The organism is Neorhizobium sp. PAMB6630, from assembly GCF_058242775.1.
The window spans coordinates 1,919,580-2,369,087 of sequence record NZ_CM177836.1 but is presented as its reverse complement, the minus strand read 5'-3'; the positions used below and the strand labels follow the sequence as shown (position 1 = coordinate 2,369,087).

Below are 449,508 nucleotides of genomic sequence, written 5' to 3'. Positions count from 1 at the left end.
CACTCTCTTCGCCTGTCGTGTCGTCACCATCCGCGGAAACGCCGTTTTCGTCTTCGTCGCTGCGATTGCGGCGACCGCCACGCTTGCCACGACGGCGGCGCTTGCGGCGCTGGCCTTCCTCGGTGTCGTTCAGGCTGGTTTCGCCAGCTTCTGCACGCTCGCCGGCACCTTCGCCTGCGTCGGTTGCATCGTCCTCGTCCGTGTCGTCTTCGTCGCCTTCAGCTTCGTCGCTGGCAGACTGCGGAAGCTCTGCGCCGTTGCGATCGCGGTTGCGACGACGACGGCGACGCTTGCGCTTGCGGCCGTTCTGATCGTCCTCGCCGCGCGCTTCCTGCGAGACTGCAGCCGTTGCGGCCGCCGCAGCAGGTGCTGCCACAACCACATCGTCTTCCTCTTCCTCGTCCACCTCGGGGATGTAGTCGTCATCCTCGTCCTCAATGGGAAGGGTCGCAAACTGCATCAGGCTTTCGATGCGAACCGGGTTTTCCACCGGCTCGCCACGGTCGATGGCAAAGTGGGCTGCACCGACGCCGGCATCCGATTCGATGAAGATGGAAACGCCGAAACGCTTTTCATAATCCACCACGGAGCCGCGCTTCTGGTTCAGAAGATAAAGTGCGATATCGGGCGTGGTGCGCACGGTGATGTCGTGCGTGGTGTTCTTCAGCAGATATTCCTCGACGCCGCGCAGGACATGCAGGGCGACCGAAGACTGCGAGCGCACATGGCCGGTTCCGCCGCAATGCGAGCAGATCTGCGTCGTGGATTCCAGAACGCTGGCACGAATACGCTGACGCGACATTTCCAGAAGGCCGAAATGCGAGATGCGGCCGACCTGGATGCGGGCGCGGTCGTTCTTCAGGCAATCCTTGAGGCGCTTTTCGACGGAGCGATTGTTGCGCTTCTCTTCCATGTCGATGAAGTCGATCACGACAAGGCCGGCGAGGTCGCGCAGGCGCAACTGGCGGGCAACCTCTTCAGCGGCCTCCAGATTGGTCTGCAGCGCGGTTTCCTCGATGGAATGCTCGCGGGTCGAACGGCCCGAGTTGACGTCGATCGCCACCAGCGCTTCGGTCTGGTTGATGATCAGGTAACCGCCGGACTTCAGCGTCACCTGCGGCTGCAGCATGCGGTCCAGCTGCGCCTCGATGCCCGAACGGGCAAAGATCGGATGCAGGTCGCGGTAGGGCTGAACCACCTTGGCATGGCTCGGCATCAGCATCTTCATGAAGTCTTTCGCTTCACGATAGCCTTCTTCGCCGGACACCACGATCTCGGAAATGTCCTTGTTATAGAGGTCGCGGATCGAGCGCTTGATCAGCGAGCCTTCTTCGTAAACGAGGCACGGCGCCATGGAGGCAAGCGTCAGCGTGCGCACGTTTTCCCACAGGCGCATCAGATATTCGAAGTCGCGCTTGATCTCGACGCGGGTGCGGTTGGCACCGGCGGTGCGCAGGATGACGCCCATGCCCTGGGGAACTTCCAGTTCGCGGGCGATTTCCTTCAGACGCTTGCGGTCCGTCGGCTGGGTGATCTTGCGCGAAATGCCGCCGCCCCGCGCCGTGTTCGGCATCAGGACAGAGTAACGACCGGCCAGCGACAGATAGGTGGTGAGGGCCGCACCCTTGTTGCCGCGTTCTTCCTTGGCCACCTGCACCAGCAGGATCTGCCGGCGCTTGATGACTTCCTGAATGCGGTACTGCTTGCGCGGCTTGCGGTAGACGCGATCCGGAACCTCTTCCATCGCATCTTCGGCGCCGACCGATTCGATCACTTCCTTTTCGTGATTGTCGTCATCGTCGTCGTCATCATCGTCATCGCGGCTGCGACGATCGGACACGTCTTCGGAAATGGCGTCGGTTTCCACCATGGCGGCCATCGTGTCCGGCGTGGTGTCGTCGTCACTGCCGACGGCTGCAATCTGCGCGTCGGCAGCGTCAGCTGCTGCTTCGCCGGCGTCTGCGATTTCGTCTGCGGCCGGCTTCTTGCGCGAACGGCTGCGGCGGGGCTTTGCCTTGGGCTTTTCCTCGGCAGCCGGTTCGGAAACCTCCGATACGGCCTCAACGACTTCCGTCGTCGCAGGCTCCGGCGTTTCGGATCCGAGAGCGGCGTCCACCTGGGCAACGATGCCGATATCCGGCTGGTCTTCCTTGGAGAGATCAACGATCGGATCTGCCGAATCGAAATCCGGATGGCGGCGCTGGTCTTCGGCCTCGGCCTGCATCAGCGCCTGGCGATCAGCGAGCGGGATCTGGTAATAGTCCGGATGGATTTCCGCAAAGGCGAGGAAGCCGTGGCGGTTGCCGCCGTAATCCACGAAGGCGGCCTGCAGTGACGGCTCGACGCGGGTCACTTTGGCCAGATAGATGTTGCCGCGTATCTGCTTCTTGTGCTGCGACTCGAAGTCGAATTCCTCGATCCGGTTTCCCCGAACGACGACTACGCGTGTCTCCTCTTCGTGAGACGCGTCGATAAGCATTTTGTCTGCCATGAAAGTTCTGCTCCTCGGCGCGGACGCGCAGAGGCAGAGGGGCACATCACAAGGACAGGCCGATCGTGCGTCGCGTACAGGGCGCCGGATAAGAATATTCCCGTCGGCAGCCTCGGCGAGGGGATCAACCGGACGCCGACCGGAGCCATCGGCTCCCTCCGCTGTTCCAGTTTATGCAATCCGTGCCGCGACATCAAAGACCAGACGAGAAAGACGATACAATAGACCCGACCAGGGGTCCGATGAATTTGCTCCCGATGAGCGTGGATGGCGAACCATCCGGTACTGTCTCCGGCCACCGCCGGTTCATATAGAGTTTCAGGCCAAATGTAGAGACGGCGGATGTCTGTCGGTCTCCGGCGCCAGAACTAACTTGCTGGCAGCCTATCAACATACTATCCCGTCGACACTTAAACCCTCATAACCCTTGTATGTTTTATCCGTCACAATAGCAAGGGCAAAGCCGGTTCTGCCTTATTATGGATCAATTTGCGCGCCTTAAGCCAGACGTGAAAAGGGCAGTGCCGTGACCGGACGAACGGGCGGGCGGTTGCGGACCATCCCGCAGCGGGATCCGCGTGGCGAATCGGTCGTTGCCTGTTTGGCGCGGACGGCAAGACAAGACAGGGCCGCAGCGATCATCGGGCAGGGGCGAGCAAGAGGGGAACGGCAGGGCGATGATACGGCTTTCGACAGCAATCCAGACGGTTGTACCGCCGGTGTTTTCCCGTGGCTTTGTGCAATGGCCTGGCCGGTTCTGCGCTGCATGCCTTGCTGTGGCCTTTGCGCTTACCGTGTCTCTGGCGTTGCTCATGCCCTCCATGGCGCGCGCCAGTGAAACCGAAGCCGAAACGAAACCGGGCGAAAATCTGCTCGCCTTCAGCGCCCGCATTGCCGGAGACGATGCCCGCACGCGCGTGGTAATCGATTTCGACGGCAAGCCGGAATTTACCGCCCATTATGTCGCGGGGCCGGAGCGGATCGTCATCGACCTGCCGGCCACTGCCTTCGGCTTTCCAGCCGAGGACCTTGCGCCGCGCGGGCTCTTCAAGGACATTCGTTATGGCACGATGGGGCAGGGCAGTGCGCGCATCGTTTTTACCGGCATCCGCCCGGTGCGCCTGGTGCTTGCCGAAGTGCAAAAGAACGAGGGCCATGGTTTCCGCCTCGTGCTTGACGCAGAGATGACCACGCCAAAGGCCTTTGCGGATCTGGTATCCCAGCAGAAATGGGGCCAGTCTCTGTCGAACTCCGCCCTGCAGGGCCTTGGCGCCACGGCAAAGGATCCGGCAACCGATGGGGTCTTCACCATTGCCGTCGACGCGGGCCATGGCGGCATCGATACTGGTGCCATGGGAGCAAAATCGAAGACGCCGGAAAAGGAGATCACGCTTGCCTTCGCCAACACGCTTGCCGACCGCCTCAACCAGCAGACAGGCGTCAAGGCGTTCCTCACCCGCGACAGCGATACCTTCCTGTCTTTGTCCGAACGGGTGACGCTGGCGCGCCAGGGCGGAGCGGACCTGTTCATATCCCTGCATGCCGATACGCTCGGCCAGAAGAACATTCGCGGTGCCACTGTCTATACGCTCTCCGATACCGCCTCTGACCGCATGGCAGCAGCGCTTGCGGCGCGTGAAAACCTGTCCGACCAGCTTGCCGGTTATTCCATAGAAAGCGGGCCGCCGGAAATTGCCGATATCCTGCTCGATCTCGCGCGCCGGGAAACCCAGGCCTTTTCGATTTCGCTGGCGGAACGGGTGGTCAAATCCTTCGACGGACAGATCGGCCTCATCAACAATCCGCATCGGCAGGCCGGTTTCCAGGTGCTGCGCGCGCCGGACATGCCGTCCATCCTGCTGGAACTCGGCTTCCTCTCCAACCCTGATGACGAGGCGCTGCTGCTTGATCCCGCATGGCGCCAGAAGGTGGCGGATCGGATGGTCGATGCGGTGATGCGCTACCGGGCGGAGACGGTGGCGGGGGGCGGCTGACAGGCCCCGATCGGCAGCCTTCAGCGCGCGAGCGTGCCCACAATGTTACAGCCTGCGGTAAATTGCGCTTTTCGAGGCCCTGCACCAACACGTGCCTGTGAAAGGCGGGCTGGAGCCCTACTTTCCTCACATTCGAGCGGTTACACGGGACAAGCGGTAGCACGGGGATTGACAGAGACCGGCGACAGCCCGGTTTTCCCGGCTTCAGGCTTGCGCTTGCAAGGCCGCCCGTGCAAAACGCCTCGAAACATGAGATGGTGCTGTTGTGCGCCAGACGATATTAAAGCGGTAGCTGCTGATGATCAGATTGCTTGGATACCTTTTCGGACTGGCCTGCGCGGGGTTCCTCGTGGTGGCCGCCGTCGCTGCCGTTTATCTCGGCGGCGTATCCAGGGACTTGCCCAATTACGAAGTTCTGGCCTCCTATGAACCGCCGGTCGCCACGCGTGTGCATGCCGGCAACGGCGCGTTGATGGCGGAATATGCCCGCGAAAAGCGGCTGTTCCTGCCGATCCAGGCCATTCCGGATCGTGTCAAGGCGGCTTTTCTCTCTGCGGAAGACAAGAACTTCTACAATCATCCGGGTGTCGATTTCTGGGGTCTGGCGCGCGCAGTCGTCAACAACGTCCAGAACATCGGTTCCGGCCGCCGTCCGGAAGGCGCCTCCACCATCACGCAGCAGGTGGCCAAGAACTTCCTTCTGTCGGCCGACCAGACGATTGACCGCAAGGTCAAGGAAGCGATCCTTTCCTTCCGCATCGAGCAGACCTATTCGAAGGACAAGATCCTCGAGCTTTATCTGAACGAGATCTTTTTCGGCCTTAATGCCTATGGCATTGCCGGTGCTGCACTCACCTATTTCGACAAGTCGGTGACGGAACTGACGATTGCCGAAACCGCATACCTCGCATCGCTGCCCAAGGGCCCCGCCAATTATCACCCGTTCCGCCATGAAAAGGCAGCGCTTGAGCGCCGCAACTGGGTGATCGACCGCATGGCCGAGAATGGCTACATCACCGTTGGCGATGCGACCGAAGCCAAGACCCAGCCGCTTGGCGTCAAGCTGCGCCGCGGTGGCTCCTCGCTCTTTGCATCGGATTATTTCTCCGAGGAAGTCCGTCGCCAGATCATCGGCAAATACGGCGAAAAGGCCCTCTACGAGGGTGGCCTTTCGGTCCGCACCTCGCTTGACCCGCAGATGCAGATCATGGCGCGCGCGGCACTCCAGCACGGTCTGGTGGAATATGACCAGCGCCGCGGTTTCCACGGACCGGTCTCGACGATTGCCGTCACCGGTGATTGGGGGCCGGATCTTGCCAAGATGTCGCCGCTGCGTGACGTGCCGGAATGGCAGCTTGCGGTGGTCACCGCCGTCTCGGCAACCGGTGTGGATATCGGCCTTCAGCCTGCAACCGTTGCCGGCAAGGTGGCCGACGATCGTGTGCGCGGCCAGATCCCCGCCGATGAAATGAAATGGGCCTATCGTGATGCCAAGGGCGAGCGCAAGACGGCGAAATCACCCGATGGCGTGCTGAAGCCCGGCGATGTTGTCTATGTGGAAGCCATCGAAGGCAAGACCGGCAAATTCCGGCTGCGCCAGCCGCCAAAAGTGCAGGGCGGCATGGTGGTGATGGACCCGCATACCGGCCGCGTTCTGGCCATGGTCGGCGGCTTTTCCTATGGCCAGTCGGAATTTAACCGTGCGACCCAGGCGATGCGCCAGCCGGGATCGTCGTTCAAGCCCTTCGTCTATTCGGCAGCGCTGGATAACGGCTATACGCCGGCTTCGGTCATTCTCGATGCGCCGATCGAAATGGTCTCGGGCGGGCAGGTCTGGCGTCCGGAAAACTATGGCGGCGACAGCGCCGGCCCCTCGACCCTGCGTCTTGGTATCGAAAAATCCCGCAACCAGATGACCGTTCGTCTGGCGCAGGACATGGGCATGGATCTCGTTGCCGAATATGCCGAGCGTTTTGGCATCTACGACAAGATGCTGCCGGTTCTCGCCATGTCGCTTGGCTCAGGCGAAACCACGGTGCTGCGCATGGTGTCGGCCTATTCCGTCATTGCCAATGGCGGCAAGCAGATCAAGCCGACACTGGTCGACCGTATCCAGGACCGTTACGGCAAGACCATTTTCCGTCATGAGGAACGCGGCTGCGAGGGCTGCAATTTCAGCCAGTGGGCAAACCAGGATGAGCCGACGCTGGTCGACAACCGCGAGCGCGTGCTCGACCCGATGACCGCCTACCAGATCACGTCAATGATGGAAGGCGTTGTCACGCGTGGCACGGCGGCTGGAAAAATCCCGGTCAAGGATCGCGACGTCGCCGGCAAGACCGGCACCACCAATGATGAAAAGGACGCCTGGTTCGTCGGCTTCACGCCGGATCTGGTGGCGGGTCTTTATGTCGGTTTCGATACGCCGGCCCCGCTTGGCCGCGCCGGCACCGGCAGTGGCCTTGCAGCTCCGATCTTTGGCGATTTTCTGGCCCAGGCCGCCAAGGTGACGGCACCGAGCAAGTTCATCGTGCCGGATGGCATGCAGCTTATTCCGGTGAACCGCAAGACGGGCATGTTTGCCTATGAAGGCGAGCCGGATACGATCATCGAAGCCTTCAAGCCGGGCACCGGCCCTGCCGATTCGCTCTCGGTCATCGGCATGGGCGACCAGTTGCCGCCCGAGGAAATCCTGAAGACATCGCCGCAGGCCCAGCAGGCCGTGACCTCCGGCGCCGGCGGTCTTTTCTGATGCCTGGATGAACCATCTCCCGCATGGGCCTCACGGGCTCGTGCGGGGTTTACTTCGCCAGCGCCTGCCACTATGCACGGCGCAATTTCCCCGAAAGGACGAAGCACACACGATGCGCAATGAAACCCTGAACATTGTCGACGAAATCAAGCAGGCCATAAGCCTGCTGAGGAGGCATCTTTGACTGGGATCAGGCGGTAAGACGACTGGACTGGTTGAACAACAAGGCAGAGGACCCGAGCCTCTGGAATGATGCTGCCGAAGCGCAGAAGCTGATGCGCGAGCGCCAGCAGCTGGACGATTCGATTGCCGGCGTCAAAGCGCTCGAGCAGCGCCTGAAGGACAATATCGAGCTGATCGAGCTTGGCGAGGAAGAGGGCGATGACGCCATCGTTCGCGAAGCCGAGGATGCGCTGAAGGCCCTGCGGTCTGAAGCCTCGCGCCGGCAGGTGGAAGCCATGCTGTCTGGCGAAGCCGATGGCAACGACACCTATGTGGAAGTGCATTCGGGCGCCGGCGGAACCGAAAGCCAGGACTGGGCAAACATGCTCTTGCGCATGTACACCCGCTGGTCCGAGCGATCCGGCTACAAGGTTGAATTGCTAGAAGTGCATGACGGCGACGAGGCCGGCATCAAGTCCGCGACCATTCTGGTCAAGGGCCACAATGCTTATGGCTGGATGAAGACCGAATCGGGCGTTCACCGCCTGGTGCGCATCTCTCCTTATGATTCGAACGCCCGTCGCCACACCTCGTTCTCATCGATCTGGGTTTATCCTGTCGTGGATGATTCCATCAATATCGAGATCAACGAGAGCGATTGCCGCATCGATACGTTCCGTTCGTCGGGTGCCGGCGGCCAGCACGTCAACACCACCGATTCGGCCGTGCGCATCACGCATATTCCGACAGGCATCGCGGTGTCGTGCCAGCAGGAGCGGTCGCAGCACAAGAACAAGGCCAAGGCCTGGGACATGCTGCGCGCCCGTCTCTACGAGGTCGAGTTGAAGAAGCGTGAAGAGGCAGCCAATGCCGAAGCCGCATCCAAGACGGAAATCGGCTGGGGCCACCAGATCCGCTCCTACGTGCTGCAGCCCTACCAGCTCGTGAAGGACCTGCGCACCGGCGTGGAAAGCACCGATCCGGATAGCGTTTTGAACGGCGAGTTGAACGACTTTATGGAAGCAGCCCTTGCCCACCGCATCAGCGGCGGCGCCGGTGCGGATGTTGCCGATATCGACTAACAGGCGGTTTTCCCGAGCCATCAAAACGGCGCGCCACTCGCAAGGGGCGCGCCGTTTTTCGTTTTCGGCGGCTTCTCAGTCGGAAAACTGCTCGGCCAGAATGCGTTCCGACCAGGAATGATCGGGGTCGGAGAGAATGCGGGCGGTGCGCGCATCCGATTGCGCAATGCGCACCTGCAGCACGTCCTTCACCTCTGTATTGTCGGCGACCGCGTTGACCGGGCGTTTGTCCGGCTCGAGAATATCGATCTCGACGCACACCTTGTTCGGCAGCAACGCACCGCGCCAGCGGCGCGGGCGAAAGGCCGATACCGGCGTCATGGCGAGAAGCGGCGCCTCCAGCGGCAGGATCGGGCCGTGGGCCGAGAGGTTATAGGCGGTGGAACCGGCAGGCGTTGCAATCATCAATCCGTCGCAGATGAGTTCAGACAGCCGCACATGGCCATCGATCGTCACTCGAAGCTTTGCCGCCTGATAGGATTGGCGAAACAGATAGACCTCGTTGATGGCCAGCGCCACGGAACTGGTGCCATCGGCATTCACCGTTGTCATCTGTAGGGGATGAAAATCGTTTTCCAGCGCGTTGTCGATGCGCTCATGCAGCTGGTCGACGCGATAATCATTCATCAGGAAGCCGACGGAACCGCAGTTCATGCCGTAGATCCGCTTGCCGCTGTTGATCGTCTGGTGCAGCGTCTGCAGCATAAAACCATCGCCGCCGAGCGCAATGATCACATCGGCCTCCTCGACGGTGGCATTGCCGTAAAGCCCGGTCAGTTCCGACAGAGCCATCTGCGCTTCGGGCGCCGAGGATGCCATGAAGCAAAGATGATTGGAATTCAACGACATTGGCGCACCTCTTCTGGAGCACCTTGGTACAGGAAGAACTGCGGTGGGAACAAGTGCTTGCGTCGTGCAATGCGAAGAACGGCCTGAGGGCGCCTGCGAGAAGTTAAACTGCAGGTGATGCGGCGCAAGGATTGAAAGGTGAAATGGTGCCCCCGACAAGGTTCGAACTCGTGACCCCCTGATTACAAATCAGGTGCTCTACCAACTGAGCTACAAGGGCATTTCACGGTGCGAATTATCATATTCTCCCGGTGTGTAAAGCGTAAAATGCATCGGTTGAGGGGAAATGCTGCCAATGAAGCCTGGCAAACACGATGCATTGAGGGTGCATATTAGGAAAATATGAGAAAAAGAGGCAGTTGAGGCTTTTCCTTCATTCTTGGTTAGAGACCTTGCCCTAGATTTCACAAGGCCGGGTGATGCGGTTCAGCGTCCCTTCCGTGATGATTGCGGGCCCGGCCTGGAGCCTTTGCCGCGCAGCCGGCCGCTTGCATTCGGGCATGCAGGACAGAGCTGAACGTGGCTCGGAACATCAGGAATTCACCATTTCCGGGCAAGGCCTTCTGCTGATTTCCAGCAGACGACGCCTGTCCTGTTCTGCCCGCCTCCCGGCGGCACCTGTTTGCAGATGACAAGAGAGGGACTGTCCGCCATGGCGTCATCCGACATATTTGAGATCATTGCGTTTCGGCTGGGCGCGCAGAATTTTTGCATTCGCACCACAAGCGTTCGCGAAATCCGCGGTTGGGCGCCTTCCATGCCGATCCCCAATGCGCCGGGTTATGTGCTGGGCGTGATGAACCTCCGCGGCACCGTCATTCCGACGATCGATCTGGCCTATCGTCTTGGCATGGCGCCGGCCGAGCGTAGCGAGCGCAGTGCAATCGTGGTGGTGGAGGCAGGAGCCGAGATCATCGGGCTGCTCGTCGATCACGTCACCGACATGCTGTCCGTCTCCGCCGAACAGTTGCAGCCGGTGCCCGATGTCGTCTCCTCCTTCGATAGCCGCTTCTGCGATGGCATCATCACACATGCGGAGGGAATGATCTGCTTCATCAACGTGCAGCGTCTGTTTGGTGGCGATAGCCTGTCGGAAGCCGCCTGACGCTCCCGCCGCCAGGATGGCGGCGGTTCTGACCCTGTCCCGGAACCATTGACCCGAGCGAGTGACCCTATGCGTATCCTTGCACCCCTTGCCGTTCTCCTTGCTGCCCTGTCCTTTTCGGCCCCTGCCGCCTGGTCGCTGGATAAGCCGACCGGCCCGGTCATTCTGACCGTCAAGGGCAAGCTTGCAACGCCCAATGTCGGCGAAACGGCGCAGTTCGATCTGGCCATGCTGGAAAAGCTTGCCGGGCGCACCGGCACGATGAAGACCCCTTGGACCGAGGGGGAAACGCAGTTTTCCGGGCCTTTGGTGCGCTCCGTCCTGACGGCTGCCGGTGCAAAGGGCAATGTGCTGCTGGTGCGCGCCATCAACGATTATTTCGCCACCGTTCCGGCTGAAGACGCGATCAAGCATGACACGATCCTCGCCACCCGCGCCAATGGCAAGCTCATGTCGGTGCGCGACAAGGGGCCGCTCTTCCTGATCTATCCGTTCGATCTGGAGCCGGCCCTCTATAACGAGGCCTATTTCTCCCGCTCCGTCTGGCAGATCAAGGAGATTGAGGTCCAGCCGTGATGCCGGCGACCCCTTTCAGCGGCGACGTGATCCGCAAGGCGAGCCGTATCACGGCGGTACTGCAGATCTTTGCAGTCGTCCTGCTGGCAATCCTGGTTTCGGTCTATGTGGATATCTCCAGCCGCCAGCGCGACATGCGCGATGCGGTGCGGGAAAATGCCATGTGGTCCGTCTACCAGCTGAACCGGGAAAGCGGGGATCTCGTTCACGACCTGCAGTTGATGCTGTTCAGCGAAAATCTGGCAGAGGACAGGCTGCAGGAATTGTCTGTTCGTTATGACGTGGTCTATTCACGCATGAACATGCTGAAGAAGGCGCAGTTCGAGAAGAATTTCGCCATCGATGTCGGGGTCGGCAGGCACCTTGATCTGGTCCAGAGGATCATCTTCGACAGCCAGCCGATCTTCGATGCGATTACGGCCGGGCAGCCGGTGTCGCGTCAGCAGTTGCAAGACCTCGACGGCCAATGGTCGAGGCTTTTCCGCGCCACCAGCGATCTGCTCGTTTATACCAATACATTCGTCTCCAGCGAGCGGGCCAAGGCTCGCATCGAGCTGGAAGGCCTGCAACGCAAATCGATCGCGCTGATCGGCCTTCTGGTCCTGTCCGTCGCCTTCCTCATTCTGACACTGCAACGCCAGTTGCGTAGCGTGCAGGCCGCCGGCGTCAGCCTCGAGGCGATGGCCGAGCAGCTCAGCGTGTCCTTTCAGGCGGCAGAGGCCGGCAACCGGGCAAAATCGCAGTTCATGGCCACGATGGGGCACGAGATCCGCACCCCGCTCAACGCCATTCTGGGCATGGTGGAACTCCTGGAACTTGGCCGGCTTTCGCCGGAGACGTCTGCCCATATCCGCACCATCCGCCGCTCCGGAGAGGCGCTCCTCGATATCATCAACGAGATCCTCGACTACGCCAAGATCGAGCATGGCAAGCTGGAGCTTGAGCGCCGTCCGGTCGATCTTCAGGGGCTTGCGGAAACCTGCACCGACATGATGCGCGGGCGCGCGGCGGAGGCGGGAAATACCGTAACGCTCGAGTTGGCCGGCGACTGGCGTGCCCGCACGGTGCTGTCTGATCCGACGCGGCTGCGCCAGGTCATCCTCAACTTCATGAGCAATGGGGTGAAATTCACGCAAGGTGGCCGGGTGACGCTTCGCATGCGCCAGACGCTGCGCAAAGGCGTGCTCTGGCTGCGCGTCGAGGTGCAGGATACCGGGATTGGCATCGATGAGGAGGGCAAGGCCAAACTGTTCCAACCCTTCTCGCAGGTCGATGCCAGCATCAGCCGCCGTTATGGCGGAACCGGGCTCGGCCTGATTATCTGCAAGGAGATCATCGATCGTTTCGGCGGCTCGGTCGGCGTCGACAGCACGGTGGGCGAGGGTAGTACCTTCTGGTTCGAAATGCCGATCGAGGCAACCGATGCGGTGGTCTCGTCGCAGGGCGAAAGAGACAATGCGCCGCTTGCAGCGCTGAGGCGCCTCAGGATCCTTGTGGCCGAAGACAACAAGGTCAATCAGCAGGTGATTCTCGGTTATCTCGATCACCTCGGCCAGGACGCCACGCTTGCGGAAAATGGTGCGCTGGCGGTGGAAGAGGCCGGCGCCAAACATTTCGACCTCATCCTGATGGACATGCAGATGCCGGTTATGGACGGTATCGAGGCGACGCGCCAGCTGCGCGCCGGTTCCGGGCCGTGCTGCGATGTGCCGGTGGTGGCCCTGACCGCCAACGCATCGGAAGAAGACCGTCGCCTCTGCCTTGAGGCCGGCATGACGGGCTTTCAGGCAAAGCCGATCGGCATTGCCGTTCTGCACCGGTTGATCCGCGAGATGGGCGGTAGCAGTCGGGAGGAGGCGGACGCCGTACAGAGCCAACCGCCGGTCACAACACCGAAACCGGCTGCCGTGTCTCATCCCGTTGCGCCCGCCGTCTCGCCGCAGGTTGCCGCCACCGTTTCGGCGCGCCGGCAGGAGATTGCCGAGATTCTTGGCGAGGACGGGTTCCAGGAACTGCTGGATGCATTTTTCGAGGATGCCGTGGATATCCTGGCGGGCCTCCATGCGATGCTTGCCAGCGGCGAGCGGCAAAAGCTCGATCCGCTGCTGCACAATCTGAAGGGCTCTGCCGCCAATATCGGCCTGATGGACATTTCAGACCTGTCGCAGGCGCTTCGCCATTCGGACCCGGCTCCTGCCGATATCGAACGACTGACGCAGATGTTGGACGTCGCGCGTCAGTCCCTTTCCGCAAAAGACCAGACCGCCGCTGCATAAGGATAGAGAGACGATGAAAATTCTCGTGGTCGACGACAACAAAACCAACCTGATCCTTCTGAAGAAGTTGGCCGGTACGGTGTCCGGCTGCACGGCCATTGCCTTCTCAGGCCCGGAGGAAGCGCTCGGCGCGATGCCGGAGCTGGATTTCGATATCGGCGTGATCGATTTCCAGATGCCGGTGTATAACGGCGTCGACCTCTTGATCGAGATCCGCCGCTTCGAAAAATACCGCGACAAGCCCTTCGTTGTGGTGACCGCCGATGGCGATACACAAACACGCATGACGGCGATCAATGCCGGTGCCATCGATTTTCTGACGAAACCCGTTAATCCGGCCGAGTTTCAGGCGCGCATCCGCAATCTCGTGGCACTCGTCAATGCGCGCAATCAGCTGGCGGAAAAGGCGGCCTGGATCAAGAGCGAGGTGGAAAAGGCCGTCGATGAACTGCGCGAGCGCGAACAGGAAATCATCTATCGGCTGACGCTGGCCGCCACCTACAAGGATACCGATTCGGCCCTGCACACGCTGCGCGTCGGCGCCTATGCCGAGGCGATTGCCAAGGCTTACGGCCTGCCGCCTGCCATCTGCAGCGATATCCGTATTGCAGCGCCCATGCACGATATCGGCAAGGTTGGCATTCCCGATGCCATGTTGCTGAAGCGCGGCACCTATGTTGATCCGGAAGTGACCTATGTGAAAAGCCACGGCGCCATCGGCGGCCATATTCTCGGCCAGTCCCGCATCAGCCTGCTGCAGCTTGCCGCCGATATTGCAAGCGCCCATCACGAGCGATTCGACGGTCAGGGATATCCTGAACGGCTGGCCGGTGAGGACATACCGCTTGCCGGGCGCATCGTGGCGATTGCCGACAGTTTCGATGCGTTGACGATCGCGCGGCCGTACAAGGAAGCCTGGAGCATGGAGCGGGCCGTGCAGCACATCAAGGAGCGCGCCGGGTCGCAGTATGATCCGCTCTGCGTTGCCGCGTTCGTGAAGAGCCTGCCGGTTATCCGGCAGATCATGGCGGTGCATCCCAATGTCTCGAATGATGAGATGGCGGAGGCTGGTTAGGCGGCCTGGTATTTACGGCCAGCTGCCGGTGAAGCAGGAACCTTTGCGCACAATACACGTTGCGTGTATCAAGAATGGCAAAGCGAGGGGGCCATGGCATTCAGAATACTGGTCGTTGAAGACCAGCTACTCATCGCGCTTCACATTGAGGAAGCAGTCCTTGCTCTCGGCCATGAAGTGGCGGGGATCGCGGCCAATCGCGCCGATGCATTGAGGCTGTCGGACAAGTGCGACATCGCGTTCGTCGACGTGCAGTTGCAGGACGGCCCGACCGGACCGGAGATCGGCCGAAGCCTTGCGGCAAACGGCACGACCGTTGTCTTCATGACAGCCAATCCGGAAGCGCTTTCGGGCGGCATCCCAGGCGCGCTTGGCGTCATTTCCAAACCCCTGTTTGATCTGGAACTGATCGGCTCTATCCAGTATGCCGCCGAGGTGCGTGCAGGAAACGATGCGCTGCCGCCGGAGCGGATGCGCCGTTTCGCCTCCTGACGGTTGCCGTCAGCACCTCGGTTGCGCCCGATCCTCCAGGAGGTCAGCCCTTGGCATCACCCAGATGCCGACGCGATGCATAAAGCGCGATGGCTGCGGCATTCGACACATTGAGCGACTTGATGGCGCCCGGCATGTCGAGGCGTGCTAGCGCCGTGCAGGTTTCGCGCGTTTTCTGGCGCAGGCCCTTGCCTTCCGATCCGAGCACCAGCGCAACCTTTGCACCCGAAAACGTGCCTTCCAGCGGCTGCGGACCTTCCGAATCGAGACCGATGGTCTGGAAGCCGAGGCGGTGCAACTCGCCCAGCGCATCGGCAAGGTTCGTCACCTGGATATAGGGGATCATTTCGAGCGCGCCGGATGCGGATTTGGCCAGCACGCCTGATTCCGTCGGGCTGTGACGCTGGGTGGTGATGATCGCACCGGCCTCAAAGGCAACGGCCGAGCGCATGATGGCGCCGACATTGTGCGGGTCGGTAACCTGATCGAGAACGAGAAGCAGCGGGCTTTCCTTCAGCGCCTCAAGCCGGCGCGCCGGCAACGGCCGGGTTTCCAGCATCACACCCTGGTGAATGGCGTCGGGTCCGAGAACCTTGTCGATATCCTGCGGCGAAGCCATTTCCACCGGGTAGGGGAGGCTCTCGGCCGGTCCGATATCCAGGCGTGCAAAGGCGTTCTGGGTCACGGTCAGCTTGATCAGCTTGCGCTCGCGGTTGTCGAGTGCGGCCCGCACGGTGTGGAGGCCGTAGAGATAGACGACATCGGGCGAAAGCTGCGGCGGCGTCCAGTCATCATTGCGACGGCTGCGGCGGTCCTGCTGCTGCGGGGTGGGGATTTCGCCGCGCTCACGCTTGGCGTCGCGCACCTGTCGGCGCAGCGTCGCGTAGTGGGTGTCGCGGGCGGATTTGTCGGGGCGATCTTCCTTGCTCATGGCCGCCTTATATACATGAGGCGTCGTTCGGCATAGTCCCGGCCTCTGTCCACAGGCTGCCGCAGAGATTTAAATTTTCTGTCATTTTTCGTTTGCAGTCGTGTTGACACAGGCGAGCGGGGCAGTCATATACGCCGCCGTGACTGAGGCAAACGACTTCGCCGCAGACACAGACGAGCTTGGTCTTCGGTCCAGACAGAATACTGGAGGGATGCCCGAGTGGTTAAAGGGGACGGACTGTAAATCCGTTGGCTCAGCCTACGTTGGTTCAAATCCAACTCCCTCCACCATTCTGATCTTCGACCGACAAGCCACCCCCGCGGGTATAGCTCAATGGTAGAGCAGCAGCCTTCCAAGCTGAATACGCGGGTTCGATTCCCGCTACCCGCTCCAAGTTTCAAAGACGATAACAAGCCTCCCGTCGGGAGGTGTCGCAACCTGCGGGCCTTGTACGGGCAGGCGGCGTAATTATATCTTGCGCATCGAACGGGAAAGCCGTAAACGGCGACACCAAATCCGCACGCGCGGGTCCATCATTCTTTTTGATCACAGGAAGCATCAATGGCAAAGAGCAAGTTTGAGCGCAACAAGCCGCATGTGAACATCGGCACGATTGGCCACGTTGACCACGGCAAGACGTCTCTGACGGCAGCGATCACGAAGTACTTCGGTGAATACAAGGCGTACGACCAGATCGACGCTGCACCGGAAGAAAAGGCACGCGGCATCACCATCTCGACGGCACACGTCGAGTATGAGACGCCTGCTCGTCACTACGCGCACGTCGACTGCCCCGGCCACGCCGACTACGTCAAGAACATGATCACCGGTGCAGCGCAGATGGACGGCGCGATCCTGGTTTGCTCGGCCGCCGACGGCCCGATGCCGCAGACCCGCGAGCACATCCTGCTCGCCCGTCAGGTTGGCGTTCCGGCGATCGTCGTGTTCCTCAACAAGGTTGACCAGGTTGACGACGCCGAGCTTCTCGAACTCGTCGAACTGGAAGTGCGCGAACTTCTGTCGTCCTACGACTTCCCGGGCGACGATATTCCGATCATCAAGGGCTCGGCTCTTGCTGCTCTGGAAGACAGCGACAAGAAGATCGGCGAAGATGCGATCCGCGAACTGATGGCAGCGGTTGACGCCTACATCCCGACGCCTGAGCGTCCGATCGACCAGCCCTTCCTGCTGCCGATCGAAGACGTGTTCTCGATCTCCGGCCGTGGTACGGTTGTGACGGGTCGCGTTGAGCGTGGCATCGTCAAGGTTGGCGAAGAAGTCGAAATCGTAGGCATCCGCGCGACTTCGAAGACCACGGTGACCGGCGTTGAAATGTTCCGCAAGCTGCTCGATCAGGGCCAGGCTGGCGACAACATCGGCGCTCTGGTTCGTGGCGTTCAGCGCGATGGCGTTGAGCGTGGCCAGATCCTGTGCAAGCCGGGTTCGGTCAAGCCGCACAAGAAGTTCATGGCTGAAGCCTACATCCTGACGAAGGAAGAAGGCGGCCGTCATACGCCGTTCTTCACGAACTACCGTCCGCAGTTCTACTTCCGCACGACGGACGTGACCGGCATCGTGTCGCTTCCGGAAGGCACGGAAATGGTTATGCCTGGCGACAACGTCACCGTTGCCGTTGAGCTGATCGTTCCGATCGCGATGGAAGAAAAGCTGCGCTTCGCGATCCGCGAAGGCGGCCGTACCGTCGGCGCCGGCATCGTCGCTTCGATCATCGAGTAATAGTTTTTCCCGCAAGGGAATAAGAAGAGCCTCGCCGGAAACGGCGGGGCTTTTTTGCGTTTTGTCGCGATACGAATCGCGCAGCGGCGTTGCGCTCTTTCTAATGACACAAGAAATAGCTCAAGCGAATCGCCTGGGCGGTGATTCCCGGCGCGCGAAACTGGCTATAATGGTGGCCGCGCAAGCGGCGTTTCGAGCGCCTTCTTTTCAGAATGCGGCCACAACGACTGTCTGCACGGCGTCAACGACGCGCCAGGAGCCTGTCGTTGCGGGAAATGCTGCAAAGCCTTGAAGCCGAATGCCAAAACCATGTGAACAATGTTTTCCACCGTGTCAGAAAATGCGCCAAATTCGACAAATCCCCTTGCCAAGCCGCTTTGTGCATCTTAAAGAGCGCCATGTCTTCAAAAGGGGCCGTCATCAACGGCAGGCTTCTTGCGACGAATAGGGGTATAGCTCAGTTGGTAGAGCGGCGGTCTCCAAAACCGCAGGTCGTCGGTTCAAGCCCGGCTGCCCCTGCCACTTTTTCCAGGCGTGCGACATGAGTATTTCATTGGCGCGTCGCAGGAGGGCAGGCCGGCCCATATCGGCAAATTGCATGGATGCTGTTTTTCCCCTTGTGAAAGGGAAGGGCTGTGTTTATGTAGGGTACAAACAGACACGCGGTGCGTGGGGCTGATTAATTTCAGCTTGCGCGCCGTAATTGCGTGGGCAGTCATGGCATCCAAAACCAATCCATTCGCGTTTCTGCAGCAGGTGCGCACCGAAACGTCCAAGGTAACCTGGCCTTCTCGTCGTGAGACGATGATCTCCACGGCCATGGTGCTCGTGATGGTTGTTTTTGCCGCGCTGTTCTTTTTTGCGGCTGACCAGCTGATCGGCTGGCTCATCCGGCTCGTGCTGAACATCAGCATTTAAAATTTGTGGAGATGAAGATGGCGGCTCGTTGGTACATCGTCCACGCGTATTCGAATTTCGAGAAGAAGGTTGCCGAGGATATCGAACATAAGGCTCGCCAGAAGGGGCTTGAGCATCTGTTCGAAAAGATCCTGGTACCCACGGAAAAGGTTGTCGAAGTTCGTCGCGGCCGCAAGGTCGATACCGAGCGCAAGTTTTTCCCAGGTTACGTGCTGGTGCGCGCCAACCTGACGGATGAGGCCTACCACCTCATCAAGAACACCCCGAAGGTGACGGGTTTCCTCGGTTCCGACAATAAGCCGGTTCCGATTCCGGACTTCGAGGCCGACCGCATTCTGGGCCAGGTCCAGGAAGGCGTCGAGCGGCCGAAGTCCTCGATCTCGTTTGAGATCGGCGAGCAGGTTCGCGTCTCCGACGGTCCCTTCGCTTCGTTCAACGGCATCGTTCAGGATGTCGATGAAGAGCGCTCGCGCCTCAAGGTCGAGGTGTCGATCTTCGGTCGCGCAACGCCGGTCGAACTGGAATACGCTCAGGTCGAGAAGGTCTGAGTTTCGAATAGGGAAGGCGACTTCCCGAACCCCGCGTGGAAGGATGATGGTCTCTAAGCCGGACCGTTCAGACGCACCACGCAACCGCAGCCGCCGGCATTGTCCGGCATATCTGGACCGGGCAACTGGTTCCCATTGAAAGGCAGAGAAATGGCTAAAAAAGTAGCAGGCCAGCTCAAGCTCCAGGTCAAGGCAGGATCGGCCAACCCGTCCCCGCCAATCGGCCCGGCTCTTGGTCAGCGCGGCATCAACATCATGGAATTCTGCAAGGCGTTCAACGCTGCCACGCAGGAAATGGAAAAGGGTATGCCGATCCCGGTCGTCATCACCTATTACCAGGACAAGTCCTTCACCTTCGCAATGAAGCAGCCGCCGGTTACCTACTGGCTGAAGAAGGAAGCAAAGATCACGTCCGGTTCCAAGACGCCTGGCAAGGGCGCCAACATCGGAACGATCACCAAGGCGCAGGTCCGCACCATTGCCGAAGGCAAGATGAAGGATTTGAACGCTGCCGACATCGAAGGCGCAATGCTGATGGTTGAGGGCTCTGCCCGCTCCATGGGCCTGGAAGTGGTGGCTTAATCATGGTCAAGGTTGCAAAGCGTATCCAGAAGAGCCGCGAAGGCATCGATCCCACCAAGCTGATTGCTCTTTCCGACGCAATCTCGCTGGTCAAGGAACGGGCTACCGCCAAGTTCGACGAAACCGTTGAAATCGCCATGAACCTCGGCGTCGACCCGCGTCACGCAGACCAGATGGTTCGCGGCGTGGTCAACCTGCCGAACGGCACGGGCCGCGACGTTCGCGTTGCTGTTTTCGCACGTGGCGCCAAGGCTGATGAAGCCCGCGCTGCCGGCGCTGACATCGTTGGTGCAGAAGACCTGCTCGAAATCGTTCAGGGCGGCAAGATCGACTTCGATCGTTGCATTGCCACGCCTGACATGATGCCGCTCGTTGGTCGTCTCGGCAAGGTTCTCGGCCCCCGCGGCATGATGCCGAACCCGAAGGTCGGCACCGTCACCATGGACGTCACGGGCGCCGTCAAGGCTTCCAAGGGCGGCGCAGTCGAGTTCCGCGTCGAGAAGGCGGGTATCATCCACGCCGGCATCGGCAAGGCATCGTTCGACGCCAAGGCTCTTGAAGAAAACATCAAGGCATTTGCTGACGCCGTCATCAAGGCGAAGCCGGCTGGTGCCAAGGGCAACTACCTGAAGCGCGTTGCGCTCTCCTCGACCATGGGTCCGGGCGTGCGCGTCGAGCCTTCGACGGTAACGGCCTGATTTAAGTTTTGACCGGAGCGGCATGCTCCGGTCGACCAAGTTTCCGGCCTTTCGGGGCCGGAAATGCCTGGTGTCAAAACCAGGCACTCCTGTCCGAGATTGTGGGCGGCCTTTGGGCCTTAATATCTGCCTGCATGAGACGGGTGAGATCCGTTATTTAAACGTCTGATGACGTCTTGAAGTTCGGTTCGAGCCTTATTCGCCTTTTGGCTGGATGAAAATCCAACCGGAGGGGACAGGATCCTCAAGCGTCGCTTGGGATCTCGAAATGGATCCCCTGAGGCAAAGGCAAACCCGGTGGGGCCTGCAGGATTGCGGTCCCATCAACTGGAGACAGACAGTGGAAAGAGCGGAAAAACGCGAATTCGTCACGGAGCTGAACGAAGTCTTCAAGGCTTCCGGTTCGGTTGTCGTGGCCCACTATGCTGGTGTCACAGTTGCGCAGATGAACGACTTCCGTTCAAAAATGCGTGCTGCTGGCGGCACCGTCAAAGTCGCGAAGAACCGCCTGGCCAAGATCGCTCTTCAGGGCACGGAAGCCGAAGGGATCACCGATCTCTTCAAAGGTCAGACGCTGATTGCTTACAGCGTTGACCCGATTGTGGCTCCGAAGGTCGTCATGGATTTCGCCAAGACCAACGACAAGATCGTTGTGCTCGGCGGCGCCATGGGAACAACCACGTTGTCGGCAGATGCAGTCAAGTCGCTTGCGACCCTGCCTTCGCTGGACGAACTGCGTGCAAAGCTGGTCGGCATGATTCAGACCCCGGCTACCCGCATCGCAGCTGTTGTGGCAGCACCGGCAGCTCAGCTTGCCCGCGTGTTTGCGGCCTATGCAAAGAAGGACGAAGCCGCGTAAGGCGGTTTTTCGCTGTTCATACCCTAACCCGTTCGTTTCGAACCGAACATCATTAAGGAACTAATACCATGGCTGATCTCGCAAAGATCGTTGAAGACCTCTCCGCTCTGACGGTTCTGGAAGCTGCTGAGCTTTCCAAGCTGCTCGAAGAAAAGTGGGGCGTTTCGGCTGCTGCACCGGTAGCTGTTGCTGCTGCTGGCGGCGCTGCTGCTGCTGTCGTTGAAGAAGAAAAGACCGAATTCGACGTTATCCTCGTTGAAGCCGGCGCTAACAAGATCAACGTCATCAAGGAAGTCCGCGCCATCACCGGTCTCGGCCTCAAGGAAGCCAAGGACCTCGTCGAAGGCGCTCCGAAGGCTGTCAAGGAAGCTGTTTCCAAGGGCGAAGCTGCTGACCTCAAGAAGAAGCTCGAAGACGCTGGCGCCAAGGTCGACGTCAAGTAATATCGAAATGCGATGGGGGAGGGCTTGTCTGCCCTCTCCCGTTGTCCATTTCATCGGAACTGATTACCCAAAAGCCCGTGAAACGGCTTTTGGGTAATGGGTTCTTCAAGAGGATGGTTTCTCCTCGGCGCATACGGCAATCCGGCCGGTGTCTCGAGAGCGGAAACGAGATTGAACAACTCATGATCGACGGGGTCGACTGGCCATCGCACACCGTCCGTTGCAGGCCCGGATGCAATTTTTGAAGGAGCGACGATGGCTCAGACCCTTTCGTTCAATGGTCGTAGGCGCGTACGCAAGTTTTTCGGAAAAATTCCCGAAGTTACAGAAATGCCGAACCTCATCGAGGTTCAGAAGGCTTCATACGATCAGTTTCTGATGGTTGAAGAGCCAGCCGGCGGTCGCCCCGATGAGGGGCTTAACGCCGTTTTCCGGTCGGTGTTCCCGATCACGGATTTCTCCGGCGCTTCGATGCTGGAATTCGTTTCCTACGAATTCGAGCCGCCGAAGTTCGACGTCGAGGAATGCCGTCAGCGCGACCTGACCTATGCAGCGCCGCTCAAGGTGACGCTGCGCCTTATCGTGTTCGATATTGACGAGGATACGGGTTCCAAGTCGATCAAGGACATCAAGGAACAGTCCGTCTATATGGGCGACATGCCGCTCATGACCGACAACGGCACGTTCATCGTCAACGGCACCGAGCGCGTCATCGTATCGCAGATGCACCGTTCGCCGGGCGTGTTCTTCGACCACGACAAGGGCAAGAGCCATTCCTCGGGCAAGCTTCTGTTTGCTGCCCGCGTCATCCCCTATCGCGGTTCCTGGCTCGATATCGAATTCGACGCCAAGGACATCGTCTATGCGCGTATCGACCGTCGCCGCAAGATCCCGGCCACCTCGCTGCTGATGGCGCTTGGCATGGACGGCGAAGAAATCCTGTCGACCTTCTATTCGAAGGCTGTCTACGTGCGTGACGGCAATGGCTGGCGCGTTCCGTTCCAGCCCGATACGCTGAAGGGCGCCAAGACGCTGTCGGAAATGGTCGACGCCGATACGGGTGAAGTTGTTGTCGAATCCGGCAAGAAGCTCACGCCGCGCCTGCTGCGCCAGTTGGTCGACAAGGGCCTGAAGGCCCTGAAGGCTTCCAATGAAGACCTCTATGGCAATTTCCTTGCCGAAGATCTGGTCAACATGGAAACCGGCGAAATCTACATGGAAGCCGGCGAAGAAATCGACGAGAAGAATCTGCCGAAGATTCTCGACGTTGGTTTCGACGAGATCCCGATTCTGGGCATCGACCACATCAATGTTGGCGCCTATATCCGCAACACGCTGTCTGTGGACAAGAACGAGAACCGTCAGGACGCTCTGTTCGACATCTACCGCGTGATGCGTCCGGGTGAACCGCCGACGATGGAATCGGCTGAAGCCATGTTCAACTCGCTGTTCTTCGACAGCGAACGTTATGACCTTTCGGCCGTTGGCCGCGTCAAGATGAACATGCGCCTCGACCTCGACGTGGCCGACACCGTGCGCACGCTGCGCAAGGACGACATCCTGGCCGTGGTCAAGATGCTGGTCGAACTGCGCGACGGCAAGGGCGAAATCGACGACATCGACAACCTCGGCAACCGCCGTGTTCGTTCCGTCGGTGAATTGATGGAGAACCAGTATCGCCTGGGTCTTCTGCGCATGGAACGCGCCATCAAGGAACGCATGTCGTCGATCGAAATCGACACCGTCATGCCGCAGGACCTGATCAACGCCAAGCCGGCAGCGGCTGCCGTGCGTGAATTCTTCGGCTCCTCGCAGCTGTCGCAGTTCATGGACCAGGTGAACCCGCTTTCGGAAATCACCCACAAGCGTCGTCTTTCGGCTCTTGGACCGGGTGGTCTGACCCGCGAGCGCGCAGGCTTTGAAGTCCGCGACGTTCACCCGACCCATTACGGCCGTATCTGCCCGATTGAAACGCCTGAGGGCCCGAACATCGGTCTGATCAACTCGCTGGCCACCTTTGCCCGCGTCAACAAGTACGGCTTTATCGAAAGCCCGTATCGCAAGATCATCGACGGCGTCGTCACCAAGGAAGTGATTTACCTCTCCGCCATGGAAGAGGCAAAATACTACGTGGCGCAGGCCAATGCCGAACTCGACAAGAGCGGTTCGTTCGTCGAAGAGTTCGTCGTTTGCCGTCATGCCGGCGAAGTTATGCTGTCGCCGCGCGACACCATCAACCTGATGGACGTTTCGCCGAAGCAGCTGGTCTCTGTTGCCGCAGCTCTGATCCCGTTCCTGGAAAACGACGACGCCAACCGCGCCCTCATGGGCTCGAACATGCAGCGTCAGGCCGTGCCGCTGGTGCGTGCCGAAGCGCCGTTCGTTGGCACCGGCATGGAACCGGTCGTTGCCCGTGACTCCGGCGCTGCCATCGCTGCCCGTCGTGGCGGTGTGGTCGACCAGGTCGACGCGACGCGTATCGTTATCCGCGCCACGGAAGATCTGGATGCCGGCAAGTCCGGCGTCGATATCTACCGCCTGCAGAAGTTCCAGCGTTCCAACCAGAACACCTGCATCAACCAGCGTCCGCTGGTGGCTGTCGGTGACATCCTGAACAAGGGTGACATCATCGCGGACGGTCCCTCGACCGACCTCGGCGATCTAGCTCTCGGCCGCAACGCGCTCGTCGCGTTCATGCCTTGGAACGGCTACAACTACGAAGACTCGATCCTGATGTCGGAACGCATCGTCTCTGACGACGTGTTCACCTCCATCCACATCGAAGAATTCGAAGTGATGGCACGTGACACCAAGCTTGGTCCGGAAGAAATCACGCGCGATATTCCGAACGTTTCGGAAGAAGCGCTGAAGAACCTCGACGAAGCCGGTATCGTCTACATCGGTGCGGAAGTGGCTCCTGGCGACATTCTCGTCGGCAAGATCACGCCCAAGGGTGAAAGCCCGATGACGCCGGAAGAAAAGCTTCTGCGCGCCATCTTCGGCGAAAAGGCATCGGACGTGCGCGACACCTCCATGCGCATGCCGCCCGGTACTTTTGGCACGATCGTCGAAGTGCGCGTCTTCAACCGCCATGGTGTGGAAAAAGACGAACGCGCGATGGCCATCGAGCGTGAAGAGATCGAGCGTCTTGCCAAGGACCGTGACGACGAACAAGCGATCCTCGACCGTAACGTCTACGGCCGTCTGATCGAGATGCTCCGCGGTCAGGTGTCCGTTGCAGGTCCGAAGGGCTTCAAGAAGGGCGTCGAGCTGTCCAACGCGGTCGTTTCGGAATATCCGCGTTCGCAATGGTGGATGTTTGCCGTCGAGGACGAAAAGGTCCAGGGCGAAATCGAAGCCCTGCGTGGCCAGTACGACGAATCCAAGTCGCGCCTTGAACAGCGCTTCATGGACAAGGTCGAAAAGGTCCAGCGCGGCGACGAAATGCCTCCTGGTGTCATGAAGATGGTCAAGGTTTTTGTTGCTGTGAAGCGCAAGATCCAGCCAGGCGACAAGATGGCCGGCCGTCACGGCAACAAGGGCGTTGTTTCGCGCATCGTTCCTGTCGAAGACATGCCGTTCCTGGAAGATGGCACGCATGTTGACATCTGCTTGAACCCGCTCGGCGTGCCTTCGCGTATGAACGTCGGTCAGATCCTCGAAACCCATCTGGCCTGGGCTTGCGCCGGCATGGGCAAAAAGATCGGCCAGATGCTCGAAGACTATCGCAAGACGATGGACATCAGCGAGCTGCGCACCGAACTCACCGAGATCTATGCGTCTGAATCGCATGACGAGGTGAAGCGCTTCGACGACGAGTCGCTCGTTCGGCTTGCCGAAGAAGCCAAGCGTGGCGTGTCCATCGCAACGCCGGTCTTTGATGGTGCGCACGAGGAAGACGTCTCGGCCATGCTCGAAAAGGCAGGCCTGCACACGTCCGGCCAGTCGGTTCTTTATGATGGCCGTACCGGCGAAGCGTTCGACCGCAAGGTCACCGTGGGTTACATGTACATGATCAAGCTCAACCACTTGGTCGATGACAAGATCCACGCACGCTCCATCGGTCCGTACTCGCTCGTGACCCAGCAGCCGCTCGGCGGCAAGGCACAGTTCGGCGGTCAGCGTTTCGGGGAAATGGAAGTCTGGGCTCTGGAAGCCTATGGCGCTGCCTACACCCTGCAGGAAATGCTGACGGTGAAGTCGGACGACGTGGCCGGCCGTACCAAGGTCTACGAAGCGATCGTGCGCGGCGACGACACGTTCGAAGCGGGCATTCCGGAGAGCTTCAACGTTCTCGTCAAGGAAATGCGCTCGCTCGGACTGTCGGTCGAGCTGGAAAATTCCAAGCTCGATGAGAACGCCGCTGGCCAGCTGCCCGACGCGGCAGAATAAATCGGAAAAGGGCGCGCGCTTTGATGAGCGCGCGCCGTCCCCACCTGCTGCTTCCGATTGCAGGGCAGGGGAATTTCGCCGCATTTCGCGGCTATGACCGTTTTAAGCAGCGGATCGGTCCTCCCGGGTCAAACGGACCGATGACGCTCGCAAGCGAGGGCGAGAGCCCCATAAGGAGATAGGCATGAACCAAGAGGTCATGAATCTTTTCAACCCGCAGGTGCCTGCGCAGCATTTCGATTCCATCCGGATTTCGATTGCATCGCCTGAGAAGATTCTCTCCTGGTCCTACGGCGAAATCAAAAAGCCGGAGACCATCAACTACCGTACGTTCAAGCCGGAACGCGACGGTCTCTTCTGCGCGCGCATTTTTGGACCGATCAAGGACTACGAATGCCTGTGCGGCAAGTACAAGCGCATGAAGTACAAGGGCATCATCTGCGAAAAGTGCGGCGTTGAAGTCACGCTGTCGCGCGTTCGCCGTGAGCGCATGGGCCATATTGAGCTGGCCGCTCCGGTTGCCCATATCTGGTTCCTGAAGTCGCTTCCTTCGCGTATCTCGACACTGCTCGACATGACGCTGAAGGATGTGGAGCGCGTGCTCTACTTCGAAAACTACATCGTGACGGAACCGGGCCTCACCGCGCTCAAGGAAAACCAGCTTCTGTCCGAAGAGGACTATATGCTGGCGATCGACGAGTACGGCGAAGACCAGTTCACCGCGATGATCGGCGCCGAAGCCATCTTCGAGATGCTGGCGTCCATGAACCTTGAGAAGCTCGCAGGTGACCTGCGCTCGGATCTGGCCGACACCACGTCGGATCTGAAGCAGAAGAAGCTGATGAAGCGTCTGAAGATCGTCGAGAACTTCATCGAATCCGGCAACAAGCCGGAATGGATGATCATGAAGGTCGTTCCCGTGATCCCGCCGGACCTGCGTCCGCTGGTTCCGCTGGATGGCGGCCGTTTTGCGACGTCCGACCTCAACGACCTCTACCGTCGTGTGATCAACCGTAACAACCGTCTGAAGCGCCTGATCGAACTGCGCGCTCCCGGCATCATCATCCGCAACGAAAAGCGCATGCTGCAGGAATCTGTGGATGCGCTGTTCGACAACGGCCGTCGTGGCCGCGTCATCACGGGCGCCAACAAGCGTCCGCTGAAGTCGCTGTCCGACATGCTGAAGGGCAAGCAGGGCCGCTTCCGCCAGAACCTTCTCGGCAAGCGCGTCGACTATTCCGGCCGTTCGGTTATCGTGACGGGTCCGGAACTGAAGCTGCACCAGTGCGGCCTGCCGAAGAAGATGGCGCTCGAACTGTTCAAGCCGTTCATCTACGCCCGCCTCGACGCCAAGGGTTATTCCTCGACCGTCAAGCAGGCGAAGAAGCTGGTTGAAAAGGAAAAGCCGGAAGTTTGGGATATCCTCGACGAGGTTATCCGCGAACATCCGGTTCTCCTGAACCGCGCACCGACACTGCACCGCCTGGGCATCCAGGCCTTCGAACCGATCCTGGTCGAAGGCAAGGCCATCCAGCTGCATCCGCTCGTCTGCACGGCCTTCAACGCCGACTTCGACGGCGACCAGATGGCTGTCCACGTGCCGCTCTCGCTGGAAGCCCAGCTGGAAGCCCGCGTGCTGATGATGTCGACCAACAACATCCTGCACCCGGCCAACGGTGCGCCGATCATCGTTCCTTCGCAGGACATGGTTCTCGGCCTCTATTACCTGTCGATTCTGAACCAGAACGAGCCGGGCGAAGGCATGGTTTTCTCCGACATGGGCGAATTGCACCATGCGCTGGAAAACAAGGTCGTCACCCTGCACGCCAAGATCCGTGGCCGTTTCAAGTCGATCGACGAAGAGGGCAAGCCCTATTCGAAGATCTATGAAACGACGCCTGGCCGCATGATCATGGGCGAACTCCTGCCGAAGAACGGCAAGGTGCTCTTCGACATCTGCAACCAGGAAATGACCAAGAAGAACATCTCCAAGATGATCGACACGGTCTACCGTCACTGCGGCCAGAAGGACACGGTCATTTTCTGCGACCGGATCATGCAGCTCGGCTTCACGCATGCGTGCAAGGCTGGCATTTCGTTCGGCAAGGACGACATGATCATCCCGGAAACCAAGGCGAAGATCGTTGGCGACACCGAAACGCTGGTCAAGGAATACGAGCAGCAGTACAATGACGGCCTGATCACCCAGGGCGAAAAGTACAACAAGGTCGTTGACGCCTGGGGCAAGGCCACCGAAAAGGTTGCCGAAGACATGATGGCCCGCATTAAGGCTGTCGAGTTCGATCCGGAAACCGGTCGTCAGAAGCCGATGAACGCGATCTACATGATGTCCCACTCCGGCGCCCGTGGTTCTCCGAACCAGATGCGTCAGCTGGGCGGCATGCGCGGCCTGATGGCAAAGCCGTCGGGTGAAATCATCGAGACGCCGATCATCTCGAACTTCAAGGAAGGCCTGACCGTTAACGAGTACTTCAACTCGACCCACGGTGCCCGTAAGGGTCTCGCAGACACCGCCCTGAAGACCGCGAACTCGGGTTACCTGACCCGTCGTCTCGTCGACGTCGCGCAGGATTGCATCGTCAACCTCGTGGATTGCGGCACCGACAAGGGCCTCACCATGACCGCCATCGTCGATGCCGGTCAGGTCGTTGCTTCCATCGGCGTGCGCGTTCTCGGTCGTACCGCCCTTGACGATATCGATCATCCGGTCACGGGTGAACGCATCGTTGATGCCGGTCGCATGATCCTCGAGCCCGATGTCATCGAGATCGAAAAGGCCGGCATCCAGTCGATCCGTATTCGCTCCGCGCTGACCTGCGAAGTTCAGACGGGCGTCTGCTCGATCTGCTACGGACGTGACCTTGCACGCGGTACCCCTGTCAACATGGGCGAAGCGGTAGGCGTCATTGCCGCACAGTCGATCGGCGAGCCGGGCACGCAGCTCACCATGCGTACCTTCCACTTGGGCGGCACGGCCAACGTGGTCGACCAGTCCTTCCTGGAAGCCTCCTACGAGGGCACGATCCAGATCAAGAACCGCAACCTGTTGCGTAACTCGGAAGGCAATCTGATTGCCATGGGTCGTAACCTGGCGGTGACGATCCTGGACGAACGCGGCGTGGAACGTTCCTCGCAGCGCGTCGCCTACGGTTCGAAGGTGTTCGTGGACGACAATGACAAGGTCAAGCGCGGACAGCGTCTGGCCGAGTGGGACCCCTACACGCGTCCGATGCTGACGGAAGTCGAAGGTATCGTGCACTTCGAAGACGTCGTCGACTCGATCTCGGTCACGGAATCGACCGACGAGTCGACCGGGATCACCAAACGTCAGGTTATCGATTGGCGTTCGACCCCGCGCGGTATCGACCTCAAGCCGGCGGTTATCCTGAAGGATGCCAGCGGCAATATCCTGAAGCTCGCACGTGGTGGCGATGCCCGCTACATGCTGTCCGTGGATGCCATTCTGTCGGTTGAGCCCGGCCAGAAGGTGTCTCAGGGTGACGTTCTGGCGCGTGTTCCGATGGAAAGCGCCAAGACGAAGGACATCACCGGTGGTCTGCCGCGTGTTGCCGAACTGTTCGAAGCCCGTCGTCCGAAGGACCACGCCATCATCGCTGAGATCGATGGTACGATCCGCCTCGGCCGCGACTACAAGAACAAGCGTCGCGTCCAGATCGAGCCTGCCGAAGACGGTGTCGAGCCGGTCGAGTACCTGATCCCGAAGGGCAAGCCCTTCCATCTTCAGGATGGCGACTATATCGAAAAGGGTGACTACATCCTCGACGGTAACCCGGCACCGCATGACATCCTGGCGATCAAGGGCGTCGAGGCACTTGCCTCGTACCTGGTCAACGAAATCCAGGAAGTCTACCGTCTGCAGGGCGTGGTGATCAACGACAAGCACATCGAGGTGATCGTTCGCCAGATGCTGCAGAAGGTCGAGATCACCGACAGTGGTGACAGCCATTACATCGTGGGCGACAATGTCGACCGCATTGAACTGGATGACAACAATGAGCGCCTGATCGAGGAAGGCAAGAAGCCGGCTTATGGCGATCCCGTTCTTCTCGGTATCACCAAGGCTTCGCTGCAGACGCCGTCCTTCATCTCGGCCGCATCCTTCCAGGAAACCACCAAGGTTCTCACGGAAGCTGCGATCGCCGGCAAGACGGACACGCTGCAGGGCCTCAAGGAAAACGTCATCGTCGGCCGCCTCATTCCGGCTGGTACCGGCGGCACCATGACGCAGATCCGCCGCATTGCGACCTCGCGCGACGAGATGATCCTCGACGAGCGCCGCAAGGGCACCGGTGCAAGCGTTGCAACGCCGATGCTACAGGAACTGTCGGCAAGCGACGTTCCCGCTGGCGAATAACATCATCAGATCCGGCGCGGTTTTCTCCGCGCCGGGTTTTTGCCGGTGACGTTTCGACTGCACCGGACATGTGGACAACAAAAAAAGCGCCTGGAGAAATCCGGGCGCTTTTTTGTTGGTCGGGTCGTGGGTGATGATATCCCGCAAAGGCGGGCGAGGGCGGTTTACTGGAAGCGGATGATCGAGACTTCGCCTTCGAGCGCGCCCTGATAAGCGGCGGCGTGTGGTTCCTCGACGGGCTCTTCGGTCATGATACCGATCTGGTCGAGATCCGCCTCGATGAACCCTTCCTCGGAAAGCGCGTTCAGCGCCTCGCGCACTGCGCTGTCATCGTCTGGCGCGCGCAGCAGGATATGCAGTTCGATGCCCTCGCTGTCTTTGGCCTCATAACCCTTGCCGATGATGATGAAGACCATCGGGGTGTCGTGCTTGTTGTCGTTGTCCGGGTCGGTGATCATGAGAAATTCTGCTCCTGGTGGGAGGGGTGGGACCGACTCAGGATTAGCCGGTGGCTGTCGGTTGATACTTAGCGGCTTGCCATGCAAATCCCAGTGGTTAATGAATTGATGCCTGCCTTTTGCACGGTTGCCTTGCCACAAAAGGGCTGGAAAGGCCGCAGATGCGGGGCATCCGAGGGCTAATTCCGGATTCGGCCTTGACGCGCGGGGGGTAAAACAGTAAACGGCCCCTCATCGGAAGCGATGTGAGGCTTGCCCGTTTGGATCGACTCGTTCCTGACTTGGCCTCAAACAAGGTTCCAAACGCACGTTGAAGACAGGTATGCTGCACGCATGACGCATAGGAATGCGTCCTCTGCTTTATGTGGTCCTTTCCAGATTTGGAACGGGCCATATTTTGCGCATGTTGATATGTGTGCCGAGGCCGGAGACGGCGACCACACGGGCCCCAAAAGGGCCTTGAGACAAGATTTTGCAAGGGATGGGTATATGCCTACCGTAAACCAGCTGATCCGCAAGCCTCGCCAGGCACAGGTCAAGCGCAACAAGGTGCCTGCACTGCAGGAAAACCCGCAGAAGCGCGGCGTCTGCACCCGCGTTTACACGACGACCCCGAAGAAGCCGAACTCGGCTCTGCGTAAGGTTGCCAAGATCCGCCTGACCAATGGCTTTGAAGTCATCGGCTACATTCCGGGCGAAGGTCACAACCTTCAGGAACACTCTGTCGTGATGATCCGCGGCGGCCGCGTCAAGGACTTGCCCGGCGTTCGTTACCACATCATCCGTGGTGTTCTCGATACCCAGGGTGTCAAGAACCGCAAGCAGCGCCGCTCCAAGTATGGCGCGAAGCGTCCGAAGTAATTCACCAGATCCGGCGCCGCGCGAGGTTCTCCGCGTGTTAAGGCGCCCACTCCAGTTTTAAAGAGACGGAACGTATGTCCAGACGTCATAAAGCAGAAAAGCGCGAGATCAATCCGGATCCGAAGTTCGGCGATCTTGTTGTCACGAAGTTCATGAACGCCATCATGCTGCACGGCAAGAAGTCGGTTGCAGAAACCATCGTTTACGGTGCGTTCGATGTGGTTCAGGGCAAGGCCAAGTCCGACCCGTTGCAGACCTTCCATCAGGCGCTCGAAAACGTGGCTCCGCATGTGGAAGTCCGTTCGCGCCGCGTTGGTGGTGCAACCTATCAGGTTCCGGTTGATGTTCGCCCCGAGCGCCGTCAGGCGCTGGCGATCCGCTGGCTGATTGCGGCTGCCCGCAAGCGCAACGAAACCACCATGGTCGACCGTTTGTCCGGCGAGTTGATGGATGCAGCAAACAACCGCGGCAGCGCCGTCAAGAAGCGTGAAGACACGCACAAGATGGCCGACGCCAACCGCGCATTCTCGCATTATCGCTGGTAATCTTCATCCGATCGAATTTCGAAAGGCAGTCCTATGGCTCGCGAATATAAAATCGAAGACTACCGTAATTTCGGTATCATGGCGCACATCGACGCCGGCAAGACGACGACCACCGAGCGTATCCTTTATTACACCGGCAAGTCGCACAAGATCGGTGAAGTACACGACGGCGCGGCCACCATGGACTGGATGGAGCAGGAGCAGGAGCGTGGCATCACGATCACCTCCGCTGCCACCACGACCTACTGGAAGGGTCGCGACGGCAAGATGCGTCGCTTCAACATCATCGACACTCCCGGCCACGTCGACTTCACCATCGAAGTCGAACGTTCGCTGCGCGTGCTCGACGGTGCGATCGCTCTGCTCGACGCCAATGCCGGCGTTGAGCCGCAGACAGAAACCGTGTGGCGTCAGGCTGAAAAGTACAACGTCCCGCGGATGATCTTCTGCAACAAGATGGACAAGACCGGCGCTGACTTCTACCGCTCGGTAGAAATGATCAAGACCCGTCTCGGCGCCATCGCTGTTGTCATGCAGCTCCCGATCGGTGCAGAAACCGAGTTCAAGGGCGTTGTCGACCTGATCGAGATGAATGCTCTCGTCTGGCGCGACGAATCGCTCGGCGCTGCCTGGGATGTCGTCGAGATCCCTGAGGACATGCAGGAAAAGGCCGAGGAATATCGCGAAAAGATGATCGAACAGGTCGTCGAAGCCGATGAACAGGCCATGGAAGACTACCTGAACGGCATCATGCCGGATAATGACAAGATCCGTGCCCTGGTTCGCCGCGGCACCATCGACGTCAAGTTCCATCCGATGTTCTGCGGTACCGCGTTCAAGAACAAGGGCGTTCAGCCCCTGCTCGACGCCGTTGTCGAATACCTGCCGTCGCCGCTCGATATTCCGGCGATCAAGGGCATCGACGTCAAGACCGAAGCCGAAATCGAACGTCACGCCGATGACAGCGAGCCGCTGTCGATGCTGGCCTTCAAGATCATGAACGACCCCTTCGTCGGTTCGCTCACGTTCTGCCGCATCTACTCGGGCAAGCTCGAAAAGGGTACGTCTGTCATCAACACGGTCAAGGACAAGCGTGAGCGCGTCGGCCGTATGCTGCAGATGCACTCCAACTCGCGCGAAGACATCGAAGAAGCCTTTGCAGGCGACATCGTGGCTCTCGCAGGCCTCAAGGAATCGACCACGGGCGACACGCTCTGCGATCCCCTGAACCAGGTTATCCTGGAACGCATGGAATTCCCCGAGCCGGTCATCCAGATCGCCATCGAGCCGAAGACCAAGGGCGACCAGGAAAAGATGGGCCTCGCGCTCAACCGCCTGGCTGCAGAAGATCCGTCCTTCCGCGTCAAGACCGACCAGGAATCCGGCCAGACCATCATTGCCGGCATGGGCGAACTTCACCTCGACATCATCGTCGACCGTATGCGTCGCGAGTTCAAGGTTGAAGCCACCGTCGGTGCTCCGCAGGTTGCCTACCGCGAAACCATCACGCGTCAGCACGAAGAAGACTACACGCACAAGAAGCAGTCCGGTGGTACCGGCCAGTTTGCGCGCGTCAAGATCGTCTTCGAACCCAATCCCGATGGCGACGAATTCAAGTTCGAATCCAAGATCGTCGGTGGTTCTGTTCCCAAGGAATACATCCCGGGCGTTCAGAAGGGTATCGAAAGCGTTCTGTCTTCCGGTCCGCTGGCTGGCTTCCCGATGCTGGGCGTCAAGGCGACCCTCATCGACGGCGCCTTCCACGATGTCGACTCGTCGGTTCTCGCCTTCGAAATCGCCTCGCGTGCCTGCTTCCGTGAAGCGGCCAAGAAGGCTGGAGCCCAGCTGCTCGAGCCGATGATGAAGGTCGAGGTGGTAACGCCGGAAGATTACGTCGGTGACGTGATCGGCGACCTCAACTCCCGCCGTGGTCAGATCCAGGGCCAGGAAAGCCGCGGCATTGCCGTGGTCATCAATGCCCATGTTCCGCTCGCGAACATGTTCAAGTATGTCGATAACCTGCGTTCGATGTCGCAGGGCCGCGCTCAGTATTCGATGGTCTTCGACCATTACTCGCCGGTTCCGTCCAACGTCGCTCAGGAAATTCAGGCGAAGTACTCCGGTCAGAAGTGACCGGGGTTCCCTTGAACCCATAATAATTGATAATTCACCCGCTCCTTGCGGGTAAGAAGATGGAGAGCCTGAAATGGCAAAGAGCAAGTTTGAGCGCAACAAGCCGCATGTGAACATCGGCACGATTGGCCACGTTGACCACGGCAAGACGTCTCTGACGGCAGCGATCACGAAGTACTTCGGTGAATACAAGGCGTACGACCAGATCGACGCTGCACCGGAAGAAAAGGCACGCGGCATCACCATCTCGACGGCACACGTCGAGTATGAGACGCCTGCTCGTCACTACGCGCACGTCGACTGCCCCGGCCACGCCGACTACGTCAAGAACATGATCACCGGTGCAGCGCAGATGGACGGCGCGATCCTGGTTTGCTCGGCCGCCGACGGCCCGATGCCGCAGACCCGCGAGCACATCCTGCTCGCCCGTCAGGTTGGCGTTCCGGCGATCGTCGTGTTCCTCAACAAGGTTGACCAGGTTGACGACGCCGAGCTTCTCGAACTCGTCGAACTGGAAGTGCGCGAACTTCTGTCGTCCTACGACTTCCCGGGCGACGATATTCCGATCATCAAGGGCTCGGCTCTTGCTGCTCTGGAAGACAGCGACAAGAAGATCGGCGAAGATGCGATCCGCGAACTGATGGCAGCGGTTGACGCCTACATCCCGACGCCTGAGCGCCCGATCGACCAGCCCTTCCTGCTTCCGATCGAAGACGTATTCTCGATCTCCGGCCGTGGTACGGTTGTGACGGGTCGCGTTGAGCGTGGCATCGTCAAGGTTGGCGAAGAAGTCGAAATCGTCGGCATCCGCGCTACCTCCAAGACGACCGTGACCGGCGTTGAAATGTTCCGCAAGCTGCTCGATCAGGGCCAGGCTGGCGACAACATCGGTGCTCTGGTTCGTGGCGTTCAGCGTGATGGCGTTGAGCGTGGCCAGATCCTGTGCAAGCCGGGTTCGGTCAAGCCGCACAAGAAGTTCATGGCTGAAGCCTACATCCTGACGAAGGAAGAAGGCGGCCGTCATACGCCGTTCTTCACCAACTACCGTCCGCAGTTCTACTTCCGCACGACGGATGTGACCGGCATCGTGTCGCTTCCGGAAGGCACGGAAATGGTTATGCCTGGCGACAACGTCACCGTTGCCGTTGAGCTGATCGTTCCGATCGCGATGGAAGAAAAGCTGCGCTTCGCGATCCGCGAAGGCGGCCGTACCGTCGGCGCCGGCATCGTCGCTTCGATCATCGAGTAATTTAAATTCTGCCGGGCGAGGGGATTTCCTCCCGCCCGGCGGTTTTTATCCGATGATCCATGAAATTTCATGCGCAGTGCCTCTTGGCGCTTGCGTATGACATGAAAATGTTGCAAATGGCGCGCGAGCAAGATTTGCGGCCTGCTTCGCTTTTGAGCGGATCGGGTAGAACAATCCAAAAGGTGGGCTTATGGCCCGAAGACTGGATAGGGATGCCGTTGTTGCGGTGTCCCTCTCGATCTTTGACACCGGTGGTCCCGCCTTTTTAGAAAAAGAACACCCCATGCCGTACTGTTGGCACCGGGGAGAACAAGATAACAAGGATAACGTCGAATGAACGGCCAAAATATCCGCATTCGCCTGAAGGCGTTCGATCACCGAATTCTCGATGCTTCCACGCGCGAGATTGTGTCGACGGCGAAGCGCACCGGAGCTAGCGTCCGGGGCCCCGTTCCGCTTCCGACTCGCATCGAGAAGTTTACGGTTAACCGGTCCCCTCACATCGATAAGAAGAGCCGCGAGCAGTTCGAAATGCGCACGCATAAGCGCCTGCTCGACATTGTCGATCCCACCCCGCAGACGGTAGACGCGCTGATGAAGCTCGATCTGGCCGCCGGCGTCGACGTGGAAATCAAGCTCTGAGACCCACGTCTTGAGCTGAGTGAGAAGGATTGAACCGATGCGTTCAGGTGTAATTGCACAGAAAGTGGGAATGACCCGCGTCTATAACGACGCCGGTGAACATGTCCCGGTGACGGTTTTGCGCGTTGAGAACTGCCAGGTTGTCGCGCACCGCACAGATGAAAAGAACGGCTACACGGCTGTTCAGCTTGGCGCTGGCGTTGCCAAGGTCAAGAACACGACGAAGGCCCTGCGCGGTCACTTTGCCGTGGCTCAGGTTGAGCCGAAGGCAAAGGTCGTCGAATTCCGCGTCGATGCGGACAACCTCGTCGATGTCGGCGCGGCCATCAACCCCAGCCACTTCACTGCCGGCCAGCTGGTCGATGTGACGGGTACCTCGATCGGTAAGGGTTTTGCCGGCGCCATGAAGCGTCATAACTTCGGCGGTCTTCGCGCCACGCACGGTGTGTCCGTTTCGCACCGCTCGCATGGTTCGACCGGTTCCAACCAGGATCCGGGCAAGGTCTGGAAGGGCAAGCGCATGGCTGGTCACATGGGCCAGACGCGCATCACCACCCAGAACCTCGAAGTGGTATCGCTGGACGACGACCGTGGTCTGATCCTCGTCAAGGGTGCCGTTCCCGGTTCGAAGGGTTCCTGGATCATCGTCCGCGACGCCGTCAAGTCGGCCGCGAAGTAAGGGAGCCAAGAACATGGAATTCAACGTCAAGACCCTCGAGGGTAAAGACGCCGGCAAGGTCTCCCTGTCGGACGAGATCTTCGGCCTCGACCCCCGCCAGGATATCCTGGCCCGCATGGTACGCTGGCAGCTTGCAAAGAAGCAGCAGGGCACCCACAAGACCAAGACCCGCGCCGAAGTATCGCGCACGGGCGCCAAGATGTACAAGCAGAAGGGTACGGGCCGCGCTCGTCACCATTCCGCACGCGCTCCGCAGTTCCGCGGCGGCGGCAAGGCCCATGGTCCGGTTGTTCGCAGCCACGAGCATGACCTGCCCAAGAAGGTTCGTGCACTTGCTCTGCGTCATGCGCTGTCGGCAAAGCTGAAGGCTGAAGACCTGATCATCATCGATCAGCTGGTCGCTTCCGATGCCAAGACGAAGGCACTGGCCGGTACGTTTGAAACGATGGGTCTCACCAATGCTCTCGTGATCGGCGGCGCCGAACTCGACAGCAATTTCAAGCTCGCTGCCCAGAACATCCCGAACGTCGATGTTCTGCCGGTTCAGGGCATCAATGTTTATGACATCCTGCGTCGTGGCAAGCTCGTGCTTTCCAAGGCTGCTGTCGAAGCTCTAGAGGAGCGTTTCAAGTGACCGATCTTCGCCACTATGATGTGATCGTCTCTCCTTCGATCACCGAAAAGTCGACGCTGCTCTCTGAACAGAACCAGGTCGTCTTCAACGTCGCCAAGGACGCTTCCAAGCCTGAAATCAAGGCTGCCGTGGAAGCTCTGTTCGGCGTCAAGGTCAAGGCCGTCAACACGCTCGTCCGTCTGGGCAAGACCAAGCGTTTCCGCGGCTTCATCGGCAAGCAGAAGGACGTCAAGAAGGCGATCGTGACGCTTGCTGAAGGTCAGTCGATCGACGTATCGACCGGCGTCTGAGGTAGGGAACAAGAACAATGGCATTGAAAAGCTACAATCCGACGACCCCGAGCCAGCGTCAGCTGGTCATCGTCGACCGCTCTGGCCTCTGGAAGGGCAAGCCGGTCAAGGCGCTGACGGAAGGTCTCTCCAAGAGCGGCGGCCGTAACAACCTCGGTCGCATCACCGCTCGCTTCATCGGTGGTGGTCACAAGCGCACCTACCGTCTCGTCGATTTCAAGCGTCGCAAGTTTGAAGTCGAAGGCACGGTCGAGCGTCTGGAATACGACCCGAACCGTTCTGCCTTCATCGCGCTGATCAGCTATGCTGACGGCGAACAGGCTTATATCCTTGCTCCGCAGCGTCTTGCTGCCGGCGACAAGGTCATCGCCTCCGACAAGGCCGTCGACGTCAAGCCCGGCAATACCATGCCGCTGCAGTACATCCCGGTTGGCTCGATCGTTCACAACGTCGAAATGAAGCCCGGCAAGGGCGGTCAGATCGCACGTTCGGCTGGCACCTATGTCCAGCTCGTCGGCCGCGATGCCGGCATGGCGATCCTGCGCCTCAACTCGGGTGAACAGCGTCTGGTTCCGGGCTCGTGCCTGGCAACCGTTGGCGCCGTATCCAACCCGGACCACGGCAACACCAACGATGGCAAGGCCGGTCGGACCCGCTGGCGCGGCAAGACCCCGCATAACCGCGGTGTCGTCATGAACCCGGTCGACCACCCCCACGGTGGTGGTGAAGGCCGTACATCCGGTGGTCGCCACCCGGTTTCCCCCTGGGGCAAGCCGACCAAGGGCAAGCGGACTCGTTCGAACAAGTCGACCGACAAGTTCATCATGCGCTCGCGCCACCTGAAGAAGAAGTAAGAGAGGTAGTCAGAAATGGCTCGTTCAGTATGGAAAGGCCCGTTCGTTGACGGCTATCTTCTCAAGAAGGCTGAGAAGGTTCGTGAAGGCGGTCGTAGCGAAGTGATCAAGATCTGGAGCCGTCGCTCCACGATCCTGCCGCAGTTCGTCGGTCTCACCTTTGGTGTCTACAACGGCAGCAAACATGTCCCGGTCAATGTCAACGAAGACATGGTCGGTCACAAGTTCGGTGAATTCTCTCCGACCCGGACCTATTACGGTCACGGTGCGGACAAGAAGGCAAAGAGGAAGTAATCATGGCGAAGGCAAAGACCGAACGCCGGCTGAAGGACAATGAAGCGCAGGCTGTTGCCCGCACGCTTCGCGTCAGCCCGCAGAAGCTGAACCTGGTTGCCGCCATGATCCGCGGCAAGAAGGTTGAGCGCGCGCTCGCAGAACTCGAGTTCTCCCGCAAGCGCATTTCCGGCCAGGTGAAGAAGACCCTTGAGTCTGCAATCGCCAACGCCGAAAACAACCATGACCTCGACGTCGACAGCCTTGTCGTCGCCGAAGCCTATGTCGGCAAGTCCATCACCATGAAGCGTTTCCACGCTCGTGGCCGTGGTCGCGCTTCCCGCATCGAAAAGCCGTTCGCGCATCTCACGATCGTCGTGCGCGAAGTCGAGGAAAAAGGGGAGGCCGCATAATGGGTCAGAAAATCAATCCAATCGGTTTCCGCCTCGGCATTAACCGGACTTGGGACAGCCGTTGGTTCGCCGACAATGCCGAATACGGGCAGCTGCTTCATGAAGACCTGAAGATCCGTGCATACCTGATGTCCGAGCTGAAGCAGGCCGGCATCGCCAAGGTGGTTATCGAGCGTCCGCACAAGAAGTGCCGCGTCACGATCCACTCGGCTCGCCCGGGTCTGATCATCGGCAAGAAGGGTGCGGACATCGAGAAGCTTCGCAAGAAGATCTCCACGATGACCAACTCCGAAACGCACCTCAACATTGTTGAAGTGCGCAAGCCGGAAGTTGATGCCACGCTGGTCGCTCAGTCGATCGCCCAGCAGCTGGAACGCCGTATCGCGTTCCGTCGTGCCATGAAGCGTGCGGTTCAGTCGGCCATGCGTCTTGGCGCCGAAGGCATCAAGATCACCTGCGCCGGTCGTCTCGGCGGTGCGGAAATCGCGCGTACCGAATGGTATCGCGAAGGCCGCGTTCCGCTTCACACGCTGCGCGCCGACATCGACTACGGGACGGCGGAAGCCGAAACCGCATTCGGTATCTGCGGCATCAAGGTCTGGATCTTCAAGGGCGAAATCCTTGAGCATGATCCGATGGCTTCTGAACGCCGCGCTCTCGAAGGTGACGCACAGGGTCCGGCAAGCCGCGACCGTGGTGATCGTCGTCGCGAGAACGCTTGATTAGCGCTGGCGAAAGATAAGCTCGGAGAAGTAAGAAAATGTTGCAGCCAAAGCGTACCAAGTACCGCAAGCAGTTCAAGGGCCGCATCAAGGGCGTCGCCAAGGGTGGCTTCGACCTGGCATTCGGTGAATTCGGCCTGAAGGCACTCGAACCGAACCGCGTCAATGCACGCGAGATCGAAGCGGCCCGCCGCGCGATCACGCGTTACATGAAGCGCGCCGGTCGCGTATGGATCCGCGTCTTCCCAGACGTACCGGTCACGGCAAAGCCGACCGAAGTGCGTATGGGTAAGGGCAAGGGTTCGGTTGAATACTGGGCTTGCAAGGTCAAGCCCGGCCGTATGATGTTTGAAATCGACGGTGTGTCCGAGGAAACGGCGCGCGAGGCACTTCGCCTCGGCTCCGCCAAGCTCTCCGTCAAGACGCGCTTCGTTCAGCGCATCGCAGAGTAAGGGGTAAGGCACATGAAAGCCGAAGAAGTACGCGGCCTGACGGCCGACCAGCTCAAGGACAAGCTTGCGGACCTGAAGAAGGAGCAGTTCAACCTGCGCTTCCAGAAGGCAACCGGTCAGCTCGAGAAGTCCTCGCGCGTCAACGAAGTCCGCAAGGATATCGCCCGCGTGAAAACCATTGCCCGCCAGAAGGCGGCAGAAGCAAAGGCCTAAAGGAAAAAAATATGCCGAAGCGCATTCTGCAGGGCGTCGTGGTCAGCGACAAGAACGACAAGACGGTAGTGGTTCGGGTTGAGCGTCGTTTCGCTCACCCGCTGCTCCAGAAGACGGTTCGTCGTTCCAAGAAGTACAAGGCTCACGACGAAAACAATCAGTACAAGACCGGTGATGTAGTTTCCATTCAGGAATGCGCACCGATCTCCAAGGACAAGTGCTGGACGGTGATTGCCGCCCAGGCTTAATTTACAGTTCGATGCGCTCCGGGCCTTGTGTTCGGCGTAAAAAACTGTATGAAGCAGCGCATTGGCGCAGAACGCCCGGTCACGGGCGTTCTTTTGCTTTGCAGCGCAGGGAAGGTCTCAGGCTGAGAAACCACCTTGGCAAGACACCATCCCGCGCGAAAAACAAAATATGTCCATGAGCTGGAAGAGGGGGCCAAGGCCCAACCGTTCCAGTCATTACGAGAAGGCGACCTGACATGATTCAGATGCAAACAAACCTCGACGTTGCCGATAATTCCGGCGCGCGTCGTGTCATGTGCATCAAGGTGCTGGGCGGCTCCAAGCGCAAGTACGCTTCCATCGGCGACATCATCGTGGTGTCGATCAAGGAAGCCATCCCGCGCGGCCGCGTCAAGAAGGGCGACGTTATGAAAGCCGTCGTTGTTCGCACCGCCAAGGACATCCGCCGCCCCGACGGCAGCGTCATCCGCTTCGATAACAACGCAGCGGTCCTCATCGACAATAAAAAAGAGCCGATCGGCACCCGTATCTTCGGACCGGTTCCGCGCGAACTTCGCGCCAAGAACCATATGAAGATCATCTCGCTGGCTCCGGAAGTACTCTAAGGGGGCGGATAGCCATGCAGAAAATTCGTAAGGGCGACAATGTCGTCGTACTCGCCGGCAAGGACAAGGGCCGTACCGGTGAAGTCGTTCAAGTGATGCCGAAGGAAGACCGCGCACTCGTGCGTGGCGTCAACATGGTCAAGCGCCACCAGCGCCAGAGCCAGACGCAGGAAGCCGGCATCATCAACAAGGAAGCCTCCATCCATCTGTCCAATATCGCGATCGTCGCGAAGGACGGAAAGCCCACTCGCGTTGGCTTCTCCGTGGTCGATGGCAAGAAGGTCCGTGTGGCCAAGCGTACGGGAGATGTTATCGATGGCTGAGGCAAAGTACGAACCGCGTCTCAAGGCAGAATACGTTTCCCGCATTCGCAAGGCGATGCAGGAGCAGTTTTCGTTTGCCAACGAGATGCAGATCCCGCGGCTCGAGAAGATCGTCATCAACATGGGCGTCGGCGAATCAACCGCTGATTCGAAGAAGCCCGCCGTTGCTGCCGCCGATCTGGCCGCAATCGCTGGTCAGAAGCCGGTAATCACCCGCGCCCGTAACTCCATCGCTGGCTTCAAGCTTCGCGAAGGGATGCCGATCGGCGCCAAGGTGACGCTGCGCGGCGCTCGCATGTATGAATTCCTGGACCGTCTGATCAACATCGCGCTTCCGCGCGTTCGCGACTTTCGCGGCCTGAATCCGAAGAGCTTTGACGGCCGTGGCAACTTCGCCATGGGCATCAAGGAACACATTGTGTTCCCGGAGATCAACTACGACAAGGTTGATCAGATGTGGGGCATGGACATCATCGTTTGCACGACGGCCACCAAGGACGACGAAGCACGGGCTCTTCTGAAAGAGTTCAACTTCCCGTTCCGTCAGTAACCGTAACGACGAGCGTAGAAAAGGAACTCGATATGGCGAAAACAAGCGCAATCGAAAAGAACAAGCGCCGCCGCAAGACGGTTTCCGAACAGGCTGCCAAGCGCGCAGCCTTGAAGGCGACCGTCATGAACCAGGAGCTGCCCATCGACGAGCGGTTCCAGGCTACCCTGAAGCTCGCTTCGCTGCCGCGTGACGGTTCGAAGACGCGCATCCGCAACCGTTGTGAAGTCACCGGTCGCCCGCGCGCTTTCTACCGCAAGCTCAAGATGTCCCGTATCGCGCTTCGCGAACTGGGCAACCTGGGCAAGGTTCCCGGCATCGTTAAGTCCAGCTGGTAAGGAGACGGTTCAATGACCATGACTGATCCTCTGGGCGATATGCTCACCCGCATCCGCAACGGCGCTGCCCGTCGCAAGTCTTCCGTGATCACGCCGGCTTCCAAGCTGCGCGTTCGCGTTCTCGACGTGCTTCAGGCGGAAGGCTACATCCGCGGTTACACCCAGACCGATTACGGTAACGGCAAGTCCGAGATCGAAATCGAACTGAAGTACTATGAAGGCGCGTCTGTCATTCGTGAGATTGGCCGCGTGTCCAAGCCGGGCCGCCGAGTTTATGTCTCGGTTAAGTCCATTCCGCAGGTCGCGAACGGCCTCGGCATCACCATCCTTTCGACTCCGAAGGGTGTGATGGCCGATCACCAGGCTCGCGAACAGAATGTTGGTGGTGAGGTACTTTGCTCGGTCTTCTAAGACTGATGCAACGTTCTCCAGCGAAACAGACAGGTTGAACAATGTCTCGTATCGGTAAGAAGCCCGTTCAGGTACCTGCAGGGATCACGGCCTCGGTTGAAGGCCAGACAGTGACTGCAAAAGGCCCGAAAGGCGAACTCGTCTTCGTTGCAAACGACGAAGTGAAGGTTTCCTTCGACAATAACGCCGTATCGGTGGTTCCGGCCAACGATAGCAAGGATGCTCGGTCCAAGTGGGGCATGTCCCGCACGATGATCGAGAACATCTTCAAGGGCGTGAAGGACGGTTTTGAGCGCAAGCTTGAAATCAACGGCGTTGGTTACCGCGCGGCCCTGCAGGGCAAGAACCTGCAGCTGTCGCTTGGTTTCAGCCACGACGTGGTCTATGAGCCCCCGCAGGGCATCACCATTGCCGTGCCGAAGCCGACGGAAATCGTCGTCACCGGCATTAATAAGCAGCAGGTCGGTCAGGTAGCAGCGGAAATCCGCGAATACCGCGGTCCAGAGCCCTACAAGGGCAAAGGCGTCAAGTACGCTGAGGAACGGATCGTCCGCAAGGAAGGCAAGAAGAAGTAAGGTTGACGCGAAATGGCTAGCAGGAAACAAGCACTTGCAAAGCGCGCGAGCCGCGTGCGCCGCCAGATCAAGGCGGTTGCGAACGGCCGCCCGCGTCTGTCGGTTCATCGCTCGTCGAAGAACATCTATGCCCAGGTCATCGATGACGTGGCTGGTCGCACGCTTGCGGCCGCCTCCACGCTCGATGGCGGTCTGCGCACGTCCTTGAAGACGGGTGCCGACACCGCTGCAGCCGCTGCAGTTGGCAAGCTCGTTGCAGAGCGTGCCGTTACGGCTGGCGTGAAGGAAGTGGTCTTTGACCGCGGTGCCTTCATTTTCCACGGCCGCATCAAGGCACTTGCCGATGCTGCCCGCGAAGGCGGTCTGAGCTTCTAAAGTTAGTCGTCCGGTCCCTTGCGGGCCGGACGTCTTCGGCGTTTTACGCCATCACCGGCCGGTGGATATCTCCTTGAATAAAGGCGATCCCCCGGCTTTCCATAGTTTGCCGTTCGAACCGGAAAAGAAAAAGGAAAAGGACAATGGCACAGGAAAAGAGAGGCTCGCGCGACGATCGCTCGAACCGCGAAGAGCGCGATAGCGAATTCGTTGACAAGCTGGTCGCGATCAATCGCGTTGCCAAGGTTGTCAAGGGTGGCCGTCGTTTCGGTTTCGCTGCACTCGTCGTCGTTGGCGACCAGAAGGGCCGCGTTGGCTTCGGCCATGGCAAGGCACGTGAAGTGCCGGAAGCTATCCGCAAGGCAACTGAAGCTGCCAAGCGCGACCTGATCTTCGTACCGCTGCGCGATGGCCGTACGCTTCATCATGACGTCAATGGCCGTCACGGCGCTGGCAAGGTTCTGCTGCGTGCCGCCAAGGCCGGTACCGGTATCATCGCCGGTGGCCCGATGCGCGCCGTTTTCGAAACGCTCGGCGTTCATGACGTCGTTGCAAAGTCGACCGGTTCGTCGAACCCTTACAACATGGTTCGCGCAACGTTCGACGCCCTGAAGCACCAGGTGCATCCGAAGGACGTGGCAGCACAGCGCGGCATCAAGTATGCAACGCTTCAGGCTCGCCGTGCCGCTTCCGGCAATGCTCAGGAAGAATAAGGAGTTTCGTCGATGGCCAATGATTCCAAGACGGTAACGGTCGAACAGATCGGAAGCCCCATTCGCCGGCCGGCAGTTCAGCGCCAGACGCTGATCGGCCTCGGCCTCAACAAGATGCACCGGGTTCGCACGCTGGAAGACACCCCGTCCGTGCGTGGCATGATCCGGTCTGTCCAGCATCTCGTTCGCGTCGTCGACGAGAAGTGAGACGGAGGAAGACATCATGAAACTGAATGAAATCAAAGACAACGAAGGCTCCACCAAGGATCGTATCCGCGTAGGTCGCGGTATCGGTTCGGGCAAGGGCAAGACCGGTGGTCGCGGCGTCAAGGGTCAGAAGGCCCGTTCCGGCGTTGCCGTCAACGGCTTCGAAGGCGGCCAGATGCCCATCTACCGTCGCCTGCCGAAGCGCGGCTTCAACAACATCTTCGCTTCCGAATTTGTTGTCGTGTCGCTCGGCCGCATCCAGACTGCCATCGACGCCAAGAAGCTCGACGCTTCCGCACCGATCGATGCTGCTGCTCTGAAGGCTGCCGGCGTGATCAGCCGCCTCAAGGACGGCGTTCGCATCCTCTCGGATGGCGAACTGACGACCAAGGTTTCGATCGTCGCTGCTGGCGCCTCCAAGGCTGCTGTCGAGAAGATCGAAAAGTCTGGCAGCTCGATCCAGCTGCCGGAAGTCGCTTCTGCCGAATAAGTGTCTGACAAATCGCCCGGGGTGCTTCACACCGGGCGATTTTGCTCCCATATGTGAGCCTCACGATCCCGGACCCGTTATTTTGGCTCATCCGGGATATCGCGGAAAACGGGGTGGGGCATAAGGTGCATTGCAGCCCTTCCGTCTCCCGGTTTTCTGAACCTGAATATGGACTGCTTTCCGGATATGGCCGCAGGGGCGTGCCGCCGGAATTGGTCAGGCGGAGAAATGCATGGCTTCTGCAGCTGAACAACTGGCCTCCAATCTAAATTTTTCAACCTTTTCCAAAGCGACGGATCTCAAGAATCGCCTGTGGTTCACACTGGCAGCACTTCTTGTCTATCGCCTGGGGACGCATATTCCGCTGCCGGGTCTCAACCCAGAAGCCTATGCGCAGGCCTTCCGCGGTCAGGCGGGCGGCATTCTCGGCCTCTTCAACATGTTTGCCGGCGGCGCCGTGGAGCGCATGGCGATCTTTGCGCTCGGCATCATGCCGTATATTTCCGCTTCGATCATCGTGCAGCTGATGACGTCTGTCGTTCCTTCGCTGGAAAACCTGAAGAAGGAAGGCGAACAGGGCCGCAAGATCATCAACCAGTACACCCGCTACGGCACCGTTCTGCTCGGCACGCTGCAGGCCTATGGCATTGCTGCCGGCCTTGAAGGCGGGCAGGGGCTCGTGATCGATCCGGGTTGGTTCTTCCGCATCTCCACGGTCGTGACGCTGCTGGGCGGCACCATGTTCCTGATGTGGCTCGGTGAGCAGATCACCTCGCGCGGCATCGGCAACGGTATTTCGCTGATCATCTTTGCGGGCATTGCCGCAGGCCTGCCGAAGGCGCTTGCCGGTACGCTGGAGCTTGGCCGCACGGGTGCGCTGTCGACGGCATTGATTCTTATGGTCGTGGTCGTTGCCATCGGCGTCATCGCGCTGATCGTGTTTGTTGAACGCGCTCAGCGCCGGTTGCTGATCCAATATCCGAAGCGCCAGGTCGGTAACCGCATGTTCCAGGGCGATACGTCGCACCTGCCGCTGAAGCTCAACACCGCAGGCGTGATCCCGGCGATTTTTGCCTCGTCGCTGCTGCTTCTGCCGGCAACGGCGGCCGGCTTTGCCGGAAACACCAACCTGCCATCCTGGGCGACGATGATCATCGGCTCGCTGCAGCATGGTCAGCCGCTGTTCATGCTGTTCTACGGCATTCTGATTGCCTTCTTCGCCTTCTTCTATACGGCCATCGTCTTCAATCCGAAGGATACGGCCGACAATCTGAAGAAGCATGGCGGCTTCATTCCGGGGATTCGTCCCGGCGAGCGCACGGCCGAATATATCGACTATGTGCTGACGCGCATCACCGTCGTCGGCGCCATCTATCTCGTTTTTGTCTGCATTCTTCCCGAAACGCTGATCGCAAGGACTGGTATCCCATTAGCCCTTGGTGGTACTTCGCTTTTGATCGTTGTCAGTGTTACCCTTGATACGGTAGCACAGATCCAGGGCCATCTTATTGCCCAGCAATATGAGGGACTGATCAAGAAGTCCAAGCTGCGTGGAGGAAAGAGGGGACGATGAGATTAATTCTTTTGGGGCCGCCGGGGGCGGGTAAGGGGACCCAAGCCCAGCGGATCGTGGAGAAGTACGGCATTCCGCAACTGTCCACGGGTGATATGCTGCGCGCGGCCATCGTCGCGGAGACAGAAGTCGGCAAGCGCGTCAAGGCGGTGCTTGATTCGGGCAAACTGGTCTCTGATGACATCGTGATTGCGATCGTCTCGGAACGCATCGACCAGCCGGACTGTGCCAAGGGCTTCATTCTCGATGGTTTTCCGCGCACCCTGGTGCAGGCGGATGCCACCGAATCGATGCTGGCCGCCAAGGGTCTCGACCTCTCGGTGGTGATTGAGCTTCGGGTCAACGACAAGGAACTGGTTCGCCGTGTCTCCGGTCGTTATTCCTGCGCCAGCTGTGGTGCGGTCTATCACGACACGGACCACAAGCCGTCCGTGGAAGGCGTCTGCGACAAGTGCGGGTCGACCCACTTCAAGCGTCGGCCGGATGACAATGCCGAGACGATGACGCAGCGACTCGAGGTCTACTACAAGGAAACCTCGCCGCTGATCGGTTATTATTATGCCAAGGGCAAGCTGAAGACTGTCGATGGCATGGCCGAAATGGACGTCGTCACGTCCAATATCGAGGCGATCCTGGCGGCTCTCTAGAGCTTAACCCAGGTGTTACCCAAGAATCTTGGCGGGGCCGGTTGCTATTTTCGACTGATTCCGCTAAAGACCGCGCCAACTCGCGACATTTGACAGCGATCGGCGTGGACCATCCAGAGATGGATGTCCGGTCCGGTCTTTTTGACTTGTCACGGATGAGATTTGAACTGGCGGCCCTCTATGGCTGCTCTCATGGAAGAAGCACCACTTGCCGGATGGCAACTGGAACGCAAGGAGAATAGGCGTGGCACGTATCGCTGGCGTCAACATCCCGACTGCGAAGCGCGTCGTTATCGCGCTGACCTACATTCACGGGATCGGACCTAAATTCGCTCAGGAAATCGTCGAGAAGGCCGGTATTCCGGCTGAACGTCGCGTTCATCAGCTGACGGACGCAGAAGTTCTGCAGATCCGCGAAACCATCGACCGCGACTATCAGGTCGAAGGCGATCTTCGTCGCGAGACCGCGATGAACATCAAGCGTCTGATGGACCTCGGCTGCTACCGCGGCCTGCGCCATCGTCGCGGCCTCCCGGTCCGCGGTCAGCGCACGCACACCAACGCCCGCACCCGCAAGGGTCCGGCGAAGGCGATTGCTGGTAAGAAGAAGTAATTTTTCGGGCATTAGCCAATAGGCAGTAGGCGGTAGCGGAAAGCGCTACTGGCTACTGCCTAATTTCTATTGCCTGAAAAGGTGGAGCCGCTGGTGTTACGGCGGTGACGATATCAACGAAAGGAAGACCATGGCCAAGGAAGCCACACGCGTTCGCCGTCGCGAACGTAAAAATATTTCATCGGGCGTTGCTCACGTCAACTCGACGTTCAACAACACCATGATCACCATCACCGACGCACAGGGCAACGCCATTGCCTGGTCGTCTGCTGGTGCCAAGGGCTTCAAGGGTTCGCGTAAGTCGACCCCGTTTGCTGCCCAGATCGCTGCCGAAGACTGCGCCAAGAAGGCTCAGGAACACGGCATGAAGTCTCTCGAAGTCGAAGTCTGCGGCCCGGGTTCCGGTCGTGAATCGGCTCTGCGCGCCCTCCAGGCTGCGGGTTTCATGATCACCTCGATCCGTGACGTGACGCCGATCCCGCACAATGGTTGCCGTCCGCGCAAGAAGCGCCGCGTCTAATTCGCCTTCGGAGGCTGCCCTCGCGGCGGTCCCGGTTCGAATTCGTGTAATGCCGCCTTACTTCGTCAATCGAGGTTTGGCGGCTTTGCCGTAACGCCTAAGAAGAGTGTTTCTCCTTGGCGCTTCTCATGCTCGGTTGCCACGATTGGATAGTGGCAGCGAACGGAAGGTTTTAATCATGATCCAGAAGAACTGGCAGGAACTGATCAAGCCGAACAAGGTGGAGTTCACCTCGTCCGGCCGCACCAAGGCCACGCTCGTCGCGGAGCCGCTGGAACGCGGTTTCGGTCTGACACTCGGCAACGCGCTTCGCCGCGTTCTGTTGTCGTCTCTGCGTGGTGCTGCCGTCACTGCTGTGCAGATCGACGGCGTTCTGCATGAATTCTCCTCCATCCCCGGCGTTCGGGAAGATGTGACGGACATCGTGCTGAACATCAAGGAAATCGCCATCAAGATGGATGGCGACGATGCAAAGCGGATGGTCGTGCGCAAGCAGGGCCCGGGTTCTGTGCTGGCCGGCGATATCCAGACGGTCGGCGACATCGAGATCCTCAACCCGAACCATGTGATCTGCACGCTCGACGAGGGTGCCGAGATTCGCATGGAATTCACGGTGAACAACGGCAAGGGTTATGTTCCTGCCGATCGTAACCGTGCCGAAGATGCGCCGATCGGTCTCATCCCGGTCGACAGCCTCTACTCCCCGGTCAAGAAAGTGTCCTACAAGGTGGAAAACACCCGCGAAGGCCAGGTTCTCGACTATGACAAGCTGACCATGACCATCGAAACCGATGGTTCGGTCACGGGCGAGGATGCCGTGGCGTTTGCCGCTCGCATTCTTCAGGACCAGCTGTCGGTCTTCGTCAACTTCGACGAGCCGCAGAAGGAAGCAGAAGAAGAATCGGTCACTGAACTCGCGTTCAACCCGGCTCTCCTCAAGAAGGTCGACGAACTGGAACTCTCTGTCCGTTCGGCCAACTGCCTGAAGAACGACAACATCGTCTACATCGGCGACCTCATCCAGAAGACCGAGGCGGAAATGCTGCGCACGCCGAACTTCGGTCGCAAGTCGCTGAACGAGATCAAGGAAGTTTTGGCTTCCATGGGCCTGCATCTGGGTATGGAAGTTCCTGCCTGGCCGCCGGAAAACATCGAAGATCTCGCCAAGCGCTACGAAGACCAGTATTAACCCGCCCAACCGTTCCGCGCGGGCCAGTGTCTGGCCCGCCGATGGAATTGGAAAGCATGTTTAAACTGCAGGCGGATGCCTGCAAGTAAAGGAGACCAGAGATGCGCCACCATAAAGCCGGCCGCAAGCTCAACCGTACCGCCAGCCACCGCAAGGCAATGTTTGCCAACATGGCGGCTTCGCTCATCACGCATGAGCAGATCGTAACGACGCTTCCGAAGGCCAAGGAAATCCGTCCGATCGTTGAAAAGCTGGTCACGCTCGGCAAGCGCGGCGACCTGCACGCTCGTCGTCAGGCCATTTCGCAGATCCAGGATCAGGACGCTGTGAAGAAGCTGTTCGATGCCATCGCTTCGCGTTACGCAACCCGCAACGGCGGTTACCTGCGTATCATGAAGGCTGGCTTCCGCCAGGGCGACAACGCTGCCATGGCCGTCATCGAGTTCGTTGAACGCGATGTGAACGCCAAGGGCGCTGCCGACAAGGCTCGTGTTGCCGCTGAAGCAGAAGCTGCTGAAGCCGCATAAGGTTTTGCCCTGTAAAGGGTAGACAAGGAAAAAGGCCGGACGAGCGATCGTCCGGCCTTTTTCGTTTATGGGTGCGATGGGCGCCAATGGCGTGGGGCAGGTGAAAACTCAGCTGCGCTGGAAGGCTGCTGCTTTTCTTGCTCTTTTACGCTCCATCAGCTTCGGCCGCACCAGCCGGTAGCCCAAGAGAACGGTCACCACCGCAATGTAGAAGGCGGGCTCCAGCGTCAGGCTCTTGCGCGACAGCACGAAGTGCAGGATCGCGACGAGAAGCACGAGGTAGCTCAGTTTGTGCAGCGTGTTCCAGCGGCTGCCGAGCTTTCGGATCGACCAGCGGTTGGAGGTGAGCGCCAGTGGGATCAGCATCACAAGGCCCGCCATGCCGAGCATGATATAGGGCCGCTTCAGGATGTCGCCGAGGATCGAGGAGAGAACGAGGGCTCGGTCCAGCGTCAGGTAGACGGCAAAATGCGCCAGCACATAATAGAAGGCGATCAGCCCCAGCGCCCGCCTGTAGGCGATAAGGTTGATGCCGAAGAGGTCGCGGATCGGGGTGATTGCGAGCCCGAGACAGAGAAACCTGAGAGCCCATAGTCCGAGCAGATGCTCGAACGTCCTGACCGGGTCGGCGCCGAGATCTCCGAAGAGCCCCTGGTAAAAGGCATAGAGGCCCGGTAGCAGGCCGATCACATAAAGCGCCCACACCGAAGCCGGTTTGTAGCGCGCGGGAAGGGCAAGTTGCGCCATGCTCAGAAGAACTTCTTCAGGTCCATGCCGGCATAGAGGCTTGCGACCTCATCGGCGTAACCGTTGAAGGGCAGGGTATCCAGCGTACGGCCGCCGAAGAGGCCGCTGCCTTCGCCGATGCGCCGTTCCGTCGCCTGGCTCCACCGCGGATGGTCGACCTTCGGATTGACGTTGGCGTAGAAGCCGTATTCGCTGGGAGCAGAGATATTCCAGGTGGACGGCGGCTCCTTGTCGGTGAGGGTGATCTTGACGATCGACTTGATGCCCTTGAAGCCGTATTTCCATGGGGTCACCAGACGGATCGGTGCGCCGTTCTGGTTGGGCAGGGTTTCGCCGTAGACACCGGTTGCAAGGATGGCCAGAGGATGGCGGGCCTCATCGAGCCGCATGCCTTCGACGTAAGGCCAGGGCAGGGCCTGGAAAAAGCCGCTCTGGCCGGGCATCTGTTCCGGGCGCACCACGGTTTCGAAAGCGACGTATTTGGCGCTGCCAAGCGGCTCCACCCGGTCCAGGATGGCTGAGATGGGAAAACCGACCCAGGGGATGACCATCGACCAGGCCTCGACGCAGCGCATGCGGTAGATGCGCTCTTCCATGGGGATTTCCGCCATGATCTTTTCCATGTCGATCACCTGGGGTTTTGCCACCATGCCGCCGACGGTGATGGCCCAGGGTGTCGGCTGGAAACTGCCGGAGTTCTGGGCGGGATCGGCCTTGTTGACGCCGAACTCGTAGAAATTGTTGTAGGTGGTGACATCCTTTTTCGGTGTCAGTTTGTCATCGACCTTGTAGGCGCTGGGTTTCGTCGCGATGGGTGCTGCAAGGGCACCGCCGGCACCGGCAAATGTCAGCCCGGCGGCAGCGCCGGCGATAAAGCCTCGCCGCGACACATAAAGAGACTGCGGTGTGATCTCGGATGCGGGAATGGACGGCGGCCGGTAGAGCGACATGAGACAGTCTCCTGCGGATAAGCGGATCGGTTGTGATATTATCTATTACGTAGCGGCAAGGCGATTTGTTTCACAGGTTTTACGCAGATTTGCCCGGCCACGTTCTCGTGATGCGCCGGGCCTGCGCAGGCGTACCGCTTTGGCCTGTCCTGATAGTGACAGAGTGGGTCATTTCCGCTAGGAAATGCCTAAAAGCAGGGCTTTCAAGCCGACAAAGCGGCCATGCCCGGATAAATTCAAGACCTGAGGAAAACACCATGCCTGCATACCGTTCGAGAACGACGACCCATGGCCGCAACATGGCGGGCGCCCGTGGTCTCTGGCGCGCCACGGGCATGAAGGACAGCGATTTCGGCAAGCCGATCATTGCCGTGGTCAATTCCTTCACGCAGTTCGTGCCGGGCCACGTCCACCTGAAGGATCTCGGCCAGCTGGTGGCCCGCGAGATCGAGGCGGCCGGTGGCGTTGCCAAGGAATTTAACACGATTGCCGTCGATGACGGCATCGCCATGGGCCATGACGGCATGCTCTATTCGCTGCCGTCGCGCGAGATCATCGCCGACTCGGTCGAATATATGGTCAACGCGCACTGCGCCGATGCGATGGTGTGCATTTCCAACTGCGACAAGATCACGCCCGGCATGCTCAATGCGGCGATGCGCCTCAATATTCCAGCCGTCTTCGTCTCTGGCGGTCCGATGGAGGCCGGCAAGGTCGTCATGCATGGCAAGACCGTGGCGCTCGATCTGGTCGATGCCATGGTGGCGGCTGCTGATGAGAAATATTCCGACGAGGATGTGCAGGCAATCGAACGTTCGGCCTGTCCCACCTGCGGCTCGTGCTCGGGCATGTTCACCGCCAATTCGATGAACTGCCTCACCGAAGCGCTCGGCCTGTCGCTGCCCGGCAACGGTTCGACGCTGGCCACCCATTCGGATCGCAAACGCCTGTTCGTCGAGGCCGGCCACCTGATCGTTGATCTCGCCCGCCGTTATTATGAGCAGGACGATGACGGCGTGCTGCCGCGCACGATCGCCACCAAGGAAGCTTTCGAGAACGCCATGACGCTCGATATCGCCATGGGCGGTTCGACCAATACCGTTCTGCATATCCTGGCGGCGGCTTATGAAGGCGGCGTCGATTTCACCATGGACGATATCGACCGCCTGTCGCGCCGCGTGCCCTGCCTTTCCAAGGTGGCACCGGCAAAGCAGGACGTTCACATGGAAGACGTCCACCGGGCCGGCGGCATCATGCGTATTCTGGGCGAACTGGAACGCGGCGGCCTTCTCAACACCGATTGCAAGACGGTGCATGAGGCAACGCTTGGCGATGCCATCAACCGCTGGGACATCACCCGCACCAATTCGGAAACCGTGCGCACCTTCTTCAAGGCTGCACCCGGCGGCGTGCCGACGCAGGTTGCCTTCTCGCAATCCTCGCGCTGGGATGATCTGGATACCGACAGCGAAAAGGGTGTCATCCGCTCGGTCGAAAAGCCATTTTCCAAGGATGGCGGCCTGGCGGTGCTTTACGGCAATATCGCGCTCGATGGCTGCATCGTGAAGACCGCGGGCGTTGACGAATCGATCCTGAAATTCACCGGCCCGGCGCGCGTCTTCGAAAGCCAGGATGCGTCGGTGAAGGCAATCCTCAACAACGAGGTGAAGGCCGGCGATGTCGTCGTTATCCGCTATGAAGGCCCGAAGGGCGGCCCTGGCATGCAGGAAATGCTCTATCCGACGAGCTACCTGAAGTCGAAGGGTCTCGGAAAGGCCTGCGCGCTGATCACCGACGGCCGTTTCTCCGGGGGCACGTCGGGCCTTTCCATCGGCCACGCCTCGCCGGAAGCGGCCAATGGCGGTGCCATCGGTCTTGTGCGCGAAGGCGACATGATCGAGATCGATATCCCGAACCGCACGATCAACCTTCTGGTTCAGGACAGTGATCTGGCAAGCCGCCGTGCCGAGCAGGACAAGCTTGGCTGGAAGCCGGTTGCCCCGCGCAAGCGTAATGTCACGACGGCGCTCAAGGCCTACGCGGCCTTCGCCTCCAGCGCCGACAAGGGTGCCGTGCGCATCCTGCCGGAATGATCAGGATCTGAAGGATCCGATTTCTATCTGGCCCGCCGGAGCGATTCGGCGGGTTTTTCATGCGCCTTGCACTGCAGCCGGCGTTCGGTCCCAATAGGGAGGCGTGCCGATGTGCTCGATCAGGTAGTCGCGAAACGACAGGACCTTGAGGGATCTGAGGCGGTTTTCCGGATAGATCAGGTGAATGTCGTGAACGGTGGTGTCGATAGCAGCCTCGTGGTCGGCCATCAGCACCTGCAGACGGCCGCTGTCGATATGGTCGTGCAGGAGCCAGGTCGGGAAGAGAACAAGGCCCTGATGCTGCAGGGAAGCCTCTACCAGGCTTTCTGCATTGTTGCTGGTCAAGTTGCCGCTGACGACATGGGCCTGAAAGGCAGCCGTGCCTGAGCGAAAATACCATTTCTGCGCGCCGCTGATGCCCTTGTAGAGAAGGCAGTTGTGAGCGTTAAGCTCGAGAGGCACCTGCGGGCGACCGTGGCTGGCGAGATAGGCGGGCGAGGCACAGAGCACATAATGCTGGGCGGTGAGCTTTCGGCTGCTGAGGCTTGAATCCTTCAGCATGCCGATGCGGATGGTGATGTCGGCACCCTCGGCCACCGGATCGTGGAAGGCATCCGACAGCGTCAGTTCCACCTCCACCTCAGGGTAACGCGCCTGATAATCGGCAAGCAGCGGTGCCACATGGCGGCGCCCGAAGGCGATCGGCGCATTGATGCGCAGCAGCCCGCGCGGCGCACCCGCAGCCCCGCCGCTTGCCCGCTCGGTTGCCAGATCGAGCGATGCGATGAGATCGCGTACCTCAAGGAGATAGGCAGCACCTGCCTCCGTCAGCGTCACCGCGCGTGTGTGGCGAAACAGCAGGCGCTGACCCAGCAGATGCTCAAGACCCTGGATGTGGCGGGAGACGGAAGAGGGCGGCAAGCCGCAGCGTCTGGCACTTTCGGTAAAGCTGCCGGTCGTTGCCACATCAACAAACAGGCGCAGCGACAGGAGAGTGAGTTCGTTGCTCATCGCACAATTATCTTTTGCAATTTGACGTCATTGTTGCGTTATCGACATTAGCCTATCTGCGGCTCCTTCAACAGAGCGGAGGCCGCCTGATGGGGCAAATTGTCATTCTTCTTCTTGTCGTCGCGTCCGGCATGGGGCTGTCCGTCGAAGCGGGCCTGCTCGGGCCGCTTGGCGAGGAAGTCGGTCATACGGCCGCGGCACTGTCGATCTTTCTCGTCGGCGGGCTGCTTTTGTCGGTGGCGCTGGTCTTTGCCCCGCAGCGCAGCCTGCCGAGGCTCCTTGCGCAGCCTCGATGGCTGCTCGCCGGCGGCATTCTCGGGCCCGTCTACGTGATCGTGCTGACCATTGCGACGCCGGTGATCGGCGTTGGCACGACCATGGTCGGCATTCTCTGCGGGCAGGTGGCCGCAAGCCTTGCCATCGACCATTTCGGCCTGTTCGGCACGCCGCGACAGTCGATCGACCGATACCGCCTTTCGGCGCTCGTCCTTATTCTTCTGGCTCTCGGGATACTCAATCGATGATTTTCGTGCTGGTTACTTTTCTTGCGCTGGCCGGTGGTGTTTCGCTTGCCGCGCAATCCTCCATCAACGGGCGGCTCGGCAAGGCCGCAGGCGTGATGGAAACCGCCTGGCTGACCTTTGTGCTGGGGGCAGCGGTATGTTTCCTGCTGTTCTTTTTCTTTGAGCCACCGCATGCGATGACCCTTTTTACCGCGCCAAAATGGCAGTTGATCGGCGCACTGTTCGGTGTGGTCTATATTCTGGTGAATGTCGTTGCGGTCCCGCGCGTCGGCATTGCGGCCGCAACGGTTGCAGTCATCACCGGGCAGCTTGCCATGAGCCTTCTGATCGATCACTTCGGCTGGTTCGGCAACAGCGTCATCCCGCTGGATGCCAGCCGTTATGCCTCGATTGCGCTGCTTGCCGCAGCGCTGTGCCTGATCTATCTGGGCAATCGCCGGAAGGCGGGATGAGGAGAAGGGGGCAGCCGTTGCGCTGCCCGCTCTCACGCTGTTCAGATCGGGCGGATGAGCGACTTTGTCGCCTCTTCCAGCTGCTTCATGCGCTCCTCATAGGCGGCGCGGATGCAGGCGGCGTCGGCCTCGCAGGCCTGGCGTTTCTTCAGCCATGCCAGTTGCTCGTCCTTCAGCTGGTCACGGTTGCCCATCGCCATCAGCGATGTCAGGATGTCGAAGGTGGTGACCATCTTCACGTCGAGATCGTTCAGCGATCGGTCCTCGCAGATCACCTTTTCGCCGCCGGAGAGATCGGGCTTCTGGCAATCGAAGCTTGCGGCAAAAGCCGGTGCGGGAGCAACAAGGGTTAGGCTGGAAAGCGCAAGTGCGCCGGCGGCAAAGGTGTGGGACAAGCGGATCGTCATCATCAATTCAGTCTCCATGAACCCCCACTACGGCTTTGGAACCAAATGGTTCCCGCCAAAAAATGCGGGCACGGCGAGCGGCGGGGCAGCAAGGCCGTAAAGCAGCGCGCAACTGCTGCACAATGACGAGCGATCGTCTGGTCTTTCGACGGTCTGGTTCTATGTCTTCCTCACATGAACATAGTTTAATGCGGATGCAGCATTCAGGCCCGCTGCCTCCCCATTTTCGGCCACCTTTCATTTCTAGCGTTTGTCGGTAGAAGTCATCATACCCTTCAAAGTGAGGAATCACATGCTGAGCATGCCGAAAAGCATCTCCCTCTGCCTTCTGGCCCTGTCGCTTGTTCTGCCATCGCAGAGCTTTGCGCAGGACAAGACCTTGCCGCAGAGCCGGCCGGAAATGCAGCTTTCCTTTGCGCCGCTGGTCAAGCAGACGTCGGGCGCCGTCGTCAATGTCTATGCCGAGCGTGTCGTGCAGCGACAGAACCCGTTTGCCGGCGACCCCTTCTTCGAGCAGTTTTTTGGCCAGCGCATGCCGAACCGTTCGGAAAAGCAGTCGTCGCTGGGCTCCGGCGTCATCGTCTCGCATAATGGTCTTGTCGTCACCAACAACCACGTCATTCAGGGTGCCGACGATATCAAGATCGCGCTGCCGGATGGACGCGAGTTTCCCTGCGAAGTGCTGCTGAAGGACGAAAACATCGATCTTGCCGTTTTGAAGATCAAGGGGCAGCAGGAGTTTCCCGTGCTTGCCATTGGCAATTCCGATGCGGTGGAGGTGGGTGATCTGGTGCTGGCCATCGGCAACCCCTTTGGCGTTGGCCAGACGGTGACGAGCGGAATCGTTTCGGCGCTTGCCCGAAACCAGGTGTCGAGCGGAGATGTCGGCTTTTTCATCCAGACGGATGCCTCGATCAACCCCGGCAATTCCGGCGGCGCGCTGATGAACATGCGCGGTGAGCTGATCGGCATCAACACGGCGATCTTTTCGCGCGGCGGTGGCTCGAATGGCATCGGTTTTGCCATTCCGGCCAATCTCGTCAAAGTTTTCGTGGCCGCTGCCGAAGAGGGCAAAAAGAGCTTTGAAAAACCCTATGTCGGGGCAACTTTCCAACCGGTCACCTCGGAAGTGGCTGAGGCGCTGGGGTTGAAATCAGCCCGCGGTGCGCTGGTGGTCGGTGTCACGGAAGGCGGTCCGGCGGACAAGGCGGGGCTGAAGCCGGGCGAAGTCATCACGTCCGTCAATGGCATTGCCGTGGAGCATCCCGACGCGCTCTGGTACCGCCTGACAACGGCCGGGCTTGGCAAATCCGCCCGCCTCATGGTGTCGCAGAACGGCAGTGAGCGGGAGCTGACCATGACGCTTGGGACGGCGCCGGAGACGGTGCCGCGCGACGAGCGGCTGATTGAGGGGCGCAACCCGTTTGCCGGGTTGAAGGTTGCCAATCTTTCGCCAAAGCTTGCGACAGAACTGCGCCTGCCCACAGACAAGACGGGTGTCGTGGTGGCAGAGGTGGTGCGCAATTCTCCCGCTGCCCGCCTGGGTTTCCAGCCGGGTGACATCGTGATCTCGCTGAATGGCGATGCGGTCTCCTCCACCAAGGTGCTCCAGACACTGGTCGGAAGCGATCCGAACCTCTGGCGGGTTGAAATCGAACGCGACGGACAGCGCATCCGTCAGTTCTTCCGATGAGTGGCGATCTGTTCCAGAAAACCATGCCCGCTGCGGTCGCCTCAGGGCGGCCGCTTGCAGACCGGCTGCGCCCGACCTCGCTGGCCGAGGTGACCGGCCAGCCGCACCTGACGGGCGCCGATGGTGCCCTTCGCCGCATGATCGACGCAGGCTCGCTCGGCTCGATGATCTTCTGGGGGCCACCGGGCACCGGCAAGACAACGGTTGCGCGGCTTCTCTCCGGCGAGGCGGGGCTGGCGTTTGAGCAGATCTCGGCGATCTTTTCCGGCGTGGCTGACCTCAAGAAAGTTTTTGAGACGGCCCGGCTTCGGCGCATGGACGGGCGCCAGACACTGCTTTTCGTCGACGAGATCCATCGCTTCAACCGCGCCCAGCAGGACAGTTTTTTGCCTGTCATGGAAGACGGCACCGTAATCTTAGTCGGCGCCACGACGGAAAATCCAAGCTTTGAACTGAATGCCGCTCTTTTGTCACGCGCCCGCGTGCTGACCTTCCGGGCGCATGACGACGAGAGCCTCGGTGAACTTCTGTTGCGCGCCGAAAAGGTGGAGCTGAAACCCTTGCCGCTGGATGAGGCGGCGCGCTCTGCGCTGGTGCGGATGGCTGACGGCGATGGCCGCGCCGTGCTGACGCTTGCCGAGGAAGTGTGGCGCGCGGCCCGCGAGGGGGAAGTGTTCGACAGCCAAGGGCTGGCGCAGATCGTGCAACGCCGCGCGCCGGTCTATGACAAGGCGCAGGACGGGCATTACAACCTCATCTCTGCCCTGCATAAGTCCGTGCGCGGTTCCGATCCGGATGCCGCGCTTTATTATCTCGCCCGCATGTTCGATGCCGGTGAGGACCCGCTTTATATCGGACGCCGGCTGGTGCGTATGGCGGTGGAGGATATCGGCCTTGCCGATCCGCAGGCGCTGGTCATCTGCAATGCCGCCAAGGATGCCTATGATTACCTGGGCTCGCCCGAGGGCGAACTGGCGCTGGCGCAGGCTTGCGTTTATCTCGCGACAGCGCCCAAATCCAATGCCGTTTATGTCGCCTTCAAGGCGGCGATGCGGGCTGCCAAGGAAAACGGCTCGCTCCCGCCGCCCAAGCGCATTCTGAATGCCCCAACCAAGCTGATGAAGGGCGAAGGGTATGGCGACGGCTATCGTTATGATCACGACGAGCCGGACGCGTTTTCCGGCCAGGACTATTTTCCGGACAAGTTGGGTCGGCAGGTGTTTTACGATCCACCGGAGCGGGGTTTTGAGCGCGAGATCCGCAAGCGGCTCGACTGGTGGTCAAAACTGCGCCGCGAGCGGGGCGGGGCCTGACGTCGTGTTGTCAGGATGCCTTCTTCTGCGCCGGGATAACGCCGCCGGCGGACGGGGCGGCGATCATCTTCACCGCTGAATCGGCAAGGCCGTGGTGACCTTCGCAATCCACCACCACATGCCAATGGCCGCCTTCGGGAATGGTGAGCCGGATGGGCGATTTTTTCGCAACGCCGCCGACGAATTTGAAATCGAGTTTTTCCGTGAAACGCTGATAGTTGACCGCCGTCATCAGCCGGACATTGTTGACGGCCGACAGCGTCACCTCGATCACCGTGCCGGGACGCTGCATGCTGAGGTCAAAATGCGTGAAACGAAATGCGGGGCCTGCCATGCCTGTCTCCCTGATTTTTGTGCGCGGCCAAGGGTAGGGCGGGGAAGTTAAGGCTTGGTGGAACCGGGTGGCAACTTATTCGTTAACAGAGCGAACAAGACGTGTCGCCACAGGATTTCCCCGCCCGGGCGGCCATGGCTGTGATCCACCACAGCCGATAACAACAAGAATTTGATCTCCAGTCTTTTCAGGCCTTGTCCCGTTTCCCCTGCCGGACAAGGCTTTTTCTTTGCGCCAAGATGGCAAAACCCCTTTTCTTACAGCAGCTTGAACCCATCGGATGAATCGATGCGGCAACCGCTTGAATCAATCTCTGAGCTTACGAAACCCTGCCTTTTGCGGCTGCCGATAACGCAAGGGTGAAGAAACACCGCCGGATGCGCGCTGTTCTATCACAGCCCAGGAAGCATCAGAGGAGGTTTCGATGCAAATGACCCGACGCACCATGTTGACGGCCACAGCGGTGACGGCAGCCGCCACCGTTCTTCAAGCCCCGCCTATTGCAAGGGCGGCCTTGCCGATCTCCCAGCCGGCGCTGCCGTTCGGGGAGGACGCACTGGCGCCGGTCATTTCCGCCCGTACCGTTGGCCTGCATTACGGCAAGCATCACAAGGGTTATTTCGACAAGCTGAACACACTTGTCGCGGGAACGCGTTATGCTGACATGGATCTGGAGGGTATCGTGCAAGCCTCCTCCAAGGCGACCGACGACGCCAAGATTTTCAATAATGCGGCGCAGGCCTTCAACCATGTGGCCTATTGGGACCAGTTCGTACCCGGTGGACCGGCAAGGCCCGACGGCGATACGAAAGCGGCAATCGATGCGGCTTTCGACGGATATGATGGGTTCATCGACCGCGCGGTAACGGTCTCCGACGAAGTCTTTGGCACCGGCTGGGTATGGCTGACACGAGACGAAGGCAATGCGTTAGCGCTTGTTGGCTATGAGGACGGCAACAATCCGCTGGCCTTCGGACGGCCGGCACTGCTCGGCATCGACATATGGGAACATGCCTATTACCTCGACTATGAAAACCGCAAGGCCGAACATATCCGCGCGGTCCTCGACAAGCTGGTCAACTGGCGTGTGGTGGCAGACCGGATGAGTGCCTGAGTTTTTACCCCTCCCGAAGATACGGGTGCCTGACGCCCTTAACGGCGGCAGGCGCCTTTCACGGGGCGTAAAGCCCGGACGTGATATGGTCGAGATCAAACGGGCCTCTTGCCGCGTCCGGCGATGCCTTCATAAGGTTGTCGCCATGTCTAATCCTTCTCGCCTGTCCTCATCTCTCCTTGCACGCGTGGCGCTGCCGGCGATCGCAGTGGCCGCCTTCAGTCTTGCCGCTCCGGCCTCTGCCGCCGATGCGCAAAAGGGCCGCCGCACGTTTCAGCAATGTGCCTCCTGCCATGCGGTGGAGAGTGACAGCAACGGCTTTGGCCCGCACCTGAAGGGTGTCGTGGGGCGACGTGCCGGCAGTGTGCCCGGTTATGCCTATTCGGAGGCCATGAAGGAGGCCGGTGCCGCAGGGCTTGTCTGGGATGAGGCGGCGCTTTCGGCCTTTCTCGCCAGCCCCGCCAAAAAGCTGCCGGGCACGAAGATGCGCTTTTACGGATTCTGGTTTCAGTCGCAGATCGATGACGTGATCGCCTACCTCAAAGCAAACCCCTGATTGTGAATGCGTTTCAGCTAAAATGCGTGGTGAGGCCTGCCCCTTCGGCACGGAAGTGCAGGCTGGACGGTTAATGGAATGTTTATGAATTCATGCGAATGAAAGGTACCTTTGGTGCGGGATCGACGTGCGGTAAACGGGGCGCCGCCGTCTTCTGATCTCGTGGCGACAGCTGAATGTATCGCCTGCGCATTCGCCACACGCAGGCTGTGTATGGAGTAGTAAATATGACCTCGAAGCCTTTTGCCGTGGCGCTTTTCGCCACTCTTTCCGCCACCACCGCCTTTGCAACGGCAGCCTCCGCTGCCGATCTGGCTGCCCCCTATTCGGAGCCGCCGGCTTATAACGAACCGTCGGTTTCGTCCGGCTGGGACGGCGCCTATGTGGGTGCGCATGGCGGCGTCGCAATGCCCAAGCTCAACCCCTTCTCCGGCAATAACGGCGTCGCAGCCGGTGTGCAGGCCGGTTACAACACCACGGTTGGCCGTGCGGTTGTCGGCGGTGAAGTGGAAGCCTCCTACATGGGTGACACAGAAGTGAAGGTGAACGGCGGCAACCTGAAGGAACGTCACCGTCTGGCCGCCAAAGGCAAGGTCGGCATGCCGCTTGACCAGACGCTGATCTATGGCACCGCGGGCCTTGCCATGACCAACTTCCGCGATAATGGCGACGTATCCGGCCCGGATGGCTGGAAGCCCGGTTATATCGTCGGTGCCGGCGTTGAGCAGAAGCTCACCTCCAATATTTCCGCCAGGGTGGAATATAACTACACCGGCACGCCGAACGTGCGCAGCTTCGCCAGCGGCGTCGCCTCCGAGCGGGACCTGCATGACCATTCGGTGAAAGCTGGCCTCAACTACAAGTTCTAAGTCGCCGCGCGACTGGGCAAAAAAAGATATGGCTTCCCCAGGTCCGGGGAGGCCTTTTTTGTTTGGCGTCGTGCAGGCATGTGCTGAAGGATCAACCGACGGCAAGCGGCAGGCGGGGCAGGAAAAACATCTGCGCAGGCCTCTCTCTTCGCCCCGGCTTTGCCGCCTTGGCCATGCTAATGTGTGCGTCGATTCGCCGTCGGCCCGACAGCATCGGCCCGCTCCCCGGCGCCGGTCTTTTGGACAGCACGACGCGTTTCATCAGGATTTGAAGTACCGTCTGCGCCTGTGACAAGGGGCGGACGGCGCAAGCGCCGGGCTGCAAGCTCTGCATAACAGGAGAATACCATGAGCAATGCCAGGAGCGGCGTTACCGGATTGCGGCCCCATATCACCGTCATCGGGGTTGGCGGCGGCGGCGGCAACGCGATCAACAACATGATCGCGGAAAATCTCGAAGGCGTGGAATTCATCGCCGCCAACACGGATGCGCAGGTGCTCGCCACCTCCAAGGCCTCGCGCCGTATCCAGCTTGGCGCGCATGTGACGGAAGGCCTTGGCGCTGGCTCGCTGCCCGAGGTCGGGCGCGCGGCTGCCGAAGAATCCATCGACGAAATCATGGATCATCTCGCCGGCTCGCACATGTGCTTCGTCACTGCTGGCATGGGTGGCGGCACAGGCACGGGTGCCGCACCGGTGATTGCTGCCGCCGCCCGCGCGGCCGGCATCCTGACGGTCGGTGTCGTCACCAAGCCGTTTTCCTTCGAGGGTAACCGTCGCCTGAAAACGGCGGAAGCGGGCATCGAGGCGCTGCGGCTGGCGGCCGATACCGTCATCGTCATTCCCAACCAGAACCTGTTTCGCATTGCTGACGCAAAAACCACCTTTGCCGATGCCTTCATGACCGCCGACCGCGTGCTGTTTGCCGGCGTTGGCTGCATCACCGATCTCATCGTCAAGGAAGGTTTGATCAACCTCGATTTCGCCGACGTGAAATCCGTCATGCGCGGCATGGGCCGGGCGATGATGGGCACCGGCGAAGCCGAAGGCACGGGCCGGGCGATGAAGGCTGCGGAAGCCGCCATCGCCAACCCGCTGCTCGACGATATCTCCGTGCATGGTGCCCGCGGTGTGCTGATCTCCATCTCCGGCGGCTCGGATATGACGCTGTTTGAGGTGGACGAGGCCGCCAGCCGCATTCGCGACGAGGTGCAGGACGAAGCCGACATCGTCGTCGGCGCTATTTTCGACCGCAATCTCGATGGCCGTTTCCGCGTGTCGGTGGTGGCAACGGGGCTGGAAGGCAAGGGCTAAGGCTTTTTGGGGTTTTGGCGGGCGCGAGGAGGCGTCCGTCTGAGCGACAGTTGCTTTGCTGAGGACGCATCACAAAATCGGGAGGAGAGGCCATGAGCCGGATTGAAGGCAAGATCGCCGTTATCACGGGCGGCACGCAAGGGCTGGGTGCCGCCATTGCCGAACAGTTTGCGCAAGCCGGTGCTGCCGGCATCGTCATCGTCGGCCGCGATGCAGACAAGGGGCAGGCGGTGGCCGACCGCATCACCGGCGAAACGGGCGTGCCGGTGGAGATGGTGGCGGCCGACCTTGCCGATATCGACGCGGTGCGCACCGTCATTTCTGCAGCGGACCGTGTGTTCGGCCGCGTGGATATTCTGGTGAATGCCGCCGGCCTCACCGATCGCGGCAATCTGTTGAACACCACGCCAGAACTGTTTGACCGGATGTTTGCGGTCAATACCCGCGCCCCCTTCTTCCTCATGCAAGATGCGGTTAAACGGATGATCCGCGACGGCATCGAGGGGCGGATCGTCAATATCGGCTCCATGTCGAGCCTTGCGGGGCAGCCGTTCCTCACCCCCTATTCGGCCTCCAAGGGCGCGCTTGCGACGCTCACCCGCAACGCCGCCTTCTCGCTGATGCGCCACCGCATTCATGTGAACCAGCTGGATATCGGCTGGATGAATTCTGACCACGAGCGCAAGCTCATCCTGTCAGAAACCGGCGACCCCGATTTCATCGACCGCAAAGCGGCTGCAAAACCCTTCGGCCGCATTCTCGACCCGAAGGAAGTGGCCCGCACCGTGCTCTGGATGGCGTCCGACGACAGCGGCATGATGACGGGAGCGGTTATTCCCTTCGACCAGTCGGTTTATGGCGGTTACGACGACGCCCCGGTGCCGGCGGGGTTGCTGGAGGGGTAGGGACGTTTGGGGGACGTTCATATAACGTCCAGCATTCTGCGCCAGTCACAGTCAGCCTTGACTGTGCGAACGCATTGCTGATGTGTTGCCATTTGATTGTTGTGCACCAAAACAAGGGGCTTTCTGATGCCGGCATATGATTTCGAGACGAGCCATGGCCGCCTTGCGTATATCGATACCGGTGGCGAGGGCATGCCGGTTGTGATGATCCACGCCAATTCCCTCTGCAAGGAAACTTTCGAATTGCAGATTGAGGCGCTGAAGGATCGATACCGTATCCTTGCCATCGACCTGCCCGGCCATGGGGCTTCTTCGGATGCGACCGACAGGCGGCGAAGCTATAGTATCCCCGGTTATGCCAATGCGGTCGAGGAGTTGCTGCAGGGCCTCGATGTACGAGAGTTTGTCGGCGTCGGTCACTCGCTTGGCGGGCACGTCGTTCTGGAAATGCTTGGAACGGGTTTGCCCCTGCGGGGCGCTTTCCTGTTCGGTACCCCACCGATAGAAAACTCGATCGAGGGCCTGGGTGCCGGCTTTCAGCCCAGCCCCGAGATGGCCTATACGGGAAGTGCCGATGTTTTGGATGATCAGGTAAAGATGGTCGTCGGCATGGCGCTGGGAGACGTTGCGGCAGAGGATGTCCGTTTCCTCGACGCGGTGCGCCGTACCGATGGATTGGCAAGACAGTATATGGTGGAGGCTGCGGTGGCAGGTCGGGGCCTCAATCAGCGCAACCTTGCGGAAACCTCACCAGTTCCGCTTGCGATTGTGAACGGCGAAAACGATCCTGTCATCAATCTCGACTACATCGACACGCTTGCCTATGCCAATATCTGGAGCGGCAAGCCTGTTCGCCTTGCCGGTGCCGGTCACGGTGTCCACCGGGAGCGCGCCGGAGATTTCAACCAGCTTCTTTCGAAATTTCTGGCAGACGTCGCGGTTTGACATCGCTCTGATGAAGATGCCGCTTGAGTGCGAAGCCGGCGGTTACACCGCGTCTTCGTCAGTGCCGCCTTTTACCAAAGTTCGAGACCGACATTTGCTGACCGTAGAGATTTTAAGCTCGCCTCCGAAACCAAAAAAGTGAATTCTCCCAATCGAGAAACTTCTTCAAAAGCTCCTCGGTATAATCGCTGCGGAGCGTTTTGTTTCTGCTCCGTGTCGACCTCGCCTGACCGATTCCACGCCATCCGGTCGAGTTGTGCTGCCGAGACGAATTGGTACTGCGGCACGTCGGCTATGTTCTCTACGCGACTCACCTCTCTCCTCTGAAGCAATCCCGGCTCGGGGCCGTGTGAGCGAAGAGAACATGGACTCAGGCCAATCCGACAGCTCGTGCAATGATAACGGTCGCGTTGTCCTGACGGGGGCGGTCTTTTGCTGTGACAGCCTCCAGCAGATGTTGGCTGAGCGCACCGATCTCAACATGACTTTGTGCATTTAGGATTTCGTCGATCTCCTGCATGTTCAGGCTGTCGAGCCCGTCGCTCGCAATGATCAGGATATCTCCCACAGCGACGCTCATACCCGTCGCACTATAATCCAGTCTGTGGATCGGATCGCCCGTCACAGCTGAGAGAAGGAGATGACGTGACGGACTGTTGCGCGCTTCCTCTGCGCTCATCTCGCCATTCTTGACAGCAATGGCCAATTGTCCCGCCATTGAATGATCTGCGTTGATACGCGAAAGTCCGGACTGCGTCTTTAGAAGCACTATGGAATCGCCGATGCTCAGCCATTTGAAGCCTTTATGGCCGAGTTCCACGGCTATAAGGGTGCATCCCATTCCTTGATCGTGTGGATTGTCGGAGACGTGTCGAGCAATGGCCTCATTTGCCGCGTTGAGTGCCGGCAGGAATTCGTCTGAGGCTGGTCCAGATGTTCCAGTGGCCGTCTGTATGAATTTGGTAACAGCGAGTTTCGCGGCTGTCGCCCCGGCAGCATGCCCTCCCATGCCATCTGCCAGCACCCACAGGAATTGCTTATCGTTACCGAGGACTTCGCAGTAATCCTCTTGCTCTTCACGGCGACCTAAGATCTGGCTTGCTGCAAACTCCCACGAGACTGTCATTTGACTTCTGAACTGGACCAGTTGAAGCTTTCCGAGCAAAGCGGAACGAACATGAGCCGTGTCGACCCGATGTCGATCATATCCCCATGTGCAAGTTCCATTGGCGCCAGGACCGGCCTGCCATTCAGCCGGACGAGGTTGGTCTTTCCGCCATGCTGAATGTAGAAATCTTGCTGCATGTCGTCGAACACGACAAAGGCATGCGCCTCGCGAGAAATGTTCTCATCGCCAAAGTCGAGAGGAATACGCTGGTTACTCGCTCGGCCGAGGCTGTTCATGCCGAAGTAGATTTCCAGCGAATGACCTCTACCCGGGCCTAAAACAACAACCAGCCAACCGGCAACCAACTCGTGCTCTTGCTCCGGACTGCTGGGTGTCCGGGGACGCGGCGATGAGGACGCCAGACGGGTTACGGCATCGTTGGGCTCCTGCGGGCGTTGCCGGTCCCCTGCTTGACTTGAACCGCCTATGACCCGCGTAGCCTCATCGGCTTCATTTGGTTTGGGTGCAGGTTTCAGGAGGCGTGTGCGCTCGTCATCGCTCATGGTGGGCCTTCTTTTAAATATCTGGTTTGACCGTCATTTCAATGTTCTATTGCGACAAAGCGAAAGCTTGTTTCTCCGAGGCTGATAACGTCTCCTGAGCGCAGCTCCGCCTTCGCAACCCTTTGGCCATTCACAACAACGCCATTCACCGTGTCCAGATCGGTGATGATGGGAGACTGACCGGGGAGCATGTGAAACACCGCATGGTGGCGATGTACGCTATCATCTTCAAGTTGAAAATCATTCTCAGAATGCCGTCCGATGGTGATGTTTCGCTCTTTGATCTCAAATCGCAAATCACTGCCGTCCATCGCCTCAAAAAAGCCAAAGGATATCCCGGAGGGCAGCAACAGACTGGGATTTTCATCCGCTCTCATCGGCTGCGTGTAGGGCGTTTCAAGGTTGTCGGTTCCATCTTCGACCGCAGCAGTGTCCGGGGTCGCAGGCTGTTTGGCATTGCGGAGCACAAGGACCGCGAAAATGCCGGCGATCAAAAGCGGAATGCCCAGCAACAGCATCCACGCGAAATTTTCATTGTCTGCAGCCCAGTCACCACTTCCGGCTAGAATTGGGTCAAATGCAGCGTATATCTTTGCGATGAAAGGTAGTGGTTCGGGCGGAGGCGGGGCAGCCTCTGCCGGCGCCGGGGGCGGAGCCGGAGCCGGTTCCGGTTCCGGAATTGGCTGAGGCGCAACAAACGCTCTTGTGTTTTCGCCTTCTATAGTCGTGCCATCCACAAGGGTCAGATGGGGAGCAATTGTCATTTCGCCAGATAGAGTGCCGAGGGGTGCCGTGACTTGGCCGCCGTTCGTCAGATATCGGCTGAAGTTGGCGATGAAGTCGGGTGGGAATTCCTGGTTTCCAACGCTCGAAACAAACGGACCATCTGTTTCAGATGCAAGTCGTTCGACCTCTTGAAGAAATACAGTTTCGGAACGTTTCTCAGCGATGCCAATCCCATATATGAGAACGCCGGCCTGTTTCGCATGTTTGACAACATCTTCGCGGCTATAGGCTGTGTCTTCTGCCTTGCCGTCGGAAATCAACACCAGTGCGCGGCGTTCGGCGGGAACCTTCTTCAGGATATCGATTGCTTTTATGGCGGTGAAAAAGAAGGCTGTCGCCGCGCCGTCAGCCTTCACGTTCGCAAAGCGGCTGTCAAAATCGGCATAGGGATCTCCTGGCGATATGATGACGCGGAGATCTTCGGCAAATGTCCCCACGGCCATTATGTTTCGGGCATTTGCCTGCGCATAGAGGCTTTTGACAAGGGAAATACTGCGCTTCACCGTGGCAGAACGGGCAGGATTGGACCTGTCGATCAAGAAGAACCAAGCTGCCTTCCCGTCACCGTCTTCAAAGGAGTAGAAGGTGGAGCCGGCCAGCGGCTTGTCACGCGCCAGGATTGTCGCTTTTTTTACCTGTACGGGTGTGATAAGGCGAATGTCGCAATGCGCTCTGGGATCCTTTTTGTCTTCCGTGATCGCACATTTTGAAACAACGCCCTGATCAGCGGCATAGGATACACCCGATAGGAAGAGCGAGGCAGCAAATATAGACAAGATTAGACGCATATAAGGGTCCCCATACCCGAAATATTAAGCTTCTTAACCTCAAAAAACACTAGAGACATCAACCCGTGGTGTAAAGGAAGAGTAAGGGGCAATATTAATTTCCGCTCTCATCGCGATCCGGAAAGACGCGGCGAATTCGGAGGTTAGGCTGTTTGGTTTCAAGATCAGTCGTTCTCCCCGCAACGATGAGCGATCCGTCGCCCAGCAGTGATAGCGCCCGGAACGTGTTTTCCGAATTGTCGGTGCCGACACTTTCCCACAACGTGGTTTTGAGGTCGGGGGAGAGCTTGACGATCCAACCGGCGGGATATTCCATTCGAGCAGAATCGCTTGATCCGACAGCATAAACATTGCCGTCTGCGTCCGTGGCGATACTTGTGAGGCGGTCTTGTCCTTGTTTGGCAAGCACCTTAGGCGGCATCTTGTTGTCTGGAGTCAGGCGCAGGATGATGCCATCTGCCGTACGTGTGCCAAAGCTCGTGGTTTCGCCCGCGAGCAAAATGTCGCCATTGAAACCCACCGCCATTGCGTTGATGCGATCGAAACCGCTCCCGCCCGGCTGGCGGTCGAGAAGTACAGTTCCGTCTGACGATAGCCGTATGATCCAGAAATTCGGATCAGAGCCGGATAAATCCCCTGTTTGGCCCGCAGCAACCAAACCTCCCCCGACGGTCTCGACGACACTTGTGAACAGGCCGCCGTCGGGATGGTCAAAATTGCGATCGTTGATGAGTTCTCCCTGTGGGGATATCTCAAGCATCCATCCTTGGGGCAGGCTGTTGATGTTCTTGGTCGTCGTGCCGACGCTGACAAAGTTTCCGGATGCACGTTTTACGACAGACAATAGACGGTCCGAACCAGGCCCACCGAAACGGCGGGACCATACGACCTCACCCTTCGGTGAGAAACGCGCAACGATGGCATCAGATCGTGTTTCCCCTGAGGCGGTTGCTTCGCCCACAGCGACTACGCTTCCGTCCTCCAACTGTGTGATAGCGTGGAAGACGTCCTCACCGGTCTCACCAAATGCCGCCGTCCAGACAATTCTGCCGCTTCTGGACAGACGATACACGACCGCCTGCTGTTTAAGCGGTGTATCGAAAACTTCGTAGCCTGCCACCGTGACGGAATTGTTCTGCGTTACAGAGGCCAGAGCCTCACCCTTGCGACCGTCTCCGAGGGTTACATCCCAGGCGGAAGACAATGCGGCCACGTTTTGGCGGGCCTGATAAACCTTCGGACTGTCAGGGTAGTCTCTGATGAAGGCGGCGTAGGTGTTTTCGTTGTCGAGCACCAAGGCCATATCCCATGCTCGGGTTTCCTCCGCTTGGCGATATCCCTGGTAGAGCCAGTATCCCGCCCCTGCGGCAATCACCACAACCACGGCCGAAACGTATGCGAACAAGCGTAAACCCTGAAGCTTTCTTGGCTTCGGCGTTGAACGGCCACCTCGATCTGGTGCTGTTTGCGTCGAAGTCTCCACAGCCGTGATGACCTGCTCGGCAGAGATAGTCTCGCTCTTGAGATCCTTGCGCCACGCCTGGATGCTTTGCGGCCGGGATTTTATCTGGGGGGCGAGGCCTTTCTGAATTGCGGCAAGGTATTCGCTGCTGTAGCCCTCGATCCCCATCGTCTCGAGCGACATCATTGGATCGGGTTCACCGTTGCTTATTGCGTCCTGCCGCGCCATCGCGTCAGGTGGCTTCTTGCCGGCAATACAGCGGTACAAGGTGGCTGAAAGCGCATATATATCGGTCCAAGGGCCTTGGCGCCCCTCCGAGTAATACTGTTCCGGTGCCGAATAACCGTCCTTGACCACGAGATTGAGAGTCTTGCTGTGCTGTCCAAGGGTCAGGCGCGCGGCACCGAAGTCGAGGAGGAGTGCTTCGCCTGACGGCCGGATGTAGATGTTGTCCGGCGCTATGTCCCGATGAGCGATATTCTCTCGATGCACCGATAACAGAGCGTCGAGGATGGGCTGGAGGATTGCGTCGAGCTGTGTCTGGCTCGGCCGGCCGGGAAGCGTCTTCAGCCACGCGTCAAGAGACTGACCTCTGACAAACTCAAGCACCATGTATGCGGTATTGTTCTCTTCCTTGAGGATCTGAAGGACCTGTACAATGCCGGGATGACGGAACTTGGCCAGAGTAGTTGCCTCGTCCATAAACTTGCCCAGTGCCCACTTGTAATCGATTTCGCTCTGAGGCGTGGACGAGGTCACGGCCGTTCCCTCGCGCATGACGAAATCGCGGGGATAACACTCCTTGATGGCAACCTGGCGCTGCAACTCGGTATCATAGGCAAGATAGGTGATGCCAAAACCCCCTTGGCCTATGACCTTCTCGATCCGGTACTGCCGCAGCATCGTGTTCGCCGGCAGTGTGTTTTTGTATTCCATCGATCCCCAATCCAGATGGCCCGCAATAAGAGATAGAAGCACGCAGACAAAGAAATCAAGGTTGATAGATAAAACCTTGTTGTGTCGGCACGGTATTTTGAAGCATAATTTGGATGCTGCGCGGAGCGTTGTGGCTGAAAATGTCGTATTGACGTCAGGGGGGCATCTTGACGCAAGGTATTTTGCAGGGATTTGCGGCAATCAGACCAGTATATTTTCTGCTGGTTGCCTTCCTCAGTTTATTGTTCAACATCTCTCTCTTCGTTGCCGCCCAGCAGGACAAGGATGTCGAAAGCGGTGTGTTCCGCATTCTAAACCTGGGCGGGCCTGGATCGGGCCTGCAAAGCTCGGGCACCGGTTTCAAAATTGCGGCGCCTGGCGCCGTTGTCACAAACTACCACGTCATCGCTGGCGCGGTATCGCTCCGGATCCTTCATGGGGTGGACGGTGCAATGAAAGCGATGCCAGCGAAGATCGTCTGGTTCGATAGGGACCGAGACCTAGCAATTCTGTCTTCAGAGGATGCATTGCCAGGTGCGGTCTTGACCCTGGCTGACATCAGCGAAGGCGATCTCTTGAAGAAAGATAATGTCGAAGCGGTTGGTTTTCCGGGCGCCGCTGACGATCTCGCCAGGATTTCTTCGGTTTCGGAAGTCGCCGAGGCAAGTTATCTTGATGCAACTGTTTCGACAGGAACAGTGCAGCGCCAGGTGGCGAGTGCCGTTCGCCTGACAATTCAGCATAGTGCAAACGTCAATCCTGGGAATAGTGGCGGGCCTCTGCTTGATGCATGCCAGCGGGTTATTGGCGTGAATACGTTGAGCATGACAGCGACGATGCGGGCCGGTGATATGGTCCGTGCCCTTGAGACAGGTATCGTTAGTTTTCAGACGCCGGGAGCTTTGGAAAGTGCGGTGCATATTCGAGAGATCATCAACGGCATCCGCAACACCAAAATTGAACCCGTACTTTCTTCCGGACGCTGCCACTTTGGGATTGATCGGTCGGAAATGACAGGAATAGGCCTTTCCTCGGCGCTTTCCGTCGCCGGATTGGCATTGGCGGGTTTTTCCGCGATGGCTGCGCGGGAAAGGCCCTGGCGCCGCCGCTCCGCTCTGCCTTCGGATCCGGTCGCTGTCGATGCCCCAATCTCGCAAAGCGAGATTGCCTCCGAAGATTGGGCCGAATTCGTTGAATTCGTTCCCGAGGGCACGTCTGCTTCCTACGTCGCGTCGACAGTTGGCGCAGCGTTCGAAGCAAGTGGCCTCACCATCGGTCGCCGAGGAGGTGACGCCAATATCCTGCTGGATGACCCGGCTGTCTCGCGCAGGCACGCAGTTTTGCGACGACACCCCAATGGTGGACTCGTCATCAGCGACCTGGGATCGACCAACGGTACGCGTGTCGATGGTGCCGTGGCGGCAGGCGAACAATCACGTCCGGTCCGAAATGGCTCCCAAATTGAGTTCGGAGCCAGCCGGTTCACGGTTTATACCAACAAGACCTTTCAGAAGTCCCCCTCCGATCGCTGGCTGTTGTCAGGGTTTGATGCACGAGGTCACGTCTTCCAGCACGAGTTTTCCGTTTCGGGGGCAATGATGACCTCGAAAACGCCTTTAGTCCTGGTGCGCATCGGGCGGTCTGACGACAACCATGTGGTCATTGACGACACCTCCGTTTCTCGGCGCCACGCCCAGCTTGTCATGCGAAATGGAGAAGTCTTTCTTGAAGATCTGCATTCATCCAACGGAACTTTTATCGACGGTCGCAAAGTTGCTTCAAATTCTGTACCGGTTGCGCCAAGTCAAAAATTGCAATTCGGCGTAATATCTGCATCACTGTCTGTTGCGTCCTAAGGGGGACGGGTAATGTTGGGGGTCAATATGGCAAACAAACTTGGGTGCGGTTCCGTTTCTCTTGCGATGTCATTTGCGATGCTTGTGGCATCTCCGGGAGTTCAACTCGAAATGAGGGAACATTCGTTCACCGGTACCGCCCGGGCCCAAGGCCTCGACGGATTTTTCAAGACTGTTGAAAAAAACTTTGGACTCGGCAACAACAACAACAATGATAAGAAGCGCAAGAAGAACAACACTCCGGATATCGGCTTAGGCACGGTACTCCAGGGCGTCGGAATGGGGTTGATTGGCGGAGGCATCATCAAGGGTGAAGCCGCACCTCTCATCGTAGGCTCGATTCTGGTTGCAGCCCCCGTGGTTTTCCAAAAGGATATGGAGCGGAAGTATGGCCGTGACCAGGGGTGGGCTGGTTGTGTGACTTGCAACCAAAAGCGACTCTTGGTGCGTCCAGGGGCTTCTGTGACCAGCGCCGAGCAGGCAGCAATCACCGCCCGCATCAAAGAAGATGTCCGTGACATTCAAGGTGGTTTGGCGCAGCTTGGCTATTATGACAAGAAGATTGATGGCGACTACGGTGCCGGAACTCGAAAAGCGGTGTCGCTTTTTCAGCAATCTCTTTTTGACGAAGCGACAGGAAAACTGACTGCGGCACAGCGTCGGGAGCTTTTCGTCCTCGCGCGTGAAAAGGGGTATGAGCCAACGTCAGGTGTCGCCAAGGCGGCGCTGATGCCGGTGGTGGTCTCGTTGCCGAATCCAACTTTGCCGGTTGCATCTAGCTCAATGCAGAACCTGGCTTTGGTTCCGGCGGTTGCCACCATCAGAGAATTCAAACTTGCTGAATCTCAATTCACTCAGTTTGCCAAAGACGCCCTTCAATTCGGCAGCCTGACAGCGGTCAAGGAAGCGCATCTGCTGACAGACGGAAAAGTGCAAGTTGTCATGGACACCGGGGCTGTCCTTTCCAACTCCGTCGGATCGATTGAACTCAAGAAGCACGACCTGTCGGAGAGCTGGATACAGATCCTGATGGCCAATGCTGGTTCCGAAGAACACGTAGTGCTGAACACGGTGGATAGTTTCGGATCTGCGGGTGAAGCGGCAACGTGGCTCGACGGGGCATTGAAAAAGCTGGATTTGCTCAAAAAGCTTGTTGACCAGAATGAGGCTGTTCCGGCCGCAACAGTGGTCGTCGAGGCAGAAAAGTCTCCACAGATGCCGAATGTAGAGACGGCTAAAGCTGATCCGGGAGCGCCAAATACCGGGGTGGATGTCGTATCGCCATCGAACCCCGCGGCGGCAAAGCAGCAAACTCAACCCGTGGGGGATACGACGGAAGTGGAGGTTGCAACGTCAGAAGCTACTGCTGAAGTCAAGTCTGCCCCAGCCCAATGTGGCAGTGACGTTTATGTCTCGTTCAATTTTCCAAACGGAGACAAATCGGTCAACCACTACAATATCATCCCTCCAGAAGGGACCCTGATGATGGACAATGGCGATTCGACCGCATACTTCACCGGCAATTGCGTACAGGGCGAGTACGGCTACAAATATGTGGTTGTGACGCATGATGAAAAGCAGAAGAAGTGGGAATCGTCGGTTCATGAAGGCACGTTCGAACTGGCGAGCCTTGCGGGACAGTGTGAAGTGAACCTGGACGATCCAAACGGTTCGGCCACCCTCCAGTGCTACTGAATTGTTCTCACGACGATATGGCTCGAACAGGCGAACAGGGCGCGGTGAAGTCATGACGCAACGCAAAAGAAGGGCGGCGGTTTCTAAGTTGGGCGTCGGCGGGAAATTCGATGTTCCTGAAGGGCGGTTCCGCACGATGATGGAAAACGTCGCGGGAGACGTCCGCCAATATTGGCGGCATCTTGTCGAGACGCCGATCCAGGCTGTCGTAGGTTTTGTTGCATTTTTGGCCAGTATCTCATCCATCATCGAGTCGTTGACCAAGGAATCCGATTCCAGATCACCTGGAAGCGGCAGCATGCTTGACGGGATCGAAGCATTGCTCTCTGCTTCCGTGCCCATGAAGGTGCTGACAAGTCTTGTCTTTGCGTGTTCGATCGGATGGACTTGCGCTGTCGTCGCGTCATGGCTGACCAGTCGCAAAAACGACGGCTCCACCGTTGTTGCGGTGGCTCTGGCGATTTTTTCCGGGGCGTTCGTCAGTGCCTGGTCTACGAGTTTTCTACTCAAGACGGATATCAACCGGGTCGGGCTGCAGACCGATATGACACTAATCCTCGTCACGTTCTACATTTGCGCTGCAACCTTCGTCGCCAAGACCAAGTATCGGCTTACCCACGAAAGTGCTCCGGACGTCATTGAGCAGCGAGCCACAACTCTTGTTCTATTCACACTGGCTGCGGTTGGGGTCACTCTGGTCTCTCTCGCGGACGTCATCGCATCGAAGGCTGGCCAATGAGCTATCAGGAAAAATCACTGGCGAAGCTTTCGCTTGCCGCAATGTTCCTGGATCTGCTGGTCTGTGTGTCCGTGTGGCAGTCACTCCGAGTATTTGCCGGCGACATGGTACTCCAATCTGTTGCGCTGACCGGGATCGTCGTGTTCCTGGCTGTCTGCGCGCTTTATGTCTTCCTGTCCGAGGTGCTTCTGAATGGCCGGTCCATTGGGCGCCTGTGCCTTGGATTGTCCGTCGCGCCCTGTGGAGGTGGAGAGACACTATCGTTCGGCCAGCGAATAAGACGCTTTTTGGCAATTGTGTCGGGGTTCGGATTGCGTTCGCTAAACCCAAACAGGCTTCCGTCTCACAACTGCTCCGCATCGATCATTTTCCGCTCTGATCTCGCGGGTGTCGCTCCGACGCGGTCAAAATCCAGACAAAGCAAAGTCTCTGTTGCCCCCCGCGAGACGTCTGCGTCTTCCCCGACTTCGACAGCCGCGCGGCTGGTCGTTCGTGTCGTGACCGGGCCGCATTTGGGAACAGCATTGCGCCTCACCGATGCCTCGACATTCGCGGTGGATGGAATATTCAAGATCGGCCGCCTCACTGGGTGGGGGGATCTGGTTTTGTCCCGAGACAACAAAGTTTCGCAGAGGCATTGCCGCTTGAGCTACAAAGCGGGCCAAGTATACGTTGCCGATGGCGCGAACTCGACCAGCCCGTCCAGCAATGGGACTTTCGTGGGCGGACAGCGCATTGGGACTGAAGAATTTGTGCCTCTGCAACTCGGAAATGCGCTTCACTTGGGTGACAGTAGGCTCGTCGTAAATGCTGAATGAGAGCTGGCTCGGTTTTTCTGAACAGTTTCGAGCGTTTCGCTAAGTGGATTTCCGCTTCGATTATGCCGCCACCATCATTGGTGCCAGCGCGTTGAAGTAGTCCTGATCCGGTGGCTGCCGGTCAAGAGATGAATGTGGGCGCAGGCTATTGTGAAAGGTCAGATATCGGCCAATGCCGACGCGGGCCTCGGACACGGTCTTGTAGGCGTGGAGGTAAACCTCCTCGTATTTGCTCGAACGCCAGAGGCGGTCCACCAACGTAGTTACGCCACGCACCCTTGCCATCCATCGAGATGGCGATCTCAGCTTTCTTCAGCACCGCGGTGAAGTCGACAGAGGTAAACTGCGATCATTGGTCAATATGTATCCCTCCGGCGTGGACCGCCTTGCGAGTTTTTGGTGATATCGTGATTTTGCGCTCTTGAGAGTGAACTTAAGAGCGCAATGAGGAACGATGGCACAGGCCATTTTGCTGACGGGTCAAGAACGACGTCGTCGTTGGTCACCGGATGAACGGCGGGAGATTGTGGAGGCAGCATTTGCTCCGGGGGCAAATGTCTCGGCAGTAGCGCGTCGTTTTGATGTTTCGACGGGGCTGCTCTACACGTGGCGGCGCCAAGCGCTGTCTTTGAAAGATGAGCCCGCTTTCGTGCCGGCAACTGTCCTGGACGTTCCTGGCAACGGCGATGGTTGTGCGACAACCATCGTTGTGGACTTTGCGAACGGTATCAAGGTGAGGATTGCGTCCGGGGCGCCTTGTGATCTTGCTGCAGCCGTGATGCGTGCGCTCAAATGATCCCGATCAGTTCGAGCGTGCGGGTTTGGATTGCGAGCGGCCATTGCGATATGCGCAAGGGAATGCACGGCCTTGCTCTGATCGTGCAGGAAGGTTTGGGTCGTGATCCGTTCAAGGGTGACGTTTTTGTCTTCCGCGGGAAAAGCGGCCGGCTGATCAAGGCTCTTTGGCATGACGGATTTGGGCTTTCGCTATACGCAAAGCGGCTCGAGCGCGGCCGTTTCATTTGGCCGGCGACGCAGGGTGGAGCTATTGCGCTGACGGCTGGCCAGATGTCCTATTTGCTTGAGGGAATTGACTGGCGGAACCCGCAGCAGACATGGCGGCCGACGAGCGCTGGATAGTGTCTTTTGGGGCGGGATTTGCGAGCGGGGCGCCAGGAAAAGCTATACAAATCAGTGGTTTTATGATTCACTTCGAGCATGGAAACCGGCTCGGAAAATCCCCGTGATCATGCTGCTGCCCTGGAGGCAGAGCTGGCGATTGCGCGGTTGGAACGAGCTACCGCTTTGGCCGAATTGGCTGTTGCCAAGGCCAAGGAAGCCGATGATCAGGCCATCATTCTTCGCCAGAAAGTCTATATCGAAAAGCTGCAACGGGAACTGCGCGGTCAGAAGTCGGAACGGACGGCGCGGCTGATTGCTCAGATGGAGCTGATGCTTGAGGACGCCGAAGCGACGGCGACCGAAGATGAGCTTGCTGCCGAGATGGCCGTTGCGGCGGCGGCGATTGCGGTCACCGGCTTTACGCGCAAGCGGCCGGTCAAGAAGCCATTCCCGGAACATCTGCCGCGTGAGCGTTTTGTCGTGCCAGGCCCGGTTGCCTGCAACTGCTGTGGCGGTGAACGGCTTCGCAAGCTCGGCGAAGACATTACCGAAACGATGGAGAGCGTACCGCGGAGTTGGAAGATCATTCAGACCGTTCGGGAAAAGTTCACCTGCCGTGACTGCGAGAAGATCAGCCAGGCACCTGCACCCTTCCATGTCATACCGAGAGGGTGGGCTGGTCCGAGCCTTTTGGCGATGATGTTGTGCGACAAGTTTGGCCAGCACATTCCGCTCAATCGCCAGGTCGAACGTTTTGCCCTGGAAGGTGTGCCAATCAGTCTGTCGACTGCGGCAGACGCGATTGGCACGTGCTGCCAGGTCCTGGATCCGCTGGTGCGGCGGATTGAAAGCCATACGTTCGCGTCTGAACGGATCCACGGTGATGACACGACCGTGCCGGTTCTGGCTCTCGGCAAAACCGTTACCGGTCGGATATGGAGCTACGTCAAGGATGATGCTCCGTTTGGCGGTACGGCGCCTCCGTCGGCGATGTTCTATTATTCCCGGGACCGGGCCGGCGAACATCCACAGGCGCATCTGGCCAACTATAGCGGTATCCTTCAGGCGGATGCCTATACGGGCTATGGCCAGCTTTATCTTCCTGATCGAAGTCCGGGCCCGATTCATGAGGCAGCGTGTTGGGCGCATGCCAGGCGACCATTCTTTGCGCAAGCCGATCTGGAGGCCAACGCGCGCCGAAAAGCGCAGGGTAAAAGTGCCGCCGTCATCTCGCCGGTCGCCTTGAACATGGTGCAGCGGATCGACGCTTTGTTCGAAATCGAACGCCATATCAATGGCCGCACTCCCGATGAGAGAAAAGCAATCCGCCAGCAGTTGTCAAAACCGCTGATTGACGACATGGAGATATGGATACGCGAACACCGCGCCAGGTTGCCGCGCGACAATGACTTGGCAAAGGCATTTGACTATATGCTGAACCGCTGGGAATCCTTCACCCGCTTCCTGGACGACGGCCGTATCTGCCTGTCGAACAATTGCGCGGAGCGCTCTCTGCGCGGTGTGGCGCTCGGACGAAAAGCCTGGCTATTTGCCGGGTCCGATCGAGGGGGGCAGCGGGCGGCGTCCATGTACAGCCTGATCGTCACCGCGAAGATGAACCGCATTGACCCACAGGCCTGGCTTGCCGATGTTCTCGCCCGCATCGCCGATCATCCAGCCAGCCGTCTTGATGAGCTTCTCCCCTGGAATTGGCGGAAAACCGCAACATCGCCACTGAGGCAGGCGGCCTGATGGCTGGTCCTCTCGTTCGCTTGAAGGTCACGCTCGATGACGTTGACCCCTTGGTGATGCGCCGCGTTGTCGTGCCATTCCGCATTCGGCTGGACCGGCTTCATGAGATCCTTCAGGAGGCCTTCGGCTGGACCAACAGCCATCTGTATGAGTTCAGGATCCGTGACATCGGCTTCGGCCTGCCTGATGACGGCTTTGGTGGTCCCATCGATGCACGCAAGGAAACGCTTCTTGCTGCCATCGAAGATATTGGCGCGAAGTCATTCAAGTATCTCTATGACTTCGGCGACGGCTGGACGCACTCTGTGAAAATCGAAAAGATCTTTCCGGCGACCGCCGGCTTCGAAGATCCATTCCTTCTCGAGGTTGTCGGACGGTGTCCACCGGAGGATGTCGGCGGTCCCTGGGGCTATCAAGAGTTCCGCGAAGCCATTGCGGACACCAACCATGAGCGTCACCACGAACTTGTCGAATGGTGGGGCCACGCACACTACGATCCGGGCGATGTCGACGCCGCCAATCTCCGCAAAAACGTCGAGGCTCTAGCCGCAAAGTGGAAGCGCCGATCGCGCAAGAAAAGCTGACCTGCGGTCCTCGGCGAATGCTTACGTCAATATTGCATATGTCGGGTTTTACTATGCCGGGCCAGCGCTTCCTCGACTGCTTCGATGCAGAAGGTTGCTTCCATCGTGATCGATAGCCGCCACGACAGAACCCTCCGGCTGAACCAGTCCACGATGGCACAGAGATAGACGAAGCCACGAGCCATGGGAATGTAGGTCAGGCCCATTGCCTCGATGGGGGGGCGAACTGGCTTAAACGCCGGCGATCACGCAGCTCCCTTCGCCAGCGCTTGCGCCGTACCATCGGGATTGACGGCAATCACCTTCAGATAGGCGCGCGCCGTCTGGTCGGGCACGGAACGTCCCTGTTCCCAATCGCGCAGCGTGCCGAGCGGGATGTGGTAACGTGCGGAAAACTCTTCCTGCGTCAGGCGGAAGGCCCGACGGATGACTTTGACATGGGGCATGCGCGGTGCCGCGCAATTGTCTGATGTCAGCGGCGGGTTTCCAGGTCGGTTGGTGCGAGTGCGCGGTATTCTTCAATAGAAGCGGCTATCATAGTCTTGCAGTTTTTTAGGTATGATTGAGTGAATTCTGCATTATACCTAACGAAATTTATACTATTCTCCTCGCAATCGATGGTGTCGTCCGGGCCAAATTTTATGTTTAGGGTTTCGATTGCATCTTCTGCAAGCTTCAATTGATCTAGGAGATTGTTGAGATCATCATAATCTGGTGGTCCGAAATTTTTTTCAAACGCGGAAAATTCGGGGGATCTTAAATGTGCGATCAAATCAGTGAACTGACATCGAAGCTCTCGAATAGTTGTGATGTAATCTTTGTTTTCTATTGCGTCTATCAATTGATTTAAGCGCCACTCGGTTCTCTTCACAGCTACTTCGGCTCTGCGCGCAATTGCGTACGACCGTTGCTGCTGTAAGCGGAGGTTTTCACGGTGGTGACCGCGTGCGTCGCTAATCTGTTTTGACAAGTAAATGAGTGTGGGCACCGCAGCCGCCACAGCCGCCCAGCTACCAAGCGCTGCTATCCATTCGCGCAAGCACTGGTCATTTTCGACGTAGCACCAGCTTTCTCGGAAAAATAGTGGGCTGTCCAAATAAAATGAGAAAAAAATTATTAAACATAAAAGTGCTGTGATTGATAAATAAATCCATTTTTTGCTGCCCTTCATCATGGTCTTCCACCAGACTGCCGTAGCATTGTTATTAAGGGCCAAATAGTACGCTGGAATATTAACTCAATTGATTTCAATATGAGCCAGACGCATGTTTGCGGAATGCGTCTGGCTTCATTTCAATTAAGATCTATTTTCAATCTTCTTGAGTTTTTAGTTGGTCTTCAGCTGCACCCGCTCGTTGCGCCGCACGTGTCGCACTTCTCGCATGTGCCATTACGTACCATCGTAAAGTTCTGGCATTCGGAGCACATGTTGCCCGTATAGCCCTGCGCGATGGAGCGCATGCGGCGGTCGGCTTCCTTCTTTTTGGCTTCTGCCTTGGCGGCGGCGGCGTCTGCCTCGGCCTTGTCGGAGAAGAGGGCGGTGGCGGACTGCTGGCTTTCGTCGGCGAGCGCTTCCTCGGCAATCTCTTCAACCAGTTCCTTGGCGCGCTCTTCATAGTCGCGCTTGAAGGAGACGACTTCCGAGGTCGAGATGGCAAGCGTCGTTTCAAGCTTGCGGGCAGCGGAGCCCGCAAACGCCGTCACGTTGCCGCCAGCCAATGCCTTGGCAGGGGAAGCCGTTGCCGAACCCTTCGGTTCATTGGCAGCGAGGCGATCGGAACCGCCCGAGACGAGCGTCGGCTTGTAGCCGCGGGTCCAGCCGGTGGAGACGAGGTTGGTCTTGCCTTCCTGGATGCCCTTGCCAAGCGCCGTCTGCGAGAAGTCGGAGGTATCGACATGGGCCAGATCGTGGCGGCCGAGATAGGAGACGGCGAGTTCGCGGAACACGTAGTCGAGGATCGACGTGGCGTTCTTGATCGCGTCATTGCCCGTCACGATGCCGGCCGGCTCGAACTTGGTGAAGGTGAAGGCTTCGACGAACTCTTCGAGCGGCACGCCGTACTGGAGGCCGAGCGAGATGGCGATGGCAAAGTTGTTCATCATCGCACGGAAGGCAGCGCCTTCCTTGTGCATGTCGATGAAGATCTCGCCGATGCGCCCGTCGCCGAATTCACCGGTGCGCAGGTAGACCTTGTGACCACCGACATTGGCCTTCTGGGTGTAACCCTGACGGCGGTTCGGCAGCTTTTCCCGCTCGCGGGTGACACGCTCGATGACGCGCTCGACGATCTTTTCGGTGATCGTCACGGCCTGGGCGGCCTGCGGCTGCTGAAGCAGCTCTTCCAGCGCATCGTCGTCGTTCTCGTCCTCGATCAGCGAGGCGTTGAGCGGCTGGGACAGCTTGGAGCCATCGCGGTAAAGGGCGTTTGCCTTCAGCGCCAGCTTCCAGGAGAGCATGTAGGCGGAACCGCAATCCTCGACGGTTGCCTCGTTCGGCATGTTGATTGTCTTGGAAATGGCACCGGAGATGAAGGGCTGGGCAGCCGCCATCATGCGGATGTGGCTTTCCACCGACAGATACCGCTTGCCGATCTTGCCGCAGGGGTTGGCGCAATCGAACACCGGCAGATGCTCGTTCTTGAGGAAGGGCGCACCTTCCAGCGTCATGGCACCGCAGACGTGGATATTGGCAGCCTCGATGTCCTTCTTCGAGAAGCCGATATGTTCGAGCAGGTTAAAGCTCATGTCGGCGAGCTGCTCGTCGGAAACCTTCAGGGTGTCCTTCAGGAAGTCGGCGCCGAGCGTCCACTGGTTGAACACGAACTTGATGTCGAAGGCAGCCTTGGTGGCGCCGTTGATCGCCTCGATCTTCTCGTCGGAAAAGCCCTTGGCGCGCAGCGAACCGGGGTTGATGCCAGGCGCCTGGTTGATGTTGCCATGGCCAACGGCATAGGCCTCGATCTCGGCCAGCTGGCTTTCCGAATAGCCGAGCGTGCGAAGCGCTTCCGGCACAGCGCCGTTGATGATCTTGAAGTAACCGCCACCGGCGAGCTTCTTGAATTTCACCAGCGCGAAATCTGGCTCGATGCCAGTCGTGTCGCAATCCATCACGAGGCCGATCGTGCCGGTCGGCGCAATCACTGTCGTCTGGGCGTTGCGGTAACCGTGCTGTTCGCCAAGTGCGATTGCCTTGTCCCAGGCAGCCTTGGCATGGGCCACCAGATCCTGATCCGGGTTTTCCGAATGGATGAGCGGAACCGGGTTGACCGAGAGGCCTTCGTAACCGGTCGATTCACCGTAAGCTGCACGGCGGTGGTTGCGCATGACGCGCAGCATGTTGTCGCGGTTCGGCGCAAAGCCCGGGAAGGGGCCGAGTTCCGAGGCGATTTCAGCCGAGGTGGCGTAGGAAATCCCGGTCATGATCGCCGTCAGCGAGCCGGCGATGGCGCGGCCTTCGGTCGAGTCGTAGGGAATGCCCGAGGACATCAGCAGGCCGCCGATATTGGCATAACCAAGGCCGAGCGTGCGGTATTCGTAGGAACGTTCAGCGATCTGGCGCGACGGGAACTGCGCCATCATCACGGAGACTTCGAGCACGACGGTCCACAGGCGAACGGCATGTTCGTAGTCTGCGATGTCGATGTTCTTGGTCTTGGCATCCTTGAAGCGCAGGAGGTTGAGCGAGGCCAGGTTGCAGGCCGTGTCGTCGAGGAACATGTATTCCGAGCACGGGTTCGACGCGCGGATCGGACCGGCCGCTGGCGACGTGTGCCAATCGTTCATGGTCGTGTTGAAGTGCAGGCCCGGATCGGCAGAGGCCCAGGCGGCATAGGAAATCTTTTCCCAGAGGTCGCGCGCCTTCAGCGTCTTCATCACCTTGCCGTCCTTGCGGGCGGTGAGGTTCCAGTCGCCGTCGTTTTCGACAGCGCGCAAAAAGTCGTCCTTCAGGGAGACGGAGTTGTTGGAGTTCTGGCCCGAAACCGTGAGATAGGCTTCCGAATCCCAGTCCGTGTCATAGGTCTTGAAGTCGAGATCCTTATAACCCTGCTTGGCGAACTGGATGACGCGCTTCACATAGTTTTCCGGAACCTGGTCCTTCTTGGCGGCCTTGATTTCGCGCTTCAGGGCCGGGTTCTGGTTCGGATCGTAGCAGGCTTCGTTATCGCCTTCGCAATTGACGCAGGCCTTCATGATGGCCTTCAGGTGCTTGGCAACAACCTTGGAACCGGTGACGAGGGCGGCAACCTTCTGCTCTTCCTTCACCTTCCAGTCGATGTAAGCTTCGATATCCGGATGGTCGATGTCGACAACGACCATCTTGGCCGCACGGCGCGTGGTGCCGCCAGACTTGATGGCGCCGGCCGCACGGTCGCCGATCTTCAGGAAGGACATGAGGCCGCTTGAGCGACCGCCGCCCGACAGCTTTTCGCCTTCGCCGCGCAGATAGGAGAAGTTGGAGCCGGTGCCGGAGCCGTACTTGAACAGGCGCGCTTCACGCACCCACAGATCCATGATGCCGCCCTCGTTAACGAGATCGTCCTCGACGGACTGGATGAAGCAGGCATGCGGCTGCGGATGTTCGTAAGCGGATTTCGACTTCGTCAGCTTGCCCGTGAAGGGGTCGACGTAGAAATGGCCCTGGCCGGGGCCATCAATACCATAGGCCCAGTGCAGGCCGGTGTTGAACCACTGCGGCGAGTTCGGTGCCACGCGCTGGGTGGCGAGCATGTAGGACAGTTCGTCCATGAAGGCGGACGCGTCTTCTTCGGACGAGAAATAGCCGCCCTTCCAGCCCCAGTAGGTCCAGGTGCCGGCAAGGCGCGAAAACACCTGGCGCGCATCGGTTTCAGATCCGTAGCGTTCGCCTTCCGGCACGTCCTTCAGAGCCTTTTCGTCAGCAACCGAGCGCCAGAGGAAGGAAGGAACGTTGTTTTCCTCAACCTTCTTCAAGAACTTCGGCACGCCGGCTTTGCGGAAATATTTCTGCGCGAGAACGTCGGTGGCAACCTGCGAGAACTGCGCGGGCACGTCGATATCAGCCAGGCGGAAAACGATGGAGCCATCCGGATTGCGGATTTCGCTGATCCCCTTACGGAAGGGGATGTCCGCATAGGCACCGTGGCCAGGCTTGGTAAATCGACGTTCTATGCGCATCTCTCTCGTCCTCGCTGTGCGCCGTAGAAAGGCGCAAAAAATCTCATCCGCGGCGGTTGAGCTTCAACCGTCGGCCGTTGCGTGTTCATGCCATGTGGCAAACCATCGCTGGGATGGCGACCTGTATCTGGTGGTTATGATGTCTGTAAACACTAAATATAGTATAAACGACACTTGTCCACCAGCGCATTTTGTCGAGACGAGGCGCAAAACGACACACAGAGACCGCGCCGCGTGCATGCCTTCATGGCAGGCCGCCAACAGACGGAAGGGGTGATTTTGCGCATGAAGAACCGGCCTCGTTAGTTCCGGTTCAGTCGCCGCCGCAACATGGAATTCAATCTCGGCCGAACCTATAGATTCGTCAAGCCGTAGTTTGCAACGGATTTTTAACCACAAGATCTTGTGTCTGTAAGCTGTGGAAAACGGGGAGAAATAAATCGCTGAGGAAACTCAAGGGGTTGTCGCTGCCGTTTGGTGTGATGTTTCAGCCTCCCGTCACGGCAAATGCATCCCGGGCGCCAGCTTTGCGCGATAATCCACAATGTTCTCCACCCAAATCTTTAACGTTCGAATCTTAGAATTTCTCCATATAAGCCTTGTCTCATGAAGTGAACCTGCGCTTCGTGAGGCACGGCGTTTGTTGTCCTGTCCGTCGGAGATCACGTCCCGTGAAAATCAAGAACCTATCAATCCTGAAAAAGATCAGCCTTGTTGTCGGCTTGATGGGCGTGGCGGCGGCAGCCATTGCGGCGGTCGGTACGCAAGGCCTCTTCATGCTCGGCTCCTCGCTGAAGGATACCGGCCAGCGCGAAGAGGTTGCCCGCGAGGCGATGGACCTGCGCGTCGATATCATCGCCATCAGCCGCATGACGTATCAGCTGGCGCTGGCGCCGGAAAAGTCTGCGGACTTTGCCGCCGAAACGGAAAAGCGCTCCAAGGAAATGCTGGAGCGTCTGCCGAAGATTGCAGCGACCGCCGATGGCGAAGAACAGAAACAGCTTGCCGATATCCGCACCAGCCTCAACGCCTATTTCGACAGCATCCGCGACATGGTGAAGGTTGCCGCGACGGATGCGGCCAAGGATCCCAAGCTGATGGCCGCAGCCCTTAACAAGGCGCTCGACGGCCAGAAGGCGGTGACCGCCGCCGTCAAGGTCTACAGCACCTATTCGGCAAAGACGCTGTCGCAGTCGCGTGGTCGCGCCATCGACGAATCGCAGACGACGGTGATGATCCTTGCCATCACGGCGGCTGTCTGTATCGCACTTGGCGTGGCGCTCAGCCTTCTCATTGCGCGGCGCGATATCGCCGGCCCGATCCGTCGCATGACGGGTGTCATGAGCGAAATGGCCAAGGGCCGCACGGATCAGCCGGTGACCGATACGGACCGCCTGGATGAAATCGGCGAAATGGCGCGTGCGCTCGAAGTATTCCGTGCCAACGAAATCCAGATGCGGGCGATGGAAGCACAGGAAGCCGCCCTCAACCGCCAGAGCAAGGATCTGCAGGTCTCGATCAGCGGTATCGTGGCCGCCGCTGCCGCCGGCGATTTCAGCCAGCGCATCAGCAAGTCCTATGACGATGCCGACCTCAAGCGTTTTGCCGCAAGCGTCAACGAACTCGTTGAAAATGTCGATTTCGGCGTCACCGAAGTGCGCCGCGTCGTGGCAGCCCTTGCCGAGCAGGACCTGACGCAGGATATGCGCGGACAGTTCCAGGGTGCCTTTGCCGAATTGCAGGACAACGTCAACACGACGATGGCAACGCTGCGCGCCACGATGGAAAACGTGCGGACCGCCGCCGGCACCATCACCGACAATTCCGGCGAGCTTTCCACCGCTTCCAACCAGCTTGCCCGCCGCACCGAACAGCAGGCGGCCTCGCTGGAGGAAACCGCCGCAGCGCTCGAGGAGATCACCACGACGGTGCGCACCTCCACGGACCGCGCCAATGAGGCGACCCGTATGGTGTCGGAAACCAAAGTCAGTGCCGGCCGTTCGGGCGGTATCGTGCGCGACGCGATCGACGCCATGGGCCGTATCGAGCAGTCTTCGCAGAAGATCAGCCAGATCATTTCCGTGATCGACGAGATCGCCTTCCAGACCAACCTCTTGGCACTCAATGCCGGCGTCGAGGCCGCCCGTGCCGGCGAGGCGGGGCGTGGTTTTGCCGTCGTTGCGCAGGAAGTTCGCGAGCTTGCCCAGCGTTCGGCCAATGCCGCCAAGGAGATCAAGACGCTGATCAATACGTCGGCCGAAGAGGTGAAGGGCGGCGTGACGCTGGTCCTGTCCACCGGCGATGCGCTGAAGGAGATCGAGGATCTGGTAAACCGGGTGAACGAGCACGTGGCGATGATTGCACGGGCCGCCGGAGAACAGTCTGCAGCGCTTGGCGAAATCAACACGTCCGTCAACCACATGGACCAGATGACCCAGCAGAATGCGGCCATGGTGGAAGAAACCACGGCGGCAAGCCAGGTGCTGGCATCCGAAAGCCGCCAGCTGACCGAGATCCTGTCAAAGTTCCGTCTCGGTGGAGACGTGGGTGGCGGCCAGGGCTATCGCCGCGCCGCCTGATTTTTAAGGCTTGCCAACACAGAAAAAGGCGCTGCAGCGATGCGGCGCCTTTTTCGCATCGTCACGTCGGCTTAAGGCTTCACCGCAAGCCAGATGACATGGCGGGCGCCGCTGCGTTTGGTGCTGGCACGCACCGGTTTGGCTTCCGCGCTCAAACCGCTGTCCTTCAGGCGACGGGTAAAGGCGGCATCGGGGCCGGAGGACCAGACGGAGAGAACGCCGCCCGGCCGCAATGCCGCGCGGGTGAAACGCAGCCCTTCGTGGTCGTAGAGGCGATCGTTCGAGGGACGCGTCAGCCCGTCCGGGCCGTTGTCGACATCAAGCAGGATCGCATCGAAGGTTGCGGGGGAGGCGGCGATCAGCCCGGCGACATCGCCCTCGTGAATGGCCACGCGCGGATCATCCAGGCAGCCCTTGAAGACTTCGGCCATCGGCCCGCGTGCCCAGGCGACAACCGCCGGCACCAGTTCGGCCACGGTGACCTTTGCATCCGGCGGCAGCACGGCCAAGGCGGCGCGGAGCGTAAAGCCCATGCCGAGACCCCCGATCAGCATATGCGGTTTTCTACGTCCGGCGATCTTTTCCTGCGACAGAACGGCAAGCGCTTCCTCCGAGCCGCTGAGACGGCTGTTCATCAGCTCGTTTGCGCCGAGCATGATGGAGAATTCGGTGCCGCGCTGTTTCAGGCGCAGCGTTCCGCCGTCACCGGGTATGTCTGCCTCATCGATCTGTATCCAGGGGAGCATTTTTGTCTGATGGCCTCGTATGGCAGGCGGGCCAGCTTTTGGCCCTTCGTTTGGCCTGTTGCCAGGCGCTGTCTCACGTGCGCCTGCATCTGGCATGCAAGCGCCGGCAGGACAAGCTTTTCCTGCCATGCGCCGGTTCAAGGATCGATCACATCGGGAATGTAGCCACCGGTCTGGCGTTTCCAAAGCCGCGCATAAAGCCCGTCCTGTTGCAAAAGGTCCTCTGGAGTTCCCTGTTCGACAATGCAGCCTTTGTCGAGCACGACGATGCGGTCCATCGCGGCGATGGTCGACAGGCGGTGGGCAATGGCAATCACGGTCTTGTCGTGCATCAGCAGGCTCAAGCGGTCCTGAATGGCGGCTTCCGCCTCGCTGTCCAGCGCCGAGGTTGCCTCGTCGAGAATGAGGATCGGGGCATCCTTCAGCAGGACGCGGGCAATGGCGACCCGCTGCCGCTGACCACCTGAGAGCTTGATGCCGCGGTCGCCGACAAAGGCATCATAGCCGTGCCGGCCCTCCTTGTCGGAGAGATCGGCGATGAAACGATCGGCTTCGGCCGCTTTTGCAGCAGCGATAATCTCCTCATCCGATGCACCGGGGCGGCCGTAACGGATATTGTCGCCGACGGAGCGGTGCAGCAGCGACACATCCTGCGCGATGACGCCGATCTGCGCGCGCAGGCTTGCCTGGGTGACGCTACGAATATCCTGCCCGTCGATGAGGATGCGGCCGTCCGTCAGGTCGTAGAAGCGCAGGAGGAGGCTGACCAGCGTCGTCTTGCCGGCACCGGAAAGGCCGACGAGCCCGACTTTTTCTCCGGGCCGCACGCGAAGCTCCAGTCCCTCGATGACAGGCTTGCCGGGCTTGTATTCGAACCGGATATTTTCAAAGCGGATCTCGCCCCTCGATACCGCAAGTTGAGGCGCGTTCGGCCGGTCGATGATGGTCGGCGGCGTGGTCATGACGGGCATGGCATCGCGGATGGTGCCGATCGCCTGAAAGATCTGCTGGCCCATCTGCAGAAACGTAAACGTGTGGCCGGACAGCCGGTGCAGCACATAAACCGCCGCCACGAATTCGCCGACGCTCAAAAAGCCGCGCAGAAGGCCGGAAAAGCCGATGAAGAGGATAGCGAGCCACAACAGCATGTTGAGCGCGACGACGATCAGTTCCGAGGTGCGGTAGATGCGCTGTTCCTGGTGCTGCGCGCGCATGGCCTTTCCGAGAATGCGGCGGATGGCGCCGGCCTCGCTGTCTTCGGCGGCAAACTGCTTGATCATCTGCATGTTGCCGTAGAGATCGGTGATCGCCCCGGAGACAAGGCTTCTCTGTTTGGCAGACCGGCGGGCGCGATCGGCAAAGATCGGGGCAAGGTATGCGGCAAGCGCCACGTTGAGCGCGATCCAGATGATGACGGGAAGTGCCAACTGCCAGGAGAGGGTGGCGAGCAGCACGACGGAACCGACCATCTGCAGCAGGAAGCGCGGAATGGACTGGAAGGCGGCAATCACCTGCTGTTGCACGGCAGATGCCACCTGCGACAGGCGCGAGGCGACCTGTCCGGCAAACAGATCGTGGAAGAAGGCAAGATCCTGCCGCTCCACCGCCTTGTGGCCCTGCCACTGGATGGCAACCGGCATGCCGATGCCAAGCGTGTGCGACTGGAACGTGTTGACGAGGAAGGACACGAGGGGCATGGCGGGAAAGATCAGCAGTCCGAGAAAGGTCAAAAGCTGCCAGCGGTTTGTCAGAAACGCTTCGGCACCCATCTGCGTGACGCCGTCGACGATGACCGAGAGACCCCAGACGATGGTGAGGTTGATCGCCTCGATCGCCATGGAGGAGAGCGCCAGCGCAATCAGGATGCCGCGAAACAGGCCGATGAAATGCAGGAGAACCGCATAGGGGCTTTTCGACGGCAGCGGCCGGTAGGGAATGTCGAGCGGGCGGATCAGCGTCTCGAACGGGCGGTAGATGAAATCGGAAATCGACATGGCACCTGCAAATGCTTTTGAAGACCGAGACGATGGGCGGCAACGCAAGGAGATGGAACGCAGACTCGGAAAGACGATATCCGGGAAAGTATGGCCTCATCTGGGGCAAAAGCGATAGGCTGTCAGGTGAATAAAAAAGGCCACCCCGAAGGGCGGCCGCCAGTTTGTTGACAAATCTGTCTCACACCACGACGTCATCCTCGGCCTTGTGCCGAGGATCTACCAAGATCCAATAACATCAGACGTTTGTAGATGCTCGGGATAGGCCCGAGCATGACGGACAAAGCTGAAAGCCCATCGTCAGCAGTCTGAAGGCCGCCCCGGAGGGCGGCCGCGATTGGGACGTGTCTGCTGAGGGCCTTGGCGGCCAGCGTATCAGATGGCGTCCATGTTGACGCCGACGGTGATGGCGCCGATGGGGGTGCCGGTTTCATCGACGATGGTCATGGACGCCTGCGACTGCAGGGCCTGGGTCGATTCGTCCTTCTCGACGCCATCCACGAAGACGGCATCCTTGCCGGCTCCGAAGCTCTTCTTGAACTTGGCTTCGTCGCCCTGCCAATAATCGGATGTCGCATCGCTCTGGCCGACATTGAGGCCCTTGTTGTCCATGACGAAGACTTCGGCGATGGCGCCGGAGGAGGCTGCCTGCTTCTCCTTGAGGAAGGCTGATACCGCATTGGCGAGTGTCGCACTGATCAGCGGCTTGTCGGAAGCCTCCACTTCGGCGCGCCACGTCTTGTCGAGCGCGATGATGTCGGCTTCGGCAAGAGCGGCATGTTTGGCGTTCTGCGCCTTCACAGCGGAGATGATCGTCGGGTCGTTCAGCCATGGCTTGACGCCGCTCTGCATGAAGGCCGTGACGGGAGCGACATGGGCCTCTTCGGCCATCAGCGGCTGCGCGCCGAAGGCAAGGAGGGCAAGGACTGCAAGGCTGGTCGATGCGCGTGTCATGGGATGTTCCTCTGGTTTGATCTGGATGTCATCTGGGGTTCTGGCGCAGCCCGACTGCCGCCTCCCGGGCCGCTGCGGAGGTATTCAGAAAGGTCAGGCGACGGAACGCCGTGTTTCCATTGCGGGCGTGCCGGAGCCGAGTTGGAAGCGGTTTGCCGCGTCCTGCATCAACTGGCTTTGCGACAGCAGTTCGTGGCAGGCCGCGCTGGTTTCCTCCACCATGGCGGCGTTCTGCTGTGTCGTCTGGTCCATGTTGTTGATGGCACCATTGATCTCCTGCAGGCCGGAAGCCTGCTGGCGGTAGGCGTCCACCATGACCTGGATGCCGTCATTGATGCGGGCGATATGGGATTCGATCTTCAGGAGGGCGTCGCCCGTCTGGTTGACAAGTTCGACACCCCCGGAGACTTCCGTGCTGGAGACCTCGATGAGCGCCTTGATCTGCTTTGCGGCATTGGCGGAGCGTTGGGCCAGTTCGCGCACTTCCTGCGCCACGACCGCAAACCCTTTGCCGGCTTCGCCGGCGCGTGCCGCTTCCACGCCGGCATTCAAGGCCAGCAGATTGGTCTGGAAGGCGATCTCGTCGATGACAGAAATGATCTGTCCGATCTGCGAGGAAGACTGCTGGATGCGGTCCATGGCACCGATGGCGTTGCGCACAACCTGGGCCGAATGCTGCGCCTCCGACTTGGCCTCGCCGATCATGGCGCCGGTCTCTTCGGCATTGCGCGAGGAGGTGCGCACGGTGCTCGTCACCTGGTCGAGGGCGGCTGCCGTCTCTTCCAGCGCTGCGGCCTGGCGTTCAGTGCGCTGGGCAAGCTGCTCGGCCTGGCTGGTCAGTTCGCCGGCGCCGGTTTCCACGGCAAAGGATGCGGTCTTGATATCGGTGACGGCGCCGGTGATTGCGGCCACCATGGCATTAAAATCAAGCCGCAGCTTGTCGAATTCGGGGCCGAGATCGTCCAGCCGGGTGTTGAGGTTGCCGTTTGCCACCTGTTCCAGCGCGAAACCCAGTGTCTGCATCACGTGGTTCTGCGTGGCAGACGTTGCCTGTGCGGCGGCTGCATTGCGGGCGCGCTCGGCGTTCAGCGCCTGCTGCTGTTCTTCGGCAAGCTGGCGCTGCGCCAGGGTGGCAATCGCATCATTGCGAAAACCTTCGAGCGCGCGGGCCAGAAAGCCGATCTCGTCGCCGCCATCGCGGTGCGAAACCGGCGTCTCCATATCGCCGTTCTGCAGGTCGGTAATGCGCCCGCTCAGCGCCTTCAGCGGCCGGCCGATCATGCGGCGCATGGTGAGGATGAAGACGACAACGGCAATTGCGATGATGGCAAACTGCATGGAAAGCGCCACCAGCGTCTTTTGCGTCGCTTCCGCCATGATGCTCTGCGCCGACCAGGTGGTGACGACATAACCGCCAACTTTACCGCTCTTGTCGAGCGGCAGGGGCGAGGTGATGGTGACATAATGATTGCCGATTGCGCTGAGATCGACGCTCGGTTTTTCCGGCCGCACGGCGGCAACCTTTGCAAGCTCTGCGTCTCCAGGCAGGTTTGCAAGTCCCGTTCGGCTCCAGGTGTTGACCGGTTTCAGTTCCGGGCCAAAGGCTGCAAACTGCACGAGGTTGAGCGTCACATCGTCACGATAAAGCGCATAGGTTTCGGCAACCGCTTCGGATTTGCCCCATTTCACGCCACCGGCGGCAAGGGTTGCAAACTGGGCGGTATCCTTGCTCCAGGTCTGTGTGGCATCCGACAGCATGGACGTGCTTTCGTTGCGCCATGTGTAAAATGCCAGTCCGAGCATTCCGGTGAGATTTATTCCGACAATGACGGTGGCAAGTTTTGCCGTGAGCGTGAGGGATTTCGCGGATCGATGCATGATGTGGCGTCTCTGCTTCATGGCCGGTAATCCCGGGACCCTGGCAACGCACCGTGTGCTCAAAAGCTCAATCGATCATGATCGGCGTTGTATCTTGCGATACGAGGACACGCCTGATTTATGGGGCCGGAACGTGAAAAAAAGCTTAACTCGGCCGCTTTGCACGCTGTGCGTGCGCAATCATGTTGTTGATAAATAATGTAATTTAGTATCGCATTGTCGATGTGCGCACCACAGGGCGACCCGTTTGACACGCAGCCGCCCCGTCGTTTGCGAAAATCTGCTTCAGCCCTTGGCGCCCTTGGCGATCGGCTCCTGATAGGTGAAACCCATATCCCAGGGGAAATAGATCCAGGTATCCTGCGAGACTTCCGTGACGAACGTATCGACCATTGGCACACCCTTCGGCTTGGCGTAGACGCAGGCAAAATGCGCCTGCGGCATCATCGCGCGGACTTCCGATGCGGTCTTGCCGGTGTCGGTCAAATCATCCACCACCAGAACGCCACGACCGCCTTCGGTGGTGAGATCAGCGGTAATGCCCTTCAGCACGTTCATCTCGCCCTGGTTCACGTAATCGTGGTAGGAGGCGATGCAGACGGTTTCGATGAGGCGGATGTTCAGTTCGCGCGAAATGATCGCCGCCGGCACGAGGCCGCCGCGGGTGATACAGACGATGGCGCGGAACTCCTGGCCGAGACCTGCAAGACGCCAGGCGAGCGCGCGGGCATCACGGTGGAACTGATCCCAGGAAACGGGAAAGGCTTTATCGGGTAGGGACATGCAGCTGGCTCCGGAAGGGCGCTTTGAAGGGAGATCAAGGGCTGGCCGTGACGCCGGAGCAGCCCGCGGAAACAGGTCTTTTCGCCCTGTTCCCGTTGGCCGTTGCTATTAGCTGCAAATTGCTTGCCTGTGCAAGCCGGATCAGCGTGACAGAAGCGTCAGCGCCGTCATGCTCTGCAAGACATTGCGGGTGACCCCGCCAAACAGCATTTCCCACCAGCGCGAATGGCCATAGCCGCCCATCACCAGAAGGTCGATGCTGTTGTCGGAGAGGCGGTTCTCGATAATGGCCGCTACCGAAAGATCGCCCTTTTCTTCGGTGCTCAGCGTCACATTGACATCGTGGCGGGCAAGCGCTGCGGCGAGATCTGAACCGGCAAGAGCCGGCGCCTGGCGCGGCATGCCGGGTGGGTCGATGGACAGGATCTCGACGCTTTCGGCCTCTTTCAGGAAGGGCAGCGCATCAAAGGTGGCGCGGGCGGCCTCTTTCGAGCCGTTCCAGGCAATCAGCACGCGGCGGATGGGCTTGGGGACCGAGAGAACATGCGGCACCAGCAGCACCGGACGGCCGCTTTCAAACAGCAGCGTTTCCAGATCCGCGCTGTTGTCGTTGCTGGTGGCGGGATCATTCTGGACCGCGAGGATCAGGTCGCTGGCGCGGGTGCATTCCAGCACGCTTTCGGAACTATAGCTGGCAGAGGACACGAAGGAACGCCATTCAAACGAGATGCCCTCGTGCTCGGCAATGCCGCGAAATATGCCGGCGATCTTGCCAGTTTCTGCCTCTGCTGCCTGCTGCAACATTTCCATGGCCGTCGGGTCTGGAATTTCCATCGGCGCAATCAGCGGCACCGTCGGCAGCATTTCCGCCCGGACCCCCACGACATGCGCGGAAAATTGCCGCGCGAGGTCCACCGCGAAATCGGTGATCGGCTTGGCGTTTTTCTGGCTGTCGAGGACGGCGAGTATGGTCTTGTAACCCATGGCGGTATCTCCTCTGCGCGGATGGCGGACGTATTGTTCCACCATCTCACTTCAGATGGGACACGCCTTGCGCTGGGTCAAGCAGTGCGTGTTCCCGTCTTCTCACGCTGAGTCATATGTCCTTGATAATCCGGAAAAGACCGCCTCTCAGGCCTCCGGGCCGGGATGGCCGGTGGCGCGTGCGGCATCAAGATCCCGGATCATCGCAATGATTGCCTCTGCCGCAGCGTCAAGTGCGGATGCGTCGCGGGCGCGCACCACAAGCTCGGTGGAAAAGCGCTGGCCATCATATTTGGGATAAGAGCCGATGCTGGTGTCTGGATGCGCTTTCTGGATGGCGCCGAGAAGTGTGCCGATATCGCCTTCGCCATAGGGGCAGGGCAGCGCGCGGGTGAGCATCTTTGCGCCCGTTGCAAGCTCCGGCAGGATGTTGTCAACCATGGCCTGGAACACCTGCGGCACGCCGGCCATCACATAGACATTCTCCACGATAAAGCCCGGTGCCGTCGAGACCGGGTTGGCGATATGCCGCGCGCCCCGGGGCATGCGCGCCATGCGCTGGCGGGCGTCGGTAAACTCCATGCCGCGCCGCTCATACATGGCGGCAAGCTGTGTCATGGCCGCTTGATCGTGCTCGCAGGGCAGGCCAAACGCCTTTGAGATGGCATCGGCGGTGATATCGTCATGCGTCGGGCCGATGCCGCCGGAGGTGAAGACATAAGTGAAGCGTGCCCGCAGCGCATTCAGTGCCTCGACGATCGCGTCCTCCTCGTCGGCGACGATCCGGACTTCCTTGAGGTCGATCCCCGACAGGAGGAGCAGATCGGCGAGATGGCCGATATTCTTGTCCTTGGTGCGGCCCGACAGAAGTTCGTCGCCAATCGCGAGTATGGCAGCGGTTACGATCTGAGACGTCATGGTGATCCTCATGGGGTGGCGATTGATGCGATGGAACGATGATCCGTGTCTGCTGTTCCTACGGCAAACCGGGCAGCGGATGAAGAGCCTGCGATCCGTTTACCGGCGGGCCGATTTGTCCGACCGCATTGTTACGTAAACATGATCGTTGCGGATTTGTCGTTTCGTATCATCGAACAGTGCGTGCGTGAATTCGCGGTAGCTTCCGCGCCGGTTGCAGGTAATCTGCGGGCCAAGGCAAACGCCAGCCCGGTGTTTGCAACCAAGGGAGAAAAACATGGCGAAGGTATTGGTACTTTATCATTCGACCTACGGACACATCGAAACCATGGCTTATGCGGTGGCTGAAGGCGTAAAATCGGAAGGTGCGGAAGTGACGGTGATGCGCGTTCCGGAACTGGTGCCGGAAGAGGTGGCCAAGGCCTCGCATTACAAGATGGACCAGTCGGCCGCCATTGCCACGCCTGCCGATCTCGAAGCCTATGATGCCATCATCGTCGGTGCCGGCACCCGTTTTGGCACGGTTGCCTCACAGATGCGCAATTTCTGGGACCAGACCGGCAGCCAGTGGTTTGCCGGCAAGCTGATCGGCAAGGTCGGATCGGTGTTCACCTCGACGGCCACCCAGCACGGCGGCCAGGAATCGACCATCCTTTCGTTCATTCCGACATTTCTCCACCATGGCATGGCCGTCGTCGGTCTGCCCTATTCCTTCCAGGGCCAGATGGGCACCGAACAGGTCAAGGGCTGCTCGCCCTACGGCGCCTCGACCATCACCGAAGGCGACGGCTCGCGTATGCCCTCCGAGATCGAGCTGGAAGGTGCCCGTTTTCAGGGTTCACATGTGGCAAAAATTGCCAACAAGCTGGCCAGCTGAGTATTTTCTGCAAACCACAATAGGAAAAGGCGCGGATCATTTTTCGCGCCTTTTCTTTTATTTCAACGTCTTGTCGCAGATTCTGAATGTCAGGTGCCTGGAACCGGGAGCGGCTTGAACAGGCGCAGGCGGCCCGGGGGATTGCGGGTTATGCCGTTTTTCCAATCGACGGCGAACTGGATGACATCGAGTGCTGCCTGCTGCGTCAGAGGTTTTGCGATGACGCCGAGGGCTCCGGCATCGCGCCCTTCGACCAGCATAGGATTGCCGGTCACAAAAACCACCAGGATGCCGCGCTCGACAAGGATGCGGGCAAGCTGCGGACCTGTTTCGCCATCGGCCAGACGCACGTCGACGAATGCGATGTCGGCATCTTTGGCATAATTCAACGCCACCTTCATATCCGGTGCGATGCCCACCACCTCATGGCCGCTTCGCTCGATGGCCTCTTCCAGATCCATTGCGATCAGCAGGCCGTCTTCAACGATGAGGAAGCGATATTTCACTGGTATTCCCTTTCAATGCCGAGACGAGATAGGGCTGCACGCCCCGGATGCAAGGGGCCGCTGTTTACTGCGCAATTCAGGGTGCGTCACCGGCGGCTGCCAGATCCTCTTTCATCGCGGCCGGTCGTGCGTCTGCCACAAAGGGTCAGTCATCGAAACTGAGGATGTCAGGCATAAAGATACGGCGCACGATCTTCAGACTGCGATCCGGCTGGATCTGGTAGGTTTCAATATACTGTCCGCCATTTGCGCGAAACTCATGGGAAAACGTGCTGCCGATGGGGGATTTCGTCAGCTTCGTGCGCGGCTGGCCATTGTAGATGATGCTGCCGGGAATGGGATCATAACCGGGCGCATTGGTGGCCGTGCTGCAGGCGGAAAGTGCCAGTGCGCCAAAAATCGCAAGCGTCGATATTCTCATGATCGTTCGTGTCCTGTTTTTGATGGCGGGCAAACGGCCAAGGCTGCGGCGAAGTTCCCGGGTGAGCCCCGGCCTTGGCCTGTCGTCCTCGGCGCTCGGATCAAGCGGCGGAAGGCGAGGCGGATGCCACGGCTCAAATATATGTCACCCTCGGTCTTGCAAGGCGAGGCCGATTCAGCCCAAACATGCCCTTGCATTTTTCTTCAAGCCCATGAAGAAGACTTGGCGCATGCGGACGTGGCGAAACTGGTAGACGCAAGAGACTTAAAATCTCTCACCGAGAGGTATACGGGTTCGATCCCCGTCGTCCGCACCACCCCGCCTCCCGGCAGTGTTCTTCCCTCAGCTGCGCCAGAACAGCGGCAGGAGCAGCACCATCACCGTCAGGATTTCCAGGCGTCCGAGCAGCATCATCAGCGAGAGCAGATAAAGCGCCGGGTCGCTGATCGAGGAAAAATTGCCGGCAGGGCCGATGAGGTGGCCAAGGCCGGGACCGACGTTGGAGAGGCAGGTGATGACGGCCGAGACCGAGGTCAGAATATCGTAGCCGAGCAGTGCCATGCACAGGCTTCCGACCGCCCAGAGGAAAAGATAAAGGCTGATGAACAGGAAAACGCCGCGCACCACGTCCGGGTCCACCACGGTCTTGCCATAACGCACCGGGTAGATGGCGTTGGGATAGATCAGCTTCTTGAGGCCGCTTCGCACGACGTTCAGGACGACGACGAACCGGTAGGCCTTGATACCGCCTGCCGTCGAGCCGGAGCAGCCGCCCATGAAGGTGGCAAAAAACACCAGCATCACCGCAAACGGTCCCCACAGCGTATAATCCTCGCTGGCAAAGCCGGTGGTGGAGAGGATCGAGGAGATGTTGAAGAAGGAATGCGCCAGCGCCGTCTGCATGTCGACGCCGTTGTAAAGATGGTGGTAGAGGCCAAGCGAGACTGAAAACAGGCAGAGATAACCGAGGAAGAACCCGATCTGCGGATCGCGCAGGCTGTCGAGCCGCTGGCGAACGGCAAACAGGATGAGGATCGAAAAGGGCAGGCTGCTCAGCGTCATGAACACGGTGCCGACCCACATCAGGGGAATGCTGTTGAAATAGCCGAAGGAGGCGTCATGCGTGGAAAACCCGCCGGTGGCAACGGTTGCCATGGCATGGTTCAGCGCATCGAAATGCCCCATGCCGGCAAAAGCATAGGCCATGGTGCACAGGATCGTGATGCCGACATAAACGGCCATGAAGGCGCGGGTGAAGCTTGCGAGCTTGGCAAAGGGCTTGTCGCCGGTATCGGATGATTCCAGCTTGAAGAAGGAGAGGCCGCCGACGCGCAGAAACGGCAGCACGAAAAGCCCGAGCGCCACGATGCCGATGCCGCCCAGCCAATGCAGAAGTGAGCGCCACATCAAAATGCCCGGCGCCATCCGGTCCAGCCCGGCAAGAACCGTCGAACCCGTGGTGGTGATCGCCGAGATCGATTCAAACAGCGCCTGCGCAAAGGTGAGATCTAGGCCCGACAGGTAGAACGGGATGGCGCCCACAAGCGAAAACAGCGCCCACAGCATATTGACGAGGAAAAAGCCCAGACGCTTGTTGAAGACCGGCACCGAGCCGCGCGTCGCCATGGCCGTTGCCAACGACAATCCGCCGACCATCACGCCGGAAAAGGCAAACACATGCCAGTCGCGATGGCCGTAGTAGACGTCGACGAAGGCGGGAACGAACATCGCCGCCGACAGATACATGCCGCATAGGGCTACAATATAGAGGGATGACCGGAACAGGTTTGCGTTCAAAAGCCTGATGTCCTGATGGTTGTGTCTGGAAAGAAGCTTTTGTCTCTCTCGATCAGCTATGGCATAGCGGGGAGCGAATGGAATTTCAACGGATGGAATATGATGATCAGTGCAGCCGTGGATGACGCGATGGCCGCGATGCGGGAAATCTTTCCCGAAACTCCGCTGCAACTCAACGAGCATCTGAGCCGTCGTTTCGGTGCCGAGGTGTGGTTGAAGCGCGAGGACCTGTCGCCGGTGCGCTCCTACAAGATTCGCGGCGCGTTCAATTTTCTGCGCAAGGCGATCGCCAACGGTGCCCGCGGTCGCACCTTCGTGTGTGCCTCCGCCGGCAACCATGCGCAGGGTTTTGCCTTCGTGTGCCGCCATTTCGAAGTGCCCGGCGTTGTCTTCATGCCGGTGACGACGCCGCAGCAGAAGATCGACAAGACGCGCATGTTCGGTGGTCCCTTCATCACCATCCGCCTGATCGGCGATATCTTTGACCAGTGCTATGCGGCAGCGCGCGCGCATGTGGAGGAAACCGGCGGCATGATGGTGCCGCCTTTCGATCACGCCGATATCATCGAGGGACAGGCAACTGTTGCGGCCGAAATCACCCGCCAACTGCCTGAGGGGGTGACGCCGGATCTCGTCATCATGCCCGTCGGCGGTGGTGGCCTTTCCTCGGGGATGACCGGTTATCTGTCCGATACGCTTGATCCATCGGCGTTCCTGATGGTGGAGCCGGCGGGTGCGCCAAGCCTCAAGGAAAGCCTTAAGGCCGGCCATGCGGTGACACTGGCGAAGGTCGACAATTTCGTCGATGGCGCAGCCGTCGCGCGCATCGGAGACATGAATTTCGAGGCGCTGAAGCATTTTCCCGAATCCCAGGTGATGGCAGTTCCGGAAAACGCCATCTGCGTCACGATCACCGAAATGCTGAATATCGAGGGCGTGGTGCTGGAACCTGCCGGTGCGCTGTCGCTGACGGCGCTGGCATCGCTTCCGGCGGATGCGGTGACGGGCAAGGTGATTGTCGCTGTCGTCTCCGGCGGCAATTTCGATTTCGAGCGCCTGCCCGACGTCAAGGAACGCGCCATGCGCCATGCGGGCCTGAAGAAATATTTTATCCTGCGGCTTGCCCAGCGACCGGGCGCGCTGCGCGATTTCCTCAATCTTCTGGGGCCGGAAGATGATATCGCGCGCTTTGAATATCTGAAGAAATCGGCGCGCAATTTCGGCTCGATCCTGATCGGCATCGAAACCATCCGGCCGGCGAATTTTTCCGGCCTGCTCGCCCGCTTTGAAGATGCCGGGCTCGGTTACCAGGACATTACCGAAAACGAGATCCTGGCAAACCTGATCATCTGATCAATTTAAACTGGCGCCGGTGGCTTGCTGCCGGCGTTTCGTTCACCACGCGACACGGACAGGGAAATCCATGGCCTTCCTTTCAAAAATCCTCTCGATGTTTTCCGCCGGAGACAAGCCGGCGACTGCCGCTGCGAAAGCCGAGCCGCAGGAACATGCCGGCTGCACGATCTATGCCGAGCCGATGCGCGAGGGATCCCAGTTGCGGCTTGCAGGGCGCATTGAAAAGGTGGTGGATGGCCAGACGCTGGTTCGCACCTTCGTGCGCGCCGACATGTTCACCTCCATGGACGATGCGATGGAATGCACCTTCCGCAAGGCACGCCAGATCATCGACCAGAATGGCGCCTCGCTGTTTTCGGATGGTTCCGCCTCCCGCACCACGTAACGCACGCGAAAAGGGCCGCAGCGTGCGCTACGGCCCTTTGAAGGGATTGACCGGTCAGGCCAAGCTGATCAGGCAGCCTTTGCCAGTTCTTCGGTGCGGCTCTTGGCAGAGGCCAGTGCCTTTTCGACGGCTTCCGGACCGAAGGCCAGACCTTCGACATAGATGACTTCGACGTCCTTCATGCCGAGGAAACCGAGCACGGTCTTCAGATAAGGAACGGCGTGGTTCAGCGGGGCGGCCGGGCCATCGGAATAAACGCCGGCAGCAGCGAGCACGATGTAGACCTTCTTGCCGGTCACCAGGCCTTCCGGGCCTTCTGCCGTGTAGCGGAACGTGATGCCGGCGCGTGCGACATTGTCGATCCAGCTCTTCAGGCCCGAATAGATGTTGAAGTTGATGAGGCCGGTGGCGATGACGATTTCGTCAGCGGCAAACAGTTCGGCAACAAGCGCGTCAGACGTTTCGGCAGCAGCTGCTTCCGGTGCCGTGCGGTCGGCGGGGGCCTTGCGGATGGCCGAGGTGGTGACGGTATCGAGATGGGCGATCGGCTGGGCTGCGAGGTCGCGTACGACCACGTCACCGCCGCTGCGGGTGGCGAGTGCGCCTGCCACATCCGTGGCAACCTTCGTGGAAACCGATTCTTCGCCGCGGGGGCTCGAGGTGATGAGGAGGATCTTCGACATGGTGGTTATCCAAACTGATTTCTGGCGGGAGGCCTGGGATCGCCTCCATCGCGGCGGAACATAAGGTTGGACACCTATCCAGAAAATAGTGATAATATCGAAGATACCCATCAACTCTGTGGATGATGCTCATGGACGCCAATCCGACGCTCGATCAGTTGCAGGTGTTTCTCGCCGTGGCCGAGACCGGCAGCTTTTCCGCCGCCGCACGCCAGGTGAACCGGGCGCAATCTGTGGTGAGCTACACGATCGGCAATCTGGAAGCGCAGCTGGAAGTGTCGTTGTTCGAGCGCAGCGGCTCGCGCCAGACGCAGCTGACCGATGCCGGCCGCGCGCTTCTGGCCGATGCGCGGCGCATCAACTCGGACCTGCAGGTCATGCGGGCGCGCGCCAAGGCGCTGAAGCAGGGGCTGGAAGCCGATGTGTCGCTCGCCGTCAGCAACATGGTGCCGATCGATGCCATCGTCGAATCGCTGACGGAATTCGGCAAGCGGTTTCCGTCCGTCTCGCTCAGCCTTCATGCGGGAGAGCTTGGCATGGTGATGGACATGGTGGCGACCGGGCGTGCCACGATCGGCATCGGCGGCAGCCTGCTGAAGGAAGACGACACCCTGACGGCGGAAAAGATCGGCCATTCCTATATGGTGCCGGTGGCCGCTGCCGACCATCCGCTGACGCTGATCGAGCGCACGCTGACACGCCGCGACGTGCGCGAGGAAGTGCAGCTGGTGGTAACGGATGCCTCCGGCATTACAAAAGGGCGTGATTTCAACGTGCTGTCGTTCAAGGTCTGGCGGGTTGGCGATGTGGCGACGAAACACCAGCTGATCCGCGGCGGGCTGGGTTGGGGCGGCCTTCCGGCCCCGCTGGTCCGCGAGGATCTGGCGAGCGGCCGGCTGGTGGCGCTCGATATCGATGCCTATGAGACGGCGGAATATCCGCTCTATTACATCCGCCGGACTGCCAACCCGCCAGGACCTGCCACAGGCTGGCTGATCGAGGCGCTGACGCAGCGCCTGACGCAGTGCCCGAGCAGCCAGGATTTTCACCAGCTGATCGGGCGCCGGGGTGGTCCGGAGCGGCTGGCGGCGGAATAGACCCGATTGCTCCCTCCCGAACACTCCGTGATGATCGCCGGATGCGCAGTTGCGCGATGCGACTTGCTGCGCAACCTTTGGTCATGAAAAGACCTTGTTTCAGAAAGCTTTCGTTTACCCTGACCGCCTAGAATCCGTCTGTGTGGCTTTCCCGCACCACGAGATGTGACGAGCTTCGTATGGCGTATGCCTTTTCCTCCCGGCGGGCGATGGCCTTCCTGATGATTTCGACCGTGCTGGTCGGCTGCACGGCGGACGGCCTGATGCCGCTGGCATCGATCGATACCCGCACGCAGGTCGGGTCGATCCAGCCGATGACGCCGCCGGCACCGCTGCCGGATGCGCCGGTGCAGCAGGGATATGCCGTCCCGCAGCAGCAGGCGGTGCAGGCCTACAGCCAAAACCAGAACAGTGACAGCCTCTCCAGGGAGGTCTATGCACCCGATGGCGGCAACAGGCAGCCTATCGGAAGAGCGGTCACGCTTGGAGCGCCGCCCGCATCGCTCGGCACACTCACCCTCTCAGCCTCCGGCAATCCGGTTGCGGCGGAAAATCCGGGCTCAGCGCCGGTGCGCGGTGCGGTGGTTGCAAGCCCTGCCGCTGACAGTCACCGCGTCGTCGGTCTTGCCGAGGAACAGGATAACGATATTTCGACGGTCATGCCGCGCCAGCCCGTTACCCCGTCGCGGAAGGTCGCGTCCGTTGCACCGCAAGCGGCGATAGCGCCGCCAACTGCTGTGCCAGGTGCCGGTTATGCCAATGGCGCCGTTGCGCCAAGACGCATGGACGCAACGTCGTCCGGCGGATCGATCGCCACGGGACCGCTGCCCGCTGGATCCGTGGCCCGTTCGCCTGTTTCCGGCAATTCGGCGCCCGCCGAGCCGCGCTGGAGCGACCAGAGCCGTGTCATTGCGCCAAGCCGCCCGAAACCGGAGCCCGAGCAGGTGGCGATGCTGAGGCCGAACAGCCCCGCCGGAGCGCTGGAAAGCCCGCGCATGGACGCCCCTGCCGATGGGCCGATGCCGGCATCGGAAATCTCCTGCCGGCGCGAGCTACAGCGCATGGGCGTTGAATTTCGCGACAAGCCGCGCATTTCCGACGGCCCAAGCTGCGGCATCGATTACCCGGTGGAATTGTCCGGGCTATCCGGCGATATCGACGTGAAGCCTGCCGTGACGCTCAATTGCCAGACGACGCTTGCCTTTGCCAAATGGGTCAAGAACGAACTCGCTCCGTCCTCGCGGCTGCGCTACTTGACCGGCGTCAAGACCATCGAGCCCTTGGGTGGCTATTCCTGCCGGCGTATGAACAACAGTCGCCAGCGCTATAACCCGATGTCGGAACACGCGCGCGGAAACGCCATCGATGTCGGCAAGTTCGTGTTGAAGAACGGCCACGAGATCGATGTGCGCAAGAAGGGTCTGTTCTCGTTTCGCGAGGGTGCGCTGCTGAAGGCGGTGCGCAGCGACAGCTGCAAGTATTTCAACACCGTGCTCGGTCCGGGCAGCAACAAGGAACACTGGAACCATTTCCATTTCGACCTGCGCAGCCGCGCCACCGGAAACCGCTACTGCGACTGAAATCTTTGCTGAACGCGGGGACGGCGTGCCGGATGCCCGACTTTCGACATACTGGCGATGCTGCTGGCGGATGCAACCGGGGCAGTTCGAACCGCATTGCTTGCCCCTGCCGCGTGATCCTTTTCCCATTGCCTCGACAAATTCCTTTTTTGGAGATCCCATGAGCCCTAAAATCCGCGTCGGCGTTCTGTTCGGCGGCCGCTCTGCCGAACATGATGTGTCCATCCTGTCTGCCACCAATGTGATGAAGGCGATGGACCGCACGCGTTATGACGTGTTTCCGATCGGCATTGACCGCAATGGTCGCTGGTGGCTGCAAGAGGATGATACGACGGGGCGCGCGTTGGCAGCGGACCGCGGCGTGCCGGTGGCGCTGGTGCCGGGCGGCAAGGGCCTGATGGTTGCCGTCGAGCCGGACGGCCCGGCCGAATTTCCGACGCTTGACCTGCTGTTTCCGGTGCTGCATGGCCCCTATGGCGAAGATGGCACCGTGCAGGGTTATGCTGAAATGGCGGGTCTGCCGTATGCCGGCTGTGGCGTGCTGGGTTCGGCGGTTGCCATGGACAAGGATGTGGCCAAGCGCCTTCTGCGCGAGGCTGGCGTGCCCGTGGCGCTGGCCCGCTGCCTTGCGGCTGGCGATGCCATGGATGCGGCAGCGCTCGAGGCGGAATTCGGTTATCCCTTCTTCGTTAAGCCGGCGCGACAGGGCTCATCCTTTGGCGTATCGCGCGTTGATGGCGCGCAGGCGGTGTTGCCGGCGCTCAAGAAGGCTTTCGAATTTGACGACAAGCTGCTGGTGGAACAGTTCCTCGCCGGCCGCGAGATCGAATGCGCCGTGCTCGAACATGCCGATGGCAGCCTCACCGTGTCTCCGCCGGGCGAAATCGTCACCGCGAAAAAACATGATTTCTACAATTACGAAGCCAAGTATTTCGATCCGGATGGCGCGGCCATCCATGTGCCGGCGCTTGTGCCAGAGGACGTTACCGAGCGCGCACGGGCGCTTTCCCGCAAGGCGTTTCGCGCGCTTGGCTGCGAAGGCATTGCCCGCATCGACTTCTTTCTCCTGGAGGATGGCAGCCTCTATCTCAACGAGGTCAACACCATGCCCGGATGCACCGATCGCAGCATGTATCCGCTGGCGCTGGCCGAATGCGGCATCAACTATTCCGGCTGGATCGACGTGGCGGTGGAATTTGCCCTCAGGCGTCGAGGCCAGAGCTAGCACGCACTGTGAGCGAAGCAGGCAGACGCTTGCAGCATGCATGCCGGATCGGCGGTTCCATGCGTATGTCCTTGCGGCGAAATTGACGCTTTTCCGGCAAACACCACATCTTCAGGCAGCATCCCGAAGCGGCGCTGCCTGCCAAGGTTTCGTTTCCAGCCCTCGTAATTGTCATATCATGCCTATATAAGGCGCATCATCCTGCCCAAAACGTGTGCGCCTTTTCCCCATGTCCTCCATTGTTTCCATCCAAAAACTCACGAAAACCTATGCCAACGGGTTTTCGGCGCTGAAAGGCGTCGATCTCGAGATCCGCGAGGGTGAAATCCTGGCGCTGCTCGGGCCGAACGGTGCCGGCAAGACGACGCTGATCTCCATCATCTGCGGCATTTCCATGCCCACTTCAGGTGCCGTACTGGTCGGCGGCCATGATGTGGTGAAGGAGTTTCGCAAAACACGCGCGCTGATCGGGCTTGTGCCGCAGGAACTGACCACCGATCAGTTCGAGACCGTGTGGAACACCGTGACGTTTTCGCGCGGCGTGCATGGCGCAAAGGCCAATCCGGTGTTGATCGAGCAGATCCTGAAGGACCTGACGCTGTGGGACAAACGCGATGCCAAGCTGCGCGAACTCTCCGGCGGCATGAAGCGGCGTGTGCTGATTGCCAAGGCCTTGGCGCATGAGCCGCGGATCCTCTTTCTCGATGAGCCGACGGCGGGCGTCGATGTGGAGCTTCGGCGCGGCATGTGGGCAGCCATCGGCCGGCTGCGCGAGACCGGTGTGACGGTCATCCTCACCACGCATTACATTGAAGAAGCGGAAGAAATGGCGGATCGGATCGGCGTCATCAGCGGCGGCGAACTGCTGCTGGTGGAAGAAAAGCGGGCGCTGATGCAAAAGCTCGGGCGCAAGCAGTTGCGGCTGGAGCTGAAGGAGCCGCTGGAGAGCCTGCCGCCCACGCTTGCAGCCCTTGGCCTGACGCTTGCCGATGGCGGGCGCGGACTGGTGCATGAGTATGGCAATGGCGCCGGCGAGGGGCGCATCGGCGCCGTGCTTGCTGCCATCGAAGCGGAAGGCCTGGCAATCAGCGATGTTGCCACCCGCCAAAGCTCGCTTGAAGATATCTTTGTGTCGCTTGTGGGAGAACGCCCATGAATATTGAAGCGGTCAAGGCCATCTATTTCTTCGAAATGGCGCGGATGAAGCGGACGCTGCTGCAGAGCGTGATCTCGCCGGTCATTACCACATCGCTCTATTTCATCGTCTTCGGCACGGCCATCGGCTCGCGCATCAACGAAGTCGGCGGCGTCTCCTATGGTGCCTTCATCACGCCCGGCCTCATCATGCTGACGCTGCTCAGCCAGTGTATCGGCAATGCCTCCATCGGCATCTATTTCCCAAAATTTACCGGCACGATCTACGAAATCCTGTCGGCGCCGGTCTCGATGGCCGAAATCGTCATGGGTTATGTCGGGGCTGCTGCCACCAAGGGCCTGATCATCGGCCTGATCATCCTGGCCACCGCCTCGCTCTTCGTTGATCTCACCATCGCCCATCCGGTGATGATGCTGCTGTTCATGGTGCTGACGGCGGTGACGTTTTCGATGTTCGGTTTCATCATCGGCATCTGGGCGGATAATTTCGAACAGCTCAACCTGGTGCCGATGCTGGTCGTGCCGCCGCTGACATTCCTTGGCGGCAGCTTCTATTCCATCGACATGCTGCCGCCCTTCTGGCAGGCCGTCAGCCACCTCAACCCGGTGCTCTATCTCGTCTCCGGCTTCCGCTGGAGCTTTTACGAGATCTCCGACGTCAATCCGCTGATCAGCGTGGCGATGATCGCCGTCTTCCTGAGCGCGTGTCTTGGCGTTCTCGCATGGATTTTCAAGACAGGGTATCGGCTGCGCAAATAGGGCAGGTGGGGCGGCGCACGGTTGCGCCGCCCAGTCGTTCGATGTCAGGCCGCACTTTCGGCGGGCACGCGGGATGTGCCGGCCAGCATGATATAGGCGCCGAGCGCGCTTGATACGCCGGCAAAGCTGATGACGCCGATCGGGCCGATGGCATCCACCAGCAGGCCGCCGATGATGGCACCGGCAGAAATCGCCACCTGGAAGGTGGTGAGCATCACGGCGCCGGCGCTTTCCACCTCATCGGAGGCGATGCGGGTAATCCGGCTCTGCACGCTGACGGGAAAGGCACCAAAGCCAAAACCCCAGACGGCAACCGCTGCGATGGCAAGGGCTGGAATGCTGGCGGACAAGGCCATGGTTCCCGCAGCAAGCGCGATGAGGCCGGCAGCGACGGCAAGCGAAACGCTGCTGCTGCGTGCCGACATCGCGCCCCCCGCCATATTGCCGAAAAAGCCCGCGATGCCGAAGGCGAGGAGCACCAGCGACACGGTTGCCACGTCGAGATGGATCACCTCATCCAGATAGCTGCGGATGAAGGTGAAGCCGGCAAAATGGCCAGCCACGGCAAAGACCGTGACAAGCAGCACAACCCGAAGCGCCGGACGGCGAAACAGGCGGGCCATGGTGGCGAAACCGGCATGACCGGCAGGCGGCATGGCCGGCACCGTCAGCGCCTGGATGATGAGAGCGATCACGCCGAGGCCTGATGTCATGTAGAACGCCGAGCGCCAGCCGAAGAGGTCACCGATCCAGGCGCCGAGAGGGGCCGCGCAGACCGTGGCGACGGAGACGCCGGCCATGACGATGGCCATGGCACGCGGCAGATTGTCCGGCGACACCAGACGCATGGCGAAGGCGGCGGATAACGCCCAGAAGCCGCCAAGCGCAACGCCCAGAAGCACGCGCGCGAAAAGCAAAAGGGCAAAGCCGCTTGCGGTCGCGGCAATCAGGCTGGAGATGACCAGCAGCACCGTCAGGCTCAAGAGCACCAGCCGGCGGTCGAGCTTGCGGGCGCCGACGACAATGCCGGGGCCGGCAAAGGCGGCAATGGCCGCTGTCGCGGTCACCGTCTGTCCGGCAAGGCCGGGGCTGATCGAGAGATCGGAGGCAATGCCGGGGATGAGGCTTGCCGGCAGGAATTCGGCTGTTACCAGGCTGAAGCTGCCCAGCGAGAGAGAGGCGACCGCAAGCCAGGCAGACCGGCTACCATCGCTGCGGCCATTAACGGCCGTGCGGGATTGATGGGTCATGAAAAATGTCCTTGTGATATGGTTTGGGAGAACCGTGATCACAATGAACGCGATTGCCGATCAGTTCCATGCCGGAAAATCCGCCATGGTTGATCATTCCTCCGGATTTTGTGCTCTGCACACTCTTCCTCATGTCCGAAAGGCGGTGACGCACTGTTCGATTTGGCCTTAGTCGCGCAGCTTCAACTCATCGGTCTGGATCTGCAAGGAACCGAGCGTCGAGAGGAAGGTCATGCCGAGCAGGCTTTCGGAAAGACGCCCTTCCTCGGCCACCAGCGCACGGATATCCTCCCGCTCGATCGGGCCGATGGCCATGGATGACAGGCGCACAGGTGCCGCATAGGCTTCCCCGTTTGCGGTCATCACCCGCACGGAATAGGTCAGCGTTTCCGGCTTTAACCCAAGCCGTATCGCATCCTCATGCGACAGCACCACGGCACTGGCGCCCGTATCCACCAGCATCTGCACTGTCGTGCCGTCCACCTCCACGCGCGCCTGAAAATGTCCGCCAAGGCGACGGTGCAGGATGACTTCCTGTCCGCCCTCGCTGGTGGTCATCACCACGGCGCTGCCGGGCATAAGGCCTGCCATCATGCGCGAGGCAAAGCGGCTGAAATCGCCGCGGTAGAGGTAGCCGGCCACGAGTGCGGTGACGATCACGAGCCAGATGATGATATTGCGCAAAACCTCTCCGGCCGGTCCCCGCCGACCGGCCAGGATGCCGGCAGAGAGCAGCGCTGCGATGGGGAGCAGATAGATGAGATGGGCAAAATCGTCATTGGCCATGCCAAACGTCTGGCCGGTATCGTGGTTGAACACCAAAAGGCCAAGGCCGCCGACAAGCAGGATCAAGACGAGGGTGAGGCCGTTCATGAGGTTTGGCCATCCCGACCGTTTGACTGAACGCCACCAATTGACGGCACGCCTGCGGCCTGCGCAAGGCCTGCAAGACGCGCAGGCAGGGCTGCCATGATCTGATGGCGCTCATCCGGCGTATAGCTCGCCCAGCCGCCGATCTCGTCGAGGCTGCGGGCACAGCCGCTGCAAAGGCCGGTTGTGTCATCAAGGGTGCAGACGAGAATGCAAGGGGTGATCATGGGGATAATATCGGCCTCTCAGAGCGTGATCACAAGGGTGCAGAGCAGTGCCGTTTCCGTGATCTGCTGGGTGGCGCCGATGGTGTCTCCCGTATGGCCGCCGATCTTTTGCGCGACGTAGCGGGTGAAAAGGTGGGCAGACAGTGCGGCCACCGTAAGCGAGAGCAGCAGCGGAGCAGGCCCGAAGGGCATGCCGAGGCAAAACAGCGCGAGGACGGCTGCGGAACCAAGCGCAAACAGGCGCGCCTGCGGCTGCGGTTGGCCGACAGCGACGGCCGTGCCATTGGTGCGCGCCGGGGCAAGGGCCGACCAGTGCCACACCATCAGCGCCCGCGAGACGGCAGCGGCCGTCACAAGCGAGAGCGCGGCATGCGATGCGGGCCGGGTGGAAAGCAGCGCTGCAAGGCAGGCCGCCCGTAAGCCGACCGACAGGATGAGGGCGAGCACGCCGTAACTTCCGGTTCGGCTGTCCTTCATGATGGCAAGCGCGTGCTCCCTGTCGCGACCACCGCCCAGGCCATCGGCGCAATCGGCAAGGCCATCCTCGTGCAGTCCGCCGGTGAGGCCTGTCATCAGGGCCAGCGCCAGAAGCGCGACCACCAGTGGCGCAATCGTGTGGGATCCGAGCACCAGAATGACGAGCGCCGGGGCGACGGCCACCTGCGCACCGGCGAGCGGAAAGGCGCGGCAGGCGCGCGAAACCGTGCCGTCGTGACCCTCGAAAAACCGCGCCGGAACCGGCAGGCGCGACAGGAAGGCGAGCGAGCGGGCAAGGTCGGTGCAAAATTCCACCCAAAATTCCTTGGCGTTTGGCAGTTGTTCCTCCGTCGATGCCTGATAAACAGGGGCCTAGCAAATCAGATTCCGTCGCACAAACCTAGCGCGGCGATAAAAGACCAAAGGAAGAATGATCCGATGAGCATGAGCGGCCTGCCTTTCGATGATTTCCGCGTGCTTCTGCGCGAGCTTCCCGGCCCGGATACCCGCGCGCTGGTGGCAGCCCGCGAGCGCGACCAGCAATTGACGAAGCCCGCAGGCTCGCTCGGCCGGCTGGAGGAAATCGCCTACTGGCTGGCGGCCTGGACGGGCCGGCCGCCTGCCGTCAACCGTCCGCTGGTCGCCATCTTTGCCGGCAATCATGGCGTGGCAAAACATGGCATCACGCCTTATCCGCCAAGCGTGACGCAGCAGATGGTGGAAAACTTTGCCGCCGGCGGTGCCGCGATCAACCAGATCTGCGCCACCTATGATCTCGGCCTCAAAATCTTCGATCTGGCGCTGGATTATCCGACGGGTGACATCACCTGCGAGCCGGCGCTCTCCGAGCGTGACTGTGCGGCAACGATGGCTTTCGGCATGGAAGCGATTGCCGGCGGCACCGACCTTTTGTGCATCGGTGAAATGGGCATCGGCAATACGACGATTGCCGCTGCCATCAATCTTGCGCTTTATGGCGGCGACGCGGAAGACTGGGTTGGCCCCGGCACCGGTTCGCAGGGCGAGCTTCTGGCCCGCAAGATTGCAGCGGTGAAGGCCGCGGTTGCCTTCCACAAGGACCATCTCTCCGATCCGCTGGAAGTGCTGCGCCGTCTCGGCGGGCGTGAAATCGCGGCCATGGCCGGGGCAATTCTAGCCTGCCGCGTCGAAAAGATCCCCGTCCTCATAGATGGTTATGTGGCAACGGCTGCGGCGGCCATCCTGAAGGCTGCCAATCCGACGGCCCTCGATCATTGCCTGATCGGCCACGTGTCCGGCGAGCCGGGTCACCTGAAGGCGATCGAAAAGCTTGGCAAGACGCCGCTTCTGGCGCTCGGCATGCGGCTTGGCGAGGGAACGGGTGCTGCCTTGGCCGCCGGGATCGTGAAGGCCGCCGCCGCCTGTCATTCCGGCATGGCGACGTTTTCGCAAGCCGGCGTCACGACATCAGGCGAACCGCACCGCCATTAACACGGATTTCCCCCGGACGGCATGTCCGCCGGGGGCAAGGCTCCTCCTTCGTCGGTTTGCGCCCTTGCGCTGATCCTCCGGTTGCGCACCGTGCCGTTTTCGCCTGCGCATGGGTGGCGGTGCGGGTTTTGCATCGCTATGACACGTTTTGCGTATTTTTTACTGAAACTGTTGCTTCCACAGACTGTTGGGAAGAATTGGACCGGTATAAGCGGTCATGTGTAGACGGCGACGAGATATCCAGCGCCTGGGAGCAGCATCAAGGTGCAGAAGTTGAAGATCGTCATCGTCGCGGCAGAGGATTTTGTTGCCGATCCGGTGAGGCAGGCCTGGGCGGATGCCGGCGTCCTGATCGTCGGGCCTATTTCACCCGATAAACTGGATGCAGATATTTTGTCAGGAGCCTCCGGTGTCCTTCTCGATGTCGCGCTGGATGCTGCCGTTCTGTTTCAGGCGTCCGAAACGCTGATGATGGAGGATATGGCTTTTCTCTTTGTCGTAGACCACGCAAAACCGGAAAGTGCGGTGAAGCCTTTCATCGTTAATGACGATCCCGATGACATGCAGGCGGTGTTCGAGGCGCTTGCCCGCGAGAGCCATGCCGGCATCCTGCACTGAGGCGCCAGTCGCCGGCGTGATCTTGCCGGCGACCGAGATGGTTTCAGATTATTTCGTTCAGAGCACCAGGCGGAATTTCGCAAAGCCGTCTGCGCCGTCTCCGGCATCCTCGATCTTTGCGCCCTTCACGTCGCCTAAATACTGCCGTCCCTTCGGGCCGCTTTCAAACACGGCCGTTGTGCCGGCAAGCGGCTTGAACGACCAGTTGGCATCGGCGGACGGGTTGATCGTTCCCTGCTCGATGATGTAGCGCACGACCACGTCGCGGTTCGTATCGGGCGCCACCAGGATCACCTTGTCACCGGCAATGTCTGGAAACTTGCCGCCGCCGCCGGCGCGGTAATTGTTTGTGGCAACGACGAATTTCTGTGCGGGATCGATCGGCTTGCCATCGAACTTCAGATCCGTGATGCGGTTGGCATCGGGGTTCACGAGCTTGCCGTCCTTGTCAAAACGGTTCGGCTGCGACAGGTCGATCTGATAGGTCACGCCATCGATCACGTCATAATTGTAGGAGGGGAAGGATGTGCTGAGAAGCGGCACGTCCTTGGCGCCTTCCGGCACCTGGTTGAACATGCCCGCCGACATTTCCAGCCAGTTTTTGACCTGCGCGCCAGTGATCAGCACGGCTTGCACGGTGTTTGGATAGAGGTAGAGGTCAGCGACATTCTTGATGGCGATATCACCGGCGGGAACATCGGTGAAATAATCAGCACCCCCGCGCCCGCCGGCCTTGAAGGGCGCGGCAGCAGACAGGACCGGATAATCCTTGTACTGGCCTTCCTTCAAGAGGTCCTTGACGTACCAGGTCTGGGCGTTGGAGACGATCTGCACCGAGGGATCATCGGCGACCAGCGCGAAATAGGAATAGAGCGGCGCTGACGTCTTGCCGACCGGGCGGCGCACATAGGCAAGCGTTGCCTCGTGTTCGGCCTTCACGGCCGCGACGATTTCCGGCTTGTCCTTGGCATCGGCCACCACTTTACGGTTTTCGTCGCGGTGGTAGATCGGCCGTGCCTCCGTGGTGAAGTCGACGATCTTCCAGCTGTTGCCGTCCTTTTCGATCAGGAGATCGATGAGGCCCATATGCGAGCCCCAGAAGCCAGCCATGACCGCCGGCTTGCCCATCAGCGTTCCCTTCTTCGTGTCGGCGCCGGCAATACCGTCGAAATCCTTCGGGCCGGGGAAGACGAGATGCTGGTGGCCGGTGAAGATCGCATCGATGCCGTCTACGCCGGCAAGATACAACGAGGCGTTTTCCATGCGCTCACTCTGGCCGGTGCCGTCGATGCCCGAATGCGAGAGGGCAACGATAATGTCGGCGCCTTCTTCCTTCATGACGGGCACCCAGGCCTTGGCGGCCTCGACGATATCGCGCGTCTGCGCTTTGCCCTCGAGGTTCTTGGCATCCCACACCATGATCTGCGGCGGCACGAAACCGATGAAGCCGATCTTGAGCGGGCTTGTGGCGCCCGAACCGTCGCGGATCTGCTTTTCAATGATCATGTAGGGCTTGAAGAACAGGTCGTCCTTCTTCGGATCCGACGCCAGCTGCCCCTTGGTCAGGTTGGCGCAGACAACAGGGAATTTCGCCCCCGCCATAACGTTAAACAGGAAGTCGAGCCCGTAGTTGAATTCGTGGTTGCCAAGCGTGCCGCAGTCGTAGCCGAGCACGTTCATCGCCTTCATGACGGGGTGGAGATCGCCGCCCTTCATGCCCTTTTCATAGGCCATGTAATCGCCCATGGGATTGCCCTGCAAAAGATCGCCATTGTCGATCAGCATGGAATTTCCGGCTTCTGCGCGCACCTGATCGATGAAGCTTGCGGTGCGCGACAGGCCCAGCGTGTCGTTCGGCTTATCGGCATAATAGTCATAGGGCATGATGTTGACGTGGATATCGGTCGTCTCCATCAGCCGCAGATGCGCCTGATTGGCCTGGGCCCGGGCGGCAAAGGGATGCAGCAGCACCAGCGCGGAGCCGGCGGCAAGACCACCCAAAAGCGAGCGGCGGGTCATGGGGGGTGGGGCGAGCAGCAGTGACATGGACGTTCCCTCATTCGTTACAGCATGACTGTAGGGTCAATGCCACGGGGACGCATCAGGAAAATGACATGTACTCGGCGTTGAAATGCACAATCCTTTACAAGCGTATCCGGTGGGGCGGGAAGGTGGCAAACCGTGCTGCGCCCGGGCATGCGCAGTCTTCGATATATCTTGAGATGGTGGCACTGTGCATGAAGTCCAATCTTTTCAAGGAATTAGATATTTCGATCTCGTTTCATTCAAAAAAGATAGATCTTCGATAGGTCTATCCCTTGCGTATCGAGTGATTTGATCTATCTTAGATATATCGAAAAACAATCGTGAGGATCGATCGATGTTTGGACGTAGATGTGAAGATGGTGCCGGCCGCGGCAAGCGGATGCGGATGGATCTGGAGGGCCTGTTGGCCATGCGGGGCGATGGGTTTGGTCGCGGTTTCGGCCGGGGCGGACGGGGCCGGGGCTCCGACGAGGGCGGGCAGGACGATGGCGGCGATAGCCGCATCGGGCGCTTTTTGCTGCAGGGTGACCTGCGCCTGCTGGTGCTGGCGCTGATCGAGAAGGAGCCGCGTCACGGTTATGAGATCATCCGCCATGTGGAGGAACTGACCTATGGCTTTTATGCGCCAAGTCCCGGCGTCATCTACCCGACGCTGACCTATCTGGAAGAGGCGGGTTATGTCTCGGCGGAAATGGATGGCAACAAGAAGCGCTATTCCATCACCGACGAGGGCCGCGCGCATCTCGACAGCAACCGGGGCCTGGCGAGCGCCATTCTGGAGCGGCTCTCCATGGTGGCCGAGCGTATTCGCCAGCGCCGGGAGGGAGGCCGTGGCCGCCGCGAGGAGAACGGCCCCGATCTGCCGCGCAGTGTCGATTCAGCCCTTCTCAATCTTCGAGAAGTCATTGCACGCCGCCTCAGCGAGGATGAACGGCGCGCCGGCAGCATTGTGAAGGCACTTTTGCAGATGGCCGAAGATCTGGAGGCGGACGCATCCCGCGACTGATTTTTTTGGGCTTTTTGCCTCTGGCTATCCTGCTGACCGGGCCGCTTCAGGCCCGGTCCACCCGGCACTGGTAGCAATTGTTGCGGGCCGAGCGGATATGTACATAGGCAATATCGGGGCGCTGGAGAAGTGCGTCTGCCCGCGCGGCAATCTCTGCCGTCGGTGTCACCGCGCCGGTGCCGTAGACGATGCGGTCGTTATCCCCATAACCGCGCACGATGTAATCCGGGCTGGTCAGCATCGGCGGCAGGATTTCGACCGCTTCGTAACGCGGGCAATCGCGGGCATGAAGAAAGATCGGTCCGGTTTCGGCATAGGGCTGCAGGGTGTCGAAAGGGCGATAGGCGATGACCAGCATATCCTCACCGTCTTCGATGAACCCGAGGCAATGGCGACACGGCATGCCGTCTTCGGGCGAGATCATGCGTTCCGGAGCGTTTCCATAGGCGTCGACGCCGCCCTTGCGAAATGTGTCGGCAGCTTTCGTTGGCATGGCGGTGAAATGGATGTTCTGCATGGCGGCATCTCTCTGTTGCGATGCTTGCGACCATGCGGAGCGGGCGGCGTTGTCGCCACCCGATTCTTGCGCAGGTGTTTTAATGCGCAGGTGTTCTGAAAAGATCAGTCGCGTTTGGCGAGCGCCAGGGTTTCCGCATCCGACATCGGTTCGATCCAGGCATCGCTGGTGGAAACCGGTGCAAAACCCATCATCTGGTAAAGCGGCAGGGCACGCGGATGATCAAGCGTGTTGGTGGTCACCGTCACGGTCTTCGGGTTGAGCTGCCAGGCGGAATAGAGCGCCTGCAGCAGGAACCACTTGCCGATTCCAAGGCCGAGCGCGTGTTCGAAAAGGCCGAAATAGCTCAGCTCCACCACGTCTTCGTTGATATGGTTGAGTTCGAAGAAACCGGCCGGCGCACCATCGACATAAAGGATGGTGACCGACACCCGCTTGTCGGCGAGCACCGCCGACAGTTCCTCGTCGCTGAGGCGCAGCCGAGTGTACCAGTGCCAGCGCTTGCCGACCTGCCGGTAGAGATAACGGTAATAATGCAGCGGAATGTTCTGGGCGCTCATCAGCGCCGTATGGAGATTGACCGGAACGGCAAGGCTCTGGCGCGGCGGAGCGGTCATTTCAAGCCGCGTGACATGCGCCTTGATCGGGCCATGGGTCGGGGCTTCCAGTGTCTCGGCCGGGCCGGTGACAACAGGCGTGTCGGCGCGTCCGCCCCATTCAGACCAGGAGCCATCATAAAGCGAATTGCTGGTGTGGCCGAGCGATTCGAGCGCCAGCGTCACCACCGCTGCTGTCACACCCGATCCGCAGCTGGTGACGACCGGCCGCGACAGATCGATGCCGGCCTCGTCCATCATCGTCTTCAGGGCGCCAAGGCTTTTCAGGTGGCCGCCTTCGGAAAGGCTGGCCGCGGGAAGGCTGCGCGCACCCGGCATATGGCCGGAGCGCATGCCGGCACGCGGTTCGGCTTCGTCGCCGGTAAAGCGGCCGGGGCCACGCGCATCCACCACCTGCGCCGATCCGGTCTCGACGACGGCGCGCATCTCGTGAAGACTGGTGATACGGCGGGCCCGCAGGCGAGGGGTAAAGACCGCCGGTTCCGGCTCCGGCAGCTCCGTCTCGAGCGGGCGCCCCTCGGCCTTCCAGCCATCCAGTCCGCCATCGAGCACATAGACCTTTTCGGCCCCCATGACGCGCAGCATCCACCAGACGCGCGGCGCCGAAAAGAAGCCGGGACCATCATAAACGACAATGACATTGTGCTCGGCAAGACCAAGCTTGCCGACCTCGGTTGCAAAAAGCTCTGGCGAGGGGAGCGAATGCGGCAGGCCGGTGGTGTGGTCGGCAATTGCATCCTGATCGAAGAACACGGCCCCTGGAATATGGCCCGCTGCGTATTCCAGCGCACCGTTGCGCCCCTGCGCCGGCAGATACCAGGAGGCATCCACGACGCGAAAGCCCGGGTCTGAAAGCTGGCTTTCCACCCAGGCCGCGGAAACGACGAAGCGGCTTTGACCCGTGCTCATGGTGTCTCTCCTCGATGTCGGCGTGCCTCAAGCACGCCACGATGCCGTGGGGGGAAGGTGTTGCGACGGCCTTTAAGCGGTCTCGCCGCCCGGTGTTCCGAAGCGGATGCGCAGCCGGCGGTTTTCCTTGCCCTTCTTCTCGATCCGGGCGATGTGAACCGCCCCGACCTCCTGGGTTTCGGACACATGTGTGCCGCCGCAGGGCTGGCTGTCAACGCCGGAATTTTCACCGATGCAGACAAGGCTTACCCGGCCGAGGCCGACCGGCGGGCGCACGTTCTTGGATTTGACGATTTCCGGGTTGGCGGCCAGTTCCTCGTCGGTGATCCATTGCAGGAAAACCGGGTGGTTTTCGGCAACAAGCGCCATCAGCTTTGCCGTCACCTCGTCTTTGTCCACCGTGTCGCCCATGTCGAAATCGACGCGCGATTCGTCTTCGCCGACGGCAGCGCCGGTGATGGGGAAGGGGCAGACAACGGACAGCAGATGGCAGGCCGTGTGCATGCGCATCAGCTTGTAGCGCCGCGGCCAGTCGACATGCAGCACAAGCTTTTCGCCTAATTCGGGCACGGCCTCGCCGGCAAGCGGCACATGGATGATGATGTCCTTCGTCGGACCGTGCCGGGTTGGGCCGAGCTGGACCTTCGAGCCGTCGGCGCGCTCCAGAAAGCCCGTATCCCCCGGCTGGCCGCCGGAGGTTGCATAAAAGCAGGTCTGGTCCAGCTCGATGCCGCCATCCTCGTGGATGGCGGTGACCACGCCCTCTGCCGTGGATAGATAGAAATCATCGCGGTAGAGGGGGATGGTCGGCATGAGATCCTCAGGCTTGCTGGAAGGGAATGGCGATATCGCGTTTCTCTACCAGCCATTGCGGGATCGGCAAACCCTTCGAGGAGAGGAAGTCCGGGTTAAACAGCTTTGACTGGTAGCGATTGCCATAATCGCAGAGAATGGTCACGATCGTGTGGCCGGGGCCAAGGTCGCGCGCCAGACGGATTGCGCCGGCAATGTTGATGCCGGAGGAACCGCCAAGGCAAAGCCCCTCTTCCTCCACCAGATCAAACACCAGCGGCAGCGCTTCGGCATCCGGGATGCGATAGGCAAAATCGGGCGTGAAACCTTCAAGATTTGCCGTGATGCGGCCCTGGCCTATGCCTTCGGTGATGGATGAGCCTTCCGACTTCAGTTCGCCATGGGCATAATATTCGTAGAGCGCTGCCCCGTCCGGATCGGCAAGGCCGATCTTGATGGCAGGGTTCTTCGCCTTGAGGCCGATACCGGTGCCGGCCAGCGTTCCGCCGGAACCGACGGCGCAGATGAAACCATCCACCTTGCCATCCGTCTGCGCCCAGATTTCCTCGGCCGTGGTTTCAATATGGGCCTGCCGGTTGGCGATATTGTCGAACTGATTGGCCCAGATCGCGCCATTCGGTTCGGTCTTGGCGAGTTCTTCGGCCAGGCGTCCGGACAGTTTTACGTAATTATTGGGGTTCTTGTAGGGAACGGCGGGCACTTCCACCAGTTCGGCGCCGAGAAGTCGCAGCGCATCCTTCTTTTCCTGGCTTTGCGTTTCCGGGATGACGATGACGGTGCGATACCCCAGTGCCTTTGCAACCAGCGTCAGGCCGATGCCGGTATTGCCGGCCGTGCCTTCGACGATGACGCCGCCTGGACGCAGCAGGCCACGCTTTTCTGCGTCGCGGATGATGTAAAGTGCGGCGCGATCCTTCACCGACTGGCCCGGATTGAGAAATTCAGCCTTGCCGAGAATGTCGCAGCCCGTCAGCTCGGACGGGCCTTTGAGGCGGATCAGAGGCGTATTGCCGATCACACTCAGCACGGACGGATTGATGGTCATGGAACTGCCCTATCTTGCAAAACTTCGCTTGAACGCTTTTCCGACGTCATGAGCCGGACGGCAAGGAAATACGTTCCGCATCCACACCTGTGCGTGTAAAATCCGTTCGCGCAAACAGGCGAATACCGGCGAATGATGACGGAAAGGCCGGCAAAGGGGAGAGACCGCCTTCAGGTTGCCGGCGCGTTACCGCGGGTCTTTTGCCAGGGGCGCGTGAGGACTGTCGTGAAAAAGGGGCAGCTAAAGCCACCCCTTTAAAATCTCAGGGACTACGATGCCAAGCGCGATACAGGGCTTCCCGTATCGCCACCGTCAGCATCGATCCAGATCAGCCCGGATCAGCCCAGATTAGCACTGCGTGCGCGTGACCGGGTTCTTGCTCTGCTCGACCTGGTCAACCGGCACAGGGGCCGAGCAATTGCCGTCAGACGACAGTGTCGTTCCCGGATGAATGGTGGTGCCCGTCGTGCTGTATGTTACCGTCGGATCCACCGTGCTGGCGCCGGAGGTGCCATAGGAGGGGTTTGTCGAGGTGCCATACTGCATGTCGGTTCCCGCTGCCGAGCCATTGCCCATGGATGTCTGTGCGACAGCGCCGCCGGCCAGACCAAGCGAGAGGATGGATACGGTCATCAGTGTCTTGAACATAAGTGTTACTCCTGTTTTTGGTTCAGGCATTCCGCTTTTGCCAATGACAAAACAGGTGACGGGCGGATCGGTTCCGATTTTTTTAACGCAACATTAACCCGTCGAACTGGCGCGGACGTCTCGGGTATTTCGAGCGCAGGCAGCGCCGAAACCGTTAATGACTGTTCGTACGCCGTCATCACCGCGCCGCAGGATCAGCTGAAACGCAGCGGCATCTGCACGCCCTTGGGCACATAGAGCGGCTTCTGGCTGGCGATCTGGATGCGCTGGAACGTCTTCTTGCGGTCTTCCGCGGCCTTTTCACGCAAGGCCCGCGACGCGGCAACGGCCGCCAATGCATTCTCTACGACTTGCTCTGCACTCGTCATAAGGCATCTCCGTCTTTGTTCTTCTTTTGTTCTAATTTGTTTCGAACGGAACGTCAAGCGGTTCATGCGGAATAAGGATGGGGTGAGGGCGCTCAGGCTGCCTCAACGCAATTCGCGCAAAAATTTCCAAGAAAAAAGCCGGCTCGCGAACGAACCGGCTTTTGTCTATAGTCAGCAATCTGCTGAAGAATTTGGCTCCCCGGGCCGGATTCGAACCGGCGACCTGTCGATTAACAGTCGAATGCTCTACCGCTGAGCTACCAGGGAACATCGCGTCGCCGCGGTGTGAGCGGGGTAATACAAACGCTTGATCGTTTTGCCAAGCGGTTTTTTCAAAAAAGTTTCACCTGCTTGCTTTATCCACATCCGCTTCCCATCTGGCCAACGACGTTAGACGATGCTGTTGGAAGGTGAAACCCGTGGATCATAAGGAAAAGCCGCGCAAATTTGGCTTTGATGCGGCAAGCGGGCGGTTGCATCTGGGGGGCAGGCGCGTTCCCATGCCACGCTCGCGGATCGGGCGCATCGGCGTCGGTGCAGCCCTTGTCGGCGGGGGTACGTTGGGATTTCTGCCGATTCTCGGTTTCTGGATGGTGCCGCTCGGCCTTCTGGTGCTGTCGCACGATATTGCCTATGTGCGCCGCAAGCGCCGCCGGCTGACCCTTTGGTGGGGCCGCAGACGCACTGCACGCCCCAAACAACCGTGATCAATGCCGGAGCGCCCATCGCACCGGGGATAAAGTGGCCGGCGCGGGGGCAACGAAAAACGTTGGCAATCAATCAGCCGAGAACGCCCGCAAGGCCCTGGCCTGCGGCGACGGCCATCCAGGCAAGTGCGGTAAAATAAATCGCTGTGATCAGCAAAAACAGGTAGCCGCCGAGTACCACCAGGCCGTCGCGCTGCATCATGCCGGTTGACAGGAGGAGGATCGCCACACCCGGCAGCGTATTCGAAAACGGGATGAGACCGAGCGGGAACATCAAAAGCACGCCGCCGGCCGAAATCGCCAGCGCATTGACGCGGCCGATGGCGCCACCGGTGGTGAGGCCGGACATGCGCGGCTTCAGGAAACGATCGACACGCGAGACGAGGCTTGCCCCCTTTTCCAGCGCCGGCACGAGCTTTGCCGAATCAAGCTTTCGATCGAGGATCTTTGCCGGCAGCCAGGGCATGCGGTTGAGGCAGATGGCAATGCTGACCAGAATGATCGCTGCCCCGAATACCGTGCTGACGCCGGGGATGGACACCGGGATGAGGAACGGAAGCGACGCGACTGCGCAGATCAGCAACAGTCCCTGTTCGCCCACCGCATCCATAAGCTCGCGCAGCGTGACCGTCTGGCCCCGGATACCGCTGATCAGATCGCGGAGCGTCTGGCTGAGCGATCTGGATGTATCGTCAAAGGTCATGGTCTGCTGCAAAGCCTGGATCTCCGGTTGTTTTCCGGCCAGACACTATCAGCATTCAGGTGGCGGTTGAAGGGCGCGTGTCTTCACCCCATCCACAAGCGGCAGCGGACACGGGCATCAATCTGCTATTTCACGGGTTGGCGTCAGTGTGTGTTGTGCCAACGATCATAGACGCCGCACGCCAGCACCAGGGCCAGAGCGGCGAGAATGTACGGATTAAGTGCGGTGACGAGTGTGAGATAGTGCATTGCCGGTCTCCTCAAACCGAAATGACGATGTGCCGGATGCGCTCCTCAACGCGCCGGCCCCTACATGATAACAGGATTTTGATCGGCCGGCCACCATTTCCGGGCCGGATGATCCATTGGCGTATTCGTACGTAATCATGTCTGCGGAAATATGTTTGCGGCGCCTGTCCGTTCAGTTTCCCGCAAGCTTCGTCCGCCACAACCGGAGGGGGACGGCAGGGGAAGAGCATGGCATCGACATTGCGATTGATCAGAGGCGGTTTGTACGAACCGGCCGAAAAAACAGCGCCGCCGAGCGTCGCGGACGTCAGGCGCGAGGCGGCACGGCGCCTGCGGGAGCGGGGCTATGAATGGCAGCGGGTCCGCTCGCTTGGCCTTGGTGTGCGGATGCCGCAGGAAATGCGCGATTTAAAGCTTCGGATCAGCTATGTCGTGGATGCGCTGCTGGCAGCGCCGGAAATTCCCGAGCATTTTCGAGACGATGCCTATTGGCCGGTGTAAGGCGCTACCTGCAAAATTCGCCCCAAGGCAAGTCAATGCCCCCGCATGGATGGCGTGGCGTTGCCTGTCCCGGCCATGGCAATCACACGGATTGCCGGGCCGTTTACCCCAGAAATAATTAGGCCCGGATCAGAATGCCGGCCTCCGAGGCTGCGTCGACGAAGGCCTTGCGGGCCTCTTCCGGCTTGCTCTTGCGGGCATCCACGGCGGCACAGAGGGTCAGGGCGCGGTCCAGCGCAGTGCCGTCTTCGGTCGGCCAGTCCTCGATCATCGCCCAGGCTGCAGCCTGCGTGGTGGTGATCAGGGTCTCTTCCGGCGGTTCGCCGATCAGGATTGCGACCGGTGTACTCCAGGGGGTGTTCATGGCTGTTTTCCGTTCTCACGACCGCAAGCGACGGCCGATCATCGCTGGTTAAGTCCCTTAAGTCCCATGACGCGTCATGCGCTCTCGGCGCCGTAACGGCCAGACGCGGTGTGTAGCGAATGGCTCTGCCTGTCGCAAGGCAGGCACGGACCATCAGGGCCGGATTTCACCGGACGGGTTCCGGTCCTGATCGAGGGCGGCTCAATCCAGGACATCAGCAGGTTCAGCGCTGGATGCGGGAGAAATCGATCGCAGGCCGCGGGTCGTGCCGGGCAAATTTGGCGGCAAGCGGAAGGGAAATGGCAAAGAGGACGAGGGCAAGAACAAAGGCCGTTCCGTGCAATGCCATGATATTCCCCCGTTTTGAATATGAACAAGGGATAATGTAAAGTGGTAAGCTTAACTGGACCTGAACACCCGCACCGGCGGGGAGCGATGCCCCCGCAACAGCCCTTCAGGCCGAAGTCACGACATCCCTTCTAGTCGTTACGCCCCATGTCGATTTCCTCCTGCCGCAGTTCCGCTGCGTGTTCGCGGTTGAGAGGGGTGGAAAGGGCGCTCCCGGCAAGGGGTGAGCGCCCTTTTTCGGGCGGCCGGGGCGGCAGCGCGTAACGGATCCGCACTGCCGATTGTCTTTCCTGCAACAGGTCGAGAAAACGCTGGCGCAGCTGCGGCATCTCTATGGTGCCGGCAATCCAATCGTTCATGGCGGATAAAAATTGCGGATCCGTCTCGAATGCCATGCCACTGGCATCGAGCCGCTGGATGACCTGTTCCACGATCCTGCGTCTCTTGTCCTGCGTCATGCCTGCACTGCCATGGTCGATGCTGCCCGCATCTTGAAATTGCCAGTGTCGCGCTGCCTGCTCTTCTGGAAGAGCAATTGCCTTGCACAGGCCGGAGACATTTTTGGCCACGCTGTTTGCACGGGCAAACAATGTCAAACGAATCAGCGCGTTTTCACTGTGGCGGCATTCCTTGAACGCAAATGCGGCGCCGACGTGGTGGCGGCGACAGGCAGGCGTCAAATTCACTGGGGAAATGGATTACCAGATACCGGTCTGGCGCCAGGTACAGAGGATGGCGATCACCGCGACGGCAAAGGCCACCCGCGCTGCAATCCGGATCAGGCTCTGGGCGGAAACATCTGCAAGGGGCGAAGGAATGGATGGTCCGGCAGCCTGTTCGGTTTGCCTTTTTGCGGAATCCAGTTGCACAATCGTCATGAGTACTTTGTCTCGTCCACGTTTTCCGGGCAGATTACCCGTTTCTGTTGACTATCGCGTTACATCCTGACCCGTGGCTATCGTCGGCAACAATCCTTGCTGCATCAGGCGACGACCGATCCGGATAACGCGATACCTCCCGGTGTGAAGTAGCTCGTTTTTTTCTTTTTCAATGCCATGCTAACATGAAAGCGATCCGATGCTCGTCACGTTGTGTCGCATTTTGTAACTATTCGAAAATTGATGCCCCAAAGTCACACAGTCACCATATCGTGGCTGCGCTTCTGTCAGATTTTGGATTAAAGTGGTACAGGAACGTGAGGAGGACGCGGGGAGGGCGACGCCCGGTTCGGCACATATGCCGTGCCGCAAACGAAACGCCAGAATGGGGGCTTGCCGTGATCACCCGCAAAATTCTTGCTCTTTGCGCATTCGCAGCCGCGCCGGTTCCCGTTTCAGCCGAGGAGCCGTTGCTGATCTGGACGCCGAGCAAAAGCTCCGACACATCCTATACGGCGCGGATGGGCCTTCGTATCCCGGGCTGGACGGCCGCATCGGCGGGTGTCGACATGGGTGTGACATCGGCCGTGGTCGGCGGGCCGGTGGACACGCCAGTCAAACTCTGGGGGCGGGTGCGGGCGGAGGCCTTGCAGACGCCAGCGTCCCGCTTGAGCCGAGACGTCGATTTCACGCTCAACGCGCTGACTGGCAGCGCTGCGGCGCAGATGACCTATGCGGACCGGGAAATCCTGACGCCGGATCTCGACCTGGAGGTCAGCCGGAAATACACGCTGCGTTATGATGGGGCGGCACAAAGCTGGAGCGGTCTGGACATGAACCAGGCGCTGAAGCTGTCTTATGGCGATACGGGCTCTGCAATTCAGGTGAAAGCCGGCGCCATCGACAGTTTCAAGCGGCTTGGCGGCGGCATCGCTCTCGAGCAGAAGCTCGGCAAACAGTTCACGGTCACCGGCGAAATCAATCGCGCTGCCGGAGGCGATCCGGCCGCACGGGTCAACGCGCGTTACTTCTTCCGCTGGTAACCCGCGGACAAGCCTCTCCATCCCTGTCACATGCCAAAGGGCGCACGTGGCGCCCTTTGTGTTCGTCTCGCCTGCCGATTGGAAAAATCAGTGCAGGATCTGGCTGAGGAACAGTCTTGTGCGCTCGTGTTGCGGATTGTCGAAAAATTCCGCCGGCGCGTTCTGTTCCACGATCTGGCCCTGGTCCATGAAGATCACCCGGTCGGCAACCTGGCGGGCAAAACCCATTTCATGGGTCACGCACAGCATGGTCATGCCTTCTTCGGCAAGGCTGACCATCGTATCAAGCACTTCCTTGACCATTTCCGGATCGAGCGCCGAGGTCGGTTCGTCGAACAGCATGATCTTGGGCTTCATGCAGAGCGAGCGGGCAATTGCCACGCGCTGCTGCTGGCCACCGGAGAGCTGGCCCGGATACTTGTTGGCCTGTTCGGGGATCTTGACCCGCTTCAGGTAATGCATCGCAACCTCTTCGGCTTCCTTCTTCGGCATCTTGCGCACCCAGATCGGGGCGAGCGTGCAGTTTTCCAGGATCGTCAGATGCGGGAAGAGGTTGAAGTGCTGGAACACCATGCCGACTTCGCGGCGCACTTCATCGATCTTCTTCAGGTCGTTGGTCAGTTCGATGCCGTCAACGACGATCTGGCCGGACTGGTGTTCCTCCAGCCGGTTGATGCAGCGGATCATCGTCGATTTGCCCGAGCCCGAGGGCCCGGCAATGACGATACGCTCGCCGTTTTTCACTTTGAGGTTGATGTCACGCAGGACGTGAAAATCCCCGTACCACTTGTTCATGGCGGTGATTTCAACAGCGATGTCGGTCTTGGAAGCCGGTTTTGCGGCGGGTGCGGCGTTTGCCATGTTTTTCCCCATTTTATCGTTTGTGCCCGGTGTCGAGATGCCGTTCCATAAAGGCGGAATAACGCGACATTCCGAAGCAGAAGACCCAGAACATGAACCCTGCAAAGATCAGGCCGGTCAAAGGTACGACGGGGCTGATCCAGCTCGGATCGCGGAAGTTCAGCTGTACGATGCCGAGCAGGTCGAACATCCCGATGATCGAAACGAGCGACGTATCCTTGAAGAGGCCGATGAAGGTGTTGACGATGCCGGGAATGACCAGCTTGATCGCCTGCGGCAGGATGATCAGCCGCGTCGTCTGCCAATAACTGAGGCCGAGCGATTCGGACCCTTCGGTCTGGCCCTTCGGAATGGCCTGCAGGCCACCGCGGATGACTTCCGCCATATAGGCCGAGGCAAACAGGGCCACACCAACAAGCGCGCGTAGAAAATTGTCGATCGTCCAGCCGGTCGGCAGGAAGAGCGGCAACATGACGTTTGCCATGAAGAGAACCGTGATCAGCGGAACGCCACGGATGACTTCGATGAAGACGACGCAGATCGTCTTGATGACAGGCATTTTTGACCGGCGTCCGAGCGCCAGCAGAATGCCGAGCGGCAGCGACACGGCGATGCCGACGAAGGACAGGATGAGGGTGACCATCAACCCGCCCCAGAGCGGCGTTTCCACATGCGACAGCCCGAAGCCGCCGCTCAAGAGAAAGAAGGCAACGACCGGGAAAACGACGAAGAGAAGGAGAGCGTTCAGGCCCTTCTTCGGCGCCTTCGGAATGAGCATCGGTGCCAGAAGCGCGATGAACAGCCCAAGCGTCAGCAACACACGCCAGCGCTGGTCGAGCGGATAACGCCCGAAGACAAACTGGGCAAAGCGGTCCTCGACGAAAGCCCAGCAGGCGCCGCTCCAGCCGTTCGGCTGGAGGCCGCCCTGGACCACAGTGGCGCAGACCGAACGGTCGGAGCCGACCCAGCTTGCCTGGATGAACAGCCAGTTGATGATGCCCGGCAGCGCATAGGCGAGCAATGCGATCGCAACCAGCGTGAACACCACGTCCTTTGGCGTAGCCAGAAGATTGGTGCGGATCCAGGCGGCCGAACTTCTGGAATTGTCGGGGGCCGGTTCAGGCGGCAGCATGCTGTCGCGGACGTAGGAAAGATTGCGTGTTTCCATGGTTTACCGCTCCACCAGGGCCATTTTGGCATTAAACCAGTTCATGAAGAGCGAGGTCGTGATGCTGATCGTCAAGTAGACGACGAGCCAGATGGCAACCACTTCCACAGCCTGTCCCGTCTGGTTCAGCGTCGTGCCGCCGGTTGAAACGAGGTCCGGAAAACCGATTGCGATACCAAGCGACGAGTTCTTCGTGAGGTTGAGATACTGACTGGTCAGCGGTGGAATGATGATGCGCATGGCCTGTGGCACAACGACCAGTCGCGTCGCCTGCGAGGGCTGGAGACCAAGGGCTGCAGACGCTTCCGACTGGCCTTTGGCAACACCGCCGATGCCGGCACGGATGATTTCCGCAATGAAGGCCGCGGTATAGAAGGAGAGGGCGAGATAAAGCGCCACAAATTCCGGTGCAATGACGGCGCCGCCCGACAGGTTGAAGCGGCCTTCGACAGGAATATCGAAAGTCAGCGGCGAACCGGCGGCAAGGAAACCGATGAGCGGCAGGCCGATGATCAGTCCAAGGGCTGTCCAGCCGCTGGGAAACTGCTGGCCGGTGGCCATCTGGCGCCGTTTGGCCCATTGCGAAACGGCAATCGACAGAAGCACGGCGGCGACAAAACCAATGACCATCAGGCCCGAGCCTTCACCCCAGATCGGCTTCGGGAAGGTGAGGCCGCGATTGCTGAGGAAGATGTTGAACGGTGCCTGAATGGCGTCACGCGGTTGCGGCAGTGTCGACAGAACGCCGGAATACCAGAAAAAAATGACGAGGAGCGGCGGAATGTTGCGGAAGACTTCCACATAAACGGTGCAGAGCTTTGCAATCAGCCAATTCTTCGACAGGCGCCCGAGCCCGACGATGAAGCCGATAATGGTCGCCGTCACGATGCCGCACGCGGCAATCAGCAATGTGTTCAACAGGCCGACGATAATGGCGCGGCCATAGGTCGAATCGCTCGAATAGGCGATCAGTGACTGGCCGATATCGAAGCCGGCGCGGCTGCCGAGAAAGGCGTAGCCGGAAGCCGTGTTGGACTGCGCCAGGTTGGTCGTGACGTTATGGTAGATTTCGATGATGAAGAAAGCCGTGATGACGACTGTGACGATCTGGAAGAAGAGGCTTCGAACCTTGGGATCGTAGACCAGGGATCGGAGGGTGCGTCCGCGCGTGGGCGCATTGATGGCGTGGTCTGTCATGCGTGCCAATTTCCCCGCAAGGCCTTAAGGCCGTTATTTTCTAATTATGCTAAGGGTATAGAGGCGAGGCGGCAGTGCCGCCCCGCCGGGTATCAGGATGCGATCAACGGACCGGCGGTGCGTACTGCAGGCCACCCTTGGACCACAGGGCGTTCAGGCCACGTTCGATCTTGAGGGGCGAACCCTTGCCGATGTTGCGTTCAAAGACTTCGCCGTAATTGCCGACGCCCTTGATGATGTTGTAGGCCCAGTCGTTGGTCAGGCCGAGATCGGTGCCGATCTTGGAGTCCTTTTCAACGCCGAGGAAACGCTTGACGTCAGGGTTGGTGGTGGACTTGCGGATCTCGTCGACATTGGCCTGCGTGATGCCGAATTCTTCTGCCTGGATCATCGCGTAATGGGTCCACGAGACGATATCGAACCACTGGTCGTCGCCCTGGCGAACGGCCGGTCCAAGCGGCTCCTTGGAGATGATTTCCGGCAGAACGACGTGATCATCCGGGTTCGTCTGGCCAAGGCGAACGGCATAGAGGCCCGACTGGTCGGTGGTGTAGACGTCGCAACGGCCAGCGGCGTAAGCGGCGTTCACTTCTTCGAACTTTTCGAAGACGACCGGGTTATACTGCAGGTTGTTGGCCTTGAAGTAGTCGGCAAGGTTCAGTTCGGTCGTGGTGCCGGACTGGACGCAGACGGCAGCGCCCGACAGTTCAAGCGCCGACTTGACGTTGAGGCTCTTCGGAACCATGAAGCCCTGGCCGTCATAATAGTTGACGGTGCGGAAGTTCAGGCCAAGCGCTGTGTCGCGGCTGATCGTCCAGGTGGTGTTGCGGAACAGAACGTCGCCTTCACCCGACTGCAGCGCCGGGAAACGGGTCTGGCCCGTCGTCGGCGTGTACTTGACCTTGGTGGCGTCGGCAAAGATTGCCGAAGCGACGGCCTTGCAGTAGTCGACGTCGAAACCGGTCCAGTTACCGGATGCGTCCGGCGAAGCAAAGCCGGCAAGACCGGTGTTCACAACGCACTGAACGAAACCCTTGGCCTTGACGTCGGCAAGCGTGGCAGCGGAAGCAGCCGAGGCGGCGCCAAGGACTGCCGCGCCAATCGCAGCTGACAGAATCGTCTTTTTCATTTTTCCCAACCTTTATCTCTTGTTTTTGATAGACCCAAAGCCTTGCCGCCGATCCGGGGATCAGCAACGAAAGGCCGCCCGCAAGGCCTCCCGAGACGAGCTGCCTGTATCACAGTCGGAAATATGTGCAGGGGTCAAGTCTTGCACTTTAAATTAGCGCCTCAAATCCGACAAATTGCCGTGGGTAGATGATATATTAGGCAGGGTGTCAGATTTTATGCAGCCTATGCTTAAACGAGCGACAGCGGCTCCGGTTGTAGCGCATAGGTAGCAAGCGCCGCTGTCTGCCGGGCTTGACCGGCGTCCCCTCTGCCTTCAAAACTTCGGCGGTCGTCAATACGAAAGCCGCAGTTTCCCATGAAAAACAAAGAGACCTACCTCACCGGCGCCGGTGATAACACGCGCCTTGCTCATCTCGGCCATGATCCCATGAGTTATCATGGCTTCGTCAACCCGCCGGTGGTCCACGGCTCAACGGTGCTTTTTCCCGACTGCAAGACCATGGAAAGCCGTGACCAGAAATATACCTATGGCACGCGGGGGACGCCGACGACCGATGCCTTGTGCGATGCGTTAAATGCGCTGGAAGGCTCGGCCGGCACCGTTCTGGTGCCCTCAGGGCTTGCCGCCATCAGCGTGCCGTTCCTCGCCTATCTCTCGAGTGGCGACCACGCGCTGATCGTTGATTCGGTCTACGCGCCGTGCCGGCATTTCTGCGATACGATGCTGACGCGCATGGGTGTGGAGATCGAATATTACGATCCGGCAATCGGTTCAGGCATCGAATCTCTCATTCGCCCCAACACGCGGCTCGTCCACACGGAAGCGCCGGGCTCCAATACCATGGAGATGCAGGATATCAGGGCCATTTCCGACGCGGCCCACCGGCATGATTGCGTGGTGACGATCGACAACACCTGGGCAACGCCGCTTTATTTCCGTGCGCTGGATTTTGGCGCCGATGTGTCGATCCATGCAACGACGAAATATCCGTCCGGCCATTCCGACATCGTGATGGGATCGGTTTCCGCCAATGAAAAACATTGGCCGCGCCTGCATGAGGCCACGATTACGCTGGGCATCTGCGGCGCGCCTGACGACGCCTACCAGATCCTGCGCGGCCTGCGCACCATGGGCGTGCGGCTGGCACATCATCAAAAGAGCGCGCTTGAGATTGCGCGCTGGCTTGAGGCCCGCAACGACGTTGCCCGCGTGCTGCATCCGGCGCTCGAAAGCTTTCCCGGCCACGCGCTGTGGAAGCGCGATTTCAAGGGATCGAGCGGCGTCTTTTCCTTCGTTCTGAAGGCGGATGGGCCGGAGCATTTTCGTGCGAAGGCCCATGCCTTCCTGGATGCGCTGTCGATCTTCGGGCTCGGCTATTCCTGGGGTGGTTACGAGAGCCTCGCGGTGAAGGTCAATCTCGGCGACCGCACCATCGCCAAGGCGCCGACCGAGGGGCCGGTTATCCGCCTGCAGATCGGGCTGGAGGATGTTGTCGATCTTCAGAAGGATCTGGAAGCGGGATTTGCAGCCGCTGCCGCCGTCTGATCAGACGCCGGCCTCATAACCATAGAGCCAGTCGAGATCCGCCGCGAGCGCTTGCGGCGGACGCAGGGCAAGAACGAGGTCGCGGCCGACACGCAGCGGCCCGCGCACGTGATAGGCAAAACGGTTGAACGCGCCGCGGTTTCGCACCCGCGCGATTCGGGCCTTGCGCGATGTTTCGTAGCTGGACAGCGCATCGCCAAGGGCGGGTGTTGCGGCAAGCCGTGCCGCAAGCTCCCAGCCATCCTCGATGGCCATGGCCGCACCCTGGGCTGCAAACGGCATCATCGCATGGGCGGCATCGCCAACCAGCACGATATCGCGGCCGTTCTGCCAGCGCCCGTCGCTCACCTGATAGAGCGGCCAGAATTTTCCCGATTCCATACCCGTCAGCAGTGACAGGATCTCGGGGTGCCAGCCCTTGAACTGGCGCAGCAGCATGCGCTTCTGCTCCATGCTGGCATGCACTTCCCAGGTTTCACCGGGGCTGACGCCGCTTGCGATGGCCACGACATTAAAGCCGCCGGCTTCGCGCAGCGGATAACAGACCAGATGGCACGAGGGCCCGACATAGGCCGTCACCGCCTGCGGCATCAGGAAAGACGGCGCCTTTTCTGCGGGAACGGTGCAGCGCCATGCGACATTGCGCGAAAAATCCGGCTCCGGCGCATTCTCGATTTCATCGCGTATGCTCGACCACACGCCATCGGCGCCGATGATGACATCTGGCGTGCTGCCGATCATGCTTTTGATCGAGGTGCGGCAATCCTGGCCGATCCGCTGACCCAGATGCAGGCGGCAAAGCGGGTTGTTTTCCACGGCTGCCTGCAGCACATGCTGCAAGGTCGCCCGGTGCATGACGCCGTACGGTGCGCGCCAGCGCTCACGCGCAAACCGGCCGACCGGCACATGCGACAGCTGGTGCAGCGATTTGCCCGAGGAGATCGCGATGCGCTCCGGCTCCGTCCAGACCGCCTCTAGATCTGAGAGAACGCCGAGCCGCGCCAGGATGCGGCTGGCATTGGGAGATATCTGAAGGCCCGCACCCACTTCGGCCAGATGCGGTGCCTGCTCGATGATGTCAGAGCGGATACCGCGTGCGGCAAGCGCCAGCGCCGTCGTCAGGCCGGCCATTCCGGCGCCGACAATGGCTGCATGTGTGATCGCCATGGCGTTTCGGTTCAGGCAGCTTTGACGTGGAAGGTGCAGCCGGCCGGAATGGTCTCTTCGGCCTTCAGCGCCGGATTGTAGCGATAAAGCGTCGAGCAATAGGAGCAGACTTTTTCGTTGTCGTCGCCCATGTCGATATAGATGTGCGGATGGTCGAAGGGAACGTTGGCCCCGGTGCACATGAATTCCTTCACGCCAACCTCGATGAGGCGATGTCCACCGTCGTTCTGGAAATGGGGAATACCGTGACCGGCCATGTTTGAACTCCAATGCTTGCAATCTCAACCGACATTACAGAGGCATGCCGTGAAAGTGTAGGGGGAAACATCGCCCACAGGCGGGATTTTGTCGCCTTGCCTGTTCAGGCCGGCCGCCACATGGCTTATGGTCGCGCCCGCGAAAGGAAGCCTGCCTCATGAACCTCAATGCTCCCGAATTTCAGAAATTTACCCATCAGGATCTGCAGCTTGCCTATTTCGACGAGGGCAATCCCTCCGGCGAGCCGGTGTTGCTGATCCACGGCTTTGCCTCCACCGCCAGCGTCAACTGGGTTTATCCCGGATGGCTGAAGACGCTCGCCGATGCCGGTTACCGGGTGATTGCAATCGACAATCGCGGCCATGGCGCAAGTGACAAGCCGCGTGATCCGGAAGCCTATCGCCCCTGGGTCATGGCGGGCGATGCGATTGCGCTGCTCGATCATCTCGGCATCGATCAGGCGCATTTCATGGGTTATTCGATGGGCGCGCGCATCTCGACCTTTGCAACGCTTGCCCATCCGGAGCGCGTCCGCTCGCTGGTGCTCGGCGGCCTCGGCATCGGCATGACCGATGGCGTCGGCGACTGGGATCCGATTGCCGATGCGCTTTTGGCCGCATCGCCGGACGAGATCACGCATGCGCGTGGCAAAATGTTCCGGACCTTTGCCGACCAGACGAAGAGCGACCGCGAGGCGCTGGCCGCCTGTATTCGCGGATCACGCGATCTCGTCTCGCGCGAGGATATCGCAAAAATCACGGTTCCGACGTTGATCGGCGTTGGGACCAAGGACGATATTGCAGGGTCCCCGCAGGAACTGGCAGCGCTGATGCCAAACGCCCGCGCGCTCGACATCCCCAACCGCGATCACATGCTGGCCGTTGGCGACCGGGTGCTGAAGGCAGCAGTTCTCGACTTTTACCGCGAAATTGCCGGCGGCTGACCAAGGCGCGAACGTTTCGCCGGCATTGGTGTTAGGCAAAGAATGTTCTATATACTGGCCTCTGCGCAAACGAGGATACTGCCATGTCGGCACGCACTGAAATTCGCCCCAAGGAGCCGATCGCCTCGGTCGATCCGATCTGGGATACGTTGCGGCACGAGGCGCAGGCCAGTGCCGAGCGCGATCCGCTGCTGGCGGCTTTCCTCTATTCGACGGTGCTCAACCACCGTTCGCTGGAGGACAGCGTAATCCACCGGATCTGCGAACGGCTCGATCATCCGGACCTTCAGGCGGTGCTTCTGCGCCAGACGTTTGAAGAAATGCTGGATGACTGGCCGGAATGGGGCGCGATCCTGCGCGTCGACATCCAGGCCTATTACGACCGCGACCCCGCCTGCCTGCGCTTTTTGGAGCCGGTCCTCTATTTCAAGGGCTTTCACGCCATCCAGACACACCGTCTGGCGCATTGGCTGATGAAGCGTGAGCGGCGCGATTTTGCCATGTATCTGCAAAGCCGTGCCTCCAGCGTCTTCCAGACGGACATCAATCCGGCGGCCCGCATCGGCAAGGGCATTTTCCTTGATCATGCCACCGGCTTCGTGGTCGGCGAGACGGCAGTTATCGGCGACAATGTGTCGATCCTGCATGGCGTCACGCTCGGCGGGACCGGCAAGGAAGGCGCGGACCGCCATCCGAAGATCGCAAACGGCGTGCTGATCGGCGCGGGTGCAAAAATCCTGGGCAATATCGAGATCGGCCATTGCTCGCGCGTGGCGGCCGGTTCCGTCGTTTTAAAGCCGGTGCCGCCGAAAACCACAGTCGCCGGCGTGCCGGCGAAAGTGGTGGGAGAGGCGGGGTGTTCGGAACCCTCGCGCCTGATGGACCAGATCCTGCGTTCGGAAGACTGATCACGGTTTCCAGAGGGTTTGCCTGCCGAGGGGTTGATCGGCGGTCGCAGGCGTCTATGTCGCTTGCACCGGCGGCTTTGCCGGGCGCTCGAAACCACGTGCGCGCGGACAGGCAAAGGATCATGGGCGGACGTTCTTTACTTTCGCCTTTGTCCCATGCCAAAAGCCCCGCAACGAGAACACTGACGGAGAGACACCAGTGAAAGCCGATGAAATCAAGAAGCTCGATGCCTATTTCAAGCGGGTATTCAACCCCACGATGAGCGTCCGGGCACGCCCCCGCAAGGATGATTCGGCAGAGGTCTATGCCGGTGACGAGTTCCTCGGCGTTGTCTATGTCGATGATGAGGACGATGAGCGGTCCTACAACTTCTCGATGGCAATCCTCGACGTCGATCTCTGATCGGTCAGTTGCCCTAGCGATCCTCGCGACGCTTTCTCCGGAAAGAAAATAGTGCGGTCCGGATCACGATTTCGAAAACGGCGGGCGCCTTGCGGCCCGCCGTTTTTCATGGGTTTTGGCCATCATTTTTGCGGATGCGCAAACCGGTGCCGCGGCATTTGGTCCTCGCGCATTTCTTCGCAGCTGCGGCACGATTCCACTCTTGACTTTTGCACTGCGGGATCATTCCATAAGCAAGTGGGAATGCACCCATAGGAGGCGGAAATGTTCAATCTCGATGAAGCCAGCCGGAAGAACAAGGAAGCAGTCGACGGGCTGCTGAAAAACTATGCCGAGGTGACGAAGGGCTTTCAGGCCATTGCGTCGGAAACGGGCGATTATTCCAAGAAGTCGATGCAGGAGCTGACCAGCTTCATGGAGCAGCTGATGGCTGTGCGCAGCATCGAGACCGCGTATGAGTTGCAGACCAAGTTTGCCAAGACCGCTTACGAGGCTTTCGTCGCGGAAGCGACCAAGATCGGCGGCATGTACACCGATCTGGCCAAGAATGCCTACAAGCCCTACGAGCTGCCGGCAGCGCGGGCAACGGCGGTGGTGGTGTCCAACGCCGCCTGATCCGGATAACGGATCCGATCCAGGCTTTCATGGAAACCAAAAGAACCGGTTGCGTTTCTGGCGCGACCGGTTTTTGATTCGTGCATCCATTCCAATGCAGCTTATTTCGACCCTGATCGGCATGTTCCCGAGGAATAGTGATTGCGCGATGGCGAGAGGGGCTTAAAATCGCGCTTCGACGAACTAGATAAGTGCATCTGATGTCCGGCTCCGGCTGTTCGTTCGGACGAGCTGCCGGACTGTTGGGGAATGATAGAAAGATGATCGCATTGCCGATCTACATGCAAGACGAGAAGGACGGACAGGGAGATAGCGGCAATCGCGGCACCTCGGTCATAACGCGGACCAAGGCCAAGACGAAAAAGCCCAATCTCTACCGCGTGCTTCTGCTGAACGACGATTACACACCGATGGACTTCGTCATTCACATTCTGGAGCGTTTTTTCCAGAAGGACCGCGAAGCGGCCACCCGTATCATGCTGCACGTTCACAATCACGGTGTCGGCGAATGCGGGGTCTTTACGTACGAGGTCGCTGAGACCAAGGTGAGCCAGGTCATGGATTTTGCCCGCCAGCACCAGCACCCGCTGCAATGTGTCATGGAAAAGAAGTGAGGAACCGACGTGCCAACATTTTCGCCTAGTCTCGAAAAGGCGCTGCATCAGGCACTGACCTTCGCCAATGAGCGGCACCACGAATATGCCACCCTGGAACACCTGCTCCTGGCTTTGATCGACGATGCCGATGCCGCTGCCGTTATGGGAGCCTGCAATGTCAATCTCGACGTCCTGAAGAAAACAGTCTCCGATTACGTCGATAACGAACTCGCTAACCTCATCACGGGGTATGACGAGGATTCCAAGCCGACCTCCGGCTTCCAACGCGTCATCCAGCGCGCCGTTATCCACGTGCAATCCTCCGGTCGCGAAGAAGTGACCGGGGCGAATGTGCTCGTTGCGATCTTTGCCGAACGCGAAAGCCATGCGGCCTATTTCCTGCAGGAGCAGGAGATGACCCGCTATGATGCGGTCAATTACATCAGCCACGGCATCGGCAAGCGTCCGGGCGCCTCCCAGGTGCGCCCGCCGCGTGGTGCCGAAGACAGTGATGCGGATGCAAAGCCCGGTCGCGAGCAGGAAGAAAGTTCTGCCAAGAAGCCTCAGGATGCGCTGAAGGCCTATTGCGTCAATCTGAACGAAAAGGCCGTCAATGGCCGGATCGACCCGCTGATCGGTCGTCATCAGGAGGTGAACCGCACCATTCAGGTGCTGTGCCGCCGCTCAAAGAACAACCCGCTTTATGTGGGCGATCCCGGCGTCGGCAAGACGGCCATCGCGGAAGGCCTTGCCAAGCGCATTGTCGAAGGCAAGGTGCCGGAAGCGCTGGCGGATGCCACCATCTTCTCGCTCGACATGGGCACGCTGCTCGCCGGCACCCGTTATCGCGGTGACTTCGAGGAACGTCTGAAGCAGGTGGTGAAGGAACTGGAAGAGTTTCCGGGCGCCGTTCTCTTCATCGACGAGATCCATACGGTGATCGGTGCCGGTGCGACGTCGGGGGGCGCCATGGATGCGTCGAACCTGCTGAAGCCGGCGCTGTCTTCGGGCGCCATCCGCTGCATCGGGTCCACCACCTACAAGGAATACCGCCAGTTCTTCGAAAAGGACCGGGCACTCGTGCGTCGTTTCCAGAAGATCGACGTCAACGAACCCTCCATCGATGATGCCATCGAGATCATGAAGGGCCTGAAGCCGTATTTCGAGGAATATCACAAGCTGCGCTATACCAACGAGGCCATCAAGGCCGCGGTGGAACTGTCGTCGCGTTACATTTCCGACCGCAAGCTGCCGGACAAGGCGATCGACGTGATCGACGAGACCGGTGCGGCGCAGATGCTGCTGCCGGCCTCCAAGCGTCGCAAGCTGATCACCGAAAAGGAAATCGAGGTCACCATCGCCACGATGGCGCGCATTCCGGCGAAAACCGTCTCCAAGGACGATGAGGCCGTGCTGGCAAACCTTGAAAAGGAACTTCGTTCGGTCGTCTACGGGCAGGATGCCGCCATCGAGGCGCTATCGACAGCGATCAAGCTGGCGCGTGCCGGTCTTCGCGAGCCCAACAAGCCGATCGGCTCCTACGTGTTCTCAGGCCCGACGGGTGTGGGCAAGACGGAAGTGGCAAAGCAGCTCGCCTCGTCGCTCGGCGTCGAGCTTCTGCGTTTTGACATGTCGGAATATATGGAGCGGCACACGGTATCGCGGCTGCTCGGCGCACCTCCCGGTTATGTCGGTTTCGACCAGGGCGGTCTCTTGACCGATGGCGTCGACCAGCATCCGCACTCGGTCGTGCTGCTCGATGAAATCGAAAAGGCGCATCCGGATATCTACAACATCCTGTTGCAGGTGATGGACCATGGCTCGCTCACCGACCACAACGGCAAGAAGATCGACTTCCGCAACGTCATCCTGATCATGACGACGAATGCGGGCGCATCGGAAATGGCAAAGGCTGCCATCGGCTTTGGCTCTTCCAAGCGCACCGGCGAAGACGAGGAGGCGTTGAACCGCCTGTTCACGCCGGAATTCCGCAATCGTCTCGATGCAACGATCCCGTTTGCGCCGCTGCCGACCGACGTTATCCATCAGGTCGTGCAGAAGTTCGTCATGCAGCTGGAAAGCCAGCTTTCGGAACGCAACGTGACCTTCGACCTGCACCAGGATGCCATCGCCTGGCTTGCCGAGAAGGGTTATGACGAGCGTATGGGCGCGCGCCCGCTGTCGCGCGTCATCCAGGAGCACATCAAGAAGCCGCTCGCCAACGAGATCCTGTTCGGCGCGCTGCGCAAGGGTGGCGTTGTCAAGGTGACGGTGGGAACGAAGCCTGACGGGACCAACGGGTTGATCCTCGAATCGATTGCCGAGGCAGCACCCGTGAAGCCCAAGCCGGAAGCCGAAGTGGAAGCCGTCGAAGAGGACGGTACGACGGCCAAGGCAAAACCTGGCAAGGCAAAGGCTGAGCCGAAGTCACCGTCGTCCAAGGGCAAGGCCGCAAAGGCCCGGTCCGAGGCCGAGGCGGACGTGCTGACCGAGGAGAAGGAAAAGCCGCGCAAGGGCTCGACCGTTCCGCGGGTGCCGAAGACGAAATGATCGATCCGATCTGACAATTCTGTGCCGGGGCTTCAAAAAGCCCCGGCATTGCCTTTTCTGCGTGCCGGTCGGTTGCGAACGGCCATACCGGACAATTCGATGCCTCCTTCCGATCCTGACGTGCGCTCCAGCGTCTCCTGGTTTTTTACCGGCATGCGCGGCATTACCTCGCTGCCGGCGCTCATCCTCATGACATCCTTTGTCGGCTTCAGTGCCTTTGCGCTGGAATCGGGTATCACGCGCAGCCAGGCGGTGTTCATGACGCTGTCGGTCTGGGCGCTGCCGGCCAAGATGATCCTCATCGGCACCATGGCCGGTGGCGCGCCGCTGGCGGCAAGTTTTCTTGCCGTCACGCTCTCCTCCATCCGTATGATGCCGATGGTTGCCTCGATCATGCCTGATATGAAGAACGAGAAGAGCCCGACATGGCTTCTGCTCTTCCTGTCGCATTTCGTCGCGATCACCTCCTGGGTGTTTGCCATCCAGCATCTGAACGCTGTGCCGCGAGACAAGCGCACCGCCTATTTCGCCGGTTTTGCCATCACGCTGACGCTGGTGAACGCCGTCATCGTCGGGGTCTGCTACGGCATCGTGGCGCAGTTTCCGCCTGTCGTCGCCGGCTGCCTGTTCATGCTGACGCCGGTTTATTTCTTTGCCTCGATCTGGGCTTCGGCGCGCCATTCGGTGGTGAAACTTGCCTTCGTCATCGGTGTGGTGATGGGGCCGGCGATGGCGCTGATCGAGCCGGAATTCGATATTCTCTATGCGGGCGTCGGCGGCGGAACCGTCGCCTATCTCATCGACCGCTTTTTCGTGCGCCCGCGCCGCGCGGGCTTGCGCGAGACTCGGCTGGAGGAGGGACCATGAACAGCGAAACCTGGTGGTGGACTTATCTTGTCATTATCGTCGCCGGCTGGCTTGCAACCGATCTCTGGCGCTGGCTCGGCGTCCTCGTCGGCAACCGACTGGATGAGGATTCTGAAGCATTGCACTGGGTGAGGGCGGTTGCTACAGCACTTGTGATGGCGGTGACGGCAAAACTCGTCGTTTTCCCAACCGGTACGCTTGCCGGCTCGCCGCTCTGGCTGCGGCTTGCAGCGCTGGGGCTGGGATTTGTAGCTTTCCTGCTCGCAGGCCAACGCGTCATCGTCTGTGTTGCGGTCTCGATTGCAACCCTGTCGGCCGGCCTGCTGTTGCTCTGATTTTTTCAGGTGGCCTCTTATCGGAGGGACGCATCGGAGAGGCGCCCGGCGACGCTCATGTTCGCCGGGACGCAATCGGCGTTATGACCGCCCGTCCGATTTTAGAGATGTTTCAGTGCGTCGCGCGCAAATGCCGACAGCGGCTGCGGCAGGTCGTCGGGCGCAAACCAGCCCATGGCCGAGAGCTTGTCGGGCTCGGTCAGTTGCGCTTCGCCGGAAAAGTCGGAGGTTACGTAGATCATTGACAGCCAGTGCTGGCGGTCGGCCTCGATGCACTGTTCGCTGACGCAGAGGAAATCGACGGGACCGATGGAAAGGCCTGTTTCCTCCTCGGCCTCGCGGCGTGCCGCGTCGGCCGAGTGTTCCATATGGTCAATCTTGCCGCCGACGATGTTCCAGAAGCCGGCCTCTGGCGCTTTGACACGCTTGTAGAGAAGGATACGCCCATCGTCGCGGCGGATCAGAAGACCCGCCCCAACACCTGGAAAATCAGATCCCGGCCTTGGCGACATCGGCTTTTCAGCCCTTGGCGCCGGCAACGATCAGCATGAATGCGGGAATGTCGTCGCCGAAGCCAACAGGCGTCGGGCCGTCATCGTGGTCGCGGTGATGACGCTGGCGGCGTTCGCGCTGGTCATCATTGGCGGGGCTCTGCTGGCGCACCGCATTGCGGGCACCGTGCTGGGGCTTGCGATTGTCCGCCTTGGGCTGCTGCTCAGTATTCACGCTATCCGTCCTTGCTTCGATGATCGTGGTCGCTTCTTCGATGAGGGCCGGAGTTTCCGGCTGGCGGACCTCCGCCTTCGGAACTGCGGAACGACGTCCGCGGCCCCGGTCCTTGTCGCGATCACGGCCCTTGGAGCGGGGGCGGTCGCTGTCCTGGCTTTCCATCGGCGCGGGAAGTGCCGAGATGTCGCCGTCCTGCCATTCGATTTTGTTGCCGATCAGCTTTTCGATGGCATCGAGAAATTTTGTGTCCGTCTTGGTCACCAGCGTGAAGGCGCGGCCAGAACGGCCGGCGCGACCGGTGCGGCCGATACGGTGGACATAGTCTTCCGCATGGATCGGCACGTCGAAATTGAACACGTGGCTGACGTCTGGAATGTCGAGGCCGCGGGCTGCAACATCGGAGGCCACCAGAAGGGTAATCGCATTGGCCTTGAAGCCAGCCAGCATATCGGTGCGCGAACGCTGGTCCATATCGCCATGGAGGGCACCGACGGAAAAACCGTGGCGTTCGAGCGAGCGGAACAGATCCGCCACATCCTTCTTGCGATTGCAGAAGATGATGGCGTTCTTCAGGTCGTCCTGCGCACGGATGAGATCGCGCAGGATGGCGCGCTTCTCGTAATCCTTGTTGTGCGAGGCAACGAGACGCTGCGTGACGGTGAGAGCCGTCGAGGAGGGCTTTGCCACCTCGATACGCTCCGGGTTCTGCAGGAAACGATCGGCCAGCTTCTGGATTTCCGGCGGCATGGTGGCCGAGAAGAACAGGGTCTGGCGGGTGAACGGGATCATCTTGGCGATGCGTTCGATATCCGGGATGAAGCCCATGTCGAGCATGCGGTCGGCTTCGTCGATGACAAGAATTTCAACGCCGGTCATCAGAAGCTTGCCGCGCTCGCAATGGTCGAGCAACCGGCCGGGGGTGCAGATCAGAACGTCTGCGCCGCGCTCCAGCTTGCGGTTCTGCTCCTCGAAGGAGACACCGCCGATGAGAAGAGCCACGTTCAGCTTGTGGTTCTTGCCGTATTTTTCAAAGTTTTCTGCAACCTGGGCTGCCAGTTCGCGCGTCGGCTCAAGAATGAGCGTGCGCGGCATGCGTGCCCGCGCTCGGCCCTTTTCGAGGAGTGTCAGCATCGGCAGCACGAAGGATGCCGTTTTGCCTGTCCCGGTCTGCGCGATGCCGCAGATGTCGCGACGCTGCAGGGCAGGCGGAATGGCGCCAGCCTGGATCGGCGTGGGTATCGTGTAACCCGCGTCAGTGACGGCAGAAAGGACTTTCTGGCTCAGGCCAAGATCAGCAAATGTGGTCAAAGAAAAAACTATTTCCGTTCCGGTTCATGAAGAACGCTGTGAGTCGGAACCGCTTGGCGTCCGACGATGGGCGCGACATAGGCGCAATATGGCCTAAAGTCAAGAAAACAGCGCTGTAAGCGGCCGGATTGGTAAATCCGCCCGCAATAAAGATCAAACTGGAACACGTTCAGCTCATTTCAAGTAGGTCGTCAGCTTCATCCCCGCGTTGAGGAAGTGAACGGGGTCTGTCGCCTCGCCATCACGGCGCACCTCGTAATGTACGTGCGGGCCGGTGGAGCGCCCGGTCGAACCGGCCCTTGCGATCGCGTCTCCACTTGCCACCATGTCGCCTTCGGAGACGAGAATGCGCGAAAGGTGGCCGTAGCGGGTGGTGATGCCGTGGCCGTGGTCGATCTCCACCATGTTGCCGTAACCGCTGTTGTAACCGGCGGTGATCACCCGGCCGGCACCGGTTGCATACACGTCGGTCCCGGTTTCTGCCTGGAAGTCGACGCCCGCATGCAGCGCAAGCCGGCCGAGAAACGGGTCGATGCGATTGCCGAAACGGCTGGTGATCTCGTGTCCGGGGGCGGGGTTGCCATAGGGGAGGGCGATGGCTGTCTGGCGAACGGTTTCAAGCCGCGTCAGGGCGGTGTCCAATTGGTCAAGCTGGTTGTCGAAGGGGTCGGTTACCGCAGGCTCCACAAAGGGACCGCCAATGCCGCCCGTTGACCCGCCGGCCGGTGCCACAGTCTGCGTGCCGTCCGCGGGCGCCTCTGCCGACGACGGCTGGAGCGAAACTCCGGTGCGCCGCATGATGGCCGCCATTGCGTCTGCCGTCTCCTCGGCGTTTTCGGTGAGACCGCGGATGCGCGCCAGTTGTTCCTGCTCAATGGTCTTCAGCGACCGCGTGACTTTGGAAACTGCGCGGCTTGCCCGTTCCGCCACACCTTCGCCGGGCAGGGGTTGGTCGCGAAGAGGCACGAAGCCGAGCGTGGCCGGGGCGCCGTTCGGCCCCGCCGCCGGCGTGGTTTCCGGCATGATCAGCCGCTCGATGGCTTTCAGCGCCCGGTTTCTGCCCGCCGGATTTTCGCTCGTGTTATGCGGCTGGTAGGCCTGGGCGAGACCTGTCTCGGCAAGCGGCTCGTCACTGGCAAGCTCGTGTCCGTTGAGAGGGGGGAGGCCTGAGGCTTCGGCGCGTTGAACAAGGTTGCCAAGCTTTCCATGCCTGGAAAAAAGCGTTTCCTGCTGTTCGAGAAGCAGCTCCACCTTGTCTTCCACCAGTTTGCGGTCGATCAGCTGACGTGACGTGATCCGGTCGATCTCGGCGCGCAGCGTTGAAATGCGACCCTCATAGTCGTGCTGGATGCGTGCCTGCCTTGCCATCGAGGCGCCGATCAGGTCGTCGCGGAAGACGAGATAGGTGGTGGCGGCGAGATAGGCGATGGAGAGAACGCCAAACAGCGTTACGCCGCCCGCGACCATCCAGGGGCGAAGGGTGACATGACGCACGGTGTTGCCGGATGCCAGGATGAGAACGGGTCTTGTGGCTTTCCTGCCAAAGACGCTGTTGTCGCCAGCCTTCGCCACGTTCGTCTCCCAGCCAATCCTTAAGGGCCTTCTCTTTAGAAGATTAGAACCTGTTAAGGTTAACGAAGCGTTACGTGGTGTGTATCAGGCGTTGCTGGTGGCCGTCAGTGCCCGGTAGAAGGAGGGTGTGAGGCCGGCTTCGGCGCGGGCGAGATCGTTGAACGGCGGCTTCAGCGCGCCGCGGAAATTGGCCCGCACGAGATTCCGGAACGTGGCTGCCGGATCCTTGCGTTCACGCGCGCAAAGGAAGCGGAACCACTTGGCGCCGATGGCGACATGGCCTTTCTCGTCGGTGTAGATGACGTCCAGCACGGCGGCCGTTTCATGGTCGCCGGTCTCGCGCATCTTGGCCTGCAGCGAGGGCGTTACGTCAAGCCCGCGGGCCTCAAGGATCAGCGGCACCACGGCAAGGCGTGCGGTCAAATCATTGCGGGTGGAATGGGCAGCCTGCCATAGGCCGTCATGGGCGGGCATGTCGCCATAATCGGCGCCGAGATCGTTCAGCCGCTTGCGCACCATGCGAAAATGTTTGGCCTCCTCGAACGCCACCTGCATCCAGCCATCGAAAAAGGAATTCGGCACCGGCTCTGTTGCGTAGCGGGCAACGATATCGAGCGCGAGATCCACGGCATTCAGCTCGATATGGGCAATGGCATGGAGGATTGCGATGCGGCCCTTGACCGTGTGCAGCGACCGCTTTTCGACCAGCTTCGGCGGCACCAACTCCGGCTTTGCCGGGCGGCCGGGGCGGTCGGCAAGCGGTGGATCGAGTGGGGAGCGGAGCGACAGGCGCCGCTCGAACCAGCGGGTGGCCGTCTGCTGCGCCAGTTCCGTTTTCACGTCGAGATCGGCCGACGAAATGGCAAGGATGGCGCCGGCACGCAGCGACGATACCGGCGGCAGCGGGATTTTTGGGGTGTCTTCTTGTGGGAGCGGGGCCTCTGTCATGGCCCCGTCCTTGTCACAAGGCCTTCACCGCTTCAAGCACTTCCTGCGCATGGCCCTCGACCTTTACCTTCGACCAGACGCGGGCGATCGTGCCATCGGCTGCGATGAGGAAGGTGGATCGCTCGATGCCCATATAGCTCTTGCCGTACATGCTCTTCTGCTTCCAGACGCCATAGGCATTGGCCGCCACCTGTTCCTCGTCGGCCACGAGCGCCACCGTCAGATTATGCTTCTTCACGAACTTGTCGTGCTTGGCCGCCGAATCAGGGGATACACCGATCACGGTGGCGCCCAGTTTTTCGAACTCGGCGGAAAGGGCCGTGAATTGCAGCGCCTCGGTGGTGCAGCCGCTGGTGTCGTCCTTGGGGTAAAAGTAGAGAACCACCGGTTTGCCCGACAGGGTCGACAGCGTGATTTCACCGCCGCCATCGCGGGGGAGGGTAAAATCCGGGGCTGGCATGCCGCTTGCTAGTTCCGACATAGTTTTCCTTTCTTTCGCCTGCATGTTGGGTAATTGTCGCCGCAATCGATATATACTGGCGCGACATTGGTCCAGATCACCCGAATCACGGGTGAAGCACGCTTTGGAGAAACATGGCGGAAATCAGAGGGGAAAAGGTCAGCTTCCGCCGGAAGGATCTGGTGGCGCTGCATGAGCTTCCCTCGGCGCAGGCGCATGATCCGCTGATCGTGCACTGCCCGCGCGAGCGTTCGCGTGCGCAAGGTATCCTGCGCTTCTGTCTGCTGTTTTTGGCCCTTTGTGCCGGTGCGGTGGTAAGCGGCTTTTTTGCCATCGAAACAGGCACCATTGACGGCGCGCTTAATGCGCGCGCGCAGAGCGCACTCTCCAACGCCATCGGCAATCGCTACAGCGCAACGGTCGGCTCCACCGCCATCCGCTTCGATCATGATTTTCGCCTGGCGCTCGAAGCCCGGGACGTCGATATCGTTGAGGTCGCGACCGGCGAACACCTGACGCGCACCGCCGCCATCCGCCTTGCCATCGATCCGCTGGCGCTGATCAGCGGTCGCGTCACCATCCGCCGAATGGAGGCCGACAATATTTCGCTCGATACGGCGCTCCTGCCATCAGGCGATCCGATGGACCTGTCGAAGACGCGTGTCGACCGCTTGCCGGCAGCGCTCGAACAGGCGTTCCAGCGGCTGGACGAGGCGCGCGGCATTATCGAGCGCACCGGAACCGGCCTTGTGCGCATCAACGGCATCAACATCCAGTTTCCGCCGGACCGTGAAGGCAAGGTTTCCACGCTTCTCATCAATGACCTGAAGCTGACGCTGACGCAGGAAGGCCTGGTGGCGCTGACCGGCATCATGGAACTGGATGGGCGGCGTGCTGATCTCAATGTGCAGGCAACCGCCGTCAATGGCGTGACGCGAGCCCTGAAAGCGCACGTGGCCGGCCTCGACATGACGCCCTTCCTGCTGCAGCGCATGCCCGATGGTGCGCCGCGCGAGGGTCTTCAGGGTGCCATCGACGTCGATATCAACGCGACACGCGATACGCAGGAAACCGAGCCGGTAATCGAGGCGAGCATTCACCATGCGCCGGGCTTTTTCTATTTCGATGGCGTCGGTCAGGAACTGTCGGGCGCGGAAATCCACACCGCCTATGATTTCACCCGAAATTCCATAGAGATCCGGCCGTCGAAATTCCGCTTTGGGCCGACCGTCCTGCCGCTGACCGGCGCCATCGTCGATCTCGACCGGCTGAATCCTGCGGAAAAGCGCCCCGGTTTTGGCCTCAGCACGCTGATCAGCGGCGGTCATGCGCAGGCCGCCAATGGCGGCGAGGAACCGGTTCTGTTCGATCTCACAGCCAGCGGCCGTTATTTCTCGGCCGACCGCGTGCTCGAATATGATGACATGAAGGTTTCGAGCCCCGCCGGTCAGATGGCGGGCTCGCTGAAGGTGCATTTCCCCGGCGTCGTCTCGCCGGAAATCAGTTTTGGTGCGCAGTTGCCGCGCATGGATGTGGCCGGCGTCAAGCAGCTTTGGCCGTTCTGGATGGCGCGCAAGGCGCGCGACTGGGCCGTCGCCAACATGTTCGGCGGCACTGTCACCAATGGCTCGATTTCGGTTTTCATCCCGGCCGGGCGGATGCATGGGCCGGGCATCCCCCTGCAGCTCGACAGCAACGAACTGAACATCGTCTTCGACATTGCCGATACCCGGCTGACCCTTCCCGGAGACCTGCCACCGGTGCGCGATCTCGTCGGCCATGTAGATGTGCGTGGCGAACGTATCGAGGTGGGGGTGAAAAAAGCAGCGTCCTATTTTCCCTCCGGACGCAGCGTAACCGCAGACGGCGGCAAGTTTGCCATTGCCTCCACCTACACACAGCCGCTGATGGCCGATCTTGCGCTCGACGTGTCGGGTTCTGCCGATGCGCTGGCGGAACTTGCAAGCTTCAAGCCGATCGAAGGCCTGAAGAATACGCCCTTCAAGCCCGAAGACTTCAAGGGGGATGGCCGCGCGGCAGTCAAGGCCCGCTTTGGCCTGGTCAGCGCCCAAAATCCGCCCAAGCCCTCCTTTTCGGCCAATATCGATCTCCTGAACGTTGATGTCGGCCAACCGATTGCCGGGCGAAAGATTGGCAATCTGGAGGGTGATCTCGATATCGACGGAAGTGCTGCCCGTCTCTCCGCCAAGGGCACCATCGATGCCGTTCCGGCGCAGATCAAGCTTGTCGAGCCGATCGGCAAGACGTCGGAGGTGGCGCGAGACCTGCTGGTCACGGCATCGCTCAACAATGAGCAGCGGGAAAAACTGGCGCCCGGCCTGTCCGATATCATCAACGGCACCGTGGGCGTGGAGGTCAAACGCATCGATGATGACCGGCAGAGCGTCAAGCTCGATCTCGGGCGCGCGGTGCTGTCCGTGCCGGGGGTTGGCTGGACGAAGGGAAGCGGCATTCCGGCAACTGCTGCGTTCGAACTGAGCGAAAAAGACGGCGGCGCCGATATTCATGGGCTGGATGTGACCGGCGATGGTTTTGGCGTGCGCGGCGACCTGAAGATGGGGAGCGGCGGGCTGGTCTCTGCCGATTTCTCGCAGGTCCGCCTGTCACCGGCCGATGACCTTGCCGTGTCCGTGCGACGATCCAAGGGCACGTATGATATTTCCGCCTCCGGCAAGGCCGCCGACCTGCGTCCCGTTCTCCAGCAGATCCGTGCCCAAGGCGGCGGCAGTGGCAGCGGCAGTGGCGGCAAATCCTCCGGCAGCGCACGCGTGCGGGCAAAACTCGACCGCGCCATCGGCTTCAACGACGAAAGCCTCGGCAATGTCGATTTCTCGCTTTCGCTGCGCGAGGGCAAGCTGAGCGCGGTGGACTTGAATGCGGTGACCGGTAGCGGACAGGCTGTTGTGGCCCAGACGGCCGGCAGCGACGGCGGTGAAGTTATCACATTGACCAGTGGGGACGCCGGTGCGCTTGTGCGTTTCGCCAATCTCTACGATCATATGCGCGGCGGATTGCTCAACATTCGCCTCAACAACGAGGCAGCCGGCGACATGAGCGGGTCGGTCGATATCCGCAGCTTCTCGCTGGTGAACGAAAACCGCCTGCAATCCATCGTCTCCACGCCGGTTGGCGAAGACGGGCGAAGTCTCAATTCCGCAGTCAAGCGCGACATCGATGTCAGTTCGGAAAAGTTCCAGCGCGCCTTTGCCCGCGTGGTTTATCGCGGCGGTGCGCTTGGTGTTGAAAACGGCGTGGTCCGCGGCGAGCAGATCGGCGCCACGTTCCAGGGCATGCTGCGCGATGCCGCGGGCAATATGGACATGACCGGAACCTTTATGCCCGCCTATGGCCTCAACCGGCTGTTTGCGGAATTGCCGATCATCGGTGCCATTCTCGGCAATGGCCGCGACCGCGGACTTTTGGGCATCACGTTCAAGGTCGTGGGTCGCTTCGACCAGCCGAAACTGACGATCAATCCCCTGTCGATCATTGCGCCCGGCGTTTTCCGCCAGATCTTCGAGTTCCAGTAAAACGTGAACGTTGCCGCCTATGCACGCGATGGAGAACGAAAAAGTCCGGCGCGAGGGCCGGACTTCTTGTGCTTTAAAGACGTTTTAGCCGATCAGGCCGGGCGCACCAGGATGTGCTTTTTCTTGCCAAGCGACAGCTTGATCACGCCATCACCGGTCACGTCGCCTGTGCCGATCAGCTTGCGCTCGTCGGCGACCGGCTGGTCGTTGATGCGCACCGCACCGCCCTGCACATGACGGCGGGCTTCGCCATTGGACGCGGCAAGGCCGGCCCTGACGATGAGGGCGAGCAGGCCAATGCCGGCTTCCAGTTCTCCCGTAGCCACGTCAATCGACGGCAGGTTGTCTGAAAGCTGGCCTTCCTCGAAGGTCTTGCGTGCGGTTTCTGCCGATGCGTCCGCCGCGTCACGGCCGTGCAGGATGGCGGTCACTTCGGTCGCAAGGATCTTCTTCGCCTCGTTGATCTCCGAGCCACCGAGGCTTGCAAGCTTTGCGATCTCGTCCATGGGCAGGGTGGTGAACAGCTTGAGGAAACGGATCACATCGCCGTCTTCCGTGTTGCGCCAGTATTGCCAGAAGTCATAGACGGGCATCAGATCGGCATTCAGCCACACGGCGCCTGAGGCCGACTTGCCCATCTTGGCGCCGGACGAGGTCGTCAGAAGCGGCGAGGTGAGCGCGTAAAGCTGCGGCGTGCCCATGCGGTGGCCGAGATCGATGCCATTGATGATGTTGCCCCACTGGTCGGAGCCGCCCATCTGCAGCCGGCAGTCGTAACGCTGGTTCAACTCCACGAAGTCGTAGGCCTGCAGGATCATGTAGTTGAATTCGAGGAAGGACAGCGACTGCTCGCGATCCAGCCGCGTTTTTACGCTGTCGAAGGACAGCATGCGGTTGACCGAGAAGTGACGGCCGACATCGCGCAGGAATTCGAGGTAGTTCAGCCCACGCAGCCATTCGGCATTGTTGATCATCAGGGCGCCGCCCTTCGGGCCGGAATCGTAGTTCAGGTAATGGGCAAAGCAGCGCTTGATCGAGGCGATATTCTCCTCGATCATCTCGATGGTCATCAGCTTGCGCGCTTCCTCCTTGAACGAGGGGTCGCCCACCATGCCCGTGCCGCCGCCCATCAGCGAGATCGGCTGGTGGCCGGTCTGCTGGAACCAGTGCAGCATCATGATCTGGGTAAGATGGCCGACATGCAGGCTGGAGGCCGTTGGATCGTAGCCGATATAGGCCGTCACCGTCTCCTTCGCCAGCAGGTCATCCAGCCCGGTTTCATCGGAAACCTGGTGGATGAAGCCGCGTTCATCGAGGGTGCGGAGGAAATCGGACTTGAACCTGGACATGATCTATCTCTGGCAGATGTTGCTTTTCACGATTTGCTTGTTTGCGTGCCGGGCCTCTAACACTCTTTGTCCGTGGAATCACTCCAAAAGTTGAAGTGCCCCTGGTTCGGTGTAGAGACAAGGGACCAGGCGCTGCGATTCTTTTATGAGCACGACTGGAAATTCCATTGTTTTGTGTGCGTTGCACATTGAAACGTGGCGACAGTGCACTGTATCAAACAAAACGCAGTGTCATCTTCTGCGCCGTGGCGATTGGCGAGCGCAGAGGGCGCGAGGTTATGCCGTCCTTCGGGTGTCGCTTTGAGGTGCAGGCTGTTTACGGCAGCAAACAGAAGCATTCATGGTGTCCGGCCATGGGTCTGTTCCATGGACGAAGGCGACGAAGACGATGGAGGAAAGACGAGGATGATGAACGGCGCCGACTTTTTCCTCGTCATGAATTTCTTCATCGCGATGTCTTTCGCCGTGGTGTTTATCGTGGTTTCCACCCGCAGCCGCTCGCGCGAGGCGGCTCGCTGGTTTGCGGCAGGTTTTGCCGTCGCGTCTTTGTCCGCACCCGCCGAACTTCTGGTTGCTCATACGCATTTCGTCTGGTTCGGCGCGTCACTTGCCTTCGTCACTGTGCTCGCCGGCCTCCTGCTGTTGCGCGTCGGGATCGGCAAGCTTTACGGCGCGCCGGCCGACGGGCGGATGCTGATCATCTTTTTTTGCGCGGCACTCGTCAGCGATGCGCTGATCTATCCGCTGCCGAGGGGAAGTATCGGCCATGCCTTCACCTACCAGATGCCCTTTGCCATTGCGCTTCTCTTCAGTGTTTTTGCGGTCCTGCGCTCGCCGTATCGGGCTGCCGTCGATCGGGCACTGCTGACACTGCTTATCGTCACCGCGGCGCATTTTCCCGTGAAATCAGGTGTTGCCGTGGTCGTGGGGGCCGGCGTGACGGCCAAGGACTATATCGGTTCCAATTACGCGCTGATCTCGCAGAGCATGACTGCCGTGCTGATGGTCATGACCGGTCTGATGCTGCTTGCCGTTCTTGTGCTGCAGATCATGGCGGATGAACGCACCAATTCCGAAGTGGATGCGCTGTCATCGCTCTTGAACCGGCGCGGTTTCGACAATCACTGCAGCCGAGTGCTGCAGCGCCTGCCCAATGGGCCGCACGCCTTGATCCTGTGCGATCTCGATCACTTCAAGAAAATCAACGATACCTACGGCCACCTGAGTGGCGATTCCGTCATCAGCCTGTTCGGTCAGCTGTTGAGCGCGAGCGCTCCCGAGGATGCCGTCATCGGGCGAATTGGTGGCGAGGAGTTTTGTGTGCTTCTGCCGGGGCAACAGGCCGATGCGGCGCTGATGCTGGCGCAGGCGCTGCGTGGCTCTTTTGCCCTGCAGGCCGTGCCTGGCCTGCCGCCGGTGTTTCGGGCAACCGCGAGTTTCGGCGTCACGACCTTCAGTTCTGCCGCAGACCTGTCGACGGCGTTGCGCCACGCAGACCGTGCGCTTTACGAGGCCAAGGAGGCCGGGCGCAACTGCGTGCGCCTGTATCGCCAGCACACGCCGATATCGCTCACACTCGTCTAAGCAAGGCTTGCCACCTGTTCAAACGAAAAACGGCCCCGCAGGGCCGTTTGATGATCGAGATTTCGAAAAGGGAGCTGCAACCTTCAGCGGATACGCTTAGCTGCCGGTTCCGGCACCAGTTCGCCGTTCAGGCGACGGTCGAGGTAATCCTCGCATTCGGCCATCAGCGGCTCCACCTTGCCATTGAAGAAATGGTTGGCGCCTTCGACGATGCGGTGGGTGATGAGAATACCCTTCTGCGTCTTCAGCTTTTCGACGAGGCCGTTCACATCCTTTTCCGGTGCCACCTTGTCGCCGTCGCCATTGATGATCAGGCCGGACGAGGGGCAAGGGGCAAGGAAGGAGAAGTCATAGATGTTCGGCTGCGGCGCAATCGACATGAAACCTTCGATTTCCGGGCGGCGCATCAGAAGCTGCATGCCGATCCAGGCGCCGAAGGAATAACCGGCGACCCAACAGCTCTTGGAATCGGGATGCAGGCTCTGCACCCAGTCGAGTGCCGATGCCGCATCCGACAACTCGCCGGCGCCGTGGTCAAATTCGCCCTGGCTGCGGCCGATGCTGCGGAAGTTGAAGCGCAGCGTGGTGAAGCCACGCTTCTGGAACATGTAGAAGAGTTGGTAGACGATCTGGTTGTTCATCGTGCCGCCGAACTGCGGATGCGGATGCAGGATGATGGCGATCGGTGCGCTCTTTTCCTTGGAGGGCTGGTAACGTCCTTCGAGGCGGCCCGCAGGGCCGTTGAAAATCACTTCGGGCATCGGTACTCCGGTCAGCTTTTTGATGTTTCCAGCTGTTTCATGATGGCTTTGACTTGACGAAGTCGCTCATCTTTTCTAGAAACAGTTTAGAACCATTCGAAAGTGGGCTGGCATGTGCCACCCAGTTGGTCGTCTCATACGGCATGCGCGGCGAAAATTTCAAGGAAAATGCGTCGCGCATCAAGATCTAGACCGGGAAGCTCTGCAGGCAATGGCCATGGCGCGCACATATCTGGATTGGAATGCGACGGCGCCGCTCAGCGATGCGGCTCGAAGCGCCATGCTGGATGCCTATCTTTTGCCCGGCAACGCCTCTTCGGTGCATGCCGAAGGCCGTGCCGCGCGCGCGGGCCTGGACCGCGCCCGCCGGCAGGTGGCAGCTCTCGTCGGTGCCGATCCCCAGCATGTGACCTTTACCAGCGGGGCGACGGAAGCTGCCAATCTGGTGCTGACGCCGGATTACCGCATGGGCCGCGCGCCGCTTGTCTTCGGGCATTTTTATGCCTCCGCCATCGAGCACCCGGCTGTTCGCGAAGGCGGACGTTTTGCCGTGGATCAGGTGAGCGAGATTGCCGTGACGTCGAAAGGCGTGGTCGATCTGTCCGCCCTTGAGGCAGCCCTTGCCGAGCACGATGCGGCAAAGGGCTTGCCCATGGTGGCGGTGATGCTTGTCAACAACGAGACGGGCGTCATCCAGCCGGTGGCAGATGTGGCGAAGCTGGTGCATGCCAGGGGCGGGCTTCTGGTGGTTGATGCCGTGCAGGCGGCCGGCCGCATCCCTGTCGATATCGCGGCGCTGGATGCCGACTTCCTCATTCTGTCCTCGCACAAGATTGGAGGCCCGAAGGGTGTCGGCGCTCTGGTGGCGCGTGGCGAGGTGATGATGCCGAAACCGCTGATCCGTGGCGGCGGACAGGAGAAGGGTCATCGTTCCGGCACGGAAAATTTTCCGGGTATTCTGGGCTTTGGCGCGGCTGCCGAACGGATGGCTGCCGATCTCGATTCTCGAAATGCCCGCATTGCGGAATTGCGCGCCATTCTGGAGACCGGCATGGCCGAGGCGGCACCGGATGTGATCATCCACGGCGCTGACGTGGCGCGGGTCGCCAATACGACGTTTTTCACTCTGCCGGGCCTCAAATCCGAGACGGGCCAGATTGCCTTTGACCTCGAAGGCGTTGCACTTTCGGCAGGCTCCGCCTGCGCCTCCGGAAAACTCGGACAGAGCCATGTGCTGGCGGCCATGGGATGCGATCCGGGTCTTGGCGCGCTGCGGATATCGCTTGGCCCTGATACGACGCGAGAAGACATGACGAAGGCGCTTGTTGCCTTCGAGAGAATTGCCGGGCGGCGCAGGCTGCCCGGACAGGCCGCATAAAGCGGGCGGCTTGCGCAGACGCAAACTCTGCGTAATTGCGCAAACGCAAAATTTGCTTGCCAAAAGGTGTGAAAACCGCCTTCTGGCGCCTACATAGAGGCGGACCCCCGCCACGACCGACAAGCTGCCGGACCCTTGATTCCGGCGAGATTGGAGAATGAACATGGCTGCTGTGCAGGAGACGATCGATCAGGTCCGCCTGATTGATGTGGATCAGTACAAGTATGGCTTCGAAACCGTCATCGAAGTCGACAAGGCTCCAAAGGGCCTTTCCGAAGAGATCATACGCTTCATTTCTGCCAAGAAGCAGGAGCCGGAATGGATGCTGGAATGGCGTCTCGACGCCTATCGCCGCTGGCTGACGATGGAAGAGCCCACTTGGGCGCGCGTCGACTACCCGAAGATCGATTTCAGCGACCTGCATTATTATGCCGCGCCGAAGACGACGCCTGGCCCGACTTCGCTCGAAGACGTCGATCCTGAACTCTTGAAGGTTTATGAAAAGCTCGGCATTCCTCTGCGGGAACAGGAAATCCTGGCCGGTGTTGAAAAGCCGCGCGTGGCCGTCGATGCTGTGTTCGATTCGGTCTCGGTTGTCACCACCTTCAAGAAGGAACTGGCCAAGGCCGGCGTGATCTTCATGTCGATCTCGGAAGCCGTTCGCGAGTATCCGGAGCTGGTGAAGAAATATCTCGGCTCCGTCGTGCCGACGACCGACAATTATTACGCAACGCTGAATGCGGCGGTCTTCACGGACGGCTCCTTCGTCTTCGTGCCGAAGGGCGTTCGTTGCCCGATGGAACTGTCGACCTATTTCCGCATCAACGAAAAGAACACCGGCCAGTTCGAGCGCACACTGATCATTGCGGAAGAGGGCGCTTATGTGTCCTATCTCGAGGGTTGCACGGCGCCGCAGCGCGATGAAAACCAGCTGCATGCGGCCGTTGTCGAGCTGGTTGCGCTTGACGATGCCGAGATCAAATATTCGACGGTGCAGAACTGGTATCCGGGCGATGCGCAGGGCAAGGGCGGCATCTATAATTTTGTCACCAAGCGTGGCGATTGCCGTGGTGACCGTTCCAAGATCTCCTGGACGCAGGTGGAAACCGGTTCGGCCATCACCTGGAAATATCCGAGCTGCATTCTGCGCGGCGACGATAGCCGCGGCGAATTTTATTCGATCGCCGTCTCCAACGGCCATCAGCAGATCGACAGTGGCACCAAGATGATCCATCTCGGCAAGAACACGTCGAGCCGCATCGTGTCGAAGGGCATTGCCGCCGGCGTGTCGCAGAACACCTATCGCGGCCAGGTTTCGGCGCATCGCAAGGCCACCAATGCCCGCAACTTCACCCAGTGCGACTCGCTTCTGATCGGTGACCGCTGCGGCGCCCATACCGTGCCCTATATCGAGGCAAAAAATTCGTCTGCCCAGTTCGAGCACGAGGCGACCACGTCGAAGATTTCGGAAGACCAGCTGTTTTATTGCCTGCAGCGCGGCATTCCGACGGAAGCGGCAATTGCGCTGATCGTCAACGGCTTCGTCAAGGAAGTCATCCAGGAACTGCCGATGGAGTTTGCCGTGGAAGCGCAGAAGCTGATCGGGATTTCGCTGGAAGGGTCGGTGGGCTGATTTTGAAAGTCGTCATCCTCGGGCTTGTCCCTAGGATCTACCGACGAAACTGTGAATTCTGCGTTACGACAGGAATGCGGTGGGCCATGAGCGGAGCGGCGGAGTAAACCTAGCAGATCCTCGGGACAAGCCCGAGGATGACGAAAGGGGCGCCTGGCATGACAGGCGTCGTCTACATGATGTCGGACAAGCCTCGTGGGGTCATATACATCGGCGTCACCAGTGACATTCATGGACGTGTTTGGGAGCACCGCAATGAGATCCACAAGGGATTTACCGAGCGTTACAAGGCAAAACTATTGGTTTGGTTTGAACGGCACCCAAATATTGTTCTGGCGATCCAGCGGGAGAAATCGCTGAAACGGTACAACAGGGAGTGGAAGATCAAGTTGATCGAGGGGATGAACCCGACATGGTTGGATCTTTTCGAAAAGATCGATGAGATCGATAACGCCTATGTACCACATCGGAATACGACGAAATGGTCTGACTACAATTGAGTAGCAGGCAGATCCTCGGGTCAAGCCCGAGGATGACGGTACAAGCGCCAAGATGGCGCAGATGGTAACAAGCGGCCCTTGAACCGCTTTTGGACAGGACGACGAAAAATGCTTGAAATCAAGAACCTGCACGCCCGCATTGCCGAAGATGGCACCGAAATCATCCGTGGCCTCAACCTCACCGTGAAGGCGGGCGAAGTGGCGGCTATCATGGGCCCCAACGGATCGGGCAAGTCGACGCTGTCCTATATCCTGTCGGGCCGCGAGGACTATGAAGTGACCGAGGGCGAGATCCTCTACAACGGCGAGAGCATTCTGGAATTGGATCCGGCCGAGCGTGCGTCGAAGGGCATTTTCCTTGCCTTCCAGTATCCGGTGGAAATCCCGGGCGTTGCCACCATGCAGTTCCTGAAGGTGGCGATGAACGAGCAGCGCAAGGCGCGCGGTGAGCCGGAACTGACCACGCCGGATTTCATCCGCCGCGTCAAGGAAGCTGCTGCCGAACTGAAGATCAATCCTGACATGCTGAAGCGTCCGCTCAATGTCGGCTTCTCCGGCGGTGAAAAGAAGCGCGCTGAAATTCTGCAGATGGCCCTGCTCGAGCCGCAACTCTGCGTGCTCGACGAGACCGATTCGGGCCTTGATATCGATGCGCTGAAGATCGTTGCCGATGGTGTCAATGCGCTGCGTTCACCCGATCGTGCGGTCATCGTCATCACCCATTACCAGCGCCTGCTCGATTACATCGTGCCGGATACGGTCCATGTTCTCTACAAGGGCCAGATCATCCGCACCGGTGACAAGAGCCTGGCGCATGAACTGGAAGCCAATGGCTATGCCGACATCATCGGTGAAGCGGCGTAAGGCGCCAGTAAGAGGAGTCTTGCCATGAACATGCAGACGACAAGCCGGCAGACCGCCGCCGAATCTGCGCTGATCGAGGCCTACAATGCCCAGCTGGGTGACCTGCCCGGCAATGGTGCCGTGATCAGCGCCCGCGACCGCCTGGTCGACGACCTGAAGACCAATGGGCTTCCGACGCGCCGCGTCGAGGCCTGGCATTATACCGACCTGAAGACGCTGCTGCGCGCCATCCCGGCTGCAGTGCCGGCCGCCGTGATCGATACGCCGGAACCTCTGGTGGAGGGATCTGCCGTCATCACCACCCGCCACGGCCATGCCGACCCTAAGGTCAGCATCAGCGACGTGCTGGTGAATGCGTTTTCCGACATGCTGTCGGAAGGCACGGCCGCGCCTGGCCTTTCGGTAATCGACCGTGACGACACGATCGGCAAGATCAACGGTTCTTTTGTCCGCGATGGCTTCGTGCTGGAATTTCCAGCCGGTGCCCAGATCGAAAAGCCGGTAGAAATCCAGGTCCTGCATGGCGATGGACAGGTGCATACGCGCTTTCCGGTCAGCTTCGGTGCCGGATCCAGGGCAACCGTGATCGAGCGGCATCTGCCGACCGGCAAGGGTGATGCCTTCGTCACCTCCGTCAGTGATATCTCGCTGGAGGACGGCGCCGATGTGACCTGGATCATCCTGCAGCAGCAGGGCGCATCCGATACGCATCTTGGCCAGTTGCGGGTGCGCGTCGGCTCCAATGCAAAACTGCGGCTCTACGTCATCAATGCCGGCGGCAAGCTGGTGCGCCAGGAGTTGCGCATTGACGTGGCTGGTGAAGGCTCGGACCTGCAGTTGCGCGGCGTCAACCTTCTCGGTGGCGAGACGCATACCGATGTGACGCTGGTTCTCGGCCATCACGTGCCCAACACCACCTCGACGGAAATCTTCCGCAACGTGGTGTTCGATCGCGCCCGCGGCGTGTTCCAGGGCATGATCAAGGTGGCGCTCGATGCGCAGAAGACCGATGCCCGCATGGCCTGCAACACGCTGCTGATGTCGGATGAAGCCGAGTTTTCCGCAAAGCCGGAGCTGGAAATCTTTGCCGACGACGTGCAGTGCGGCCATGGCGCAACGGTTGCCGATATCGATGCCAACCATCTCTATTACCTGATGGCGCGCGGCGTGCCGCGCAACAAGGCGCGTGCCATGCTGGTCAACGCTTTCGTTGCCGAAATCGTCGAGGAACTGGAAGACGAGCAACTGGTCGAAGCGCTGGAAGCCATCATTTCCAGCTGGCTCGAAAAGCACGCCTGATCAGACCGATGCTCCGGCGCCCATTGCCGGAGCATCGCATCGTGACGTTTTTCGCCCCTTTGACCTGCAGCATCCGCAGGAACGGCGGGCAAGCACAGAGATCACCGCCTATGGCCTATGATGTCGACGCAATCCGCCGGGATTTTCCGATCCTCTCCACCATGGTCCATGGCAAGCCGCTGGTCTATCTGGACAATGGTGCCTCGGCGCAGAAGCCGAAAAGCGTGATCGACGCCATTTCGCATGCCTATTCGGCTGAATATGCCAATGTGCATCGCGGCCTGCATTATCTCTCGAATGCGGCGACGGAAGCCTATGAAGCCTCCCGCGAAAAGGTGCGGCGCTTCCTGAACGCGCCGACCGTCGATGAGATTGTCTTCACCAAGAACTCGACGGAAGCCATCAATACGGTCGCCTATGGCTGGGCCATGACGCACCTGAAGGAAGGCGACGAGATCGTTCTGTCGATCATGGAGCACCATTCCAACATCGTGCCCTGGCATTTCTTGCGCGAGCGACAGGGCGTCAAGCTGGTCTGGGTGCCCGTGGACGAGGATGGTGCCTTCCATCTGGAAGATCTGGAAAACTGCCTGACGGAAAAGACACGGCTGATTGCCATCACGCAGATGTCCAATGCACTCGGCACCGTCGTGCCGATCAAGGATGTCTGCCGCGTGGCGCATGCGCGTGACATTCCGGTTCTGGTCGATGGCAGCCAGGGTGCCGTTCACATGCCCGTCGACGTGCAGGATCTCGGCTGCGACTGGTATGTGATGACCGGCCACAAACTGTATGGCCCCTCCGGCATCGGCGTGCTCTACGGCAAGACGGAACATCTGTTTCAGATGCGCCCCTTCCAGGGCGGCGGTGAGATGATCATCGACGTGGACCAGGATTTCGTCACCTATAACGACCCTCCGCACCGTTTCGAGGCCGGCACGCCGCCCATCGTTCAGGCGATCGGCCTTGGTCATGCGCTCGACTATATCGACAGCATCGGCCGCGCCGAGATTGCCGCCCACGAGGCGGATCTGGCAGCCTATGCGACCGAGCGTTTGACGGCGATCAACTCCCTGCGCATCATCGGCAATGCCCCGGGTAAGGGCGCAATCTTTTCGTTCGAACTTGCCGGAATTCATGCGCATGATGTGTCGATGGTCATCGACCGCAAAGGGGTGGCGGTGCGTGCCGGCACCCATTGCGCCATGCCGCTCTTGAAACGCTTCGGCGTGACCTCCACTTGCCGTGCATCCTTTGCGATGTACAACACGCGCGCCGAAGTGGACGCGCTGGCCGATGCGCTCGATTACGCGCGAAACTTCTTTGCCTGAGGATTTTGCCATGGCTATCGACGAACCAGAACTGAAATGGGATGCCCGCGAGGGGCTGATCCAATCTGCCATTCCGCAGGAGGAACTGGCGCGCCTGTCCGACGACGTCATTTCGGCGCTGAAGACGGTCTACGATCCGGAAATCCCGGCCGATATTTTTGAACTCGGGCTGATCTACAAGATCGACATCGAGGACGACCGCATGGTGAAGATCGTCATGACGCTGACGGCGCCCGGTTGCCCGGTGGCCGGCGAAATGCCGGGCTGGGTGGAAAATGCCGTCGGCGCTGTCGAAGGCGTCTCCGGCGTCGAGGTCTCGATGACGTTCGATCCGCCATGGACGCCCGAGCGCATGTCGGAAGAGGCGCAGGTGGCCGTCGGCTGGTATTGACGGCTGCGATGCGCTAATCTCATGTCCGAAGCGGAGAGACCTTTTATGGCGCGCGCGCACCCCATTCGTATCGAGCTTTCGCCTGACATGAGCGAACTGGTTGAGAGCGTCGTGCAGTCGGGTGATTTCCAATCGCCGGACGAGGTGGTGGCGGCGGCGCTGAATGCCTGGCAGGTGCAGCGCATGCTCGCCAATTTTACGGTGGAAGAGCTTGATGGCTTGATCCAGGAGGGGTTGGATAGCGGCGATCCTGTCGATGGCGAAGAATCCTTCCGGCGTATTCGTGATGAATTTGAGCGTGAGTTTGGGGTGAAGGCTTGATGGCCTATCGTCTCAGGCCCTTGGCCGAGAGCGATATCTATCAGATCATGTCCTATATCGGTCGCCGCAATCCCCATGCTGCTTTGCGTTGGCAGGTAGACATATATGCGACCTTCGATTTTCTGGCATCCATGCCTGGAGCCGGATCGTATCGACAAAGCGGGCAGGTGAAGGTGAGTATGTTCCCGAAAGACGGGTATCTGATTTTCTACCAGGTCAACGAGGCGAACATAGATATCCTGCGGGTGCTGCATGCTGCCCGCGACTGGCCAAAACTTGTTCGGTGAAGGACACTTATTGATCAGGCAATGCCATGCGCCTACATTGACAGACGAAACCGCCGGGCCTTGACCCCGGTTGTGTGAAGGAGAATGAGCCGATGGGCTTTGCAGTCATGACCATGACCGATTCCGCCGCAGATCGCGTGAAGGCGATCGTTGACAATTCCGGACCTCAGGCGCTCGGCATTCGCGTCGGCATCAAGAAGGGCGGATGCGCCGGCATGGAATACACGATCGATCTGGTGACCGAGCCGAATTCCAAGGATGACCTGATCGAGCATGGCGGTGCAAAAGTCTGGATCGAACCGTCGGCTGTGCTTTATCTTCTCGGCACGCAGATGGATTTCGAGATCACCAAGATGCGCTCCGGTTTTACCTTCAACAATCCGAACCAGACGTCGGCCTGCGGCTGCGGCGAATCGGTGGAACTGAAGCCTGCCGATCTGGCAGCACTTGCCAGGGAACGGGCAGGGCAGGCGCCTTCGGCCTGACGACCTCTGTCGCGCGCCAATCTTTTGGCGCGCCGGGATGCTGGTCGATTGCCGCCCTTGCTGCTCACTCTCCTCGACATCTCCGACGTCAGGCGGAGTGAGAAAGATCATCCAGCAACTTTTCCGTGGCGGCAGCGGCGCCTGCGGCGTCCTTTCGCCCGATGGCGCGGATGACCCCGACATGCAGGCTCACCGACCGGTCCATCGCCTCTACGGTTGCGGTGGAAAACCAGAGGCGCCGCGAATGGCTGCGCAAAGGCGCAAGCGCCCCGGTGACGAAGCGGTTGGGGCAGGCTTCTTCCACGATATCGTCGAATCGTTTGTCTGCTGCCAGAAACCCGGCCATATCCGCGGTGGCCGCGGCCGCACTCATATCGCGGGCGCAGTCCACTAGCCGTTCGCGCTGACGGTCATCGGCATGGGTGGCGACGAGCGCTGCCGCCAGCGGTTCCAGCCTGCATCGCACGGTCATGATGTCGGCATGGTCGGACGCGGCGATGTCGCTGATCTGTAGCCCGACGCGAGGACGCACCAGCATCAGCCCCTGCCATTCCAGTTTCTGGATCGCCTCGCGCACCGGCGTTCGGCCGTGGCCTGACACGTCGATCAGCTGCTTTTCCGTCACATATGCGCCGGGCGCCAGATGCAGCATGACGATCATCTGCTCCAGGACGCGGTAGGCCTGGCGTGCCAGCGAGTCGGAAAGCGAAGGTGTATCGAAGATTTCCATCATGTAGCTGATATATCAGATGGCCAGCGCACGCAATCGGGCCCTAACGGCCTCTGATATATCACGGCTCCCTCTGGACGGCCCAAATCTCTGTTCTGAACGGCGCATACGGGGCATTAAGGCTGAACGGCGTGAGGAGATGGGCTGGTGTGCGGCAACTACGGTGCGCGATGTGTTTGCAGCGTATGTCCGACAGCGCATGCGCCGGCAGCCATCGCCATGCATCCTTTTCAGCAGCCGGGCGTTGACCAGTATCGAATTCAAATATGGAGATGGTCATGATCGAGGCAGAACGCATCCAAGAACATGCAAAGGTCATCGGTGCCGATGGCATTCCTGTCGGAACGGTGGATCGTGTGGAAAACGGCCGAATCAAACTCACCAAGCGCGACAGCGGCGAAGGCAGCCATGAAGGGCACCATCATTTTATCCCGCTCTCGCTGGTTGCCTATGCCGATGAAGGCGTCGTCCGGCTTTCGTCCAATGGTTCGGTTTCGGTGTCCTACGAGCAGGAAGAAAACGGCAGCAATGCCCATTGAGGCATGGGGCTGTTGAAACATGCCAAATTTTCGCCTTTCGCGGGTTGACCGCGGGGGGCGACCTGCCTATGTTCCGCGCACTTTCGAAGGGCAGCCAAAGTCCTTTTCGGGAGAGCGTAGCTCAGCCGGTAGAGCAACTGACTTTTAATCAGTAGGTCCAGGGTTCGAACCCCTGCGCTCTCACCACTTTCCAGATTTTTCTCGAAAGCTTCAACCTCTTGCACCGCGGATGCGGTGTCTTCACCTTTCCAGTTGCGCCATAATTTTGCCACCGCCTGGTCAGAGCTAATGCTGCATGCGTGTCCAATATTTCCTGATCGCTTTTCTGCTGAGCATGATCATGTGGGTGCTGTCGTTTGACGCAACCCGCGACGCCTATGATGCCGCCGAATATGCGCATGTGATCCCGAACGAGCATATCCGGGCTCGGCTGTCGCATATTCTATAGGCCCAATGGCTAGGTCGAACATCACGCCCGAGGCGCCGGCGCGGTGCCCTCTTTGCGCTTGCCCGCGGCACACTTTTGCGCGACGGGCGTAATAGGTCATTGGCAGACGGGGCAGAGCCTGCTTTAGGAAGAGGCAAATGCGGATGCGGAGAGTGCCTTGTCGATTGCCGAAATATCGCTGTTCAGCGCCCTGATCGCCGGCGCCCTGTCGTTTCTGTCGCCTTGCGTGCTGCCGCTGGTGCCGCCTTACCTCTGTTATATGGCGGGCGTGTCTGTCGATCAGTTTCGCGGCGAGGCGAAGGTGGAAACGCGTTCCGTGCGGCGGGCCGTGCTGTTGTCGTCGCTCTTCTTTACGCTTGGCTTTGCAACTGTGTTCATTGCGCTGGGCGCCGGTGCCACGACCATTGGCGTGATGCTGCGCCAGCACATCGATCTCCTGGCGAAGGTCGGCGGTGTGATCATCATCATCATGGGCCTGAATTTCCTCGGGCTGTTTCGCATCGGCCTGTTTTCGCGCGAGGCGCGGTTCCAGTCGGGCGGAAAGCCGGCAACCGTCTCCGGCGCCTATGTGATGGGCCTTGCCTTTGCCTTTGGCTGGACGCCCTGCATCGGCCCTGTTCTTGGCGCCATCCTCGGCGTTGCCGCATCGCGCCAGACGGTGGGCGATGGTGCGCTGCTGCTCGCCATCTACTCGCTGGGGCTTGCGGTGCCGTTCTGGATTGCCGCTGCCTTTTCCGGCGCCTTCATGCGCTTCCTCACCCGGTTCCGCCGCCATCTCGGCCTGGTGGAGAAGCTGATGGGCGCCTTGCTGGTATTGACCGGCCTTGCCTTCATCTTCGGTTTTGTCAGCGATATGGCCATCTGGTTCCAGCAGAGCTTTCCAATCCTCATGCAAATCGGCTAAGCGAAGTCTTGCCCCATGGCATTACCGCGGGGGCGGAGGGTTGAAATGGCTGCCATTCTTGCTTTGCTGCTTCCGTTTTTCGGGCTGATCCTCATCGGCTACGTGGCGGCAAAGGCAAGCGGGCAGGGCGCCGAGGCGCTCGGCTGGATGAACACGTTCATCGTTTATGCGGCGCTGCCGGCGCTGTTTTTCAAGCTTGTCTCGCGCACGCCGATTGAAGATCTGACGCGGGTGGATTTTATCGTCACGCAGTTGGCGGCTGTTTATCTGGTTTATGCGCTGGTGTTCGCCTTCGGCTTTTTCATCCGCAAGGCCGGCACGGCGGCCTCCACCATCCAGGCCTTTGGCGGCGCCTATGGCAATATCGGTTATATGGGGCCGGGGCTTGCGCTGCTGGTCCTCGGCGATACGGTCTCGGTGCCCGTGGCGCTCATCGTCTGCTTTGAGAACGCCATGCACTTCATCGTAGCCCCCGCCATGATGGCGCTTGCCGGCGGCGACAGGCGCCCGCCTTTGGCACTTGCTTTCGACGTGCTGCGCAAGGTGGCGCTGCATCCGTTCATCCTGTCCACCGCGGCCGGCTTTCTGGTCGCCGCACTTGGCGTTCAGCCGCCGCTTGCCGCCATGCGGCTTGTGGATTACCTCGCGCAGGCCGCCGCACCCTGCGCGCTGTTTGCCATGGGCGTGACGCTTGCCTTGCGGCCGCTGACGCGCATTCCAGCGGAAATCGGTGTGATTGCCTTGGCAAAGCTCGTCGCTCTGCCGGCCGTCGTTTATCTGGCGCTGACGGCCGTGGGCGGCATCGAGCCGTCCTGGATCCAGGCGGCCGTGCTGCTGGCGGCCCTCCCGACGGCAACCAATGTCTTTGTCATCAGCCAGCATTATGGCGTCTGGCAGGAGCGGGCCTCGGCAACGGTGCTCATCACGACAGTTCTTTCCATCGCCACGCTGCCGGTGGTGCTTTATCTCATCTCATCCGGTTTTCTTGGGACCGAAGGGATGCCGTAGCGTCTCTGCGAACTCCCGCAGGCTGCGGCCCGGCTCGATGCCTTCGCGCATCAGCACGTTGCGCAACGGCCCGATGGCCGTCAGCATGTGCAAGCCCGCGGCGCGTGCCACCTGCATCGGCAAAAAATCCGACAGCAGCGAGCGGTTGAGAAGATCGACCCCGAAGGTGCGCGTCATGATGTCGGGCCGGCGGTGACGGTTGAAGCGGTCGCCCGTATCGGCGGCAATCGCCCGGCTTCCATCCGTCTTCAGAAGGTCCGCCAGCTCCATCACGTCGCGCAGCGACAGATTGAGGCCTTGGGCGCCAATCGGCGGAAAGGCATGGGCGGCTTCGCCGATGAGCGCGACACGACCCTTGCCGAACCGGTCCGACATGAGGCTCGACAGCGGCCATGATTCGACACCCTCTTCCACTGTCACCTTGCCGAGCATGGATTGCATGCGCTGCTCCACCTCCTGCGACAGCACGTCGAGAGGCAGGGAAAGAAGCCGCTCGGCTTCCGCAGGCTTTACCACCCAGACAAGGCTGGAGCGGCTGCCGGGCAGCGGCACCTGCGTGAAGGGACCGGTTTCGGTGTGAAACTCGGTGGAGACATTGCCGTGCGGCTGCTCATGGGAAAAATTCAGAACGACGGCCGTCTGTGGATAGGCCCAGCGGCGCGTGCTGATGCCGGCATTTTCCCGCACGGTCGAGGATCGTCCGTCCGCGCCGACCACAAAGGCAGTCTCAAGCGTTTCACCGCCGGAAAGCGTCAAAACGGCGCGGTCACCCGGCAGGTCAAGATGCGCGAGGCTTGCATCGACCCGCGTGACGTTCCGTTCAGCGGAAAGTGCCTCGCCGAGCACTGCCATCAGCGCTCGGTTCGGGATATTGTAGCCGAAAGCCAAAAGCCCGAGGTCGGCGGCGCGAAACTGCGCGGGCGGTGCGCGAAACAGCCGCTTGGTGCCATCCAGGATCTGCATGGTCGACAAGGCAGAGGCATCCGGCGCAATTTTCTCCCACAGGCCAAGGCTGTCCATGAACCGCACGGACTGGTCCATCAGCGCCGTCGTGCGCCGGTCCTGCCGGCTGGTCTGTGGCGCCACAAGCGCCACCTTGCGGCCGGCGCGCGCCAGCGCAAGCGCTGCCACAGACCCCGCCAGACCCTCACCCACAACTGCGATGTCGAACTCGTTCATGGCCTCGATCTTCTTCATGTCCAATGCCGCTTGCGGCCTACCCGAAAACGCGGTGTCCAGACCCGTTAAAGGGACATTGTCGCGCGCTTCCTATTTAGGCAAACTTGTAACACTTATCCATGGGCGTCCTCCGTTTGCGACGCAGATGTTGCAATGCGCGCCGATTGGCCGCATATCAGCCCTTCGATTTTTAAGCTCCGGAGCAGGGCGTGATCAGGCGAATCTTCAATTACCGCAAAGTGCCCTATGCCGAGATCCGGGCGTTTTCGGTGCATGTGCTGACCGCATCCGGGTCGTTCCTCGCCTTTCTCGGCGTGGTGGCGGCGGCAGAACACCGGTTTGTCGACATGTTCTGGTGGCTGGGGCTTGCGCTTCTGATCGATGGCATCGACGGGCCGATTGCCCGCAAGGTGCGCGTCAAGGAAGTGCTGCCCAACTGGTCGGGCGATACGCTGGACAACATCATCGACTACGTCACCTATGTCCTGCTGCCGGCTTTTGCGCTCTACCAGAGCGGCATGATCGGCGAGACCTGGTCCTTTGTGGCGGCCGGAATGATCGTCGTCTCCAGCGCCATCTATTACGCCGATACGGGCATGAAGACGGACGAGTATTTCTTCTCCGGCTTTCCTGTCGTCTGGAACATGGTCATCCTCACCCTTTTTGTCATCGAGGCAAGCGAGATCACGGCGTTGATCGTGGTGATGGTGTCGGTGTTCTTCACCTTCCTGCCGATCAATTTCCTGCATCCGGTGCGCGTGAAACGGCTGCGGCGGCTCAATCTCGGCATCTTCCTGCTGTGGTGCGCGCTGTCGGCCTATTCGCTTCTCTTGCATTTCGAATCGCCCGCCTGGCTGGTCTGGGGCGTGGTGGTGACGGGCCTTTATCTTTATGCGGTGGGCGGCGTGCTGCAACTTTTTCCAAACCTTGGGAAATCCAAGTAAAGCGCCGGGAAAGCTGGACTTTCCTGTTGTGCGCGGCACCAAAACGAGTATCAATCTAGTCAAGCGCCGGGCGTGAACGGCAAACACAGGACACTTTGGCAGCCATCAAAACCTCGCAGAAGGTGGGCGCGAGGTGCATGAGGGGATGTGAGTGAGTGAAGCGCAGGTTCCGGAGGCGGCAACGCTTCTGAAGGTCCGGGGACTGACCAAATATTTCGGAAGTTTTGCTGCCTGTAACGGCATTGACCTGTCGATTGCTCCGGGTGAGATCCATGCCCTGCTCGGCGAAAACGGCGCCGGTAAATCCACCCTCGTCAAGATGCTGTTCGGCGTTCTGCAGCCAAGTGACGGCGAGATCGTCTGGGGCGGCAAGCCGGTCACCATCCAGTCGCCCGGCCATGCAAGAACGCTCGGCATCGGCATGGTCTTCCAGCATTTCTCGCTTTTCGAGGCGCTGACGGTTGCCGAAAACATCGCGCTCTCGCTCGATCCTAAAATCCCGCTGACGAAGATTGCCGAAGAGGCGAAAAACCTGTCGCGCGCCTATGGGCTGCCGCTCGATCCGAATGCGCATGTGGCGGATCTGTCCGTTGGCGAGCGCCAGCGGATAGAGATCGTGCGCGCGCTTCTGCAGAACCCGAAGCTGATCATTCTGGATGAACCGACGTCTGTGCTGACGCCGCAGGAAGCCGACCGGCTGTTCGAGACGCTGTTCAAGCTGAAGGCCGAGGGGCGCTCGGTGCTTTATATCAGTCACCGGCTGGAAGAGGTACAGCGCATCTGCGACCGGGCAACCGTGCTGCGTCACGGCAAGGTGACCGGCGCCTGCGATCCCAGACAGGAAACGCCGGGCTCGCTTGCGCGCATGATGGTGGGATCTGATGTCGCCGGTGTCGAACGCGCGTCTGATGCGCCGCTGGGCGACGTGCTGGTGGACGTGAAGAACCTCGCCGTTCCCGCCCGCACGCCGTTTGCGATCACGCTTTCGGGCATTTCCATGCAGGTGCGTGCCGGTGAAATCCTGGCCATTGCAGGCGTTGCGGGCAACGGGCAAGGAGAATTGTTCGATGCCCTGTCGGGGGAATATCCTGTCGCAGACGATGACGCGATCAGGCTTTGTGGAAAACCGGTCGGGCGCAAGGGTATCAACGGGCGCCGGCTGCTGGGTGCAGGTTTTGTGCCGGAAGAACGCCACGGCCATGCCGCGGTGTCCGACATGGCGCTTTCCGACAATCTTCTGCTGTCGCGCAGCCAGTCTGACCGCAAGACATTTTTGTCTGGCGGTCTTGCCAATGTCATCCGCCATGACGTGATCCGCTCGATCGCGAAACGTATTTGTGGAGAGATGGATGTGCGCAAGAGCGGGGATAATCCAGCCGCCGGTTCGCTGTCGGGGGGCAATCTGCAAAAGTTCATCATCGGCCGCGAACTGGACCGCAAGCCGCAAGTCCTCATCGTCAACCAGCCGACTTGGGGCGTCGATGCAGGCGCTGCGAGCCGCATCCGTCAGGCGCTGGTCGATCTTGCCCGGGCGGGCTCTGCCGTCGTGGTGATCAGCCAGGATCTCGACGAGATTTTCGAGGTGGCAACCAGCATTGCGGTGATTTCCGAGGGGCGCATGTCGCGCCCTTATGCGGCCAGCGAACTGACACTTGAAAAGATCGGCCTGCTGATGGGCGGCGTTCATGATTCCACCAGCCGTCGGGAGGCCGTCCATGCGCATTGAACTGGAACGGCGCGCCAGCGCATCCGGCCTGTTTTCCGTCGTCTCGCCGATCCTTGCACTGACGCTGACGCTTTTATCCGGCGCCCTGCTGTTCCTGATGCTCGGCAAGGACCCTTTGCACGCGCTTTACAGCTTCTTCATCGATCCGCTGCTGGAAGTGTGGTCACTGCATGAACTGGCGATCAAGGCAGCCCCGCTGATCCTCATCGCGGTTGGCCTGTCCGTCTGTTATCGCTCCAACAACTGGAATATCGGCGCCGAGGGACAGTTTACCATCGGTGCCATCTGCGGCTCGATCCTGCCGGTCATGGTGCCGCAGTGGCATTCGCCGATGGTGCTGCCGCTGATGCTTCTGATGGGCATGCTGGGCGGCGCGCTCTACGCTGGTATCCCGGCGCTCCTGAAGACCCGCTTCAACACCAACGAAATCCTGACCAGCCTGATGCTGGTCTATATCGCCCAGCTGTTCCTGGATTGGCTGACGCGCGGCCTGTGGCGCGATCCAAAGGGCTTCAATTTTCCGCAGACGGTGAGCTTTGCGCCGGAAGCGGTGCTGCCGGAGCTGCTGGAATCGGGCCGTGCCCATTGGTCGATCATCTTTGCACTCGTGGCTGCCGTCGCCATCTGGTTCATGATGCGCTTCATGCTGAAAGGCTTTGAAGTGACGGTTCTCGGGCGCTCAGAGCGGGCAGGGCGGTTTGCCGGCTTTTCGGCACGGCGCATGGTGTGGTTTTCGATGATGCTGTCGGGGGCGCTTGCCGGTCTTGCGGGTATTTCCGAAGTCTCCGGTTCCATCGGCCACCTGCAGCCGAGCATTTCGCCCGGTTATGGTTTTACCGCCATTATCGTTGCCTTTCTCGGGCGGCTCAATCCACTGGGTATCATCGCCTCCGGTTTCGTGCTGGCGCTCACCTACCTAGGCGGCGAGGCTGCACAGCTGTCGCTTGGCGTGTCGGATAAGGTAACCCGGGTGTTCCAGGGGCTTCTCTTGTTCTTCGTGCTCTCCTGCGACACGCTCATTCTCTACCGGGTCCGCCTTGTGTTCGGTGCCGGCCGCTCTTCCGAGGCGAGGTCCTGACGATGTTCGAAGCTATCCTTCTCACCATCGTTACGGCCGCCACGCCGCTGGTGATTGCCGCCGTCGGCGAACTGGTCACTGAACGGGCCGGCGTGCTGAACCTCGGCGTCGAGGGCATGATGATCATGGGCGCGGTCTGCGCCTTTGCGGGCTCCTACCTCACCGGCGTGCCGCTTCTCGGCGTGCTCTGCGGCATATTGGGCGGCGCGGCGTTTTCGCTGCTGTTCGGTTTCCTGACGCTGACGCTGGTGGCAAACCAGGTGGCGACGGGGCTTGCGCTGACTTTGCTAGGCCTTGGCCTTTCCGGCCAGATCGGCGAAAGTTTCGTCGGCATTCCCGGCGTCAAGCTGCAGCCGATCGTGTTTCCGATATTGTCGGACATCCCCTTTATCGGCCGATTGCTGTTTGCGCAGGACATCACGTTCTATCTGTCGGTTGCGCTCATCATCGGCGTCCACTGGTTCCTGTTCAAGAGCCGCACGGGCCTCAAAATGCGCGCCATCGGCGACAATCACGGTTCGGCCCATGCGCTCGGCATCCATGTGGTGCGCACGCGGTATCTGGCGGTTATGTTCGGTGGCGCTTGTGCGGGGCTGGCCGGCGCGCAGCTGTCGCTTGTCTACACGCCGCAATGGGTGGAGAACATGGCGGCCGGTCGCGGCTGGATTGCGCTGGCGCTCGTGGTGTTTGCCTCCTGGCGGCCGTGGCGGGTTCTGGCCGGCGGCTACATTTTCGGCGCGGTCGGCATCCTGCAATTGCATGCGCAGGCGCTCGGCATCGGTGTGCCCTCGCAGTTTCTCTCGATGCTGCCTTACGCCGTGACTATTGTCGTTCTCATCGTGATCTCGCATAATCGCCGCACAACGCTCATCAATACGCCGGCTTGCCTGGGGAAACCCTTCGTTCCGGACCGCTGAGGCGGCACCATCCATACCGTAGCTTCGAGCCAAACAGGGGTTGTACAATGAAGAAGCTGATTATCGCACTCGCCGCCACGGCTGCCACGCTGGGCAGTTTTACCGTGGGCGCCGAGGCGCAGGAAAAAACCAAGGTGTGTTTCATCTACGTCGGCACCAAGACCGATGGCGGCTGGACGCAGGCGCATGACATAGGCCGCCAGGAGCTGCAGAAGGCGCTCGGCGACAAGATCGAAACGCCGTATCTGGAAAGCGTGCCGGAAGGTCCGGACGCTGAACGTGCCATCGAGCGCATGGCGCGCTCCGGCTGCGCTCTCGTCTACACCACGTCCTTCGGCTTCATGGATGCGACCGTGAAGGTTGCGGCAAAGTTCCCGAAGGTGAAGTTCGAGCACGCCACCGGCTTCAAGGCGGCGGAAAACCTCGCCACCTACAATTCGCGCTTCTACGAAGGCCGGTATATCCAGGGCCAGATCGCAGCAAAGATGTCGAAGAAGGGCGTCGCCGGTTACATCGCTTCCTTCCCGATCCCTGAAGTCGTCATGGGCATCAACGCCTTTGAACTCGGCGCAAAGTCTGTGAACCCGGAATTCAAGCTGAAGGTCGTCTGGGCCAACACCTGGTTCGACCCGGGCAAGGAAGCCGATGCCGCCAAGGCTCTGATCGACCAGGGCGTCGACGTGATGACGCAGCACACGGATACGACGGCTCCGATGCAGGTTGCCGCCGAACGCGGCATCATGGCCTTCGGCCAGGCCTCCGACATGATTGCTGCCGGCCCGAAGACGCAGCTGACCGCCATCGTCGACACCTGGGGCGCCTATTACATCAAGCGCACCAAGGCGCTTCTGGACGGCACCTGGAAGTCCGAACAGATCTGGGACGGCCTGAAGGACGGCATCCTGACCATGGCGCCCTACACCAACATGCCCGATGACGTGAAGGCGATGGCGGAAGAAACCGAAGCCAAGATCAAGTCTGGCGAACTGCATCCCTTCACCGGCCCGATCAACAAGCAGGACGGTTCGCCCTGGCTGAAGGCTGGCGAAAAGGCTGAAGACGGCGTGCTCCTCGGCATGAATTTCTACGTGCAGGGCGTCGACGACAAGCTGCCGCAGTAAAGCACAGCGACGATTGCTCGGCTTTTGGGCCAGCTGTCGAACAGGAATGCGAAGGGCGCCACCGTGGCGCCCTTTTTGCATTTTGTCGCAATGGCAGAGGCTGATGCGGCGGCTTGATACACTGCCTGTTGGCGTGTCGGCGCAACTGCTGATATGAAGCGCGCCGAAGACGTTCATGGAGACCTCAATGCCTCGCACCTGCCTTGCCGTGATCCTCGCCGCCGGCGACAGCACCCGGATGAAGTCGTCGATGTCGAAGGTTCTGCATCCGATTGCCGGGCTGCCGATGATCGGTCATGTCATGCGCGCCATCGGCGATGCCGGCATGGAAAATGCAGCCCTTGTGCTCGGGCGGGATGCGGAGGCGGTCGCCAAAGCTGCCGTCACCGGAGGCATCGAGATCACCACAGTTTTGCAGGTCGAGCGGCGCGGGACAGGCCATGCGGTGCTGACGGCACGCGAGGCCATTGCGCAAGGCTTCGATGACGTGGTGGTGACCTATGGCGACGTGCCGCTGGTGCGCCCTGAAACCTTTCTTGCCGCCCGCGAAAAACTGGCCCAAGGCGCTGACGTGGTGGTGATCGGCTTTCACACGCAAAACCCGTTCGGTTATGGCCGGCTTCTGGTCGAGGATGGCGAATTGGTGGCGATCCGCGAGGAAAAGGACGCAACCGACGAGGAACGCAAGGTCAGCTGGTGCAATAGCGGGCTGATGGCCATCAATGGCGCCCGTGCGCTCGAATGGCTGGAAAAGATCGGCAATAGCAATGCCAAGGGCGAATATTACCTGACGGATCTCGTGGAAATCGCCCGTGCCCACGGTGGCCGGGTGGTTGCCATCGATGCGCCCGAGGCCGAACTTGCCGGCTGCAACACGCGCGCCGAACTGGCGCTTCTGGAGACAAGCTGGCAGCAGCGCCGCCGTCATGAGATGATGCTCTCAGGCGTTTCGATGATTGCGCCGGAAACGGTGTTTCTTGCCCATGACACCGTGCTTCAGCCGGATGTGCTGATCGAGCCGAATGTGGTCTTCGGCCCGGGCGTGACGGTGGAAACGGGTGCGGTGATCCATGCCTTTTCGCATCTGGAAGGGGCCTATGTGGCATCCGGCGCAACGGTTGGCCCGTTTGCGCGCCTGCGCCCGGGCGCCAATCTCGGCGAAGGTTCCAAGGTCGGTAATTTCTGCGAGGTGAAGAAAGCCGAGATCGGGGCGGGCGCCAAAGTGAACCATCTCACCTATATCGGCGATGCCTCCATTGGCGCGGGCACGAATATCGGGGCCGGCACCATCACCTGCAATTACGATGGTTTTAACAAGAGCGAGACGCGGATCGGCGAAAACGCCTTCATCGGCTCGAATTCCGCGCTGGTCGCTCCGGTTACCATCGGAAACGGTGCCTATATCGCCTCCGGCAGCGTGATTACGCAGGATGTGCCCGAGGATGCGCTGGCCTTTGGTCGTGCCCGCCAGGAGGTGAAGCCGGAACGGGCGAAAGCCGTGCGCGAACGGGCGCAGGCCTTGAAAGCTTCGCGGAAGAACAGCCGGTAAACTCAGATAGATTACCGTAACAAATCGAATTTGACCGGCGCGCCAATTGCACATTGTGTGCGGTGCGGTAGGAATTCGCGCATTCGAGAAAACGAAAGAGGTTCATATGTGCGGTATCGTTGGCATCGTCGGCAAGGCACCGGTGGCGGAACGGCTGGTCGATGCGTTGCGGCGGCTGGAATATCGCGGTTATGATTCGGCCGGTGTTGCCACGATCCATGACGGCGTGATGGAGCGCCGCCGCGCCGAGGGAAAACTGTTCAACCTCGAAAAGAAGCTGTCCCTGGAACCATTGCCCGGTGAGATCGGTATCGCCCATACCCGCTGGGCAACCCATGGCGTGCCGAACGAAACCAATGCGCATCCGCATTTCGTCGAGGGCGTGGCGGTCGTCCATAACGGCATTATCGAGAATTTTTCCGAGCTGCGCGATGAACTGCTTTCCGAAGGTGCTATCTTCGAAAGCCAGACGGATACGGAAGTGGTGGCGCATCTGCTGGCCAAATTTATCCGTGCGGGCAAGGATCATCAGGCGGCGATGCTTTCCATGCTGAACCGCGTCAGCGGCGCCTATGCTCTGGTGGTGATGTTTGCCGATGATCCCGGCACGATTTTCAGCGCCCGCTTCGGGCCGCCGCTCGCCATCGGGCATGGTGAGGGCGAGATGTTTCTGGGCTCCGACGCGATTGCGCTCGCACCCTTTACCAACCGCATCACCTATCTCGTGGATGGCGATTGCGCCGTGATGACCGCGCGCGGCGTGTCGATCATGGATTATGCCGGAAAGCCGGTCTCGCGGCCGATGCAGATTTCGCAGGCCGCAGCCCTGATGGTCGACAAGGGCAATCACCGCCATTTCATGGAAAAGGAAATCTACGAGCAGCCGGAAATCATTTCGCATGCGCTCAGCCACTACGTGGATTTTGCAAGCGGCACGGTGAAGGCGCAAGGCCCGGCCATCGATTTCGCGAAGGTTAGAAGCCTTGCCATTTCCGCCTGCGGCACCGCCTATCTGGCTGGTCTCATCGGCAAATACTGGTTCGAGCGTTATGCGCGCCTGCCGGTGGAAATCGATGTCGCCTCGGAATTTCGCTACCGCGAAATGCCGCTGTCTTCCGATCAGGCGGCGCTGTTCATCTCGCAATCGGGCGAAACCGCCGATACGCTGGCTTCGCTGCGCTATTGCAAGGAGGCGGGGCTGCCGATCGGCGCCATCGTCAACGTGCGCGAATCGACCATTGCGCGGGAAGCCGACGCGGTGTTTCCGATTCTGGCCGGTCCCGAAATCGGCGTTGCCTCGACAAAAGCCTTCACCTGCCAGCTGGCGGTGCTGGCCTCGCTTGCCATCCAGGCCGGCCGGGCGCGTGGCACGTTGTCCGAGGTGGGCGAAAAGGCCATGGTGCGCCATCTGATCGAGATGCCCCGCGTGATGAGCCATGTGCTGAACCTCATCCAGCCGCAGATGGAAACGCTGTCGCGCGACCTGTCGCGCTTCAAGGATGTGCTTTATCTCGGACGCGGCACCAGCTACCCGCTGGCGCTGGAAGGCGCGCTCAAACTCAAGGAAATCTCCTATATCCATGCGGAAGGTTATGCGGCGGGCGAACTGAAGCATGGGCCGATTGCGCTGATTGATGAAAACATGCCTGTCATCGTCATTGCCCCGCATGACCGGTTCTTTGAAAAAACCGTCTCCAACATGCAGGAAGTGGCCGCCCGTGGCGGCAAGATCATCTTCATCACCGACGAAAAGGGAGCGGCCGCCTCTAAACTTCCGACCATGGCGACCATCGTTCTGCCTGTCGTGGACGAGGTGATTTCTCCGATGATCTTTGCGCTGCCGGTCCAGCTTCTGGCCTATCACACGGCGGTTTTCATGGGCACGGACGTTGATCAGCCGCGCAATCTTGCCAAGTCGGTGACGGTGGAGTGAGTTCTTCGGCCGGCATTGTCACCGATGCCGGTTTCTCCCGTCGTTGACGCGGACGCGATTATTTGAAGCCTGTGCCCTTGCGGGGGCAGGTGCCCTCCGGCATTGTCCGGCTTCACCTGCCGTTTTACGGCACTGCAGCATGATTGACGGATTACGATGACGGATATCCCGGAAAGAATTACGCTGGCCGGCCGGCTGCGGAACAATTTCCTCACCGGCCTCATTATCTGCGCGCCGCTTGCCATCACCATCTGGCTGACATTTGCCTTTATCGACTGGGCCGACAGCTGGGTGACGCCCTATATCCCCGAGCGTTACAATCCGCAGTATTATTTCGATATCGCGATCCCCGGCACCGGGCTGTTGATCGCCATGGTGTTCATCACCGTGATCGGTTTTCTCGGAAAGAACCTCATCGGCCGCTCGGTCGTCAAATTCGGCGAATCGATCCTGCATCACACGCCGCTGGTGCGCACGCTCTACAAGAGCCTGAAGCAGATTTTCGAGACGGTGCTGAAGGACCAGTCCACCTCGTTCAAGAAGGTCGGGCTCATTGAGTTTCCCGGCCCCGGCACCTGGGCGCTGGTGTTCATCTCGGCGGAAGCGCAAGGCGAGGTGGCGGCCCGCCTCAACGAGACCGGCGAGGAGATGATCGCCGTCTTCCTGCCGCCGACGCCGGTGCCGACCGCCGGATTTTTGCTGTTCGTGCCGAAAAGCCGCATCGTCATGCTCGACATGACGCCGGAGGATGCCGCAAAGCTGTTGATTTCCGGCGCGCTTATCACGCCGCCCTGGACGCCGAAGGCACCGGTGGAACCGCAGCCACCAAGCGAAATCGCACCGCAACCCGCCTGAGCATCACAAGCGGTGCCAGGCTTCATCCAGCCGTCATATTGGCCGCCTAGAGACAAGGGCTGGGGGCGTTCGACTGCTGGAGGATGAAGGGGCAAAAGGCTCCTTTACCGGGTCCAAGGGCGTGGCGAACGGATCCTCTCCCGAAATTTTTCCAGAGGGCCGCATCCATGCGCACTTCCAACACCCGTGTTTCGCATTGCCTGAAGATGGCGCTTGCCGCCTCGCTCTTTCTGTCGCCCGTTGCGGCTCTTGCCGAGGGCAGCGTCAGCGCCGCCGGCGTGACCGTCACCAACAAGGGCCTTGTGGCCATCGGCCGCATGCCGGCAAACCTCAAGGACAAGTTCGGCGAAACCTTTGGCTCCGGTTCCGGCATGGCCTTCGACACAAAGAGCTGGAAAAAGGATGGCGATGCCTATACGGGCGCGCTGTGGCTGCTGCCGGACCGTGGTTATAACGTCGAAGGCACGACCGACTACAACACCCGCATCAACCGGATTGAACTGCGCCTGACGCCGGCAGCGGCAGGTGCTGCCGTTGCCGCCGACAAACAGCAAACGGGACTTGAAGCAAAGCTTGTCGATACGGTTCTGCTTCTCGACAACCAGGGCAAGAGCATGACCGGGCTTGATCCGGAATCAGGCGTTCGCGCCGCCTCTGGCACGCTGCCGGCACTTCCGGAAGCGCGCACCGGCAAGGTTTCGCTCGATCCGGAAGCCGTCGTGCTTCTGAATGACGGCTCGATGCTGATCAGCGACGAATACGGCCCTTACATCTATCGCTTCGGTGCAGACGGCAAACTGCTCTCTGCCACGCAGCCGCCGAAGGCGCTGTTACCGATGCGCAAGGATGCGCTGAACTTCTCCTCCAACAATGTCGATGCCGGCGGCAAGAAGCCGGACCCGAAGGATCCCGATACCGGCCGCCAGAACAACCAGGGCCTTGAGGGCATGTCGATGACGCCGGATGGCAAGTTCGCGATTGCCGTGCTGCAATCGGCGACCCGCCAGGATGGCGGCGATTCGTCCTCGACCCGCATGAATACCCGCGCGCTCGTTTATGATGCCAGCGACGTGTCCAAGCTGAAGCTGGTGCATGAATATGTCGTGCCGCTGCCGACCTTCGACAACAAGGGCAAGGTGGCCGTTGCCGCCCAGAGCGAGATCCTGGCGCTCTCCGACAAGGCTTTCCTGATGATTGCCCGCGACAGCAACAACGGCCAGGGACTGAAGGGCGACACCTCCGTCTATCGCAAGATCGATCTCGTCGACCTGTCATCCGCCACCGACATCGCCAACGGCGATTTCGATGCCATGAAGCCGGTCGCCCCCAAGGGCGTTGTGGATACCTCCGTCACGCCGGCCAAGCTCTCCGATTTCATCGACTTGAACGATGCAGCAGAGCTTGCCCGTTTCGGCCTGCACAATGGCGCGCCGAACGACCGCAACAACCTCTCTGAAAAGTGGGAGGCCATGTCGATTGCAAGCGCTCTCGATCCGGCAGCGCCGGATGACTATTTCCTCTTCGTCGCCAATGACAACGATTTCCTGACGCAGGATGGTTTCCAGGTGGGCGCGGCCTACAAGGCCGAAGGTGGTGCCGACGTCGACACCATGTTCCAGGTGTTTCGCGTGACTCTGCCGGGCATGAAGAAGTAAGCTCTTTCAGCTCTCGGCAAAACTTTAAAGGCCCCGGCGATTGTCTCGCCGGGGCCTTTTTTCATCAGGCTGAGCGCAAGACCCGTACGGGCACGCCCTTGTAGGCCGGCGTGCCGGAGCGCCTGTCGTGATCGGCCATGGCGATCACCGCGTTCATTTCGGGATAATAACCGGCAATGGAGCCCCTGGGGATATCGTAGGCGACAGCGGTGTAACCGGTCACGCCGCGCGGGCGGTCGTCACCTGAAAACAGCGAGCGGATGTCGATGCGGTCGCCATCGGCAAGCCCGCGGGCGGCCAGATCCTCGGCGTTCATGAACACCACGTCGCGGCGGCCGAACACGCCGCGATAACGGTCATCCATGCCGTAGATGGTGGTGTTGTACTGGTCGTGGGCACGAAGTGTCGTCAGCACCAGGGCATCCGCGGAAAGACCTGCGCCGTCTTCCTCAAGCCCGCGCGCCACGAGAAACGTTGCCTTGCCCGATGGCGTGTTCCAGACACGGTCGGACGCACCGACGGTCAGGCGAAAGCCGCCCTTGACGCGGACGCGGGCGTTGTAATCGGCAAAATCGGGAAACACGACTTCGATCTTGTCCCGGATGCGGTCGTAGTTTGCGAGCATCCCGTCCCAGTCGATGCCGTAACGGTCACCCAGCGTCGCCTTCGCCATGCCGACAACAATGGCCGGCTCCGATAGAAGCAGTTCGCCCGGCGGGTTGAGAAAGCCGCGCGAGGCATGCACCATCGACATGGAATCCTCGACCGTCACCGATTGCGGACCCGATGCCTGCACATCGAGATCGGTGCGCCCGAAGCAGGGCAGGACGATTGTCGTCTTGCCCGTCAAAAGGTGCGAGCGGTTGAGTTTTGTGGCGATGTGGACGGAGAGATCCAGCTTGCGCATCGCTTCGAACGTGTACTCCGTATCGGGCATGGCGACGGCGAGATTGCCGCCGAGGCAGATCAGGGCTTTTGAGGTGCCGTCATTGATCGCGTCCACCGCTTCCACGGCATTGTGGCCCTTGTCGCCAGTCGGGCGAAAACCAAAGGCCCGTTCGATGCCATCGAGGAGGGCCGGCGTCGGAATTTCGGTAATGCCGACGGTGCGGTCACCCTGCACGTTTGAATGGCCGCGCAAGGGGCAGATGCCGGCGCCTTCACGGCCGATATTGCCGCGCAGCAGCAGGAAATTGGCGAGCTGCTGAACGTTTTCCGTGCCATGCGCATGCTGGGTGATGCCCATGCCGTAGCAGGCAATCACCTTCTTCGCCTTGATGTAGACATCCGCTGCGCCACGCAGAGCCTCTTGCGTGAGGCCCGACTTCAAAACAATGGCTTGCCAGGAGGTTGCATCGATATCCTGCCGCAACGCTTCAAGCCCGATGGTGTGTTCGGCGAGGAAATCCCGATCGAGAACGCCCGGTCCACCGGCGTCACTGTCGGCATCGTCGCGCTCGAACACGGCCTTCATCAGGCCCTTGAGGGCGGCGAGGTCACCGCCGGCCTTCACCTGATGGTAGGCGGAGGCAATCGGTGTGGAAGAGAACGTCGCCATCTCCACCGGGTCTTGCGGCGAGGCAAACTTTTCGAGCGCCCGTTCCTTCAGCGGATTGAACACAATGATCGGCACGCCGCGCCGTGCGGCCTCGTGCAGTGTCGCCATCATGCGCGGATGGTTGGTGCCGGGGTTGTGGCCGAAGCTGAAGATGGCGTCGCAATGATCGAAATCCTCCAGCAGCACCGTGCCCTTGCCGACGCCGATCGATTTCGGCAGGCCGACGCTGGTCGCCTCGTGGCACATGTTCGAACAGTCGGGAAAATTGTTGGTGCCATAGGCGCGCACAAAAAGCTGGAACAGGAAGGCGGCCTCGTTGGAGGCGCGTCCGGACGTGTAGAATTCTGCCTGATCAGGGTTCTCCAGCGCGTTCAGGCCCTCGCCGATCAGTTTGAAGGCGTCAGCCCAGTCGATCGGCTGGTAACGGTCCAGCTTGGCGTCGTAGATCATCGGGTGCGTGAGGCGTCCCTGATCCTCGAGCTGATGGTCGGTCCAGGTCCACAATTCGCTGACCGTATGCTCTGCGAAAAATTCCGGGCCGATGCGTTTGGCGGTGGATTCCCAGGTGATCGCCTTGGCGCCGTTTTCGCAGAACTCGAAGGATGAGGTGTGTTTTGGGTCGGGCCAGGCGCAGCCGGGGCAATCGAACCCTTCCGCCTGGTTGGCCTTCAGCAGGGTTGCGCTGCCCTGGGCGACGATCTGCTGTTGGGAAAGGGCCTTGGCGACAGCGCGCAAAGCGCCCCATCCGCCGGCTGGGGCATCATAGTTCTTGATGCCTGAAGGTCTTTTACTGGACATGAGAGACTCCAAATGCTTCCGGCGACCGCAGGCCCGAAAAGTGGTCAAAACTTGGCTTTCATCAATCTACACGACAAAAAGTGCATGTCGTCTTGTCGATTTCCCGCAAATGGTGATGTTGTTGACATGGGAGTGGCTGTGACGGTCCCTGACCTGGCGACTATCAGCCGGCGCGCAAAAAACGGATCGCCTCGTCGCGCCGGTGCATGTAGAGCAGCACGCGCAGTGCCTGGCCCCGCTCGCCGGTGAGATCCGGATCCTTTTCCAACAGGTAGGCCGCATCCTTGCGGGCGATTTCCAGAAGATCCGCATGGGCTTCCAGGCTTGCGATGCGAAAACCCGGCGTACCCGATTGACGGGTGCCCAGCAATTCGCCTTCGCCGCGCAGTTTCAGGTCTTCCTCGGCAATCAGAAAACCGTCCTCGCTGTCGCGCAAGATCGAAAGGCGTGCCTTGCCGGTTTCGCTGAGCGGCCCCTTGTAGAGGAGGATGCACGACGAGGCTTCGTCACCGCGGCCGACACGCCCGCGCAGCTGGTGCAGCTGGGCGAGGCCAAACCGTTCGGCATGCTCGATGACCATGATGGTGGCATCCGGCACATCAACGCCGACTTCGACAACGGTCGTGGCCACAAGCAGGCGCAGATCGCCCGCCTTGAAGGCTGCCATCACCGCGTCCTTTTCGGCACCGTTCATGCGGCCATGGACAAGGCCGACCTTCGATCCCATCTGCGCCCCAAGCGCCTTGACCAGCACCGCGTGGCGCTCTTCCGCCGACATCAGCTCCGAGGCATCCGATTCCTCGACCAGAGGGCAGATCCAGTAGGCTTTCTTGCCATCGGCAATCGCGGCGCGCAGGCGTCCGATGATGTCGTCCAGCCGCTCTGTCGGCACCGTCACCGTCTGGATCGGCTTGCGGCCGGCCGGCTTTTCCGTGAGCTTGGAGACATCCATGTCGCCGAAGGCGGCGAGCACCAGCGTGCGCGGAATGGGGGTCGCCGTCATCACCAGCATATGCGGGGAAATGCCTTTCGCCGTGAGGCGCAGGCGTTGATGCACGCCGAACCGGTGTTGTTCATCCACCACCGCCAGCATCAGATCCTTGTAGACGATGGCATCCTGAAACAGTGCATGCGTGCCGACGATAATCTGCGCCTCGCCGGAGGCAATGCGCTCCATCACCGCGTCGCGCTCGCGGCCCTTGACGCGGCCGGTGAGCACCTCGACCTTCAGGCCGACCGCTTCGCCAAAACGGCTGATCGTTGCAAAATGCTGCCGCGCCAGAATTTCCGTCGGCGCCATCAGCACTGCCTGACCGCCGGCCTCCACCGCATCGGCCATGGCCATCAGCGCCACCAGCGTCTTGCCGGCCCCGACGTCACCCTGCACCAGCCGCAACATGCGCTCGTCTCTGGCGATATCGGTGCGGATTTCGGCGATAGCCTGAAGCTGGCTGCCGGTCAGCGAAAAGGGAAGGGCAGCCTTGATCGCGGCGGAGAGGCGTCCCTCGACGCGGATCGGCCGGCCGGCAACTTTTCGCAGCTTCTGGCGCACCAGCGCCAGCGACACCTGGCCCGCCAGAAACTCGTCATAGGCCAGCCTGCGGCGCGATGGCGCCTGGGGATCGAGATCATGGGCGTCGCGGGGATCGTGCAACTGGCGAAAGGCATCCGAAACGGAGGGCAGGCCCTGTTTCTGCTGCAGCGCCAGATCCATCCATTCGGGAAATTCCGGTAGGCGCGCAAGCGATCCCTCCACCGCCCGGCGCAAGACCTTGGGCATCAGCCCGGCCGTCATTGGATAGACCGGCTCCACAAGCGGCATGTCGCCGACCTCGGACACTTTCATCATCAGGTCCGGATGCACCATGGAGGGCCGGCCGTTGAACCAGTCCACCTTGCCGCTCACCATCACCTGCTCGTCGATGGGCAGGGCCTTTTCCAGCCAATTGCCCTTGGCGCGAAAGAAGGTCAGCGCCAGTTCACCCGTCTCGTCATGCAGGAAGACGCGGTAGGGCATGTTGGAGCCCGGCGGTGGCGGCTGATGACGGTCGACGCGTCCCTCGATGGTGACGATGGCGCCCTGCGGGGCAAGCGCAATGCCCGGCCGGTTGCGCCGGTCAATGATCGAGGAGGGCGCATGGAAGAGCACATCCACCACACGGCAGTCCTCTGCGTCCTCGCGATTGGTGACGCGGGCGATCAGTTCGGCGAGCTTCGGGCCGATACCGGCAAGGCTTCCGACGGGGGCAAACAGGGGATCAAGCAGGGCAGGACGCATGGCCGGCAAAATGCGCTGGAATTTGGCCGCTTGGCAAGGCTGACACAGAGAAGTTTTCATCCTATATCAGCGGCTCAACAAAGGTTTGAATTCCATGACTGGACTGACACGCACCAGCGCTGATCTCGATCCCCGCCGCCGCCGGATTCTTTACCGCTGTTGGCATCGTGGCATTCGCGAAATGGATCTCGTGTTCGGCGAATTTGCCGAGAACCATATTTCCGAGCTGTCGGACGCCGAACTCGACGAGTTCGAGACGATCATGGCCGAAGAAGACCAGGATCTTAACCGCTGGATCACCGGCGCTGATCCAATGCCGGAGCATTTGCCCAAAGTGATGTTTGCGCGGCTTGCCGCCTATCGCCCGGACTTCGACATCGTGACGATCGAGGCTTTGAAAGCAAAGCACGGACTGAGCGAATGATTTCAGGTTTCGACGCGAAAAAGACCGCTGCTTCTGCGGCGGGGCTGACCATTGCCAATGTGCAGGCCGGCATGGAGCCGCTGCTGCTCGCCGAACTGGCGCGCACCGGCCAGCCGGTCGCTTATGTCATCTCCGATGGCCAGCGCATGGCCGATATCGAGCAGATGCTGTCTTTCGTCGCGCCCGATATTCCGGTGCTGACGCTGCCGGCCTGGGATTGCCTGCCGTATGACCGTGTGTCGCCCAGCGCCTATGTGTCGGCACGCCGTCTGACGGCGCTGTCTGGCCTGATTGCCCATGCAAAAAAGCCGCATCCGGCCATCGTGCTCGTCACCGTCAATGCCATGATGCAAAAGATCGCGCCGGCTGAGGTGATCGACAGCCTTGCGTTTTCGGCCCGTCCCGGCAACGTCATCCGCATGGACGATATTGCCGCTCGCCTTGAGCGCAACGGGTTCGACCGGGTGTCGACCGTGCGCGAAGTTGGCGAATTTGCCGTGCGCGGCGGCATTCTTGATGTCTTCGTGCCCGGCACGGAAGAGCCGGTGCGGCTCGATTTCTTCGGCGATACGCTGGAAACCATCCGCACGTTTGATCCGGCAAGCCAGCGCACGACGGGGCAGGCCCGCTCGCTCGACCTCAACCCGATGAGCGAGGTGACGCTGACGCCGGATACGATCAGCCGTTTCCGCAAATCCTATCTCTCCACCTTTGGCGCGGCGACCCGCGACGACGCACTTTATCAGGCCGTTTCCGAAGGACGGCGTTATGCCGGCATGGAACACTGGCTGCCGTTGTTCTACGAGCATCTGGAAACCGCCTTCGAATATTTGAAGGGGTTTCGCATCGTCACCGATCACACGGCGCGCGAGGCAGCCCAGGAACGCTCCAAGCTGATCCTCGACTATTTTGATGCGCGCCAGAACACGGTGACCACAGGCAAAGGCACGACGGCGCAATCGGCGCCCTACAAGCCGGTGTCGCCGGGCCAGCTTTACCTGACGGGCGGTGCCTTCGCCGATCTGCTGGATGCCGCCGGCGCCCTTCGTCTGACGCCGTTCAACGAGCATGATGGGCAGGCGCGCCGTGTGGTGACGCTGGATGCCCATGCCGGGCCCCGCTGGGCAAAGGCGCAGGCTGAGGCTGAAGCGGAGCGGGCAAACCGCGACGAGCGGGTCAATGTCTTTGATCTCGTCGTCAAGCACATTGCCGACAAGCGTGCCGAGGGCTCGAAGGTTTTGATCACCGGCTGGTCCGCCGGTTCGCTCGACCGCCTGCTGCAGGTGCTGGACGAGCGCGGCCTGAAGCGCATCCGCCAGATCGAAAAATTCTCCGATATCAAGACGCTCCAGAAAGGCGAGGCGGCCTCTGCCGTCTTCAGCATCGAGGGTGGTTTCGAGACCGGCGATCTCGTCGTCATCGGTGAACAGGATATTCTCGGCGACCGCATGGTGCGCCGCTCCAAGCGCCGCAAGCGCGGTGCCGATATCATTGCTGAAGTGGCGGGCCTCGATGAAGGCTCGCTGGTGGTGCATGCCGAACACGGCATCGGCCGTTTTGTCGGCCTCATCACCATCGAGGCAGCCGGTGCGCCGCGCGCCTGTCTGGAACTGCATTATGCCGATCAGGCAAAGCTGTTCCTGCCGGTCGAAAACATCGATCTTTTGTCGCGATACGGTTCGGATGCGGCGGAAGCCCAGCTCGACAAGCTCGGCGGCGGCGCCTGGCAGGCCCGCAAGGCCAAGCTGAAGAAGCGTCTGCTCGACATGGCGGACGCGCTGATCAAGCTGGCCGCAACGCGCATCACGCGGCGCGCGCCGGTGCTTGAAACGCCCGAAGGGCTCTACGACGAATTTGCCGCCCGTTTCCCCTATGACGAGACGGAAGATCAGGCGAGCGCGATTGATTCGGTGCGCGGCGATCTCGCTGCCGGACGTCCCATGGACCGCCTCGTTTGCGGTGACGTCGGTTTCGGCAAGACGGAAGTGGCGCTGCGCGCCGCATTCTTCGCTGCCATGAATGGCGCGCAGGTGGCGGTCGTCGTTCCCACCACGCTTCTCGCCCGCCAGCATTTCAAGACCTTTCGCGAGCGGTTTCGCGGTCTGCCGATCCGGGTGGAACAGGCGTCGCGTCTGGTCACCACCAAGGAGCTGAACCAGACCAAGAAGGATATTTCCGAAGGCAAGGTGGATATCGTCGTCGGCACCCATGCGCTGCTGGGCACCGGTATCAAGTTTGCCAATCTCGGCCTTCTCATCATCGACGAGGAGCAGCATTTTGGCGTGAAGCACAAGGAAAAGCTGAAGGAACTGAAGAGCGACGTGCATGTGCTGACGCTGTCGGCGACACCCATTCCGCGCACGCTGCAACTGGCGATGACCGGGGTGCGCGAACTGTCGCTGATCACCACGCCGCCGGTCGACCGCATGGCGGTCAGAACCTTCATCTCGCCATTTGATGCGCTCGTCATCCGCGAAACCCTGATGCGCGAACATTATCGCGGTGGCCAGAGTTTTTATGTCTGCCCGCGTCTCGCCGACCTGCCGGAAATCCAGGCTTTTCTCCAGTCGGACGTTCCCGAACTGAAGGTCGCCATCGCCCATGGCCAGATGGCGGCGGGCGAGCTGGAAGACATCATGAATGCCTTCTACGACGGCCAGTATGATGTGCTTTTGTCGACCACCATCGTCGAATCGGGCCTCGATGTGCCCACAGCCAACACGCTGATCGTTCACCGCGCCGATATGTTCGGTCTCGCCCAGTTGTACCAGCTGCGTGGCCGCGTCGGCCGTTCCAAGGTGCGCGCCTTTGCGCTCTTCACGCTGCCTGTCAACAAGACGCTGACGACGACGGCCGAGCGGCGGCTGAAGGTGCTGCAATCGCTCGACACACTCGGCGCCGGCTTCCAGCTCGCGAGCCACGATCTCGACATCCGCGGCGCTGGCAATCTTCTTGGCGAAGAACAGTCCGGCCACATCAAGGAAGTCGGCTTCGAGCTTTACCAGCAGATGCTGGAGGAGGCGGTTGCCGAGGTGAAGGGCGACGACGAAATCCTCGATACCGGCTGGTCACCGCAGATTTCCGTCGGCATTACCGTGATGATCCCGGAAAACTACGTGCCGGATCTTCACCTGCGCATGGGTCTCTACCGCCGCCTCGGCGAGTTGACGGATCTCTCCGAAATCGACGGTTTCGGCGCCGAGATGATGGACCGTTTCGGCCCGATGCCGGTGGAGGTGCAGAACCTGTTGAAGGTCGTCTACATCAAGTCGCTCTGCCGCACGGCCAATGTCGAAAAGGTGGAAGCAGGCCCGAAGGGCATCGTGCTGCAACTGCGCGACAAGCTGTTCCCGAACCCGGCAGGCCTCGTCGGTTATATTGCGAAGCAAGGCTCGATGGCAAAAATCCGCCCCGACCACTCGATCATGCTGTTGCGCGACCTGCCGACACCGGAAAAGCGGCTGACGACGGCAGCCCAGATCATGACGCAGCTGGCGGAGCTTGCAAGGAAGGGCTGAGGTCGCGCCTCAGCCCTGCTGGTCCGAATTTTCCGGCTTCACGGCAATGGTGGCTTCACTCTGCCCGGCAACGGGTGGGGGAAGCGTCACGCCGCGGGCGCGTTCGCGTGACAGGGTGAGCAGGCCTGAGCCGACGATGAGGGCAATGCCGAGGCCCATCCAGAGATCCACGTGATCGCCGAAGATCAGATAACCGAGGAGGATCGCCCAGAGCATCTGGCTGTACTGGATCGGGGTTACGATGGCGGCGGGCGCATAAAAGGAGGCGACCATCAGCAGCACGGTTCCGACAGCCGCGAGGAGCCCGAAAATAACGATCAGAAACACGTCATAGGCGCCCGGCATCATCAGGTTCGGCAGCATGGCGATGGCGCAGACGATAAGGCCGCCAAGAAGCCCCGCGCCATACATCGAGATGTTCTTTTCGCTGGGGCCGAGATAGCGATAGATGATGACGGAAACGGCCCCGGTAAAGCCGGAGGCGAGGGCCGTCAGGTGGGCAAACGACAGCTCGCGAAAACCCGGCCGAAGCACCACCAGAACCCCCAGAAAGCCGACGGCCACCGCCGTCCAGCGCTTTGCCCCGACCTTGTCCTTCAGGAAGATCACCGACATGATCGTGGCAAAGGACGGCAGCAGGAAAATCAGGCAGAAGGCTTCCGCCATGGAGAGATGCGTGAAGGCGATGATGCTGCCGACCGTACCGATGGCCGAGCAGAAAAACCGCAACAGCCAGAGCGGCCGGTTGGTGGTGCGCACCATGTCCGTCCAGTGATCGCCGGACTTCAGCAGGAAGGGCACGGCGAGAACACCGACAAGCGTCCCAAGGAAGCCCGCCTGGAACGGCGGCACGCGCCCCTCCACCATCTTGATGGCAGCATCGCTGAAGGAATAGGCGGCAAAGCAGGCAAAGGCGATCAGAACGCCCTTCAAGGTCGAATCGGAAGCACGCAAACGAAATATCCCGGCGAGGTTCTTGTCCTGCCGGGATAGGTCCGATGCGCCTGTCCGTCAATTCGCAATGTCATGCCGCGGTCGGCGCACACCGGTGTGTCGGTCAGTTCATGCCAGCACGGGCCTCCGTTTTCGCCTTGGCAATCTCGCGAAAAGCATTGGCCAGCACATCCGGCGTCTGCGCACCGCTCACCGCATATTGCTGGTCGATGATGAAGAAGGGCACGCCATTGACGCCCATCGTCTGGGCGGCCTCGATCTCGGCAATCACCGTGTCCTTGTCTGCCTCTGATTGAAGCAGCGGAGCGATGACGGCACGCTGGAGCCCCGCCTGTTCGGCAATGTCGAGCAGGACTGCGTGATCACCGACATTGCGTCCCTCTTCGAAATTGGCCTTGAACAGCAGATCGACCAGCTTGTCCTGGATCACGCGGCCCTCGATCATCGCCCAATGGATCAGACGGTGAGCGTCCAGCGTGTTCGGGCCAATGCGGATCGCATCGAAATCAAAGGCGATGCCGACTTCACGGCCAAGCCCGGTCAGCATCTCGTGTCCGCGCTTGACGGCTTCTGCCCCGCCGAGCTTTGCCTCGAGCGCTGCCTTCTGGTCGACACCTTCTGCCGGATAGTCCGGGTTGAGGCGATAGGGGCGCCAGTTGATGTCGATGCCCACCTCGTCCTGCACTTCGGCGATGGCCAGTTCCAGCCGTGCCTTGCCGAGATAACACCAGGGGCAGACCACGTCCGAAACGAGGTCGATTGTCAGTTTTTCCATCGCAAGGGTCCTTTGGTCAGGCGAGGTCGGTGTGGCGCTATTGCGCGCGGACGTCCCACCAGGTTGGCAACTGGTAGCCGTAGAGCGGCACCGTGTCGGGATGGGCAATGGTGCGCCAACGCGCCACCCATTGCTCGGGGATATGGTAGAGCGGCACCATGTAGAAGCCGGCAAGCAGCAGCCGGTCATAGGCGCGCACGGCGGTGGTAAAGTCCTCTTTCGATCGGGCATTGAGCATGGCCTGGATCACGCGATCGACATCGGGATCGCCAAGGCCTGCAAAGTTGAAGCTTCCCTGCCGGTCCTTCGAATCGCTTGCCCAGCGCCCGACCTGCTCGATGCCCGGAGACAGCGACGAGGGATAGGACTTCATGATCACGTCATAGTCGAAACTGCCGGAGCGGCTCTGGTACTGCGCGTCATCAACGGTGCGGATCGCGGCGTCAACGCCGATCATCTTCAGCGTGCGCTGGAAGGCGATGGCGACTTTTTCCTGGTCCTGGCTCTGCGTCATGATTTCAAAGGCAAGCGGGCGACCGCTGCCATCCACCATGCGGCCCTTGTCGATGCTGTAGCCGGCCTTCTTCAACCGCTCCACCACCTGGCGCAGCACCTTGCGGTCACCGCCGGACCCGTCTGTCTGCGGCAGAACGGGCTTGCCGGCCAGAATGTCGGCGGGGATGCGAACCTTCGCCTGGCCGAGCAGCGCCAGTTCCCTGTCGTCGGCGGCATGACCAAGCGAGGAAAGCTCGGAATTTTGCCAGTAGCTTTGCGTGCGGGTATAGGCGCCATCGAAGAGGTTGCGATTGGCCCATTCAAAATCAAAGGCCAGCGTCAGCGCTGCACGCACATCCGGGTTTTCAAACATCGGGCGGCGCAGGTTGAACACGAAGCCCAGCATGCCGGTCGGCAATTGCGGCTTGAACACGTCCTTCACCACCTCGCCGTTGGTCACCGCCGGAAAATCATAGGCGCGGGACCAGTGGGTGGGGTTGCCCTCAAGATAGACGTTGATCGCGCCCTTCTTGAAGGCCTCGAACAGGGTGTTTTCCTGCAGGAAATATTCAACTGAAATCTGGTCGTAATTGTCAAAGCCGACCTTGGAGGGAATGTCCTTGCCCCAGTAATCGGCGCGGCGCTCATAGACGATCTTCTGGCCGGGCTGGACCGACGTGATTCGATAGGGGCCGGAGGCGACCGGAATTTTTAAGGTAGACTGGTCAAAGCTGTCCACATCCACGGCATGTCTGGGCAGGATCGGCGTACCCGTCGCCAATATCAACGGAAACTCACGATCCGCCTTGCCGTTGAAGGTGATGCGGACACCGTGTTCGCCGACCTTTTCCATCTTCTCGATCGGCAGCATGCGGTTGCTGAACGGGGTGCGGCCCTTGTCGCGCAGCACCTCCAGCGAGAACATCACATCCTCAGGCGTCACCGGCTCGCCGTCGGACCAGCGTGCTTTGGGATTGAGGTTGAACTGGATAAAACTGCGCGCCTCGTCCGTCTCGACGCTTTCAGCCAGAAGCCCGTAGAGCGTGAACGGTTCGTCGGACGAACGCACCATCAGCGTTTCGTAGATCAGGTTGCCGAAGATATTGTCCCAGATGCCGCGCGCCGTGGTGCGGATGCTCTTCAGGTTGAACGGATTGAGGCTGTCGAAGGTGCCGACGACGCCATAGGCAATGCTGCCGCCCTTCTTCACCGCCGGGTTGACGTAAGGGAAATGCTGAAAATCAGGCGGCAGTGCCGGCTGCCCATGCATGGCAAGTCCATGCTGGGGGGCGGCACCTGCAGAACCCGTAAGGGAAGGGCCGGCCAGCAGGAGTGCTGCCAGCGACAGGGTGATCAGGTGGCGCATCCTCTACCTCTTTGTCTCTTCGCGATTCGGCTCAAACTAACGCATAGGACCGTCAAAAACCAATATAGCGCCGCGAAACTTGGAAAGGGCGGAGCGAATTTCAAAAGTAGTGCTGGATATCGCAGGCGCTGCGATGTAACAGATTTGGCCGAACACGCGGGTCATTCAATTGCCTTATTTAAACGACAGGTGAGGGACCACGACCCCGGCACGGAGCGGCACAACTGCTTCGAAAAACCGCTTTCAGGAGACGGATTCTGGTATGATGCTTAAGGCAAACAACGTTCTGCGGACGGCAATGTCCGCTCTCGCACTTTCCATCGGCGCTCTTCCGGTCGCAGCTTTCGCCCAGAACGCTGCCGCCCCGGCTGGCGCTCCGCCGCTTGGCTGGTTCAAGACGTGCGAAAAGCAGGACGACAGCGATGTCTGCGCCGTGCAGAACGTGCTTCTGTCGCAGAACGGCCAGCTGATCACGGCCGTTGGCCTGATCACCGTGGAAGGCAAGGTCAACCGCAAGATCCTGCAGGTTTCGGTTCCGTCCGCTCGCCTCATCCAGCCCGGCGTGATGATGCAGATCGATGGCGGCAAGGGCCAGAAGCTCGATTACGTGCTTTGCATTCCCGACCGTTGCACGGCTGAAGTGCCTTTGAGCGATGCAATGATCGCAAGCCTCAAGAAGGGCAATGAGGTGGTCTTCACCTCGATCAATTTCCGCCGCGCGCCGAACCCGATCAAGGTTTCTCTCGGTGGCTTCACCGGCGTTTTCGACGGCCCGGCAATTTCGCAGTCGCAGCTGGCTGAAAGCCAGCGCAGCCTGCAGGAAAGCATGCAGAAGAAGGCCGAAGAAGCACGCAAGAAGCTGGAAGACGCCCAGAACGCTGCCAAGGCTGGTAACTGATAAACGACTGGCTGAAAGGTCATTCGTCTCAATGAAAAGCGACGCTGCGGATCATCGCAGCGTCGTTTTTTGTTGAGCCCTTCGGGCGATCGGCCGGCTTGCCTTCAGTGGGCAAGAATCGCCTTCGGGCGCAGCTGCCCGGACGGTGCCCGATCAAAGATCTGCGATACATGCGGATTGCGCAGCGGTTCACCGCTCTCGTCATGCATCAGGTTCTGCTCGGATACATAGGCGACATAGGCCGTCTCGTCGTTTTCAGCGAGCAGATGGTAAAAAGGCTGGTCCTTGTGCGGACGGATTTCTGCCGGGATAGAATTCCACCATTCTTCGGTATTGGCGAATTCGGGATCCACATCGAACACAATACCGCGGAACGGAAACACCTTGTGGCGAACGACTTCGCCGATCGTGAATTTTGCGTTTCTCTGTTTCATGATGCGAACTTCCTTTCGCATGACATGTGGTTATTCATCAAACTGACATCAAGTGGCTGGCAGGTCCATGAAAATTCAGGGTTCTGCAGGGAAAATCGCGTTTTCAATCTCAAGGCGCAGTCAGGCGGATCTCTCGCGTCCATGAAAAAAACCGGCAGGTGAGACCTGCCGGTTTCCAATTCCAGATCGCGATCGAGCGTCGATCAGATCGAGTAATACATATCGAATTCGACCGGATGCGGGGTCATTTCGAAACGCATGACTTCCTGCATCTTCAGTTCGATATAGGCATCGATCTGGTCGTCATCGAAGACGCCGCCGGCCGTCAGGAACTTTCGGTCCTTGTCGAGGCTGTCGAGCGCTTCGCGCAGGCTGGCGCAGACGGTCGGGATCTTCTTCAGTTCCTTCGGCGGCAGGTCGTAGAGATCCTTGTCCATGGCCTTGCCCGGATGGATCTTGTTCTTGATGCCGTCGAGACCGGCCATCAGCATGGCGGCAAAACCGAGATAGGGGTTCTGGGCCGGATCGGGGAAGCGTACTTCCACGCGCTTGGCCTTCGGGCCGGAGCCGAACGGAATGCGGCAGGAGGCCGAACGGTTGCGAGCCGAATAGGCAAGCAGAACCGGCGCTTCATAACCGGGAACCAGACGTTTGTAGGAATTGGTCGTCGGGTTGGTGAAGGCGTTAATGGCCTTGGCATGCTTGATGATGCCGCCGATATAATAAAGGCAGGTTTCCGACAGGCCCGCATATTCGTCGCCGGCAAAGGTCGGCTTGCCATCCTTCCAGATCGACTGATGCACGTGCATGCCCGAGCCGTTGTCGCCATAAATCGGCTTCGGCATGAAGGTTGCCGTCTTGCCATAAGCATTGGCCACCTGATGCACGACATATTTGTAGATCTGCATCTTGTCGGCATTGCGCACCAGCGTGTCGAACTTCACACCCAGTTCGTGCTGGGCGGACGCCACTTCGTGGTGATGCTTTTCAACGACGACGCCCATTTCGGTCAGCACCGTCAGCATTTCCGAGCGCATGTCCTGCAGGCTGTCGACCGGAGGAACCGGGAAATAGCCGCCCTTGACGCGCGGACGGTGGCCGAGGTTGCCCGTCTCATAGTCGGTGTCGTCGTTCGACGGCAGTTCCGACGAATCGAGCTTGAAACCGGTATTGTAGGGGTCTGCCTTGTATTTCACGTCGTCGAAGACGAAAAATTCCGGCTCGGGGCCAACAAACACCGTGTCGCCGATACCGGAGGCCTTCAGATAGGCTTCTGCCTTCTTGGCCGTGCCGCGAGGATCGCGGTTATAGGCTTCGCCGGACACCGGGTCGAGAATGTCGCACATGACGACCATGGTCGACTGGGCAAAAAACGGGTCCATGTGGACGGTGGCCGGATCCGGCATCAGCACCATGTCGGACTCGTTGATGGCCTTCCAGCCGCCGATGGACGAGCCGTCGAACATGACGCCATCGGCGAACATGTCCTCGTCGACCGCCACGACATCCATCGTCACGTGCTGCAGCTTGCCTTTGGGGTCGGTAAAGCGCAGATCGACGAACTTGACGTCGTTCTCCTTGATCTGTTTCATGATGTCGCTTGCGGTCGTCATGGTCTCTCCCTTGGATATGAAATAATGGCGTTATCCGGTTCTTTGCAGCCGGATTTATGACGCAGGTTCAGATGGCGTCCACGCCGGTCTCGCCGGTGCGGATACGAACCACTTCTTCCACGTTGGATACAAATATCTTGCCGTCGCCGATGCGTCCAGTCTGGGCCGCATTGCGGATGGCGTCGATCACGGCATCGACATTCTCGTCAGCCAGCACGACCTCGACCTTGACCTTCGGCAGAAAGTCCACGACGTATTCCGCGCCGCGGTAAAGCTCCGTATGTCCCTTCTGGCGTCCGAAGCCCTTGGCCTCTGTCACCGTGATCCCCTGCAGTCCGACCTCTTGAAGCGCTTCCTTAACTTCGTCGAGTTTGAAAGGCTTGATGATCGCTTCGATCTTTTTCATGAGAAAATGTCTCTCCGCTTCTCCCTTGGGAGCAGGCCATTGCCCGCTCGCCCTTGTTGATGCAGGTATCGTGCCAAACCAGGACTGAGTTTGGCAGAAATCCTTTACCGGTTGCCGAGCCCTGGTCGCTCAGCCGGTATGCATATGGCAGGCTATGGTTTCACGATGCCGGTGGCAAGAGGTGTCTGGAAACTTCACCTCCTGCTTTTCGCGCGTAAACCCTGCCTTTGTTTCGATGTGGATTTTATTTGTTCAAATGCCTAAAATATAGACGTTTTCTGTGAAATTTTCGGGGTTGCGTTTTCGGCTGCCTGGGCTTGAATGGCGCGATGTTTCCAAATGCACCAATTCTGCTCACACCGGACGAGATGGCGGCTGTCGATACGGCGGCGGCCGCCTCCGGCCTTTCGTCGTTTTCGCTGATGGAGCGGGCAGGGCAGGCGGTCGCCGCGGCCGCGCTCAAATTTTATCCCGGCACGCAGCGCTTCCTCGTGCTGGCCGGGCCCGGCAATAACGGCGGTGATGCCTATGTGGCCGCACGGGCGCTTTGCGGCGCCGGAGCAAAGGTGGAGATCCATGCGCTGGCAGACCCGGCGTGCCTTACGGGAGACGCCAGGCAGGCCTTCGACCTCTATGCGGGCGAAGCGCCTGCTGTTTTTCCCCAGCCGCTTCATCTTTATCGACCGGCAGAGGGCGATCTTGTGATCGACGGCATTTTTGGCGCAGGCCTGTCGCGGGACGTGCCAGACGACGTGGCCGATATCATTGCGCGCGTCGAAAGGGCGGGCATCCCGGTGCTGTCGATCGATCTTCCCTCCGGCGTCTGCGGCGCTCGTGGCCTTGTGCTGGGTGCTGCCTTCAAGGCGGAGCGCACGGTCACCTTCATGACGCGCAAGCCCGGCCACCTGCTGATGCCGGGACGGGCGCTCTGCGGCGCGGTGGAGGTGTTCGATATTGGCATTCCCCAACGCATCCTTGCGCAGAACTTAGGCCAACTGGCCGTCAACGTTCCCTCTGCATGGCGCGCATCGGCTCCGACGCTTGGCAGCGAGACGCACAAATACCGTCGCGGCCATCTCGTCGTGTTCAGCGGCGGGAAAAGTCACACAGGCGCCGCCCGCCTTTCGGCAGCCGCTGCCCTCCACATGGGCGCAGGGCTGGTGACCATTGCCTCGCCCGCCGAGGCGCTGTCGGAACAGGCACCGGCGCTGACGGCCGTCATGCTCAGGCAGATCGACACGAGCGGCGATCTGCAAGACTGGCTGGCTGCGGGAAAACTTGCCGCCTTCGTCATTGGCCCGGGTTTTGGCATCGGCGAGAAAGCCCGCGATTTTGTGCGCGCGATTGCAGAAAAGCCGGTGGTGGTCGATGCCGATGCCATCACCTCGTTTGCCGCAGGCACTGGCGTGTCAGCGCCCGAGGACCTGTTTTCACTGTTTGAGCAGGGCGAGACGCGGCTGGTGCTGACGCCGCACGAAGGTGAATTCGGGAGGCTTTTCCCCGATCTTGCCGGCGATGCGAGGCTTGGCAAGGTGGAAAAAGCAAGGGCGGCGGCTCTGCGCGCGCATGCCGTCATCGTCTACAAGGGAGCAGACACGGTGGTGGCGCATCCGGACGGTCGCGCGCTGATCAACGAGAACGCCCCGCCCTGGCTTGCGACGGCAGGCTCCGGCGATGTGCTGGCCGGGCTGATCGGAGCGCTTCTGGCGCAGGGCATGCCGGCCTTCGAGGCTGCCGCTGCCGGTGTTTTCCTGCATGGAGAGGCAGGCATGAGAGCCGGGCTTGGCCTGACGGCCGAAACCCTTGTCCAACACGTCCGCCCGATCGAGGCCTTGCGTAAGGTGTCTTCCTGAACCCGCCTTTACGGCAGAAAGTCGAGACGCATCGCCACGCGGCGGGCGGGATCAAGCCCCTGTCGTGCCTCTTCCTCCAGAATGTGCGCCAAACGCTCGGTGCAGGCTTCTTTCTCCACGATGCGAAAGCCAAGCGTCGCGTAAAATGGTGCATTGAATGGGGCGAACCGATCCGTGGTCAGCGTTGCACCTTGAAGCTTCTGCGACCGACCTTCAAGGAGAAGGGCCTGCACCAGACGCCGGCCAATGCCCTTGCGCTGGAAGTCGGGGTGAACATCCATCTCACCGATATGCAGCCAATCACCATCGGCGATAGAACCACCGGCATAGCCGACCGGACCTGTGCCCAGGAAAGCCGCGACCAGCATGCCCGCATCGAGGTAGGTCTGCAATTCGTCCAACGTGGCTGCTGATGCTTCGCCAGTGACGGCACCTGCCGCCTGAAGGGTGGCAAAGGCTGCAAGCTCGATGGCTCGCAGGCTTTCAAAGTCCGCCCTGCCTGCTGCGGCAATGCGAACCTTAAAAGCATCGGTTTGCGTTACCGCCTTCACGGCGCCACTGATTTTTGCAGATGGCGCGCACCGTTTGGCGCATTCACCTTGCCGCCGGAGATGAAGAAGGCAAAGACATCGCGCGGTTTTACCGACCCCTGATGGTCCGGTGCATTGCGTGGCAGATCCTTTGGCACGCCGCCGCCCGCATAGATTTTGAACCGTTCTGCCCAGAGATCAATGTCTTTCGGCGGATAGCAGGTCGGCGTGTCATCCGTTCCCTTTTGCAGCCGGGCATAGACGAAATCGGCCGTGACATCGGCAAACATCGGATAGTCGGGATGATCGGCACAAACGGCCGCCACATTGTATTTTGCCAACGTGTCGACAAATTCCGGCGTGCAGAAACTCTCATGACGGGGCTCCACCACGTGGCGAAGCGGCAGGCCGTCGAGCGTTTTCGGCAATTGCTGGAGAAAGGCCTCGAAATCATCAGGCTCGAACTTTTTCGTTCCCATGAACTGCCAGAGGATCGGGCCGAGATGAGGCCCCAGTTCGGCAATGCCCTGGCCGAGAAACTTTTCGATCGAAGGCCCGGCTTCCGCTAGCACCTTGCGGTTGGTGCAATAGCGGCTGGCCTTCAGGGAAAAGACAAAATTCTCCGGCACCTCTGCCGCCCATTTGGCAAAGGTGGCCGGCTTCTGGCTGGAATAATAGGTGCCGTTCACCTCGATGGCCGTCAGTTCACTGCTGGCAAATTCCAGTTGACGCTTTTTGGTGAGTTTTTCCGGATAAAACGTGCCTTCCCAGGGATCGAAGGTCCAGCCGCCGATGCCGGTGCGGATTGTGCCGGATGTGCTCATGCGATGTCCTCTCGATCCAAGGGTGGCGGCAGGCGGCAGATCCTTATTCTGCCGCTTCGACTTTGCGAACCGGCCGGCGCTCCAGCAGGTCTTTCAGGAACTGGCCCGTATAGGAGCGCTTTTCCTTGACGATGGCTTCCGGCGTGCCCGTTGCCACGATCTCGCCGCCGCCAGTGCCGCCTTCCGGGCCTATATCGATGACCCAGTCCGCCGTCTTGATGACTTCCAGATTGTGCTCGATGACGACGACCGAATTGCCCTGGTTGACCAGTTCGTGCAGCATTTCCAGCAGCTTTGCGACATCGTGGAAGTGCAGCCCGGTGGTCGGCTCATCCAGAATATAGAGCGTGCGGCCGGTCGAGCGTTTCGACAATTCCTTGGCCAGCTTAACGCGCTGCGCCTCGCCGCCCGAGAGCGTATTGGCCTGCTGGCCGACCTTGATATAACCGAGGCCGACATCGAACAGCGCCTGCAGCTTGTCGCGCACAGCCGGAACCGCCGAGAAAAAGTCGACGCCTTCCTCCACCGTCAGGTCGAGCACGTCGGCGATCGACTTGCCCTTGAAGGTGACATCCAGCGTTTCGCGGTTGTAGCGTTTGCCGTGGCAGACATCGCAGGTGACATAAACGTCCGGCAGGAAGTGCATCTCGATCTTGATCACGCCATCGCCCTGGCAGGCCTCGCAACGGCCGCCCTTGACGTTGAACGAGAAGCGGCCCGGCTGATACCCGCGGGCTTTTGCCTCCGGAAGGCCGGAAAACCAGTCGCGGATCGGCGTGAAGGCGCCGGTATAGGTGGCGGGGTTCGAGCGCGGCGTGCGCCCGATCGGCGACTGGTCGATATCAATCACCTTGTCGATGAATTCGAAACCGTCGATGCGGTCATGGTCGGCCGGGATTTCGCGGGCCCCCATGACGCGGCGCGCCGCCGCCTTGTACAGCGTCTCGATCAGGAAGGTCGACTTGCCGCCGCCGGATACGCCGGTCACAGCCGTGAAAAGCCCGAGCGGCACGGCGGCCGTGACATTCTTCAGATTGTTGCCACGGGCGCCGAAAACCTTGAGCTCCTTGCCCTTCTTCGGCTTGCGCCGTTCGGCCGGCACGGGCACACCGAGTTCACCGGAGAGATATTTACCCGTCAGCGATTTCGGATGCGCCATCACCTCCTGAGGCGTGCCGGCGGCAATGACCTCGCCGCCATGGATGCCGGCAGCCGGGCCGATATCAACCACGTAATCGGCCGACAGGATCGCGTCCTCGTCATGCTCGACCACCAGCACGGTGTTGCCGATGTCGCGCAGGTGTTTCAGTGTGTCGAGGAGACGGGCATTGTCGCGCTGGTGAAGGCCGATCGACGGTTCGTCCAGCACGTAGAGCACGCCGGTGAGGCCCGAGCCGATCTGCGAGGCGAGCCGGATGCGCTGGCTTTCGCCGCCCGACAGCGTGCCGGAATTGCGCGAGAGGCTCAAATAATCCAGCCCGACGTCGTTCAGGAAACGCAGCCGCTCGCGAATTTCCTTGAGGATGCGCACGGCAATCTCGTTCTGCTTGGCGTTCAGCCGCTCCGGCAGATCCTCAAACCAGTCGCGTGCCACCTTGATCGACATCTGCGTGACTTGACCGATGTGCAGCTTGTCGATCTTGACCGCCAGTGCTTCCGGTTTCAGGCGAAAACCTGAGCAGGCCGGGCAGGGTGCCGCCGACATGTAGCGTTCGATTTCCTCGCGCGCCCAGGCGCTGTCGGTTTCCTTCCAGCGGCGCTCGAGATTGGGCACGATGCCTTCGAAATTCTTCGTCGTTTTGTAGGCGCGTGCGCCGTCGACGTAATGAAACTCGATCTTTTCGTCCGTACCGTGGAGGATCGCGCCCTGCGCCTCTTTGGAAAGCTTTGCCCAGCGGTCCGACAGCTTGAAGCCATAGACCTTGCCAAGGCCTTCGAGCGTCTGGTTGTAGTAGGGCGAGGAGGATTTGGCCCAGGGCGCGATGGCGCCATCCTTCAGCGTGCGCTCCGTCTCCGGGATGATGAGCGCTTCATCGACCTTCTGCTGCGAGCCGAGACCGTCGCAGGTCGGGCAGGCACCGAAGGGATTGTTGAAGGAAAACAACCGCGGCTCGATTTCCGGAATGGTGAAGCCGGAGACGGGGCAGGCGAATTTTTCCGAAAACAACACCCGCTCATGGGTCTCGTTGAGCGACTTGTTGGCGGAACCGCCGGCAGAGGTTTCCTCCGGCGGCAGCGGCTTGTCGGCAAATTCGGCAATCGCCAGACCATCCGCCAGCCGCAGGCAGGTTTCCAGACTGTCGGCGAGACGCGCGCCGATATCGGAGCGCACCACGACACGGTCGACCACCACGTCGATATCGTGCTTGTATTTCTTGTCGAGCGTCGGGGCTTCGGCGATCTCGTAGAAGGTGCCATCCACCTTCACGCGCTGAAAACCCTTCTTCATGAGGTCGGCGAGTTCTTTCTTGTACTCGCCCTTGCGGCCGCGCACGAGGGGCGCCAGGATATAGAGGCGGGTGCCCTCTTCGAAGGCCAGCACCCGGTCCACCATCTGGCTCACCGTCTGGCTTTCGATGGGAAGGCCGGTGGCGGGCGAATAGGGAACGCCGACGCGCGCAAACAGAAGGCGCATGTAATCGTAGATCTCGGTGACGGTGCCAACCGTCGAGCGCGGGTTTTTCGACGTGGTTTTCTGCTCGATGGAAATAGCCGGCGACAGGCCGTCGATCTGGTCGACGTCAGGCTTCTGCATCATTTCCAGGAACTGGCGCGCATAGGCCGAAAGGCTTTCGACATAACGCCGCTGGCCTTCCGCATAGATGGTGTCAAAGGCCAGGGATGATTTTCCCGATCCGGACAGGCCGGTCATCACGATCAGGCTGTTGCGGGGCAGGTCGAGATCGATGCCCTTGAGATTGTGCTCGCGGGCACCGCGAATGGAAATCGTCTTGAGTTCGCTCATCGTGAAAAGGCTCTGTGGGAGGACAAGTCCCTTATCTAGTGATCCATCGGCCGGTGTCGAGGCGAAAGGCGTTGCCGAGTGGCTTTTCGATTCGTGCTACGCATCCGGGCGTTGACAGGATCATAGCGGAATACTAGAACAAAGAAAGAACAAATTTGCTTGTGGATTACCGATCTCCAAAACCCATTCACGACCGGCAATGGGGTAGAGTGGGAAAGGTTTTTAAAATTCGCGTGCCGCATGCGGCAGCAGACAAGGTGAAAAAATGGCTGGCAGCGTCAACAAGGTAATTTTGATCGGCAATCTCGGCGCCGACCCGGAAATCCGTCGGACGCAGGACGGCCGGCCGATTGCCAACCTGCGCATTGCAACGTCTGAAACCTGGCGCGACCGCAACAGCGGCGAGCGCAAGGAAAAGACCGAATGGCACAGCGTGGTGATCTTCAACGAAGGTCTCTGCAAGGTTGCCGAGCAGTACCTGAAAAAGGGTGCAACGGTTTATATCGAAGGCCAGCTGCAGACCCGCAAGTGGCAGGACCAGACCGGCAATGACCGCTACTCCACCGAAATCGTGCTGCAGGGTTTTAACTCCACGCTGACCATGCTGGGTGGTCGTGGTGAAGGCGGCGGCGGGCAGGGCGCTGGCTTTGGCGGCGGTCGTTCTGGCGGCCAGCCGGCTGGCGGTGGTGATTTCGGTGGCGGCTATGGCGACGATTATGATCGCGCGCCGGCATCGTCCAGCCGCGGCGGCCAGCCTTCCGGTGGCGCTGCCGGCGGCGGTTTTGCCCGCGATCTCGACGACGACATCCCGTTCTGATTCTTCTATAGCTATCGTTCAGGATGCGGCCGGCGAAGCGGATGTTTCGCCGGCCGTTTTATCTTCGAGCATGGCGACCAGCGCGTCGGATTGCGAGATGATGCCGGTCAGTCGGTTGCCCTCGCGCACCACCGGCAGATGATGCAGGCCACCTTCGGCAAAGGCGATGATAGCCTCGGCGATGGGCGTGTCTGCCAGCACCGTGCGCACGGGCGCCGTCATGATGTCCTTCACCGTATCGTTCGGCGCCGACGCGCCTGACAGGATCAGGCTCAGCCGTTGTCTGAACGCGATGCGCGGACGCCCCGCCACCCAGCGCGGCTTGTGCAGGAAATCGCTCTGCGTGACGATGCCGATAACTTCTGCCCGGTCGTTGGTCACCGGTAGCGCATGAAACCGGTATCGATGCATCAGGGCATAGGCTTCGCGAAGGCTGGTATCGGGCGCCACCGCCACGACATCGCGTGACATGATGCTGGCGCAGTCGGCATGCTGCGCGCGGCGGCGGTAGGAGCGCAGTTCGGTGCGCCGCAAAATGGTTTCGAGGTCGCCACGGTCGATATCCAGAAACCGGTCATAATCCTTCAGTACCTCGTCCAGATCTTCTGTCAGAAATCCGATGCGCGCGAGCGGCGCCGGATCGGCTGTTGCGCGGGGAAAGGGCTGCAGGCGGTGCGGATAGATGCCTCCGGTCAGACGGTGAAAGACAAGCGCGCTTGCAAGCAGCAGCAGCGAATTGCCAAGAACCGGCCATAACACGAAACCGAACCCGAGATCGTGAACGGCAGCACCGCCAACGACGGCGGTCAGCGCCACGGCGCCGCCCGGAGGATGCAGGCAGCGGCATGCCGTCATCACAGCGATCGCAAGACTGACAGCAAGCGCTGCGGCAAGAACCGGGTCTGCTACCAGAACGGTTGCTGCCACACCCATCAATGCCGAAAGCCCGTTGCCGCCGACCACCGACCAGGGCTGCGCCAGCGGGCTGGAGGGCACGGCAAATAGAAGGACAGCCGAGGCGCCCATGGGGGCAATCAGCGCCGGGGCAGCAAGGCCCAGTTTCAAGGCAAGCAGGCTTACGACAGCCGTCACGGCAATTCCGGCGAGTGCGCCCAACGGTGCGCGGATGCGTTCCTTCAGGCTGAGCGGCGGCGGCGTGGGCAGAAAGCGGCGGAGGTCAACAATGGATTTCATGTCATATGCCTGGGATGCGGAAGAAGGCGGTGTGAAGACCCTTTTTCCGGCAGCAGAGGAAGCAGCAACGCCATGCAGCGCTGCATCGGGAGGGTGTGCGTCGACAAAACCGTCACAGCGCAAAAGCGGATTTGACGCCATCGACGACAAACTGGGCCGAAAGCGCGGCGAGCAGAACGCCGAGGAGACGCGTCAGAAGTGCGCGGCCGGAGACGCCGAGATATTGATCGAGCCGGTCGGCGATCATCAGCGCGATCAGTACCGTTGCCATGGCGATCGCCAGCATCAGGATGAGCAGCGCCCGGTCGAGCGGTTCGGCAAAGGAGCCGGCGAGCAGCACAGTGGCCGAAATGGCGCCGGGGCCGGCAATCAGTGGCAACGCCAGCGGAAAGATGGCGATGTTCTGGATGTGGTCGATGGTGATGGCGGTCTTGGATGTCTCTTCCTTGCGGTCATTGCGCTTCTGGAAAATCATCTCGAAGGCGATCCAGAACAGCAGCAGACCGCCGGAAATGCGAAACGCGCCCATGGAAATGCCGAGCAGCGACAGGATGCCTGCACCGAAGAGGGCAAACACCGCAAGAATAAAAAAGGCGATCACCGAACCGCGCCAAGCCACCTGGCGTCGCTGCGCCCGCGTCAGCCCTGCCGTCAGGCCGAGGAAGATCGGCGCCAGCCCCGGCGGATCAAGGGTGACCAGCAGCGTCGTGAACGCGCTCATGATGGTATCTGCGCTCGCCATCCGTCTTCCCCCTGACGCCGCTTGCGGCGGCCCGTTAACATTGTTAGGACAGTTCTGCGGGCGAGGAAAGTTCCAGATGCACGGTCTTTCGTGCATTTGCCCCGCAAACGTCGCAAAAGCCTGTTCAAAACCTGCCGGTAAATTGGCGTTGAACCGGCCTTTCGGCTATACAGAACCAACTGATTCCGAACAGAGATCGTATCCGATTTGACTGAGCAGAGCACCCCCGGCGGCGGAAAGCTGCCTCCCGGCATCGAACCTATTTCCATCATGGAGGAGATGCAGCGGTCTTATCTCGACTACGCCATGAGCGTTATCGTGAGCCGCGCGCTGCCTGACGTGCGTGACGGTTTGAAGCCGGTCCATCGACGCATCCTTTACGGGATGAATGAACTCGGGCTGGACTGGAACAAGAAATACGTCAAGTCGGCGCGCGTGACCGGTGACGTGATGGGTAAATACCATCCGCACGGCGACTCCGCGATCTATGACGCCTTGGCCCGCATGGCGCAGGATTGGTCTTTGCGCATGCCGCTGATCGATGGTCAGGGCAATTTCGGCTCCATCGATGGCGATCCGCCGGCAGCCCAGCGTTATACCGAGTGCCGCCTGCAGAAGGTGGCGCATGCGCTGCTCGACGATCTCGACAAGGAAACGGTGGATTTCCGCGATAACTACGACGGCACCATGTCGGAGCCGGTCGTTGTTCCCGCAAAGTTCCCGAACCTGCTGGTCAACGGTGCGGGCGGCATTGCCGTCGGCATGGCGACGAACATTCCGCCGCACAACCTGGTGGAAGTGATTGATGGGGTCATCGCCCTCATCGATAATCCGGCCATCGAACTTCCGGAACTGATGCAGATCATTCCCGGCCCGGATTTTCCGACCGGCGCGCTGATCCTTGGCCGTTCCGGTATCCGCTCGGCCTATGAGACCGGCCGCGGGTCTGTCATCATGCGCGGACGCGCCCGTATCGAGCCGATGCGCGGCGACCGCGAGCAGATTATCATCGACGAGGTTCCCTTTCAGGTGAACAAGGCGACGATGATCGAAAAGATCGCCGAACTGGTGCGTGACAAGCGCATCGAGGGCATTTCGGATCTGCGCGACGAAAGCGACCGCCAGGGTTACCGTGTCGTCATCGAGCTGAAGCGCGATGCCAATGCCGATGTGATCCTCAACCAGCTCTATCGTTACACGCCTTTGCAGACCTCGTTCGGCTGTAACATGGTGGCGCTGAACGGCGGCAAGCCGGAACAACTGACGCTGCTCGACATGCTGCGCGCCTTTGCCGTCTTCCGTGAGGAAGTGGTTAGCCGGCGAACGAAGTACCTTCTGCGCAAGGCGCGCGACCGCGCCCATGTGTTGGTCGGCCTTGCGATTTCGGTTGCCAATATCGACGAGATCATCAGCCTCATCCGTCGTGCGCCCGATCCGCAGACGGCGCGCGAGCAGTTGATGACCCGCCGCTGGCCGGCGATGGATGTCGAAGCGCTGATCCGTCTCATCGACGATCCGCGCCATCGCATCAACGAGGACGGCACGTATAACCTCTCGGAAGAGCAGGCGCGCGCCATTCTCGAACTGCGCCTGGCCCGCCTCACGGCGCTCGGTCGTGATGAAATCGGCGACGAACTGAACAAGATCGGTGCCGAAATCAGCGATTACCTCGATATCCTGTCGTCGCGCCTGCGCATCCAGACCATCGTCAAGGACGAACTCATTGCCGTGCGCGACGAGTTCGGCACGCCGCGCCGCACCGTCATCATGGATGGCGGCCCCGACATGGACGACGAGGACCTGATTGCCCGCGAGGACATGGTCGTCACCGTGTCGCATCTGGGTTACATCAAGCGCGTTCCGCTCACCACCTACCGCGCCCAGCGCCGTGGCGGCAAGGGACGTTCGGGTATGGCTACCCGGGATACGGATTTCGTTACCCGGCTATTTGTCGCCAATACCCATACGCCGGTTCTGTTCTTTTCCTCGCGTGGCATCGTCTACAAGGAAAAGGTCTGGCGCCTGCCGATCGGCACGCCGCAATCGCGCGGCAAGGCGCTCATCAACATGCTGCCGCTCGAGCCGGGTGAACGTATCACCACCATCATGCCGCTGCCCGAGGATGAAAAGAGCTGGGAGAACCTCGACGTGATGTTCTCCACGACGCGCGGCACCGTGCGCCGTAACAAGCTGTCGGACTTCATCCAGGTCAACCGCAACGGCAAGATCGCCATGAAGCTCGAGGAAGAGGGCGATGAAATCCTCTCCGTCGAGACCTGTAATGGCGCCGGCGCTGCCGACAACAACGCAGGTGACGACGTGCTGCTGACGACGGCACTTGGTCAGGCCATCCGCTTCCCCGTCGATGAAGTGCGCGTCTTTGCCGGCCGCAATTCCATCGGTGTGCGCGGCATCACCCTTGCATCCGGCGACCGCATTATCTCGATGACCATCGTCGGCCATGTGGATGCTGAACCGTGGGAGCGCGCTGCCTATCTCAAGCGTTCAGCTGCCGAGCGCCGCGCCAGCGGTGTCGACGAGGAGGATATCGCGCTTGTCGGTGAAGAGGTCGGCGAAGTCGGCGAACTCAAGGACGAGCGTTATCAGGAACTGAAGGCACGCGAGCAGTTCGTGCTGACGATTTCTGAAAAGGGTATTGGCAAGCGGTCCTCCACCTATGACTTCCGCACCTCCGGTCGCGGTGGCAAGGGCATCCGCGCCACCGACACCTCCAAGACGGCGGAAATCGGCCAGCTGGTCGCCGCCTTCCCGGTCGAGGTCAAGGACCAGATCATGCTCGTCTCCGATGGCGGCCAGCTGATCCGCGTGCCTGTTGATGGCATCCGCATCGCCAGCCGCGCCACCAAGGGTGTCACCATCTTCTCCACTGCCAAGGATGAGAAGGTTGTGTCCGTGGAGCGCATCAGCGAGCCGGAAGGCGACGAGGATACCGCAGGCCTGCCGGAAGAGGTTCTGGCCGAGACCGGTGATCTCGGGGCAGCTGCACCGTCGCAAGACGGCGCATCCGGCGAAGGCGGCGAGGGGCAGCCCGAGTAAGGCTTCTCTCTCTCTCTCTCTCTGATGACTTTGAAAGGCCGGGTGACTTCATCGCCCGGCCTTTTTGTTGCTCTCAAAGAATGATGGAGAACAGGACTATGCGCAAACGCGTGCATGAAAAAAGCCGGGGCTTTCGCCACCGGCTTTTTTCAGGACCGGGCGAACCCGGCTTGTCAGTCTTGGGATTAAGTTTTTATTCCGGATGGGCGGTTTTGACCTCTCCATCCGTTCTGCAGGCGTTTGCCTTAGAACGCGCTGTGGCGTTTGGCAAAGTCACGCAGGTTGGCGTGCTCACGCCGAAGTTCCGTCACGGTGGAAGTCACAGTTGCCACGAACATGGTGCTGATCAGGCCAGCAAGAACAATCATCGTCACGTACATATGCATTCCTTCCTTGACGGATGAAACTCAGTAGTACGGCTGCTCCACGTAGCTGCCCGTCATCTGAGTATAATTGACTTCATTGACGTTGGACTTCCCCTGATAAAGCGTGACCGTTGCAGTCATCATCACTGCAATCACCGCCGTCCACACCACATTGATCATGGTGATGGTGTCCGGCATGGCCGTCTTTTTCTTGGCAAACATTTCCAACTTCCTTTTCGTTGACCAGAACGCGCATCGCGCTCATGGGTTCCACCCGATTATGAAGAGACCTTAACGTGTGGCCTCTGAAGCCTGCCTGAAGGCGCCGTTCATCTGGCGTTCAGAATTCGTTAAGGTTCGACCCTTGCTGGCGTTGATCGAAAGAACGTCAACCGCAGAATGCGGAAGGGTTTTGCCGGTCATCAGGCTCGCCAGCCTTGTTTTTGTTCATCTTCGGGACGCAACCTTCTGTCGCGCCGTTTGAATGGTGACAGATAATCATAGATCGCCTGAAACGGTCTTGAACGCCGCGTTCATCTGCCGTTCATCCGGGTGGACGCTTGCGAACAGGCGTCTTCCATGACACAAGGCGTCAAATCGCCAGGCGAGGTGCAATGCGGACAGCCTTCTATCCGGGATCTTTCGACCCCATGACGAATGGTCATCTGGATGTTCTCATCCAGGCGCTGAATGTTGCCGATGCGGTCACGGTGGCGATTGGCGTGCATCCGGGCAAGGCGCCGACGTTTAGCTTTGAGGAGAGGGCGGAGCTTATTCGTCTTTCGCTGCAAGAGGTGCTGCCAGAGCGGGCAGCCCAGCTGACCGTGGTGGCCTTCGACGGTCTTGTGGTGGAAGCCGCGCGCCAGAAGGGTGCCACCCTTTTGATCCGCGGGCTGCGCGATGGCAGCGATTTCGATTACGAAATGCAGATGGCGGGGATGAATGCGGCGATGGCGCCTGACATCCAGACCGTTTTCCTGCCGGCCGGCACCGCGTCCCGGCCTATTACGGCCACATTGGTTCGTCAGATCGCGGCCATGGGCGGAGATGTGAAGGCCTTTGTGCCGGCTCCCGTTCTCGATGCCCTTTCCAGGAAGTTCAAGCGCTAAGGCGCCAAGTCCAACACGGAGTTCACCCGATGAAACTTCTCACCCTTGCCTTTGCCGGCGCCATGGCCGCCGTATCCTTTGCCTCGACGGCGCTGGCGGCAGCCGATGATTTCCTCACGATCCAGCTGAAGAGCGGCCCCGTCGTCGTGCAGCTGATGCCGGAGGTCGCGCCCAAGCATGTGGCGCAGATCAAGAAGCTCGCCACGGAAGGCAAATACAACAATGTCGCCTTCCACCGCGTCATCGACGGCTTCATGGCGCAGACCGGCGACGTGCAGTTCGGCAATATGGAAAAGGGTTTTGACGCCCGCCGTGCCGGCACCGGCCAGTCCGATCTGCCCAACATTCCCGCCGAGTTTTCGAAGGTTCCGTTTGAGCGCGGCACCGTCGGCATGGCGCGGTCGCAGGACCCCAATTCCGCCAATTCGCAGTTCTTCATCATGTTCGACCAGGGCTCGTTCCTGAACGGACAATATACCGTCGTCGGTAAGGTCGTGTCGGGCATGGAAAATGTCGACAAGATCAAGCGTGGCCAGGGCGGCAATGGAGAAGTTTCAAGCCCCGACCGGATGATCAAGGTCACCGTCGGAAAGTAAAGGGCGCAACGCCCGTCAAGAAGGAGAGAAACATGGCCGAGATCAAGGATCCGGAAAACACCATCATCCTGGAAACCACCAAGGGCCAGGTCGTTATCGCCCTGATGCCGGACCTGGCGCCTGGCCATGTCGCCCGCATCAAGGAACTGGCCCGTGAAGGCGCCTATGACGGCGTGGTTTTCCACCGCGTCATCCCCGATTTCATGGCGCAGACCGGCGACGTGAAGTTCGGCAAGAAGGGCGGCGAAAGTTTTAACCCGGGTCGCGCCGGCATGGGCGGCTCCGACAAGCCGGATCTGGCTGCGGAATTCTCGGCTGTTCCGCATGTGCGTGGCACGTGCTCGATGGCGCGTTCGCAGAGCCCGAACTCGGCCAATTCGCAGTTCTTCATCTGCTTTACCGATGCGCCTTGGCTCAACAAGCAGTATTCGGTCTGGGGTCAGGTCATCGAAGGCATGGACGTCATCGACCTCGTCAAGAAGGGCGAGCCGGTTACGGATCCCGATTCGATCATCTCGATGAAGGTTGCTGCCGATATCGCGGCCTAAAGCACGCTAATCGACATCAGGGAAGCGCTCCGGTTTGCCGGGGCGCTTTTCTTTTTGAGCGTCTGGCTTTATCTGCGGGCGTGACATGAACAGAGACACCCTGAAAAACAGGCGGAACGGCCAGACCCGATGCGCGTAGACCTTTTCGATTTCGATCTGCCGGATGACAACATTGCGCTGCGGCCGGCAAGCCCGCGCGATAGCGCCCGCCTGCTGGTCGTTCGCCCTCAGCATGATCCGGTGCTGGAAGACCATATCGTGCGCGACCTGCCGTCCTTCCTGAAAGCCGGCGACGCGCTGGTGTTTAACGATACCAAGGTCATTCCCGCCCAGCTCGAAGGGGTTCGCACGCGAGAGGGCGCGCCGGATCTTTCGGTCTCTGCCACGCTGCATATGCGCGTGGCGCCCGACCGCTGGAAGGCTTTTGCCAAACCCGGCAAGCGGCTGAAGATCGGCGATCGCATTCGCTTTGGCCATTCCGGCGAAACCTGCGCGCTCGGCATGCTCGATGCGGTGCTGGAGGAAAAAGGCGAGGGCGGCGAGGTGACGCTGCATTTCGATCTCTCCGGCCCGGCATTGGATGAGGCGATCATGGCCGTCGGCCATATTCCGCTGCCGCCCTATATCGCCGCCAAGCGCCCGGAAGATGCGCAGGATACGAAAGATTACCAGACCATCTATGCGCGCGAGGAAGGGGCGGTGGCGGCCCCGACCGCCGGCCTGCATTTCACACCCGATCTTTTTGCAGCACTCGATGCCGCCGGCATCGAGTGGCATTTCGTGACGCTGCATGTCGGCGCGGGTACGTTTTTGCCGGTCAAGGCCGACGATACGGCCGAACACAAGATGCATTCGGAAATTGGCCATGTCAGCGCCGAAACCGCGGCCGCCCTTAATGCCGTGAAGGCGCGGGGCAGCCGCATCGTGTCGGTTGGCACCACCTCGCTGCGTCTGCTCGAAAGTGCGGCAAGCGAGGATGGCACGATCAACGCCTGGTCCGGCGCCACCGACATTTTTATCACCCCCGGCTACCGGTTTCGCGCCGTCGATGTGCTGATGACCAATTTTCACCTGCCGCGCTCGACGCTGTTTATGCTGGTGTCCGCTTTTGCCGGTTTTGACACGATGACGCGCGCTTACGCCCATGCCATTTCAACAGGCTATCGCTTTTATTCCTACGGCGATTCCAGCCTGCTTTTCCGGAACAATTCCTGATGACCACCGAGAATTTCCAGTTCACGCTCAAGGCAACCGACGGTAACGCCCGCCTCGGCGAGATTTCCATGCCGCGCGGCACCATCCGCACACCGGCCTTCATGCCTGTCGGCACCGTCGGCACGGTGAAGGCGATGTATCTCGATCAGGTGAGGGAAGGCGGCGCCGATATCATTCTGGGCAATACCTATCACCTGATGCTGCGCCCTGGCGCGGAACGTGTCGCCCGCCTTGGCGGCCTGCATGAGCTGATCCGCTGGCCAGAGCCGATCCTCACCGATTCGGGCGGTTTTCAGGTCATGTCACTGTCGGGCCTGCGAAAGCTCGACGAGAAGGGCGTGACCTTCAAGAGCCATATCGATGGCAGCACGCATCACATGTCTCCGGAACGCTCCATCGAGATCCAGGGTCTGCTCGATTCGGATATCCAGATGCAGCTCGACGAATGCGTGGCGCTGCCGGCCGAGCCGAAGGAAATCGAGCGCGCGATGGAGCTTTCGCTGCGCTGGGCCGAACGTTGCCGCGTGGCCTTTGGCGAACAGCCGGGCAAGGCCATGTTCGGCATCGTGCAGGGCGGCGACCAGCCTGACCTGCGCATCCGCTCGGCCGAGGGCCTGACCGAACTGGATCTGAAGGGTTATGCGGTCGGCGGTCTTGCCGTCGGCGAACCGCAGGAGGTAATGCTGGATATGCTCGGCATCACGCTGCCGGTGCTGCCGTCCACCAAGCCGCGTTACCTGATGGGCGTCGGCACACCTGATGACATCATCAAATCCGTGGCAAAGGGCATCGACATGTTTGATTGCGTCATGCCGACCCGCTCCGGGCGCCATGGGCTTGCCTTCACCCGTAAGGGCAAGGTCAACATCCGCAATGCCAAGCACGCCGAAGACATGCGCCCGCTGGACGATCAGTCGAGCTGCCCGGCCAGCCGCGATTATTCGCGCGCCTACCTGCACCACCTGGTGCGCGCCAACGAGGCACTGGGCGGCATGCTTCTGACCTGGAACAACCTGTCCTATTACCAGGACCTGATGCAGGGCATCCGCAAGGCGATTGCCGAAGGGCGTTATGCGGATTTCATGGCGGAAACGCAGGAAGCCTGGGCGCGCGGCGACGATTGATTCTTTTTTCCCTTTCACGCCACGTAGTGAAAGGGGCATGGTTGCCTGTTCGGTCGACCACAAAGGGTGATACCGAGGGCAGGCGATGACGATGCTCAGATGCCGGTGCTGGTGGTGTTCTTCAGCATGCGAGCGCCGTTGATCCGGTAGCTGCCATTGTCCTGCAACCGCATCTCGTAGACGGCTGTCCAGTCCGTCTCCTCGCCCTCGATCATCACCTCCTGGTAAACGATCTCGCCGCCGGCCACCAGTTTCGAGCGGCCGAAGGCGTAGCGTGTGGCATGGCGCAGCGGCTTGTAATGCTGGTCCACCATGGCAGCGAACCGGTCCTGATCGGGAAACAGGCTTCGAATGCCGGGGGAGGCGAGTGCATAGGCCGTGGCATTGTCGCCGCGTATCAGCGCCTCGATCTGGCGGGTGATGATTTTGCGCGCAGTGTCAGCGGGGTCCTCGGCACGTGACGGAACGCCGCCGGCAAGCGCGAACAGACAGAAGGCGAGTATCAGACGGAAGGGCATCAGACGAGACATCATACGAAACGACATGGCGCGACGGTCCTCATGGCAAAAGCAGGATAGGCTCTTTTTGCGGATCGGCAAACGCGCGTCGTGGGTCGTCTCGGCGATAACCAGCCAGACCCGCAAAACACTGTTTCCCTGCAGTCACTACGGGAGAAATAGCAAGCGCGATCACCGGACGGATGTCGGCTGCAATCTTGTCGTCAGGCGTTCCCGGTGCCAGAGGTGGGCGACCCCTGCCGTTTCCGGATATTTCCCCGATGCCGATTCTTGCGCCGCCTGCGCTGCTGTTCTTTTGCAATGCGCTGATTTTCGTTTCCTTGTTCACCCGTCTTCCCGCCATCCAGGAAGGGCTTGGCGTCGACAAGGCCGTGTTGGGCATGGCGCTCCTCGGCGCGCCGGTCGGAACATTTTTGGCGCTGCCGATTGCCGGGCGGGTGACGGCCCAGCTTACTCCTCGCATTGCCGCGCCGCTCATGCTGTCGGTCGCCGGTCTCCTGACGCCGCTGCTGACCGTGGTTCCGATCTGGGGCTTTTTCCTCGGCTTCCTGCTGTTCGGCTTTTTCCGCACCATCCACGACGTTTCCGCCAACATGATCTCGACCGGGATCGAGCAGCGCACCGGCCGCAAGGTCTTGTCGCGCAGCCACGGTTTCTGGTCGGTCGGGCTTTTGGCGGGCTCGCTGGTCTCGGGGTTCCTCGCATCGCGTGAGGTAAGCCCGTTTGTCCACCAGTCCGGCGCAGCGCTGGTTGTGGTTCTCTGCTGCCTCATCGTCTGGAAAATCACGCCGCCGGAGCCGCGCGTGGTGCATCGGCCCTCCGGCCGGCGCCCGGTTTTTGTGCTGCCGGATCGGATCATCGTCCTCATCTGCATCATGGTGTTCGGCATCGGCATCAGCGAAGGGGCGGTCTATGACTGGGGCATCTTTTACCTGCGCGAAGTGCTGCATGCGGATGCGGCAACCGCCGGCGTGCTGTATGCGGGTTTTACCGTCGGCATGGGCGCTACCCGCATGGTGGGCGATGTGCTGCGTGAAAAGTTCAGGCCGCTGACGCTGGTGCGCGGTTCTGCCGCCTGCGTTGCCATCGGCCTTGTGGCACTGTTGTCCACCAGCGGGTTGCCGCTTGCGGGGGCCGCGCTTTTTCTCATCGGCTGCGGGGTCGCCCTCGGTTTTCCGCTTGCCGTTGCAACGACGGTGGAACTGGGGCGCGGCCAGACGGCAGATAATCTTGCAGCGCTTTCCTTGACGCTTCTCCTCTCCAGTATCGGCGTGCCGCCGCTTCTGGGCTTTGTTGCAGAACACGTCGGTCTGGTCGCCAGTTTTGCTCTGCTCTTGCCCTTCCTGTGCGTCAGCGTCATCATGGCGCCGGTGGCAGAAGGCCGCGTGCCACGCTTCCTTGCCGGCTTTGTCAAAGTGGCAAAGGCTGGGGATAATATCGATCCGGCCGCCGTTTCGCCACAAGATGCCGCGAGGGGTTGAGGCTTGCCGCGCGGGAGACTACGAGAGGTGACCTTGGAAGCCCTGAAACCAGGTGGAACCGTGACCGATCCATACAAGACACTCGGCGTGCCGCGCGATGCCGATGGCGCTGCCATCAAATCGGCCTATCGCTCCCGGGCCAAAAGCGCGCATCCGGATTCCGGCGGCGATGTGGAGGCGTTTGCGCGGCTGACGACATCCTACGAACTCCTGCTCGACCCCGTGCGCCGAAAGATTTACGACGATACCGGTTATGACCCGCAACTGACCGATGCCAAGGATCTGGAAGGCCTTTTGCTGCTGGACGGGCTGGTCAACGAGATCATCCTGGACGAACGCCCGCCTGGCAGTTTCGACCCCGTCTCGGCCATGCGCCGCAAGCTGACCGACCGGATCGTCAACGCGCGGTTTCACATTCTGGAGCTGGAGCGTCACCGCGGCCGCATCCGCAACCACATGGACCGCATGGGAAAACGCCCGGAAAGCGATGTGCTGGGCCGTATGCTGACGGCCCGCTGCGATGCGATTGCCGACGCGATGACGAAGACTGAGACCGAGATCAAGGTGATCGAGCAGGCCTATTCCATGCTGGAAGGGTATTCCTACGAGTTGGAAGTGGAAATGCCCAAGGCCGCCGAATAATCCGTTTAGCATCGTGCCAAGGACCGCGTGCCAACCCGGACGTCCGATCTCCGGGAAATCCACTGGTGATACAAGGGGTGCGATGCCCCGGGGCGGATGGGTGGGAAGCTCGCCTGCCATTTCGTTGGCCATGGGAAGAAAGCGGAAAAATACCCATGTTCTCCATCCCCATCATGTCCGCTTGACACGGCCCGGGTTCGAAAGCCGAACATGCTCAACGATTATCTTGTTCCCGACAACACTGGACGACAGCACTCCCGTGGCCGAGGAACAAAAGCCCTTCGGATCTGTTGAAATCTAATCAGCGCGCATCTGCAGGCCTTGAACAGGCTTCAAAGTGCGATGCGTAGCGTCAACAGGAAGAGCATTTCCTTGCGTTATATGACCGCAAGGTGCTCTGGGAGGAGTGACCATGGCCTATAGCCCCAACGACCGCGGCCCCGACATTCCGCCGACCCGCGGCAAGACAAGATCCACCGTCGTGTGGATCGGCCTGCTTGCAGTGATTTTGATCGGCGGCTTGATCTGGTCTCAATCCGGCACGCCGACGGATCCGGCAACGACCTCATCGACCACGCAGGCCCCCACCAGCCAGTCCCCCGCAGCGCCCATGCCTGGCGCAGGCACGCCGACAGGCGCAACCAGCGAACCGGCCGCTCCGGCACCAGCAACGCCCGAGCAGCCCGCACAGCCTTAGGCCAATTTCAACCAGATCAAAGAGGCCTCTTCCGTACCATGCGGGAGGGGCTTTTCGATGTTCGGAAGTTTCTGAAGGTTTGCGTCATTGGTTATCGGTCAGCGCTGCCACGCATTTCTCCGATACCCGCCTGGTTCGATTTCTATACCCGCCATTATACCCGCTTTTGCTTCGGATTAACCCGGTTTATCCCGGACGCATACGGACTAAAGTGCAGCAAAAAAGCTAGGTTTTCAAGGGGGTTACGGACGTATATGGACAATCTCGGATATAAGGATGGCGGAAGAGGTGGGATTCGAACCCACGGTACGGTCTCCCGCACGCCGGTTTTCAAGACCGGTTCCTTAAACCACTCGGACACTCTTCCAAGGCCAACCGAACAAATCGGCTCGCTGGATCGGGTTTATAGCCAGGCGCGCCCGCGCGTCAACTGATGATTGGCGGCATGCTGGAGAGTGCTTGATGACGCGGACGCAGCATGTTCTCTTGCGCTGCAGCAATTCTGCCCTAGATCAGCCATGGAATCTGGGTTCCATGGTGGTAACGTTCTGGCGCGGGTGCCGTTGAGGTGGCCGGGCGGACGGGTGGCAGAGAAAATGGAGTGATTGAATGGCGTCGCAACGGAAGACGATGACGAGCGTTGCGTGGAGCATTTCATCCAAGATCGCCATATTCACCCTGAAATTCATCAGCGTGCCGATCCTCGCCCGATATCTGTCGCCATCCGAGCTTGGCATGGTGGCCAGCGGCATGATCGTCATCACCTTCCTGTTGATGTTTGCCGGCGCCGGTCTGACAGCCGGGCTCATTCGTGACGCGCGGGAAGACGCGCTAAGCGATAACACGGTGTTCTGGACAAATTTCGCCATGTCCGTGTTTCTCGGCTGTGCGGTGTTTGTGTTTGCCGATCCGCTGGCATCGCTCTTGGGCGCGCCGGAGGCGAGCTGGTTGTTGCAGGTGTTTTCGCCGCTCTTCGTGCTGTACCTGGTGCCGGATGTGCCAAGCTCGCTGCTGGCACGGCGCATGGCGTTTGACCGCGAGGCCTTTGTGACTGTTGTGGCCGAAGCCATCGGAGCACTGGCAGCCATTGCCGTGGTACTAGGTGGCTTTGGCATCTGGGCGCTGATTGCGCAGCTTTATGTCAGCGCCGTGTTGCGGTTCGTCGGCCTGTTCATTGCGGCCGGTTACTGGCCACGGCTGCAATTTGCCGGCCATGAACTGAAGCGACATGCCAGTTATGGCGTACGGCTGGTCGGTGCCGATTTCGTCAATTTTCTCTCCTTCCAGTCACCGATCATCGTGATTACCCGCATGCTGGGCCTGCCGGAGGCCGGCACGTTCAACCTTACCAATCGCCTCTCCGACTTGCCGAACCAGATCGTGCTGACGGGCCTGATGAGCGTGCTGTTTCCCTCGTTCAGCCGGATGAACGACGATGCGATGCGCCAGTCCGAAATCCTGTCGCGCACAACGCGTGCCACCACGCTTCTGCTTGCGCCGCTGCTGTTTGGCATCTGGGCGGTGGCGGAACCGGCAATGGCGGTGGTGTTTGGTGAAAAATGGCTGTTTGCCGCGCCGGTGCTCGGGCTTCTGGCAGTGTCCAAGGGCATCATGTCGCCCTGCGGCAGTTTCATTCCCTATCTGAAGGCCACCGGCCATGCTTCCGTGCTCTGGTGGTTCGGCCTTGGCCGCGCCATCACTGTCGTCAGCGCCATGGTGATCGGCGCGTCTGTCGATGGGCTGGTGGGGCTTTGCCTTGCAGTCTGCATTGCCAATCTTGGCGTGCTCTTGGCCTATCTCGCCATCGTTCTGAAGGTCGCCCGCCTGCCATTGGCGCAGGGCATGCGTGATACGCTTCTGCCGCTTGGCCTTGCAGCCCTGATGGCGGTTGCCGTGCGGTTTCTTCTCACGGGCGGCACTCTGGCCGTGGAGGGGCCGTTGCTGCAACTGGCGCTCGGCATGGCGGCCGGTGGCCTTATCTATGCGGTGCTTCTGGCATTGACGCAACGCCGGCTGATCCGCGATCTCGTGCGCCGCGCCTGAACCGTTTCCACAGCAAAGCAGCGCTTGTTCAGCGGGTGCTTTCCCGAGCCTGCTGGCCTGAGCGGATCGGCCATTTTTTGGCAATCCACGTCGCCAGAACGGCCGCGCCAGCGCCGATCATCACGCCGGATGCCTTGACCAATGCATCCAGCAAATGCGCGTGGCGCGTCGGGGCGAGAAGCTGCATTGCTTCGATGGCACCGGCACTGATGACAAGCAGTGGCAGGATGATCCAGAGCTTTCGCGGATAGGCGCTGACGAAGAAAAACGTCATCACCGCAAACGCAAGCGCACGGTCGGTGTTGACGGGCAGCGGATCGTGCGGACGAAGTCCGATGGGCGACACGGTCACAAAAACGATTGCGGCAAACGAAGACCAGGCGAAAAACTTCAGGAGGCGGGATGTCATCATCCTGTCACGATAGACGGGTGACGGAGAATACCGCAAGGCAACACGTCGTGATTTCCGTCACCATGCTTTGCCTGGGCGGTCCTCATCAGCGCATTTCGGCTTTTCTCGTGACCAAATCAGCTCCAAATCGCGGTTCCGCGCTGTGCATGTTAGCGAAGGGTTAACCATAACTCATTGTAATTCTAACTATCCACGGTTTTGGATCGCATTTTGGCCACGTTGAAGGCAAAACTGCAGGCCTGTGAGCCTGAGGCCGTTAACCATGCGGCGTGAAGGGCGCGGGAGACGCCGGGACGAGGACCCTGGCGTTATCACCAAGCGGCGTGGGAACGATATTTTGACTTCTGAAAGTGGCAAACTTCATCTGAGTGCACGTTGGCTGGGGATCACCCTTGTCTGCGTCGGCATGGCGTCCTGCGCGGCGACACCATCGACGACCGTCGCCAAGAAGAACAAACCGAAGAGCAAGGAATATTTTTCCGAGAGCGAATATGGCGTGAAGGCGAGCCCCCGCGTCGTGGCAGACGGCCAGCCGGTTCCCAAGGGCGGCGGACGGTTTCTGGTCGGCAATCCGTATGAGGTCAAAGGCAAGGTCTACGTGCCGAAGGAAGACCCGAACTATAACAGGACTGGCCTTGCCTCCTGGTATGGCTCCGCATTCCATGGCCGCGTGACCGCCAATGGCGAAGTGTATGACAGCGACCACCTGTCGGCTGCGCACCCGACATTCCCGCTGCCGAGCTACGCCCGCGTCACCAATATGGATACCGGTTCGTCGGTCGTTGTGCGCGTCAATGACCGTGGACCGTTTCATCCGGGCCGCCTGATCGATGTGTCCAGCAAGACCGCAGAACTCCTGGATTTCAAGAACACCGGCACCGCGCGCGTTAACGTGCAGTATGTCGGCCGTGCCCGCATGGACGGGCGCGACATGCCTTTCCTGATGGCCTCTTATGTCCGCAAGGGCGATCGTATGCCTGGGATCCACCCCGATGGCCAGATCGCATCCGGCGTGATGGTCGCCTCCAACCAGTCGCTGGGTGACCAGTTGCAGAGCTATGGCAATGGCGGCCCGACCGCCTATGCCGGTTCGACGCCGAGCGGCAAGGGCGGCAAGCAGCACGCGCCGGATGCCGCTTTTGCGGCAGCCGCGAGAACCTATGAGGCGGCCCCGATCCGGTCCGCTGCTCCGCTAAAATCTTCGGCATCGGTGGCGAGTGCGCCAATGCCGTCGTCGCGTCCGGCCGCTGTCCGCTCATCGCAAACGGCGGTCGCTTCGGCAAAGGCCCAGCCACCGGCGCAGGCCTATTCGGTCGCGTCCCTGCCTGTTGTGGCAGAGCCGGTTCAGGCGCGTCCCGTGGCGCAGAAGGCCGCAACCGTGAAGCCCGCTTCCGGCCAGGCGGTCGCGACGGCGCGCTCCGTCATTCCGGCACCTGCTCAGCCCGTGCAGAAGGCGGCAAAGTCGGCTCAGCCCTATCCGGCAGCCTCTGCGCAGACCGCTTATGCGGCGCCGGCCCATTCGGCGGCTTCGCCTCAGGTTATCTTCGGCAATGTCATCCTGCGGGATGACGGGCGCATCGAGCAGGTCAGCAACGGTTCGTCGCAAAAAGCCGGCCGACCCTGATCCTGCGGTTGCGCCTTCCGTCTGGCCTTGCTAGGCACGAACGCATGCGGTTGAAGAGCTTGACGATGCGTTTTGCGATTTCCTTCCCCGTCGTCCGCGCCCTTGCCGTGGCGATTGCAACCCTTGCCTGCGTTTCGTCAGTGCCGGCGGCCGATGAAACGCGGCTGCCGGGCCTTAAGGCCAAACAGATCTACATGGTGGAGGAACGCTCCGGCACCGTGCTTCTGGCGCAGAATGAAAACCAGGCGTTTCCGCCCGCATCGCTTGCCAAGCTGATGACCATGGACCTCGTGTTCGAGGCATTGGCAAAGGGCGAAGTCGCGCTCGACACGACCTACCGCGTCTCGGAAAACGCCTGGCGCACCGGCGGCGCCCCCTCGGGCACGACCACAATGTTTGCTGCGCTGCGCTCCGAAATCCGGCTGGAAGACCTCATCAAGGGTGTCATCATCCACAATGCCAATGATGCCTGCATCATCATTGCCGAGGGCCTCAGCGGTTCCGAACAGGCTTTTGCCACACGGATGACGGCGCGCGCAAAAGATCTCGGCCTTGCCCGCAGCCTTTATCTCAACGCAACCGGCCTGCCGGATGCCGAAAGCCGCACGACGGCGCGTGACCTGGTGGAACTTGCCCGCCACATCCACCGCACCTATCCGCAGTTCTATCCACTTTATGCACAGCCGGATTTCGAGTGGAACAAGATCTTTCAGCGCAACAAGAACCCGTTCCTGTCTCTCGGGCTTGGCATTGACGGGCTGGGCGCCGGTTATGCGGAAGGCTCCGGCTTTGCGGGTGTCGCCTCCGTGGAGCGCGATGGAACGCGGCTGTTTCTGGCGCTCGGCGGTCTTGCGAGCGACAAGGAACGGCTGGAGGAAGCGCGCCGCGTGCTGGAATGGGGCCTGTCCGCCTTTACCACCCGCGTATTGTTTGCCGATGGTGAGGCGATCGGGCAGGCGGCGGTTTATGGCGGCGAGCATCATTATGTCGACCTTACCGCCAAAGGTCCTGTCGATGTCTATATCCCGAGCCGCGACGCGGAACGGCTGTCGGCGCGCATCGTTTATCGCTGGCCGCTCAATGCACCCGTCAGCGAAGGCCAGGAAATTGGCGTGCTGAAGGTGTTTGAGGGGGAACGGCCGCTGAAGGAGGTTCCGCTCTATGCGGCTTCTGCCGTCGGCTCCGGCTCGCTCGTCTCCAAGGCGACGGATGCGCTGATGGAGCTTCTGCTGTTCTGGCTCTAATTGCTGCAGCTGTTTCGCAGCGCAGCGCAATGCGCTAAGGGAAAACCTAGAAGACAGCGTGAGAGCGGCGACAGAGTGACGAAGACCCGAGGATTTTTCATCAGTTTCGAAGGCGGGGAAGGGGCGGGGAAATCCACTCAGATCCGCCGGCTGGGCGAAGCCTTGCGCGCAGATGGCCACGAGGTGCTTGTGACCCGCGAGCCCGGCGGTTCGGCCGGCGCCGAATCGATCCGCCATGTCATCCTGTCGGGCGCTGCCGAACCGTTTGGCGTGCGCATGGAGGCCATGCTGTTTGCCGCGGCCCGCAACGACCATGTGACGGCGCTGATCCGCCCGGCGCTTGCTGAGGGCAGGGTGGTGTTGTGTGACCGCTTCATCGATTCCTCGCGCGTCTACCAGGGCATTACCGGCAATCTGGAGCAGGGTTTCATCGACCGGCTGGAGCGGGTGGCCGTCGATGGCGTGCGACCGGACCTGACCATCATTCTCGATCTGCCCGCCGAACAGGGGCTGGCGCGCGCCAGGAAGCGCAGCGCCGATCAAGGGGCGAGCGAGGCGCCCGACCGGTTCGAAAAGGAAGAGATCGAGGTGCATGAGATGCGCCGCCGCGCCTTTCTGGATATTGCCGCCCGCGAGCCCGACCGTTGCCATGTGGTGGATGCGGCCCGCAGCGAAGACGATATTGCGGGCGACATTCTTGCAATCATCCATGATCGGCTGGCAAGGGGAACGAGCGTGGACGCCGCAGACGCTAACAGCCTTCGGGTGGAGAGCCTGTCATGAGTGACCTGCCTTTCGGCGTTCTCGACGGTGCCATTCCGCCGCAATCCAACAGCCATCTTTTCGGGCATACGGAGGCTGAGGATTTTCTGGCGGGTTTTTACCGGTCCGGCCGCAGCCACCACGCCATTCTCATCGAAGGGCCTGAAGGCATTGGCAAGGCAACGCTTGCGTTTCGGTTTGCCAACCATGTTCTGTCGCATCCGGAACAGGAAACGGCGCCGAAATTTCTCGCCGAGCCCGATCCGTCCTCATCGGTCAGCCGGCAGATTGCGTCGGGTGCCTCGCACAATCTTCTGCACCTGACGCGGCCGGTGGACGAAAAGAGCGGCAAGGCAAAAACCGCGATCACCGTGGACGAGGTGCGCCGGGCTGGGCACTTCTTCTCGCAAACGTCTGGCACCGGCAACTGGCGCATCGTCATCATCGACCCCGCCGACGATCTCACCCGCAATGCCGCCAACGCCATCCTGAAGATCCTCGAGGAGCCGCCGAAGCGGGCGCTGTTTTTGGTGCTGAGCCACGCGCCGGGAAAACTACTGCCCACCATCCGCTCGCGCTGCCTGCCGCTGAAATTGCAGCCGCTGGGCGAGGGGGATCTGACCCAGGCACTATCCTCGCTCGGCATCGCGCTCGATGGCGGACGCACGGCGCAGGAGGTTCTGGCCGCCGCGAACGGCAGCGTCTCGCAGGCGCTGAAGCTCATGAACTATGGCGGCACCGACATCATCAGCGCCTTTGCCGAGGTGACCGCATCGTCCGGCCCTGCCGCCCGCAAGGCGATGCACCGGCTGGCCGACGTGCTCGCGGCCAAGGACAATGATGTGATCTTCGGCTTTTTTCTCGATCACCTGCGCGAAAGCCTGGTGGCGCGGGCGAGGGCGGCCGCCCATGCCGGCGATCTTGCCGCCGCCGACCGTGCCTCGCGCCTGTCCTCTGAGATCGGCGAGCGGATCGCCATTTCGCAAGGCTATAATCTCGATCGCAAGCAGACGATCATTTCGCTGCTCGAAGATGTGGCGCGGTAAACGGCCGGGCGCTTGCGCCCTTGATCGGAAACTTGCTGTTTCGCAACGGCGAAACATGGGTTAAGACGCGGGCCAGAGAAATTCACGAATGCTGGCCGAAATGTCCTCGAAAACGCCCTATTACATTACCACTGCCATCTCTTACCCGAACGGCAAGCCGCATATCGGCCACGCCTACGAACTGATCGCGACGGATGCCATGGCGCGCTTCCAGCGCCTTGACGGCAAGGATGTCTTCTTCCTTACCGGCACCGACGAGCACGGCCAGAAGATGCAGCAGACGGCGCGGGCCGAAGGCATTACTCCGGAAGCGCTTGCGGAGCGGAATTCCAATGAATTCCGCGAGATGGGCAAGCTGCTGAATGCATCGAATGATGATTTCATCCGCACCACCGAAGAGCGCCATCATGTGACGGTGCAGGCCGTGTGGAACCGCATGGCCGACAAGGGCGACATCTACAAGGACCGTTATGCCGGCTGGTATTCGGTGCGCGACGAAGCCTATTACCAGGAAGAAGAAACCGAGCTGCGCGCCGATGGCGTTCGCTACGGGCCGCAGGGCACGCCGGTCGAGTGGGTGGAAGAGGAGAGCTATTTCTTCAAGCTGTCCGCCTATGAAGACAAGCTGCTGAAGCTCTACGAGGACGAGCCGGATTTCATCGGTCCGAACGAGCGCCGCAACGAGGTGATTTCCTTCGTCAAGTCGGGCCTGAAAGACCTGTCGGTGTCGCGCACGACCTTCGACTGGGGCATCAAGGTGCCCAATGATCCGAAACACGTCATGTATGTCTGGGTGGATGCGCTCACCAACTACATTACCGCGACCGGCTATGTCGAAGATGAGAATGGACCGCGGGCAAAATACTGGCCGGCCGACGCCCACATCATCGGCAAGGACATCATCCGTTTCCACGCCGTCTACTGGCCGGCATTTTTGATGTCGGCGGGCCTGCCGCTGCCAAAGCGCGTCTACGCCCATGGCTTCCTGCTCAACAAGGGCGAGAAGATGTCAAAATCGCTCGGCAACGTGGTCGATCCGGTCAATCTCGTTTCCCATTTCGGGCTCGATCAGGTGCGCTATTTCTTCCTGCGCGAAGTGTCTTTCGGGCAGGATGGCAGCTATTCCCCGGAAGCCATTGCCACCCGCATCAATGCGGATCTGGCCAATGGCATCGGCAATCTTGCCTCGCGCTCGTTGTCGATGATTGCCAAGAACTGCGAGGGCAGGGTGCCGCAGCCGGGTGAGTTGACCGAGGCCGACAAGGCGATCCTTGCAACGGCGGATGCAGCAATTGCCATCTGCCGCGAGGAAATGGGCCGCCAGCAGGTTCACAAGGCGGTGGCCGCCACGATCAACATCGTCAACGAGGCCGACCGTTATTTCGCCGCCCAGGAGCCCTGGGTGCTGCGCAAGACGGATGTGCCGCGCATGGAAACGGTGCTGTGGGTAACAGCCGATGTGGTGCGCCAGGTCGCCATCCTGTTCCAGCCGATCATGCCGGAATCGTCGGCAAAGATCCTCGATCTCGTGGCCGTGGCCCCTGAAGATCGCGGCTTTGACAAGCTGGGCGAGGCGGGTCGTCTGCTGCCCGGCACGGAGCTTCCGGCGCCTTCCCCGGTCTTCCCACGCTATGTGGCGCCCGAGGCACCCCAGGCATGACGTCGATGCTGATCGATAGCCATTGCCACCTGGATTTTGCCGATTTCGACGCCGAGCGCGACGAGCTGGTGGCGCGCGCCCATGCGGCGGGTGTTGGCCAGATGGTGACCATCTCGACACGTGTGAAAAAGCTCGACACGCTGCTTGCGTTGACTGAGCGGTATCCATCCGTGTTCTGCTCGGTCGGTACGCATCCGAACAATGCCGGCGAGGAACTGGATGTCAGCGCCGACGATCTGGTGCGGCTGGCGGAAAGCCACGAAAAGATCGTGGCGATCGGCGAGGCGGGCCTCGATTATTTCTATGACACGCAGACGCCTGAAGACCAGCAGACCGGCTTTCGCCGCCACATTGAGGCCGCACGCCGCACGCAGCTGCCGCTCGTCATCCATAGCCGCAGCGCCGACGAGGACATGGCGGCGATCCTGACAGAGGAAACAGGGAGGGGCGCCTTCCCCTTCATCCTGCACTGCTTTTCCGCAGGGCAGGCGCTGGCCGATGCCGGCGTGGCCCTTGGCGGCTATATCTCGTTTTCGGGCATCGTGACGTTTCCGAAATCCGAAGACCTGCGCGACATTGCCAAAACCGTGCCGATGGATCGGCTGCTGGTGGAGACGGATGCGCCGTATCTCGCGCCAAAACGCTGGCGCGGCAAGCGCAACGAACCATCCTACGTGGTCAACACGGCAGAGGTTCTGGCTGCGGTTAAGGGCGTGTCCTACGAGGAGATGGCTGAGATCACCACCGCCAACGCGTTTCGCTGCTTTTCCAAGATGACGAGGATCTGACATCGTGGCGGGTGACCGGCTTCGTTTCACCATTCTCGGCTGCTCGTCGTCTCCCGGCGTGCCTCGGCTTGACGGCGACTGGGGCGCCTGCGACCCCAGCGAGCCACGCAACCGCCGCCGCCGTGCAGCGCTTCTGGTGCAGCGGCTGGCAGCAAGTGGCGGCGTGACAAACCTCGTCATCGACACCGGCCCGGACTTTCGCGAACAGATGATCTCGGCCGGCGTGAAGCGGCTCGACGGCGTGCTCTACACCCATGCCCATGCTGATCACCTGCACGGCATCGACGACGTGCGCGGTTATTTCCACGCGCAGCGTCAGCGTATTCCGATCTGGGCCGATCCCTTCACCATGGGCCGCATTCGCCAAGGGTTCGGTTATTGCCTGGAGACGCCACCGGGCGGCAACTATCCGCCGATCGTCACACCGCATCTCATAGAGACGCTGGATGTCCCGCTGGTGGTCGAGGGGCCGGGCGGACCGATCCGTGCTTATCCGCATCTGCAGCAGCATGGCGATATTCAGTCGCTCGGCTTTCGCTTCGAAAACGTTGCCTATTGCAGCGATGTCAGCGATTTTCCGGGGGAAAGCCTCGCGCGGCTGCAAAACCTCGACATGCTGATCATCGACGCGCTGCAATACACGTTTCACCCGAGCCATCTGTCGCTGGAACAGGCGCTCGGCTGGATCGGACGCCTAAAGCCGAAGCGCGCGATCCTCACACATATGCATGTGCCGATGGACTACCGAACGGTGATGGCGGAAACGCCTGACCATGTGGAGCCGGCCTATGACGGCCTGAGCTTCGAATGTGATGTGACCGGCAAGGATGCCTGAGAGAGCCGGGGCGGTGGGGTTGTCGGTGTGAAATTTGGTTGGGCCATCGTGACCGGTGAACTGGCACGTGGTTCGGTACTGGGCAAAAAAGAGAGAAAGTGTCGGGCATGGGGGCTTTGATCTGGTACGGCACGGCTCTGGGGATCGTGGCAACGCTTGCCATGGATGTTTGGGCGCTCTTCCTTTATGCGGCGCTGAAGCAGAACCGCCCGAACTGGCGCCCGGCTGGCCGCTGGTTCGTTGCGGTATCGCGCGGCCATTTCCTGCATGAAAACATTGGAGCGCTTGAACCACATCGCCAGGAAAACCTGATCGGCTGGACCGGCCATTACGCTGTCGGCATTTTCTACGGCATTGTGTTTGCGGCAATCGTCGGCTTGGACTGGCGCCAGGACCCGACATTTCTGCCGGCGTTTGTCTTTGGCATCATCACCGTCGGCGCTGGCTGGTTCATCATGCAGCCCGGCATGGGCCTCGGTATTGCTGCATCGAAAACACCAAACCCGAACAAGGTCCGTTTCCTCAACCTTGCCGCTCACACGATCTTCGCCCTTGGGCTTTATGGCGCGGGCCTCGCGCTGGCCGGTTGATCGTTCTGCGACCATTGCAAACGGACTTTGTGACGGCGTCCTGTTTCACACATGAGCAAACGGCGATAACCTGCTGCAATGGATATTATTACAACACCGCGGCTTACCTTGCGAAATTTCCAGATCGACGATGCCGCCGATCTTTTAGCCTATCTGTCCGATCCGAAGGTCAGCTGTTTCCTGTCCCTCAAGCTCGATCATATGGATGCGGCAAAGGCAGAAGCGGAAAAACGCAGTGGAAGCGATGACTACATTGCTGTCTGCCTGACAGAGACAGACAGGGTCATCGGTGACCTGTTTGCCATACCGGAAGAAGATACATATTCGGTTGGATGGAACTTCAATCCGGACGTTGGTGGAGCGGGGTTTGCTTCGGAAGCGGCGCGCGCCTTGCTCCAGTTCCTTTTTGCCGTGAAAGATGCACGCAGACTATATGCCTATGTCGAGGACAACAATCTCCCGTCGCAGCGTCTGTGCGAACGTTTGGGGATGCGCCGGGAGGGTGTGTTCAAGGAGTTCATCTCGTTTACAAACGACGACGACGGTAACCCGATCTACGAGAATACGATGCAATACGCGATCCTTCGAAAAGAATGGGAAGCAAACCAAACCAGGTGACCGCCGTGATCCTCGTGATGGCGGCAGTTGATACATTGATGCGCCGATCGGTTTGGCGTCCTCATGCGTAGGACTGGCCTTATGATCAATCAAAATATTCCATAATCTATCTTATCCCGCATTGACCTGTAGCGGGGGTACATTCTATTTCCAAGTGCGACATGCCCTACAGAACTTTCGACAAATTACGGTCTGTGCATCGAGCGGAGGTCGTCGACTACAAGCGGCAGGATGACATGCTGTCGATCGTTGCTGAGATGCAGGCCGGGCGCGAACTTGAGCGTAGCAAAAGCGGCCCATCCCGGACGGGTCAGAAAGATCATATGTTTGGCATTCGGGACGGCAGCATTGGAAACGGTTACCAGAAGCGCGGCCGCAAGCCCGGCCGTCGGACGGATTTCATGAACGATCCGGAAGTCATCGCCAAAAGGCAGAAGGCTTTGGCGCGGATGGCGGCCGCAGAATGACGGAAGCCAGTCTCAAAGCTGAAGCCGATCAGATCGGGGCTGATCGGCAGCGCCGGTGTCGCGTTTCTAACTGGCTGGTCAGCACGCGTCTCTAATCAGATTTGATATGCACCGTAGCGGGGGCAGATTCCATTTAAACGGGACAGGCCTCACCTCCTCATGCGGTAAAAAGAACAGGTGTTTGATGGTGCCGTAGAAAAGCCGTGCTGCGGCAGGCAGATCAGAAAGACTGGCGCGCGTGGATGGATTTGGTTGAATGGCGGTATTGGTGGAGCCTGGCGCGGTGGATACAGCGCTTGCCGTCCATGCGGTTGAAAAAAAGTTCGGGCATGGCGCCCGCGCCGTGATGGCGCTTGATGGGCTTTCGCTTCAAGTTCCGGCCGGCCGTGTCTACGGGCTGCTGGGACCGAACGGCGCGGGTAAAAGTACGCTGCTTCGGATTGTTGCCGGTCTGGTGCGGCCGGACCGCGGTTCGGTGGAGATCTTTGGTGCCCCTGCAAGCGTTGCCAGCCGGCAAAGGCTCGGCATGCTGGTCGAGGCGGCAAGCTTTTATCCATTTCTGACGGCGCGCGAGCATCTGGAGATGTTCGCCCGGCTGTCTGATACGCGCGCCTTCGTTGACCCGGTGCTGCGGCGTGTTGGTATCCTCTCTGCAGCCGACAAGAAAGTGTCCGGCTTTTCTCTGGGCATGAAACAGCGGCTGGGCATCGGCTGCGCCCTGATCGGCAGGCCGGATGCCATTGTGCTCGATGAACCGACGAACGGGCTCGATCCGGACGGTATTCTTGAAATGCGCTCGTTGATCCGCGAACTGGCGGCGCGCGATGGGATCACGGTTTTGTTGTCCAGCCATTTGCTGGATGAAGTGGAGCGTGTCTGTCACAGGGTTGCCATTCTTCGGCGCGGACAGTTGGCGGCAGAGGGAAATGTGGCAGATCTTCTCAATCGTGACGGGCGCTTCTGGCTGCAGGTGGAAGAGACTGACACGCTTCTGGCGCGGCTGGGAGAGCACGCACAGGCCGGCGATGGCGGCATCTATGTGCGCCTTCCCCGCAAGGATGTGCCCGATCTCATCGCATCGCTTGCGGCATCCGGCATCCGCATTCATGAAGCCAAATGGGTGAAGCCGGATCTGGAATCGGTGTTCTTGTCCGAAACGCGGGATCCTTCCGAAACGCGGGACCGCCTATCATGAGAGCCCTGCTATCCGGTGAAATGCTAAAACTCATCCGCCAGCCCGCCATCCTGTTCTGGGGTTATCTGGCGGTGCCGTTCTTTGTGCTGCTGTTCCGGCTTGGGCTGGAAATGCTGGTATTCGTGCGCACGGGGCGCGGCATGGGCGACACGGTTGATATCCTGTCTTCGGCTGCAAAAACGCTGTCGGTGTCCGGCAATGCCGTCGGACATCTGCTTTTTGCCATCGGCATTGCCTGCGTGTTCTTCACCGAATACCGTTATGCGACCTGGCGACATCTGGTGCCGCGCTGTGGCCGCCCTCACCTCTTTGCGGCAAAATTTCTCATCTGCCTGCTGTGCCTTGCAGCCGGCCTTGTTCTGATCGTTTTCGGCGACATGGCGCTGAACCTTGCCGTCTCCGTGTTTTCCGGGCGCGGACTGTCGGGTGTCGTTTTCTCTTTCGAAGGCTGCCGGCTGCTGGTCCTTGCCTTTGCAATTGCGCTTTTTGAACTTGCCGTATTAACGGCGGTGGTCTCGGCGCTGACGATCCTTACCCGGTCGATGATTGCAGCGGTCATCTTTGCCTTCGTGTTGACGCTGACGGTCACGCTGCTGCAGCTTTATCTCGATCTTGCCAACACTGCCGAAATATTGCCGCTTCCCGCCTCCGCGGCATCTGCGCTGCGCGATTGGCTTTTGTTTCACGGCAATGCCGAGGCCGGTCATCTGGGACTTGTCGTGCTTTCCGGCTGGCTTGCCGCCACGTCGGCTCTCGGCCTTGTCGCCTTTTCACGCCAGCAACTCACCTCGGAATAGTGTTACCGCGGAACAGTGCTGGTGCCCGGTGCAGGTGATCTCAAGGAACCGGTGTGCCCGTCACGCCAAACTGGAAATAGGCCCAGGCCGCAGCAAAACCGAGGATGATCACACCTGATGTCAGGGCCTTGCGCAGCCATGGCGGTGTCTGGCGCGGCGGCTTGACCGGTTTCGGTTTCTGGAACTTGATGACGTTGTTCATGGCAGGCCCTGCGCGTGATGTCGAACAGTCTGCCTAGCCGAAATTCACGTCTTCATCCAGTGGCACGAAGCGGGAGAGTGATCCGCCGGAGCGTGCCGGTGGCGTAAAAAGTTGTCCCCGTACGCTTCCCCTCACCCCTCTGCAAACGGCCGGAAACAGGTGTCCCGAACGCAGGTTCCGCTGGTGCATGAAGCCCCCCTTCAAAGCTGGGCTGCGCGACAGACATACCAAATCTGGATTTTTTTATGGACAAAGGCGGTTTTCTCCTATATTTAGAGGCACAAATTCGCCGGGAAGATGCGTCTGCGACATGTGGGCCCCGTCATCTTTCATTCAACGGCATGCGTCCGAGCCTCGGCATTTCTGCCACCGGTCGCCCTGATCAGCATGGAACCTGCGGCGTTCGCGCCGCGTGATTTAAAATCGGAATGAGATGTCCTGGAGGTTTGAAAAAACCATCCGGTGTCGAACCATTCCCAAAAAAGGAGCGTTCCCCTGCTACCGAGCGGGGGGCTTGAACATTCATGGCTATGCCCACTGAAAATGACGTGTCGGTTTCGCCTGACACGCCCAAGATCAGTCTCAAATCCGTCTTCAAGGTTTTTGGCGAGCGTCCGGAAAAGGCGCTCGAACTCTTCAGATCCGGTAAATCGAAAGCCGATGTCCATGCCGAGACGGGAAATTCCATCGGCGTGTCCGATGCCAGTTTCGACATCTACCCCGGCGAAATTTTTGTCATCATGGGCCTCTCCGGCTCGGGGAAATCGACGCTGCTGCGTCTTCTCAATCGTCTGATCGAACCCACTTCAGGGTCCATCGCCATCGACGGGCAGGATATCACCAAAATGTCGCGCAGCGAGCTGATCGCTCTTCGCCGGCGCGATATCAGCATGGTGTTCCAGTCCTTTGCGCTGCTTCCCAACCGCACGGTCTTGAACAATGCCGCCTTCGGCCTTGAGGTCGCAGGCGTTGGAGAAGAGGAACGCAAGGCAAAGGCGCTTGCAGCGCTCGAAGCCGTTGGCCTTTCCGGTTATGCCGATAGCCGCCCGGACCAGCTGTCCGGTGGTATGAAGCAGCGTGTCGGGCTTGCCCGGGCGCTGGCGAGCGAACCGACCGTGCTTTTGATGGACGAGGCGTTTTCCGCTCTCGACCCCCTCATCCGCACAGAAATGCAGGATGAGCTTGTGCGCCTGCAATCCGAGCACAGCCGCACCATCGTCTTCGTCAGCCATGATCTCGACGAGGCCATGCGCATCGGTGACCGCATCTGCATCATGCAGGATGGTGAGGTCATCCAGGTCGGCACGCCGGATGAAATCGTCACGCAGCCGGCCAATGATTATGTCCGCTCGTTCTTCCGCAATGTCGATGTCGCCCAGGTGTTCAAGGCCGGCGACGTGGCGCGCCAGACGCAGGTGACGATCATCGAGCGCCAGGGTGTTTCGGCGGCGGCCGCACTCGAACGCATGAAAAAGTTCGACCGCGACTACGCCATCATCCTTGGCCGCGACAAGACCTATCACGGCATGGTCAGCCGTTCGTCGCTGATCGAAAACGTCAAGGCAAAGGACCCGGATCCCTACCGCCGTGCGTTTCTGGCCGATGTGGAGCCCATTCCATCCGATGAGCCGCTGTCCAACGTGCTCGGCCGTGTGGCCGGCAGCGCCTGGCCCGTGCCGGTGGTGGACGCGCGTCAGCGCTATATCGGCTCCATCAGCAAATCCGCCCTGCTGGAAACGCTTGATCGCGCCAGCTGATCGAACGCCGCGCGCGCCAGGCCCCTAGTCTGGCGTCTGAGCGGTCGCGATGACGAGAGGATAATTCCCCATGAATTTTGAAATCGGTGACGGCGTCGATACGGCCGTCAATTACATACTCGACAATTATTCGCCGGCACTCGACGTGATTGCGTCTGCCATCGGCTTTGTCACGGATGGCATCCTGAACCTGCTGACATCGGCGCCGATGCCGCTTGGCATTGCCATCTTCGTGCTGCTGTCGCTCTGGCGTGTCGGCATCGGCTTTGCCGTGTTTACCGGCCTGTCGCTCTGGCTTGTGCAGCATATGGGCCTCTGGATCCCTACCATGGAAACGCTGGCGCTGGTCATTGCCTCGACCTTCCTTGCCATGCTGCTGGGCCTGCCGCTCGGCATTGCGATGGCGCGGCGCGATGCGATTGCCGCTGGCGTTCGCCCGGTGCTCGACCTCATGCAGACCATGCCGGCCTTCGTCTATCTCATTCCGGCTGCCATGTTTTTCGGCCTTGGCGCGGTTCCGGGCACCATTGCGACCGTCATCTTCGCCATGCCGCCGGTGGTGCGCCTGACCAATCTTGGCATCCGCCAGGTGGATAGCGAATTCATCGAAGCGGGCCAGGCCTTTGGCTGCACCTCCTCGCAGCTGCTGTTCAAGGTGCAACTGCCGAACGCCCTGCCCTCGATCATGGCCGGCATCAACCAGACGATCATGCTGTCTTTGTCCATGGTGGTCATCGCCTCGATGATCGGCGCCGGCGGCATCGGTAACATCGTTCTGACCGGCATCCAGCGTCTGGACGTTGGCACCGGTTTCGAAGGTGGTCTTGCCGTCGTCATCCTCGCCGTCATCCTTGACCGTATCACCCAGTCTCTTGGCCGGGAAAGCGTCGGCTTCCGTCGTTTCCTGTCTCTGAAGCCCGCCAGCCAGCGCAGTGCGGCATCCGCACCAGGCGTTGCCGCCTCCACCGCCGGCTGACCCATGGCGGGGTGTTCCCCGCTAAAATTGCGAACCTTTGAAAAAGGAGCATCTATGTTCAAGACACTCGCCTCTTTCGGCGCAACCATCACTCTTGCCGCAGCCCTTGTCAGCGGCACGGCTACAGCAAGCTTTGCGCAGGATGCAAAGCCGGTGAAGATCGGCTGGGCCGCCTGGTCGGATGCCGAATTCGTCACCAAGCTTGCGGCAAAGCTCATCAAGGACAAGATGGGCCGCGAGGTGGATCTGGTGCAGACCGATGTCGCGCCGCTCTACCAGGGCGTCAGCCGCGGCGATCTCGACGTGATGATGATGGCCTGGCTGCCCCAGACGCATGCCGACTATTATGCCAAGGTGAAGGACAAGGTCGACACGCTGGGCTCCGTCTATGAAGGCGCCAAGCTCGGCTGGGTCGTTCCCACCTACATTCCCGAAAGCGAAATTGCCTCCATCGAAGACCTGAAAAAGCCCGAGGTGCAGAAAAAGCTTAAAAACACCGTGCAGGGCATCGATCCGGGTGCCGGCCTCACCCGCCTGTCGCAGGAAGCGCTGAAGACTTATGGCCTTGACGATTACAAGCTGCAGATCTCCAGCGAAGCGGGCATGCTGACCACGGTCAATCGCGCCGAGCGCTCGAAGGACTGGTTTGTGGCGACGTCGTGGAGCCCGCACTGGATGTTCGGCAAATATGACCTGCGCTACATTGCCGACCCCAAGAAGGCACTCGGCGAAGCGGAACATGTCGATGTGCTCGCCCGCAAGGGGTTCAGGCAAGAAAATGCCGAGGTTGCAGGCTTCCTGTCGCGCATGAAGCTGCCGATTGCAGATCTCGAAAAGGCGATGTTCACGGCGCAGGAGACCTCTTACGACGAGGCGGTTGCGGCCTACATCAAGGACCATCCGGACCAGATCAAGGCATGGGTTGGCAAGGAATAAGCCAGACCTGAAAACCTGCGGGGGGCAGCAGTTCGTCGGCCCCCGCAACCCTTATGACGATCCGGCACCAGGAGGGCCTTCTATGACGGATGCACGCTATGACGGCATGTTCGGCTATGATGGAATGTATGGCACCGACGACACGTTCGGTGGCCGCATTTCGCTCGCGCGCGATGCGCTGGCCTTTTCACTGGAGGACGCGGCGCGCTTGATCGATGTCGATGCGCAAATGCTGCGTCACTGGGAAAATGACCGGTGCGCGCCACCGGCCAATCAGCTGGCGGTGCTTGCCGGTGTTCTGCAGGTCAGCCTGTCCTGGCTGATGACCGGGCGCGGCCATGGCCCTGACTGGGACGACCTGACGGAGGTTCCGCCGCCTGCATCAGGCCGAGCCACCCGGCCGCTGCCGGTCCTGCGATACTGACCTGCTATACTGACCGGCATTGGACCCGGAAATGAAAGACGGCAGCGATCTGGCGATTGCTGCCGTTTTTCTATCTGCGGTCCAGTCAAGGCGGGTTTCGTCATGGAAACGGTTGACGGGAGGCGCCGCGGACGCGATGTGTGCACCCGAAGTGATTCACGTAACGCCTGCTTCGGTGCTGGATGAGGCAAAGACGGGGGCGTGCCGGAACCATGGTTCCCGTGGATTATTTCGTCGTGGCACGGATAGGCCTTCTCTGACGCGTCGTGCCGGCTTTTGGTCGGTACGGCAAGCCAGACGCAAGGCGCAAACGCTATATCCGGGTGGTCAGCCGGGATGAGCCACGGCGCAGAAGGAGCATGACGATGAACGAGACGGAAACCCAGATGGACCTCCAGGACGCCGCCCTTGCGCTTTTTCTCGAAGCCAATGATCCCGACCAGATCACCGATATTCTGGTGGCGGCTCTCGATGATGCGCTGCGGCTGATGTACGAGGATCTCGCCGGCGACACCGTTCACTGACGGCGCGCGGTCTTTCTGTCAATCCGGCGCAGGGTCTTGTCCAAGGATCTATTCGCCGCAAGCTGGAAAGCGAAGCACAACTTTCAGGCCCCGCCCCTCGCGCCCCGTCTGAAGCATCATGCTGCCGCTGAGCAGGCTGGCAATTTCCTCGACGATCGGCAGGCCAAGACCGCTGCCGCGTTCTTCCGGGCCGCTGGCGCGCTCAAACCGTTGCATCACCCGGCCTATGCTGTCGGCGGGAATGCCCGGGCCGTTATCCTCGACCTCCAGTACCAGATGCTGTTCATCAGCCGAAACGCGCACGGTGACCTCGGCGCCCCGGCCGGCATAAAGCAGCGCGTTCGAAATCAGGTTCTTCAGCATTTCGGCCAGCAGCAGCGGTTCACCGCGCATAAAAGCCTGCCCCTCCCCCTCGAAGCCGAGGTCGATATGGGCCTCGGCAGCCGGTGGCACGTGGTCTGCCGTGACGGTGCGGGCAAGCTCGCAGAGATCAAGCCGCACAAGATCCGTCTGCGTGCCCTTCGAGGCCGCATCGATACGCGACATCATCAACAGCTGCGCGAGGATGCGCTCGGCATTGGCAACGGCGGCATCGGCCCGCTCGATGGCGGCGCGTGCGTCGGCGGGATCGGTGGAGCGGGCGGCGAGCGCCAGCTGCGTGCGCACGACGGCGAGCGGCGTGCGCAGCTGATGGCTGGCATTGCCGGTAAAATGCCGCAGCGCCTCCAGCGCCGATTTGAGCCGCACCATGAAGGAATTGACCGTCTCGACAAGCCCCTCGACCTCACTCGGCACCTGTTCGCCGATCGGTTCGAGATCATCGGGGCTGCGGCTCTCGATGGCGCCGCCCAGCCGGTAGAGCGGGCGCAGCGACAGCGAGACGGCAATCCAGACGATGACGGAGGCGCCGGCCATCATCAAAAGCAGGCGGATGGCCGAATGCAAGAGGATCGAGCGGCTGAGCTGGCGACGCGCAATCGTCGTCTCGGCAACCGTCACCGTAAACGGCACGGAGGAAATTCCGGTCGAAGCGGAGCGGGCAAGCGTTGCAACCCGGATCGGTTCGCCCCGAAAGCTTGCATCGTCAAACGCAGTCGATTGACCCTCCCGCCGCGCCAGCGCCGGCAGCGCCTGATAACCGGTGATGAACGTGCCGGGCGGGCCGTCGACGCGGTAGAATACGCGGTCCTGCGCCGCCGATGTCAGCATTTCGAGCGCGACATAGGGGATATCCACCTCCAGCGACCCGTCTTCGGCCACCACCACCCGTTCGGCAATGGCAAGCGCCGACCCGGCGAGCACCCGGTCGGACACGTCGTTTGCGGTCTGGCGCGCTTCCCGCCAGGTATCGATCAGCGCCAGCGAACCGAGCACGGCGGTTGCCGCCAGAAGCCAGGCAAGCAGCCGGCCGCGCAGCGAACGCGGGATGCCCTTCATCACGGTGCTGCCACCAGATCGAGATAATAGCCGATGCCGCGCGCGGTCTTGACGGTCAGCCCATGCGTCTGCAGCCGGCGCCGGAGACGCGACACATATTGCTCGATGGCGTTGGAGGACAGGTCATCATCGAAGCCGGTGAGTGAGCCGATGATCGATTCCTTCGAGACGACCTTTCCGGCCCGCAAGAACAGAAGCTCCAGCAGCGCCACTTCGCGCGCCGGCAGATCGAGCGGCCGGCCGGAGACGGAAAAGCTGCGTGAGGTCAAATCGAGGACAAGGCCGCCGAACTCCACCCGTGAGGAGCGAAGACCTGCCTGTCGGCGCAGCAGAACCCGGATGCGCGCCTCAAGCTCGGAAATGTCGAAAGGCTTGGTGAGATAATCGTCGGCGCCGAGATCAAGACCCCTCACCCGCTCCTCCGGCGTGCCGCGCGCGGTCAGGATCATCACGGCCGCCTGGTTCTGGCGCGCCCGGATCGAGCGCAGCACGTCGAGCCCGTCCATTTCCGGCAGGTTGAGATCGAGGATGATCAGGTCGAACTTTTCCGCCGTTGCCACTGCTTCGGCAGACAGGCCATCCGACACGACATCCACGGCATAACCACTGCCGCGCAAAATAGCCGACAGGCCCTCGGCAAGCGTGCCATTATCCTCCACCAGCAGAATGCGCACCCAAACTCCCCCTCGTCACGGTAAAGACTAGAGGCGAAAGCTTCAGCTGTCACTTGCCTTTGCGTCGGCAGAGTGCTGCAAGCCGCCGGTGGCAAGGGTTATCCCCATGCGTCGGCGTTGCCTTAGCCCCTTTCGCTTCACCTTGTCTCGGCCGCAGCGGTCATGCATCATGGATGTCATGGAAATTCGTCTTCTCACCCTTTGCATCGGCCTTAGCCTTGCAGCGGCCGCCCATGCGGAGGTCACCTCCTTTGCCGCCCGTTCGGGTCGTGCGGATGCACCGGTTCTCGTGGTCTATTCGTCGCTCGACCAGCCGATTGCCCGGCCGATGATCGAGGCATTCCAGAAGGCCAATGTCGATATCGCCGTGCGTTACGAGGACATGCTGACCGGTGAGATCCATGATCGCATCGTGCGCGAAACTGACGAGGGCGGAAAAACGGCCGATTTTGCCTTTTCCTCCGCCATGGACCTGCAGGTAAAGCTTGCCAATGACGGATACGCCCAGCCGAGCCGGCTGCCGATGAGCGCCCGCTGGCCCGATTGGGCAAACTGGCGCGATACCGCCTATGCGCTGACCTTCGAGCCCGCCGTCTTCGTCTATCACAAGCCGAGTTTCACTGACCGCCCACCGCCCTCCACGCGGGCTGAATTCGTGGCCTATCTGAAGGCCGAGGGCGATGCGGTCTTCGGGCGGATCGGCACCTATGATATCGAACGCTCCGGCGTCGGCTTCCTGTTCATGTCCCGCGACCAGGAGCAATTCGACGACATCTGGTCGGTGGTGAACGCCATGGGAGAAGCCGGCGTCAAACTCTACTCCACCAGTCAGGCAATTCTCGAACGGGTGGCGGACGGACGATTCGTGCTCGGCTACAACATCCTCGGCTCCTATGCCGCCGACTGGGCCTCGAACCATCCGGAGGTCGGCATCGTGCTGCCGAAGGATTATACGGTTGTCATGTCGCGCATCGGTCTGGTGCCACAGGCAGCCGCCTCGCCGGATCTCGGACGTCGATTCCTTGAATTTTTCATGTCGAAGGAAGGCCAGACGATCCTCACGCAGCAGTTGCAGATCCCCGCCGTAAGCCCTGATGTTGCTATTGGAAATACCGCCACCACCATGCGCGAAATGCTCGGTGGCCAGTTGAAGCCTGTGCCGGTCAGCCCTGGCCTCATGGTCTATCTCGATCAGGTCAAGCGTGCCCGGCTGATTGCCCGCTGGAACGAGGTTTTGCGGCTGCAATAGAGCTGAATTGCGGCCAAATCGGTTACCTGTCGGCGGGTGTCAGCTAAATGTCAGCATAATGTGGTCGCTTGTCTTCATTCGGGCCGTGGAGGCGTCCCGGACTGCGTGGGAGGGGGATCCGCGCCCGAGACGTTTTTCGCCGGGTGCACCAGATTGTCGTCTTCCTTCCAGCTTGGCTGAAATCAGAGCGTCACAGCGACGCCATTGGAGGATCGACCCTTGAAACACATCATTCTCGCATCCCTGCTTGCTGGCGCCATGGCGCTTCCGGCCTATGCCACGGATTACACGCTGATGGCACCGGCAGCACCGGGCGGTGGCTGGGACCAGACGGCCCGCTCGCTTCAGACCGCGCTGCAGCAGGAAGGCATTTCCAAGAACGTGCAGGTCATCAACGTGCCCGGCGCCGGCGGCACGATTGGCCTTGCCCAGTTCGCCAGCCAGCAGAAGGGTAAGGCGAATGCCCTGATCGTGGGCGGCTACGTGATGGTGGGCGCCATCCTCACCAACAAGGCCCCGGTCACGCTCAAGGATGTGACCCCGATTGCACGCCTCACCGGCGAAAATGAAGCCATCGTGGTTCCGGCCTCTTCGCCGCTGAAGTCGGTTGCCGATCTCGTGGCAGCGCTCAAGAAGGATCCGGGTTCGGTGTCCTGGGGTGGCGGTTCGGCCGGCGGTGTCGACCATATCGCAGCCGGCCTGATTGCCAAGGCTGCCGGCGTCGATCCGACGAAGATCAACTATATCGCGTTTTCCGGCGGCGGCGAAGCGCTGGCCGCTATCCTCGGTTCGCAGGTCACGGTCGGAATTTCCGGTTATGGCGAATTCGAATCGCAGATCAAGTCGGGCACGCTGCGCCTGCTCGCCACCTCCGGCGACACGCGCATCCCCGGCACCGAAGCGCCGACGCTGAAGGAAGCCGGTCTTGATGTGTCCGTGCAGAACTGGCGCATGGTGGCGGCCGCTCCGGGCCTTACGGCCGAGCAGAAGGCAGCCGTCACGGCCGATATCCAGAAGCTCGTCACCTCCAAGACCTGGCAGGAAACGCTGAAGACGAAGGGCTGGCAGGATACCTACCTTTCCGGCGCTGCTTTCGAAGCGCAGCTCGCCAAGGATATTTCCGCCACTGAAACCATCCTGAAGGACATCGGACTGGTCAAATGAACCAAGGACCTTTGAACAAGGCCGGAGAGCGTCGCCCCGATTGGGCGGCGCTTGTCATTGCTGCCGTACTGGTCGCAATTTCCGGCGTCATCTTTTTCGACGCGGCCCGCCTTCGCGAAGTCAGCGGCTATTCGCCGGTCGGTCCGGGCACCGTTCCGATGGCGATTGCCGTTGTGCTGCTGCTGCTGGCCGTCTGGACCGTGATCGCAGCCTTCCGCGGCGATTTTCCCGAGCGCGAAAAGCAGGAAGTCCAGCCGGTTGCCTGGGTCATCGGTGGCCTTGCGGCCCAGATGTTGCTGTTGAACACGGCAGGCTTCTCTATTGCGACAGGTGTGCTGTTTGCCGCAACGGCTGCCGGCTTCGGCAAGCGCAAGGTGTGGATTTCGCTGCCGGTCGGCATCGTTCTCTGTCTTGTCGTCTGGCTGATCTTTGCCGGTCTTCTCCAGCTCTCCCTGCCCGCCGGGCCGCTTGAGCGCCTCTTCCAGTGAAAGCCACGTCATGAGCACGTTTGAATTCCTGCTGCAGGGCCTGGTGATTGCCGCGCAGCCGATGAACCTCTTCTACGCCCTGATCGGCGTGACGCTCGGCACGGCCGTCGGCGTGCTGCCCGGCATCGGGCCGGCGCTCACGGTGGCGCTGCTTCTGCCCGTCACCTACCAGCTGGACCCCGCCGGCTCGCTCATCATGTTTGCCGGTATTTATTACGGCGGCATGTATGGCGGATCGACCACGTCCATTCTGCTCAATACGCCCGGCGAAAGTGCCTCGATCGTCACCGCGCTCGAGGGCAACAAGATGGCACGTGCGGGACGCGGTGGACCGGCACTGGCGACGGCGGCCATCGGCTCGTTCGTGGCAGGCCTGCTCGCCACGATCGGACTTGCCTTTATTGCCCCCTTCATCGTCAAGCTGGCGCTGGTGTTTGGCCCGCGCGAATATTTCGCGCTGATGGTGCTCGCCTTCGTCACCGTGTCCTCGGCCTTCGGTGATTCGACGCTTCGCGGCCTCACGGCCCTCTTTATCGGCCTTGCTTTGTCGACCATCGGCATTGACCAGCTGACTGGCCAGACCCGGCTTGCCTTCGGCGTGCCGGATCTTCTCGATGGCATCGAGGTGACGACGCTGGCCGTTGCGATGTTTGCCATCGGCGAAACGCTGTTTATTGCAGCGCAGGGCGTCAAGGGGCCCGACAAGGTGGAAGCGGTCAAGGGGTCCGTCTGGATGAACCGTGCTGACTGGGCGCGGTCCTGGAGGCCGTGGCTGCGCGGCACCGTCATCGGTTTCCCGATCGGTGCCATGCCGGCCGGCGGCGCTGAAATCGGCACTTTCCTGTCCTATGCCGCCGAAAAGCGCCTGTCCAAACATCCGGAAGAGTTCGGCCACGGCGCCATCGAAGGCGTTGCCGGTCCGGAAGCTGCCAACAATGCGTCTGCTGCAGGCACGCTGGTGCCACTGCTGACGCTTGGTCTTCCGACGACGGCGACCGCTGCCATCATGCTGGCCGGCTTCCAGCAATACGGCCTGCAGCCCGGTCCGCTGTTGTTTGCCACCAATCCGCAGCTCGTCTGGGGCCTCATCGCCTCGCTGCTGATTGCCAACTTCATGCTGCTGGTGCTGAACCTGCCGCTGATCGGCCTTTGGGTGCGGTTGCTCACCATCCCGAAGCCGTGGCTTTATGCTGGCATCCTCTTGTTTGCGACGCTTGGAACGATTGGCGCCAACCCGTCGGTCTTCGAGCTTGGCATGCTGCTCGCCTTCGGCATTCTCGGTTACGTCATGCGCGTCTTCGGTTATCCGATTGCGCCTGTCGTGGTGGGCCTTATCCTGGGGCCGCTTGCCGAACAGCAGCTGCGCCGGGCGCTCGCCATCAGCCAGGGGGATTTCTCGGTTCTCTTCACCTCGCCGATTGCTGCCGGCCTGCTGATCGTTGCCGCTCTCGCGCTGATCGTGCCGCTGATCCTTCGGGCACGCGGTCGCGGCGAGGTTCTGTCCCAGATGGCGGCAAACGAAGACTGACCTGCCGTTTGCCAAAGACCCTGCCCCTTGATCCCGCCGCCCGAAAGGCCGGCGGGATTGCTTTTTTGAAGCCTGGGAACCAAAGCCGCGCCATCCCGTTTACCGGCGTTCTTTCAGGTGATGATGATGGCCCTGCTGACTAACGCTTCCAAAACTCTCGCGCTTTTATCGTCGCCTGTTCGGGCGCACCACCACGTCGCGTGCGCTGCATGAGCGGACGCAAGCGCCTCTTCACCTATGGCACGATGATTTTTGGCGTCGGCCTTGCCGGTTATCTCGTCTATATCGGGCTCAGCCAGTTCACCTGGACGCAGATCATGGAATCGGTCCGCGCCATTCCCATGTCGAACTTCCTGTTGGCGCTTCTCTACTGCGCCGGCTCATATCTCTGCCTCACCGGGTTCGACTGGACGGGCGTGCGGTATGTGAAGAACGATCTGGCCTATCCAAAAATTGCGCTCGCCTCCTTTGTCGCCCTGGGGCTGGGGCAGAGTATTGGCCTTGCCGGCCTCAGCAGCGGCGCCATCCGTTATCGGTATTATGCCCATTGGGGCATGTCGACAGAGGATGTGGCAAAGATCGTGCTGATGTCGGGCATGACGGTCGGCCTTGGCCTTCTCGTTCTCTCCGGCATCGTGATGGTGCTGAACCCGTCGGATGCGGCGGCGCTTCTGCGCGTCTCCCCCACCATTGCCATGCTGATTGGCGGCCTCTGCTTCGTCATTGCCCTCGTCTATGTCGTGCTTGCCGCCTTCCTGCGCGCGCCGCTCAAGATCCGCAAATGGACCTTTGTGATGCCGACGGTTCGCATTGCCATTCTGCAGATCTTGATCGGCACGGTGAATTTCGCCCTCGTCTCGGCCTGCCTGATGGAACTGATGCAGGCGACCGAAAATGTCAGTTACCTCAAGGCTGCGACCGCCTATGTGCTGGCCAATATCGCCATTCTCATCACCCATGCGCCGGGCGGGCTTGGCGTGCTGGAGGTGACGGTGAAGCACGTGATGGGAGATCAGGCGTCAATCGGCGCGCTGGTGGCCTTCCGGGTGATCTATTTCTTTATTCCCTTTGCCATTGCGCTTCCCGTTTCGCTGGTGGGTGAGGCCGTGTTCCGCGCCCGCAAAAAACACGAGGGCAGCGCGGAAAAGCAAAACCACTCGCCGGACCCTGCCCTGCGCGCGCCCTCGGCCTGACGGGTGCGGCCAGGAAAGCCCCGCGCCTTCCTCCCTCCGCTCCCATCTGCGTATCGGGCCGAGTGCCTTCCCTCAAAAGCGGTCCCGCGACTTCAGTTGGCGGTAGCGGCGGCCTTTCCTGCGCATTGAGCACGATGCACGCATTTCTTTTACCAATGCGGACCTTCATTTCCTGTGCGCTTTGTTCTAGAGACAGTCCTTCGAACCCGCTGGCGCGCTGCCTGTGGCTGCCCCGTTTTCAAGGTAATGTCGATCGATGCTTGATACCCTCAGAAACTACTCCCGCTCCTGGGTCTCGAAACTGCTTCTTCTGCTTCTCGTGGGCTCCTTCGCGATCTGGGGTGTCTCTGCATCGCTCGTGGGACCGAGCAGCAATGCCGTGATGACCGTGGGGGACCAGGAAGTATCGCCGGCCGAATTCCGCCTCGCCTATCAGCGCCAGTTGAGTTCGCTCAGCCGCCAGTTCGGCACGCAGCTGACAACGGAACAGGCGCGCGCCTTTGGCGTCGACCGTCAGGCCTTCGCCCAGCTTTCGGCAGGTGCTGCCCTTGACCAGCTGTCTGAGGACATGCGGCTTGGTCTTTCCGAGGATCGTCTGGCAAACCTGATCGCCGAAGACCCCGCCTTCCGCGGCAATGACGGCCGGTTTGACCGCACCCTTTTCAGCACGCGCCTGCGCAATGCCGGACTTCGCGAAGACGACTATATCAAGGAGCGCAGCAAGGTTGCTGTGCGCAGCCAGATTGTCGATGCGATCTCCGATGGTTTCCAGGCACCGAAGGTACTGGTGGACGCGCTGAAGCAATATCGCAACGAAGCGCGCGACGTCGATTACCTGCTTCTGTCATTCGCCAATATCGATCCGGTCAAGGCACCCGCCGAAGACGTGCTTGCGACATGGTTCGATGCGGCCAAAAGCCGTTACCGCGCACCGGAACTTCGCCGCTTTGCCTATGTGACGCTGCAGCCGAGCGATGTGGCAGACCCGACGGGCGTGACCGACGAGCAGGTGCGCGCCGAATACGACCGCCGCAAGGACAGCTACAAGACGCCGGAAACCCGCACCATCGAGCAGCTGGCCTTTCCGAGCAAGGAAATGGCGGTTGCCGCTTTGGCGCAGATGAAGGAACGCCAGCTGGATTTCAGTGCGCTGGTGACCGATCAGGGCAAGACCCTGGCCGACGTGATGCTGGGTGATTTCACCAAGGACCAGTTGCCGGACCAGAAGATTGCCGACGCGGCCTTCGCGCTTGGCCCGCAAGGTGGTGTTACGCCGGTCGTTGAGGGGGCATTTGGCCCGGTCGTGCTGCGCGTGACGAATGTGCGTCCGGAAACGGTGAAATCCTTCGATGAGGTGAAGGACGAGATCCGCAACAACCTGTCGCTTGCCGCCGCCGCCCAGAACGTTCAGGCCGTGCATGATCGTTTCGAGGATCTTCGCGGTTCCGGCTCCTCGCTGGAGGAAGCCGCAGCGCAGCTGAAGCTGAAGGCGGTCACCGTCACGGCCGACCGCGGCGGCAACGATGGCAATGGCGCCGGCGTTCCCCTGCCCAAGAGCGAAAGCCTGCTGACGGATGTCTTCCGCAGCGATGTCGGCGCCGAGACCCTGCCCTCCAACCTTGGCAATGACGGTTATGTCTGGTTTGACGTGCGCGAAGTCATCCCCGAGCGCGACCGCACGCTTTCGGAAGTGCATGACAAGGTCGTGGCCGACTGGACGACCGAGCAGCAGCGCAATGCGCTGGCCGCGCGCGCCGAAGAGCTGCGCAACCGCCTTGACGGCGGTGACACGCTTGCCGCCGTCGCCGGCGAGCTTGGCCTTGCCGTCGAAACCAAGACCGGTCTTCGCCGCCAGGGCAATGATGCGATCTTCGGTGGCGAAGCCATCACGGCTGCCTTCTCTGGCCCCGTCAACACCAATGCCACCGGCCCTGCCGCCGATGGTGAAAGCCGTCTTCTGATGCATGTCACCGCCGTCAATCAGCCGCCGGCCGATGCGCTGTCGGGCGAGGAACAGCAGCTGCAGCAGATTGCACGCGCCGCCGGCGACGACATGCTGGACCAGATGGTGACCGAGCTGCAGACCACCTATGGTGTGCAGATCAACCAGGCACTGGCCGATCAGGCGATGGTGCGCTGAGGGCTTAAACAGGACTGAACATATCGCATCTGGCCTGGCGAAACCGGTTGCGGGTTTCGGGGCCATTGCGCCGGGGAGAGCCAGAGGATGCCCGAACTGAAACCCTTCATTGCCAAGGTGGCAAACGGCCAGGCGCTGTCCCGCGATGAAGCCCGTCTCGCCTTCGACATCCTGATGTCGGGCGAAGCAACGCCATCGCAGATCGGCGGTTTCCTGATGGCACTGCGCGTGCGCGGTGAAACCGTCGAGGAAATCTCCGGCGCGGTGTCCACCATGCGCGCAAAAATGCTGCCGGTGAAAACCTCGGCCGCCGTGATGGATATCGTGGGAACCGGCGGCGACGGACTTGGCACCTACAATATTTCGACACTCGCAGCGCTCATCGTCGCAAGCTGCGGCGTGGCCGTTGGCAAGCATGGAAATCGGGCGCTCAGTTCCAAATCGGGCACTGCCGATGCACTGACAGCACTTGGCGTGAAGCTCGATATTACGCCGGACCTGATCGCGCGCTGCATCGATCAGGCCGGCATCGGCTTCATGTTCGCGCAGGTGCACCACGCGGCCATGCGCCATGTCGGCCCAAGCCGCGTCGAGCTTGGCACGCGCACCATCTTCAACTTGCTTGGCCCCCTGTCCAATCCGGCCGGTGCCCGCAAACAGCTGCTTGGCGTTTTTTCGCCGCGCTGGGTGCAGCCGATTGCCGAAGTGATGCGGGATCTGGGGTCGGAGACGGTCTGGGTCGTGCACGGCGATGGCATGGACGAAATCACCACCACCGGCGTCACGCAGGTCAGCGCGCTTGAAAATGGCACGATCCGCAGCTTCGAGCTGACGCCGGAAGATTTTGGTGTCGCCCGCGCAAGCATCGACGACCTGAAGGGTGGCGATGGCGAGGCCAATGCGAAAGCCTTGAGGGCGGTGCTGTCGGGCGCCCAAAATGCCTATCGCGACATTGCGCTTTGCAATGCCGCCGCGTCGCTGGTGATTGCCGGAAAGGCAGGCGATCTGCGTGAGGGCATGGCGATTGCAGCGCAAGCGCTGGACAGCGGGCGAACGGCCCAGGTGCTCGATGCGCTTGTCGCCGTCTCCAACGAACCTATGTGAGGTTTTATGAGCGATATTCTGAGAAAAATCGAAGCCTACAAGCGCGATGAAATCGCTGCTGCCAAGGCTCGCGTGCCGCTTGCCGAGTTGAAGGCAATGGCAGCGGACCAGTCCTTGCCGCGTGGGTTCTACAAGGCGCTGAAGGCGCGCCAGGAGGCCGGCACGTTCGGCCTGATTGCCGAAATCAAGAAGGCAAGCCCGTCGAAAGGTCTGATCCGTCCGGACTTCGATCCGCCGGCGCTCGCCGCGGCCTATGAAGCAGGCGGTGCGGCCTGTCTCTCCGTGCTCACCGATGGCCCGAGCTTTCAGGGTGCGCCGGAGTTTCTGACCGCTGCTCGCGCGGCCTGCGCGCTGCCGGCGCTGCGCAAGGATTTCATGTTCGACACGTATCAGGTGCATGAAGCCCGCGCCTGGGGCGGCGATTGCATTTTGCTGATCATGGCGTCGCTCTCGGATGACGAGGCACGCCCGCTGGAAGACGAGGCCCTGTCGCTGGGCATGGATGTTCTGATCGAAGTGCATGACGCCCCGGAAATGGAGCGCGCGCTGAAACTGTCCTCGCCGCTTGTCGGTATCAACAATCGCAACCTGCGCACCTTCGAGGTCAGCCTGTCCGTCAGCGAGGCGCTGGCTGCCATGGTGCCGGCGGATCGGCTCCTGGTCGGCGAAAGCGGCATCTTCACCCACGCCGATTGCAAGCGTCTGGAGAAAGCCGGCATTACCACCTTCCTCGTCGGCGAAAGCCTGATGCGGCAGGACGATGTGACGGCGGCCACCCGCACGCTCCTCTCCGGCACGCCCGCAGCCGAGGCTGCGGAATGAGCGAGGACGCGCCGCGCCTCACCCATCTCGGCGCCTCCGGCGAGGCGCATATGGTTGACGTCAGCGACAAGGCCGAGACTGTCCGCGTGGCCGTGGCACACGGTTTTGTGCGCATGTTGCCGCAAACGCTTGGCCTCATTCTCGATGGCAATGCCAAGAAGGGTGACGTGATCGGCACGGCGCGGCTCGCCGGCATCATGGCCGCCAAGCAGACGGCAAACCTCATTCCGCTCTGCCATCCGCTGATGCTGACCAAGGTGACGGTGGATATTGTGGAAGACCACGATCTGCCGGGCCTTCGGGTTGAGGCAACCGCCAAGCTCACCGGCAAGACCGGTGTCGAGATGGAGGCGCTGACGGCCGTTTCCATCGCCTGCCTCACCATCTATGACATGGCGAAAGCCGCCGACAAGGGCATGCAGATCGGCGGCATCGCGCTTGTCGAAAAGAGCGGCGGCAAATCCGGCGACTGGCGCCGGCCGGATGAGGCAAGCTGATGAATGCAAGCCTGCTGCCGGTCTCCGAGGCTCTCACGCGCCTGCTGTCGCGCGCAAGACCGGTCGATTCGTCTGAGCAGGTCCCCCTGCGTGAGGCTGCGGGCCGTGTTCTCTCAGCCGATATCGCAGCCCGCCTCACCCAGCCACCCTTTCATTCCTCCGCCATGGATGGTTATGCGCTACGGGCCGGCGATGCCCCCGTCATCGGCTCGGAACTGACGGTCATCGGCGAATCGGCCGCGGGCCACGGTTTTTCCGGGTCTGTCGGCAAGGGCGAGGCAGTGCGTATCTTTACCGGCGCGCCCGTGCCGGAGGGCGCCGATACGGTGCTGATCCAGGAGGATGCGGAAAAACGCGATGGCAACCGTATCCGTACGACATTTGCGGTGACGAAGGGCCGCCACATCCGCCCGCGTGGACAGGATTTTGCCGAAGGCGACGTGGTGCTCGCGAGCGGAACACGGCTCGACCCGGCGCGTCTCACCGTGGCAGCCGCCATGAACCATCCGGCACTTTCCGTCTATCGCCGCCCGCGCATTGCCATCATTGCCACCGGCGACGAACTGGTATCACCGGGCGCCGTGCCTCAGCCATCGCAGATCATCGCCTCCAATACATTTGGCATTTCCGCTCTGGTCGAGGCGGCCGGCGGCGAGGTTCTGGATCTCGGTATCGTGGCGGATCGTTCCGACCTGATCGAGGCGGCCATTGGCAAGGCGGTCGATGAAGGCGCCGATGTGCTGGTGACGCTGGGCGGCGCCTCCGTCGGCGATCATGATCTGGTGCAGAAGAGCTTGAAGGCGCAAGGCATGGAACTGGATTTCTGGCGCATCGCCATGCGGCCGGGCAAACCGCTGATGGTAGGCTCGCTCGGCGCCATGCAGGTGCTCGGCCTGCCCGGAAACCCGGTCGCAAGCCTGGTCTGCGGCCTGCTTTTCCTCGAACCGCTGGTCGCAAAACTTGCCCATCGCGGCACCGAAAGCCGCGCTCGCGATGCCTTTGCCGCAGTACCGCTTGGCCAGAACGACCACCGGCAGGACTATCTTCGTGCAACGCTTGCGCGCGATCATGACGGGCGCCTGATGGCAACGCCGTTTGCCAAGCAGGATTCCTCGATGATGAGGATTTTTGCCGATTCGGATTGCCTGATCGTGCGCCCGCCGCATGCGCCCGAACTGCCGGCCGGCGCCCCCTGCCCGATCCTGCTGCTGCGTCGGTTCTGACTTTTCACCAAAGATGATCCGATGGGCTCTCCTTGCCGTAAACGACGGCAAAGACAAACGATTCCGGAGTTTTACACGGTGCCAGACGCAACACATTCGCCCATCCTTGTCTGGTTCCGCAAGGATCTGCGTCTGGATGACAATGGCGCGCTCTTGAGTGCTGTCGAGAAAGAGCGGCCGATCCTCTGCGTTTATGTGCGCGAGCCCGATGACGAGGCTGTCGGGCCGCTCGGTGCGGCGCAGGCCTGGTGGCTGCATCATTCGCTTCAGGCGCTTTCAGCAGCCCTTCAGGCCCGCGGCAACCGGCTCATTCTGAAGACGGGCACGGCAAGCGAAGTGCTTGCAGCCCTTGCCGAGGAGACTGGGGCCAAAGCCGTCTATCTCAACCGGCTCTACGAGCGTGACGGGATCGATGCCGAGATCCTGAAGGCACTGCATGACGGCGGGCTCGAGGTGAAGCGCTTCAAGGGCCAGCTTCTGCATGATCCGCATACGATGCGATCCGGCACCGGCGGTCCATACCGGGTCTATACTCCCTTCTGGAAAGCGCTGGAAAAGGATGGTGAGCCGCGCGAACCGGCGGAGGCGCCAGAAACCCTGCCCGCCCCTGGCACGTTTCCGTCGTCGGAAACACTGTCCGACTGGCATCTCCTGCCGATGCACCCGAACTGGGCAGAGGAATTCGAAACGCTCTGGACCCCGGGTGAAGCCGGTGCCGTCGAAAAGCTCGAACAGTTTGTCGAGCGCCCGATCCACACCTACAAGGCCGACCGCGATTTTCCGGGAAAGACCGAGGCGACGTCAAAGCTTTCGCCGCATCTGGCCTTTGGTGAAATTTCGCCTGCCCGCATCTGGTATGCAACACGCGGCCTGCAAGCCTCCGACCATGTGACCCATTTTCGCAAGGAACTGGTCTGGCGCGAATTCTGCCATCACCTTCTGGTGGCGTTTCCAAAGCTTCGCACACACAACTGGAACGACCGCTTCGATGCGTTTCCCTGGGAGGAGAACGACGACGGTTTTCAAGCCTGGACGAAGGGCATGACCGGCTATCCGATTGTTGATGCCGGCATGCGGGAACTCTGGCGCCACGGCATCATGCACAACCGCGTGCGCATGATCACCGCCTCCTTCCTGATCAAAGATTTGATGGTTGACTGGCGGCGCGGCGAAGCCTGGTTCCGCGACACACTTTTGGATGCCGATGTCGCCTCCAATGCCGCCAACTGGCAATGGGTGGCGGGCTCGGGCGCCGATGCTTCACCCTTCTTCCGGGTCTTTAATCCCATCCTGCAGGGCGAGAAATTCGATGCCGATGGCGAGTACATCAAACGGTTTGTGCCTGAGCTTTCACGTCTGCCGAAGAAATACATTCACCGCCCCTTCGAAGCTCCGCCGGAGGTTTTGCAAAAGGCCGGCGTGACGCTCGGCAAAACCTATCCAAAGCCGGTGGTCAATCATTTCGAAGCGCGCGACCGGGCGCTGGCGGCCTATGCTGAGGTAACCGGTAAAAGCTCTGAGGCCGATTCACGCGACTGACCCGCTGTTCCGCGTCTCCACGCAATTCACTTCGGCCAAACGAAAAAATCCCCCTCCGTCACCGGAAGGGGATTTTTGTATGTGAAGCAATAACGGACCGTCAGACCAGACGGTTCTGTTCCAGTGCCGCCTCGATGAAGCTCGAAAACAGCGGATGCGGATCGAGCGGCCGGCTCTTCAGTTCCGGGTGATACTGCACGCCGATGAACCACGGATGGTCGGCATATTCGATCGTCTCCGGCAACAGACCGTCCGGCGACATGCCGGAGAAGATCAGGCCGCAGTTTTCCAGCCGTTCCTTGTAGTCCACGTTCACCTCGTAGCGGTGGCGGTGACGCTCGGAAATGTCCGTGGAGCCGTAGATGTCGGCGATCTTCGTGTCGCGCTTCAGCGAAGCCTTATAGGCGCCAAGCCGCATGGTTCCGCCGAGATCACCGGCCACGGAGCGCTTCTGCAACTCGTTGCCCTTCACCCATTCCGTCATCAGGCCAACGACTGGCTGCTTGGAGGGGCCGAACTCGGTCGAGGATGCGTCGTCGATACCGGCGAGGTTACGGGCCGCTTCCAGCACGGCCATCTGCATGCCGAAGCAGATGCCGAAATACGGCACCTTGCGTTCGCGAGCAAACTTGGCCGCGTTGATCTTGCCCTGCGCTCCGCGTTCGCCAAAGCCGCCGGGCACCAGGATGCCGTTGACCTTTTCGAGGTACGGCGCCGGATCTTCCTTCTCGAAGATTTCGGACTCGATCCACTCGAGCTTGACCTTCACCTGGTTGGCGATGCCACCATGGTAAAGCGCCTCGATCAGCGATTTGTAGGCGTCCTTGAGGCCGGTATATTTGCCGACGATGGCAATCGTCACTTCGCCTTCCGGATTGCGGATGCGGTTGCTGACGGTTTCCCAGGCGTCGAGACGCGGCTTCGGGGCCGGTTCGATGCCGAAGGCGGCCAGCACTTCCGAATCAAGGCCTTCCTTGTGATAGGCCATCGGCACGTCATAGATATTGGCGACGTCGAGCGCCTGGATGACGGCGGAGGCCCTGACGTTGCAGAACAGCGAAAGCTTGCGGCGCTCGGCCTCCGGGATTTCCCGGTCGGCGCGCACCAGCAGGATATCGGGCGCAATGCCCATGGCCTGCAGTTCCTTCACCGAATGCTGGGTGGGCTTGGTCTTAAGCTCGCCGGCGGCCGGGATATACGGCATCAGCGTCAGGTGGAGATAAACGGCAGCGCCGCGTGGCAACTCGTTGCCGAGCTGGCGGATCGCTTCCACGAAGGGCATTGCCTCGATATCGCCCACCGTGCCGCCGATTTCACAGATGACGAAATCATAGTCGTCATTGCCCTCGACAATGAAGTCCTTGATCTCGTTCGTGACGTGCGGGATCACCTGAACGGTGGCGCCGAGATAATCGCCGCGCCGTTCCTTGTCGATGATGTTCTTGTAGATCCGGCCGGTGGTGATGTTGTCGGTCTTGGTCGCCGAACGCCCCGTGAAGCGTTCGTAATGACCGAGATCGAGGTCCGTCTCGGCACCGTCGTCGGTCACGAAGACCTCGCCGTGCTGGGTCGGGCTCATCGTGCCTGGATCGACGTTGAGATAAGGGTCGAGCTTACGCAAGCGAACCCGGTAACCGCGGGCCTGTAACAAGGCTCCGAGGGCTGCGGCCGCAATTCCTTTTCCGAGGGAAGAAACCACGCCGCCTGTGATGAATACATATCGCGCCATGGGAGTCACCGGATACCTATAAACAAGCGATTCCACCAGCCCAAAATTTGCATGGGTTGATTAAAGCTGTTGAAATCTGAACAAAAGAAAACCGGCAGGCTTTTGGCCTGCCGGCGGTTTGGTCTGCGACGCGGCCTTACTGGCCGGTCGGAACGGCTGTCGGATCGGCTGGTGCCGGCTGTGCGGGGGCAGTTGCACCCGGTGCGGCACCGCCGGCCGGCTGGCCGCCAAGCGAATCAAGGATACCGTTGCCCTGACCCTGCTGGGTCGCGGGGATCCGGTCGAGAATATCGGTCGGGCGCTGTTCGTAGCGGCCCATGATGCCAAGCGCCAGCGACGTCACGAAGAACAGTGCGGCCAGAATGGCGGTCGTGCGGGTCAGCGCATTGGCCGTGCCGCGGGCCGACATGAAGCCGGAGCCGCCGCCGATGCCAAGGCCACCGCCTTCGGAGCGCTGAATCAGCACAACGCCGACAAGGGCCAGCACGATCATGAGATGGATAACGATCAATACGGTCTGCATATCAGTCCAGTCCTGCGCGCCGTCTGGGCGGCATCCATGAAGGGTTCGGCATCAATGGTTTGGCCGGCTCTTTACCCGAGCCGGTCCGGTATTCCAAGGGGCAAGTGACCCGGTTTGGCGTTTTGCGCCGATTTATGCGGTCAGCGCCTCGTATACCCCGTAGATGGCGAGGAAATCGGAGGCTTTCAAGCTTGCTCCGCCGATGAGTGCGCCATCGACATTTTTAACCGCCATCAATTCCTTGGCATTGCTTGGTTTTACCGAGCCGCCATAGAGAATGCGCATCTTCTGGCCCTCGCCCGCAAAACGCCCAACGAGTTCGGCGCGCATGAAGGCATGCGCCTTTTCCACGTCATCCACAGTTGGCGTCAGCCCGGTACCGATTGCCCAGACCGGCTCATAGGCGATGACGGTGTTGTCTGCGGTAGCGCTATCAGGCAGCGAACCGGCGAGCTGGCGCTTGAGGATTTCCAGTGTCTGGCCGGCCTTGCGCTCGTCTGCCGTCTCGCCGATGCAGATGATGGCCACCAGTTCTGCCCCGTAGGCGGCTTGCGCCTTGGCGCGCACCAGATGGTCGGTTTCCGCATGGTCACTGCGTCGCTCCGAGTGGCCGACGATGACGTGGGTGCCGAAGCAGTCGGCGATCATTTCCGCCGAAAGGTCGCCGGTATGGGCGCCGGCCTGGTCCTGGTGGCAATCCTGTGCGCCGATCAACAGGGGGCTATCGGTGCAAAGGGCCGTCGAGACATAAAGCAGGGTCGCGGGCGGGCAGATCAGCGCATCGACCTTTTCCGACAAGGGGCCCTGCACGCCCTCGGCCATCGCCTTGATCTGGTCCAGCGCGGACCGCGTGCCATTCATCTTCCAGTTACCAGCCACCAGCGGGCGAACATCCGGCGTCATTGCGCTTTATATCCCTTCAACTCCCGGCCGTTCAAACACGAACGGCGTCCTCATCTTGTGCTCGGGGGCTTTTTAGACGGTTCCGAACGCAAATGGTATGTAAAAACGCGGCCTTGGTTCAGAAGTGTGGTTAAAACGACGCAGAAACGTCAACAAAATGTTCAGCCGCCTGCAGTCAGGACGAAATTGAGGATGTCGCGCCAGTCACTCATCCGCACCGGTGTGCCGTGGCCCCCGGTTTCGAACAGCCGGAACGCCACCGGATACTTGCGGCTTTGCATCTTTTCATAAAGCGCGATCTGGTCTTCGGCCTTGTAGACCTTGTCGGCACTGCCATGAGAAAAATAGACGGGGATGCGCAGCTTTGCCGCCGGCGTCGTCAGAAAACCCGGATCCGGCGGGCCGCCCATCACCACCAGCCCCTTCAGATAACGCACCGCCTCCTTGTCGCGGCTGACGCTCTGGCAGATGAAGCCGCCCATGGAGGCGCAGGCGAGAATCACCGGCCGTCCCGCCGAAAGCTCGAACACATGACGGATAAGGGCTGCGACGTCGGCGGCCCCATTGGGGTCGAAGCTTTTGATGCTTGGGGCGTAATAGCTGCCGCCATTCAGCACCGCGAGGTTTTTGAGCCGGTTGAAATTGCCGCCGAAGGAATAGTCGTTGGCGCCAAGGCGGCGATCCCCTCCCCGGCCATGGATGAAAATCACGGTAAATGCCGCATCCTGCAGCGGGCCGACGCGCATGACGTCGAGCCTGCTGCCGGAGAGGTTCAGCGTTTCGTTCACCTGATACTTGCGCACGCCCGTATCGACGTAAGGTGATTTCACCCGCCGCTCGGGCTCCTGGTCGCGGGCATTGATATCGCGCTGTTCCTGATAGTCGATCACCTGGAAGGCGCCGCCATCGCGGGTTTCCAGCACACGCTGCTGCGAAAAGAGCGCATCCTTGAAGGGCTTGATCGGCGGATCGGCAACCGCAACGCCTGGCACAAACAAAAGCCCCAGAACCAGCACCGAACGCAAAAGGCGGTGCTTGACGGGGTGGTTGTGAAAATGATCTGTGGACATGCCGCTTCCAATGCATTTGCCGCCAGATGTCTGGCTTGCCAACGGGCGCGCGGCGGCGCAAACCCGGAACTGCCCTTTGCCTTCATGCGCGGGCATCGCGAAAAAGCCGGTTATCTGGCACACTCGCGGGCGATTCGATAGCCACCCAGACGCGGGACTTGCCCATCGAGAGCCATTTGCCGCTTGCTCAAAGGCCATATAGACGGACCCCATGGACGATACCACCGACCTCTTCGCCAGCCTTCCGACCCCGAGCCGCGCGAGCGCCAAGACGTCCGAAGCACCGCAGACGCCAGCCAACAGCGCCGAGCCTGTGACCAGGGCGCCGGAGCCTGCCCGTGCGGCGCGCGGAGCGCCGGTGGCGGTTGCGGGAACCGATACCTACGATGCCTCCTCGATCCGCGTGCTCGAAGGGCTGGAGCCCGTTCGCATGCGTCCGGGCATGTATATCGGCGGCACCGACGAAAAGGCGATGCATCACCTTTTCGCCGAGGTGATCGACAACTCCATGGACGAGGCCGTTGCCGGTCACGCCAATTTCATCGAAGTTCATCTGGATGCCGAAGGGTTTTTGACCGTCAGCGACAACGGCCGCGGTATCCCCGTGGAAAACCATCCGCAGGTGCCGGGAAAATCCACGCTCGAAGTCATCATGACCAAGCTGCATGCCGGCGGCAAGTTCGACGGCAAGGCCTATGAAACCTCGGGCGGCCTTCACGGCGTTGGCGTTTCCGTTGTCAATGCGCTGTCTGATCTCCTCGAAGTGGAGGTTGCCCGCAACCGCAAACTCTATCGCCAGCGTTTTTCGCGCGGCGTGCCGCAGGGTGGCCTCGAAGAACTGGGCGATGTACATAACCGGCGCGGCACGCGTGTGCGCTTCCATCCCGATCCGCAGATCTTTGGCGACCACGCCAAGTTCGATGCCGGCCGTATTTTTCGCATGGCGCGCTCAAAAGCCTATTTGTTCGGCGGCGTCGAAATCCGCTGGAGCTGCGATCCGGGCATGGTGGTGGCCGGTGGCGATATTCCCGACAAGGCGGTGTTCCACTTCCCCGGCGGCCTCAAGGATTATCTCGCCGCAACCCTTGGCAAGGACTTTACCGTTACCCGCGAGATCTTTGCCGGGCGCACGGAAAAGACCGGCGGCCACGGCGCCATGGAATGGGCGATCACCTGGTATGGCGGCGATCCGCTGATCCATTCCTATTGCAACACCATTCCGACGCCTGAAGGCGGCACGCACGAGGCTGGTCTGCGTATCGCGCTGACCAAGGGTCTCAAAAATTACGCCGAACTGACGCAGAACAAGCGCGCCGCCCAGATCAGCACTGACGACGTGATGATTTCGGCCATGGGCATGCTCTCCGTCTTCATCCGCGAGCCGGAATTCGTCGGCCAGACGAAAGACAAGCTGGCAACCGTCGAAGCCCAGCGCATCGTGGAAAACGCGCTGCGCGATCCGTTCGATCATTACCTCGCCGGCAATCCGGCAGAAGCGGCAAAACTGCTCGAATGGGTGATCGAGCGGGCCGAAGAGCGGCTTCGCCGGCGCAAGGAAAAGGAAGTCAACCGCAAGACGGCGGTGCGCAAACTTCGCCTGCCCGGCAAGCTGGCCGACTGCTCGCAGAACACCGCCGAAGGCGCCGAGCTTTTTATCGTCGAAGGTGATTCGGCCGGCGGCTCGGCCAAGCAGGCGCGCAACCGTGCCAACCAGGCCATCCTGCCGTTGCGTGGAAAGATCCTGAACGTCGGCAGCGCGAGCCGTGAAAAGCTGTCCGCCAACCAGCAGATCGCCGATCTCATCCAGGCGCTCGGCTGCGGCACGCGCACAAAATACCGCGAGGAGGATCTTCGCTACGAGCGCATCGTCATCATGACCGATGCCGACGTGGACGGTGCCCATATCGCCTCGCTGCTCATCACTTTCTTTTATCAGGAAATGCCGGAACTGATCCGCGGCAACCATCTCTATCTTGCCGTGCCGCCGCTCTACGTCATCCGCCAGGGCGCCAAGATCGTTTATGCCCGCGACGACCGTCACCGGGCCGAACTGATGGAAACCGAGTTCAAGGGCAAGAAGGTCGAGATCGGACGCTTCAAAGGTCTTGGCGAAATGATGCCGGCGCAGCTCAAGGAAACCACGATGGACCCGGCCAAGCGCACGCTGCTGCGTGTCGGCATCGATGACGTGGATTTCGAAGGCACCCGCGAGGCGGTCGACAACCTCATGGGCACCAAGGCCGATGCCCGATTCCGATTTATCCAGGAACGGGCCGCCTTCGCCGATAATCTCGACATCTGACGCTTTGCGGTCAGCCAGCGAAAGCTGAACCGAACTGTAAAAAAGCCCGAGGATCCGACCGGATCCTCGGGCTTTTTCGTGTTTTGTTGTCCTCTCTGCCGCAGCCGTCTGCTTTAATCCTGCAGTACCGGTTCGCGGGCGGCGAGCACCCGAATGACGGCGCCGATCAGGGCTGTCGCCTCATAGGGTTTGCGCACAACGGGGGCCGAAAAACTTGCCGGGATGACCGACTGGTCACTGTATCCCGTGGCAAACACGAAAGGCACGTCGCGGCGCACCAGTTCCTCGGCAATCGGCAGGGAGGTGCCCGATCCGAGATTGACGTCGAGGATGGCGATATGGGGCGTGAACGTCCGCAACTGCCGAAGCGCCTCGGCAGCCGATGGCACGGTTGTGACCTTGGTAATACCGTGGTCGAGCAGCATCGTCTCGACATCGGCTGCCACCAGCATCTGGTCTTCCACCAGTAACAGGTCGAGGTCGCCCAGAATGCTGGCGATCTCGCTCGCGGATGCAAGATTGAGATCGACTTCCTGGTCGAAGACGGGTGTATCGGAGGCGTGAACGTGTTTTGCCGGAATTAAAAAGCGCGCGTGAAGGCCGGATGCTGCGTAATCCACCTGGCTTTCGCCACCCAGTTCATAGGGGATGCTGCGCTCGATGAGGATGGTGCCGAAACCGGCGCGCTTTGGCGCAAGAACCAATGGGCCGCCGCTTTCAATCCAGGCCAACTGAGTGCCGCCGTCGACATTGTTGCTCCAGGAGATGTCCAGCCGGCCGCCATTGGCCGAGAGCGCGCCATATTTGGCGGCGTTGGTCGACATTTCATGCAGCACCAGTGCCATCACGGAAAAACCGCGGCTATCCAGCCAGACATGCGGACCGTCAAGCATCACCTGCCGTTCGCCGTCACGATAGGGTTTCAGCTCGGCCTCCAGCAGGTCACGAAGCGAACCACCGTCACCGCCGCGCACCACCTGGTCATGGGCAAAGGCCAGCGCTTGGATGCGGCCCTTCAGCGTCGCCACGTAATCGCCGATCAGCCGGCCCTCCTGCACGGGATGGCCAACCAGCGCCTTGATGACGGCAAGGATGTTCTTGACGCGATGGTTCAACTCCTCGTTCAGCATGCGCTGGCGCACATCTGCCTTGCCGCGCTCGTCGGCCAGAAGCTCGTTGTGGTGCAGCACCACCTCGACCAGCACGGAGCGGATCGCCTCGGCAATCTCGCGTTCGCTTTCCGTCCAGCGCTCGGATTTCATGTGAACAGTTTCCTTCCACAGCGCAAAACTCTTGCGCGGTGTCAGGCGGTCGCCCATCGGCCCGATCTCGTAGGATTTGTCGGGATTGCCGGCCCAGTCGAGCATCTGCACCAGTTCGCGGCGGAAGAAGAACAGGTAATCGCGCGGCCGCTGCGAGAGCGGAATGGCCAGCAGGCCACAGACGTCGGAGGCATAATCAACCGCTTGCGGCAGGTGCAGTGACAGGTGGTCCGTACCCCAGATGCGCCCGCCCGAGACGGAGCCAACAAAATCACCAATGCCGGCAATGGCTTTTTCGGGCGGCACGGCGCCATGCCCTGTCCAGATGCCATCGAGCCAAAGGCCGATGCCATCGCAAGACATGATTTTGGCAAATTCGGTCAAGGATTGGCGAAGGAAAGCCGAAATATCAAGCGTGTGCGAGGCAGATTGAAGAAAGCGGTCGAGCGACCGACGCGCACTGTTGGCGGTGTCGAGGATCTGTTTCTGCTTCAAAGCACTGAGGTGCAGCGAAAAGAATTCGCCGAACATTTCCGCCGCGATTCGTTGCGACATGGCCAGCGACTTCGGCTGGTAATGGTGGCAGGCAATCAGTCCCCACAACTCGCCATCGACGATAACAGAGATCGACATGGAGGCGGCGACGCCCATGTTGCGCAGATATTCGCAGTGGATCGGCGACACCGAGCGCAGATGCGCAAACGAGAGGTCAAGAGGGGCCGCGTTCGCATCCAGCTCCGGCAGCACCGGCACGCGCGCGCCACTGGCATCCGAGATGATTCGGATGGTGTTCTTGAGGTAGAGGGTGCGGGCCTGCTTGGGGATATCGCTTGCCGGAAAATACTGGCCCTTGAAGCTTTCGAGATCGCGGCGCTTGTATTCGCTCACCACCTTGCCGGCACCGTCATGCTCGAACCGGTAGATCATCACCCGGTCGTAACCGAGCATGGCAAACACCAGCCGTGCCGATTTTTCGACCAGTTCGTCGATACCGCTGATGGCACGGATGCGGCTGATCAGCATGCGGGCGGTTTCCAGCGGCTGATCGGAATGGGCACTTGCCGGCTCGAACTCCATGATCGCCACGTCGTTCAACCGGTGAACGGAGACATCGAAAGCGCCGGCGGGAAGCGGCACCGCCATGCGCAGAGCCGGCCTTGCCGGATCGTCGGTTGTTGCAAGCGCATTGCGCAGCGTATGTGCCACTTCGTCCCCCACCACCTCGTCCAGCCGGCGGCCGATGACGTCGCCCTCGATGCCGAGCATGGAAGCGAGGTTGCCGGAATGGCGCAGCACGGCACCGCCGGACATATCGGTTACCAGAAGGCAGCCGTAAGGCTGGATGCTGCCGGGAATATGGATCGGCTCGCGGTCGCAATTCGTCAGATCGACCTTAGGGGCATCGGGCATGAACAGGTTCCTTGGGAGTGACCGCGGCAGGTGTCGGGGTGGCGTGCGAAGCCTCGATCACTCTATCCATATCGACAATCGTGTTGAATTCGGGAATGCCAGCAAGGCGTTCATCCTTGGGAGAGCCTTTGACTGGCCGGGGCGGCGAATGCAGTGTCGACTTTGCAAGAACATCCGCCAAATCTGCGCCTGGCATGCCCTCGCCTATCCGCAGGCACCCGCTCCTGGAAATACCTAGAGCAGCCCCGCGACCTTTCCAGCCCTTCCGTGGAATGGGCTGCAAATCCACCGGTGGGCGTTGCTGCGGCGTCACATGCAGATCATGCAGCCCTGTCATGATACGGCGTGGAGCTGCTGTCTTGCGCAGCCCGAGATGAGCCAATGCGGATATCGGTGGTTTGGAAACAACGTTTCGAGCCGCCGACTGCTGCCGTGGCAGGAAACAGAGTGCTTGCAAACAGTGTCGGGAATGTTCCAATGTATTGAAACGGTCGGCAGGCCCGAAGACTTCATGGGTTGTGCCAGACATGCGCTTGCTCAAAGGCAAGCGGCGATACGGTAAGGGCATTCGGGTGGACGGAAACTTAATTGACGATGGTCATAGTACTATCCCATTCGAGACGCCCGGAAAACCACAATCTTCGCATATGCTGATAAATGCTCACTTGCGCCCTGTGGTCAGCCGGACCATATGGTGCGAACGCGCGAACAAGGATAACTGACCTATCGTGACCGAAAGAGACAAGATCACCAAGGAACCCCGCTGGCTCGGACCGGTGGCGCCAACGCGCATTGCCCTTGTCCCGCCCATTTCAGCCGCTCGCTGGCTGTTGGTGCTGATTGTCTTTGCCGGTATCTATTTCTTTCACGGTTTCGTCGTGCCCGTGCTTGCCGCCCTTGTGGTGGGATTTGCCAGCTGGCCGCTATATCGCGATCTCCTGCGCCGCACGGGTGGCAACACCACCATTGGCGCAACGATTGCCATTATTCTCGTCATCGCCTTTCTGGTCATTCCGCTCGGCATCGCAATTTCCTACACGATCGGTGAAATGCGCGACTGGATCGGCTGGGCCCTCCAGGCAAACCGTCTCGGCTCGCCGCCACCGAAATGGATTGTCGACCTGCCGATGGCCGGCACCTGGCTTGGCCAGCAATGGGAGCGTCATATCGGCGAACCCGGTGCGATCGGCGAACTGGTGCAGATCGTCAGCGGCGCCAATATCGGCAATATTTACCGTGCGGTGATTGCAGCCGGAGATGGCGCCTTCCACCTTATCCTGTCGCTGCTGTTCATGCTGATCGCGCTGTTTTTCGTCTACCGCGACGGCGCGTCCTTCTCGCGCCAGATCGACATGCTGGGAGAGCGCATCCTTCCTTCGCGCTGGGAGCGGATTTCCCGCGTCGTGCCCGCCACCATCAGTTCGACGGTGACCGGCATGACGCTGATCGCCCTCGGTGAGGGCATCGTGCTCGGTCTTGCCTACTGGATCGCCGGCGTTCCCTCTCCTGTCACACTTGGCGTTCTCACGGGCATCATGGCGCTTGTGCCGGGCGGCGCGCCGCTGTCCTTCACGCTGGTATCGATCTATCTGGCGGCGAGCGGTTCCTACGTCGCCGGCATCGCGCTTCTGGTCTGGGGATCGGTCGAACTGTTCATCGTCGACAAGACGATCCGGCCGCGCCTTGTCGGCGGGCCGATCAAGCTGCCTTTCCTGCCGACCTTTTTCGGTCTGGTTGGCGGCGTCAAGACGATGGGTTTTCTCGGGCTTTTCATCGGCCCGGTGCTGATGGCGCTTCTGGTCGCGATCTGGCGCGAATGGATGCGTGAGATCGAACTCTCCGATCCGCACGACACTGCCGAACACGTGGCCGAGATTGCCGCCAAGGACCGACGCACCGCATAAGGCATGCCGCGCGCCGGTGCTTGTCTTCAAGCCGCTGAAACCGTCTTTTCCATGAACAGGCTGAGCGGGTCCGGGCGATAGCTGCCGAAGGGCTCGATCTCGATATATCCGGCCTTGCGATAGAGCCCGATGGCTTCCGGCTGGTAGATGCCGGTTTCCAGGCGGATGGCCGAAATCTTGAGGGCCTCCGCCTCCGCTTCCAGTGTCTCCAGCAGCGTCTTGCCGAGCTTCAGGCCGCGCGCCGCATCGTCCACGAACATGCGCTTGATCTCGGCGGTGCCATCCGCGTAGCGCACGAGGCTTGCGCAACCGAGCACGATCTCGCCGCGCCGTGCCACAAAAAACGACACATTGGGCAGTTCCAACTCCTCGAGCGGCAGCATATGGTTGCTTTCAGCCGGATAGAGCGAGGCTGCATAGGCGTTGGAGAGTTCGAGAAGCCGGATCACGCCCGGCTGGCGCGGCGGTTCGCGCTGGATGATGATGTCTTGCTGCATGTCTATCTCGTTTCATCTGCCTTAACGGCGTCACGATCCTCCTCATAAAGGGAGGTCCCGCCCCTGCCAAGGATCTCCGATGCGCACAGCCATGGTCATGATGACGATTCTCGGATGCGATGACAGCGCGACCGATTGCCGATACGTCGCAACGCTGGAACAGCGCTGGCCGACACTGGAGCTCTGCAATGCCGTCTCGGACAAGGAACTGGCCGCTTTTGCCAATATTTCCTACCCGGTGGTGATTGCCGTCTGTCAGGACCCGACGGTCGTGACGGCGCAGACCGCCGTGCCGACGCAAAAGCCGGCAGCGACCCCGCCGGTCGAGCCGACCACACCGCAAGAACAGCGGGCGCAGGAGGAAAACCTCGCCCGGCAGGCGCTGGGCCGGGTGCGCGATATCCTGCCAAGCGGCGATGCGGTGCGCAATCTGGTGCAAAGCCCGGTGCGGCTGGTCGAGGACGGTTATTCCTGGGTGGCGCGCAAGCTGCGCTGATGAAGAACCTGTTCAGGCGGCAAGGGATCGCGCCAGTGCGCGCATCCTGAGGCGATGGTCGTCATGGCCGATCTCCTCGACAAGGTCGAGGAGCATATTGACGGGTGCCGCCGGGTCTGCCGGGCGCGTGACGCTGGCCGCCAGCGCCTCGAAAATTCCCTCCTCCGGCTGGCCTTCGGGCTGGCTCGCACACTCGCGCCAGATCAGCGTTGCCTCGACGAAAAGCGGCGAGATGTCGCGGCCAAGGCCGGCTGATTCGTAAAGCGCCCGTATGGCATGGCGCCGCCCCGTTGCCATCATTGCCCGCACCCGATGCTCCGAAAGGCCACACAGTTGCGTGATTGCTGCGGCGAAGAAATCGATACGGCCGCTGACCAGCGCCTGCATCAGAAAAGTCGGCGTCAGCCGTGCCGATGCGGCAAGGTGGGCCGCAAGCCGCGCCATCTCCTCGCCGGCGGCATGGTCGCTGAGGTGCAGCGTTGCCGCATCGCCTGCCTGCCGTGTCACATGCGTGAGGCGCACCGGATCGATGAGGCGCGAGACGAGATTGAAGCCGCTGAGCGCCTCGCCCACATGGCGCACCAAAAGCGCACGCGCCTCGGCAGGCAGGTCGGGACGGGAGAGCAGGCTGCCGCGCACGCGACCATCGCCCGCATGCCGGGCTGCGATGCGCATCAGGCTGTAGCGTGTGAGGCGAGCGGTGTCGTTGTCGAGCAGCAGCAGGATCTCGCCGATCTCTCCGATCTCGGCAATGGCGGCGGCTGCGCCGGCGCCAAGGCCTGGGCGTGCGGCGATGAGTCCCCTGACCAGGCGGCTTCCGCGTCCTGCGAGATCCACCAGATCATGATCGGTGAGCACCGGCGAGAGTGTCAGGATATGGCAGGCGACATCCGGCTGGTCTTCGCCAAGCGCCAGCACGATACCGCGCGGCGCATGCGGCGAGGTGCTAAGCGCTTGTGCAAGAGCACTGCGGACGCTGGCGGCTGGATCATCCAGGAGATGGATCAGGGCCGTGAGAGCCTGCCGGTGGCGCCCGTCTTCGGGTTTTAGCCTGAGGAAGGTGCTGGCGAGTGCACTTGCCGCCTTTTCCCGTTCGCTGACGCTGGCACTTTCAGCCCATCGAATAAAAGTCTGTACGATCACCGATGACGCGCCTCGAATATTAGGAGTAGTCTACTGCAGACCTCTCCATGGCAATGAGGCTAGAGAGAAATGGTTTATGTTCCGTTCACCATGTCCCTTAACATTTGACAGGGGGTTCCGCTGACCCAAGCAATCGCGCTGCCGAGCCATGCTATCCTTCCCCACTGCTGGCAAAGACTGGCGGTGGATGCCCTCGACACCGCGCCGGCTTTAAGCCTGCGAAGGCCTTTGGTGGATGGGGTGCAACTGCAGGAACGAGAGCCGCCGCAGAAGGGCGTGTTTGCGGGCGGACAAAATCTCGGCGTTGTCCTGCCGCCCCTCGAGGATGCGCTGATCGAGGATACGATCCGCGCCGCCATCCGCTGGCATGCGCGGGCCGTCATCCTGCCGCAGGTGACGCAGGCCGCCATGCTGCAGCATCTGGATGTTTTGCTGACGGTGATCGAAGCGGAGGAAAACCTGCCCGGCGCGCCCTTGCGGATTGCGGCCTATCCGGCCGACACGGCCGAGGGCGCCGTCTTTGCGCGGGATTTTCGCCGGATGAGCGCGCGGCTGGAGGCGCTGATCTGGGATGGCCCGGCCTTTTGCCGTGCCGCGGGCCTTGCCGAGCGCACCGCACCGGGTGAGGAACCCGAGATGCTGCGCACCGCCCGCAGCCTCTTCCTGCTGTCGGCCAAGGCCGCCGGCGTCGCTGCCATCGACACCGCCTCTGATACCGACGATGCCGCTTCGTTTTCCGCCGAATGTCTGTTTGCCCGCGATGAGGGCTTTGGGGCGAGGATCACCACCCTGCCCATGCAGGCAGACATTATCGATCAGGTGTTTGCAGCACCCTCCTAGAGCATTGCCGGTGAAAACGGGGTCACCTTTAATGCTCTATCGATTGGTGTTCACGCAGTCCGGACGCAAAACCGCTGACGCACTTTTGCTGGACGTGCTTTAGCTTTTCGGACGCTCGATCTGAAAGACGTCGATGCCGCCATCGGCATAATCCATATAGCCCATGCGTGCGATCGGCCGGGCAAGGCCCATGTCGATGCGGCCATCGCGGATGATGGCTTCGCTGATATGAATGCCGACCACCTGCCCGAAGACCATCACCGATTCGCCGGTCGCGCCATCGAGCCCGATGGGCTGGATCACCTGCGTGACCCGGCATTCAAGCGCTGCATGCGCCTCGGCGACGAAAGGCGCCTCGACCAGATCGCCCATCTTCGGCGTGAGCCCTGACAGTTTAAATTCGTCGACGCCATAGGGGACTGGCGCCGATGAGGCATTCATCGGCTCCACGATGAAACGGCTGACGAGGCTTGCGGTAAAGACCCCGGTTTCCTCGGCATTCCGCGCGCTATGCTTTCGCCCGCTGGACGAAAACATGACGATCTTCGGGCGGTCGGAGACGATGTTGAAGAAGGAATAGGGAGAGAGGTTGAAAGATCCATCCCTGCCCTTCGTGCCGATCCAGCCGATCGGACGCGGGGCAACGATCGCCTTGAACGGATCGTGCGAAAGTCCGTGGTGGTTCTCGTCGGTGCTGTAGAACATCAGTTCGTTCCCTCGCCGACCCAGGTGACGATCTCTGCAAGATCCGGGCGCGGGCGATCCGTCTGCGGAAATGTGGTGGAGCCGATATAAAGGAAGCCTGCCACCTTCTCCTGCGGCTGGATGCCGAGCACGGCCTTCGTCGCCTCGTCATAGGCGATCCATTCCGACAGCCAGTTGGCGGCAAAGCCGTGCGCATTGGCGGCCATGAACAGGTTGAGGCAGACGGCACCGGCCGAAAGCTCCTGTTCCCAGACGGGAATTTTAAAGTGTTCGGCTGCCGTGCTGACGACGGCGATGACGACGGGCGCGCGCGCCAGCCGCGTGCGCTCCACCTCCTGCAATTCCGCCGACAGATCCGGCGTCTTTTCAAGGGCGATCTCGAGGAGTTTTGTGCCGAGTTGCAGTCTTTCCGCACCGCGATAGACGATGAACCGCCAGGGCGCCAGCTTGCCATGGTCGGGAACGCGTGAGGCAATCGTCAGGATGGAGGTGATGGCAGTGCGATCCGGGCCCGGATCGGTCATCTGTGGCGCCGGGATCGAGCGGCGGGTGGCAAGATAGTCGAACAATGTCTTTTCGTTGCTCATGGGAAACAGAAGATCCGTGTTTTGCCGGGCGTGAACGATGGCAGTATGGTCCGGCTGCTGTGTTTGACGGGACATCTCCCGCGCGTGACATTTTCCGGGCAAATTGCGTCTCTGGCCACAGCTTCCAATTTGTAAAAGAAGCGCCAGGACACGGTAGGTCTTGAATTTGCCGCGCGGTTGGTCTTGAAGTGGCGGCTCAGTCTCAAAGAGTCAACGGTCGCCACGGCATGAAATCATCTCCCTTCGCGGTCGCCTTCCTTGCAGCGCTCCTTGTGACGCCGGGCGCTGGCTTTGTCATGCCCCGCCGCGCCCTGGCGGAAGATGCCTTCAAGACCTTCAAGCAGATCGACAGCACCGCCAAGATGCCGAAGCTTAATGCCTTTTCGCCAAGCGCCGGCCGCGCTGCGCCGGTCGCCAAGGACGTGACGCTGCAGGCCAAGCTGACGCCGGACGGCGAGACGATGAAGGCGGGCCTGACATGGCGTGTGTTCAGCCCGATTGCCGGCCCGGATGGCAAACTGCCGGTGGTGGCAAGTTCCGAAGGCGGGGCTGCCAATTTCATGCTGCCGCCCGGTGCTTATTTCGTCAATGTCGCTTTCGGGCGGGCTGGCGTCACCAAGAAGCTGGACGTGCCGGCCGATGGCCCGGTGGAAAAGCAGACGCTGGTGCTGGATGCCGGCGGTTTTGTGCTGAACGCCGTTGCCGGCAGCCAGCAGCGCATTCCCGCCAACAAGCTGCGCTTTTCCGTCTATTCCGCCGATGTGCGCGAGGATGGCGAACGCGGCCTCGTGATGGCCAATGTCACGGCAGACACGATCGTGCGCCTCAATGCCGGCACCTATCACATTGTCTCTGAATACGGCGATATCAACGCGGTGGCACGTGCCGATATTCAGGTCGAGGCCGGAAAGCTGACGGAAGCCACTCTTCAGCACCGCGCCGCTCAGATCACACTGAAACTGGTGTCCCAGCCCGGTGGCGAGGCGATTGCCGATACGGCCTGGTCGGTGCTGACATCCGGCGGCGATGTGGTGAGCGAAAGCGTGCGCGCCTTTTCCACGATGGTGCTGGCTGAAGGCGATTACACCGCCATTGCCCGAAACAAGGACAAGATCTACCAGCGCGACTTTACCGTGACGTCCGGGCGCAATGCCGATGTGGAAGTGTTGCTGCGCGAGCAGCAGGCCACCAGTGTCGATGCTGATTGAGACCTTTGCCCTACCCAGCCTTGCGAAAGCGTGATTTCGGAATGTCGCGCATGACGAACACTGCCTGGTAAAGCTCGGCGAGCAGATCCTTGCGGTCGGGAAACGCGGCCATTTCCTCCCAGCTCATCAGCGGGCCGATCTTGGCGCGGATCGAAGTGCCCGACAGGCGCTTGAATTCGCGGATGAGCAGCGACAGCCGCAGTGTCAGCGAAACGCGGCTTGCCAGGTGAAACAGCCGGCCGTTCTGCCCGTGGAAATAGACCGGGATGACATTGGCGCGGGCGGCCTGGATGAGGCGCGCCGGAAACATCTTCCACGGCAAATCTTCGGCGCGGCCAAAGCCTTTTTTCGCCGTCGCGACACCGCCGGCCGGAAAGATGATGATGGTGACGCCGTCCTTCAAAAGCCGCATCGCGTCCCGGCGGGTCTCCATGTTCATGGCGAGCGCCTCGCGGGTTTCCTCGAAGGAGACGGGCAGCGCGTAGGGCTGAAGTTCCGGCACTTTCAACAGTTCGTTGTTGATCATCACGCGAAACGGGCGGTTGAGCTGTTCGGCAAGCGACAGGATGGCAATGCCGTCGCCAATGCCGAAGGGGTGGTTGGCGACAATGACCAGCGGCGCCTCCGGCAGGTCTTTGGGCGGCCATACCCCATCCACCTCAAGCCGGACATTGATCAGATCGAGCATGCGGCCGAACACCCGTTCGGTGCCGGCCCCAATGTCGCTGCGCCAGACATCGTAGAGCCGCACATAGCGGTTGCGGCCCGACAGGCCTTCGATGGAGCGGATGAACCAGCGCTTCAGGCGCGGATCGCGATCGTTCGCGTATGACAGTTCCTTGAAACGCAACATGCCTCTCCGGCGCAGGCTCAAATCAGGATGACAAGACTATTGCATTTTCATGTCAGTATGCTGACAGCCCTTGCCCCAAAGGGCGCAAGGGCTGTCATACGGCTCAGGAAGCCCTATCAGGATGTTTTGGCCGCCAGCCGGCGTGCGGCACGGCGCTTGAGGTCCGGCGGGGTTGCCTCCTCGCTCAGCGACGTGACCGCTTCATCGAGCGTCATTGAGGTCTGCGCCTGGCTGCCGAGGCGGCGGATGTTGACCGTGCGGTTTTCCGCTTCCTGGCGACCGCAGACCACGATCACCGGCACCTTGGTGACCGAATGCTCGCGGACCTTGTAGTTGATCTTCTCATTGCGGAAGTCGGTCTCGACGATGAGGCCGGCCTCGCGCAGGGCTTCTGCCACTTCGCGGCCGTAATCATCCGCATCCGATGTAATCGTTGCCACCACCACCTGCTGCGGCGCAAACCACAGCGGCATATGGCCGGCAAAGTTCTCGATGAGAATGCCGAGGAAACGTTCCATAGACCCGCAGATGGCGCGGTGGATCATCACCGGCTGCTTCTTTTCGGAATTCTGGTCGATATAGAAGGCGCCAAAGCGTTCCGGCAGGTTGAAGTCCACCTGCGTCGTGCCGCACTGCCATTCACGGCCGATGGCATCTTTGAGCGTATATTCGAACTTCGGCCCGTAGAAGGCGCCCTCGCCCGGCAGAATGCCGGTCTTGATGCGGCCGCCCGATTGGGCCTCGATTTCCTTCAAGACGTCCAGCATCACGCTTTCGGCACGATCCCAGAGGTCGTCGGTGCCGACGCGCTTTTCCGGCCGGGTTGAAAGTTTCACCACCACTTCCTGGAAGCCGAAATCCTCGTAGACCGAGAGGATCAGGTCGTTGATGCGCAGGCATTCCGCCGCCATCTGCTCTTCGGTGCAGAACACATGTGCGTCGTCCTGCGTGAAGCCACGCACGCGCATCAGGCCGTGCAGCGCGCCGGAGGCTTCATAACGATGCACAAGACCGAATTCGGCAAGGCGAACAGGCAATTCGCGATAGGATTTCAACCCATGCTTGAAGATCTGCACGTGCCCGGGGCAGTTCATCGGTTTCAAGGCAAAGACGCGGTTGTCGGCTTCCTTGTCATCCGTATGGGTGAAGGCATAGGCCGATTTCACCGCAAACATGTTTTCCTGATACCAGCCCCAGTGGCCTGACGTTTCCCAGAGCGAGGCATCAAGCACCTGCGGCGCGTTGACCTCCTCATAGGTGTTTTCAAGCCGGCGGCGCATATAGGCGGTCAGCGTCTGGAACATGCGCCAGCCCTTGCCGTGCCAGAAGACGACGCCCGGACCCTCTTCCTGAAAATGGAACAGGTCCATTTCGCGGCCGAGCTTGCGGTGGTCGCGCTTTTCGGCCTCGGCCAGAACATGCAGGTACTGGTCAAGCTCTTCCTGTGTTGCCCAAGCGGTGCCATAGATGCGCGTCAGCATCGGGCGGGTGCTGTCGCCGCGCCAATAGGCGCCAGCCACCTTCATCAGCTTGAATGCGGTGCCGACCTGACCGGTGGAGGCCATGTGCGGGCCGCGGCAAAGGTCGAACCAGTCACCCTGGTAATAGATCTTCAGGTCCTGGTCTTCCGGGATCGCGTCGACCAGCTCAACCTTGTAGGCCTCGCCCTTGTCGGCAAACACGTCGCGCGCCTTGTTGCGCGGCCAGATTTCTCTGGTGAACGGCTTGTTGCGCTGGATGATTTCCTTCATCCGCTTTTCGATCTTCGGCAGATCCTCAGGCGTGAACGGCCAGTCCTCGCGGCTATCCGGGTGGACGCGCTTGAAGTCGTAATAAAAGCCGTTCTCGATGACGGGGCCGATTGTCACCTGCGTGCCCGGCCACAGTTCCTGCACGGCTTCTGCCATCACATGGGCGGCGTCGTGGCGGATGAGTTCCAGCGCGCGCGGATCGGTGCGGGTGACGATCTCGATCCGGCCGTCGGTGACGGGGTCGGAGAGATCGCGCAGCGTCCCATCGATGGCGATGGCAACGGCCTTCTTGGCGAGCGATTTCGAAATGGATTCGGCGACCGCCAGACCGGTTGTGCCGGCGTCATAGTTGCGGATCGAGCCATCGGGGAAGCTAAGGGAAACGGACATGCTTTTCTCCTGTTATCCAGTCCCGCCAACGAATGCGGGTGGTGATCTCGGACCGCGCGGTGCGGTCGCTTTTAACCCGCGCGTGATAGGTGAAAAACGCCGCCGCGTAAAGATCAACCGTCAGTCGGGCAGTCCCCAGAAAGCTCGGGCGCCCGGCGGCAAGGTGCCCAGAAACGCTTCCAGCCGCTCTGCATCCACATGGCGGCGGATGGCGCTGGTGACGTCCTCGATGGCGCTCGGGGTTGAAAAATTGTGGTTGTGGCGCAGTGCCCGGACCTCGTCCATCATCGCCTCCCGATCCAGAAAAGGTTTGAGCGGTTCGCGTGTATCCCAATCGCTGACGAAGATCGCGCGCAGCACCGCGGGCAAAAGATTGGCGAAGGTGATGGCCTCTTCCAGTGTCAGCCGGCGGCGAAACACCTGCAGCACGGCTTGCAGCATCGTGTAGCCCTGATGGCGGGTTTTTAGCAGCGAGATCTCCAGAAGATCCTTCATGAAGGCTTCGAATTCATCCGTTGCGTGGTGGTATTCCATCGGGATCGGCATGGTCAGGAGACTTTCGAGACCGCATTGCGATAGCGCCACGGTGTCCAGCGTTGCCGGGGCAGCAGCGTTTCCGGCACCGGATCGAGCCCGGACGCGCCAAAGGGTCCGCAGCTCACAAACCGTCGGGCCGTCATCCAGAAGCCGAACCACAGGCCGTGGCGGGCCACGGCCTCATAACCGAATTCCGAACAGGTGGGGATATGCCGACAGGAATTGCCGATGAAGCCGGAGAGCGTCAGCTGGTAGAGCCGGATGAACCCCATGCCGATGAGACGTCCCGGCGTCTTTTTAAACGGTCCCCGCCAGTTGCGGCCGCGATGTCGGGTCTTGCGTCTCGGCCGCTCGTCGTCCTCGTCATCAAGCGCCTCGCAGTGGCGACACATGACGTTAACCTGCCATGGCGTGCGTTTTCGCCTCGATCTGATCGAGACAGTCGATAACGGCGTCGAAGGTCAACATGGTGGAGGCGTGGCGGGCTTTGTAGTCCTTCACCGGCTTCAAAATGCGCATCTCCTCGAATCGGCCCTCCGGCCCTTCGCCACCTTCCTTCAGCATCGCCAGCATTGCCTCGCGGGCGGCACGCACGTCGTCGGCGCTTGCACCGACCACATGGCGGGCCATGACGGAAGATGAGGCCTGGCCCAGCGCGCAGGCGCGCACCTGCTGGGAAAAGTCGTCGATGACGCCGTCCCTCATCTTCAGGAAAACGCGCACCTTTGAGCCGCACAGTTTGGAATGTTTTTCCGATGTCGCATCGGCATCCTCCATCGGGCCGGTGCGCTCGATATTGCCGGCAAGTTCGAGGATGCGGCTGTTGTAGATATCGTCCATCATTGTTCTCTTGCGGGCTTTTTTGTCATCGGGGCGTCCGGGTCTTGCCGTGCTGCCCCATCTGCATGTGGTTCGCGAACGGATTGTCTTTGCGCCGGCGCTGGTCGCGCAGTCTTTGCCACTATATATGATGATCCAAGCCCGGCGCATCAAGACGGAAAGTTTTGGCTGAAAGGGTTGCGAAAGCGGTAGGCTTTGTCTTGTAAAAACCGATCCGCAGGGGCAGAAAGCCCGTAACGCCTGACGGCACCGGAGAACGTAAAACCGGACAGCCAGCCGACAGGCTTTGGTCAGGTGCGGCCTTGAACCGCATCAGGAGACGAGAAGATGGACGCCATCGTGAAAAATTTCCCCGCCGGCAACAGCGAGGATCGCCCGACCCAGCAGGAAGCCGAGGATGCCGTGCGCCTTCTGCTGCGCTGGGCCGGCGACGATCCGAGCCGCGAAGGCCTCATCGATACGCCAAAGCGCGTTGCAAAATCCTATCTCGAGCTGTTCAGCGGTTATGGCGAGGACCCGCAAGAGGTGCTTGGCCGGACGTTTGAAGAAGTGGCAGGTTATGACGATATCGTGCTGGTGCGCGATATCTCGTTCTATTCCCATTGCGAGCATCACATGGTGCCGATCATCGGCAAGGCGCATGTCGCCTACCTGCCGAAGGGCCGCGTGCTGGGTCTGTCCAAGATCGCCCGGCTCGTGGAGGTGTTCGGCCGTCGCCTGCAGACGCAGGAGGCGATGACCGCGCAGATTGCCCATGCCATCCAGTCGGTTCTGCAGCCACGGGGCGTTGCCGTGATGATCGATGCGGAACATCTGTGCATGTCCATGCGCGGCATCCAGAAGCAGGGTTCCTCGACGCTCACCACCACCTTTACCGGCGACTACCAGAACAATGCCGCCGAGCAGGCGCGTTTCCTCACCATGATCCGGCAATGACCGGATAAAGTCCGAAGGCAGTTTTTTGATGACGATCGAATTTGACGAGGCGCCGCGCGACAAGGCGGCGCTGGAGGACACGGGACCGTTCACGCCCCGTTTCGATGAGGCGGGCCTTGTCACGGCGATCGTGACCGACATCCGCGATGGCCACCTGCTGATGGTCGCCCATATGAACCGTGATGCGCTTGCGCTGACCATCGAGACCGGTATTGCCCATTATTACAGCCGCTCGCGGGCAAAAATCTGGAAGAAGGGCGAAACCTCCGGCAACCTGCAGAAGGTCGTCGAGCTTCTCACCGATTGTGATCAGGATGCCGTCTGGCTGAAGGTCGCGGTCGCCGGCCACGATGCCAGCTGCCATACGGGTCGCCGCTCGTGTTTTTATCGTGCCGTGTCTCTGGTCGATGGCAAGCCGCATCTTGAAGTCATCGATGAACAGCGGCATTTTGATCCAAATGCTGTCTATGGCGGCACGCACGCGTAAACGGCATTTGATCCCGGTATCGGCGCGCGGTCACACAATCAACGAATTCTAAACCAGAACGGACGTTAGATGGATGTCCGGGTGATGTTCAGCTAAAGGACGGATGCAGGCATGCTGAACTGGAGTTGGAATCGCGGCGATGTGCCGGCAGCAAATGCAGAGGGGAGCGCGAAAACGCCCTCGGCTTTGCCTGCCCCCGAAAAGCCGGTGCGCAAGGCAAAACTTGCGCTGGCGCTGGGGGGCGGGGCTGCGCGCGGCTGGGCCCATATCGGTGTGTTGCGCGCACTGGAAGAAGAAAACATCGAAATCGGCATGGTTGCCGGCACGTCCATCGGCGCGCTTGTCGGCGGCTGTTATCTGGCTGGCAAGCTCGATGCGCTGGAAACCTTTGCCCGTTCGCTCACCGTGCGCCGCATTGCCGGCCTTCTCGATCTCACCATTGGCGGCGGTGGGCTGTTCGGCGGCCTGCGGCTGACCAAACGCATGCAAGAGGATCTCGAGGACATTGCCATCGAGAACCTTGACCGGCCCTTCGTCGCAGTCTGTACCGAACTTAACACCGGCCATGAAGTGTGGATCACCAGCGGCTCGCTGATCACAGGCATGCGCGCGTCCTATGCCCTGCCCGGCATTTTCGAGCCGGTCAAATGCAACAACCGCACGCTGGTCGATGGCGCGCTGGTCAATCCGGTGCCGACCTCCGTCTGCCGCGCCTATGAGCAGCCGCTCGTGGTAGCCGTCAACCTCAACTATGACATCTTTGGCCGCTCGGCGGTGGTCAAGCACAATGCCAGCGTGCTGCCGGTGGTCGAAGGACAGCACACGAAGGTGCGTGAGGCCCGGATCGGCATGACGAGCGTCATGGTGCAGGCCTTCAACATCATACAGGAGCGCATTTCGCGGGCGCGCCTTGCCGGCGATCCGCCGGATCTGGCGCTGCATCCGCGCCTCAGCGACATCGGCCTGTCTGAATTCCACCGCGCCGGCGAAGCAATCGACCGCGGCTACAAGGAAACCAAGGCGCGCATTGGCGAATTGAAGCGCATGCAGGATGTGTTTGCCAGCTGACGACCGTTTCCGGCCGCCAGCAGGAAGAGAATCAGCCGGCGATATAGGCCATCATATGCTCGGTTTCCGCCTCCACCTCGCGGATGCGGGCTTTTACCACGTCCCCGATGGAGATGATGCCGACGAGCTTGCCGCCCTCCTCCACGGGAATATGACGGAAGCGGCCGGTGCTCATGGTTTCCATCAATTCGTTGAGACTGGTGTCTTCGCGACAGCGAATGACATTGGCGGTCATGCCTGAAGAAACAGGCTTTTGCAGGCCATCTGCCCCATCGGCTGCCACCACGCGCACCAGATCGCGCTCGGTAAATATGCCGGCAATACGGCCTTCAAGGCTGGTCACCACGACCGCGCCGATTTTGTTTTCAGCCAGAATGGCCGCCACTTCGGCCACTGTTTTTTCCCGGCTGACGGACATCACGTCACGGCCTTTGGCATCCAGAATGTTCTTGACGGAGACAGGCATCAATTCCTCCTATTGACTATGTCTGATGCGCCGTCGGCTAAACTCCCCACTGCTTTTGGCGCACCCGGACGGGAATGGTGCGCCCGCTTCAAAGGCTTTGCAACAGTCAACTGCCTGCAGACGGCATTTGTTAAGCAATCTCTTTTTCACCGACCAGAGGATCGAACAGCCCAAACAGCAGGTAGCCGAACAGGAAGCCGCCAATATGTGCATCCCAGGCAATGGCGCCGGCATCCGAACCGACCAGCGGCATGCCCAGAGCCACCAGCACGTTACCCAGAAACCAGACCACGGTAAAAACCAGAACCGTGCGGTTTCTGAGCGCCGACACAATGCCCTGGCGCGGCAGGAAATTGGCCGAATCGCGGCGCATGCCGCCGCCATGTTTGGGAAAGGCGAAACGGCACGCAGCGCCCATCAGCGCCGAGACGACACCCGACGCACCGATCAGCAGCGTCTCCTGTCCCCAGTTGAGGCCCGCGTGGAAAAAGGCGGCGGCGGCTGCCGAACAAATCCAGAAGGCAAGATAACGCCAGAGCCCGATACGGCGCACCACGGGCGCACCAAAGGCCGTCAGCCACAGGCAGTTGAAGATCAGGTGTTCCAGGCTGCCATGCATCAAGGAGTAGGTGACCGGCGTCCACAGCCATTCCAGCCCCTGATCGGTCAGCGGATAGACATAACGCAGCGGCGTGAAGGCCATTTCAAACAGCATCAGCTCGCGCCACTGGTCGCTGAGCAGATAGGCATCGACCAGATAGAGTACGACCAGCACCGCAAGGGTCACAACGAGCGGTTTGGGAAGATTGAAGATCGGTTGGGCCGGCGCGCGCGGCCGCTCCATGCCTTGCCCCACTGCCGGCCCCACATCCGGCCCAGTATTCGGGACAGAAGCCGGCGGACGGCCTGCGTTATGCGGTGGCTGATCGCCTGACCCTGGTGTGTTCGGCGAATCGTCCATCTGCGCGTCCTTCCCGGTTTTGATGAGAGACATATAAGCACGCCGCGGCATTAGGGAAAGGTAACAAGGCCCTCCGCTTCAACGCGGCCTCCTGAACAGGCCATACACAGTCGACGCAAAATCTAAGTCATGCTCCGATTGTAAGAAAACTGTCGCAGGCATGATTTAAAGGCGGGCTTCCGGGATAGCCCGTGCCCGACCGCCGGGACATTCCCGACACCTCAATGCCCGACCCGTCCGCCAGGCGACCGGTGAACCACGCATGCGTGCATCCTGTCTGCCCTCCTCCTCAGAAAGGCCCTCACCATGAATTGCCGCGTTCCGTCCCTTGCCGGCCTTACCCTTTCCCTTCTCCTATCCACAGCCCTTGCCCCGGCGTTTGCCGATCCGATCGTGCTGCCGCCGGCCCCGGCAGGACTTGGCCATGCCGACAGCGCCAATCCGGCAGAAGGCGTTGCGGCCTATGTCGATAACGGTGCCAGCAACCAGCGCGGTGATGCCTGCCTTTCGACGCAGGAGACCAATGCCGGCGTGCGGCTATTGTCCGGCTTCCTTGATCTCTGGACACCCCGCACGCCTTTCGTTGATGCCGATCAGGATGCGCCGGCGAAAGACGGCTGCCCCGCCGTTGCCAAATCCGACTGGGACGGCCTGCCGCGCAGCGCAACCGATGGCACGATAAAGCAGCCGGACGTTCATGCCGCCAACATCGGTTACGTGATCCGGACGACCGCTGCCCATACGCCCGAAACCGATCTCGAAGCCTATCTCGATGACCGTCGCGGCAAGAGCGTCAGCATCACCGACGGGCTCGGGCCGCTCGCGGATGCCTGGCGCAAAGGCGTTCAGCAGACGACGACCATCACCGACATGCCCGCGGATGCGACAAGCGTCAAATATGACGACAAGGGCAACAATCGCGGCGTCGGCAGCAAGGACGGCAATGCCAATATGGGCAAGGCGGTCGATCTCGTGGAGGCCGGCAGCAAGGATGGCTCCACCGAACCCGCCAAGCGTTATTATAAATATGCCCGCCCCTATCGCTGGAGCGAGGAGGTGCGCGTCGTGCCGCAGCTGGAGCCGGCCAAGAGCACCAAACCCGCCGGCGATGGCGGCTTTCCGAGCGGCCATACAGCCGAAGCCTGGCGCGATGCGCTTGTCATGGCTTATCTGGTGCCTGAGCGCTATCAGGAGATGGTGACGCGCGCGGTGCGCATGGGCGAAAACCGCATCCGCGCCGGCATGCACCAGCCTTTCGATGTGATCGGCGGGCGCATGCAGGCAACAGCCGTCGTCGCCTATAATCTCAACCGATCCGACTATGCCGTGTTGAAGTCGGAAGCCTATCAGCAGACCCAGACTTTTCTGGCCAGCGAAACCGGCGCGGCAGATTTTGCCGGCCTGATGGCGCTTGCCCATTCCGCCCCGGCCGGCACGGACCGGTTTGCCGACCGCGCCGAAAACGCAGCCTTCGTTGCACCCCGCTTCACCTACGGCCTGCCGAGGATTGGCGCATCAGACAGCGCGCCAGTCGTGCCGAAGGGCGCCGAAGTGCTGCTCGAAACCCGCCTTCCCTATCTCGATGCCGCGCAGCGCCGTGTCGTCCTCAAAAGCACGGCACTTGCTGGCGGTTATCCGATCATGAGCGATGCGGAAGGCTGGGGGCGCCTTAACCTGTTTGCCGCAGCCGACGGGTTCGGTGCCTTCGATGGCGACGTCACGGTTGCCATGGACGCCGCAAAGGGCGGCTTTAATGCCGCCGACAGTTGGAAGAACGATATCGCAGGCGGTGGCAAGCTGGTGAAGACGGGAAGCGGTGTGCTGACGCTTTCCGGCCACAACAGCTTTTCCGGCGGCGTGATCGTGGAAGGTGGCGCGCTCGTTGCTGCCTCACCAAGCGCCTTCGGCTCGGGCGATCTCTATGTCGCCGGCGGCCGGGCGGTGGTGGCGGGGCCGAAGCTTACCGTGTCCGGCAATTTCGTGATGCGCAAGGCAGGCACCGTTGAAGTCACCGTGTCCGGCAAGGAGGGCGGCCTGACGATCGGCAAGAATGCCGCAATCGAAGGGGGAGTGTTGCGGGTGACCCTTGCTGCCGGTTATACGCCGTCTGCCGGCGACGAACTGTCCGTGATCCGTTCCGGCGCTCTTGAGGGCCGCTTCGATGACATCGTGCTCGAGGGGCACGAGACTGTGCCCGTCTATGGCAAGACCGGCCTTTCGCTGCGCATCAAGGGCTGACCGGAGAGGCTTGCCCCCTTCGATATCTCCGGCGGCTCGCACACTGCGGGCCGCTTTTTTTCATTTTTCCGCCTTCTTGTCTCATCCGTCACCGTCTCCGCCGGCGCTTTGCCGGCCTCTTGGCACGATTTTCGCTCCTTTCATATTTGTGGCGGAAATGCGTCACGAACCGCTTCGGAACGAAACAGATGGTGCCAATGCGAAACGAGCGCAGCAAGGAAATCTTCAGCTATTGGGACAGCTTACGTCTCGGCGAGGCTGTTCCGACACGCACGCAGATCAATCCCGCAGCCTTGCGCCATCGTCTTTCCGATCTTTTCATCCTCGACCAGGACGGCGGCAGCCTCAAGTTCCGGCTGGCGGGAACGCGTATCTGCGACCTGTTCGACAGGGAGTTGCGGGCAAATCCGTTCGAGGTGATCTGGGATGCCCATTCCCGCGCCATCGCAAACCGCGCCGCAAGCCTTGCGCTGCGGACGGAACGCCCTGTTGTCATGGATCTTTCGATCGCCGGGGCTTCGTCTTATCCGGCCTTTGAGGCGCTGTTGCTGCCGCTGCGTTCTCCGCAGGGGCGCGCCGACCGCTTGCTTGCAAGCCTTTTGCCGCTCGGGCAGATCCCGGCGCATCGGCCGCTTGCGCTTGGGGCTTTCGGCCTTGATCATTGGCAGATGATCGATATGACCGCCCCTGCCGATGTTTTGCCGGAAATTACGCCACCGGTGCGCAGCGAAAATCGGATTTTCGACCGGCTGCGGTCGATCCGGCCGGTGCCGCTTCCCCAGCCCTGACGCAAGGCCGATAGCGTCATCCCTGGAACCATATATTAACCGCCCGGGCTGTATCGATGATGGACTTGCGACAGACCAACATGTGAAGGACGGTGATGTTCACGTTCCGGAACGCTCCAGCCCAGAACCGCCCGATGCCGGTGCGCAGTTTTCAGCGTGTCTCGGTCAACATGCCCGGGCGCCTGATGCTTGCAAGCCATGACGAATATCCGTGCATGATCACCGAGATGTCGCCGGGCGATGTCGTGCTCACCTGTGTCGGTGCGCCGCTTCCGGGCGAACGGATCATCGCCTATATCGATCATCTCGGCCGCATCGAGGGCAAGGTTCTGGAACTCAACAATGACGGTTTCGTCATGTCGGTGGTGGCAACGGACCGCAAGCGCGAAAAACTTGCAGCGCAACTGACCTGGCTTGCCAACCGCCACGAACTCGGCCTGCCCGAAGACCGCCGGCATGACCGCCTGACGCCGCGCATCACCCATGCCGAACTGACCCTGGAAGACGGCAGCCGCCATGCCTGCCGCCTTGTCGACCTGTCACTGTCAGGTGCCGCCGTCGATATCGACATGCGCCCGCCGATCGGTACGCCCGTTCTACTCAACCATTTGCGCGGCCGCGTGGTGCGTCACTTCACGGAAGGCATGGCGGTCGAATTTTCCAGCGTCCAGACACGCGAAAGCCTGCGGACGTTTCTTTAAAAATCAGCAACCGGAAAACGACTGCCTCAACCCGCCTGCCCGGCGGGTTTTTTCGTGCAATCGGCTGTGTGAAAGCCGCACGTGTTGTCGCTCCCGCGGCGGGAGCCCAAAAAAATCCTGTTCCGGTACAATTTTTTTAAGTCGCCTCGCGGTGCTTTTGAAGGTGAAAAACGGAGTGTTCCGGCTTGTTGCCTCTGCCGGCGAACGGATCGCAAGGGTTGCCACGGCCGCCGGGACGCCTTTCGGCACACGGACGCGGGGCAGGCATTTTCCCGAAAACTCAGTCACTTGTCGGATGATCGATAAAGTTTGATCCAAATGCATCTTGCCGTGTCGCTCAACGCCTTGCGATGGGGCGGCAGCCGAGCTGCGGTTTTGATTTAAACTTTAGCCAAATTCGCGGCAAGTTTGACTAAAACAAGCATCTGATTTGACTGCCGAATTTCGCGAGCGATCAAGCCGGTGGTGCGATGTTTCTCCCGACGAAGGAGAAACGCGCATGTTGTACACCAAGATCATCGGGGCCGGCCTTGCTGCCCTCTGCCTGACCTTCCTGTCCACGCAGGCCGCTTTTGCTTTTGCCGGCAGCATGCGCATCACCGGCAAGGCCAATCCCCCCATCGGTCACTATGAATTCTGCCGCACCTACCAGAGCGAATGCATCAGCCGTACCCGGGATACAGGCCCGCTGACGCTGACCGAAGACGGCTGGCGCACGATTCTCGAGGTCAACTATACCGTCAACACCGAGATCAAGCCGATGACGGACGAGGAAATCTACGGTGTCGAGGAGCGCTGGGCCTATCCCACCTCCGTTGGCGATTGCGAGGATTTTGCGCTGCTGAAGCGCAAGATGCTGATCAACCAGGGTTTTGATTCGTCCAATCTGCTGCTGACCGTGGTGTTGCAACCGAATGGCGAGGGTCATGCGGTGCTGACGGTGCGCACCGACCGTGGTGACTTCGTGCTCGACAACATGCGCAACAAGGTCATGCTCTGGTCGGAGACGGAATATACATTCCTCAAACGTCAGGCGACCGACGATCCCGCCCGTTGGGTAAAACTTCAGGACGGTCGCGCAACGGCGGTGAGCAGCGTCAAACAGTAAGGCTGGGCGTTATGGTTTATCTGGCGGGATCTTCGCCTCTCGCCTGTTTGCCGCATATGCCGGTGTCTTGCCTTTGACGTTCGCCGGCGTGTTCGCTTCAGCTTAGCTGCCTGTCCATCAGCGTTGCCGAATGTCGACGGCGCCAGCGGCTCGGCGTTTCCCCGGTGATGCGGTGAAACAGCCGGGAAAAATGCGCCTGATCCGCCATGCCGCAGGCGAGAGCGATCTGGGCCAGCGAATCATTTGAGGACACCATCATCTCCTGCGCCCGCACGACGCGACGCTGAAGCACGTAGGCATAAGGGGTGTCCTGGAAACTGTCTCGGAAGGCGCGGCTGAAATGGCTGACACTGAGGCGTGCGACCGCGGCCAGATCCTCTGTCCGGATCATCGCATGCAGGTGTTCCTCGACATGGCGCACGATGCGGCGCATCTGCCAGGGCGCAAGGCCCGACCCTTGCACGGCACGTGCCTGAGGCGTGATATCATGATCGCCCGCCAGCAGCCGTCTGGCGCGGTGCAGGCAGTCGCGCGTATGCCCGACATCCTCGTCTATGCTCTCACCGGCCTCGCAGAGCAGCGTGAGAAGTTCGGCGGCCAACTGGCTCGTCCGGAAGCCCGGCTCCTGATTGTGCTGGCTGGTGGTGCTTGCAAGTTCAGACACGTGCAATCCCTCGACATTCGGTGGCAGGATTGCTGAATGCTAGGAAACGTTGCGCGAAGGGGCCAGTTAATCCCCGTAAAGTTTTGTAAAGCTAAGCTTTCGAAAGCGGGCACCCTCTCGTCAGCCCCCCGATGCCGTCAACCCCGGAGTGTCCGGCGAAGGCGGCCCGGTGGCTGTCCGATGATCTGCATGAAGTGCCGGCTGAGATGGGACTGGTCGGAAAAACCACAGGCGCTGGCAATTTCGGCCAAGGGCACATCGGTTTCTTCCACCATCTTGCGCGCCCGCTCCACGCGCCGTTCCAGAAGCCAGCGATAGGGCGTCATGCCGGTCGTCTCGCGAAAGGCGCGGATGAAATAGCTGCGCGACATGGCGCAACTCTCGGCCACGTCGCCGATGGAAATGTCCCTGTCCAGATGCGCGTCGAGAAACTCCTTGGCGCGCCGTTCCAGCCGGTGCGACAGGAGCGGCTGTCCCGCTGCTGCGCCACGTCCCCCGCCATAACGGTGGACCAGATGCGTGGCGATGGCCATGGACACCTGATCGAGAAAAAGGCCGTGCGCCTCCTCCGGCCTGTCAAGCGATGGGGCGAGCGCACGCACCAGATTGGACAGCACCGGATCGTCATGTGCGGCCTTTTCGAGCAGTCCGTCGAACATGCGCGAGCGAGTTTCCTCGGCTGCCCGGCGAAGCTGCACATGGCTGACTTCAAACAGCATGAAATCGAAGGAGCCGTCAATTTCGGCGCGGTAATCCTCGCCGAAATTACGCAGGTAAAGCGAACCGGGAGAAAAGCTGTAATCCGTACGGCTGCGTCCGTGGTAGATATTGCGCCGATGGCCGGGGGCCATGGAAACACCGATCAGAAACCCGCGATCATTGGCCGGCAGCACGACCTCGGAGACCTGATCGGAGACAACTTGCTTGCGATAGAGGTGGATCCCGTTGCGGCAGAGTTCCTGATCGCGGGCCAAAGTCTTGGATGTGCAGCCGAGGGCATCGCGCGACGATGCCTGATTGGCGACCTGACTGACCATGCCCGCTCTCCCCTCTGCAACCGTGGTTCCGGCCGGTTTATCGCCTCGGGGCACGTCGCCTGTCGACGCTGCCCGATCCCTTGTGCAGGATGCAACCGAGCCTAGTCTTGCACATATCTGCGGTGGCGGAAAGGTCAGGTTCTCGCAGGACTGGAACTGTCGCTTCGCGATGCACGCCGGTGGGGTATCAGCCGAGATCGGCGAGGATCATGCGCGGCTCGCAAACCGGCACGGCATCCTTCATGCGCAAGACAGTCGCTCCTGCCTGGGTGATCACGCGGCGCGCATCCCCGCAGCGTCCCTGTTGCACCAGCATTCGCGCCGAGTTCGTCGCCGACAGGGATGGTTTCGTCGCCCGAAGGTCGAGGCAGGTAATGGGAAGCGACAGATCGAAGAACAGCCGCGAGGCGCTGCCGAACAGAGCCGTGGCCAGTTCGGGGTCGCCCTGTCGGCCGGCTGCCCAGGCAAGCGCCGACCGGACGTCCTCGATCAGCGCCGGCAAGGTGTCCGCCCGATCGTCAGCGAGTCGCTTTGCGCCGCCTTGCGTGAGAGACAGGACGCGGCGGGCATGATTGCGGCTCGCCTCGCGCCAGGCAGCATTGCCCATCGCGTGGCGAAGTCCATAATGCCGCAGGGTCTTCAAGAGACTGTAGCGGGTCTCCGTCCCGACCTGCTGGGCCATGACCAGCGATTGTTCGACAAGGGCTGTGATCGTACAGACGATCCTGTGGGTTCCCATCCTGATGGTGCCGACGACGTCTATGGCATCCTTCATCGAAAACGCCCCGTTGAAGACGCACAACCGATCAAAAACGTCCCTCTCCTCGTCGCCGAGAAGATTGAAACTCCAGTCGAGATTGGTCACCAGCGTGCGGTGCCGGGCAGGTGCGGTTCGCCGGCCGCTGACCAGCACCGAAAGACCCTGCGACAAGAGGCGGGCAAGTTCCGAAAGCGTGTGCGTTGCAAGGCGCGCGGCGGCCATTTCGATCGCAAGCGGCATCCCGTCCAACTTCAGGCAGATATGGTTGATCTGCAAAAGTTCGGCACTCGAGGGCGCAAAGTCCGGGCAGACGGCCTGCGCCCGCTCGATGAACAGGCGAACGGCCGGCGGATGCAGCAGGGACCGGGGCCCACCCTCGGCATCGCCCTGCGGCAGCCCAAGCGGCGGCACGTGCAGCACCCATTCTCCGGCAGCCCTCAAGGGCTCGCGACTTGTGGCGAGGATTACGAGGTTCGGCAGCATGCCGAGCAGGCTTTCGGCAAAGGTGGCGGCGTTGTCGATGAGGTGTTCGCAGGTATCCAGGACGATGAGCAGGTTCGAGGCCCCGATCACGTCGGAAAAATCGCGCAGGTTCCCCCGTTCCAGATCGAAAAGACCGAGCTGGCGGGCAAGCTCGGCGCGGAGTGCGCCTGCATCGGCCATGTCCGCAAGGTCGAGAAACAGCACCGGCATGTCGTGCCCTGTGGCAAAGGCGGATGCTGCGGCGACCGCCAGCGTCGTCTTGCCGATGCCGCCCGGCCCGGTCAGCGTCAGCAGGCGTCGCGCCGCCAGAATATCCGTGCAACGCGTCACCATGGCCTGACGGCCGATCAGGCTTGCAACGGCAAGAGGCAGCGTGCTTTTCAGCCGTTGCGGGGCGACAAGCCCATCGGTGCGGTCGAAGGCCGGAGGCACGAGCCGGTAACCGCGCCCGCTTTCATTAACGATCAGCTTACGGTCCTCGCCATCGGACACCAGCAGCCGCCTAAGAGCCGACAGATGAACACGCAACGCCGTTTCATCCACATGCTGATTCGGCCACACCCGTGCCAGCAATTCCTGCTTGGAGACGAGATGGCCGGGTTTTTCCGAAAGCACCAGCAGGATTTCCAGCGCCCGCGCACCAACCTTGACCGGTTCACCCTCGCAATAAAGCGTCCGCTCCTGAACGGAGAGGGTAAAACGCTCTGACAGCACCACCTTGGCAAGTGGATCTTGGTTCATCGGCGACAATCCCCGGCGCATGGCATCTCGAAAATGCCTGAAGACCTGAGACTAAATCAGGTCGCGCATGAGCTATAGGAGAAAAGTATCCTGAATTGGACGATCTGGACCATCATTTGACAGAGGACAGCCCGCAAGGCACGGCCGTTAGCCGAGGACGGGCTTTGCTGAAAGACGGTCAATGAAGGCTGTGGCGCTCGGCCAGAAGCTGGATGCAAAGAGCCGCCAGGATATGCTGAAGTGCGGGCGAGGCCGTATCATCATGTCCGGACAGGAAAGGCAGAAGGGCAAGGCCGAGCTTATAGAGTACCGTGTCCGGGCTGTTGCGGCGTGGCCTCGGCAAGATCCGCAACTGCGGAAAGCGGTCGGCGATTTCATCCACGAGCGAAAACGGCACAACCAGCCCTATTCCATCCAGCTCCGTGGAAAGACGGATTGCCGCTCCTTCGGAGAGATCCACCAGACAGATACTGCCCTCGTCATATCGTTTTGGAGACAGTGCCTCACCGTTGCGCAGAAGATCGCAGTGCGTCACCGGACGCAGATAGATCATGGCGAAATAGGCAGGCCGTGGCTCCAGTTCCAGAACAGCGCCGGGGCTATCGTCATGGGCATGGCGGATATGCCATGCGCAGATGGCGCCTGCCTGGAACGGCTCAACCTTTACATGAGGAAACTGGTCCAGGCGCAGCAGCTTCTCGGCCTCGTGGTGTGGTCCTGCCGCCATGTCATGCTCCTTTTGCGCCTCGGGAGGCTCCGCGCCACACTTATTCGCCTGTTCGAATATTGGCAATGCATACGCGGACAAGAGCGCCGGGGGGCAGTCGGCACCTGGCCGGATCGGACAAGAATAATCGGAATAGGCAAATTGGCTCCGCTTTTTCGGCTTCGACGGCGTGTTAACCGCCGGCGGTTGCCACCCCTGCCGCGTTGAGCGTCTGGCGAAGGGTTGCAATGAAGACGCGCACTTTCGGCAAAACAAGCTGGTGCGTCGGATAGACCGCCCAGATGTTGATCTCTTCCGGGCTGGCATCGGCAAGTGGGATTTTTACCAGCCGTCCGGCGGCCACATCCTCATCGACATACCAGTTGGAGAGAAGCGCCACGCCGCCGCCGGCAAGACTTGCGGCATGGCAGCCGGCAATGCTGCTGCAGGACAGCCGTGCGCCGAGCCGCACATGGCGTTCCCCGTGCGCGGAGGAAAAGGTCCAGTGCGTGGCACTTCCCAAGGCCAGACAATCATGGCCGGCAAGATCCTCGATACGCTCCGGCAATCCGCGTGTTGCGATATAGTCAGGACTTGCCACCAGCGTGCGCGGGTTGTCGGCAAGCTTTTGCGCGATCAGGCTGCTGTCGCGCAGCCTTGCGATGCGGATGGCGAGATCCGTGCCGCTCGCCACGAGATCCGGCAGGCTGTCATTGAGATCGACCGCCATGCGCAGATCAGGATTTTCCTGCAGAAGTTTTGGCAGGAAGGGAATGATGAATTTCAGCCCGAAGGAAATCGGCACCGAAACCCGCAAGAGGCCGGCGGCTCCCAGCGTTTCCGCGCGCAGCTGCGCCATGGCTTCCGCCTCGTTATCGACCAGAGCCCGCGCAAAAGGCAGGAACGTTTCGCCCTCCGGCGTTAGCGACAGTGAGCGCGTGGTGCGGTGAAGCAGCCGCACGCCAAGCGAGGCCTCCAGGGCCGCAAGCCGCCGGCTGGCGATCATCGGCGTCAGGCCAAGCAGTCTTGCAGCACCGGCCAGGCTGCCGGCAGTGACGGCGGCGGAAAAGACCTGCACGTCTGCGGTATCCATTCTATCGTTTTCCGTTATGCAGCCAGATCATGTTCGGTGACTAAATCATGATCCGCAAGAAAGGTATAGAGGAGCATCACAACAAAGCCAGAAAGGCGACGATCATGGAGACCACCGCACCGCACACGCACACGGCCCATTCACCGGCAATACAGAAGGGCCTCGGCACCGCGCCGCTTCTTGCCATGGCGGTCGCAAGCGGCATCGCGGTTGCCAATATCTACTATAACCAGCCGATGCTCGGCCTGATCGAAGCGGACTTCCCGCAGGAAACAGTGACCGCGCTGATCCCGACGGCAACGCAGCTCGGTTATGCGCTCGGCCTGTTCTTTCTTCTGCCGCTGGGCGATATCGTCCACCGGAAAAGGCTGATCATCGTGCAATTCATCGTGCTGGCAGTGGCTCTGGCGCTGACGGCGCTTGCCCCCAGCGGCTGGTTGCTGGCGCTTGCCTCGCTTGGCGTCGGGGCGAGTGCAACGGTTGCCCAGCAGATCGTTCCTTTCGCCGCCTCGCTGGCAAGCCCAGAAAAGCGCGGCTCCACCATCGGCACCGTCATGGCGGGCGTTCTCTCCGGCATTCTCTTCAGCCGCACGCTCTCAGGCTTCGTCGGTGCCCATGCCGGTTGGCGGGAAATGTTCTGGATCGGCGTGCCGCTGGCGCTGGCCGGTGCCGGTCTGATGGCACTCGCGCTGCCGCATCATCGCCCGGCCTCGCGCATGGCCTATCCGGCTGCGATCCGTTCGCTTGCCCATCTGTGGCGGCGTTATCCCGCCCTTCGCACCGCAGCGCTGATGCAGGCCACGCTGTTTGCCTCGTTTACCGCCTTCTGGACGGTGCTGGCGCTTTATCTCGCGACGCCCCGCTTTGATCTCGGCGCCGATGTTGCGGGCCTGTTCGGCATCGTCGGTGCAGCCGGCATCTTTGCCGCGCCGCTTGCCGGCCGCATAGCAGACCGGCATGGCCCGCATTTCGTGGTGTGGCTTGGTGCCCTGCTGACGCTTGCGGCCTGGATCATCTTTGGGCTCTGGGCCTCGCTCGTGGCGCTTGTCATCGGGGTGATCGTTCTCGACTTCGGCATCCAGAGTGCGCTCATCTCCAACCAGCACACCGTTTATGCGCTGGACCCCGATGCCCGCAGCCGGTTGAACACGGTGTTCATGACACTGATGTTCCTCGGTGGTGCCGCCGGTGCAGCCCTTGCCACCTTCGCCTGGGCCCATGCCGGTTGGACCGGCGTCAGCGCACTTGGCGCAGTCCTTGCCGTGATGGCGCTTGCCATTCGCATTGTTGGCCTGGGCAAGCGCACCTGATGGCAGGGGCCGGGGAGGACGATAGACGCCTCCCCGGCCCAACATAGGCTTGCACATCATCAAAAAGTCGAAACGTCCAAATCATCCCGCAACGTGCAAGAACCGGACGGGCGGGCGGACCATAACGGACGGGCATTCTTTTCCGGACCCCGTTCATTTCGAGAGGCCACCCATGTCCGTCACCGCGACCCCGACCCCCGGCGCAAAACTTCTGACGCCAAGCGACCACACGTTGATCATGATCGATTTCCAGTCGCAGATGTCATTTGCGACCAAGAGCATCGATGCCGTCAACCTGCGCAACAATGCAGCCCTCATCTCCAACGGCGCCAAGGGTTTTGGCGTTTCCACCATCCTGACGACCGTTGCCGAAAAGAGCTTTTCCGGCCCAATGTTTTCCGAGATCACAGAAGCTTTCCCCGGCCAGCCGCTGTTTGACCGGACTTCGATGAACACCTGGGAAGACGCGGCCGTGATCGGCGAAGTCAACCGCATCGGCAAAAGCCGCATCGTGCTCGCCGGCCTCTGGACGGGCGTCTGCATCGTCGGTCCGGCGCTGTCTGCGATCGACCAGGGTTTTGAAGTCTTCGTCATTGCCGATGCCTGCGGCGACGTTTCCACGGAAGCCCATGACCGCGCCATGGACCGCATGGTGCAGGCCGGCGCGCAGCCGATGACCTCGCTGCAATATCTGCTCGAACTGCAGCGCGACTGGGCCCGCACGGAAACCTACGAGATGACGACCGGCGTGGCCAAAAAATTCGGCGGTTCCTACGGCCTCGGCATCATCTACGCCAAATCGATGTTCGGCGCCTCCGAAAGCCACTGAGACCAGACCGGCAACGCCCCTCCTTTCGATGAAGAGGGGCGCTGCGACCCATCCCCGCTTTTGTGATCCGAAGAGGTTCGCATGTCTCAGAAATCCGCTATCCGGCCTTCCGTTGTTCTCGTGCATGGTGCCTGGGGAGATGGCTCCACCTGGCGGCGGGTGATCCCGCTCCTGATGCAGGAGGGCCTATCCGTTCATGCCGTGCAGAACCCGACGACATCGCTTGCCGATGACGTGAAGGCGGTCGCGCATGTCCTTGAGGTCGTCGAGGGGCCTGTTGTGCTCGTCGGCCATAGCTGGGGCGGCACTGTCATCACGCAGGCCGGCAATGATCCGAAGGTGGCAGCGCTGGTTTATGTCGCAGCGTTTGCGCCGAAAGCGGGGCAATCGACCGGCGATCAGGTGGGCGAATACCCTGCCCCGCCCGGCCTTTCCGAAATTTCGCCCGACAGCCGCGGCAGCTACTGGATGAGTCGCAAGGGTTGGGCGACCTGCGTGGCCCAGGACTTGCCGGAGGTGGAGGCCGATACGCTGTTTGCCTCGCAACCGCCGCTCGGTCCCACGACATTCACCGATAAAGTGACGCGCGCTGCCTGGGCGGACCTGCCCAACTGGTGCGTCATCTCGAAGGCGGACAAAGCCGTGAGCGTCGAGTTGCAGCGTGATCTGGCAAAGGCGCTTGATGCCCGCACGACCGAACTCGAGGCGAGCCACATGTCGCCTCTTTCGCAACCCCATGCCGTCGCCAGGGTCATCCTGGACGCCGTTGCAGAGATCTCTGCGACAAACGGGGCCGCCGGCGACCCGCATTCCGGAATAATCTCATGAAAATCTACCTCATGTCGCTCGCGGCAGGGATCCTTGTCGGGATCGTCTACAGCTTGCTCAATGTCCGTTCTCCCGCCCCGCCCATCGTGGCGCTGATCGGCCTCCTCGGCATTCTCGTCGGAGAACAGGTTCTGCCGCTGGTGCGCACCGTCTGGAAGAAGGAGCCGGCCGCCCTCTCCTGGCTGCATGAGGTGAAGCCTCACATGTTCGGCCATCTGCCGAGGGGCAGCCGACCCGTAGCGCCGGCCCTCGACACAGTGACAAAGGCCAAGTCGGAAGAAGCCAGGTCCAAGGCCGGAGACGCCTGATGCCGACCCGGAGACGTTTTCTCAGTGCCGCCTCAAGTCTTGCCTTTCCGCAATTCCTGCGCCCGGCATCGGCCGCCAATGGCCCTTTATCTGGAGATAATCCCATGACCGCAGATCTCATCCTGCACCACGGACTGATCACCACGCTCGACCGCACCAATCCGACAGCCTCTGCCGTTGCCATTAAGGATGGTCGTTTTCTGGCTGTCGGCGGTGACCGGGAGATCATGGCGCTTGCCGGCCCGGATACGAAGATCGTGGATCTCAAGGGAAAACGTGTCCTGCCGGGCCTTATCGACAACCATACGCATGTCGTGCGCGGTGGCCTCAACTTCAACATGGAGCTGCGTTGGGATGGCGTGCGCTCGCTCGCCGATGCCATGGATATGCTGAAGCGTCAGGTGGCGATCACGCCGCCACCGCAATGGGTGCGTGTCGTCGGCGGCTTTACCGAACATCAGTTCGCCGAAAAGCGCCTGCCGACCATTGACGAGATCAACGCGATTGCGCCGGATACGCCGGTTTTCCTGTTGCATCTCTATGACCGGGCGCTGCTGAATGGGGCAGCCTTGCGCGCCGTCGGGTATACGCGCGACACGCCCAATCCGCCCGGCGGCGAGATCACCCGCGATGCCAATGGCAATCCGACGGGCCTTCTGCTTGCCCGCCCGAATGCCGGCATTCTCTATTCGACGCTTGCCAAAGGTCCAAAACTTCCCTTCGACTATCAGGTGAATTCGACCCGCCATTTCATGCGCGAACTGAACCGGCTGGGGATCACCGGTGTCATCGATGCCGGTGGCGGTTTCCAGAATTATCCGGATGATTATGCCGTCATCCAGCAGCTCTCCGACGAGGGCAACATGACGGTGCGGCTCGCCTATAATCTCTTCACGCAAAAGCCGAAACAGGAGAAGGAAGACTTCCTCAACTGGACGGCGAACGTCAAATACAAGCAGGGCGACGACTATTTCCGCCACAACGGCGCTGGCGAAATGCTGGTGTTTTCCGCCGCCGATTTCGAGGATTTTCGCCAGCCGCGCCCGGACATGCCGCCGGAAATGGAAGGCGAGCTGGAAGGCGTGGTGCGGGTTCTCGCCGAAAACCGCTGGCCCTGGCGCCTGCACGCCACCTATGACGAGACGATTTCGCGCGCGCTCGATGTCTTCGAGCGGGTAAACCAGGATATACCGCTGGAAGGCCTCAACTGGTTTTTCGATCATGCCGAGACGATTTCCGACCAGTCGATCGACCGGATCGCAGCGCTCGGCGGCGGCATCGCGGTCCAGCATCGCATGGCCTTCCAGGGCGAATATTTCGTTGAACGTTATGGCCACGGTGCTGCCGAAGCCACGCCGCCGATTGCAAAGATGCTGGAAAAGGGCGTGCATGTCTCCGCCGGCACGGATGCCACCCGCGTCGCCTCCTATAACCCCTGGGTGTCGCTTGCCTGGATGATCACCGGCAAGACGCTGGGCGGCATGCAGCTTTATCCCCGCGCCAATTGCCTCGATCGCGATACGGCGCTGCGCATGTGGACGGAAAATGTCACCTGGTTCTCCAACGAAGAAGGCAAGAAGGGTCGTATCGAAAAAGGCCAATTTGCGGACCTCATCGTTCCCGACAAGGACTTTTTCGCCTGCGCCGAAGACGAGATTTCGTTTCTCACCTCCGAACTGACCATGGTCGGCGGCAAAATCGTGTATGGCGCCGGCGATTTTGCGAAATTCGATGAAAACAAGGTTCCGCCCGCCATGCCGGATTGGTCTCCGGTGCGTGCCTTCGGCGGTTATGCCGCCTGGGGCGAACCTCAGGGTGCGGGCAAGAACTCGCTGCGCCGCATGGCGATGGCAAGCTGCGGCTGTGCCAATGATTGCAACGTTCATGGCCATGACCATGCGGGTGCCTGGTCGTCAAAGCTTCCGATTGCCGATCTGAAGGGCTTTTTCGGCGCCCTCGGTTGCGCCTGCTGGGCGGTGTGAGGACATCATGACACACATTTCTCACACCACGCAGAAGCCGGCTTCCCCTACCGTCACCGCTGGCCGGGTCATCCGGTTTCTCGCTCTTCTTGCGCTGTGCTCGGCCTATATCCAGGGACCGCTCACGAAAATCTTCGATTTCGAGGGCGCGCTGGCGGAGATGAGGCATTTCGGGCTGCTGCCCGCGCCGCTGTTTGCGGTTGGCGTCATTGTCTTTGAGCTTGCCATGTCGGCCCTCATCCTCACCGGTGTCCAGCGTCGGCTCGGTGCCCTGGCACTTGCAGCCTTCACCCTTGCCGCCACCTTCATTGCCCTGCGTTTCTGGGAGATGGCGCCGGGCATGGAACGAATGATGGCGATGAACGCCTTCTTCGAACATCTCGGGCTTGCCGGCGCCTTTGTTTATGTGGCGCTCACGCAGACATCGCAGCCCTCGTCCTCCTCCTGATGCCAGATGGAGGCGGAAAAGTTCAACGCCGATATGCTCGCCTGATTTCCTTACCCGTCATCGATCCCGGCCCGAGCAGCCGGGATCTCTCATTCCCCGCAGATGGAGGTTGCCATGTCATCGGCTCCAAACGAAAAGGATGCGAACGGCGCATTCGCAGCCCTTGGCCAGAGCGTGTTTGCCGTGCTCTGGATGGCGACGATCCTTGGCAATACCGGCACTTTCATCCGCGATGTCGCCAGTTCCTGGCTGGTCACGGATCTCTCGGCCGCCCCCGCAGCGGTCGCCACGATCCAGGCGGCGGGCACCCTGCCCTTTTTTCTGCTCGCCATTCCCGCGGGCGTCCTGTCCGATATTTTTGATCGGCGCAAGCTGCTGATCGGGGTGCAGATCCTGCTCGCCTGCGTCAGCCTCACCCTGATGACGCTTGCAAGCCTTGATCTGCTGACCGTGGAAGCACTGATCGGGCTGACCTTCCTCGGTGGTGTTGGTGCAGCGCTCGCAGCCCCTGCCTGGCAGGCGGTGGTGCCGGAACTTGTGCCGCGCGAGGTGTTGAAAAGTGCGGTGGCGCTCAATTCGCTCGGCATCAACATCGCCCGCGCCATCGGGCCGGCGCTCGGCGGGCTGCTGCTTGCCGGCTTTGGCGCAGCCGTCACCTATGGTGCCGACGTTGCCAGTTATGTCATCGTCATCTCCGCATTGGTGTGGTGGAAAAGGCCGCGTGGCGAGGCAGACCTCTTGAAGGAAAATTTTGCCGGTGCCTTTCGGGCCGGCCTGCGTTATGCCCGCGCCAGCCATGAACTGCATATCGTGCTTCTGCGCGCCGCCGTCTTCTTCGGTTTTGCCAGCGCCGTCTGGGCCCTGCTGCCGCTCGTCGCGCGCAATCTTCTGGGCGGCAGCGCCGGTTATTACGGCTTTCTGCTCGGCGCCATCGGCCTTGGCGCGATCGCCGGCGCCTTCCTGTTGCCGGCTTTGCGCCGGCGGCTGGATGCCGACGGGCTCATCCTGTTTTCCGCCGTCATAACCGCGGTCGTGATGACGATCCTTGCCCTGCGGCCGCCGGAAGCGATGGCACCCGTTGCGCTTCTGTTTCTCGGCATGGCCTGGATCGTGGCGCTGACCACATTGAATGGCGTGGCCCAATCCATCCTGCCCAACTGGGTGCGCGGGCGGGCGCTTGCCATCTATCTGACGGTGTTCAACGGCGCGATGGCAGCCGGCAGTCTCGGCTGGGGTGTGGTGGCTGAAGCCGCCGGCATCCCGCAGACCCTGCTGATTGCAGCCGCAGGGCTTCTGGTGGCAGGTGTTGTGATGCACCGGGTCAAGCTGCCGCGCGGGGAAGCCGATCTGGTGGCGTCCAATCACTGGCCCGAACCGCTTCAGGCAGAACCCGTTGCCCATGACCGTGGGCCGGTGCTGATCACCATCGAATACCGCATCGATCCGGCCCGCCGGACGGCCTTTCTTCATGCGCTGTCGCATCTTTCGCGCGAGCGCCAGAAGGACGGCGCCTATAACTGGGGCGTAACGGAGGATTCGTCCGACCCGGCAACCGTGCTTGAATGGTTCTTCGTGGAATCCTGGGCCGAACATCTTCGCCAGCACAAGCGCGTCTCGAAAGCCGACGCCGATCTTCAGGCTGCCACACGGGCCTTCCATGAGGGCGAACAGGGACCGGTCGTGCGCCACTTCATCGCTTTGGATCACCACAAGCGCCACTGAACGAGAGCCAGAGACAGGCAGGTGCGACCTGCTCTTGCCTGCCGGCCCATCAAGGGCCGGGGCGCTTTCCGGCGCACGCCGCCCTCCCCGCTGATCCGTCGATCAAAACCGGCCTTGGCGGGATCCGGCATCTCATGCCGCACATCCTCCCGGTATTTGTTAGCAGATCATCACATTGATGCCGTGATTTCCCCTTTTGTCGGGGCACCAGGGGACGGCCACAACCATGGTCGATAAAACACGCGCGAAAATCCTAAACGCCCGTTCATCATAAACCTCTTGGTAACGCTAGTCCCTTAAAGTCTCGTGAACGGATGCTGTGGGGGCGCGCCCGGAAATGACAACCGAAATGCAGTGAGTGAGTGCAGCCGTGCTGAATAACGTCAACACAACGTCCTTCCCGAAGGATGGTGCCTCGATTTTCAACAAGGTCGTTGGTTTTATCTTTATTATATCTGCGGTGCTGGCGTTTGGGCTTCAGCCGGCTGCCGCGAACCCGAAATATGCCGGCATCGTTGTCGATGCCAAGACCGGCAAGGTTCTGTACAGCGATGATGCCGATTCGCTGCGTTATCCTGCGTCTCTCACCAAGATGATGACGCTGTACCTGACGTTCGAAGCGCTGGAGGCCGGTCGTCTCTCGCTGGATTCGAAAGTCACGGTATCGGCCCATGCTGCCTCCGAGCCTCCGTCCAAGCTCGGTGTGCGCGCTGGCGGTTCGGTCACGGTCGAGCAGGCAATCCTTGCTCTCGTCACCCGTTCCGCTAACGATATTGCAACCGCCCTTGGCGAGCAGCTCGGTGGCTCGGAAGCCCGCTTTGCCCAGATGATGACCAGCAAGGCCCGGGCGCTCGGCATGACCCGCACGACCTATCGCAACGCCAACGGCCTGCCGAACACGGCGCAGATGACCACGGCCCGCGATCAGGCCCGTCTCGGCATCGCGCTTCGCCAGCACTTTCCGCAGTATTACGGTTATTTTTCCACGCGCGTCTTCAAGTTCGGCAACCAGACCATCGGCAACCATAACCGCCTCGTCGGCAACGTGCCTGGCGTCGATGGCATCAAGACGGGTTATACCCGCGCTGCCGGTTTTAACCTGACGACCTCTGCCCAGCTCAATGGCCGCTCGATCGTCGGCGTCGTTCTCGGCGGCTCCAGCACGCCGTGGCGCGATGCGCAGATGCGCAAGCTCGTCGCGACTTATCTGCCAAAAGCCTCGCAGGGCGGCAACAGCAACCTGATTGCCCAGACCCGCAGCGTTGCACCGCCTGCCGAATCGTCCGTTCCGGTTCCTGTGCGCACCGCCCGTTCGCCGGCCGTTGCTGCTGCCACTGAAACGGTCGCATCGCTCGACCTGCCGAATGCAGGTCCTATGCCATCAGGTCGTCTGGACGAGAAGATGCCGGGTGCCTCTGCTTATGCAGCGGAACCGAAGTCCCGCAGTGCAGCCGAGGCTGTCACCGTTGCGATGACCCGGACACCCGTCACGGCATCGCCGGCAGCTGCTGCAACCGGCTATGCCCCACAGGCTTCTGCCCGTGATGAGAGCCCGGCGGAAACAGACTCTGTCACAACCGCCTCCACCCGTCCGTCGGTCAGCAAGAACACGCCGGAAGGCTGGGTCGTGCAGATCGGTGTGTCGCCGGATCGCGACCGGGCAATGGATCTGCTCGAGACGGCCAAGGGCAAGGCCGGCCCGGCACTTCGTTCGGCAAAGCCGTTCGCCGTGGCCGTCAGCGCCAATGGCGGCCAGATCTATCGCGCCCGCTTCGGCGGCTTCGATGATCAGAAATCCGCCGTGAATGCCTGCAATGCTCTGAAGAAGAAGGGCGTCCAGTGCTGGGCGTCGCTGCAATAAAATGATGTGTCGGGCCGGTTTCACCGGCCCCGCACTGCGGGTGAACCCGCAACCACACCCTCGATTGTATTTGCGTTACGAGGTCGTTATGGCGATGAATGAGAATAACATCGAATTCCATCTGCCCCAGGGCAGCAAGGGAAAGCTGATGCAGGGTGCCCTACACCCGCTGCATGAGGCCGCAATGCGGCTGGCAAGCATCGGCATTACCAAACCGAAAGAGCGCACGCGTGATCTCGTCGGCCTGCTGCTGTGCCACGGCGCCCGTGCCTGGCGCCATTCGCAGCCGGAGGCGCAGATCCATCTGCACGTCTCTTCACGGTCCGGACACTCCCCGGTTCACATCAAGCTGCGTTGATTGCTTTGAACAATGAGAGCCCGTCCACTGCCCTTTCCAGGGGCTTGGGCGGGCTCTTTGCATGTGAAGAGGCTTTTCCGGACCTTTTAAAAGGGGCCAGGCGAAGCCTGTCAGAGAAGGCCGAGTTCGGTCAGTTCGCGCCGAAGATCTTCCGGCATGGCGGCGACATCGTCTCCCAGGGCGCCGAGATCGCGCGGCACATCCTCGGGCTTGAGGTATCTCCAGCCCTGGAAGGGTCGCTTCGGTTGCGGCGCGGTCTCGATCACCTCGGGGGCCAGAACGAGGTTGCAACGTGAAATGCCATCGCCGCCGGTAAAGGTCTCGATATCGAGAAGCGTCTGGCGCGCCAGCACCTGCCCCTTGATAACCCAGTAAAGAGAACCGCCGTCCAGCAATTCGTCGAGGCGCTTGGGCACCATGCGGGTGGTGTGGGTGCTGTGCGGCTGAAGACCGGCCGCCATGGCCGACAGCGCCCGCTCAGTGACCCACTCGCGCAGGTCCTGAATTGATTCTGCGCCGACGCAGAGCTTGATAAGATGAAGTGCCATGGGCTGCTTCAAAACCGTTCCGGCCGCGCCGTCAAGAGGCTTGAGACGCAGTGCGGAATGTTCAGCGGTTGCGCGTCAACATTCGACAACGTTAACGGCCAGGCCGCCGGTCGAGGTTTCCTTGTATTTTTCACTCATGTCATAGCCGGTCTGGCGCATGGTTTCGATGGCGGCATCGAGCGGCACGAAATGCGAGCCGTCGCCTTTCAGCGCAAGTGATGCGGCGGTGACAGCCTTGACGGCGCCAAGCGCGTTCCGCTCGATGCAGGGCACCTGCACCAGGCCGGCAATCGGGTCGCAGGTCATGCCGAGATGGTGCTCGAGAGCGATTTCGGCGGCATTCTCGATCTGCTCGGGGGACCCATCCATGACGGCGGCAAGGCCGGAAGCCGCCATGGCAGCCGCAGACCCCACCTCGCCCTGACAGCCGACTTCGGCGCCGGAAATAGAGGCATTGTGCTTGATGATGCCGCCGATGGCGGCCGCCGTCAGCAGGAAGGTGCGGATATCCTCGGTGGTTGCCGCCTCATGGAAATGCAGGAAATAGCGGATCGTCGCCGGAATGACGCCGGCAGCGCCATTGGTCGGGGCGGTTACGACGCGCCCGCCGCCGGCATTTTCCTCGTTGACGGCCATGGCGTAAACCGACAGCCAGTCATTGGCGAGAAGCGGGTTCAGGTGGTTGCTGCGCCATTCGGCGTTCAGCTTGTCGTGGATGGATTTCGCCCGCCGCTTCACCTTGAGGCCCCCCGGCATGATGCCGTCCACCTTGAGGCCGCGGTCGATACAGGTGCTCATGGCCGTCCAGATGCGGTCAAGGCCGGCATCCAGTTCCTCACCAGTCATCCTGGTCAGTTCGTTGGCGCGCTTCATCTGGGCGATGCTGAGGCCGGAGCCGCGCGCCATCTCCAGCATCTGCTTTGCAGAGGCAAACGGGTATGGCACCTTGTCGGCTGACGCCGTTTTTGTGCCGCGCATGGCCTCGAGTTCCGTATCGGTCACCACGAAACCGCCGCCGATGGAATAATAGATGCGCTTCAAGAGCAGCCGGTCATGCTTGTCGAAGGCGGAAAAGCTCATGCCATTGGCATGGCCCGCAAGCGGCTGCTTGCGATCGAAGACGAGATCCGTTTCCGGTTTGAACTGGTAGGCCGGATGGCCGGCGGGTGTTACGCGTCCGGTGCGATCCACGTCCGCCAGAATGTCGTCCATGCGGTCCGGATCAACGCTGTCGGGGGCTTCTCCCATCAATCCCAGGATCACCGCCCTGCCCGTGCCATGGCCGATGCCGGTATAGGCCAGCGATCCATGCAGGCTGACTTTCAGACTTGCAACCGCCGTGCCTGCCGGACGTGGCCACTCATCCGAGAGCAGCAGGTTCAGAAACCGGTTGGCAGCCGACATCGGTCCCATCGTGTGGGAACTGGAGGGGCCGACGCCGATCTTGAACACATCGAATACGGAGAGGAACATGAACTGTAAAACCCTTCAGGCTTGCTTCGTCATCCAGAGCGCAGCCTAACCTTCGCCATGGCACCATTGCGGCGGCGGGCCGACACGCAATGGAACGGATGCGACAACAAGCCTCACACGAAGGAGTGCGTGTTGTCCATCAGGGATGGGATGAAGGGGAGAGCAGTTCGATCAGATGCTTCCGAAGATATAGGCAAGCGCGAGGATGCCGGCAAAACCTGCAAGAGCCTTGAGTGTCACGCCCCAGCAGGACTTCTGAACGCTGTCTTCCATAAATGCTCCATTGCGGACACGAGGGTCGTGTGCGCGTCAAACGCTTAACTGTATATTAATGACATTTACATTTCGCAACTGCAAAAAACGCATGGCTCATAGGTTGTGAACGCCTTGGCGGCTTCATCCACCGGATTGTTGAGGCCGTCCTTCAAGATGATCCGAGTGGACCGTTTGCCTTGCCCGAACGGACGCCGCCTCTGCCAAAGCCGTTTCGGTGAGCGTCGTTTCAAAAACCGTTTCGAATTTCGTGCCGATGCTGTAGCGATGCTCAACACGACCGGATTCGCGAATGGACAGCCGATGACAACGCTCGATTATGTCGCCCTCGCTCTTTTTGCAATCCTCTGGTTTACCTATTCGAGGCTTACCAGCGGCGAACCGGTGCTGTCGCGCCGCAGCCTCAACCAGGTGATGGCCGACCGGCGCCGTCAGTGGATCTACAATTCGCTGAAACGTGACCTGAAGATGATCGACACGCAGATCATGGCCGGCCTGCAGAACGGCACGGCCTTTTTCGCCTCCACCTCGATCTTTGCCATCGGCGGCTGTTTTGCGCTTCTCGGCGCCACCGACCGGGTGGATGTGGTGTTTCGCGATCTCGCCTTCGTCGAATATTCCGGACGCGCCGCCTTCGAGGCGAAGGTCGTCGGCCTGACGGCGCTGTTTGCCTATTCCTTCTTCAAGTTCGGCTGGTCCTATCGCCTGTTCAACTACTGCACCATTCTGTTTGGCGCGCTTCCGATGACGCATGAGGCCAATGCCAATCCGGCCGAGGCGGAGCGCGCCGCCGACCAGGTGATCCGCATGAACGTCATAGCTGCCCGCCACTTCAATGCCGGTCTCAGAACGATTTTTCTGTCGATCGGCTATCTCGGTTGGTTCATCGGGCCCTATATGTTCATGGCATCGACGCTTTTCGTCATTTTTGTCCTGCTGCGCCGGCAGTTTTTCTCCGAAGCGCGACGGGCGATCATGGATCGTTAGGCGGTGTGACGCACGCCCCCGGCCGGCGCTTGCCTGCCGCATCAACTCATTTCATGTCGGGAAGGCCAACGTCGGTTTTCCCCGATCAACGCCCAAGGTTTTCGCTTGTCCTCCACCACTGCCCTTGATGCCGATGCCTCCCACACGCCCCCCGGTGGCCCGCTCCGGGCGCCGCGCATTCCGCTCATCGATACGCTGCGCGGCGTGGCCCTCATCGCCATGGCCTCCTACCACTTCACCTGGGATCTGGAATTTTTCGGCTATCTCGAGGCTGGAACGGCAACGCAGGGGGCGTGGAAAATTTATGCGCGGCTGATCGCCACCTCGTTCCTGATGCTGGTCGGCTTCAGCTTCATCCTGGCGCATGGACAAGGCATCCGCTGGCCGTCGTTTCGCAAGCGGCTGGCGCTGGTTGCCGGTGCTGCCGCCGTCATCAGCATCGCCACGCGCTTTGCCATGCCGCAGGAATGGATCTTCTTCGGCATCCTGCACAATATCGCGCTGTCCAGCCTTCTGGCGTTGGCCTTCCTGAGAGTACCCCCGCTATTGACCGGGATTGTCGCGCTCGGCCTTTTTGTCGCCATGGTGCTCGACACCTGGATCATGCCGGGCATTTTCAGTTTTCCGGTGTTTGATACGCGGCTGCTCGCCTGGACCGGTTTTGCCGAGACCATTCCGCGCTCGAACGATTTCGTGCCACTGTTTCCCTGGTTTGCCGCGGTGCTCGCCGGCGTTTCGATCGGCGGGCTGCTGCGCGATCATGGCGGGCTTGCGCGGCTTGCCGCATGGCAGCAGCGCCCGAACCTGCTGACAAAAACCGGCCGCCACAGCCTTGCCTTCTATCTCATTCACCAGCCGGTGCTGATCGGCCTCGTCTACCTGGCGTCGCTGATCTATCCGGCACCGACGGCCGATGCGATTAGTAGTATCCAGAGTTGTGCACGCAGTTGCGTGGCTGAAGGTAATGAAGCAGGACTTTGCGAACGCTTCTGCGGCTGCACAACCAACAAGCTGGTAGAGGAATCGCTTTTCATTCCCCTGCAACGTGGTGAGATCGATCAAACCACCGACCCGCGCTTCAAGGCCATCGTGCAAGAATGCGCCATCAGCAGTCGCTGATCAGGTGCCGACACCGATTTCGGCGAGACGCGTCAGGCAGGCTTCCTCGACATTGTCGAGTTCGTTCAGCGTGTCGTCGATATCCTTGCGCTTCTGGCGAAGATCGTCGCGCTTTTCATCGATTCGCTTCATCAGCAGCGTCAACTGGCCAAGCTCGCCCGGCGGCGAGCGATAGACCTCAATGATTTCGCGGATTTCGGCGATGGTGAAGCCAATGCGGCGCCCGCGCAAAATTTCCTGGATCAGCCGGCGGTCGGCCATGCGAAACAGCCGAGTGCGGCCGCGCCGCTCCGGGTGGATCAGCCCTTCATCCTCATAAAAACGCAAGGTCCGGGTTGAGACCCCGAATTCCCGCGTCAGTTCCGTGATGGTATAATATTTGTTCACGCCGGCATCCTGTCTGGTTAAGGCAGGATAATTGACTTTTACGTAACAGTCAATTTTGAGGGGCAAATCGATCACGGACCGGTGAGGTCACCGCACGTGCTGCGGTTCTTACTTGATGGCAAACCACCAGGTGGCCAGGCCGAGAAACGAGAAAAACCCGGTCACGTCGGTCACTGTCGTCACGAAAACCGCTGACGACACGGCGGGATCGGCGCCGATCTGGTCGAGCAGCAACGGGATCATGATGCCAGCCAATGCGGCGGCCATCATGTTGATCAGCATGGCTGTGGCGATGATGCCGCCTATATTGGGATCCTGGAACCAGAGGCCGGCGGCAAGGCCGATCAGGATGCCGAAGATCACGCCGTTCACCAGCCCGACGCCCGCCTCGCGTCGCACCACCCGCCACGCGTTGTAGATATCGAGATTGCGGGTGGCGAGCGCCCGCACCGTCACCGTCATGGTCTGTGATCCGGCATTGCCGCCCATGCCGGCAACGATCGGCATCAACACGGCGAGCGCCACGATCTGCTCGATGGTTGCCTCAAACAGCGAGATGACGGAAGCGGCCAGAAGCGCCGTCAGCAGATTGACGAGAAGCCAGGGCACGCGCGAGCGCGAGATTTCCGGAATGGTGTCGGACAGTTCTTCATCGCCGACACCGCCGAGGCGCATGATGTCCTCTTCCGCCTCTTCCTGGATAACGTCCACGACGTCATCGATGGTAAGCACGCCGACGAGGCGGCCGTTTTCGTCCACGACAGCGGCCGAGATAAGGTCGTATTGCTCGAAAAGCTGGGCAGCCTCTTCCTGGTCCATGTCGGCCGGGATCGGATAGTTCGTCTCGCGCATCACCTGCTCGATCTTCACCTGCCGTTTGGTGCGCAGGATGCGGTCGAGATCGACCATGCCGAGCAGCTTGAATGTGGGATCGATGACAAAAATCTGGGTAAAACTTTCCGGCAGGTCCTCTTCGTCGCGCATGTAATCGATGGTCTGGCCGACGGTCCAGAACGGCGGCACCGCGACGAATTCCGTCTGCATGCGCCGTCCGGCCGAGCTTTCCGGATAATCCAGCGCGCGCCGCAACCGCACCCGTTCGGTAAACGGCAGCTGCGCCAGGATCTCTTCCCGGTCTTCCTTGTCGAGGTCTTCCAGAATGTAGACGGCATCGTCGGAATCAAGATCGCCGATGGCAGCTGCAATCTGCGCATTCGGCATCTGGTCGACGATTTCGAGGCGGATGGCTTCATCCACCTCGGTGAGCGCCGTCAGGTCGAAATCGTCGCCGAGCAGGCGCACCATCGCCATGCGCTGGTCGGGCAGGATCGATTCGAGCAGGTCGCCCAGTTCTGATTCGTGAAGGCTTGCCACCTTCTGGCGCAGAAACAGCAGGTCGCGGTCAGCAATCGCGGCCCCGACCAAGGCAAGGAAGTCGGCCCGGATCGAGCCGTTTTCCGCGTAGATGTCATCATCCCGCTCGTCGGCATGAGGGCGAACGCGGTCCTCTTGGATATCAGTCATGCCGCGCCCTCGCCTTGCCTCTGCTTTGCCGCCATCCGCTTGCCGTCGATGGCTGCGATCCGCAGAATGGCCTCGAAAAACCGATTGTCAACAATTGGATACGGCGTTTCGACCGGGATCGGCCGCGCCTTGTGAAAACACCGGAGCCGATCTGTTTCCTATACCGGTTCCGGTTTACAAAGGCATACGAAACCCGTCTGACAGGAATGAGACACCCCTCACAGCGCCTGTCTCCCGTCATCGTCATCAGGAGAGCCGCGTGCCTGTCAGAGCCATTCTTCGTTATCCGGACCCGCTGCTTGCCGCAAAATGTGCACCGGTGACTGAGTTCGATGAGAGCCTTGCAGCCTTGGTGAGTGATCTCCTGGAGACGATGCAGGCCGCACCCGGCGTCGGCATCACGGCTGCTCATGTCGGCGTCCTCAAACGGGTGTCGGTCATCAAGCTCGGGCCGTACGAGCCGCTGATCGTCCACATCAACCCGGAAATCCTCACCCGGTCGGTGGATCTCCAGCGTTTCACCGAAGGCAGCGTGTCCATGCCCGGCATCACCGACGAGGTGGAGCGGCCCCGCGCCATCCGCCTTCGTTACCAGGATCTCCAGGGAACCGTTCACGAAGACGAGGCAGATGGGTTTCTCTCCACCTGCATCCAGCACGAAATCGACCAGCTCGACGGCATCTTCTGGCTGAAGCGCCTGTCACGGTTGAAACGCGACCGGCTGGTGCGGCGCTTTGAAAAAGAAATGCGCGCATAAGGCGATCGAACCAACGGCGTTCCCGGGCGTTATGGCAGCACCCGACCACCCGAGGAGGCCCAGATGGCGTCGAAAAAGCCCGTGAACGATATGTCCCGCGAAGAAGACTACCGCGATTACGATAGCCGCAACATCGATGATGGCTGGCCTTATTCCGATCCGGCAGGCGCTGGTGCAGCACCGGTGGACAATGCCGCCTATGGCGACCCGAAGGCGAATTTCGACCGTGAGAGAAACAAGGGTTATGCGGTCGACAGCGCAGACGAAACCGGTCTGGAAGAGCCGGTGAGCGATCGTCGCACGCCCGCAACAGTCGGTGTCGAAGAGACAGACGACCTTGAGGAACGTGTGAGCGAATCTCTTGAAGCTCTTGATATCGTTGCCATGGAGACAATCGATATTCGTGCCGACGGCACCACTGTCACGATCGAAGGTGAAGTGGACGACAGCCAGACGGCCCGCAAGATCGTCGCCCATGTCAAGCGCGTGCCGGGGGTCGGCCGTGTTGTCAACGAACTGACGCTTCTGGGCATCGACAGCCTGATCCCGGACGACGACTGATCGCGGTGATGCGGCCTGCTTAAAGCGGCTGCGCGCTGATCTTTATCTGCGGGGTGAGCGACAGCGTGTTGCTCACCGTGCAAAGCTCCTTGGCCAGCGTGACGATGTTTTTCAGCTCGTCGTCGCTATACTCCCCGCCGATCCGGATATCGGCGGAGAGTTCCGCCACGCGTGACACACCTTCGTGTGCTTTCTCTCCCGTGACATGCACACTGACGCCGGAAAATTTTTCAAGAAGATGCAGCTTGACCACCGCGCCCTTGACGCTGAGCGCCAGGCAGGCAGACAGTGATGAATAGAGCAGATCGAGCGGATTAAAGCCGGGGTCGGACACGCTTGTCACCACCTCCAGCGCACCGCCCGTCTCGGTCAAAAGCGTGGCCGGACCACGATTTTCCATGCGTGCCGTCGCGCCGGTCAGCCGCGTTTTTACCCTGATGTCCACCATGATGTTTTTCCATTCATCGCTGTATCCGAGGCACGCCGCGAAACCTGGTATGTCCGGCGTGTCCTGAGCGGGCATTCCTGAGGGTTTTTGAGGTCGCGTCAAGCCGTCATCGCCCGCGCCACTCACCTGCGGCAATTCGCCAGCGACGGTGCGCGGTCGCGTGAATTTCAAGCTTGACGGGTGGCGCTCGACGCGATTACTTTAAACCTAAAATAAAAACGGAACAGTTTGTCATTCCCCGGGAAGGAAATCGGAACATGCGCATTGTCTGCATCGGCGGCGGTCCGGCCGGCCTCTACTTCGCGCTCCTGATGAAGAAGCTGCACCCCGAGCACCATATCCGTGTGGTGGAGCGCAACCGGCCCTATGACACCTTTGGCTGGGGCGTGGTGTTTTCCGATGCAACGATGGTGTCCATGCAGGCCTGGGATCCGGAAAGCGCCGCTGAAATCAAACAGGCCTTTAATCACTGGGATGATATCGAGGTCCTGTTCAAGGGCACCCGCCAGCGCACGTCCGGCCATGGCTTTGTCGGCATCGGCCGCAAGAAGCTGTTGAACATCCTGCAGCGGCGCTGCGAGGCGCTTGGCGTCGAACTGGTGTTCGAGACCGATGTGCAGGGCGATCAGGATTTTCCCGATGCCGATCTGATCATCGCCTCTGACGGGTTGAATTCCCGCATCCGCCAGAAATACGAAGACATCTTCGCGCCTGATATGGTGGTGCGCCCAAACCGCTATATCTGGCTTGGCACGAACAAGCTGTTTGATGCCTTCACCTTCGATTTCCGCAAGACCGATCACGGCTGGTTCCAGGCGCATATCTACAAGTTCGACGAAAACACCTCGACCTTTATCGTGGAAACGACGGAAGAGGCCTATCAGGCCCACAAGCTGGGCGAGATGGACCAGCAGGGCTCCATCGACTTCTGTCGGGACCTGTTTTCCGAGGTTTTGGAAGGTGCGCCGCTGATGACCAACGCGCGCCATCTGCGCGGCTCGGCATGGCTTAATTTTTCCCGCCTGATCTGCGGCAAGTGGAGCCATTTCAACGGCCAGTCGCATGTGGTGCTGATGGGGGATGCGGCCCACACGGCGCATTTCGCCATCGGTTCCGGCACCAAGCTTGCCATCGATGATGCCATCGAACTGGCCAACCAGTTCAACAAGGCAGGCCACGAAAAATCGGCGATCCCCGCCGTGCTCCACGTCTACGAAGAGATCCGCCGCGTCGATGTGGCGCGCATCCAGAATGCCGCCCGCAATGCCATGGAATGGTTCGAGGTGGTCGGTAAGCGTTATGCCGATACGCTGCCACCCGAACAGTTCATGTATTCGATGCTGACGCGTTCGCAGCGCATCAGCCACGAAAACCTTCGCCTGCGCGACAGAACCTGGCTTGAGGGTTATGAGCGCTGGTTTGCCGAACACTCCGGCCTTGTGGCCGCCGAAGATGGCTCGGTGCCGCCACCGATGTTCACGCCTTATGGCGTGCGCGACGTGACGCTGCCGAACCGCATCGTCCTGTCGCCCATGGCGATGTATTCGGCAAAAGACGGCCTGCTCGGTGATTTTCACCTTGTCCATCTCGGCGCCCGCGCGCTCGGCGGCGCCGGCCTCGTCTTTGGCGAAATGACCTGCGTTTCCCCGGATGCCCGTATTACGCCCGGTTGCCTCGGCCTGTGGAATGACGAGCAGGTGTCCGGCTGGACGCGCTTTGTCGATTTCGTCCATCAAAACAGCGCCGCAAAGGTTGGCATCCAGCTTGGCCATGCCGGCGCAAAGGGTGCGACGAAACTGGCCTGGGAGGGGGCTGACCAGCCTCTCGACGCGGGGGACTGGCCGCTGATCTCGGCGTCCGCCCTGCCCTATCTGCCGCACAGCCAGGTGCCGAAGGCGATGGACCGCGCCGACATGGACCGCGTGAAGGCCGATTTTGTCTCGGCCACGCGCCGGGCCGCCGAAACAGGTGCCGACTGGCTGGAATTCCACGCAGCCCACGGCTACCTGATATCAGCCTTCCTGTCGCCGCTCACCAACCGGCGCACGGATGAATACGGCGGATCTCACGAAAACCGCGCGCGTTTTCCGCTCGAAGTGTTCGAGGCCATGCGCGCCGTCTGGCCGGCGCAAAAGCCGATGTCGGTGCGTCTCTCCTGCCATGACTGGGCGGAAGGCGGCAATACGCCTGACGATGCGGCGATATTTGCCAAAATGTTCAAGGAGGCCGGCGCCGACGTGATCGACTGCTCCTCGGGGCAGGTCTCGAAGGCGGAAAAGCCGGTCTATGGCCGCCTGTTCCAGACGCCCTTCTCTGACAAGATCCGCAACGAGGTGGGCATTGCAACGATTGCCGTTGGCGCAATCTCCGAGGCCGATCACGCCAACTCGATCATTTCGGCCGGCCGCGCCGATCTTTGCGCCGTCGCCCGCCCACATCTGGCCGATCCTGCCTGGGTTCTGCATGAGGCGGCCCGCATCGGGCTCACCTCCGTCGCCTGGCCAAAGCAGTATTATTCCGGCAAGCGCCAGTACGAAACCAATCTTGCCCGTGCTGCCCAGCCGGCACTGGCGGGCAAATAGGAGGTGGCCGTGCCACAGGTTTCCGCAGGCCGGCTTGTCGGCCGCCACGCATGTGTGACCGGCGCCGGTTCCGGCATTGGTGCCGCCATTGCCGCAGCCCTTGTGGCGGCCGGCGCACAGGTCACGCTTGCGGGACGCCGGGCAGACCCGCTCACATCCCTCTCGGCGCGCCTCGGGGCAGAGCAAACCCTTGCCTTGCCCGGCTTCGACGTGACCGATCCGGCGGCCATCGCGGCTGGCCTTGAAACCGCCCGCGCCCGCTTTGGCCCCATCGATATCCTCATCAACAATGCCGGAGAGGCGCCGACGGCCTCCTTTGAAAAGACGTCGCTGGAGATGTGGAACCACGTGCTTTCGGTGGATCTCACCGGCGTGTTCTGCGTCACGCAGGCGGTTCTTGCCGATCTGAAGGCAAGGGGCGACGGTGCGCGCATCATCAACATCGCCTCGACGGCGGGCCTCGCCGGTTATGCCTATGTATCTGCCTATGTGGCGGCAAAGCACGGCGTCATCGGCCTCACGCGCGCGCTTTCGCTCGAGCTTGCCCGCACCGGCGTCACCGTCAATGCCGTCTGCCCTGGTTTTACCGATACGCCGCTGGTGCGCGGCGCGCTGGAGACAATCGTGCAGAAGACCGGGCGCAGCCCTGAGGAGGCGCTGAAGGAACTGACAAAGCATAATCCGCAAGGACGGCTGGTGACGCCGGAGGAGGTCGCGGACGCCGTTCTGTGGCTGGCGTCTCCCAGTGCCCAATCGATCAATGGACAGGCGATCGCGGTCGCCGGTGGGGAGGTTTTTTGACTGTGAACACGGACCAGCCATCGATGGCGGCGCATAAAGACGCGCTGCGCAATTACCAGCCAACGCATTTTCTCTTCGAGGTCAGCGAGGATGGCCGCATCGCCACCATCCGGCTGAACCGGCCGGAGCGCAAGAACCCGCTGACATTCGAAAGTTACCGTGAACTGCGCGACCTTTTTCGTGCGCTGGCGGATGCCTCCGACATCAGGGCCGTGGTGCTGACCGGTGCCGGCGGCAATTTCTCCTCCGGCGGCGACGTGTTCGAGATCATTGAGCCGCTGACGAAGATGGCGATGCCGGATCTTCTGGCTTTTACCCGCATGACAGGCGATCTGGTCAAGGCGATGCGAAAATGCCCGCAGCCGGTGATTGCCGCCGTTGATGGCATTTGCGCCGGCGCCGGGGCCATTCTTGCCATGGCCTCTGATCTCCGTCTTGCGACACCGCAGGCAAAGACAGCCTTCCTGTTTACCCGCGTCGGACTGGCTGGCGCAGATATGGGCGCCTGCGGCATTCTTCCGCGCATCATCGGACAGGGACGTGCGGCAGAGCTTCTCTTTACCGGTCGTGCGATGAGCGCCGCTGAAGGCCATGCCTGGGGCTTTTACAACAATCTTTACCCGGCAAACGATCTGGAGGCCGAGGCGCAGAAACTGGCGCGATCGCTGGCAGACGGTCCCTGGTTTGCCCACACGATGACAAAAACCATGCTGAACCAGGAATGGGCCATGGGCATCGACGAGCTGATCGAATCGGAAGCGCAGGCGCAGGCGATCTGCATGGCGACCAAGGATTTTCGTCGTGCCTTCGAAGCCTTTGCCGAAAAACGCAAGCCGGTCTTCGAAGGGAACTGAGGCGATGGCACATCACGCCCCCGGCAGCTCTCCGGAGCCCCCTTCGCGCGACCATCTCGACTGGCCGTTTTTTGACGATAGCCACCGGGCTCTGGTTGAAAAGCTCGACGCATTTGCCGCTTCCGGCACGCTTGCCGCCATCGACCATGCCGACACGGATGCCGCCTGCCGGGCGCTGGTACGCGCGCTTGGCAAAGCGGGTCTGCTCGATGCCGCAACGGGTGCTGGCGGCCGCGAGCCGATCGACAGCCGTGCGGTTTGCCTGACGCGCGAAACGCTCGCCTTCCACGATGGACTTGCCGATTTCGCCTTTGCCATGCAGGGGCTCGGCACCGGCGCCATCGGTCTTTCCGGCTCTGCCAGCCTGCAGGAAACCGTGCTGCCGAAGGCGCAGAGCGGCGAATGGATCGCAGCTTTCGCCCTATCGGAAAAGGAAGCCGGCTCGGATGTGGCGGCCATGGCCTGTGCCGCCCGCCGCGACGGCGATCATTATGTGCTCGACGGCGAAAAGACCTGGATTTCCAACGGCGGCATTGCCGATGTCTACACGGTCTTTGCCCGCACCGGCGAAGCACCGGGCACACGCGGCATTTCCACCTTCGTCGTTTATGCCGATGATCCCGGCTTCTCGATTGCCGAGCGAATCGATGTGATTGCGCCGCACCCGCTGGCCACCATCCGCTTCGAGAACTGCCGTATTCCCGCTGACCGGCTGCTCGGCACGCCCGGTGAAGGCTTCAAGATCGCCATGCGCACGCTCGACATTTTTCGCGCATCGGTCGCCGCCGCTGCCCTCGGCTTTGGCCGCCGCGCGCTCTTCGAGGCAGTCGCCCATGCCAAGGCGCGCGCCATGTTCGGGGCGAAGCTTTCCGACCTGCAGCTGACGCAGGCAGCCCTTGGCGACATGGCCGCCGAGATCGACGCCGGCGCCCTCCTCACCTACCGCGCGGCCTGGCGTCGCGACGTGCAGAAAATGGTCGCCACCAAGGAAGCGGCGATGGCCAAGATGGTCGCCACCGAAAACGCCCAGAAGGTCATCGACCGCGCAGTGCAGATGTTTGGCGGACGCGGTGTCAGGGTCGGCGAGATCACCGAAAAACTCTACCGCGAAATCCGGGCGCTGCGCATCTACGAGGGCGCCACGGAAGTGCAGAAACTCATCATTGCCCGCGAACTGTTGAAGAACGCCTGACCTGGAGACCAATGCCATGCACACCATCCTGCAGCCGGAAGGCTGGGCCAAACCGATCGGCTATGCCAATGGCATCGCAGCCACCGGCCGTCAGGTCTATATCGGTGGCCAGATCGGCTGGAACGGGCAGTGCCAGTTCGAAAGCGACGATCTCGTGGACCAGGTGCGCCAGACACTTCAGAATATCATGGCCGTGCTCGCCGAAGCCGGCGGGCGTGCCGAACACATCACCACCATGACCTGGTATTTCATCGACAAGGCAGACTATCTCGCCAATCTGAAAGGCATCGGGCAGGCCTACCGCGAGGTGATCGGCCGGCATTTCCCCGCCATGGCTGCCGTCCAGGTGGTGGCACTCATCGAGGACCGCGCCAAGATCGAGATCCAGGCGATCGCCGTCATTCCCGAATAAGGACGTCTCCATGCCGGATATCGCCTTTTCCGCCACCGTCTCCGGGTCAGTCATAGAGGGCGTTCTTGTCGTCACGATCGACAATCCGCCGGTCAATGCAACCGGCGCCGAGGTGCGCAAGGGGCTGATGGCAGCGCTTGCCTTTTCATCAAGCCACGCCGAGATTGCCGGGCTTGTCATCACCGGGGCGGGAAAGATCTTCATCGGCGGTGCCGATATCCGCGAGTTCGGCAAACCGCCGGTCGCGCCGATCCTGCCGGATGTGGTCGAGGCCCTGGAGGCGCATGAAAAGTCCGTGGTTGCCGCCTTGAATGGCCCAGCACTCGGCGGCGGGCTGGAAGTGGCGCTTTCCTGCCATCACCGCATCGCCCTGCCCTCCGTTAACCTCGGCCTGCCGGAGGTGAAGCTTGGCCTCGTGCCGGGTGCCGGCGGCACGCAGCGCCTGCCGCGCCTTGCCGGAGCGCTTGCCGCCCTGCAGCTGATCGCAACCGGCCGCAGCATCAAGGCAGACGAGGCGCTCAAGCTCGGTATCCTGGATCAGGTGGTGCCGGGTGATCTGGTGGCAGCAGCCTGCGCGCTTGCCCGGCAGTGGGCGGCAAAACCGCTGCGGCGCACCGGTCAGCTTGCCCCACCCATCATTGAACCTGAAGCCTTCGAGGCTCAGGCGAAAAAAATTCTCGAAAGAGCCCGTGGCCAGAACGCCCCGGCAAAGGCCGTGGACCTGGTGCGGCAAAGCGGCGAACTTTCGTTTGAACAAGGCCTTCTCAACGAGCGTGCGGCCTTCCTGTTGCTGCGCGACAGCGATCAGGCAAAGGCGCTTGCCCATGTTTTCTTTGCCGAACAACAGGCGGGCAAGGTGCAGGCGCTGGAAGGCGTCCTGCCCCGGACCTTAAACACAATCGCAATTGCAGGCCTCGGCCTGATGGGAAGCGGCATTGCCGTGGCAGCGCTTGGCGCCGGTTATACCGTCATCGGGCTCGACCAGACACAGGAAGCCGCCGCAAAAGGCCGTGAGCGCATTCTGGGGCTCATCGAGCGATCGGTGGCAGCTGGACGCCTGACGGAGGCTGAGGCTAAGGAACAGGGCGCGCACCTGACGGTAACGGTCGACGATCAGGACCTTGCTCGCGCCGATCTCGTCATCGAGGCGGTGTTTGATGATCTGGATGTGAAGATCGATCTCTTTCGCCGGCTGGATAAGGTGCTGCGCCCGGACGCCATTCTTGCCACCAATACCAGCTACCTGAACCCGGATGAGATTGCCGCTGCAACCGCCCACCCGACGCGGGTGCTCGGGCTGCATTTTTTCTCTCCGGCGCATGTGATGCGGCTTGTCGAGGTGGTGCAGTGCAAGGCTACCGCGCCCGATGTGCTGGCAACTGGTCTTGTCTTTGCGCGGCGCCTGAAAAAACTCGCCGTCGTTGCCGGCGTCACCGAAGGTTTTATCGGCAACCGCATCTTTTCAGCCTACCGCCGCGAAGCCGAGTTTCTGATCGAGGACGGCGCCGCTCCGCACGAGATCGACGCGGTGCTGGAGGACTATGGTTTTCCGATGGGCCTGTTTGCCGTCTATGACATGGCAGGCCTCGAAATTGCCTGGAACCGCCGCAAGCGGCAGGCGGCAGGCCGTGATCCGGCCGAGCGTTATGTCGAGATCGCCGACCGGCTCTGCGAGGCCGGGCGCCTCGGCCAGAAGGCCGGGCGCGGATGGTATCGCCATGAGGCGGGAAAACGCCTGATCGATCCAGAGGTCACCGCCATCATCGAAGCCTGCCGGGCCGCAAAGAACATCGTGCCCACAGATTTCACGCGGGAGGATATCCTGTCGCGCCTGCTCAGCGCGATGGCGGATGAGGGCCGGGCGCTGCTTGCCGAAGGGATCGCCGCACGGGGCAGCGACATCGATCTGGTGATGATCAACGGCTACGGTTTTCCAGCCCACAAGGGCGGCCCGATGTTTGCAGCAGGCGTCTAAAAGATCCGCGCACCCCCTGCCCTTAATGCGGCTTGTGGCCTTGCCGACAGGAACCATTCATCGCAAGAATGCTTACTCCCGAAAACAAGGGAGTTTTAAGGATGAGAATCACCGGGTTGGCCGGTCTTGCGGCTGTGGGACTTTTGGCGCTTGCCGGCTGCGCAACCGAGCAGACGGCCATCGAGCCGTTTCCCAACAGCCTCACCTATGGCGGACGCTCACCGATCGTGCCCTATCCCGTTGGCAGTTCCTTCAGCCGCGAGGTGCGCGACGAATTCCTCAACCGCTACGAGGAACTCTACGAGGTCCAGCCCGATCACACGGTCCGCATCGTCACCCGTTTCCGCCGCTCGACGCCTTGAATGGGCTTGGAAAGCTCGCTTCGAGTTGAGACGAGGTATTTTTCACAAATATCTGACGAGAAAAAACAAAACTCTATCAGCTGGTTCTTTTGGCACGGTCGAAAAGTCACAGATGAAGCGTCTCTGTCTGAAGTTGGTGACGTATCGGCTGCCGGTTTTCAGCTCGCATTGTGAAACGCATAGCCACCGCGCGAGGACGTGAGGATGATCATGGCCGAGCGTGGAAGTGACTTATGCGTGAGGCTCGGATGGACGAGTTTCGCAAGCTCTGTCAAAAGCCTGTGAGGACGCAATTGCGCCAAGCGCATATGACCAAGCATGCGAAAAGGCCGAGGCATGGGCGTGTGGCTTCGCGTTGCTGTATGCCTGTTTCGAGACAAGGACCGCAAAATGTCGCGACAGCACATCTCCTCACTCGACGGTTTGCGTGGCATCGCGGCAGGTACGGTTGTTGTCTCGCATTTGTCGAACTTCACCGGAACGCTTGCGCCGTTGGGTAATGGCGCGGGTCAAGTTGGCGTCATGCTTTTCTTCGCCCTGTCAGGATTCCTTATGGCGCATCATCATGCCCACGAGGATTTTAGTGTACCCACCGTGCGTAACTACGCAGTGCGTCGCATAGCAAGGATCGTGCCTCTTTACGCTTTCGCTGTCGCGACATCGTTTGGATGGTTTCTCTGTACCGGGCAGCAGATCGCCGGCTACAACACCAATTCTGGAAATATCATTTCGCATGCCACCTTTATCCGGGGCGATGGCATCCTCTGGACTATTCCGGTGGAAGTGCAGTTCTATGTAGTCTTCCTGCTGATCTGGGCGGTTTCGAAACGTAAGATCATCGTCTGTCTGCTAACGCTCCTGGCTCTCACACCCACTATTATGGGCCCCGCGGAGGCGCTACCGACCCTTGTTCGTTGCCTGCCGTTCTTTTTCTTTGGTGTTAGTGCTCGCTTGCTGATTGCCCCGCCGTCAAAGATGCTAGCCAACATCGTTTTTCTGATCTCGTCCATACTTTATGTCGTAACCCTCCCCCAGATGCGCCCTCTATATGGACTGCCCGCCCCCATGCTCTTTGATAACTGGGGTGATCCGATGTTTATGGGGATCCTATTCTGCCTGGTTTGGTCTGCTCGAACGTCATCACTGGCCGACAAACTGCTCGGGAACTCGATCAGCGGATGGATCGGAAAAATCTCTTTCTCACTCTATCTGTTCCACTATCCGGTCATCGCTGTGGTGGCAGCGAGCGATCTACCGACCTTTGTAATCTGGATTGGCGCAATTTCATGCAGCGTTGCGCTCGCCTCTGCATCGTACCTGGCTATTGAGCGGCGCTTGCAGAAGTGGATCACGTCCCATCTGTGTAATACCAACCGTCATTGATCAGAACCCTTGCGCCCATGTGCGTCTCCCAATCGACATGATCTTCCATGGGCGCTCTTGCAGGGTTCTCCAAGCGTAGCAGCAATGGTCGACGATATCCTCGTAGGTCTTGAAGATGCGGTTCGAGAGCCAGTTGTCCCTCATGAACTGCCAGATGTTTTCGACAGGGTTCAATTCAGGCGACTTGGGCGGTAGTGGCAGGATGGTGATGTTTTCAGGAACGATGAGATTGTTGGACATGTGCCATCCGGCCTGATCCATGATGAGGATGGCATGGCCATCGTCCGCGACGTTGCGGGATATCTCGATCAAATGCTGGTTCATGGCATGGGTGTCGCACCACGGCATGACGAGAGCGGCGGCCTTGCCAAGCTTGGGGCAGATGGCACCGAAGATATAGGCCGAACGGGTTCGCTGGTCGTGCGGCGCGGACGGCCTCGATCCCCGCCTGGCCCAGCGGCGGGTGATCTTGTTCTTCTGGCCTATCCGAGCTTCATCTTGGAACCAGATTTCGATCACTTTGCCCTTGGCGGGGCCGGCGGTGATTTCTGCCACAGCGGCGGGGAAGTTTTTTTAAATGCCTCGGTCGCCTCCGGATCCTGCGCATGATGTCTTGGGCGAGCCGAGAGCTTGCGATACCCCATGGCACGCACTTCGCGCCCCAGGGTCTCCTCGCTCACCGAGATGCGGAACTCTTCCCAAATCCATTGAGCCAGATCACACAGACGCCATCGGACGACGCCATCAAGATAAGGTGTCGGCCCGCGCTCGATGGCTTGCGCCAAGGCCGTTCGCTGTTCGTCGTTCAGAAGAGAAGGTTTTCCCGGAGCCTTGCCGTTGATCAGGCCGTCGGGACCGCGATCATTGAAACGCACCACCCAGTCGCGCACGATCTGAACTGTCACGCTGCCGAGGCGAGCGGCATCGGCCCGTGAACCACCGTCATAGATCGATGCGAGCGCCAGAAGCCGCCGCGCCTGATCGGCATCGCGCGTCTGCCGGGCCAGACGCCGTAGCATGGACCCGTCGAAATCCGACCGCAAAGAAAGCGCTGAACCCATCGCAAACCTCCTGTTTGCCACAGAGATTCAGATTCGTCGGCTTTTGGGAATCCCAAGAGTCAGTCTCAGCGACGATTGGTATAACAGCCCGTCGCTGCCGGACGTGGTTCGAGAAACCTGAAACAAGGGGTTGGCGGAACCTGGCTGCAGCCGGCGCGAAATCGTGGCTCAGAAGCCAAGACCAGCGAGGTCTACACCCGGCGCGTGGAGCGCTGGAAACTGCACAAGTTGCGATGGAGCGAGTAAATGTGTCCCAGGCATGGTTCTGACGTGGGACACGTCAAAAGCCTAGCAGACTGTAAAACAACAAAAAACCCGGCTTTCGCCGGGTTCTTTTGGTGCGGTCGAGAAGACTCGAACTTCCACGGGTTGCCCCACAGCGACCTCAACGCTGCGCGTCTACCAATTCCGCCACGACCGCATCGTGGTAGGCCGGTTTGTTGCCGGCGAGGGAGCATCTAGCAAAGGGATTTGGCCGACGCAAGTGTGCCGTGACAGTTTTTTGAAAGATAAAATTTGCGGAAGAATTCCTATATAGGGAAAGCCCTGATTTGCTGGCTTCTGACCCTGTGGATAGCCAGCGCATTTTTTTCTGGCGAGTAACGATCATGCTGACCCGTACCGATCTCAATCTGTCCATGCTGCCAAAGGATGGCTGTCCGGCTGTTCGCTGGCGTATTTCCGATTCCCTCGTGCCCTATGAGGAAGCGCTTGCCGTCATGGAAGCGGAAGTGGGCGCCATTGCCGATGGCCGGGCCGATGAACTGGTCTGGCTTCTGGAACATCCCCCGCTCTATACGGCCGGCACCAGCGCCAATGTTGGCGACCTCATCGAGCCCGACCGGTTCCCGGTGTTTTCCACTGGGCGGGGCGGGGAATATACCTATCACGGCCCCGGCCAGCGGGTTGCCTATGTGATGCTCGACCTCAAACGCCGCCGCCAGGATGTGCGTGCCTATGTGGCCGCACTGGAAGAGGTGATCATCCGCACGCTGTCCTTGATGAATGTGCGCGGCGAGCGGCGCGAGGATCGCGTCGGGGTCTGGGTGCGCCGGCCGGAAAAACCGCTTCTGCCGGATGGCAGCATGGCCGAAGACAAGATTGCAGCGCTTGGCATTCGCCTGCGCCGCTGGGTGAGCTTTCACGGACTGTCGCTGAACGTCGATCCGGATCTTTCCCATTTTTCCGGCATCGTGCCCTGCGGTATCTCCGCCTATGGCGTGACGAGCCTTATGGATCTCGGCCTGCCGGTCATGATGACGGATGTCGATGTCAGGCTTCGCCAGGCGTTCGAGGACGTGTTCGGGCAAACCGCCAATGAGGCCGCTTCATCCCTGGGGATCTGACGGTTTGATCGCGCCGGGTGGCGCGGCCGCACCTTGCCTTGCCACCCTCACCCGTGGTTGAACGGACAGCCACAGGAAAACCACCATGACCGCCGCCATCTCGACCACGCCCGCCTCCTCCGACAGGTCCGTAAAGGGCATGGCGCTGATGGCCTGCTGCATGATCATCCTGCCGATGATGGATGCGATTGCCAAATACATGGCAACGTTTGAAACCATGTCGCCGGGCCAGGTGACCTTCTATCGTTTCTTCGTGCAACTGGTCGTGCTGGCGCCGCTGTTTTTCTGGACGGTGGGCAGTTTTTCAAACGTGCGGCGGCCGTGGATGAACATGCTGCGCGGGGCGCTGCATGCGGCGGCCAGCCTGATGTTCTTCACCGCGGTCAAATACATGCCGCTGGCGGACGTGTTTGCCATCTATTTCGTCGAACCCTTCATGCTGACGATGATGTCGGCGCTGTTCCTGGGCGAAAAGGTCGGCTGGCGGCGCTGGCTTGCCATTCTGGTCGGCTTCGGCGGCGCCATGATCGTGATACAGCCGAGCTTCGAGATTTTTGGCTGGACCTCGCTTCTGCCGGTCGCCTGCGCCTTTCTGTTCACGCTCTACCTGTTCCTCAACCGTGCGCTCGGCGAAGGCGATTCGCCGCTGACGATGCAGATGATGTCGGGCGTTGGCGGAACGCTGTTCATGGGCATCGTGCTTGTTGCCGGCAATGCCGCCGGCATTGCGGATTTCGAGATGTCACTGCCGGCCTCCGGGCTCGGCCTTGTTCTTCTCATCATCCTCGGTTCGCTCTCCGGTTATGTGCATCTGCTCGTCGTGCGCGCCTTCCGCATGGCGTCCGTGTCGCTTCTCGCCCCCTTCCAGTATTTCGAGATCATCTCGGCAACGGTGCTCGGCTACCTGCTGTTTGCCGATTTCCCGACGCCGTCGAAGTGGCTGGGCATCGGCGTCATCGTGGCGTCCGGCCTGTTCATCATCTGGCGCGAGCGCGTGCAGAGCCGACGGATGGTGACGTCGGCGTGACAGCACTTTGGCCGCTTTGCGCTTGAGCCGCCTGCCCCCGCATGCCACAAAGTTTTCAAGAATCACGTAAAGTCAGGGAGACAAGATCATGGATGTCCGCGCAGCAGTAGCCGTTCAGGCCGGAAAGCCGCTCGAAGTCATGACGGTTCAGCTGGAAGGCCCCAGAGCCGGTGAAGTTCTGATCGAGGTGAAGGCCACAGGCATTTGCCATACCGATGATTTCACCCTGTCCGGTGCCGATCCGGAAGGCCTGTTTCCAGCCATTCTCGGCCATGAGGGCGCCGGCATCGTCGTCGATGTCGGGCCGGGCGTTACCTCGGTGAAGAAGGGCGACCATGTCATTCCGCTCTACACGCCGGAATGCCGCGAATGTTATTCCTGCCTCAGCCGCAAGACGAACCTCTGCACCGCCATCCGCTCGACGCAAGGCCAGGGCCTGATGCCGGACGGCACCTCGCGCTTTTCCATCGGCAAGGACAAGATACATCACTACATGGGCTGTTCGACCTTTGCCAATTACACGGTGCTGCCGGAAATTGCGCTGGCCAAGGTCAATCCGGACGCGCCCTTCGACAAGATCTGCTACATCGGCTGCGGCGTGACGACCGGCATCGGCGCTGTCATCAACACGGCGAAAGTTGAAATCGGCGCGACCGCCATCGTCTTCGGTCTCGGCGGAATCGGCCTCAACGTCATCCAGGGCCTGCGGCTTGCCGGCGCCGACATGATCATCGGCGTGGATTTGAACAATGACAAAAAGGCATGGGGCGAACGCTTCGGCATGACGCATTTCGTCAATCCGAAGGAAGTCGAGGGCGATATCGTGCCTTACCTCGTCAACCTGACGAAACGTGCCGGCGACCATATCGGTGGCGCCGATTACACGTTCGATTGCACCGGCAATACCAAGGTCATGCGCCAGGCGCTGGAAGCCTCGCATCGCGGCTGGGGCAAGTCGGTCGTCATCGGCGTTGCCGGCGCCGGCCAGGAGATTTCCACCCGCCCCTTTCAGCTGGTCACCGGCCGCAGCTGGATGGGCACCGCCTTCGGTGGCGCCCGTGGCCGCACGGATGTGCCGAAGATTGTCGACTGGTACATGGACGGCAAGATCATCATCGATCCGATGATCACCCACACCATGCCGCTCGAAGACATCAACAAAGGTTTTGAGCTGATGCATTCGGGTGAAAGCATCCGTTCTGTCGTGTTATACTGAAACCAGATCGCGCCACGGCCCGTTATCGCGAAGGACGCCCTCGGGCGTCCTTTTGCTTAGGGTTCGGGCAAGGATCACACGAAATAGACCTTTGCCGGACGACAAGCGCGGCACAACGGGAGACAGAATGGCAGATCGTATCGTTTCAGGCTCGGTCAAGGCGGATGGCAGCGTGCTCGCCGGCCAGGGCTTCCAGGTTGCCCGCAAGGGGGCCGGACGTTATCTGCTTGTCTTCCAGCCGCCTCTCAACGACGTCGAAGGCGGCATGACGCAGCTATCTGGCGGTGAAAGCGCCAAAGGCTGGCGCGCCGCCGTGGTGTCCGTCGATGGCCTGCACGCGGCAATCGCCATCCGGGACGCCGGGGGCACCGACAGCGATTGCGATTTCTCCTTCATGTTTTCCGGCAAAATGCATGCCAGCGCGCCGCCGCGCCCGGTGGCCGGCCCCGATTACGGATCGACAACGGGCAGTGACGTGTTGCCGGATCCCGCCATCGGCAGCCCCTCGTCCACGCCGCCGGTCGTGTCCTTTCCCTTGAGCGACCGCGTGCGCCAGGCGATGATGCCAAAGCCGCCGGAACCTCGCCCCGCCCCGGAACCGCGTCCGGTCGATCCGCTGGTCAGCGCCCAGCAGTCTCAGATCGACCGGCTGAAGCAGATGACGCAGCAGGTTCTGCAGCGGTTGCAGGTGGAAAATCGTATGTTGAAGGCAAAGCTCCACTTGCGCGATCAGGCACCGGAACCGGCGGTGCCGCCGATCGGCGTCACCCCACATTTTACCGCCATTCCCGGCGGGCCGGCGCTGGCGCGCCTGCTGGTCTCGGAAACCTTTGACACCGTGCTCGATGTTGGCCCCGGCTGGCAGAAACGGACAAGTCTTCTGGCCGAGGCCGGCAAGGCCGTGACGGCCCTGGTCTCTGCTGCAGAACCCGGAGAACATGGCCCCGGTATCGAAATCCGTCACGAGCGTATCGATGACGAAAGCCTTGCCGGCCCCTTCGACTGCATTCTGGCAAGCCATGTGCTGCAGCGCGCGCGCGATCCACAGCGTTTTCTGCGCCGTCTCCACGCCTTGCTGCCGGAGGGCGGCGTGCTGGCGCTTGCGGTACCGGCTCTGCGTTATCCGATGGTGAACGGTGATCTCAGCCTGTGGAGCGCGGGCCTGCTTCTGCAGCATCTTGTTCTCGCAGAGTTTGACTGTCGGGAGGCGGCAGTCCTGACCGAAGGCGACGAAATCTGTCTCGTGCTGCGCAAGTCCTCCATTCCTGCCATTGCCGAGGATGAAGGCCTCCCGCCGCTGGAGAGCCTTCGAGAGCATCTTCCGACCCGCCTCGATTTTATCTCCGAGCCCGAGGGCTGCTGTTTCAACGGCGACATCCGGAACCTCAACTGGTAAACGCCAGCAAGCCACCTGCCCCAATGCTGACACGGAGCGCCGCCAATTGATCTATGTGGATGCCGATGCCTGCCCGGTAAAGCCCGAAATCCTGAAAGTCGCAGAGCGCCACGGGCTGGAAGTTACGCTGGTTGCCAATTCCGGCCTTCGTCCCTCGCGTGATCCGATGGTGAAGAACATCATCGTCTCCGGCGCCTTTGATGCCGCCGACGACTGGATTGCCGAACGGGCGGGACGCGGCGATATCGTGGTGACGGCAGATGTGCCGCTTGCCGTGCGCTGCGTGGCGGCCGGCGCCCAGGTGACCGGGCCGACAGGACGCGAATTCGACGAGCGCAATATCGGCATGGCCAGCGCCATGCGCGATCTTGGCGCGCATCTGCGCGAGACCGGCGAGAGCAAGGGCTATAACGCTGCCTTCTCCCCGCGAGACCGCTCGGCTTTCCTGTCGACGCTTGACCGTCTCTGCCGGCGCGCCAAGGCGAGTGCGGCACAAGTGACGGATGACCCGGCATGACAGATGGTTTGCCTCACTGGCGGCACCGCAGGCACAGCCCGTTTTATGCGGCAAGCATTGCTGGCGTCCTGACCCTGCCGGTTTTCTGGATCCTTGCCCGGCATCTTGCCGTCGAAATTTCGGCGATTGTCTTTTTTCTCGTCTATCTCGGCATGATGGCGCGGCGCATTCCGCGCCTGACGGTCGGCCGCCTGAAGACCAGCGCCGAACGCGACAATGCACCTGCCTATGTCATCCTGATAGTCACGCTTCTGGCCGTCATCACTGTGATCGCCACCCTGTTCAATGCGCTGAACCGCAGCGCCAATCCGAGCGTTTTCGAGGTCGCCATCGCCTTCCTCTCGGTGATTGCCGGCTGGCTGACCATCCACACCATGTTTGCCATGCATTACGCCCATCACTACTGGCGGCGCGTTTCGAAGGAGGATGGCACGCTCGGCACCCAATGCGGGTTGGAATTCCCGCAGACGCCGGAACCTTGCGGCCATGATTTCCTCTATTTCTCTCTGGTGATCGGCATGACGGCGCAAACGTCCGACGTTGTCATCACCACCACGGCGATGCGACGTATCAATCTCGGCCATGCCGTCCTGTCGTTCTTTTTCAACACTGTGCTTGTTGCCGCCGCCGTCAACGCGGTCGTGTCGCTCGCCGGTTAACTGATCAACGGAGATTTTTGTCCATGAAGGTCCTGTCCCAGAATACCGCGTTTGGCGGCATGCAGGGTGTGTTCCAGCACCAGTCGGAAGCCTGCAACAGCGAGATGACATTTGCCGTCTTTGTGCCGCCACAGGCCATCGCTGAAAAACGCCCGGTGCTGTGGTATCTCTCCGGGCTCACCTGCACGCACCAGAACGTCATGGACAAGGGCGAATACCGCCGCATGGCAGCCGAACTGGGCCTGATTATCGTCTGCCCGGATACGAGCCCGCGTGGCGATGATGTCGCCGACGAGATGACCAACTGGCAGATGGGCAAGGGCGCCGGCTTTTATCTGGATGCGACCCAAAAGCCTTGGAGCGATCACTACCGCATGTATTCCTATGTGACGGAAGAACTGCCGGCGCTGATTGCTGAAAACTTTCGCGTCGACATGGATCGCCAGGGCATTTTCGGCCATTCCATGGGCGGCCATGGCGCCATGACGATTGCCTTGAAGAATCCTGAGCGTTTCAAGAGCTGCTCGGCCTTTGCGCCGATCGTCGCGCCCTCGACGGCCGACTGGTCGGCACCGGCATTTGAAAAATATCTCGGCAGTGATCGTGCCTTGTGGCGGGCCTATGATGCCTGCGCGCTGGTGGAAGACGGCGCACGCTTTCCCGAATTCCTCATCGACCAGGGCAAGGCCGACAGCTTTCTCGACAACGGCCTTCGTCCCTGGCTGTTTGAAGAGGCGGTGAAGGACACCGATATCGGCCTGACGCTGCGCCTGCACGAGCGCTACGACCACTCCTATTATTTCATCTCCACCTTCATGGATGATCATCTGCGCTGGCACGCCGAGCGGCTTTCGTAAGCCGTATACAACATCGATGCCTTGAACCGGAGGGCAGTCGCCCCAAATAAAGGCTGGGGCGGACGACCGCCCGGGCCGAATTCGGCGCCATCTGATCTTGCGGGGACGACCTCGCTCTTTTGACAAAAGGAGCGTCATCATGCCCTGGATCTATCTTCTGCTGGCTGGTCTTCTGGAATGTGGCTGGGCCATCGGGCTCAAATATACAGACGGTTTCAGCCGGCTCGTCCCCTCTCTCCTCACCATCACCTGTATGGCGGTCAGCATCGGCCTTCTCGGCCTTGCCATCCGCGACCTGCCTGTCGGCACCGCCTATGCGATCTGGACGGGGATCGGCACGGTGGGGGCCGTTGCGCTTGGCATCGTCATCTTCGGCGATCCCGCAAACGTGGCGCGGCTATCTTGTATCGGTGTGATCATCGCCGGCATTGTCGGGTTGAAACTCACCAGCTGAACTGAAAAAGCCCCCTGCAGCTTTCAGCGACAGGGGGCTTTTATGTGTGGCATGCGAACGCTGATCAGGCCTTCTGGCGATTGTCCACCGACCAGGCGCCGGCGCCTGAGAAGACGAAATACAGGAACACGAAGCAGTAAAGCACGGCGGCATCGCCACCGTTGAGGCTCGGGAAGAAGCTTTTTGGGAAATGTGCCATGAAATAGGCAACGGCCATCATGCCGGAGAGGATGAAGGCGACCGGGCGCGTCAGGAAGCCGATGGCAAACAGGGCGCCGCCCACCAGTTCCAGAATGCCGGCCACCAGCATCAACGGCGGCAACGGCCCTTCCATCTGGGCAGCGGGGAAGGCGAAAAGCTTCATTGTGCCATGCGCCATGTAAAGCAGGCCGGTCATGATGCGCAGTACGGCAAGCGCCTGCGGCTGGTAGGTGTTAAGACGGTCAGACATGGAAAACCCCACTCCAATAAGAATTAAGAACAGCGCAGCCTTACCGCTGCACTGCAGCAATTCGAAATCAACTGAGTTCCCGTTTCATCACATCCTATTGATCCGGCATTGAAATTCAGAAAGTCGCAAGCAAGGTGCGGGTTCATTCCTGGCCTTCAGGGGAAAAGTGCCGTGGCAAGCGTGGAAGGGGTGTTGTCATCAAGGCTGAATTCCCGGGCAATGCGGGTTGCGATGCGCGCCGCCAGAAGTGTGTCGCCTGCATCCTCGTCAAAGGCAAATGCAGTAACGGCAAATGTGCCGGTCGCGATTCTTTCGCCACTGCCGACCGCGGTTGCCTCCACCATCACCTTTGCCCGGTAGCGTGCGCCGACAAACAGCGGCAAACGCCCGGCATCGATGATGCGGATCGTCAACACGGCGCGCGGCATGGACGTCTGGCGGAACGTGGCGCGGATCGAATCGTCCACGAGACGGTCGATATCGGCAACCAGCCGGCGCGAAATATCGGCACGGGCACTGACGAAAGCGCCCCTCACGTCATAGAGCAGATTCTGTTGCCCCTGCTCTTCCACGGCCGCCATGCGAAAGCCGCCGAGCATCAGCCAGGCTAAGCCCAAGACAGTCAGACGGAATAAAATCGCGCGCATGGATCACCGGGAGAAACTTTTCCCGATCATCGGTGAACAGGGTTAGCAAGCGGTTAAACCGCCGGCTGCAATGCTTCGAATGTGGACGCAGCCGCCTGCATTTCGCGGTAGCGCTTGGCGCGGCGCAGTTCTGCATCCGCATCCGCTCCCCAGTGCTCGTTTGTCCAGTCTTCTTCCAGATGCGCAAGCCGCCAAGCGTCTTCCACGGTGACCACGCCATGCGCGAATGCAAGGGCAAGCAGCGCCGAACCGGTGAGCGTGGTGATCGTGTGCAGTGCTGCCAGTTCCAGCGCCGTATCGTGGCGGCGAAGTGCTGCGGCCAGTGCCGCCACCGCTTCCGCCGGCTGTTCGGCCGGCATCACGCCTTCGATCAGAATGAAGCGGGCGCCAAGGGTCTGGGCTGCCCATTCCAGCACCGGATCCCAGTCCCTCGCCTGTCGCTCCACCAGTTCGGTTGGGGTCTCGGCGCGGTAACACAACATGTCGCTGGTTGAAAACTTCAGGATGTCTTCAAACACCGGCTGGCGATCTGGCGCTATGCCATCGATGGCGGTGTTGGCAAGCCGTGTCACCGGCATGCTGACCGGGTCGATCACCTCGACCTGCACCGACCATTCGGCGCAGATGATGTCTGCAAGCGCTCTTGTCGACAGGGCTAGCATGTTCTTGGCCGGTGTCTTTACCGGGCGCCCGTCGAGCAGGATCGAATGCCCCCCCTCGCTGTCGCCGACCGTCGCCTTTTCATAAAAGCGCTTCGGCAGCGGGCGATGCATCTGGATCTGCGCGCGGCGCGTCGGATCGGGGTGGCTGAGGCCCTCGTGGCCCTCGGATAAGTCGAACAGGTCGCGCATGGTCGTTTAAAACATTCCTCAGCCGATATGGCTCAAAAGCTCGCTTGGATGGTGGACGATGGCATCGGCGCCGGCCGCATTCAAAAGGTCGACGGAGGCATAACCCCAGGACACGCCGACCGCTTTTGCGCCGGCAGCCTTTGCCATCTGCATATCGTAAATGGCATCGCCGATGACAAGGGTGTCGGCTGGCGCTATCCCGAACGCGTCGCAGCACTCGGTCACCATGGCCGGATGCGGCTTGGAGGGGCAATCATCGGCGGTGCGGCCGATGCGGAACCACTTTCGGAAATCATGGGTGTCGAGGATGAGATCGAGCCCCCGGCGCGACTTGCCGGTGACAGCCCCGATCAGCAGGTCCTCGCGCGGGCCGATTTCGTCCATCAACGCGCGGATGCCGGGAAACAGCGGCTCTTCGAAACCCGCCTCGGCCCGCGTCGCCTGAAAGATCGACTTGTAATAGGCCATCATCTTGACGGCTTCGTCGTCCGCATGGGGTTTGCCCTGAATGCGGGCAATGGCAATGTCGAGGGTGAGGCCGATGATGGCCTTGGTCTCGGCAAGCTGCGGCTGCGCATAACCGAAATGCACAAACGTCCGGCACATCACTTCGTGAATGAGGCGGGCGCTATCGACCAACGTGCCGTCGCAATCAAAAAGAACAAGCTTCATGTTCAGTCCTCATGCCCGATGCCATCGGACTGATTGAGCCCCAGCAGGTTCCAGGTCTGCACCATATGCGCCGACAAAGGCGCGGTGACGCGCAGACGTCCGCCCGTCGGGTGGGGAATGTCGATATGGCGGGCATGCAGGTGCAGCCGCTTCTGCACGCCGCCTGGAAAGTCCCAGTTATGATCGTCGTCGAAATATTTCGGATCGCCGATGATCGGATGGCCGATATGCAGTGCATGGACGCGCAGCTGGTGTGTGCGGCCCGTATAGGGCTCCATTTCCAGCCAGGCGAGGTTCTGGGCCGCCGTATCCACGACGCGGTAATAGGATACTGCGTGATCGGCGCCGTCTTCGCCATGGCGTGCGATGCGCATCCGGTCGCCATCCGGCGTCTGTTCCTTGACGAGCCAGGTGGAGATCTTGTCCTCGTGCTTGCGCGGCACGCCCTTGACCAGCGCCCAATAGGTCTTCTTGGTGTCACGCTCGCGAAACGCTGCCGTCAGCTTCTGCGCCGCGCCACGCGTGCGGGCAATCACCAGCACGCCTGATGTGTCACGGTCCAGCCGGTGGACGAGGCGCGGCTTTTCGCCCTTGGGGCTGGTGAAGGCTTCCAGCATCTGGTCGATATGGCGCGCAACGCCGGAACCGCCCTGCACGGCAAGGCCGGCCGGCTTGTTCAAAACGATGACCTTGTCATCCTCATGAATGATCATACGCGACAACAGTTCGAAATCGCTGGAATGTTTCAGGTCCTTGCCGGCGATAGGGCCGGTTTTCTTGGCGTCCACATCCATTGGCGGCACGCGCACCACCTGGCCCGGCTGCACGCGGGCGTCCGATTTCACCCGGCCGCCATCGACGCGCACCTGTCCGGACCGCAACAGTTTCTGGAGCGGGCCAAAGCCCAGCCCGGGGTAATGCACCTTGAACCAACGGTCGAGGCGCATGCCAGCTTCATCCGCTTCGACGCTGATATGCTCGATGCCTGCCATTTCAAATCTTTCATTCTGGAATGGGCTCATGGCCCTTTGATCTGAGCCTTTAGATGATTTCAGCCCGGAAGGGAAAGAGAAATGGCAGGAAAGGCCGGCGAAGCCCGCCAAGGTGCGGATCAGAGGACAGCCCGGCCAAATGCAAGCCCGCCAAAGGTGGCCAGCAAGGAGATGACGACACTTGCCAGCACATAGGAAAGAGCGGCAGCCGTCGCACCCCGCTCAATGAGGGCCATCGTATCGAGCGAGAAGGAGGAAAAGGTGGTGAAGCCGCCGAGGAAACCGACAACGATCAGCAAGCGCATTTCCATCGAAGCATTCAGCTTGCGGGCCACAAGTTCGGTCAGGAACCCGATGGCGAAGGAGCCCACGACATTGACGGTGAGCGTGCCCCACGGAAAGGCCGGCCCGGCCAGGCGAGTCACGATAACACCGGTCAGAAAGCGGAAGACGGAGCCAACCGCTCCACCGACTGCGACAATCAAAATCTGGATCAGCAAAGCGTCAGTTCCCGAAAAAATCAACGATCGTTAAAACTTGAAGGGATTGGTTAAAGCGGAACAAAAGCAATCTGCCTATCGTTTCCTGTTTAAGGAGATCAATGGTGAAATGACTCAGGTGGTATCAGTATCGGCGATTACGGCATCCTACGCAATGGATGCCGTACGGCCTGCGCGGCGCGTGGCCACCGCCGATCAGGTTAAAGACCAGCGCGTCGTGACCGAAAAGGAACAACGCCGGGTGGATGGCACCGACCCCGCCGATATCTCGGGCATCATTCCTGCCGTGCCTCTGGCCTTCGATGTCACCACCAGCCAGCAGCAGAGGCAGCACACAAGCCTGAAACAGGCCCGCGACGCCTACGAGGAAATCTGATTTTTCCTGAAGGCGGAGGGAGTCGCGCGCCGCGGGCTCGCCGCTTCACGCCGGCCGGCCGATCTGTGGATTTCAATTCCATGACATTGTTCTTTTCGCAGCGCGACAGATTTCATGCCTGCAACGACATTTGCCTCTTGCCAACAGGGGGGGCTGCCTCATAATGAGCGCATCCCGCTGGGAGAAACCGCTTCAATGCGGCGCCGAAGGAGCAACCGCCCCGGAAACTCTCAGGCAAAAGGACCAGCGGGACGGGACAGGACTCTGGAGAGAAGCCTTTTAGACGCGAAAAGGCTCGCCGAAGGGATAACAATCTCAGGCGCGAAGGACAGAGGGGGCTCATGAACGGCGTGGAACACGCCACACACTGAGCACCCGTGCGAAAACTTTTTGCACAGACCTGGAGGTTTTCTTGACCGTTACCGGCCCTCTCCTTTCCACCCCACTTCACGCTCTTCATCTCTCGCTCGGCGCCCGTATGGTGCCGTTTGCCGGTTATGACATGCCGGTGCAATATCCCGCCGGCGTGATGAAGGAGCACCTCCACACCCGCGCCAAGGCCGGCCTGTTCGATGTCTCCCACATGGGCCAGGTCATCGTGAAAGCCGCATCCGGCACGTTTGAGGATGCAGCACTTGCGCTCGAAAAGCTGGTGCCGGTCGATATTCTCCGCCTGAAACCCGGCCGCCAGCGTTATGGTTTTTTCACGGACGAGGCCGGCGGCATTCTGGACGACCTGATGCTTGCCAATCGTGGCGATCATCTTTTCGTTGTCGTTAATGCTGCCTGCAAGGGCGCCGATATCGCCCATATGCAGGCGCATCTTGAGGGCTGTTCGGTCACGCCGCTCGAAGACCGGGCGCTGATTGCCCTGCAGGGGCCGGCCGCCGAAAGCGTTCTTGCCTCGCTCAATGCCGATGTGGCTGCGATGAAGTTCATGGACGTGCGCGACGTGACGCTGGCTGGTGCTGACTGCATCGTTTCGCGCTCCGGTTATTCCGGCGAAGACGGCTTTGAAATCTCGGTGCCCTCTGACAAGGCCGAGGAACTGGCACGCGCGCTCCTCGCACATCCAGATTGCGAGGCCATCGGCCTTGGCGCGCGAGATTCTCTGCGGCTCGAGGCCGGTCTCTGCCTTTATGGCAATGACATCGACACCACCACGAGCCCTATCGAAGCTTCGCTCGAATGGGCGATTCAGAAAGCACGCCGCACCGGTGGCGAACGCGAAGGCGGTTTTCCAGGCGCCGAGCGGATTTTGCGCGAACTCACCAATGGAACCCTTCGCCGCCGCGTCGGCCTGAAGCCCGAGGGCAAGGCGCCGGTGCGCGCCCATGCACGGCTGTTTTCCGATGCCGAGGGAACGCGGGATATCGGCGAAGTGACATCAGGCACGTTTGGGCCTTCGGTCGAGGGTCCGGTTGCCATGGGTTATGTGCCAGCCGCGCAGGCCGCACCCGGTACGCAGATCTTTGCCGAAGTGCGCGGCAAGTACCTGCCCGTCACGGTTTCCGCCCTGCCCTTCATCACGCCGACCTACAAGCGGTAGTTTTAAATGCTGGCCGGCAGGCCAGAGGGGCGAGCTTGCTCCCTTCGTCAAACAATGTCCAAAATCCCTTCCAGAGAGGACCAAAATCATGCTGAAATTCACCGCTGAACACGAATGGCTGAAACTCGACGGCGATGTCGCAACCGTTGGCATCACGCAGCACGCTGCAGACCAGCTCGGCGATCTCGTGTTCGTTGAACTGCCCGAGGTTGGCGCCACGTTCGAGAAGAACGGCGAAGCGGCCACCGTCGAAAGCGTCAAGGCAGCGTCTGACGTCTATTGTCCGCTGTCGGGCGAGATCGTCGAGATCAACGAGGCCATCACGTCGGATCCGTCGCTGGTCAATTCCGATCCGCAGGGCAAGGGCTGGTTCTTCAAGTTGAAGCTTGCCAATGTCGCTGACGCCGACGACCTCATGGACGAGGCTGCCTACAAGGAGCTTGTCGGCTGATGTCTGACACACGCGATTTCCATTTCACCGATTACCAGCCCTATGATTTTGCCAATCGTCGGCATATCGGCCCCTCGCCGTCCGAAATGAAGGACATGCTGAAGGTCGTTGGTTATCCGAGCCTTGATGCGCTGATCGATGCGACCGTGCCCTCCACCATCCGCCAGCGCGAGCCGCTCGCCTGGGGGGCGGCGCTCACCGAACGCGAAGCGCTCGACCGGCTGCGCGAGACCGCCAACAAGAACCAGCCGCTGACATCGCTGATCGGCCAAGGTTATTACGGCACCATCACGCCGCCGGTCATCCAGCGCAACATTCTGGAAAACCCCGCGTGGTACACGGCCTATACGCCCTACCAGCCGGAGATTTCGCAAGGCCGCCTCGAGGCACTCCTAAACTTCCAGACGATGATCTGCGATCTGACAGGCCTTGATGTGGCAAACGCCTCGCTTCTCGATGAAGCAACGGCTGCCGCCGAAGCCATGGCGCTCTGCCAGCGTCAGGCGAAATCCAAGGCGACCGCCTTTTTCGTTGATGCGAGCTGCCATCCGCAGACCATCGCCCTCATCGAAACGCGCGCGGCCCCGCTCGGCTGGACCGTCATCATCGGCAATCCGTTTACCGATCTCGATCCGGTCGACGTGTTTGGCGCGATCTTCCAGTATCCGGGCACCCATGGTCATGCGCATGACTTTTCCGGCCTCATCGCCCGCCTGCACCAGACGGGTGCGGTGGCAGCCGTTGCCGCAGACCTTTTGGCGCTGACGCTTCTGAAGTCGCCCGGCGAAATGGGTGCCGATATCGCCATTGGTTCGTCGCAGCGCTTTGGCGTGCCGATGGGCTATGGTGGGCCGCATGCGGCCTTCATGGCGGTGAAGGATGCACACAAGCGCTCCATGCCCGGCCGTCTCGTCGGTGTATCCGTGGATGCACGTGGCAACCGCGCCTATCGCCTGTCGCTGCAGACCCGCGAACAGCATATCCGCCGCGAAAAGGCGACGTCGAACATCTGCACCGCGCAGGTTCTGCTTGCCGTCATGGCCTCCATGTACGGCGTCTTCCATGGCCCGGAAGGCCTGAAGGCGATTGCCCAGCAGGTTCACAAAAAGGCCGTGCTGATGACCAAGGGCCTGGAAAGGCTTGGGTATACGGTGGAACAGGAAAGCTTCTTCGACACGATCACGGTCGAAGTTGGCCATATGCAGGGCCTCATCCTGCGTGCTGCCGTTGCCGAAGGCGTCAACCTGCGCAAGATCGGAACCACGAAGATCGGCATGTCGCTCGATGAGCGCACGCGTCCGGTGACGCTCGAAGCCGTCTGGCGGGCTTTCGGCGGCAATTTCGAAGTGTCGGATTTCGAGGCTGATTACCGCCTGCCGACCGATCTGCTGCGCACCTCGCCCTACATGACGCACCCGATCTTCCACATGAACCGCGCCGAAAGTGAGATGACCCGTTATATCCGCCGGCTCTCGGATCGGGATCTCGCGCTTGACCGGGCGATGATCCCGCTCGGTTCCTGCACGATGAAGCTCAATGCCACCGCGGAAATGTTGCCGATCACCTGGCCGGAATTTGCCGACATGCATCCCTTCTGCCCCGCCGATCAGGCGCTCGGCTATAAGGAAATGATCGAGGATCTCTCGGCAAAGCTTTGTGAGATCACCGGTTATGATGCAATTTCCATGCAGCCGAACTCGGGCGCGCAGGGCGAATACGCAGGCCTTCTGACCATCCGCAACTACCATATTGCGGAAGGCAACGCCCACCGTGACGTCTGCCTCATCCCGACCTCAGCCCACGGCACCAATCCGGCATCCGCCCAGATGGTCGGCATGAAGGTGGTGCCGGTGAAGGCCAAGGAGAACGGCGACGTCGATCTCGACGATTTCCGCGCCAAGGCGGAACTGCACTCGGCAAACCTTGCCGCCTGCATGGTCACCTACCCCTCGACGCACGGCGTGTTTGAGGAAACCGTCAGCGAGATCTGCGCGATCACCCATCAGCATGGTGGCCAGGTCTATCTCGATGGTGCCAACATGAACGCCATGGTGGGGCTGTCGCGGCCGGGCGATATCGGCTCCGACGTTTCCCACCTCAACCTGCACAAGACCTTCTGCATTCCCCACGGCGGCGGTGGTCCCGGCATGGGCCCGATCGGCGTCAAGGCGCATCTCGCCGCCCACCTGCCCGGCCATGTGGCAACGGATGGTCGCGATGGGGCTGTGTCGGCGGCACCTTTCGGTTCACCGTCGATCCTGCCGATCTCCTGGTCCTATTGCCTGATGATGGGTGGCGAAGGCCTGACGCAGGCAACGAAGGTGGCGATCCTCAATGCCAACTATATCGCCGCCCGGCTGACCGGCGCTTATGACGTGCTCTACAAGTCTGCTGCCGGCCGTGTGGCGCATGAATGCATCATCGACACCCGTCCGCTGGCCGCCTCTGCTGGCGTGACCGTAGATGACGTGGCAAAGCGCCTTGTCGATTGCGGTTTCCACGCCCCGACCATGAGCTGGCCCGTTGCCGGCACGCTGATGATCGAGCCGACGGAATCGGAAACCAAGGCCGAGATCGACCGCTTCTGCGATGCAATGCTCGCCATCCGCGAGGAAGCCCGCGCCATCGAAGAAGGCAGGATGGACCGCAACAACAACCCGCTGAAGAACGCCCCGCACACGGTGGAAGATCTGGTTGGCGAGTGGGACCGTCCCTATTCGCGCGAACAGGCCTGTTTCCCGCCCGGTTCGTTCCGCGTCGACAAATACTGGTCGCCGGTCAACCGCATCGACAATGTCTATGGCGACCGCAATCTGGTCTGCACCTGCCCGCCGATGGAAGATTATGCGGAAGCGGCTGAATAACCGGCAAGTTTTCCGATAACGCGCATAAAAAAATCCCCGGCTCAACACCGGGGATTTTTGCATGTCAGCCAAAGGTTGGATGTGATTAACGGCACTGCTGACGTGGGCCGCTCAGCGGCTGGTAGGTGTTGTCATAGGCGCGGTACGAGCGGTATTTGCTGGCGCAGTATTGTTCGTGCGAGCCACTGACGGTGCGGTTGCCCTGCTGCGACGCGATGATGCCACCGATGACTGCACCTGCCGCCAGACCACCGATGATGGCGCCGGCATTGTTATGGTGACGGCGGTCGCGATCACGGTAGTCGCGGCGGTCGCTGCGATAATCCCGGCGATCCCAGCGGTGGCCGCGGTCACGATCCCAGCGACCGGACCCATTGCCCCAGCGCGGGTTAAGCTCCGGGCAGTTGGTCATATTGTTGCACCCAACGGTCTGCACTGTCGCTTCAGGCGCGGATGTCGTCATCTGACCCATCGGGCGCGCCACGAATGCGGGCGCGGCCATGGCCGGCAGGCTGGTCAGGGCTGTTGCCAGCGATACGACGGCAATCATCAGTTTATTCATTACGTTCGTCCAAACATATCCAGAGGTGCCGGTTAACGCACGCCGCCGCTTAAGGTTCCCGGGCGTCTTTACCGCAGGGCACCAGGCTTGCTTTCGGCCGGTATCCCCGGCTAAGCGGGGCAGAGCAATATATGCCGTCTGCCGCAAGCGATTTCGGCCTTCAGGGTCCTGTCAGCTTCGCGCCCTATCCGATGCGTATGGTCAACCCACGGAGAACCCTCATGGCCCTTTCCCTGCGCCTTTCGACACTTGTTGCCCTCTCGCTCACCCTCTCCACAGAGGCCTTTGCCGCCAGCACCATCATGGTCAAGGAGGATGGCGAAGCCGGCGGCCCAATGACCATCAGCCTCGACCACACGACAGTTCCGGCCGGCGAGGTGACGTTCATGGTTCACAACGACGCGATGAGCGAAGAACACGAAATGGTTCTCGTCAAGCTCAAGTCGGCTGACGAGACCGTCCCTGTTAACGCTGCCAAGCACCGTGTCGATGAAAGCAAGCTGAAGAGCCTCGGCGAAATCGCCGATCTGAAGGCCGGCAAGGATGGACAGCTGAAGGTGAAGCTCGCGGCCGGAAATTACCTTCTCCTCTGCAATATCAATGGACATTATGAAGCCGGAATGAAAGCAAAGCTCACCGTTACACCATAATATTTTATGTATAATGGCATCTATAATTTAGAATATGATGCAAATCTTCTTGTCGGCAAAAATACACGTCATACGAGTCCACATCGGCAAAAAAGGCCTTAAGTTATTAGTTTATCATAATAAGATAAATACCCAGGGTTGCTTTTCGTCAGTATTTTTCTGATAATATCAATGGCGGATTTCCTATGGCGAGATTATGACATGATCTCGCTTTGGAGATTTACATGCGGATTTCACGGCATCAGGATATTACCCAGGCATTGACTGACGTCCACCCCAGGCTCGTATCCGTTGTAGAGCGGGCTATGGAGATCTGCGTCATCGAATTTCGCGTCCATGACGGATTACGAACACTGGAAGAGCAGAAGGAATATGTCAGGTGCGGCGTTGCCCAAACCCTGACCAGCCTGCATCTCAGACAGACGGATACGGGGTTTGCCCACGCCGTCGACCTCGCCCCCTTTATCAACGGCAAGGTTCGCTTCGAACGCATACCCCTCTACCATGTCGCTGCCGCCATGCATCACGCCAGCCAGGAACTCGCGGTGCCGCTTGTCTGGGGCGGCGTGTGGGACCGCACATTGACCCAGCTTCCCGGCAATGCGGCAGATCTGGAAGACGAGGTGATCGCCTATACGGCACGGCGTCGCCAGGCGGGCAAGAAAGTGTCCATAGACGCCCATCACTACCAGCTGGACGGGCGTAACCGCCAATCCTTCGTGGAGTTCAACATGTGGCGCTGACGGCGGGATAGTAGACAGGCGTCAGCGCCTGCCGGCCCGCCGCATCGCCTGCCGGCTTAAACGTTTCGCTTTAAGCGAAGCCTAACGGCTGAGGTTCTCTGAAAACTCAGCCGACAAAGGCCCGTTCGATGACGAATTCGGCTGGCTTGTTATTGGCGCCTTCGGTCAGCCCTGCCTTTTCCAGCAGGTCCTTGGTGTCCTTCAGCATGGCTGTGGAGCCGCAGATCATGCCGCGGTCGATGACGGGATCAAGCGGCGGCACGCCAAGATCTGTGTAGAGCTTGCCGCTTTCCATGAGGTCGGTGATACGGCCCTGGTAGGGATAGGCTTCGCGCGTCACCGTCGGATAATGCTTCAGCTTGGTGCCGACGATTTCCGCCAGGAACTCGTGGTTACGGATCTCTTCCATCAGATCAAAACCGTATTTCAGCTCGGCGATTTCGCGGCAGGTATGGGTGAGGATGACTTCCTCGAATTTTTCATAGGTTTCGGGATCGCGGATGAGGCTGGCAAAGGGCGCGATGCCGGTGCCGGTCGAAAACATGTAGAGACGTTTGCCGGGGGTGAGCGCATCCAGAACCAGCGTGCCCGTCGGCTTCTTGCGCATCAACACGGTGTCGCCCGGCTTGATCTTCTGCAGGTGCGAGGTCAGCGGCCCATCCGGCACCTTGATCGAGAAGAATTCCAGTTCCTCGTCCCAGGACGGACTTGCGATCGAATAGGCACGGTAGATCGGCTTGTCGCCGACCATCAGGCCGATCATGGCAAACTCGCCGGAGCGGAAGCGATAACCGGCCGGGCGCGTCATGCGAAAGCGGAACAGATGGTCCGTATAATGCTCTACCGCCAGAACCGTTTCGGCATAGACGCCATCGGGAATCTTGATCTCTGGCTTTGCGGCAAACTCTTCGGTCTTGGCGGGAGCATTCATACCGGTCGTCTCGTCCTGTTGTCGTTTCATCTCGCAGACGCGAAATATACCATGCCTTGGCGCATTTGAAGAGATGCACGTTCATATGCCGCGCCTGGCGTGAAAAATATGTGCGGCAAAGTCAGCTTTACACCCATCCGCGGTTTTCCCGCAGATGGGGTGCCACCATCAGGCGGAGCGGCGGCGCCAGCTATAGGCTTCGCCAGCCTTCGCCGTGCGCGCTGTTGGCTGGTAATGCACATCGATACCAGGCAGGCGGTTTTCGCCGAGCCGCTTCAGGGCCGTGGCGTTGGTGACGGAAAAGCTGTCAAAGCCGCAGCGCAGCATCAGCGGCACATGGTCGATCAGAACGTCGCCCACGGCGCGCAACTCGTTCTTGTAGGCCAGCCGTTCACGCAGCAATGAGGCATGGCTGAAGCCACGGCCATCGCTGAATGCCGGAAATTCGACCGCTACCAGTTCCAGCCGATAAAGATAAGGTTCTAGCCGGCGCACATCGTCCGCGGGCTTGATCAGAACGCCGAAGCCGACTTCGTTGCTGGCATCGGCCTCTTCGATCAGCCGGTCGAGCGACAGCAGCGGCCGCTGGTCACCTTCCGCCTTCACCTCCTCGGTTTCGATGATCCAGGGATCGTTCTCGACAAAGCCGGTTTCTTTCCAGATGCGTGTCATCGGTGTCTTCCCCTCGCCCGTCATGCCGCTGCTGCCGTCTGGCCGTAGAGCGCGTCCTTGAACGGCTGCGGCCCGACGCGACGATAGGCATCGAGAAAAATCTCATCCTTTGACAGGCGAAGCCCGAGATAGGTGTCGACGATCTTTTCCACCGCGTCCGTCACTTTGTCCGGCTCAAAACCGCGCCCGATGATCTCGCCAATCGAGGTGTGTTCATCGCCGGACCCGCCAAGCGTGATCTGGTACAGTTCGGCACCCTTCTTCTCGACACCGAGAAGCCCGATATGGCCGATATGGTGATGGCCACAGGCATTGATACAGCCCGATATCTTGATCTTCAGTTCGCCGATTTCCGCCTGCCGCTCGGCCGAGCCGAAGCGGGTGGAAATGGCCTGCGCCACCGGGATGGAGCGCGCATTGGCGAGCGCGCAATAGTCCAAGCCGGGACAGACGATCATGTCGGTGATCAGGCCGGCATTGGCGGTCGCCAGCCCTTGCGCCACCAGCGCCCGGTAGACGGGTTCGAGATCGGCCAGCGCCACATGCGGCAGGATGACGTTCTGCTCGTGGCTGATGCGGATTTCGTCGAAGCCATAGTCCTCGGCGATCTCGGCAATCGCCTCCATCTGCACATCGGTGGCGTCACCGGGAATGCCGCCGATCGGCTTTAGCGAGATCGTCACCATACCGTAATCGGGGTGCTTGTGCGGCTGCACGTTCTGATCCACCCAGCGGGCGAAATTGGCGTCTGCCTTTTTCCAGCCGGCAAGCTGCGCCCAGCCTTCGGACCGTTCACCGAGCGGCGGCGGTGCAAAATAGGTGGTAATCGCCTGAATGTCGGCCTCTGGCAGCGTCAGTTCAGCGCCCTGCAGATGGGCAAATTCCTCATCCACCTGACGTGCCAGTTCTTCGGCACCCGTCTCGTGAACGAGGATCTTGATACGGGCCTTGTATTTGTTGTCGCGCCGGCCGTGCAGGTTGTACACGCGCATGATGGCTGTCGTGTAGGACAGAAGATCCTCTTCCGGCAGGAAATCGCGGATCTTCTTTGCCACCATCGGCGTGCGGCCCTGCCCGCCGCCGACATAAACTGCAAAACCAATCTTTCCGTCCTCGTTCTTTTTGAGGTGCAGGCCGATGTCGTGCACCTGGATGGCGGCGCGGTCGCGCTCGGCACCGGTCACGGCAATCTTGAACTTGCGCGGCAGGTAGGAAAATTCCGGATGGACAGACGACCACTGGCGAAGGATTTCCGCGTAAGGGCGCGGATCGGCCACTTCGTCTGCGGCGGCGCCAGCAAAATGATCGGCCGTGACGTTGCGAATGCAATTGCCTGACGTTTGCAGCGCGTGCATTTCGACGGAAGCAAGTTCGGCAAGGATGTCAGGCGTATCGGACAGCTTTGGCCAGTTGTACTGGATGTTCTGGCGCGTGGTGAAATGGCCGTAACCACGGTCATATTTGCGCGCGATATGGGCGAGCATCCGCATCTGGCGACTGTTCAGCGTGCCATAGGGAATGGCAACCCGCAGCATGTAGGCATGCAATTGCAGATAAACGCCGTTCATCAGGCGCAGCGGCTTGAAGGCATCCTCGGCCAGTTCGCCGGACAGGCGGCGCGTCACCTGGTCGCGGAACTGTTCCACGCGGGACGATACAAAGGCGTGGTCGAACTCGTCGTAACGATACATGATATCCTCAGGCTGCGATAAAGGCCGGGTCGGCGGGGGCAAAGCCGGCGGCATAGTCCATGGTGGGGCCTGCGGCGCGGATACGCTCGCGCAGGCGAAGCGGGCGAAGCGTGCCGTTCACCTCTTCCACTTCGACGATATTGACGTCGACGACGAGGTTGGCCGAAAAGTCACGCTTGCCGATGGCTTCGAGGGAGGTAACGGCCTCCGCGTGGCGGGCAACAAGCGCATCCTGCAGGCGCTCGTTCCAAGCGCCGCCTGCATCCAGCCACACGGCAATGCCATCGGTCAGGCGATTGGCGGTCAACACCTTGTCTGTCATGTCTCCATTCCCATCGTCGTGCCCGGCCCCGTAATGGGCGGACCGGTTCTCTAATGCGTGTGCCTGTATTATGACAGAGCGCAAATGGGGTTAGAAGAAACGCAAATCCGCAACCGCTGCCGGTGGAGTATTTCTGTTCCGGCATTGAGCACAACGGGGAAAAATAAGCCTGTAGTGCGTCCACAGCCACGATCCACACTGCAATGCAGCAAGACGTTGAAAAGGCTTTGCCCGCATCTGCCTCGCCGGTTTAAGATAACCCATCTCTTGCGCTCCACTCATGAAGGACCAGCATCCGTGACCGGACATCCCCTCGCCTCGAGACTTCTCGATGTCATCGAAAACGATATCATTCCGCTCACCGCCCGCGGCGTCGAAACCGGCAACAAGCTGTTCGGTGCGGCAATCCTGCGCAAGTCCGATCTGTCGCTGGTGATTGCCGAGACCAATAACGAGTTGGAAAACCCGCTCTGGCACGGGGAAGTCCATACGCTGAAGCGGTTTTACGAGATGGGTGAAAAGCCGGATACGCGCGACCTGATCTTTCTTTCCACCCACGAACCCTGCACCATGTGCATGTCGGCGATCACCTGGGCGGGATTTGATAATTTCTATTATTTCTTCAGCCATGAGGATTCGCGCGATGCCTTTGCCATTCCGCATGACCTGAAAATCCTCAAGGAAGTGTTTGACCTGGAACCGGGCGGTTATCGCCGCAAAAACGCCTTCTGGAATGCCTTTGCCATTTCGGATCTGGTGGAAAGCGCCGACGGTGCGGAACGGCAGCGTATGCGTGACAAGGTGGCTGCCCTGAAGGCCCGCTATGACGAACTCTCCGCGATCTACCAGGAGAGCAAGAACGGCAACAGTATCCCGCTCAACTGACACATACCTCTAAGATTACCGTAAAGGATGCCTGCCCTATGCAGCCCTCACGCGACATTTCGCGCCTGATCGACCTCATGTCCGCGCTTCGCGATCGCCAGACCGGCTGCCCCTGGGATGTCGAGCAGACATTCGAGACGATCAAGCCCTATACGATCGAGGAAGCCTATGAGGTGGCCGATGCCATCGAGCGCAATGACATGGAGGACCTGAAGGACGAGCTGGGCGACCTGCTGTTCCAGGTGGTTTTTCACGCGCAGATGGCCGCCGAGGCTGGCGAGTTTGAATTCGGTGATGTGGTTGAGGCGGTGATGACCAAGATGATCCGCCGCCATCCACATGTCTTTGCCCGCTCTGATGTCGCGACACCGGATGCGGTCAAGGTGCAGTGGGATGAGATCAAGGCGGCGGAAAAGCGTGAAAGAGCAGACCGTCGCGCCCGGCGCGGCCTGACGGACGATGCCAAGGCAGGTTTTCTCGGCAGCGTCCAGCGCAGCCAGCCAGCATTGACCGAAGCGTTGAAACTGCAGGAGCGTGCCGCAAAAGTCGGTTTCGACTGGTCCGAAGCCGAACCGATCCTTGACAAGATCGAGGAGGAAATTGGTGAGTTGCGCGAGGCGCTGCAAAGCGGCAAGCCGCACAAGGTGAAGGACGAGCTGGGCGATCTCATCTTTGCGCTCGTCAATATCGGTCGTCACGTAAAAGCCGATCCGGAGCAGGCCCTGCGCGGCACCAACATCAAATTCCGCAGGCGCTTCAGCTATATCGAAACGTCACTTCAGGAACTGGGTGTGACGCTGGAAGCGGCTACGCTGGAGGAGATGGAAGCCTTGTGGCAGGCGGCAAAGGCTGGGGAGTGAAGGCCGCGAAGGCACGGTAATACTTCGGTACACCGAGCCTGCAGGCATCATGTTTCTGGAAGATCGATCTTTCGGCCACGATGAAACAGTCGGATGATTGTCACCGTGCCGTCGCGCACTTGAAAGGCAATCGTGGCTTGTCGACGAGGACCGACGGTGCGAAGCCCCTTTCGCTCTGTGCGCTCTTGGCCCCGTTTCGGGAAGGTCGCGAACCCGAGGCAATAGGCATAAATTTCTGCGACGTATCGCGTTGCGTCAGCGTCACCGGCGCGTGGCAACAGATAATCATAGAGTTCCGCAAAATCCGTCACCGCCTCAGGCGCGAATTTTACTACATAGGTCACTTGATGAGTGGCTTGCTGGATTGCGAAGAGCCGCGGCGCGCATCTATATGTGCCTTTATCTGCCGCCATGCTTGCGCGTCATCAACTGCGCGGGATGGATTTGCAGCCAGACGATCGACCGTTGGAAGGGCTGTCTCATTGATCCAGTCCTCGATCCCCTCGCTCTCGGCCGCAAGCGATCGAAGACTTTCGGTGATGACCTCTTGTTCAGAAGCGTACTCTCCGGACCTCACCTTCAAGTCCACCATCTCGGCCAGATCCGGCGGCAGTGTAATGGTCAAGGCGTGGTTCGCTTTCATAGGAGCCTTCCTCTTCTCAAGGGAATATGACACCATATTGCCGTGAAATAGGCAAGATTTTCGGTACGCTGGCAAACCGCTGTCCGTGTGTCATCAGGCAGCCCCTCAGGCGAGAAACTGGCGAACCTGGTCCTACCGCTCCCACTCTTCCTTTTCCGGCGCCATCAGCACGCCGAGCTTGCGCTCCAGTGCCTGGGCCTGCTCTCCCGAAAGCCTGAGATCGAAGGCAACCGAGCCGTCCTCGCGGTCCTCGCGACCATCGACCAGCGCGTTATCGTAGACCCAGGAGACCAGCGACAGCTTTTGCGGCGGAACGACGATCGTCACTTCGGTCAGCACGCCTGAGAGGCGGTGCGAAATCTCGTCCATGAGAGCATCGACGCCCTCGCCGGTGACGGCCGAGACCGCCATGACGTTTTCGCGCCCGGCAGCCTTTTCGGTGATGGCGTCATGAGCTTCCGGCTCAAGGCGGTCGACCTTGTTCCACACTTCGATGATATGGGCGTCCCGTTCCTTCTCATCGATCCCGAGGTCGGCGAGAATACGCAGCACGTCGCCAGCCTGGGCGCCATTGTCAGGGTCGGACATATCGCGCACGTGAAGGACTAGATCGGCCTCCAGCACTTCTTCCAGCGTCGCCCGGAAGGCGGCGACCAGGTGCGTCGGCAGGTCTGAAATAAAGCCAACGGTGTCGGAGAGGATGACGGTGCGGCCATGCGGCAGCTTCATGCGGCGAAGCGTCGGGTCGAGCGTCGCAAACAGCATGTCTTCGGCGAGAACACCCGCACCGGTGATGCGGTTGAACAGCGTCGACTTGCCGGCATTGGTATAACCGACAAGCGCCACGATCGGATGCGGCACCTTGCGGCGCTTGGCGCGGTGCAGCTGGCGCGTGCGCACCACCTGTTCAAGCTCCTTCTCAAGCTTGACGATGCGGTCCTGCAGCATGCGCCGGTCGGCCTCGATCTGGGTTTCACCCGGGCCACCCATGAAGCCTGCGCCACCGCGCTGACGTTCAAGGTGGGTCCAGCTGCGCACCAGACGGCCCTTCTGGTAGTTGAGATGCGCCAGATCCACCTGCAGCGTGCCTTCCTTGGTGGAGGCGCGGCGGCCGAAAATTTCAAGGATCAGACCGGTGCGGTCGATGACCTTGGCATTCCAGTGTTTTTCGAGATTGCGCTGCTGCACCGGCGTCAGCGGATGATCGACAATGATGAGACCGGCATCATGTTCATCGAGAAGCGCGCCGATTTCCTCGATCTTGCCGGTGCCGATGAGGGTTGCCGGACGCGGCTGGGCGACCGGGATGATCAGACCTTGCACAATCGTCAGATCGATCGCGCGTGCAAGGCCAATCGCCTCTTCCAGCCGGCTCTCGTCGGTGCGCCGCGGCGCAAAGCTGGATGCATCGCCCGGCAGTGTGCGCGTGCCCTTGTTCTGTTTCAGAACCGGCACCAGCACGACGGCGCGCATATCATCGCGCCGCTTTTCCATTTCCGGCACGAGGGATTCGTTGGATGTATCGCGCGTCGTGGTAATGGTGATCGTCCTTCAGTGACAGGCAGCACACGCTGCGTTCTTAAATGCCGAATTGAGCGATGTGGGACCCTGAAGCGTCGTGACGTGCTTTTCAAGAGTGCGGGCACCGTTCAAGGCGCGCATGGGCTCCCTGAAGGCATCCTGCCGTTCAACCGATGACGCCGTGGCACGAGGGTAAGGGCACGGGCAAGCATCAATGGCATCGCAGCCCGCTCGTGCCACAGATGGTGCGAGCGGAACCGCAATTCAACCGGCAATCATGGAAATTGCCTCTGGGGGTATGTTCAGGCCGCGCTCTCTTCGCTTTCGAACATCTGCATCGGCTGGCCCGGCATGATGGTCGAAATTGCATGCTTGTAGACGAGCTGCGAATGCCCGTCCCGGCGCAGCAACACGCAGAAATTGTCGAAGGACGTCACAACGCCCGTCAACTTGACGCCGTTGATGAGAAAGATGGTGAGAGAGATTTTCTGCTTCCGGACCGTGTTGAGAAACAGATCCTGAAGATTTTGAGAACGTTCCGCCATAGCGCCGCTTCTTTCTTTCTTGCCGGCTTGAGCGCCGGGATATTGATCACGCGTGAGAAAACAGTGGCAAACCCTCTCCTGCCTCCGCAATCCGCATGATTGGTTATCAAATCGCCGTCTTTTCCGCAACGCCGAATACACGACGGCGGTGAGATGGAAAAACGCCGCCACAACCCCTAATACGGCGCGCTCAAAGCCCTTTGCGGAGGGAATAAGCGGATGCCCTCACCTGGATTGCGCCCGCGAAGAAACACGGGGCTGGAGGTGCGCGCGTCACGGCAGCGTGGCGATGCGAATCGCAACCGCCTTGGCTTGCGGCAAATGCGGGTGTCGTGTTTAAAAATACTGGATCGACACGCGAAACAGTTGCTCGACATCCTTCACGGCCTTTGAGGTTGCAAACAGCACGACGCGATCCCGGGCGCGGATGCGGGTGTCGCCGCTCGGGCGCAGCACCGTGCCGTTGCGCATGATCGCACCGATACGGATGCCCGCCGGCAGGTCGAGATCGCGGAAGGGGCGGCCAACGAGCGGCGAGGTTTCCAGCGCTTCGGCCTCGATCACCTCGGCGGCGCCGTTCTGCACCGCATAAACGGAGCGGATACGTCCCTTTCGCACGTGCTGGAGAACACGGGAAATGGTCACGGCGCGCGGATTGATCAGCGAATCAATATTGAGGGAAGCACTGACATCGCCGAGAGACGACGAATTGACCAGTACGAGATTGGATTTGCAGCCCAGCGCCTTGGCCATCACGGCGCTTAAGATATTGACCTGGTCGCTGTTGGTGAGCGTCACGATCAGATCGGCATCCTGGATATCGGCCTGCTGGAGAATGTTCTGGTCGAGTGCCGAGCCATGCAGCACGATCGTGTGGCGCAGGTGCTCGGAGACGGCAACGGCGCGGTCCCGGTCGCTCTCGATGATCTTGATGCGTGTCTTCGGCTGCATTTCCTCGATGCGGCGGGCAACATATTGGCCGATATTTCCGCCACCGGCGATAATGATGCGGCCGGCTTCCTTTTCCTCGTGGCCGAACAGGCCGAGCGTGCGCCGCGTGTGGTCGCGCTGGCAGATGACATAGGCGAGATCGCCCGCCTGCAGCTGGTCGGCCGAGCGGGGAACGAACAGCCGGCCCTGGCGGTGGATGCCGACGACGGTGGCGACAAGATCGGGAAACAGCTGGCTCAACTGTTCGAGCGGCGTGCTGATGACCGGGCAGTCTTCCATACATTCGATGGCAACCATGGCGATATGGTCTTCGGCGAACCGCGCAACGTCGGTGGCTCCCGGAAACGAGATGCGCCGCAACACCATCTTGCCGACTTCGATTTCCGGCGAAATCGTCACGTCGATCGACATGTTCTTGCTGCTGAACAGATCGGCATATTCCGGCAGTAGGTAGCTTTGAGCGCGGATGCGGGCAATTTTCGTGGGCACGCTGAACAGCGCATGCGCCACCTCGCAGGCCACGATGTTCACTTCGTCATAGAGGGTGACGGCGATGATCATGTCCGCCTGCTCTGCGCCGGCCTTGGCCAGGACGTCCGGATGGGCGCCGTGGCCGACATAACCGCGCACATCCAGCGTCTCGGTAATCGCATTGATCAGCGTTGCCGAAGTGTCGATGACGGACACTTCGTTATCCTCTTGCGACAGCCGTTCCGCGATGCCGTAGCCAACCTGGCCCGCGCCGCAAATAATTACCTTCATGACGTCCCCTCAACCCCCGGCGCTTTCAGTCGCAATAGCACATTAAACGCCGAGTGATTTCAACTTGCGATGGAGCGCCGAGCGTTCCATGCCGACGAATTCGGCGGTGCGGGAAATATTGCCGCCGAACCGGTTGATCTGCGCCACCAGATAATCGCGCTCGAACATTTCGCGTGCTTCGCGAAGCGGCAGTGTCATGATGTGGTGATCGCCCTTGCCGGACATCTTTGGCAGCATGTCGCCGAGATCGGTCGGCAGCATATCGGCGGAAATCGGCGTGTCGGGCCCATCGGTGCGGGCCAGAATCATCAGCCGCTCGATATTGTTGCGCAACTGGCGCAAATTGCCCGGCCAGTCATGGGCCTGCAGCACCGCCATGGCATCGTCACCGATCTTGCGCGGACGAATGCCGGCCTGTTCGGAAATCTGGCGCATGAAGCCATCGACAAGGAAGGGAATATCCTCGCGACGCTCGGCAAGGGCCGGCACCTTGACCGGAACGACAGCAAGCCGGTGATACAGATCCTCGCGGAATATTCCCTCACCGATCAGGCTTTCGAGATTGTAGGCGGTGGAGGAGATGATGCGCACATCGACCTTGACCCGCTTGTTGCCGCCGACGCGCTCGAACTGCTGGTCGACCAGCACGCGCAGGATCTTGTTTTGCGTCTCGCGCGGCATTTCTCCCACTTCGTCGAGGTAGAGAATGCCGCGATGGGCCTCTTCCAGCGCGCCGATCTTGCGCGGCTGGCCAGGCCCGCCTTCAGAGCCGAACAGCGCCATTTCCATGCGCTCGGGCGTGATCGTTGCGGCATTCAGCGCCACAAAGGGCCCGGCGGCACGCGACGAGCGACGGTGGATCATGCGGGCCACCAGTTCCTTGCCGGAACCGGAAGGTCCAAGGATCATGATGCGGCTGTTGGTCGGCGAAACCTTCTCGATGGTCTGGCGCAGCTGCGAGATTGCAACGGAGGTGCCGACCAGTTCTCCGGCGTCGCCGGTGCGCTTCTTCAGTTCCGTCACCTCGCGGCGCAGTTTTGAGTTTTCCAGCGCCCGCTCGGCAATCAGGATCAGCCGGTCGGCCTTGAACGGCTTTTCGATAAAATCGAAAGCGCCGCGCTTGATGGCGGAAACCGCTGTCTCGACATTGCCGTGGCCGGAAATCATCACCACCGGCAGGTCCGGATGGCGTGCCTTTATCTCGTCCAGCAAGGCCAGTCCGTCGAGCTTGCTGCCCTGCATCCAGATGTCGAGGAAGACGAGGCGGGGTACGCGGTCGGAGATGGCAGCCAGCGCGCTGTCGCTGTCATGGGCAACGCGCGTCTCATGGCCTTCGTCGGAGAGAATGCCGGACACGATATCACGGATGTCGGCTTCGTCATCCACGACCAGAATATCAGACGCCATAGGACACTTCCTTTTCATTGTCTGTTTCGGGGGCTGCTGCCGCCTGGGGATGCGGCAGGATCACCCGGATCATGGCGCCTTTGCCATGATCGAAATCGGCCGGCGCATCGTGCAATTCGAGCTGCCCGCCATGTTCCTCGATGATTTTCTTGACGATCGCGAGCCCAAGGCCGGTGCCTTTTTCGCGCATCGTCATATAGGGTTCCAGGATCCGGTGACGGTTTTCCACCGGAAGCCCCTTGCCATTGTCGATCACATCAACCTTGAATTCATCGCGGCTGGCATCGAAGGCGGCGCGCACCAGCACGCGGCGACCGTCGCGTTCTTCCTCGCTTGGCACGGCTTCAATCGATTCGACGGCGTTCTTGATGAGATTGCCAAATGCCTGTCCCAGCATGCGCGCATCAAACAGGCCTTCGAGCGGCGCATCGCCCAGTTCCCGCTGGAACCTGACATGGCTCGTGCCCATTTCGCGCAGAAAGATCGCGTCGCGCACGATGTCGCGAAGATCGGCACGTTCCTTGGCGGGTTTTGGCATCCGCGCAAAGGCGGAAAACTCGTCGACCATACGGCCGATATCACCGACCTGGCGTACGATCGTGTCGGTGCACTGGTCAAACACGGCCCGGTCGCTCTCGTCGATCTGCTTGCCGTAGCGGCGCTTCAGGCGCTCGGCCGAGAGCTGGATGGGCGTCAGCGGGTTCTTGATCTCGTGGGCGATGCGGCGGGCAACATCGGCCCAGGCGGTGGAGCGCTGCGCAATCACCAGATCGGTGATGTCGTCGAGCGTGATCACGTAGGATTCGGCGGAATTGCGCTGCTCCTCGCGCGTTACCTGCACCGAAAGCGTGCGCTCCTTGCCGCCGCGCATCAGGTAGACCTCCTTGCGGAAGTCTGCGCGCGCCCGCCCCGTGGCCTCCTTCAGCACCTGATCGATCTCCGGTGCCACGTCCGACAGCGGCTGGCCCAGAAGTTCGGCGGCCGGAAGCGCCAGAACGTCTTCGGCAGACGGATTGACGATGGTGATGCGATTGTCGTCCTCGACGCCGATCACGGCTGCCGTGACGCCGGAAAGCACGGCCTCGATGAACCGTCGGCGGTCGTCCACCTCGTCCTTCGCCACCAGAATTTCGTCGCGTTGACTGCGGATCTGCGAAATCATCTTGTTGAAGGTCCGCGACAGGTTGCCAACGTCACCATCTGCCGAGCGTACCGGCACGACGACGCTCAAATTGCCGGTCGCGACGCTGTCGGCGGCGCTGATCAGCAGGCGGATCGGCCGGACGATGCGGTCGGCAACGGCAATGGCCGTCCAGATGGCGGCGAGAAGCACGATCAGCGCAAAGCCGAGGTAAAGAACCGCAAAGGCCACCTGCAGGCTCATGCGGCCTGCTTCCATCGACTGGTATTCGGCGCGGTTATCCTCCATCAGCCGCATGGCGGCCATGACCTTCGGATCGACCGCGCGGATCGTATAGAGGAAGGCGCCGGAGATCGCATCGAGCCGGATGATGGCGCCGACGAGGTTAGTGACGCCGGGCGGAATGAGCGTCGGCTGGCCGGCCGCAGAGCTTGCCAGGGCATCCTTCGGGATGGCCGGCAGCGGCCGTTCCGTCTTGATGTCGGCCTGGGCGATTGCCGTGCCGTCCTCGCGCACCAGAAAGGCACCGAGCAGGCCGCGCCCGCGCGCCTGGCGCGTCATCAGATCAACGAAGCCGGTGCGGTCGAGATAAAACATGGCGCGGTTGCGCTCGAGATCATTGGCCATCGAGACGGTCTGGCCCTGCAGGTAGCTGGCGTTTTCCAGCATATAGGCCTGGGCGACATCAAGCGACGACTGCACGATCGACTGGGTGCGCAGCGAAAACCAGCGGTCGAGCCCGACATTCAGCGTGATACTGGCAAAGATCGCGACGAGAACGGCAGGTGTAATCGCCACGAAGGAAAACAGCACGACGATGCGCACATGCAGCCTTGCGGCCGCCCTGCCCCGCCGCCGGGCCTTCAAAAGCCGGCCAACCTCGCGGGCAATCAGATACATCAGGCCGAGCACGAACAATGCGTTGAGAACGGCAGAGGCAATAACGACATTGGTCGTCGGCGCAATCGGCGTCAGTCCAAGCAGCACGAACAGGGTGAACATCGCACAGGACAGCGCACCGCCAGCCAGCAGCAGGCCGGGCAGCGCAAACGAGGCCCTGCGGTCCTGCACCAACGTCGCCGGATCGTCTCCGGCGTCGGTTGCCAAGCCATCTGTCATTCCGAAATCCACTTCTAACCTCGCGGGAACGCGAGGCGCATGCATGTGACCCAAGGTCTCCGCGACGGCGAACACATGTTCGCCCCCGAGAGGCTTATGCCAAGGCGCCCTTGCGTGACTATTGAGCAACGCAATGTGGCGAAAATGCAACGAGGTGTCCTGCGCTGTCAAGCAGCAAAGGCTTATGCGCCGCGCGAGCTGCGGTAGACGGAGACACCGAGTTCGCGGATTTTCTTGCGCAAAGTGTTGCGGTTGAGGCCAAGAAGATCGGCAGCCTTGATCTGGTTGCCGCGCGTGGCGGTGAGTGCGGCAAGGATCAGCGGATATTCCATTTCGGTCAGCACGCGGTCATAAAGGCCTGGAGGCGGCAGGTTATCGCCAAAACCGGCGAAATAGCTGCGCATGTTCTCCTCCACCGCCTGCGCGATGGTGAGATTGCCCGAGCGCGCGCCCATCTTGTCGATCGGGCTGTCGGGGACGTCCGAACGAAGCTCCGACTCCATGATTTCGCGGGTGATGACTTCCTGGGGATAAAGTGCCATCAGCCGGCGCACGAGGTTTTCCAACTCGCGCACATTGCCGGGCCAGGCATAACCCTTCATCACATCCAGCGCTTCATTGTCGAAACGCTTGGCGTCAAGGCCTTCCTTTTCGCCGAGCTGCATGAAGTGGCGCACCAGATCGGCAATGTCTTCGGCGCGATCCCGCAGAGGCGGCAGGCGCAGCGGCACCACGTTCAGGCGATAGTAGAGGTCTTCGCGGAACAGACCCTGGTTGATCAGCTGCTTTAAATCCTTGTTGGTGGCCGCGACGATGCGCACGTCGGTGCGGATCGGGGTTCGCCCGCCAACGGTGGTATATTCGCCCTGCTGCAGCACGCGCAGAAGACGCGTCTGCGCATCCATCGGCATATCGCCGATTTCGTCGAGGAAGAGCGTGCCGCCCTCGGCCTGCTCGAACCGGCCGGTGGAGCGGTTCTGCGCGCCGGTAAACGCGCCCTTCTCATGGCCAAACAGTTCCGATTCGATGAGGTCGCGCGGGATGGCCGCCATGTTGATGGCAACGAAGGGGCCGTTTCGGCGCTTGCCGTAATCATGGAGCGCGCGCGCCACCAGTTCCTTGCCGGTGCCCGATTCGCCGGTGATCATCAGCGTCAGGTCCGTCTGCATCAGGCGGGCGAGAACGCGGTAGATTTCCTGCATGGCGGCGGAACGGCCAACCAACGGCATACCATCCTGCATGTCGTCATCGAGCTTTGCCGGCTTGCGCTTCGGCTCGGCCAACGCTCGGCCGATGATGGCGATCAGTTCGGTGAGGTCGAAGGGTTTTGGCAGGTAATCATAGGCGCCCTTTTCCGAGGCCTTGATCGCCGTCATGAAGGTGTTTTGGGCGCTCATGACCAGAACCGGCAGTTCCGGCCGGGATTTCTTGATGCGCGGCAGAAGGTCAAAGGCGTTCTCGTCGGGCATGACGACGTCGGTGACGACGAGATCGCCCTCGCCGGCGGAAATCCAGCGCCAGAGCGTGGCGGCATTCGAGGTGATGCGGACGTCGTAGCCCGCGCGGGTCAGCGCCTGGTTCAGTACGGTGCGGATGGCCGCGTCGTCGTCGGCGACAAGGATCGTAGCGGTCATTTAAAGTTTCCTGTCGTGTTCAAGCTGCGGCCATCATCGGGGTAGCCGTCATCCTTGTGCATGGGCATCAAAACGCGGAAAATCGTTCGGCGGGCCTGGCTGTCGCATTCGACGATGCCGCCGTGGGCGCCGATGATTTTTGCAACAAGCGCAAGGCCAAGGCCGGAGCCATTGGTCTTGGTGGTGATGAAGGGATCAAACAGGTGCGGCACGAGATCGCTCGGCACACCCGGTCCATTGTCGATGACGCAGAATTCCAGCGGCAGCGAGATTTTCTCGCGCGTGCCGGCAACCGACAGCCGGATGCCGGGGCGATAGGCCGTCGTCAGCATGATCTCGCCATCCTGCTGGTCGCCGATGGCTTCGGAGGCGTTCTTGATGAGGTTCAAAAACACCTGCACCAGCTGGTCGCGGTTGGCATAGACCGATGGCAGCGACGGATCGTAGTTTTCAAGGATCTTGATGTCGCGGGCAAAACCGGCCTTGGCGATTGCCTTTACATGGTCGAGCACGGAGTGAATGTTGAGCGGCAGCCGGTCGACCGGTCGCTCATCGGAAAATACTTCCATGCGGTCGACCAGCGAAACGATGCGGTCGGTCTCATCGCAGATGAGGCGCGTCAGCGACCGATCCTCGTCGGGAACAACGCTTTCCAGAAGCTGGGCCGCACCTCGGATGCCGGACAGCGGGTTCTTGATTTCATGCGCCAGCATGGAGGCAAGGCCGGTCACCGAACGGGCGGCGGCGCGGTGCGTCAGCTGCCGGTCGATCTTGTCGGCCATGCTGCGCTCCTGGAAGACGACGACCACCGAACCCGGCTCACTGACGACAGGCGCCACATAGAGGTCGACGAGCTTCTCCTGGCCAAGCCGCGGCGAGGACAGGTCGACACGGTATTCGTTGACGGGGGCGCGGCGGTCGCGCACCTGGTCGATCAGCGCCAGAAGCGGGCTACCGAAGGGAATGAAGGTGGAAATCTTGTTGCGGGCCAGATGCGAGGCGCTGGCACCGAAAAAGGCCTCTGCCTCCCAGTTGGCAAAAGCGATGCGCCCGGTGTCATCCACCAGGATAACCGGGTTCTGCACCGAATTCAGCACCGCCATGGCCAGCGGGTTGTTGCCGCTGCCATCGTGCGAGATCGCGCTCATGCTGCCTCCCTGCTGGCGTTGCCGGCCCCTGTGGCAATCGCGTCCCAGAGGACACGCGCGACCACATCGGCATTTTTCTCCGTCATCAGTGCTGCCTTTCGTTCCGCCGCAAAATGCGGCGCACAACGGTCTAGATACCAGCCCACTTGTTTGCGGGCATGGCGAAGACCGGCTTCGCGTCCATAAAATTCCAGCATCATCTCATAGTGTTCGCAGGCGACATCGGCCATCTCGCGGGGCGACGGCAGAGCGTGGCCGGCAAGAACGCCGGGATGCCAGGGACGCCCCTGCGCGCCGCGCCCGAGCATCACCGCATCGGCACCGGAGCGGCGCAGGATTTCGTGGGCATCGTCCACCGTCTCCACATCACCATTGGCAACCAGCGGAATGGCAATGACCTCGCGCACGCGGGCAATCGCATCCCAATCGGCGCGGCCTTCGTAAAACTGCATGCGGGTGCGGCCATGCATGGTAATCATTTTTACGCCGGCCTGTTCTGCGCGGGCGGCAATCTCAGGCGCATTCAAGGACGTCTCATCCCAGCCGAGCCGCATCTTGACGGTGACGGGAATGGAGACGGCCCCCACCACCGCCTCGATCAGCGACAGCGCATGATCGGGATCGCGCATCAGCGCCGAGCCGGAATAACCGCCCGTGACCTTCTTTGCCGGACAGCCCATGTTGATATCGACGATATCGGCGCCATTGGCCTCTACGATGCGGGCGGCCTCGGCCATCCAGTGGGCCTCGCGCCCGGCGAGCTGCACCATGTGCGGGCGAATGCCGGTGCCCTTCAGGCGTTCCCATGATTCGCCACGATTGGCGGCCAGTTCGCGGCTTGCCACCATTTCCGTCACCACAAGCCCTGCCCCATAACGCCAGGCGAGCTGGCGGAAGGGTAAATCCGTCACGCCCGACATCGGCGCCAGCACAACCCGATTGCGGATCGCGACAGGCCCAATCGAAAAAGGACGAGCGAGGGATGGAGGATTCAAGTGATGATCTTTCGGGCACATAAAGTTTCTGCACTATTTTTATTCACAGATTGAGCGTTTGCCAAGAGCAATTCCCAAACTGCGATATTTCTGGGCGACGTGCTGGAAATGGGCGTTTTGAGTCTATAGTTCTCCAGTGTCAACTCACCCAGTCCTTTACTCCCGTCAATCCCACCAGTTAGCGAGCCCGGCAGGCAGTTTCATGACAATTGGCATCGTTATCGTGGCAGCGGGACGCGGAGAGCGGGCCGGTTCGCCCCAGGAAGGCCCCAAGCAGTATCGCCGCATCGGTGGTGAGGCGGTCATTCGCCATACGCTGAAACCGTTCCTCGGCTGGCCGCGCTCCGGTCCTGTGGTCGTGGTGATCCATCCGGACGACGAGGCGCTCTTTTCAGACGCGATCAACGGCTTGGCCGACGCCGGATCGCTGATCACCACGTTTGGCGGTGAAACGCGCCAGCAATCAGTCTTCGCCGGCCTGCGGGCGCTTTCGCAAACTGATGCGACCCATGTGATGATCCACGATGCCGCACGCCCCTTTGTCGATCACGCGCTGCTCAACCGGATCGCACAAGCGTTTGACGACGGTGAGGAGGCCATCCTGCCCGCCATGGCCGTGACGGATACGCTGAAACGCGCCGGCGCCGATGGTGTGGTGCATGAAACCGTGCCGCGCGCCGGGCTTTATGCCGCCCAGACACCGCAGAGCTTTTTTCTTCCCGCCATCCGTGCCGCGCATGAAAAGGCCGCAAGCCTCCGGCGCGACGATTTTACCGACGATGCCTCGATTGCCGAATGGGCCGGACTGACGGTCCGGCTTGTCGAGGGATCCGCGGACAATGTGAAACTGACGATCAAGCGAGACCTTGCCATGGCCGACGAAAAACTTTCCTCCGCGCAGATGCTGCCTGATGTGCGCACCGGCAATGGTTATGACGTGCATCAACTGGTGCCGGGCGACGGCGTGACGCTTTGCGGCGTGTTCATGCCCCATGACCAGAAACTGAGCGGCCATTCGGATGCCGACGTGGCGCTCCATGCGCTGACCGACGCGTTGCTTGCCACCTGCGGCGCCGGTGATATCGGCGATCATTTTCCGCCGAGCGATATGCAATGGAAGGGGGCGGCATCACGGATCTTTCTGGCGCATGCGGCCGAGATTGTGCGCCAGCACGGCGGCATTATCACCAATGCCGATATTTCGCTCGTGGCGGAAGCACCGAAGATTGCGCCGCACCGCGAGGCCATGCGCCGCAATCTCTCGGACATCCTCGGTATTTCGCTCGACCGCTGTTCGGTGAAGGCGACCACCAATGAAAAAATCGGCTTTATCGGCCGCAAGGAAGGCATTGCCGCCATTGCAACCGCAACCGTCGTTTACGGCTTCCTGAAGCCATGAGCGTGTTTGCGGGCGAGATAGAGGTTTTGGCGCAGCAGGTGATCAGCCTTTGCGCGGCGCGCGGCTGGCAGGTGGCAACAGCCGAATCCTGCACCGGCGGGCTGATTGCCGGCGCGCTCACCGAGATTTCCGGTTCCTCTGCCGTCGTTGACCGGGGTTTTGTGACCTATAGCAATGCGGCAAAGCAGGAGCTGATCGGTGTCGATGCCGCAACGCTTCAGATATTTGGCGCCGTGTCGCGCGAAACGGCACTGCAGATGGTCAAAGGCGCGCTGCACCGCTCGAACGCATCCGTGGCCGTGGCAGTCACCGGCATTGCCGGCCCCGGTGGCGGGTCGGTCGAAAAGCCGGTCGGCCTCGTCCACATCGCGGCGATGACAAAGACCGGCGCCCTCCTCCACCGCGAGATGCGCTATGGCGATCTCGGCCGCGATGGCGTGCGCCTGGCAACCGTCAGCACGGCGTTATCCCTGCTGATCGAGCTTGCTCAGGCATAAATCTTGTCGGCGCGCGTTTCGAAGGCTTCTGCAAACATGCGAAACGCCCGGTCGAACATCGAGCCCATCACGGCGCCGAGAATGCGGCTCTTGAACTCGTAGTCGATGAAAAAATCCACCACGCAGCCGTCAGGCGCCGGCGTGAAATGCCAGCGGTTGTCGAGATACTTGAACGGTCCCTCGATATATTTGACATCGATGGTCAGCTCGGCCGGGTTGAGCAGGACCTGCGTCGTAAAGGTCTCGCGGATGGCCTTGTAGCCAACGGTCATATCCGCCACCAGCAGGGTCTTGCCGTCACGCTCCTTGCGGGAGCGCACCGTCAGCCCGTCGCAGAGCGGAAGGAATTGCGGATATTTTTCGATATCCGCAACCAGCGCGAACATGTCTTCTGGGGAATGCCGGACAGGGCGGTGATTTTCAAATTTTGGCATGACACTGAGCTAGTGGTGGAACGATCGGTTGGCAAGAGACAGTTGGTCGCGTGCTGTCTGGAGTTTTTCCAGACAGGCCTAATGCGAATTTAACCTTTATCACCAAGAATTGTGATGGGCGGATCGAACAGCAGGCGGTTCCCTGCTGTCGCGCGTTGTGTGCCGCAACAGGTTCGACATCGGATTACGCAGAAAAAACAGTGTCTTGGGGCCTCGTTTCCTTTTTGGGCGACAATGTCCGGCTCATTTCAGCAGGCCGGGCAGCCCGCGAAAGAATGGTCAAGAGATGAAATGGCATGATGATGCAACCAAACAACATGGCAAGAATGACAGACGATTTCACACAGGTCATGCGGCTGCTCGAATCGGCCCGGCAGCTCGCTGAAATGAACAACCTGACGATGCTGGTCTACCTGGTCGAAGTCGCCAAGGCGGAGGCACGCAGCCACCGCTTCGAGTTGCGCGAGCGCAAGCGCGGCCAGATCGTCACCGACGACTAGGCTTACTCGGCCGCAATCATCAGCTTCTTCTCGCGGGCGGCCCGAAGGCGTGCGAAATCGTCGCCGGCATGGTGCGAGGAGCGGGTCAGCGGGCTCGAGGCCACCATCAGGAAACCCTTCGTATAGGCCACCGTCTCGTAAGACTTGAACTCGTCCGGCGTGACGAAGCTCATCACCTTGTGGTGCTTGCGTGTCGGCTGCAGATACTGACCGATGGTGAGGAAATCGACATCTGCGGTGCGCAGGTCGTCCATCAGCTGCAGCACTTCATTGCGCTTTTCCCCAAGGCCGACCATGATGCCGGATTTGGTGAACATCGTCGGATCGAGTTCCTTCACCCGCTGCAGCAGGCGCACGGAATGGAAATAGCGCGCGCCGGGGCGCACCGTCAGGTAATTGCCGGGCACCGTTTCCATATTATGGTTGAACACATCGGGCTTTGCCGCCACGACGCGCTCCAGCGCGCCGGGCTTCTTCAGAAAGTCCGGTGTCAGGATCTCGATTGTCGTCAGCGGCGATGCGGCGCGAATGGCCCAGATCACCTTTTCGAAATGTTCGGCGCCACCGTCGGCCAGATCATCGCGGTCAACGGAGGTGATGACGACGTGGGAGAGGCCCATCTGCTTGACGGCCTTGGCAACATTTTCCGGCTCGTCCATATCCAGCGCGTTGGGCTTGCCGGTCGATACGTTGCAGAAGGCGCAGGCGCGGGTACAGATCTCGCCCATGATCATGAAGGTGGCGTGTTTCTTGTCCCAGCACTCGCCGATATTGGGGCAGCCGGCCTCCTCGCAGACGGTGACCAGCTTGTGCTCCTTCACGATGGAACGCGTTTCGGCATAACCCTTTGATGTCGGCGCCTTGACGCGGATCCACTCCGGCTTGCGCATCACCTCCGTATCGGGACGGTGCGCCTTTTCCGGATGGCGGGCACGCTTGGTCTCGTCTGGAGGCGAGATCCTGTCAAGAATTGTAACCATGACAAATTGCTTTCCTGACCGCTTCGCGCGGTGTTTAGCGTCTCACGAGTTTGGCGACAAATAGCAGAGCGCAGGCGCCAATGAAACCGCTGACCAGACCGCCCCAGGCGCCGGGTTCCACCCAGATGCCGGCACGCTCCAGAATGGCGGTGGCAAGGGCTGCGCCCACCACGCCGATGACGATGTTCATGAACACGCCAAAACGCAGATCCATCAGCATGCCGGCAAGCCAGCCGGCCAGTCCGCCGATGATGATCGTGCCTAAGAAACCCAAACCTTCCATGACCGTTCTCCGTTTACGGACATCCATATGGTCCCTCAGGAACCCAATCACAATGGCAGTTTTCTGCGCCAGCGATAGGACCCCTTGTGCCATCCCGCTATCGCCACCCTTGCCCCACGATGCGGGGGGGAAAGGGTTTGGATGAGGGCAAAGCCCAATGCGTTTCGTTTAAGCGTTCAGCACCTTGCCATAGGCGTCGAGCACGCTTTCCTTCATCATTTCCGACAGCGTCGGATGCGGGAAGATGGTGTGCATCAACTCTTCTTCGGTCGTCTCCAGGTTCATGGCGATAACAAAACCCTGGATGAGTTCGGTCACTTCCGTGCCGACCATATGCGCGCCGATCAGCTCGCCGGTCTTCTTGTCGAAAATGGTCTTTACCATGCCTTGGTCTTCACCAAGCGCAATCGCCTTGCCGTTGGCGGCAAAGGAATAACGACCGACGCGGATCTCGCGGCCTTCGGCCTTCGCCTTGGCTTCTGTGAGGCCGACGGAGGCGACCTGCGGGTTGCAATAGGTGCAGCCCGGGATTTTGGCCTTGTCCATGGGATGAACGCCCGGCACGCCGGCGATCTTTTCGACGCAGATGACACCTTCATGCTCGGCCTTGTGAGCGAGCATCGGGGGGCCTGCGACGTCGCCGATGGCATAAAGGCCCGGCACGTTGGTCTTGCCGTAACCGTCGATGACGATGCAGCCGCGGTCGGTCTTTACGCCCAGTGTTTCAAGACCGAGGTTTTCGATATTGCCTTGCACGCCGACGGCCGAGATGAGGCGATCCGCGGTGATCGTCTGCACCTTGCCGTCCTTGGTTTCGACATGGGCGGTGATGGAATCGGCGCCCTTCTCGACCTTGGTCACCTTGGCTTCGGTGATGATCTTCAGGCCGCGCTTTTCCAGCTGCTTGCGGGCGAAGGTGGAGATTTCCACGTCCTCGACCGGCATGATATTGGCCATCACTTCAACGACGGTCACATCGACGCCCATGGAACGATAGAAGGATGCAAACTCGATGCCGATGGCGCCGGAGCCCATGACGACGATGGATTTCGGCATGAAATCGGGCTTCATGGCCTCGAAATAGGTCCAGATCAGCTTGCCATCCGGCTCGATGCCGGGAAGTGCGCGCGGGCGGGCGCCTGTGGCAACGATGATGTGCTTGGCCGTGTAGGTGCCCTCGCCCAGCACGCCCTTCGGCACGGGGTTCTGCGGCTCAACGACCGGCTTCGTCATCTTGCCGACGACAATTTCGCCGGGCTTGGTGAGTTTTGCCTCGCCCCAGATCACGTCGATCTTGTTCTTTTTCATGAGGAAGCCGACGCCGCCGTTGAGGCGGGCCGAAACGCCGCGTGAGCGGGCCACGACATCCTTCACATCAGCCGTCATCGTGCCATTCAGCGTCAGGCCGAAGGACTTTGCATGATTGGCATGGTCGAGGATTTCGGCCGAGCGCAGCAAAGCCTTGGTCGGGATGCAGCCCCAGTTGAGGCAGATGCCGCCGAGATGCTCGCGCTCGACGATGGCCGTCTTCAGACCGAGCTGGGCCGCACGAATGGCGGTGACATAACCGCCCGGACCCGAGCCGATGATAATGATGTCGTAGGACTGAGCCATGGCGCTTCCACTCCTTGGATGATCTCGAAATACGGCCAAAGCCGTTTCCTGTTCTTTTATCCGGGAGTGGCGCTGCTTCTGCCGCCTAGACCTCGCTGGTCTCGGGCCTTGGCTCGGCCTGCGTCAACATCCCGTACAGTTCGTCCTTTAATGCCAGCCGCTGCTTGCGCAGCTCTGCCATGTGAAGATCATCGCAGGGCTCGATATCCGTTTCGGCCCGGTGGATGCGATGATTGATCTCTTCATAATCCACCGCGACGCGGTGGAAATGACCGTCCGTTTCCCGCAGGTGCCGCATCAGCACCAGGTGTTCCGGAAATTCCTGCGCAAGATGGTGTGGTGTGTTCGACATGATCGTTCCTCCGTTCTGGATGATGCATCATGTTACAACCACAAGCTCCGTTCTCTCCTTGACCCTGATCAAACGTCTTGACCCTGGTTAAATGTTCGGGCGCCTCAAAGCCCCAGCATCATGCGCACGACAGGTTCAAGCCCCTGCCCGATTGCCCGCGTATTCTCCGCATCCAGATGGATCCCGTCGAGCGGTGTGGTTTGCGCCACTGATCCCGCATCGAAGAAACTGCAGCCCATTTCGTCGGCGAGGTCCCGGTAGAGGCTGGCCAGCATGGCCGACTCTTCCAGCGCATCGCGAAACATTGCGGCAAACGGCACATTGGCCGTTTCGCAGATCTTTGGCGGCGCCACGAGCAGGATGTCAGGTGCGTCGAAATCGCTGCCCCAGACATGGTAATAGATAAGGTTGACCAGCCGCTTCATGCCGCGAACCGCTGCAAAGGCCGAACCTGCCGGCCCCCGCTTCAGATCATTGGTGCCGAGCATGATGATGACGAGATCGAGAGGCGCATGCGTCTCCAGAAGGCTCGGCAACAGCTTTGCACCGTTCCTCTCGCAATCGGCGAGATAATCGTCATAGGCCGTCGTGCGCCCGTTCAGACCCTCGGCAATCACCTTGACGGACGGTCCGAGCGCGCTTTCCAGCACGCTCGGCCACCGGTCTTCAAAGGCATGACGCGACTGCGTTTCCGGGTCATATCCCCAGGTCAGGCTGTCGCCAAAGGCTAGAACGGTTTGCATGTTCCGCTCCCGGATCAGACCAGCATGCCCATCGGGTTTTCGATGTAGCGCTTGAAGGCGCCGAGAAGTTCGGCCCCGAGCGCGCCATCGACGCAGCGATGGTCGGTCGACAGTGTCACGGACATGACATTGGCGATCTTCATCTCGCCGTTCTTCACCACGACCCGCTCCTCACCCGCGCCGACTGCCAGGATGGTGGCATGTGGCGGGTTGACGACGGCGGAAAAGTTCTTGACCCCCATCATGCCCATGTTGGACACGGCGGTGGTGCCGCCCTGATACTCTTCCGGCTTCAGCTTGCGATCCTTGGCGCGCTTGCCGAGATCCTTCATTTCCGCCGAAATGGCAGACAGGGTCTTGGTTTCGGCCTTGCGGATGATCGGCGTGATCAGGCCGCCGGGGATCGACACGGCAACACCGACATCGGCATGCTTGTGCTTGACCATGTTCGTCTCCGTCCAGGAAACGTTGGCATCCGGAACGTCGCGCAGCGCCAAGGCGAGTGCCTTGATCACCATGTCGTTGACCGAGAGCTTGTAGGACGGTGCGCCATCCTTGCGGGGGGCAGCATCGTTCAGCTGGGCGCGAAGAGAAAGCAGCGCATCCAGTTCGCAATCGACCGTCACATAGAAATGCGGGATCGTCTGCTTGGATTCGACGAGGCGCTTGGCAATCGTCTTGCGCATGCCGTCATGCGGCACAAGCTCGTAGGAGCTTGGGTCGAACAGCTTGAGCACCGCATCGTCGGAAGCGGGCTTGGCAAGCGTCGGGGCAGCGGCAGGCGCCGATGCCGGTGCAGTCGAAGCCGGTGCAGCTTTGGCGGAACCGCCGGCCACAGCCTTTTCAACGTCGGCCTTGATAACGCGGCCCTTCGGACCGGAGCCGGAAACCTTGGCGATATCGACGCCAGCTTCCTTGGCAACGCGGCGGGCAAGCGGCGACGAAAAGACGCGCTCACCGGATGATGCCGATGCAGGGGCAGCGGCCGGTGCGGCCTCAGCCTTTTCGGCCGGCGCTGCAGCAGGTGCAGCCTCAGCCTTCGCTTCAGGAGCGGCTTCGGCCTTCGGAGCTGGTGCTGCAGAACCACCGCCTGCGGCAGCGGCTGCGACATCCTCGCCGTCTGCGGCGAGGATGGCGATCAGCGCGTTGACTTTCACGCCTTCGGTGCCGGCGGCAACGACGATCTTGGCAACAACGCCTTCATCGACCGCTTCGACTTCCATCGTGGCCTTGTCGGTTTCGATCTCGGCGATGACATCGCCAGATTTCACCGTGTCGCCCTCCTTGACCAGCCACTTGGCGAGGTTGCCCTCTTCCATCGTGGGAGAGAGGGCGGGCATCGTGATGTTGATTGGCATATTAATCCTCCGCCCACACAAGTTCGAACTGAGCAAGTTCTTCCGGGTTTTCAATCAACCGGGCGACCTGTTCAGGAGGCACTTCGATATATCCAGCAACGTCTTCGAGCCAGCCGTCGACGGCTCCGATCACGCCGATTTCTTCGCGCGGAACGCCGACGATAACTTCGGTTTCCTCAGTTTTGACCAAGGCCCAGAACACGACCCTTTCCAGAACCGGACTGTCTTTGGTCCCCATCACCCTGAACCAGGAACCCGAGACAGGCAGGATCTGCTTCACAGAAGACTTAGGCATGAGCCAGATCCCTTATTTGTAGCAGACGGCTTTGACGGCCTGGACGACTTCGCCGACATTCGGCAGAGCCAGTTTTTCGAGATTGGCCGCGTATGGCATCGGCACATCCTTGCCGGCAATCGTCAGCACCGGCGCATCGAGATAATCAAAGGCCTGCTGCATGACGCGGGTGGCGATTTCGGTGCCAACCGAGTTCTGCGGGTAGCCTTCCTCGACGGTCACCAGGCGACCGGTCTTCTTGACCGATTCGATGACGGTCGGCAGGTCCATCGGACGCAGCGTGCGCAGATCGATCAGTTCGACGTCGATGCCGTCCTTCTCCAACTCGGCAATCGCCTTGATGGCATAGGTCATGCCGATGCCCCAGGACACGATGGTGACGTCCTTGCCGGTCTTGTGGATGCGCGCCTTGCCGATCGGCAGGACGAAATCATCCAGTTTCGGCACTTCGAAAGACTGGCCGTACAGGATCTCGTTTTCCAGAAAAACGACCGGGTTCGGATCGCGGATGGCCGCCTTCAACAGGCCCTTGGCGTCGGCTGCCGTGTAGGGCATGACGACCTTGAGGCCCGGAATCTGGCTGTACCAGGAGGAGAAATCCTGGCTGTGCTGGGCACCAACGCGGGCGGCAGCGCCGTTCGGACCGCGAAAGACGATCGGCGCGCCCATCTGGCCACCGGACATGTAGAGCGTCTTTGCAGCCGAGTTGATGATCTGGTCGATCGCCTGCATGGCGAAGTTGAAGGTCATGAACTCGACAATCGGCTTCAGGCCGGACATGGCCGCACCGACGCCGACACCGGCGAACCCGTGCTCGGTGATGGGCGTATCGACGACACGCTTGGCACCGAATTCCTGCAGCAACCCCTGCGTGATCTTGTAGGCGCCCTGGTATTCGGCAACTTCCTCACCCATGACGAAAACGTCGCCATCGCGGCGCATTTCTTCGGCCATGGCGTCGCGCAGCGCTTCACGCACCGTCGTCATCACCATTTCGGTGCCGGCCGGGATATCCGGGTCGGCGGCCACGTCGACCTTCGGGGCTGCCGGAACCTTTGCGGCTTCCTTGGTCGCCGTCGGCTCTTGCGTCGCCTCACGGGCCTTGCCTCCGGCAGCGTCGGAGGTTGCAGCCGGCGTATCGGCATCAGCCTTCGGAGCCGAAGACCCGATGGAATCGGCGCTTTCGCCGTCCTGCAACAGGACAGCGATCGGCGTGTTGACCTTGACGTTTTCGGTCCCGGCGGCAATCAGCAGCTTGCCGATCACGCCTTCATCGACGGCTTCCACTTCCATGGTCGCCTTGTCAGTTTCAATTTCGGCGATCACGTCGCCGGAGGTGACCTTGTCACCTTCGTTTTTAAGCCACTTGGACAGCGTGCCTTCTTCCATCGTCGGAGAGAGGGCGGGCATCAGGATATCAATAGGCATTTACAGGTCCCTCCCCGCAATCACAGAAGAATGTCGGTGTAAAGCTCGGATACATCCGGCTCCGGATCGGCCTGGGCAAAATCGGCACTGTCCGAAACGATGTCACGGATTTCCTTGTCGACCGCCTTCAGCTCGTCTTCACTCGCCCAGTCGCGCTCAAGAAGGCGCATCCGGACCTGTTCGATCGGATCGTGTTCGGAGCGCATCTTCTGCACTTCGTCCTTGGAGCGATACTTGGCCGGGTCGGACATCGAGTGACCGCGGTAACGATAGGTCAGCATTTCGAGAATGATCGGACCCTTGCCGGAACGGCAATGCTCGAGCGCCTCGTCGCCGGCAGCCTTTACGGCGCGCACGTCCATGCCATCCACCTGGATGCCAGGAATGCCGAAACCGGAACCGCGCAGCGAATAGTTCGACTGCGCGGTCGCGCGCGCCGTCGAGGTGCCCATGGCATAACGGTTGTTCTCGACGATATAGATGATCGGCAGCTTCCAGAGCGCCGCCATGTTGAAGCTCTCGTAAACCTGTCCCTGGTTTGCCGCGCCATCGCCGAAATAGGCAACGGATACACTGTCGTTGCCACGATATTTGTTGGCAAAGGCCAGACCGGTCCCGAGCGACACCTGGGCGCCGACGATGCCGTGTCCGCCGTAGAAGTGCTTTTCCTTGGAGAACATGTGCATCGAGCCGCCCTTGCCGTGCGAATAGCCGCCGCGACGTCCGGTAAGCTCGGCCATCACGCCGCGCGGGCTCATGCCGCAGGCCAGCATGTGGCCGTGATCTCGATAGGCGGTGATGACCTGGTCACCCTCTTTCTGGGCCATCTGCATGCCGACAACGACAGCTTCCTGGCCGATGTAGAGGTGACAGAAACCGCCGATGAAACCCATGCCGTAAAGCTGGCCGGCCTTTTCCTCGAATCGGCGAATAAGGAGCATTTCCCTGTAGGCCTTGAGTTCCTCGGCCTTATCGAACTCGGCGATAGCACCGCCATTGCTCTTTGCAGGCTTCGCTGCTGTCTTTCGACCGGCCGCGGACGCGACTTGCTTGGGCGCCATGCACTAACCTCCCTGCGTGTTTGTTGGTTGTCGTCAACATAGGCAAGAAAGCACGCCCCAGCAATGCCATAAATGCATGGCTCACATGATATATAAAACCATGAAAATTCAGGGAAAAAAGAGAATTAACTGGATTTCGGTTAATTCAGAAGTAGCTGTTGAACACGACGATTTCGTCGGCGCGCGACACGTTCAGCTGATAACGTGCGGTTTCATCGAGCATATCTTTTTCCAGTGAGCCATCGCTCAGCAATTCCACCTGCCGCTCCAGTGCCTTGCGCTTGGCGCTCAGCTTGGCAAGTTCATCGGCGCGCTCGGCACGCATGTGCTCGAACTTCTCCGTGGCGATCAGACCGAGGTCGCCGTGGACCGAATGATAACCGAAATAGGAAAGGAAGGCGACCGTGATGGCGGGAAGCACCAGACGACCGAATTTCCGTTCCTTGTGATGTCTCGTCCACATGCGAGCTAGTTCCTGAAACGCATTACCAGGATTTCAAAATCGCACATCTTGCTTAATCAATCGTTGATCTCGAAGAACTTGCGACACCCTGTCGGTTTGATTGCCCGCTCATTTTTGCCCCGCCTGCGGGCCACAATGCAGAACGGGCGACAACCGTTTCCGGTCGCCGCCCGCGCTTTGTCAGATCATGGACCTCGACGGTCCCTTCAATCAGGCCTTCAAAACCGATCGGCCGGCATATTTTGCCTGAGGGCCGAGCAGTTCCTCGATGCGGATCAGCTGGTTATATTTGGCGATCCGGTCAGAACGCGACAGCGAGCCGGTCTTGATCTGCCCGCAATTGGTGGCAACTGCGAGATCGGCAATCGTCGAATCTTCCGTTTCGCCCGAGCGGTGCGACATGACGGCGGTGTAGCCGGCCTTGTGGGCGGTCTCCACGGCGTCGAGTGTTTCGGTGAGCGAACCGATCTGGTTAACCTTGACCAGGATGGAGTTGGCAACGCCCATCTTGATGCCGTCGCGCAGGCGCGACGAGTTGGTGACGAAAAGATCGTCGCCGACCAGCTGCACCTTGGCGCCGATCTTGTCGGTCAGGTACTTCCAGCCGTCCCAATCGTCTTCGGCCATGCCGTCTTCGATGGAGATGATCGGATATTTTGCGGCAAGCTCGGCCAGGTAATCGGCCATGGCTTCCGGTTCCAGCGTGCGGCCTTCGCCTTCCATGACGTATTTGCCGTCCTTGAAGAATTCGGTCGAGGCGCAGTCGAGCGCCAGCTGCATGTCGTCACCCGGACGGTAGCCGGCCTTTTCGATCGACTTCATGATGAAATCGAGCGCTTCCGGCGCGCTCTTCAGGCCGGGCGCAAAACCGCCCTCATCACCGACATTGGTGTTGTGACCGCCGGCGGCCAGTTCCTTCTTCAGGACGTGGAAGACTTCCGAACCCATACGCACGGCCTCGCGGATGCTTTCGGCACCGACCGGCATGATCATGAATTCCTGAAAATCGATCGGGTTGTCGGCATGCGCGCCGCCGTTGATGATGTTCATCATCGGCACCGGCAGAAGGCGGGCGTTCGGGCCACCAACATAACGGAAGAGCGGCAGGCCGGACGATTCGGCGGCAGCCTTGGCAACGGCCAGCGATACGCCGAGAATGGCATTGGCGCCGAGACGCGACTTGTTCGGTGTGCCATCCAGTTCGCACATCAGCGTATCGATGAGGATCTGGTTTTCCGCATCATGGCCGCCGATGGCATCGAAGATCTCGCTGTTGACGGCTTCGACTGCCTTTTCGACACCCTTGCCATGATAGCGCTTGCCGCCATCGCGCAGTTCCACCGCTTCGTGGGCGCCCGTCGAGGCACCGGAGGGAACGGCCGCGCGGCCCATGCTGCCGTCCTCGAGATGAACGTCGACTTCGACGGTCGGATTGCCGCGGCTGTCGAGAACTTCGCGCGCGATGATGTCGGTAATGGCTGTCATTGGCTATTCCTGCTGGTAAGTGCGGTGGAAATCACCGTCTGTCTTAATCCAAGGCACAGAAATTACAATGGCAGGCATATGACAGCGATGTCGGTTTGCTGGCACCTCCTCCATGGCTTGCGGCAACCGGCCAGAGCCGAAAGGTTGTGTTTTCACAGTGTGATTCCAATAAGTTGGATAGACATTTTAAGAGGCTGTTTGCGTTTTGGTAAGAGCTGACGGGCATAATTGAGCATGGCCTAATCTGGCGCAAGGGGAGCGCTGGCGGCCGATAACCCCTCACCCGTCCGGGACCGTCCATGACACTTACGATATCGCGCAGTCTTCTCCTGTTTGGCCTTTTGGTCGGCGCTGGCGTTGCCGCCGCCATCGGCATCCAGAAACTTGCTTTCGACCGGCTGCGGGTCAATGGACCGGTCTATGAGCAGATCGTCTACGGCAAGGACCTGGTCGCCGACATCCTGCCGCCGCCGATGTTTCTGGTGGAAGCCTATCTGCTGGCAACCGAAGGGGCCTACCATCCGGAGCTTGCGGACCAGAACCTCAAGCGCATTGCCGTCCTGCGCAAGGATTACGAGACGCGCAAGGCCTATTGGTCCGGCTCGACGCTTGCGCCACAGTTGAAACAGCAATTGGCCAGCAAGGTTCAGCCGAGCGCCGAAACCTTTTGGTCCCTCCTCGACGGAGATTACAAAAGCGCCATTTCCTCAGGCGATGCCCAGCGCATTCGCGCGGCCGTCAACGCGCTGAAGACAGCCTTCCAGGCGCACCGCGCCGATGTGGATGCATTGGTGACAGCCGCCAATGACCGGCTTTCCGGCGCTGAAAAACAGGCGGCCGAGGAAACCTTCACGCAGAGCCTTGCCTCTTATGTCGCCGCAGCTGCTGCCATGGGCCTGCTGATCGCAGGCCTCATTGCCATGAACCGGCGTGCCATAAAACCGCTTCGCGGCATGCGCGACTATATGAGCATCCTGGCCGGCGGCGATTATTCACGGCCCGTACCCTATGATGGACGTGGTGACGAAATCGGAGAAATGGCGGCGGCCGTGACAGTGTTTCGCGAAAACGCGCAGGAGCGGATCGCAGCGCGACGTCGTCAGGAAGAGGAGCGCGAGCGGGGCATGACCGCCGAACGGGCCGAACACGCCCGCCGCGCCGAGGAAGACGCCACCCGCGCCCGTGTGATCGAGGCCTTGAGCGCCGGCCTTGAACGGCTGGCCAAGGGTGATCTCACCACCCGGCTTTCGGTGCCCTTTTCCGCCGACTATGAAAAACTGCGGCGTGAATTTAATGCAAGCCTGCAGACGCTTGAGGAAACGCTGGGTGAAATCGGCGAGGCGATGCACGCCGTGCAGACGGGCGCCACCAGCATTGCCGGCGGCACTGACGCCCTGTCGCGGCGCACCGAAGAGCAGGCCTCGTCGCTGGAAGAAGCAGCCTCAGCACTTGCCGAGATCACCACCACCGTGCGCATGACGACTGAACGAGCGCGCGAGGCTAATAACCGCATGGCGCAGACGAGAACCAGTGCCGAAACCTCCAATGCCGTGGTGCGCGAGGCGGTGGATGCCATGGCAAAGATTGAAGGATCATCCACCCAGATCCGCCAGATCATCAGCGTGATCGACGAAATTGCCTTCCAGACCAACCTTCTGGCCCTCAATGCCGGCGTCGAGGCGGCCCGTGCCGGCGAAGCGGGCAAGGGTTTTGCCGTGGTGGCCCAGGAAGTGCGCGAGCTTGCCGGCCGTTCCGCCAGCGCCTCGCGAGAAATTCGCCAGTTGATCGACACCTCGTCGAAGCAGGTGGGCGCCGGCGTCGCCCTTGTCAATCGCACCGGCCTTTCGCTCGAAGATATCGAACGGCAGGTGCAGGCGGTGAACGACCTCATCGCGGCCATCGTGTCGGCAGCCGGTGAACAGTCCCATGCGCTGGCGGAGGTCAGCGAGGCGGTGAACCGGATGGACCAGGTGACCCAGCGCAATGCTTCGATGGCTGAGGAGACAAGTGCGGCCTGCGGCGATCTCAACGGCCATACCGCAACGCTTGGGCAGCATCTATCCCGGTTTACGGTCGGCCAGCAAAAGGCAAGCCGTTACCGGATGGGGTCTTAAGGCACAACCGGGCCAGATATCGGCATACTCAACAAGGAGCGGCTCTGAGACCGCCCCTTGTTCGTTCAGCAAAATACCGCTTCAGGACTTGGCGACGGCGTCAAACGCCAGCAGCTTTTCCAACAGGCCCTTCAGGCTTTTGAGATGCACCATGTTCGGCCCATCGGAGGGGGCGTTGTCGGGATCTTCATGCGTTTCGATGAAGACACCGGCCACGCCGACGGCAACGGCGGCGCGGGCCAGCGTTTCGACGAATTCCCGCTGTCCGCCGGTCGAGCCGCCCTGCCCGCCCGGCTGCTGCACCGAATGGGTTGCATCGAAAATCACCGGAGCGCCGAGCGACGCCATGATCGGCAGCGAGCGCATGTCGGACACAAGCGTGTTATACCCGAACGACGCCCCGCGCTCGCACAGAAGCACATTGGGATTGTCGCTTTCGGTGAACTTCGCCAGCACGTTCTTCATGTCCCAGGGGGCCAGGAACTGGCCCTTCTTGACGTTGATGACGCGCCCCGTTTTTGCCGCCGCAATTAGAAGATCCGTCTGCCGGCAGAGGAATGCAGGGATCTGCAGGATATCCACCGTCTCAGCCACCACGGCGCATTGTTCTTCCGTGTGAATATCGGTCAGCACCGGAAAGCCGAACTCGGCCTTCAGATCAGAAAAGATCTCCATGGCCGTCTCGAGCCCGATGCCGCGCTTGCCCGCAATCGAGGTGCGGTTCGCCTTGTCGAAAGAGGATTTGTAGACAAGACCGATGCCAAGATCATCGCAGATTTCCTTGACGGCGCCGGCCATCATAAAGGCGTGGTCGCGGCTTTCCATCTGGCAGGGGCCGGCGATCAGCGACAGGCGGCCGGTGTTTGAAAAAACGACGCGGGCCGAACCCTCGCCGACGGATACCTCTGCATTGGCTGTGACGGCCATGATCACTCCTCAAACACGAAAGCAGCGCCCTGACCGGGGGCTGCGGCAACGACGATGCGCGTGCCTCTTTTCTTAAAGGCCACGTCATTAGCAGCAAGGCAATCTGCTGTCACGGCAAGATCCGGTGTGGCAAACACCACCGCGGCACCACAAAGCCCGCCGGCTGACGGGGACAGATCAATGCCGAGTTCGTCCGCAACTCCCTGCCGCGACGACAGCACAACATGTCCATTCGGCGCCTGAAAGACATGACCCGAGGCATCCGTGACGGCTTTGGTTTCCAATACCGTCTCAAGAACCGGCAGCGCAGCGGTCGTATCATCTGCGGCAAGCCACACGCCGCGTAATCCAACGACACCGTTTTGATGCCGCTCCAGATGCGCCCGGTCGGCCGGCAAGGGATTAAGCCGCTCGCAGGCGAACAGGATAAATTCGGGAGATCCGCTTTCGGCGAAGGCCAGCCTGAAGCGCGCGATCACCTCATGTCCGTCCGCCGTCAGCGCCGCCCGGGAAAATTCAAGGATCTCGCCGGCGGAGAGACCCGCTGCGACAAACCGCGCGTGGTCTCCATCGGCATCCGGCGAAGCAACCACCAGACCAGAAAATCCATCGTCCCCGCAGGCGGCACGGAAGGCGAGATCTCGCCCGGTAAACACATTGCCCTCTCCTGCCGTGCGTTCGACAGCAGCACGGTCACGGATCGCCAATGGCTCCAGATACAGACCATCGGAGAGAAACACGCAGGCATTCTGCGTCCCAAACGGATGCTGCGCATCCGGCGCCACGGTGAAGCCGAGCGTCCCCAGCCGCTGGCGCGCCACCGCAAGTGTGCGGACGGGCATGACAATATGATCAAGCGGGCGGGCCATGATTCTCTCCTTGGACGATGCGGGCCGCAGTGTAGCGCCGGATAAGCGCTTGAATATCCCGCACGCTCTCAGCAATCGGTGTTTTATCCCCGGCTTTTGAGGGCTTGCGGAACACATATGGAACATATAGTGTCTGTTCTGGATTTGTTTCCACTTCGAGGTTGTCTTCATGCTCACACGCAAACAGCAGGAACTGCTCCTGTTTATTCACGAACGGATGAAGGAATCCGGTGTACCGCCCTCCTTCGACGAGATGAAGGATGCCCTCGATCTGGCGTCGAAATCAGGCATCCACCGCCTGATTACCGCGCTTGAGGAGCGTGGCTTCATTCGACGGCTGCCGAACCGGGCGCGGGCGCTTGAGGTGATCAAGCTGCCGGAATCCTATTCGCCGCCGGCCCAGCCGCGTCGCGGGTTTTCGCCCAGCGTCATCGAAGGCAGCCTCGGCAAGCCGCCGGCCACACGCCCTGCCCCGCCAGCTCCGGCTGTCGAAGAATATACCGGCTCTGCCACCGTTCCCGTCATGGGACGTATTGCTGCCGGCGTGCCGATTTCGGCTATCCAGAACAATACCCATGCCATCAGCGTGCCGATTGAGATGCTGGGCACCGGCGAGCATTACGCGCTGGAGGTAAAGGGCGATTCAATGATCGAAGCCGGCATCATGGATGGCGACACGGTGATCATCCGCAATGGCAGCACGGCCACGCCCGGTGATATCGTCGTGGCGCTTGTCGATGACGAGGAAGCGACGTTGAAGCGTTTTCGCCGCAAGGGCGCCTCGATTGCGCTTGAAGCGGCGAACCCCGCTTACGAGACCCGCATCTTCGGGCCGGACCGGGTGAAAATTCAGGGCAAGCTCGTCGGTCTCATCCGCCGCTATCACTGAGCAGTTCGACAACCGGTTGCGGCAGCGTCTCGTCAAAGATGCGCTGCCGCCAATCATAGGTTCGGTGGATGCTCCAGGGGCGTTTGTTGCCGATGCTGGCGCCACTCGCCGTCCAGTCAGCGAGGCGGGTGCTGCCAGCAAAGCGGATTTCGAGGGCTCCTGTCTTGCGCAGCGTCGTCAGAGTGAGCATCAGCGCGCCGGAGCGGCAGGTTTCGAATCGGGCACGGGCGGCAATCACCACGTCGGCCGTATCGCAGGCGGTTCCCGCATAACGCGGGTCCTCGATGGTGGCGATTCGCACCTTTTCCAGCGAACGGGCAAAACAGCCGAGACCGGCAATGCAGGTGAATTGACCGGGAGGAGCGCTGGTCAGGGCTTTGTCCATGGCGGTGGCAGCCTCTCGCAACTCCTGTTTGGTCAAGGGCGGATCTGGTGGCTTTCGGGGGGAAACGCCTGTCTCGGTTCGGCCAGAGTTCAAGTGAATCGCGTCAGCGTCTGATGGGCTTGGCTTGTGTCCTTCCTCGGGAACGACCGCGCGGATGTCTGTGGCGATCTCTGTTTCGGGCGTGTCTGCATCGGCTCCCGTCTGGCGGTTGTGTGCTGCATCGACGCCGGGCTGTGCATGGGCGCTCTTGGAGGTGCCGGGGGGCAAGTCTTGCGGTTTTGCCGCAGTGTTACGTCGGGGCATGATCGGCGCAAGCGTCTTGTCGATGATGAGCGCATTCTGCCACTGGCGATAGATGAAATCGGGCGGTGTCCTGCGGTTGGTGGCGGCCGTCTGTCCGTCGATGAGGGCGACGAGGCTTGCATCTTCCGAAACCAGCAGGCTTGGCCGTGCGGCATCGTCAGGCCAGAACGACAAAATGAGTGCCGCGGCCATGACCGGCAGGCCGAGCAGTTTTAGCCGTGTGCGCAGGAGGACCAGAATCAGAAAGCCGAACGAGGCTATGGGCAGGAACCAGCCATGCTGTCGCCCGACCGGGGCGTCTCCTCCCCAACCCGCCACCGTCTCGGCAACGGAGATAACCAGCTCAACGCCAAAACCCATCAGTTTCAGGAACGGCGCCTCCAGCCCGAACGGCATCAGCAGCATGGCAAGCATGCCGAAGGGCATGACGATCAGCGATATGATCGGCATGGCCGCGAGATTGCCGGCAAGGCCATAAGTGGCGACGCGGTGGAAGTGGGAAACAGAGAAGATCGAGGTGGAGAGTGCGCCGATGAGCGAGGTCAGCACCACGCCGGCGACCATGCTGGATAGAGCGGCTGTAGCGGCAAGCAGTGCCGGACGTCGCGCGGCAAGCGGATCATGCGGATCGCCATGGAGGCTCGACCAGGCGGCGTAACCGGCCACAAGTGCGGCCGTTGCGGAAAATGACATCTGGAAACTGGGCCCCAGCACCGCCGAGGGTGTCAGGACCAGGATGACGAGCGCCGAGAGCGCCACATTGTGCAGGCTGATCGACGGACGGTCGAACAGCACCGAGGCCAGCATGATCACCATCATCACATAGGCGCGCTCGGCCGAAACACCGAAACCGGAAATGAGATAATAGGCCGTCACCATGGCCAGCGCGCCGATGGCTGCGATCTTCTTGACGGGAAACCGCTGCGCAAAGCCGGCAAACAGGCTGAACACCATTCGTGCGCCGACAAAAAAGATGCCGGCGGCCAGCGCCATGTTAAGCCCGGAGATCGCCACGATATGCGCAAGCCCCGCGACCCGCAGCGCCTCGATGGTTTTTTCCGAGATGGCGCGGCGCTCGTCGGTGACGATGGCGGCGGCGAAAGCCCCGGCATCGCCGGGAACCACGGCGCGGATGCGGGTTCCGATCTCGCTTCGCAGTTCAAACAGCTTGCCAAGGATGCGGGTCGACCAGTTTTCATGCGTGCCGATGCCGACCTTTTGCGGCGCCCCATAGAAAAAGCCGACAGCGCCGATGCCTTGAAAATAGGCAGAAAACGCAAAATCAGCGAGCCCGGGCAGAGCCGGTCCGGAAGGTGGGGAAAGCCGTGCCCTGCCGGCAATCCGCGTGCCCGTCTCAAAGGCTTCGTGTGCAGTGCGGGAAAGCAGAACGGCGCGTTCCGGCGGACGGGCATGACGGGGTCAGCGGTTGTCAAAATGCGCACCGTATAACGCCAGCGCCCGCCGGCTGCCGCCTCGCGTTTTTCCACGAGACCTTCAATCTGCGTGGTCACCGGCGTGTCGAGGATCGTTGTTCGATTGCGCAGGCTTTCGATCTGCGCAAGGCCCGCCCCCGCGCAGATCAATCCTGGCATCATGAATGCAAGGGAAAAGGCGCGGCGCCCGGCACGGCCCAGCACGAAGGCGGTCATGATCAGCGGCAGCGCAGAGAGGCCAAAACCTGCGGGCGGCGGACCCGCAAGAGAGAGCCAGACAATCGCGCCAAGCCCTATAAATACGGGGACGAGGAGAAAAAGACGGCCATGCGCCTCCTCCTCCGCGACAAGGTTTGCGAGCTTTTGGCGCCAGCCAGGATGTTCACTTTCCCGTGCGTCGAGAAACCTGTCATCGAGGTCGCGGTTATCCTCGGCAAGGCGTGCGGGCAGTTGCTGGGAAATGGCTGCGGGTAACCTAAGGCCGCGCGAAAACGCCATCGCCTCACGCGATGATTCGCCTGGCGAGACGTCCACCTCAGCCACACATCCTCCCGGGAGAAAGCATCATTCCCTTTAACCGAAAGACAACCTGCACCTGTTTAACTCAACCGGTCAATCGCAGCATTATGCCTCGGTTGACCGCCCGCCTTGATTGGATCGATTTAATCGCGCCAAACTGCCAAAATGTGGTCTTGCCAGGCCGCGAAGCCGCTTTATCGCCGTGGCTTTCGCGCTGCACAATTACCCGCCTCAAGTGCTTGGCAGCACGCTTTAGATCATATAGCTACTTTCAGAGGCTTCACTCATCTGGCGCGTTTCGCGCCATTCCGCCCATCGGAGGATCAGTATGACGGACACAAGCGCACATCTGGGATTGGGAGATAAAACGGTCGACCTGCAGGTCAAGAAGGGCACGATCGGGCCTGATGTGATCGACATCGGCGCACTCTACAAGAACACCGGCGCCTTCACCTACGACCCGGGTTTCACCTCGACCGCATCCTGCGAATCCAAGATCACCTTCATCGATGGCGACGAAGGCATTCTCTTGCATCGCGGTTACCCGATCGAGCAGCTCGCCGAACACGGCGACTTCCTGGAAACCTGCTATCTGCTGCTTTACGGCGAACTGCCGACGGCTGCCCAGAAGAAGGATTTCGATCACCGCGTCACGCATCACACCATGGTGCATGAGCAGATGAGCCGCTTCTTCACCGGCTTCCGCCGCGACGCCCACCCGATGGCTGTCATGGTCGGCACGGTTGGCGCACTTTCGGCCTTCTATCACGATTCCACCGACATCACCGATCCGCACCAGCGCATGGTCGCGTCGCTGCGCATGATCGCCAAGATGCCGACGATCGCTGCGATGGCCTATAAGTACCATATCGGCCAGCCTTTCGTTTATCCGCAGAACAATCTCGATTACGCCTCGAATTTCCTGCGCATGTGTTTTGCCGTGCCGTGTGAAGAGTACAAGGTGAACCCGGTTCTGGCGCGCGCCATGGACCGCATCTTCATCCTGCATGCGGATCACGAGCAGAACGCCTCCACCTCGACGGTGCGTCTGGCCGGTTCGTCGGGCGCAAACCCGTTTGCCTGCATCGCAGCCGGCATTGCCTGCCTCTGGGGCCCGGCTCATGGCGGCGCCAACGAAGCCGCCCTCAACATGCTGATGGAAATCGGCACGCCGGACCGTATTCCGGAATACATTGCCCGCGCCAAGGACAAGAACGATCCGTTCCGCCTGATGGGCTTTGGCCACCGCGTCTACAAGAACTACGATCCTCGCGCCAAGATCATGCAGAAGACGACGCATGAAGTGCTGAACGAGCTTGGCCACAAGGACGACCCGCTGCTGCAGGTTGCCATGGAGCTGGAAAAGATCGCGCTCACCGATAGCTACTTTGTCGAAAAGAAGCTCTATCCGAATATCGACTTCTATTCGGGCATCACGCTGAAGGCGATGGGCTTCCCCACCACCATGTTCACGGTTCTCTTCGCGCTTGCCCGCACCGTCGGCTGGATTGCCCAGTGGGCCGAAATGATCGAAGATCCGCAGCAGCGCATCGGCCGCCCGCGTCAGCTGTACACGGGCGCTGCCCAGCGCGATTACGTGCCGGTCTCCAAGCGCTAAGACGCGTTTCGGACAGAGATCATGCCATCAAAGCCCGCGAGTTTTTCGCGGGTTTTTTCGTATCCGGATGATTCTCTCGTCCGGCCCGGCTATCGTGCCCTCACTCTTTGCGGGTCACGCAAGAGATTGGAGGAAGACCATGGATTTCATGAAGCTGCTGAAGTCTCTTGAAGAGCTGCTTTACGAGGTGGTCTCCTGGCTCGTCTTCTATCCGCTGACCATGTGGCGTTCGCTCGTCACGCCGCTTGACATGATGCGCTACGCCGATGAGGAACTGGCAGACCGGCCGCAGAACCAGTATGACGATACGCTAAGCCCACCGCTTTTCCTGCTGCTGACGCTCCTGTTGGCCCAGACAATTTCCCACGCCATTCCGTCTCTCTACGATGATTCGACGCTTCCGCCGATTTTGTCATCCACTGCCAATCTGCTGATCGCCCGCGGGGTGATCTTCAGCGTCTTGCCGCTCGTCATGGCCGTTACGCTGGTGAGACGCAAGAAAGTCCGGTTGACGCGGGCAACACTGCGGCCACCGTTCTACAGCCAATGTTATGTGGCGGCGCTGTTCGTTCTGGTGGCCGGTATCGGTCTTGATCTCATGCTCATCCCGCACCAGTCGGGGCTCGTCACCGGCGCCGTTCTCTTTGCCCTGGCGATTTTCTGGTATGGACAGGCTCAGGTGCGATGGTTCAAGCAAGACCTGCACATCACCACGGCTGCGGGTGTCGGCTTGTTTGTCGGCCGTTTCCTGATCGGCGTTCTCGTGATCCTTGCGGTCGCATTGGCGATCGGATGGAGCTTGAAAAGTTGGAAATGACGGCGCTGCGCTGGAAGCGTTCAACAGGCGCCTGACACGAGACTACGCGCTAAAAGTTCGACAGTTGCCGTGACGCGGCCGGCAAAAGAGGCAGTCTGATGGCGAAGACGACAGCGGAGATTATCATTGCCCTCGAGCGCAGTCTGCATCGAGCGGACGTCCGAACCGACCCGCGCGAGGTCGCAGGTCTTCTCGCCGAAAATTTCATCGAATTCGGCAGTTCGGGACGGATCTTCGACAAACAGATGACGGTGGCGGCTCTTGCTGCGGAAGACCCGACGGATGGTGGATCGCCGTTACAGGCACAGGACTTTGCCGTGCAGGAACTCGGCGTCGATGTCGTGCTGGTCACTTATCGGATCAACCGACTGGCGACGCAGGCGCAGGCGGCGCGCCAAACCCTCAGAAGTTCAATCTGGAAGCGGATCGATAACCGCTGGCAGATGGTGTTTCATCAGGGAACAATTGTTCCAGACGCATGACCGCGCCGCGCCAGAACCTCCAGCACCAGGCCGGCTCCGGCCTCTCCCGGGGGGGCGCTGGTGGAAAGCCGATCCCACACGATGGCAAAACCTGCCAGCATGGCGCGGCGTTGATGCGTGTCGGATGACAGGCATTCGGCCCAGCGGCAGAGATAACCGGGGCGCACCATGTCGTTGATATGTTCGGGAATGACCGGCTGGTCGGCAATCAGGTTCGGCAGGGCTGCCGACCAGACCTTGATGCGCTTGGCCATCATCCGGATCAGGAAATCTCCTTTGTAGATGGAGACGGTCGGCACGCCGCAAAGCGCCAGTTCCAGCGTCACGGTGCCCGAGGCGGCAATGGCTGCATCGGCGCTGGCAAATGCGGCCCATTTTTCACTGGCGCCGACGGTGATGTCCGGTTTCACCTCCCAGTCCTGCACAAGGCTTTCCACCAGCGCCTTCTGGCGCGGCACGGTGGGCAGCACGAAGCGCATGGCTTCGTTGCGGGCGGCCAGAAGGTCTACGGTTTCTTTCAGCGCCGGCATCAGCGCGCGGATTTCCGTGGAGCGGGACCCGGGCAGCAGAAGCACGGTTTTTTGCCCGCTTTCGGTGCTCTCCAGACCACGCAGACGGCGCCGTTCGCGCACAGACATGACGTTAGCATCTGCCGTCAGGCGATGGCCGATGAAATCCGTTTTCGGGCCGCCCAGCCGCCGCATGGCTTCCGGCTCGAAGGGCAGCACGGCGAGCACCTGATCGACATAGGCGAGCATCTGCGTGGCGCGGTATTCCTTCCATGCCCAGACACTCGGGCAGACGTAATCCACCACGGGCAGGTCCGGCAGAGCCTTTCGCACGCGCTTGGCCACCCGATGGGTGAAATCCGGGCTGTCGATGATCAGGAGCACATCGGGTTTGGCCGCGATGATGGCATCGGCGGCCTGACCCAGGCGCTTTATCATCAGCGGCAGGCGTTTCAGCACCTGCGTCAGGCCCATGATCGACAGATCGGAAAAATCGAAGATCGAGGTCAGCCCCTCGGCTTCCAGCGCATCGCCGCCGACGCCGACCAGTTCGACCGGGCCTTGATAGGCGCGCTTCAGATGGGCGATCAGGTCACCGCCGAGGAGATCGCCGGAGACTTCGCCGGCCACCACGGCCACTTTCAGTGTTCGCATGCTCATCTCACTCCCTGCCCCGGCAGACCCGCATCGATGCCGCAGACAAAAACGCCGGCCTCATCGGCAAGTGACAGCATCTCGGTCTTGTCGAGCACCAGCGCCCGTCCCGCCTCCACAGCAATGCCGGCAAGGCCAGCGACAATGATCGAACGGATCGTCGAGGGGCCGATGGTCGGCAGGTCTGCGCGCACATCCTGCTGCGGTTTGCAGAGTTTGACCAGCACGCCGCGCCGACGCGCCGAGATGCGGCCCTCCGCGCGCAGTTCCGCCACCCGCTGCAACATGCGGTCGGTGCCTTCGACACCTTCCAGCGCCACGATACGCCCGCCGACGCTGACGGCGCCCTGCCCGACATCCAACTGCCCCAGCAGCCGTGCAGCGGTGGATGCGGTCAGGATATCCCGCTCGTCATCGGCGGCCGGTCGATGGCGCCCCATCACGCCGGTCGCGGCAAGAAGTGCCGGCACGATGTCATGCACGCCGACCACCTGGCAGCCCATGCCTTCAAACAGACGGATCACCATCTGCAGCACGGTATCGTCGCCACCGGATAGGAGCGTTTTTACCACATGCGGCACCTGGATGAAGGTGCGCCAAGTCGGGTGAATATCGCGCCATTCCGGGCGTCGGCGCACGGCGCCGGACATCACGATGCGCAACACGCCTTTTTCACGCACCAGCTTTTCGATGCGCGCGAGATCACCCACGCCGGCAATGGCGTGGTCGAAGGGAGAAAAGTCTCGGTCAATTTCGTTCTTGAGGCAGATGACAAAAGGCTCGTCCCCGGCAGCACGCGCAGCTTCTGCCACGTAGAGCGGCAAAAAACCGCCGCCGGCGATGATGGCAAGCCGTCCCGCCCGGTCTCGAACGGGAACCGGCGCCACCGCCTCAGGCCTTGCCGCGATGCGGCGAGGAAATCGCCCGGTCACTGTCTGCACCGATGAAATCGATGATTTCAAGCGCTTCCTTGCAATCGAGATAGTCGTCGCGAAGGGCAGCGGCTTTGGCACGGATGGAGCCTTCGCCTTCAAAGATATCCTTGAAGGCGCGGCGCACACGGTGAATGACTGCACGGTCGATGCCGGCGCGCGTCATGCCGACGACATTCAGCCCGCCGAGCAGCCCCGGATTGCCGTTCAGCATGCCATAGGGAATAACGTCGTAGTTGACCGCCGAGAGACCACCGACAAAAGCCTGGCGGCCGATACGGCTGAACTGGTGGACCGCAGCGCCGCCACCGAGGATCACGCGGTCTTCCACCTTCACATGGCCGGCCAGCATGACATTGTTCGACATGATGATGTGGTTGCCGAGCTGGCAATCATGCGCCACGTGGGAATTGGCGAGAAACAGGCAGTTGTTGCCGACGACGGTCGTACCGCCGCCATCCACCGTGCCGGTGTTCACGGTGACACCTTCGCGCATGGTGCAGTTCTCACCAACGAACAGTGTGGTTTCCTCGCCGGCGTGATGCACGCTCTGCGGATCGCCACCGATCACTGCCATCGGGAAGATGCGGCTGCCACGGCCAATCTGGGTGCGACCAGTGACGACCGCATGCGAGACAAGCTCGACATTGTCGCCCAGCACCACTTTCGGGCCAACCTGGCAGAACGGGCCGACGGTAACGTTTTCACCAATCACCGCGCCGTCTTCGACAACGGCCATCGGGTGAATGCGGGCACTGGCGGCAATCGTGCTCATGCCGCGTCCTTCGGACGGATCATCGCGCCGATATCGGCTTCGGCAACCAGAACGCCATCCACCTTGGCATCGCAGTGGAATTTCCAGATATTGCCGCGCTGCTTCTGCTTGACGACATGGAATTCAACGCGATCACCCGGCACAACGGGCTTGCGGAAACGGGCATTGTCAATCGTCATGAAGTAAACGAGATTGCCGGTTTCGCCCTGCTTGCGGGCACAGATGGCGCCGGCTGTCTGGGCCATCGCCTCGATCAAAAGCACGCCGGGCATGATCGGCCGTTCGGGAAAATGACCGACAAAATGCGGCTCGTTTGCCGTTACATTCTTGATGCCGATCGCGCTCATGTCACCATCGATCTCGATGATGCGGTCAACCAGCAGGAACGGATACCGGTGAGGCAGCAGCTTCATGATCTCCATGATATCCACGGAGTCGAGCACCACCTGTTCCTGATCAGCCATTCCTTTCTCCTCTTTTTTTTGCGCGCTCGTCCGAGCGCGTCATGATCTCGGCGAGGTCCCGCAGGAAATCGGGCATAGGACGGGCCGGAATGCCGCCATACCGCGCACCTGCGGGGATGGACGCCACCACGCCACTCATTGCCGCGATCTGCACACCATCGCCGATCGTGATATGGCCGTTAACGCCGGACGCACCGCCAATCTGCACGCCGTCGCCGATTTTTGTCGAGCCCGCTATACCAGTACCACTGGCGATGGCGCAATGGCGGCCGATCTTTACGTTGTGGGCAATCTGGACCTGATTGTCGATCTTCGTGCCTTCGCCGATGACCGTATCGTCCATTGCACCGCGATCAACCGTGGTATTGGCGCCAAGCTCGACATTGTCCTGGATGATGACGCGGCCGACCTGCACCATTTTCAGCATGCCGGCGGGACCAGGCGCAAAACCGAAACCATCCTGACCGACGCGCGCGCCGTTATGGATGATGACGCCATTGCCAATGAGCGCGCAGATGACGGAAGCACCGGCGGCAATCGAGCAATCGCGCCCGATGCGTACATCCGCGCCGATCACAGCCCCGGCACAAATGCGTGTGCCGGCGCCGATTTCGGCATTTGCACCCACCACCGCCATCGGCTCGACCGTCACCCCGTCTTCCAGCCGTGCCGTCGGATCGACATAGGCAGCCGGCGAAATGCCGTTGCCCGAGACGGTGGCCGGAGAATGCATTGCTTTTGGATGCAAAAGCGCACCGGCGCGCGCAAAGGCCGCATGCGGCTTTGGCGTCAGAAGAACCGGAATATGCGCGGGAATAACAGACCGCAGCGCCTCATCGCAGAGGATGGCAGACGCCTTGCAGGTTTCCAGCTCGGAGCGGTACTTGCGGGAAAGGATATAACAGACATCGCCTTCGCGGGCGCGCGCCACAGGCGAAACGGAGCGGACAAGCCGCCCCGCCTGGCTCTGATCCAGAAGTTCCGCCCCAAGATGCTTTGCCAGGTCACCCAGGCTTACGCCATCATGCGGCGGAAAGAAGTCGTTCTTGTCCATCAGCCATTGCTCCAGAACAGTTTAAAGTCCGCGGTTCTGGATGCTGAAGATCAGAACTGGTTTGCCATGCTGAAGCGGAAGCGCTGCTCTTCGTCGTAGTCTTCCTTGGCAACCGGCACGGCGTAATCGAAGCGCAGAGCACCGAAGGGCGAGGCCCAGGAGATGCCTGCACCAACCGAGGCACGCAGCGAACTGTCAGTCCCGTTGACCGTGCCGCTAACCGGAACATCGTTGCCATAGAGCGAACCGGCATCGGCGAACAAGGCGGCGCGAAGGCCAAAATCTTCCGGTACGGCTGGCATCGGCATGGTGACTTCGGCCGAAGCGTTGAAGTAGGTCGTGCCGCCGATGGCATCTTCGCCAACACGCGGACCGATACCGTCGTTCTTGAAGCCACGAACCTGACGTCCGCCGAAGGTGAACTGGTCGAAGACGTGAAGGTCATCGCCCGTCGCCAGTACATGACCTGCGCCAACCGACAGCTGGCCGATGATATCAAGCTCATCCGACAGAAGGTGGAAATAACGCGCGCGGCCGTAGATCTTGTAATATTCCGAATCACCGCCGAGACCGGCATATTCATGCGTCACGGTTGCATAGATGCCTTCGCGCGGCAGCGTCTTGTCGTCCAGCGTGTTGTAGGTCAGCGTCTGCGAGACAGACGACTGATCATAGGTTCCGCCGCGAACCAGATCCTGGAACGGCTGCGACAGGTTGGTCTGCCAGTCATCCGTGCCGTCGTAGTTGATCTCTTTGTAGGTGTAGCGGAAGGTCGTCGCCAGATTCTCTGTGATCGGCGCCGTGACACGCAGGGTAACACCCTGTTCGTTATAGTCGTAATAATCGTTCGACGAGGTCTGGCTCTTGAACAGGTCGAAACCGGCAGCCAGGCGATAACCGAGGAAGTAGGGCTCGGTGAAGTTGAGCGAATAGGTACGGGCATCGTCAAGACCGCCACCGGCGGCCACGCGGATGTACTGGCCACGGCCGAGGAAGTTCTTTTCCTCGATCGAGGCTTCCAGAACCACGCCATCATCGGCGGCATAACCGGCACCGATACCGAACGAGCCGGTTGCCTGATCCTCGACATCCACCACGATCACGACGCGGTCAGCGGACGAGCCGGGCTGCGTAGTGATGTTGACCTTGCCGAAATAACCCAGCGCTTCAAGACGGCGCTTGGCGCGGGTGATCATCGTCTGGTTGAAGGCGTCGCCTTCGCTGATGTCGAACTCGCGACGGATCACGTAGTCACGGGTACGGGTGTTGCCGCGAATGTCGATGCGTTCGACATAGGCGCGCTCGCCCTGGTCCACGAGGTAGGAAATACCGATCGTGTTGGTCTGGAAGTTGCGGTCGCCACGTGGGGTGACGCGGGCAAACGGATAACCGGCTTCGGCCACCTTCTTGGAGATTGCCTCCATCGTCTTTTGAACTTCGTTGGCCTTGTAGACGTCGCCGGACTTCGTTTCGACGAGACCCTGCAGGTCTGCGCCGTTGATCCCGTCGACCGTCGATTCGACAGCCACGTTGCCGAAATTGTAACGCGGGCCTTCCTCGACCGTGAAAGTCAGCGTGTATTCGTTCTTTGCTTCGTTGAGCACCGCATCCGATGAAACGATGCGGAAGTCCGGATAACCGTGGTTGTAATAGAACTGGCGCAGCGCCTCTTCGTCGGCGCGCAGCTTGTCCTCGGTAAACACGTCCTTGCGGGTGAGGAACGACAGCGGGCCGGATTCCTTCGTCACCAGCACGTCGTGCAGGCGGCGATTGCCATAGGCCTGGTTGCCGATAAACTTGATGTCGGAAATCTTGGTGCGGTCGCCTTCGTTGATCACGAAGGCAATGTTGACGCGACCCTGGCCAACCGGAACCACCTGCGTGGTGATCTCGACGTCGCCGCGACCGATGACCTTGTAGGCTTCCTTCAGGCGCGCGATGTCTGCGGTCACCAGCGCTTCGCTATAGGGGCCGAGCGGCTGGGTGTTGACCACGCCCTGCAGCTTGTCGTCCTTGATCTTGCGGTTGCCGTTGAACACCACCTGATTGACCAGCTGGCTTTCATTGACCGTGACGACCAGCGTCGAGCCGGATACTGCGATCTTCACATCGGAAAAATAACCGGTGGCGTACAGACGCTTTACCGATTCATCGATATCGGAATTGGAAAAATTGACGCCTGGGCGAATGGTGATGTTGGACCGAACAGCTTCCTGGCCGGACCGTTGTGCACCACGCACCTCGACACGCTGAATCGTCGCGGCCTGCGCAGACAAGGGTGAGCTAAGAACAACCACACCTGCACCAGACGCAACAACACCAGCAGACAGCGCAACCGCCGAGACTGCGTTCAAAAACCTTGAACCAGCTTTCATTTTCAATTCTTACCTTTTTCCGTTGTCCTTGTCGGGGGATACCCGACTCCGGCCACGTGTGTCGTTTTACCTGCTTTTGCCCTACAAGCAAGGTATCCCGTTAATTTCTATTTACTTCCTTTGAAGGCGTGACCCAATCGCCACGGCGAACTCCAAACAGGGTAAACAGTTGGTTTACAACTGACTTCGTCAGCCGATCAGGTTGCTGATGTCGTTCCAGGTGGCAAAGACCATCAGGCTCAGCACCATGGCCAAACCGATGCGGAATGCAACCTCCTGTGCGCCAGCGCCCAAGGGTTTTCCCCGGATCGCCTCAATGGCGTAGAAGACAAGGTGACCGCCGTCGAGAACGGGAACCGGCATGAGGTTCAAAAGACCGATGGACACGGAGAGGACGGCGGCCAGCTGGATGACGGCGGAAAGGCCGAGCGTCGCCATCTGTCCTGAGGCCTGCGCCACCCGCACCGGCCCGCCCAGCTGATCTGCCTTCATGCGGCCGGTCACTAGGTTGCCGATATAGCGGAAGGTGCCGGTGATGATGTGGCCTGTCTCCACAAAACCCTGTCCCACGGCTTCCACAGGCGAATAGGTGACATGGCGGAAATTGCCGCTCTGCTCGTTGGTGACGATGCCGATCAGGCCCATTTCCACCTTGTTGCCGAACTGGTCTGTAATCTCCGACCGCTTTGGCACCATCGGCAGGTCGATCCGCTGGCCGTTGCGCTCCACGGTGACGACGATCGGCGTCTCCGGGCGGATGCTGACATAACGGCGGACATCGTCAAAGGTGCGGATGGTCGAGCCGTCAAGCGCGACAAGCCTGTCGCCCGGGAAAACGCCGGCTTCGGCGGCCGCGCTGTCCGGGCGCACTTCAGCCACGACCGGATCGGATATCATGCGACCGTAGACACCGAAAAGCACGGCGAAAATGGCGATGGCCAGGATGAAATTGGCAATCGGGCCGGCGGCAACCGTTGCGGCGCGTTTCCAGAGGGCAGCCCCTGCCAGCGTCTGCGCGCGCTCGGCGGCGCTGAGCTGTGACAGGTTTTCTGCATCGGGACGGCTGGAGGCGTCTTCGTCGCCGAAAAATTTCACATAGCCGCCAAGCGGCACAAGCGACAGCTTCCAGCGCGTGCCGTGGCTATCGGTGAAGCCCACAAGCTCCGGGCCAAAACCGATCGAAAAGGCGGTGACGCGAATACCGCTCCAGCGGCCGACGAGGTAATGGCCCATCTCATGCACGAAAACGAGCAGCGACAGGACGAGAATGAAGGGGATGATATAGCCCGTCAGGAAACCGAAGATTGCCATCAATTGATCCACTTCTCCTGTTGAACGGCCTTAAAGGCCGAACAGGAACGCTGCCACGGAGGTGCCGCCCTCTTCCGACCATGCGGCATGCATGATTGCAAGAAGAAATGCCGCAAACCCGGCAAAAACGAGGCCGTCAACCCGGTCCATCACGCCACCGTGGCCGGGAATGAGGTGGCTTGAGTCTTTTGCGCCAAAGCGGCGCTTGATGAAGCTCTCAAACAGATCGCCCACCTGGCTTGCAACCGACAAGCTGAAGGCCAGAAAGGCGGTGCGCAGCGAAAGCACGGGAAAGAAGGCGAAGGACAGAAGGCAGCCGGCTGCCACGCCCGAGACCGTGCCGCCAATGGCACCGGACCAGGTCTTGCCGGGCGAGATGCGTGGCGCAAGCTTTGGCCCGCGCAAGGCGCGCCCGACGAAATAGGCAAGGATATCGGTGGCCCAGACCACGGCAAAAACGAACAGCATGGCGACGAATCCCGGCTCGTCTGCACCGCGGATGGCAGCAAGCGAGATGCCGCTGAAGGCGGAATAGGCAATGCCGGCGGGAAGCCAGCCACTTCCGCCACGCACGGCAATCAGCAGGATGGCCGTCAGGGTGAAGCCGCCGGCCAGCGGCACGCCCATGCCCTCGTCACCCAGGACCAGATTGGCGGCAACCGACACGACGGCCAGCCAGCCAAGTGCATTGCCGCGAAAATCCACATCGGCAAGCCGCGTCATCCGCGACCATTCATAATAGACGAGGACAGCGATGATGGCCGAGAAACCACGGAAGGACAGCCCACCGGCCCAGGTGGCGATGAGCGTCACGGCCGCCATGACAATGGCGGAAAGAATGCGCCGTCTGAGTTCAACCGACATCAGCCCGCCACCGCAGCGGGTGCGACGGGTGACAGGCCACCAAAACGACGATCCCGTGCCGAAAACGTCCGGATCGCCTCGTAGAACAGCTCGCGGTCAAAATCGGGCCAGTATTGCGGCACGAAGACGAATTCCGAATAGGCCGCCTGCCAGAGCAGAAAGTTCGACAGCCGCTCCTCGCCGCTGGTGCGGATGATGAGATCGGGGTCGGGAATGCCGGCCGTGTCGAGATGCGCCGCAATGAGATCCGGTGTCACGTCTGCGGCCTTCAGGCGTCCGGCTTCCACCTCCACGGAAAGGCGTCTGACGGCCCGGGCAATCTCGTCGCGCGCGCCGTAGTTGAAGGCGATGATGAGCGTCAGGCCGGTATTATTGCCCGTGGTCTCTTCTGCCTCGAGGAGAAGCGGAAGAATATCACCCTGCAGTCCGTCGCGTTCGCCGATCACGCGGATGCGCACGTTCGAGCGGTGAAGTTCGGCCAGATCGCGCCGGATGAAGCGGCGCAGCAGCCCCATCAGCACCGAAACTTCCTCCTGCGGCCGGCTCCAGTTTTCCGAGGAAAAGGCAAACAGCGTCAGGAATTCGATGCCGGCATCACCGGCTGCCTCCACGGTGCGCCGAACCGCCTCGACACCCTTGCTGTGTCCGACGGTGCGCGGCAGGCCGCGTTCATTCGCCCAGCGTCCATTGCCGTCCATGATGATGGCAACATGTCTGGGTATGGAGGGCAGCTCACCTTGCACCATGGAACATCCACTCGCTTCAACGTTGAAAAACAGGCAATCAGGCAGATTACTAAACCTGCATGATCTCCTTTTCCTTCTCGCTAAGCAAACGATCGACGTCGGAAATCGTGTCATCGGTCATTTTCTGCACCCGGTCCGACTGCGTACGGCTGTCGTCCTGGCCGATGGTGCCGTCTTTTTCCGCCTTTTTCAGCGAATCCATGCCGTCGCGGCGCACATGGCGAATGGCGACCTTGGCCTTTTCGGCATAATCATGCGCCACCTTGACGAGCGACTTGCGGCGCTCCTCGTTCAGTTCCGGCAGGGGAATGCGCAGGTTCTGGCCGTCCATGATCGGGTTGAGGCCAAGATTGGCTTCGCGGATAGCGCGGTCGACGGCGTTGACCATCGACTTGTCCCAGACGGAGATGCCCAGCATGCGCGGTTCCGGCACGGTGACGTTGGCCACCTGGTTCAGCGGCACGCGCGAGCCATAGGCCTCCACGACCACCGGATCGAGAATGTTGGCAGACGCACGTCCGGTGCGCAGCGATGCGATATCGCTCTTGAACGCCGAGATGGCGCCATCCATGCGCCGCTTGATATCGTTGAGGTCGATGGCTCCGCTCATCTTCTACTCCGTTCTGGCAAGACGTCTGCGCAACTGCGTGCGCTTAAGGCAATTAATTGTCGGTCACGATGGTCTTGAGACCACCGCCGGTCAAGATCTCTCCGAAACCGCCCTTCTCGTGGATCGAGAAGACGATGATCGGAATGGAATTTTCACGCGCAAGTGCCACGGCTGCAACGTCCATCACGGCGAGCCCCTTTTCCAGGATTTCGCTGTGGGTCAGGTGGTCGAAACGGGTGGCCGTCGGGTCCTTCTTGGGGTCGGCCGAATAGATGCCGTCGACCTGCGTTCCCTTGAAGATGGCTTCCGCGCCGATTTCGGCAGCGCGCAGCGCACCGGCCGAGTCGGTCGTGAAGAAGGGGTTGCCGGTTCCGCCGGCAAAAATTACTACGCGACCCTGGGCCATGTGATGCAGCGCCTGGCGCTGCGAAAAGCTCTCGCAGATTTCCGGCATGGCAATGGCCGACAGCACGACGGTGTCGATATCAAGCTTGCGCAGCGATGTTCCGAGCGCCAGCGCATTGATGACGGTTGCCAGCATGCCCATGTGGTCGCCGGTCACCCGGTCGCCGCCCTTGGAGGCTACGGCCACGCCGCGGAAGATATTCCCGCCGCCAACGACGATACCGACCTCGACGCCCATCCGGCGTGCCTCGGCAATATCGGCTGCAATGCGGTCGGCAACGGTAACGTCGATGCCAAAACCCTGGCTGCCCATCAGGGCCTCACCGGAGACCTTCAGCAGCACACGTTTATAGACGGGATTGGAGGATGACATGGAAACTCCTTCGAGGATCGCACCGAGTGCCGGATACACGAAGGGCGCCGCGTTGTCACGCGACGCCCTGACGCTATCCCAATATTTCAGGACGCAGAAATCAACGCTTGACGGTTGCTGCCACTTCGGCTGCGAAATCCGTCTCTTCCTTTTCGACGCCTTCGCCGAGAAGCAGGCGCACCATGCCGGTGATCTCGATCGGCGCACCAACGTCCTTTTCAGCTTCCTTGAGGGCAGCTGCGACAGTCAGGTCCGGGTTGATGACGAAAGCCTGCGAGAGAAGAGCGACTTCCTCGAAGAACTTGCGCATGCGGCCTTCGACCATCTTTTCGATGATGGCTTCCGGCTTGCCCGATTCGCGCGACTGTTCGATGAAGATGTTGCGCTCGCGCTCGGCAACTGCTGCATCAACTTCGTCGGCGCGGACGGCCAGCGGGTTGGTGGCGGCAACGTGCATGGCAACCTGGCGGCCGATCGCCGTCAGTGCATCCTTGTTGCCGGTGGACTTCAGGGCAACCAGAACGCCGAGCTTGCCGAGGCCGTCAGCAGCAGCATTGTGAACGTAGGTTGCGACAACGCCGTCTTCGACGGAGAGCTTTGCCGCGCGACGCAGCGACATGTTTTCGCCGATGGTTGCAATCGCGTCCTTGATCGTGTCGGAAACCGACTTGCCGGTTGCCGGGTAGTTGGCAGCCGAAATCGCGTCGACGGAACCGTCGGTCGAGAGCGCAACCGAAGCAATGCCGCGAACCAGATCCTGGAAAGCGTCGTTGCGGGCAACGAAGTCGGTTTCGGAGTTCAGCTCGACGACCACGGCGCTGGTGCCGGACGAAGCGATGCCGACGAGGCCTTCAGCGGCGGTGCGGCCAGACTTCTTGTCGGCCTTGGCAATGCCCTTGGCGCGCAGCCAGTCGATCGCGGCTTCCATGTCGCCAGCGGTCTCGGCGAGCGCCTTCTTGCAGTCCATCATGCCTGCGCCAGTCTTTTCGCGCAGTTCCTTCACCATTGCGGCTGTGATTTCGCTCATGTTTGCCTCTTGTCCATCTGGGGATGCGCCTGCCGGGTATTGGAACGGCCGGCGCCCGTTTGGGGCACGAATGTACCCGAAAATATGACAGCGTGATGAATGGTCGTCCGCGCAGTCTCACGGCAACAGTGGCAGAACGCTTAGGCTCCGCCGGCGCTGGACGCCTTGGGTGGAGACCGCCCGAGGGCGATCTCCCGCATTTCAAGATCTCGAAACGAACGGCAGAACCGTCGAAAGGATCAGGCTTCTGCAGCTTCTTCCGACAGAGCCGGCTCGATCGGAGCTTCGGCGGAAGCGCCGACGTCACGACCGGAAGAACCCTGCTGGCGAGCGATGCCGTCGATGGCAGCGCGTGCAACCAGGTCGCAATAAAGAGCGATGGCGCGCGAAGCGTCGTCGTTGCCGGGGATCGGGTAGTCGATCAGGTCCGGATCGCAGTTCGAATCGATGATGGCAACGACCGGGATGCCGAGGCGCTTGGCTTCGTCGATCGCGATCTTTTCCTTGTTCGTGTCGATGATGAACATCAGGTCCGGGGTGCCGCCCATGTCGCGGATACCGCCGAGAGCCTTTTCAAGCTTTTCGCGTTCGCGCTCGAGGTTCAGGCGTTCCTTCTTGGTGAAGCCCGAAGCTTCCGAACCAAGAATCTCGTCGAGCTTGCGCAGGCGCTGGATCGAGTTCGAGATGGTCTTCCAGTTGGTCATCATGCCGCCGAGCCAGCGGGAGTTGACGTAATACTGGGCCGAACGCTTCGCCGAATCGGCGATCAGCTCGGATGCCTGGCGCTTGGTGCCAACGAACAGAACGCGGCCGCCACGGGCAACGGTGTCCGAAATGACCTGCAGGGCGCGCGACAGCATCGGAACGGACTGAGCCAGATCGATGATGTGGATGTTGTTACGATCGCCGAAGATGTAAGGCTTCATCTTCGGGTTCCAGCGGTGCGTCTGGTGACCGAAGTGAACGCCAGCTTCCAGAAGCTGACGCATGCTAAAATCAGGCAATGCCATGCCTTTTCTCCTTGTTTCCGGTTTAACCCCCGCGAAACGAACAGCCGCCCGAAAGGGCCGGCCACCGGCGGAACGGACCGGATTTCTCCCGGTCAATCCCAAGTTTCGCGTGTGGAATGGTGGTGCGCATAACGGGCATTGGCCGCAAAAGCAAGCGTTTCCGCCAGAAAAACGCAAATGACGCCGGTTTCGCGCAGCGGATAAGGCCGGGCAGTGCCCGGCCTTATCCGCCTGCCCGCTACACAGCGGTTTCAGCGGCAGGGTTCTGCCGGTTTGTCCAGAAGTTCAAGCTTGGACAGCGTGCCGGACAGGACGAAGTCGCCGTAATCCATCGTCAGGTCGCGGGTGATGCCATTGCCGTAGAGCTTGAAGGACATGCGGTAGATCGGCAGCGAATCAGTTTTCTGGTCTTCGTTGAAATAAGCGATCGTTACTGGCCAGTAGGGCAGCTTGCCGAATTCGCCGGCGCTTGCGGCATCGGCATCATCCGGTTTCGGCATCTGCTGCGTGCCAACGACCGTGGTCGTCAACAGGCTCTGGTCGCCGTTTTCCGAGCCATCGAAAATACGGGCTTCGAAGAAGCGCTTGCCCTCCCTGGCATTGTCGATCACCTCCAGCATATGCTCCGTCGGAAACTGTGCCGGTGTCAGGTCCACTTCGCGCCGGTCGGGCTTGGCGAGCGCCACCTTGATGCCATCGGCCTTGTCGCTTGCCTCGCCCGTCACCTGTTTGTCCAGCTGCTCGTCGGTGAAGGATTTGGTGTCGAAGCGAAACTCGCCGGAGCTGGCATTTTCGAACGTTGTCGTCTGCTGGTCGGTCACGCGCATTTCCTCGCCCGTATCGACACGGGTCACGAAGCGGAAATTGGTGGTGAAACCCGAACAGACATTGCCGGTGAACTCGTAGACCATGCGGCCATACATGCCCTCGATGCCCGAACGATCAGAGACGTCCTTCAGCTTCAAATCATAGATGGCACGGTGGGGAATGAGCGCTCGTGCGCCCTCCATGCCTGCAAGGGCCGGGCTGAAAGGGGCAAGCGTACTGCCTGCTAGAAGGACCGCTGCAAAGCTCTGCCGCAACATCCACAATCTCCTATGGGACTCGACGCGCGATGTTATATGTACGCCATCAAGTGATGCTTAGCGTCATGTGTGACGGAATCGAGTCAATTTTACAATCAAACCGGAGAACGAAATGTCGGATGCGATCGAAGCCCGCCTGAAGGAGATGGGGATCGAACTGCCGGTGGCCGCAGCGCCTGCCGCCAATTATGTCCCCTATACGCAGAGCGGCACCACGCTTTACATCTCCGGCCAACTGCCGATGGAGGCCGGAAAGGTCGCCGTGACAGGCCTTGTGGGCGCGGATGTGGACGTTGCGACCGCCCAGCGCGCCGCCGAACTGTGCGCCATCAACATTTTGGCGCAGGTGAAGGCTGCCGTTGGCGGTGATCTCGGCCGCGTGCGCCGTGTTCTGAAGCTGAACGGCTTCATCGCGTCCGCCCCCGGTTTTGTCGAACAACATCTGGTGATGAACGGCGCTTCCAACCTTATCGCCAATGTTCTGGGCGAGGCGGGCAAGCATGCGCGCGCCGCCGTTGGCATGGCCGCCCTGCCCTTTAACGCCGCCGTCGAGGTGGATGCCATCCTGGAAGTCGAAGCCAGCTCGGAAGTCGAAGCATGAGCGCCGATCTCACCTGGCTGAAAGAGACGCCGGTTGCCCATCGCGGTTATCACGACCTGAACAAGGCCGTGTGGGAAAACACGCTGTCGGCCTTTTCCCGCGCCATCGAGGCGGGTTTTGCCATCGAATGCGATATCCAGCTTTCGGCCGACAGCGTGCCGATGGTGTTTCACGACCATGATCTGCAGCGCCTCTGCGGCATTACCGGCGAAGTGCGTGAGCGCATGGCCAACGAGCTGCAGGCGCTTTCCGTCGGCGGCACGAAAGATCGCATTCCGACGCTGAAGCAGATGCTGGCTCTGGTAAAGGGCCAGGTCCCGTTGGTCATCGAACTGAAGGGCATCGATGCCGAGCAGGACGACGGTTTTATCGAAAGCGTTCTGGAAGTGCTGGAAGGTTATGAGGGCCCGCTGGCGCTGATGAGCTTCGACTATCACCTGCTGCGCGCGCTGAAGGCAGCACATTGCCCCTACCCGGTCGGCCTCACCGCCATGGGCAGCAAGCCGGATGAATTCTTCGCCCATGAGGAGGCGATGCAACTGGGCCTCGATTTCATCTCCTATCATTATGCCGACCTGCCCAACAGTTTTGTCACCGGCCAGCGCGCCCGTGGCATCACCGTCATTACCTGGACGGTGAGGGATGAAAATGCCCGCGCCCATACCTATAGTCATGCGGACCAGATGACCTTCGAGGGTTTTGACCCGCGAGAAAGCAAAGCCTCTGCCGCATGAGCCAAACCGTCACTCTCCGCGTCGAACAATCTTTTGCCGCGATCAGCCCGGAACGCTGGTCGCAGCTTTCAGGAACCCGACGCGGGGGTGAAACGCCCTATAATCCCTTCCTCTCGCATGCCTATCTGTCATCGCTGGAGGAATCCGGCTCGGCGACGGCCAAAAGCGGCTGGCTCGGCCATCATCTTCTGATGGAGGACGCAGACGGCCAGCTGATCGGCGCCGTCCCCGGATACCTCAAGAACCACAGCCAGGGCGAATATGTCTTCGATCACGGCTGGGCGGATGCGTTCGAGCGGGCCGGCGGGCAATATTATCCAAAGCTGCAATGCGCCATCCCGTTTACCCCCGCCACTGGCCAGCGGCTGCTGGTGCGCGACGGCGACGGCGCCGATGACGAGCGCCTGACGCTTGCGGCCGGCCTTGCCGAAGTCACCCGCCAGCTCGGCATTTCGTCAGCCCATGTCACCTTTCTGCGGGAAGTGGAACTGCCGGCCTTCGAGGAGGCGGGGTTCCTGCACCGCATGGACCAGCAGTTTCATTTCATCAACGACGGTTATGAGAACCACGAGGCGTTTCTCGCCAAACTCTCCTCCTCCAAGCGCAAAAACCTGCGCAAGGAACGCCGCGCCGCGCTGGAAAACGGCATCGAGATCGACTGGCTGACGGGCAAGGACCTGACGGAAGAGATCTGGGACCAGTTTTTCACCTTCTACATGGATACCGGCAGCCGCAAATGGGGAAAGCCGTACCTCACGCGGGCGTTCTATTCGCTGATCGGCGAACGCATGGCCGACGACATTTTGCTCGTGATGGCGCGGCGCGACGGGCGTTATGTGGCGGGCGCCATCAACTTCATCGGCGAAGAGGCGCTGTTCGGGCGGCACTGGGGCTGTATCGAGGATCATCCCTTCCTGCATTTCGAGGTCTGTTATCATCAGGCGATCGATTTTGCGCTGGCAAACGGCCTGAAGCGCGTCGAGGCAGGTGCTCAAGGGGAACACAAGCTGGCGCGCGGCTACCTGCCCGTCACCACCCATTCCGCCCATTATATTGCCCATCCCGGCCTTCGCCGCGCCATTGGCGACTACTTGAAGCGCGAGCGGCAAGAGGTGGAATATGCCGGCGAATACTTGACCGAGCACAGCCCTTTCCGCAAGGGAGAGCGGCAAGAGGACGATTGACAAAAGACACTCAGGGAGCGCCCGCATGACCGGCCAGATCTATGACGACAACAACATCTTTGCCAAAATCCTGAAGGGCGAGATCCCCGCGCACAAGGTCTACGAAGACGACGATACGCTGGCTTTCATGGATGTGATGCCGCAGGCGCCCGGCCATCTCCTCGTTATCCCCAAGCGCGGCTCGCGCAACCTTTTGGATGCCGATCCGGCCGTGCTGTCGACGCTTCTTCCTGTGGTTCAGAAACTCGCCGTTGCGGCAAAGGAGGCTTTCGAAGCCGATGGTGTCTTCATCGCCCAGTTCAACGAACCCGCCGCCGGCCAGACCGTGTTCCACCTGCATTTCCACGTGATCCCGCGACACGAGGGGCAGGCTTTGAAGCCGCATACGGGCAAGATGGAGGACGGGGCGGTTCTCGCGGAAAACGCCCGGAAGATTCGCGAGGCGCTTTAAGGCGCACCGGTAAAGGCCTGCGTTAAGACGAGAATCAGCGGTTTGCGCTGCGCACGCCTGCCTCATAGGCAAGCCGTGCCCAGCGCGTCATCTCGTCGGGATCGTCAAAGGCTGCATCGGGAATGGACCAGTAGGGCATCAGAACCGGCTTGCCAGTCTTTCCCTCATAGGCCCACTGTTTCGCGCCGGCCTCAGCGAACTTCGGTGCGCTTTCGGCGTCTGCCTTCAGCATCATCTCGCCACGCAGTTCGATGGCAAAAATCACACCGTGGTGGTAGATGCCCTTGCCACCGAACATGCGCCGGATGGTGACGGGGCCGAGCCCGTGAAAAAGGTCTTCGATATCGGCTTTGTCCATGCTCATCCCCGCAAGGTTCCGCCGGCGGCGATCACCGCTTCCGGCGTATCGACATCGATATGGGCGCCTGCCCCGATCTCCACGTCGATGATCGGCAGGCCGCAGGTCTCGATCACATGGCGCGCCCCGACATCGCCTTCCAGCAGCATCAGCTCGCCGAAGGTCGCACGGGGCAAAATAACCGGATTACCGCGCTTGCCGCCCGCGACAGCGCGGACGATGGCGCGCCCTTCCGCCTTGCGAAACGCCGCCTGAAGCGCCTGTAAATCCCCAGCCGATACGGCCGGCATATCGGCCAGAAGCACCATCACGCCTGCGACATCCGACAGGTCAGGCGCGGCAAGCCCTGCCTTGATCGATCCCGCCATGCCGCTGGCGTAATCCAGGTTTTCCACCAGCGTCAGGGAGAGGCCCTGAAGCGCGCGGGACACGTCGTCTGCCCGATGACCGGTGACGGCGACGAACGGTGCGGGCCGGTTCTCCGATGCAACCGCGCCCTCAGATCCACCGGCATCCGGAGCGCCGGAGGCGGCAAGCGCCCGTTCCGCCACCCGCCGCACCAGGGGCACGCCATCAAATTCCGCCAGCAGCTTGTGACCCGCCTCGCCCATCCTGCTTGCCCGGCCTGCGGCCAGAAGAAGAATGCCGATCGAAAGCGCCCTGTTCTTGGCCAAAGGCAGCTCGCGCGGCTGTGGCCGGCTTGGAATTTCCATCAGCAATCCTCCAATACCAAGCCCCGTCAACTCTTGCGCCCGGGGACGTTCGCCGGAGAGGATCCGGTTCAGCACCCAGTCAAAGCCGTTCTCTTTCGGTGATCGCGCGCAGCCCGGCGCGCCGATCAAGGCGGTATTACCGTGATAACCGAGCACCAGGAGATTGCCGGGATCGACCGGCAGGCCCACCTGCTCCACCGCACCGCCGGCAAGCCGCATCGCCTGCGGCAGCACGTCCTCGCCATCGCAGACGGCAGAGGCGCCGAACAGGATCACCATGCGCGGCACACCGTCTTCCGGTTGGGAGAGTGCCGCGCGCAAGGCATTCGCCACGGCCTCTGCCCGATGCGCCACGCGGTGCTCGCGGATGATGACGCTGCCGGAGGGGGCAAGCCGGCGCGACAGAAGGTTCGCCGTTTTGTCGAGCACGGAGGTTTTCAGCACAGGCAGTTCGGTCTGGATCAGGGTGACCGAGAAGGGACGGTAGGGTGCGATGGACACCGCCTCGCCCTCGCGCAGAACAGCCTTTGCCGCCTCCACCTTGTCGCCGGCTACCGCCAGCGGAATGATTTTGACCGTCGCCACCATGTCGCCCGCCGCGACCGGCGCCCGGTCGGCGAGACAGGCCAGCGTAATGGCCGGATCGATCTGGTTGAACCGGTCGATCAGTGCCCGGTCAGCCCGGAAAAGCCCGTTTTGCGTTGTGTGAATATTCACCCGCCCGGTGCTTGCTGGTGACAGCCGAAGCGATCCGTTACCAAAACAGGCGGCAAGTTCTTCGGCCGCGACATCTTCCGTCAAATCCCCCGGTTGCAGCCGAGCCACCACCACCTCGGCAAGGCCCGCCTCGGCCAGTGTCTGAAGATCCCCAGCCGACAGGATCGTGCCCTTCGGCATGCGCCCGCCGGGATGGCTGACGCTATGCGCCAGGATCGCACCTTCTGCTTGTCCAAGCGGCACCGACCCAAAAATCATTCTGCACCGCCGGACAGCGAGCGACGCCGAAAGGCCTCGACGATTTGTGCAAGGATCGCCAGCGCAATCTCCTCCGGGCTCGATGCCCCGATATCAAGCCCGATGGGCGCGCGGATCCTTTGGATCTGCTCCTGTGTCAGGCCGCTCTCCAGCAGGCGCTCGACACGGCGTGCATGGGTTTTTCGGCTGCCGAGTGCGCCAACGTAAAAACAGCCGCACCGCAGCGCTTCGGCCAGCGCAAAATCGTCGATCTTCGGATCATGGGTGACGGCGGCGAGCGCCGTATAGGGATCGAGCACCAGCACCTTCAGCACGTCTTCCGGCCAGTCGGCGATGAGATCCACCCCCTCGAAACGTTCGGGCGTGGCAAAAGCCGTGCGCGGATCGATGATGGTGAGATCATAGCCGATTACAGGCGCCAGCCGCGCCAGCCCTTGCGTGATATGCACGGCCCCGATGGCAACGATGCGCGGCGGCGGCAGGTGGACGTTGAGAAACAGCGGCTGTCCCTCAATGTCGATGAGCCCGGATTTTCCGTTGCGAAACGTCTTCTCCGCCGCCTCTGCCAGATGCGCCGGCACCGGCTGTCCCTCCACCAGAACCTGCGTCTCGCCCGACGCGGTATCGGTGATGAGGATGGCGGCGTTGCGGGCGTTTCGCGCGGCATTCAGTTCTGCCAGATGATCCAGCCGCATCAGTTGAGCCTCTCCACATAAACCCGGATGCGCCCGCCGCAGGAGAGGCCGACACGCCACGCAGTTTCATCCGCCACGCCGAATTCCAGCATTTTTGGCGCGCCAGAGGTGATCACCTCCAGTGCCTCGGTGATGACGGCGCCCTCGACGCAACCGCCGGACACCGAGCCCTCGAAATTGCCCTCGCCGTCAATGACGAGATGGCTGCCGGCCGGGCGTGGGGCCGAACCCCAGGTTTCCATGACCGTGGCAATGGCAACGGTGCGGCCCTCACGGGCCCAGGTTTCTGCGGTGACAAGCGGATCAAGCATCGTCGTCATGCGACAGTCCTTTCCTTGAACCAGCGGAAACTGGCGCCTGCCGTCGCCTTGCCCGACAGCGCTTGCGCCAGATCCGCCAGCGAATTCAGATTATGCACGGGGCGAAACTCGTCCACATGCGGCAGCATGGCCCGCACGCCCCGCGCGCGCGGCTGGAAACCGTCAAAGCGCAGAAGCGGATTAAGCCAGATCAGTCGTCGGCACGAGCGGTGCAGCCGGTCGATCTCCGTTTCCAGTTCCGCCACCCCGTCCCGCTCCAGCCCGTCGGTGATCAGCAGCACCACCGCCCCGCCGCCCAGAACCCGACGGCCCCAGATGCGGTTGAACGTTTTCAGCGTCTCGCCAATCCGTGTCCCGCCCGACCAGTCTTCGACCGATCGGGTACAGGCATCGAGAGCCTCGTCCGGATCCCGGTGACGTAAGCTGCGCGTCACATTGGTCAAGCGGGTGCCAAACAGAAAGACGTGAGTGCGCCGCCGCTTTTCCATCACCGCATGGGCAAAATGCAGGAAAATGCGACTGTACTGGCTCATCGAGCCAGAGATATCGGCGAGAACCACCAGCGGCGGTTCCTGCCTCTGCAGCCGGCGAAATTTCGGCAGCATGATATCGCCGCCGGTGCGCATCGCATGGCGCAACGTGGCGCGTGGATCGATGCGGCCGGGATGGTTTGCCGCCCGATACCGTCGCGTCACCACAGAATCGAGCGGCAGCACGAGCTTTGCCATCTCGATCCGGGCGGCAGCGAGTTCTGCGGCCGACATCTGGGCAAAATCCGTCCGGCGCAGTACTTCAGACGCGGACGCCGTAAAGCGCGCATCGGCCTCGACCTCCGGCGGCGCCTCCGGTTTGTGCGGACGCGCCTGTTCAGCCACCAGACTGTCACCGACGCGCGAAGCCGCCGGTTTCGGCTTTTCCGCTTCGCGCTGCTCGGCAATTTTTGGCGACATCATCTGGATCATCTTTTCGACAAGGTCGCGCTTGCGAAAGAACAGGCGAAACGCCTCGTCAAAGACAGCCATATCCTCGCGCCGCTTGACGAAGACGGCGGCGAGCGCTGCGTGAAATTCCTCGCGCGCACCGATGCCGACGGCTTCGGCAGCAGCGACGGCATCGAGCGTTGCCTGTGGCGACGTCTTGAGCCCCGCCCGCCGGAGAACGCGGGAAAAATAGAGGATGTTTTCGGCAAGGCGTCCGTCCTCGCCGGCACGCACGCCTGACCCGATTTCGCTGCCTTCGATTGCCATCATGGCTCTATCCCGCCGCCAGCAGTTCCGCCTTCACCTCGGCCAGAATGGCGCCGCCCTCGCCGCCGCGGATACGGGCAATGTCGTCCTGATATTTCAGGAGCGTGCCGAGCGTGTCGGAGATCGTCTCCGGGTCGAGCGCCAGCCGGTCAAGCTCGGTCAGTGCCGTGGCCCAGTCAATGGTTTCGGCAATGCCGGGGTTCTTGAACAGATCGACCGTGCGCAGCTTTTGCACATAGGCCACCACCTGACGCGACAGTGCCGCGCCCGCCTGCGGCACCTTGCGCTTCAGGATCGCAAGTTCCTGCGCGGCATCGGGGTAATCCACCCAGTGATAGAGACAGCGCCTTTTCAGCGCGTCATGGATCTCGCGGGTGCGGTTGGTGGTAATGATGACGATGGGCGGCTCGGCGGCCTTGATCGTGCCAAGCTCGGGTATGGTGACCTGAAACTCGGAGAGAACTTCCAGCAGAAACGCCTCGAACGCCTCGTCGGTGCGGTCAAGTTCATCGATCAAAAACACCGGCGCCGCCTCGCCTGCCCGCGCAAGCGCCTGCAGCACCGGACGGCGGATGAGGTGGCGCTCGGAATAGAGATTGGCCTCCAGCCGGTCGCGGTCTTCAAGGCCGGCGGCCTCCGAAAGCCTGATATCCAGCATCTGCGCCGGGTAATTCCACTCGTAGACGGCAGAGGCGACATCCAGCCCCTCATAACATTGCAGCCGGATCAGCGGACGGTTGAGCCCCTTGGCCAGCGCCTTGGCAATCTCCGTCTTGCCAACGCCTGCCTCTCCTTCCAGAAACAGCGGCCGCTGCATGCGAAGCGCCAGAAAAATCACCGTCGCCAGTCCGCGCCCGGCGAGATAATCCTGTTCACCCAGCAGAGTAATGGTTTCATCGATCGACGCCGGAGGCCGGCGCGCATCCTGATCTGTCATGGCAACTCCCCCGATCAACAAAGACTACAGCGCGTGAAAAGCCCGGTCCAGATAAATGAGCGGCGGATTGTGCGGCCCGAAATGCATGGCGACGACCTGCCCGAACAGCACCAGATGGGTGGACATCCGGCGGATTTCCATCAGCCGGCAATCGAAGGAAACCAGCGCATCGGACAAAACCGGCGCGCCGGTTTCCAGCGTCAGCCAGTGCGCCAGCGCAAAACGCTCCTCCACCGGCAGCCGGTCAAAACCGGCAAGCGCCTTCGCCAGCGCCTGATGGTGGCCGGCAAGCGAATTCAGCGCAAAGACCCCGCTTTGTTCGAAGATGGCATTGCTGTCGTTGGTGGCGTTGAGGCAGACGAGAACGGTTGCGGGATCGTCGGACACCGAGCAGGCGGCTGTGGCCGTCACCCCGCGCCGAACGCCCTGCCATTCGGTGGTCACAGCCTGCACATGGCCGGCATAACGCGCCATGCCATTGCGATAGAGGGTAGGGTCGACCGGCTGTGGCCGGCCCTGTGCGTCGTTGCGCGTGTCGGAAACAGTCACAAGGTTCCTCCCCCCGGTCTCCGGGACCTCGACAGCCCCATCGACCGCCTTGCACTTTTGAATATGGTAAGGGTGCCCGTCGTTGTCCACGCCCGGCAGCAATTTGCGCGGGCCATGGCGAAAACCAACGCAATTTCCTTTGACCCGCGCCAAAGGCCGGCTAAATGTGCGGCATGAGCGATATTTCGATCCGATCCGCCGCCCGCCGCGGCCTCTTGGCTGCAGGGGCAGCTGCGCTTTTCTTCGCCGCCGTGCCCGTTTCGGCCGCCACCATCGGCGTCGTTGCCCCGCAGAGCGGACCTTATGGGCTGCTTGGCCAGCAGATCCTGCGCGGCGCCCAGGCGGCCGCGACAGATGGCGATAAACTCGTTCCAATTGCCGAAAGCTGCGAACAGGGATCTGGCGGCGCGATTGCCGCGGCGCTGAAACAGGCTGGCGCCACGGCCGCCATCGGGTTCCTCTGCGTCGAAACACTCTCGGAATCGCTGCCGAAGCTCAAGGACGCAGGCATTGCCGCAATCACCGTCTCGGTGCGCTCAAAGATCCTGATGGAGGATGCCACGCGCTATGGCTGGCCCTTCTTCCGGCTGGCGCCTGTTGATGGCGCGGAGGCCGAAAAGCTTGCCGACATCGTGCTGTCCAGATTCCAGAACAAGTCCATCGCTCTTGTCGATGACGGCACGATCTATGGCCGGGAACTCACCGGCGCCATCCGCCAGAAGCTGGAAGCCGGCGGCATCAAGCCGGCCTTTGCCGATACGTTCCGCCCCGGACAGGAACAGCAGCTGGCGCTGGTTCGGCGGCTGGTCAAGACCGGCGCCTCGCATGTGGTGGTTGGCGGAGACCGGGCGGATGTTGCCATCATGGCCCGCGATGCGGCGGCCGAAAAGGCCGCCCTCACCTTCATCGGCGGCGATGTGATGCGGGCAGCCAACCGCCCGCTACCCCTCGCTGATGGTGCACTGGCCGTTGCACTGCCCGATTATGCGGCCCTGCCTTCCGCTGCCCCGGTGGTTGCCGCCCTTCGTGCCAAAAACAGCGAGGCTGATGGTTACACATTGCCGGCTTATGCGGCTGTGCAGATCGCAAGAGCGGCCACATCAAAGGCCTTGGCGGAGAAGAAAACCGTGGCGCAGGTGCTGCCGAACCTTTCGGTCGATACCGTGCTCGGCCCGCTCACCTTCGGCGCCAACCATGAACTGGCCCAAAATCCGTTCCGCCTGCAGGAATGGCGCGCCGGTGCCTTTCATCCGGTGGATGGCGAGACGGAATGAGGGGCACCGGCCCATCCGGCGATTGTGCAGCAGAAGACGGAATGTTAAGCGGGGCCGAAATCTGCCGCACGCAGCCTGATCTCCTCATTTGAAGGACAGCGTTCTGCGGCAAGCCTTTCTGCCCGGTGCTTGCTGCTCCAAAAAGGAATAAGGCGCCGCCCCTGATCCGCCGGAGGAACCCGACATGCCCCTGCCCATTCGCATTGCCCCATCCATCCTTGCCGCCGATTTTTCAAAGCTCGGCCAGGAGGTTCGCGACGTCATCGAAGCCGGCGCCGACTGGGTGCATCTCGATGTCATGGACGGGCATTTCGTGCCCAATATTTCCTTCGGCCCCGATGTCATCAAGGCGCTTCGCCCGCACACCACGGCCTGGTTCGATTGCCACCTGATGATTGCGCCCGCCGATCCCTATCTCGAAGCCTTCGCCAAGGCCGGCTGCGACAGCATTACCGTGCATGCCGAATCCGGGGTTCACCTGCACCGTTCGCTGCAGACCATTAGGTCGCTCGGCAAAAAGGTCGGCGTCACGCTCAACCCGGCAACGCCACTGTCGGTCATCGAAAACGTGCTTGACGATGTCGACCTCATCCTCATCATGAGCGTCAATCCGGGCTTTGGCGGTCAGAAATTCATCCCGGCGATGTTTGACAAGATCCGCGCCACCCGCGCGCTGATCGGCGACCGGCCGATCGATCTGGAAGTGGATGGCGGCATAACGGCAGATACCATCGGCGATGCCGCCCGCGCCGGCGCCAATGTTTTTGTCGCAGGCTCGGCCATCTACAAGGGTGGCGATATCGCGGCTTATCGCGACAACGTTTCTGTCCTGCGCCGCAATGCCGAGGCCGGTGCGGCCTGACCACATCTCTCTTTCGCCATTGGCCGCTTGCCGCTCCACCCAAACCTTCTTTACGTCCTGCGTTGAGATTGCGGGTGGTTCTTGCTAAAGCGGGCCAACTCTTGTCGTTCCCAAGGAAATCCGCTGATGATCCCGCGTTATTCCCGGCCTGAAATGGTCTCCATCTGGTCGCCCGAAACAAAATTTCGCATCTGGTTCGAGATCGAGGCGCATGCCTGCGATGCGCTTGCGGAACTCGGCGTGATCCCGAAGGATGCGGCAAAAACGATCTGGGAAAAAGGCGGTGCTGCCGAATTCAATGTTGCGCGCATCGATGAGATCGAAGCCGTCACCAAGCATGACGTCATCGCGTTCCTCACGCATCTCGCGGAATTCGTCGGCCCCGACAGCCGTTTCGTCCATCAGGGCATGACCTCGTCGGACGTGCTCGACACCACGTTCAACATCCAGCTGGTGCGCGCAACCGATATTCTCATCGCCGGCATGGACCGTCTGCTCACAGCTCTGAAGACCCGCGCCTTCGAGCACAAGGATACGGTGCGCATCGGCCGTAGTCACGGCATCCATGCCGAGCCGGTGACGATGGGCCTGACCTTCGCCCGCTTTTATGCCGAAATGGAGCGCAACCGCGCCCGTCTCGTTGCCGCCCGCGCCGAGATCGCCACCGGTGCCATTTCTGGCGCCGTCGGCACTTTTGCCAATATCGATCCGCGCGTCGAAGAACATGTCTGCGAAAAGCTTGGCCTGACGCCGGAGCCGGTCTCCACGCAGGTCATTCCGCGCGATCGTCATGCGATGTTTTTCGCAACGCTTGGCGTCATCGCGTCTTCGATCGAGAACGTCGCCATCGAAATTCGCCACATGCAGCGCACGGAAGTTCTGGAAGCGGAAGAGTTCTTCTCGCCCGGCCAGAAGGGTTCGTCGGCCATGCCGCACAAGCGCAATCCGGTGCTCACCGAAAACCTCACCGGCCTTGCCCGCCTCGTGCGCATGTCGGTGGTGCCCGCCATGGAAAACGTCGCCCTCTGGCACGAGCGCGATATCTCCCATTCGAGCGTCGAGCGCGCCATCGGCCCGGATACGACCGTGACGCTCGATTTCGCGCTGCATCGTCTGGCCGGCGTCATCGAGAAGCTGGTGATCTACCCTGAGAACATGATGAACAACCTCAACAAGTTCCGCGGGCTTGTTCACTCGCAGCGTGTGCTTCTGGCGCTGACCCAGGCCGGCGTGTCGCGCGAAGACAGCTACCGTCTCGTGCAGCGCAATGCCATGAAGGTCTGGGAACAGGGCAAGGATTTCCTGGAGGAACTGCTTGCCGACCAGGAAGTGCGCGCCGCTCTTCCGGAAGAGACAATTCGCGAAAAATTCGACCTCGGTTATCATACCAAGCATGTCGACACGATTTTTCGCCGCGTCTTCGGCTGAGGTCCCTCAAGATGATTCAAACTGTCAGCCGGCAGGGGTAACCCTGCCGGCTGATTGCGTTTTATCGCCTCGTTACTGGCAGGCAAAACGGCTTTCGTCGCTGCCGGCGGCACCGGTAAATCGGGTCACCTTCGGAGTGGGGCAATAGAGGAAACGTGTGCCGACAAGGCCTGCCGCCTCGTTGTTGCCGGCTGTGATCCCGGCCGCGATGCCCTCCGGCGCCTTGCCCTTTTCTACCCAGGCGACAAGCGCCGAGAAGAAATCGAAATCGTCGTAGGACGGACCGCTGGCACCATGCGGCATGCCCGGGATACGGTAAAGCTTGACGAAATCGCCAGCTTTGCCGCCATTGTTTTCATCAAGCTTGCGATACCAGTTGACGGTATCGAGAACCGAAAACACCGGGTCGGCATTGCCGTGGAACACGATCATCTTGTGGCCGGCAGCGTGAAACGCCTTGAGGTCGGGATTGTCAGCACCGGGCGGGATCATCACCTGAGCTGCCGATTCGCCAAAGGTCGCATCGGTCGCAAAGATTTTGGGCGCATCCCTGTCGAAGTCAAAGTTCAGGAGGAAATCCTGCAAGGCCTGCGGCGTTCCGCCCACAGCGGTTGGCGGCGTCGTGAACACCTGCGCCAGCGAGGCGGCCCCCATCACTGCGATGATCGGCTTCTTGCCCCAGGGCTCGACAGCGCTTTCCAGCTTCCAGCCGCGCCAGTTGCCGGATGCCATGCCCGGATCCCAGACCCATTCGCTGTAAAGCTGCTCGCCCTTGCTGTTCTTAGGCCCCTCATGGCTTTTGGTGAGCGCTGCGATCTGCGCCGGCGACAGGCAATCCTTGTCACCGTCCTTGGCGCATTGCAGCACCTGCGGCTTGAACGCCGTCTGGCACGCAGCCGAATCGGCCACGATGCCGTCTGCTAAACCATCGAGTCCATCGCAGGCGGCAAGAATACCCTTGGCGAGAACCGCCATGTCATCGCGGGAAAAAGCCTTGGCGATATCGGTGTTGACGGAAGACCAGGCTTTTATGTCATGCGCGTGCTGAATGGCGGCTTTCGGCAGGTTGAAGCCGGGATAACCGGAAAGAATGCCATCGAAGATCTCGGGCATGCGGGTCGCGGCCATCAGGCCGTGACGGCCGCCGTTCGAACTGCCGATCCCATAAGTGTATTCGGCCGGTTTCCCGTAGCGGATCTCCACAAGCTTTTCCGCCAGCGGGTTCAGCGTCGCCACGGCCGAATAGCCATAATCGCGGCGCGCCTGCGGATCAAAACCGAAGGCTGCGCCGCCGGCAATGCCCTTTTCCGGGTTGGCCTTGCCATCGTGGCCGGCATCGCTGGAAACGACCGCGTATCCACGCGACAGCGCCGTGTCCTTTTTGTTGCCGCCGAGAAGCGGCCCGAGTGCCGGCACCACCACGCCATCATTGCCGCCGTTGAATTGGTGGACGAAACGGCCGTTCCACGTGTCGGGCAGGCGCAGTTCGAATTGGATCGCATAATCCTTGCCGTCAGCGCCTTTGTGCTCTCCCGCCTTGCCACGCACGAGGCAATGGGCAACGGGTATCTCGTCGCTTGCCGGCGTCGCCACCGCTTCCGTCAGTGTCACTCCATCCAGGTGATGGCCGGCATCACGCAGCTGCGCACAATCGACAGCCGCCAGCGCAACACCCGGTCCGCAAAGCACGGCCAGTGCTGCGGCACCCCCAAATAAGGCTTTCATCATAAGCTCCTCCCAAAGCATGTCTGTCGCAAGACGCCGCCTCCGCACCGTCCATGGCTGGAACATAACACCGGAATTATCGGCAAAATAGTAAGTGTTGCCTATTAATTTTTGCGCGGACGTCCCGGTTGTCTCTCTTGACGCCGGACGATGCGGCTAGCAGATAAGAGGCATGAAGGCATCCGACGCAGATATTCTCATCATCCCCGGTTATACCAATTCCGGCCCCGCCCATTGGCAGACCCGTTGGGAAAACAAACTCCAGACGGCGCGGCGCGTCGAGCAGGCGGAGTGGTCGAAACCCGTGCGCGAAGACTGGGTGGAACGGGTGGCGCAGGAGGTTAACGCCTCGTCACGCCCGGTGGTGCTGGTCGCCCATTCGCTCGGCGTCGCAGCCGCCATTCATGCAATTCCGCAATTTCGTCAGAAGGTGGCCGGCGCGTTTTTCGTGGCGCCGCCTGATGTCGCCAACCCGGCCATCCGTCCCAAACACCTGATGACGTTCGGGCCCTACCCGCGCGATCCGCTGCCCTTCCCCTCCATGACGATCGCCAGCCGCAACGACCCCTTCGGCTCCTATGATCATGCCGACGAGATCGCGGGCGCATGGGGCTCGCTTCTCATCGATGCCGGTGAGGCCGGCCACATCAATGCCGAATCGGGTCATGGCCCCTGGCCGGAGGGAACCATGGTCTTTGCCAAATTCCTCTCCGGGCTGAAGGTCTGATCAGAGATAAATCAACCGGCCATTAAGTAAAATATTTAACGTCACTTCACGAAACTACGTTAAGGTTATCCCGACAATCGATCACAACACGGGATGAAGCGCTGGTGAGGGCGGATTACGGTATTCCTGACCGAACATTGAACGGGACGGAACTTGATGACCTTGCAGTGCTTGCAGCCGGCATCGACAAGCTGCCCTTTGCAACCGTGGTATTGGAACATCGAAGCGGCCGCTTTCTGCATGCGAATGCTCCGTTCAAGGATGGCTGGCTCCGTGTGTCGGCAAGGTCGGATGCGCATGACCTTGCAAACCTTGTCGATCCGGGCGACAGGCCGGCTCTTGCCCTGATGTTTGAACAGGCCGCGTCCTGCGCCAGGGTGCCTGCTGCCGCCGTTCAGCTTCGTGTACCGCTTGGCGATGGCACGATCAAATGGGCGCTTGCCTCCTGCAGCCTCGGACCGGCAGCAAAAAGCCCGGAAAAGCCGGTCGCCATCGTGCAACTGGCTGATATCTCCGCACAGAAACGGGCCGAGGACGACATTGCCGCGCGCGAAATCCGCTGGAACAGCGCCCTCGTCAGCTCCGTCTCCGGCGTCTGGGACCACCACTATGCCGTGGGCCAGAAATATTATTCGCCCACCTGGCGCCTTATTCGCGGCATGTCTGCCGATGATCCGCTGCCGCCGACCAAGGACGCGTGGATCAAGCTTCTCCATCCCGATGATGTCGAGTTTACCCTCCATGCCATGGAACGGCAGGAGGCAGGTGATCCCGAATTCCAGATGTTCCAGTACCGCGAGCGCCATGCCGATGGCCACTGGATCTGGATCGAGTGTCGCGGGGCCTGCATCGAACGGGCACCGGATGGCCGCCCGCTGCGTGTCGTCGGCACCGATACGGATGTCACCGCGCGCAAGCAGGCCGAACATGGCCGGGCGCAAATGTCTCGCCGTCTGGAAATGGCACTCGGCATTTCCGGCGTTGGCGTCTATGAGGCCGATCTGGTCTCCGGAGATGTCTACTGGGACGAGCGTATGTACGAAATGTACGGGCTTGATCCCTCCGCGCCCGTGTCCGTCGGGCGAACCTGGGAAAGTTTTCTGCATCCGGACGACCTGCCGCGTGTCCTGGCCGCCGTTGCCGGCAACACGCAGCAGAACCGCCGTTACTGGGACCAGTATCGCATCGTGCTGAAAGGTGGCGAGGAACGGGTGATCCGCAGCTGCTCCATGAGCTTTGTCGATACCGACGGTCATCTGAAGATGGTCGGTGCCAACTGGGACATCACCAAGGACGTCACCCTGCAACAGGAACTGGAGCGGGCGCGGCTTCTGGCAGAAGCTCGAAACCGCGAGCTGGAAACAGCCCGTGTGGACATCGAACATAATGCGATGCACGATTACCTGACGGGCCTGCCCAACCGCCGTTATCTCGATGACGTGCTGATGCGCCAGGCCCATCGATGCGCGGTCGAGGGCGGTTCGCTCGCTGTGCTGCACATCGATCTCGATGGTTTCAAGCAGATCAACGATACGCTCGGCCACAATGCCGGCGATGCGATCCTGCGCCACGCGGCGCTGGTGCTGAAAGACAGTGCCCGCGCCGACGAATTTGTTGCGCGCATCGGCGGTGACGAATTTGTCCTGGTGACGCCGGCCGTCGGCGGCGCGCGAAAACTTTCCAGCCTTGCCGATCGAATCATCCGGCAATTGCGCAAGCCGGTGCTGCATGAAGGGCGCGAATGTCGGTTCGGCGCCAGCATCGGCATCGCCTGGTCGCAAGGCACGGAGATCGACGCCAAGCAGTTGCTGCTCAATGCCGACATGGCGCTTTACCGTGCCAAGAACGCCGGCAGAAACCGGCATGAATTCTATTCGCCGGACACCCATCAGGAAATCGTCAGAGCCAAGAGAACGGCCGACGACATTCTGTTAGGCCTCGAGCAGGGACAGTTTCTGCCCGCCTACCAGTTGCAGTTCGATGCCCGCACGCTGGATGTCTGCGGCGCCGAAACGCTGGCGCGCTGGCAACATCCGCAGCACGGCCTGCTGACGCCCGAGCATTTTCTGTCGACCGCCGAGGATATCGATGCCGTGGCGATGATCGATGCGATCATTCTCGACCACGCGCTGAAGGATTTTGCCCGATGGCGGGCGGGCGGCGTTCCGGTGCCGAAAATCTCCGCCAACGTCTCCTACCGCCGGCTGCTCGACCCAACCCTGCTGCGCAAGCTGACACGCAAGAACATTGCGGCCGGCACACTTTCGTTCGAACTGCTGGAATCGACCTTCCTCGATGACTGCGGCGAAGACGTGATGCGCACGCTCGAGCAGTTGAAACGTCTTGGCATCGAGATCGAGATCGATGATTTCGGCTCCGGCCATGCCTCCATCGTCAGCCTGCTCAGGCTCAACCCGTCCGCCCTGAAGATCGATCGCCAGCTGGTCAAGCAGCTGCCGGAATCAGCCGGGCAGCGAAGGCTGGCGCGCTCCATCGTCGAGATCGGGAAATCGCTGAATATCAAGGTGATCGCCGAGGGGGTCGAAACGATGGCGCATGCCAGCATCCTGAAGGAACTCGGCTGCGATGTGCTGCAGGGCTTTGCGCTGGCAAAACCGATGCCGTTCGAAGAGGTTGGCCCCTTCATCCGCGGACAATCCTGGCGCCAGACCTGCTGCTGAGGCAATGCCCGTGGCTCGATCGGGAAGGCCTGCCGACAAGGCGGCAGGCTTGCGCAAGCGTCGATCAAATCCGGCGGTTGCGTCACATCTCAAACGGCGCGCATGTCTTCCAGCACTTCGGCCAGCATCTTGGCGAGGCGTCCGGCAAGGTCAACCTCGTCGAAGCGTACTTCGGCTGCGGCAAATTCTTCGCGCAACCGCGTCAGCAGATGCCGGTCATCGTGATGTTCGACGGCCCAGATGGCGAATTCCTCGGCATAGGCGATGGGATTTTCCTTGCCGAGCAACTGTCCGGCCCACAGGCCGACCAGCTTGTTGCGCCGCGCCTCGGCGCGAAACTGGATGGTCTGCTCAAAGGCATACCGATCTTCGAGCGCCCGCGCCCGGTCACGTAATGTAATCATTCCTGGTCCCCGCTGAGATACGCTATGATCGTGGCACTCAGGCCAGACAAGGTGAAACTGCCCGAGAAGATTTGCCAAACCGTGTAGGGTCACGGTGAACGATTCGTTCCGGGCTGCTTCATCCCGCACAATGTGGCCTCGGCGCGCATTGTGAAACGGACCGTTTTCCGTTATGGGACCGCTCAAACGCCATCCACGGCGTCACCTCGACGCCCAACCAGACGAGATAAGAACTCATGAATCGTCGCCGCCGTATTTACGAAGGCAAGGCCAAGATCCTGTATGAAGGGCCGGAACCGGGCACACTGATCCAGTTCTTCAAGGACGATGCGACCGCCTTCAACAAGAAGAAGCACGACATCATCGATGGCAAGGGCGTGCTGAACAACCGGATCTGCGAATATATCTTCACGCATCTGAACAAGATCGGCATTCCCACGCATTTCATCCGCCGGATGAACATGCGCGAGCAGCTGATCAAGGAAGTGGAGATGATTCCGCTCGAGATCGTCGTGCGCAATGTCGCCGCCGGCTCGCTGTCGGAGCGGCTGGGGATCGAAGAAGGCGTCGTGCTGCCGCGCTCGATCATCGAGTTTTACTACAAGTCCGATGCGCTGAACGACCCTATGGTGTCGGAAGAGCACATCACCGCGTTTGGCTGGGCAAACCCCGCCGAGCTTGACGACATCATGGCGCTGGCCATCCGCGTCAACGATTTCCTCTCCGGCCTTTTCCTCGGCGTCGGCATCCAGCTTGTCGATTTCAAGATCGAGTGCGGGCGCCTGTTCGAAGGCGACATGATGCGCATCATCCTTGCCGACGAGATCTCGCCGGACAGCTGCCGCCTCTGGGACATCGAGACCAAGGAGCGCATGGACAAGGACCGTTTCCGCCGTGACATGGGCGGCCTGGTCGAAGCCTATTCCGAAGTGGCCCGCCGCCTCGGCATCATCAACGAAAACGAACCGATCCGTGGCACCGGCCCGGTTCTGGTGCAGTAAAGCCTTAAGGAGCAGTCAGTGATCAAGGCACGCGTAACCGTCACGTTGAAGAACGGCGTTCTCGACCCGCAGGGCAAGGCCATCGAAGGCGCGCTTGGCAGTCTCGGTTTCGAAGGCGTTCACCAGATCCGCCAGGGCAAGGTGTTCGACCTCGAACTCGACACATCCGACCGCGCCAAGGCGGAAGAGGACCTGAAGGCCATGTGCGAAAAGCTGCTGGCCAACACGGTCATCGAGAACTATTCTATCGCTCTGCTCTAGGAAGCACAGCGGAGAAATTTCGCATGGCCGATATTTCCAATGAACTCATGTATGAGCTTTTGAAGCGGATGCATGGGGATATTGCGGAGGTGAAACTGGGCCAGCGCGAAATAAAGGCTGAAGTGAATGCGATGCGGGGCGCTATGGTGGCCCTGCATCAGGATATCCATAGCCTTCACACGACTCTGGCGCGACACGAGTTGCGTCTCGACCGCATCGAAAACCGTCTCGAACTTCGAGAACTGGCAGAAGCACAAGCAAGGTTTGAGCCCCACCCATGAAGTCCGCCGTCGTCCAGCTCCCCGGCCTTAACCGTGACCGGGACATGATTGCCGCCCTCACCCGCATTTCCGGACAGGCTCCGGTCACCGTCTGGCAGACCGAGACCGAAATCCCCGATGTTGACCTCATCGTCATCCCGGGCGGATTTTCCTATGGCGATTACCTGCGCTGCGGGGCGATTGCCGCACGCATGCCCGTCATGCAGGCCATCCGCGAAAAAGCCGCGCAGGGCGTCAAGGTTTTGGGCGTCTGCAACGGTTTTCAGATCCTCGTCGAGGCCGGCATGCTGCCGGGTGCGCTGATGCGCAATTCCTCGCTGAAATTCGTCTGCAAGCAGGTGAAGCTCGAAGTGGTGAATGCCGAGACGGATTTCACCCGGGCTTATGCGCAGGGCCAGATCATCCGCTGCCCGGTTGCCCATCACGATGGCAATTATTTCGTCGAGGCCGAAACGCTGAAGGCAATGGAAGACAAGGGCCAGGTGGTGTTCCGTTATGCCGAGGGCACCAACCCGAACGGCTCGATGATGGATATTGCCGGCGTCGTCAACGAGGCAGGCAATGTGCTCGGCATGATGCCGCATCCGGAAAACCTCATCGAAGCCGCCCATGGCGGAACCGACGGTCGCGGCATCTTTGCCTCGGCGCTCGATGTCATCGCTGCCTGAGGCTTGGCCTCAGGCTATCTCCCCATCTGACACGCGACCTTGGCGCCGGGCATAGTTTCGACATGCACGGCGCGTATCGTCTTTGCGCGCGACATACCTTGAACCCGGTCCGGTTCAAGGCACTGTCCGGCCGCACATCCCCTTGAACCGGACCTTTTCCCGATGAAAACCAGCACCGCCCTTGCCCTTCTTGCCACAGCCATGGTGGCGCTTTCGGGCTGCAAACCGGAACGTCCGGCACCGGTCGCCGTCAGCCGCGGTGCATTGCCGACGATGGAGCGGGTGGCAATCGCGGCCAATGGCTGCTGGTTCAAGTCCGCCGATCCGGCCTTTGCCGCCTATCGGCTGGCACCGGAACTCAATTCGTTTTCGGGCCGACCGCGCATTCTTGCCGTGCCGAAGAACAGCCCGGAATCGCGCCCGCTCCTCGTCGTCCAGGCCGAAGGCAGCCCTGCCCGCCTGGATGCCTTCGGGCCGATGATGGAGGGTGTCCATGGTGCGCGCATCCGCAAGGATCTCCAGCGCTGGGCAGCCGGCGGCAAGGGCTGCTGACACTCCATCGCATCCCGCCTTTCCGGAAACCAGTGTCTGTGATTCGCAGCACCCGACCCTGTCGGATCTTTGCAAGGCACAGGCTGTCGCCCCCGGAAAGATGGAGCGGCCCATTGTGAAACACGTCGGCTGCTTCAAAACGGGCGATGGGCGTCTTGATCGTGCAACACCTTTGTCGCTTTTTCGCCACAAGTGCCGCACGCGGCGCTTTGAAGTCTTGCGTTAACTGCGGCCGACCGAATAGCTTGGCCAAGCTGATGCTTCGGACAGCCGTTGCAACGCATCTGACTTCAACGGAGTTGACCCGAACGATGACCCATACTGCGGTCGCCAGGCTGGCGCTGTCCCTGTTCGTTTCCGCAAGCGCAATACTTGCCTCCTCCTCGCTGTCCGTCGCGCAGGAGCCGCTGTTCGATGAAGCCCGTTTCGGGTCGCTCGTTGCCATAGACAAGACCGATACCAATGATGAAAAGGGCGCCTTCATCAACGGCATGATGCTGTTCGATCCGTGGGATCACGACAACACGCCGGGATGGCGCAAGCTCATCCGCCCACGCATCCATGTCGGGGCCGACATTTCCACGGCCGGCGAAACCAATCAGGCCTATGCCGGCTTTTCCTGGACGGCCAATCTCGGCGAACGTTTCTTCCTCGAAGCCGGTTTTGGTGGCAGCCTGAACGATGGCAAGCGCGAGCCGGATGGCGGACGCGGACCCTTTGTCGGCTGCCACACGTTGTTTCATGAATATGTCGCCGCCGGTGTCAACCTCGACAAGAACTGGCGCCTCATCGCCATGGCGGAGCATTCCTCGCACGCCAATCTCTGCGGGGACACGAACAATGGTCTTTCGCGCGGCGGTGTGATGCTGGGCTACAAGTTCTAGATCCGCCATAACGCAGATGGCTGAGAAATGAGTTGGGCGTGACCGGAAATTTCCTGTCGCGCCCTTTTCTCTTCTAGGCTAAAGAGACGCCAGTCTGGACCGCCACTAGAGAAGACGATGACCATTTCCAATACGATTGCGATCACGCCTGACCTCATTGCCGCGCACGGCCTCAAGCCGGATGAATATCAGCGGATCCTCGATCTGATCGGCCGCGAGCCGAGCTATACGGAGCTTGGCATCTTTTCGGCCATGTGGAACGAGCACTGCTCGTATAAATCCTCGAAAAAATGGCTGCGCACGCTGCCCACCAAGGGGCCGCGCGTCATCCAGGGACCGGGCGAGAACGCCGGTGTTGTCGATATCGACGATGGCGATGTCGTGGTCTTCAAGATGGAAAGCCACAACCACCCCTCCTATATCGAACCTTACCAGGGGGCTGCCACCGGCGTCGGCGGCATCCTGCGTGACGTCTTCACCATGGGTGCGCGGCCGATCGCTGCCATGAATGCGTTGCGTTTTGGCGCACCGGACCATGCCAAGACAAAACACCTCGTCTCCGGCGTCGTGTCGGGTGTTGGCGGCTACGGTAACTCCTTCGGCGTGCCGACAGTCGGCGGCGAGGTTGAGTTCGACGCGCGCTACAACGGCAATATCCTCGTCAATGCCTTTGCCGCCGGCCTTGCCAAGGCCGATGGCATCTTCCTGTCGGAAGCCAAGGGCGTTGGCCTGCCGGTCGTCTATCTCGGCGCAAAGACCGGCCGCGATGGCGTGGGCGGCGCCACGATGGCGTCAGCCGAATTTGACGAACAGATCGAGGAAAAGCGCCCGACCGTACAGGTCGGCGACCCCTTCACAGAAAAATGCCTGCTGGAAGCCTGCCTCGAACTGATGGCCACCGGCGCCGTCATCGCCATTCAGGACATGGGGGCCGCAGGTCTCACCTGTTCGGCGGTTGAAATGGGTGCCAAGGGCGGCCTCGGCATCGAGCTGCAACTGGACCAGGTGCCCGTGCGCGAAGAGCGCATGACCGCCTATGAGATGATGTTGTCGGAAAGCCAGGAGCGCATGCTCATGGTTCTCGAACCCTCCAAGGAACAGGTCGCCAAGGCGATCTTCGTCAAGTGGGGTCTCGATTTTGCCATCGTCGGCAAGACCACAGATGACCTGCGCTTCCGCGTTATCCATCAGGGTGAGGAAGTGGCAAACCTTCCGATCAAGGAACTCGGCGACGAGGCTCCCGAATATGATCGCCCCTGGCGCGCTTCCGACAAGCGTGCGGCCCTGCCCGCCGAACAGGTGGCACAGCCGGACAATTTTGGCGAGGCCCTGCTGACGCTGGTCGGCTCGCCCAACCAGTCCAGCCGCCGCTGGGTTTATGAGCAATATGACACGCTGATCCAGGGTAATTCCCTGCAGCTTCCGGGCGGCGATGCCGGCGTGGTGCGCGTCGAAAACCATCCGACCAAGGCGCTCGCCTTCTCCTCGGATGTGACGCCGCGTTACGTCGAGGCAGATCCGGTCGAAGGCGGCAAGCAGGCGGTTGCCGAATGCTGGCGCAACATCACCGCAACCGGCGCCGAGCCGCTGGCGGCCACCGACAACCTCAATTTCGGTAACCCCGAAAAGCCTGAGATCATGGGCCAGCTGGTCGGCGCCATCCAGGGCATCGGCGAGGCCTGCAGGGCGCTCGATTTCCCGATCGTCTCCGGCAATGTGTCGCTCTACAACGAAACGAACGGTGTTGCGATCCTGCCGACGCCCACCATTGCCGGCGTGGGCCTGCTGCCGGATTGGTCGAAGATGGCGAAGATCGGCACGGCCAAAGACGGCGACGTTCTCGTCATGATCGGCATCGACGGCAGCCATCTCGGCTCGTCCATCTACCTGCGAGATCTTTTGGGCTCCACCGATGGCCCCGCCCCTGTGGTCGATCTGGCCGCAGAACGCCGCCATGGCGATTTTGTCCGCGCCGCCATCCGCAACGGTCAGGTCACCGCCTGCCACGACATTTCGTCCGGTGGCCTTGGTCTTGCCCTGGCTGAAATGGCCATGGCGTCGCTGAAGGGCGCCAAACTGTCTCTGCGTAACTGCCGCGGCTTGCCGCATGCGCTGCTCTTCGGTGAGGACCAGGCGCGTTACGTGATCGCGGTGCCAGCCGATCTTGCCAATTTCATGTGTGCCAGCGCCGAATCGGCGGGCGTTCCCTTCCGCACGCTGGGCTCAGTTGGCGGTGATGCACTTGTCATTGACGATCTCATCAACGTGCCCGTCACGGAACTGGTCAACGCTCACGAAAGCTGGTTCCCGACCTTCATGGCCTGACCATGGCCGCTTGAAATCTCTGGCCTGGCACGGGGGTTGTCTGTGCCGGCGCAAGATCCTGTCACTCTGCGCGCATGCGTCCTCAGGAATTCTGCGGCGGGCGCTTTGACAATTGCGTGCTTTTTGGCACTCTTCATCAAAAGCACGGAAAGACTGTAATGGAAGGAAAGACCTGATGGCGATGCGTCCCGGCGAAATCGAAGACATGATCAAGGCCGGCATTCCCGGTGCCAAGGTCACCATCCGGGATCTCGCCGGCGATGGCGACCATTACGCGGCCGAAGTCGTGGCGGAAGCCTTTCGTGGCAAGACCCGCGTGCAGCAGCACCAGATGGTCTATGAGGCGCTGAAGGGAAATATGGGCGGCGTTCTGCATGCCCTGGCACTGCAGACATCGGCACCTGCTGACTGAACGACTGTCATATTTTACGGCTAAAGCACGATGGCTGCGCGGAATTGATCGCTTCAATGTGAATGCGGTGCTGGAATTTCCCATCGTGCATGTTATTTAAGGCCCTGAGACAGTCCGGACCTTGAATCCGGACAGACAAGGATGGAAGCGATGAGCGGAATTACTGATTTGATTGACAGCGAAGTGAAGGGCAACGACGTCGTTGTCTTCATGAAGGGCACCCCACAGTTCCCGCAATGTGGCTTTTCCGGCCAGGTTGTGCAGATCCTCGATTACCTCGGCGTGGACTACAAGGGCATCAACGTTCTTGCAGACCAGGAAATCCGCCAGGGCATCAAGGATTATTCCAACTGGCCGACCATTCCGCAGCTCTACATCAAGGGTGAATTTGTCGGCGGCTGCGATATCGTGCGCGAAATGTTCCAGTCCGGCGAACTTCAGTCCCACTTTCAGGAACAGGGTATCGCCGTTCGCGGCGCTGCCTGATGGCCCTCCGGTCTCTAAAGGGACCATGATCAGTTGAGATCGAGGCGCCGCCTTTTGCGGCGCCTTTTGTATTTTCAGGAATGAAAACCGTGACATCCGCACCGAACATTGCGCCTGCCCGCCTGAAAGGCATGGGCAAGGTAGAATTTATTGCGCTTATGGCCATGCTGATGGCCCTCAATGCGCTCGCCATCGACATCATGCTGCCGGCTCTTCAGGAAATCGGCGCTGCCCTTCAGGTCGAGGATGAGAACGCCCGCCAGTATATCGTCTCGTCCTATCTCTTCGGCTTCGGTTTTGCGCAGCTGCTCTATGGCCCGATGTCGGACCGGTTCGGGCGCCGCCTGCCGATGATCATCGGCCTGGTGATTTATATCATCTGCTCGTTTGCGATCGTTGCCACGCCGTCCTTTGCGCTGCTGCTGGCGCTGCGCTTCATCCAGGGCGCCGGTGCGGCCTCCACCCGCGTCATCACCGTCTCGATCGTGCGCGACGTGTTTGGCGGGCGCGCCATGGCGGAAGTCATGTCGCTGATCATGATGGTGTTCATGATCGTGCCGATCATCGCGCCGGGCACGGGCCAGCTGATCATGCTCGGCGGCGACTGGCACATGATCTTCCTGTTCATCGGCGTCATGGCCATCCTGCTTTTGATCTGGATGTGCATGCGCCTGCCGGAAACTCTGGCGAAGGAAGACGTGCGCCCGCTGACGCTGACGTCCGTGGTGGCGGGCTTCCGCATCGTGCTCACCAACCGCGTGGCGCTCTGTTATACGATTTCGGCCACGTTCATCTTCGGCGCCCTGTTCGGTTTCATCAACTCCGCCCAGCAGGTCTATGTCGGCATCTATCAGCTGGGGCACTGGTTCCCGGTGGCCTTTGCAGCCGTTGCTGCCTTCATGTCGCTTGCCTCCTTCATCAACTCCCGCATCGTCGGCCGCTTCGGCATGCGCAAGCTCTCACACGCCTCCCTGCTCTGCTTCATCCTCGTCACGTTCGTGTGGATGCTGGTGCAGATCTTTGGGCCGCAGCCGATGCCCTTCCTGCTGTTTTTGAGCTTCTTCGGCTGCGCCATGTTCATGTTCGGCTGGATCGGCGCCAACTTCAACTCGCTCGCCATGGAGCCGCTCGGCCATGTCGCCGGCACCGCGTCCTCTGTCCTCGGTTTCATGAGCACGGTCGGCGGAGCAGCGATCGGCGCCGTCATCGGTCAGGCCTTCAACGGAACGGCGCTGCCGATGGTTCTCGGTTTCTTCACCGTGTCGATCATCGGGCTGGTCTTTGTGCTGATCGCCGAAAAGGGCAAACTCTTCCAGGCGCACAATCCTCGCGCCTGAGGCGCCAGGCACTGATGAAAAAAAAGGCCCCGATGCATCGCACCGGGGCCTTTTTCTTTGGGATGAGAAAGCTTTATGCGATGATTTCATCGCGCAGGCGATGCCAGCTGTCGGGGTCGCTTGCAACGAGCAGGCCACCCTTCATATCCGTCGCACGGTAGGGGCTGCCATCGAATTTCGCCGCATGGGCGCCCGCTTCCTGCGAAATCAGCGTGCCGGCGAGGTGATCCCACGGCATCAGCTTGTTGTAGAGCGCAAAATCCACATGTCCGCCGGCCAGCGCACGATATTCCTGCGCCGCACAGCGATAGCAGGCAAACATGCGCACCTTGGCGAGATTGGAGAGGATCCTGCGGCGCTCGTCACCGAAGAAAAAGCCGGTCGAGGCCAGGCCGATCATCGCATCCAGCGGCTTTGGCGCGGCAACGGAAAGCCTGACCGCATCGCCATCCGGACGCCGCAGGAAGGCACCGGCGCCCTTTTCCGCCATCACCCAGTCATCGCCCATCGGGTCATAGATAATGCCGGCCACCGTCTCGCCCTTGTAGACGACAGAGGCCATGACGCCGAAGGCTGGAATGCCGGAGGCGAAATTGAAGGTGCCATCGACCGGATCGACGATCACGGCCAGATCGGCGCCGGCAATCCGCGTCAGCAGTGCCGGATCGGCGGCGACCGATTCTTCTCCCACAAACAGCGCATCCGGTGCCAGCGTCTCCAGCTCGGCCCTGATCATCCGCTCGGCCTCGATATCGGCCTCTGTCACCAGGTCCGTCGCTTCGCTTTTCTCGCGAATGTCATCGGCACCCAGCCGGCGAAAACGCGGCAATATCTCGGCCTTGGCGGCCCGGCGCAAAACGTCGGCAAGCGCCATTACATCAATCGACATCAGCAAACCTCAATCTTTGGAAACAGGAGCGAGAGCGGAAAAATCAAACAGGGCGGGATCGAGCAGATGTGACGGATTGACGTGGGAAAGCGCCCGCAGCATGCGGTCCTTGCGGCCGGGCATCTGCGTTTCCATTGTCGTCAGCATCGTCTTCATGGCATTGCGCTGCAACCCGTCCTGCGAGCCGCAGAGATCACAGGGAATAATCGGAAACTGCATGGCGCTTGAAAACCTTTCGAGGTCTTCTTCCGCGCAATAGGCCAGCGGCCGCAGCACCAGAAGATCACCCTCGTCGTTCAAGAGTTTGGCCGGCATCGCGGCCAGCCGCCCGCCATGAAAAAGGTTCATGAAGAAGGTTTCGAGGATATCGTCGCGGTGATGGCCAAGCACCAGCGCCTCGCAGTTTTCCTCACGCGCAACCCGATAAAGATTGCCGCGTCTGAGCCGAGAACAGAGCGAGCAATAGGTGGCACCCTCCGGCACCTTTTCCTTCACCACAGAATAGGTGTCGCGGTATTCGATGCGGTGGGCCATGCCGATCGAAGAGAGATAATCCGGCAGCACATGTTTTGGAAAATTCGGCTGGCCCTGGTCGAGATTGCACGCGACCAGTTCAACCGGCAACAGCCCGCGCCATTGAAGATCGATCAAAAGTGCCAGCAGCGAGTAAGAGTCCTTGCCGCCGGACAGTCCGATCAGCCAGCGCTTCTGGCCGTTCAGCATGCCGAAATCGTCAAGCGCCTGGCGCACCTGCCTCAGAAGCCGCTTGCGCAGCTTGTTGAAGGCGGTGGTCTGCGGCGCGTGCGCATAAAGCCCGTTCAGAAAACCGTCCGTCTCCGGCAGGCCAGACGCCCCATCTTCGATCTCGTCGATCGCCGCTGCCAGCGTCACATCCGTCTCCAGTCCAGTTGTTCTGCCGAAAGGCGCCACAGGCGCCCTCGGCATAAACCCCGCGCGTCACGGCGACGCCGGGGCTTTTTCCATTGTCAGCCAGCAAGCGCCGCAGACACGGCGTCAATCGCCTCGCCTGCCTTGCTGCCATCGGGACCACCGGCCTGCGCCATATCCGGCCGGCCGCCGCCGCCCTTGCCGCCGAGCGCAATCGAGGCTGCCCGCACCAGATCAACCGCACTGAAACGGGCCGTCAGATCCGACGTGACGCCGACCACGGCGCTCGCCTTGTCATCGGCGCCGACACCGATCAACAGCACAACGCCAGAGCCAAGGCCGGTCTTTGCCTCGTCCACAAGGCCCTTCAGGTCCTTGGCATCGATGCCGGCAATGGCCTTGCCGAGGAATTTTATGCCGCCGATGTCCTTGATCTCATCGGCCGGCGTGCCCTGCGCACCGCCCATGGCAAGCTTGCGACGGGCATCCGCGAGTTCCTTTTCGAGCTTCTTGCGCTCGTCCATCAGCGCTTCGACGCGCGAGACCACTTCGCCCGGCTGCACTTTCAGCGTGCTGGCCAGCGTCTTCACGCGCTCGTCCTGTTCGGCGAGATAGGCGCGGGCGCCTTCTGCCGTCACCGCCTCGAGACGGCGCACGCCGGAGCCGACGGCGCTTTCGCCGAGAATGCGCACCAGGCCGATATCACCGGTCATCGTCACATGGGTGCCGCCGCAGAGTTCGACGGAATATGGTTTGCCGGCCTTCTGGCCCTCGATGCCGGTGCCCATGGCAACCACACGCACCTCATCGCCATATTTTTCCCCAAAAAGCGCCATGGCGCCTTCGGCAATCGCATCATCGACGCTCATCAGGCGGGTCGTCACCGGCGCGTTCTGCAGGATGATGGCGTTTGCCATGTCCTCGACCGTCTGCAACTCCTCTGCCGACATGGGCTTGGGATGCGACACGTCGAAGCGCAGGCGATCCGGCGAGACGAGCGAACCCTTCTGCGCCACATGCGTGCCCAGTACCTCGCGCAGCGCCTCATGCAGAAGATGCGTGGCCGAGTGGTTGGCGCGAAGTTTTGAGCGGCGGGCGTGATCGACGGTCAGCACAACGGGTTCGCCAGCCGTCAGCGCACCTTCGAACACGATGGCGATATGAACGAACAGGCCCTCGCCCTTCTTGAGGGTATCGGTCACGGTAAGTTTTGCGGTGTCGGTCGAGATAAGGCCGGTATCGCCCATCTGGCCGCCCGATTCGCCGTAAAACGGCGTCTGGCTGACGACGACCTGCACGGTGTCGCCGGCAGATGCCGTCTCGATCACGGCGCCATCGCGCACGATAGCCTGCACCACGCCTTCGGCGGTTTCGGTGTCATAGCCCAAAAATTCCGTCGCGCCGTGCTTTTCCTTCAACTCGAACCAGACCGATTCGGTGGCCTTGTCGCCGGAGCCGGACCAGCTGGCGCGGGCTTCGGCCTTCTGGCGCTGCATGGCGTCGTTGAAGCCGGTGAGATCAACGCCGATGCCGCGGGCACGCAGAGCGTCCTGCGTCAGGTCAAGCGGGAAACCATAGGTGTCATAAAGCTTGAACGCCGTCTCGCCGTCCAGGCTGTCGCCCTTGTCGAGATCCGATGTGGCATCCGACAGAAGCGTCAGGCCGCGCGCGAGCGTGGCACGGAAGCGGGTTTCTTCCAGCTTCAGCGTTTCGGAGATCAGGCTTTCGGCACGCAGCAGTTCCGGATAGGCGCGGCTCATTTCGCTCATCAGGCCCGGAAGCAGCGTCCACATCAGCGGCTCGCGGGCGCCGAGCAGCTGCATGTGGCGCATGGCGCGGCGCATGATGCGGCGCAGAACATAACCGCGACCTTCGTTCGACGGCAGCACGCCATCGGCAATCAGGAAGGCAGACGAGCGCAGGTGGTCGGCGATGACGCGGAAGCTTGCCGCCACGTCGCCTTCGGCCTTTACACCGACCACTTCTTCGGTCGCAGCGATCAGCGTGCGGAAAAGATCCGTGTCGAAGACGCTATGGACACCCTGCAGAATGCAGGCCATGCGCTCCAGACCCATGCCGGTATCGATCGACGGGCGCGGCAGTGGAGACCGCTCGCCGGGCGCCGACTGGTCGAACTGCATGAACACGAGGTTCCAGAATTCGAGGAACCGGTCGCCATCCTCTTCCGGCGAGCCGGGAGGGCCGCCCCAGACGCTTTCGCCCTGGTCGATGAAGATTTCCGAGCACGGGCCGCAGGGGCCGGTATCGCCCATCTGCCAGAAATTGTCGGAGGTCGGGATACGGATGATCTTGTCATCGGAAAAACCGGCGATCTTCTTCCAGAGGCTGGCTGCCTCCTCGTCCTCGGCATAAACCGTCACCAGCAGACGGTCCTTGGGCAGGTCGAAACCCTTGGTGACGAGGTTCCAGGCCAGCTCGATGGCGTTTTCCTTGAAATAATTGCCGAAGGAAAAGTTACCGAGCATTTCAAAGAAGGTCAGGTGCCGCGCGGTATAACCGACATTGTCGAGGTCGTTGTGTTTGCCGCCGGCGCGTACGCATTTCTGCGAGGTGGTCGCGGTCGAATACGGACGGCTCTCAAGACCGGTGAAGACGTTCTTGAACTGCACCATACCCGCATTGGTGAACATCAGCGTCGGGTCGTTGCGGGGCACAAGCGGGCTTGAGGACACCACCTCGTGACCGTTCTTGCGGAAATAGTCGAGGAAGGTCGACCGGATCTCATTCACGCCACTCATGCCATGCCCTTCTAAGCCGCCCCAGCAGCCTTACCGTCAAAATTCCATTGGCTTTTATCGTCGGAACGGAACCCTGTCCAGCACGACGAAAAGCGGCCGCGCATCTTTGCGGGGATGCGCGGCCGTCCTTATGCCCCGTTCAAGGGAGGTAAAGCTTATGCGTCGGGCTCGCCCTCGCCGTCATCAGGTTCCGGACCGCCGTTCTGCAGGAAGCGGTCGGCGATCAGGCCGGCGTTCTGGCGCAGCGACATCTCGATTTCGCGTGCCAGTTCCGGATTGTCGCGCAAAAAGCTCTTGGCGTTTTCACGCCCCTGGCCAAGGCGCTGGCTGTTGTAGGAGAACCAGGCACCCGATTTCTCCACAATGCCAGCCTTGACGCCGAGATCGACGAGTTCGCCGGTCTTCGACACGCCTTCGCCATACATGATGTCGAATTCCACCTGCTTGAAGGGCGGTGCCATCTTGTTCTTCACGACCTTCACGCGCGTCTGGTTGCCGACAACCTCTTCGCGTTCCTTGACCGCACCGATGCGGCGGATGTCGAGGCGCACGGAGGCGTAAAACTTCAGCGCGTTGCCGCCTGTCGTTGTTTCCGGCGAACCGAACATCACGCCAATCTTCATGCGGATCTGGTTGATGAAGATGACCATCGTGTTCGAGCGCGAAATCGAGGCGGTCAGCTTGCGCAGTGCCTGGCTCATCAGACGTGCCTGAAGACCCGGCAGGCTGTCGCCCATTTCACCTTCGATTTCGGCCCGCGGCGTCAGTGCCGCCACCGAATCGATGACGAGAACGTCAACCGCGCCGGAGCGCACCAGCGTATCGGTGATTTCGAGCGCCTGCTCGCCGGTATCCGGCTGCGAGATCAGAAGGTTCTGCAGATCGACGCCCAGCTTGCGGGCATAGACCGGATCGAGCGCATGCTCGGCATCAACGAAGGCGCAGATGCCGCCCTTCTTCTGGGCTTCGGCAATGGTCTGCAGCGCAAGCGTGGTCTTGCCCGAGCTTTCCGGGCCGTAGATCTCGATGATACGGCCCTTCGGCAATCCGCCGATGCCGAGCGCGATATCGAGGCTGAGCGAGCCCGTCGATACGGTTTCGATCTCGACCACGCTCTCGTTTGCACCGAGCTTCATGATCGAGCCCTTGCCGAAAGAGCGTTCGATTTGCGAAAGTGCCGCTTCCAGCGCCTTGCTTTTGTCCACTGTTTTGTCCTCTACGAGCCGCAATGAATTCTGTGCCATCTGATCCACCTTTAGGTTAAAGCAGCCGCGCTCGCAATGAAGCAGCCATTGATCAGTATGTACACTTTTTGTTCTCATTTTGCAAGAGGAGTTCATCCTCTTGTTTTAACACCGTAAACCGGTGAATGTTCTTTTTGTGTTCCGCGCCCTTCATCGACTGCGGATCGTTGCCGGTCATTCCTCCCGGTCGAGCATTTCGCGCACGGCAACAGCCAGCTGTTTCAGCGAAAAGGGCTTTGGCAGGAAACCGAACTTGGCATCAGCCGGAAGGTTTCGCGCAAAGGCATCCTCCGCATAGCCCGAGACAAAGATGAACTTGAGGTCGGGATAGGTCTTGCGCAACTCGCGCAGCAGCGAGGGCCCATCCATCTCCGGCATCACCACGTCGGAGACAACGATGTCCACCTTGCCATCCAGCTCTTCCATGATCTCGAGTGCTTCCGTGCCGGAACCCGCCTCGTGGACGGTGTAGCCGCGGGTTTCGAGCATGCGTTTGCCGCCGCGCCGCACGGCCTCCTCGTCTTCTACCAGAAGTACCACGGCGGAATTTCCGGTGAGATCGAGATCTTCGGAACCGGACAGGGCTTTGGAGGCGGTGGCCGCCTCGATGCGTGGCTGAGGCGCACCGGCGTCCGTCGGTGCCTCGCCGGGGAGGTGGCCGTGAGGACGTTCCACCACCGGTTCCGGCACGTGGCGGGGCAGGAAGACGCGGAAGGTCGTGCCCTTACCCACTTCCGATTCGGGATAGATGTAGCCGCCGGACTGTTTGACGATGCCATAGACCATGGAGAGGCCAAGGCCGGTGCCCTTGCCCACTTCCTTGGTGGTGAAGAACGGTTCGAAAATCTTGTCCATGATTTCGGGCGCAATGCCTGTGCCGTTGTCGGAGACCTCAACCATGACAAAATCGTCGGATGGCAGGCGAGCGCTCACGAAAACCGAAGCTTCCTCTGCCGTCACATTTCGGGTGCGGATGCGGATCTGGCCGCCCTGCGGCATGGCATCACGCGCGTTGACGCAGAGGTTGATCAGCACCTGCTCGAACTGCGAAAGGTCGGTGCGCACCGGCCAAAGATCGCGGCCGTAATCCACGTCCAGCTTCACATTGGTGCCTGAGATCAGGCGGTCCACCAGCATGCGCAGGTCGCCCACCACGTCGGTCAGGTTCAGCACCGCCGGCCGCATCGTTTGCTTGCGCGAAAACGCCAGCAACTGGCGCACCAGAACGGCGGCGCGGTTGGCGTTGCGCTTGATTTCCATCAGGTCGGCAAAACTTGCGTCGGAGGGCCGCGCCTGCAGCAGCAGATGGTCGGAGGAGAGAAGGATTGCGGTGAGCACATTGTTGAAGTCATGCGCGATGCCGCCGGCAAGCGTGCCCACCGCGTTCATCTTCTGCGTCTGCGCCATCTGGGTCTCGAGCGCCTTCTGCTCGGTCGTCTCCACGGCATAAACGATGGCCACCTCTTCCGGCGCCTCGTCGCTCTCGTCGATCACGGCATTGACGTAAAAGCGCACATGGCGCGTCTCGTCGCCAGGATAACGGCAATCGATGGGGGCGATGTCGCCCTGGCGATCCTTGGCGTCGGCCAGTGCCCGCTGCAGGTCGCTGCGCGCGCTTTCATGCACAATCACGTCGAGCTTTGCGCCAGCCTCCACGTCATCGCGGGAGACCACGCCGGCAAACAGGCGCAGGAACGGCGCGTTGATGCGGAGAATCTTGCCGTCGCCGTCGATGGAGGCAATCGCCATCGGCGTGTTGTTGAAGAAGCGGGTAAAGCGCATGGCAGATGCCGACTGGTCGCCGCCCTCGCCCTTGGAGCGGGCCAGCACGATCGTGCGGCTTTCGCCCGGCGCCCCGTCGCGCATGGAAGACACGCTGTGAACAAGGCGCACCGGCAGGCTCTGGCCATTGCTGCGGCGAAGATCGAGATCGAGCGTTTCCGTGCGCTTCTGGCCGGGGCCGGCCTGCACGGACTGGATGAGCGCCATGCCCTCGCCTGCCACCATGTCGGAAATTGCCATGGAGCCCGGCACGAATTTGGTGAGGTCCAGCCCCAGCCATTCGGCAAGCGTTGCATTGAGATAGAACACTTCGCCCTTTTTGCCGGCGGAAAAAAAGCCGGCGGGCGCGTGGTCGAGATAGTCGATGGCATTCTGCAACTCGCGGAAGAAGCGTTCCTGCTCCTCGCGCTCGGAGGTGATGTCGGCAATCTGCCAGACATCGAGCGGCATCGGCAAAAGCGGCGAGACCAGGATGCGGGCCTTCAGCCGATACCAGTGGGCACCGGAGCCGTTCGCCGTGCCGCGTCCGAGCGGTTTCAGCAGGCGAAATTCCTCATGGCCCTCGCGCCCGTCGCGCAGCGCTGCCGTCAGGCGATAAAGCGCCTCGGTCGCCTCGCGGTTTTTTGACAAAAGTGTCTCGAGCGATTGGGCATTGCTGGCCTTGGTGGCGCCGGTCAGTTTGCCATAGGCGGAATTGGCATACAGGATGCGGCCGCGCTCATCGGTGATCAGAATGCCATCGGGATGGCCTGCCAGATAACTTGCGGCAAATTCGTCGGAGCGGGATTTCGGCATCACCTCGACAAGGCCGATCATCGAGGAGACAATGAAAAATATGCCGACCATGGCCAGCACGCCGAGCACACCCAGCACGATCTCATTATCCATGGCGTCCTTGAACACCACGAAGGCGATGGAGACGCCCACAAGCACCAGCGCCAGGAGCAGAAGCCTGAGCACGGTCCCGCCGCGCGTTCCCCGGTCTACCAAAGGCGCGTCATAACTGCCGATCGGTCGCGACTTCGTCATCACACCTCGCATTTCGACCGGTTACTGAACAAGCGCGGCCATGGAATCGGTCCATTCCTCTTCCATAGCAACTTGCGGACCCCGCAAAAAGCGCTGCGACCAAGAAACCCGTTGAAGACATTCATATTCCTATTGCCGATCACCCGCATCCGTCCATATCTGCCATAATGGCAACAGGGCCGGCATCTACCACGGCGCGGGCCGGTTCAAGGCTCTATCGGCGGGCATGCTTGCCGCGGGCTTGCGGCTTGCCTAGGTTGTGACCGAAACGACACGTGTCGATGCAGCGATGGCAGATCCGCCGCGCAGAACCCTGACACAGACAGAATCTCGAAGGAGTGGCAAACACATGGTGGAGCAATTGATGAGCGACTACGGCAGCCGCTTCGTGATTGCCGTGCTCGGCGTTGGCTTCGGCCTTGTCTTTCTGGTGGCTGTGCTCTGGCTTGTGCGTCGCCGCAGCGGTCCCTCGCCTTTCCTGCGCGGCGGCAAGAACCGCCAGCCGCGCCTGCAGGTGCTGGATGCGGCCGCCGTCGATGCGCGCCGGCGGATCGTGCTGGTGCGCCGAGATGATGTCGAACACCTCGTGATGATCGGCGGTCCCACAGACGTGGTCATCGAAAGCGGCATCAGGCCGCTTGCCGAACAGCAGGCGCTCCGCGACACTCAGGCGCTGGAACAACAGCCGGCAGAGCCGCGGCTTGAGGCTGGCGCCCGCCAGCCGGCACTTTCCGCGCCGCCGCGCCAGATCGCAAGCCAGCCGGTGCAGCCAACCGAGTTCCGAGATATCCCGCAACCGGTGGAAACCAGCCGGGACACACGCCCTGCCCCGCGTGCCGCGGCACGGCCCGCCCCCTCCGTCGAACCTGCGCTGACGCCTGCCCCGAAAGATGCCATGCCGATTTCGAGCCCCAGTTCGTCCGTCGAGGTGGAAAAAGCCGGCGAGAGCATCCAGCCGCCCGTTCGCCGCACAGCGCCAGTCAGCGATCGCCGCAGGGAACCGGACATGCCGCACGCCGCTGTTTCCCCGGCGGAAAAAGCCGCACAGGAGCAGTCCACAGCGGAAATGACTGCCGGCGACCTCGGTGCGGCCAGCGATGCGCTGGATATCGCCAGGCGCCGTGTGCTTCAGTCCGGCTCGCTCCCGACAGAGCAGCGCGCGCGGGGCACCGCGACGCAATCCACTGAGACCACCGCCAAATCGACACCGTCCGCCAATCCGCTGCCCTTTGCCTCGACATCGGCGTCGGCAAACATTCCTCCCGCCTCGTTGCCATCAAGCCCGGCATCCGAGCGACCGCTGGGCAGTGCCTTCGATCGCATTCTGGAAGAGGAAATGGCGAGCAATCTTGCCGCAAACCGGGCCGAAAACCGGGATGAGCGCCCAGGTGCATCACCCGGAAATGCGCCGCTGACGGCGCGGCGTGATCCGGCCAATCCGCGTGTGACAGGCGCCACACCGGAACCGTCGCTGCAGACTGAAATTGCCCGTATTTTCGGCGAGATGTCGGTCACACGCGACGAGCGGTAGGTTTTTCACCCGAAAAACCGGGCCAATTCGTCTGACCGGCATCTTGTGCTTCAGCGCGTCAGCGCAAGAAAACCGTGTGCCGGCAAGACCTCGCAAAAAACGGACAAAAAAAGAGGCACGCAAGGATGCGTGCCTGGAAATCGAAGTCCCTGATACCCTCAAGAGAGGGAAAGGAAAGTCTCACTCGTCGCGATAAACCTTTTCGCGGCGTTCATGACGTTCCTGCGCCTCGATGGAAAGCGTCGCGATCGGTCTTGCGTCAAGGCGTTTCAAACCGATCGGCTCGCCGGTCTCCTCACAGTAACCGTAGGTGCCGTCATCGATCCGCTGCAGAGCCGCATCGATCTTGGAGATCAGCTTTCTCTGGCGGTCGCGAGCACGAAGCTCGATGGCACGGTCGGTTTCTGACGAGGCTCGGTCTGCAAGATCGGGATGATTGGCGCTTTCTTCAGCAAGGTGGCCGAGAGTTTCCCGCGCTTCCCGGAGGATATCATTTTTCCAGGCAATGAGCTTGGCTCGGAAGTATGCCTTCTGTTTGGCATTCATGAATTCGTCTTCTTCCGAGAGGACGTAGCTGCTAAGGTCGATCTTCTCACTCAACGCGATTCTCCTGAAGAACAGCTCTCACGCCGGGGTCTATACTCCATTCCGGTGTGCTGATTCAAGCCTTGTGGTTACGCTAAAGGCATTTTTAAAAGTGACATAAAAATCAGCTAAACGACTATTCTTTATGCGTTTTTACGGGCATCGGCATTTGGCCGCGTTTACGGGTGTCCGGTGGCTGCAACGATGCCGGCCCCGAAATGGGACAGGCGAAGGGGCAGTTGACGCCACGCCGGATGGCGGGATACTCGAACATCTCGAGCAACGATCCGATGGTCCTCTGCGGGCTATCCGGTCATCAGTGTGGACCGCCCATGACCATTGTCGAACCGCCGCCCTCAAGGATCTACCTGATGCGCCACGCCCGTTCCGGCTGGCCTGAACCGGGCGCACGGGACTTCGATCGGACGCTGGATGACCACGGTTATGGCGAAGCCGAAGTGGTGGCCTCGCTTGCCGCCGATAAACGCTATCGCCCCGATCTTCTCATCTCCTCCACTGCCGTTCGGTGTCGCGAAACGGCGGATGCCATGCACCGGGCTTTTGGCGGCGAATGCGAGATGCTGATGATCGACGAGCTGTATAACGGCCCGCTCGATACCTATCTGGCGGTGCTTTCCGCGCAGAACGAAACGCAATCTGTCATGCTGATCGGCCATAATCCCACCATGGAAGAATTGCTGGAGGCGATGATCGGCCCAGACCGCACCGCCGCCGTCATCCCCAGCGGTTATCCGACGGCCGGCCTTGCCGTGCTCGATCATGGCGGCCCTGTGGCAGCCCTTACAGGCAGCTGGTCGCTGCGCGATTTCCTGACGGCCTGATTCTTATGCGATAGCAGCCAGGAGCGGTTCCGCTGCTGCGCTTTTGACAGGTCGGCCGGCCGCGTATCCCTTTTTCCGCCGACTGTCGTGCCTATATGGTCAACACGAAGCATCAACGGGTTCCTGCCTTGGCCACATCCCTCACCTCCTTTCGCGACGATGCGCTGATTGCGCTGGATAACCTTGCCGATCGGGCAAGCGGCCTCGTCCATCCGACGATGCGGCTTGGCGTTACCGGCCTGTCGCGGGCGGGAAAAACGGTGTTCATCTCGTCGCTGGTGCATAATCTCCTGCATGGCGGGCGCCTGCCGCTGTTTGAGGCGGCCCGCTCCGGCAGGCTGTCTTCCGTGCGGCTGGAGCCGCAGCCGGATGATGCCATTCCTCGCTTCCAGTATGAGGATCACATTCAGGCGCTGGTGCGCGACCGTATCTGGCCCGATTCGACGCGCGCCATTTCCGAACTGCGCCTCACTCTCGAATACCAGAGCGCCAGCGGCTGGGGCCGCTTTTTCTCTGCCGGCAAACTCTCCATCGATATCGTCGATTATCCCGGCGAATGGCTGCTCGACCTGCCGCTGCTCGGCCAGGATTACCGCACCTTCTCCAGCAACACCGTGCAGCTGGCGAAATCCGGCGTTCGCGCAGAACTGGCGCGCGACTGGATGGCGCTGGCGCAAAGCGTCGATCCGGCAGCCCCCGCCGACGAGATGACCGCGCGGCGGCTGGCGGAGGTTTTTGCCGCCTATCTCAAGGCCTGCAAATCCGACGAGCGCTCCCTTTCGACCCTGCCACCCGGCCGCTTCCTGATGCCGGGCGATCTCGATGGCTCGCCGGCGCTGACCTTTGCGCCGCTGCCGAACCTCGGTGACAACAGATTTGAAAAAGGCACGCTCGGCGCCATGATGGAGCGCCGTTTCGAGGCCTATAAGTCGGTGGTGGTCAAACCGTTTTTCCGCGAGCATTTTGCGCGGCTTGACCGGCAGATCGTGCTGATCGATGCGCTGCAGGCGCTGAACCGCGGCCCGGAAGCGGTGCAGGATCTGGAGCGCGCGCTGTCGGATGTGCTGGCCTGTTTCCGTCCCGGCACCAATTCCATCCTGTCCTCGCTGCTCGGCCGGCGTATCGACAAGGTTCTGGTGGCCGCCACCAAGGCCGATCATCTGCACCACGAAAGCCATGACCGGCTGGAGGCGTTGACGCGCCGGCTGGTGGACCGCGCGGTCGAGCGCATCGGCATGGCCGGCGCCGGTATCGACGTGATGGCGATTGCTTCGGTGCGCGCCACACGGGAAGCGACCGTGCGCGAGAACGGCGATCTCCTGCCCGTCATCACCGGAACGCCGATGGCCGGCGAGCGGATCAATGGCGAAGTTTTTGATGGCAACCGCAGAACCGCGATCTTTCCTGGGGACTTGCCGGTCAAACCGGATTCATTTTTTAAGGAACCTTCCGCAACACCTGAAGAGGGCGCGACCCCGCACATCAACATCGTGCGCTTTCGCCCACCCTCTGTTGAGGAAAACAGCGGCGGCATCCGGCTCTCGGTGCCGCATATCCGTCTCGACCGCGCTCTGCAGTTTCTGATCGGGGACCGGCTGGCATGAGAAAAAACCGGCATGCCGTTGATCCCGCGACGCGATCCTTGAGGACCAGCCGATGAGCGACACACTGCCCCCCGTCCCGCCGCGGCGTCCAGGCGCCTATGTGCTGCCTGAGGAACGGCCGCAGACGCTGCGCGCGCCGCGCAGCTTTGACGACGGGTTTACTGTGACCCCGGACGCGGAAGATCCCTTCGTCACGCCTCCGGAGCTTGAAGCGGCGCAGCTGGAGATCGCGGTTCCGCGCAAGCGAAAATTTTCGTGGGGCAAGCTTGCGCTCGGCGCGCTTGGCACGTTCCTGTCGCTCGCCTTCTGGCTCTGGGCAGACCAAGTGGTGCGTGACCTGTTTTCGCGCTCGGACTGGCTGGGTTATACGGCGGTTGCGGTGCTCGGCGTCGCCGTGTTTGCGCTTGCAGTCGTTGTCGGGCGGGAAGTTTTTGGCCTGATGCGGCTTGCGGCCGTGCAATCACTGAAGGCGGAAGCGGAGGCAGCCTTGAAGACGCCGGGCGCGAAAGCCGCACGCGCACTGGTGTCGCGGCTCGAAACGCTTCTGTCCCACCGGGCCGAGACCGCACGCGGGCGTGCCACGCTGAAGGCGACGGAAGAAGACATCATCGATGGCCCCCAACTGATCGAGCTTGCCGAACGCGAGCTTTTAGGCCCGCTCGACGGGCGTGCCCGCGCCCTCATTCTCGGCGCCTCCAAGCGCACCTCGGTTGTCACCGCCATCAGCCCACGTGCGGTGGTGGATCTCGCCTATGTGCTGTTTGAGGTGACCCGTCTCGTGCGTGCCATGGCCGAGCTTTACGGCGGGCGGCCAGGCACGGTCGGCTTGCTGCGCCTGCTGCGCGACGTGATCGCCCATCTCGCCGTGACCGGATCGATTGCCGTCGGCGACGGCATCGCCCAGCAGGTGCTGGGGCATGGCCTTGCGGCAAAGCTCTCCAGCCGGCTGGGCGAAGGCGTCATCAACGGGCTTTTGACGGCGCGAATCGGCATTGCCGCGATGGATCTCTGCCGCCCCTTGCCGTTCAGCGCGCTGAAGCGCCCCGGCATCGGTGATTTCCTCTCCGATATCACCTCGACCGGCAATCGCGGCTGAAAAGCCTTGGCCAACACCCGACAGCCAAGGCCGCAGCGCGCCTCGAAATGCCCTAAATAAACCCGTCGTTAACCATTTGAGATATAAAAACATCCTTGTTCAGGACGCTGCTCGCCCAAGGAAAGTTTTATGGTCTCGCGCATCTCTTCCCTAAAAGGCGGGCTTTTTGCCGCCATGTCGGTCGCTCTTCTCGCCCCGATGCACTCGGCCGTCGCTTCTCCGCGCGACAAGGCCTTTTTCGAGGGTGCCGCCGGTGCCTGGAAAGGCCCTGGCGAAATCGTCGCCGGAAAATACAAGGGCACCAAGTTTACCTGCAATCTCACCGGCGAACCGACGCCCGATGGCGATGCCGGCTTGAAGCTCGATGGCATCTGCCGCGTCGGCGTGTTCAAGCAGCCCATGTCTGCCGTGATCACCCAGACAGGCGCCACCTACAAGGGCAAGTTCCTGGATGGTGCCGATGGCAAGGGTCTCGATATCGTGTCCGGCGCCATCAGCGGCGACAAGATCGTCCTCGGCATCAACCGCGCCAAGCTGAACGGCGCCATGATTGCCCGCATGCAGGACACCAATTCCATGAACATCACCATTTCGGTGAAGGTGGAAGAAACCATGGTGCCGGTCATCGGCCTGTCGCTGACGCGCGACATGGACCAGATCGCCGTCGGCTCCATCGAACAGTAATTTTCTTTTCCCAAGGTGGCGCTCAGCGCCACCAGTCGCGGCTGTCGTCCGCGATCTCTATCCCTGCGAGATCGGCGGAATCGGCCCAATCCGCCACGGTCTTTCCAGACACCATCATGCCCGCTGCGATATCGACAAGCGGTAACAGCACGAAACCACGCTCCACCATACGCGGATGCGGCACATCAAGCCCCTCCACATGGATTTCCCGGTCGCCATATGTCAGCACGTCGATATCGATGGTGCGCGGCCCCCAGCGCTCAATGCGCACCCGCTTCATGCCCCGCTCGATGGAGAGACAGAGATCGAGCAGCGCCTTAGGCGCAAGCTGCGTTTCGAGAAGCGCGCACGCGTTGAAGAAATCCGCTTGGTCGGTCTTGCCCCAGGGCGGCGTGCGGTAAAGTTTTGAGACGGCAAGCACTCGACAGTCGGGGCGGGCATCGAATTGCTGCAGCGCTGTCGCCATCGCGCGGCGGGGATCGCCGAGATTGCCGCCCAAGCCGATTGCGGCAATAACGCCGGTATCAGGGGCGATGCTCAACGCGCACCTCCACGTAATCGAGAATGCCGGCAATCGGCACGCTCGGCTTGCGCACGGTGATGGCGGCGCGGCGGATCATCGGAAACTTTTCGCACAAGGCCAGTGCCACATCCTGCGCCAGCGCTTCGATCAGCGCCCGGCGTGTGGTGGTCACCACCTGTTCGATCACCTCGAAGGCATGGCCGTAATGCATGGTATCGGTCAGATCGTCATCGGTCAGCGCCCGGCCAGCCGGCACGTCGAATTCCGCATCGACAAAAAAACGCTGGCCGAGAACCGCCTCTTCCTGAAACGCGCCATGGTGCGCGAAAAAGGCGCAGTTCTTCAGGGTAATGGTATAGATGCTCAAACTCTCGTTCCCCCTTCGGCGGCAAGCACCGCATCGGCAATGCGCAGGGCATCCCTGTTGGTTGCCACGTCATGCACGCGAAAAATCGAAGCGCCGGCACGCCGCAGCAGCGCCGTGGTCGCCGCCGTTCCGACATCGCGGTCACCGGCCAGCTCGCGCCCGGTGGCAGAACCGATGAACCGCTTGCGCGAAGTGCCGATGAGGAAGGGCAGCTTCAGCACCAACAGTTCGGCAAACCGCGCCATCAGCGCAAAATCTTCCTCGCGGTTCTTGGCAAAGCCGAACCCCGGATCAATCACGATATTTTCGCGCGCAATGCCGGCGGCTGCGGCAGTGTTCAATGCGTTTTCGAAAAACCACAGCTGGTCGTCGACAACGTCGGCACGTTTGTCGGCCTCGCGGCCACGACCGGTATGCATCATTACCAGGCCCGCCCCGGTCTCGGCCACCACGCGGGCCATATCGGCATCATGGCGCAGACCATAGACGTCATTGACGATATGGGCACCGGCGGCCATCGCAAGCCGCGCCGTTTCGGCCCTGTAGGTATCGATGGAAATCAGCGCGTTGGTTTGTTTGGAGAGGGCCTCGATCACCGGCAGCACGCGCGCCTGTTCCTCGCGGGGATCGACGGGCTCGGCACCCGGCCGTGTCGATTCGCCGCCGATATCGAGAATGGACGCTCCCGCCTCCACACAGGCCAGCGCATGGCGAACGGCTGATTCCACCTGCAAATGTCGGCCGCCATCGGAAAAGCTGTCGGGCGTCACGTTGATGATGGCCATCAGATGGCCTTCGGCGCCAAGAGCCAGCGACCGCCCGCCGCCAACCTGCCAGATGGTGTTGCCGCACGATGTCACGTCAAAGCCGATCCTGTTTGCCACAAAGAATTTCGCAAGCATGTGTTGCGATCCCAAGGCCTATGCCCCAAGCTCCCGCCAAACTCAATGACACAGGCATCAGAATGTCCTTAATGCGCCGTCGCACCCTGATTCTGAGGACATGCCTGGCTTTTCTGGCGCTTCCGGTGGCCGCCGACAGCGCGCCGCAGATCACCAAGAGCTATTCCTATTTCTCCATCAATGGCCGCACCGCAGAAGATCTCGATACGCAACTGTCCCAACGCGGGCCATTGACCGGCGGCACAGGGTTCCGCCACCCCGGCGCCACCGAAATCAAATTCGGCGGCGATATCACCTATCACGAAAGCGAGGGCCGCTGCTCGATCGGCGATGTCAACGTCACGCTCTCCACCCGGATCATCCTGCCGCGCTGGAAGAACCGCAAGCGCGCCGATGGCTCGCTTGCGCTGATCTGGGACACGCTGTCGGCCGACATCAAGCGGCACGAGGAACGCCACGCCGAAATTGCCCGCCAGCATGCGCGCGCTCTGGAGCAGGCCTTGCGCGCCCTGCCCGCCACCCGTAGCTGCGCGACGCTGGAGCAGCAGGTCGGGGTCACCAGCCGGCGGATCATCGATGCCCACGATGTCGAACAACTGCGATTCGACATGGTGGAAGCCAAGAACTTCGAGGCGCGCATGATGCGCCTTCTCAGGCATCGCACCGGCTCTTCCGAGTAACTATCTGATCAGACACAAGATCTGACGCCCGCTGGGACATGCGTGAACCGGCCGGCATGCCATGCCTGACTTTTCAGCCACGGTGGAAGCTTGCTCGAAGCTTGCGCAACCTATGGTCAATGACTGGTTATTTCTTCCAGTATGAATATTTCTGGAACCTTATATAGTCAAAATCACTGAGGGGCTGGACGATACGAGGTTCCCTGAAGTTTGGTTCCGTTGTCGCCATCGTGGCGGCGTTGGCGACAACGGTGACCACTGCCCCTCAGCTCAATGCCCCGATGCCTATGCAATGACACAAATCTATCGCATGCAGGCCTCTACGGACTGGCGTCCGCGTTTTTGATTTTTCCCGGTGTTCTCCTGGCGTATCGACAAGCTGTAAGCGCTCCCTCCCTCGCTCGACAGTGATACGCCCGCCTTCGCCTCGCTTGACGCAACCGCGCAAGCGAGGCGTTTTTTTGCCTGCCATCCTGACATTCCTGAAAACGGCGTGGGCGTGCCGACGTGTCGGGTGGCTGACGGCCTCAGCCCTGGCGTTCGGGAATGTTGACCACCAGCCCATCCAGGGCATCGGTGATCTTGATCTGACAGGAGAGCCTGGAGGTCGGGCGCACGTCGAAGGCGAAATCGAGCATGTCTTCTTCCATCGGTGCCGGTCCGCCGACGGCTGCCGTCCAGGCGTCGTCGACATAGACATGACAGGTGGCACAGGCACAGGCGCCGCCACATTCGGCATCGATGCCGGGGACGGAATTGCGGACGGCGTTTTCCATCACGGTGGAGCCGGGCTCCGCATTGATGTCAAAGCGCGTTCCGTCGAAGGCGACGATGGTGAGTTGCGTCATGTCGGATCCTTGCAAACTGAAGTCAAAACGGCGATGTCTTCCGACAATTCGCCGCTTCAGTCAACGTTGAGAACCCTTTTAACACCAGCACACGGCCTTGCGGAGCAGATTTGCCGCAGACGTGTTCGGGAAACGCTGCGGACCCGTTTATCGCGAAAGCTTCAGGATAAAATTTTCCGCCTCGATTACCGTGGCAGCAACGCTTGCGCGGGCGGCGGCATTCACCGGATCGCTTTCCACGCCAAGGGCAGCCGTTGCCACGGCAAAGGCGCCAACGGCATTGGCAGCACTGCGCAGCTTGTGGGCCGCTGCAACCACCTGCTCGTTCGCGCCACCGCTCATTTCGTGCAGAGCAGCCCGCGCCTGGCGGGCGAAGAGCTGCAGCACCTCCGCCTCAAGATCCTTGTCGCCCATCGTCTGCACCGCAAGGTGCACGAGATCGATGGGACGGGATGTCGATGGGTGTTCGCCTCTTCCGTTTTCGGGCATTTCGAAAGCAATACTGACCGCGGCCATGAACCGGTTCATCCTCTGTTGCCGTGCGGAACAGACGGGCGCCGGCGCGAGAGCCGCGACGGCAGGCTGTCAGTTCCCTTCTTCTGCCGGACTGCTGGGCATCGCGACTGTTCGTCCCTTGCCTCTCCTCCGGTCCCCGACGGTGTCAGGGCCGGCTCGCTATCCGGTTAAATTCCGGCGCAATCGCGGCAGTTTTTCTCACACTATGGTTAATTTCCCGTAACCCGCGCGAAATCAAGGGGAAAGTCGTTAAAGTGCGGTTTAAAATCTGTTAACAACGAAACAGCATCCAATCCATGATGACGGCCCGAATTGTGTCTGGAAGGCTAATGTGCCACTACAGTACGACTGGAACTGGTGTGGGCATGTGCCCGGCACCAGCCCGGATACCGGTCAAGCCTTTCTTATGACGTCTTTGCGACGGAAGGCTCCCCGGGTTCGAGAGTGAACGGGACACTGAGCCGGCTGTATGCCCGGTCTTGGGACCCGGTACGGCCGGATCGACAGTTTCGCCTCACGCGGCAGGGTGAAACCCACGATCAGCCGGACGAGTATGGTAACGAGGCGTAACCGCATGGCGAAGAATCCGAACAACGAGTCGATCGACGAAACCGCGTTCCAGGCGCTGGAAGACGCGCTGAAAATCGACTTCGAGGAAGCGATGCAGCCGGCAGCGTCGAAAAAATCCGTTCCCCCTGCCCGGGAGGCCACCAAGGTGCCAGAAACGCCGACGCAGCGCCCAGCCCAGTCATCAGCAAAGCCATCAGCCCAGGCATCCGCACCGCGCCCTCGGCCGCCGGAACCGAGCCGCCAGGCGTTGCCGCCGGAACCAGGCGCGGCGAAATCGCCAAGCTTCGAGCCCGCCAATGACAGCGGACGCCGCAGCACGCCGGCCATCCTCCGCTCGCTGGAGAGCGGCTCCATGCGCTCGTCGCTGCGCAATGCCGGCATTGTCTCGCTGCTGTGGGCCATTGGCGGCGCGGGCCTTGCCCACCTCCTTTATGGCGCGCAGATCTGGCAGGTGTCATCCGTTGCCGATCTCGTCGCCATGCCCGGCGTCGTTGCCGTCTTTATCGGCATCTTCGTGCCGATCATGCTGTTTTTCGCCTTCGCCATCATGATGGCGCGGGCGCAGGACCTGCGCAATGCGGCCCGCTCCATGGCCGAGGTTGCGCTTCGCCTGTCGGAGCCGGAAACGATTGCATCGGAACGGATCATGACCGTCGGTCAGGCCGTGCGCCGCGAAGTCTCGGCGATGAACGAAGGCATCGAGCGCACCATTGCGCGCGCCACCGAGCTGGAAACGCTGGTTCACTCCGAAGTGAACGCGCTGGAACGCAGCTACGCCGACAACGAGATGCGGGTGCGCGGCCTTGTCCACGAACTGGGCTCGGAACGCGACGCCATCGTCAACCATGCCGAGCGCATCCGCAGCTCCATCCTGGGTGCGCATGAGAACATGAAGGAAGAGCTGTCGCTCGCCACCGAAGAGATTGCGGTGCGCCTTGCGACCTCCGGCGAGGCCTTTGCCTCGATGATCGATACCCGCGCCGCCGTCCTCATGGAAAAGACCAATGCCGCCGGTGATGCGCTGGGCTCGCTTCTGTCTGCCAAGACCGAAGGCCTGATCGGCGCGCTCACTGCCTCCGGCTCGTCGCTCGCCACGGAATTCGATACACGGCTTGAAACGCTCGGCTCGAAGCTGTCGTCGCGCGGCAACGAAATCCTCGGCCAGTTCGAGACCCGCGCCTCGACGCTCGATGCCAGCACCGAAAAGCTGAATGCGGCGCTGAATGAGCGCACGCGCCTGCTCAATGAAACGCTGCTGGCCCGCACCCGCGATATCAACGAAACGCTGACGGATGGCGAGCGCACGATTACCACGTCGCTTGGCACGGTGCTCTCGACGCTCAACCGCTCGCTCGATGAAAAGGGCGCCGGCTTCCGCCAGACCCTGCAGAACGCCGCCGACGATACGGTGATGGATTTCGACCTGCGCACGGGCCTGTTCGAAGAACGCCTGCAGGGCACGATCGGCCAGCTCAGCGCCACCTTCGATACCGGCCTTGAAGAATTCACCACTGCCTTCGATCAGCGCGCCGGCACGCTTGGCTCCAAACTCACCGAAAGCCTCTCCAGCATCCGCGAAACCGTCTCCGGCGGCTCCGATGCCTTGGAAGGCATTTTGTCCACCAGCATCGAACGGCTGGGCTCGGCCTTTACCGATCATTCCCTGACGCTTGCCACAACGCTCGGCACCAGCCAGGAAATGCTCGAAAACACCATGGAAACCAGCACCAGCCAGCTGGGCGAGGTTTTGGACAGCCGCGCGCGCCGGCTCGCCGCCGAGCTGGAAGAGCGCAACCGCGCCCTCAACGAAGGCCTCGACACGCGCGCCAACCGTCTGGTCGAGGATTTCGACAGCCGCAGCAACCGCCTTGTCGAAGACCTGGATGGCCGCAGCCGCACGATTGCCGACACTCTGGCGGAGCGCGCCCACGCGCTTGGCGAAACCATGGACAGCCGCACGCGCCAGCTGACGGACGGCTTTGACACACGCGCCAGCCAGCTGGACGAAAGCCTCGACGCCCGCAGCCGCACGCTTGATGAGACGCTCGGCACCCACGCTCGCGACATCACCGGCACGCTGGATGGCCATGCCCGCACGCTCGCCGAAACCATGGATGCGCGCACCCGCCAGCTGACCGAAGGGTTTGACGCCCGGGCCCGCGTGCTCGACGAAAGCCTCGACAACCGCAGCCGTATCCTGATCGACGATCTCGATACCCGCGCCCGCAGCCTCGACGACAGCCTGGAGGCGCGTTCGCGCACGCTGACCTCTGGCATTGATGAGCGCAGCCGTGGCCTGATCGACGGGCTCGACAGCCGCACCCGCGCACTGGACGAAAACCTCGAAACCCGTGCCCGCACCCTCACCGAAAATCTTGACCAGCGCAGCCGCGGTCTGGTCGAAGACCTCGACACCCGCACGGCAGCGCTTGACGAAACGCTCGGCATGCGCGCCCGCTCGCTCACCAACAGCATCGACCAGCGCAGCCGCGGCCTTGTGGAAGACCTCGATAGCCGAACCGCCGCCCTCGACAGCAACCTCGAAAACCGCGCCAAGACGATTTCAGATGCCATCGATGAACGCAGCCGTGGCCTGATCGACGATCTCGATACGCGCAGCCGCACGCTCACCGATAACCTCGACAGCCGCAGCCGCCAGATCACCGGCAGCATCGAGCAGACAACGCGCGAATTTGCCGACACGATGGATGAGCGCACCCGCACGCTCACCGAAGGTTTTGAGCAGCGCAGCCGCGATTTCAACGACGATCTGGAAATCCGCAGCAGCATCTTTATCGAAAGCTTCGATACCCATGCGCAGGACCTGATCGAGGGTATCGACGGTCGTCACGCCGCCATGACCGGCGCGCTGACCGAGCGTACTGCCGAAATCACCGGCAGCCTCGGCAATGCCCATGCGCGCATGGATGCGGTTCTGACGGAGCGCAGCCACCAGCTTGCCAATGCGCTCACCGAAAGCCAGGGCCGTTTCGAGGAGCGCCTGACGGATCGCTCCACCTCGCTCATCCAGTCGCTTGAGGTTGGAAACCAGCGTTTTGCCACGGTTATCACCGAAAAGGCCGAAGCCATCGAACAGACGGTTGCCGGCGCGCCGGAGCGCCTGTCCAGCCTCATCGACAGCCGCATCGACACGATGTCGCGCACCCTATCTGAAGGCCATCAGCGCATCGACAGCGATCTCGGTCGCCGCGTCAACGATTTTGGCGAAATGGTGGGTGGCGCCGGCACACGTCTTGGCGAAGTTCTCGATGATCAGGCCATGGCGCTCAGCACCACGATCTCGCTCAGCGAAGACCGGCTTGCCAACCTCACAGAGACCATGTCGCGCACGCTGGCCGAAGGCCATCAGCGCATCGACAGCGATCTCGGTCGCCGCGTCAACGAATTTGGCGAAATGGTCAGCGGCGCTGGCGTGCGTCTTGGCGAAGTGCTTGATGATCAGGCCATGGCGCTCAGCACCACGATCTCGCTCAGCGAAGACCGGCTTGCCAACCTCACGGACACCATGTCGCGCACGCTGGCCGAAGGCCATCAGCGCATCGACAGCGATCTCGGTCGCCGCGTCAACGAATTTGGCGAAATGGTCAGCGGCGCCGGCACACGTCTTGGCGAAGTGCTTGATGATCAGGCCATGGCGCTCAGCACCACGATCTCGCTCAGCGAAGACCGTCTGGCAAACCTTGCCGAGACCATGTCGCGCACCCTGTCGGAAGGCCAGCAGCGCATCGACAGCGATCTGGGGCGCCGCGTTAACGAATTCGGCGATATGGTCAGCGGTGCCGGCAACCGCCTCGGCGAAGTCCTCGATGATCACACGATGGCACTGAGCGCCACGATTTCGATCAGCGAAGACCGCCTCTCCAGCCTCGTGGATGAAAAGACGGCAGCACTGATGTCGACCGTCGAACAGGCCGATCAGCGCATCGAGGTGAGCTTTGCCAGCCGCACGGAAACGCTTCGTGCTGTCTACGGCGAAAACCAGCAGCGCCTCGACCAGTCGCTCGAAAGCCGCAATGCCGATCTCGCGCGCACCCTCGTCATCGGCCACGATGCCATCGACCGTACGGTCGGCAGCGCAGCGGACCGCATCGAAACGAGCCTCACCGGCAGCACGCAGCGTTTCGAAAACACACTTGGCCAGGGCATTGGCCGCGTCGAAGGTGTCATCGGCTCCAGCGAACAGCGTTTTGCCGATCTGATGGAAACGGGCAACCAGCGCCTGTCGGACACTGTCTCCACCGGCCATGAGCGCATGCGCTCGACGATCGAAAGCGGCAACGAAAGCCTGTCTGCGACGCTCATCGATGCTCAGGCGCAGCTCAGCGACCTGCTTCTCGATCAGGCAACCTCGCTTGGCACCACGATTGCCACCAGCACCGGCATGCTTGAAATGTCGCTGGAGAACCAGCAGGATGCCCTGCGCGGCGTCATTGACACCGCCGGCATCGAGCTGGAAACCCGCCTGCGTGATACCGCTGGCGACATTGCCGGCAAGCTTGGCGAAGCCGCCCGCGACATCACCGCTTCGGCCGATCAGTTCTCCAGCCGCGTCGAACAGACGGTCGGCGGCGTCTCCTCGACGCTCGACCGCACCGGTCATCGGATCGAAGACACGTTTGTCGGCCTCGAAGACCGCATCCGCAACCAGATCGGCAATGTCTCGGGCATGGTGGAAGGCGTCGGCATGAGCCTGTCGCAGACGCTGGCCGAGCGCACCGCCGAGCTTGCACGCGTCAACGCAGAAGGCCTCGAACGCATCGCCGGAACCCTCAGCCAAGGCACCAGCGAATTCGACCGCCTGAGCATGGAAGCCGCCAACCGCATCACCGGCAGTTTTGATGCCGGCACGGCCCGCGTCGACGAGCGCCTGTCCACCATGGACCGCGCCATCACCATGGGCCTCGACAATGTCAGCCGCACCATCGAAGGCAAGGCCTCGACGCTTGCCAGCTCGCTGCGCGATGCCGTGACGACTGCGGCCCAGGAGTTCGACAACGAAGCCATGCGCTCTGCCGATACGCTGAACAAGGCCGGCGCGCAGTTTGCCGAAACCGTTGACCAGCGCCATCAGGATTTTGCCCGCGCGCTGGAAGAACGCTCGAACGACATTGCCGGCCGCATCGGCGAAACGCAGAACCGTCTCGCAGGCCAGGCCGCCGCCGTGGCGCAGGCCTTCTCCGAGGCCGGCAATTCCATCATGCACAAGGTTTCGGAAGCAGAAGGCCTCGTACAGCGTCAGGTCGGCAGCATCACCCAGGCGCTCGGCGATGCCGAACGCACGCTCGATGAGCGCGGCACGGCCATCCGCACCTCGCTTGCCAACACCGCCGGCAGCATCGAGCAGACGCTGAATTCCGTCGATCAGACGGTTGCCGCCCGCAGCGATAGCATCCGCACGGCGCTCACCGAAACCACCGGCGACATCAATGCGGCACTCGAAGCCGTCGACAAGGCGCTCGAAGCCCGTGGCGAAGCGATCCGCTCCAGCCTCGACACCCGCTCGCGCGACCTCAACTCCATGCTGTCTGCCCGTTCGGCAGAACTGTCGCGCCTTATCGACGAAAAGGCCCGCCCTGTCGTCGAACAGTATGCAGAAACAGGCCGCACCGCAGCGGAACGTCTGGCAGCGGCAGCCGGCGAAAGTGCCGAGCGCCTGATTGCAGCCGCCGAGCAGAATGCTCAGCGCCTGCGCCAGGAAAACGGCTCGCTGGTCGAGGCGATCTCGTCGCGCACCAACGAAACGCTCGCTGCCATTTCCGAACGCACCCAGCAGGCCACCGGCGCGATCCGCAACAGCGAGCACAGCCTTGCCAACAGCGTCAACGATCTGATCACGCGGCTTGAAAACAGCAACAATGGCATTGCAAGCCTTGTCGAGCATGCCGCGCGCGAAATCGGCGTCACTGTCGAGCAGGCATCCGAAAAGCTCGGTCAGGCCGACCAGAAGCTCGAGGAAACGGCAGCCCGGTTTACCGATGCCAGCACGCGCGCTGCCGATATGGTGTCCAGCTCCAGCCGGCTTCTCGAAAACAATGTCGATCGCCTCGGCCAGATCTCTGGCCAGACACTGTCGCAGGTCGGTGCCATCGTCGGTCGCTTCGATGAATATACCACCGTTCTCAATCAGGCCTCCTCGCTCTTGGGCGCGGCCCAGTCGAACCTTGCGAGCACCCTGACCGAGCGTCAGGATGCCCTGCGCGCGCTTTCCGTCGGCCTCGTCAAGCGCTCGGAAGAAATCGAGACGAACATGCGCAACCTCTCGGGCGTCGTCGACGGCGCCTTCCAGCGCGCCGGCGAACGGTCGCTCGAAGTGGGTGCACAGCTTCGCGAAAACCTCTCCGGCTCGCTCAATGATATCAACCGTTCGCTGGCAGAGACCGAAGGTCGCGCCCAGCAGACGGCAGATGGCATGCGGGCGGCCCTGATGGGTGCCAGCCAGGAAGCCAACCGGGCGCTGGAAGGCACGATTGCCGACGCCGAACAGCGTGCCCGCGGCCTTGCCGAGCGTATGCGCGGCGGCATTACCGGTTCGCTCTCGGATGTCGAGCGCATGCTCGCCGATGCCGCCGGCAAATCCGATCAGGCGGCCGATCACCTGCGCGACACGTTGCGCAAGTCGGTCGAGGAGGCTATCGCCCGCTTTGCCGGCGCAACGGACGAGATCCGTCGCTCGGCAAGCGAAATTCGCAAGGAACTGGACGATACCCGCACCGAACTGAAGCGGGGCGCCTTCGACCTGCCGGAAGAGGCCAAGGAAAGCGCGTCCGCCATGCGCCGGGCCGTGGCCGAGCAGATCAAGGCCTTGCAGGATATTTCCGCCCTCGTCGGCCGTTCGGCCCAGACGCTGGAAATTTCCGACGTCGCCGCTCCGCGCGCAAGTGCCCCGCAGCCGGCTGCACGTCCCGCCCCGGCCCCAGCTCCGGCACAGGCTCCGCGGCCCACGCCGGCACCTGCTGCCGTCACCGCCCAGCCCGCCCGCGCACCGGCCGCTCCCCAGGCGCCTCAGCCTGCCCCCCGCAGCGAGCCGCTGCCCGGCGGCCTGCGCGGTAGCCTGCCAACCGAACGGGCGCCTGTTGTGACCCCGCGTGCGGCAGAACCTGCCCAGCGCGGCGAAGGCGGCGGCTGGATCAGCGATCTCCTGCGTGGCGCCTCGCGTGACGAGGCGGAAGCTGCAGCGCCGGTCCGACAGCCGGCCCAGCGCGCATCCGAACAGCAGACGCGCGCCGGCGACAGCCGCAACCCGCGTCACATGGTCGAATCGCTGAACTCGCTGTCGGTCGATATTGCCCGCGCCATCGATCACGATGCGTCGGTGGATCTCTGGCGCCGTTACCAGCGCGGCGAACGCGACGTGTTCACCCGTCGCCTCTACACGCTGAAGGGCCAGCAGACCTTTGACGACATCAAGCGCAAGTATGACCGCGAGCCGGAATTCCGCACCGCCGTCGACCGTTACATCGCCGATTTCGAAAAGCTGCTCGCCGACGTGGCCCGCACCGACCGCGACCGCAGCGTAACGCAGAGCTACCTGACCTCGGATACCGGCAAGGTCTACACCATGCTTGCCCACGCCGCCGGCCGGTTCAGCTGAGCGGACCCGCACCGTGAAGACATTCCCGATGTCCCGAGCAGACGTCGGGGCTTCGCACTGATCGGACAAGGGGGTGGCGCTGCTTCCCCCTTGTCTTTTTTGGGCAGACGCAGCGGACCCTTCTTTGCGCCAGACCAGATTGGGCGGAGCGCCATCAGACCCTCTGCAAAACCGGAGATGCTTCGTGTTCGAAGACCAGTCCTTCAGCATCCCGGCCGATCGGATTGATTGCCACGTGCGCGGGACCTTTCAGCTTTCCGAAGAGGTGGAAGCCGAGCGCGCCGCCCGCTGGCAAGCGCTGCGTGCGAGAAGTGCGGCCGTCTTTGACGGCGCGCTGATGCGGATGGCGAGCCACAGCATCGAGGGCGGCAGGCTGACAATCGTTGGAAATCGCACAACCTATTCCGCCTATGTGGCGACACGCCATGCCGATTTTCAAGTCGAGCATCCGCGTGCCGAAAGGGCAGACCCGCTCGGCATGACCGCCGTGGTGCTGACCGCAGACGCGCAGGTGATCGTCACAAGACGAAGCCTTGCTGCCGAACAGAACCCTGGCGGACTTTATCTGATCGGTGGTTACGCGGAGCCAGCCGAGGGTTTTGATCAGCTGGATCTCACCCTTGAGATTGCGCGGGAAATCGAAGAGGAAATTGCCGTCACAGATCTCGACCGCGCTGAAACTTTCGCCATCGGCCTTGCCTATGATCCGGTCTTCTGCCACCCGGAGCTTTTCTTCCTCACCGTGAGCCGTTCAACAGCCCAAGTGATCCTGGACGGTGCCCGATATGCCCAAGATCGCAACGAGGCCGCCCAACTGCTCGCCTGCCCGCTCCGCGATGTTCTGGCGGAAGACGGCCCGGTCCGCGATGCGCCCAGGACTTGGAGCTTCCTCAAGGCCCGGAATTTTCTTGCACGCCATCTGCAAGTAACCGCCAGAGGCTAGAGCCCCGCCCGGTTGGACCTGTTCTCCGAGATGGTTGCCATAAGGTGCAGCGCGTTCACCCACGCGAATGGGCAGGCGCTTGCATCACCCGCACCGGGTAAGGATATCATCAACGACATCGGAAATCGGCCGAGTTGCATCAATGCTGATGGCGCCTGGTGGAATGCCTTCGCGGCTCGCGTGCTGGCGCAGGATCAACGCCCGTTCGGCCGGTTTTGAACCCCATTCATCCCGTCTGCCGTCAAGACGGTGGTTCAGCGTTTCGATGTCGATATCCAGCACGACGACCGCGTCGAAGAGATGGATGAACTGGGAAAAATTCCGCGAGCCGCCACAAAGGAAGGTGACGGGGAAAGTGTGATCAGCCACAAGAGCCTTCACTCTCTCCACATCCCAGATGTGATGCTGGGAGATAAAGTCCGGGTCGTCCGCGTGCCGTGCAGCCATGGCAGGGAGGAGCCTTGCGCCTGTTACGGGATCACCCTGATAGGCGAGAACACGGTCTCCGTGCACCGCGTGGTAACCGCCCCGTTCCAGCTCCGTCGCCACTGTTGTCTTGCCAGTTCCGGAGCCGCCTTCGATCAGGATATTTCTGATCCCCATGTCCCATGCCTCTGCCGATATTCATTGATGGCGACCCGTCTAGGCGGTTGCAATGACATCAGCAAGACATCCGCCAAAGGACCTATTCAAAGGCGTGAGTGCAATGGCGCACGCAATACACGACCTCAATTCAGGCCATGCTCCGCAGACATTGGCCAATCCCGCGAAGCCGTATTTCCTTCGAAATAGCCTCTTAAAGCGAGCGCAGCGTCCAGTCGACGATGTCGGCGCCGACCTTGGCAAAGGCGCGGTTGATGCCGGCGATCAGCTGGGTATTGCCCTCGCCTGAGACCGGCACGCTGGCGCGGAACACGTTCTGGGCGCGCACCGACCCATTGCGGTCGTTGAGGATCTTGACCGAGATTTCGACATTGGCCGTGCGTGGGCCGGAAGTGTTGATCTCGAAGGCGCGGATATCCGTCACCACCTGGTAATCGATGGCCAGTCCCTGCCCGGGCTTTCCGACGCCAGCAAGCTTGCCGGTGTTTTCGAAAGCCTGCACCAGCTTCGACTGCACCATGCGCGGCAGGCGGTCACCCCATTGCGAATCGGCGAGATACTGGATCTCCGACGGCGAGACGCGCACCAGGACCTGTTCGCTGTCGAGCGATTTCAGCGCCGTCGGTTCGGGCACGAGGATCTGCTTGTTGCGCGCCGTCGGCGCATCGGCCATCGGCGTCAGCGACAGATCGAACGTGTCGTTATTGGCCTTCGTGCCGCAGCCGGCCAGAAGCAACGCCATCAGGGGAAGGGCAAGCAAGGCGGTGGTTTTGACCGGGCGCTTCAGCATGTGTGTGTCCATCATTGGGTTACTCGCTCCCGTCAACGCCGTGTACGGCCGTCATATTCCTTCACCGACTCGCCGCCAAAAATCAGCCTCTGCGGATTCTGGTCGAAATTGGTGATGGTCTGGTTGAGGTTGTCAACGGCGCGGCGGGTATCGCCCACCAGCGTCTGCACATCGCGCAGGCCGGTGCCGGAGAAGCGGGCAAGGTTGTCGGCAATCGGGCCGATACGGGCGTTCAGGTTGTCAGCCGTCGCGCGGATCGATTGCAGCGTCTTTTCCGCCTCGGCAAACAGCCCCTTGGAATCGTCGCCGCTCACCATCGTGTCCACTTTCACCAGAATGGTGTCGACACGCGTCGAGGCCTGATTCAGTTTCTGCGCCATGTCGGTGAAGTCACGGATGGCATTGTTGATTTCGTCGCGGCGCGCCGAAACGTTATCGACCACCTGACGGGCAGAGGCGATGGCGCCACGCGCATCGACGGAGGCCGCCGTGATATTGTTGACGGCGTTTCCGATCTGCGTCGGATCGACGGCAGCCAGCAGGTTGTCGGCGCGCTTCAGCACGGATTGCGCCTCGACGCTCGCCTGGTTGAAGCCGCCGGCTGCTTCCTTCACCTGCTCCATGATCGGACCGATATTGCTCGTGGACTGGGCAATGTCGCCGGTGACCTTTTCGGCATTAGTGATGACGTTGTTGATCTTCTGGGCGTCCACCGCACGGACAAGACCATCAACCGCTTCCAGCGTCGAATCAACCCGTTCGGATACGCGGTTGAAGGTGACGGAAAGCGTCGAAAGGCTGCGCAGGAAATCGTCGATGGCATCGGAATTGGAGCTGAGCGCGCCGGTAAAGGCTTCGGCATGTTCGATGGTGCGTGTCAGCGGCCCGCGCGCGTCGGTGACAAAACCCTGGATCTGGCCGATTGCATCATCGGCACGCTGCAGGATCTTGTCGGCGGTGGCCAGAAGGTTGGTCACGCTCGACTGGTCGGCAATCAGCACGGCCGGCCGGCCGGTCTCTTCCGATGTCTTCAGGAGGTTTTCCTCGTCCGTGCGGCCGCCCGACATTTCGATATAGGCCGCACCCGTCAGGCCCTGCACTTCCAGCACAGCCTTGGTGGAGGGATAGATCGGAGCAGACGTCTGCACTTCGGTGAAGGCAATCGAGTAACGCGGATCTTCCGGATCGATTGTCAGGCTGCGCACGGAGCCGATCGGAATGCCGTTAAAACGCACGGCAGAGCCCACCGAAAGCCCGTTTGCGGAACCCGGAATGCGGATCGCCACTTCGGCCGTCGGTCCGCTGCGGCCATACTGCGCCATCCAGTAGACGAAACCGAAGGCGGCAGCCACGACCAGCAGGGTGAAAAATCCGACGATGGCGTAATTGGCTCTTGTTTCCATGGCTCTCAAGACTTTCCTGGCACTGTGCCGGTTGCGCCGTCGTCGGTGACGATGGACCGGGCCCGCTTTCCGCGGAAATAGGACTGCACCCACGCATCGTCGCAGGCCAGCATGTCATCCAGCGTTCCCTCGACCAGAACCCGCTTCTGGCCAAGCACCGCGATACGGTCGCAGACGGAAAACAGGCTGTCGAGATCGTGGGTGACCATGTAGACGGTAAGGCCGAGCGTATCACGCAGCTTTGCAATCAGCATGTCGAATTCGGCAGCCCCGATCGGGTCGAGGCCGGAGGTCGGTTCATCGAGAAAAACCAGCGCCGGATCGAGCGCCAGCGCCCGCGCAAGGGCTGCCCGCTTGATCATGCCGCCGGACAGCTCGGACGGGTATTTGTCCGCCGCGTCGGCAGCAAGGCCAACCAGCTCGATCTTCAGATAGGCCAGCTCATCCATCAGCGACTGCGGCAGGTCGAGATATTCGCGCATCGGCAGCTGGATGTTTTCCTTCACCGTCAGCGAGGAAAACAAGGCACCCTGCTGGAACAGCACGCCCAGCTGCATATCGAGCGCCATGCGCTGTCGATCGTCGGCTTTTTCGTAATCGACACCGAGGATCTCGATCGTGCCGGACCGGTGTGGCAGAAGGCGCAGCACCGTGCGCATCAGCACGGATTTGCCGGTGCCGGAAGCGCCGACGAAACCAAGAATTTCGCCGCGATAAATGTCAAGATCGAGGTTTTCCAGCACCGTCTTCGTGCCGAAACCAACCGTCAGATCGCGCACAGACAGGATGACGCTCCCCGGCTCCGGATGCTCGACCGCATCGATCACATTGTCCTGAACGGCCATACCCATCCTAAAAGTCGATTGCGGAGTAGAAGATTGCAAAAAGCGCATCCATCAGGATGACGACGAAGATCGACTTCACCACGGCCGCCGTGACATGGGCGCCAAGCGATTCGGCACTGCCGCCGACCTTCATGCCCTCGACGGCCGAAACGATGCCGATGGCAAGCGCCATGAACGGCGCCTTGATCATGCCGGATGCAACGGACGAATATTCCACCGCCTCGTGAAGGCGGGCAAGAAACGTCTCGAAGGTGATGCCCGAATAGAGCCACACGACGATGGCTGCGCCATAAAGGGCGGAGAAATTGGCAACGATGGTCAAAAGCGGCAGCGCGATGGTCAGCGCCACCAGACGTGGAAACACCAGCACGCCGACGGGATTGAGCCCGATGACAGTCAGCGCGTCGATTTCCTCGCGCATCTTCATCGAGCCGATTTCGGCGGTGATGGCGCTTCCGGAGCGGCCGGCAATCATGATGGCCGTCAGCAGCACGCCGATTTCACGCAGCTGCAGAATGCCGACGAGATCGACAACGAACAGTTCGGCGCCGAAATATCGCAGCTGGAAGGCACCCTGCTGAGCAATGATGGCGCCGATCAGGAAGGACATCAGCATGATGATCGGCACGGCGCGCACGCCCATCCGGTCGATATGGGTGACGACGGAAGCCGGCGAGATGCCGGTGCCGCGGCCAAGCTTCAGCTGCGCACCACCCACGGCAGAACCCAGAATGTTCATGGCGGCAACGGCATCCTGCCAAAGCTCGACGATGGCGCGGCCGGGCGGCGTAAAGACGCGCTGGAACAGCGAGGCATTGTCGGCGGCCTTGGCAGGCGGGGCCGGCGTTTCCTGCGGCATGACATCGAGCAGCTCCTTCAGCTGCTCGCTTGCCCCCACCACAACGGCATCACCACCCTGCGCCCGGCGCGCATTGATCAGCCGGCGAATGAGCCAGCCGCCGGATGTGTCGACCTGGTCAATGGCCGAGACGTCGAGTTCAAGCCTGCCGGCTGCCTCTTGCGTCTCCAGGACAGACAGATCTTTCAGAACCCCCGAAATGCCACGGTTGCGCCAATCCCCCGACAGGAGATAACGTTCCCCCTCGCCAGCAGATTCATCTTTTTCGATTGTGGCAGACCGGTCGTTGACGGGCTTCGGCTTCATGGGCATCTATTACTGCTCGGACGCACGGTTGATCCCGCACTTAAGAGGCGCAATATAGCCGCCACCGTGCGAATTGCCATGCTGTCCAAAGCCAAAAAGGCCGAGCAGTAACCTCAAAGCCACAGGTCGTTTTCTGACCGTACGCCACCGGCAAGGTACGGCGTGTGAACGGCCGGCAAGATAAAAGGCGAACGGGAAGAAACGCAGCCTTGTCTGCAAATCCGGCTTTATCAGACGCCGGCCTCGCTACCGGCCCGTCGTGGGTTGCTGCGTGCGGCCTTCAGCGTCAGTGCCAGGCCACCGGCCGCCACAAGCGCCATCAGGTAATAGCTGTTCTGGCCGAACTCGCGGTAGATGAGGCCGGCCAGGAAGGTCGATGTGGCCAGAAACACGCCGTTATAGAAGAAATAGGTGCCCTGCACCGTCGATTCCTTACTTTCATGCACGCTCTCGACGATCTTCTGCTGCATGCCGAAATGCAGGAAGGCAAAGCTGAAGGCATGGCTGCACTGCAAAAGAGTGGCGCTCACGAAGCCGAGCGGCTGGACGAACAGAACCCAGCGCAGCACGGCCACCACCGAGCCGAACACCATCAGCCCGACCGGCGAAACCTTTCGGGCAATCAGGCCGGACAGGAAGAAAAACAGGATTTCCGCTACCACGCCCGCCGACCACAGCACACCGATCTCAGACCCGGAAAAGCCGAGTTGCTGCCAGTGAATGCCGGAAAATGCGTAATACATGCCATGCGTGGACTGCACGAGCGTGCAGCCGATCATCAGGAGGTTGAGGTCCGGCGCGGCGATCATCGATGACTGATTTGCGCAAACCACTTTTTCCGGCAGTGCGGCAGCGCGCCCGAGACGCGGCACGATGAGCGCCGCCACCAGCGTCAAGGAAAAGGCCGAGGCCGCCACAAGCGGCACGACGGAGGCGGAAAAGCGCGAGATCGCCTCGCCCGCCAGAAGTGTCATCGCCACAAACCCGATCGAGCCCCAGACCCTTATCGTGCCATAACGATAACCCCAGCGGCGCACGCCCATGACAGTGATGCTTTCCAGAACCGGCGTGAAGGGCGCAAAGGCTGCCCCTTGCAGGCTGAACACCAGAAGCACCATCCAGAACCCGTCGACCACCATCAGCAGAAGTGCGGTGGTGATGGAGAGGACGGCGGAAAACAGAAGGATACGCACCCGCTCCGACAGCCGGTCGGCAAGGTAACCGGCAACCGGCGCCGAGAGAACGCGCAGAACGATCGGCACCGACAGGATGAGGCCGATCTGCCATTCATCGAGCGCCAGCGATTTCAGCCAGACCGGAAAGAATGGCAAAAGAATACCGTTGACGCCAAGCGCTGCCGCATAGGCCAGCGCGCAACGAACGGGAAACAGACGGGGAATGGCAATCGGGGAAAAAGCCTGGGCCACGGGGGCTCCCATGCTGACGGCGGCGGGTTGGGCGATCGGGAATCGTCTTGGAATTTGATCGCTTTACCACGCAAGCACAGCATGCGCCACACTCTTGCCACCGCTCAGACATCAAGCACGCGCACGGCAGGCAAATCTGCCGGGAGAGCCGGCAGGTGAATGTTCAGGCAGCCTGCATGTCACCTTTTGCCGTAAGGGGCGGCGCCAGCAGCGCCGGAATTTCGACCGTCTGGCCGGAATGCTGCCAGGAGATCAGCTCGAATGTGCCATCCATGTGCTCGACGATGGCCGTGCAGCTTTCCACCCAGTCGCCGGTGTTGATGTAGCGGATGCCGTCGATATCCTCCATCACCGCATGATGGATATGGCCGCAGATCACGCCGTCGACATTGTTGCGCCGGGCTTCCTCGGCCACGACCTTCTGGAATTCGCCGATGAAATTGACGGCCTGCTTGACCTGCAGCTTGGCCCAGGCCGAAAACGACCAGTAAGGTAGGTGAAGCCGGCGACGAACAGCGGCCAGTACCACGTTAATGGCAATGGCTGCGTCATAGGCCCAATCGCCGAGATAAGCGAGGAGGCGGATATTGCGCACGACGACGTCGAACTCGTCGCCATGCAGCACGAGGTATTTTCGGCCGTCGGCGGCTTCATGCACCATCCGATCCGCCACTTCAATGCCGCCGAAGTGAACGCCGGGGAAGGCACGCAGGAACTCGTCGTGATTGCCGGGAATGTAGACGATGCGGGTGCCCTTGCGCGCCTTGCGCAGCAGTTTCTGCACCACGTCATTGCAGCCCTGCGGCCAGTACCAGCTGCGCTTCAGCCGCCAGCCATCCACGATGTCTCCGACCAGAAAGATCGTCTCGGCCTCGTGGTAGCGCAGGAAATCCAGAAGGAAATCGGTCTTTGCCGCCTTGGAACCCAGGTGGATATCGGAAATGAACAAGGTCCTGAAGTGTTTCGTTTCCAGTGTCTCTGCCACGTCGCTCACCCTTTCGTCAGACCGCCCCTCCTTTGTCCAAATCAGACTCGTATTTCAGGAGCATGACAGCGGCCGGTTGCGGGGCCATTCCGCCGCCGCAAACTGCCGAATGCGGCAGCAGGGACACAGGCTTGCGTCCTTGCCCCCGATATTTCACTACTGTTCCCCGACGCCGTTTGATGTATGAGACAGACCAAGACAAAAGACTGAAAGGAGATGGCGATGGAACACAAGGACAACACACCTGTGGACACGGACACCGCAAAGGCGGACCTGGATGAGCAGGCACTGTTTTTCCACCGCTATCCGCGCCCCGGCAAGCTGGAAATCGTCGCCACCAAGCCGCTCGGTAACCAGCGCGATCTCGCGCTTGCCTATTCACCGGGCGTCGCCGCCCCCTGCCTTGCGATCCGCGACAACCCTGACATGGCCGCCGAATATACCGCGCGCGCCAATCTCGTCGGCGTCGTGTCGAACGGCACGGCCGTCCTTGGCCTTGGCAATATCGGACCGCTTGCCTCCAAGCCTGTCATGGAAGGCAAGGCCGTCCTCTTCAAAAAATTCGCCGCCATTGACGTCTTCGACATCGAGATCGCCGCTGAAACGGTGGACGAGATGGTGTCGACGATTGCCGCTCTGGAGCCAACCTTCGGTGGCATCAACCTGGAAGACATCAAGGCGCCGGAATGTTTTGAAGTCGAGCGCCAGCTGCGCCAGAAAATGAACATTCCGGTCTTCCATGACGACCAGCATGGCACGGCCATCATCGTGGCGGCTGCCATCCTCAACGGCCTGGAACTTGCCGGCAAGAAGATTTCCGACGTCAAGATCGTCACGTCCGGCGCCGGTGCTGCAGCACTCGCCTGCCTCAACCTCCTCGTTTCGCTCGGCGCCAAGCGCGAAAACATCTGGGTCCACGATATCGAGGGCCTCGTTTATGACGGCCGCAACGTGCTGATGGACCCGTGGAAGGAAATCTACGCCCAGAAGAGCGACAAGCGGGTGCTTGCCGAATCGATCGGCGGCGCAGACGTCTTCCTCGGCCTGTCGGCAGCCGGCGTGCTGAAGCAGGAACTGCTCGTGCAGATGGCGGAAAAGCCGCTGATCATGGCGCTGGCCAATCCGACGCCGGAAATCATGCCGGAACTGGCGCGTGCCGCCCGTCCCGATGCGATGATCTGCACCGGGCGCTCGGACTTTGCCAACCAGGTCAACAACGTCCTCTGCTTCCCTTACATCTTCCGGGGCGCGCTCGATTGCGGCGCAACCACGATCAACGAAGAAATGAAGATGGCGGCGGTAAAGGCGATTGCCGGCCTTGCCCGCGAGGAAATTTCTGACGTTGCCGCCCGTGCCTATGCGGATGAAACGCCGGTCTTCGGTCCCAATTACCTCATCCCGTCGCCGTTCGATCCGCGCCTTATCCTGCGCATCGCGCCGGCTGTTGCCAAGGCTGCCGCAGAAACCGGCGTTGCCTCGCGGCCGATTGCCGATTTCGACCAGTATCTCGATCAGTTGAACCGCTTCGTCTGGCGCTCCGGCTTCGTCATGAAGCCGATCTTTACGAGTGCCAAGCAGGCGGAAAAGAACCGCGTGATCTTTGCCGAAGGCGAAGATGAGCGCGTGCTGCGCGCCGCCCAGGTTCTGCTCGAGGAAAAGACCGGCGTGCCGATCCTCATCGGTCGTCCGTCGGTCATCGAAGCCCGCCTCAAGCGTTTTGGCATCCGCATACGCCCGAACGTCGATTTTGCCGTGGTCAATCCGGAAGACGATCCGCGTTACCGCGATTATGTCGATGATTACGTGGCTCTTGTCGGTCGCGCCGGCATCAACCCGGAAGCGGCCCGCACCATCGTGCGCACCAACAACACCGTGATCGGTGCCTTGTCGGTGAAGCGCGGCGAAGCGGATGCGCTGATCTGCGGCGTTGAAGGCCGGTTCGACCGCCATCTCAAGGATGTCAGCCAGATCATCGGCAAGCAGAAGGGTGTCTGCGCCTTTTCGAGCCTGAGCCTGCTGATCGCCCAGAAAGGCCCGGTCTTCTTCACCGATACTTTTGTCAACTACAACCCGACGCAGGAAGAGATCGCCGAGATCACCATTCTCGCCGCGCAGGAAATCCGCCGCTTCGGCATCACGCCGAAGGCAGCGCTGATCTGCCACTCGAATTTCGGCTCGCGCAATTCCGAAAGCGCCACCAAGATGCGCGCGGCTCTCCAGATCATCCGCGAGCGGGCGCCGGAACTGGAAGTGGACGGCGAAATGCAGGCGGGTTCGGCACTCTCGGAACAGCTGCGCAAGCGGGCACTTCCCGACAGCAGCCTGACGGGCGAGGCAAACCTTCTGGTCTTCCCGAATCTCGATGCCGCCAATATCTCGCTCGGCATTGCCCGCACCATGATGGATGCGCTGCATGTCGGTCCGATCCTGCTCGGAGCAGCCCAGCCGGCACACATCCTGTCGACCTCGGTTACCTCGCGCGGCGTCGTCAACATGGCAGCACTTGCCGTCGTTGAAGCCTCGCATGCGGATTTTGCCGTGACCTCTGGCTAAAACGCCAAGGTGCTCTAGATTTTCCGGTGACTTATCACATTCTCAACCTCGAAGCGGCATCCTGCCGCTTCGAACAGATGTGACAACCGCCGGACGCTCTTCCCATGCGACTTTCATCGCTGCTGACCACCGTGATTTTTTTGTTGCCGGCTGCGGCCCATGCAGCTGAAAATGTCGAACGCTGCCTCAGCCTCGGCCAAAAGATTGCCGCCGCCCCCACCGTGATCGGCAATACGCAGGAAGCTCGCGGCTTTAGCCAAATGCTCAACGCCCAGAACCGCGAAATCCGCGCGGTGCGGCTGGAAATGCAGCAATTGCGCTGTCACGTCGGCGCCATCGTTACCTATCAGGACGGTTATCCAGACCCTTGCATCGGCCTTGATGAAACACTGTCTGCCATGGAGACGAACCGGCGCGCGATGATTGCGCGGCGCCAAGGAGATCTGTCCGTCGTTCGAGCACCGATCCGCAGCGAAGACGAGATCCGGGCGGAAATGCGGGCACTCCGCTGTGGCGAAATCGATTATGCCGCCGTCGAACAGGAAAAACTTGCGCCGCGCCCGGCCGTTCTGCCGCAGGCCGCGACGTCCAGTGTGCCAGCCTCACCGTCCATCCTCAGCCTGCAGTCAAAGATCGAGCCGCTCCAGGCCGCCCGGCCACAGGGGCCGCCGGACCGAGACTGGGATGCTTCCAAGCCGGTGCGCACCGTGGGACCGGTCTTCTTCCCGGACCAGCAGAAAATCGATCTCGCCCATCCCAAAAGCGCAGGTGCGCAGCCGACGCAGTGATACGGCGCTGGCGCACACCGGTCCCTGTGTCGTCAGGCTCCGGGCTCCCGCCAGCTTTCCTCGCAGATGAGATCATCAAGCGACAACCGCTGGCGCCAGCCCTTCACCGCCAGTTCCGGCGCATCATACAGTTCCTCGACATAACCGAGACAGAGCCAGGCGACGATCTTGATACGTTCGGGAATATTCAGCAGCGCACGCACGTCGCAATCGTGAAAAATGCTGACCCAGCCGACACCGACACCTTCGGCCCGCGCGGCAAGCCAGAGGTTCTGCACGGCACAGACGGTGGAATAGACATCCATGCGCGGATTGTGCGTGCGCCCCAGCACCACAGGCCCCGCCCGGTCGGGATCTGAGGTCACGACGATGGAGAGCGGCGCCTTGGCAATGCCCTGAAGTTTCAGGCTGCGGTAAAGCGCCTGTTTTTCGTCGGCAAACTGTACCGCCGCCTCATCATTGGCACGGCTGAAGGCCTCCACGGCCCGCGCACGCGTGTTCTCATCGCGAATGAGGATGAAGCTCCACGGCTGCATGAAGCCCACTGACGGCGCCGCATGAGCCGCTTCCAGCAGACGTCGCACCAGATCGTCGGGAAGCGGCGTCGGCAAGAACTGGTCGCGCACGTCGCGCCGTGTGTGAATGGCCGCATAAACGGCCGCGCGCGCCGTCTCGTCAAAGGGTGCTGCCGGGCAAAGCCCGCCTGCCCCGGTCTCAGGCTTTTCCTGGCTCATGGCAGCGGAAAATA

The 449,508-nt window shown here is 60.7% G+C and carries 430 protein-coding genes, 9 tRNA genes, 3 pseudogenes and 1 riboswitch (2 of these 443 running past the window's edge); of the genes and pseudogenes, 251 read left to right on the top strand and 191 right to left on the bottom strand.

Annotated elements, in window-relative coordinates:
• Positions 1 to 2,491, bottom strand: the 5' portion of a protein-coding gene (locus AC4CWF_RS11255; RefSeq protein WP_491281756.1) for an Rne/Rng family ribonuclease. The gene continues 536 nt to the left of window position 1, outside the view; the window shows 2,491 of its 3,027 coding nt (coding positions 1-2,491); it begins with the start codon at positions 2,489 to 2,491; the stop codon falls past the left edge of the window.
• An 812-nt stretch (positions 2,492 to 3,303) separates the two neighbouring features.
• On the opposite strand from AC4CWF_RS11255, the gene AC4CWF_RS11250 reads away from it, so the two are divergent.
• The 3 genes from AC4CWF_RS11250 (at position 3,304) to prfB (ending at position 8,481) form a co-directional block, all read left to right on the top strand.
• A complete protein-coding gene (locus AC4CWF_RS11250) occupies positions 3,304 to 4,485 on the top strand; it encodes an N-acetylmuramoyl-L-alanine amidase (protein WP_491285358.1) in 1,182 nt (393 codons plus the stop codon).
• Between the two features lie 298 nt (positions 4,486 to 4,783).
• Positions 4,784 to 7,237 (top strand): penicillin-binding protein 1A, encoded by a 2,454-nt coding sequence (locus AC4CWF_RS11245; RefSeq protein ID WP_491281755.1) that lies wholly within the window; start codon positions 4,784 to 4,786, stop codon positions 7,235 to 7,237.
• Between the two features lie 112 nt (positions 7,238 to 7,349).
• A protein-coding gene (gene prfB, locus AC4CWF_RS11240) for a peptide chain release factor 2 (protein WP_491281754.1) occupies positions 7,350 to 8,481 on the top strand; the annotation gives its coding sequence in 2 pieces (ribosomal slippage) (positions 7,350 to 7,418 and positions 7,420 to 8,481; 1,131 coding nt in all).
• Between the two features lie 75 nt (positions 8,482 to 8,556).
• Here the strand turns inward: prfB and AC4CWF_RS11235 are convergent.
• Together AC4CWF_RS11235 and AC4CWF_RS11230 are read right to left on the bottom strand one after the other, a co-directional pair.
• Positions 8,557 to 9,330 (bottom strand): NAD kinase, encoded by a 774-nt coding sequence (locus AC4CWF_RS11235; RefSeq protein WP_491281753.1) that lies wholly within the window; start codon positions 9,328 to 9,330, stop codon positions 8,557 to 8,559.
• 144 nt (positions 9,331 to 9,474) lie between these two features.
• Positions 9,475 to 9,550 (bottom strand) — tRNA-Thr (locus AC4CWF_RS11230).
• A gap of 408 nt (positions 9,551 to 9,958) precedes the next feature.
• Here AC4CWF_RS11230 and AC4CWF_RS11225 point away from each other — a divergent pair.
• From AC4CWF_RS11225 to AC4CWF_RS11205, 5 genes are all read left to right on the top strand, one after another.
• Positions 9,959 to 10,435, top strand: coding sequence for a chemotaxis protein CheW (locus tag AC4CWF_RS11225; protein WP_491281752.1), 477 nt, complete (start codon positions 9,959 to 9,961; stop codon positions 10,433 to 10,435).
• A gap of 69 nt (positions 10,436 to 10,504) precedes the next feature.
• Positions 10,505 to 11,011 (top strand): putative pterin-binding protein, encoded by a 507-nt coding sequence (locus AC4CWF_RS11220; protein ID WP_491281751.1) that lies wholly within the window; start codon positions 10,505 to 10,507, stop codon positions 11,009 to 11,011.
• On the top strand, positions 11,011 to 13,287 hold the full coding sequence (locus AC4CWF_RS11215; protein ID WP_491281750.1) for an ATP-binding protein: 2,277 nt from the start codon (positions 11,011 to 11,013) through the stop codon (positions 13,285 to 13,287). Before AC4CWF_RS11220 ends, AC4CWF_RS11215 begins: the two co-directional genes overlap by 1 nt.
• A 13-nt stretch (positions 13,288 to 13,300) precedes the next feature.
• Positions 13,301 to 14,362 carry an HD-GYP domain-containing protein gene (locus tag AC4CWF_RS11210; RefSeq protein WP_491281749.1) on the top strand — a complete coding sequence of 354 codons (1,062 nt, stop codon included), beginning with the start codon at positions 13,301 to 13,303 and terminating at the stop codon, positions 14,360 to 14,362.
• Positions 14,363 to 14,455: 93 nt separating this feature from the next.
• Positions 14,456 to 14,854, top strand: coding sequence for a response regulator (locus AC4CWF_RS11205; protein ID WP_491281748.1), 399 nt, complete (start codon positions 14,456 to 14,458; stop codon positions 14,852 to 14,854).
• 43 nt (positions 14,855 to 14,897) lie between these two features.
• Here AC4CWF_RS11205 and rlmB read toward each other — a convergent pair whose 3' ends face one another.
• Positions 14,898 to 15,785: a 23S rRNA (guanosine(2251)-2'-O)-methyltransferase RlmB gene (gene rlmB / locus AC4CWF_RS11200; protein ID WP_491281747.1), complete on the bottom strand. Its 888-nt coding sequence runs from the start codon at positions 15,783 to 15,785 to the stop codon at positions 14,898 to 14,900.
• A 205-nt stretch (positions 15,786 to 15,990) separates the two neighbouring features.
• On the opposite strand from rlmB, the gene AC4CWF_RS11195 reads away from it, so the two are divergent.
• From AC4CWF_RS11195 to rpoC, 12 genes are all read left to right on the top strand, one after another.
• Positions 15,991 to 16,075: transfer RNA gene (locus AC4CWF_RS11195), tRNA-Tyr, on the top strand.
• 29 nt (positions 16,076 to 16,104) lie between these two features.
• Positions 16,105 to 16,178: transfer RNA gene (locus tag AC4CWF_RS11190), tRNA-Gly, on the top strand.
• 168 nt (positions 16,179 to 16,346) lie between these two features.
• Entirely contained in the window at positions 16,347 to 17,522 is a 1,176-nt protein-coding gene (gene tuf / locus AC4CWF_RS11185) for an elongation factor Tu (RefSeq protein ID WP_491281737.1), read from the top strand.
• Between the two features lie 446 nt (positions 17,523 to 17,968).
• Positions 17,969 to 18,044: transfer RNA gene (locus tag AC4CWF_RS11180), tRNA-Trp, on the top strand.
• Between the two features lie 195 nt (positions 18,045 to 18,239).
• Entirely contained in the window at positions 18,240 to 18,440 is a 201-nt protein-coding gene (gene secE / locus AC4CWF_RS11175) for a preprotein translocase subunit SecE (protein WP_491285356.1), read from the top strand.
• A 17-nt stretch (positions 18,441 to 18,457) separates the two neighbouring features.
• Positions 18,458 to 18,988: a transcription termination/antitermination protein NusG gene (gene nusG, locus AC4CWF_RS11170; protein WP_491281746.1), complete on the top strand. Its 531-nt coding sequence runs from the start codon at positions 18,458 to 18,460 to the stop codon at positions 18,986 to 18,988.
• A 150-nt stretch (positions 18,989 to 19,138) separates the two neighbouring features.
• Positions 19,139 to 19,570 carry a 50S ribosomal protein L11 gene (rplK, locus tag AC4CWF_RS11165; protein WP_491281745.1) on the top strand — a complete coding sequence of 144 codons (432 nt, stop codon included), beginning with the start codon at positions 19,139 to 19,141 and terminating at the stop codon, positions 19,568 to 19,570.
• A gap of 2 nt (positions 19,571 to 19,572) precedes the next feature.
• Entirely contained in the window at positions 19,573 to 20,268 is a 696-nt protein-coding gene (rplA, locus tag AC4CWF_RS11160) for a 50S ribosomal protein L1 (RefSeq protein WP_491281744.1), read from the top strand.
• 340 nt (positions 20,269 to 20,608) lie between these two features.
• Positions 20,609 to 21,127 carry a 50S ribosomal protein L10 gene (rplJ, locus tag AC4CWF_RS11155; RefSeq protein ID WP_491281743.1) on the top strand — a complete coding sequence of 173 codons (519 nt, stop codon included), beginning with the start codon at positions 20,609 to 20,611 and terminating at the stop codon, positions 21,125 to 21,127.
• Between the two features lie 68 nt (positions 21,128 to 21,195).
• Positions 21,196 to 21,570 carry a 50S ribosomal protein L7/L12 gene (gene rplL, locus AC4CWF_RS11150; RefSeq protein WP_491281742.1) on the top strand — a complete coding sequence of 125 codons (375 nt, stop codon included), beginning with the start codon at positions 21,196 to 21,198 and terminating at the stop codon, positions 21,568 to 21,570.
• A 255-nt stretch (positions 21,571 to 21,825) separates the two neighbouring features.
• Positions 21,826 to 25,962 (top strand): DNA-directed RNA polymerase subunit beta, encoded by a 4,137-nt coding sequence (gene rpoB, locus AC4CWF_RS11145; RefSeq protein ID WP_491281741.1) that lies wholly within the window; start codon positions 21,826 to 21,828, stop codon positions 25,960 to 25,962.
• 184 nt (positions 25,963 to 26,146) lie between these two features.
• The gene (rpoC, locus tag AC4CWF_RS11140; RefSeq protein WP_491281740.1) at positions 26,147 to 30,358 is read left to right on the top strand and encodes a DNA-directed RNA polymerase subunit beta'; all 4,212 of its coding nucleotides are present in this window, start codon (positions 26,147 to 26,149) and stop codon (positions 30,356 to 30,358) included.
• 164 nt (positions 30,359 to 30,522) lie between these two features.
• On the opposite strand, the gene AC4CWF_RS11135 is transcribed toward rpoC, so the two are convergent.
• Complete coding sequence (locus AC4CWF_RS11135) at positions 30,523 to 30,816, bottom strand: transcriptional regulator (protein WP_491281739.1); 294 nt, start codon at positions 30,814 to 30,816, stop codon at positions 30,523 to 30,525.
• Between the two features lie 489 nt (positions 30,817 to 31,305).
• Here AC4CWF_RS11135 and rpsL point away from each other — a divergent pair, with 489 nt between their 5' ends.
• From rpsL to rplQ, 31 genes are all read left to right on the top strand, one after another.
• Positions 31,306 to 31,677: a 30S ribosomal protein S12 gene (gene rpsL, locus AC4CWF_RS11130; RefSeq protein ID WP_003507760.1), complete on the top strand. Its 372-nt coding sequence runs from the start codon at positions 31,306 to 31,308 to the stop codon at positions 31,675 to 31,677.
• 74 nt (positions 31,678 to 31,751) lie between these two features.
• Positions 31,752 to 32,222 carry a 30S ribosomal protein S7 gene (gene rpsG / locus AC4CWF_RS11125; RefSeq protein ID WP_210102777.1) on the top strand — a complete coding sequence of 157 codons (471 nt, stop codon included), beginning with the start codon at positions 31,752 to 31,754 and terminating at the stop codon, positions 32,220 to 32,222.
• Between the two features lie 33 nt (positions 32,223 to 32,255).
• Positions 32,256 to 34,355, top strand: a complete 2,100-nt coding sequence (gene fusA, locus AC4CWF_RS11120) for an elongation factor G (RefSeq protein ID WP_491281738.1) — start codon at positions 32,256 to 32,258, stop codon at positions 34,353 to 34,355.
• A 73-nt stretch (positions 34,356 to 34,428) separates the two neighbouring features.
• Positions 34,429 to 35,604: an elongation factor Tu gene (gene tuf / locus AC4CWF_RS11115; RefSeq protein ID WP_491281737.1), complete on the top strand. Its 1,176-nt coding sequence runs from the start codon at positions 34,429 to 34,431 to the stop codon at positions 35,602 to 35,604.
• 333 nt (positions 35,605 to 35,937) lie between these two features.
• A complete protein-coding gene (gene rpsJ, locus AC4CWF_RS11110) occupies positions 35,938 to 36,246 on the top strand; it encodes a 30S ribosomal protein S10 (protein ID WP_003547547.1) in 309 nt (102 codons plus the stop codon).
• A gap of 37 nt (positions 36,247 to 36,283) precedes the next feature.
• Entirely contained in the window at positions 36,284 to 36,925 is a 642-nt protein-coding gene (gene rplC / locus AC4CWF_RS11105) for a 50S ribosomal protein L3 (protein ID WP_491281736.1), read from the top strand.
• A gap of 13 nt (positions 36,926 to 36,938) precedes the next feature.
• Positions 36,939 to 37,559, top strand: a complete 621-nt coding sequence (rplD, locus tag AC4CWF_RS11100) for a 50S ribosomal protein L4 (RefSeq protein ID WP_491281735.1) — start codon at positions 36,939 to 36,941, stop codon at positions 37,557 to 37,559.
• A complete protein-coding gene (locus tag AC4CWF_RS11095) occupies positions 37,556 to 37,849 on the top strand; it encodes a 50S ribosomal protein L23 (RefSeq protein ID WP_137131958.1) in 294 nt (97 codons plus the stop codon). The genes rplD and AC4CWF_RS11095 overlap by 4 nt, the downstream gene beginning before the upstream one ends.
• A 17-nt stretch (positions 37,850 to 37,866) precedes the next feature.
• Positions 37,867 to 38,703 (top strand): 50S ribosomal protein L2, encoded by an 837-nt coding sequence (rplB, locus tag AC4CWF_RS11090; protein WP_491281734.1) that lies wholly within the window; start codon positions 37,867 to 37,869, stop codon positions 38,701 to 38,703.
• 15 nt (positions 38,704 to 38,718) lie between these two features.
• Entirely contained in the window at positions 38,719 to 38,997 is a 279-nt protein-coding gene (gene rpsS, locus AC4CWF_RS11085; RefSeq protein WP_491281733.1) for a 30S ribosomal protein S19, read from the top strand.
• A 2-nt stretch (positions 38,998 to 38,999) separates the two neighbouring features.
• The gene (rplV, locus tag AC4CWF_RS11080) at positions 39,000 to 39,389 is read left to right on the top strand and encodes a 50S ribosomal protein L22 (protein WP_306838472.1); all 390 of its coding nucleotides are present in this window, start codon (positions 39,000 to 39,002) and stop codon (positions 39,387 to 39,389) included.
• The gene (gene rpsC, locus AC4CWF_RS11075; RefSeq protein WP_491281732.1) at positions 39,389 to 40,111 is read left to right on the top strand and encodes a 30S ribosomal protein S3; all 723 of its coding nucleotides are present in this window, start codon (positions 39,389 to 39,391) and stop codon (positions 40,109 to 40,111) included. Before rplV ends, rpsC begins: the two co-directional genes overlap by 1 nt.
• 38 nt (positions 40,112 to 40,149) lie before the next feature.
• Positions 40,150 to 40,563, top strand: a complete 414-nt coding sequence (gene rplP, locus AC4CWF_RS11070; protein ID WP_210102769.1) for a 50S ribosomal protein L16 — start codon at positions 40,150 to 40,152, stop codon at positions 40,561 to 40,563.
• Positions 40,564 to 40,575: 12 nt separating this feature from the next.
• Positions 40,576 to 40,776, top strand: coding sequence for a 50S ribosomal protein L29 (rpmC, locus tag AC4CWF_RS11065; RefSeq protein WP_016553554.1), 201 nt, complete (start codon positions 40,576 to 40,578; stop codon positions 40,774 to 40,776).
• 11 nt (positions 40,777 to 40,787) lie between these two features.
• Positions 40,788 to 41,024: a 30S ribosomal protein S17 gene (gene rpsQ, locus AC4CWF_RS11060; RefSeq protein WP_137131953.1), complete on the top strand. Its 237-nt coding sequence runs from the start codon at positions 40,788 to 40,790 to the stop codon at positions 41,022 to 41,024.
• A 236-nt stretch (positions 41,025 to 41,260) separates the two neighbouring features.
• Positions 41,261 to 41,629 (top strand): 50S ribosomal protein L14, encoded by a 369-nt coding sequence (gene rplN, locus AC4CWF_RS11055; protein WP_007770138.1) that lies wholly within the window; start codon positions 41,261 to 41,263, stop codon positions 41,627 to 41,629.
• Positions 41,630 to 41,643: 14 nt separating this feature from the next.
• Positions 41,644 to 41,952 (top strand): 50S ribosomal protein L24, encoded by a 309-nt coding sequence (gene rplX, locus AC4CWF_RS11050; protein WP_491281731.1) that lies wholly within the window; start codon positions 41,644 to 41,646, stop codon positions 41,950 to 41,952.
• Positions 41,945 to 42,502 (top strand): 50S ribosomal protein L5, encoded by a 558-nt coding sequence (gene rplE, locus AC4CWF_RS11045; protein WP_491281730.1) that lies wholly within the window; start codon positions 41,945 to 41,947, stop codon positions 42,500 to 42,502. The genes rplX and rplE overlap by 8 nt, the downstream gene beginning before the upstream one ends.
• A gap of 32 nt (positions 42,503 to 42,534) precedes the next feature.
• Entirely contained in the window at positions 42,535 to 42,840 is a 306-nt protein-coding gene (rpsN, locus tag AC4CWF_RS11040) for a 30S ribosomal protein S14 (protein WP_491281729.1), read from the top strand.
• Between the two features lie 12 nt (positions 42,841 to 42,852).
• Entirely contained in the window at positions 42,853 to 43,251 is a 399-nt protein-coding gene (gene rpsH / locus AC4CWF_RS11035) for a 30S ribosomal protein S8 (protein ID WP_491281728.1), read from the top strand.
• Between the two features lie 41 nt (positions 43,252 to 43,292).
• The gene (gene rplF / locus AC4CWF_RS11030; RefSeq protein ID WP_491281727.1) at positions 43,293 to 43,826 is read left to right on the top strand and encodes a 50S ribosomal protein L6; all 534 of its coding nucleotides are present in this window, start codon (positions 43,293 to 43,295) and stop codon (positions 43,824 to 43,826) included.
• 12 nt (positions 43,827 to 43,838) lie between these two features.
• Positions 43,839 to 44,201 carry a 50S ribosomal protein L18 gene (rplR, locus tag AC4CWF_RS11025; RefSeq protein WP_491281726.1) on the top strand — a complete coding sequence of 121 codons (363 nt, stop codon included), beginning with the start codon at positions 43,839 to 43,841 and terminating at the stop codon, positions 44,199 to 44,201.
• Between the two features lie 143 nt (positions 44,202 to 44,344).
• A complete protein-coding gene (gene rpsE / locus AC4CWF_RS11020) occupies positions 44,345 to 44,914 on the top strand; it encodes a 30S ribosomal protein S5 (protein WP_210102761.1) in 570 nt (189 codons plus the stop codon).
• Between the two features lie 12 nt (positions 44,915 to 44,926).
• Positions 44,927 to 45,121: a 50S ribosomal protein L30 gene (gene rpmD / locus AC4CWF_RS11015; protein WP_491281725.1), complete on the top strand. Its 195-nt coding sequence runs from the start codon at positions 44,927 to 44,929 to the stop codon at positions 45,119 to 45,121.
• Positions 45,122 to 45,137: 16 nt separating this feature from the next.
• Positions 45,138 to 45,611, top strand: coding sequence for a 50S ribosomal protein L15 (rplO, locus tag AC4CWF_RS11010; protein ID WP_491281724.1), 474 nt, complete (start codon positions 45,138 to 45,140; stop codon positions 45,609 to 45,611).
• Positions 45,612 to 45,843: 232 nt separating this feature from the next.
• Positions 45,844 to 47,184: a preprotein translocase subunit SecY gene (secY, locus tag AC4CWF_RS11005; protein WP_491281723.1), complete on the top strand. Its 1,341-nt coding sequence runs from the start codon at positions 45,844 to 45,846 to the stop codon at positions 47,182 to 47,184.
• Positions 47,181 to 47,831, top strand: a complete 651-nt coding sequence (locus tag AC4CWF_RS11000; protein WP_491281722.1) for an adenylate kinase — start codon at positions 47,181 to 47,183, stop codon at positions 47,829 to 47,831. The genes secY and AC4CWF_RS11000 overlap by 4 nt, the downstream gene beginning before the upstream one ends.
• Before the next feature lie 244 nt (positions 47,832 to 48,075).
• Positions 48,076 to 48,444: a 30S ribosomal protein S13 gene (rpsM, locus tag AC4CWF_RS10995; protein WP_491281721.1), complete on the top strand. Its 369-nt coding sequence runs from the start codon at positions 48,076 to 48,078 to the stop codon at positions 48,442 to 48,444.
• A 130-nt stretch (positions 48,445 to 48,574) separates the two neighbouring features.
• Positions 48,575 to 48,964 (top strand): 30S ribosomal protein S11, encoded by a 390-nt coding sequence (gene rpsK, locus AC4CWF_RS10990; protein ID WP_015915761.1) that lies wholly within the window; start codon positions 48,575 to 48,577, stop codon positions 48,962 to 48,964.
• A gap of 178 nt (positions 48,965 to 49,142) precedes the next feature.
• Positions 49,143 to 50,153, top strand: coding sequence for a DNA-directed RNA polymerase subunit alpha (locus AC4CWF_RS10985; protein ID WP_491281720.1), 1,011 nt, complete (start codon positions 49,143 to 49,145; stop codon positions 50,151 to 50,153).
• Between the two features lie 101 nt (positions 50,154 to 50,254).
• On the top strand, positions 50,255 to 50,680 hold the full coding sequence (gene rplQ / locus AC4CWF_RS10980; RefSeq protein ID WP_491281719.1) for a 50S ribosomal protein L17: 426 nt from the start codon (positions 50,255 to 50,257) through the stop codon (positions 50,678 to 50,680).
• Between the two features lie 108 nt (positions 50,681 to 50,788).
• On the opposite strand, the gene msrQ is transcribed toward rplQ, so the two are convergent.
• Together msrQ and msrP are read right to left on the bottom strand one after the other, a co-directional pair.
• Positions 50,789 to 51,427, bottom strand: coding sequence for a protein-methionine-sulfoxide reductase heme-binding subunit MsrQ (gene msrQ / locus AC4CWF_RS10975; protein ID WP_491281718.1), 639 nt, complete (start codon positions 51,425 to 51,427; stop codon positions 50,789 to 50,791).
• A gap of 2 nt (positions 51,428 to 51,429) precedes the next feature.
• Positions 51,430 to 52,377, bottom strand: coding sequence for a protein-methionine-sulfoxide reductase catalytic subunit MsrP (gene msrP / locus AC4CWF_RS10970; protein WP_491281717.1), 948 nt, complete (start codon positions 52,375 to 52,377; stop codon positions 51,430 to 51,432).
• A 257-nt stretch (positions 52,378 to 52,634) separates the two neighbouring features.
• Here msrP and ilvD point away from each other — a divergent pair, with 257 nt between their 5' ends.
• A complete protein-coding gene (gene ilvD, locus AC4CWF_RS10965) occupies positions 52,635 to 54,470 on the top strand; it encodes a dihydroxy-acid dehydratase (RefSeq protein ID WP_491281716.1) in 1,836 nt (611 codons plus the stop codon).
• A 57-nt stretch (positions 54,471 to 54,527) separates the two neighbouring features.
• On the opposite strand, the gene AC4CWF_RS10960 is transcribed toward ilvD, so the two are convergent.
• Entirely contained in the window at positions 54,528 to 55,481 is a 954-nt protein-coding gene (locus tag AC4CWF_RS10960) for a LysR family transcriptional regulator (protein WP_491281715.1), read from the bottom strand.
• An 89-nt stretch (positions 55,482 to 55,570) separates the two neighbouring features.
• On the opposite strand from AC4CWF_RS10960, the gene AC4CWF_RS10955 reads away from it, so the two are divergent.
• Both AC4CWF_RS10955 and AC4CWF_RS10950 read left to right on the top strand, forming a co-directional pair.
• The gene (locus tag AC4CWF_RS10955) at positions 55,571 to 56,005 is read left to right on the top strand and encodes a DMT family transporter (RefSeq protein WP_491281714.1); all 435 of its coding nucleotides are present in this window, start codon (positions 55,571 to 55,573) and stop codon (positions 56,003 to 56,005) included.
• Positions 56,002 to 56,457, top strand: a complete 456-nt coding sequence (locus AC4CWF_RS10950) for a DMT family transporter (protein WP_491281713.1) — start codon at positions 56,002 to 56,004, stop codon at positions 56,455 to 56,457. Before AC4CWF_RS10955 ends, AC4CWF_RS10950 begins: the two co-directional genes overlap by 4 nt.
• 41 nt (positions 56,458 to 56,498) lie before the next feature.
• Here AC4CWF_RS10950 and AC4CWF_RS10945 read toward each other — a convergent pair whose 3' ends face one another.
• Positions 56,499 to 56,867 carry a lysozyme inhibitor LprI family protein gene (locus AC4CWF_RS10945; RefSeq protein ID WP_491281712.1) on the bottom strand — a complete coding sequence of 123 codons (369 nt, stop codon included), beginning with the start codon at positions 56,865 to 56,867 and terminating at the stop codon, positions 56,499 to 56,501.
• A 289-nt stretch (positions 56,868 to 57,156) separates the two neighbouring features.
• Here AC4CWF_RS10945 and AC4CWF_RS10940 point away from each other — a divergent pair, with 289 nt between their 5' ends.
• A complete protein-coding gene (locus tag AC4CWF_RS10940) occupies positions 57,157 to 58,557 on the top strand; it encodes a DegQ family serine endoprotease (RefSeq protein ID WP_491281711.1) in 1,401 nt (466 codons plus the stop codon).
• On the top strand, positions 58,554 to 59,870 hold the full coding sequence (locus AC4CWF_RS10935) for a replication-associated recombination protein A (protein ID WP_491281710.1): 1,317 nt from the start codon (positions 58,554 to 58,556) through the stop codon (positions 59,868 to 59,870). The genes AC4CWF_RS10940 and AC4CWF_RS10935 overlap by 4 nt, the downstream gene beginning before the upstream one ends.
• 10 nt (positions 59,871 to 59,880) lie before the next feature.
• Here AC4CWF_RS10935 and AC4CWF_RS10930 read toward each other — a convergent pair whose 3' ends face one another.
• Positions 59,881 to 60,204 (bottom strand): DUF1883 domain-containing protein, encoded by a 324-nt coding sequence (locus AC4CWF_RS10930; protein WP_491281709.1) that lies wholly within the window; start codon positions 60,202 to 60,204, stop codon positions 59,881 to 59,883.
• A 424-nt stretch (positions 60,205 to 60,628) separates the two neighbouring features.
• On the opposite strand from AC4CWF_RS10930, the gene AC4CWF_RS10925 reads away from it, so the two are divergent.
• The 6 genes from AC4CWF_RS10925 to AC4CWF_RS10900 all read left to right on the top strand — a co-directional run bounded on the left by AC4CWF_RS10925 (position 60,629) and on the right by AC4CWF_RS10900 (position 65,907).
• The gene (locus tag AC4CWF_RS10925; protein WP_491281708.1) at positions 60,629 to 61,318 is read left to right on the top strand and encodes a superoxide dismutase; all 690 of its coding nucleotides are present in this window, start codon (positions 60,629 to 60,631) and stop codon (positions 61,316 to 61,318) included.
• Between the two features lie 145 nt (positions 61,319 to 61,463).
• A complete protein-coding gene (locus tag AC4CWF_RS10920; protein ID WP_491281707.1) occupies positions 61,464 to 61,874 on the top strand; it encodes a c-type cytochrome in 411 nt (136 codons plus the stop codon).
• A 227-nt stretch (positions 61,875 to 62,101) separates the two neighbouring features.
• On the top strand, positions 62,102 to 62,743 hold the full coding sequence (locus AC4CWF_RS10915; protein WP_491281706.1) for an outer membrane protein: 642 nt from the start codon (positions 62,102 to 62,104) through the stop codon (positions 62,741 to 62,743).
• A 348-nt stretch (positions 62,744 to 63,091) separates the two neighbouring features.
• The gene (ftsZ, locus tag AC4CWF_RS10910; RefSeq protein WP_491281705.1) at positions 63,092 to 64,057 is read left to right on the top strand and encodes a cell division protein FtsZ; all 966 of its coding nucleotides are present in this window, start codon (positions 63,092 to 63,094) and stop codon (positions 64,055 to 64,057) included.
• Positions 64,058 to 64,149: 92 nt separating this feature from the next.
• A complete protein-coding gene (locus tag AC4CWF_RS10905; protein ID WP_491281704.1) occupies positions 64,150 to 64,962 on the top strand; it encodes an SDR family oxidoreductase in 813 nt (270 codons plus the stop codon).
• Positions 64,963 to 65,088: 126 nt separating this feature from the next.
• Positions 65,089 to 65,907 (top strand): alpha/beta fold hydrolase, encoded by an 819-nt coding sequence (locus AC4CWF_RS10900; protein ID WP_491281703.1) that lies wholly within the window; start codon positions 65,089 to 65,091, stop codon positions 65,905 to 65,907.
• A gap of 370 nt (positions 65,908 to 66,277) precedes the next feature.
• Here the strand turns inward: AC4CWF_RS10900 and AC4CWF_RS10895 are convergent, their stop codons facing one another.
• The 4 genes from AC4CWF_RS10895 to AC4CWF_RS10880 all read right to left on the bottom strand — a co-directional run bounded on the left by AC4CWF_RS10895 (position 66,278) and on the right by AC4CWF_RS10880 (position 71,550).
• Positions 66,278 to 67,033 carry a PP2C family protein-serine/threonine phosphatase gene (locus AC4CWF_RS10895; protein WP_491281702.1) on the bottom strand — a complete coding sequence of 252 codons (756 nt, stop codon included), beginning with the start codon at positions 67,031 to 67,033 and terminating at the stop codon, positions 66,278 to 66,280.
• Positions 67,030 to 67,578, bottom strand: coding sequence for an FHA domain-containing protein (locus tag AC4CWF_RS10890; RefSeq protein WP_491281701.1), 549 nt, complete (start codon positions 67,576 to 67,578; stop codon positions 67,030 to 67,032). Before AC4CWF_RS10890 ends, AC4CWF_RS10895 begins: the two co-directional genes overlap by 4 nt.
• A 38-nt stretch (positions 67,579 to 67,616) precedes the next feature.
• Complete coding sequence (locus AC4CWF_RS10885; RefSeq protein WP_491281700.1) at positions 67,617 to 69,152, bottom strand: FHA domain-containing protein; 1,536 nt, start codon at positions 69,150 to 69,152, stop codon at positions 67,617 to 67,619.
• Positions 69,153 to 69,246: 94 nt separating this feature from the next.
• Complete coding sequence (locus tag AC4CWF_RS10880) at positions 69,247 to 71,550, bottom strand: serine/threonine protein kinase (RefSeq protein WP_491281699.1); 2,304 nt, start codon at positions 71,548 to 71,550, stop codon at positions 69,247 to 69,249.
• Positions 71,551 to 71,717: 167 nt separating this feature from the next.
• Between AC4CWF_RS10880 and AC4CWF_RS10875 the strand changes: the two genes are divergently transcribed.
• Genes AC4CWF_RS10875 through AC4CWF_RS10860 form a run of 4 tightly spaced genes read left to right on the top strand, consistent with a single transcriptional unit; the run spans position 71,718 to position 76,658 of the window.
• The gene (locus AC4CWF_RS10875; RefSeq protein WP_491281698.1) at positions 71,718 to 73,406 is read left to right on the top strand and encodes an FHA domain-containing protein; all 1,689 of its coding nucleotides are present in this window, start codon (positions 71,718 to 71,720) and stop codon (positions 73,404 to 73,406) included.
• 27 nt (positions 73,407 to 73,433) lie between these two features.
• On the top strand, positions 73,434 to 75,101 hold the full coding sequence (locus AC4CWF_RS10870) for a peptidoglycan-binding domain-containing protein (protein WP_491281697.1): 1,668 nt from the start codon (positions 73,434 to 73,436) through the stop codon (positions 75,099 to 75,101).
• Between the two features lie 52 nt (positions 75,102 to 75,153).
• Positions 75,154 to 75,840: a hypothetical protein gene (locus tag AC4CWF_RS10865; protein WP_491281696.1), complete on the top strand. Its 687-nt coding sequence runs from the start codon at positions 75,154 to 75,156 to the stop codon at positions 75,838 to 75,840.
• On the top strand, positions 75,837 to 76,658 hold the full coding sequence (locus AC4CWF_RS10860) for an FHA domain-containing protein (RefSeq protein WP_491281695.1): 822 nt from the start codon (positions 75,837 to 75,839) through the stop codon (positions 76,656 to 76,658). Before AC4CWF_RS10865 ends, AC4CWF_RS10860 begins: the two co-directional genes overlap by 4 nt.
• 60 nt (positions 76,659 to 76,718) lie before the next feature.
• Here AC4CWF_RS10860 and AC4CWF_RS10855 read toward each other — a convergent pair.
• Positions 76,719 to 77,007: pseudogene (locus AC4CWF_RS10855) on the bottom strand (integrase core domain-containing protein); the annotation flags it as partial.
• Positions 77,008 to 77,112: 105 nt separating this feature from the next.
• Here AC4CWF_RS10855 and tnpA point away from each other — a divergent pair.
• The 4 genes from tnpA to AC4CWF_RS10835 all read left to right on the top strand — a co-directional run bounded on the left by tnpA (position 77,113) and on the right by AC4CWF_RS10835 (position 80,116).
• Entirely contained in the window at positions 77,113 to 77,454 is a 342-nt protein-coding gene (gene tnpA, locus AC4CWF_RS10850) for an IS66-like element accessory protein TnpA (protein WP_491281694.1), read from the top strand.
• Positions 77,451 to 77,798: an IS66 family insertion sequence element accessory protein TnpB gene (tnpB, locus tag AC4CWF_RS10845; RefSeq protein WP_491281693.1), complete on the top strand. Its 348-nt coding sequence runs from the start codon at positions 77,451 to 77,453 to the stop codon at positions 77,796 to 77,798. The genes tnpA and tnpB overlap by 4 nt, the downstream gene beginning before the upstream one ends.
• 78 nt (positions 77,799 to 77,876) lie before the next feature.
• Positions 77,877 to 79,532: an IS66 family transposase gene (gene tnpC, locus AC4CWF_RS10840; RefSeq protein ID WP_491281692.1), complete on the top strand. Its 1,656-nt coding sequence runs from the start codon at positions 77,877 to 77,879 to the stop codon at positions 79,530 to 79,532.
• On the top strand, positions 79,532 to 80,116 hold the full coding sequence (locus tag AC4CWF_RS10835) for a plasmid pRiA4b ORF-3 family protein (protein WP_491281691.1): 585 nt from the start codon (positions 79,532 to 79,534) through the stop codon (positions 80,114 to 80,116). Before tnpC ends, AC4CWF_RS10835 begins: the two co-directional genes overlap by 1 nt.
• A gap of 47 nt (positions 80,117 to 80,163) precedes the next feature.
• Here the strand turns inward: AC4CWF_RS10835 and AC4CWF_RS10830 are convergent.
• From AC4CWF_RS10830 to AC4CWF_RS10815, 4 genes and pseudogenes are all read right to left on the bottom strand, one after another.
• Positions 80,164 to 80,325, bottom strand: a pseudogene (locus tag AC4CWF_RS10830) (DDE-type integrase/transposase/recombinase); the annotation flags it as partial.
• Between the two features lie 36 nt (positions 80,326 to 80,361).
• Positions 80,362 to 80,631, bottom strand: coding sequence for a helix-turn-helix domain-containing protein (locus tag AC4CWF_RS10825; protein WP_491285354.1), 270 nt, complete (start codon positions 80,629 to 80,631; stop codon positions 80,362 to 80,364).
• The gene (locus tag AC4CWF_RS10820; RefSeq protein ID WP_491281690.1) at positions 80,589 to 81,290 is read right to left on the bottom strand and encodes a hypothetical protein; all 702 of its coding nucleotides are present in this window, start codon (positions 81,288 to 81,290) and stop codon (positions 80,589 to 80,591) included. Before AC4CWF_RS10820 ends, AC4CWF_RS10825 begins: the two co-directional genes overlap by 43 nt.
• Before the next feature lie 164 nt (positions 81,291 to 81,454).
• The gene (locus AC4CWF_RS10815; RefSeq protein ID WP_491281689.1) at positions 81,455 to 85,270 is read right to left on the bottom strand and encodes a vitamin B12-dependent ribonucleotide reductase; all 3,816 of its coding nucleotides are present in this window, start codon (positions 85,268 to 85,270) and stop codon (positions 81,455 to 81,457) included.
• A 671-nt stretch (positions 85,271 to 85,941) separates the two neighbouring features.
• Here AC4CWF_RS10815 and AC4CWF_RS10810 point away from each other — a divergent pair.
• Positions 85,942 to 87,849, top strand: a complete 1,908-nt coding sequence (locus AC4CWF_RS10810) for a methyl-accepting chemotaxis protein (protein ID WP_491281688.1) — start codon at positions 85,942 to 85,944, stop codon at positions 87,847 to 87,849.
• Between the two features lie 71 nt (positions 87,850 to 87,920).
• Here AC4CWF_RS10810 and AC4CWF_RS10805 read toward each other — a convergent pair whose 3' ends face one another.
• The 7 genes from AC4CWF_RS10805 to AC4CWF_RS10775 form a co-directional block, all read right to left on the bottom strand.
• The gene (locus tag AC4CWF_RS10805) at positions 87,921 to 88,595 is read right to left on the bottom strand and encodes a spermidine synthase (RefSeq protein WP_491281687.1); all 675 of its coding nucleotides are present in this window, start codon (positions 88,593 to 88,595) and stop codon (positions 87,921 to 87,923) included.
• 137 nt (positions 88,596 to 88,732) lie between these two features.
• The gene (locus AC4CWF_RS10800; RefSeq protein WP_491281686.1) at positions 88,733 to 90,589 is read right to left on the bottom strand and encodes an ABC transporter ATP-binding protein; all 1,857 of its coding nucleotides are present in this window, start codon (positions 90,587 to 90,589) and stop codon (positions 88,733 to 88,735) included.
• Between the two features lie 375 nt (positions 90,590 to 90,964).
• Entirely contained in the window at positions 90,965 to 91,543 is a 579-nt protein-coding gene (locus tag AC4CWF_RS10795; protein WP_491281685.1) for a hypothetical protein, read from the bottom strand.
• 93 nt (positions 91,544 to 91,636) lie between these two features.
• On the bottom strand, positions 91,637 to 93,421 hold the full coding sequence (locus AC4CWF_RS10790) for a methyl-accepting chemotaxis protein (protein ID WP_491285352.1): 1,785 nt from the start codon (positions 93,419 to 93,421) through the stop codon (positions 91,637 to 91,639).
• A 285-nt stretch (positions 93,422 to 93,706) separates the two neighbouring features.
• Positions 93,707 to 94,204: a xanthine phosphoribosyltransferase gene (gpt, locus tag AC4CWF_RS10785; protein WP_491281684.1), complete on the bottom strand. Its 498-nt coding sequence runs from the start codon at positions 94,202 to 94,204 to the stop codon at positions 93,707 to 93,709.
• A gap of 141 nt (positions 94,205 to 94,345) precedes the next feature.
• Positions 94,346 to 95,188, bottom strand: coding sequence for a universal stress protein (locus tag AC4CWF_RS10780; protein ID WP_491281683.1), 843 nt, complete (start codon positions 95,186 to 95,188; stop codon positions 94,346 to 94,348).
• A gap of 147 nt (positions 95,189 to 95,335) precedes the next feature.
• Positions 95,336 to 96,106, bottom strand: a complete 771-nt coding sequence (locus AC4CWF_RS10775; protein WP_491281682.1) for a competence/damage-inducible protein A — start codon at positions 96,104 to 96,106, stop codon at positions 95,336 to 95,338.
• Positions 96,107 to 96,383: 277 nt separating this feature from the next.
• On the opposite strand from AC4CWF_RS10775, the gene wrbA reads away from it, so the two are divergent.
• Positions 96,384 to 96,983: an NAD(P)H:quinone oxidoreductase gene (gene wrbA / locus AC4CWF_RS10770; RefSeq protein WP_491281681.1), complete on the top strand. Its 600-nt coding sequence runs from the start codon at positions 96,384 to 96,386 to the stop codon at positions 96,981 to 96,983.
• 89 nt (positions 96,984 to 97,072) lie between these two features.
• Here the strand turns inward: wrbA and AC4CWF_RS10765 are convergent, their stop codons facing one another.
• Positions 97,073 to 97,489 carry a response regulator gene (locus AC4CWF_RS10765; RefSeq protein WP_491281680.1) on the bottom strand — a complete coding sequence of 139 codons (417 nt, stop codon included), beginning with the start codon at positions 97,487 to 97,489 and terminating at the stop codon, positions 97,073 to 97,075.
• 145 nt (positions 97,490 to 97,634) lie between these two features.
• Entirely contained in the window at positions 97,635 to 97,910 is a 276-nt protein-coding gene (locus tag AC4CWF_RS10760; protein ID WP_491281679.1) for a hypothetical protein, read from the bottom strand.
• 231 nt (positions 97,911 to 98,141) lie between these two features.
• Here AC4CWF_RS10760 and AC4CWF_RS10755 point away from each other — a divergent pair.
• Positions 98,142 to 98,226 (top strand) — tRNA-Leu (locus AC4CWF_RS10755).
• Between the two features lie 26 nt (positions 98,227 to 98,252).
• Here the strand turns inward: AC4CWF_RS10755 and AC4CWF_RS10750 are convergent.
• Entirely contained in the window at positions 98,253 to 99,707 is a 1,455-nt protein-coding gene (locus AC4CWF_RS10750) for a TrkH family potassium uptake protein (protein ID WP_491281678.1), read from the bottom strand.
• A 99-nt stretch (positions 99,708 to 99,806) separates the two neighbouring features.
• Between AC4CWF_RS10750 and ilvA the strand changes: the two genes are divergently transcribed.
• Positions 99,807 to 101,060: a threonine ammonia-lyase gene (gene ilvA, locus AC4CWF_RS10745; protein WP_491281677.1), complete on the top strand. Its 1,254-nt coding sequence runs from the start codon at positions 99,807 to 99,809 to the stop codon at positions 101,058 to 101,060.
• A gap of 70 nt (positions 101,061 to 101,130) precedes the next feature.
• Complete coding sequence (locus AC4CWF_RS10740; protein ID WP_491281676.1) at positions 101,131 to 101,448, top strand: HlyU family transcriptional regulator; 318 nt, start codon at positions 101,131 to 101,133, stop codon at positions 101,446 to 101,448.
• Between the two features lie 68 nt (positions 101,449 to 101,516).
• Here AC4CWF_RS10740 and AC4CWF_RS10735 read toward each other — a convergent pair whose 3' ends face one another.
• Positions 101,517 to 102,131 (bottom strand): FMN-dependent NADH-azoreductase, encoded by a 615-nt coding sequence (locus AC4CWF_RS10735; protein ID WP_491281675.1) that lies wholly within the window; start codon positions 102,129 to 102,131, stop codon positions 101,517 to 101,519.
• A gap of 131 nt (positions 102,132 to 102,262) precedes the next feature.
• Between AC4CWF_RS10735 and AC4CWF_RS10730 the strand changes: the two genes are divergently transcribed.
• The 5 genes from AC4CWF_RS10730 (at position 102,263) to AC4CWF_RS10710 (ending at position 107,947) form a co-directional block, all read left to right on the top strand.
• Positions 102,263 to 103,228: a LysR family transcriptional regulator gene (locus AC4CWF_RS10730; RefSeq protein ID WP_491281674.1), complete on the top strand. Its 966-nt coding sequence runs from the start codon at positions 102,263 to 102,265 to the stop codon at positions 103,226 to 103,228.
• A gap of 179 nt (positions 103,229 to 103,407) precedes the next feature.
• Positions 103,408 to 104,808 (top strand): extensin-like domain-containing protein, encoded by a 1,401-nt coding sequence (locus AC4CWF_RS10725; protein ID WP_491281673.1) that lies wholly within the window; start codon positions 103,408 to 103,410, stop codon positions 104,806 to 104,808.
• A 160-nt stretch (positions 104,809 to 104,968) separates the two neighbouring features.
• Positions 104,969 to 106,033 (top strand): D-alanine--D-alanine ligase family protein, encoded by a 1,065-nt coding sequence (locus AC4CWF_RS10720; protein ID WP_491281672.1) that lies wholly within the window; start codon positions 104,969 to 104,971, stop codon positions 106,031 to 106,033.
• Between the two features lie 229 nt (positions 106,034 to 106,262).
• Entirely contained in the window at positions 106,263 to 107,189 is a 927-nt protein-coding gene (locus AC4CWF_RS10715; protein WP_491281671.1) for an ABC transporter ATP-binding protein, read from the top strand.
• A complete protein-coding gene (locus AC4CWF_RS10710; RefSeq protein ID WP_491281670.1) occupies positions 107,186 to 107,947 on the top strand; it encodes an ABC transporter permease in 762 nt (253 codons plus the stop codon). Before AC4CWF_RS10715 ends, AC4CWF_RS10710 begins: the two co-directional genes overlap by 4 nt.
• 44 nt (positions 107,948 to 107,991) lie before the next feature.
• On the opposite strand, the gene AC4CWF_RS10705 is transcribed toward AC4CWF_RS10710, so the two are convergent.
• From AC4CWF_RS10705 to cobS, 4 genes are all read right to left on the bottom strand, one after another.
• Entirely contained in the window at positions 107,992 to 109,197 is a 1,206-nt protein-coding gene (locus AC4CWF_RS10705; protein ID WP_491281669.1) for an MFS transporter, read from the bottom strand.
• 168 nt (positions 109,198 to 109,365) lie between these two features.
• The gene (locus tag AC4CWF_RS10700) at positions 109,366 to 110,070 is read right to left on the bottom strand and encodes a retropepsin-like aspartic protease family protein (protein ID WP_491281668.1); all 705 of its coding nucleotides are present in this window, start codon (positions 110,068 to 110,070) and stop codon (positions 109,366 to 109,368) included.
• Positions 110,067 to 110,294 carry a DUF1289 domain-containing protein gene (locus AC4CWF_RS10695; protein ID WP_491281667.1) on the bottom strand — a complete coding sequence of 76 codons (228 nt, stop codon included), beginning with the start codon at positions 110,292 to 110,294 and terminating at the stop codon, positions 110,067 to 110,069. The genes AC4CWF_RS10700 and AC4CWF_RS10695 overlap by 4 nt, the downstream gene beginning before the upstream one ends.
• An 18-nt stretch (positions 110,295 to 110,312) precedes the next feature.
• Positions 110,313 to 111,086: an adenosylcobinamide-GDP ribazoletransferase gene (gene cobS / locus AC4CWF_RS10690; RefSeq protein WP_491281666.1), complete on the bottom strand. Its 774-nt coding sequence runs from the start codon at positions 111,084 to 111,086 to the stop codon at positions 110,313 to 110,315.
• Positions 111,087 to 111,209: 123 nt separating this feature from the next.
• On the opposite strand from cobS, the gene cobT reads away from it, so the two are divergent.
• Positions 111,210 to 112,241: a nicotinate-nucleotide--dimethylbenzimidazole phosphoribosyltransferase gene (cobT, locus tag AC4CWF_RS10685; protein ID WP_491281665.1), complete on the top strand. Its 1,032-nt coding sequence runs from the start codon at positions 111,210 to 111,212 to the stop codon at positions 112,239 to 112,241.
• 264 nt (positions 112,242 to 112,505) lie between these two features.
• Positions 112,506 to 112,859, top strand: coding sequence for a hypothetical protein (locus AC4CWF_RS10680; protein ID WP_491281664.1), 354 nt, complete (start codon positions 112,506 to 112,508; stop codon positions 112,857 to 112,859).
• A 57-nt stretch (positions 112,860 to 112,916) separates the two neighbouring features.
• Here AC4CWF_RS10680 and AC4CWF_RS10675 read toward each other — a convergent pair whose 3' ends face one another.
• Positions 112,917 to 114,905, bottom strand: a complete 1,989-nt coding sequence (locus AC4CWF_RS10675) for a bifunctional 2',3'-cyclic-nucleotide 2'-phosphodiesterase/3'-nucleotidase (protein ID WP_491281663.1) — start codon at positions 114,903 to 114,905, stop codon at positions 112,917 to 112,919.
• 334 nt (positions 114,906 to 115,239) lie between these two features.
• On the opposite strand from AC4CWF_RS10675, the gene AC4CWF_RS10670 reads away from it, so the two are divergent.
• A complete protein-coding gene (locus AC4CWF_RS10670) occupies positions 115,240 to 115,911 on the top strand; it encodes a PadR family transcriptional regulator (protein ID WP_491281662.1) in 672 nt (223 codons plus the stop codon).
• A 46-nt stretch (positions 115,912 to 115,957) separates the two neighbouring features.
• Here the strand turns inward: AC4CWF_RS10670 and AC4CWF_RS10665 are convergent, their stop codons facing one another.
• The 7 genes from AC4CWF_RS10665 to AC4CWF_RS10635 form a co-directional block, all read right to left on the bottom strand.
• Positions 115,958 to 116,428: a DUF1203 domain-containing protein gene (locus AC4CWF_RS10665; RefSeq protein ID WP_491281661.1), complete on the bottom strand. Its 471-nt coding sequence runs from the start codon at positions 116,426 to 116,428 to the stop codon at positions 115,958 to 115,960.
• 104 nt (positions 116,429 to 116,532) lie between these two features.
• A complete protein-coding gene (gene sseA, locus AC4CWF_RS10660) occupies positions 116,533 to 117,954 on the bottom strand; it encodes a 3-mercaptopyruvate sulfurtransferase (RefSeq protein ID WP_491281660.1) in 1,422 nt (473 codons plus the stop codon).
• Between the two features lie 72 nt (positions 117,955 to 118,026).
• Positions 118,027 to 118,767 (bottom strand): alanyl-tRNA editing protein, encoded by a 741-nt coding sequence (locus AC4CWF_RS10655; RefSeq protein ID WP_491281659.1) that lies wholly within the window; start codon positions 118,765 to 118,767, stop codon positions 118,027 to 118,029.
• A 7-nt stretch (positions 118,768 to 118,774) separates the two neighbouring features.
• The gene (locus tag AC4CWF_RS10650) at positions 118,775 to 119,812 is read right to left on the bottom strand and encodes a cysteine synthase A (RefSeq protein ID WP_491281658.1); all 1,038 of its coding nucleotides are present in this window, start codon (positions 119,810 to 119,812) and stop codon (positions 118,775 to 118,777) included.
• A 348-nt stretch (positions 119,813 to 120,160) separates the two neighbouring features.
• On the bottom strand, positions 120,161 to 120,460 hold the full coding sequence (locus AC4CWF_RS10645) for a hypothetical protein (protein WP_491281657.1): 300 nt from the start codon (positions 120,458 to 120,460) through the stop codon (positions 120,161 to 120,163).
• A 194-nt stretch (positions 120,461 to 120,654) separates the two neighbouring features.
• Entirely contained in the window at positions 120,655 to 120,828 is a 174-nt protein-coding gene (locus AC4CWF_RS10640; protein ID WP_491281656.1) for a hypothetical protein, read from the bottom strand.
• 192 nt (positions 120,829 to 121,020) lie between these two features.
• Positions 121,021 to 121,095: transfer RNA gene (locus AC4CWF_RS10635), tRNA-Asn, on the bottom strand.
• A gap of 233 nt (positions 121,096 to 121,328) precedes the next feature.
• Between AC4CWF_RS10635 and AC4CWF_RS10630 the strand changes: the two genes are divergently transcribed.
• Positions 121,329 to 121,535, top strand: coding sequence for a hypothetical protein (locus AC4CWF_RS10630; protein ID WP_491285350.1), 207 nt, complete (start codon positions 121,329 to 121,331; stop codon positions 121,533 to 121,535).
• 73 nt (positions 121,536 to 121,608) lie between these two features.
• On the opposite strand, the gene AC4CWF_RS10625 is transcribed toward AC4CWF_RS10630, so the two are convergent.
• A complete protein-coding gene (locus tag AC4CWF_RS10625) occupies positions 121,609 to 122,238 on the bottom strand; it encodes an exopolysaccharide biosynthesis protein (RefSeq protein WP_491281655.1) in 630 nt (209 codons plus the stop codon).
• A 476-nt stretch (positions 122,239 to 122,714) separates the two neighbouring features.
• On the opposite strand from AC4CWF_RS10625, the gene AC4CWF_RS10620 reads away from it, so the two are divergent.
• Positions 122,715 to 122,987, top strand: a complete 273-nt coding sequence (locus AC4CWF_RS10620) for a hypothetical protein (protein WP_491281654.1) — start codon at positions 122,715 to 122,717, stop codon at positions 122,985 to 122,987.
• A gap of 118 nt (positions 122,988 to 123,105) precedes the next feature.
• On the opposite strand, the gene AC4CWF_RS10615 is transcribed toward AC4CWF_RS10620, so the two are convergent.
• The 4 genes from AC4CWF_RS10615 to AC4CWF_RS10600 form a co-directional block, all read right to left on the bottom strand.
• On the bottom strand, positions 123,106 to 123,351 hold the full coding sequence (locus tag AC4CWF_RS10615; protein WP_491281653.1) for a DUF982 domain-containing protein: 246 nt from the start codon (positions 123,349 to 123,351) through the stop codon (positions 123,106 to 123,108).
• A gap of 223 nt (positions 123,352 to 123,574) precedes the next feature.
• Positions 123,575 to 123,700, bottom strand: a complete 126-nt coding sequence (locus AC4CWF_RS10610) for a hypothetical protein (RefSeq protein ID WP_491281652.1) — start codon at positions 123,698 to 123,700, stop codon at positions 123,575 to 123,577.
• A 130-nt stretch (positions 123,701 to 123,830) separates the two neighbouring features.
• Positions 123,831 to 124,385, bottom strand: a complete 555-nt coding sequence (locus AC4CWF_RS10605) for a hypothetical protein (protein ID WP_491281651.1) — start codon at positions 124,383 to 124,385, stop codon at positions 123,831 to 123,833.
• A gap of 12 nt (positions 124,386 to 124,397) precedes the next feature.
• Positions 124,398 to 124,577, bottom strand: coding sequence for a hypothetical protein (locus AC4CWF_RS10600; RefSeq protein ID WP_491281650.1), 180 nt, complete (start codon positions 124,575 to 124,577; stop codon positions 124,398 to 124,400).
• A gap of 398 nt (positions 124,578 to 124,975) precedes the next feature.
• Here AC4CWF_RS10600 and AC4CWF_RS10595 point away from each other — a divergent pair, with 398 nt between their 5' ends.
• Entirely contained in the window at positions 124,976 to 125,620 is a 645-nt protein-coding gene (locus tag AC4CWF_RS10595; RefSeq protein ID WP_491281649.1) for a hypothetical protein, read from the top strand.
• Positions 125,621 to 125,707: 87 nt separating this feature from the next.
• Here the strand turns inward: AC4CWF_RS10595 and AC4CWF_RS10590 are convergent, their stop codons facing one another.
• The 4 genes from AC4CWF_RS10590 to AC4CWF_RS10575 all read right to left on the bottom strand — a co-directional run bounded on the left by AC4CWF_RS10590 (position 125,708) and on the right by AC4CWF_RS10575 (position 129,975).
• The gene (locus tag AC4CWF_RS10590) at positions 125,708 to 126,481 is read right to left on the bottom strand and encodes an amino acid ABC transporter ATP-binding protein (RefSeq protein ID WP_491281648.1); all 774 of its coding nucleotides are present in this window, start codon (positions 126,479 to 126,481) and stop codon (positions 125,708 to 125,710) included.
• Positions 126,482 to 126,494: 13 nt separating this feature from the next.
• Positions 126,495 to 127,649 (bottom strand): amino acid ABC transporter permease, encoded by a 1,155-nt coding sequence (locus tag AC4CWF_RS10585; RefSeq protein ID WP_491281647.1) that lies wholly within the window; start codon positions 127,647 to 127,649, stop codon positions 126,495 to 126,497.
• A gap of 3 nt (positions 127,650 to 127,652) precedes the next feature.
• Entirely contained in the window at positions 127,653 to 128,846 is a 1,194-nt protein-coding gene (locus AC4CWF_RS10580) for an amino acid ABC transporter permease (RefSeq protein ID WP_491281646.1), read from the bottom strand.
• A 103-nt stretch (positions 128,847 to 128,949) separates the two neighbouring features.
• On the bottom strand, positions 128,950 to 129,975 hold the full coding sequence (locus AC4CWF_RS10575; protein ID WP_491281645.1) for an amino acid ABC transporter substrate-binding protein: 1,026 nt from the start codon (positions 129,973 to 129,975) through the stop codon (positions 128,950 to 128,952).
• Positions 129,976 to 130,332: 357 nt separating this feature from the next.
• On the opposite strand from AC4CWF_RS10575, the gene AC4CWF_RS10570 reads away from it, so the two are divergent.
• The gene (locus AC4CWF_RS10570; RefSeq protein WP_491281644.1) at positions 130,333 to 131,523 is read left to right on the top strand and encodes a cystathionine beta-lyase; all 1,191 of its coding nucleotides are present in this window, start codon (positions 130,333 to 130,335) and stop codon (positions 131,521 to 131,523) included.
• Here AC4CWF_RS10570 and AC4CWF_RS10565 read toward each other — a convergent pair whose 3' ends face one another.
• Positions 131,524 to 132,690: an FAD-dependent monooxygenase gene (locus AC4CWF_RS10565; protein ID WP_491281643.1), complete on the bottom strand. Its 1,167-nt coding sequence runs from the start codon at positions 132,688 to 132,690 to the stop codon at positions 131,524 to 131,526.
• Positions 132,691 to 132,701: 11 nt separating this feature from the next.
• Entirely contained in the window at positions 132,702 to 132,947 is a 246-nt protein-coding gene (locus tag AC4CWF_RS10560) for a zinc-finger domain-containing protein (protein ID WP_491281642.1), read from the bottom strand.
• Positions 132,948 to 133,105: 158 nt separating this feature from the next.
• Between AC4CWF_RS10560 and AC4CWF_RS10555 the strand changes: the two genes are divergently transcribed.
• The 8 genes from AC4CWF_RS10555 (at position 133,106) to AC4CWF_RS10520 (ending at position 140,165) form a co-directional block, all read left to right on the top strand.
• A complete protein-coding gene (locus tag AC4CWF_RS10555; protein WP_491281641.1) occupies positions 133,106 to 133,891 on the top strand; it encodes an alpha/beta fold hydrolase in 786 nt (261 codons plus the stop codon).
• Between the two features lie 83 nt (positions 133,892 to 133,974).
• A complete protein-coding gene (cysE, locus tag AC4CWF_RS10550; RefSeq protein WP_491281640.1) occupies positions 133,975 to 134,799 on the top strand; it encodes a serine O-acetyltransferase in 825 nt (274 codons plus the stop codon).
• A 199-nt stretch (positions 134,800 to 134,998) separates the two neighbouring features.
• Positions 134,999 to 135,202: a DUF3126 family protein gene (locus tag AC4CWF_RS10545; protein WP_210105165.1), complete on the top strand. Its 204-nt coding sequence runs from the start codon at positions 134,999 to 135,001 to the stop codon at positions 135,200 to 135,202.
• Between the two features lie 264 nt (positions 135,203 to 135,466).
• Positions 135,467 to 135,817 (top strand): phasin family protein, encoded by a 351-nt coding sequence (locus AC4CWF_RS10540; protein WP_491281639.1) that lies wholly within the window; start codon positions 135,467 to 135,469, stop codon positions 135,815 to 135,817.
• 260 nt (positions 135,818 to 136,077) lie between these two features.
• Positions 136,078 to 136,431: an ATP-dependent Clp protease adapter ClpS gene (gene clpS, locus AC4CWF_RS10535; RefSeq protein WP_491281638.1), complete on the top strand. Its 354-nt coding sequence runs from the start codon at positions 136,078 to 136,080 to the stop codon at positions 136,429 to 136,431.
• A 9-nt stretch (positions 136,432 to 136,440) separates the two neighbouring features.
• Positions 136,441 to 138,963 (top strand): ATP-dependent Clp protease ATP-binding subunit ClpA, encoded by a 2,523-nt coding sequence (gene clpA / locus AC4CWF_RS10530; RefSeq protein WP_491281637.1) that lies wholly within the window; start codon positions 136,441 to 136,443, stop codon positions 138,961 to 138,963.
• Between the two features lie 99 nt (positions 138,964 to 139,062).
• On the top strand, positions 139,063 to 139,830 hold the full coding sequence (locus tag AC4CWF_RS10525; RefSeq protein ID WP_491281636.1) for an AzlC family ABC transporter permease: 768 nt from the start codon (positions 139,063 to 139,065) through the stop codon (positions 139,828 to 139,830).
• Positions 139,827 to 140,165, top strand: coding sequence for an AzlD domain-containing protein (locus AC4CWF_RS10520; protein ID WP_491281635.1), 339 nt, complete (start codon positions 139,827 to 139,829; stop codon positions 140,163 to 140,165). The genes AC4CWF_RS10525 and AC4CWF_RS10520 overlap by 4 nt, the downstream gene beginning before the upstream one ends.
• 101 nt (positions 140,166 to 140,266) lie before the next feature.
• On the opposite strand, the gene AC4CWF_RS10515 is transcribed toward AC4CWF_RS10520, so the two are convergent.
• The 5 genes from AC4CWF_RS10515 to bcp all read right to left on the bottom strand — a co-directional run bounded on the left by AC4CWF_RS10515 (position 140,267) and on the right by bcp (position 145,203).
• Positions 140,267 to 140,677: an NUDIX domain-containing protein gene (locus tag AC4CWF_RS10515; RefSeq protein ID WP_491281634.1), complete on the bottom strand. Its 411-nt coding sequence runs from the start codon at positions 140,675 to 140,677 to the stop codon at positions 140,267 to 140,269.
• A 7-nt stretch (positions 140,678 to 140,684) separates the two neighbouring features.
• Positions 140,685 to 142,202 carry a DEAD/DEAH box helicase gene (locus AC4CWF_RS10510; protein WP_491281633.1) on the bottom strand — a complete coding sequence of 506 codons (1,518 nt, stop codon included), beginning with the start codon at positions 142,200 to 142,202 and terminating at the stop codon, positions 140,685 to 140,687.
• A 174-nt stretch (positions 142,203 to 142,376) separates the two neighbouring features.
• Complete coding sequence (locus AC4CWF_RS10505; RefSeq protein ID WP_491281632.1) at positions 142,377 to 143,774, bottom strand: M23 family metallopeptidase; 1,398 nt, start codon at positions 143,772 to 143,774, stop codon at positions 142,377 to 142,379.
• A gap of 84 nt (positions 143,775 to 143,858) precedes the next feature.
• Positions 143,859 to 144,722 (bottom strand): ferritin-like domain-containing protein, encoded by an 864-nt coding sequence (locus AC4CWF_RS10500; RefSeq protein WP_491281631.1) that lies wholly within the window; start codon positions 144,720 to 144,722, stop codon positions 143,859 to 143,861.
• Between the two features lie 13 nt (positions 144,723 to 144,735).
• Complete coding sequence (gene bcp / locus AC4CWF_RS10495) at positions 144,736 to 145,203, bottom strand: thioredoxin-dependent thiol peroxidase (RefSeq protein WP_491281630.1); 468 nt, start codon at positions 145,201 to 145,203, stop codon at positions 144,736 to 144,738.
• A gap of 113 nt (positions 145,204 to 145,316) precedes the next feature.
• On the opposite strand from bcp, the gene AC4CWF_RS10490 reads away from it, so the two are divergent.
• Complete coding sequence (locus tag AC4CWF_RS10490) at positions 145,317 to 148,733, top strand: hypothetical protein (RefSeq protein WP_491281629.1); 3,417 nt, start codon at positions 145,317 to 145,319, stop codon at positions 148,731 to 148,733.
• A 92-nt stretch (positions 148,734 to 148,825) separates the two neighbouring features.
• Here the strand turns inward: AC4CWF_RS10490 and tyrS are convergent, their stop codons facing one another.
• A complete protein-coding gene (gene tyrS, locus AC4CWF_RS10485) occupies positions 148,826 to 150,082 on the bottom strand; it encodes a tyrosine--tRNA ligase (protein ID WP_491281628.1) in 1,257 nt (418 codons plus the stop codon).
• A 366-nt stretch (positions 150,083 to 150,448) separates the two neighbouring features.
• Here tyrS and AC4CWF_RS10480 point away from each other — a divergent pair, with 366 nt between their 5' ends.
• Positions 150,449 to 151,666, top strand: a complete 1,218-nt coding sequence (locus AC4CWF_RS10480; RefSeq protein ID WP_491281627.1) for a GGDEF domain-containing protein — start codon at positions 150,449 to 150,451, stop codon at positions 151,664 to 151,666.
• An 83-nt stretch (positions 151,667 to 151,749) separates the two neighbouring features.
• On the opposite strand, the gene AC4CWF_RS10475 is transcribed toward AC4CWF_RS10480, so the two are convergent.
• Positions 151,750 to 152,427, bottom strand: coding sequence for an alpha/beta hydrolase (locus AC4CWF_RS10475; RefSeq protein WP_491281626.1), 678 nt, complete (start codon positions 152,425 to 152,427; stop codon positions 151,750 to 151,752).
• 211 nt (positions 152,428 to 152,638) lie between these two features.
• Here AC4CWF_RS10475 and AC4CWF_RS10470 point away from each other — a divergent pair, with 211 nt between their 5' ends.
• The 10 genes from AC4CWF_RS10470 to sufA all read left to right on the top strand — a co-directional run bounded on the left by AC4CWF_RS10470 (position 152,639) and on the right by sufA (position 160,916).
• Positions 152,639 to 153,805, top strand: a complete 1,167-nt coding sequence (locus AC4CWF_RS10470; protein ID WP_491281625.1) for a cysteine desulfurase family protein — start codon at positions 152,639 to 152,641, stop codon at positions 153,803 to 153,805.
• A 163-nt stretch (positions 153,806 to 153,968) separates the two neighbouring features.
• Positions 153,969 to 155,438, top strand: a complete 1,470-nt coding sequence (sufB, locus tag AC4CWF_RS10465) for a Fe-S cluster assembly protein SufB (RefSeq protein WP_491281624.1) — start codon at positions 153,969 to 153,971, stop codon at positions 155,436 to 155,438.
• Positions 155,439 to 155,596: 158 nt separating this feature from the next.
• The gene (locus AC4CWF_RS10460) at positions 155,597 to 155,938 is read left to right on the top strand and encodes a GIY-YIG nuclease family protein (RefSeq protein WP_491281623.1); all 342 of its coding nucleotides are present in this window, start codon (positions 155,597 to 155,599) and stop codon (positions 155,936 to 155,938) included.
• 108 nt (positions 155,939 to 156,046) lie between these two features.
• Positions 156,047 to 156,802: a Fe-S cluster assembly ATPase SufC gene (sufC, locus tag AC4CWF_RS10455; protein ID WP_491281622.1), complete on the top strand. Its 756-nt coding sequence runs from the start codon at positions 156,047 to 156,049 to the stop codon at positions 156,800 to 156,802.
• Between the two features lie 24 nt (positions 156,803 to 156,826).
• Positions 156,827 to 158,101 carry a Fe-S cluster assembly protein SufD gene (sufD, locus tag AC4CWF_RS10450; RefSeq protein ID WP_491281621.1) on the top strand — a complete coding sequence of 425 codons (1,275 nt, stop codon included), beginning with the start codon at positions 156,827 to 156,829 and terminating at the stop codon, positions 158,099 to 158,101.
• Positions 158,102 to 158,211: 110 nt separating this feature from the next.
• On the top strand, positions 158,212 to 159,432 hold the full coding sequence (locus AC4CWF_RS10445) for a cysteine desulfurase (RefSeq protein WP_491281620.1): 1,221 nt from the start codon (positions 158,212 to 158,214) through the stop codon (positions 159,430 to 159,432).
• A gap of 10 nt (positions 159,433 to 159,442) precedes the next feature.
• Positions 159,443 to 159,823 (top strand): SUF system Fe-S cluster assembly protein, encoded by a 381-nt coding sequence (locus tag AC4CWF_RS10440; protein WP_491281619.1) that lies wholly within the window; start codon positions 159,443 to 159,445, stop codon positions 159,821 to 159,823.
• 45 nt (positions 159,824 to 159,868) lie between these two features.
• Positions 159,869 to 160,144 (top strand): ribbon-helix-helix domain-containing protein, encoded by a 276-nt coding sequence (locus AC4CWF_RS10435; RefSeq protein WP_491281618.1) that lies wholly within the window; start codon positions 159,869 to 159,871, stop codon positions 160,142 to 160,144.
• Positions 160,144 to 160,431, top strand: coding sequence for a type II toxin-antitoxin system RelE/ParE family toxin (locus AC4CWF_RS10430; protein ID WP_491281617.1), 288 nt, complete (start codon positions 160,144 to 160,146; stop codon positions 160,429 to 160,431). Before AC4CWF_RS10435 ends, AC4CWF_RS10430 begins: the two co-directional genes overlap by 1 nt.
• Positions 160,432 to 160,523: 92 nt before the next feature.
• Positions 160,524 to 160,916: a Fe-S cluster assembly scaffold SufA gene (gene sufA / locus AC4CWF_RS10425; RefSeq protein WP_491281616.1), complete on the top strand. Its 393-nt coding sequence runs from the start codon at positions 160,524 to 160,526 to the stop codon at positions 160,914 to 160,916.
• A gap of 88 nt (positions 160,917 to 161,004) precedes the next feature.
• On the opposite strand, the gene AC4CWF_RS10420 is transcribed toward sufA, so the two are convergent.
• Positions 161,005 to 161,649, bottom strand: a complete 645-nt coding sequence (locus AC4CWF_RS10420) for a GntR family transcriptional regulator (RefSeq protein WP_491281615.1) — start codon at positions 161,647 to 161,649, stop codon at positions 161,005 to 161,007.
• A 275-nt stretch (positions 161,650 to 161,924) separates the two neighbouring features.
• Between AC4CWF_RS10420 and AC4CWF_RS10415 the strand changes: the two genes are divergently transcribed.
• The 5 genes from AC4CWF_RS10415 to AC4CWF_RS10395 all read left to right on the top strand — a co-directional run bounded on the left by AC4CWF_RS10415 (position 161,925) and on the right by AC4CWF_RS10395 (position 164,545).
• Positions 161,925 to 162,185, top strand: a complete 261-nt coding sequence (locus AC4CWF_RS10415) for a DUF2171 domain-containing protein (protein WP_491281614.1) — start codon at positions 161,925 to 161,927, stop codon at positions 162,183 to 162,185.
• Between the two features lie 110 nt (positions 162,186 to 162,295).
• Positions 162,296 to 162,371 (top strand) — tRNA-Lys (locus AC4CWF_RS10410).
• 109 nt (positions 162,372 to 162,480) lie between these two features.
• A complete protein-coding gene (locus AC4CWF_RS10405) occupies positions 162,481 to 162,633 on the top strand; it encodes a hypothetical protein (protein WP_491281613.1) in 153 nt (50 codons plus the stop codon).
• A 157-nt stretch (positions 162,634 to 162,790) separates the two neighbouring features.
• Complete coding sequence (locus tag AC4CWF_RS10400) at positions 162,791 to 163,537, top strand: cytochrome c biogenesis CcdA family protein (protein ID WP_491281612.1); 747 nt, start codon at positions 162,791 to 162,793, stop codon at positions 163,535 to 163,537.
• Between the two features lie 45 nt (positions 163,538 to 163,582).
• Entirely contained in the window at positions 163,583 to 164,545 is a 963-nt protein-coding gene (locus tag AC4CWF_RS10395) for an AEC family transporter (protein WP_491281611.1), read from the top strand.
• Here AC4CWF_RS10395 and AC4CWF_RS10390 read toward each other — a convergent pair.
• Entirely contained in the window at positions 164,510 to 165,724 is a 1,215-nt protein-coding gene (locus AC4CWF_RS10390) for a UbiH/UbiF family hydroxylase (RefSeq protein WP_491285348.1), read from the bottom strand. The genes AC4CWF_RS10395 and AC4CWF_RS10390 overlap by 36 nt on opposite strands.
• Before the next feature lie 209 nt (positions 165,725 to 165,933).
• On the opposite strand from AC4CWF_RS10390, the gene pcsA reads away from it, so the two are divergent.
• The 9 genes from pcsA (at position 165,934) to AC4CWF_RS10345 (ending at position 177,502) form a co-directional block, all read left to right on the top strand.
• Complete coding sequence (pcsA, locus tag AC4CWF_RS10385; protein ID WP_491281610.1) at positions 165,934 to 166,668, top strand: phosphatidylcholine synthase; 735 nt, start codon at positions 165,934 to 165,936, stop codon at positions 166,666 to 166,668.
• A gap of 151 nt (positions 166,669 to 166,819) precedes the next feature.
• Complete coding sequence (locus AC4CWF_RS10380) at positions 166,820 to 168,394, top strand: ABC transporter ATP-binding protein (protein ID WP_491281609.1); 1,575 nt, start codon at positions 166,820 to 166,822, stop codon at positions 168,392 to 168,394.
• Positions 168,384 to 169,472 (top strand): ABC transporter permease, encoded by a 1,089-nt coding sequence (locus AC4CWF_RS10375; RefSeq protein ID WP_491281608.1) that lies wholly within the window; start codon positions 168,384 to 168,386, stop codon positions 169,470 to 169,472. The genes AC4CWF_RS10380 and AC4CWF_RS10375 overlap by 11 nt, the downstream gene beginning before the upstream one ends.
• Positions 169,469 to 170,389 carry an ABC transporter permease gene (locus tag AC4CWF_RS10370; RefSeq protein WP_491285346.1) on the top strand — a complete coding sequence of 307 codons (921 nt, stop codon included), beginning with the start codon at positions 169,469 to 169,471 and terminating at the stop codon, positions 170,387 to 170,389. Before AC4CWF_RS10375 ends, AC4CWF_RS10370 begins: the two co-directional genes overlap by 4 nt.
• A gap of 47 nt (positions 170,390 to 170,436) precedes the next feature.
• A complete protein-coding gene (locus AC4CWF_RS10365) occupies positions 170,437 to 171,510 on the top strand; it encodes a BMP family ABC transporter substrate-binding protein (RefSeq protein WP_491281607.1) in 1,074 nt (357 codons plus the stop codon).
• Between the two features lie 187 nt (positions 171,511 to 171,697).
• A complete protein-coding gene (gene glmU / locus AC4CWF_RS10360) occupies positions 171,698 to 173,059 on the top strand; it encodes a bifunctional UDP-N-acetylglucosamine diphosphorylase/glucosamine-1-phosphate N-acetyltransferase GlmU (RefSeq protein WP_491281606.1) in 1,362 nt (453 codons plus the stop codon).
• A gap of 106 nt (positions 173,060 to 173,165) precedes the next feature.
• Positions 173,166 to 174,992 carry a glutamine--fructose-6-phosphate transaminase (isomerizing) gene (glmS, locus tag AC4CWF_RS10355; protein WP_491281605.1) on the top strand — a complete coding sequence of 609 codons (1,827 nt, stop codon included), beginning with the start codon at positions 173,166 to 173,168 and terminating at the stop codon, positions 174,990 to 174,992.
• A 156-nt stretch (positions 174,993 to 175,148) separates the two neighbouring features.
• Positions 175,149 to 175,847 carry a DUF502 domain-containing protein gene (locus tag AC4CWF_RS10350; RefSeq protein WP_491281604.1) on the top strand — a complete coding sequence of 233 codons (699 nt, stop codon included), beginning with the start codon at positions 175,149 to 175,151 and terminating at the stop codon, positions 175,845 to 175,847.
• 167 nt (positions 175,848 to 176,014) lie between these two features.
• Entirely contained in the window at positions 176,015 to 177,502 is a 1,488-nt protein-coding gene (locus AC4CWF_RS10345; RefSeq protein WP_491281603.1) for an esterase-like activity of phytase family protein, read from the top strand.
• A gap of 64 nt (positions 177,503 to 177,566) precedes the next feature.
• On the opposite strand, the gene AC4CWF_RS10340 is transcribed toward AC4CWF_RS10345, so the two are convergent.
• Both AC4CWF_RS10340 and recG read right to left on the bottom strand, forming a co-directional pair.
• Positions 177,567 to 179,858, bottom strand: a complete 2,292-nt coding sequence (locus AC4CWF_RS10340; protein ID WP_491281602.1) for an FdhF/YdeP family oxidoreductase — start codon at positions 179,856 to 179,858, stop codon at positions 177,567 to 177,569.
• A gap of 163 nt (positions 179,859 to 180,021) precedes the next feature.
• Positions 180,022 to 182,136 (bottom strand): ATP-dependent DNA helicase RecG, encoded by a 2,115-nt coding sequence (gene recG / locus AC4CWF_RS10335; protein ID WP_491281601.1) that lies wholly within the window; start codon positions 182,134 to 182,136, stop codon positions 180,022 to 180,024.
• A 94-nt stretch (positions 182,137 to 182,230) separates the two neighbouring features.
• Here recG and AC4CWF_RS10330 point away from each other — a divergent pair, with 94 nt between their 5' ends.
• A complete protein-coding gene (locus AC4CWF_RS10330) occupies positions 182,231 to 182,560 on the top strand; it encodes a succinate dehydrogenase assembly factor 2 (RefSeq protein WP_491281600.1) in 330 nt (109 codons plus the stop codon).
• Complete coding sequence (gene mfd / locus AC4CWF_RS10325) at positions 182,557 to 186,078, top strand: transcription-repair coupling factor (protein ID WP_491281599.1); 3,522 nt, start codon at positions 182,557 to 182,559, stop codon at positions 186,076 to 186,078. Before AC4CWF_RS10330 ends, mfd begins: the two co-directional genes overlap by 4 nt.
• A 9-nt stretch (positions 186,079 to 186,087) precedes the next feature.
• Here mfd and AC4CWF_RS10320 read toward each other — a convergent pair whose 3' ends face one another.
• From AC4CWF_RS10320 to AC4CWF_RS10310, 3 genes are all read right to left on the bottom strand, one after another.
• Positions 186,088 to 187,032 (bottom strand): DMT family transporter, encoded by a 945-nt coding sequence (locus AC4CWF_RS10320; RefSeq protein WP_491281598.1) that lies wholly within the window; start codon positions 187,030 to 187,032, stop codon positions 186,088 to 186,090.
• Between the two features lie 103 nt (positions 187,033 to 187,135).
• Positions 187,136 to 187,807: a DsbA family oxidoreductase gene (locus AC4CWF_RS10315; protein ID WP_491281597.1), complete on the bottom strand. Its 672-nt coding sequence runs from the start codon at positions 187,805 to 187,807 to the stop codon at positions 187,136 to 187,138.
• Between the two features lie 37 nt (positions 187,808 to 187,844).
• Complete coding sequence (locus tag AC4CWF_RS10310; protein ID WP_491281596.1) at positions 187,845 to 189,668, bottom strand: extracellular solute-binding protein; 1,824 nt, start codon at positions 189,666 to 189,668, stop codon at positions 187,845 to 187,847.
• A 262-nt stretch (positions 189,669 to 189,930) separates the two neighbouring features.
• Between AC4CWF_RS10310 and AC4CWF_RS10305 the strand changes: the two genes are divergently transcribed.
• Positions 189,931 to 190,566, top strand: a complete 636-nt coding sequence (locus AC4CWF_RS10305; protein ID WP_491281595.1) for an invasion associated locus B family protein — start codon at positions 189,931 to 189,933, stop codon at positions 190,564 to 190,566.
• A gap of 104 nt (positions 190,567 to 190,670) precedes the next feature.
• On the opposite strand, the gene hspQ is transcribed toward AC4CWF_RS10305, so the two are convergent.
• The 3 genes from hspQ to AC4CWF_RS10290 all read right to left on the bottom strand — a co-directional run bounded on the left by hspQ (position 190,671) and on the right by AC4CWF_RS10290 (position 193,019).
• Positions 190,671 to 191,000 carry a heat shock protein HspQ gene (gene hspQ / locus AC4CWF_RS10300; RefSeq protein ID WP_491281594.1) on the bottom strand — a complete coding sequence of 110 codons (330 nt, stop codon included), beginning with the start codon at positions 190,998 to 191,000 and terminating at the stop codon, positions 190,671 to 190,673.
• A gap of 203 nt (positions 191,001 to 191,203) precedes the next feature.
• Complete coding sequence (gene glnA / locus AC4CWF_RS10295) at positions 191,204 to 192,613, bottom strand: type I glutamate--ammonia ligase (RefSeq protein ID WP_491281593.1); 1,410 nt, start codon at positions 192,611 to 192,613, stop codon at positions 191,204 to 191,206.
• Between the two features lie 67 nt (positions 192,614 to 192,680).
• A complete protein-coding gene (locus AC4CWF_RS10290) occupies positions 192,681 to 193,019 on the bottom strand; it encodes a P-II family nitrogen regulator (RefSeq protein WP_062554525.1) in 339 nt (112 codons plus the stop codon).
• Between the two features lie 329 nt (positions 193,020 to 193,348).
• On the opposite strand from AC4CWF_RS10290, the gene AC4CWF_RS10285 reads away from it, so the two are divergent.
• Complete coding sequence (locus AC4CWF_RS10285) at positions 193,349 to 194,872, top strand: NAD(P)H-hydrate dehydratase (protein WP_491281592.1); 1,524 nt, start codon at positions 193,349 to 193,351, stop codon at positions 194,870 to 194,872.
• Positions 194,873 to 194,880: 8 nt separating this feature from the next.
• Here the strand turns inward: AC4CWF_RS10285 and AC4CWF_RS10280 are convergent, their stop codons facing one another.
• The 3 genes from AC4CWF_RS10280 to uvrA form a co-directional block, all read right to left on the bottom strand.
• Entirely contained in the window at positions 194,881 to 195,273 is a 393-nt protein-coding gene (locus tag AC4CWF_RS10280; RefSeq protein ID WP_491281591.1) for a GNAT family N-acetyltransferase, read from the bottom strand.
• Between the two features lie 146 nt (positions 195,274 to 195,419).
• Positions 195,420 to 196,226: a DUF72 domain-containing protein gene (locus AC4CWF_RS10275; RefSeq protein WP_491281590.1), complete on the bottom strand. Its 807-nt coding sequence runs from the start codon at positions 196,224 to 196,226 to the stop codon at positions 195,420 to 195,422.
• 43 nt (positions 196,227 to 196,269) lie between these two features.
• On the bottom strand, positions 196,270 to 199,191 hold the full coding sequence (gene uvrA, locus AC4CWF_RS10270) for an excinuclease ABC subunit UvrA (protein WP_491281589.1): 2,922 nt from the start codon (positions 199,189 to 199,191) through the stop codon (positions 196,270 to 196,272).
• A gap of 265 nt (positions 199,192 to 199,456) precedes the next feature.
• Between uvrA and AC4CWF_RS10265 the strand changes: the two genes are divergently transcribed.
• Entirely contained in the window at positions 199,457 to 200,008 is a 552-nt protein-coding gene (locus tag AC4CWF_RS10265; RefSeq protein WP_491281588.1) for a single-stranded DNA-binding protein, read from the top strand.
• A gap of 18 nt (positions 200,009 to 200,026) precedes the next feature.
• On the opposite strand, the gene AC4CWF_RS10260 is transcribed toward AC4CWF_RS10265, so the two are convergent.
• Together AC4CWF_RS10260 and AC4CWF_RS10255 are read right to left on the bottom strand one after the other, a co-directional pair.
• Complete coding sequence (locus AC4CWF_RS10260; RefSeq protein ID WP_491281587.1) at positions 200,027 to 201,202, bottom strand: HPP family protein; 1,176 nt, start codon at positions 201,200 to 201,202, stop codon at positions 200,027 to 200,029.
• Between the two features lie 112 nt (positions 201,203 to 201,314).
• On the bottom strand, positions 201,315 to 201,944 hold the full coding sequence (locus AC4CWF_RS10255) for a MarC family protein (protein WP_491281586.1): 630 nt from the start codon (positions 201,942 to 201,944) through the stop codon (positions 201,315 to 201,317).
• A gap of 207 nt (positions 201,945 to 202,151) precedes the next feature.
• Between AC4CWF_RS10255 and gyrA the strand changes: the two genes are divergently transcribed.
• Entirely contained in the window at positions 202,152 to 205,001 is a 2,850-nt protein-coding gene (gyrA, locus tag AC4CWF_RS10250; RefSeq protein WP_491281585.1) for a DNA gyrase subunit A, read from the top strand.
• A 98-nt stretch (positions 205,002 to 205,099) separates the two neighbouring features.
• Entirely contained in the window at positions 205,100 to 205,405 is a 306-nt protein-coding gene (locus tag AC4CWF_RS10245; protein ID WP_491281584.1) for a hypothetical protein, read from the top strand.
• 3 nt (positions 205,406 to 205,408) lie between these two features.
• Here the strand turns inward: AC4CWF_RS10245 and AC4CWF_RS10240 are convergent, their stop codons facing one another.
• Entirely contained in the window at positions 205,409 to 205,588 is a 180-nt protein-coding gene (locus AC4CWF_RS10240; RefSeq protein ID WP_491281583.1) for a hypothetical protein, read from the bottom strand.
• A gap of 392 nt (positions 205,589 to 205,980) precedes the next feature.
• Here AC4CWF_RS10240 and coaD point away from each other — a divergent pair, with 392 nt between their 5' ends.
• From coaD to tgt, 5 genes are all read left to right on the top strand, one after another.
• Positions 205,981 to 206,475, top strand: a complete 495-nt coding sequence (gene coaD, locus AC4CWF_RS10235; protein WP_491281582.1) for a pantetheine-phosphate adenylyltransferase — start codon at positions 205,981 to 205,983, stop codon at positions 206,473 to 206,475.
• A gap of 29 nt (positions 206,476 to 206,504) precedes the next feature.
• Positions 206,505 to 207,071 (top strand): peptidylprolyl isomerase, encoded by a 567-nt coding sequence (locus tag AC4CWF_RS10230; RefSeq protein WP_491281581.1) that lies wholly within the window; start codon positions 206,505 to 206,507, stop codon positions 207,069 to 207,071.
• Positions 207,072 to 207,103: 32 nt separating this feature from the next.
• Positions 207,104 to 207,619: a peptidylprolyl isomerase gene (locus AC4CWF_RS10225; RefSeq protein WP_491281580.1), complete on the top strand. Its 516-nt coding sequence runs from the start codon at positions 207,104 to 207,106 to the stop codon at positions 207,617 to 207,619.
• A 129-nt stretch (positions 207,620 to 207,748) separates the two neighbouring features.
• Positions 207,749 to 208,834: a tRNA preQ1(34) S-adenosylmethionine ribosyltransferase-isomerase QueA gene (queA, locus tag AC4CWF_RS10220; RefSeq protein WP_491281579.1), complete on the top strand. Its 1,086-nt coding sequence runs from the start codon at positions 207,749 to 207,751 to the stop codon at positions 208,832 to 208,834.
• Positions 208,834 to 209,958 (top strand): tRNA guanosine(34) transglycosylase Tgt, encoded by a 1,125-nt coding sequence (gene tgt / locus AC4CWF_RS10215; RefSeq protein WP_491281578.1) that lies wholly within the window; start codon positions 208,834 to 208,836, stop codon positions 209,956 to 209,958. The genes queA and tgt overlap by 1 nt, the downstream gene beginning before the upstream one ends.
• A 95-nt stretch (positions 209,959 to 210,053) precedes the next feature.
• On the opposite strand, the gene AC4CWF_RS10210 is transcribed toward tgt, so the two are convergent.
• Together AC4CWF_RS10210 and AC4CWF_RS10205 are read right to left on the bottom strand one after the other, a co-directional pair.
• Positions 210,054 to 210,503: a DUF4864 domain-containing protein gene (locus tag AC4CWF_RS10210; protein ID WP_491281577.1), complete on the bottom strand. Its 450-nt coding sequence runs from the start codon at positions 210,501 to 210,503 to the stop codon at positions 210,054 to 210,056.
• 13 nt (positions 210,504 to 210,516) lie between these two features.
• Complete coding sequence (locus tag AC4CWF_RS10205) at positions 210,517 to 210,804, bottom strand: hypothetical protein (protein WP_491281576.1); 288 nt, start codon at positions 210,802 to 210,804, stop codon at positions 210,517 to 210,519.
• Here AC4CWF_RS10205 and AC4CWF_RS10200 point away from each other — a divergent pair.
• The 3 genes from AC4CWF_RS10200 (at position 210,797) to AC4CWF_RS10190 (ending at position 213,296) form a co-directional block, all read left to right on the top strand.
• Positions 210,797 to 211,957 carry an MFS transporter gene (locus tag AC4CWF_RS10200; RefSeq protein WP_491281575.1) on the top strand — a complete coding sequence of 387 codons (1,161 nt, stop codon included), beginning with the start codon at positions 210,797 to 210,799 and terminating at the stop codon, positions 211,955 to 211,957. The genes AC4CWF_RS10205 and AC4CWF_RS10200 overlap by 8 nt on opposite strands.
• A gap of 60 nt (positions 211,958 to 212,017) precedes the next feature.
• Positions 212,018 to 212,599, top strand: a complete 582-nt coding sequence (locus AC4CWF_RS10195) for a J domain-containing protein (RefSeq protein ID WP_491281574.1) — start codon at positions 212,018 to 212,020, stop codon at positions 212,597 to 212,599.
• 412 nt (positions 212,600 to 213,011) lie between these two features.
• Positions 213,012 to 213,296 carry a hypothetical protein gene (locus AC4CWF_RS10190; RefSeq protein WP_491281573.1) on the top strand — a complete coding sequence of 95 codons (285 nt, stop codon included), beginning with the start codon at positions 213,012 to 213,014 and terminating at the stop codon, positions 213,294 to 213,296.
• A 277-nt stretch (positions 213,297 to 213,573) separates the two neighbouring features.
• Here the strand turns inward: AC4CWF_RS10190 and AC4CWF_RS10185 are convergent.
• Positions 213,574 to 213,663: transfer RNA gene (locus AC4CWF_RS10185), tRNA-Ser, on the bottom strand.
• Between the two features lie 242 nt (positions 213,664 to 213,905).
• Here AC4CWF_RS10185 and AC4CWF_RS10180 point away from each other — a divergent pair.
• Positions 213,906 to 215,339 (top strand): lipopolysaccharide biosynthesis protein, encoded by a 1,434-nt coding sequence (locus AC4CWF_RS10180; protein WP_491281572.1) that lies wholly within the window; start codon positions 213,906 to 213,908, stop codon positions 215,337 to 215,339.
• A 28-nt stretch (positions 215,340 to 215,367) separates the two neighbouring features.
• Here the strand turns inward: AC4CWF_RS10180 and AC4CWF_RS10175 are convergent, their stop codons facing one another.
• On the bottom strand, positions 215,368 to 215,751 hold the full coding sequence (locus AC4CWF_RS10175) for a VanZ family protein (protein WP_491281571.1): 384 nt from the start codon (positions 215,749 to 215,751) through the stop codon (positions 215,368 to 215,370).
• Between the two features lie 337 nt (positions 215,752 to 216,088).
• On the opposite strand from AC4CWF_RS10175, the gene AC4CWF_RS10170 reads away from it, so the two are divergent.
• From AC4CWF_RS10170 to AC4CWF_RS10115, 12 genes and pseudogenes are all read left to right on the top strand, one after another.
• A complete protein-coding gene (locus tag AC4CWF_RS10170; RefSeq protein ID WP_491281570.1) occupies positions 216,089 to 217,375 on the top strand; it encodes a septal ring lytic transglycosylase RlpA family protein in 1,287 nt (428 codons plus the stop codon).
• 65 nt (positions 217,376 to 217,440) lie between these two features.
• Positions 217,441 to 218,619: a D-alanyl-D-alanine carboxypeptidase family protein gene (locus AC4CWF_RS10165; protein ID WP_491281569.1), complete on the top strand. Its 1,179-nt coding sequence runs from the start codon at positions 217,441 to 217,443 to the stop codon at positions 218,617 to 218,619.
• Positions 218,620 to 218,694: 75 nt separating this feature from the next.
• Positions 218,695 to 219,402 carry a dTMP kinase gene (gene tmk / locus AC4CWF_RS10160; RefSeq protein WP_491281568.1) on the top strand — a complete coding sequence of 236 codons (708 nt, stop codon included), beginning with the start codon at positions 218,695 to 218,697 and terminating at the stop codon, positions 219,400 to 219,402.
• On the top strand, positions 219,399 to 220,427 hold the full coding sequence (locus tag AC4CWF_RS10155) for a DNA polymerase III subunit delta' (RefSeq protein ID WP_491281567.1): 1,029 nt from the start codon (positions 219,399 to 219,401) through the stop codon (positions 220,425 to 220,427). The genes tmk and AC4CWF_RS10155 overlap by 4 nt, the downstream gene beginning before the upstream one ends.
• Before the next feature lie 100 nt (positions 220,428 to 220,527).
• Positions 220,528 to 222,087 (top strand): methionine--tRNA ligase, encoded by a 1,560-nt coding sequence (gene metG, locus AC4CWF_RS10150; protein ID WP_491285344.1) that lies wholly within the window; start codon positions 220,528 to 220,530, stop codon positions 222,085 to 222,087.
• Between the two features lie 5 nt (positions 222,088 to 222,092).
• The gene (locus tag AC4CWF_RS10145) at positions 222,093 to 222,875 is read left to right on the top strand and encodes a TatD family hydrolase (RefSeq protein WP_491285342.1); all 783 of its coding nucleotides are present in this window, start codon (positions 222,093 to 222,095) and stop codon (positions 222,873 to 222,875) included.
• A 4-nt stretch (positions 222,876 to 222,879) separates the two neighbouring features.
• Complete coding sequence (locus AC4CWF_RS10140; protein WP_491281566.1) at positions 222,880 to 223,710, top strand: MBL fold metallo-hydrolase; 831 nt, start codon at positions 222,880 to 222,882, stop codon at positions 223,708 to 223,710.
• Between the two features lie 107 nt (positions 223,711 to 223,817).
• Entirely contained in the window at positions 223,818 to 224,300 is a 483-nt protein-coding gene (locus AC4CWF_RS10135; protein ID WP_491281565.1) for a DUF2938 domain-containing protein, read from the top strand.
• A gap of 78 nt (positions 224,301 to 224,378) precedes the next feature.
• Positions 224,379 to 224,918, top strand: coding sequence for a GNAT family N-acetyltransferase (locus tag AC4CWF_RS10130; RefSeq protein WP_491281564.1), 540 nt, complete (start codon positions 224,379 to 224,381; stop codon positions 224,916 to 224,918).
• 161 nt (positions 224,919 to 225,079) lie between these two features.
• A pseudogene (locus AC4CWF_RS10125) lies at positions 225,080 to 225,385 on the top strand (ISNCY family transposase); the annotation flags it as partial.
• Positions 225,386 to 225,641: 256 nt separating this feature from the next.
• Positions 225,642 to 226,580, top strand: coding sequence for an ABC transporter ATP-binding protein (locus AC4CWF_RS10120; RefSeq protein ID WP_491281563.1), 939 nt, complete (start codon positions 225,642 to 225,644; stop codon positions 226,578 to 226,580).
• Positions 226,577 to 227,377, top strand: coding sequence for an ABC transporter permease (locus AC4CWF_RS10115; RefSeq protein WP_491281562.1), 801 nt, complete (start codon positions 226,577 to 226,579; stop codon positions 227,375 to 227,377). Before AC4CWF_RS10120 ends, AC4CWF_RS10115 begins: the two co-directional genes overlap by 4 nt.
• Before the next feature lie 40 nt (positions 227,378 to 227,417).
• Here AC4CWF_RS10115 and AC4CWF_RS10110 read toward each other — a convergent pair whose 3' ends face one another.
• Positions 227,418 to 227,579, bottom strand: coding sequence for a hypothetical protein (locus tag AC4CWF_RS10110; RefSeq protein WP_491281561.1), 162 nt, complete (start codon positions 227,577 to 227,579; stop codon positions 227,418 to 227,420).
• A 524-nt stretch (positions 227,580 to 228,103) separates the two neighbouring features.
• Between AC4CWF_RS10110 and proV the strand changes: the two genes are divergently transcribed.
• The 5 genes from proV to AC4CWF_RS10085 all read left to right on the top strand — a co-directional run bounded on the left by proV (position 228,104) and on the right by AC4CWF_RS10085 (position 232,196).
• Positions 228,104 to 229,336 (top strand): glycine betaine/L-proline ABC transporter ATP-binding protein ProV, encoded by a 1,233-nt coding sequence (gene proV, locus AC4CWF_RS10105; RefSeq protein ID WP_491281560.1) that lies wholly within the window; start codon positions 228,104 to 228,106, stop codon positions 229,334 to 229,336.
• 70 nt (positions 229,337 to 229,406) lie between these two features.
• Positions 229,407 to 230,312 (top strand): ABC transporter permease, encoded by a 906-nt coding sequence (locus tag AC4CWF_RS10100; protein WP_491281559.1) that lies wholly within the window; start codon positions 229,407 to 229,409, stop codon positions 230,310 to 230,312.
• Positions 230,313 to 230,366: 54 nt separating this feature from the next.
• Complete coding sequence (locus tag AC4CWF_RS10095) at positions 230,367 to 231,248, top strand: glycine betaine ABC transporter substrate-binding protein (RefSeq protein WP_491281558.1); 882 nt, start codon at positions 230,367 to 230,369, stop codon at positions 231,246 to 231,248.
• A gap of 82 nt (positions 231,249 to 231,330) precedes the next feature.
• Complete coding sequence (locus tag AC4CWF_RS10090) at positions 231,331 to 231,672, top strand: helix-turn-helix domain-containing protein (RefSeq protein WP_491281557.1); 342 nt, start codon at positions 231,331 to 231,333, stop codon at positions 231,670 to 231,672.
• 365 nt (positions 231,673 to 232,037) lie between these two features.
• Positions 232,038 to 232,196: a hypothetical protein gene (locus tag AC4CWF_RS10085; RefSeq protein WP_491281556.1), complete on the top strand. Its 159-nt coding sequence runs from the start codon at positions 232,038 to 232,040 to the stop codon at positions 232,194 to 232,196.
• 48 nt (positions 232,197 to 232,244) lie between these two features.
• On the opposite strand, the gene AC4CWF_RS10080 is transcribed toward AC4CWF_RS10085, so the two are convergent.
• Together AC4CWF_RS10080 and AC4CWF_RS10075 are read right to left on the bottom strand one after the other, a co-directional pair.
• Positions 232,245 to 233,633: a sensor histidine kinase gene (locus AC4CWF_RS10080; RefSeq protein WP_491285340.1), complete on the bottom strand. Its 1,389-nt coding sequence runs from the start codon at positions 233,631 to 233,633 to the stop codon at positions 232,245 to 232,247.
• Entirely contained in the window at positions 233,633 to 234,307 is a 675-nt protein-coding gene (locus AC4CWF_RS10075; protein WP_491281555.1) for a response regulator transcription factor, read from the bottom strand. The genes AC4CWF_RS10080 and AC4CWF_RS10075 overlap by 1 nt, the downstream gene beginning before the upstream one ends.
• A gap of 178 nt (positions 234,308 to 234,485) precedes the next feature.
• Between AC4CWF_RS10075 and AC4CWF_RS10070 the strand changes: the two genes are divergently transcribed.
• The 11 genes from AC4CWF_RS10070 (at position 234,486) to AC4CWF_RS10020 (ending at position 247,254) form a co-directional block, all read left to right on the top strand.
• A complete protein-coding gene (locus AC4CWF_RS10070; RefSeq protein WP_491281554.1) occupies positions 234,486 to 235,556 on the top strand; it encodes an ABC transporter substrate-binding protein in 1,071 nt (356 codons plus the stop codon).
• Positions 235,557 to 235,775: 219 nt separating this feature from the next.
• Entirely contained in the window at positions 235,776 to 236,720 is a 945-nt protein-coding gene (locus AC4CWF_RS10065; RefSeq protein ID WP_491281553.1) for a Bug family tripartite tricarboxylate transporter substrate binding protein, read from the top strand.
• Positions 236,717 to 237,208: a tripartite tricarboxylate transporter TctB family protein gene (locus tag AC4CWF_RS10060; RefSeq protein WP_491281552.1), complete on the top strand. Its 492-nt coding sequence runs from the start codon at positions 236,717 to 236,719 to the stop codon at positions 237,206 to 237,208. Before AC4CWF_RS10065 ends, AC4CWF_RS10060 begins: the two co-directional genes overlap by 4 nt.
• Positions 237,209 to 237,218: 10 nt before the next feature.
• Positions 237,219 to 238,736 carry a tripartite tricarboxylate transporter permease gene (locus tag AC4CWF_RS10055; protein WP_491281551.1) on the top strand — a complete coding sequence of 506 codons (1,518 nt, stop codon included), beginning with the start codon at positions 237,219 to 237,221 and terminating at the stop codon, positions 238,734 to 238,736.
• Positions 238,737 to 238,945: 209 nt separating this feature from the next.
• Positions 238,946 to 239,929 (top strand): lysylphosphatidylglycerol synthase transmembrane domain-containing protein, encoded by a 984-nt coding sequence (locus AC4CWF_RS10050; protein ID WP_491281550.1) that lies wholly within the window; start codon positions 238,946 to 238,948, stop codon positions 239,927 to 239,929.
• Between the two features lie 256 nt (positions 239,930 to 240,185).
• Entirely contained in the window at positions 240,186 to 242,069 is a 1,884-nt protein-coding gene (locus tag AC4CWF_RS10045; protein ID WP_491281549.1) for a peptidylprolyl isomerase, read from the top strand.
• Between the two features lie 87 nt (positions 242,070 to 242,156).
• Positions 242,157 to 243,173, top strand: a complete 1,017-nt coding sequence (gene trpD / locus AC4CWF_RS10040; RefSeq protein WP_491281548.1) for an anthranilate phosphoribosyltransferase — start codon at positions 242,157 to 242,159, stop codon at positions 243,171 to 243,173.
• Positions 243,174 to 243,179: 6 nt separating this feature from the next.
• Positions 243,180 to 243,995, top strand: coding sequence for an indole-3-glycerol phosphate synthase TrpC (gene trpC / locus AC4CWF_RS10035; RefSeq protein WP_491281547.1), 816 nt, complete (start codon positions 243,180 to 243,182; stop codon positions 243,993 to 243,995).
• Positions 243,992 to 244,492, top strand: coding sequence for a cyclic pyranopterin monophosphate synthase MoaC (gene moaC, locus AC4CWF_RS10030; protein WP_491281546.1), 501 nt, complete (start codon positions 243,992 to 243,994; stop codon positions 244,490 to 244,492). The genes trpC and moaC overlap by 4 nt, the downstream gene beginning before the upstream one ends.
• The gene (locus AC4CWF_RS10025; RefSeq protein WP_491281545.1) at positions 244,492 to 245,715 is read left to right on the top strand and encodes a molybdopterin molybdotransferase MoeA; all 1,224 of its coding nucleotides are present in this window, start codon (positions 244,492 to 244,494) and stop codon (positions 245,713 to 245,715) included. Before moaC ends, AC4CWF_RS10025 begins: the two co-directional genes overlap by 1 nt.
• 21 nt (positions 245,716 to 245,736) lie before the next feature.
• On the top strand, positions 245,737 to 247,254 hold the full coding sequence (locus tag AC4CWF_RS10020) for a cryptochrome/photolyase family protein (RefSeq protein ID WP_491281544.1): 1,518 nt from the start codon (positions 245,737 to 245,739) through the stop codon (positions 247,252 to 247,254).
• 100 nt (positions 247,255 to 247,354) lie between these two features.
• On the opposite strand, the gene pyrG is transcribed toward AC4CWF_RS10020, so the two are convergent.
• The 4 genes from pyrG to AC4CWF_RS10000 form a co-directional block, all read right to left on the bottom strand.
• On the bottom strand, positions 247,355 to 248,992 hold the full coding sequence (gene pyrG / locus AC4CWF_RS10015; RefSeq protein ID WP_491285338.1) for a CTP synthase: 1,638 nt from the start codon (positions 248,990 to 248,992) through the stop codon (positions 247,355 to 247,357).
• 127 nt (positions 248,993 to 249,119) lie between these two features.
• On the bottom strand, positions 249,120 to 249,506 hold the full coding sequence (gene secG, locus AC4CWF_RS10010) for a preprotein translocase subunit SecG (RefSeq protein WP_491281543.1): 387 nt from the start codon (positions 249,504 to 249,506) through the stop codon (positions 249,120 to 249,122).
• A gap of 132 nt (positions 249,507 to 249,638) precedes the next feature.
• Positions 249,639 to 250,409, bottom strand: coding sequence for a triose-phosphate isomerase (tpiA, locus tag AC4CWF_RS10005; RefSeq protein ID WP_491281542.1), 771 nt, complete (start codon positions 250,407 to 250,409; stop codon positions 249,639 to 249,641).
• Between the two features lie 161 nt (positions 250,410 to 250,570).
• Positions 250,571 to 251,479, bottom strand: coding sequence for an alpha/beta hydrolase (locus tag AC4CWF_RS10000; protein ID WP_491281541.1), 909 nt, complete (start codon positions 251,477 to 251,479; stop codon positions 250,571 to 250,573).
• Positions 251,480 to 251,690: 211 nt separating this feature from the next.
• Here AC4CWF_RS10000 and parE point away from each other — a divergent pair, with 211 nt between their 5' ends.
• The gene (gene parE, locus AC4CWF_RS09995; RefSeq protein ID WP_491281540.1) at positions 251,691 to 253,781 is read left to right on the top strand and encodes a DNA topoisomerase IV subunit B; all 2,091 of its coding nucleotides are present in this window, start codon (positions 251,691 to 251,693) and stop codon (positions 253,779 to 253,781) included.
• 113 nt (positions 253,782 to 253,894) lie between these two features.
• Here the strand turns inward: parE and AC4CWF_RS09990 are convergent, their stop codons facing one another.
• Positions 253,895 to 256,453, bottom strand: a complete 2,559-nt coding sequence (locus tag AC4CWF_RS09990) for an HWE histidine kinase domain-containing protein (RefSeq protein WP_491281539.1) — start codon at positions 256,451 to 256,453, stop codon at positions 253,895 to 253,897.
• On the bottom strand, positions 256,437 to 256,982 hold the full coding sequence (locus tag AC4CWF_RS09985) for a hypothetical protein (RefSeq protein WP_491281538.1): 546 nt from the start codon (positions 256,980 to 256,982) through the stop codon (positions 256,437 to 256,439). Before AC4CWF_RS09985 ends, AC4CWF_RS09990 begins: the two co-directional genes overlap by 17 nt.
• Before the next feature lie 199 nt (positions 256,983 to 257,181).
• On the opposite strand from AC4CWF_RS09985, the gene AC4CWF_RS09980 reads away from it, so the two are divergent.
• Positions 257,182 to 258,357, top strand: coding sequence for an AI-2E family transporter (locus AC4CWF_RS09980; RefSeq protein WP_491281537.1), 1,176 nt, complete (start codon positions 257,182 to 257,184; stop codon positions 258,355 to 258,357).
• Between the two features lie 26 nt (positions 258,358 to 258,383).
• Here AC4CWF_RS09980 and AC4CWF_RS09975 read toward each other — a convergent pair whose 3' ends face one another.
• On the bottom strand, positions 258,384 to 258,854 hold the full coding sequence (locus AC4CWF_RS09975) for a GNAT family N-acetyltransferase (protein WP_491281536.1): 471 nt from the start codon (positions 258,852 to 258,854) through the stop codon (positions 258,384 to 258,386).
• Positions 258,855 to 258,933: 79 nt separating this feature from the next.
• Here AC4CWF_RS09975 and AC4CWF_RS09970 point away from each other — a divergent pair, with 79 nt between their 5' ends.
• Positions 258,934 to 259,350 carry a hypothetical protein gene (locus AC4CWF_RS09970; RefSeq protein WP_491281535.1) on the top strand — a complete coding sequence of 139 codons (417 nt, stop codon included), beginning with the start codon at positions 258,934 to 258,936 and terminating at the stop codon, positions 259,348 to 259,350.
• 12 nt (positions 259,351 to 259,362) lie between these two features.
• On the opposite strand, the gene AC4CWF_RS09965 is transcribed toward AC4CWF_RS09970, so the two are convergent.
• Positions 259,363 to 260,493 (bottom strand): DUF2336 domain-containing protein, encoded by a 1,131-nt coding sequence (locus AC4CWF_RS09965; RefSeq protein ID WP_491281534.1) that lies wholly within the window; start codon positions 260,491 to 260,493, stop codon positions 259,363 to 259,365.
• A 231-nt stretch (positions 260,494 to 260,724) separates the two neighbouring features.
• Between AC4CWF_RS09965 and AC4CWF_RS09960 the strand changes: the two genes are divergently transcribed.
• Positions 260,725 to 261,333, top strand: coding sequence for an aldolase/citrate lyase family protein (locus AC4CWF_RS09960; RefSeq protein WP_491281533.1), 609 nt, complete (start codon positions 260,725 to 260,727; stop codon positions 261,331 to 261,333).
• 99 nt (positions 261,334 to 261,432) lie between these two features.
• Here the strand turns inward: AC4CWF_RS09960 and AC4CWF_RS09955 are convergent, their stop codons facing one another.
• Together AC4CWF_RS09955 and AC4CWF_RS09950 are read right to left on the bottom strand one after the other, a co-directional pair.
• Positions 261,433 to 262,038, bottom strand: coding sequence for a flavin reductase family protein (locus AC4CWF_RS09955; RefSeq protein ID WP_491281532.1), 606 nt, complete (start codon positions 262,036 to 262,038; stop codon positions 261,433 to 261,435).
• The gene (locus AC4CWF_RS09950) at positions 262,038 to 262,625 is read right to left on the bottom strand and encodes a nitroreductase family protein (protein ID WP_491281531.1); all 588 of its coding nucleotides are present in this window, start codon (positions 262,623 to 262,625) and stop codon (positions 262,038 to 262,040) included. The genes AC4CWF_RS09955 and AC4CWF_RS09950 overlap by 1 nt, the downstream gene beginning before the upstream one ends.
• A 227-nt stretch (positions 262,626 to 262,852) precedes the next feature.
• Here AC4CWF_RS09950 and AC4CWF_RS09945 point away from each other — a divergent pair, with 227 nt between their 5' ends.
• Positions 262,853 to 263,833, top strand: a complete 981-nt coding sequence (locus AC4CWF_RS09945) for an RgsD C-terminal domain-containing protein (protein WP_491281530.1) — start codon at positions 262,853 to 262,855, stop codon at positions 263,831 to 263,833.
• 10 nt (positions 263,834 to 263,843) lie between these two features.
• On the opposite strand, the gene AC4CWF_RS09940 is transcribed toward AC4CWF_RS09945, so the two are convergent.
• The 5 genes from AC4CWF_RS09940 to AC4CWF_RS09920 all read right to left on the bottom strand — a co-directional run bounded on the left by AC4CWF_RS09940 (position 263,844) and on the right by AC4CWF_RS09920 (position 268,207).
• Positions 263,844 to 264,683, bottom strand: coding sequence for a lysophospholipid acyltransferase family protein (locus AC4CWF_RS09940; RefSeq protein WP_491285336.1), 840 nt, complete (start codon positions 264,681 to 264,683; stop codon positions 263,844 to 263,846).
• Positions 264,684 to 264,802: 119 nt separating this feature from the next.
• Positions 264,803 to 266,827 carry a threonine--tRNA ligase gene (thrS, locus tag AC4CWF_RS09935; protein WP_491281529.1) on the bottom strand — a complete coding sequence of 675 codons (2,025 nt, stop codon included), beginning with the start codon at positions 266,825 to 266,827 and terminating at the stop codon, positions 264,803 to 264,805.
• Positions 266,828 to 266,947: 120 nt separating this feature from the next.
• Positions 266,948 to 267,412, bottom strand: a complete 465-nt coding sequence (locus AC4CWF_RS09930) for a DUF2267 domain-containing protein (protein WP_491281528.1) — start codon at positions 267,410 to 267,412, stop codon at positions 266,948 to 266,950.
• Positions 267,376 to 267,756 carry a membrane protein insertion efficiency factor YidD gene (yidD, locus tag AC4CWF_RS09925; RefSeq protein WP_491281527.1) on the bottom strand — a complete coding sequence of 127 codons (381 nt, stop codon included), beginning with the start codon at positions 267,754 to 267,756 and terminating at the stop codon, positions 267,376 to 267,378. The genes AC4CWF_RS09930 and yidD overlap by 37 nt, the downstream gene beginning before the upstream one ends.
• A gap of 4 nt (positions 267,757 to 267,760) precedes the next feature.
• A complete protein-coding gene (locus tag AC4CWF_RS09920; RefSeq protein ID WP_491281526.1) occupies positions 267,761 to 268,207 on the bottom strand; it encodes an iron-sulfur cluster assembly scaffold protein in 447 nt (148 codons plus the stop codon).
• A 324-nt stretch (positions 268,208 to 268,531) separates the two neighbouring features.
• Here AC4CWF_RS09920 and folE point away from each other — a divergent pair, with 324 nt between their 5' ends.
• From folE to AC4CWF_RS09905, 3 genes are all read left to right on the top strand, one after another.
• A complete protein-coding gene (folE, locus tag AC4CWF_RS09915; protein ID WP_491281525.1) occupies positions 268,532 to 269,140 on the top strand; it encodes a GTP cyclohydrolase I FolE in 609 nt (202 codons plus the stop codon).
• 28 nt (positions 269,141 to 269,168) lie between these two features.
• On the top strand, positions 269,169 to 269,627 hold the full coding sequence (hisI, locus tag AC4CWF_RS09910; RefSeq protein ID WP_491281524.1) for a phosphoribosyl-AMP cyclohydrolase: 459 nt from the start codon (positions 269,169 to 269,171) through the stop codon (positions 269,625 to 269,627).
• A gap of 111 nt (positions 269,628 to 269,738) precedes the next feature.
• Positions 269,739 to 270,695, top strand: a complete 957-nt coding sequence (locus tag AC4CWF_RS09905) for a patatin-like phospholipase family protein (protein ID WP_491281523.1) — start codon at positions 269,739 to 269,741, stop codon at positions 270,693 to 270,695.
• A 31-nt stretch (positions 270,696 to 270,726) separates the two neighbouring features.
• Here AC4CWF_RS09905 and AC4CWF_RS09900 read toward each other — a convergent pair whose 3' ends face one another.
• Together AC4CWF_RS09900 and AC4CWF_RS09895 are read right to left on the bottom strand one after the other, a co-directional pair.
• Positions 270,727 to 271,161: a CBS domain-containing protein gene (locus AC4CWF_RS09900; RefSeq protein ID WP_491281522.1), complete on the bottom strand. Its 435-nt coding sequence runs from the start codon at positions 271,159 to 271,161 to the stop codon at positions 270,727 to 270,729.
• A gap of 130 nt (positions 271,162 to 271,291) precedes the next feature.
• The gene (locus AC4CWF_RS09895) at positions 271,292 to 272,005 is read right to left on the bottom strand and encodes a rhomboid family intramembrane serine protease (RefSeq protein WP_491281521.1); all 714 of its coding nucleotides are present in this window, start codon (positions 272,003 to 272,005) and stop codon (positions 271,292 to 271,294) included.
• Between the two features lie 423 nt (positions 272,006 to 272,428).
• On the opposite strand from AC4CWF_RS09895, the gene AC4CWF_RS09890 reads away from it, so the two are divergent.
• The 4 genes from AC4CWF_RS09890 (at position 272,429) to AC4CWF_RS09875 (ending at position 276,957) form a co-directional block, all read left to right on the top strand.
• Positions 272,429 to 274,360 (top strand): acid phosphatase, encoded by a 1,932-nt coding sequence (locus AC4CWF_RS09890; RefSeq protein ID WP_491281520.1) that lies wholly within the window; start codon positions 272,429 to 272,431, stop codon positions 274,358 to 274,360.
• A gap of 188 nt (positions 274,361 to 274,548) precedes the next feature.
• Positions 274,549 to 275,148 carry a PAS domain-containing protein gene (locus AC4CWF_RS09885; protein WP_491281519.1) on the top strand — a complete coding sequence of 200 codons (600 nt, stop codon included), beginning with the start codon at positions 274,549 to 274,551 and terminating at the stop codon, positions 275,146 to 275,148.
• A 95-nt stretch (positions 275,149 to 275,243) separates the two neighbouring features.
• Positions 275,244 to 275,849, top strand: coding sequence for a PilZ domain-containing protein (locus tag AC4CWF_RS09880; protein WP_491281518.1), 606 nt, complete (start codon positions 275,244 to 275,246; stop codon positions 275,847 to 275,849).
• A gap of 499 nt (positions 275,850 to 276,348) precedes the next feature.
• A complete protein-coding gene (locus AC4CWF_RS09875; protein WP_491281517.1) occupies positions 276,349 to 276,957 on the top strand; it encodes a transglutaminase-like cysteine peptidase in 609 nt (202 codons plus the stop codon).
• A gap of 97 nt (positions 276,958 to 277,054) precedes the next feature.
• Here AC4CWF_RS09875 and AC4CWF_RS09870 read toward each other — a convergent pair whose 3' ends face one another.
• The 5 genes from AC4CWF_RS09870 to AC4CWF_RS09850 form a co-directional block, all read right to left on the bottom strand.
• Positions 277,055 to 277,621 carry a helix-turn-helix domain-containing protein gene (locus AC4CWF_RS09870; protein WP_491281516.1) on the bottom strand — a complete coding sequence of 189 codons (567 nt, stop codon included), beginning with the start codon at positions 277,619 to 277,621 and terminating at the stop codon, positions 277,055 to 277,057.
• A gap of 137 nt (positions 277,622 to 277,758) precedes the next feature.
• Positions 277,759 to 278,658 (bottom strand): helix-turn-helix domain-containing protein, encoded by a 900-nt coding sequence (locus AC4CWF_RS09865; protein ID WP_491281515.1) that lies wholly within the window; start codon positions 278,656 to 278,658, stop codon positions 277,759 to 277,761.
• A 187-nt stretch (positions 278,659 to 278,845) separates the two neighbouring features.
• Positions 278,846 to 280,642 (bottom strand): ATP-binding protein, encoded by a 1,797-nt coding sequence (locus AC4CWF_RS09860; RefSeq protein WP_491281514.1) that lies wholly within the window; start codon positions 280,640 to 280,642, stop codon positions 278,846 to 278,848.
• Between the two features lie 178 nt (positions 280,643 to 280,820).
• Positions 280,821 to 281,369 carry a hypothetical protein gene (locus tag AC4CWF_RS09855; RefSeq protein WP_491281513.1) on the bottom strand — a complete coding sequence of 183 codons (549 nt, stop codon included), beginning with the start codon at positions 281,367 to 281,369 and terminating at the stop codon, positions 280,821 to 280,823.
• A 172-nt stretch (positions 281,370 to 281,541) separates the two neighbouring features.
• The gene (locus AC4CWF_RS09850) at positions 281,542 to 282,441 is read right to left on the bottom strand and encodes a LysR family transcriptional regulator (protein WP_491281512.1); all 900 of its coding nucleotides are present in this window, start codon (positions 282,439 to 282,441) and stop codon (positions 281,542 to 281,544) included.
• Positions 282,442 to 282,545: 104 nt separating this feature from the next.
• On the opposite strand from AC4CWF_RS09850, the gene AC4CWF_RS09845 reads away from it, so the two are divergent.
• From AC4CWF_RS09845 to AC4CWF_RS09805, 9 genes are all read left to right on the top strand, one after another.
• On the top strand, positions 282,546 to 283,751 hold the full coding sequence (locus AC4CWF_RS09845; RefSeq protein WP_491281511.1) for an MFS transporter: 1,206 nt from the start codon (positions 282,546 to 282,548) through the stop codon (positions 283,749 to 283,751).
• Positions 283,752 to 283,923: 172 nt separating this feature from the next.
• On the top strand, positions 283,924 to 284,580 hold the full coding sequence (locus tag AC4CWF_RS09840; RefSeq protein ID WP_491281510.1) for a hydrolase: 657 nt from the start codon (positions 283,924 to 283,926) through the stop codon (positions 284,578 to 284,580).
• 81 nt (positions 284,581 to 284,661) lie between these two features.
• Positions 284,662 to 285,408 carry an alpha/beta fold hydrolase gene (locus AC4CWF_RS09835; RefSeq protein ID WP_491281509.1) on the top strand — a complete coding sequence of 249 codons (747 nt, stop codon included), beginning with the start codon at positions 284,662 to 284,664 and terminating at the stop codon, positions 285,406 to 285,408.
• Positions 285,405 to 285,716, top strand: a complete 312-nt coding sequence (locus tag AC4CWF_RS09830; RefSeq protein WP_491281508.1) for a XapX domain-containing protein — start codon at positions 285,405 to 285,407, stop codon at positions 285,714 to 285,716. Before AC4CWF_RS09835 ends, AC4CWF_RS09830 begins: the two co-directional genes overlap by 4 nt.
• Positions 285,716 to 287,698, top strand: a complete 1,983-nt coding sequence (locus AC4CWF_RS09825; protein ID WP_491281507.1) for an amidohydrolase — start codon at positions 285,716 to 285,718, stop codon at positions 287,696 to 287,698. Before AC4CWF_RS09830 ends, AC4CWF_RS09825 begins: the two co-directional genes overlap by 1 nt.
• A gap of 7 nt (positions 287,699 to 287,705) precedes the next feature.
• Entirely contained in the window at positions 287,706 to 288,146 is a 441-nt protein-coding gene (locus AC4CWF_RS09820; RefSeq protein ID WP_491281506.1) for a DoxX family protein, read from the top strand.
• 114 nt (positions 288,147 to 288,260) lie between these two features.
• Positions 288,261 to 289,868 (top strand): MFS transporter, encoded by a 1,608-nt coding sequence (locus AC4CWF_RS09815; protein ID WP_491281505.1) that lies wholly within the window; start codon positions 288,261 to 288,263, stop codon positions 289,866 to 289,868.
• Between the two features lie 370 nt (positions 289,869 to 290,238).
• Positions 290,239 to 291,729 carry an SPOR domain-containing protein gene (locus AC4CWF_RS09810; protein WP_491281504.1) on the top strand — a complete coding sequence of 497 codons (1,491 nt, stop codon included), beginning with the start codon at positions 290,239 to 290,241 and terminating at the stop codon, positions 291,727 to 291,729.
• Between the two features lie 88 nt (positions 291,730 to 291,817).
• Positions 291,818 to 292,087, top strand: a complete 270-nt coding sequence (locus AC4CWF_RS09805; RefSeq protein WP_491281503.1) for a hypothetical protein — start codon at positions 291,818 to 291,820, stop codon at positions 292,085 to 292,087.
• A gap of 110 nt (positions 292,088 to 292,197) precedes the next feature.
• On the opposite strand, the gene AC4CWF_RS09800 is transcribed toward AC4CWF_RS09805, so the two are convergent.
• Positions 292,198 to 292,635, bottom strand: a complete 438-nt coding sequence (locus AC4CWF_RS09800) for a DUF1489 family protein (protein WP_491281502.1) — start codon at positions 292,633 to 292,635, stop codon at positions 292,198 to 292,200.
• A 75-nt stretch (positions 292,636 to 292,710) separates the two neighbouring features.
• Complete coding sequence (locus AC4CWF_RS09795) at positions 292,711 to 294,108, bottom strand: L-serine ammonia-lyase (protein ID WP_491281501.1); 1,398 nt, start codon at positions 294,106 to 294,108, stop codon at positions 292,711 to 292,713.
• A 576-nt stretch (positions 294,109 to 294,684) separates the two neighbouring features.
• On the opposite strand from AC4CWF_RS09795, the gene AC4CWF_RS09790 reads away from it, so the two are divergent.
• On the top strand, positions 294,685 to 295,368 hold the full coding sequence (locus AC4CWF_RS09790) for a DUF599 domain-containing protein (RefSeq protein WP_491281500.1): 684 nt from the start codon (positions 294,685 to 294,687) through the stop codon (positions 295,366 to 295,368).
• Between the two features lie 105 nt (positions 295,369 to 295,473).
• On the top strand, positions 295,474 to 296,487 hold the full coding sequence (locus AC4CWF_RS09785) for a heparan-alpha-glucosaminide N-acetyltransferase (protein WP_491281499.1): 1,014 nt from the start codon (positions 295,474 to 295,476) through the stop codon (positions 296,485 to 296,487).
• On the opposite strand, the gene AC4CWF_RS09780 is transcribed toward AC4CWF_RS09785, so the two are convergent.
• Both AC4CWF_RS09780 and mgtE read right to left on the bottom strand, forming a co-directional pair.
• A complete protein-coding gene (locus AC4CWF_RS09780; RefSeq protein WP_491281498.1) occupies positions 296,488 to 296,874 on the bottom strand; it encodes a MerR family transcriptional regulator in 387 nt (128 codons plus the stop codon).
• Between the two features lie 108 nt (positions 296,875 to 296,982).
• Positions 296,983 to 298,398 carry a magnesium transporter gene (mgtE, locus tag AC4CWF_RS09775; RefSeq protein ID WP_491281497.1) on the bottom strand — a complete coding sequence of 472 codons (1,416 nt, stop codon included), beginning with the start codon at positions 298,396 to 298,398 and terminating at the stop codon, positions 296,983 to 296,985.
• Between the two features lie 259 nt (positions 298,399 to 298,657).
• Here mgtE and AC4CWF_RS09770 point away from each other — a divergent pair, with 259 nt between their 5' ends.
• Entirely contained in the window at positions 298,658 to 299,155 is a 498-nt protein-coding gene (locus AC4CWF_RS09770) for a peptide deformylase (RefSeq protein WP_491281496.1), read from the top strand.
• A gap of 63 nt (positions 299,156 to 299,218) precedes the next feature.
• Positions 299,219 to 299,716: a BON domain-containing protein gene (locus tag AC4CWF_RS09765; protein ID WP_491281495.1), complete on the top strand. Its 498-nt coding sequence runs from the start codon at positions 299,219 to 299,221 to the stop codon at positions 299,714 to 299,716.
• Between the two features lie 19 nt (positions 299,717 to 299,735).
• On the opposite strand, the gene AC4CWF_RS09760 is transcribed toward AC4CWF_RS09765, so the two are convergent.
• Positions 299,736 to 300,164: an OsmC family protein gene (locus tag AC4CWF_RS09760; protein WP_491281494.1), complete on the bottom strand. Its 429-nt coding sequence runs from the start codon at positions 300,162 to 300,164 to the stop codon at positions 299,736 to 299,738.
• 257 nt (positions 300,165 to 300,421) lie between these two features.
• Between AC4CWF_RS09760 and AC4CWF_RS09755 the strand changes: the two genes are divergently transcribed.
• From AC4CWF_RS09755 to AC4CWF_RS09720, 8 genes are all read left to right on the top strand, one after another.
• A complete protein-coding gene (locus tag AC4CWF_RS09755) occupies positions 300,422 to 302,746 on the top strand; it encodes a bifunctional salicylyl-CoA 5-hydroxylase/oxidoreductase (protein WP_491281493.1) in 2,325 nt (774 codons plus the stop codon).
• 9 nt (positions 302,747 to 302,755) lie between these two features.
• The gene (locus AC4CWF_RS09750) at positions 302,756 to 303,547 is read left to right on the top strand and encodes an SDR family NAD(P)-dependent oxidoreductase (RefSeq protein ID WP_491281492.1); all 792 of its coding nucleotides are present in this window, start codon (positions 302,756 to 302,758) and stop codon (positions 303,545 to 303,547) included.
• Between the two features lie 23 nt (positions 303,548 to 303,570).
• Positions 303,571 to 304,401 (top strand): enoyl-CoA hydratase family protein, encoded by an 831-nt coding sequence (locus AC4CWF_RS09745; protein WP_491285334.1) that lies wholly within the window; start codon positions 303,571 to 303,573, stop codon positions 304,399 to 304,401.
• 4 nt (positions 304,402 to 304,405) lie between these two features.
• Entirely contained in the window at positions 304,406 to 305,593 is a 1,188-nt protein-coding gene (locus AC4CWF_RS09740) for an acyl-CoA dehydrogenase family protein (protein ID WP_491281491.1), read from the top strand.
• Positions 305,594 to 305,609: 16 nt separating this feature from the next.
• The gene (locus tag AC4CWF_RS09735) at positions 305,610 to 306,005 is read left to right on the top strand and encodes a RidA family protein (RefSeq protein WP_491281490.1); all 396 of its coding nucleotides are present in this window, start codon (positions 305,610 to 305,612) and stop codon (positions 306,003 to 306,005) included.
• 10 nt (positions 306,006 to 306,015) lie between these two features.
• The gene (locus tag AC4CWF_RS09730) at positions 306,016 to 307,980 is read left to right on the top strand and encodes a 3-hydroxyacyl-CoA dehydrogenase NAD-binding domain-containing protein (protein WP_491281489.1); all 1,965 of its coding nucleotides are present in this window, start codon (positions 306,016 to 306,018) and stop codon (positions 307,978 to 307,980) included.
• 101 nt (positions 307,981 to 308,081) lie between these two features.
• Positions 308,082 to 308,342 carry a hypothetical protein gene (locus AC4CWF_RS09725; protein WP_491281488.1) on the top strand — a complete coding sequence of 87 codons (261 nt, stop codon included), beginning with the start codon at positions 308,082 to 308,084 and terminating at the stop codon, positions 308,340 to 308,342.
• Between the two features lie 336 nt (positions 308,343 to 308,678).
• Positions 308,679 to 309,725, top strand: a complete 1,047-nt coding sequence (locus tag AC4CWF_RS09720) for an acyltransferase family protein (RefSeq protein ID WP_491281487.1) — start codon at positions 308,679 to 308,681, stop codon at positions 309,723 to 309,725.
• Here AC4CWF_RS09720 and AC4CWF_RS09715 read toward each other — a convergent pair.
• A protein-coding gene (locus tag AC4CWF_RS09715) for an IS630 family transposase (protein ID WP_491281486.1) occupies positions 309,726 to 310,786 on the bottom strand; the annotation gives its coding sequence in 2 pieces (ribosomal slippage) (positions 309,726 to 310,294 and positions 310,294 to 310,786; 1,062 coding nt in all).
• Between the two features lie 336 nt (positions 310,787 to 311,122).
• A tRNA-Leu gene (locus AC4CWF_RS09710) sits at positions 311,123 to 311,207 on the bottom strand.
• Positions 311,208 to 311,394: 187 nt separating this feature from the next.
• Between AC4CWF_RS09710 and lipB the strand changes: the two genes are divergently transcribed.
• The 8 genes from lipB (at position 311,395) to sugE (ending at position 318,258) form a co-directional block, all read left to right on the top strand.
• Positions 311,395 to 312,132 (top strand): lipoyl(octanoyl) transferase LipB, encoded by a 738-nt coding sequence (gene lipB / locus AC4CWF_RS09705; protein ID WP_491281485.1) that lies wholly within the window; start codon positions 311,395 to 311,397, stop codon positions 312,130 to 312,132.
• An 85-nt stretch (positions 312,133 to 312,217) separates the two neighbouring features.
• Complete coding sequence (locus AC4CWF_RS09700) at positions 312,218 to 313,159, top strand: DMT family transporter (protein WP_491281484.1); 942 nt, start codon at positions 312,218 to 312,220, stop codon at positions 313,157 to 313,159.
• A gap of 88 nt (positions 313,160 to 313,247) precedes the next feature.
• Positions 313,248 to 314,375, top strand: coding sequence for an S-(hydroxymethyl)glutathione dehydrogenase/class III alcohol dehydrogenase (locus AC4CWF_RS09695; RefSeq protein WP_491281483.1), 1,128 nt, complete (start codon positions 313,248 to 313,250; stop codon positions 314,373 to 314,375).
• Between the two features lie 127 nt (positions 314,376 to 314,502).
• Positions 314,503 to 315,771 (top strand): class I SAM-dependent methyltransferase, encoded by a 1,269-nt coding sequence (locus AC4CWF_RS09690; RefSeq protein WP_491281482.1) that lies wholly within the window; start codon positions 314,503 to 314,505, stop codon positions 315,769 to 315,771.
• A 46-nt stretch (positions 315,772 to 315,817) separates the two neighbouring features.
• Entirely contained in the window at positions 315,818 to 316,288 is a 471-nt protein-coding gene (locus AC4CWF_RS09685) for a YaiI/YqxD family protein (RefSeq protein ID WP_491281481.1), read from the top strand.
• On the top strand, positions 316,285 to 316,947 hold the full coding sequence (locus AC4CWF_RS09680) for a DUF1345 domain-containing protein (protein ID WP_491281480.1): 663 nt from the start codon (positions 316,285 to 316,287) through the stop codon (positions 316,945 to 316,947). The genes AC4CWF_RS09685 and AC4CWF_RS09680 overlap by 4 nt, the downstream gene beginning before the upstream one ends.
• Before the next feature lie 23 nt (positions 316,948 to 316,970).
• A complete protein-coding gene (gene fghA, locus AC4CWF_RS09675) occupies positions 316,971 to 317,804 on the top strand; it encodes an S-formylglutathione hydrolase (protein ID WP_491281479.1) in 834 nt (277 codons plus the stop codon).
• 139 nt (positions 317,805 to 317,943) lie between these two features.
• Positions 317,944 to 318,258, top strand: a complete 315-nt coding sequence (sugE, locus tag AC4CWF_RS09670) for a quaternary ammonium compound efflux SMR transporter SugE (RefSeq protein WP_491281478.1) — start codon at positions 317,944 to 317,946, stop codon at positions 318,256 to 318,258.
• A 64-nt stretch (positions 318,259 to 318,322) separates the two neighbouring features.
• Here the strand turns inward: sugE and AC4CWF_RS09665 are convergent, their stop codons facing one another.
• The 6 genes from AC4CWF_RS09665 to crcB all read right to left on the bottom strand — a co-directional run bounded on the left by AC4CWF_RS09665 (position 318,323) and on the right by crcB (position 322,368).
• On the bottom strand, positions 318,323 to 318,709 hold the full coding sequence (locus tag AC4CWF_RS09665) for a DoxX family protein (protein ID WP_491281477.1): 387 nt from the start codon (positions 318,707 to 318,709) through the stop codon (positions 318,323 to 318,325).
• 155 nt (positions 318,710 to 318,864) lie between these two features.
• Positions 318,865 to 319,356: a hypothetical protein gene (locus tag AC4CWF_RS09660; protein WP_491281476.1), complete on the bottom strand. Its 492-nt coding sequence runs from the start codon at positions 319,354 to 319,356 to the stop codon at positions 318,865 to 318,867.
• Positions 319,357 to 319,409: 53 nt separating this feature from the next.
• Positions 319,410 to 320,207: an ATP12 family chaperone protein gene (locus AC4CWF_RS09655; RefSeq protein ID WP_491281475.1), complete on the bottom strand. Its 798-nt coding sequence runs from the start codon at positions 320,205 to 320,207 to the stop codon at positions 319,410 to 319,412.
• Between the two features lie 18 nt (positions 320,208 to 320,225).
• Complete coding sequence (locus tag AC4CWF_RS09650) at positions 320,226 to 320,879, bottom strand: HAD-IA family hydrolase (RefSeq protein WP_491281474.1); 654 nt, start codon at positions 320,877 to 320,879, stop codon at positions 320,226 to 320,228.
• Between the two features lie 2 nt (positions 320,880 to 320,881).
• Positions 320,882 to 321,871: an RluA family pseudouridine synthase gene (locus AC4CWF_RS09645; protein WP_491281473.1), complete on the bottom strand. Its 990-nt coding sequence runs from the start codon at positions 321,869 to 321,871 to the stop codon at positions 320,882 to 320,884.
• A gap of 119 nt (positions 321,872 to 321,990) precedes the next feature.
• On the bottom strand, positions 321,991 to 322,368 hold the full coding sequence (gene crcB, locus AC4CWF_RS09640; protein WP_491285332.1) for a fluoride efflux transporter CrcB: 378 nt from the start codon (positions 322,366 to 322,368) through the stop codon (positions 321,991 to 321,993).
• Positions 322,369 to 322,408: 40 nt separating this feature from the next.
• Here crcB and AC4CWF_RS09635 point away from each other — a divergent pair, with 40 nt between their 5' ends.
• The 4 genes from AC4CWF_RS09635 to gcvP all read left to right on the top strand — a co-directional run bounded on the left by AC4CWF_RS09635 (position 322,409) and on the right by gcvP (position 327,611).
• A complete protein-coding gene (locus AC4CWF_RS09635) occupies positions 322,409 to 322,747 on the top strand; it encodes a hypothetical protein (RefSeq protein WP_491281472.1) in 339 nt (112 codons plus the stop codon).
• Between the two features lie 168 nt (positions 322,748 to 322,915).
• Positions 322,916 to 323,003: riboswitch (glycine riboswitch) on the top strand.
• A 156-nt stretch (positions 323,004 to 323,159) separates the two neighbouring features.
• Positions 323,160 to 324,296, top strand: coding sequence for a glycine cleavage system aminomethyltransferase GcvT (gene gcvT, locus AC4CWF_RS09630; RefSeq protein WP_491281471.1), 1,137 nt, complete (start codon positions 323,160 to 323,162; stop codon positions 324,294 to 324,296).
• Between the two features lie 88 nt (positions 324,297 to 324,384).
• On the top strand, positions 324,385 to 324,747 hold the full coding sequence (gene gcvH / locus AC4CWF_RS09625) for a glycine cleavage system protein GcvH (RefSeq protein ID WP_491281470.1): 363 nt from the start codon (positions 324,385 to 324,387) through the stop codon (positions 324,745 to 324,747).
• Positions 324,747 to 327,611, top strand: coding sequence for an aminomethyl-transferring glycine dehydrogenase (gene gcvP, locus AC4CWF_RS09620; protein WP_491281469.1), 2,865 nt, complete (start codon positions 324,747 to 324,749; stop codon positions 327,609 to 327,611). The genes gcvH and gcvP overlap by 1 nt, the downstream gene beginning before the upstream one ends.
• 85 nt (positions 327,612 to 327,696) lie before the next feature.
• On the opposite strand, the gene AC4CWF_RS09615 is transcribed toward gcvP, so the two are convergent.
• Positions 327,697 to 328,173, bottom strand: a complete 477-nt coding sequence (locus AC4CWF_RS09615) for a BA14K family protein (protein WP_491281468.1) — start codon at positions 328,171 to 328,173, stop codon at positions 327,697 to 327,699.
• Positions 328,174 to 328,394: 221 nt separating this feature from the next.
• On the opposite strand from AC4CWF_RS09615, the gene AC4CWF_RS09610 reads away from it, so the two are divergent.
• Both AC4CWF_RS09610 and AC4CWF_RS09605 read left to right on the top strand, forming a co-directional pair.
• On the top strand, positions 328,395 to 328,823 hold the full coding sequence (locus AC4CWF_RS09610) for a plastocyanin/azurin family copper-binding protein (protein WP_491281467.1): 429 nt from the start codon (positions 328,395 to 328,397) through the stop codon (positions 328,821 to 328,823).
• A 224-nt stretch (positions 328,824 to 329,047) separates the two neighbouring features.
• Positions 329,048 to 329,566 (top strand): M15 family metallopeptidase domain-containing protein, encoded by a 519-nt coding sequence (locus AC4CWF_RS09605; RefSeq protein WP_491281466.1) that lies wholly within the window; start codon positions 329,048 to 329,050, stop codon positions 329,564 to 329,566.
• Between the two features lie 106 nt (positions 329,567 to 329,672).
• Here AC4CWF_RS09605 and AC4CWF_RS09600 read toward each other — a convergent pair whose 3' ends face one another.
• The 4 genes from AC4CWF_RS09600 to AC4CWF_RS09585 form a co-directional block, all read right to left on the bottom strand.
• Positions 329,673 to 330,497: a ferredoxin--NADP reductase gene (locus tag AC4CWF_RS09600; RefSeq protein ID WP_491285330.1), complete on the bottom strand. Its 825-nt coding sequence runs from the start codon at positions 330,495 to 330,497 to the stop codon at positions 329,673 to 329,675.
• A gap of 168 nt (positions 330,498 to 330,665) precedes the next feature.
• Positions 330,666 to 331,169, bottom strand: a complete 504-nt coding sequence (locus tag AC4CWF_RS09595) for a DUF934 domain-containing protein (RefSeq protein ID WP_491281465.1) — start codon at positions 331,167 to 331,169, stop codon at positions 330,666 to 330,668.
• Positions 331,170 to 331,189: 20 nt separating this feature from the next.
• Positions 331,190 to 332,860, bottom strand: a complete 1,671-nt coding sequence (locus AC4CWF_RS09590; protein WP_491281464.1) for a nitrite/sulfite reductase — start codon at positions 332,858 to 332,860, stop codon at positions 331,190 to 331,192.
• Between the two features lie 7 nt (positions 332,861 to 332,867).
• Positions 332,868 to 333,182, bottom strand: coding sequence for a DUF2849 domain-containing protein (locus AC4CWF_RS09585; protein ID WP_491281463.1), 315 nt, complete (start codon positions 333,180 to 333,182; stop codon positions 332,868 to 332,870).
• 297 nt (positions 333,183 to 333,479) lie between these two features.
• On the opposite strand from AC4CWF_RS09585, the gene AC4CWF_RS09580 reads away from it, so the two are divergent.
• Both AC4CWF_RS09580 and mazG read left to right on the top strand, forming a co-directional pair.
• Positions 333,480 to 334,067, top strand: a complete 588-nt coding sequence (locus AC4CWF_RS09580) for a nucleoside deaminase (RefSeq protein ID WP_491281462.1) — start codon at positions 333,480 to 333,482, stop codon at positions 334,065 to 334,067.
• Positions 334,068 to 334,105: 38 nt separating this feature from the next.
• Positions 334,106 to 334,927 carry a nucleoside triphosphate pyrophosphohydrolase gene (mazG, locus tag AC4CWF_RS09575; protein ID WP_491281461.1) on the top strand — a complete coding sequence of 274 codons (822 nt, stop codon included), beginning with the start codon at positions 334,106 to 334,108 and terminating at the stop codon, positions 334,925 to 334,927.
• Positions 334,928 to 334,974: 47 nt separating this feature from the next.
• On the opposite strand, the gene AC4CWF_RS09570 is transcribed toward mazG, so the two are convergent.
• The 10 genes from AC4CWF_RS09570 to dusB all read right to left on the bottom strand — a co-directional run bounded on the left by AC4CWF_RS09570 (position 334,975) and on the right by dusB (position 346,814).
• Positions 334,975 to 335,340 carry a type II toxin-antitoxin system RelE/ParE family toxin gene (locus tag AC4CWF_RS09570; protein ID WP_491281460.1) on the bottom strand — a complete coding sequence of 122 codons (366 nt, stop codon included), beginning with the start codon at positions 335,338 to 335,340 and terminating at the stop codon, positions 334,975 to 334,977.
• Positions 335,268 to 335,570, bottom strand: a complete 303-nt coding sequence (locus AC4CWF_RS09565) for a ribbon-helix-helix domain-containing protein (protein ID WP_491281459.1) — start codon at positions 335,568 to 335,570, stop codon at positions 335,268 to 335,270. The genes AC4CWF_RS09570 and AC4CWF_RS09565 overlap by 73 nt, the downstream gene beginning before the upstream one ends.
• A gap of 132 nt (positions 335,571 to 335,702) precedes the next feature.
• Positions 335,703 to 337,043: a GTPase HflX gene (hflX, locus tag AC4CWF_RS09560; RefSeq protein WP_491285328.1), complete on the bottom strand. Its 1,341-nt coding sequence runs from the start codon at positions 337,041 to 337,043 to the stop codon at positions 335,703 to 335,705.
• A 350-nt stretch (positions 337,044 to 337,393) separates the two neighbouring features.
• Complete coding sequence (gene hfq / locus AC4CWF_RS09555) at positions 337,394 to 337,636, bottom strand: RNA chaperone Hfq (RefSeq protein WP_056335505.1); 243 nt, start codon at positions 337,634 to 337,636, stop codon at positions 337,394 to 337,396.
• 336 nt (positions 337,637 to 337,972) lie between these two features.
• Positions 337,973 to 339,349 (bottom strand): Trk system potassium transporter TrkA, encoded by a 1,377-nt coding sequence (gene trkA, locus AC4CWF_RS09550; RefSeq protein WP_491281458.1) that lies wholly within the window; start codon positions 339,347 to 339,349, stop codon positions 337,973 to 337,975.
• Positions 339,350 to 339,391: 42 nt separating this feature from the next.
• Complete coding sequence (gene ntrX, locus AC4CWF_RS09545; RefSeq protein ID WP_491281457.1) at positions 339,392 to 340,756, bottom strand: nitrogen assimilation response regulator NtrX; 1,365 nt, start codon at positions 340,754 to 340,756, stop codon at positions 339,392 to 339,394.
• A complete protein-coding gene (locus AC4CWF_RS09540; protein ID WP_491281456.1) occupies positions 340,746 to 343,016 on the bottom strand; it encodes a sensor histidine kinase NtrY-like in 2,271 nt (756 codons plus the stop codon). The genes ntrX and AC4CWF_RS09540 overlap by 11 nt, the downstream gene beginning before the upstream one ends.
• A gap of 182 nt (positions 343,017 to 343,198) precedes the next feature.
• Positions 343,199 to 344,650 carry a nitrogen regulation protein NR(I) gene (gene ntrC / locus AC4CWF_RS09535; RefSeq protein WP_491281455.1) on the bottom strand — a complete coding sequence of 484 codons (1,452 nt, stop codon included), beginning with the start codon at positions 344,648 to 344,650 and terminating at the stop codon, positions 343,199 to 343,201.
• The gene (locus AC4CWF_RS09530) at positions 344,647 to 345,798 is read right to left on the bottom strand and encodes a two-component system sensor histidine kinase NtrB (RefSeq protein WP_491281454.1); all 1,152 of its coding nucleotides are present in this window, start codon (positions 345,796 to 345,798) and stop codon (positions 344,647 to 344,649) included. The genes ntrC and AC4CWF_RS09530 overlap by 4 nt, the downstream gene beginning before the upstream one ends.
• Positions 345,795 to 346,814 carry a tRNA dihydrouridine synthase DusB gene (gene dusB, locus AC4CWF_RS09525; protein WP_491281453.1) on the bottom strand — a complete coding sequence of 340 codons (1,020 nt, stop codon included), beginning with the start codon at positions 346,812 to 346,814 and terminating at the stop codon, positions 345,795 to 345,797. Before dusB ends, AC4CWF_RS09530 begins: the two co-directional genes overlap by 4 nt.
• Positions 346,815 to 346,995: 181 nt before the next feature.
• Between dusB and AC4CWF_RS09520 the strand changes: the two genes are divergently transcribed.
• Together AC4CWF_RS09520 and AC4CWF_RS09515 are read left to right on the top strand one after the other, a co-directional pair.
• A complete protein-coding gene (locus AC4CWF_RS09520; protein WP_491281452.1) occupies positions 346,996 to 348,192 on the top strand; it encodes a bifunctional 2-C-methyl-D-erythritol 4-phosphate cytidylyltransferase/2-C-methyl-D-erythritol 2,4-cyclodiphosphate synthase in 1,197 nt (398 codons plus the stop codon).
• On the top strand, positions 348,189 to 348,689 hold the full coding sequence (locus tag AC4CWF_RS09515; protein ID WP_491281451.1) for a CinA family protein: 501 nt from the start codon (positions 348,189 to 348,191) through the stop codon (positions 348,687 to 348,689). Before AC4CWF_RS09520 ends, AC4CWF_RS09515 begins: the two co-directional genes overlap by 4 nt.
• Here AC4CWF_RS09515 and AC4CWF_RS09510 read toward each other — a convergent pair.
• A complete protein-coding gene (locus AC4CWF_RS09510) occupies positions 348,680 to 349,123 on the bottom strand; it encodes a type II toxin-antitoxin system RatA family toxin (protein WP_491281450.1) in 444 nt (147 codons plus the stop codon). The two genes, AC4CWF_RS09515 and AC4CWF_RS09510, sit on opposite strands and share 10 nt — an antisense overlap.
• 296 nt (positions 349,124 to 349,419) lie before the next feature.
• On the opposite strand from AC4CWF_RS09510, the gene AC4CWF_RS09505 reads away from it, so the two are divergent.
• On the top strand, positions 349,420 to 349,623 hold the full coding sequence (locus AC4CWF_RS09505; RefSeq protein ID WP_491281449.1) for a hypothetical protein: 204 nt from the start codon (positions 349,420 to 349,422) through the stop codon (positions 349,621 to 349,623).
• 2 nt (positions 349,624 to 349,625) lie between these two features.
• On the opposite strand, the gene lipA is transcribed toward AC4CWF_RS09505, so the two are convergent.
• The 11 genes from lipA to eno all read right to left on the bottom strand — a co-directional run bounded on the left by lipA (position 349,626) and on the right by eno (position 359,685).
• Entirely contained in the window at positions 349,626 to 350,603 is a 978-nt protein-coding gene (lipA, locus tag AC4CWF_RS09500; RefSeq protein WP_491281448.1) for a lipoyl synthase, read from the bottom strand.
• A 34-nt stretch (positions 350,604 to 350,637) separates the two neighbouring features.
• Positions 350,638 to 350,886, bottom strand: a complete 249-nt coding sequence (locus AC4CWF_RS09495; RefSeq protein WP_491281447.1) for a GlsB/YeaQ/YmgE family stress response membrane protein — start codon at positions 350,884 to 350,886, stop codon at positions 350,638 to 350,640.
• A 168-nt stretch (positions 350,887 to 351,054) separates the two neighbouring features.
• On the bottom strand, positions 351,055 to 352,500 hold the full coding sequence (lpdA, locus tag AC4CWF_RS09490; RefSeq protein ID WP_491281446.1) for a dihydrolipoyl dehydrogenase: 1,446 nt from the start codon (positions 352,498 to 352,500) through the stop codon (positions 351,055 to 351,057).
• Positions 352,501 to 352,585: 85 nt separating this feature from the next.
• Positions 352,586 to 352,852, bottom strand: a complete 267-nt coding sequence (locus tag AC4CWF_RS09485; RefSeq protein WP_491281445.1) for an HP1242/YdcH family protein — start codon at positions 352,850 to 352,852, stop codon at positions 352,586 to 352,588.
• Positions 352,853 to 352,956: 104 nt separating this feature from the next.
• Positions 352,957 to 353,595: an SGNH/GDSL hydrolase family protein gene (locus tag AC4CWF_RS09480; protein ID WP_491281444.1), complete on the bottom strand. Its 639-nt coding sequence runs from the start codon at positions 353,593 to 353,595 to the stop codon at positions 352,957 to 352,959.
• A gap of 14 nt (positions 353,596 to 353,609) precedes the next feature.
• Positions 353,610 to 354,953 (bottom strand): pyruvate dehydrogenase complex dihydrolipoamide acetyltransferase, encoded by a 1,344-nt coding sequence (locus AC4CWF_RS09475; RefSeq protein ID WP_491281443.1) that lies wholly within the window; start codon positions 354,951 to 354,953, stop codon positions 353,610 to 353,612.
• Between the two features lies 1 nt (position 354,954).
• The gene (locus AC4CWF_RS09470; protein WP_491281442.1) at positions 354,955 to 355,248 is read right to left on the bottom strand and encodes a hypothetical protein; all 294 of its coding nucleotides are present in this window, start codon (positions 355,246 to 355,248) and stop codon (positions 354,955 to 354,957) included.
• A 12-nt stretch (positions 355,249 to 355,260) separates the two neighbouring features.
• The gene (locus AC4CWF_RS09465; protein WP_491281441.1) at positions 355,261 to 356,676 is read right to left on the bottom strand and encodes a pyruvate dehydrogenase complex E1 component subunit beta; all 1,416 of its coding nucleotides are present in this window, start codon (positions 356,674 to 356,676) and stop codon (positions 355,261 to 355,263) included.
• A gap of 20 nt (positions 356,677 to 356,696) precedes the next feature.
• A complete protein-coding gene (gene pdhA / locus AC4CWF_RS09460) occupies positions 356,697 to 357,737 on the bottom strand; it encodes a pyruvate dehydrogenase (acetyl-transferring) E1 component subunit alpha (RefSeq protein WP_491281440.1) in 1,041 nt (346 codons plus the stop codon).
• A 145-nt stretch (positions 357,738 to 357,882) separates the two neighbouring features.
• Entirely contained in the window at positions 357,883 to 358,200 is a 318-nt protein-coding gene (locus AC4CWF_RS09455; protein ID WP_491281439.1) for an FtsB family cell division protein, read from the bottom strand.
• A gap of 210 nt (positions 358,201 to 358,410) precedes the next feature.
• The gene (eno, locus tag AC4CWF_RS09450; protein WP_491281438.1) at positions 358,411 to 359,685 is read right to left on the bottom strand and encodes a phosphopyruvate hydratase; all 1,275 of its coding nucleotides are present in this window, start codon (positions 359,683 to 359,685) and stop codon (positions 358,411 to 358,413) included.
• Between the two features lie 299 nt (positions 359,686 to 359,984).
• Here eno and AC4CWF_RS09445 point away from each other — a divergent pair, with 299 nt between their 5' ends.
• Positions 359,985 to 361,799, top strand: coding sequence for a methyl-accepting chemotaxis protein (locus AC4CWF_RS09445; protein ID WP_491281437.1), 1,815 nt, complete (start codon positions 359,985 to 359,987; stop codon positions 361,797 to 361,799).
• A gap of 81 nt (positions 361,800 to 361,880) precedes the next feature.
• On the opposite strand, the gene kdsA is transcribed toward AC4CWF_RS09445, so the two are convergent.
• Positions 361,881 to 362,726 (bottom strand): 3-deoxy-8-phosphooctulonate synthase, encoded by an 846-nt coding sequence (kdsA, locus tag AC4CWF_RS09440; protein ID WP_491281436.1) that lies wholly within the window; start codon positions 362,724 to 362,726, stop codon positions 361,881 to 361,883.
• A gap of 2 nt (positions 362,727 to 362,728) precedes the next feature.
• Positions 362,729 to 363,595 (bottom strand): VOC family protein, encoded by an 867-nt coding sequence (locus AC4CWF_RS09435; RefSeq protein WP_491281435.1) that lies wholly within the window; start codon positions 363,593 to 363,595, stop codon positions 362,729 to 362,731.
• A gap of 169 nt (positions 363,596 to 363,764) precedes the next feature.
• On the opposite strand from AC4CWF_RS09435, the gene lexA reads away from it, so the two are divergent.
• Complete coding sequence (lexA, locus tag AC4CWF_RS09430; protein WP_491281434.1) at positions 363,765 to 364,484, top strand: transcriptional repressor LexA; 720 nt, start codon at positions 363,765 to 363,767, stop codon at positions 364,482 to 364,484.
• Here lexA and AC4CWF_RS09425 read toward each other — a convergent pair.
• On the bottom strand, positions 364,465 to 366,297 hold the full coding sequence (locus AC4CWF_RS09425; RefSeq protein ID WP_491281433.1) for a ComEC/Rec2 family competence protein: 1,833 nt from the start codon (positions 366,295 to 366,297) through the stop codon (positions 364,465 to 364,467). The two genes, lexA and AC4CWF_RS09425, sit on opposite strands and share 20 nt — an antisense overlap.
• 1,155 nt (positions 366,298 to 367,452) lie before the next feature.
• Between AC4CWF_RS09425 and gltA the strand changes: the two genes are divergently transcribed.
• The 3 genes from gltA (at position 367,453) to AC4CWF_RS09410 (ending at position 370,041) form a co-directional block, all read left to right on the top strand.
• Positions 367,453 to 368,742, top strand: a complete 1,290-nt coding sequence (gene gltA / locus AC4CWF_RS09420; RefSeq protein ID WP_491281432.1) for a citrate synthase — start codon at positions 367,453 to 367,455, stop codon at positions 368,740 to 368,742.
• A gap of 139 nt (positions 368,743 to 368,881) precedes the next feature.
• Complete coding sequence (locus tag AC4CWF_RS09415) at positions 368,882 to 369,559, top strand: permease (RefSeq protein ID WP_491281431.1); 678 nt, start codon at positions 368,882 to 368,884, stop codon at positions 369,557 to 369,559.
• Between the two features lie 98 nt (positions 369,560 to 369,657).
• Complete coding sequence (locus AC4CWF_RS09410; RefSeq protein WP_491281430.1) at positions 369,658 to 370,041, top strand: nuclear transport factor 2 family protein; 384 nt, start codon at positions 369,658 to 369,660, stop codon at positions 370,039 to 370,041.
• On the opposite strand, the gene lpxB is transcribed toward AC4CWF_RS09410, so the two are convergent.
• From lpxB to AC4CWF_RS09340, 14 genes are all read right to left on the bottom strand, one after another.
• On the bottom strand, positions 370,014 to 371,210 hold the full coding sequence (gene lpxB, locus AC4CWF_RS09405; RefSeq protein ID WP_491281429.1) for a lipid-A-disaccharide synthase: 1,197 nt from the start codon (positions 371,208 to 371,210) through the stop codon (positions 370,014 to 370,016). The two genes, AC4CWF_RS09410 and lpxB, sit on opposite strands and share 28 nt — an antisense overlap.
• The gene (locus AC4CWF_RS09400; RefSeq protein ID WP_491285325.1) at positions 371,207 to 372,091 is read right to left on the bottom strand and encodes an LpxI family protein; all 885 of its coding nucleotides are present in this window, start codon (positions 372,089 to 372,091) and stop codon (positions 371,207 to 371,209) included. Before AC4CWF_RS09400 ends, lpxB begins: the two co-directional genes overlap by 4 nt.
• 4 nt (positions 372,092 to 372,095) lie before the next feature.
• Entirely contained in the window at positions 372,096 to 372,911 is an 816-nt protein-coding gene (gene lpxA, locus AC4CWF_RS09395) for an acyl-ACP--UDP-N-acetylglucosamine O-acyltransferase (protein ID WP_491281428.1), read from the bottom strand.
• On the bottom strand, positions 372,908 to 373,375 hold the full coding sequence (gene fabZ / locus AC4CWF_RS09390) for a 3-hydroxyacyl-ACP dehydratase FabZ (protein ID WP_491281427.1): 468 nt from the start codon (positions 373,373 to 373,375) through the stop codon (positions 372,908 to 372,910). Before fabZ ends, lpxA begins: the two co-directional genes overlap by 4 nt.
• Positions 373,368 to 374,429 (bottom strand): UDP-3-O-(3-hydroxymyristoyl)glucosamine N-acyltransferase, encoded by a 1,062-nt coding sequence (gene lpxD / locus AC4CWF_RS09385; RefSeq protein ID WP_491281426.1) that lies wholly within the window; start codon positions 374,427 to 374,429, stop codon positions 373,368 to 373,370. The genes fabZ and lpxD overlap by 8 nt, the downstream gene beginning before the upstream one ends.
• Positions 374,430 to 374,479: 50 nt before the next feature.
• Positions 374,480 to 376,804, bottom strand: coding sequence for an outer membrane protein assembly factor BamA (bamA, locus tag AC4CWF_RS09380; RefSeq protein ID WP_491281425.1), 2,325 nt, complete (start codon positions 376,802 to 376,804; stop codon positions 374,480 to 374,482).
• A 189-nt stretch (positions 376,805 to 376,993) separates the two neighbouring features.
• Positions 376,994 to 378,115 (bottom strand): RIP metalloprotease RseP, encoded by a 1,122-nt coding sequence (gene rseP / locus AC4CWF_RS09375; RefSeq protein WP_491281424.1) that lies wholly within the window; start codon positions 378,113 to 378,115, stop codon positions 376,994 to 376,996.
• A gap of 30 nt (positions 378,116 to 378,145) precedes the next feature.
• Positions 378,146 to 378,979, bottom strand: coding sequence for a phosphatidate cytidylyltransferase (locus AC4CWF_RS09370; protein WP_491281423.1), 834 nt, complete (start codon positions 378,977 to 378,979; stop codon positions 378,146 to 378,148).
• Entirely contained in the window at positions 378,979 to 379,725 is a 747-nt protein-coding gene (locus AC4CWF_RS09365; RefSeq protein ID WP_491281422.1) for an isoprenyl transferase, read from the bottom strand. Before AC4CWF_RS09365 ends, AC4CWF_RS09370 begins: the two co-directional genes overlap by 1 nt.
• 49 nt (positions 379,726 to 379,774) lie before the next feature.
• Positions 379,775 to 380,335 carry a ribosome recycling factor gene (gene frr / locus AC4CWF_RS09360; protein WP_491281421.1) on the bottom strand — a complete coding sequence of 187 codons (561 nt, stop codon included), beginning with the start codon at positions 380,333 to 380,335 and terminating at the stop codon, positions 379,775 to 379,777.
• Positions 380,336 to 380,387: 52 nt separating this feature from the next.
• Positions 380,388 to 381,113 carry a UMP kinase gene (gene pyrH, locus AC4CWF_RS09355; RefSeq protein ID WP_491281420.1) on the bottom strand — a complete coding sequence of 242 codons (726 nt, stop codon included), beginning with the start codon at positions 381,111 to 381,113 and terminating at the stop codon, positions 380,388 to 380,390.
• 100 nt (positions 381,114 to 381,213) lie between these two features.
• Positions 381,214 to 382,140, bottom strand: a complete 927-nt coding sequence (tsf, locus tag AC4CWF_RS09350; RefSeq protein ID WP_491281419.1) for a translation elongation factor Ts — start codon at positions 382,138 to 382,140, stop codon at positions 381,214 to 381,216.
• A 239-nt stretch (positions 382,141 to 382,379) separates the two neighbouring features.
• Positions 382,380 to 383,150 carry a 30S ribosomal protein S2 gene (gene rpsB, locus AC4CWF_RS09345; RefSeq protein WP_491281418.1) on the bottom strand — a complete coding sequence of 257 codons (771 nt, stop codon included), beginning with the start codon at positions 383,148 to 383,150 and terminating at the stop codon, positions 382,380 to 382,382.
• A 251-nt stretch (positions 383,151 to 383,401) separates the two neighbouring features.
• Entirely contained in the window at positions 383,402 to 384,235 is an 834-nt protein-coding gene (locus AC4CWF_RS09340) for a cell envelope integrity EipB family protein (protein WP_491281417.1), read from the bottom strand.
• A 112-nt stretch (positions 384,236 to 384,347) separates the two neighbouring features.
• On the opposite strand from AC4CWF_RS09340, the gene AC4CWF_RS09335 reads away from it, so the two are divergent.
• The 4 genes from AC4CWF_RS09335 to AC4CWF_RS09320 are packed head-to-tail and all read left to right on the top strand — an operon-like array spanning position 384,348 to position 387,205.
• On the top strand, positions 384,348 to 384,836 hold the full coding sequence (locus AC4CWF_RS09335) for a RidA family protein (RefSeq protein ID WP_491281416.1): 489 nt from the start codon (positions 384,348 to 384,350) through the stop codon (positions 384,834 to 384,836).
• Positions 384,833 to 385,570: a glycerophosphodiester phosphodiesterase gene (locus AC4CWF_RS09330; RefSeq protein ID WP_491281415.1), complete on the top strand. Its 738-nt coding sequence runs from the start codon at positions 384,833 to 384,835 to the stop codon at positions 385,568 to 385,570. Before AC4CWF_RS09335 ends, AC4CWF_RS09330 begins: the two co-directional genes overlap by 4 nt.
• Positions 385,567 to 386,754 (top strand): GNAT family N-acetyltransferase, encoded by a 1,188-nt coding sequence (locus AC4CWF_RS09325; protein ID WP_491281414.1) that lies wholly within the window; start codon positions 385,567 to 385,569, stop codon positions 386,752 to 386,754. The genes AC4CWF_RS09330 and AC4CWF_RS09325 overlap by 4 nt, the downstream gene beginning before the upstream one ends.
• Positions 386,755 to 386,779: 25 nt before the next feature.
• Complete coding sequence (locus tag AC4CWF_RS09320) at positions 386,780 to 387,205, top strand: HIT family protein (protein ID WP_491281413.1); 426 nt, start codon at positions 386,780 to 386,782, stop codon at positions 387,203 to 387,205.
• A 34-nt stretch (positions 387,206 to 387,239) separates the two neighbouring features.
• Here the strand turns inward: AC4CWF_RS09320 and AC4CWF_RS09315 are convergent, their stop codons facing one another.
• The 7 genes from AC4CWF_RS09315 to AC4CWF_RS09285 are packed head-to-tail and all read right to left on the bottom strand — an operon-like array spanning position 387,240 to position 392,924.
• On the bottom strand, positions 387,240 to 387,563 hold the full coding sequence (locus tag AC4CWF_RS09315) for a TfoX/Sxy family protein (RefSeq protein WP_491281412.1): 324 nt from the start codon (positions 387,561 to 387,563) through the stop codon (positions 387,240 to 387,242).
• 2 nt (positions 387,564 to 387,565) lie between these two features.
• A complete protein-coding gene (locus AC4CWF_RS09310; protein ID WP_491281411.1) occupies positions 387,566 to 389,251 on the bottom strand; it encodes an NTP transferase domain-containing protein in 1,686 nt (561 codons plus the stop codon).
• Positions 389,248 to 389,946, bottom strand: coding sequence for an XdhC family protein (locus AC4CWF_RS09305; RefSeq protein ID WP_491281410.1), 699 nt, complete (start codon positions 389,944 to 389,946; stop codon positions 389,248 to 389,250). The genes AC4CWF_RS09310 and AC4CWF_RS09305 overlap by 4 nt, the downstream gene beginning before the upstream one ends.
• Entirely contained in the window at positions 389,946 to 390,266 is a 321-nt protein-coding gene (locus tag AC4CWF_RS09300) for an XdhC family protein (protein WP_491281409.1), read from the bottom strand. The genes AC4CWF_RS09305 and AC4CWF_RS09300 overlap by 1 nt, the downstream gene beginning before the upstream one ends.
• Positions 390,263 to 391,516 carry a vWA domain-containing protein gene (locus tag AC4CWF_RS09295; protein WP_491281408.1) on the bottom strand — a complete coding sequence of 418 codons (1,254 nt, stop codon included), beginning with the start codon at positions 391,514 to 391,516 and terminating at the stop codon, positions 390,263 to 390,265. Before AC4CWF_RS09295 ends, AC4CWF_RS09300 begins: the two co-directional genes overlap by 4 nt.
• A 4-nt stretch (positions 391,517 to 391,520) precedes the next feature.
• A complete protein-coding gene (locus AC4CWF_RS09290) occupies positions 391,521 to 392,450 on the bottom strand; it encodes an AAA family ATPase (RefSeq protein ID WP_491281407.1) in 930 nt (309 codons plus the stop codon).
• 24 nt (positions 392,451 to 392,474) lie between these two features.
• Positions 392,475 to 392,924 (bottom strand): flavin reductase, encoded by a 450-nt coding sequence (locus AC4CWF_RS09285; protein WP_491285323.1) that lies wholly within the window; start codon positions 392,922 to 392,924, stop codon positions 392,475 to 392,477.
• A 248-nt stretch (positions 392,925 to 393,172) separates the two neighbouring features.
• Here AC4CWF_RS09285 and AC4CWF_RS09280 point away from each other — a divergent pair, with 248 nt between their 5' ends.
• The 3 genes from AC4CWF_RS09280 to purB all read left to right on the top strand — a co-directional run bounded on the left by AC4CWF_RS09280 (position 393,173) and on the right by purB (position 396,563).
• Complete coding sequence (locus tag AC4CWF_RS09280; RefSeq protein WP_491281406.1) at positions 393,173 to 394,273, top strand: branched-chain amino acid ABC transporter substrate-binding protein; 1,101 nt, start codon at positions 393,173 to 393,175, stop codon at positions 394,271 to 394,273.
• Positions 394,274 to 394,457: 184 nt separating this feature from the next.
• Complete coding sequence (gene rpe / locus AC4CWF_RS09275; RefSeq protein ID WP_491281405.1) at positions 394,458 to 395,135, top strand: ribulose-phosphate 3-epimerase; 678 nt, start codon at positions 394,458 to 394,460, stop codon at positions 395,133 to 395,135.
• A 126-nt stretch (positions 395,136 to 395,261) separates the two neighbouring features.
• Entirely contained in the window at positions 395,262 to 396,563 is a 1,302-nt protein-coding gene (gene purB / locus AC4CWF_RS09270) for an adenylosuccinate lyase (RefSeq protein WP_491281404.1), read from the top strand.
• 72 nt (positions 396,564 to 396,635) lie between these two features.
• Here the strand turns inward: purB and AC4CWF_RS09265 are convergent, their stop codons facing one another.
• The gene (locus tag AC4CWF_RS09265; protein ID WP_491281403.1) at positions 396,636 to 398,291 is read right to left on the bottom strand and encodes a tannase/feruloyl esterase family alpha/beta hydrolase; all 1,656 of its coding nucleotides are present in this window, start codon (positions 398,289 to 398,291) and stop codon (positions 396,636 to 396,638) included.
• 169 nt (positions 398,292 to 398,460) lie between these two features.
• Between AC4CWF_RS09265 and AC4CWF_RS09260 the strand changes: the two genes are divergently transcribed.
• Together AC4CWF_RS09260 and AC4CWF_RS09255 are read left to right on the top strand one after the other, a co-directional pair.
• Positions 398,461 to 399,015, top strand: coding sequence for an RBBP9/YdeN family alpha/beta hydrolase (locus AC4CWF_RS09260; protein ID WP_491281402.1), 555 nt, complete (start codon positions 398,461 to 398,463; stop codon positions 399,013 to 399,015).
• Positions 399,016 to 399,119: 104 nt separating this feature from the next.
• Complete coding sequence (locus tag AC4CWF_RS09255) at positions 399,120 to 401,696, top strand: sensor domain-containing protein (RefSeq protein WP_491281401.1); 2,577 nt, start codon at positions 399,120 to 399,122, stop codon at positions 401,694 to 401,696.
• A gap of 89 nt (positions 401,697 to 401,785) precedes the next feature.
• On the opposite strand, the gene AC4CWF_RS09250 is transcribed toward AC4CWF_RS09255, so the two are convergent.
• Entirely contained in the window at positions 401,786 to 402,100 is a 315-nt protein-coding gene (locus AC4CWF_RS09250) for an ATPase inhibitor subunit zeta (protein WP_491281400.1), read from the bottom strand.
• 236 nt (positions 402,101 to 402,336) lie between these two features.
• Between AC4CWF_RS09250 and purC the strand changes: the two genes are divergently transcribed.
• The 10 genes from purC to AC4CWF_RS09200 all read left to right on the top strand — a co-directional run bounded on the left by purC (position 402,337) and on the right by AC4CWF_RS09200 (position 410,307).
• Entirely contained in the window at positions 402,337 to 403,101 is a 765-nt protein-coding gene (gene purC, locus AC4CWF_RS09245; RefSeq protein ID WP_491281399.1) for a phosphoribosylaminoimidazolesuccinocarboxamide synthase, read from the top strand.
• Between the two features lie 18 nt (positions 403,102 to 403,119).
• The gene (gene purS, locus AC4CWF_RS09240) at positions 403,120 to 403,362 is read left to right on the top strand and encodes a phosphoribosylformylglycinamidine synthase subunit PurS (RefSeq protein ID WP_491281398.1); all 243 of its coding nucleotides are present in this window, start codon (positions 403,120 to 403,122) and stop codon (positions 403,360 to 403,362) included.
• A gap of 23 nt (positions 403,363 to 403,385) precedes the next feature.
• Positions 403,386 to 403,643, top strand: a complete 258-nt coding sequence (locus AC4CWF_RS09235; RefSeq protein ID WP_491281397.1) for a hypothetical protein — start codon at positions 403,386 to 403,388, stop codon at positions 403,641 to 403,643.
• The gene (gene purQ, locus AC4CWF_RS09230; RefSeq protein WP_491281396.1) at positions 403,640 to 404,311 is read left to right on the top strand and encodes a phosphoribosylformylglycinamidine synthase subunit PurQ; all 672 of its coding nucleotides are present in this window, start codon (positions 403,640 to 403,642) and stop codon (positions 404,309 to 404,311) included. The genes AC4CWF_RS09235 and purQ overlap by 4 nt, the downstream gene beginning before the upstream one ends.
• A 162-nt stretch (positions 404,312 to 404,473) precedes the next feature.
• The gene (locus tag AC4CWF_RS09225; protein WP_491281395.1) at positions 404,474 to 404,863 is read left to right on the top strand and encodes a hypothetical protein; all 390 of its coding nucleotides are present in this window, start codon (positions 404,474 to 404,476) and stop codon (positions 404,861 to 404,863) included.
• Positions 404,864 to 405,174: 311 nt separating this feature from the next.
• A complete protein-coding gene (locus AC4CWF_RS09220) occupies positions 405,175 to 405,747 on the top strand; it encodes an acyloxyacyl hydrolase (protein ID WP_491281394.1) in 573 nt (190 codons plus the stop codon).
• 117 nt (positions 405,748 to 405,864) lie between these two features.
• Entirely contained in the window at positions 405,865 to 408,072 is a 2,208-nt protein-coding gene (gene purL, locus AC4CWF_RS09215; RefSeq protein ID WP_491281393.1) for a phosphoribosylformylglycinamidine synthase subunit PurL, read from the top strand.
• A gap of 175 nt (positions 408,073 to 408,247) precedes the next feature.
• Positions 408,248 to 408,484, top strand: a complete 237-nt coding sequence (locus AC4CWF_RS09210) for a BolA/IbaG family iron-sulfur metabolism protein (protein ID WP_491281392.1) — start codon at positions 408,248 to 408,250, stop codon at positions 408,482 to 408,484.
• Between the two features lie 150 nt (positions 408,485 to 408,634).
• A complete protein-coding gene (grxD, locus tag AC4CWF_RS09205; protein ID WP_491281391.1) occupies positions 408,635 to 408,970 on the top strand; it encodes a Grx4 family monothiol glutaredoxin in 336 nt (111 codons plus the stop codon).
• Between the two features lie 131 nt (positions 408,971 to 409,101).
• On the top strand, positions 409,102 to 410,307 hold the full coding sequence (locus AC4CWF_RS09200; RefSeq protein WP_491285321.1) for a multidrug effflux MFS transporter: 1,206 nt from the start codon (positions 409,102 to 409,104) through the stop codon (positions 410,305 to 410,307).
• 73 nt (positions 410,308 to 410,380) lie between these two features.
• Here AC4CWF_RS09200 and AC4CWF_RS09195 read toward each other — a convergent pair whose 3' ends face one another.
• The 5 genes from AC4CWF_RS09195 to cckA all read right to left on the bottom strand — a co-directional run bounded on the left by AC4CWF_RS09195 (position 410,381) and on the right by cckA (position 418,898).
• Positions 410,381 to 411,196 (bottom strand): inositol monophosphatase family protein, encoded by an 816-nt coding sequence (locus AC4CWF_RS09195; protein WP_491281390.1) that lies wholly within the window; start codon positions 411,194 to 411,196, stop codon positions 410,381 to 410,383.
• Positions 411,197 to 411,205: 9 nt separating this feature from the next.
• A complete protein-coding gene (ttcA, locus tag AC4CWF_RS09190) occupies positions 411,206 to 412,087 on the bottom strand; it encodes a tRNA 2-thiocytidine(32) synthetase TtcA (protein ID WP_491281389.1) in 882 nt (293 codons plus the stop codon).
• A 95-nt stretch (positions 412,088 to 412,182) separates the two neighbouring features.
• Positions 412,183 to 414,843: an alanine--tRNA ligase gene (gene alaS / locus AC4CWF_RS09185; RefSeq protein WP_491281388.1), complete on the bottom strand. Its 2,661-nt coding sequence runs from the start codon at positions 414,841 to 414,843 to the stop codon at positions 412,183 to 412,185.
• A 155-nt stretch (positions 414,844 to 414,998) separates the two neighbouring features.
• A complete protein-coding gene (gene recA / locus AC4CWF_RS09180) occupies positions 414,999 to 416,087 on the bottom strand; it encodes a recombinase RecA (protein ID WP_491281387.1) in 1,089 nt (362 codons plus the stop codon).
• Between the two features lie 174 nt (positions 416,088 to 416,261).
• Complete coding sequence (gene cckA / locus AC4CWF_RS09175; RefSeq protein ID WP_491285121.1) at positions 416,262 to 418,898, bottom strand: cell cycle histidine kinase CckA; 2,637 nt, start codon at positions 418,896 to 418,898, stop codon at positions 416,262 to 416,264.
• A gap of 349 nt (positions 418,899 to 419,247) precedes the next feature.
• Between cckA and AC4CWF_RS09170 the strand changes: the two genes are divergently transcribed.
• Positions 419,248 to 420,429, top strand: a complete 1,182-nt coding sequence (locus AC4CWF_RS09170; RefSeq protein ID WP_491285120.1) for a flagellar biosynthetic protein FliO — start codon at positions 419,248 to 419,250, stop codon at positions 420,427 to 420,429.
• 180 nt (positions 420,430 to 420,609) lie between these two features.
• Here AC4CWF_RS09170 and dksA read toward each other — a convergent pair whose 3' ends face one another.
• Complete coding sequence (gene dksA, locus AC4CWF_RS09165) at positions 420,610 to 421,029, bottom strand: RNA polymerase-binding protein DksA (protein ID WP_491285118.1); 420 nt, start codon at positions 421,027 to 421,029, stop codon at positions 420,610 to 420,612.
• A gap of 317 nt (positions 421,030 to 421,346) precedes the next feature.
• Between dksA and AC4CWF_RS09160 the strand changes: the two genes are divergently transcribed.
• The 4 genes from AC4CWF_RS09160 (at position 421,347) to AC4CWF_RS09145 (ending at position 425,240) form a co-directional block, all read left to right on the top strand.
• A complete protein-coding gene (locus AC4CWF_RS09160) occupies positions 421,347 to 421,856 on the top strand; it encodes a SixA phosphatase family protein (RefSeq protein ID WP_491285116.1) in 510 nt (169 codons plus the stop codon).
• 128 nt (positions 421,857 to 421,984) lie between these two features.
• Positions 421,985 to 423,460 (top strand): YcjX family GTP-binding protein, encoded by a 1,476-nt coding sequence (locus tag AC4CWF_RS09155; protein ID WP_491285115.1) that lies wholly within the window; start codon positions 421,985 to 421,987, stop codon positions 423,458 to 423,460.
• 52 nt (positions 423,461 to 423,512) lie between these two features.
• A complete protein-coding gene (locus tag AC4CWF_RS09150) occupies positions 423,513 to 424,556 on the top strand; it encodes a YcjF family protein (protein ID WP_491285113.1) in 1,044 nt (347 codons plus the stop codon).
• Between the two features lie 129 nt (positions 424,557 to 424,685).
• A complete protein-coding gene (locus tag AC4CWF_RS09145; protein ID WP_491285111.1) occupies positions 424,686 to 425,240 on the top strand; it encodes a hypothetical protein in 555 nt (184 codons plus the stop codon).
• A gap of 22 nt (positions 425,241 to 425,262) precedes the next feature.
• Here AC4CWF_RS09145 and folK read toward each other — a convergent pair whose 3' ends face one another.
• The 3 genes from folK to folP are packed head-to-tail and all read right to left on the bottom strand — an operon-like array spanning position 425,263 to position 427,032.
• Complete coding sequence (gene folK / locus AC4CWF_RS09140) at positions 425,263 to 425,706, bottom strand: 2-amino-4-hydroxy-6-hydroxymethyldihydropteridine diphosphokinase (RefSeq protein ID WP_491285319.1); 444 nt, start codon at positions 425,704 to 425,706, stop codon at positions 425,263 to 425,265.
• A gap of 58 nt (positions 425,707 to 425,764) precedes the next feature.
• The gene (gene folB / locus AC4CWF_RS09135; RefSeq protein WP_491285110.1) at positions 425,765 to 426,130 is read right to left on the bottom strand and encodes a dihydroneopterin aldolase; all 366 of its coding nucleotides are present in this window, start codon (positions 426,128 to 426,130) and stop codon (positions 425,765 to 425,767) included.
• On the bottom strand, positions 426,127 to 427,032 hold the full coding sequence (gene folP, locus AC4CWF_RS09130; RefSeq protein WP_491285108.1) for a dihydropteroate synthase: 906 nt from the start codon (positions 427,030 to 427,032) through the stop codon (positions 426,127 to 426,129). Before folP ends, folB begins: the two co-directional genes overlap by 4 nt.
• Positions 427,033 to 427,103: 71 nt before the next feature.
• On the opposite strand from folP, the gene AC4CWF_RS09125 reads away from it, so the two are divergent.
• The gene (locus tag AC4CWF_RS09125) at positions 427,104 to 427,712 is read left to right on the top strand and encodes a DUF922 domain-containing Zn-dependent protease (protein ID WP_491285106.1); all 609 of its coding nucleotides are present in this window, start codon (positions 427,104 to 427,106) and stop codon (positions 427,710 to 427,712) included.
• Between the two features lie 527 nt (positions 427,713 to 428,239).
• Here AC4CWF_RS09125 and AC4CWF_RS09120 read toward each other — a convergent pair.
• Positions 428,240 to 428,560 (bottom strand): 2Fe-2S iron-sulfur cluster-binding protein, encoded by a 321-nt coding sequence (locus AC4CWF_RS09120; protein WP_491285104.1) that lies wholly within the window; start codon positions 428,558 to 428,560, stop codon positions 428,240 to 428,242.
• Between the two features lie 147 nt (positions 428,561 to 428,707).
• Entirely contained in the window at positions 428,708 to 429,076 is a 369-nt protein-coding gene (locus AC4CWF_RS09115) for an Hpt domain-containing protein (protein ID WP_491285103.1), read from the bottom strand.
• 574 nt (positions 429,077 to 429,650) lie between these two features.
• On the opposite strand from AC4CWF_RS09115, the gene AC4CWF_RS09110 reads away from it, so the two are divergent.
• Entirely contained in the window at positions 429,651 to 437,258 is a 7,608-nt protein-coding gene (locus AC4CWF_RS09110; RefSeq protein WP_491285100.1) for an apolipoprotein A-IV repeat region-like domain-containing protein, read from the top strand.
• A 184-nt stretch (positions 437,259 to 437,442) separates the two neighbouring features.
• On the top strand, positions 437,443 to 438,201 hold the full coding sequence (locus AC4CWF_RS09105; protein ID WP_491285098.1) for an NUDIX hydrolase: 759 nt from the start codon (positions 437,443 to 437,445) through the stop codon (positions 438,199 to 438,201).
• 84 nt (positions 438,202 to 438,285) lie between these two features.
• Here AC4CWF_RS09105 and AC4CWF_RS09100 read toward each other — a convergent pair whose 3' ends face one another.
• The 7 genes from AC4CWF_RS09100 to AC4CWF_RS09070 form a co-directional block, all read right to left on the bottom strand.
• Positions 438,286 to 438,804 carry a P-loop nucleotide/nucleoside kinase family protein gene (locus AC4CWF_RS09100; RefSeq protein WP_491285096.1) on the bottom strand — a complete coding sequence of 173 codons (519 nt, stop codon included), beginning with the start codon at positions 438,802 to 438,804 and terminating at the stop codon, positions 438,286 to 438,288.
• A 193-nt stretch (positions 438,805 to 438,997) separates the two neighbouring features.
• Entirely contained in the window at positions 438,998 to 439,609 is a 612-nt protein-coding gene (locus tag AC4CWF_RS09095) for an ABC-type transport auxiliary lipoprotein family protein (RefSeq protein WP_491285094.1), read from the bottom strand.
• Positions 439,610 to 439,626: 17 nt separating this feature from the next.
• Positions 439,627 to 440,997, bottom strand: coding sequence for an MlaD family protein (locus AC4CWF_RS09090; RefSeq protein WP_491285093.1), 1,371 nt, complete (start codon positions 440,995 to 440,997; stop codon positions 439,627 to 439,629).
• Positions 440,998 to 441,002: 5 nt separating this feature from the next.
• Complete coding sequence (locus AC4CWF_RS09085) at positions 441,003 to 441,842, bottom strand: ABC transporter ATP-binding protein (protein WP_491285092.1); 840 nt, start codon at positions 441,840 to 441,842, stop codon at positions 441,003 to 441,005.
• A 7-nt stretch (positions 441,843 to 441,849) separates the two neighbouring features.
• Positions 441,850 to 443,007 carry an ABC transporter permease gene (locus AC4CWF_RS09080; RefSeq protein ID WP_491285317.1) on the bottom strand — a complete coding sequence of 386 codons (1,158 nt, stop codon included), beginning with the start codon at positions 443,005 to 443,007 and terminating at the stop codon, positions 441,850 to 441,852.
• Between the two features lie 230 nt (positions 443,008 to 443,237).
• On the bottom strand, positions 443,238 to 444,434 hold the full coding sequence (locus tag AC4CWF_RS09075; protein ID WP_491285090.1) for an MFS transporter: 1,197 nt from the start codon (positions 444,432 to 444,434) through the stop codon (positions 443,238 to 443,240).
• Between the two features lie 163 nt (positions 444,435 to 444,597).
• Positions 444,598 to 445,428 carry a UDP-2,3-diacylglucosamine diphosphatase gene (locus AC4CWF_RS09070; protein ID WP_491285088.1) on the bottom strand — a complete coding sequence of 277 codons (831 nt, stop codon included), beginning with the start codon at positions 445,426 to 445,428 and terminating at the stop codon, positions 444,598 to 444,600.
• 213 nt (positions 445,429 to 445,641) lie between these two features.
• On the opposite strand from AC4CWF_RS09070, the gene AC4CWF_RS09065 reads away from it, so the two are divergent.
• Both AC4CWF_RS09065 and AC4CWF_RS09060 read left to right on the top strand, forming a co-directional pair.
• Complete coding sequence (locus AC4CWF_RS09065) at positions 445,642 to 447,972, top strand: NADP-dependent malic enzyme (protein WP_491285086.1); 2,331 nt, start codon at positions 445,642 to 445,644, stop codon at positions 447,970 to 447,972.
• A gap of 104 nt (positions 447,973 to 448,076) precedes the next feature.
• Positions 448,077 to 448,760, top strand: coding sequence for a hypothetical protein (locus tag AC4CWF_RS09060; RefSeq protein WP_491285084.1), 684 nt, complete (start codon positions 448,077 to 448,079; stop codon positions 448,758 to 448,760).
• A gap of 32 nt (positions 448,761 to 448,792) precedes the next feature.
• Here the strand turns inward: AC4CWF_RS09060 and bluB are convergent, their stop codons facing one another.
• Together bluB and AC4CWF_RS09050 are read right to left on the bottom strand one after the other, a co-directional pair.
• Positions 448,793 to 449,494 (bottom strand): 5,6-dimethylbenzimidazole synthase, encoded by a 702-nt coding sequence (gene bluB, locus AC4CWF_RS09055; RefSeq protein WP_491285083.1) that lies wholly within the window; start codon positions 449,492 to 449,494, stop codon positions 448,793 to 448,795.
• Positions 449,491 to 449,508: the 3' portion of a TolB family protein gene (locus tag AC4CWF_RS09050; RefSeq protein ID WP_491285082.1), read on the bottom strand. Its footprint extends 813 nt past the window's final position; the window shows 18 of its 831 coding nt (coding positions 814-831); its start codon lies off the right edge, out of view; its stop codon occupies positions 449,491 to 449,493. The genes bluB and AC4CWF_RS09050 overlap by 4 nt, the downstream gene beginning before the upstream one ends.

What these genes read in the sequence shown, in the direction of transcription:
- AC4CWF_RS11250 (WP_491285358.1), top strand. Translation starts at nt 3,304, where the DNA reads ATGCCCTCCATGGCGCGCGCCAGTGAAACCGAAGCCGAAACGAAACCG.
- AC4CWF_RS11245 (WP_491281755.1), top strand. Translation starts at nt 4,784, where the DNA reads ATGATCAGATTGCTTGGATACCTTTTCGGACTGGCCTGCGCGGGGTTC.
- AC4CWF_RS11235 (WP_491281753.1), bottom strand. Translation starts at nt 9,330, where the DNA reads ATGTCGTTGAATTCCAATCATCTTTGCTTCATGGCATCCTCGGCGCCC.
- AC4CWF_RS11225 (WP_491281752.1), top strand. Translation starts at nt 9,959, where the DNA reads ATGACAAGAGAGGGACTGTCCGCCATGGCGTCATCCGACATATTTGAG.
- AC4CWF_RS11220 (WP_491281751.1), top strand. Translation starts at nt 10,505, where the DNA reads ATGCGTATCCTTGCACCCCTTGCCGTTCTCCTTGCTGCCCTGTCCTTT.
- AC4CWF_RS11215 (WP_491281750.1), top strand. Translation starts at nt 11,011, where the DNA reads ATGCCGGCGACCCCTTTCAGCGGCGACGTGATCCGCAAGGCGAGCCGT.
- AC4CWF_RS11210 (WP_491281749.1), top strand. Translation starts at nt 13,301, where the DNA reads ATGAAAATTCTCGTGGTCGACGACAACAAAACCAACCTGATCCTTCTG.
- AC4CWF_RS11205 (WP_491281748.1), top strand. Translation starts at nt 14,456, where the DNA reads ATGGCATTCAGAATACTGGTCGTTGAAGACCAGCTACTCATCGCGCTT.
- rlmB (WP_491281747.1), bottom strand. Translation starts at nt 15,785, where the DNA reads ATGAGCAAGGAAGATCGCCCCGACAAATCCGCCCGCGACACCCACTAC.
- tuf (WP_491281737.1), top strand. Translation starts at nt 16,347, where the DNA reads ATGGCAAAGAGCAAGTTTGAGCGCAACAAGCCGCATGTGAACATCGGC.
- secE (WP_491285356.1), top strand. Translation starts at nt 18,240, where the DNA reads ATGGCATCCAAAACCAATCCATTCGCGTTTCTGCAGCAGGTGCGCACC.
- nusG (WP_491281746.1), top strand. Translation starts at nt 18,458, where the DNA reads ATGGCGGCTCGTTGGTACATCGTCCACGCGTATTCGAATTTCGAGAAG.
- rplK (WP_491281745.1), top strand. Translation starts at nt 19,139, where the DNA reads ATGGCTAAAAAAGTAGCAGGCCAGCTCAAGCTCCAGGTCAAGGCAGGA.
- rplA (WP_491281744.1), top strand. Translation starts at nt 19,573, where the DNA reads ATGGTCAAGGTTGCAAAGCGTATCCAGAAGAGCCGCGAAGGCATCGAT.
- rplL (WP_491281742.1), top strand. Translation starts at nt 21,196, where the DNA reads ATGGCTGATCTCGCAAAGATCGTTGAAGACCTCTCCGCTCTGACGGTT.
- rpoB (WP_491281741.1), top strand. Translation starts at nt 21,826, where the DNA reads ATGGCTCAGACCCTTTCGTTCAATGGTCGTAGGCGCGTACGCAAGTTT.
- rpoC (WP_491281740.1), top strand. Translation starts at nt 26,147, where the DNA reads ATGAACCAAGAGGTCATGAATCTTTTCAACCCGCAGGTGCCTGCGCAG.
- AC4CWF_RS11135 (WP_491281739.1), bottom strand. Translation starts at nt 30,816, where the DNA reads ATGATCACCGACCCGGACAACGACAACAAGCACGACACCCCGATGGTC.
- rpsL (WP_003507760.1), top strand. Translation starts at nt 31,306, where the DNA reads ATGCCTACCGTAAACCAGCTGATCCGCAAGCCTCGCCAGGCACAGGTC.
- rpsG (WP_210102777.1), top strand. Translation starts at nt 31,752, where the DNA reads ATGTCCAGACGTCATAAAGCAGAAAAGCGCGAGATCAATCCGGATCCG.
- fusA (WP_491281738.1), top strand. Translation starts at nt 32,256, where the DNA reads ATGGCTCGCGAATATAAAATCGAAGACTACCGTAATTTCGGTATCATG.
- tuf (WP_491281737.1), top strand. Translation starts at nt 34,429, where the DNA reads ATGGCAAAGAGCAAGTTTGAGCGCAACAAGCCGCATGTGAACATCGGC.
- rpsJ (WP_003547547.1), top strand. Translation starts at nt 35,938, where the DNA reads ATGAACGGCCAAAATATCCGCATTCGCCTGAAGGCGTTCGATCACCGA.
- rplC (WP_491281736.1), top strand. Translation starts at nt 36,284, where the DNA reads ATGCGTTCAGGTGTAATTGCACAGAAAGTGGGAATGACCCGCGTCTAT.
- rplD (WP_491281735.1), top strand. Translation starts at nt 36,939, where the DNA reads ATGGAATTCAACGTCAAGACCCTCGAGGGTAAAGACGCCGGCAAGGTC.
- rplB (WP_491281734.1), top strand. Translation starts at nt 37,867, where the DNA reads ATGGCATTGAAAAGCTACAATCCGACGACCCCGAGCCAGCGTCAGCTG.
- rpsS (WP_491281733.1), top strand. Translation starts at nt 38,719, where the DNA reads ATGGCTCGTTCAGTATGGAAAGGCCCGTTCGTTGACGGCTATCTTCTC.
- rplV (WP_306838472.1), top strand. Translation starts at nt 39,000, where the DNA reads ATGGCGAAGGCAAAGACCGAACGCCGGCTGAAGGACAATGAAGCGCAG.
- rpsC (WP_491281732.1), top strand. Translation starts at nt 39,389, where the DNA reads ATGGGTCAGAAAATCAATCCAATCGGTTTCCGCCTCGGCATTAACCGG.
- rplP (WP_210102769.1), top strand. Translation starts at nt 40,150, where the DNA reads ATGTTGCAGCCAAAGCGTACCAAGTACCGCAAGCAGTTCAAGGGCCGC.
- rpmC (WP_016553554.1), top strand. Translation starts at nt 40,576, where the DNA reads ATGAAAGCCGAAGAAGTACGCGGCCTGACGGCCGACCAGCTCAAGGAC.
- rpsQ (WP_137131953.1), top strand. Translation starts at nt 40,788, where the DNA reads ATGCCGAAGCGCATTCTGCAGGGCGTCGTGGTCAGCGACAAGAACGAC.
- rplN (WP_007770138.1), top strand. Translation starts at nt 41,261, where the DNA reads ATGATTCAGATGCAAACAAACCTCGACGTTGCCGATAATTCCGGCGCG.
- rplX (WP_491281731.1), top strand. Translation starts at nt 41,644, where the DNA reads ATGCAGAAAATTCGTAAGGGCGACAATGTCGTCGTACTCGCCGGCAAG.
- rplE (WP_491281730.1), top strand. Translation starts at nt 41,945, where the DNA reads ATGGCTGAGGCAAAGTACGAACCGCGTCTCAAGGCAGAATACGTTTCC.
- rpsN (WP_491281729.1), top strand. Translation starts at nt 42,535, where the DNA reads ATGGCGAAAACAAGCGCAATCGAAAAGAACAAGCGCCGCCGCAAGACG.
- rpsH (WP_491281728.1), top strand. Translation starts at nt 42,853, where the DNA reads ATGACCATGACTGATCCTCTGGGCGATATGCTCACCCGCATCCGCAAC.
- rplF (WP_491281727.1), top strand. Translation starts at nt 43,293, where the DNA reads ATGTCTCGTATCGGTAAGAAGCCCGTTCAGGTACCTGCAGGGATCACG.
- rplR (WP_491281726.1), top strand. Translation starts at nt 43,839, where the DNA reads ATGGCTAGCAGGAAACAAGCACTTGCAAAGCGCGCGAGCCGCGTGCGC.
- rpsE (WP_210102761.1), top strand. Translation starts at nt 44,345, where the DNA reads ATGGCACAGGAAAAGAGAGGCTCGCGCGACGATCGCTCGAACCGCGAA.
- rpmD (WP_491281725.1), top strand. Translation starts at nt 44,927, where the DNA reads ATGGCCAATGATTCCAAGACGGTAACGGTCGAACAGATCGGAAGCCCC.
- rplO (WP_491281724.1), top strand. Translation starts at nt 45,138, where the DNA reads ATGAAACTGAATGAAATCAAAGACAACGAAGGCTCCACCAAGGATCGT.
- secY (WP_491281723.1), top strand. Translation starts at nt 45,844, where the DNA reads ATGGCTTCTGCAGCTGAACAACTGGCCTCCAATCTAAATTTTTCAACC.
- AC4CWF_RS11000 (WP_491281722.1), top strand. Translation starts at nt 47,181, where the DNA reads ATGAGATTAATTCTTTTGGGGCCGCCGGGGGCGGGTAAGGGGACCCAA.
- rpsK (WP_015915761.1), top strand. Translation starts at nt 48,575, where the DNA reads ATGGCCAAGGAAGCCACACGCGTTCGCCGTCGCGAACGTAAAAATATT.
- AC4CWF_RS10985 (WP_491281720.1), top strand. Translation starts at nt 49,143, where the DNA reads ATGATCCAGAAGAACTGGCAGGAACTGATCAAGCCGAACAAGGTGGAG.
- rplQ (WP_491281719.1), top strand. Translation starts at nt 50,255, where the DNA reads ATGCGCCACCATAAAGCCGGCCGCAAGCTCAACCGTACCGCCAGCCAC.
- msrQ (WP_491281718.1), bottom strand. Translation starts at nt 51,427, where the DNA reads ATGGCGCAACTTGCCCTTCCCGCGCGCTACAAACCGGCTTCGGTGTGG.
- msrP (WP_491281717.1), bottom strand. Translation starts at nt 52,377, where the DNA reads ATGTCGCTCTACCGGCCGCCGTCCATTCCCGCATCCGAGATCACACCG.
- ilvD (WP_491281716.1), top strand. Translation starts at nt 52,635, where the DNA reads ATGCCTGCATACCGTTCGAGAACGACGACCCATGGCCGCAACATGGCG.
- AC4CWF_RS10960 (WP_491281715.1), bottom strand. Translation starts at nt 55,481, where the DNA reads ATGAGCAACGAACTCACTCTCCTGTCGCTGCGCCTGTTTGTTGATGTG.
- AC4CWF_RS10955 (WP_491281714.1), top strand. Translation starts at nt 55,571, where the DNA reads ATGGGGCAAATTGTCATTCTTCTTCTTGTCGTCGCGTCCGGCATGGGG.
- AC4CWF_RS10950 (WP_491281713.1), top strand. Translation starts at nt 56,002, where the DNA reads ATGATTTTCGTGCTGGTTACTTTTCTTGCGCTGGCCGGTGGTGTTTCG.
- AC4CWF_RS10945 (WP_491281712.1), bottom strand. Translation starts at nt 56,867, where the DNA reads ATGATGACGATCCGCTTGTCCCACACCTTTGCCGCCGGCGCACTTGCG.
- AC4CWF_RS10940 (WP_491281711.1), top strand. Translation starts at nt 57,157, where the DNA reads ATGCTGAGCATGCCGAAAAGCATCTCCCTCTGCCTTCTGGCCCTGTCG.
- AC4CWF_RS10935 (WP_491281710.1), top strand. Translation starts at nt 58,554, where the DNA reads ATGAGTGGCGATCTGTTCCAGAAAACCATGCCCGCTGCGGTCGCCTCA.
- AC4CWF_RS10930 (WP_491281709.1), bottom strand. Translation starts at nt 60,204, where the DNA reads ATGGCAGGCCCCGCATTTCGTTTCACGCATTTTGACCTCAGCATGCAG.
- AC4CWF_RS10925 (WP_491281708.1), top strand. Translation starts at nt 60,629, where the DNA reads ATGCAAATGACCCGACGCACCATGTTGACGGCCACAGCGGTGACGGCA.
- AC4CWF_RS10920 (WP_491281707.1), top strand. Translation starts at nt 61,464, where the DNA reads ATGTCTAATCCTTCTCGCCTGTCCTCATCTCTCCTTGCACGCGTGGCG.
- AC4CWF_RS10915 (WP_491281706.1), top strand. Translation starts at nt 62,102, where the DNA reads ATGACCTCGAAGCCTTTTGCCGTGGCGCTTTTCGCCACTCTTTCCGCC.
- ftsZ (WP_491281705.1), top strand. Translation starts at nt 63,092, where the DNA reads ATGAGCAATGCCAGGAGCGGCGTTACCGGATTGCGGCCCCATATCACC.
- AC4CWF_RS10905 (WP_491281704.1), top strand. Translation starts at nt 64,150, where the DNA reads ATGAGCCGGATTGAAGGCAAGATCGCCGTTATCACGGGCGGCACGCAA.
- AC4CWF_RS10900 (WP_491281703.1), top strand. Translation starts at nt 65,089, where the DNA reads ATGCCGGCATATGATTTCGAGACGAGCCATGGCCGCCTTGCGTATATC.
- AC4CWF_RS10895 (WP_491281702.1), bottom strand. Translation starts at nt 67,033, where the DNA reads ATGACAGTCTCGTGGGAGTTTGCAGCAAGCCAGATCTTAGGTCGCCGT.
- AC4CWF_RS10890 (WP_491281701.1), bottom strand. Translation starts at nt 67,578, where the DNA reads ATGAGCGATGACGAGCGCACACGCCTCCTGAAACCTGCACCCAAACCA.
- AC4CWF_RS10885 (WP_491281700.1), bottom strand. Translation starts at nt 69,152, where the DNA reads ATGCGTCTAATCTTGTCTATATTTGCTGCCTCGCTCTTCCTATCGGGT.
- AC4CWF_RS10880 (WP_491281699.1), bottom strand. Translation starts at nt 71,550, where the DNA reads ATGGAATACAAAAACACACTGCCGGCGAACACGATGCTGCGGCAGTAC.
- AC4CWF_RS10870 (WP_491281697.1), top strand. Translation starts at nt 73,434, where the DNA reads ATGGCAAACAAACTTGGGTGCGGTTCCGTTTCTCTTGCGATGTCATTT.
- AC4CWF_RS10865 (WP_491281696.1), top strand. Translation starts at nt 75,154, where the DNA reads ATGACGCAACGCAAAAGAAGGGCGGCGGTTTCTAAGTTGGGCGTCGGC.
- AC4CWF_RS10860 (WP_491281695.1), top strand. Translation starts at nt 75,837, where the DNA reads ATGAGCTATCAGGAAAAATCACTGGCGAAGCTTTCGCTTGCCGCAATG.
- tnpA (WP_491281694.1), top strand. Translation starts at nt 77,113, where the DNA reads ATGGCACAGGCCATTTTGCTGACGGGTCAAGAACGACGTCGTCGTTGG.
- tnpB (WP_491281693.1), top strand. Translation starts at nt 77,451, where the DNA reads ATGATCCCGATCAGTTCGAGCGTGCGGGTTTGGATTGCGAGCGGCCAT.
- tnpC (WP_491281692.1), top strand. Translation starts at nt 77,877, where the DNA reads ATGGAAACCGGCTCGGAAAATCCCCGTGATCATGCTGCTGCCCTGGAG.
- AC4CWF_RS10835 (WP_491281691.1), top strand. Translation starts at nt 79,532, where the DNA reads ATGGCTGGTCCTCTCGTTCGCTTGAAGGTCACGCTCGATGACGTTGAC.
- AC4CWF_RS10820 (WP_491281690.1), bottom strand. Translation starts at nt 81,290, where the DNA reads ATGATGAAGGGCAGCAAAAAATGGATTTATTTATCAATCACAGCACTT.
- AC4CWF_RS10815 (WP_491281689.1), bottom strand. Translation starts at nt 85,270, where the DNA reads ATGCGCATAGAACGTCGATTTACCAAGCCTGGCCACGGTGCCTATGCG.
- AC4CWF_RS10805 (WP_491281687.1), bottom strand. Translation starts at nt 88,595, where the DNA reads ATGCTCCCCTGGATACAGATCGATGAGGCAGACATACCCGGTGACGGC.
- AC4CWF_RS10800 (WP_491281686.1), bottom strand. Translation starts at nt 90,589, where the DNA reads ATGTCGATTTCCGATTTCATCTACCGCCCGTTCGAGACGCTGATCCGC.
- AC4CWF_RS10795 (WP_491281685.1), bottom strand. Translation starts at nt 91,543, where the DNA reads ATGACACGCGCATCGACCAGCCTTGCAGTCCTTGCCCTCCTTGCCTTC.
- AC4CWF_RS10790 (WP_491285352.1), bottom strand. Translation starts at nt 93,421, where the DNA reads ATGCATCGATCCGCGAAATCCCTCACGCTCACGGCAAAACTTGCCACC.
- gpt (WP_491281684.1), bottom strand. Translation starts at nt 94,204, where the DNA reads ATGTCCCTACCCGATAAAGCCTTTCCCGTTTCCTGGGATCAGTTCCAC.
- AC4CWF_RS10780 (WP_491281683.1), bottom strand. Translation starts at nt 95,188, where the DNA reads ATGGGTTACAAGACCATACTCGCCGTCCTCGACAGCCAGAAAAACGCC.
- AC4CWF_RS10775 (WP_491281682.1), bottom strand. Translation starts at nt 96,106, where the DNA reads ATGACGTCTCAGATCGTAACCGCTGCCATACTCGCGATTGGCGACGAA.
- wrbA (WP_491281681.1), top strand. Translation starts at nt 96,384, where the DNA reads ATGGCGAAGGTATTGGTACTTTATCATTCGACCTACGGACACATCGAA.
- AC4CWF_RS10760 (WP_491281679.1), bottom strand. Translation starts at nt 97,910, where the DNA reads ATGAGAATATCGACGCTTGCGATTTTTGGCGCACTGGCACTTTCCGCC.
- ilvA (WP_491281677.1), top strand. Translation starts at nt 99,807, where the DNA reads ATGATGATCAGTGCAGCCGTGGATGACGCGATGGCCGCGATGCGGGAA.
- AC4CWF_RS10740 (WP_491281676.1), top strand. Translation starts at nt 101,131, where the DNA reads ATGGCCTTCCTTTCAAAAATCCTCTCGATGTTTTCCGCCGGAGACAAG.
- AC4CWF_RS10735 (WP_491281675.1), bottom strand. Translation starts at nt 102,131, where the DNA reads ATGTCGAAGATCCTCCTCATCACCTCGAGCCCCCGCGGCGAAGAATCG.
- AC4CWF_RS10730 (WP_491281674.1), top strand. Translation starts at nt 102,263, where the DNA reads ATGGACGCCAATCCGACGCTCGATCAGTTGCAGGTGTTTCTCGCCGTG.
- AC4CWF_RS10725 (WP_491281673.1), top strand. Translation starts at nt 103,408, where the DNA reads ATGGCGTATGCCTTTTCCTCCCGGCGGGCGATGGCCTTCCTGATGATT.
- AC4CWF_RS10720 (WP_491281672.1), top strand. Translation starts at nt 104,969, where the DNA reads ATGAGCCCTAAAATCCGCGTCGGCGTTCTGTTCGGCGGCCGCTCTGCC.
- AC4CWF_RS10715 (WP_491281671.1), top strand. Translation starts at nt 106,263, where the DNA reads ATGTCCTCCATTGTTTCCATCCAAAAACTCACGAAAACCTATGCCAAC.
- AC4CWF_RS10710 (WP_491281670.1), top strand. Translation starts at nt 107,186, where the DNA reads ATGAATATTGAAGCGGTCAAGGCCATCTATTTCTTCGAAATGGCGCGG.
- AC4CWF_RS10705 (WP_491281669.1), bottom strand. Translation starts at nt 109,197, where the DNA reads ATGACCCATCAATCCCGCACGGCCGTTAATGGCCGCAGCGATGGTAGC.
- AC4CWF_RS10700 (WP_491281668.1), bottom strand. Translation starts at nt 110,070, where the DNA reads ATGAACGGCCTCACCCTCGTCTTGATCCTGCTTGTCGGCGGCCTTGGC.
- AC4CWF_RS10695 (WP_491281667.1), bottom strand. Translation starts at nt 110,294, where the DNA reads ATGATCACCCCTTGCATTCTCGTCTGCACCCTTGATGACACAACCGGC.
- cobT (WP_491281665.1), top strand. Translation starts at nt 111,210, where the DNA reads ATGAGCATGAGCGGCCTGCCTTTCGATGATTTCCGCGTGCTTCTGCGC.
- AC4CWF_RS10675 (WP_491281663.1), bottom strand. Translation starts at nt 114,905, where the DNA reads ATGTCACTGCTGCTCGCCCCACCCCCCATGACCCGCCGCTCGCTTTTG.
- AC4CWF_RS10670 (WP_491281662.1), top strand. Translation starts at nt 115,240, where the DNA reads ATGTTTGGACGTAGATGTGAAGATGGTGCCGGCCGCGGCAAGCGGATG.
- AC4CWF_RS10665 (WP_491281661.1), bottom strand. Translation starts at nt 116,428, where the DNA reads ATGCAGAACATCCATTTCACCGCCATGCCAACGAAAGCTGCCGACACA.
- sseA (WP_491281660.1), bottom strand. Translation starts at nt 117,954, where the DNA reads ATGAGCACGGGTCAAAGCCGCTTCGTCGTTTCCGCGGCCTGGGTGGAA.
- AC4CWF_RS10655 (WP_491281659.1), bottom strand. Translation starts at nt 118,767, where the DNA reads ATGCCGACCATCCCCCTCTACCGCGATGATTTCTATCTATCCACGGCA.
- AC4CWF_RS10650 (WP_491281658.1), bottom strand. Translation starts at nt 119,812, where the DNA reads ATGACCATCAATCCGTCCGTGCTGAGTGTGATCGGCAATACGCCTCTG.
- AC4CWF_RS10645 (WP_491281657.1), bottom strand. Translation starts at nt 120,460, where the DNA reads ATGTTCAAGACACTGATGACCGTATCCATCCTCTCGCTTGGTCTGGCC.
- AC4CWF_RS10640 (WP_491281656.1), bottom strand. Translation starts at nt 120,828, where the DNA reads ATGACGAGTGCAGAGCAAGTCGTAGAGAATGCATTGGCGGCCGTTGCC.
- AC4CWF_RS10630 (WP_491285350.1), top strand. Translation starts at nt 121,329, where the DNA reads ATGCCACGCTCGCGGATCGGGCGCATCGGCGTCGGTGCAGCCCTTGTC.
- AC4CWF_RS10625 (WP_491281655.1), bottom strand. Translation starts at nt 122,238, where the DNA reads ATGACCTTTGACGATACATCCAGATCGCTCAGCCAGACGCTCCGCGAT.
- AC4CWF_RS10620 (WP_491281654.1), top strand. Translation starts at nt 122,715, where the DNA reads ATGGCATCGACATTGCGATTGATCAGAGGCGGTTTGTACGAACCGGCC.
- AC4CWF_RS10615 (WP_491281653.1), bottom strand. Translation starts at nt 123,351, where the DNA reads ATGAACACCCCCTGGAGTACACCGGTCGCAATCCTGATCGGCGAACCG.
- AC4CWF_RS10610 (WP_491281652.1), bottom strand. Translation starts at nt 123,700, where the DNA reads ATGGCATTGCACGGAACGGCCTTTGTTCTTGCCCTCGTCCTCTTTGCC.
- AC4CWF_RS10600 (WP_491281650.1), bottom strand. Translation starts at nt 124,577, where the DNA reads ATGACGATTGTGCAACTGGATTCCGCAAAAAGGCAAACCGAACAGGCT.
- AC4CWF_RS10590 (WP_491281648.1), bottom strand. Translation starts at nt 126,481, where the DNA reads ATGGCAAACGCCGCACCCGCCGCAAAACCGGCTTCCAAGACCGACATC.
- AC4CWF_RS10585 (WP_491281647.1), bottom strand. Translation starts at nt 127,649, where the DNA reads ATGGAAACACGCAATCTTTCCTACGTCCGCGACAGCATGCTGCCGCCT.
- AC4CWF_RS10580 (WP_491281646.1), bottom strand. Translation starts at nt 128,846, where the DNA reads ATGACAGACCACGCCATCAATGCGCCCACGCGCGGACGCACCCTCCGA.
- AC4CWF_RS10575 (WP_491281645.1), bottom strand. Translation starts at nt 129,975, where the DNA reads ATGAAAAAGACGATTCTGTCAGCTGCGATTGGCGCGGCAGTCCTTGGC.
- AC4CWF_RS10570 (WP_491281644.1), top strand. Translation starts at nt 130,333, where the DNA reads ATGAAAAACAAAGAGACCTACCTCACCGGCGCCGGTGATAACACGCGC.
- AC4CWF_RS10565 (WP_491281643.1), bottom strand. Translation starts at nt 132,690, where the DNA reads ATGGCGATCACACATGCAGCCATTGTCGGCGCCGGAATGGCCGGCCTG.
- AC4CWF_RS10560 (WP_491281642.1), bottom strand. Translation starts at nt 132,947, where the DNA reads ATGGCCGGTCACGGTATTCCCCATTTCCAGAACGACGGTGGACATCGC.
- AC4CWF_RS10555 (WP_491281641.1), top strand. Translation starts at nt 133,106, where the DNA reads ATGAACCTCAATGCTCCCGAATTTCAGAAATTTACCCATCAGGATCTG.
- cysE (WP_491281640.1), top strand. Translation starts at nt 133,975, where the DNA reads ATGTCGGCACGCACTGAAATTCGCCCCAAGGAGCCGATCGCCTCGGTC.
- AC4CWF_RS10540 (WP_491281639.1), top strand. Translation starts at nt 135,467, where the DNA reads ATGTTCAATCTCGATGAAGCCAGCCGGAAGAACAAGGAAGCAGTCGAC.
- clpS (WP_491281638.1), top strand. Translation starts at nt 136,078, where the DNA reads ATGATCGCATTGCCGATCTACATGCAAGACGAGAAGGACGGACAGGGA.
- AC4CWF_RS10525 (WP_491281636.1), top strand. Translation starts at nt 139,063, where the DNA reads ATGCCTCCTTCCGATCCTGACGTGCGCTCCAGCGTCTCCTGGTTTTTT.
- AC4CWF_RS10520 (WP_491281635.1), top strand. Translation starts at nt 139,827, where the DNA reads ATGAACAGCGAAACCTGGTGGTGGACTTATCTTGTCATTATCGTCGCC.
- AC4CWF_RS10515 (WP_491281634.1), bottom strand. Translation starts at nt 140,677, where the DNA reads ATGTCGCCAAGGCCGGGATCTGATTTTCCAGGTGTTGGGGCGGGTCTT.
- AC4CWF_RS10500 (WP_491281631.1), bottom strand. Translation starts at nt 144,722, where the DNA reads ATGACAGAGGCCCCGCTCCCACAAGAAGACACCCCAAAAATCCCGCTG.
- bcp (WP_491281630.1), bottom strand. Translation starts at nt 145,203, where the DNA reads ATGTCGGAACTAGCAAGCGGCATGCCAGCCCCGGATTTTACCCTCCCC.
- AC4CWF_RS10490 (WP_491281629.1), top strand. Translation starts at nt 145,317, where the DNA reads ATGGCGGAAATCAGAGGGGAAAAGGTCAGCTTCCGCCGGAAGGATCTG.
- tyrS (WP_491281628.1), bottom strand. Translation starts at nt 150,082, where the DNA reads ATGTCCAGGTTCAAGTCCGATTTCCTCCGCACCCTCGATGAACGCGGC.
- AC4CWF_RS10480 (WP_491281627.1), top strand. Translation starts at nt 150,449, where the DNA reads ATGGACGAAGGCGACGAAGACGATGGAGGAAAGACGAGGATGATGAAC.
- AC4CWF_RS10475 (WP_491281626.1), bottom strand. Translation starts at nt 152,427, where the DNA reads ATGCCCGAAGTGATTTTCAACGGCCCTGCGGGCCGCCTCGAAGGACGT.
- AC4CWF_RS10470 (WP_491281625.1), top strand. Translation starts at nt 152,639, where the DNA reads ATGGCCATGGCGCGCACATATCTGGATTGGAATGCGACGGCGCCGCTC.
- sufB (WP_491281624.1), top strand. Translation starts at nt 153,969, where the DNA reads ATGGCTGCTGTGCAGGAGACGATCGATCAGGTCCGCCTGATTGATGTG.
- AC4CWF_RS10460 (WP_491281623.1), top strand. Translation starts at nt 155,597, where the DNA reads ATGACAGGCGTCGTCTACATGATGTCGGACAAGCCTCGTGGGGTCATA.
- sufC (WP_491281622.1), top strand. Translation starts at nt 156,047, where the DNA reads ATGCTTGAAATCAAGAACCTGCACGCCCGCATTGCCGAAGATGGCACC.
- sufD (WP_491281621.1), top strand. Translation starts at nt 156,827, where the DNA reads ATGAACATGCAGACGACAAGCCGGCAGACCGCCGCCGAATCTGCGCTG.
- AC4CWF_RS10445 (WP_491281620.1), top strand. Translation starts at nt 158,212, where the DNA reads ATGGCCTATGATGTCGACGCAATCCGCCGGGATTTTCCGATCCTCTCC.
- AC4CWF_RS10440 (WP_491281619.1), top strand. Translation starts at nt 159,443, where the DNA reads ATGGCTATCGACGAACCAGAACTGAAATGGGATGCCCGCGAGGGGCTG.
- AC4CWF_RS10435 (WP_491281618.1), top strand. Translation starts at nt 159,869, where the DNA reads ATGGCGCGCGCGCACCCCATTCGTATCGAGCTTTCGCCTGACATGAGC.
- AC4CWF_RS10430 (WP_491281617.1), top strand. Translation starts at nt 160,144, where the DNA reads ATGGCCTATCGTCTCAGGCCCTTGGCCGAGAGCGATATCTATCAGATC.
- sufA (WP_491281616.1), top strand. Translation starts at nt 160,524, where the DNA reads ATGGGCTTTGCAGTCATGACCATGACCGATTCCGCCGCAGATCGCGTG.
- AC4CWF_RS10420 (WP_491281615.1), bottom strand. Translation starts at nt 161,649, where the DNA reads ATGATGGAAATCTTCGATACACCTTCGCTTTCCGACTCGCTGGCACGC.
- AC4CWF_RS10415 (WP_491281614.1), top strand. Translation starts at nt 161,925, where the DNA reads ATGATCGAGGCAGAACGCATCCAAGAACATGCAAAGGTCATCGGTGCC.
- AC4CWF_RS10405 (WP_491281613.1), top strand. Translation starts at nt 162,481, where the DNA reads ATGCGTGTCCAATATTTCCTGATCGCTTTTCTGCTGAGCATGATCATG.
- AC4CWF_RS10395 (WP_491281611.1), top strand. Translation starts at nt 163,583, where the DNA reads ATGGCTGCCATTCTTGCTTTGCTGCTTCCGTTTTTCGGGCTGATCCTC.
- AC4CWF_RS10390 (WP_491285348.1), bottom strand. Translation starts at nt 165,724, where the DNA reads ATGAACGAGTTCGACATCGCAGTTGTGGGTGAGGGTCTGGCGGGGTCT.
- AC4CWF_RS10375 (WP_491281608.1), top strand. Translation starts at nt 168,384, where the DNA reads ATGCGCATTGAACTGGAACGGCGCGCCAGCGCATCCGGCCTGTTTTCC.
- AC4CWF_RS10365 (WP_491281607.1), top strand. Translation starts at nt 170,437, where the DNA reads ATGAAGAAGCTGATTATCGCACTCGCCGCCACGGCTGCCACGCTGGGC.
- glmU (WP_491281606.1), top strand. Translation starts at nt 171,698, where the DNA reads ATGCCTCGCACCTGCCTTGCCGTGATCCTCGCCGCCGGCGACAGCACC.
- glmS (WP_491281605.1), top strand. Translation starts at nt 173,166, where the DNA reads ATGTGCGGTATCGTTGGCATCGTCGGCAAGGCACCGGTGGCGGAACGG.
- AC4CWF_RS10350 (WP_491281604.1), top strand. Translation starts at nt 175,149, where the DNA reads ATGACGGATATCCCGGAAAGAATTACGCTGGCCGGCCGGCTGCGGAAC.
- AC4CWF_RS10345 (WP_491281603.1), top strand. Translation starts at nt 176,015, where the DNA reads ATGCGCACTTCCAACACCCGTGTTTCGCATTGCCTGAAGATGGCGCTT.
- AC4CWF_RS10340 (WP_491281602.1), bottom strand. Translation starts at nt 179,858, where the DNA reads ATGTCCAGTAAAAGACCTTCAGGCATCAAGAACTATGATGCCCCAGCC.
- recG (WP_491281601.1), bottom strand. Translation starts at nt 182,136, where the DNA reads ATGCGTCCTGCCCTGCTTGATCCCCTGTTTGCCCCCGTCGGAAGCCTT.
- AC4CWF_RS10330 (WP_491281600.1), top strand. Translation starts at nt 182,231, where the DNA reads ATGACTGGACTGACACGCACCAGCGCTGATCTCGATCCCCGCCGCCGC.
- mfd (WP_491281599.1), top strand. Translation starts at nt 182,557, where the DNA reads ATGATTTCAGGTTTCGACGCGAAAAAGACCGCTGCTTCTGCGGCGGGG.
- AC4CWF_RS10315 (WP_491281597.1), bottom strand. Translation starts at nt 187,807, where the DNA reads ATGGAAAAACTGACAATCGACCTCGTTTCGGACGTGGTCTGCCCCTGG.
- AC4CWF_RS10310 (WP_491281596.1), bottom strand. Translation starts at nt 189,668, where the DNA reads ATGCGCCACCTGATCACCCTGTCGCTGGCAGCACTCCTGCTGGCCGGC.
- AC4CWF_RS10305 (WP_491281595.1), top strand. Translation starts at nt 189,931, where the DNA reads ATGATGCTTAAGGCAAACAACGTTCTGCGGACGGCAATGTCCGCTCTC.
- hspQ (WP_491281594.1), bottom strand. Translation starts at nt 191,000, where the DNA reads ATGAAACAGAGAAACGCAAAATTCACGATCGGCGAAGTCGTTCGCCAC.
- glnA (WP_491281593.1), bottom strand. Translation starts at nt 192,613, where the DNA reads ATGACGACCGCAAGCGACATCATGAAACAGATCAAGGAGAACGACGTC.
- AC4CWF_RS10290 (WP_062554525.1), bottom strand. Translation starts at nt 193,019, where the DNA reads ATGAAAAAGATCGAAGCGATCATCAAGCCTTTCAAACTCGACGAAGTT.
- AC4CWF_RS10285 (WP_491281592.1), top strand. Translation starts at nt 193,349, where the DNA reads ATGTTTCCAAATGCACCAATTCTGCTCACACCGGACGAGATGGCGGCT.
- AC4CWF_RS10275 (WP_491281590.1), bottom strand. Translation starts at nt 196,226, where the DNA reads ATGAGCACATCCGGCACAATCCGCACCGGCATCGGCGGCTGGACCTTC.
- uvrA (WP_491281589.1), bottom strand. Translation starts at nt 199,191, where the DNA reads ATGAGCGAACTCAAGACGATTTCCATTCGCGGTGCCCGCGAGCACAAT.
- AC4CWF_RS10265 (WP_491281588.1), top strand. Translation starts at nt 199,457, where the DNA reads ATGGCTGGCAGCGTCAACAAGGTAATTTTGATCGGCAATCTCGGCGCC.
- AC4CWF_RS10260 (WP_491281587.1), bottom strand. Translation starts at nt 201,202, where the DNA reads ATGAAATCCATTGTTGACCTCCGCCGCTTTCTGCCCACGCCGCCGCCG.
- AC4CWF_RS10255 (WP_491281586.1), bottom strand. Translation starts at nt 201,944, where the DNA reads ATGGCGAGCGCAGATACCATCATGAGCGCGTTCACGACGCTGCTGGTC.
- AC4CWF_RS10245 (WP_491281584.1), top strand. Translation starts at nt 205,100, where the DNA reads ATGCGCAAACGCGTGCATGAAAAAAGCCGGGGCTTTCGCCACCGGCTT.
- AC4CWF_RS10240 (WP_491281583.1), bottom strand. Translation starts at nt 205,588, where the DNA reads ATGTTTGCCAAGAAAAAGACGGCCATGCCGGACACCATCACCATGATC.
- coaD (WP_491281582.1), top strand. Translation starts at nt 205,981, where the DNA reads ATGCGGACAGCCTTCTATCCGGGATCTTTCGACCCCATGACGAATGGT.
- AC4CWF_RS10230 (WP_491281581.1), top strand. Translation starts at nt 206,505, where the DNA reads ATGAAACTTCTCACCCTTGCCTTTGCCGGCGCCATGGCCGCCGTATCC.
- AC4CWF_RS10225 (WP_491281580.1), top strand. Translation starts at nt 207,104, where the DNA reads ATGGCCGAGATCAAGGATCCGGAAAACACCATCATCCTGGAAACCACC.
- queA (WP_491281579.1), top strand. Translation starts at nt 207,749, where the DNA reads ATGCGCGTAGACCTTTTCGATTTCGATCTGCCGGATGACAACATTGCG.
- tgt (WP_491281578.1), top strand. Translation starts at nt 208,834, where the DNA reads ATGACCACCGAGAATTTCCAGTTCACGCTCAAGGCAACCGACGGTAAC.
- AC4CWF_RS10210 (WP_491281577.1), bottom strand. Translation starts at nt 210,503, where the DNA reads ATGTCGTTTCGTATGATGTCTCGTCTGATGCCCTTCCGTCTGATACTC.
- AC4CWF_RS10190 (WP_491281573.1), top strand. Translation starts at nt 213,012, where the DNA reads ATGGCCTATAGCCCCAACGACCGCGGCCCCGACATTCCGCCGACCCGC.
- AC4CWF_RS10180 (WP_491281572.1), top strand. Translation starts at nt 213,906, where the DNA reads ATGGCGTCGCAACGGAAGACGATGACGAGCGTTGCGTGGAGCATTTCA.
- AC4CWF_RS10175 (WP_491281571.1), bottom strand. Translation starts at nt 215,751, where the DNA reads ATGATGACATCCCGCCTCCTGAAGTTTTTCGCCTGGTCTTCGTTTGCC.
- AC4CWF_RS10165 (WP_491281569.1), top strand. Translation starts at nt 217,441, where the DNA reads ATGCGTTTTGCGATTTCCTTCCCCGTCGTCCGCGCCCTTGCCGTGGCG.
- AC4CWF_RS10155 (WP_491281567.1), top strand. Translation starts at nt 219,399, where the DNA reads ATGAGTGACCTGCCTTTCGGCGTTCTCGACGGTGCCATTCCGCCGCAA.
- metG (WP_491285344.1), top strand. Translation starts at nt 220,528, where the DNA reads ATGTCCTCGAAAACGCCCTATTACATTACCACTGCCATCTCTTACCCG.
- AC4CWF_RS10145 (WP_491285342.1), top strand. Translation starts at nt 222,093, where the DNA reads ATGCTGATCGATAGCCATTGCCACCTGGATTTTGCCGATTTCGACGCC.
- AC4CWF_RS10135 (WP_491281565.1), top strand. Translation starts at nt 223,818, where the DNA reads ATGGGGGCTTTGATCTGGTACGGCACGGCTCTGGGGATCGTGGCAACG.
- AC4CWF_RS10130 (WP_491281564.1), top strand. Translation starts at nt 224,379, where the DNA reads ATGGATATTATTACAACACCGCGGCTTACCTTGCGAAATTTCCAGATC.
- AC4CWF_RS10120 (WP_491281563.1), top strand. Translation starts at nt 225,642, where the DNA reads ATGGCGGTATTGGTGGAGCCTGGCGCGGTGGATACAGCGCTTGCCGTC.
- AC4CWF_RS10115 (WP_491281562.1), top strand. Translation starts at nt 226,577, where the DNA reads ATGAGAGCCCTGCTATCCGGTGAAATGCTAAAACTCATCCGCCAGCCC.
- AC4CWF_RS10110 (WP_491281561.1), bottom strand. Translation starts at nt 227,579, where the DNA reads ATGAACAACGTCATCAAGTTCCAGAAACCGAAACCGGTCAAGCCGCCG.
- proV (WP_491281560.1), top strand. Translation starts at nt 228,104, where the DNA reads ATGGCTATGCCCACTGAAAATGACGTGTCGGTTTCGCCTGACACGCCC.
- AC4CWF_RS10100 (WP_491281559.1), top strand. Translation starts at nt 229,407, where the DNA reads ATGAATTTTGAAATCGGTGACGGCGTCGATACGGCCGTCAATTACATA.
- AC4CWF_RS10095 (WP_491281558.1), top strand. Translation starts at nt 230,367, where the DNA reads ATGTTCAAGACACTCGCCTCTTTCGGCGCAACCATCACTCTTGCCGCA.
- AC4CWF_RS10090 (WP_491281557.1), top strand. Translation starts at nt 231,331, where the DNA reads ATGACGGATGCACGCTATGACGGCATGTTCGGCTATGATGGAATGTAT.
- AC4CWF_RS10085 (WP_491281556.1), top strand. Translation starts at nt 232,038, where the DNA reads ATGAACGAGACGGAAACCCAGATGGACCTCCAGGACGCCGCCCTTGCG.
- AC4CWF_RS10080 (WP_491285340.1), bottom strand. Translation starts at nt 233,633, where the DNA reads ATGAAGGGCATCCCGCGTTCGCTGCGCGGCCGGCTGCTTGCCTGGCTT.
- AC4CWF_RS10070 (WP_491281554.1), top strand. Translation starts at nt 234,486, where the DNA reads ATGGAAATTCGTCTTCTCACCCTTTGCATCGGCCTTAGCCTTGCAGCG.
- AC4CWF_RS10060 (WP_491281552.1), top strand. Translation starts at nt 236,717, where the DNA reads ATGAACCAAGGACCTTTGAACAAGGCCGGAGAGCGTCGCCCCGATTGG.
- AC4CWF_RS10055 (WP_491281551.1), top strand. Translation starts at nt 237,219, where the DNA reads ATGAGCACGTTTGAATTCCTGCTGCAGGGCCTGGTGATTGCCGCGCAG.
- AC4CWF_RS10050 (WP_491281550.1), top strand. Translation starts at nt 238,946, where the DNA reads ATGAGCGGACGCAAGCGCCTCTTCACCTATGGCACGATGATTTTTGGC.
- AC4CWF_RS10045 (WP_491281549.1), top strand. Translation starts at nt 240,186, where the DNA reads ATGCTTGATACCCTCAGAAACTACTCCCGCTCCTGGGTCTCGAAACTG.
- trpD (WP_491281548.1), top strand. Translation starts at nt 242,157, where the DNA reads ATGCCCGAACTGAAACCCTTCATTGCCAAGGTGGCAAACGGCCAGGCG.
- trpC (WP_491281547.1), top strand. Translation starts at nt 243,180, where the DNA reads ATGAGCGATATTCTGAGAAAAATCGAAGCCTACAAGCGCGATGAAATC.
- moaC (WP_491281546.1), top strand. Translation starts at nt 243,992, where the DNA reads ATGAGCGAGGACGCGCCGCGCCTCACCCATCTCGGCGCCTCCGGCGAG.
- AC4CWF_RS10025 (WP_491281545.1), top strand. Translation starts at nt 244,492, where the DNA reads ATGAATGCAAGCCTGCTGCCGGTCTCCGAGGCTCTCACGCGCCTGCTG.
- AC4CWF_RS10020 (WP_491281544.1), top strand. Translation starts at nt 245,737, where the DNA reads ATGGGCTCTCCTTGCCGTAAACGACGGCAAAGACAAACGATTCCGGAG.
- secG (WP_491281543.1), bottom strand. Translation starts at nt 249,506, where the DNA reads ATGCAGACCGTATTGATCGTTATCCATCTCATGATCGTGCTGGCCCTT.
- tpiA (WP_491281542.1), bottom strand. Translation starts at nt 250,409, where the DNA reads ATGACGCCGGATGTTCGCCCGCTGGTGGCTGGTAACTGGAAGATGAAT.
- AC4CWF_RS10000 (WP_491281541.1), bottom strand. Translation starts at nt 251,479, where the DNA reads ATGTCCACAGATCATTTTCACAACCACCCCGTCAAGCACCGCCTTTTG.
- parE (WP_491281540.1), top strand. Translation starts at nt 251,691, where the DNA reads ATGGACGATACCACCGACCTCTTCGCCAGCCTTCCGACCCCGAGCCGC.
- AC4CWF_RS09990 (WP_491281539.1), bottom strand. Translation starts at nt 256,453, where the DNA reads ATGCCCGATGCCCCTAAGGTCGATCTGACGAATTGCGACCGCGAGCCG.
- AC4CWF_RS09985 (WP_491281538.1), bottom strand. Translation starts at nt 256,982, where the DNA reads ATGTCTGGCACAACCCATGAAGTCTTCGGGCCTGCCGACCGTTTCAAT.
- AC4CWF_RS09975 (WP_491281536.1), bottom strand. Translation starts at nt 258,854, where the DNA reads ATGCAGCAAGACATCATCATCCAGCGCGAACCGCCGCGCCAGCCGGGC.
- AC4CWF_RS09970 (WP_491281535.1), top strand. Translation starts at nt 258,934, where the DNA reads ATGCGCACAGCCATGGTCATGATGACGATTCTCGGATGCGATGACAGC.
- AC4CWF_RS09955 (WP_491281532.1), bottom strand. Translation starts at nt 262,038, where the DNA reads ATGTTCTACAGCACCGACGAGAACCACCACGGACTTTCGCACGATCCG.
- AC4CWF_RS09950 (WP_491281531.1), bottom strand. Translation starts at nt 262,625, where the DNA reads ATGAGCAACGAAAAGACATTGTTCGACTATCTTGCCACCCGCCGCTCG.
- AC4CWF_RS09945 (WP_491281530.1), top strand. Translation starts at nt 262,853, where the DNA reads ATGAAATCATCTCCCTTCGCGGTCGCCTTCCTTGCAGCGCTCCTTGTG.
- thrS (WP_491281529.1), bottom strand. Translation starts at nt 266,827, where the DNA reads ATGTCCGTTTCCCTTAGCTTCCCCGATGGCTCGATCCGCAACTATGAC.
- yidD (WP_491281527.1), bottom strand. Translation starts at nt 267,756, where the DNA reads ATGTGTCGCCACTGCGAGGCGCTTGATGACGAGGACGACGAGCGGCCG.
- AC4CWF_RS09920 (WP_491281526.1), bottom strand. Translation starts at nt 268,207, where the DNA reads ATGATGGACGATATCTACAACAGCCGCATCCTCGAACTTGCCGGCAAT.
- folE (WP_491281525.1), top strand. Translation starts at nt 268,532, where the DNA reads ATGGACGCCATCGTGAAAAATTTCCCCGCCGGCAACAGCGAGGATCGC.
- hisI (WP_491281524.1), top strand. Translation starts at nt 269,169, where the DNA reads ATGACGATCGAATTTGACGAGGCGCCGCGCGACAAGGCGGCGCTGGAG.
- AC4CWF_RS09905 (WP_491281523.1), top strand. Translation starts at nt 269,739, where the DNA reads ATGCTGAACTGGAGTTGGAATCGCGGCGATGTGCCGGCAGCAAATGCA.
- AC4CWF_RS09900 (WP_491281522.1), bottom strand. Translation starts at nt 271,161, where the DNA reads ATGCCTGTCTCCGTCAAGAACATTCTGGATGCCAAAGGCCGTGACGTG.
- AC4CWF_RS09895 (WP_491281521.1), bottom strand. Translation starts at nt 272,005, where the DNA reads ATGGAGCGGCCGCGCGCGCCGGCCCAACCGATCTTCAATCTTCCCAAA.
- AC4CWF_RS09890 (WP_491281520.1), top strand. Translation starts at nt 272,429, where the DNA reads ATGAATTGCCGCGTTCCGTCCCTTGCCGGCCTTACCCTTTCCCTTCTC.
- AC4CWF_RS09885 (WP_491281519.1), top strand. Translation starts at nt 274,549, where the DNA reads ATGGTGCCAATGCGAAACGAGCGCAGCAAGGAAATCTTCAGCTATTGG.
- AC4CWF_RS09880 (WP_491281518.1), top strand. Translation starts at nt 275,244, where the DNA reads ATGTTCACGTTCCGGAACGCTCCAGCCCAGAACCGCCCGATGCCGGTG.
- AC4CWF_RS09875 (WP_491281517.1), top strand. Translation starts at nt 276,349, where the DNA reads ATGTTGTACACCAAGATCATCGGGGCCGGCCTTGCTGCCCTCTGCCTG.
- AC4CWF_RS09865 (WP_491281515.1), bottom strand. Translation starts at nt 278,658, where the DNA reads ATGGTCAGTCAGGTCGCCAATCAGGCATCGTCGCGCGATGCCCTCGGC.
- AC4CWF_RS09860 (WP_491281514.1), bottom strand. Translation starts at nt 280,642, where the DNA reads ATGAACCAAGATCCACTTGCCAAGGTGGTGCTGTCAGAGCGTTTTACC.
- AC4CWF_RS09855 (WP_491281513.1), bottom strand. Translation starts at nt 281,369, where the DNA reads ATGGCGGCAGGACCACACCACGAGGCCGAGAAGCTGCTGCGCCTGGAC.
- AC4CWF_RS09850 (WP_491281512.1), bottom strand. Translation starts at nt 282,441, where the DNA reads ATGGATACCGCAGACGTGCAGGTCTTTTCCGCCGCCGTCACTGCCGGC.
- AC4CWF_RS09845 (WP_491281511.1), top strand. Translation starts at nt 282,546, where the DNA reads ATGGAGACCACCGCACCGCACACGCACACGGCCCATTCACCGGCAATA.
- AC4CWF_RS09840 (WP_491281510.1), top strand. Translation starts at nt 283,924, where the DNA reads ATGTCCGTCACCGCGACCCCGACCCCCGGCGCAAAACTTCTGACGCCA.
- AC4CWF_RS09835 (WP_491281509.1), top strand. Translation starts at nt 284,662, where the DNA reads ATGTCTCAGAAATCCGCTATCCGGCCTTCCGTTGTTCTCGTGCATGGT.
- AC4CWF_RS09830 (WP_491281508.1), top strand. Translation starts at nt 285,405, where the DNA reads ATGAAAATCTACCTCATGTCGCTCGCGGCAGGGATCCTTGTCGGGATC.
- AC4CWF_RS09825 (WP_491281507.1), top strand. Translation starts at nt 285,716, where the DNA reads ATGCCGACCCGGAGACGTTTTCTCAGTGCCGCCTCAAGTCTTGCCTTT.
- AC4CWF_RS09820 (WP_491281506.1), top strand. Translation starts at nt 287,706, where the DNA reads ATGACACACATTTCTCACACCACGCAGAAGCCGGCTTCCCCTACCGTC.
- AC4CWF_RS09815 (WP_491281505.1), top strand. Translation starts at nt 288,261, where the DNA reads ATGTCATCGGCTCCAAACGAAAAGGATGCGAACGGCGCATTCGCAGCC.
- AC4CWF_RS09805 (WP_491281503.1), top strand. Translation starts at nt 291,818, where the DNA reads ATGGCGATGAATGAGAATAACATCGAATTCCATCTGCCCCAGGGCAGC.
- AC4CWF_RS09800 (WP_491281502.1), bottom strand. Translation starts at nt 292,635, where the DNA reads ATGGCACTTCATCTTATCAAGCTCTGCGTCGGCGCAGAATCAATTCAG.
- AC4CWF_RS09795 (WP_491281501.1), bottom strand. Translation starts at nt 294,108, where the DNA reads ATGTTCCTCTCCGTATTCGATGTGTTCAAGATCGGCGTCGGCCCCTCC.
- AC4CWF_RS09790 (WP_491281500.1), top strand. Translation starts at nt 294,685, where the DNA reads ATGACAACGCTCGATTATGTCGCCCTCGCTCTTTTTGCAATCCTCTGG.
- mgtE (WP_491281497.1), bottom strand. Translation starts at nt 298,398, where the DNA reads ATGACTGATATCCAAGAGGACCGCGTTCGCCCTCATGCCGACGAGCGG.
- AC4CWF_RS09765 (WP_491281495.1), top strand. Translation starts at nt 299,219, where the DNA reads ATGGCGTCGAAAAAGCCCGTGAACGATATGTCCCGCGAAGAAGACTAC.
- AC4CWF_RS09760 (WP_491281494.1), bottom strand. Translation starts at nt 300,164, where the DNA reads ATGGTGGACATCAGGGTAAAAACGCGGCTGACCGGCGCGACGGCACGC.
- AC4CWF_RS09755 (WP_491281493.1), top strand. Translation starts at nt 300,422, where the DNA reads ATGCGCATTGTCTGCATCGGCGGCGGTCCGGCCGGCCTCTACTTCGCG.
- AC4CWF_RS09745 (WP_491285334.1), top strand. Translation starts at nt 303,571, where the DNA reads ATGGCGGCGCATAAAGACGCGCTGCGCAATTACCAGCCAACGCATTTT.
- AC4CWF_RS09740 (WP_491281491.1), top strand. Translation starts at nt 304,406, where the DNA reads ATGGCACATCACGCCCCCGGCAGCTCTCCGGAGCCCCCTTCGCGCGAC.
- AC4CWF_RS09735 (WP_491281490.1), top strand. Translation starts at nt 305,610, where the DNA reads ATGCACACCATCCTGCAGCCGGAAGGCTGGGCCAAACCGATCGGCTAT.
- AC4CWF_RS09730 (WP_491281489.1), top strand. Translation starts at nt 306,016, where the DNA reads ATGCCGGATATCGCCTTTTCCGCCACCGTCTCCGGGTCAGTCATAGAG.
- AC4CWF_RS09725 (WP_491281488.1), top strand. Translation starts at nt 308,082, where the DNA reads ATGAGAATCACCGGGTTGGCCGGTCTTGCGGCTGTGGGACTTTTGGCG.
- AC4CWF_RS09720 (WP_491281487.1), top strand. Translation starts at nt 308,679, where the DNA reads ATGGGCGTGTGGCTTCGCGTTGCTGTATGCCTGTTTCGAGACAAGGAC.
- lipB (WP_491281485.1), top strand. Translation starts at nt 311,395, where the DNA reads ATGCTGACCCGTACCGATCTCAATCTGTCCATGCTGCCAAAGGATGGC.
- AC4CWF_RS09700 (WP_491281484.1), top strand. Translation starts at nt 312,218, where the DNA reads ATGACCGCCGCCATCTCGACCACGCCCGCCTCCTCCGACAGGTCCGTA.
- AC4CWF_RS09695 (WP_491281483.1), top strand. Translation starts at nt 313,248, where the DNA reads ATGGATGTCCGCGCAGCAGTAGCCGTTCAGGCCGGAAAGCCGCTCGAA.
- AC4CWF_RS09690 (WP_491281482.1), top strand. Translation starts at nt 314,503, where the DNA reads ATGGCAGATCGTATCGTTTCAGGCTCGGTCAAGGCGGATGGCAGCGTG.
- AC4CWF_RS09680 (WP_491281480.1), top strand. Translation starts at nt 316,285, where the DNA reads ATGACAGATGGTTTGCCTCACTGGCGGCACCGCAGGCACAGCCCGTTT.
- fghA (WP_491281479.1), top strand. Translation starts at nt 316,971, where the DNA reads ATGAAGGTCCTGTCCCAGAATACCGCGTTTGGCGGCATGCAGGGTGTG.
- sugE (WP_491281478.1), top strand. Translation starts at nt 317,944, where the DNA reads ATGCCCTGGATCTATCTTCTGCTGGCTGGTCTTCTGGAATGTGGCTGG.
- AC4CWF_RS09665 (WP_491281477.1), bottom strand. Translation starts at nt 318,709, where the DNA reads ATGTCTGACCGTCTTAACACCTACCAGCCGCAGGCGCTTGCCGTACTG.
- AC4CWF_RS09660 (WP_491281476.1), bottom strand. Translation starts at nt 319,356, where the DNA reads ATGCGCGCGATTTTATTCCGTCTGACTGTCTTGGGCTTAGCCTGGCTG.
- AC4CWF_RS09655 (WP_491281475.1), bottom strand. Translation starts at nt 320,207, where the DNA reads ATGCGCGACCTGTTCGACTTATCCGAGGGCCACGAGGGCCTCAGCCAC.
- AC4CWF_RS09650 (WP_491281474.1), bottom strand. Translation starts at nt 320,879, where the DNA reads ATGAAGCTTGTTCTTTTTGATTGCGACGGCACGTTGGTCGATAGCGCC.
- AC4CWF_RS09645 (WP_491281473.1), bottom strand. Translation starts at nt 321,871, where the DNA reads ATGGCAGGCATCGAGCATATCAGCGTCGAAGCGGATGAAGCTGGCATG.
- gcvH (WP_491281470.1), top strand. Translation starts at nt 324,385, where the DNA reads ATGCTGAAATTCACCGCTGAACACGAATGGCTGAAACTCGACGGCGAT.
- gcvP (WP_491281469.1), top strand. Translation starts at nt 324,747, where the DNA reads ATGTCTGACACACGCGATTTCCATTTCACCGATTACCAGCCCTATGAT.
- AC4CWF_RS09615 (WP_491281468.1), bottom strand. Translation starts at nt 328,173, where the DNA reads ATGAATAAACTGATGATTGCCGTCGTATCGCTGGCAACAGCCCTGACC.
- AC4CWF_RS09610 (WP_491281467.1), top strand. Translation starts at nt 328,395, where the DNA reads ATGGCCCTTTCCCTGCGCCTTTCGACACTTGTTGCCCTCTCGCTCACC.
- AC4CWF_RS09605 (WP_491281466.1), top strand. Translation starts at nt 329,048, where the DNA reads ATGCGGATTTCACGGCATCAGGATATTACCCAGGCATTGACTGACGTC.
- AC4CWF_RS09600 (WP_491285330.1), bottom strand. Translation starts at nt 330,497, where the DNA reads ATGAATGCTCCCGCCAAGACCGAAGAGTTTGCCGCAAAGCCAGAGATC.
- AC4CWF_RS09595 (WP_491281465.1), bottom strand. Translation starts at nt 331,169, where the DNA reads ATGACACGCATCTGGAAAGAAACCGGCTTTGTCGAGAACGATCCCTGG.
- AC4CWF_RS09590 (WP_491281464.1), bottom strand. Translation starts at nt 332,860, where the DNA reads ATGTATCGTTACGACGAGTTCGACCACGCCTTTGTATCGTCCCGCGTG.
- AC4CWF_RS09585 (WP_491281463.1), bottom strand. Translation starts at nt 333,182, where the DNA reads ATGACAGACAAGGTGTTGACCGCCAATCGCCTGACCGATGGCATTGCC.
- mazG (WP_491281461.1), top strand. Translation starts at nt 334,106, where the DNA reads ATGCAGCCCTCACGCGACATTTCGCGCCTGATCGACCTCATGTCCGCG.
- AC4CWF_RS09570 (WP_491281460.1), bottom strand. Translation starts at nt 335,340, where the DNA reads ATGGCGGCAGATAAAGGCACATATAGATGCGCGCCGCGGCTCTTCGCA.
- AC4CWF_RS09565 (WP_491281459.1), bottom strand. Translation starts at nt 335,570, where the DNA reads ATGAAAGCGAACCACGCCTTGACCATTACACTGCCGCCGGATCTGGCC.
- hflX (WP_491285328.1), bottom strand. Translation starts at nt 337,043, where the DNA reads ATGCGCGCCGTCGTGCTGGTGCCGGTTCTGAAACAGAACAAGGGCACG.
- hfq (WP_056335505.1), bottom strand. Translation starts at nt 337,636, where the DNA reads ATGGCGGAACGTTCTCAAAATCTTCAGGATCTGTTTCTCAACACGGTC.
- trkA (WP_491281458.1), bottom strand. Translation starts at nt 339,349, where the DNA reads ATGAAGGTAATTATTTGCGGCGCGGGCCAGGTTGGCTACGGCATCGCG.
- ntrX (WP_491281457.1), bottom strand. Translation starts at nt 340,756, where the DNA reads ATGGCGTCTGATATTCTGGTCGTGGATGACGAAGCCGACATCCGTGAT.
- AC4CWF_RS09540 (WP_491281456.1), bottom strand. Translation starts at nt 343,016, where the DNA reads ATGACAGATGGCTTGGCAACCGACGCCGGAGACGATCCGGCGACGTTG.
- ntrC (WP_491281455.1), bottom strand. Translation starts at nt 344,650, where the DNA reads ATGACCGCTACGATCCTTGTCGCCGACGACGACGCGGCCATCCGCACC.
- AC4CWF_RS09530 (WP_491281454.1), bottom strand. Translation starts at nt 345,798, where the DNA reads ATGAGCGCGATCTCGCACGATGGCAGCGGCAACAACCCGCTGGCCATG.
- dusB (WP_491281453.1), bottom strand. Translation starts at nt 346,814, where the DNA reads ATGTGCCCGAAAGATCATCACTTGAATCCTCCATCCCTCGCTCGTCCT.
- AC4CWF_RS09520 (WP_491281452.1), top strand. Translation starts at nt 346,996, where the DNA reads ATGACAATTGGCATCGTTATCGTGGCAGCGGGACGCGGAGAGCGGGCC.
- AC4CWF_RS09515 (WP_491281451.1), top strand. Translation starts at nt 348,189, where the DNA reads ATGAGCGTGTTTGCGGGCGAGATAGAGGTTTTGGCGCAGCAGGTGATC.
- AC4CWF_RS09510 (WP_491281450.1), bottom strand. Translation starts at nt 349,123, where the DNA reads ATGCCAAAATTTGAAAATCACCGCCCTGTCCGGCATTCCCCAGAAGAC.
- AC4CWF_RS09505 (WP_491281449.1), top strand. Translation starts at nt 349,420, where the DNA reads ATGATGATGCAACCAAACAACATGGCAAGAATGACAGACGATTTCACA.
- lipA (WP_491281448.1), bottom strand. Translation starts at nt 350,603, where the DNA reads ATGGTTACAATTCTTGACAGGATCTCGCCTCCAGACGAGACCAAGCGT.
- AC4CWF_RS09495 (WP_491281447.1), bottom strand. Translation starts at nt 350,886, where the DNA reads ATGGAAGGTTTGGGTTTCTTAGGCACGATCATCATCGGCGGACTGGCC.
- lpdA (WP_491281446.1), bottom strand. Translation starts at nt 352,500, where the DNA reads ATGGCTCAGTCCTACGACATCATTATCATCGGCTCGGGTCCGGGCGGT.
- AC4CWF_RS09485 (WP_491281445.1), bottom strand. Translation starts at nt 352,852, where the DNA reads ATGTCGAACACACCACACCATCTTGCGCAGGAATTTCCGGAACACCTG.
- AC4CWF_RS09480 (WP_491281444.1), bottom strand. Translation starts at nt 353,595, where the DNA reads ATGCAAACCGTTCTAGCCTTTGGCGACAGCCTGACCTGGGGATATGAC.
- AC4CWF_RS09475 (WP_491281443.1), bottom strand. Translation starts at nt 354,953, where the DNA reads ATGCCAATCAACATCACGATGCCCGCCCTCTCTCCCACGATGGAAGAG.
- AC4CWF_RS09470 (WP_491281442.1), bottom strand. Translation starts at nt 355,248, where the DNA reads ATGCCTAAGTCTTCTGTGAAGCAGATCCTGCCTGTCTCGGGTTCCTGG.
- AC4CWF_RS09465 (WP_491281441.1), bottom strand. Translation starts at nt 356,676, where the DNA reads ATGCCTATTGATATCCTGATGCCCGCCCTCTCTCCGACGATGGAAGAA.
- pdhA (WP_491281440.1), bottom strand. Translation starts at nt 357,737, where the DNA reads ATGGCGCCCAAGCAAGTCGCGTCCGCGGCCGGTCGAAAGACAGCAGCG.
- AC4CWF_RS09455 (WP_491281439.1), bottom strand. Translation starts at nt 358,200, where the DNA reads ATGTGGACGAGACATCACAAGGAACGGAAATTCGGTCGTCTGGTGCTT.
- eno (WP_491281438.1), bottom strand. Translation starts at nt 359,685, where the DNA reads ATGACAGCCATTACCGACATCATCGCGCGCGAAGTTCTCGACAGCCGC.
- AC4CWF_RS09445 (WP_491281437.1), top strand. Translation starts at nt 359,985, where the DNA reads ATGACACTTACGATATCGCGCAGTCTTCTCCTGTTTGGCCTTTTGGTC.
- kdsA (WP_491281436.1), bottom strand. Translation starts at nt 362,726, where the DNA reads ATGGCCGTCACAGCCAATGCAGAGGTATCCGTCGGCGAGGGTTCGGCC.
- AC4CWF_RS09435 (WP_491281435.1), bottom strand. Translation starts at nt 363,595, where the DNA reads ATGGCCCGCCCGCTTGATCATATTGTCATGCCCGTCCGCACACTTGCG.
- lexA (WP_491281434.1), top strand. Translation starts at nt 363,765, where the DNA reads ATGCTCACACGCAAACAGCAGGAACTGCTCCTGTTTATTCACGAACGG.
- gltA (WP_491281432.1), top strand. Translation starts at nt 367,453, where the DNA reads ATGACGGACACAAGCGCACATCTGGGATTGGGAGATAAAACGGTCGAC.
- AC4CWF_RS09415 (WP_491281431.1), top strand. Translation starts at nt 368,882, where the DNA reads ATGGATTTCATGAAGCTGCTGAAGTCTCTTGAAGAGCTGCTTTACGAG.
- AC4CWF_RS09410 (WP_491281430.1), top strand. Translation starts at nt 369,658, where the DNA reads ATGGCGAAGACGACAGCGGAGATTATCATTGCCCTCGAGCGCAGTCTG.
- lpxB (WP_491281429.1), bottom strand. Translation starts at nt 371,210, where the DNA reads ATGAGCATGCGAACACTGAAAGTGGCCGTGGTGGCCGGCGAAGTCTCC.
- lpxA (WP_491281428.1), bottom strand. Translation starts at nt 372,911, where the DNA reads ATGAGCACGATTGCCGCCAGTGCCCGCATTCACCCGATGGCCGTTGTC.
- fabZ (WP_491281427.1), bottom strand. Translation starts at nt 373,375, where the DNA reads ATGGCTGATCAGGAACAGGTGGTGCTCGACTCCGTGGATATCATGGAG.
- lpxD (WP_491281426.1), bottom strand. Translation starts at nt 374,429, where the DNA reads ATGGACAAGAACGACTTCTTTCCGCCGCATGATGGCGTAAGCCTGGGT.
- bamA (WP_491281425.1), bottom strand. Translation starts at nt 376,804, where the DNA reads ATGAAAGCTGGTTCAAGGTTTTTGAACGCAGTCTCGGCGGTTGCGCTG.
- rseP (WP_491281424.1), bottom strand. Translation starts at nt 378,115, where the DNA reads ATGGCAATCTTCGGTTTCCTGACGGGCTATATCATCCCCTTCATTCTC.
- AC4CWF_RS09370 (WP_491281423.1), bottom strand. Translation starts at nt 378,979, where the DNA reads ATGTCGGTTGAACTCAGACGGCGCATTCTTTCCGCCATTGTCATGGCG.
- AC4CWF_RS09365 (WP_491281422.1), bottom strand. Translation starts at nt 379,725, where the DNA reads ATGGTGCAAGGTGAGCTGCCCTCCATACCCAGACATGTTGCCATCATC.
- frr (WP_491281421.1), bottom strand. Translation starts at nt 380,335, where the DNA reads ATGAGCGGAGCCATCGACCTCAACGATATCAAGCGGCGCATGGATGGC.
- pyrH (WP_491281420.1), bottom strand. Translation starts at nt 381,113, where the DNA reads ATGTCATCCTCCAATCCCGTCTATAAACGTGTGCTGCTGAAGGTCTCC.
- tsf (WP_491281419.1), bottom strand. Translation starts at nt 382,140, where the DNA reads ATGAGCGAAATCACAGCCGCAATGGTGAAGGAACTGCGCGAAAAGACT.
- rpsB (WP_491281418.1), bottom strand. Translation starts at nt 383,150, where the DNA reads ATGGCATTGCCTGATTTTAGCATGCGTCAGCTTCTGGAAGCTGGCGTT.
- AC4CWF_RS09340 (WP_491281417.1), bottom strand. Translation starts at nt 384,235, where the DNA reads ATGTTGCGGCAGAGCTTTGCAGCGGTCCTTCTAGCAGGCAGTACGCTT.
- AC4CWF_RS09335 (WP_491281416.1), top strand. Translation starts at nt 384,348, where the DNA reads ATGTCGGATGCGATCGAAGCCCGCCTGAAGGAGATGGGGATCGAACTG.
- AC4CWF_RS09330 (WP_491281415.1), top strand. Translation starts at nt 384,833, where the DNA reads ATGAGCGCCGATCTCACCTGGCTGAAAGAGACGCCGGTTGCCCATCGC.
- AC4CWF_RS09325 (WP_491281414.1), top strand. Translation starts at nt 385,567, where the DNA reads ATGAGCCAAACCGTCACTCTCCGCGTCGAACAATCTTTTGCCGCGATC.
- AC4CWF_RS09320 (WP_491281413.1), top strand. Translation starts at nt 386,780, where the DNA reads ATGACCGGCCAGATCTATGACGACAACAACATCTTTGCCAAAATCCTG.
- AC4CWF_RS09315 (WP_491281412.1), bottom strand. Translation starts at nt 387,563, where the DNA reads ATGGACAAAGCCGATATCGAAGACCTTTTTCACGGGCTCGGCCCCGTC.
- AC4CWF_RS09310 (WP_491281411.1), bottom strand. Translation starts at nt 389,251, where the DNA reads ATGATTTTTGGGTCGGTGCCGCTTGGACAAGCAGAAGGTGCGATCCTG.
- AC4CWF_RS09305 (WP_491281410.1), bottom strand. Translation starts at nt 389,946, where the DNA reads ATGCGGCTGGATCATCTGGCAGAACTGAATGCCGCGCGAAACGCCCGC.
- AC4CWF_RS09300 (WP_491281409.1), bottom strand. Translation starts at nt 390,266, where the DNA reads ATGACGACGATGCTTGATCCGCTTGTCACCGCAGAAACCTGGGCCCGT.
- AC4CWF_RS09295 (WP_491281408.1), bottom strand. Translation starts at nt 391,516, where the DNA reads ATGATGGCAATCGAAGGCAGCGAAATCGGGTCAGGCGTGCGTGCCGGC.
- AC4CWF_RS09290 (WP_491281407.1), bottom strand. Translation starts at nt 392,450, where the DNA reads ATGACAGATCAGGATGCGCGCCGGCCTCCGGCGTCGATCGATGAAACC.
- AC4CWF_RS09285 (WP_491285323.1), bottom strand. Translation starts at nt 392,924, where the DNA reads ATGGCGCGTTATGCCGGCCATGTGCAGGCTGTGACCACCGAATGGCAG.
- AC4CWF_RS09280 (WP_491281406.1), top strand. Translation starts at nt 393,173, where the DNA reads ATGAGCGATATTTCGATCCGATCCGCCGCCCGCCGCGGCCTCTTGGCT.
- rpe (WP_491281405.1), top strand. Translation starts at nt 394,458, where the DNA reads ATGCCCCTGCCCATTCGCATTGCCCCATCCATCCTTGCCGCCGATTTT.
- purB (WP_491281404.1), top strand. Translation starts at nt 395,262, where the DNA reads ATGATCCCGCGTTATTCCCGGCCTGAAATGGTCTCCATCTGGTCGCCC.
- AC4CWF_RS09265 (WP_491281403.1), bottom strand. Translation starts at nt 398,291, where the DNA reads ATGATGAAAGCCTTATTTGGGGGTGCCGCAGCACTGGCCGTGCTTTGC.
- AC4CWF_RS09260 (WP_491281402.1), top strand. Translation starts at nt 398,461, where the DNA reads ATGAAGGCATCCGACGCAGATATTCTCATCATCCCCGGTTATACCAAT.
- AC4CWF_RS09250 (WP_491281400.1), bottom strand. Translation starts at nt 402,100, where the DNA reads ATGATTACATTACGTGACCGGGCGCGGGCGCTCGAAGATCGGTATGCC.
- purC (WP_491281399.1), top strand. Translation starts at nt 402,337, where the DNA reads ATGAATCGTCGCCGCCGTATTTACGAAGGCAAGGCCAAGATCCTGTAT.
- AC4CWF_RS09235 (WP_491281397.1), top strand. Translation starts at nt 403,386, where the DNA reads ATGGCCGATATTTCCAATGAACTCATGTATGAGCTTTTGAAGCGGATG.
- purQ (WP_491281396.1), top strand. Translation starts at nt 403,640, where the DNA reads ATGAAGTCCGCCGTCGTCCAGCTCCCCGGCCTTAACCGTGACCGGGAC.
- AC4CWF_RS09225 (WP_491281395.1), top strand. Translation starts at nt 404,474, where the DNA reads ATGAAAACCAGCACCGCCCTTGCCCTTCTTGCCACAGCCATGGTGGCG.
- AC4CWF_RS09220 (WP_491281394.1), top strand. Translation starts at nt 405,175, where the DNA reads ATGACCCATACTGCGGTCGCCAGGCTGGCGCTGTCCCTGTTCGTTTCC.
- purL (WP_491281393.1), top strand. Translation starts at nt 405,865, where the DNA reads ATGACCATTTCCAATACGATTGCGATCACGCCTGACCTCATTGCCGCG.
- AC4CWF_RS09210 (WP_491281392.1), top strand. Translation starts at nt 408,248, where the DNA reads ATGGCGATGCGTCCCGGCGAAATCGAAGACATGATCAAGGCCGGCATT.
- grxD (WP_491281391.1), top strand. Translation starts at nt 408,635, where the DNA reads ATGAGCGGAATTACTGATTTGATTGACAGCGAAGTGAAGGGCAACGAC.
- AC4CWF_RS09200 (WP_491285321.1), top strand. Translation starts at nt 409,102, where the DNA reads ATGGGCAAGGTAGAATTTATTGCGCTTATGGCCATGCTGATGGCCCTC.
- AC4CWF_RS09195 (WP_491281390.1), bottom strand. Translation starts at nt 411,196, where the DNA reads ATGTCGATTGATGTAATGGCGCTTGCCGACGTTTTGCGCCGGGCCGCC.
- alaS (WP_491281388.1), bottom strand. Translation starts at nt 414,843, where the DNA reads ATGAGTGGCGTGAATGAGATCCGGTCGACCTTCCTCGACTATTTCCGC.
- recA (WP_491281387.1), bottom strand. Translation starts at nt 416,087, where the DNA reads ATGGCACAGAATTCATTGCGGCTCGTAGAGGACAAAACAGTGGACAAA.
- cckA (WP_491285121.1), bottom strand. Translation starts at nt 418,898, where the DNA reads ATGACGAAGTCGCGACCGATCGGCAGTTATGACGCGCCTTTGGTAGAC.
- AC4CWF_RS09170 (WP_491285120.1), top strand. Translation starts at nt 419,248, where the DNA reads ATGGTGGAGCAATTGATGAGCGACTACGGCAGCCGCTTCGTGATTGCC.
- AC4CWF_RS09160 (WP_491285116.1), top strand. Translation starts at nt 421,347, where the DNA reads ATGACCATTGTCGAACCGCCGCCCTCAAGGATCTACCTGATGCGCCAC.
- AC4CWF_RS09150 (WP_491285113.1), top strand. Translation starts at nt 423,513, where the DNA reads ATGAGCGACACACTGCCCCCCGTCCCGCCGCGGCGTCCAGGCGCCTAT.
- AC4CWF_RS09145 (WP_491285111.1), top strand. Translation starts at nt 424,686, where the DNA reads ATGGTCTCGCGCATCTCTTCCCTAAAAGGCGGGCTTTTTGCCGCCATG.
- folK (WP_491285319.1), bottom strand. Translation starts at nt 425,706, where the DNA reads ATGGCGACAGCGCTGCAGCAATTCGATGCCCGCCCCGACTGTCGAGTG.
- folP (WP_491285108.1), bottom strand. Translation starts at nt 427,032, where the DNA reads ATGCTTGCGAAATTCTTTGTGGCAAACAGGATCGGCTTTGACGTGACA.
- AC4CWF_RS09125 (WP_491285106.1), top strand. Translation starts at nt 427,104, where the DNA reads ATGCGCCGTCGCACCCTGATTCTGAGGACATGCCTGGCTTTTCTGGCG.
- AC4CWF_RS09120 (WP_491285104.1), bottom strand. Translation starts at nt 428,560, where the DNA reads ATGACGCAACTCACCATCGTCGCCTTCGACGGAACGCGCTTTGACATC.
- AC4CWF_RS09115 (WP_491285103.1), bottom strand. Translation starts at nt 429,076, where the DNA reads ATGGCCGCGGTCAGTATTGCTTTCGAAATGCCCGAAAACGGAAGAGGC.
- AC4CWF_RS09110 (WP_491285100.1), top strand. Translation starts at nt 429,651, where the DNA reads ATGGCGAAGAATCCGAACAACGAGTCGATCGACGAAACCGCGTTCCAG.
- AC4CWF_RS09100 (WP_491285096.1), bottom strand. Translation starts at nt 438,804, where the DNA reads ATGGGGATCAGAAATATCCTGATCGAAGGCGGCTCCGGAACTGGCAAG.
- AC4CWF_RS09095 (WP_491285094.1), bottom strand. Translation starts at nt 439,609, where the DNA reads ATGATGGACACACACATGCTGAAGCGCCCGGTCAAAACCACCGCCTTG.
- AC4CWF_RS09090 (WP_491285093.1), bottom strand. Translation starts at nt 440,997, where the DNA reads ATGGAAACAAGAGCCAATTACGCCATCGTCGGATTTTTCACCCTGCTG.
- AC4CWF_RS09085 (WP_491285092.1), bottom strand. Translation starts at nt 441,842, where the DNA reads ATGGCCGTTCAGGACAATGTGATCGATGCGGTCGAGCATCCGGAGCCG.
- AC4CWF_RS09080 (WP_491285317.1), bottom strand. Translation starts at nt 443,007, where the DNA reads ATGAAGCCGAAGCCCGTCAACGACCGGTCTGCCACAATCGAAAAAGAT.
- AC4CWF_RS09065 (WP_491285086.1), top strand. Translation starts at nt 445,642, where the DNA reads ATGGAACACAAGGACAACACACCTGTGGACACGGACACCGCAAAGGCG.
- AC4CWF_RS09060 (WP_491285084.1), top strand. Translation starts at nt 448,077, where the DNA reads ATGCGACTTTCATCGCTGCTGACCACCGTGATTTTTTTGTTGCCGGCT.
- bluB (WP_491285083.1), bottom strand. Translation starts at nt 449,494, where the DNA reads ATGAGCCAGGAAAAGCCTGAGACCGGGGCAGGCGGGCTTTGCCCGGCA.